The organism is Actinomadura sp. GTD37 (genome assembly GCF_041951365.1).
Taxonomy (GTDB): Bacteria; Actinomycetota; Actinomycetes; order Streptosporangiales; family Streptosporangiaceae; genus Spirillospora.
Genome location: NZ_JBGNUS010000006.1, coordinates 111,101 through 564,071 on the forward strand (window position 1 = coordinate 111,101; position 452,971 = coordinate 564,071).

General features: G+C 74.5%; 428 protein-coding genes, 2 tRNA genes, 5 pseudogenes and 1 riboswitch (1 of these 436 only partly in view). Of the genes and pseudogenes, 208 read left to right on the forward strand and 227 right to left on the reverse strand.

What is annotated here, in order from left to right; genetic code table 11:
• From ACA511_RS27980 to ACA511_RS28000, 5 genes are all read right to left on the reverse strand, one after another.
• Positions 1-4, reverse strand: the beginning of a protein-coding gene (locus ACA511_RS27980; protein WP_375027609.1) for an MMPL family transporter. Its footprint begins 2,084 nt before the window's first position; 4 of the gene's 2,088 nt are visible here — the first part of the coding sequence; its start codon is at positions 2-4; its stop codon lies off the left edge, out of view.
• A gap of 1 nt (position 5) precedes the next feature.
• A complete protein-coding gene (locus ACA511_RS27985; RefSeq protein ID WP_375027610.1) occupies positions 6-218 on the reverse strand; it encodes a hypothetical protein in 213 nt (70 codons plus the stop codon).
• A 90-nt stretch (positions 219-308) separates the two neighbouring features.
• Positions 309-983 (reverse strand): response regulator, encoded by a 675-nt coding sequence (locus tag ACA511_RS27990; protein ID WP_375027611.1) that lies wholly within the window; start codon positions 981-983, stop codon positions 309-311.
• The gene (locus ACA511_RS27995) at positions 980-2,125 is read right to left on the reverse strand and encodes a sensor histidine kinase (RefSeq protein WP_375027612.1); all 1,146 of its coding nucleotides are present in this window, start codon (positions 2,123-2,125) and stop codon (positions 980-982) included. Before ACA511_RS27995 ends, ACA511_RS27990 begins: the two co-directional genes overlap by 4 nt.
• 158 nt (positions 2,126-2,283) lie before the next feature.
• Positions 2,284-2,739, reverse strand: a complete 456-nt coding sequence (locus tag ACA511_RS28000) for a MarR family winged helix-turn-helix transcriptional regulator (RefSeq protein WP_375027613.1) — start codon at positions 2,737-2,739, stop codon at positions 2,284-2,286.
• Positions 2,740-2,822: 83 nt separating this feature from the next.
• Here ACA511_RS28000 and ACA511_RS28005 point away from each other — a divergent pair, with 83 nt between their 5' ends.
• Positions 2,823-4,328, forward strand: a complete 1,506-nt coding sequence (locus ACA511_RS28005) for an MDR family MFS transporter (RefSeq protein WP_375027614.1) — start codon at positions 2,823-2,825, stop codon at positions 4,326-4,328.
• Here ACA511_RS28005 and ACA511_RS28010 read toward each other — a convergent pair.
• From ACA511_RS28010 to ACA511_RS28025, 4 genes are all read right to left on the reverse strand, one after another.
• A complete protein-coding gene (locus ACA511_RS28010) occupies positions 4,325-4,990 on the reverse strand; it encodes a response regulator (protein ID WP_375027615.1) in 666 nt (221 codons plus the stop codon). The two genes, ACA511_RS28005 and ACA511_RS28010, sit on opposite strands and share 4 nt — an antisense overlap.
• Before the next feature lie 4 nt (positions 4,991-4,994).
• The gene (locus tag ACA511_RS28015) at positions 4,995-5,438 is read right to left on the reverse strand and encodes a pyridoxamine 5'-phosphate oxidase family protein (protein WP_375027616.1); all 444 of its coding nucleotides are present in this window, start codon (positions 5,436-5,438) and stop codon (positions 4,995-4,997) included.
• Entirely contained in the window at positions 5,419-6,621 is a 1,203-nt protein-coding gene (locus ACA511_RS28020) for a sensor histidine kinase (RefSeq protein ID WP_375027617.1), read from the reverse strand. Before ACA511_RS28020 ends, ACA511_RS28015 begins: the two co-directional genes overlap by 20 nt.
• 102 nt (positions 6,622-6,723) lie before the next feature.
• The gene (locus ACA511_RS28025; protein ID WP_375027618.1) at positions 6,724-7,401 is read right to left on the reverse strand and encodes a DUF2249 domain-containing protein; all 678 of its coding nucleotides are present in this window, start codon (positions 7,399-7,401) and stop codon (positions 6,724-6,726) included.
• A gap of 120 nt (positions 7,402-7,521) precedes the next feature.
• On the opposite strand from ACA511_RS28025, the gene ACA511_RS28030 reads away from it, so the two are divergent.
• On the forward strand, positions 7,522-8,154 hold the full coding sequence (locus ACA511_RS28030) for a helix-turn-helix transcriptional regulator (RefSeq protein WP_375027619.1): 633 nt from the start codon (positions 7,522-7,524) through the stop codon (positions 8,152-8,154).
• Between the two features lie 19 nt (positions 8,155-8,173).
• On the opposite strand, the gene ACA511_RS28035 is transcribed toward ACA511_RS28030, so the two are convergent.
• The 10 genes from ACA511_RS28035 to tkt form a co-directional block, all read right to left on the reverse strand.
• Positions 8,174-8,506: a cupin domain-containing protein gene (locus tag ACA511_RS28035; RefSeq protein ID WP_375027620.1), complete on the reverse strand. Its 333-nt coding sequence runs from the start codon at positions 8,504-8,506 to the stop codon at positions 8,174-8,176.
• 55 nt (positions 8,507-8,561) lie between these two features.
• Complete coding sequence (locus tag ACA511_RS28040) at positions 8,562-9,764, reverse strand: Ig-like domain-containing protein (protein ID WP_375027621.1); 1,203 nt, start codon at positions 9,762-9,764, stop codon at positions 8,562-8,564.
• 140 nt (positions 9,765-9,904) lie between these two features.
• The gene (pgl, locus tag ACA511_RS28045) at positions 9,905-10,660 is read right to left on the reverse strand and encodes a 6-phosphogluconolactonase (protein WP_375027622.1); all 756 of its coding nucleotides are present in this window, start codon (positions 10,658-10,660) and stop codon (positions 9,905-9,907) included.
• A complete protein-coding gene (opcA, locus tag ACA511_RS28050; protein ID WP_375027623.1) occupies positions 10,657-11,694 on the reverse strand; it encodes a glucose-6-phosphate dehydrogenase assembly protein OpcA in 1,038 nt (345 codons plus the stop codon). The genes pgl and opcA overlap by 4 nt, the downstream gene beginning before the upstream one ends.
• A complete protein-coding gene (gene zwf, locus ACA511_RS28055) occupies positions 11,695-13,221 on the reverse strand; it encodes a glucose-6-phosphate dehydrogenase (RefSeq protein WP_375027624.1) in 1,527 nt (508 codons plus the stop codon).
• Between the two features lie 66 nt (positions 13,222-13,287).
• Complete coding sequence (locus ACA511_RS28060; RefSeq protein ID WP_375027625.1) at positions 13,288-14,907, reverse strand: glucose-6-phosphate isomerase; 1,620 nt, start codon at positions 14,905-14,907, stop codon at positions 13,288-13,290.
• Positions 14,904-16,604, reverse strand: coding sequence for a phosphoheptose isomerase (locus ACA511_RS28065; RefSeq protein ID WP_375027626.1), 1,701 nt, complete (start codon positions 16,602-16,604; stop codon positions 14,904-14,906). The genes ACA511_RS28060 and ACA511_RS28065 overlap by 4 nt, the downstream gene beginning before the upstream one ends.
• Positions 16,605-16,719: 115 nt before the next feature.
• Positions 16,720-18,375: a glucose-6-phosphate isomerase gene (locus ACA511_RS28070; protein WP_375027627.1), complete on the reverse strand. Its 1,656-nt coding sequence runs from the start codon at positions 18,373-18,375 to the stop codon at positions 16,720-16,722.
• Positions 18,372-19,487 carry a transaldolase gene (gene tal / locus ACA511_RS28075; RefSeq protein ID WP_375027628.1) on the reverse strand — a complete coding sequence of 372 codons (1,116 nt, stop codon included), beginning with the start codon at positions 19,485-19,487 and terminating at the stop codon, positions 18,372-18,374. The genes ACA511_RS28070 and tal overlap by 4 nt, the downstream gene beginning before the upstream one ends.
• Before the next feature lie 95 nt (positions 19,488-19,582).
• Positions 19,583-21,709 (reverse strand): transketolase, encoded by a 2,127-nt coding sequence (gene tkt / locus ACA511_RS28080; protein ID WP_375027629.1) that lies wholly within the window; start codon positions 21,707-21,709, stop codon positions 19,583-19,585.
• Positions 21,710-22,209: 500 nt separating this feature from the next.
• Between tkt and ACA511_RS28085 the strand changes: the two genes are divergently transcribed.
• From ACA511_RS28085 to ACA511_RS28095, 3 genes are all read left to right on the forward strand, one after another.
• Positions 22,210-23,190 carry a heme o synthase gene (locus ACA511_RS28085; protein WP_375027630.1) on the forward strand — a complete coding sequence of 327 codons (981 nt, stop codon included), beginning with the start codon at positions 22,210-22,212 and terminating at the stop codon, positions 23,188-23,190.
• A 71-nt stretch (positions 23,191-23,261) separates the two neighbouring features.
• Positions 23,262-24,488 carry a PrsW family intramembrane metalloprotease gene (locus ACA511_RS28090; protein ID WP_375027631.1) on the forward strand — a complete coding sequence of 409 codons (1,227 nt, stop codon included), beginning with the start codon at positions 23,262-23,264 and terminating at the stop codon, positions 24,486-24,488.
• 48 nt (positions 24,489-24,536) lie between these two features.
• Positions 24,537-25,547 (forward strand): heme A synthase, encoded by a 1,011-nt coding sequence (locus tag ACA511_RS28095; RefSeq protein WP_375027632.1) that lies wholly within the window; start codon positions 24,537-24,539, stop codon positions 25,545-25,547.
• A gap of 4 nt (positions 25,548-25,551) precedes the next feature.
• On the opposite strand, the gene polX is transcribed toward ACA511_RS28095, so the two are convergent.
• The 5 genes from polX to ACA511_RS28120 form a co-directional block, all read right to left on the reverse strand.
• On the reverse strand, positions 25,552-27,270 hold the full coding sequence (polX, locus tag ACA511_RS28100; protein WP_375027633.1) for a DNA polymerase/3'-5' exonuclease PolX: 1,719 nt from the start codon (positions 27,268-27,270) through the stop codon (positions 25,552-25,554).
• Between the two features lie 39 nt (positions 27,271-27,309).
• Complete coding sequence (gene prcB / locus ACA511_RS28105) at positions 27,310-28,119, reverse strand: proteasome subunit beta (RefSeq protein ID WP_375028073.1); 810 nt, start codon at positions 28,117-28,119, stop codon at positions 27,310-27,312.
• A gap of 155 nt (positions 28,120-28,274) precedes the next feature.
• Positions 28,275-29,219, reverse strand: a complete 945-nt coding sequence (locus tag ACA511_RS28110) for a DMT family transporter (RefSeq protein WP_375027634.1) — start codon at positions 29,217-29,219, stop codon at positions 28,275-28,277.
• A 3-nt stretch (positions 29,220-29,222) separates the two neighbouring features.
• Positions 29,223-29,939, reverse strand: a complete 717-nt coding sequence (locus tag ACA511_RS28115; protein WP_375028074.1) for an ABC transporter permease — start codon at positions 29,937-29,939, stop codon at positions 29,223-29,225.
• Positions 29,940-29,989: 50 nt separating this feature from the next.
• The gene (locus ACA511_RS28120) at positions 29,990-30,928 is read right to left on the reverse strand and encodes an ABC transporter ATP-binding protein (RefSeq protein ID WP_375027635.1); all 939 of its coding nucleotides are present in this window, start codon (positions 30,926-30,928) and stop codon (positions 29,990-29,992) included.
• Between the two features lie 199 nt (positions 30,929-31,127).
• Here ACA511_RS28120 and ACA511_RS28125 point away from each other — a divergent pair, with 199 nt between their 5' ends.
• The 13 genes and pseudogenes from ACA511_RS28125 to ACA511_RS28185 all read left to right on the forward strand — a co-directional run bounded on the left by ACA511_RS28125 (position 31,128) and on the right by ACA511_RS28185 (position 43,460).
• A complete protein-coding gene (locus tag ACA511_RS28125) occupies positions 31,128-32,369 on the forward strand; it encodes an arginine deiminase (RefSeq protein WP_375027636.1) in 1,242 nt (413 codons plus the stop codon).
• 64 nt (positions 32,370-32,433) lie between these two features.
• Positions 32,434-33,432 (forward strand): annotated as a pseudogene (argF, locus tag ACA511_RS28130) (ornithine carbamoyltransferase); the annotation flags it as partial.
• A gap of 25 nt (positions 33,433-33,457) precedes the next feature.
• Positions 33,458-34,393, forward strand: a complete 936-nt coding sequence (gene arcC, locus ACA511_RS28135; RefSeq protein WP_375027637.1) for a carbamate kinase — start codon at positions 33,458-33,460, stop codon at positions 34,391-34,393.
• A complete protein-coding gene (locus tag ACA511_RS28140) occupies positions 34,390-35,844 on the forward strand; it encodes an amino acid permease (protein ID WP_375027638.1) in 1,455 nt (484 codons plus the stop codon). The genes arcC and ACA511_RS28140 overlap by 4 nt, the downstream gene beginning before the upstream one ends.
• Entirely contained in the window at positions 35,841-36,776 is a 936-nt protein-coding gene (locus ACA511_RS28145) for a universal stress protein (protein WP_375027639.1), read from the forward strand. The genes ACA511_RS28140 and ACA511_RS28145 overlap by 4 nt, the downstream gene beginning before the upstream one ends.
• 80 nt (positions 36,777-36,856) lie before the next feature.
• Positions 36,857-37,696: a helix-turn-helix transcriptional regulator gene (locus ACA511_RS28150; protein WP_375027640.1), complete on the forward strand. Its 840-nt coding sequence runs from the start codon at positions 36,857-36,859 to the stop codon at positions 37,694-37,696.
• A complete protein-coding gene (sufB, locus tag ACA511_RS28155) occupies positions 37,693-39,105 on the forward strand; it encodes a Fe-S cluster assembly protein SufB (protein ID WP_375027641.1) in 1,413 nt (470 codons plus the stop codon). Before ACA511_RS28150 ends, sufB begins: the two co-directional genes overlap by 4 nt.
• On the forward strand, positions 39,105-40,253 hold the full coding sequence (gene sufD, locus ACA511_RS28160) for a Fe-S cluster assembly protein SufD (protein ID WP_375027642.1): 1,149 nt from the start codon (positions 39,105-39,107) through the stop codon (positions 40,251-40,253). The genes sufB and sufD overlap by 1 nt, the downstream gene beginning before the upstream one ends.
• Positions 40,250-40,564, forward strand: coding sequence for a Rieske (2Fe-2S) protein (locus ACA511_RS28165; RefSeq protein ID WP_375027643.1), 315 nt, complete (start codon positions 40,250-40,252; stop codon positions 40,562-40,564). Before sufD ends, ACA511_RS28165 begins: the two co-directional genes overlap by 4 nt.
• 26 nt (positions 40,565-40,590) lie before the next feature.
• A complete protein-coding gene (gene sufC / locus ACA511_RS28170; RefSeq protein WP_375027644.1) occupies positions 40,591-41,355 on the forward strand; it encodes a Fe-S cluster assembly ATPase SufC in 765 nt (254 codons plus the stop codon).
• Positions 41,352-42,614, forward strand: a complete 1,263-nt coding sequence (locus ACA511_RS28175; RefSeq protein WP_375027645.1) for a cysteine desulfurase — start codon at positions 41,352-41,354, stop codon at positions 42,612-42,614. Before sufC ends, ACA511_RS28175 begins: the two co-directional genes overlap by 4 nt.
• A 43-nt stretch (positions 42,615-42,657) precedes the next feature.
• Complete coding sequence (gene sufU / locus ACA511_RS28180) at positions 42,658-43,116, forward strand: Fe-S cluster assembly sulfur transfer protein SufU (protein WP_375027646.1); 459 nt, start codon at positions 42,658-42,660, stop codon at positions 43,114-43,116.
• Entirely contained in the window at positions 43,113-43,460 is a 348-nt protein-coding gene (locus ACA511_RS28185; RefSeq protein WP_375027647.1) for a metal-sulfur cluster assembly factor, read from the forward strand. The genes sufU and ACA511_RS28185 overlap by 4 nt, the downstream gene beginning before the upstream one ends.
• Before the next feature lie 149 nt (positions 43,461-43,609).
• Here ACA511_RS28185 and ACA511_RS28190 read toward each other — a convergent pair whose 3' ends face one another.
• Complete coding sequence (locus ACA511_RS28190) at positions 43,610-44,170, reverse strand: hypothetical protein (RefSeq protein ID WP_375027648.1); 561 nt, start codon at positions 44,168-44,170, stop codon at positions 43,610-43,612.
• Between the two features lie 131 nt (positions 44,171-44,301).
• Here ACA511_RS28190 and ACA511_RS28195 point away from each other — a divergent pair, with 131 nt between their 5' ends.
• Complete coding sequence (locus tag ACA511_RS28195; protein ID WP_375027649.1) at positions 44,302-45,555, forward strand: sensor histidine kinase; 1,254 nt, start codon at positions 44,302-44,304, stop codon at positions 45,553-45,555.
• The gene (locus ACA511_RS28200; protein ID WP_375027650.1) at positions 45,552-46,229 is read left to right on the forward strand and encodes a response regulator; all 678 of its coding nucleotides are present in this window, start codon (positions 45,552-45,554) and stop codon (positions 46,227-46,229) included. The genes ACA511_RS28195 and ACA511_RS28200 overlap by 4 nt, the downstream gene beginning before the upstream one ends.
• Before the next feature lie 63 nt (positions 46,230-46,292).
• Here the strand turns inward: ACA511_RS28200 and ACA511_RS28205 are convergent, their stop codons facing one another.
• A complete protein-coding gene (locus tag ACA511_RS28205) occupies positions 46,293-46,688 on the reverse strand; it encodes an ABC transporter permease (protein ID WP_375027651.1) in 396 nt (131 codons plus the stop codon).
• A 68-nt stretch (positions 46,689-46,756) separates the two neighbouring features.
• Here ACA511_RS28205 and ACA511_RS28210 point away from each other — a divergent pair, with 68 nt between their 5' ends.
• Genes ACA511_RS28210 through ACA511_RS28220 form a run of 3 tightly spaced genes read left to right on the forward strand, consistent with a single transcriptional unit; the run spans position 46,757 to position 48,813 of the window.
• Positions 46,757-47,395, forward strand: coding sequence for an AIM24 family protein (locus ACA511_RS28210; RefSeq protein ID WP_375027652.1), 639 nt, complete (start codon positions 46,757-46,759; stop codon positions 47,393-47,395).
• A complete protein-coding gene (locus tag ACA511_RS28215) occupies positions 47,395-48,048 on the forward strand; it encodes an AIM24 family protein (RefSeq protein WP_375027653.1) in 654 nt (217 codons plus the stop codon). The genes ACA511_RS28210 and ACA511_RS28215 overlap by 1 nt, the downstream gene beginning before the upstream one ends.
• A 3-nt stretch (positions 48,049-48,051) precedes the next feature.
• Positions 48,052-48,813, forward strand: a complete 762-nt coding sequence (locus ACA511_RS28220) for an AIM24 family protein (protein ID WP_375027654.1) — start codon at positions 48,052-48,054, stop codon at positions 48,811-48,813.
• A gap of 68 nt (positions 48,814-48,881) precedes the next feature.
• Here ACA511_RS28220 and ACA511_RS28225 read toward each other — a convergent pair whose 3' ends face one another.
• Positions 48,882-49,679: a VOC family protein gene (locus ACA511_RS28225; RefSeq protein ID WP_375027655.1), complete on the reverse strand. Its 798-nt coding sequence runs from the start codon at positions 49,677-49,679 to the stop codon at positions 48,882-48,884.
• 312 nt (positions 49,680-49,991) lie between these two features.
• On the opposite strand from ACA511_RS28225, the gene ACA511_RS28230 reads away from it, so the two are divergent.
• The 4 genes from ACA511_RS28230 (at position 49,992) to ACA511_RS28245 (ending at position 55,237) form a co-directional block, all read left to right on the forward strand.
• Positions 49,992-51,590, forward strand: a complete 1,599-nt coding sequence (locus ACA511_RS28230) for an ABC-F family ATP-binding cassette domain-containing protein (RefSeq protein WP_375027656.1) — start codon at positions 49,992-49,994, stop codon at positions 51,588-51,590.
• A gap of 116 nt (positions 51,591-51,706) precedes the next feature.
• The gene (locus ACA511_RS28235; protein ID WP_021596738.1) at positions 51,707-51,919 is read left to right on the forward strand and encodes a helix-turn-helix domain-containing protein; all 213 of its coding nucleotides are present in this window, start codon (positions 51,707-51,709) and stop codon (positions 51,917-51,919) included.
• A gap of 213 nt (positions 51,920-52,132) precedes the next feature.
• Complete coding sequence (locus tag ACA511_RS28240; protein ID WP_375028075.1) at positions 52,133-52,894, forward strand: enoyl-CoA hydratase/isomerase family protein; 762 nt, start codon at positions 52,133-52,135, stop codon at positions 52,892-52,894.
• Between the two features lie 396 nt (positions 52,895-53,290).
• The gene (locus ACA511_RS28245) at positions 53,291-55,237 is read left to right on the forward strand and encodes an ABC transporter ATP-binding protein (protein ID WP_375028076.1); all 1,947 of its coding nucleotides are present in this window, start codon (positions 53,291-53,293) and stop codon (positions 55,235-55,237) included.
• A gap of 16 nt (positions 55,238-55,253) precedes the next feature.
• Here ACA511_RS28245 and ACA511_RS28250 read toward each other — a convergent pair whose 3' ends face one another.
• A complete protein-coding gene (locus tag ACA511_RS28250) occupies positions 55,254-56,216 on the reverse strand; it encodes a sulfotransferase (RefSeq protein ID WP_375027657.1) in 963 nt (320 codons plus the stop codon).
• A gap of 135 nt (positions 56,217-56,351) precedes the next feature.
• On the opposite strand from ACA511_RS28250, the gene ACA511_RS28255 reads away from it, so the two are divergent.
• The 4 genes from ACA511_RS28255 (at position 56,352) to ACA511_RS28270 (ending at position 60,400) form a co-directional block, all read left to right on the forward strand.
• The gene (locus tag ACA511_RS28255) at positions 56,352-57,119 is read left to right on the forward strand and encodes an NAD-dependent deacetylase (protein WP_375027658.1); all 768 of its coding nucleotides are present in this window, start codon (positions 56,352-56,354) and stop codon (positions 57,117-57,119) included.
• Positions 57,120-57,207: 88 nt separating this feature from the next.
• Entirely contained in the window at positions 57,208-58,296 is a 1,089-nt protein-coding gene (locus ACA511_RS28260) for an LD-carboxypeptidase (protein ID WP_375027659.1), read from the forward strand.
• A complete protein-coding gene (locus tag ACA511_RS28265; RefSeq protein WP_375027660.1) occupies positions 58,293-59,183 on the forward strand; it encodes a hypothetical protein in 891 nt (296 codons plus the stop codon). Before ACA511_RS28260 ends, ACA511_RS28265 begins: the two co-directional genes overlap by 4 nt.
• An 89-nt stretch (positions 59,184-59,272) precedes the next feature.
• The gene (locus tag ACA511_RS28270) at positions 59,273-60,400 is read left to right on the forward strand and encodes a glycerate kinase (RefSeq protein ID WP_375027661.1); all 1,128 of its coding nucleotides are present in this window, start codon (positions 59,273-59,275) and stop codon (positions 60,398-60,400) included.
• Here the strand turns inward: ACA511_RS28270 and ACA511_RS28275 are convergent.
• Entirely contained in the window at positions 60,397-61,026 is a 630-nt protein-coding gene (locus ACA511_RS28275; protein WP_375027662.1) for a YitT family protein, read from the reverse strand. The genes ACA511_RS28270 and ACA511_RS28275 overlap by 4 nt on opposite strands.
• A 95-nt stretch (positions 61,027-61,121) precedes the next feature.
• Here ACA511_RS28275 and ACA511_RS28280 point away from each other — a divergent pair, with 95 nt between their 5' ends.
• Positions 61,122-62,588, forward strand: a complete 1,467-nt coding sequence (locus ACA511_RS28280) for a PLP-dependent aminotransferase family protein (RefSeq protein WP_375027663.1) — start codon at positions 61,122-61,124, stop codon at positions 62,586-62,588.
• A 50-nt stretch (positions 62,589-62,638) separates the two neighbouring features.
• On the opposite strand, the gene ACA511_RS28285 is transcribed toward ACA511_RS28280, so the two are convergent.
• From ACA511_RS28285 to fdhD, 5 genes are all read right to left on the reverse strand, one after another.
• On the reverse strand, positions 62,639-63,073 hold the full coding sequence (locus ACA511_RS28285; RefSeq protein ID WP_375027664.1) for a CBS domain-containing protein: 435 nt from the start codon (positions 63,071-63,073) through the stop codon (positions 62,639-62,641).
• Positions 63,074-63,176: 103 nt separating this feature from the next.
• Positions 63,177-64,790, reverse strand: a complete 1,614-nt coding sequence (locus tag ACA511_RS28290) for a phytoene desaturase family protein (RefSeq protein WP_375027665.1) — start codon at positions 64,788-64,790, stop codon at positions 63,177-63,179.
• An 87-nt stretch (positions 64,791-64,877) separates the two neighbouring features.
• The gene (locus ACA511_RS28295; RefSeq protein ID WP_375027666.1) at positions 64,878-66,656 is read right to left on the reverse strand and encodes an SDR family oxidoreductase; all 1,779 of its coding nucleotides are present in this window, start codon (positions 66,654-66,656) and stop codon (positions 64,878-64,880) included.
• 137 nt (positions 66,657-66,793) lie between these two features.
• Positions 66,794-67,729, reverse strand: coding sequence for a metal-dependent hydrolase (locus tag ACA511_RS28300; RefSeq protein ID WP_375027667.1), 936 nt, complete (start codon positions 67,727-67,729; stop codon positions 66,794-66,796).
• Between the two features lie 129 nt (positions 67,730-67,858).
• Positions 67,859-68,671 carry a formate dehydrogenase accessory sulfurtransferase FdhD gene (fdhD, locus tag ACA511_RS28305; RefSeq protein WP_375027668.1) on the reverse strand — a complete coding sequence of 271 codons (813 nt, stop codon included), beginning with the start codon at positions 68,669-68,671 and terminating at the stop codon, positions 67,859-67,861.
• Positions 68,672-68,878: 207 nt separating this feature from the next.
• Between fdhD and ACA511_RS28310 the strand changes: the two genes are divergently transcribed.
• Entirely contained in the window at positions 68,879-69,205 is a 327-nt protein-coding gene (locus tag ACA511_RS28310; protein ID WP_375027669.1) for a DUF4333 domain-containing protein, read from the forward strand.
• Positions 69,206-69,209: 4 nt separating this feature from the next.
• Here ACA511_RS28310 and ACA511_RS28315 read toward each other — a convergent pair whose 3' ends face one another.
• The 3 genes from ACA511_RS28315 to ACA511_RS28325 all read right to left on the reverse strand — a co-directional run bounded on the left by ACA511_RS28315 (position 69,210) and on the right by ACA511_RS28325 (position 71,376).
• The gene (locus ACA511_RS28315) at positions 69,210-69,416 is read right to left on the reverse strand and encodes a DUF3099 domain-containing protein (protein ID WP_375028077.1); all 207 of its coding nucleotides are present in this window, start codon (positions 69,414-69,416) and stop codon (positions 69,210-69,212) included.
• Positions 69,416-69,511: transfer RNA gene (locus ACA511_RS28320), tRNA-Sec, on the reverse strand. The genes ACA511_RS28315 and ACA511_RS28320 overlap by 1 nt, the downstream gene beginning before the upstream one ends.
• 23 nt (positions 69,512-69,534) lie before the next feature.
• A complete protein-coding gene (locus ACA511_RS28325; protein WP_375027670.1) occupies positions 69,535-71,376 on the reverse strand; it encodes an AMP-dependent synthetase/ligase in 1,842 nt (613 codons plus the stop codon).
• A 178-nt stretch (positions 71,377-71,554) separates the two neighbouring features.
• Between ACA511_RS28325 and selD the strand changes: the two genes are divergently transcribed.
• Together selD and ACA511_RS28335 are read left to right on the forward strand one after the other, a co-directional pair.
• Positions 71,555-72,547, forward strand: coding sequence for a selenide, water dikinase SelD (gene selD / locus ACA511_RS28330; protein ID WP_375027671.1), 993 nt, complete (start codon positions 71,555-71,557; stop codon positions 72,545-72,547).
• 113 nt (positions 72,548-72,660) lie between these two features.
• Complete coding sequence (locus ACA511_RS28335; RefSeq protein ID WP_375027672.1) at positions 72,661-72,936, forward strand: GlsB/YeaQ/YmgE family stress response membrane protein; 276 nt, start codon at positions 72,661-72,663, stop codon at positions 72,934-72,936.
• A gap of 21 nt (positions 72,937-72,957) precedes the next feature.
• Here the strand turns inward: ACA511_RS28335 and ACA511_RS28340 are convergent.
• Together ACA511_RS28340 and ACA511_RS28345 are read right to left on the reverse strand one after the other, a co-directional pair.
• A pseudogene (locus ACA511_RS28340) lies at positions 72,958-75,042 on the reverse strand (propionyl-CoA synthetase); the annotation flags it as partial.
• On the reverse strand, positions 75,020-76,450 hold the full coding sequence (locus tag ACA511_RS28345) for an MFS transporter (protein WP_375027673.1): 1,431 nt from the start codon (positions 76,448-76,450) through the stop codon (positions 75,020-75,022). The gene ACA511_RS28345 and the pseudogene ACA511_RS28340, both read right to left, overlap by 23 nt.
• A gap of 129 nt (positions 76,451-76,579) precedes the next feature.
• On the opposite strand from ACA511_RS28345, the gene ACA511_RS28350 reads away from it, so the two are divergent.
• From ACA511_RS28350 to ACA511_RS28360, 3 genes are all read left to right on the forward strand, one after another.
• Positions 76,580-77,137 carry a MarR family winged helix-turn-helix transcriptional regulator gene (locus tag ACA511_RS28350; protein WP_375027674.1) on the forward strand — a complete coding sequence of 186 codons (558 nt, stop codon included), beginning with the start codon at positions 76,580-76,582 and terminating at the stop codon, positions 77,135-77,137.
• A 193-nt stretch (positions 77,138-77,330) separates the two neighbouring features.
• Positions 77,331-79,139, forward strand: a complete 1,809-nt coding sequence (locus tag ACA511_RS28355; RefSeq protein WP_375027675.1) for a SelB C-terminal domain-containing protein — start codon at positions 77,331-77,333, stop codon at positions 79,137-79,139.
• Between the two features lie 48 nt (positions 79,140-79,187).
• Entirely contained in the window at positions 79,188-80,381 is a 1,194-nt protein-coding gene (locus ACA511_RS28360) for an RtcB family protein (protein WP_375027676.1), read from the forward strand.
• 54 nt (positions 80,382-80,435) lie between these two features.
• Here ACA511_RS28360 and ACA511_RS28365 read toward each other — a convergent pair whose 3' ends face one another.
• Positions 80,436-81,257 carry an alpha/beta hydrolase gene (locus ACA511_RS28365; protein WP_375027677.1) on the reverse strand — a complete coding sequence of 274 codons (822 nt, stop codon included), beginning with the start codon at positions 81,255-81,257 and terminating at the stop codon, positions 80,436-80,438.
• Positions 81,258-81,400: 143 nt separating this feature from the next.
• Here ACA511_RS28365 and moaA point away from each other — a divergent pair, with 143 nt between their 5' ends.
• Genes moaA through ACA511_RS28380 form a run of 3 tightly spaced genes read left to right on the forward strand, consistent with a single transcriptional unit; the run spans position 81,401 to position 83,284 of the window.
• Positions 81,401-82,390 (forward strand): GTP 3',8-cyclase MoaA, encoded by a 990-nt coding sequence (gene moaA, locus ACA511_RS28370; RefSeq protein WP_375027678.1) that lies wholly within the window; start codon positions 81,401-81,403, stop codon positions 82,388-82,390.
• Positions 82,391-82,402: 12 nt separating this feature from the next.
• Positions 82,403-82,957, forward strand: coding sequence for a molybdenum cofactor guanylyltransferase (locus ACA511_RS28375; RefSeq protein WP_375027679.1), 555 nt, complete (start codon positions 82,403-82,405; stop codon positions 82,955-82,957).
• Positions 82,958-83,005: 48 nt separating this feature from the next.
• Positions 83,006-83,284 (forward strand): DUF6457 domain-containing protein, encoded by a 279-nt coding sequence (locus tag ACA511_RS28380; RefSeq protein WP_375027680.1) that lies wholly within the window; start codon positions 83,006-83,008, stop codon positions 83,282-83,284.
• A 72-nt stretch (positions 83,285-83,356) separates the two neighbouring features.
• Here the strand turns inward: ACA511_RS28380 and ACA511_RS28385 are convergent, their stop codons facing one another.
• Positions 83,357-83,596: a hypothetical protein gene (locus tag ACA511_RS28385; RefSeq protein ID WP_375027681.1), complete on the reverse strand. Its 240-nt coding sequence runs from the start codon at positions 83,594-83,596 to the stop codon at positions 83,357-83,359.
• 80 nt (positions 83,597-83,676) lie between these two features.
• On the opposite strand from ACA511_RS28385, the gene ACA511_RS28390 reads away from it, so the two are divergent.
• Positions 83,677-85,104: an MFS transporter gene (locus tag ACA511_RS28390; RefSeq protein WP_375027683.1), complete on the forward strand. Its 1,428-nt coding sequence runs from the start codon at positions 83,677-83,679 to the stop codon at positions 85,102-85,104.
• On the opposite strand, the gene ACA511_RS28395 is transcribed toward ACA511_RS28390, so the two are convergent.
• Both ACA511_RS28395 and ACA511_RS28400 read right to left on the reverse strand, forming a co-directional pair.
• A complete protein-coding gene (locus tag ACA511_RS28395) occupies positions 85,101-86,423 on the reverse strand; it encodes an FAD-dependent oxidoreductase (protein ID WP_375027684.1) in 1,323 nt (440 codons plus the stop codon). The genes ACA511_RS28390 and ACA511_RS28395 overlap by 4 nt on opposite strands.
• Positions 86,413-87,213 carry a tryptophan 2,3-dioxygenase gene (locus ACA511_RS28400; RefSeq protein WP_375027685.1) on the reverse strand — a complete coding sequence of 267 codons (801 nt, stop codon included), beginning with the start codon at positions 87,211-87,213 and terminating at the stop codon, positions 86,413-86,415. The genes ACA511_RS28395 and ACA511_RS28400 overlap by 11 nt, the downstream gene beginning before the upstream one ends.
• A 47-nt stretch (positions 87,214-87,260) precedes the next feature.
• Between ACA511_RS28400 and ACA511_RS28405 the strand changes: the two genes are divergently transcribed.
• Complete coding sequence (locus ACA511_RS28405; RefSeq protein ID WP_375027686.1) at positions 87,261-88,358, forward strand: alpha/beta hydrolase; 1,098 nt, start codon at positions 87,261-87,263, stop codon at positions 88,356-88,358.
• Between the two features lie 78 nt (positions 88,359-88,436).
• Here ACA511_RS28405 and ACA511_RS28410 read toward each other — a convergent pair whose 3' ends face one another.
• Positions 88,437-88,967, reverse strand: coding sequence for a MarR family transcriptional regulator (locus tag ACA511_RS28410; protein ID WP_375027687.1), 531 nt, complete (start codon positions 88,965-88,967; stop codon positions 88,437-88,439).
• 44 nt (positions 88,968-89,011) lie between these two features.
• On the opposite strand from ACA511_RS28410, the gene icmF reads away from it, so the two are divergent.
• Together icmF and ACA511_RS28420 are read left to right on the forward strand one after the other, a co-directional pair.
• Positions 89,012-92,239, forward strand: coding sequence for a fused isobutyryl-CoA mutase/GTPase IcmF (icmF, locus tag ACA511_RS28415; RefSeq protein ID WP_375027688.1), 3,228 nt, complete (start codon positions 89,012-89,014; stop codon positions 92,237-92,239).
• A gap of 49 nt (positions 92,240-92,288) precedes the next feature.
• Positions 92,289-93,059 (forward strand): helical backbone metal receptor, encoded by a 771-nt coding sequence (locus tag ACA511_RS28420; RefSeq protein ID WP_375027689.1) that lies wholly within the window; start codon positions 92,289-92,291, stop codon positions 93,057-93,059.
• Here the strand turns inward: ACA511_RS28420 and ACA511_RS28425 are convergent.
• The 6 genes from ACA511_RS28425 to ACA511_RS28450 form a co-directional block, all read right to left on the reverse strand.
• Complete coding sequence (locus ACA511_RS28425; protein WP_375027690.1) at positions 93,056-93,676, reverse strand: TetR/AcrR family transcriptional regulator; 621 nt, start codon at positions 93,674-93,676, stop codon at positions 93,056-93,058. The two genes, ACA511_RS28420 and ACA511_RS28425, sit on opposite strands and share 4 nt — an antisense overlap.
• Positions 93,660-94,415, reverse strand: a complete 756-nt coding sequence (gene fabG, locus ACA511_RS28430; protein ID WP_375027691.1) for a 3-oxoacyl-ACP reductase FabG — start codon at positions 94,413-94,415, stop codon at positions 93,660-93,662. The genes ACA511_RS28425 and fabG (ACA511_RS28430) overlap by 17 nt, the downstream gene beginning before the upstream one ends.
• Before the next feature lie 16 nt (positions 94,416-94,431).
• Positions 94,432-95,583 carry an acyl-CoA dehydrogenase family protein gene (locus tag ACA511_RS28435; protein WP_375027692.1) on the reverse strand — a complete coding sequence of 384 codons (1,152 nt, stop codon included), beginning with the start codon at positions 95,581-95,583 and terminating at the stop codon, positions 94,432-94,434.
• Positions 95,584-95,686: 103 nt separating this feature from the next.
• Complete coding sequence (locus tag ACA511_RS28440; RefSeq protein WP_375027693.1) at positions 95,687-97,669, reverse strand: substrate-binding domain-containing protein; 1,983 nt, start codon at positions 97,667-97,669, stop codon at positions 95,687-95,689.
• A 147-nt stretch (positions 97,670-97,816) separates the two neighbouring features.
• Complete coding sequence (locus tag ACA511_RS28445) at positions 97,817-98,110, reverse strand: hypothetical protein (RefSeq protein WP_375027694.1); 294 nt, start codon at positions 98,108-98,110, stop codon at positions 97,817-97,819.
• Positions 98,111-98,568: 458 nt separating this feature from the next.
• A complete protein-coding gene (locus tag ACA511_RS28450; RefSeq protein ID WP_375027695.1) occupies positions 98,569-98,931 on the reverse strand; it encodes a DUF3099 domain-containing protein in 363 nt (120 codons plus the stop codon).
• A 68-nt stretch (positions 98,932-98,999) separates the two neighbouring features.
• Here ACA511_RS28450 and ACA511_RS28455 point away from each other — a divergent pair, with 68 nt between their 5' ends.
• A complete protein-coding gene (locus tag ACA511_RS28455) occupies positions 99,000-99,212 on the forward strand; it encodes a dodecin (RefSeq protein WP_375027696.1) in 213 nt (70 codons plus the stop codon).
• A gap of 48 nt (positions 99,213-99,260) precedes the next feature.
• Here ACA511_RS28455 and ACA511_RS28460 read toward each other — a convergent pair whose 3' ends face one another.
• Complete coding sequence (locus ACA511_RS28460; protein WP_375027697.1) at positions 99,261-100,667, reverse strand: metallopeptidase TldD-related protein; 1,407 nt, start codon at positions 100,665-100,667, stop codon at positions 99,261-99,263.
• Positions 100,664-102,163, reverse strand: coding sequence for a TldD/PmbA family protein (locus ACA511_RS28465; RefSeq protein ID WP_375027698.1), 1,500 nt, complete (start codon positions 102,161-102,163; stop codon positions 100,664-100,666). The genes ACA511_RS28460 and ACA511_RS28465 overlap by 4 nt, the downstream gene beginning before the upstream one ends.
• A 151-nt stretch (positions 102,164-102,314) precedes the next feature.
• Between ACA511_RS28465 and ACA511_RS28470 the strand changes: the two genes are divergently transcribed.
• Together ACA511_RS28470 and fabI are read left to right on the forward strand one after the other, a co-directional pair.
• Entirely contained in the window at positions 102,315-103,019 is a 705-nt protein-coding gene (locus ACA511_RS28470) for a beta-ketoacyl-ACP reductase (RefSeq protein WP_375027699.1), read from the forward strand.
• A 5-nt stretch (positions 103,020-103,024) separates the two neighbouring features.
• On the forward strand, positions 103,025-103,810 hold the full coding sequence (gene fabI / locus ACA511_RS28475) for an enoyl-ACP reductase FabI (protein ID WP_375027700.1): 786 nt from the start codon (positions 103,025-103,027) through the stop codon (positions 103,808-103,810).
• A gap of 75 nt (positions 103,811-103,885) precedes the next feature.
• Here fabI and ACA511_RS28480 read toward each other — a convergent pair whose 3' ends face one another.
• The 3 genes from ACA511_RS28480 to ACA511_RS28490 all read right to left on the reverse strand — a co-directional run bounded on the left by ACA511_RS28480 (position 103,886) and on the right by ACA511_RS28490 (position 107,461).
• On the reverse strand, positions 103,886-104,518 hold the full coding sequence (locus tag ACA511_RS28480; protein ID WP_375027701.1) for a hypothetical protein: 633 nt from the start codon (positions 104,516-104,518) through the stop codon (positions 103,886-103,888).
• A 103-nt stretch (positions 104,519-104,621) separates the two neighbouring features.
• A complete protein-coding gene (locus ACA511_RS28485) occupies positions 104,622-106,511 on the reverse strand; it encodes a helix-hairpin-helix domain-containing protein (RefSeq protein ID WP_375027702.1) in 1,890 nt (629 codons plus the stop codon).
• Complete coding sequence (locus ACA511_RS28490; protein ID WP_375027703.1) at positions 106,508-107,461, reverse strand: aldo/keto reductase; 954 nt, start codon at positions 107,459-107,461, stop codon at positions 106,508-106,510. Before ACA511_RS28490 ends, ACA511_RS28485 begins: the two co-directional genes overlap by 4 nt.
• 132 nt (positions 107,462-107,593) lie before the next feature.
• On the opposite strand from ACA511_RS28490, the gene ACA511_RS28495 reads away from it, so the two are divergent.
• Complete coding sequence (locus ACA511_RS28495; protein WP_375027704.1) at positions 107,594-108,223, forward strand: hypothetical protein; 630 nt, start codon at positions 107,594-107,596, stop codon at positions 108,221-108,223.
• Between the two features lie 270 nt (positions 108,224-108,493).
• Here ACA511_RS28495 and ACA511_RS28500 read toward each other — a convergent pair whose 3' ends face one another.
• The 3 genes from ACA511_RS28500 to corA all read right to left on the reverse strand — a co-directional run bounded on the left by ACA511_RS28500 (position 108,494) and on the right by corA (position 111,742).
• Complete coding sequence (locus ACA511_RS28500; RefSeq protein WP_375027705.1) at positions 108,494-110,125, reverse strand: TROVE domain-containing protein; 1,632 nt, start codon at positions 110,123-110,125, stop codon at positions 108,494-108,496.
• Positions 110,126-110,399: 274 nt separating this feature from the next.
• Positions 110,400-110,542: transfer RNA gene (locus tag ACA511_RS28505), tRNA-OTHER, on the reverse strand.
• Between the two features lie 228 nt (positions 110,543-110,770).
• Positions 110,771-111,742 carry a magnesium/cobalt transporter CorA gene (corA, locus tag ACA511_RS28510; RefSeq protein ID WP_375027706.1) on the reverse strand — a complete coding sequence of 324 codons (972 nt, stop codon included), beginning with the start codon at positions 111,740-111,742 and terminating at the stop codon, positions 110,771-110,773.
• A 67-nt stretch (positions 111,743-111,809) separates the two neighbouring features.
• On the opposite strand from corA, the gene ACA511_RS28515 reads away from it, so the two are divergent.
• From ACA511_RS28515 to mshC, 7 genes are all read left to right on the forward strand, one after another.
• Positions 111,810-112,523: an MSMEG_4193 family putative phosphomutase gene (locus ACA511_RS28515; RefSeq protein ID WP_375027707.1), complete on the forward strand. Its 714-nt coding sequence runs from the start codon at positions 111,810-111,812 to the stop codon at positions 112,521-112,523.
• A gap of 10 nt (positions 112,524-112,533) precedes the next feature.
• Complete coding sequence (locus ACA511_RS28520; RefSeq protein WP_375027708.1) at positions 112,534-113,082, forward strand: DUF3090 domain-containing protein; 549 nt, start codon at positions 112,534-112,536, stop codon at positions 113,080-113,082.
• A 53-nt stretch (positions 113,083-113,135) separates the two neighbouring features.
• On the forward strand, positions 113,136-113,924 hold the full coding sequence (locus ACA511_RS28525) for an SCO1664 family protein (RefSeq protein WP_375027709.1): 789 nt from the start codon (positions 113,136-113,138) through the stop codon (positions 113,922-113,924).
• A 52-nt stretch (positions 113,925-113,976) separates the two neighbouring features.
• Positions 113,977-114,738 (forward strand): NRDE family protein, encoded by a 762-nt coding sequence (locus tag ACA511_RS28530; RefSeq protein WP_375027710.1) that lies wholly within the window; start codon positions 113,977-113,979, stop codon positions 114,736-114,738.
• Between the two features lie 67 nt (positions 114,739-114,805).
• Positions 114,806-115,783, forward strand: coding sequence for an ABC transporter permease (locus ACA511_RS28535; protein WP_375027711.1), 978 nt, complete (start codon positions 114,806-114,808; stop codon positions 115,781-115,783).
• Positions 115,784-115,790: 7 nt separating this feature from the next.
• The gene (locus ACA511_RS28540) at positions 115,791-116,735 is read left to right on the forward strand and encodes an ABC transporter permease (protein ID WP_375027712.1); all 945 of its coding nucleotides are present in this window, start codon (positions 115,791-115,793) and stop codon (positions 116,733-116,735) included.
• A 69-nt stretch (positions 116,736-116,804) separates the two neighbouring features.
• On the forward strand, positions 116,805-118,034 hold the full coding sequence (mshC, locus tag ACA511_RS28545; protein WP_375027713.1) for a cysteine--1-D-myo-inosityl 2-amino-2-deoxy-alpha-D-glucopyranoside ligase: 1,230 nt from the start codon (positions 116,805-116,807) through the stop codon (positions 118,032-118,034).
• A 10-nt stretch (positions 118,035-118,044) separates the two neighbouring features.
• On the opposite strand, the gene ACA511_RS28550 is transcribed toward mshC, so the two are convergent.
• From ACA511_RS28550 to ACA511_RS28565, 4 genes are all read right to left on the reverse strand, one after another.
• A complete protein-coding gene (locus ACA511_RS28550; protein ID WP_375027714.1) occupies positions 118,045-119,589 on the reverse strand; it encodes a serine/threonine-protein kinase in 1,545 nt (514 codons plus the stop codon).
• A gap of 39 nt (positions 119,590-119,628) precedes the next feature.
• Positions 119,629-120,162, reverse strand: a complete 534-nt coding sequence (locus ACA511_RS28555) for a TrmH family RNA methyltransferase (protein ID WP_375027715.1) — start codon at positions 120,160-120,162, stop codon at positions 119,629-119,631.
• 105 nt (positions 120,163-120,267) lie between these two features.
• Positions 120,268-121,122, reverse strand: a complete 855-nt coding sequence (locus ACA511_RS28560) for a PAC2 family protein (RefSeq protein WP_375027716.1) — start codon at positions 121,120-121,122, stop codon at positions 120,268-120,270.
• A gap of 230 nt (positions 121,123-121,352) precedes the next feature.
• On the reverse strand, positions 121,353-121,814 hold the full coding sequence (locus tag ACA511_RS28565) for a universal stress protein (RefSeq protein WP_375027717.1): 462 nt from the start codon (positions 121,812-121,814) through the stop codon (positions 121,353-121,355).
• Between the two features lie 233 nt (positions 121,815-122,047).
• On the opposite strand from ACA511_RS28565, the gene ACA511_RS28570 reads away from it, so the two are divergent.
• From ACA511_RS28570 to ACA511_RS28600, 7 genes are all read left to right on the forward strand, one after another.
• A complete protein-coding gene (locus ACA511_RS28570; RefSeq protein ID WP_375027718.1) occupies positions 122,048-122,752 on the forward strand; it encodes an HAD family hydrolase in 705 nt (234 codons plus the stop codon).
• Between the two features lie 144 nt (positions 122,753-122,896).
• Positions 122,897-123,322 carry a hypothetical protein gene (locus tag ACA511_RS28575; protein ID WP_375027719.1) on the forward strand — a complete coding sequence of 142 codons (426 nt, stop codon included), beginning with the start codon at positions 122,897-122,899 and terminating at the stop codon, positions 123,320-123,322.
• Between the two features lie 449 nt (positions 123,323-123,771).
• The gene (locus ACA511_RS28580) at positions 123,772-124,764 is read left to right on the forward strand and encodes an ABC transporter permease (RefSeq protein ID WP_375027720.1); all 993 of its coding nucleotides are present in this window, start codon (positions 123,772-123,774) and stop codon (positions 124,762-124,764) included.
• Between the two features lie 53 nt (positions 124,765-124,817).
• Positions 124,818-126,575, forward strand: a complete 1,758-nt coding sequence (locus ACA511_RS28585; RefSeq protein ID WP_375027721.1) for an ABC transporter substrate-binding protein — start codon at positions 124,818-124,820, stop codon at positions 126,573-126,575.
• 102 nt (positions 126,576-126,677) lie between these two features.
• On the forward strand, positions 126,678-127,691 hold the full coding sequence (locus ACA511_RS28590) for an ABC transporter permease (RefSeq protein ID WP_375027722.1): 1,014 nt from the start codon (positions 126,678-126,680) through the stop codon (positions 127,689-127,691).
• A complete protein-coding gene (locus ACA511_RS28595; protein WP_375027723.1) occupies positions 127,691-128,758 on the forward strand; it encodes an ABC transporter ATP-binding protein in 1,068 nt (355 codons plus the stop codon). The genes ACA511_RS28590 and ACA511_RS28595 overlap by 1 nt, the downstream gene beginning before the upstream one ends.
• A gap of 119 nt (positions 128,759-128,877) precedes the next feature.
• A complete protein-coding gene (locus ACA511_RS28600) occupies positions 128,878-129,945 on the forward strand; it encodes an ABC transporter ATP-binding protein (protein ID WP_375028078.1) in 1,068 nt (355 codons plus the stop codon).
• Positions 129,946-130,109: 164 nt separating this feature from the next.
• Here the strand turns inward: ACA511_RS28600 and ACA511_RS28605 are convergent, their stop codons facing one another.
• The 5 genes from ACA511_RS28605 to ACA511_RS28625 form a co-directional block, all read right to left on the reverse strand.
• On the reverse strand, positions 130,110-132,611 hold the full coding sequence (locus tag ACA511_RS28605) for an ABC transporter permease (protein WP_375027724.1): 2,502 nt from the start codon (positions 132,609-132,611) through the stop codon (positions 130,110-130,112).
• Complete coding sequence (locus ACA511_RS28610; protein ID WP_375027725.1) at positions 132,608-133,438, reverse strand: ABC transporter ATP-binding protein; 831 nt, start codon at positions 133,436-133,438, stop codon at positions 132,608-132,610. Before ACA511_RS28610 ends, ACA511_RS28605 begins: the two co-directional genes overlap by 4 nt.
• Before the next feature lie 297 nt (positions 133,439-133,735).
• Positions 133,736-134,416 (reverse strand): response regulator, encoded by a 681-nt coding sequence (locus tag ACA511_RS28615; protein WP_375027726.1) that lies wholly within the window; start codon positions 134,414-134,416, stop codon positions 133,736-133,738.
• A 129-nt stretch (positions 134,417-134,545) separates the two neighbouring features.
• Entirely contained in the window at positions 134,546-135,769 is a 1,224-nt protein-coding gene (locus tag ACA511_RS28620) for a sensor histidine kinase (RefSeq protein ID WP_375027727.1), read from the reverse strand.
• 143 nt (positions 135,770-135,912) lie between these two features.
• Positions 135,913-136,848 (reverse strand): RecB family exonuclease, encoded by a 936-nt coding sequence (locus ACA511_RS28625; protein ID WP_375027728.1) that lies wholly within the window; start codon positions 136,846-136,848, stop codon positions 135,913-135,915.
• Positions 136,849-136,967: 119 nt separating this feature from the next.
• Between ACA511_RS28625 and ACA511_RS28630 the strand changes: the two genes are divergently transcribed.
• From ACA511_RS28630 to ACA511_RS28685, 12 genes are all read left to right on the forward strand, one after another.
• Positions 136,968-138,146: a M50 family metallopeptidase gene (locus ACA511_RS28630; protein ID WP_375027729.1), complete on the forward strand. Its 1,179-nt coding sequence runs from the start codon at positions 136,968-136,970 to the stop codon at positions 138,144-138,146.
• Positions 138,147-138,219: 73 nt separating this feature from the next.
• The gene (locus tag ACA511_RS28635; protein WP_375027730.1) at positions 138,220-139,140 is read left to right on the forward strand and encodes a tRNA (adenine-N1)-methyltransferase; all 921 of its coding nucleotides are present in this window, start codon (positions 138,220-138,222) and stop codon (positions 139,138-139,140) included.
• A 340-nt stretch (positions 139,141-139,480) separates the two neighbouring features.
• The gene (gene arc, locus ACA511_RS28640; protein WP_375027731.1) at positions 139,481-141,244 is read left to right on the forward strand and encodes a proteasome ATPase; all 1,764 of its coding nucleotides are present in this window, start codon (positions 139,481-139,483) and stop codon (positions 141,242-141,244) included.
• Between the two features lie 147 nt (positions 141,245-141,391).
• Positions 141,392-142,909, forward strand: a complete 1,518-nt coding sequence (dop, locus tag ACA511_RS28645; protein WP_375027732.1) for a depupylase/deamidase Dop — start codon at positions 141,392-141,394, stop codon at positions 142,907-142,909.
• A gap of 283 nt (positions 142,910-143,192) precedes the next feature.
• Entirely contained in the window at positions 143,193-143,402 is a 210-nt protein-coding gene (locus tag ACA511_RS28650) for a ubiquitin-like protein Pup (protein ID WP_375027733.1), read from the forward strand.
• Positions 143,403-143,510: 108 nt separating this feature from the next.
• Positions 143,511-144,656, forward strand: coding sequence for an endonuclease VII domain-containing protein (locus tag ACA511_RS28655; RefSeq protein ID WP_375027734.1), 1,146 nt, complete (start codon positions 143,511-143,513; stop codon positions 144,654-144,656).
• A gap of 217 nt (positions 144,657-144,873) precedes the next feature.
• Positions 144,874-145,719 carry a proteasome subunit beta gene (prcB, locus tag ACA511_RS28660; RefSeq protein WP_375027735.1) on the forward strand — a complete coding sequence of 282 codons (846 nt, stop codon included), beginning with the start codon at positions 144,874-144,876 and terminating at the stop codon, positions 145,717-145,719.
• A gap of 21 nt (positions 145,720-145,740) precedes the next feature.
• Positions 145,741-146,508, forward strand: coding sequence for a proteasome subunit alpha (gene prcA, locus ACA511_RS28665; RefSeq protein WP_375028079.1), 768 nt, complete (start codon positions 145,741-145,743; stop codon positions 146,506-146,508).
• A 230-nt stretch (positions 146,509-146,738) separates the two neighbouring features.
• On the forward strand, positions 146,739-148,097 hold the full coding sequence (gene pafA, locus ACA511_RS28670) for a Pup--protein ligase (protein ID WP_375027736.1): 1,359 nt from the start codon (positions 146,739-146,741) through the stop codon (positions 148,095-148,097).
• Positions 148,098-148,234: 137 nt separating this feature from the next.
• Entirely contained in the window at positions 148,235-149,143 is a 909-nt protein-coding gene (locus ACA511_RS28675; RefSeq protein WP_375027737.1) for an FKBP-type peptidyl-prolyl cis-trans isomerase, read from the forward strand.
• A gap of 101 nt (positions 149,144-149,244) precedes the next feature.
• The gene (locus ACA511_RS28680; RefSeq protein ID WP_375027738.1) at positions 149,245-149,901 is read left to right on the forward strand and encodes a helix-turn-helix transcriptional regulator; all 657 of its coding nucleotides are present in this window, start codon (positions 149,245-149,247) and stop codon (positions 149,899-149,901) included.
• 33 nt (positions 149,902-149,934) lie between these two features.
• On the forward strand, positions 149,935-150,456 hold the full coding sequence (locus ACA511_RS28685; protein WP_375027739.1) for a DUF3291 domain-containing protein: 522 nt from the start codon (positions 149,935-149,937) through the stop codon (positions 150,454-150,456).
• Positions 150,457-150,459: 3 nt separating this feature from the next.
• Here ACA511_RS28685 and ACA511_RS28690 read toward each other — a convergent pair whose 3' ends face one another.
• Positions 150,460-151,542: a DUF3866 family protein gene (locus tag ACA511_RS28690; RefSeq protein WP_375027740.1), complete on the reverse strand. Its 1,083-nt coding sequence runs from the start codon at positions 151,540-151,542 to the stop codon at positions 150,460-150,462.
• 105 nt (positions 151,543-151,647) lie between these two features.
• On the opposite strand from ACA511_RS28690, the gene ACA511_RS28695 reads away from it, so the two are divergent.
• From ACA511_RS28695 to ACA511_RS28720, 6 genes are all read left to right on the forward strand, one after another.
• Complete coding sequence (locus ACA511_RS28695; RefSeq protein WP_375027741.1) at positions 151,648-152,670, forward strand: helix-turn-helix transcriptional regulator; 1,023 nt, start codon at positions 151,648-151,650, stop codon at positions 152,668-152,670.
• Positions 152,667-153,707 (forward strand): helix-turn-helix transcriptional regulator, encoded by a 1,041-nt coding sequence (locus ACA511_RS28700; protein WP_375027742.1) that lies wholly within the window; start codon positions 152,667-152,669, stop codon positions 153,705-153,707. The genes ACA511_RS28695 and ACA511_RS28700 overlap by 4 nt, the downstream gene beginning before the upstream one ends.
• A gap of 59 nt (positions 153,708-153,766) precedes the next feature.
• On the forward strand, positions 153,767-153,988 hold the full coding sequence (locus ACA511_RS28705; RefSeq protein WP_375027743.1) for a hypothetical protein: 222 nt from the start codon (positions 153,767-153,769) through the stop codon (positions 153,986-153,988).
• A gap of 25 nt (positions 153,989-154,013) precedes the next feature.
• Entirely contained in the window at positions 154,014-154,388 is a 375-nt protein-coding gene (gene tatA, locus ACA511_RS28710; RefSeq protein WP_375027744.1) for a Sec-independent protein translocase subunit TatA, read from the forward strand.
• 103 nt (positions 154,389-154,491) lie between these two features.
• A complete protein-coding gene (gene tatC, locus ACA511_RS28715; protein ID WP_375027745.1) occupies positions 154,492-155,307 on the forward strand; it encodes a twin-arginine translocase subunit TatC in 816 nt (271 codons plus the stop codon).
• Positions 155,308-155,345: 38 nt separating this feature from the next.
• Positions 155,346-158,114, forward strand: coding sequence for a DEAD/DEAH box helicase (locus ACA511_RS28720; protein ID WP_375027746.1), 2,769 nt, complete (start codon positions 155,346-155,348; stop codon positions 158,112-158,114).
• Here the strand turns inward: ACA511_RS28720 and ACA511_RS28725 are convergent.
• Both ACA511_RS28725 and ACA511_RS28730 read right to left on the reverse strand, forming a co-directional pair.
• Positions 158,111-158,977, reverse strand: coding sequence for an oxygenase MpaB family protein (locus ACA511_RS28725; protein ID WP_375027747.1), 867 nt, complete (start codon positions 158,975-158,977; stop codon positions 158,111-158,113). The two genes, ACA511_RS28720 and ACA511_RS28725, sit on opposite strands and share 4 nt — an antisense overlap.
• Positions 158,978-159,092: 115 nt before the next feature.
• Positions 159,093-159,962 (reverse strand): aldo/keto reductase, encoded by an 870-nt coding sequence (locus ACA511_RS28730; RefSeq protein ID WP_375027748.1) that lies wholly within the window; start codon positions 159,960-159,962, stop codon positions 159,093-159,095.
• Positions 159,963-160,098: 136 nt separating this feature from the next.
• Between ACA511_RS28730 and ACA511_RS28735 the strand changes: the two genes are divergently transcribed.
• From ACA511_RS28735 to ACA511_RS28755, 5 genes are all read left to right on the forward strand, one after another.
• On the forward strand, positions 160,099-161,097 hold the full coding sequence (locus ACA511_RS28735; RefSeq protein ID WP_375027749.1) for an ABC transporter ATP-binding protein: 999 nt from the start codon (positions 160,099-160,101) through the stop codon (positions 161,095-161,097).
• Positions 161,094-161,930 (forward strand): ABC transporter permease, encoded by an 837-nt coding sequence (locus ACA511_RS28740; protein WP_375027750.1) that lies wholly within the window; start codon positions 161,094-161,096, stop codon positions 161,928-161,930. The genes ACA511_RS28735 and ACA511_RS28740 overlap by 4 nt, the downstream gene beginning before the upstream one ends.
• Before the next feature lie 418 nt (positions 161,931-162,348).
• Positions 162,349-162,978 (forward strand): TetR/AcrR family transcriptional regulator, encoded by a 630-nt coding sequence (locus ACA511_RS28745; protein ID WP_375027751.1) that lies wholly within the window; start codon positions 162,349-162,351, stop codon positions 162,976-162,978.
• Positions 162,959-163,762: an ABC transporter ATP-binding protein gene (locus tag ACA511_RS28750; RefSeq protein ID WP_375027752.1), complete on the forward strand. Its 804-nt coding sequence runs from the start codon at positions 162,959-162,961 to the stop codon at positions 163,760-163,762. The genes ACA511_RS28745 and ACA511_RS28750 overlap by 20 nt, the downstream gene beginning before the upstream one ends.
• Positions 163,759-166,128, forward strand: a complete 2,370-nt coding sequence (locus ACA511_RS28755) for an FtsX-like permease family protein (protein ID WP_375027753.1) — start codon at positions 163,759-163,761, stop codon at positions 166,126-166,128. Before ACA511_RS28750 ends, ACA511_RS28755 begins: the two co-directional genes overlap by 4 nt.
• A gap of 67 nt (positions 166,129-166,195) precedes the next feature.
• On the opposite strand, the gene ACA511_RS28760 is transcribed toward ACA511_RS28755, so the two are convergent.
• Together ACA511_RS28760 and ACA511_RS28765 are read right to left on the reverse strand one after the other, a co-directional pair.
• Complete coding sequence (locus ACA511_RS28760) at positions 166,196-166,933, reverse strand: SRPBCC domain-containing protein (protein WP_375027754.1); 738 nt, start codon at positions 166,931-166,933, stop codon at positions 166,196-166,198.
• Positions 166,934-166,962: 29 nt separating this feature from the next.
• Positions 166,963-167,592: an ArsR/SmtB family transcription factor gene (locus ACA511_RS28765; protein ID WP_375027755.1), complete on the reverse strand. Its 630-nt coding sequence runs from the start codon at positions 167,590-167,592 to the stop codon at positions 166,963-166,965.
• A gap of 170 nt (positions 167,593-167,762) precedes the next feature.
• On the opposite strand from ACA511_RS28765, the gene ACA511_RS28770 reads away from it, so the two are divergent.
• The 3 genes from ACA511_RS28770 (at position 167,763) to ACA511_RS28780 (ending at position 172,162) form a co-directional block, all read left to right on the forward strand.
• The gene (locus tag ACA511_RS28770) at positions 167,763-170,816 is read left to right on the forward strand and encodes an FAD-binding and (Fe-S)-binding domain-containing protein (protein WP_375027756.1); all 3,054 of its coding nucleotides are present in this window, start codon (positions 167,763-167,765) and stop codon (positions 170,814-170,816) included.
• Positions 170,817-170,880: 64 nt separating this feature from the next.
• A complete protein-coding gene (locus ACA511_RS28775) occupies positions 170,881-171,360 on the forward strand; it encodes a MarR family winged helix-turn-helix transcriptional regulator (protein WP_375027757.1) in 480 nt (159 codons plus the stop codon).
• 88 nt (positions 171,361-171,448) lie between these two features.
• Complete coding sequence (locus tag ACA511_RS28780; protein WP_375027758.1) at positions 171,449-172,162, forward strand: DUF4142 domain-containing protein; 714 nt, start codon at positions 171,449-171,451, stop codon at positions 172,160-172,162.
• A gap of 5 nt (positions 172,163-172,167) precedes the next feature.
• Here the strand turns inward: ACA511_RS28780 and ACA511_RS28785 are convergent, their stop codons facing one another.
• Positions 172,168-173,037, reverse strand: a complete 870-nt coding sequence (locus ACA511_RS28785) for an NAD-dependent protein deacetylase (protein WP_375027759.1) — start codon at positions 173,035-173,037, stop codon at positions 172,168-172,170.
• A 184-nt stretch (positions 173,038-173,221) separates the two neighbouring features.
• Between ACA511_RS28785 and ACA511_RS28790 the strand changes: the two genes are divergently transcribed.
• Positions 173,222-174,499, forward strand: coding sequence for a beta-ketoacyl-[acyl-carrier-protein] synthase family protein (locus tag ACA511_RS28790; RefSeq protein ID WP_375027760.1), 1,278 nt, complete (start codon positions 173,222-173,224; stop codon positions 174,497-174,499).
• Here the strand turns inward: ACA511_RS28790 and ACA511_RS28795 are convergent.
• Complete coding sequence (locus ACA511_RS28795) at positions 174,486-175,457, reverse strand: DUF3068 domain-containing protein (protein ID WP_375027761.1); 972 nt, start codon at positions 175,455-175,457, stop codon at positions 174,486-174,488. The genes ACA511_RS28790 and ACA511_RS28795 overlap by 14 nt on opposite strands.
• Before the next feature lie 240 nt (positions 175,458-175,697).
• Between ACA511_RS28795 and nirB the strand changes: the two genes are divergently transcribed.
• The 6 genes from nirB (at position 175,698) to ACA511_RS28825 (ending at position 181,986) form a co-directional block, all read left to right on the forward strand.
• Positions 175,698-178,211: a nitrite reductase large subunit NirB gene (gene nirB / locus ACA511_RS28800; RefSeq protein ID WP_375027762.1), complete on the forward strand. Its 2,514-nt coding sequence runs from the start codon at positions 175,698-175,700 to the stop codon at positions 178,209-178,211.
• On the forward strand, positions 178,208-179,758 hold the full coding sequence (locus ACA511_RS28805) for an FAD-dependent oxidoreductase (protein WP_375027763.1): 1,551 nt from the start codon (positions 178,208-178,210) through the stop codon (positions 179,756-179,758). The genes nirB and ACA511_RS28805 overlap by 4 nt, the downstream gene beginning before the upstream one ends.
• 24 nt (positions 179,759-179,782) lie before the next feature.
• Positions 179,783-180,664, forward strand: coding sequence for an amidohydrolase family protein (locus tag ACA511_RS28810; RefSeq protein WP_375027765.1), 882 nt, complete (start codon positions 179,783-179,785; stop codon positions 180,662-180,664).
• Between the two features lie 3 nt (positions 180,665-180,667).
• On the forward strand, positions 180,668-180,961 hold the full coding sequence (locus ACA511_RS28815) for a DUF2470 domain-containing protein (RefSeq protein WP_375027766.1): 294 nt from the start codon (positions 180,668-180,670) through the stop codon (positions 180,959-180,961).
• 48 nt (positions 180,962-181,009) lie between these two features.
• Positions 181,010-181,666 carry a heme oxygenase (biliverdin-producing) gene (locus tag ACA511_RS28820; protein ID WP_375027767.1) on the forward strand — a complete coding sequence of 219 codons (657 nt, stop codon included), beginning with the start codon at positions 181,010-181,012 and terminating at the stop codon, positions 181,664-181,666.
• Positions 181,667-181,800: 134 nt separating this feature from the next.
• Positions 181,801-181,986 carry a hypothetical protein gene (locus ACA511_RS28825; protein WP_375027768.1) on the forward strand — a complete coding sequence of 62 codons (186 nt, stop codon included), beginning with the start codon at positions 181,801-181,803 and terminating at the stop codon, positions 181,984-181,986.
• A gap of 4 nt (positions 181,987-181,990) precedes the next feature.
• On the opposite strand, the gene ACA511_RS28830 is transcribed toward ACA511_RS28825, so the two are convergent.
• From ACA511_RS28830 to ACA511_RS28840, 3 genes are all read right to left on the reverse strand, one after another.
• Entirely contained in the window at positions 181,991-183,424 is a 1,434-nt protein-coding gene (locus tag ACA511_RS28830; RefSeq protein WP_375027769.1) for an RNB domain-containing ribonuclease, read from the reverse strand.
• Between the two features lie 170 nt (positions 183,425-183,594).
• Positions 183,595-184,320, reverse strand: coding sequence for a Crp/Fnr family transcriptional regulator (locus tag ACA511_RS28835; RefSeq protein ID WP_375027770.1), 726 nt, complete (start codon positions 184,318-184,320; stop codon positions 183,595-183,597).
• Between the two features lie 237 nt (positions 184,321-184,557).
• Positions 184,558-185,478, reverse strand: coding sequence for a 5'-3' exonuclease H3TH domain-containing protein (locus ACA511_RS28840; RefSeq protein WP_375027771.1), 921 nt, complete (start codon positions 185,476-185,478; stop codon positions 184,558-184,560).
• A 98-nt stretch (positions 185,479-185,576) separates the two neighbouring features.
• Here ACA511_RS28840 and ACA511_RS28845 point away from each other — a divergent pair, with 98 nt between their 5' ends.
• From ACA511_RS28845 to ACA511_RS28865, 5 genes are all read left to right on the forward strand, one after another.
• A complete protein-coding gene (locus tag ACA511_RS28845; protein WP_375027772.1) occupies positions 185,577-186,686 on the forward strand; it encodes a M24 family metallopeptidase in 1,110 nt (369 codons plus the stop codon).
• Between the two features lie 284 nt (positions 186,687-186,970).
• A complete protein-coding gene (locus ACA511_RS28850) occupies positions 186,971-188,200 on the forward strand; it encodes an ABC transporter ATP-binding protein (protein WP_375027773.1) in 1,230 nt (409 codons plus the stop codon).
• A 74-nt stretch (positions 188,201-188,274) separates the two neighbouring features.
• The gene (locus ACA511_RS28855) at positions 188,275-189,576 is read left to right on the forward strand and encodes an ABC transporter substrate-binding protein (protein ID WP_375027774.1); all 1,302 of its coding nucleotides are present in this window, start codon (positions 188,275-188,277) and stop codon (positions 189,574-189,576) included.
• Between the two features lie 22 nt (positions 189,577-189,598).
• On the forward strand, positions 189,599-190,984 hold the full coding sequence (locus ACA511_RS28860; RefSeq protein WP_375027775.1) for an ABC transporter permease subunit: 1,386 nt from the start codon (positions 189,599-189,601) through the stop codon (positions 190,982-190,984).
• On the forward strand, positions 190,981-191,919 hold the full coding sequence (locus tag ACA511_RS28865) for a carbohydrate ABC transporter permease (protein WP_375027776.1): 939 nt from the start codon (positions 190,981-190,983) through the stop codon (positions 191,917-191,919). Before ACA511_RS28860 ends, ACA511_RS28865 begins: the two co-directional genes overlap by 4 nt.
• Positions 191,920-191,961: 42 nt before the next feature.
• On the opposite strand, the gene ACA511_RS28870 is transcribed toward ACA511_RS28865, so the two are convergent.
• Positions 191,962-193,200 (reverse strand): ABC transporter ATP-binding protein, encoded by a 1,239-nt coding sequence (locus tag ACA511_RS28870; RefSeq protein ID WP_375027777.1) that lies wholly within the window; start codon positions 193,198-193,200, stop codon positions 191,962-191,964.
• Positions 193,201-193,325: 125 nt separating this feature from the next.
• Between ACA511_RS28870 and ACA511_RS28875 the strand changes: the two genes are divergently transcribed.
• Together ACA511_RS28875 and ACA511_RS28880 are read left to right on the forward strand one after the other, a co-directional pair.
• Positions 193,326-194,369, forward strand: a complete 1,044-nt coding sequence (locus ACA511_RS28875) for a LacI family DNA-binding transcriptional regulator (RefSeq protein ID WP_375027778.1) — start codon at positions 193,326-193,328, stop codon at positions 194,367-194,369.
• An 85-nt stretch (positions 194,370-194,454) separates the two neighbouring features.
• Positions 194,455-194,895: an Lrp/AsnC family transcriptional regulator gene (locus tag ACA511_RS28880; RefSeq protein WP_375027779.1), complete on the forward strand. Its 441-nt coding sequence runs from the start codon at positions 194,455-194,457 to the stop codon at positions 194,893-194,895.
• Here ACA511_RS28880 and ACA511_RS28885 read toward each other — a convergent pair.
• The 6 genes from ACA511_RS28885 to ACA511_RS28910 form a co-directional block, all read right to left on the reverse strand.
• On the reverse strand, positions 194,892-195,794 hold the full coding sequence (locus ACA511_RS28885; RefSeq protein WP_375027780.1) for a TIGR03619 family F420-dependent LLM class oxidoreductase: 903 nt from the start codon (positions 195,792-195,794) through the stop codon (positions 194,892-194,894). The two genes, ACA511_RS28880 and ACA511_RS28885, sit on opposite strands and share 4 nt — an antisense overlap.
• Before the next feature lie 239 nt (positions 195,795-196,033).
• Positions 196,034-196,573, reverse strand: coding sequence for an FHA domain-containing protein (locus ACA511_RS28890; protein ID WP_375027781.1), 540 nt, complete (start codon positions 196,571-196,573; stop codon positions 196,034-196,036).
• Positions 196,574-196,729: 156 nt separating this feature from the next.
• Entirely contained in the window at positions 196,730-197,932 is a 1,203-nt protein-coding gene (locus ACA511_RS28895; RefSeq protein ID WP_375027783.1) for an acyl-CoA dehydrogenase family protein, read from the reverse strand.
• A gap of 82 nt (positions 197,933-198,014) precedes the next feature.
• Positions 198,015-199,082, reverse strand: a complete 1,068-nt coding sequence (locus ACA511_RS28900) for a DUF3616 domain-containing protein (RefSeq protein ID WP_375027784.1) — start codon at positions 199,080-199,082, stop codon at positions 198,015-198,017.
• A 61-nt stretch (positions 199,083-199,143) separates the two neighbouring features.
• Positions 199,144-200,313, reverse strand: a complete 1,170-nt coding sequence (locus tag ACA511_RS28905; protein ID WP_375027785.1) for a cytochrome P450 — start codon at positions 200,311-200,313, stop codon at positions 199,144-199,146.
• A gap of 62 nt (positions 200,314-200,375) precedes the next feature.
• Positions 200,376-201,767 (reverse strand): KamA family radical SAM protein, encoded by a 1,392-nt coding sequence (locus ACA511_RS28910; RefSeq protein ID WP_375027787.1) that lies wholly within the window; start codon positions 201,765-201,767, stop codon positions 200,376-200,378.
• A 142-nt stretch (positions 201,768-201,909) separates the two neighbouring features.
• Here ACA511_RS28910 and ACA511_RS28915 point away from each other — a divergent pair, with 142 nt between their 5' ends.
• Together ACA511_RS28915 and ACA511_RS28920 are read left to right on the forward strand one after the other, a co-directional pair.
• Positions 201,910-202,995 (forward strand): L-erythro-3,5-diaminohexanoate dehydrogenase, encoded by a 1,086-nt coding sequence (locus ACA511_RS28915; protein WP_375027788.1) that lies wholly within the window; start codon positions 201,910-201,912, stop codon positions 202,993-202,995.
• A 52-nt stretch (positions 202,996-203,047) separates the two neighbouring features.
• Complete coding sequence (locus ACA511_RS28920; protein ID WP_375027789.1) at positions 203,048-204,379, forward strand: DUF2252 domain-containing protein; 1,332 nt, start codon at positions 203,048-203,050, stop codon at positions 204,377-204,379.
• Positions 204,380-204,386: 7 nt separating this feature from the next.
• Here ACA511_RS28920 and ACA511_RS28925 read toward each other — a convergent pair whose 3' ends face one another.
• Positions 204,387-205,979 (reverse strand): PP2C family protein-serine/threonine phosphatase, encoded by a 1,593-nt coding sequence (locus ACA511_RS28925; protein ID WP_375027790.1) that lies wholly within the window; start codon positions 205,977-205,979, stop codon positions 204,387-204,389.
• A gap of 100 nt (positions 205,980-206,079) precedes the next feature.
• Between ACA511_RS28925 and ACA511_RS28930 the strand changes: the two genes are divergently transcribed.
• A complete protein-coding gene (locus ACA511_RS28930; RefSeq protein ID WP_375027791.1) occupies positions 206,080-206,880 on the forward strand; it encodes an SAM-dependent methyltransferase in 801 nt (266 codons plus the stop codon).
• A gap of 131 nt (positions 206,881-207,011) precedes the next feature.
• Here ACA511_RS28930 and ACA511_RS28935 read toward each other — a convergent pair whose 3' ends face one another.
• A complete protein-coding gene (locus ACA511_RS28935) occupies positions 207,012-207,578 on the reverse strand; it encodes a hypothetical protein (protein ID WP_375027792.1) in 567 nt (188 codons plus the stop codon).
• Positions 207,579-207,580: 2 nt separating this feature from the next.
• Positions 207,581-208,345 carry a hypothetical protein gene (locus ACA511_RS28940; protein ID WP_375027793.1) on the reverse strand — a complete coding sequence of 255 codons (765 nt, stop codon included), beginning with the start codon at positions 208,343-208,345 and terminating at the stop codon, positions 207,581-207,583.
• A 269-nt stretch (positions 208,346-208,614) separates the two neighbouring features.
• Here ACA511_RS28940 and ACA511_RS28945 point away from each other — a divergent pair, with 269 nt between their 5' ends.
• From ACA511_RS28945 to ACA511_RS28970, 6 genes are all read left to right on the forward strand, one after another.
• Entirely contained in the window at positions 208,615-210,234 is a 1,620-nt protein-coding gene (locus ACA511_RS28945; protein WP_375027794.1) for a lysine 5,6-aminomutase subunit alpha TIM-barrel domain-containing protein, read from the forward strand.
• A complete protein-coding gene (locus tag ACA511_RS28950) occupies positions 210,231-211,085 on the forward strand; it encodes an OAM dimerization domain-containing protein (protein WP_375027795.1) in 855 nt (284 codons plus the stop codon). The genes ACA511_RS28945 and ACA511_RS28950 overlap by 4 nt, the downstream gene beginning before the upstream one ends.
• Positions 211,078-211,473: a hotdog fold domain-containing protein gene (locus ACA511_RS28955; protein ID WP_375027796.1), complete on the forward strand. Its 396-nt coding sequence runs from the start codon at positions 211,078-211,080 to the stop codon at positions 211,471-211,473. Before ACA511_RS28950 ends, ACA511_RS28955 begins: the two co-directional genes overlap by 8 nt.
• Before the next feature lie 552 nt (positions 211,474-212,025).
• Complete coding sequence (lnt, locus tag ACA511_RS28960) at positions 212,026-213,696, forward strand: apolipoprotein N-acyltransferase (protein ID WP_375027797.1); 1,671 nt, start codon at positions 212,026-212,028, stop codon at positions 213,694-213,696.
• 5 nt (positions 213,697-213,701) lie between these two features.
• Positions 213,702-214,448 carry a polyprenol monophosphomannose synthase gene (locus ACA511_RS28965; RefSeq protein ID WP_375027798.1) on the forward strand — a complete coding sequence of 249 codons (747 nt, stop codon included), beginning with the start codon at positions 213,702-213,704 and terminating at the stop codon, positions 214,446-214,448.
• A gap of 123 nt (positions 214,449-214,571) precedes the next feature.
• Complete coding sequence (locus ACA511_RS28970) at positions 214,572-215,105, forward strand: FxsA family protein (RefSeq protein WP_375027799.1); 534 nt, start codon at positions 214,572-214,574, stop codon at positions 215,103-215,105.
• 28 nt (positions 215,106-215,133) lie between these two features.
• Here the strand turns inward: ACA511_RS28970 and ACA511_RS28975 are convergent, their stop codons facing one another.
• The 3 genes from ACA511_RS28975 to ACA511_RS28985 are packed head-to-tail and all read right to left on the reverse strand — an operon-like array spanning position 215,134 to position 218,308.
• On the reverse strand, positions 215,134-215,919 hold the full coding sequence (locus ACA511_RS28975; RefSeq protein ID WP_375027800.1) for an ABC transporter permease: 786 nt from the start codon (positions 215,917-215,919) through the stop codon (positions 215,134-215,136).
• A complete protein-coding gene (locus tag ACA511_RS28980; protein WP_375027801.1) occupies positions 215,916-217,382 on the reverse strand; it encodes a hypothetical protein in 1,467 nt (488 codons plus the stop codon). Before ACA511_RS28980 ends, ACA511_RS28975 begins: the two co-directional genes overlap by 4 nt.
• Positions 217,379-218,308, reverse strand: coding sequence for an ABC transporter ATP-binding protein (locus ACA511_RS28985; RefSeq protein ID WP_375027802.1), 930 nt, complete (start codon positions 218,306-218,308; stop codon positions 217,379-217,381). Before ACA511_RS28985 ends, ACA511_RS28980 begins: the two co-directional genes overlap by 4 nt.
• Before the next feature lie 136 nt (positions 218,309-218,444).
• Between ACA511_RS28985 and ACA511_RS28990 the strand changes: the two genes are divergently transcribed.
• Positions 218,445-219,434: a sensor histidine kinase gene (locus ACA511_RS28990; protein ID WP_375027803.1), complete on the forward strand. Its 990-nt coding sequence runs from the start codon at positions 218,445-218,447 to the stop codon at positions 219,432-219,434.
• Positions 219,431-220,093: a response regulator gene (locus ACA511_RS28995; RefSeq protein WP_375027804.1), complete on the forward strand. Its 663-nt coding sequence runs from the start codon at positions 219,431-219,433 to the stop codon at positions 220,091-220,093. Before ACA511_RS28990 ends, ACA511_RS28995 begins: the two co-directional genes overlap by 4 nt.
• A 36-nt stretch (positions 220,094-220,129) precedes the next feature.
• Here ACA511_RS28995 and ACA511_RS29000 read toward each other — a convergent pair whose 3' ends face one another.
• From ACA511_RS29000 to ACA511_RS29010, 3 genes are all read right to left on the reverse strand, one after another.
• Complete coding sequence (locus ACA511_RS29000; RefSeq protein ID WP_375028080.1) at positions 220,130-220,474, reverse strand: RNA polymerase-binding protein RbpA; 345 nt, start codon at positions 220,472-220,474, stop codon at positions 220,130-220,132.
• A gap of 141 nt (positions 220,475-220,615) precedes the next feature.
• Positions 220,616-221,221: an ATP-dependent Clp protease proteolytic subunit gene (locus ACA511_RS29005; RefSeq protein WP_375027805.1), complete on the reverse strand. Its 606-nt coding sequence runs from the start codon at positions 221,219-221,221 to the stop codon at positions 220,616-220,618.
• Positions 221,218-221,847: a ClpP family protease gene (locus ACA511_RS29010; RefSeq protein ID WP_375028081.1), complete on the reverse strand. Its 630-nt coding sequence runs from the start codon at positions 221,845-221,847 to the stop codon at positions 221,218-221,220. The genes ACA511_RS29005 and ACA511_RS29010 overlap by 4 nt, the downstream gene beginning before the upstream one ends.
• A 140-nt stretch (positions 221,848-221,987) precedes the next feature.
• Here ACA511_RS29010 and ACA511_RS29015 point away from each other — a divergent pair, with 140 nt between their 5' ends.
• Complete coding sequence (locus tag ACA511_RS29015) at positions 221,988-222,275, forward strand: type II toxin-antitoxin system Phd/YefM family antitoxin (RefSeq protein WP_375027806.1); 288 nt, start codon at positions 221,988-221,990, stop codon at positions 222,273-222,275.
• Between the two features lie 24 nt (positions 222,276-222,299).
• Here the strand turns inward: ACA511_RS29015 and ACA511_RS29020 are convergent, their stop codons facing one another.
• Positions 222,300-223,112, reverse strand: coding sequence for a glycerophosphodiester phosphodiesterase (locus ACA511_RS29020; protein WP_375027807.1), 813 nt, complete (start codon positions 223,110-223,112; stop codon positions 222,300-222,302).
• A 116-nt stretch (positions 223,113-223,228) separates the two neighbouring features.
• Here ACA511_RS29020 and ACA511_RS29025 point away from each other — a divergent pair, with 116 nt between their 5' ends.
• Positions 223,229-223,450, forward strand: a complete 222-nt coding sequence (locus ACA511_RS29025; protein WP_375027808.1) for an EF-hand domain-containing protein — start codon at positions 223,229-223,231, stop codon at positions 223,448-223,450.
• Between the two features lie 4 nt (positions 223,451-223,454).
• On the opposite strand, the gene ACA511_RS29030 is transcribed toward ACA511_RS29025, so the two are convergent.
• The 8 genes from ACA511_RS29030 to ACA511_RS29065 all read right to left on the reverse strand — a co-directional run bounded on the left by ACA511_RS29030 (position 223,455) and on the right by ACA511_RS29065 (position 230,947).
• Complete coding sequence (locus ACA511_RS29030) at positions 223,455-225,293, reverse strand: MFS transporter (RefSeq protein WP_375027809.1); 1,839 nt, start codon at positions 225,291-225,293, stop codon at positions 223,455-223,457.
• Between the two features lie 132 nt (positions 225,294-225,425).
• Positions 225,426-226,262 (reverse strand): rod shape-determining protein, encoded by an 837-nt coding sequence (locus ACA511_RS29035; RefSeq protein WP_375027810.1) that lies wholly within the window; start codon positions 226,260-226,262, stop codon positions 225,426-225,428.
• A complete protein-coding gene (locus ACA511_RS29040; RefSeq protein ID WP_375027811.1) occupies positions 226,241-226,585 on the reverse strand; it encodes a TraR/DksA family transcriptional regulator in 345 nt (114 codons plus the stop codon). Before ACA511_RS29040 ends, ACA511_RS29035 begins: the two co-directional genes overlap by 22 nt.
• A 157-nt stretch (positions 226,586-226,742) precedes the next feature.
• On the reverse strand, positions 226,743-227,294 hold the full coding sequence (locus tag ACA511_RS29045; RefSeq protein ID WP_375027812.1) for a TrmH family RNA methyltransferase: 552 nt from the start codon (positions 227,292-227,294) through the stop codon (positions 226,743-226,745).
• Positions 227,291-227,905, reverse strand: coding sequence for a class I SAM-dependent methyltransferase (locus ACA511_RS29050; protein ID WP_375027813.1), 615 nt, complete (start codon positions 227,903-227,905; stop codon positions 227,291-227,293). Before ACA511_RS29050 ends, ACA511_RS29045 begins: the two co-directional genes overlap by 4 nt.
• Before the next feature lie 53 nt (positions 227,906-227,958).
• A complete protein-coding gene (locus ACA511_RS29055; protein ID WP_375027814.1) occupies positions 227,959-228,906 on the reverse strand; it encodes a VWA domain-containing protein in 948 nt (315 codons plus the stop codon).
• Positions 228,903-229,934, reverse strand: coding sequence for a DUF58 domain-containing protein (locus ACA511_RS29060; RefSeq protein ID WP_375027815.1), 1,032 nt, complete (start codon positions 229,932-229,934; stop codon positions 228,903-228,905). The genes ACA511_RS29055 and ACA511_RS29060 overlap by 4 nt, the downstream gene beginning before the upstream one ends.
• Entirely contained in the window at positions 229,931-230,947 is a 1,017-nt protein-coding gene (locus ACA511_RS29065) for an AAA family ATPase (protein ID WP_375027816.1), read from the reverse strand. Before ACA511_RS29065 ends, ACA511_RS29060 begins: the two co-directional genes overlap by 4 nt.
• A gap of 199 nt (positions 230,948-231,146) precedes the next feature.
• Between ACA511_RS29065 and ACA511_RS29070 the strand changes: the two genes are divergently transcribed.
• Together ACA511_RS29070 and ACA511_RS29075 are read left to right on the forward strand one after the other, a co-directional pair.
• Entirely contained in the window at positions 231,147-231,941 is a 795-nt protein-coding gene (locus ACA511_RS29070) for a hypothetical protein (RefSeq protein WP_375027817.1), read from the forward strand.
• Positions 231,942-232,069: 128 nt separating this feature from the next.
• Positions 232,070-233,716, forward strand: a complete 1,647-nt coding sequence (locus tag ACA511_RS29075; RefSeq protein WP_375027818.1) for a DUF885 domain-containing protein — start codon at positions 232,070-232,072, stop codon at positions 233,714-233,716.
• A gap of 30 nt (positions 233,717-233,746) precedes the next feature.
• Here ACA511_RS29075 and ACA511_RS29080 read toward each other — a convergent pair whose 3' ends face one another.
• From ACA511_RS29080 to ACA511_RS29105, 6 genes are all read right to left on the reverse strand, one after another.
• Positions 233,747-234,058, reverse strand: coding sequence for a hypothetical protein (locus ACA511_RS29080; protein WP_375027819.1), 312 nt, complete (start codon positions 234,056-234,058; stop codon positions 233,747-233,749).
• A 97-nt stretch (positions 234,059-234,155) separates the two neighbouring features.
• On the reverse strand, positions 234,156-235,109 hold the full coding sequence (locus ACA511_RS29085) for an alpha/beta hydrolase (protein ID WP_375027820.1): 954 nt from the start codon (positions 235,107-235,109) through the stop codon (positions 234,156-234,158).
• A gap of 100 nt (positions 235,110-235,209) precedes the next feature.
• Entirely contained in the window at positions 235,210-236,667 is a 1,458-nt protein-coding gene (locus tag ACA511_RS29090) for a benzaldehyde dehydrogenase (RefSeq protein ID WP_375027821.1), read from the reverse strand.
• 159 nt (positions 236,668-236,826) lie between these two features.
• Positions 236,827-237,195, reverse strand: coding sequence for a DUF4180 domain-containing protein (locus ACA511_RS29095; RefSeq protein WP_375027822.1), 369 nt, complete (start codon positions 237,193-237,195; stop codon positions 236,827-236,829).
• Positions 237,188-237,646 carry a helix-turn-helix domain-containing protein gene (locus ACA511_RS29100; protein ID WP_375027823.1) on the reverse strand — a complete coding sequence of 153 codons (459 nt, stop codon included), beginning with the start codon at positions 237,644-237,646 and terminating at the stop codon, positions 237,188-237,190. The genes ACA511_RS29095 and ACA511_RS29100 overlap by 8 nt, the downstream gene beginning before the upstream one ends.
• 60 nt (positions 237,647-237,706) lie before the next feature.
• The gene (locus tag ACA511_RS29105; protein ID WP_375027824.1) at positions 237,707-238,429 is read right to left on the reverse strand and encodes a TetR/AcrR family transcriptional regulator; all 723 of its coding nucleotides are present in this window, start codon (positions 238,427-238,429) and stop codon (positions 237,707-237,709) included.
• 98 nt (positions 238,430-238,527) lie between these two features.
• On the opposite strand from ACA511_RS29105, the gene ACA511_RS29110 reads away from it, so the two are divergent.
• The 9 genes from ACA511_RS29110 (at position 238,528) to ACA511_RS29150 (ending at position 249,940) form a co-directional block, all read left to right on the forward strand.
• Entirely contained in the window at positions 238,528-239,514 is a 987-nt protein-coding gene (locus tag ACA511_RS29110; RefSeq protein WP_375027825.1) for an ATP-binding cassette domain-containing protein, read from the forward strand.
• Positions 239,511-240,356: an ABC transporter permease gene (locus ACA511_RS29115; protein ID WP_375027826.1), complete on the forward strand. Its 846-nt coding sequence runs from the start codon at positions 239,511-239,513 to the stop codon at positions 240,354-240,356. The genes ACA511_RS29110 and ACA511_RS29115 overlap by 4 nt, the downstream gene beginning before the upstream one ends.
• A 109-nt stretch (positions 240,357-240,465) precedes the next feature.
• Positions 240,466-241,671, forward strand: a complete 1,206-nt coding sequence (locus tag ACA511_RS29120; RefSeq protein WP_375027827.1) for a hypothetical protein — start codon at positions 240,466-240,468, stop codon at positions 241,669-241,671.
• An 85-nt stretch (positions 241,672-241,756) separates the two neighbouring features.
• Positions 241,757-242,506, forward strand: a complete 750-nt coding sequence (locus ACA511_RS29125; RefSeq protein WP_375027828.1) for a response regulator transcription factor — start codon at positions 241,757-241,759, stop codon at positions 242,504-242,506.
• Positions 242,503-244,008: a sensor histidine kinase gene (locus tag ACA511_RS29130; RefSeq protein WP_375027829.1), complete on the forward strand. Its 1,506-nt coding sequence runs from the start codon at positions 242,503-242,505 to the stop codon at positions 244,006-244,008. Before ACA511_RS29125 ends, ACA511_RS29130 begins: the two co-directional genes overlap by 4 nt.
• A gap of 100 nt (positions 244,009-244,108) precedes the next feature.
• Positions 244,109-245,416 (forward strand): glycosyltransferase, encoded by a 1,308-nt coding sequence (locus tag ACA511_RS29135; RefSeq protein WP_375027830.1) that lies wholly within the window; start codon positions 244,109-244,111, stop codon positions 245,414-245,416.
• On the forward strand, positions 245,413-247,491 hold the full coding sequence (locus ACA511_RS29140) for a glycosyltransferase family 39 protein (protein ID WP_375027831.1): 2,079 nt from the start codon (positions 245,413-245,415) through the stop codon (positions 247,489-247,491). Before ACA511_RS29135 ends, ACA511_RS29140 begins: the two co-directional genes overlap by 4 nt.
• 18 nt (positions 247,492-247,509) lie before the next feature.
• On the forward strand, positions 247,510-249,561 hold the full coding sequence (locus ACA511_RS29145; protein WP_375027832.1) for an ArnT family glycosyltransferase: 2,052 nt from the start codon (positions 247,510-247,512) through the stop codon (positions 249,559-249,561).
• A gap of 79 nt (positions 249,562-249,640) precedes the next feature.
• A complete protein-coding gene (locus ACA511_RS29150; protein WP_375027833.1) occupies positions 249,641-249,940 on the forward strand; it encodes a 4a-hydroxytetrahydrobiopterin dehydratase in 300 nt (99 codons plus the stop codon).
• A gap of 177 nt (positions 249,941-250,117) precedes the next feature.
• On the opposite strand, the gene ACA511_RS29155 is transcribed toward ACA511_RS29150, so the two are convergent.
• Genes ACA511_RS29155 through ACA511_RS29165 form a run of 3 tightly spaced genes read right to left on the reverse strand, consistent with a single transcriptional unit; the run spans position 250,118 to position 252,992 of the window.
• Entirely contained in the window at positions 250,118-250,909 is a 792-nt protein-coding gene (locus ACA511_RS29155; protein WP_375027834.1) for an SDR family NAD(P)-dependent oxidoreductase, read from the reverse strand.
• A gap of 11 nt (positions 250,910-250,920) precedes the next feature.
• Positions 250,921-251,136, reverse strand: coding sequence for a hypothetical protein (locus ACA511_RS29160; RefSeq protein WP_375027835.1), 216 nt, complete (start codon positions 251,134-251,136; stop codon positions 250,921-250,923).
• On the reverse strand, positions 251,133-252,992 hold the full coding sequence (locus ACA511_RS29165) for a hypothetical protein (RefSeq protein ID WP_375027836.1): 1,860 nt from the start codon (positions 252,990-252,992) through the stop codon (positions 251,133-251,135). Before ACA511_RS29165 ends, ACA511_RS29160 begins: the two co-directional genes overlap by 4 nt.
• A 131-nt stretch (positions 252,993-253,123) precedes the next feature.
• On the opposite strand from ACA511_RS29165, the gene ACA511_RS29170 reads away from it, so the two are divergent.
• Entirely contained in the window at positions 253,124-253,510 is a 387-nt protein-coding gene (locus tag ACA511_RS29170; RefSeq protein ID WP_375027837.1) for a hypothetical protein, read from the forward strand.
• Between the two features lie 2 nt (positions 253,511-253,512).
• Complete coding sequence (locus ACA511_RS29175; protein ID WP_375027838.1) at positions 253,513-254,859, forward strand: hypothetical protein; 1,347 nt, start codon at positions 253,513-253,515, stop codon at positions 254,857-254,859.
• 179 nt (positions 254,860-255,038) lie between these two features.
• On the opposite strand, the gene ACA511_RS29180 is transcribed toward ACA511_RS29175, so the two are convergent.
• Positions 255,039-255,563 carry a pyridoxamine 5'-phosphate oxidase family protein gene (locus tag ACA511_RS29180; RefSeq protein ID WP_375027839.1) on the reverse strand — a complete coding sequence of 175 codons (525 nt, stop codon included), beginning with the start codon at positions 255,561-255,563 and terminating at the stop codon, positions 255,039-255,041.
• Positions 255,564-255,649: 86 nt separating this feature from the next.
• Here ACA511_RS29180 and ACA511_RS29185 point away from each other — a divergent pair, with 86 nt between their 5' ends.
• Entirely contained in the window at positions 255,650-256,120 is a 471-nt protein-coding gene (locus ACA511_RS29185) for a PPOX class F420-dependent oxidoreductase (RefSeq protein ID WP_375027840.1), read from the forward strand.
• Positions 256,121-256,261: 141 nt separating this feature from the next.
• On the opposite strand, the gene ACA511_RS29190 is transcribed toward ACA511_RS29185, so the two are convergent.
• Positions 256,262-258,760 carry an excinuclease ABC subunit UvrA gene (locus tag ACA511_RS29190; RefSeq protein ID WP_375028082.1) on the reverse strand — a complete coding sequence of 833 codons (2,499 nt, stop codon included), beginning with the start codon at positions 258,758-258,760 and terminating at the stop codon, positions 256,262-256,264.
• A gap of 14 nt (positions 258,761-258,774) precedes the next feature.
• Positions 258,775-259,305, reverse strand: a complete 531-nt coding sequence (locus ACA511_RS29195; protein ID WP_375027841.1) for a pyridoxamine 5'-phosphate oxidase family protein — start codon at positions 259,303-259,305, stop codon at positions 258,775-258,777.
• Between the two features lie 184 nt (positions 259,306-259,489).
• Between ACA511_RS29195 and ACA511_RS29200 the strand changes: the two genes are divergently transcribed.
• Positions 259,490-259,858, forward strand: a complete 369-nt coding sequence (locus ACA511_RS29200; protein ID WP_375027842.1) for a VOC family protein — start codon at positions 259,490-259,492, stop codon at positions 259,856-259,858.
• On the opposite strand, the gene ACA511_RS29205 is transcribed toward ACA511_RS29200, so the two are convergent.
• On the reverse strand, positions 259,855-261,216 hold the full coding sequence (locus ACA511_RS29205) for a cytochrome P450 (RefSeq protein WP_375027844.1): 1,362 nt from the start codon (positions 261,214-261,216) through the stop codon (positions 259,855-259,857). The two genes, ACA511_RS29200 and ACA511_RS29205, sit on opposite strands and share 4 nt — an antisense overlap.
• A gap of 42 nt (positions 261,217-261,258) precedes the next feature.
• Here ACA511_RS29205 and ACA511_RS29210 point away from each other — a divergent pair, with 42 nt between their 5' ends.
• A complete protein-coding gene (locus ACA511_RS29210) occupies positions 261,259-262,029 on the forward strand; it encodes an IclR family transcriptional regulator (protein WP_375027845.1) in 771 nt (256 codons plus the stop codon).
• A 63-nt stretch (positions 262,030-262,092) separates the two neighbouring features.
• Here the strand turns inward: ACA511_RS29210 and ACA511_RS29215 are convergent, their stop codons facing one another.
• The gene (locus ACA511_RS29215; protein ID WP_375027846.1) at positions 262,093-262,980 is read right to left on the reverse strand and encodes a LysR substrate-binding domain-containing protein; all 888 of its coding nucleotides are present in this window, start codon (positions 262,978-262,980) and stop codon (positions 262,093-262,095) included.
• Positions 262,981-263,064: 84 nt separating this feature from the next.
• Between ACA511_RS29215 and ACA511_RS29220 the strand changes: the two genes are divergently transcribed.
• From ACA511_RS29220 to ACA511_RS29255, 8 genes are all read left to right on the forward strand, one after another.
• Positions 263,065-264,129: an aminotransferase class V-fold PLP-dependent enzyme gene (locus ACA511_RS29220; protein ID WP_375027847.1), complete on the forward strand. Its 1,065-nt coding sequence runs from the start codon at positions 263,065-263,067 to the stop codon at positions 264,127-264,129.
• Between the two features lie 83 nt (positions 264,130-264,212).
• Complete coding sequence (locus tag ACA511_RS29225; protein WP_375027848.1) at positions 264,213-265,238, forward strand: NAD-dependent epimerase/dehydratase family protein; 1,026 nt, start codon at positions 264,213-264,215, stop codon at positions 265,236-265,238.
• Positions 265,239-265,274: 36 nt separating this feature from the next.
• Positions 265,275-265,943, forward strand: a complete 669-nt coding sequence (locus ACA511_RS29230) for a glycosyltransferase family 2 protein (RefSeq protein WP_375027849.1) — start codon at positions 265,275-265,277, stop codon at positions 265,941-265,943.
• Positions 265,940-266,578: a TIGR04282 family arsenosugar biosynthesis glycosyltransferase gene (locus ACA511_RS29235; protein ID WP_375027850.1), complete on the forward strand. Its 639-nt coding sequence runs from the start codon at positions 265,940-265,942 to the stop codon at positions 266,576-266,578. Before ACA511_RS29230 ends, ACA511_RS29235 begins: the two co-directional genes overlap by 4 nt.
• Positions 266,575-267,192: a methyltransferase domain-containing protein gene (locus ACA511_RS29240; RefSeq protein WP_375027851.1), complete on the forward strand. Its 618-nt coding sequence runs from the start codon at positions 266,575-266,577 to the stop codon at positions 267,190-267,192. Before ACA511_RS29235 ends, ACA511_RS29240 begins: the two co-directional genes overlap by 4 nt.
• The gene (locus ACA511_RS29245) at positions 267,168-268,343 is read left to right on the forward strand and encodes a molybdopterin-dependent oxidoreductase (protein WP_375027852.1); all 1,176 of its coding nucleotides are present in this window, start codon (positions 267,168-267,170) and stop codon (positions 268,341-268,343) included. The genes ACA511_RS29240 and ACA511_RS29245 overlap by 25 nt, the downstream gene beginning before the upstream one ends.
• Positions 268,340-268,759 (forward strand): hypothetical protein, encoded by a 420-nt coding sequence (locus ACA511_RS29250; RefSeq protein WP_375027853.1) that lies wholly within the window; start codon positions 268,340-268,342, stop codon positions 268,757-268,759. The genes ACA511_RS29245 and ACA511_RS29250 overlap by 4 nt, the downstream gene beginning before the upstream one ends.
• Positions 268,756-270,108 carry a hypothetical protein gene (locus tag ACA511_RS29255; protein ID WP_375027854.1) on the forward strand — a complete coding sequence of 451 codons (1,353 nt, stop codon included), beginning with the start codon at positions 268,756-268,758 and terminating at the stop codon, positions 270,106-270,108. The genes ACA511_RS29250 and ACA511_RS29255 overlap by 4 nt, the downstream gene beginning before the upstream one ends.
• A gap of 32 nt (positions 270,109-270,140) precedes the next feature.
• On the opposite strand, the gene ACA511_RS29260 is transcribed toward ACA511_RS29255, so the two are convergent.
• Positions 270,141-270,890, reverse strand: a complete 750-nt coding sequence (locus tag ACA511_RS29260; protein WP_375027855.1) for an SDR family oxidoreductase — start codon at positions 270,888-270,890, stop codon at positions 270,141-270,143.
• Positions 270,891-270,960: 70 nt separating this feature from the next.
• On the opposite strand from ACA511_RS29260, the gene ACA511_RS29265 reads away from it, so the two are divergent.
• The gene (locus ACA511_RS29265) at positions 270,961-271,866 is read left to right on the forward strand and encodes a LysR family transcriptional regulator (protein WP_375027856.1); all 906 of its coding nucleotides are present in this window, start codon (positions 270,961-270,963) and stop codon (positions 271,864-271,866) included.
• A 15-nt stretch (positions 271,867-271,881) separates the two neighbouring features.
• Here the strand turns inward: ACA511_RS29265 and ACA511_RS29270 are convergent, their stop codons facing one another.
• Positions 271,882-272,892, reverse strand: coding sequence for a 3-oxoacyl-ACP synthase III family protein (locus tag ACA511_RS29270; protein ID WP_375027857.1), 1,011 nt, complete (start codon positions 272,890-272,892; stop codon positions 271,882-271,884).
• A gap of 147 nt (positions 272,893-273,039) precedes the next feature.
• Here ACA511_RS29270 and ACA511_RS29275 point away from each other — a divergent pair, with 147 nt between their 5' ends.
• From ACA511_RS29275 to ACA511_RS29285, 3 genes are all read left to right on the forward strand, one after another.
• Complete coding sequence (locus ACA511_RS29275) at positions 273,040-274,062, forward strand: ACP S-malonyltransferase (RefSeq protein ID WP_375027858.1); 1,023 nt, start codon at positions 273,040-273,042, stop codon at positions 274,060-274,062.
• The gene (locus ACA511_RS29280; RefSeq protein ID WP_375027859.1) at positions 274,062-275,816 is read left to right on the forward strand and encodes a hypothetical protein; all 1,755 of its coding nucleotides are present in this window, start codon (positions 274,062-274,064) and stop codon (positions 275,814-275,816) included. The genes ACA511_RS29275 and ACA511_RS29280 overlap by 1 nt, the downstream gene beginning before the upstream one ends.
• 155 nt (positions 275,817-275,971) lie before the next feature.
• Positions 275,972-276,547, forward strand: a complete 576-nt coding sequence (locus ACA511_RS29285; RefSeq protein ID WP_375027860.1) for a TerD family protein — start codon at positions 275,972-275,974, stop codon at positions 276,545-276,547.
• A gap of 60 nt (positions 276,548-276,607) precedes the next feature.
• Here the strand turns inward: ACA511_RS29285 and ACA511_RS29290 are convergent, their stop codons facing one another.
• Positions 276,608-277,027, reverse strand: coding sequence for a RidA family protein (locus tag ACA511_RS29290; RefSeq protein WP_375027861.1), 420 nt, complete (start codon positions 277,025-277,027; stop codon positions 276,608-276,610).
• 25 nt (positions 277,028-277,052) lie between these two features.
• Positions 277,053-278,816: an AMP-binding protein gene (locus ACA511_RS29295; RefSeq protein ID WP_375027862.1), complete on the reverse strand. Its 1,764-nt coding sequence runs from the start codon at positions 278,814-278,816 to the stop codon at positions 277,053-277,055.
• 174 nt (positions 278,817-278,990) lie between these two features.
• Between ACA511_RS29295 and ACA511_RS29300 the strand changes: the two genes are divergently transcribed.
• Entirely contained in the window at positions 278,991-279,770 is a 780-nt protein-coding gene (locus ACA511_RS29300) for an HAD-IIA family hydrolase (protein WP_375027863.1), read from the forward strand.
• Between the two features lie 20 nt (positions 279,771-279,790).
• On the opposite strand, the gene ACA511_RS29305 is transcribed toward ACA511_RS29300, so the two are convergent.
• Positions 279,791-280,219: an ester cyclase gene (locus ACA511_RS29305; RefSeq protein WP_375027864.1), complete on the reverse strand. Its 429-nt coding sequence runs from the start codon at positions 280,217-280,219 to the stop codon at positions 279,791-279,793.
• 53 nt (positions 280,220-280,272) lie between these two features.
• Between ACA511_RS29305 and ACA511_RS29310 the strand changes: the two genes are divergently transcribed.
• Positions 280,273-280,896 carry an IMPACT family protein gene (locus ACA511_RS29310; RefSeq protein WP_375027865.1) on the forward strand — a complete coding sequence of 208 codons (624 nt, stop codon included), beginning with the start codon at positions 280,273-280,275 and terminating at the stop codon, positions 280,894-280,896.
• A 9-nt stretch (positions 280,897-280,905) separates the two neighbouring features.
• On the opposite strand, the gene ACA511_RS29315 is transcribed toward ACA511_RS29310, so the two are convergent.
• The gene (locus ACA511_RS29315) at positions 280,906-281,691 is read right to left on the reverse strand and encodes an alpha/beta fold hydrolase (protein WP_375027866.1); all 786 of its coding nucleotides are present in this window, start codon (positions 281,689-281,691) and stop codon (positions 280,906-280,908) included.
• Positions 281,692-281,775: 84 nt separating this feature from the next.
• Here ACA511_RS29315 and ACA511_RS29320 point away from each other — a divergent pair, with 84 nt between their 5' ends.
• Together ACA511_RS29320 and ACA511_RS29325 are read left to right on the forward strand one after the other, a co-directional pair.
• Positions 281,776-282,348, forward strand: coding sequence for a TetR/AcrR family transcriptional regulator (locus tag ACA511_RS29320; protein ID WP_375027867.1), 573 nt, complete (start codon positions 281,776-281,778; stop codon positions 282,346-282,348).
• A gap of 105 nt (positions 282,349-282,453) precedes the next feature.
• Positions 282,454-283,233: a sulfite exporter TauE/SafE family protein gene (locus ACA511_RS29325; RefSeq protein ID WP_375027868.1), complete on the forward strand. Its 780-nt coding sequence runs from the start codon at positions 282,454-282,456 to the stop codon at positions 283,231-283,233.
• A gap of 13 nt (positions 283,234-283,246) precedes the next feature.
• On the opposite strand, the gene ACA511_RS29330 is transcribed toward ACA511_RS29325, so the two are convergent.
• Both ACA511_RS29330 and ACA511_RS29335 read right to left on the reverse strand, forming a co-directional pair.
• On the reverse strand, positions 283,247-284,185 hold the full coding sequence (locus tag ACA511_RS29330) for a GlxA family transcriptional regulator (protein WP_375027870.1): 939 nt from the start codon (positions 284,183-284,185) through the stop codon (positions 283,247-283,249).
• A 7-nt stretch (positions 284,186-284,192) separates the two neighbouring features.
• Positions 284,193-284,786: a cysteine hydrolase family protein gene (locus ACA511_RS29335; RefSeq protein WP_375027871.1), complete on the reverse strand. Its 594-nt coding sequence runs from the start codon at positions 284,784-284,786 to the stop codon at positions 284,193-284,195.
• Between the two features lie 179 nt (positions 284,787-284,965).
• Here ACA511_RS29335 and ACA511_RS29340 point away from each other — a divergent pair, with 179 nt between their 5' ends.
• The 4 genes from ACA511_RS29340 to ACA511_RS29355 are packed head-to-tail and all read left to right on the forward strand — an operon-like array spanning position 284,966 to position 288,387.
• Positions 284,966-286,243, forward strand: a complete 1,278-nt coding sequence (locus ACA511_RS29340; RefSeq protein WP_375027872.1) for a glutamate--cysteine ligase — start codon at positions 284,966-284,968, stop codon at positions 286,241-286,243.
• On the forward strand, positions 286,240-287,355 hold the full coding sequence (locus ACA511_RS29345; RefSeq protein WP_375027873.1) for an iron-containing redox enzyme family protein: 1,116 nt from the start codon (positions 286,240-286,242) through the stop codon (positions 287,353-287,355). The genes ACA511_RS29340 and ACA511_RS29345 overlap by 4 nt, the downstream gene beginning before the upstream one ends.
• Positions 287,352-288,083, forward strand: coding sequence for a HemK2/MTQ2 family protein methyltransferase (locus ACA511_RS29350; RefSeq protein ID WP_375027874.1), 732 nt, complete (start codon positions 287,352-287,354; stop codon positions 288,081-288,083). The genes ACA511_RS29345 and ACA511_RS29350 overlap by 4 nt, the downstream gene beginning before the upstream one ends.
• Entirely contained in the window at positions 288,058-288,387 is a 330-nt protein-coding gene (locus tag ACA511_RS29355; RefSeq protein WP_375027875.1) for a CDGSH iron-sulfur domain-containing protein, read from the forward strand. The genes ACA511_RS29350 and ACA511_RS29355 overlap by 26 nt, the downstream gene beginning before the upstream one ends.
• Before the next feature lie 73 nt (positions 288,388-288,460).
• On the opposite strand, the gene ACA511_RS29360 is transcribed toward ACA511_RS29355, so the two are convergent.
• The 5 genes from ACA511_RS29360 to ACA511_RS29380 form a co-directional block, all read right to left on the reverse strand.
• Positions 288,461-288,712 carry a hypothetical protein gene (locus ACA511_RS29360; protein WP_375027876.1) on the reverse strand — a complete coding sequence of 84 codons (252 nt, stop codon included), beginning with the start codon at positions 288,710-288,712 and terminating at the stop codon, positions 288,461-288,463.
• A 58-nt stretch (positions 288,713-288,770) separates the two neighbouring features.
• A complete protein-coding gene (locus ACA511_RS29365; RefSeq protein ID WP_375027877.1) occupies positions 288,771-289,847 on the reverse strand; it encodes an NAD-dependent epimerase/dehydratase family protein in 1,077 nt (358 codons plus the stop codon).
• A gap of 116 nt (positions 289,848-289,963) precedes the next feature.
• Positions 289,964-290,743 carry a methylated-DNA--[protein]-cysteine S-methyltransferase gene (locus ACA511_RS29370; protein ID WP_375027878.1) on the reverse strand — a complete coding sequence of 260 codons (780 nt, stop codon included), beginning with the start codon at positions 290,741-290,743 and terminating at the stop codon, positions 289,964-289,966.
• Positions 290,740-291,366, reverse strand: coding sequence for an RNA polymerase sigma factor (locus tag ACA511_RS29375; RefSeq protein WP_375027879.1), 627 nt, complete (start codon positions 291,364-291,366; stop codon positions 290,740-290,742). The genes ACA511_RS29370 and ACA511_RS29375 overlap by 4 nt, the downstream gene beginning before the upstream one ends.
• An 88-nt stretch (positions 291,367-291,454) precedes the next feature.
• The gene (locus ACA511_RS29380) at positions 291,455-292,120 is read right to left on the reverse strand and encodes a response regulator (protein WP_375027880.1); all 666 of its coding nucleotides are present in this window, start codon (positions 292,118-292,120) and stop codon (positions 291,455-291,457) included.
• 132 nt (positions 292,121-292,252) lie between these two features.
• Here ACA511_RS29380 and ACA511_RS29385 point away from each other — a divergent pair, with 132 nt between their 5' ends.
• Both ACA511_RS29385 and ACA511_RS29390 read left to right on the forward strand, forming a co-directional pair.
• Positions 292,253-294,034 (forward strand): sensor histidine kinase, encoded by a 1,782-nt coding sequence (locus ACA511_RS29385; protein ID WP_375027881.1) that lies wholly within the window; start codon positions 292,253-292,255, stop codon positions 294,032-294,034.
• Positions 294,031-294,693, forward strand: a complete 663-nt coding sequence (locus tag ACA511_RS29390; protein ID WP_375027882.1) for a response regulator — start codon at positions 294,031-294,033, stop codon at positions 294,691-294,693. The genes ACA511_RS29385 and ACA511_RS29390 overlap by 4 nt, the downstream gene beginning before the upstream one ends.
• A 91-nt stretch (positions 294,694-294,784) precedes the next feature.
• On the opposite strand, the gene ACA511_RS29395 is transcribed toward ACA511_RS29390, so the two are convergent.
• Together ACA511_RS29395 and ACA511_RS29400 are read right to left on the reverse strand one after the other, a co-directional pair.
• The gene (locus ACA511_RS29395) at positions 294,785-295,558 is read right to left on the reverse strand and encodes a phosphatase PAP2 family protein (protein ID WP_375027883.1); all 774 of its coding nucleotides are present in this window, start codon (positions 295,556-295,558) and stop codon (positions 294,785-294,787) included.
• A 110-nt stretch (positions 295,559-295,668) separates the two neighbouring features.
• Positions 295,669-296,340 (reverse strand): DedA family protein, encoded by a 672-nt coding sequence (locus tag ACA511_RS29400; RefSeq protein WP_375027884.1) that lies wholly within the window; start codon positions 296,338-296,340, stop codon positions 295,669-295,671.
• A 287-nt stretch (positions 296,341-296,627) separates the two neighbouring features.
• Between ACA511_RS29400 and ACA511_RS29405 the strand changes: the two genes are divergently transcribed.
• Complete coding sequence (locus ACA511_RS29405; protein ID WP_375027885.1) at positions 296,628-297,242, forward strand: HAD family hydrolase; 615 nt, start codon at positions 296,628-296,630, stop codon at positions 297,240-297,242.
• Between the two features lie 76 nt (positions 297,243-297,318).
• Here ACA511_RS29405 and ACA511_RS29410 read toward each other — a convergent pair whose 3' ends face one another.
• Positions 297,319-298,341 (reverse strand): tyrosine-type recombinase/integrase, encoded by a 1,023-nt coding sequence (locus ACA511_RS29410; RefSeq protein WP_375027886.1) that lies wholly within the window; start codon positions 298,339-298,341, stop codon positions 297,319-297,321.
• 79 nt (positions 298,342-298,420) lie between these two features.
• Between ACA511_RS29410 and ACA511_RS29415 the strand changes: the two genes are divergently transcribed.
• Complete coding sequence (locus ACA511_RS29415) at positions 298,421-298,879, forward strand: hypothetical protein (protein ID WP_375027887.1); 459 nt, start codon at positions 298,421-298,423, stop codon at positions 298,877-298,879.
• 53 nt (positions 298,880-298,932) lie between these two features.
• Entirely contained in the window at positions 298,933-299,676 is a 744-nt protein-coding gene (locus tag ACA511_RS29420; RefSeq protein ID WP_375027888.1) for a DUF72 domain-containing protein, read from the forward strand.
• A gap of 202 nt (positions 299,677-299,878) precedes the next feature.
• Here ACA511_RS29420 and ACA511_RS29425 read toward each other — a convergent pair whose 3' ends face one another.
• The gene (locus ACA511_RS29425; RefSeq protein ID WP_375027889.1) at positions 299,879-300,133 is read right to left on the reverse strand and encodes a hypothetical protein; all 255 of its coding nucleotides are present in this window, start codon (positions 300,131-300,133) and stop codon (positions 299,879-299,881) included.
• A 312-nt stretch (positions 300,134-300,445) separates the two neighbouring features.
• Here ACA511_RS29425 and ACA511_RS29430 point away from each other — a divergent pair, with 312 nt between their 5' ends.
• From ACA511_RS29430 to cydC, 6 genes are all read left to right on the forward strand, one after another.
• Entirely contained in the window at positions 300,446-301,021 is a 576-nt protein-coding gene (locus ACA511_RS29430) for a TIGR03086 family metal-binding protein (RefSeq protein ID WP_375027890.1), read from the forward strand.
• 131 nt (positions 301,022-301,152) lie between these two features.
• A complete protein-coding gene (locus ACA511_RS29435) occupies positions 301,153-302,289 on the forward strand; it encodes an MFS transporter (RefSeq protein WP_375027891.1) in 1,137 nt (378 codons plus the stop codon).
• A gap of 68 nt (positions 302,290-302,357) precedes the next feature.
• Positions 302,358-303,659, forward strand: a complete 1,302-nt coding sequence (locus ACA511_RS29440) for a cytochrome ubiquinol oxidase subunit I (RefSeq protein ID WP_375027892.1) — start codon at positions 302,358-302,360, stop codon at positions 303,657-303,659.
• 70 nt (positions 303,660-303,729) lie between these two features.
• Positions 303,730-304,473, forward strand: a complete 744-nt coding sequence (locus tag ACA511_RS29445; protein WP_375027893.1) for a cytochrome d ubiquinol oxidase subunit II — start codon at positions 303,730-303,732, stop codon at positions 304,471-304,473.
• 9 nt (positions 304,474-304,482) lie between these two features.
• Positions 304,483-306,093 (forward strand): thiol reductant ABC exporter subunit CydD, encoded by a 1,611-nt coding sequence (gene cydD, locus ACA511_RS29450; RefSeq protein WP_375027894.1) that lies wholly within the window; start codon positions 304,483-304,485, stop codon positions 306,091-306,093.
• Positions 306,090-307,790: a thiol reductant ABC exporter subunit CydC gene (gene cydC / locus ACA511_RS29455; protein WP_375027895.1), complete on the forward strand. Its 1,701-nt coding sequence runs from the start codon at positions 306,090-306,092 to the stop codon at positions 307,788-307,790. The genes cydD and cydC overlap by 4 nt, the downstream gene beginning before the upstream one ends.
• A 39-nt stretch (positions 307,791-307,829) precedes the next feature.
• Here cydC and ACA511_RS29460 read toward each other — a convergent pair whose 3' ends face one another.
• The 9 genes from ACA511_RS29460 to ACA511_RS29500 form a co-directional block, all read right to left on the reverse strand.
• The gene (locus ACA511_RS29460) at positions 307,830-308,318 is read right to left on the reverse strand and encodes a gas vesicle protein K (RefSeq protein ID WP_375027896.1); all 489 of its coding nucleotides are present in this window, start codon (positions 308,316-308,318) and stop codon (positions 307,830-307,832) included.
• Entirely contained in the window at positions 308,315-308,521 is a 207-nt protein-coding gene (locus ACA511_RS29465; protein WP_375027897.1) for a gas vesicle protein, read from the reverse strand. Before ACA511_RS29465 ends, ACA511_RS29460 begins: the two co-directional genes overlap by 4 nt.
• Positions 308,518-309,420: a GvpL/GvpF family gas vesicle protein gene (locus tag ACA511_RS29470; protein ID WP_375027898.1), complete on the reverse strand. Its 903-nt coding sequence runs from the start codon at positions 309,418-309,420 to the stop codon at positions 308,518-308,520. Before ACA511_RS29470 ends, ACA511_RS29465 begins: the two co-directional genes overlap by 4 nt.
• Entirely contained in the window at positions 309,417-309,881 is a 465-nt protein-coding gene (locus ACA511_RS29475) for a gas vesicle protein (protein WP_375027900.1), read from the reverse strand. Before ACA511_RS29475 ends, ACA511_RS29470 begins: the two co-directional genes overlap by 4 nt.
• Positions 309,882-309,887: 6 nt before the next feature.
• Positions 309,888-310,151 carry a gas vesicle protein GvpO gene (gene gvpO, locus ACA511_RS29480; protein WP_375027901.1) on the reverse strand — a complete coding sequence of 88 codons (264 nt, stop codon included), beginning with the start codon at positions 310,149-310,151 and terminating at the stop codon, positions 309,888-309,890.
• A gap of 16 nt (positions 310,152-310,167) precedes the next feature.
• Positions 310,168-310,419 carry a gas vesicle protein GvpG gene (locus tag ACA511_RS29485; RefSeq protein WP_375027902.1) on the reverse strand — a complete coding sequence of 84 codons (252 nt, stop codon included), beginning with the start codon at positions 310,417-310,419 and terminating at the stop codon, positions 310,168-310,170.
• 5 nt (positions 310,420-310,424) lie between these two features.
• Entirely contained in the window at positions 310,425-311,213 is a 789-nt protein-coding gene (locus ACA511_RS29490; protein ID WP_375027903.1) for a GvpL/GvpF family gas vesicle protein, read from the reverse strand.
• Positions 311,210-311,650 carry a gas vesicle protein GvpJ gene (gvpJ, locus tag ACA511_RS29495; RefSeq protein WP_375027904.1) on the reverse strand — a complete coding sequence of 147 codons (441 nt, stop codon included), beginning with the start codon at positions 311,648-311,650 and terminating at the stop codon, positions 311,210-311,212. The genes ACA511_RS29490 and gvpJ overlap by 4 nt, the downstream gene beginning before the upstream one ends.
• 218 nt (positions 311,651-311,868) lie before the next feature.
• Entirely contained in the window at positions 311,869-312,240 is a 372-nt protein-coding gene (locus ACA511_RS29500) for a hypothetical protein (RefSeq protein ID WP_375027905.1), read from the reverse strand.
• A 287-nt stretch (positions 312,241-312,527) separates the two neighbouring features.
• Between ACA511_RS29500 and ACA511_RS29505 the strand changes: the two genes are divergently transcribed.
• Complete coding sequence (locus ACA511_RS29505) at positions 312,528-313,706, forward strand: hypothetical protein (protein WP_375027906.1); 1,179 nt, start codon at positions 312,528-312,530, stop codon at positions 313,704-313,706.
• Positions 313,707-313,728: 22 nt separating this feature from the next.
• Here ACA511_RS29505 and ACA511_RS29510 read toward each other — a convergent pair whose 3' ends face one another.
• Together ACA511_RS29510 and ACA511_RS29515 are read right to left on the reverse strand one after the other, a co-directional pair.
• Positions 313,729-314,370 carry a hemerythrin domain-containing protein gene (locus tag ACA511_RS29510; protein WP_375027907.1) on the reverse strand — a complete coding sequence of 214 codons (642 nt, stop codon included), beginning with the start codon at positions 314,368-314,370 and terminating at the stop codon, positions 313,729-313,731.
• Between the two features lie 98 nt (positions 314,371-314,468).
• The gene (locus ACA511_RS29515; protein ID WP_375027908.1) at positions 314,469-314,897 is read right to left on the reverse strand and encodes a VOC family protein; all 429 of its coding nucleotides are present in this window, start codon (positions 314,895-314,897) and stop codon (positions 314,469-314,471) included.
• Between the two features lie 103 nt (positions 314,898-315,000).
• On the opposite strand from ACA511_RS29515, the gene ACA511_RS29520 reads away from it, so the two are divergent.
• A complete protein-coding gene (locus tag ACA511_RS29520; RefSeq protein WP_375027909.1) occupies positions 315,001-315,978 on the forward strand; it encodes a helix-turn-helix transcriptional regulator in 978 nt (325 codons plus the stop codon).
• Positions 315,979-315,994: 16 nt separating this feature from the next.
• On the opposite strand, the gene ACA511_RS29525 is transcribed toward ACA511_RS29520, so the two are convergent.
• Positions 315,995-316,495, reverse strand: a complete 501-nt coding sequence (locus tag ACA511_RS29525; RefSeq protein ID WP_375027911.1) for a MarR family winged helix-turn-helix transcriptional regulator — start codon at positions 316,493-316,495, stop codon at positions 315,995-315,997.
• A gap of 405 nt (positions 316,496-316,900) precedes the next feature.
• Between ACA511_RS29525 and rox the strand changes: the two genes are divergently transcribed.
• Positions 316,901-318,325: a rifampin monooxygenase gene (gene rox, locus ACA511_RS29530; protein ID WP_375028083.1), complete on the forward strand. Its 1,425-nt coding sequence runs from the start codon at positions 316,901-316,903 to the stop codon at positions 318,323-318,325.
• Between the two features lie 164 nt (positions 318,326-318,489).
• On the opposite strand, the gene ACA511_RS29535 is transcribed toward rox, so the two are convergent.
• Entirely contained in the window at positions 318,490-319,491 is a 1,002-nt protein-coding gene (locus tag ACA511_RS29535; protein ID WP_375027912.1) for a LysR family transcriptional regulator, read from the reverse strand.
• Between the two features lie 37 nt (positions 319,492-319,528).
• Between ACA511_RS29535 and dnaE the strand changes: the two genes are divergently transcribed.
• Positions 319,529-323,098, forward strand: a complete 3,570-nt coding sequence (gene dnaE, locus ACA511_RS29540) for a DNA polymerase III subunit alpha (RefSeq protein WP_375027913.1) — start codon at positions 319,529-319,531, stop codon at positions 323,096-323,098.
• Positions 323,099-323,180: 82 nt separating this feature from the next.
• Here the strand turns inward: dnaE and ACA511_RS29545 are convergent, their stop codons facing one another.
• The gene (locus tag ACA511_RS29545; RefSeq protein WP_375027914.1) at positions 323,181-323,624 is read right to left on the reverse strand and encodes a hypothetical protein; all 444 of its coding nucleotides are present in this window, start codon (positions 323,622-323,624) and stop codon (positions 323,181-323,183) included.
• A 74-nt stretch (positions 323,625-323,698) separates the two neighbouring features.
• Between ACA511_RS29545 and ACA511_RS29550 the strand changes: the two genes are divergently transcribed.
• A complete protein-coding gene (locus tag ACA511_RS29550; protein ID WP_375027915.1) occupies positions 323,699-324,073 on the forward strand; it encodes a recombinase family protein in 375 nt (124 codons plus the stop codon).
• A gap of 185 nt (positions 324,074-324,258) precedes the next feature.
• Here ACA511_RS29550 and ACA511_RS29555 read toward each other — a convergent pair whose 3' ends face one another.
• The gene (locus ACA511_RS29555) at positions 324,259-324,900 is read right to left on the reverse strand and encodes a TetR/AcrR family transcriptional regulator (RefSeq protein WP_375027916.1); all 642 of its coding nucleotides are present in this window, start codon (positions 324,898-324,900) and stop codon (positions 324,259-324,261) included.
• A gap of 87 nt (positions 324,901-324,987) precedes the next feature.
• Between ACA511_RS29555 and ACA511_RS29560 the strand changes: the two genes are divergently transcribed.
• Genes ACA511_RS29560 through ACA511_RS29570 form a run of 3 tightly spaced genes read left to right on the forward strand, consistent with a single transcriptional unit; the run spans position 324,988 to position 327,035 of the window.
• A complete protein-coding gene (locus ACA511_RS29560) occupies positions 324,988-325,353 on the forward strand; it encodes an SgcJ/EcaC family oxidoreductase (protein ID WP_375027917.1) in 366 nt (121 codons plus the stop codon).
• Entirely contained in the window at positions 325,350-326,159 is an 810-nt protein-coding gene (locus ACA511_RS29565) for an NmrA/HSCARG family protein (protein ID WP_375027918.1), read from the forward strand. The genes ACA511_RS29560 and ACA511_RS29565 overlap by 4 nt, the downstream gene beginning before the upstream one ends.
• 39 nt (positions 326,160-326,198) lie before the next feature.
• Entirely contained in the window at positions 326,199-327,035 is an 837-nt protein-coding gene (locus ACA511_RS29570) for an SDR family NAD(P)-dependent oxidoreductase (RefSeq protein WP_375027919.1), read from the forward strand.
• Positions 327,036-327,433: 398 nt separating this feature from the next.
• Here ACA511_RS29570 and ACA511_RS29575 read toward each other — a convergent pair whose 3' ends face one another.
• The 3 genes and pseudogenes from ACA511_RS29575 to ACA511_RS29585 form a co-directional block, all read right to left on the reverse strand.
• Complete coding sequence (locus ACA511_RS29575) at positions 327,434-328,084, reverse strand: helix-turn-helix domain-containing protein (protein ID WP_375027920.1); 651 nt, start codon at positions 328,082-328,084, stop codon at positions 327,434-327,436.
• 19 nt (positions 328,085-328,103) lie between these two features.
• Positions 328,104-328,436: pseudogene (locus tag ACA511_RS29580) on the reverse strand (recombinase family protein); the annotation flags it as partial.
• Positions 328,437-328,937: 501 nt separating this feature from the next.
• Positions 328,938-330,119 carry a serine hydrolase domain-containing protein gene (locus ACA511_RS29585; protein ID WP_375027921.1) on the reverse strand — a complete coding sequence of 394 codons (1,182 nt, stop codon included), beginning with the start codon at positions 330,117-330,119 and terminating at the stop codon, positions 328,938-328,940.
• Between the two features lie 908 nt (positions 330,120-331,027).
• On the opposite strand from ACA511_RS29585, the gene ACA511_RS29590 reads away from it, so the two are divergent.
• Both ACA511_RS29590 and ACA511_RS29595 read left to right on the forward strand, forming a co-directional pair.
• The gene (locus ACA511_RS29590; protein WP_375027922.1) at positions 331,028-331,681 is read left to right on the forward strand and encodes a response regulator transcription factor; all 654 of its coding nucleotides are present in this window, start codon (positions 331,028-331,030) and stop codon (positions 331,679-331,681) included.
• A complete protein-coding gene (locus tag ACA511_RS29595; RefSeq protein WP_375027923.1) occupies positions 331,681-332,934 on the forward strand; it encodes a sensor histidine kinase in 1,254 nt (417 codons plus the stop codon). Before ACA511_RS29590 ends, ACA511_RS29595 begins: the two co-directional genes overlap by 1 nt.
• A 508-nt stretch (positions 332,935-333,442) precedes the next feature.
• On the opposite strand, the gene ACA511_RS29600 is transcribed toward ACA511_RS29595, so the two are convergent.
• The 3 genes and pseudogenes from ACA511_RS29600 to ACA511_RS29610 all read right to left on the reverse strand — a co-directional run bounded on the left by ACA511_RS29600 (position 333,443) and on the right by ACA511_RS29610 (position 338,060).
• Positions 333,443-334,444 (reverse strand): Tn3 family transposase, encoded by a 1,002-nt coding sequence (locus tag ACA511_RS29600; protein WP_375028084.1) that lies wholly within the window; start codon positions 334,442-334,444, stop codon positions 333,443-333,445.
• A 74-nt stretch (positions 334,445-334,518) separates the two neighbouring features.
• Positions 334,519-336,468: pseudogene (locus ACA511_RS29605) on the reverse strand (DUF4158 domain-containing protein); the annotation flags it as partial.
• Between the two features lie 383 nt (positions 336,469-336,851).
• Complete coding sequence (locus ACA511_RS29610) at positions 336,852-338,060, reverse strand: hypothetical protein (RefSeq protein ID WP_375027924.1); 1,209 nt, start codon at positions 338,058-338,060, stop codon at positions 336,852-336,854.
• 312 nt (positions 338,061-338,372) lie between these two features.
• Here ACA511_RS29610 and ACA511_RS29615 point away from each other — a divergent pair, with 312 nt between their 5' ends.
• Complete coding sequence (locus ACA511_RS29615; RefSeq protein WP_375027925.1) at positions 338,373-339,482, forward strand: tyrosine-type recombinase/integrase; 1,110 nt, start codon at positions 338,373-338,375, stop codon at positions 339,480-339,482.
• 548 nt (positions 339,483-340,030) lie between these two features.
• On the opposite strand, the gene ACA511_RS29620 is transcribed toward ACA511_RS29615, so the two are convergent.
• The 3 genes from ACA511_RS29620 to rsgA all read right to left on the reverse strand — a co-directional run bounded on the left by ACA511_RS29620 (position 340,031) and on the right by rsgA (position 342,422).
• Positions 340,031-340,543 (reverse strand): GNAT family N-acetyltransferase, encoded by a 513-nt coding sequence (locus tag ACA511_RS29620; protein WP_375027926.1) that lies wholly within the window; start codon positions 340,541-340,543, stop codon positions 340,031-340,033.
• Positions 340,540-341,277, reverse strand: a complete 738-nt coding sequence (locus ACA511_RS29625) for a class I SAM-dependent methyltransferase (RefSeq protein WP_375027927.1) — start codon at positions 341,275-341,277, stop codon at positions 340,540-340,542. The genes ACA511_RS29620 and ACA511_RS29625 overlap by 4 nt, the downstream gene beginning before the upstream one ends.
• A 68-nt stretch (positions 341,278-341,345) precedes the next feature.
• On the reverse strand, positions 341,346-342,422 hold the full coding sequence (rsgA, locus tag ACA511_RS29630) for a ribosome small subunit-dependent GTPase A (RefSeq protein WP_375027928.1): 1,077 nt from the start codon (positions 342,420-342,422) through the stop codon (positions 341,346-341,348).
• A 335-nt stretch (positions 342,423-342,757) separates the two neighbouring features.
• Between rsgA and ACA511_RS29635 the strand changes: the two genes are divergently transcribed.
• Complete coding sequence (locus ACA511_RS29635; RefSeq protein ID WP_375028085.1) at positions 342,758-343,870, forward strand: winged helix DNA-binding domain-containing protein; 1,113 nt, start codon at positions 342,758-342,760, stop codon at positions 343,868-343,870.
• A 609-nt stretch (positions 343,871-344,479) separates the two neighbouring features.
• Positions 344,480-346,045, forward strand: a complete 1,566-nt coding sequence (locus ACA511_RS29640) for a BTAD domain-containing putative transcriptional regulator (protein WP_375027929.1) — start codon at positions 344,480-344,482, stop codon at positions 346,043-346,045.
• Here ACA511_RS29640 and ACA511_RS29645 read toward each other — a convergent pair.
• From ACA511_RS29645 to ACA511_RS29770, 26 genes and pseudogenes are all read right to left on the reverse strand, one after another.
• Positions 346,042-346,620: an NADPH-dependent FMN reductase gene (locus ACA511_RS29645; protein ID WP_375027930.1), complete on the reverse strand. Its 579-nt coding sequence runs from the start codon at positions 346,618-346,620 to the stop codon at positions 346,042-346,044. The genes ACA511_RS29640 and ACA511_RS29645 overlap by 4 nt on opposite strands.
• Positions 346,607-348,016, reverse strand: a complete 1,410-nt coding sequence (locus tag ACA511_RS29650) for an MFS transporter (RefSeq protein ID WP_375027931.1) — start codon at positions 348,014-348,016, stop codon at positions 346,607-346,609. Before ACA511_RS29650 ends, ACA511_RS29645 begins: the two co-directional genes overlap by 14 nt.
• A gap of 30 nt (positions 348,017-348,046) precedes the next feature.
• Positions 348,047-348,811: an SDR family oxidoreductase gene (locus ACA511_RS29655; RefSeq protein ID WP_375027932.1), complete on the reverse strand. Its 765-nt coding sequence runs from the start codon at positions 348,809-348,811 to the stop codon at positions 348,047-348,049.
• Between the two features lies 1 nt (position 348,812).
• The gene (locus ACA511_RS29660) at positions 348,813-349,373 is read right to left on the reverse strand and encodes a nuclear transport factor 2 family protein (protein ID WP_375027933.1); all 561 of its coding nucleotides are present in this window, start codon (positions 349,371-349,373) and stop codon (positions 348,813-348,815) included.
• Between the two features lie 26 nt (positions 349,374-349,399).
• A complete protein-coding gene (locus ACA511_RS29665) occupies positions 349,400-350,878 on the reverse strand; it encodes an FAD-dependent monooxygenase (RefSeq protein ID WP_375027934.1) in 1,479 nt (492 codons plus the stop codon).
• A 30-nt stretch (positions 350,879-350,908) separates the two neighbouring features.
• On the reverse strand, positions 350,909-352,060 hold the full coding sequence (locus ACA511_RS29670) for a cytochrome P450 (RefSeq protein WP_375027935.1): 1,152 nt from the start codon (positions 352,058-352,060) through the stop codon (positions 350,909-350,911).
• On the reverse strand, positions 352,057-353,493 hold the full coding sequence (locus tag ACA511_RS29675) for an ABC1 kinase family protein (RefSeq protein WP_375027936.1): 1,437 nt from the start codon (positions 353,491-353,493) through the stop codon (positions 352,057-352,059). The genes ACA511_RS29670 and ACA511_RS29675 overlap by 4 nt, the downstream gene beginning before the upstream one ends.
• An 11-nt stretch (positions 353,494-353,504) precedes the next feature.
• The gene (locus ACA511_RS29680; protein ID WP_375027937.1) at positions 353,505-354,818 is read right to left on the reverse strand and encodes a polyprenyl synthetase family protein; all 1,314 of its coding nucleotides are present in this window, start codon (positions 354,816-354,818) and stop codon (positions 353,505-353,507) included.
• Positions 354,815-356,344: an FAD-dependent monooxygenase gene (locus tag ACA511_RS29685; RefSeq protein ID WP_375027938.1), complete on the reverse strand. Its 1,530-nt coding sequence runs from the start codon at positions 356,342-356,344 to the stop codon at positions 354,815-354,817. Before ACA511_RS29685 ends, ACA511_RS29680 begins: the two co-directional genes overlap by 4 nt.
• 23 nt (positions 356,345-356,367) lie before the next feature.
• Positions 356,368-357,318 carry an aromatase/cyclase gene (locus ACA511_RS29690; RefSeq protein ID WP_375027939.1) on the reverse strand — a complete coding sequence of 317 codons (951 nt, stop codon included), beginning with the start codon at positions 357,316-357,318 and terminating at the stop codon, positions 356,368-356,370.
• 16 nt (positions 357,319-357,334) lie between these two features.
• Complete coding sequence (gene fabG / locus ACA511_RS29695; protein WP_375027940.1) at positions 357,335-358,153, reverse strand: 3-oxoacyl-ACP reductase FabG; 819 nt, start codon at positions 358,151-358,153, stop codon at positions 357,335-357,337.
• Positions 358,154-358,158: 5 nt separating this feature from the next.
• Positions 358,159-358,401: an acyl carrier protein gene (locus ACA511_RS29700; protein ID WP_375027941.1), complete on the reverse strand. Its 243-nt coding sequence runs from the start codon at positions 358,399-358,401 to the stop codon at positions 358,159-358,161.
• 8 nt (positions 358,402-358,409) lie between these two features.
• Positions 358,410-359,657, reverse strand: a complete 1,248-nt coding sequence (locus ACA511_RS29705; RefSeq protein ID WP_375027942.1) for a ketosynthase chain-length factor — start codon at positions 359,655-359,657, stop codon at positions 358,410-358,412.
• Positions 359,650-360,918 (reverse strand): beta-ketoacyl-[acyl-carrier-protein] synthase family protein, encoded by a 1,269-nt coding sequence (locus tag ACA511_RS29710; protein ID WP_375027943.1) that lies wholly within the window; start codon positions 360,916-360,918, stop codon positions 359,650-359,652. The genes ACA511_RS29705 and ACA511_RS29710 overlap by 8 nt, the downstream gene beginning before the upstream one ends.
• The gene (locus ACA511_RS29715) at positions 360,908-361,258 is read right to left on the reverse strand and encodes a TcmI family type II polyketide cyclase (protein WP_375027944.1); all 351 of its coding nucleotides are present in this window, start codon (positions 361,256-361,258) and stop codon (positions 360,908-360,910) included. The genes ACA511_RS29710 and ACA511_RS29715 overlap by 11 nt, the downstream gene beginning before the upstream one ends.
• Before the next feature lie 8 nt (positions 361,259-361,266).
• A complete protein-coding gene (locus ACA511_RS29720) occupies positions 361,267-362,268 on the reverse strand; it encodes a phytoene/squalene synthase family protein (protein ID WP_375027945.1) in 1,002 nt (333 codons plus the stop codon).
• Entirely contained in the window at positions 362,255-363,412 is a 1,158-nt protein-coding gene (locus ACA511_RS29725) for a hypothetical protein (RefSeq protein ID WP_375027946.1), read from the reverse strand. The genes ACA511_RS29720 and ACA511_RS29725 overlap by 14 nt, the downstream gene beginning before the upstream one ends.
• Positions 363,399-364,202, reverse strand: a complete 804-nt coding sequence (locus ACA511_RS29730) for an SDR family NAD(P)-dependent oxidoreductase (RefSeq protein WP_375027947.1) — start codon at positions 364,200-364,202, stop codon at positions 363,399-363,401. The genes ACA511_RS29725 and ACA511_RS29730 overlap by 14 nt, the downstream gene beginning before the upstream one ends.
• 6 nt (positions 364,203-364,208) lie before the next feature.
• Positions 364,209-364,589 (reverse strand): antibiotic biosynthesis monooxygenase family protein, encoded by a 381-nt coding sequence (locus ACA511_RS29735; protein WP_375027949.1) that lies wholly within the window; start codon positions 364,587-364,589, stop codon positions 364,209-364,211.
• 31 nt (positions 364,590-364,620) lie between these two features.
• A complete protein-coding gene (locus ACA511_RS29740; protein WP_375027950.1) occupies positions 364,621-365,439 on the reverse strand; it encodes an SDR family oxidoreductase in 819 nt (272 codons plus the stop codon).
• A 243-nt stretch (positions 365,440-365,682) separates the two neighbouring features.
• The gene (locus ACA511_RS29745; protein ID WP_375027951.1) at positions 365,683-366,222 is read right to left on the reverse strand and encodes a DUF1062 domain-containing protein; all 540 of its coding nucleotides are present in this window, start codon (positions 366,220-366,222) and stop codon (positions 365,683-365,685) included.
• Between the two features lie 266 nt (positions 366,223-366,488).
• Positions 366,489-367,226: a VOC family protein gene (locus tag ACA511_RS29750; protein WP_375027952.1), complete on the reverse strand. Its 738-nt coding sequence runs from the start codon at positions 367,224-367,226 to the stop codon at positions 366,489-366,491.
• A 171-nt stretch (positions 367,227-367,397) separates the two neighbouring features.
• Positions 367,398-368,627 (reverse strand): erythromycin esterase family protein, encoded by a 1,230-nt coding sequence (locus tag ACA511_RS29755; protein ID WP_375027953.1) that lies wholly within the window; start codon positions 368,625-368,627, stop codon positions 367,398-367,400.
• Positions 368,628-368,970: 343 nt separating this feature from the next.
• Positions 368,971-369,402 (reverse strand): annotated as a pseudogene (locus ACA511_RS29760) (helix-turn-helix transcriptional regulator); the annotation flags it as partial.
• 81 nt (positions 369,403-369,483) lie between these two features.
• Complete coding sequence (locus ACA511_RS29765) at positions 369,484-371,874, reverse strand: ATP-binding cassette domain-containing protein (RefSeq protein ID WP_375027954.1); 2,391 nt, start codon at positions 371,872-371,874, stop codon at positions 369,484-369,486.
• Between the two features lie 204 nt (positions 371,875-372,078).
• The gene (locus ACA511_RS29770) at positions 372,079-372,513 is read right to left on the reverse strand and encodes a DUF6069 family protein (RefSeq protein WP_375027955.1); all 435 of its coding nucleotides are present in this window, start codon (positions 372,511-372,513) and stop codon (positions 372,079-372,081) included.
• A 156-nt stretch (positions 372,514-372,669) separates the two neighbouring features.
• On the opposite strand from ACA511_RS29770, the gene ACA511_RS29775 reads away from it, so the two are divergent.
• The 10 genes from ACA511_RS29775 to ACA511_RS29820 all read left to right on the forward strand — a co-directional run bounded on the left by ACA511_RS29775 (position 372,670) and on the right by ACA511_RS29820 (position 381,360).
• Positions 372,670-373,827 (forward strand): sensor histidine kinase, encoded by a 1,158-nt coding sequence (locus ACA511_RS29775; RefSeq protein WP_375027956.1) that lies wholly within the window; start codon positions 372,670-372,672, stop codon positions 373,825-373,827.
• Positions 373,815-374,477 (forward strand): response regulator, encoded by a 663-nt coding sequence (locus ACA511_RS29780; RefSeq protein ID WP_375027957.1) that lies wholly within the window; start codon positions 373,815-373,817, stop codon positions 374,475-374,477. Before ACA511_RS29775 ends, ACA511_RS29780 begins: the two co-directional genes overlap by 13 nt.
• Positions 374,478-374,547: 70 nt before the next feature.
• Complete coding sequence (locus ACA511_RS29785; protein ID WP_375027958.1) at positions 374,548-375,438, forward strand: virginiamycin B lyase; 891 nt, start codon at positions 374,548-374,550, stop codon at positions 375,436-375,438.
• A 79-nt stretch (positions 375,439-375,517) separates the two neighbouring features.
• Positions 375,518-376,306, forward strand: coding sequence for an RNA ligase family protein (locus ACA511_RS29790; RefSeq protein WP_375027959.1), 789 nt, complete (start codon positions 375,518-375,520; stop codon positions 376,304-376,306).
• On the forward strand, positions 376,290-377,414 hold the full coding sequence (locus tag ACA511_RS29795) for an AAA family ATPase (protein WP_375027960.1): 1,125 nt from the start codon (positions 376,290-376,292) through the stop codon (positions 377,412-377,414). The genes ACA511_RS29790 and ACA511_RS29795 overlap by 17 nt, the downstream gene beginning before the upstream one ends.
• Positions 377,415-377,583: 169 nt before the next feature.
• A complete protein-coding gene (locus ACA511_RS29800; RefSeq protein ID WP_375027961.1) occupies positions 377,584-378,075 on the forward strand; it encodes a phage holin family protein in 492 nt (163 codons plus the stop codon).
• Positions 378,072-378,476, forward strand: coding sequence for a DUF3618 domain-containing protein (locus ACA511_RS29805; protein ID WP_375027962.1), 405 nt, complete (start codon positions 378,072-378,074; stop codon positions 378,474-378,476). The genes ACA511_RS29800 and ACA511_RS29805 overlap by 4 nt, the downstream gene beginning before the upstream one ends.
• A 9-nt stretch (positions 378,477-378,485) precedes the next feature.
• Entirely contained in the window at positions 378,486-379,556 is a 1,071-nt protein-coding gene (locus ACA511_RS29810; RefSeq protein ID WP_375027963.1) for a YihY/virulence factor BrkB family protein, read from the forward strand.
• 55 nt (positions 379,557-379,611) lie between these two features.
• On the forward strand, positions 379,612-380,178 hold the full coding sequence (locus ACA511_RS29815; RefSeq protein ID WP_375027964.1) for a GNAT family N-acetyltransferase: 567 nt from the start codon (positions 379,612-379,614) through the stop codon (positions 380,176-380,178).
• A 147-nt stretch (positions 380,179-380,325) separates the two neighbouring features.
• Positions 380,326-381,360, forward strand: coding sequence for an alpha/beta hydrolase (locus ACA511_RS29820; protein WP_375027965.1), 1,035 nt, complete (start codon positions 380,326-380,328; stop codon positions 381,358-381,360).
• Positions 381,361-381,467: 107 nt separating this feature from the next.
• On the opposite strand, the gene ACA511_RS29825 is transcribed toward ACA511_RS29820, so the two are convergent.
• The 3 genes from ACA511_RS29825 to ACA511_RS29835 all read right to left on the reverse strand — a co-directional run bounded on the left by ACA511_RS29825 (position 381,468) and on the right by ACA511_RS29835 (position 385,179).
• Positions 381,468-383,300 carry a glycoside hydrolase family 3 protein gene (locus ACA511_RS29825; protein WP_375027966.1) on the reverse strand — a complete coding sequence of 611 codons (1,833 nt, stop codon included), beginning with the start codon at positions 383,298-383,300 and terminating at the stop codon, positions 381,468-381,470.
• A 125-nt stretch (positions 383,301-383,425) separates the two neighbouring features.
• Positions 383,426-384,625: an AI-2E family transporter gene (locus tag ACA511_RS29830; RefSeq protein WP_375027967.1), complete on the reverse strand. Its 1,200-nt coding sequence runs from the start codon at positions 384,623-384,625 to the stop codon at positions 383,426-383,428.
• Positions 384,626-384,807: 182 nt separating this feature from the next.
• Positions 384,808-385,179 (reverse strand): YybH family protein, encoded by a 372-nt coding sequence (locus ACA511_RS29835; protein WP_375027968.1) that lies wholly within the window; start codon positions 385,177-385,179, stop codon positions 384,808-384,810.
• A gap of 163 nt (positions 385,180-385,342) precedes the next feature.
• On the opposite strand from ACA511_RS29835, the gene ACA511_RS29840 reads away from it, so the two are divergent.
• Positions 385,343-385,783, forward strand: a complete 441-nt coding sequence (locus ACA511_RS29840) for an acyl-CoA thioesterase (protein ID WP_375027969.1) — start codon at positions 385,343-385,345, stop codon at positions 385,781-385,783.
• Here the strand turns inward: ACA511_RS29840 and ACA511_RS29845 are convergent.
• Positions 385,738-386,736, reverse strand: a complete 999-nt coding sequence (locus tag ACA511_RS29845; RefSeq protein ID WP_375027970.1) for a DMT family transporter — start codon at positions 386,734-386,736, stop codon at positions 385,738-385,740. The genes ACA511_RS29840 and ACA511_RS29845 overlap by 46 nt on opposite strands.
• Before the next feature lie 199 nt (positions 386,737-386,935).
• Here ACA511_RS29845 and ACA511_RS29850 point away from each other — a divergent pair, with 199 nt between their 5' ends.
• Positions 386,936-389,785: a hypothetical protein gene (locus ACA511_RS29850; RefSeq protein WP_375027971.1), complete on the forward strand. Its 2,850-nt coding sequence runs from the start codon at positions 386,936-386,938 to the stop codon at positions 389,783-389,785.
• A 95-nt stretch (positions 389,786-389,880) separates the two neighbouring features.
• Complete coding sequence (locus ACA511_RS29855; protein ID WP_375027972.1) at positions 389,881-391,014, forward strand: helix-turn-helix transcriptional regulator; 1,134 nt, start codon at positions 389,881-389,883, stop codon at positions 391,012-391,014.
• Positions 391,015-391,036: 22 nt separating this feature from the next.
• Here ACA511_RS29855 and ACA511_RS29860 read toward each other — a convergent pair whose 3' ends face one another.
• The 3 genes from ACA511_RS29860 to ACA511_RS29870 all read right to left on the reverse strand — a co-directional run bounded on the left by ACA511_RS29860 (position 391,037) and on the right by ACA511_RS29870 (position 393,808).
• Complete coding sequence (locus tag ACA511_RS29860; protein WP_375027973.1) at positions 391,037-391,546, reverse strand: ATP-binding protein; 510 nt, start codon at positions 391,544-391,546, stop codon at positions 391,037-391,039.
• A gap of 426 nt (positions 391,547-391,972) precedes the next feature.
• On the reverse strand, positions 391,973-392,170 hold the full coding sequence (locus ACA511_RS29865; protein WP_375027974.1) for a DUF3040 domain-containing protein: 198 nt from the start codon (positions 392,168-392,170) through the stop codon (positions 391,973-391,975).
• 57 nt (positions 392,171-392,227) lie between these two features.
• Positions 392,228-393,808 (reverse strand): glycoside hydrolase family 10 protein, encoded by a 1,581-nt coding sequence (locus ACA511_RS29870; protein WP_375027975.1) that lies wholly within the window; start codon positions 393,806-393,808, stop codon positions 392,228-392,230.
• A gap of 212 nt (positions 393,809-394,020) precedes the next feature.
• Between ACA511_RS29870 and ACA511_RS29875 the strand changes: the two genes are divergently transcribed.
• Positions 394,021-395,043, forward strand: a complete 1,023-nt coding sequence (locus ACA511_RS29875) for an Rv2578c family radical SAM protein (RefSeq protein ID WP_375027976.1) — start codon at positions 394,021-394,023, stop codon at positions 395,041-395,043.
• Between the two features lie 107 nt (positions 395,044-395,150).
• Here ACA511_RS29875 and ACA511_RS29880 read toward each other — a convergent pair whose 3' ends face one another.
• Complete coding sequence (locus ACA511_RS29880; RefSeq protein ID WP_375027977.1) at positions 395,151-395,951, reverse strand: SDR family NAD(P)-dependent oxidoreductase; 801 nt, start codon at positions 395,949-395,951, stop codon at positions 395,151-395,153.
• 84 nt (positions 395,952-396,035) lie between these two features.
• On the opposite strand from ACA511_RS29880, the gene ACA511_RS29885 reads away from it, so the two are divergent.
• The 6 genes from ACA511_RS29885 to ACA511_RS29910 all read left to right on the forward strand — a co-directional run bounded on the left by ACA511_RS29885 (position 396,036) and on the right by ACA511_RS29910 (position 401,770).
• Complete coding sequence (locus ACA511_RS29885; protein WP_375027978.1) at positions 396,036-396,713, forward strand: spermidine synthase; 678 nt, start codon at positions 396,036-396,038, stop codon at positions 396,711-396,713.
• Between the two features lie 123 nt (positions 396,714-396,836).
• A complete protein-coding gene (locus ACA511_RS29890) occupies positions 396,837-397,424 on the forward strand; it encodes a biotin transporter BioY (RefSeq protein WP_375027979.1) in 588 nt (195 codons plus the stop codon).
• 221 nt (positions 397,425-397,645) lie between these two features.
• Positions 397,646-398,881, forward strand: a complete 1,236-nt coding sequence (locus ACA511_RS29895; RefSeq protein WP_375027980.1) for an isochorismate synthase MenF — start codon at positions 397,646-397,648, stop codon at positions 398,879-398,881.
• Between the two features lie 44 nt (positions 398,882-398,925).
• Positions 398,926-399,945 (forward strand): helix-turn-helix transcriptional regulator, encoded by a 1,020-nt coding sequence (locus tag ACA511_RS29900; RefSeq protein WP_375027981.1) that lies wholly within the window; start codon positions 398,926-398,928, stop codon positions 399,943-399,945.
• A gap of 85 nt (positions 399,946-400,030) precedes the next feature.
• Entirely contained in the window at positions 400,031-400,513 is a 483-nt protein-coding gene (locus tag ACA511_RS29905; protein WP_375027982.1) for a cation:proton antiporter regulatory subunit, read from the forward strand.
• A gap of 6 nt (positions 400,514-400,519) precedes the next feature.
• Positions 400,520-401,770, forward strand: a complete 1,251-nt coding sequence (locus tag ACA511_RS29910; RefSeq protein ID WP_375027983.1) for a cation:proton antiporter — start codon at positions 400,520-400,522, stop codon at positions 401,768-401,770.
• A 30-nt stretch (positions 401,771-401,800) separates the two neighbouring features.
• Here the strand turns inward: ACA511_RS29910 and ACA511_RS29915 are convergent, their stop codons facing one another.
• Both ACA511_RS29915 and ACA511_RS29920 read right to left on the reverse strand, forming a co-directional pair.
• On the reverse strand, positions 401,801-402,616 hold the full coding sequence (locus ACA511_RS29915) for an Fpg/Nei family DNA glycosylase (RefSeq protein WP_375027984.1): 816 nt from the start codon (positions 402,614-402,616) through the stop codon (positions 401,801-401,803).
• 22 nt (positions 402,617-402,638) lie between these two features.
• Positions 402,639-403,679 (reverse strand): fatty acid desaturase family protein, encoded by a 1,041-nt coding sequence (locus tag ACA511_RS29920; RefSeq protein WP_375027985.1) that lies wholly within the window; start codon positions 403,677-403,679, stop codon positions 402,639-402,641.
• A 201-nt stretch (positions 403,680-403,880) separates the two neighbouring features.
• On the opposite strand from ACA511_RS29920, the gene ACA511_RS29925 reads away from it, so the two are divergent.
• On the forward strand, positions 403,881-404,645 hold the full coding sequence (locus tag ACA511_RS29925) for a tyrosine-protein phosphatase (protein WP_375027986.1): 765 nt from the start codon (positions 403,881-403,883) through the stop codon (positions 404,643-404,645).
• Positions 404,646-404,784: 139 nt separating this feature from the next.
• Here ACA511_RS29925 and menD read toward each other — a convergent pair whose 3' ends face one another.
• The 3 genes from menD to ACA511_RS29940 form a co-directional block, all read right to left on the reverse strand.
• Positions 404,785-406,452, reverse strand: a complete 1,668-nt coding sequence (gene menD / locus ACA511_RS29930) for a 2-succinyl-5-enolpyruvyl-6-hydroxy-3-cyclohexene-1-carboxylic-acid synthase (protein WP_375027987.1) — start codon at positions 406,450-406,452, stop codon at positions 404,785-404,787.
• Positions 406,449-407,402, reverse strand: a complete 954-nt coding sequence (locus tag ACA511_RS29935) for an o-succinylbenzoate synthase (protein ID WP_375027988.1) — start codon at positions 407,400-407,402, stop codon at positions 406,449-406,451. The genes menD and ACA511_RS29935 overlap by 4 nt, the downstream gene beginning before the upstream one ends.
• A 64-nt stretch (positions 407,403-407,466) precedes the next feature.
• Positions 407,467-408,366, reverse strand: coding sequence for a 1,4-dihydroxy-2-naphthoyl-CoA synthase (locus ACA511_RS29940; protein ID WP_375027989.1), 900 nt, complete (start codon positions 408,364-408,366; stop codon positions 407,467-407,469).
• Positions 408,367-408,477: 111 nt separating this feature from the next.
• Here ACA511_RS29940 and ACA511_RS29945 point away from each other — a divergent pair, with 111 nt between their 5' ends.
• The gene (locus ACA511_RS29945; protein WP_375027990.1) at positions 408,478-409,656 is read left to right on the forward strand and encodes an AMP-binding protein; all 1,179 of its coding nucleotides are present in this window, start codon (positions 408,478-408,480) and stop codon (positions 409,654-409,656) included.
• Between the two features lie 272 nt (positions 409,657-409,928).
• A complete protein-coding gene (locus ACA511_RS29950) occupies positions 409,929-411,293 on the forward strand; it encodes an RNA polymerase sigma factor (RefSeq protein WP_375027991.1) in 1,365 nt (454 codons plus the stop codon).
• Positions 411,294-411,370: 77 nt separating this feature from the next.
• Here the strand turns inward: ACA511_RS29950 and ACA511_RS29955 are convergent, their stop codons facing one another.
• The 3 genes from ACA511_RS29955 to ACA511_RS29965 form a co-directional block, all read right to left on the reverse strand.
• Positions 411,371-412,570: an esterase-like activity of phytase family protein gene (locus ACA511_RS29955; protein WP_375027992.1), complete on the reverse strand. Its 1,200-nt coding sequence runs from the start codon at positions 412,568-412,570 to the stop codon at positions 411,371-411,373.
• A 90-nt stretch (positions 412,571-412,660) separates the two neighbouring features.
• Positions 412,661-413,548: an ABC transporter permease gene (locus ACA511_RS29960; protein WP_375027993.1), complete on the reverse strand. Its 888-nt coding sequence runs from the start codon at positions 413,546-413,548 to the stop codon at positions 412,661-412,663.
• Positions 413,549-413,550: 2 nt separating this feature from the next.
• Positions 413,551-414,534 carry an ATP-binding cassette domain-containing protein gene (locus tag ACA511_RS29965; RefSeq protein WP_375027994.1) on the reverse strand — a complete coding sequence of 328 codons (984 nt, stop codon included), beginning with the start codon at positions 414,532-414,534 and terminating at the stop codon, positions 413,551-413,553.
• Between the two features lie 117 nt (positions 414,535-414,651).
• Here ACA511_RS29965 and ACA511_RS29970 point away from each other — a divergent pair, with 117 nt between their 5' ends.
• On the forward strand, positions 414,652-415,203 hold the full coding sequence (locus ACA511_RS29970) for a MarR family winged helix-turn-helix transcriptional regulator (protein WP_375027995.1): 552 nt from the start codon (positions 414,652-414,654) through the stop codon (positions 415,201-415,203).
• Here the strand turns inward: ACA511_RS29970 and ACA511_RS29975 are convergent.
• The 4 genes from ACA511_RS29975 to ACA511_RS29990 are packed head-to-tail and all read right to left on the reverse strand — an operon-like array spanning position 415,137 to position 419,592.
• The gene (locus tag ACA511_RS29975) at positions 415,137-415,886 is read right to left on the reverse strand and encodes a sirohydrochlorin chelatase (RefSeq protein ID WP_375027996.1); all 750 of its coding nucleotides are present in this window, start codon (positions 415,884-415,886) and stop codon (positions 415,137-415,139) included. The genes ACA511_RS29970 and ACA511_RS29975 overlap by 67 nt on opposite strands.
• Positions 415,879-417,069: a uroporphyrinogen-III synthase gene (locus tag ACA511_RS29980; protein WP_375027997.1), complete on the reverse strand. Its 1,191-nt coding sequence runs from the start codon at positions 417,067-417,069 to the stop codon at positions 415,879-415,881. Before ACA511_RS29980 ends, ACA511_RS29975 begins: the two co-directional genes overlap by 8 nt.
• Positions 417,053-417,445: a nitrite reductase small subunit NirD gene (nirD, locus tag ACA511_RS29985; protein ID WP_375027998.1), complete on the reverse strand. Its 393-nt coding sequence runs from the start codon at positions 417,443-417,445 to the stop codon at positions 417,053-417,055. The genes ACA511_RS29980 and nirD overlap by 17 nt, the downstream gene beginning before the upstream one ends.
• 56 nt (positions 417,446-417,501) lie before the next feature.
• On the reverse strand, positions 417,502-419,592 hold the full coding sequence (locus ACA511_RS29990) for a molybdopterin oxidoreductase family protein (RefSeq protein ID WP_375027999.1): 2,091 nt from the start codon (positions 419,590-419,592) through the stop codon (positions 417,502-417,504).
• A 291-nt stretch (positions 419,593-419,883) separates the two neighbouring features.
• Here ACA511_RS29990 and ACA511_RS29995 point away from each other — a divergent pair, with 291 nt between their 5' ends.
• Positions 419,884-420,378, forward strand: coding sequence for an NUDIX domain-containing protein (locus ACA511_RS29995; protein ID WP_375028000.1), 495 nt, complete (start codon positions 419,884-419,886; stop codon positions 420,376-420,378).
• A 158-nt stretch (positions 420,379-420,536) separates the two neighbouring features.
• Here ACA511_RS29995 and ACA511_RS30000 read toward each other — a convergent pair whose 3' ends face one another.
• A complete protein-coding gene (locus tag ACA511_RS30000) occupies positions 420,537-420,785 on the reverse strand; it encodes a hypothetical protein (protein ID WP_375028001.1) in 249 nt (82 codons plus the stop codon).
• Between the two features lie 193 nt (positions 420,786-420,978).
• Between ACA511_RS30000 and ACA511_RS30005 the strand changes: the two genes are divergently transcribed.
• The gene (locus tag ACA511_RS30005; protein WP_375028002.1) at positions 420,979-422,316 is read left to right on the forward strand and encodes a nitrate/nitrite transporter; all 1,338 of its coding nucleotides are present in this window, start codon (positions 420,979-420,981) and stop codon (positions 422,314-422,316) included.
• On the opposite strand, the gene ACA511_RS30010 is transcribed toward ACA511_RS30005, so the two are convergent.
• Both ACA511_RS30010 and ACA511_RS30015 read right to left on the reverse strand, forming a co-directional pair.
• Complete coding sequence (locus ACA511_RS30010; protein WP_375028003.1) at positions 422,277-422,987, reverse strand: maleylpyruvate isomerase N-terminal domain-containing protein; 711 nt, start codon at positions 422,985-422,987, stop codon at positions 422,277-422,279. The genes ACA511_RS30005 and ACA511_RS30010 overlap by 40 nt on opposite strands.
• 169 nt (positions 422,988-423,156) lie before the next feature.
• Positions 423,157-423,573: a plectin gene (locus tag ACA511_RS30015; RefSeq protein ID WP_375028004.1), complete on the reverse strand. Its 417-nt coding sequence runs from the start codon at positions 423,571-423,573 to the stop codon at positions 423,157-423,159.
• A 116-nt stretch (positions 423,574-423,689) separates the two neighbouring features.
• On the opposite strand from ACA511_RS30015, the gene ACA511_RS30020 reads away from it, so the two are divergent.
• The gene (locus ACA511_RS30020) at positions 423,690-424,256 is read left to right on the forward strand and encodes a TetR family transcriptional regulator (protein WP_375028005.1); all 567 of its coding nucleotides are present in this window, start codon (positions 423,690-423,692) and stop codon (positions 424,254-424,256) included.
• Between the two features lie 20 nt (positions 424,257-424,276).
• Here ACA511_RS30020 and ACA511_RS30025 read toward each other — a convergent pair whose 3' ends face one another.
• From ACA511_RS30025 to ACA511_RS30035, 3 genes are read right to left on the reverse strand one after another with little or no spacing between them, the layout of a single operon-like run.
• Positions 424,277-424,918: a lactate utilization protein C gene (locus ACA511_RS30025; protein WP_375028006.1), complete on the reverse strand. Its 642-nt coding sequence runs from the start codon at positions 424,916-424,918 to the stop codon at positions 424,277-424,279.
• Positions 424,915-426,324: a lactate utilization protein B gene (locus ACA511_RS30030; RefSeq protein WP_375028086.1), complete on the reverse strand. Its 1,410-nt coding sequence runs from the start codon at positions 426,322-426,324 to the stop codon at positions 424,915-424,917. Before ACA511_RS30030 ends, ACA511_RS30025 begins: the two co-directional genes overlap by 4 nt.
• A 35-nt stretch (positions 426,325-426,359) precedes the next feature.
• On the reverse strand, positions 426,360-427,088 hold the full coding sequence (locus ACA511_RS30035; RefSeq protein WP_375028007.1) for a (Fe-S)-binding protein: 729 nt from the start codon (positions 427,086-427,088) through the stop codon (positions 426,360-426,362).
• Between the two features lie 274 nt (positions 427,089-427,362).
• On the opposite strand from ACA511_RS30035, the gene ACA511_RS30040 reads away from it, so the two are divergent.
• Positions 427,363-427,566: a DUF5999 family protein gene (locus tag ACA511_RS30040; protein WP_375028008.1), complete on the forward strand. Its 204-nt coding sequence runs from the start codon at positions 427,363-427,365 to the stop codon at positions 427,564-427,566.
• Positions 427,567-427,601: 35 nt separating this feature from the next.
• Here ACA511_RS30040 and ACA511_RS30045 read toward each other — a convergent pair whose 3' ends face one another.
• The 3 genes from ACA511_RS30045 to gcvP form a co-directional block, all read right to left on the reverse strand.
• Positions 427,602-428,285: an alpha/beta family hydrolase gene (locus ACA511_RS30045; protein ID WP_375028009.1), complete on the reverse strand. Its 684-nt coding sequence runs from the start codon at positions 428,283-428,285 to the stop codon at positions 427,602-427,604.
• Positions 428,286-428,337: 52 nt separating this feature from the next.
• Positions 428,338-429,444, reverse strand: a complete 1,107-nt coding sequence (locus tag ACA511_RS30050; RefSeq protein WP_375028010.1) for a tetratricopeptide repeat protein — start codon at positions 429,442-429,444, stop codon at positions 428,338-428,340.
• 117 nt (positions 429,445-429,561) lie between these two features.
• Complete coding sequence (gene gcvP / locus ACA511_RS30055; RefSeq protein WP_375028011.1) at positions 429,562-432,435, reverse strand: aminomethyl-transferring glycine dehydrogenase; 2,874 nt, start codon at positions 432,433-432,435, stop codon at positions 429,562-429,564.
• A 177-nt stretch (positions 432,436-432,612) separates the two neighbouring features.
• Positions 432,613-432,707: riboswitch (glycine riboswitch) on the reverse strand.
• Between the two features lie 297 nt (positions 432,708-433,004).
• Here gcvP and ACA511_RS30060 point away from each other — a divergent pair.
• Positions 433,005-435,476, forward strand: a complete 2,472-nt coding sequence (locus ACA511_RS30060) for a lysylphosphatidylglycerol synthase domain-containing protein (RefSeq protein WP_375028012.1) — start codon at positions 433,005-433,007, stop codon at positions 435,474-435,476.
• A 3-nt stretch (positions 435,477-435,479) separates the two neighbouring features.
• On the opposite strand, the gene ACA511_RS30065 is transcribed toward ACA511_RS30060, so the two are convergent.
• The 8 genes from ACA511_RS30065 to ACA511_RS30100 form a co-directional block, all read right to left on the reverse strand.
• Positions 435,480-436,076 carry a MerR family transcriptional regulator gene (locus tag ACA511_RS30065; protein ID WP_375028013.1) on the reverse strand — a complete coding sequence of 199 codons (597 nt, stop codon included), beginning with the start codon at positions 436,074-436,076 and terminating at the stop codon, positions 435,480-435,482.
• Between the two features lie 458 nt (positions 436,077-436,534).
• Positions 436,535-437,005, reverse strand: a complete 471-nt coding sequence (locus ACA511_RS30070) for a bifunctional nuclease family protein (RefSeq protein WP_375028014.1) — start codon at positions 437,003-437,005, stop codon at positions 436,535-436,537.
• 142 nt (positions 437,006-437,147) lie between these two features.
• Complete coding sequence (locus ACA511_RS30075; protein ID WP_375028015.1) at positions 437,148-437,864, reverse strand: MerR family transcriptional regulator; 717 nt, start codon at positions 437,862-437,864, stop codon at positions 437,148-437,150.
• Between the two features lie 15 nt (positions 437,865-437,879).
• Entirely contained in the window at positions 437,880-438,416 is a 537-nt protein-coding gene (locus tag ACA511_RS30080) for an FHA domain-containing protein (RefSeq protein WP_375028016.1), read from the reverse strand.
• Between the two features lie 310 nt (positions 438,417-438,726).
• Positions 438,727-439,449, reverse strand: coding sequence for a DUF881 domain-containing protein (locus tag ACA511_RS30085; RefSeq protein ID WP_375028017.1), 723 nt, complete (start codon positions 439,447-439,449; stop codon positions 438,727-438,729).
• A complete protein-coding gene (locus tag ACA511_RS30090) occupies positions 439,446-439,778 on the reverse strand; it encodes a small basic family protein (RefSeq protein ID WP_375028018.1) in 333 nt (110 codons plus the stop codon). Before ACA511_RS30090 ends, ACA511_RS30085 begins: the two co-directional genes overlap by 4 nt.
• Positions 439,779-439,818: 40 nt before the next feature.
• Positions 439,819-440,718 (reverse strand): DUF881 domain-containing protein, encoded by a 900-nt coding sequence (locus ACA511_RS30095; RefSeq protein ID WP_375028019.1) that lies wholly within the window; start codon positions 440,716-440,718, stop codon positions 439,819-439,821.
• A 52-nt stretch (positions 440,719-440,770) separates the two neighbouring features.
• A complete protein-coding gene (locus ACA511_RS30100) occupies positions 440,771-441,409 on the reverse strand; it encodes a LysE family translocator (RefSeq protein ID WP_375028020.1) in 639 nt (212 codons plus the stop codon).
• A 93-nt stretch (positions 441,410-441,502) separates the two neighbouring features.
• On the opposite strand from ACA511_RS30100, the gene ACA511_RS30105 reads away from it, so the two are divergent.
• Positions 441,503-442,843: a PLP-dependent aminotransferase family protein gene (locus ACA511_RS30105; RefSeq protein WP_375028021.1), complete on the forward strand. Its 1,341-nt coding sequence runs from the start codon at positions 441,503-441,505 to the stop codon at positions 442,841-442,843.
• 44 nt (positions 442,844-442,887) lie between these two features.
• Here ACA511_RS30105 and ACA511_RS30110 read toward each other — a convergent pair whose 3' ends face one another.
• The 3 genes from ACA511_RS30110 to ACA511_RS30120 form a co-directional block, all read right to left on the reverse strand.
• Complete coding sequence (locus ACA511_RS30110) at positions 442,888-445,386, reverse strand: sugar phosphate nucleotidyltransferase (RefSeq protein WP_375028022.1); 2,499 nt, start codon at positions 445,384-445,386, stop codon at positions 442,888-442,890.
• A complete protein-coding gene (locus ACA511_RS30115) occupies positions 445,383-446,078 on the reverse strand; it encodes a CDP-alcohol phosphatidyltransferase family protein (protein ID WP_375028023.1) in 696 nt (231 codons plus the stop codon). Before ACA511_RS30115 ends, ACA511_RS30110 begins: the two co-directional genes overlap by 4 nt.
• A gap of 354 nt (positions 446,079-446,432) precedes the next feature.
• Positions 446,433-447,602: a sensor histidine kinase gene (locus ACA511_RS30120; RefSeq protein WP_375028024.1), complete on the reverse strand. Its 1,170-nt coding sequence runs from the start codon at positions 447,600-447,602 to the stop codon at positions 446,433-446,435.
• A 317-nt stretch (positions 447,603-447,919) separates the two neighbouring features.
• Here ACA511_RS30120 and ACA511_RS30125 point away from each other — a divergent pair, with 317 nt between their 5' ends.
• A complete protein-coding gene (locus ACA511_RS30125) occupies positions 447,920-448,504 on the forward strand; it encodes a TetR/AcrR family transcriptional regulator (protein WP_375028025.1) in 585 nt (194 codons plus the stop codon).
• A 28-nt stretch (positions 448,505-448,532) separates the two neighbouring features.
• Here the strand turns inward: ACA511_RS30125 and ACA511_RS30130 are convergent, their stop codons facing one another.
• Entirely contained in the window at positions 448,533-449,369 is an 837-nt protein-coding gene (locus tag ACA511_RS30130; RefSeq protein ID WP_375028026.1) for a metallophosphoesterase family protein, read from the reverse strand.
• A gap of 26 nt (positions 449,370-449,395) precedes the next feature.
• Positions 449,396-449,974 (reverse strand): helix-turn-helix domain-containing protein, encoded by a 579-nt coding sequence (locus ACA511_RS30135; protein WP_375028027.1) that lies wholly within the window; start codon positions 449,972-449,974, stop codon positions 449,396-449,398.
• An 80-nt stretch (positions 449,975-450,054) separates the two neighbouring features.
• Between ACA511_RS30135 and ACA511_RS30140 the strand changes: the two genes are divergently transcribed.
• Entirely contained in the window at positions 450,055-451,479 is a 1,425-nt protein-coding gene (locus ACA511_RS30140) for an alpha/beta hydrolase family protein (protein ID WP_375028029.1), read from the forward strand.
• Between the two features lie 126 nt (positions 451,480-451,605).
• Here the strand turns inward: ACA511_RS30140 and ACA511_RS30145 are convergent, their stop codons facing one another.
• Positions 451,606-452,109, reverse strand: coding sequence for a DUF1772 domain-containing protein (locus ACA511_RS30145; RefSeq protein ID WP_375028030.1), 504 nt, complete (start codon positions 452,107-452,109; stop codon positions 451,606-451,608).
• A 2-nt stretch (positions 452,110-452,111) separates the two neighbouring features.
• Positions 452,112-452,957 (reverse strand): NAD(P)H-binding protein, encoded by an 846-nt coding sequence (locus ACA511_RS30150; protein WP_375028031.1) that lies wholly within the window; start codon positions 452,955-452,957, stop codon positions 452,112-452,114.
• Positions 452,958-452,971 lie beyond the last annotated feature (14 nt).

Consider the following 452,971-nt stretch of genomic DNA (forward strand, 5'->3'; position numbering starts at 1 on the left):
ACACGTCAACCTCGGCTCTCGAAGCGGGCGCCGGCGGCGGCGCCGAGCACGGCGGTCAGGATCGGCACGGCGATGAAGGCGGCGAGCAGCACGGGGGTGCCGTCCACGTCGAGCGTCCGGTCGATCACGAAGGTGAAGAACGCGCCCACCGTCTCGGTCAGCAGGAAGCCCGCGGCTCCGCCGACCAGGAACCCGATGAAGGCGCCGGGAATGTTCATGCCTCCAGGGTCGGGACGCGGCATGCCGTCCGGCATCGGCCCGTGGTCCGCACCTGGGGCACCCCGCAGGTTGCGGGGCGGCCGGGCCGGCTACCTCCCGGGTCGCATCCAGCCGGGGCTGACCATGCCCGACTCGTAGGCGAGGACGACCAGCCGGGCGCGGTCCCGCGCGCCCGCCTTCGCCATGATGCGGCTGACGTGCGACTTGACGGTGGCGGGGCTCAGCACCAGCCGGGCGGCGATCTCGTCGTTGCTCTGCCCGGCGGCGACGAGCAGCATGACCTCGCGCTCCCGCTCGGTGAGGGCCCTCAGCCGGGGGCCGGGGACGGGGACCTCGACGCGTCCGGCGAACTCGCCGATGAGGCGCCGGGTGACGGACGGCGTGATCAGCGCGTCGCCGCGCGCCGCGACCCGGACGGCGTGGATCAGCTCGGCCGGCTCGGTGTCCTTCAGCAGGAACCCGGTGGCGCCGGCGCGCAGCGCGCCGTACACGTACTCGTCCAGGTCGAACGTCGTCAGGATGACCACCCGGACGCCGTCGAGGCGCGGGTCGGCGGTGATGCGGCGGGCGGCCTCCAGGCCGTCCGTCCGGGGCATCCGCACGTCCAGCAGCGCCACGTCGGGACGCAGCTCGCGGCAGGCGGCGACGGCCTGCTCGCCGTCGGCGGCCTCGCCGGTCACCGTGATGTCGTCCTCGTCGTCGAGGATGGAGCGGAACCCGGCCCGGACGAGCCCCTGGTCGTCGGCCAGCAGCACCTCGATCATCGCGTGGACGCTCCGTTCCCGTAGGGCAGCCGGGCCCTGACCACGAACCCGCCGTCCGGGCCGGGACCGGCGGTCAGCTCGCCGCCGAGCGCGCGGGCCCGCTCCCGCATGCCGTCCACTCCGCTGCTCCCGCGCTGTCCGGCGGACTGCGCGCCGGGGCCCTGCCCGGGCCCGTCGTCGGCGACCTCGACGAGCAGCTCGCCCGGCCCGTGCGCGACGCTGACGGTGACCTCCGCCGCGGCGGCGTGCCGCGACACGTTCGTAAGGGACTCCTGGACGATCCGGTAGGCGGCGAGGCCCACCTCGGTGGGGGCGTCCGCCGCCTCCGCGACGCGGCCGCGCACGGTGAGCCCCGCCGACCGCGCCGATCCGATCAGCTCGCCGATCCCGTCCAGGCCGGGCGGGGGCGCGGTCGGCGCCTCCTCGTCGGCCCGCCGCAGGATCCCGAGCGTCGCGCGGAGGTCGCGCAGCGCCGTCCTGCTCGACTCCTTGACGGCGGCGAGCGCGGCCTCGCCCTGCGCCGGGTCCCGGTGGAAGCGGTGCAGCGCCGTCCCCGCCTGGACGTTGATGAGCGAGAGGTGGTGCCCGACGACGTCGTGCAGCTCGCGGGCGATGCGGAGCCGCTCCTCGCCGGCGGCGCGGCGCTCGGCCTCCTCCAGGAAGGCCAGGCGGCTGTGCCGGACCCAGCCCAGCGCGACCACGGCGACCACCCAGCCGGTCAGCATGAACAGGGCGATCGCGTTGACGTCGTCGTTGCCGAGCAGCGTCCCGGCGCCGGTGCCGATCACGGTGAGCGAGCCCAGGACGACGGCCGCCCGGAGACCGCCCTCCGCCGCGACCAGGTAGAGCGCCACGATGAGCGCGATCATCAGGGCGCCGTCGTTGACGCTGACGACGTAGTACGCGCCGGTCGCCGCGAGCGTGAGGGCGGCGGCGGCCACCGGCCGCACGCGGGAGAAGTTCAGCGCCCCGCAGGCGAGGACGATCAGCGCCCAGCCCGCCGCCTTCCGCGCCGGCGGCTCCTCGGCGGCGCCGATGAACGAGTTCAGGCTGCCCGCGGCCACGACCAGCAGCACACCGCAGGCCAGGGCCGCGTCCCGGACCCGGCCCGGCCGTACCCAGAGATCGCGGCTGCCACCCATGCGGCCAGCCTAGGCGGACGCCGCGTCCCGCGGAGTCCGCCGCACGGCCCAACGCGCCGCGCCGGACCCGCGACCAGGGGTGTAAGCGGGCCGCCCCCGCGTGCGACCCGAGGATGACCCGCCGGCCGGCGCCGGCCGGACGGGAGCGGCCGGGCGGGTCAGCCGTCGTAGGAGTGGACGAACCGGGCGAGGAGGCGGGCGAACTCGGCGCGCTCCTCGTCCGTCCAGTCGTCCATGGCCTGGGCGAAGTGCTCCTGGCGGGTGCGGCGGGTGGCCTCGACGACGGACCGGCCGGCGCCGGTCAGCTCCAGATGTATGCGGCGGCCGTCCTCCTGGGACGCGACGCGCCGCACGTAGCCGGCCTTGACCGCCTCGGCGACGATGCGGCTGCCGCGCGAGGCGTCCACGCCGAGGCGGGCGGCGACCAGGCCGACGCTCATCTCCTCGCCGGGCCGGCCGGGGCCCTCGTCGACGACGTCCACGACATGCAGGACCTGCACGTCGACGGGGAGGTTGTGGTCCCGGATCGCCGCCTTGCCGAGCCGCTGCCGCGACATGCCCCGGCGCAGCCGGACCATGCTCCGCTCGACCGAGTCCAGTGCCTCCTCGCCCATGGCGGCAGTCTAGTCGGCTTGCGCAGCTCATCTATATGCGCTTAGCATCTAGTTGCTTAACGCATATATATATGGAGGTGCGCATGGCTGTGGCGACCGTTCCGATGAGCCGCCGCGAGCGGCTCTGGGTGTTCGGCGGGCTCCTGCTCGCCGGCCTCATGTCCTCGCTGGACGCGACGGTGCTCGGCACCGCGCTGCCCACGATCGTCGGGGACCTCGGCGGGCTCGACCGGCTCGCCTGGGTGTCGACGGCGTACGTGCTGGCCACCAGCGTCACCGTCCCGCTGTCGGGGCGCCTCGGCGACCTGTTCGGGCGCCGCACGATCCTGCTCATCGGCCTGCTCGGCTTCCTCGCCGGGTCGGCGGCCTGCGGGGCGGCGCCCACGATGAACTGGCTGATCGCCTTCCGGGCCGCGCAGGGCGCCGCCGCCGGCTGCCTGATGAGCTCGATGTTCGCGCTCACCGGCGACCTGTTCGAACCGCGGGAGCGCGCGAAGTACCAGGGGTACTCGGCGGCGGTCTTCGCGGTGTCCAGCATCGCCGGGCCGCTGGTCGGCGGGTTCCTCACCGACCACGCCTCATGGCGGTGGGTCTTCTACGCCAACCTGCCGCTCGGCGTCGCGGCCGCGGCCACCACCGTGCTGTTCCTGCGCCTGCCCAGGCCGGAGCGCAGGCCGGACGTCGACTACCCGGGCATCGTCCTGCTCGGCGCGGCGGTCACCTGCTTCACGCTGTTCACCAGCTGGGCCGGGACGCGGTACGCGTGGGACTCGCCGGCCGTCCTCGCGCTGGGCGCCGGCGCGGCGGTCCTGTTCACGGTGTGGATCCTCGCCGAGCGGACGGCCGCCGAGCCCGTCATCCCGCCGCGCCTGTTCCGCGACCGGTCGTTCAGCGTGGCCTGCGCCGTCGCGGCCGTCGGCGGCGCCACCGGCTTCGGACTCGCCACCTACCTGCCGATGTTCTTCCAGGTCGTCGGGGGAGTGGACGCCACCAGGTCGGGCCTGCTGCTCCTACCGATGATGATCGCGCTCCTCGCCGCCTCCGCGGGCGCCGGCCGGTACATCCACCGGACCGGCCGCTACCACCGCCTCCCGGCGGCGAGCATGGCGATCAGCGCGGCCGGCGTCGCGCTGCTGGCGACCATGGACACCGGTACCGGCCTGTTCGCCGCCGGCTGCTACATGGCCGTCCTCGGGTTCGGCGCCGGCCTCTCCCAGCAGGTCGTCATGCTGATCGCGCAGAACGCCGCGCCGCGGCGGGACCTGGGCGCCGCCAGCTCCGGGGTGTTCGCGACCCGGATGCTCGGCACCGCCGCGGGGATGGCCGTCTTCGGCGCGATCGTGACGAACCGGTTCGCCGAGGAGATCGTCCGGCGCGTCCCGGAGGGGCGGGTCCCCGCGTTCGCCGACGCCGTCCGACCGGAGGTCCTCGCGGCGATGCCCGAGCCCGTCCGGGAAGGCGTCGAGGCCGCCTTCGCGGACGCGTTCGCCGGGCTGTTCCTCGCCGCGCTGCCCGTCCTCGCCGCGGGGCTCGCCGCCGCGCTGCTCCTGCGGCACGTCCCGCTGGCCCCGCGCGGGCCGGAAGGCTAGTCGCCGAGGGCGGCGTCGTGGACGAGGAGCGCGATCTGCACCCGGTTGTTGAGGTCGAGCTTCGTGAGCAGCCGCGACACGTACGCCTTCACCGTGGCGACGCTCAGCGACAGCTCCTTGCCGATCTCGCTGTTGGTCCGGCCGCGCCCGACGAGCGCGGCCACGGCCCGCTCGCCGTCGCTGAGCCGGGCCAGCAGCTCGCGGGCGCGGTCCCGGCGGGGGTCGCCGCCGCTCTCGGCCAGGTAGGACATCATCTTGCGCAGCACGGCCGGCGACATCATCGGCTCGCCCGCCGCGACCTGCCGGATCGCGCGGATGATCTCCGGCGGCGGGGTGTGCTTCAGCAGGAAGCCGCTCGCGCCCGCCCGCATCGCCCGCAGGATGTGGTCGTCGCCGTCGAACGTCGTCAGGATGATGATCTCGGGCGGCTCGCGGCGGCCGCGCAGCAGCTCGGTCGCCGCCAGGCCGTCCAGCCGCGGCATCCGGATGTCCATCAGGACGACGTCCGGCCGGTGCTGGTTGACGGCGGAGACCACCTCGGCGCCGTCGGCGACGTCCGCGACCACCTCCAGGTCGCCGGCGTTCGCCAGCATCATCGACAGCCCGGCGCGGACGAGCGCGTCGTCGTCCACGATCAGCACGCGGACGGGAGGGGAGTCCATCCGGTCAGCCTACGGCCCGTGAGGCCCGGGAGAGGCGGCGGCCGCTGACCTCCCGCGCCGCCAGCCGGAACCACTCGCCGCGGTCGCCGCCCGGCCACGGCCGGACCGGTGCGACCCTGCCCCGCTCCTCCTCCGACAGGTGGTGGGCCCCGCCGCGCAGCAGCACGCTCCAGCCGACGTGGTCGGTCTCGTCGATCCGGTCGACCTGGAACGCCGCCCGGACCTCCCCGCCCACCACCGAGGTCAGCAGGCTGCGGTTCATCCGCCCGGACGTCGACGTCCGAAAGATGACGGCGTCGCCGTCGACGGCGTAGTTCACCGGGATGACCGTGGGCCCCTCGCCGTCGTCGAACGCGACGCGGCCGATGACGCCGCCGGTGATGAGGCGCAGGCATTCGGCGCGGTCGAGTTCTTCCAGGACGGGCCGGTCAGAGGAGTTCGCTGCCATGCACCTCACCTTCCCCGCCCGTTTCGCCGGCATGCGCGGTCCCCAGCGGCAGCCGGGCGCGCAGCCGGAACCGGCCGTCGCCGGTGCGGCCGTGCTCCAGCGTCCCGCCGAGCAGCCCCACCCGCTCGGCGAGCCCGACGAGACCCGCGCCGGCGCCCGGCAGCGGCGCCGCGGGCGGGCCGGGCGGCAGCCTGTTGACGATCTCGATGTCCAGGTCGGCCCCGGCGTCCAGCGTCACCGTGACCTGGGTGCCCGGGGCGTGCTTGCGGGCGTTGGTCAGCCCCTCCTGGACGATCCGGTACGCGTGCCGCCCCACGCGGGCCGGGACGCGGCCGGGGTCGGGGACGTTCTCCTCCAGCGTGATCTCCCCGCCGGCCCGCCGCGACTCCGCCACGAGCGCGGACACGTCCGCGAGCGTCGGCTGCGGGCGCTCCGGATCGCCGCCCGGCGCGTCGTCGCGCAGCACGCCGATCACCTCGCGCAGGTCCTCCATCGCCTCGTAGGCGCTCTGCCGGATGATCCCCGCGGCCTCGCGCTGGTCGGCGGGGGCGTCCGGGCGGAACTCCAGCGCCCCCGCGTGCACCGCCAGCAGCGAGATGCGGTGCGCGAGGACGTCGTGCATCTCCCGGGCGATCCGCTCGCGCTCCAGCAGCCGCGCCTCCTCGACCCGCAGCCGCTGCTCGGTCTCGGCGGCCCGCGCCCGCGCGTCCATCGACGCGATGAGCTGCCGCCGGGACCTGACCAGCATGCCCGCCGTGATCAGCACCGCGTACATCAGCACGAACACGACGGTGCCCTGGCGGAACTGGTGCCAGGTGGAGGTGATCCAGAACAGCGTGACGATGAGCGCCATGTTCGCGCCCGCGATCGGCAGGACCGCCCGCCAGGAGCGCAGCATCGCCAGCGAGTACACGGCGATCGCGGCCGCGCCGAGCGCCGACGTCGCCGTCCACTGGGCGAACATCATCGTGACCGCGACCGCCACGGGGTGCCGGCGCCGGAACAGCAGGAGGAACAGCAGGGAGACCGAGCCGATCGCGAGGTCCCGCGGGACCACGATGGCGACGTCGGGGGGAGGGTCCTCCTTCGTTCCCGACAGCAGCAGCACACCGAGCGCGGCCGCCGCGGCGGTCAGGCCCGCGTCGCCCAGCCAGTCGCGCCACGATCGTCGGAAGAGGTCCACGCGCCCAACGGTAGCGATGCCGTTCGCGCCGGCCAGTGGCCGCAGGTAGCCGGGGCCATCGACTTTGGTCGGCGCACCTCTGGCGGGCGCGGGCCGGGGGGATCAGGCGGGGCGGCCGATGCGGATCCGCCAGCGCTCCGGGCCGGTCTCCTCGTGGTCCCAGGTGAACGCGTCCGGGTGGGCGGCCTCGAACTCGCGCCGCAGGTGCTTCGGGTCGTGGTCGTTGACCAGTGCGAACGACTCGCCGGGCGCCAGCCGGGAGAAGCGTGCGAAGATGCGCGGATGCTTCTGCCCGCGCGGGACCTCGCGGACGTCGACGACGTCGGGCCGTTCGAGGCGCCCGCCGTCCAGGAGCGTCTGCAGGTCGGCGACCAGGAGCCCGAGGTCGGCGCCGGGCGGCCCGGCGAGGGCCGGGAGCAGGACGGTCTCCTCCACGGTGAGGTGGACGGCGAGGACCGACCCGATGTTGCGGGCGAACGCGGCCGGGTCGCCGGAGGCGTCCAGCGCGCCGATGCGCCGCTCGATCTCGGCCGCGGTGGTGCGCATCGCCCGGATCAGCAGCCGGGTCTCCGGCGCGCCCGCCGCCGGGGCGTAGAGTGCCTCGTCGGCGGCGGCGAGATGGCGGCGCAGCTCGCCCGAGCAGAACCCGGCGACGATGCCGGGCTCGTGGTCGGCCAGCGAGGCCAGCCGGTTGCGCAGCCGGTCGTGGATGTGCCGGACGACGGCCGCCGCGCGCACGGCGGGGTCGGTCTCGGTCGCCTGGATGAAAACGTCGGGCATGGTCACCCCTTCCTCTCCGCGTTCTATTATTATTACATGTAGCCTTGTGAGAAATGTGCGCCGGCCGCCGGGCGCCGCCGCGAGGGCGGCTCCCGCCGGCGGCGGAGAGGAGTGAGCGGCATGACCACCGAACGTTCGCGCCGCGCCGAGGTCCTCGACATCCTGCGCGACGCCGGCGTCCCGCTCGGCGTCACCGAGGTCGCCGAGCGGCTCGGCGTCCACGCCAACACGGCGCGCTTCCACCTGGACGCGCTGACCGCCGAGGGCGCCGTCGAGCGGACCGCCGAGCAGCCCTCCGGGCCCGGCCGCCCCCGCACCGTCTACACGGCGCGCGCCGGCATGGACCGCGGCGGCGCCCGCGGCTACCGGCTGCTCGCCCAGATCCTGCTCAGCCGGCTGGCGTCGGAGGGGCCGGGCGCCCGCGAGAACGCCGCGCAGGCGGGCCGCGAATGGGGCCGCTACCTGGTCGACCGGCCGCCGCCGTTCCAGCGGCTGACCGGCGCTGAGGCGGCCGACCGGCTCACCGCACTGCTGGACGACCTGGACTTCGCCCCCCGGCCCGACGGCGACATCATCCGGCTGCGGCACTGCCCGTTCCTGGAGCTCGCCGAGGAGTACGGGCCGCTGGTCTGCGACGTCCACCTCGGCCTCATGCAGGGGGCGCTGAAGGAGCTCGACGCGCCGGTCGAGGCCGACCGGCTGGAGCCCTTCGCCGAGCCGGGGGCCTGCCTCGCGCACCTGCGCCGCGACTGACCCCGGCCCGGCACGCGGCTCAGCCGGTCTTGGCGACGGTGAGCAGGACCGCCGCGTCCTCCACGGCCTCCAGGCTGTGCCGCGCCTCCGGGACGATCAGCAGGTCGCCGGTCATCCCGTCCCAGTGGTTCTCCCCGGCGTGCAGCCGGACGCGCCCGTGCAGGACGTAGATCGTGGCCTCGCCGGGGCTCTCGTGCTCCGCCAGCGACGTGCCCGCCGTCAGCGCCACCAGCGTCTGGCGCAGGACGCGCTCGTGCCCGCCGTAGACGGTGTCGGCGCTGCGCCCGGTCGAGCCGGCCGCGGCGCGCTTCAGATGGTCACGTACCTGTGCGTCCAACGAGAGCTTCTGCATGGATCAAGTGTGCCCTTGATCGCGTGGCGCACGCGAGCGGGGCCCCCGGAACGGCTCAGGTCAGGGGGAGCCCGGTGACCGGCTCGCCGATCGCGCTCCCCGCCAGCCAGCCGTCCCAGGACTTCGCCCACGGGGTCGGGCCGTTGCCGAACCGGAGCTGCCGCGTCGTCCCGGTCACCTTGACGACGTCGCCGCGGTTGGTGAAGTCGTAGAACCACTTGGCGTCCGACGGCGAGGCGTTCACGCACCCGTGGCTGACGTTGTCGTTGCCCTGCGAGTCGGTCGACCACGGCGCCGAGTGGACGAACGTCCCGCTGTAGGTGAGGCGGACGTTCCACTTCGTCGGGATGCGGTACTCGCCGGGGTCGCCGGTGGTCGCCGAGTCCATGACGATGTTCGCCGCCTTCTCCTGCGCGATCATCGTCCCGCTGTAGCTGTCGTGGCCCGGCTTGCCGAGGCTGACCTTCATCGTCCGCACGGTCCGGCCGCCGTCGGTGACCGTCGCGCGGTGCTTCTTCGCGTCGATGGTGGTGACGTGCCGCGGGCCGACGGTGAAGCTCGCGCTCCGGTCCTTCATCCCGTACAGGCCCTCGCCGGCCTTCAGCCCGGCCAGGTGCGCGACGACCTTCACCTTCTGCCCGGACGGCCAGTAGTCGCGGGGCCGGAAGTCGACCTCCTTGTCGCCGATCCAGTACCAGGCGCCCTCGACCGGCTTGGACATCCGGACCTCGAGGGCCTTCTCCACCGCGATCTTCCCGGCCTTGGTGCCCACCGGCCGGGACAGCAGCAGCTGCACCGGCATGCCGACGCCGACGGTCTCGCCGTCCAGCGGCGACATGCCGGACGTCAGCTTCTTCGCGGGCGTCAGCGTCGTGAACGTGGAGGTCGCGGTGACCGCCTTGCCGCCGTCTCCGGCGGCCTTCGCGGTCACCGTGTACGTCGTGGACGGACGCAGCGTCCACGCCGACTTCCACGACCTGCCGTCCGCCGCGAGCCTGCCCTCCGCCTTGGCGTTCTTCTTGCCGTAGGTGAGGGTGACGCTGGTCAGCCTGCCCTTGTCCGCGGTGACGGTGACGGGCTGGTCGGGCGCCGCCTGCTTCGTGCCCGTCGCGGGCGCGATGGCCAGCTCGACCGCGTCCTCGGCCTTGCCGCCGCCGCCCTTGCCGCCGCCGTCGCCGCCCGACGAGCAGCCCGCGACGGCGACGAGCACCGCCCCGGCGATCGCCGCGCCCGCCGTCCCGGTCCGACTCCTGAGCACCTGGGAACTCCTCACGCTCGCCTGCTCGGCCCGGGGTGCGGGCCGTCCTCGGTCAAGGCATGCACAAGGTATGCACGTGCTCAGGTTATGCACGGTTCAGCGCGAGGCATGCGGAACCGCGCACACTCTTCGGCCTTCTCTCAGCCGTGCAGCTCCGACGCGGCGGCCCGGTCCAGCAGGAACAGGGTCCGGTCCCGGCCGCGCGCCCCGGCCGCGGGGGCGCGGGAGACGTCGGCGCCGTCCGCCAGCCCCAGCCGGACGGCCTCCGCCTTCGACTCGCCGGCCGCGAGCAGCCACACCTCCCGCGCCGCGCGCAGCGACGGGAACGTCAGCGAGATCCGCGTCGGCGGCGGCTTCGGGGAGTCGCGCACCGCCACCACCGGGCGCTCGTCGTGCAGCGCCGGCCGGCCCGGGAACAGCGACGCGACGTGCGCGTCCGGCCCCACGCCGAGCATCAGCACGTCGAACACCGGGACCGGGCCGCCCCCCGGGGAGGCGGCGGCGCGCAGCGCGGCGGCGTACCGCTCGGCGGCCGCCTCCGGGTCGTCGCCGTCCGGGCCGTCCGACGCGGGCATCGCGCGCACCCGCGCCGGGTCGACCGGGACGTGGTCGAGCAGCGCCGCCCGCGCCCCGGTCTCGTTGCGCTCGGCGTCCCCGGCGGGGCGGAACCGCTCGTCACCCCACCACACGTCCAGGCGGCCCCAGCCGATCGCGCCGCGCGCGGGGGCGGCGGCGAGCGCGGCCAGCACCGCCGTGCCGGCGCCGCCGCCGGTCAGCACGACCGACGCCGCGCCGCGCGCCGCCTGGGCGTCGGCGATCCGGGTCACCAGCCGCGCGGCGGCGGCCTCGGCGAGCAGGTCCAGGTCGCGGTGGACCAGGACGGACGGGGCGGTCACGCCTCCCCGTCCCCGGCCGCGTCCTGCCGCCGCTCCTCGGCGTGCTGCCTGGCGGGCCCGGTCGTGGCCGCCTCCGCGGTCGCCGACAGGGGCTCGCTCGCGACGCCGGGCTTCGCCGTGCCGTGCGCGAGGTCCTTGGCGAACCGGGCGGCGGCGTCGCGGTAGACCTCGTCGGGGTCGAGGCGCCGCAGCTCCTCGGCCAGCAGCTCGGCCATCGGGCGCCGCAGCAGCGACACCTGCCGGTCGGGCTGCCCCGGGCGGCACAGCGTCGCGACCCGCCCGTCCGGCCGGTGGATCACGATGTCGCCGGACGTCGTCGTCAGCCGGACCCCGGTGATCCCCGGCCCCTCGGAGACGGTCCGCCCCATCGGCACGCCCAGCCGGGTGGACAGCCACGCGGCCAGCAGCTCCGCGCTCGGGCTGTCCGGCTCGGCCGTCACCTCGCCGGACACGATCTCGTCGTGGTGCTGGTCGAGCGCCGCCGCGAGCAGCGACCGCCACGAGGTCAGCCGCGTCCAGGTGAAGTCGGTGTCGCCCGGCCGGTAGCCCTGCGCGAGCTGGGCGAGGGTGCCGAGCCGGTCGCGGGCCGCGTAGGAGTCGGTCACCCGGCGCTGCGCGAGCGCGCCCAGCGGGTCCGCGGCGGGGGCCTTCGGCACCTTGCCGCCCGGCCACCACGTCACCACCGGCGTGTCCGGCATGAGCAGCGGGACGACGACCGAGTCGGCGTGCTCGGCGAGCGGCCCGTACATGCGCAGCAGCACCGTTTCGCCCGGGCCGGTCTCGCCCATCCGGATCTCGGCGTCCAGCCGCGACGAGTTGCCGCGCGGGTCGCGGGAGATCACGGTCAGCACCCGGCAGGGGTGCTCGCGCGCCGCCTCGGTCGCGGCGCGGACCGCGTCGTACTGCGCCGACTCGTCGGTCACGATGATCAGCGTGAGCACCATGCCGACGGCCGGGCCGCCCATCAGATGCCGGGACTGCGTCAGCGCGTCCTGGATCTTGCGGGTGGTGGTTCCGGTGAGATCGATGTTCATCTAGAGCCGCCTCCAAGAACGCCCGTCCCGCGCCATCAGCTCGTCGGCGCTGCCGGGTCCGTAACCGCCGGACTTGTACTGGTCGAGACCGCCGCGGGTCGCCCAGTACTCGGTGATCGGGTCGAGGATCTGCCAGGACAGCTCGACCTCCTCCTGCCGGGGGAACAGCGGCGGGTCGCCGATCAGCACGTCCAGCAGCAGCCGCTCGTAGGCCTCGGGGGAGGTCTCGGTGAACGACTCGCCGTAGGCGAAGTCCATGTTGACGTCGCGGATCTCCATCGAGGTGCCGGGCACCTTGGAGCCGAACCGGACCGTGATGCCCTCGTCCGGCTGCACCCGCATCACCAGCGCGTTCTGCCCGAGCTCCTCGGTGTCGGTCTGCGAGAACGGCAGGTGCGGCGCCTTCTGGAACACCATCGCGACCTCGGTCACCCGGCGGCTGAGGCGCTTGCCCGTGCGCAGGTAGAACGGGACGCCCGCCCAGCGACGGTTCTCGATCTCCAGCCTGATCGCGGCGTAGGTCTCGGTGCGGGAGTCGGCCGGGATGCCGTCCTCGTCGAGGTATCCCTTGACGTCCACGCCGCCCTGCCAGCCGGACGCGTACTGCCCGCGCGCGGTCGCCCGGGCGAGGTCGCCCGGCACCCGCACCGAGGACAGGATCTTGGCCTTCTCGGCGCGGACGGCCTCGGCGCGGAACGACGTCGGCTCCTCCATCGCCGTCAGCGCCAGCAGCTGGAGCAGGTGGTTCTGGATGACGTCGCGGGCGGCGCCTATGCCGTCGTAGTAGCCGGCCCGGCCGCCGATCCCGATGTCCTCCGCCATCGTGATCTGCACGTGGTCGACGAACGAGCGGTTCCAGATCGGCTCGAACATCGTGTTGGCGAACCGCAGCGCCAGGATGTTCTGCACCGTCTCCTTGCCGAGGTAGTGGTCGATCCGGAAGATCGACTCCTCGGGGAAGACGCGGTGCACGGTGTCGTTCAGCTCCACCGCGGTCTTCAGGTCGCGGCCGAACGGCTTCTCGATGACGACCCGGCGCCAGGCGCCCTCCTTGCGCTCGGCCAGCCCGCTGCGCTGCAGCTGCTCGACGACCTGCGGGAAGAACTTCGGCGGGATCGACAGGTAGAAGGCGTAGTTGCCGCCGGTGCCGCGGCTCTCGTCGAGCTCCTTGACCGCCATCGACAGCGCGTCGAACGCGCCCGGGTCGGAGAACTCGCCGGGGACGAAGTGCATGCCGGCCGACAGGTGCGTCCACACGTCCTCGCGGAACGGGGTCCGCGCGTGCGCCTTGACCGACTCGTAGGCGATCTGCCGGAAGTCCTCGTTCTCCCAGTCGCGGCGCGCGAAGCCGACCAGCGAGAAGCCCGGCGGCAGCAGCCCCCGGTTCGCCAGGTCGTAGATCGCCGGAAGCAGCTTCTTGCGGGACAGGTCCCCGGTGACCCCGAACAGTACGAGCACGCACGGCCCGGCCACCCGCGGCAGGCGCTTGTCCCGCGGGTCGCGGAGCGGATTGGCTGGGTTGGTCACGTGGCCCCCTCTTGTCGCACTGCGCCTTCTTCGTCTACTGCTGCAAGCATCCTGCCCCAACTCGTCTCACGGGACCCAACTCTCGGGCGGGCGCTCGTCGGCCCCCCGGGCGGCGTCCAGCAGCCGGGCGAGTCCCGCCCAGCGGTGCTGCAGGTGCAGCCGGACCACCGGGCGGCCCGCCGCGCGCGCGTCGCGGGCGTCGCCGAGCGCCCGCGCGAGCTGCAGCATGCCGAGCCGGTGGTGCCGGCCGGGGACCGGCACGTCGCGGACGACGTTCCCGGTGACCAGCAGGTACACGCCCCCGCCGGGCCGGTCGCCGCCCGCCGGGCGGGGCCGCGCGCCCCAGCCCGCCCGCACCGGCCGGCCGGACCGGGCGGCGAGCAGCGCGGCCAGCCGGCGCACCTGCGCCCCCTGCCCGCGGGTCTCGTCGGGGTCCAGGTAGGCGACCAGGTCCAGGTGCTCGCCCGGGCCGATCGCGGCGGCCAGCGCGTCCAGCAGCGCGGTGAGGCCGGACGCGCCGAGCAGCGCCGGCACGGTCGTGTGCGCCTCGACGGCGCGGCCGTGGTCGCCGTCGGCGAACAGCGGCTCTCCGGTCCCGTCGTCGAGGGTCATCGGGGCGGACGGGCCGGCCGGCGCGAGCGGGTCGGCCTCCAGCAGGTAGGCCGCCACGGCGGCGGCGTACTCCCACACCACGAGCTGGGCGGCGAGCGGGCCGGTGACGGTGGCGTCGTCCTGGTGGGGGCGGCCGCCGAACGTGACCAGGAACAGGTCGTCGGCGGGCGCCAGCGGCAGGCCGCCGTCCTGGACGACCGGGACCAGCCCGCCGCCGGCCGTCTCCTCCAGCAGCGCCGCCGCCCAGCGGGCGATGCCGGGCAGCTCCGCCGGGTAGCCGCCGAGCACCGCCGTGCGGCGGCCGGCGCGGGCGGCCCCGCCGAGGAGGGCGCCGAGGACGAGGCCCGGGTTGTTCTCCGGCCGCGTCAGCGCGGGCAGCACGGCGGCGGCCTCGCTCAGCAGCGTCCGGACGTCGGCGCCGGCGAGCGCGGCGGGCACCAGCGCGTAGGGGGACAGGGCGCCGAACGCGGTGGCGGCCGGGGCCTCCACCAGCGCGTGCCCCGCCTCGGCCGCGTGCTTGGCCGCCGCCGCGCGCGGCTCGGCGACCGCGACGAACCGCCGGGCGGCCTCGGCGGGGGAGAGGCCGGCGTCGGCGAGCATCTCGGTGAGCACGAGGCGCAGCGTCTCGGCGGCCGGGTCGCCGCCGGTCACCACGATCACGGTGCGGGCGAGCCGCTCCCCGTCGTCGCGCAGGCGCAGCAGCGGGCCCGGCTCCAGGCCGTCCAGGACGGTGAGGGGCGTGCCGCCCGCGGCGGCGATCAGCTCGGCGGCGCGGGCCGGGGCGCCGCCGCCGAGGAGCACGACCTCCGTCAGCCCGTCGCCGCGGGCCTGCGCGCGCAGCTCCTCGGCACGGTCCAGGACGGCCCGGCCGGGACCCGGCTGGCCGGGCCAGCACAGTGGGCGGCCCTCCACCCCGGCGGTGGCGGCGGACGGCCACAGCGACGGGTCCTCCGACGCCAGCCGGACCGGCACCTGGTCGATCCACAGCCTGCCGAGGACCCGCTCCGCGGCCTCCTTGAGCGGCCCGCGCGCGGTGATGGCCGTCTCCCCCGAGACGACGGCGGTGAAGCTCACGGCCTGCGCGCCCCCGCGACCGCCCGGACCGCCTCGGTGAGCCTGCCCGCGCCCTCGACCGGGTCGCGCAGGTGCAGCCGGATCACCGGCAGCCGCCGTTCGCGCAGCGCCCGCAGCTCGCCGAGCGCGCGCGCCAGCCGCAGCTGCGCCAGGCTGTAGGGGCGGCCCGGGACGGGGTGGGCGGCGAGCGCGTCGCCCGGCGCCGGGTCGCCGGTGATGATGAGGAACGCGCCGTTGCCGGGGCCGTCCTTGTGCACCGGGCCGGTCGCGTGCGGGTAGCCGGGGCCCGGCCCGTAGGCGACGGGGCGCCCGGACGCGCGCGCCAGCGACGGGGCCAGGTACCGCCCGGAGAAGTCTCCCGACAAATACGTCATTACCGACAGATACCCATCGGACGGCACCGAGGCGACCAGCCCCCCGAGAACCGTCTGCAACTCGGCGCCGGCCGGCCACGGGAAGTCGGCGTGCACCTCGATGCCGTCCTCCACGTACACCGGCCGCTCCTCCGTCAGCGAGCCCGCGGACGCGGTGCGCAGCAGCGTCGCCGCGTCGTCCTCCGCCTCCTGGACGACCGAGCTGCCCGCCTCGAACGGGTTCACGCCGAGCAGCCACCCGGCGACCGCCGTCGCGTACTCCCACAGCAGGAACTGCGCGCCGAGCGGCGCCCACACCGCGGTGTCGGAGTCGTCCTGCGCCGCCGACCGCGGATTCACCGACACGCCGTGCACGTCGGGGAAGTCGCCGCGCCCGCCGGACGGCTCGAACGCCAGCACGCCGCGGCCCCGCTTGCCCGTGCCGACCGCGAGGAGCTGGGAGATCCACGCGCTCAGCGCGCCCGGCCCGCCCGGCTCGCGCAGCAGCACCTTGTCGCGGGCGAGGCCGCCCGGCTCCTGCTGCGCGCAGCCGCCGATGACCGCGCCGAGCAGCAGCCCCGGGTTGTCCTCGTCCTTGGACAGCGACGGCACCAGCGACGCCGCCTCGTCCAGCAGCCGCTCGGCGTCCGCGCCCGCCAGCACCGCCGGGACGAGCCCGTACGCCGACAGCGCCCCGTAGTGCCCCGGCAGGTAGGGGTCGGTCAGCCCGATCCGGTAGCCGCACTGCCGGGCGAAGTCGTGCAGCGGGCTCCCGTGGTCGGTGATGACCAGGAACCGGCCCGCGATCTCCCGCTCGGACAGGCCCCGCTCACGGAACGCCTCCGCGAAGATCCGCCGGTAGGCGTCGCCCTCCAGCGACACGCCCGCCTTGCTCGCCAGCACGACGAGCGTCCGGTCGAGCCGCTCCATCGCGAACGCCAGCGCGGCCGTGTCGCCGCCGTCCAGGACCGTCAGCTCGCCGGTCGTCCGCGCGCCCGGCCCGGTCCCGCCGGCCGGGCCGCCCGCTGCGGCGAGCGCCGGGGCGTGCGCCTCCATCACCGCCTGCGCGGCGAGGCTCTCCGCCCCGACGCCGATCAGCACGATGTGGTCGAGCCCCGAGTAGCGCGCCTCCGACACCAGGCCGTTCACCTGGCTCAGCAGCCCGCGGGAGGCGAACGGCAGGTCGAGCCAGCCCAGCCGGCTGTGGTCCACCGCGCGCCGCCCCCACAGCCGCGGGTCCTTGGCGGCCAGCGCGCCGGGGACGCCGCAGCTCACGAGGTAGTCCCTCGCCCGCAGCGCCGAGTCCAGCACGTCGCCGCGGGTCAATACGTCGAATCCGGACACCGTTCCCTCCCGGCCCCCATCGTTTCAGGAGAGAACGGGCATTCGCGACCATCTCTGATGATCTCTTTTGCGGCATCCCGGATCCGGCCGGTCGCGCAGCGTCCGGACGGGCCGGTCAGGCCAGCGCCGCGGCGAGCTGCGCGAGGCCCTCGGCGCGGTCGCGCAGGTGCAGCCGGACCGCCGGGCGGCCGAGCGACCGCAGCACCCGCAGGTCGCCGAACGCCTGCGCGAGCTGCAGCTCGCCCAGGCTGTACGGCCTGCCCGGCACCGCGACGTCGCCGGTGACCGCGCCGGTGATCTGGAGGAACGCCCCGTTCGGCGGCCCGCCCTTGTGGTACTGGCCCGCGGTGTGCAGGTAGCGCGGGCCCCAGCCGAACGTGACCGGCGCCGGACGCCTGCGGACCTTGCCGCCCCGCGCGGCCAGCAGCGGCCGCAGCCCGGCCGCCGCCGCGTCCCCGGCACGGTCCAGGTAGGCGAGCACCGCCAGGTAGCCGCCGTCCGGGACGTCCGCGAGGAGCGTCTCCAGCGCCTCGGCCAGCGTCCGCGCGCCCCGCAGCGCGTCCTCGGGGGCGTGCAGCTCGACCGCGCCCTCCACCAGCTCCGGCGGCCGCCGCACGACGGTCGGCGCCGCGCCCTCCTCCGACCGCAGCAGCGCGGCGGTGCTCTCCCGCGACTCGCCGGCGTCCGGGTCGCCGAACGGGTCCACGCCGATCACCCGGGCCGCCACCGCGACCGCGAACCCCCACAGCAGGAACTGCGCGCCGAGCGGCCCGGCGACGCTCACCCCCGCCTCGCGCCCGGCGCCCGGCTCGTCCGGCCGGCGGCCGAGGACGACCCGCCGCAGGTCGTCGGCCAGTTCGAAGCCCGGCGCGTCCGCGCTCTCCACCACGACCGGGAGCAGGCCCTTGCCGTCCTTGCCCAGCGCCCCGGCGACCAGTTGCTCCGCCCATCCGGCGAGCCCGTCCAGACCCGAGCCGTGGTCGGCGATCACCAGCTTGTCGCGGGCGCCGAGCGCCGACGAGCCGAGCGCCGCGCCCAGCGCCAGCGCCGGGTTGTCGTAGGGCTGCCGCAGCGTCGCCGCGAGCCCGGACGCCTCGTCGAGCAGGGCGTCCACGTCCACGCCGGCGAGCGCCGCCGGCACCAGCGAGCGGGCGCCGAGCGCGCCGAACCGGTCGTCGGCGCCGGGCTCGGCGAGGACGCGGGGGTGGCCCGCCTCCTCGGCGTCGCGGGCGAGGTCCGAGCCCTCCTCCGCCACGACGACGAACCGGCGCGCCAGGTCGGCGCCGCCCAGCCCGGCGGCGGAGAACGCGCGCCCGAACACGCGGCGCAGCGCGTCCGCCTCGACGCCCTCGCCCGCCACGACCACGAGCGTCCGGTCCAGGTCGCCGGCCAGGACGCGCGACACCTCGTGCGGGTCGGTGGTGTCGAGGACGGTCAGCTCGGCGCCCGCCGTCCGGCACATCGCCTCCGCGGCCGCCGCCGCGCCCCCCGCGGCGGCCAGCACGACCCGGTCGAGCCCGGCGGCGCGGGCCTCGCCGGCCGGGCCGGCCAGCCGGTCCCGCAGCGACCGCGAGGTCGCCGGCGGGTCCAGCCAGCCGAGCCGGCGGGCGGCGAGCGGGGCCGCGTCCGGCCCCCACAGCTTGGCGCTCCGGGACGCGAGCGAACCCGGCACGCCGTCGGAGACGAGCCGGTCCAGGACCGTCTCGCCCTCGTCGACGACGGCGCCGCGGATGGTGACCGAGATCCCCCCGGCGGTCACCACCGAGGTCACGCGCCGGCCCTCTTGGACTCCAGCTCGCCGGTGATGGAGTCGAGCATGCCCTTCCACGAGTCGGCGAACTTCGCCACGCCCTCGTCCTCCAGGACGCGCACCACGTCGTCGTAGTCGACCCCGGCGTCCTTGAGCGCCGCCATGTGCGCGCGGGCGTCGTCGTAGGCGCCGCGGACGGTGTCGCCGCGCACCTGGCCGTGGTCGGCCTCGGCCACCAGCGTCGCCTCCGGCATCGTGTTGACGGTGCCGGGCGCGACCAGCTCGTCCACGTACAGCGTGTCGTTGAGGTCGGGGTCCTTCACCCCGGTCGAGGCCCACAGCGGCCGCTGCGGACGGGCCCCGGCGTCCTTGAGGGCCTTCCACCGGCCGGTGCCGAACCTCTCCTCGTACAGCGCGTACGCGAGCCGGGCGTTGGCGAGGCCCGCCTTGGACCGCAGCCCCTTCGCCCCGTCCGAGCCGAGCTTGTCGAGCCGCTTGTCGATCTCGGTGTCGACCCGGCTGACGAAGAACGACGCCACCGACGCGATCTTCGACAGGTCGTGGCCGTTCTCCCGCGCCCGCTCCAGGCCGGCGAAGAACGCGTCGATCACCGCGCCGTAGCGCTCCAGCGAGAAGATCAGCGTCACGTTCACGCTGATGCCCTGCGCCAGCGTCTCGGTGATCGCGGGCAGGCACTCCTCCGTCGCCGGGATCTTGATGAACAGGTTGGGCCGGTCGACCAGCCACCACAGCATCCGCGCCTCGGCGACCGTCTTGGCCGTCTCCTTGGCCAGCCGCGGGTCGACCTCGATCGACACGCGGCCGTCGACGCCGTCCGTGCGGTCGTACACCGGGCGCAGCACGTCGCAGCCCCAGCGGATGTCGAAGGTGGTGATCGCGCGGGACGCCTCCTCGACGTCCACGCCGAGCAGCGCCAGGTCGCGGACCTGGTCGTCGTAGGCGTTCCCCTTGCTCAGCGCCTTCGCGAAGATCGTCGGGTTGGACGTGACGCCCACGACGTGGCTGTCCTTGACCAGCTCCGCCAGGTCGCCCGTGCGCAGCCGCTCCCGGCTGATGTCGTCCAGCCAGATCGACACGCCCTCGTCCGAGAGCCGCTTCAAGATGTCGCTCATCGCTCTTCTCCTCGTCATCGAGTTGGCCGGGGGGCCGGGGACGGGCGGCGGGGCCCGCGCCACCGCCGGCGACCGGGCCCCGCCTCCTCGCGGCCCTAGTTGCCGGTGGTCTCGCCGCGCCCGGCGCCGTGCACGCCGGCCTTGATCAGGCTGGCCTTCGCCGCCGCGACGACCCGCTCGGAGGTGATGCCGAACTGCAGGAACAGCGTCTTGTAGTCGGCCGAGGCGCCGAAGTGCTCCAGGCTCACCGACTCGCCGTCGTCGCCGACATACCCGCGCCAGCCGAGCGCGACGCCCGCCTCGACGGACACGCGGGCGCGGACGCCGGGCGGCAGCACCTCCTGCCGGTAGGCGTCGGTCTGCTCCTCGAACCACTCCACGCACGGCATCGACACGACCCGGGTCGGGGTGCCCTCGGCCTGCAGCGCCGTGCGCGCCTCCAGCGCGAGCTCGACCTCGCTGCCGGTCGCGATGATGATCACCTCGGGTCGCCCGCCGTCGGCGTCGGCCAGCACGTAGCCGCCCCGGGCGGCGCCCTCGGCGGACGCGATCTCGCCGCCGCGCTCGAGCGTCGGCAGCTTCTGCCGGGTCAGCGCGAGGCCCGCGGGCCGGTCGGTGTGCCGCAGGACGGTCCGCCACGCGACCGCCGTCTCGTTCGCGTCCGCCGGCCGGACGACGTCCAGGCCGGGGATGGCCCGCAGCGCCCACAGGTGCTCCACGGGCTGGTGCGTCGGGCCGTCCTCGCCGAGGCCGATCGAGTCGTGCGTCCACACGTAGGTGACCGGCAGCTTCATCAGCGCCGCCAGCCGCACGGCCGGGCGCATGTAGTCGCTGAAGATCAGGAACGTGCCGCCGTACGGGCGGGTGCCGCCGTGCAGCGCGATCCCGTTGCAGATCGCGCCCATCGCGTGCTCGCGGACGCCGAAGTGCAGCGTGCGGCCGTAGCGGTGGCCGGGGAACTCCTTGGTCTGGAACTCCTCGGGGATGAAGGACGGCTCGCCCTTCATCGTCGTGTTGTTGCTCTCGGCCAGGTCGGCCGACCCGCCCCACAGCTCCGGCAGCACCGGCGCCAGCGCCGCCAGGACCTCCCCGGACGCGGCGCGGGTCGCGAGGGACCTGCCGGCCTCGAACACCGGGAGCGCCTCGTCCCAGCCGGGCGGCGGCGTCCGGGACGAGATCCGGTCGTACTCGGCCGCCCGCTCCGGCTCGGCCGCCCGCCACGCGTCGAACCGCTCGCTCCAGCCGGCGTGGTCGGCGCGGCCCCGTGCGGACACCTCGCGTGCGTGGGCGAGGACGTCCTCGGGGACGTGGAAGGTCTCGGCCGGGTCCATGCCGAGGACCCGCTTGGTCGCGGCGACCTCGTCGGCGCCGAGCGCCGAACCGTGGATCTTGCCGGTGTTCTTCTTGTTCGGCGCGGGCCAGCCGATGATCGTCCGCAGCGCGATGAACGACGGGCGGGACGTCTCCGCCTTCGCCGCCGCGAACGCCGCCGCGAGCGCGGCGACGTTCTCGTCGTAGTCGCCGTTCTCGGTCCAGTCGACGCGGTGGACGTCCCAGCCGTACGCCGCGTACCGGGCCCGCACGTCCTCCGACAGCGCGATCGCGGTGTCGTCCTCGATCGAGATGTGGTTGTCGTCGTAGAGCAGCACCAGGTTGCCGAGCCGCTGGTGGGCCGCCAGCGCGCTCGCCTCGTGGCTGATGCCCTCCTCGATGTCGCCGTCCGACGCGAACGCCCAGATCATGTGGTCGAAGGGGGATTCGCCCTGCGGCGCGTCCGGGTCGAACAGGCCGCGCTCGCGGCGGGCCGCCATCGCCATCCCGACCGCGTTCGCGATGCCCTGCCCGAGCGGCCCGGTGGTCGTCTCGACGCCCGCCGTGTGCCCGTGCTCGGGGTGGCCGGGGGTGAGGCTGCCCCACTTGCGCAGCGACTTCAGGTCGTGCAGCGTCAGCGGGTAGCCCGAAAGGTACAGCTGGATGTAAAGGGTCAGGCTGGAGTGGCCGCAGGAGAGCACGAACCTGTCCCGGCCGGCCCAGTTCGGGTCCGTCGGGTCGTGCCGGAGGAAGCGCTGGAACAGAAGGTAGGCGGCGGGCGCGAGGCTCATCGCCGTGCCGGGGTGACCGGAGCCGGCCTCCTCGACCGCGTCCATGGCGAGGGCGCGGATCGCGTCGACCGCGCGCCGGTCCTGATCGGACCACTCAAACGTGCTGTTGTCCCTGCTCACGGAACGCCAGGCTCCTCTCGAACCGGTGTATGGATCAATCGGTGATGTCGTGCGCCACAGCTTCCCCCTGCCCCGTGCCGCCGCCCGGTCCGCGGCGGGCGAAGATCATGCCGCGCCCCGGGCGAGCCTACCGCGCGGGAGGGTCGCCGCAGGCTGCGGTGAGAGCGCGCCGCGCGACGCCGCGCTCCGGGGGCCGGGCCGCTCCTGGCGCCTTCGAACACCCTTGCCCGGACGCCTCGCGCGCTAACCCCCCGCACGGGTGATCCGGCGGGTGATCCGGGACGCGCCCGGCGCCGCCCGGACGGCGGCCGCGCGGCGCGTCCGGCGACCCGGTGCGCGCCCCCCGGAGGGGGCGGACTACAGTGATGGCGCGGCTGACGGCCAGCGGCCGCGGCAACCAGACCAAGCCGAAGTCGCACCGACCCGAGGCCGGCCCGGATACGCGGGGGCACCGCCGAGGTGGACCGATTTCTCATCCCTAGTTGGACGTGGACCCGATTGTGACGGTGCTCAGTAACAAGCGCGGGGTCGAGCTCGACGAGCGGGCGCTCGTGCCGGCGCTCGTGCCGGAACCCGCCGAAGGCGCCGCCCGCCGGACGGTGGGCGCGAGTCTGCGCGCCTATGTGGCGCTGACGAAGCCGCGCGTCATCGAACTGCTGTTGATCACCACCATCCCGGTGATGTTCCTCGCGGCCGGCGGCCTCCCGCCGCTGTCCACCGTGCTGCTGACGCTGGCGTTCGGGACGATGTCCGCCGGGGCCGCCAACGCGATCAACTGCTACATCGACCGCGACATCGACGCCAAGATGCGCCGCACCCGGCGCCGTCCGCTGGCCCGGCACCAGGTCACCCCCGCCCGCGCTCTGATCTTCGGGGTGACGCTCGCCGTGCTGTCCACGGCCGGGTTCCTGCTGACGGTCAACGCGGTCGCCGCGGCCGGGTCGCTGTTCGCGATCCTGTTCTACGTCTTCGTGTACTCGCTGCTGCTCAAGCGGCGCACCTCGCAGAACGTCGTGTGGGGCGGCATCGCCGGCTGCATGCCCGTCCTCATCGGCTGGGCCGCGATCACCGGGTCCGTCGCCTGGACGCCGCTGGTGCTGTTCATGGTGGTGTTCCTGTGGACGCCGCCGCACACGTGGACGCTCGCGATGCGCTACCGCGAGGACTACGCCATCGCCAAGGTCCCGATGCTGCCGGTCGTGGCGTCGGAGCGGCGCGTCGTCACCGAGAGCCTCGTCTACACCTACGCGACCGTCGCGGCCTCGCTGGCGCTGTGGCCGGTCGCCGCCATGAGCCCGGTGTACGGGGCCGTCGCGGTCGTGCTCGGCCTCGTCTTCCTCGCCGAGGGGCACCGGCTGCTGAAGGCGGTGCGCGCCGGGGTCACCGGTGTCCACCTGCGGCCGATGCGCTTCTTCCACCTCTCCAACACCTACCTGGCGCTGCTGTTCACCGCCGTGGCGCTCGACCCGCTGCTGCACTGACGTCGCCGCCCGGTCACCTACCGTGGCGGCCCGGCTTAGCGCTTCGCCCGACCTGCCGTTACGCTCACGTCATGGCGACCATGGACCCGAAGGCGGTGCTGGAGGGCCGGGTCCCCGGCAGGCCCCCGGTCGGCCTCATCGTCGGCATGACCGTGTCCGGGCTCTGCATCCTGGTCGCGTTCGGCGCCGACGCCGCGCTCGGCGGGGCGGCCTTCTGGGTCGGCGTGCTCCTCGCCATCCTCCCGATCCCGGTGCTGGTCGCCCTCGCCCTCACCCTCGACCGGCTGGAGCCCGAGCCGCCGCGCGCCCTCGCCTTCTCGTTCATGTGGGGCGCGGGCATCGCCGTGCTCGGCGCGCTCGTCCTCAACACCGCCGGGCTGCTGTACGTGACCGTGCCCATCTTCGGCGAGACCGAGGGCCACTTCGTCAGCGCCACCTTCGGCGCGCCGGTCATCGAGGAGACGCTGAAGGGCGCCGTCCTGTTCGGCCTGCTGTGGTTCCGCCGCAACGAGATCGACGGCTTCGCCGACGGCATCATCTACGCCGCGATGGTCGGCCTCGGCTTCGCCATGATGGAGAACATCACCTACTACATGCGGGCGTTCGAGGACGGCGGCGCCCAGCAGCTCCAGGCGGTCTTCATCCTGCGCGGCCTCATCGCGCCGCTCAGCCACCCGCTGTTCACCTCCATGACCGGCCTCGGCGTCGCCTACGCCGCCACGCACCGGCGCGGCCAGATCGCCGCGCCGCTCGCCGGGCTGCTCGGCGCGATGATCCTGCACGGGCTGTGGAACGGGGCCGCCGGCGCGTTCGGCCTCGCCGGCCTCGGCATCGTCTACCTGCTGGACTTCTGCGTCCTGGTGACGCTGATCGTCATCGTCTTCGTCGAGCGGCGCGGCACCGTCCGGCGCATCGAGGCGTACCTGCCGATGTACGCCGGGACGGGCCTGGTCACGCCGCAGGACGTGCGGATGCTGCGGTCCATCCCGTCCCGCCGGGCCGCCCGCCGCTGGGCCCGGTCCGTCGGCGGCCCGCCCGCCGGCCGCGCCATGACCGACTACCAGCTCGCCGCGACCGAGCTGGCGCTGCTGCACAAGCGGGCCGACCGGGGAGTGGCCGACCAGCGCTGGTTCGTCGCCCGCCGCGACTCGCTGCTGGAGCTGATGTCGCTCGCCAGGCAGGCGTTCCTGCGCACGCCGCCGCGCCCGGGGGCGGGCCGGCCGGGCGGCCCGCCGTGGGCGGCGCAGGGCCCCTCGGGATTCCTGCCGCCGCGGGCGCCCGGACCGTACGGGACGTAACCGGGGGGCGGGTCGGCGGCACGGCGACCCGGCCATACGATTGGTGCCGTGGCAGAGCGACCCTCCTCCAACCTCCTGACCCGGTCCTGGAACGCCGTGTGGCGTCCGACCCCCGGGTCGCTGCGGCTGCTCGCGCTGCTCGGCGTCGTCGGCAACGTGCTGATCGTCGTCAGCGGCGGCGCCGTCCGCGTCACCAAGTCCGGGCTCGGCTGCCCCGACTGGCCGCGCTGCAGCGGCGACAGCCTCGTCCCCACCCACGACCCCGAGCACCACGTGCTGAACATGTCGATCGAGTTCGGCAACCGGCTGATCACCTTCGTGGTGCTGGGCGTCGGGATCCTGGTGTTCGTCGCGGCGCTGCGGCTGCGCCCGCGCCGCAGGTCGCTGGTGTGGTGGGCGCTGGCGCAGCCGATGAGCGTGGTCGCGCAGGCCGTCATCGGCGGCATCGTCGTCCTCACCGAGCTGCACCCGGCCGCCGTGTCGCTGCACTTCCTCGTCTCCCCGGCGCTGCTGGTGTTCTGCGTGGCGCTCTGGGTCCGCGCGGGGGAGGGCGACGCGGTGCCGCGCCCGCTCGCCGGGCCGCGGACGCGGGGGCTCGCCGCCGTGCTGCTGGGCGCCTGCGCCGCCGTCCTCGTCGCGGGCACCGTCGTCACCGGAACCGGCCCGCACGCGGGGGACGCCGAGTCGCGCCGCTACGGGTTCGACATCACCGAGGTCGCCCGCATCCACGGCGAGCTGGCCTGGCTCACCATGGCCCTCACCGCGGCCGTCGTCGTGGCCGTCTACCGGGCGGGCACGCCCGGTCTGCGGGACGCGCGCCGCCGCGGGCTGGAACTGGCCGGGCTGATCGTCGCGCAGGGCGCGATCGGCTACACCCAGTACTTTCTCGGCGTCCCCGCCGGGCTGGTGCTCCTGCACATGCTCGGCGCGGTGCTGATGTGGATCGCCGCGTTCCGCCTCTTCTTCGCGCTCCGCGACCGCGGGCCCGTCCCCGCCGCGGCGCCGGCCGCCCCGGCCGCCGCGCAGGCGTCCGAGGCCGGGGCCCCGCAGCCCGCCTGACGGGTCACCGCTTCCGCAGGAAGTCGCGGAGGCGGTCGAGGGGCCAGGTGTTGATGACGTCGCCGGGGGTCAGCCAGCCGCGCTGGGCGGTGCCGACGCCGTAGCGGATGTTGCGGTGGTGGCCGAGGGAGTGCGCGTCGGTGTCGACGGAGAACCGCACGCCGAACCGCTTCGCCCGGCGGACCAGGTCGGCCGGCAGGTCGAGGCGGTCGGGGAACGAGTCGATCTCCATGGCGGTCCCGGTGCGGGCGGCGGCGCGGAAGACCTCGTCCCAGTCGGCGTCCACCGGCGCGCGGCGGCCGATGCTGCGGGCGGTGGGGTGGCCGATGACGTGGACGTGCGGGTTCTCGCAGGCCCGGACGAGGCGGCGGGTCATGGCGTCCCGGTCCTGGGTGAAGTGGGAGTGGACCGAGGCGACGCAGACGTCGAACGCGGACAGGAAGCCGGCGTCCCAGTCGACGCCGCCGTCCGGGTCGATGTTGAGCTCGGTGCCGTGGAGCAGGACCATGTCGGGGTAGCTCTTCTGGAGTTCGGCGATCTCGGCGCGCTGGGCGAGCATCTTCTCGTCCGTCATGCGCTGCATCACCAGGTCGGGCGCGTGGTCGGTGATCGCGTAGTACTCCAGGCCGCGGGCGTGCGCGGCGGCGGCCATGTCCGCCAGGGAGGCGACGCCGTCGGTCAGGTCGGTGTGGCTGTGCAGGTCGCCGCGCAGGTCGTCGACGGTGACGAGGCGGGGCAGCTCGTCCTTGAGGGCCGCCTCGATCTCGCCGGTGTCCTCCCGGAGGGACGGGTGGACCCAGGGCAGGCCGAGGCGCTCGTAGACCTCCTCCTCGGTCTCGGACACGATCAGCTCGTCGGACTCGGCGTCGAACAGGCCGTACTCCGACAGCTTGAGGCCCGCCTTGACGGCGATCTCGCGGGTGCGGATGTTGTGGGCCTGCGACCCGGTGAAGTACTGCAGCGCGGCGCCCCACGCCTCCGGCGGGACGACGCGCAGGTCGACCTGGAGGCCCTTGGCCGTGCGGATCGAGGTCTTCTTGTCGCCGCCCGCGACGACCTCCGCGACGAACGGCAGCGCGGTGAACGCCTCCATGATCGGACGCGGGTCGCGGGAGGCGGCGAGGACGTCGACGTCGCCGATCGTCTCGCGCATCCGGCGCAGCGAGCCGGCGTGGGCGCAGCGCTCCACCTGGGGGAGCTCCGACAGCGCCGCGACGACCTCGTCGGCGACGCCCGCGGCGGCGTCGACCAGGACGCGCTCACCGGAGGTCCGCATCACCTCGATGCCGCGGAGGATGTTCTCCTCGGTCTTGGCGCCGAAGCCCTTGAGACCGCGCAGGCGGCCCTCCCCGATGGCGGCGGCCAGCTCGTCCACCGAGGAGATGCCGAGCTCCTCGTAGACGGCGAGGGCCTTCTTCGGGCCGAGCGTGGGGATGGCCGTGAGGGCGCGGACCCCGGCCGGGATCTGGGCGCGCAGCTCCTCCACCTGGCGGATCGTGCCGGTGGCGTTGTAGTCGAGGACCTTCTTCGCGATGGCCTCGCCCACGGCCGGGATCCTGCGGAGCCCGGCCAGGTCGAGGTCGGCGATGTCGTCGGGATGGCCGGCGATCGCCCGCGCGGCCTTCTCGTACGCTCTGATCTTGAAGGCGTCGCCGCCGGTGATGGACAGCAGGTCGGCCAGTTCCTGGACGAGGGCCGCGGCCTCGTCGTTCGCGCGTGCCATACGGCCGATTCTAGGAGCCGGGTACGACGTTTCCGATGATCAGCGCAGCGGCGCGACCGGCCCGCCGGGGTTGTCCATCCGGCCGCGGACGACCTCGTCGGCGATCGCGGACACCTCGTCCCCGGGCAGGCGGCGGTAGCCGTCGCCGGTGACGACCGCGATGGTCGGGTAGATGCGCCGCGCCGGGTCGGGCCCGCCGGTGGCCGTGTCGTCGTCGGCCGCGTCGTAGAGGGCGTGGACGCAGACGGTGGCGGCGTCCTCCAGGGACAGGTCGCGCCGGTAGAGCTTCTTCAGCGCGCCCAGCGCGTAGGGGGAGCCGGAGCCGTCGGCGTGGAAGTCGCGGGCCTCCTGCGGCGCGCCGGTGATGTCGTAGGTGAAGATGCGCCCCTCGTCCGCGCCCGGCTCGTAGCCGGTGAACAGCGGGACGACCGCGAGGCCCTGCAGCGCCTGGGCGAGGTTGGCCTGGATGACCGCGCCCAGCCTGCGGGCCTTGCCCGGCAGGGACAGCGGGACGGTCTCCATCTTCTCGTAGTGCTCCAGCTCCACCTGGAACAGCCGGACCATCTCCAGCGCGAGCCCGACCGTCCCGGCGAACGCGACCGCCGAGTACTCGTCGGCGCGCTGCACCTTGTCCAGCTCCCGGTAGGCGATGCGGTTGCCCTGGGTGGCGCGCCGGTCGCCGGCCATCATCACGCCGCCCGGGAACGTCAGCGCCAGGACGGTCGTGCCGTGCGGCAGCTCCGGGGCGTCGCCCTCCGGCACCCGGTTGACCGGCAGCAGCTCGGGGGAGTGGAGGCGCAGGAGGTCGACGAACGACGCCGAGCCCGCCTCGAAGAACTCGGGCGGCATCCCCTGGTCCTCGGTCCGGCCGATCACGGCGGCTCCTCTCCGCATGCTGGGCGATCCGTACATCCCGATCCTTCCACGCTGCCACATGGGCCCGCCACATCCCGGGCGGTTCACGGCGAGGCGGCGGCCTCCCCGTGCCGTCGGGCCCGCTCCGCTCAGGCCGCGGGCGCCGCCGGCGGTTCCTTCTGCCCCCGTGTCGCGCCCGCGCAGGCGACGATGACGCAGCCGATCGCGGCCCATTGGCGCCCGGTGAGGATCTCGCCGAGGACGACCAGGCCGACGAGGGCGGCGACGGCGGGCTCCAGGCTCATCAGGATGCCGAAGACGCGGGCGGGCACCCGCCGCAGCGCCTCCAGCTCCAGCGAGTACGGGATCACCGACGACAGCAGGCCGACGCCGAGCCCGATCAGCAGCAGCGTCGGGTCGAGCAGGGCGCCGCCCGCGGCGACGCCGGTCGCGATGCCGCCCGGCAGCATCACCAGCGTCCCGATGATGCTGGCCAGGGCCAGCCCGGTGGTGCCGGGGAACCGCTGCCCGGTGGCGGCGGTGAGCAGGATGTAGGACGCCCAGCCGACCGCGGCGAGCAGCGCGAACGCGATGCCGGCGAGGTCGGCGTCGCCGCCGCCCCGGGCGAGCATGAGCACGCCCGCGCCCGCGAGCAGGACCCACAGGGCGTCGCGCGGGCGGCGCGAGCCGGCGATGGCCACCGACAGCGGGCCGAGGAACTCGATCGTCACCGCCACGCCCAGCGGGATCCGGGCCAGCGACTGGTAGAACGCGAAGTTCATCCCGGCGAGGGAGAGCCCGTAGCCGGCGACGACGGCGAGGCTCGTCCAGGAATGGTCGCGCAGCACCGTCCGCAGCGCCCTGCGGGCCACGAAGCCCAGCACGAGCGCCGAGGCCAGCAGCCGGATCGACACGACCGCCGTCGGCGGCAGCCGCTCGAACAGGTGCTTGGCGAGCCCCGCGCCGACCTGCACGGACACGATGCCGAGCAGGATCAGGGCGGGCGGCGGGACCGAGCCCAGCGAGAGCGTGCGGACGCGTCCGGGGACGCGGCTCGCGCCGCCGAGCGACCCGGGCGCCTCAGCGAGAGCCAAGGGTCACTCCCATCTGAAGAACCGGGCGGCGAGGGCGAGGCCGGCGACGGCCCACACCGCGAGGACGAGCAGCGGCTGCGCCGGGAGCGCCGCGCCGTCCTGGAGGACGTCGCGCAGCCCGCCGGCGAGGGCCGAGATCGGCAGCAGCTCCAGGGCGTCCCGCACCGGGCCGGGGAACTTGTCGAGGGGGAAGACGACGCCGCCCACGGCGAGCAGCAGGATGTAGACGAGGTTCGCCGCGGCGAGGGTGGCCTCGGCGCGCAGCGTCCCGGCCATGAGGAGCCCGAGCCCGGAGAACGCGGCGGTGCCGAGCAGCAGCAGGACGAGCACCGAGCCGGGGTCGCCGTCCGGGCGCCAGCCGAGCGCGAGCGCCACCGCGCAGATCACCGCGGCCTGCACGAGCTCGACCGCGAGGACGCTGGCGGTCTTGGCGGCGATGAGGCCGCCGCGCGGCAGCGGGGTGGCGCCGAGCCGCTTGAGGACGCCGTAGCGCCGCTCGAAGCCGGTCCCGATGGCCTGCCCGGTGAACGCCGTCGACATCACCGCGAGCGCGAGGATGCCCGGCGTGAGGAAGTCGACCCGGCGGCCGGAGCCGAGGTCGAGCAGGGACGTGGCGCCGAACAGCACGAGCAGCACCACCGGGATGATCAGCGTCAGCAGCAGCTGCTCGCCGTTGCGCAGCACGGTGCGGAACTCGTAGCCCGCCTGCGACATGATCATCCGCGGCAGCGGCACGGCCCCCGGGGCGGGGGACAGGTCCAGGGGGGCGGTCACGGGCGCAGCTCCCGTCCGGTGAGTTCGAGGAAGACGTCCTCCAGGGTGCGGCGCTCGATCCGCAGGTCCTCGGTCATGACGCCGTGCGAGGCGCACCACGCGGTGACGGTGGCGAGCAGCTCGGGCCGGACGTCCGCCTCGATCAGGTAGTGCCCGGCGGGCGACTCCTTCGCGGCGCTCCCGGCGGGCAGCGCCGACAGCAGCTCCTCCAGGCCGAGGCCGGGCCGGGCGCGGAACCGCAGCTGCCGCTCGGCGCCGGTCAGCTCCTCGGGCGCGCCGCCGGCCACGACCGCGCCGTGGTCGACGATGACGACGCGGTCGGAGAGGCGCTCGGCCTCCTCCATGTTGTGGGTGGTGAGGACGACCGACGCCCCGGCGGAGCGCAGCTCCTCGATCAGCTCCCAGGTGGCGTGCCTGGCCTGCGGGTCGAGCCCGGTGGTGGGCTCGTCGAGGAAGACGAGTTCGGGCCGCCCGACCACGGCGACGGCGAGGGAGAGCCGCTGCTGCTGCCCGCCCGACATCCGGCGGAAGGGGGTGCGGGCGTGCTCGGTGAGGCCGAGCCGCTCCAGCAGGGCGGACGTGTCGAGCGGCGCGGCGTGGAACGAGGCGACGAGGTCCAGGAACTCGCCGGCGCGGGCGGTGCCCGGCACCCCGCCGGACTGCGGCATCACGCCCACCCGCGGCTTCAGCGCCCGGCCGTCGGCGGCCGGGTCGAGGCCGAGGACGCGGACGGTGCCGGAATCGGCCCGCCGGAACCCCTCGCAGATCTCGACCGTGGTCGTCTTGCCGGCGCCGTTCGGGCCGAGCAGCGCCGTCACGGCGCCCCGGGCGGCGGTGAAGGACAGGCCGTCCACGGCCGTGGCGGAGCCGTAGCGCTTGACGAGCGAGCGCAGCTCGACCGCGCTGTCCGGGCCGCCGCCTCCGGGGGGTGTCATGCCGACGAGTTTAGGTCCGGGGCGCGACAGCTCCGCGCCGGGTCCCGCCGGTGCGCCGGGTGAAGGTCCGGTAAAGCCTCCGGGTGGAGGTCGATCCCGTTTTACCCGCCCGGCCTCGGGGAATTGACGGCCTGTCGCCGGGCCGTCCCCGGCGGTCTGGGGCCGTGCGGCGCGGGGGCCGGGGCCGGAGGGGGTGGGGATGACGTTCCACGTCGATTCGGAGGCCGGCCGGCTCCGGGAGGTCCTGCTGCACCGGCCCGAGCTGTCGCTGAAGCGGCTCACCCCGTCCAACGCGGAGGGGCTGCTGTTCGACGACGTGCTGTGGGTGCGGCGCGCGGTGGAGGAGCACGAGGAGTTCGAGGACGTGCTGCGCGCGGAGGGCGTCCGCACGCACCTGCTGATCGACCTGCTGCGCGAGACGATCGGGATCCCGGAGGCGCGCAAGCACATCCTGGACGCCGTCGTCGACCCGCACTGGTTCGGGCCGCTCGCCACCGACGCGATCCGCAACTGCTTCGACGCCATGGACGTCCAGGAGCTGGGCTCGTTCCTGGTCGGCGGCATCACCAAGCGGGAGATGCTGGAGCGGATGCAGGAGCCGGCGTCGATCGCGTTCCACTCCATCGGCATGGACGGGTTCATCCTGCCGCCGCTGCCGAACCACCTGTTCACCCGCGACACGTCCTGCTGGGTCTACGACGGCGTCTCGATCAACACCATGCGCAAGAAGGCGCGGATGCGCGAGACGGTGAACATGGAGGCGGTCTACCGCTGGCATCCGCTGTTCGCCGCCGGCTACGACCGGCCGGACGAGGGCGGCTTCCACGTGTGGAACAGCGGGACGTCGATGGCCCCGGCGACGCTGGAGGGCGGCGACGTCCTGGTCATCGGGAACGGCGCCGTGCTGGTCGGGATGAGCGAGCGGACGCAGCCGCAGGCCGTCGAGATGCTCGCGCAGTCGCTGTTCGCCGCCGGGTCGTGCACCCGGATCGTCGCGCTGCGGATGCCGCGGAAGCGGGCGTTCATGCACCTGGACACGGTCATGACGATGGTCGACCACGGGGTGTTCACCGCCTACGCGGGGATGGGCATGCTGCCGTCCCACACCGTCGAGCCCGGCGACACCGAGAAGGAGCTGAAGATCACCGATCACGCTCCGGAGGACATGCACCGGGCGATCGCCGCCGCGCTCGGGCTGGACGGCGTCAAGGTCGTCACCCCGACGCAGGACGTGTTCTCCGCCGAGCGCGAGCAGTGGGACGACGGCGCGAACGTCCTCGCCGTCTCGCCCGGCGTCGTCGTCGCCTACGAGCGCAACGCGACGAGCAACAACGAGCTGAGCCGGAACGGGATCCAGGTCATCACCGTCCGCGGCAGCGAGCTCGGCCGGGGGCGCGGCGGCCCCCGGTGCATGACCTGCCCGCTCGTCCGGGACGCCTGACGACCACCTCGACCAGCCTCGACCAGCCTCGACCAGCCTCGGCACGACCCTCGGGAGACCGGAAATGGCGCTCGACCTGCGCGGCCGCAGCCTCGTCAGGGAACTCGACCTCACGCCGGAGGAGTTCGGGTCCCTGCTCGACCTCGCCGCCGAACTGAAGGCCGCGAAGTACGGCGGCACCGAGTCGCCCGTCCTGACCGGCATGAACATCGCGCTGATCTTCGAGAAGACGTCCACCCGGACGCGCTGCGCGTTCGAGGTCGCCGCGCACGACCAGGGCGCCCACGTGACCTACCTCGACACGAGCGGGACGCAGATCGGCCACAAGGAGTCGATGAAGGACACGGCGCGCGTGCTGGGGCGCATGTACGACGGCATCGAGTACCGGGGCTCCAGCCAGCGGCTCGTCGAGGAACTGGCCGAGTACGCGGGCGTCCCGGTGTGGAACGGCCTGACCGACGAGTGGCACCCCACGCAGATGCTCGCCGACATGCTCACCATGCGCGAGCACGGCGGCAAGCCTCTGCGGGAGGTCGCCTACGCCTACCTGGGCGACGCCCGGAACAACATGGGCCACTCCTATGTGGCGGCCGGTGCGCTCCTCGGCATGGACGTGCGCATCGTCGCGCCCCGGGCGCTCTGGCCGGACGAGAAGACGGTCCTGGAGCCGTCCAGGGCGGTGGCGGCCGAGACCGGAGCGCGGATCGCGCTCACCGAGGACGTCGCCGAAGGCGTGCGGGGCGCCGACTTCGTCATCACCGACGTATGGGTGTCGATGGGCGAGCCCGAGGAGGCCTGGGACGAGCGCATCGCGCTGCTCGCGCCGTACCAGGTCGACTCCGGGGTCATGCGGGCCACCGGCAACCCGGACGCCAAGTTCATGCACTGCCTCCCCGCCTTCCACAACCGGGAGACCGCGGTGGGGGAGGAGATCTACCGGAAGACCGGCCTGGACGCGCTCGAAGTCACCGAGGAGGTGTTCGAGTCGGACGCCTCCATCGTCTTCGACGAGGCCGAGAACCGGATGCACACCATCAAGGCGGTCATGGTCGCGACGCTCGGTCGGCCGGGCGGGGGAGGGGGAGCGAATGCGGGTGGTCGTCGCACTCGGGGGGAACGCGCTGGTCAGGCGGGGTGAGACGCCCGACGCCCGGCCGCAGCGGCGCAACGTGGACCGGGCCGTCCGGTCGCTGGCGCCGCTCGCCGAGAGGCACGAGCTGATCATCACGCACGGGAACGGGCCGCAGATCGGGGTGCTGTCGCTGGAGAGCGTCAACGACCCGAACCTGACCCGGCCGTACCCGCTGGACACGATCGGCGCCGAGACCCAGGGGATGATCGGCTACTGGATGCTGCAGGCGCTGCAGAACGCGCTGCCCGGCCGCCAGGTGATGGCGATGATCAACCAGACGCTGGTGTCGGCGGTGGACCCGGCGTTCGAGAACCCGACCAAGTTCGTCGGCCAGGTGTACGACCGGGACGAGGCCGAGAAGCTCGCCGCCGAGTACGGCTGGACGGTCCGCCCGGACGGGGACGCGTGGCGCCGCGTGGTGCCGTCCCCGCGCCCGCAGCGGGTGATCGAGACGCGGCTGATCAGGGAGCTGGTCCGGCTCGGCACGGTCGTGGTCTGCGCGGGCGGCGGCGGCGTCCCGGTCTTCCGCAACGACGTCGGCCGGCTGGAGGGCGTCGAGGCGGTGATCGACAAGGACCTCACCGCGGCCGTCCTCGCCGAGAGCATGGACGCGGACGCGCTGCTCATCCTCACCGACGTGCCCCGGGTGATGCGCGGCTTCGGCACGCCCGCGCAGGAGGAGATCGCCCACACGACGCCGCACGGGCTGCGGTCCGAGGACTTCCCCGCCGGGTCGATGGGCCCCAAGGCCGAGGCGGCGGCGAGCTTCGTCGAGCGGACCGGCGACATGGCCGCGATCGGGCGGCTCGACCAGTGCGTGGAGATCCTGGCGGGCACCGCCGGCACCATCGTCACCCCCAACGCCACCTGGCCGCTGGAGAGCACCCTGTGACCGCCGGGACGGCGGGCGCCTCGTTCGCGCGCAGCCTGCTGCGGACCAAGCCCGTCGACCGGATCGTCGCCGAGGGCGGGCAGGGCGAGGGCGGCGAGCTGAAACGCTCGATGGGCCTGCTGCAGCTCACCTTCTTCAGCGTCGGCGCGACCCTCGGCACCGGCATCTTCGTCGTGCTCGGCGAGGCGGTGCCGCTGGCCGGCCCGGCCGTCGTGCTGTCGTTCGTGCTGGCCGCCGTCACCGCGCTGTTCTCCGCCCTGTCGTACGCGGAGCTGGCCGGGACGATCCCGGTCTCCGGCTCGTCCTACTCCTACGCCTACGCCACGCTCGGCGAGCTGGTCGCGTGGGTCTGCGGATGGTGCCTGCTGCTGGAGTACGCGGTCTCGGTGTCGGCCGTCGCGGTCGGCTGGGGCTCCTACCTGAACGCGTTCTTCGACTCGGCGCTCGGCTTCACGATCCCGGAGGCGATCAGCAACCCGCCCGGCGAGGGCGGCCTGGTCAACGTCCCCGCGGTCGTCGTGGTGCTGTTCGCCACGCTGCTGCTGCTGCGCGGCACGTCCGAGAGCGCCACCGCCAACACGATCATGGTGTTCCTCAAGATCGGCGTGCTGCTGTTCTTCTGCGCGATCGCCTTCACCGCGGTCCGGTCCCGGAACCTCACCCCGTTCGCGCCGATGGGCTGGGCGGGCATCAGCGCCGCCGGCGGCAAGGTCTTCTTCTCCTACATCGGCTTCGACGCCGCCTCCACCGCGGGCGAGGAGGCCAAGAACCCGCGCCGCGACCTGCCGCTCGCGATCGTCCTGTCGCTGGCCATCGTGACGGTCCTCTACGTGCTCGTCGGGCTCGCCGCCGTCGCCGCGATGCACTGGGAGCGGTTCGAGCTGAGCGGCGCGGAGGCGTCCCTCGCCCAGGTGCTGGACGTGGCGACCGGGCGGTCCTGGCCGTCGACGATCCTCGCCCTCGGCGCCGTGATCGCCATCGCCAGCGTCGTGCTGACCGTCATGTACGGGCAGACCCGCATCCTGTTCGCGATGTCGCGGGACGGGCTGGTCCCGGACGTGTTCCAGAGGGTCAGCCCCGGCCGCCGCGTGCCCGTCGCCAACACGGTGATCGTGGCGGTGTTCATCGCGATCCTCGCCGCGGCGATCCCGCTCGGCCGGCTCGTGGACGCCACCAGCATCGGGACCCTGTTCGCGTTCGCGCTGGTCAGCGTCGGCGTCATCATCCTCCGCCGGACCCGGCCGGAGCTGCCGCGCAGCTTCCGCACCCCGTTTTTCCCGGTGACGCCGCTGCTCGGCGTCGGGTTCTGCGTGTACCTGATGGTCGGGCTCGGCGGCGTCACCTGGGCGGTGTTCGGGCTGTGGTGCCTCATCGGGCTGGCCGCCTACTTCCTGTACGGCCGCCGCCATTCGCGCCTGGCGGCGGGATCCGCGGGAAGGGGTACGCCATGAGCGACACGAACGGAACGCGGGTGCTGGTCGGCTACGTCCCCGACGAGCGCGGCGACGACGCGCTCGCGCTGGCGGCCCTCCTCGCCCGGACGCTGAGCGCGCCGCTGACGGCCGTGCACGTCCACCCGCCGCCGTGGCCCACGCCCGGCCCCGGGTCCGTGGACGCCGAGTGGGTCGCCTACCTCAAGGGCCAGGCGGACGAGGCGCTCACGGCGGCCGCGGGGCGGCTGGCGGAGCTGGGCGTCCCGGAGCGGGACGTCGAGCTGCGCGTCCACTCCCACCGGGGCAGCGGGCGCGGGCTCATCCAGGTCGCGAGGGACGCGGGCGCCGACCTGATCGTGGCCGGCTCGGCGCCGCGCGGGCGGCGCGGCCGCGTCGCCATCGGCAGCACCGCCGACCAGCTGCTGCACGGCTCGCCCGTCCCGGTCGTGCTGGCCCCGCGCGGCTACGCGGCGCACCCGCCGCGGCGGTTCGCGCGGATGACGCTCGCGTACTGGCGGCGCCGCGACGCCGACGGGCCGCTGTCGGCCGCCGCCGCGCTGGCCGAGCGGCTGGACGTGGAGCTGCGGCTGCTCACGCTCGTGCTGAGGCCGCCCGGCCTCGCGGCGCGGTTCCACGTGCCGGGCGGCGTCCTGGACCGCCAGGTCGCCCAGGCCGAGGAGGACCTCCGCTACGCCGCCGGGCTGTTCGGCGGCGGGCCGCCGGTGGAGCGGCTCACGGCCGTCGGGCCCGACATCGCCAAAACCCTCGGCACGGTCGATATGCTGCACGGCGAGGTGCTCGCCTGCCTGTCCAGCCACGACGGGCCGCTGCGCAAGGTCTTCCTCGGGGAGACCTCCGGCAAGATCGTCCGCGCCGCGGCGTGCCCGGTGCTGCTGCTGCCCCGCGGGGCGGCCGCGCCGACCGTGGGCGAGAAAGCCCAGGTTAGGTAAGGCTTACCTGCGTGAGCTACGACATCGGCGTTCCGGTGTTTCGGGGGAAGTAATTACGGCACACTGATGTTGTGAAATACGTGAGCGAGGATCAGACGACCACCGGGGCCGCCGCCGCGCGGCCTTCCGGCGCGCCGTCCGGTCACACCGAGCGCGACACCCGCGCGCGGGTGGCCCGGTTGATCCTCGAGCACGGCCCGGTCACGGCGTCCACGCTGGGGGAGCGCGTCGGCCTCACGCCGGCCGCGATCCGCCGGCACCTGGACGCGCTGCTGGCCGAGGGCATGATCGAGGTCCGCAAGGCGCGGGTGCCGCAGACCCGGCGCGGCCGGGGGCGTCCCGCCAAGTGGTTCGCCATCACCGACGCCGGCCGCAGCGCCTTCGTGCACGCCTACGACGACCTGGCGACCAGCGCGCTGCGCTTCCTCGCCGAGACGGCGGGCGAGCACGCGGTCGCCGAGTTCGCCCGGCGGCAGATCGCCGACCTGGAGCGCCGCTACCGGCCCGTCGTGCAGGACGCCTCGCCCCAGGCGCGGGTCCGCACGCTCGCCGAGGCCCTGTCGGGCGACGGCTACGCGGCCGCCGCGGCCAAGGCGCCCCAGCCGGGCGGCGGCGAGCAGCTCTGCCAGCACCACTGCCCGGTCGCGCACGTCGCCGCGGAGTTCCCGCAGCTGTGCGAGGCCGAGACCGAGGCGTTCAGCCGCCTGCTGGGCACCCCCGTCCAGCGGCTCGCCACGATCGCCCACGGCGACGGGATCTGCACCACCCACGTCAGCGCGCGCTCCCTGCGCGGGACGGACGGGTCCGGCGGTCCCGCCGCGAGCGTCGCCCCCGGCGGGGACGCGGGGGACGAGGACGCGGGGGCGTCCCCCGAGCACACACAGATCAGTAACGAGGAGTCCGGAGGGACGTCCCTATGACTACGGCAGCCCACCCTGAGCTAGAGGGGCTCGACAGGTACAAGTTCGGCTGGGCCGACTCGGACGAGGCCGGAGCCTCGGCCCGGCGAGGCCTGAACGAGGACGTCGTCCGCGGCATCTCGGGCAAGAAGAGCGAGCCCGAGTGGATGCTCGACCTGCGCCTGAAGGGGCTGCGGCTGTTCGGCAAGAAGCCGATGCCGACCTGGGGCTCCGACCTGTCGGACATCGACTTCGAGAACATCAAGTACTTCGTCCGCTCCACCGAGCAGCAGGCGACGTCCTGGGAGGAGCTCCCCGAGGACATCAAGAACACCTACGACAAGCTCGGCATCCCCGAGGCGGAGAAGCAGCGCCTCATCGCCGGCGTCGCCGCGCAGTACGAGTCGGAGGTCGTCTACCACAAGATCCGCGAGGACCTTGAGGAGAAGGGCGTCATCTTCGTCGACACCGACAGCGGCCTGCGCGAGCACCAGGAGATCTTCCAGGAGTACTTCGGCTCGGTGATCCCCGTCGGCGACAACAAGTTCGCCGCGCTCAACACCGCCGTGTGGTCGGGCGGCTCGTTCATCTACGTCCCGCCGGGCGTGCACGTCGAGATCCCGCTCCAGGCCTACTTCCGGATCAACACCGAGAACATGGGCCAGTTCGAGCGGACGCTGATCATCGCCGACGAGGGCTCCTACGTCCACTACGTCGAGGGCTGCACCGCGCCGATCTACAAGTCGGACTCGCTGCACTCCGCCGTCGTGGAGATCATCGTCAAGAAGGACGCCCGCGTCCGCTACACGACCATCCAGAACTGGTCGAACAACGTCTACAACCTGGTGACCAAGCGCGCCGTCGCCTACGAGGGCGCCACCATGGAGTGGGTCGACGGCAACATCGGCTCCAAGGTCACCATGAAGTACCCGGCCGTCTACCTGCTCGGCGAGCACGCCAAGGGCGAGACCCTGTCGATCGCGTTCGCCGGCGAGGACCAGCACCAGGACGCCGGCGCCAAGATGGTGCACGCCGCGCCCAACACCTCCTCCAGCATCATCTCCAAGTCGGTGGCGCGCGGCGGAGGCCGCACGTCCTACCGCGGGCTGGTGCAGATCCAGGAGGGCGCCTCGCACAGCAAGTCCACCGTCAAGTGCGACGCGCTGCTGGTCGACCAGATCAGCCGGTCCGACACCTACCCCTACGTCGACGTCCGCGAGGACGACGTCGAGATGGGCCACGAGGCGACCGTCTCCAAGGTGTCGGAGCAGCAGCTGTTCTACCTGATGAGCCGCGGCCTCACCGAGGACGAGGCGATGGCGATGATCGTGCGCGGGTTCGTCGAGCCCATCGCGCGGGAGCTGCCCATGGAGTACGCCCTCGAGCTGAACCGGCTGATCGAACTGCAGATGGAAGGAGCCGTCGGCTGATGGGGCTCGACACCGCATCGGACAAGCGGCCTCTCTCGACGCTGCACGAGAAGGCGTCCTTCGACGTCGCCGACTTCGAGGTGCCCACGGGCCGCGAGGAGGAGTGGCGGTTCACCCCGCTGCGCCGCCTCCGCGGCCTGCACAAGGGCACCGCCGAGGACGGCGGCAAGGTCCTGCTGGAGGTGGAGCCGGCCCCCGAGGTCACCGTCGAGACGGTGGGGCGCGACGACCCGCGCCTCGGCACGGCCTACGTGCCCGCCGACCGGGTCAGCGCCCAGGCGTGGAACTCCTTCACCGACGCCACCGTCGTGACCGTCCCGAAGGAGGCCGTCGCCACGGCGCCGACCGTCCTGCGGCTGCGCGGCGAGGACTCCTCGGCCGCCGCCTACGGCCACACCACCGTCCTGGTGGAGCCGTACGCCGAGGCCACCGTCGTGCTGGCGCACCGCGGCTCGGCGACCTACGCCGACAACGTCGAGTTCATCGTCGGCGACGGCGCCCGCCTGTCGGTGATCAGCCTCCAGGACTGGGCGGACGACGCCGTCCACGTGTCGCACCAGCACGCCCGCCTCGGCCGCGACGCCCGCTTCGTCTCGCACAACATCTCGCTCGGCGGCGACGTCGTGCGGATCTCGCCGTCCATCTCCTACGCCGAGCCCGGCGGCGACGCCGAGCTGTACGGGGTGTACTTCGTCGACGGCGGCCAGCACCTGGAGCACCGCCTCCTCGTCGACCACACCGTCCCGCACTGCCGCAGCCGCGTCGACTACCGCGGCGCCCTGCAGGACCGGGACGCGCACGCCGTCTGGATCGGCGACGTGATCATCCGCGCGGAGGCGGAGGGCACCGACACCTACGAGCTGAACCGCAACCTCGTCCTCACCGACGGGACGCGGGTCGACTCCGTGCCGAACCTGGAGATCCTCACCGGCGAGGTCGCCGGCGCCGGGCACGCCTCGGCGTCCGGGCGGCTGGACGACGAGCACCTGTTCTACCTGCAGGCGCGCGGCATCACCTTCGACGAGGCGCGCCGCATGGTCGTCCGCGGCTTCCTCGGCCAGCTGGTCGAGCGGATCGAGGTCGCCGAGGTCCGCGAGAAGGTCCGCGAGGCCATCGAGGAGGAGCTGGAGCAGGGGGCGGCTCGATGACGTTCACCAAGGTGTGCGCGCTGGAGGAGATCCCCGCCGACGGGGCGCTCGGCGTCGAGATCGACGACACGCCCGTCGCGGTCGTGCGCAGCGGCGACGACGTCTTCGCGCTGAGCGACATCTGCTCGCACGCCGAGGTCTCGCTCTCCGAGGGCGAGATCTACAACGGCACCATCGAGTGCTGGCTGCACGGGTCCTGCTTCGACCTGCGCAGCGGCAAGCCCACCAATCCGCCGGCCACGCAGCCGGTCGCCACCTACAAGGTCAAGGTCGAGGGCGGGGACGTCTACGTCTCGCTCGGCGACGACTGACCCCACGACGAAGGACAACACGCACTATGGCCACGCTAGAGATCCGCGACCTCCACGTCTCCGTCGGCGACGGCTCCGACGGAGCGAAGGAGATCCTGCGCGGGGTCGACCTGACCGTCCAGGCCGGCGAGACCCACGCCCTCATGGGGCCGAACGGCTCCGGCAAGTCGACCCTGGCCTACGCCGTCGCGGGCCACCCCAAGTACGCGGTGACCGCCGGCACCGTCACGCTGGACGGCGAGGACGTCCTCGCCATGTCCGTCGACGAGCGCGCCCGCGCCGGGCTGTTCCTCGCGATGCAGTACCCGGTCGAGGTGCCCGGCGTCTCGGTCTCCAACTTCCTGCGCTCGGCCGTGACCGCCGTCCGCGGCGAGGCCCCGAAGCTCCGCGAGTTCTCCAAGGAGATGAAGCAGGCGATGGACGACCTGTCCATCGACCCGGCGTTCGCGCAGCGCAGCCTGAACGAGGGCTTCTCCGGCGGTGAGAAGAAGCGGCACGAGATCCTCCAGCTGGAGATGCTCAAGCCGAAGGTCGCGATCCTGGACGAGACCGACTCCGGCCTCGACGTCGACGCCCTCAAGGTCGTCTCCGAGGGCGTGAACCGGTTCGCGGCCGGCGACACCGGCGTGCTGCTCATCACGCACTACACCCGCATCCTGCGGTACGTGAAGCCCGACTTCGTGCACGTGTTCGCCGCCGGGCGCGTCGTCGCCGAGGGCGGGCCCGAGCTGGCCGACGAGCTGGAGAACGAGGGCTACGAGAAGTACGCGAAGGCGGGCGCGACCCTATGACCATGCTGCCGGGGGAGCTGAAGAAGGACTTCCCGCTGCTGCGCCGCACGGTCCGCGGCGGGCGGCCGCTGGTGTACCTCGACTCGGGGGCGACCTCGCAGAAGCCCGTGCGCGTGCTGGACGCCGAGCGCGAGTTCTACGAGCGGCACAACGCGGCGCCGCACCGCGGGGCGCACCTGCTCGCCGAGGAGGCGACGGAGGCCTACGAGAACGCCCGCGCCTCGATCGCCCGGTTCATCGGCGCGGCGCCCGACGAGATCGTGTTCACCAAGAACGCCACCGAGGGCATCAACCTCGTCGCGTACGCGATGAGCAACGCCGCGACCGCCGGCCCGGAGGCCGCGCGGTTCGCGGTCGGCCCCGGCGACGAGGTCGTGGTGTCGGAGATGGAGCACCACGCGAACCTCGTCCCGTGGCAGCAGCTGTGCCGCCGCACCGGGGCGACGCTGCGCTGGTTCGGCATCACCGACGAGGGCCGGCTGGACCTTGAGCACCTCGACGACCTGGTCAACGAGCGCACCAGGATCGTGGCGCTGACGCACCAGTCGAACGTGCTCGGGACCGTTCCGCCGGTCGGGCGGATCGTCGAGCGGGCCCACGCGGTCGGCGCGCTCGTCCTGCTGGACGCCGCGCAGTCGGTGCCGCACCAGCCGGTCGACGTCACCGGGCTCGGCGCCGACTTCCTCGCGTTCTCCGGGCACAAGATGCTCGGCCCGACCGGCATCGGCGTCCTGTGGGGCCGGAGCGAGCTGCTGGCGGCGATGCCGCCGTTCATCACCGGCGGCTCCATGATCGAGGTCGTCCGCATGGAGGAGTCCACCTTCCTGCCGCCGCCGCAGCGGTTCGAGGCCGGCGTCCCGATGACCGCGCAGGCGGTCGGGCTCGGCGTCGCGTGCGACTACCTCGCCGAGATCGGCATGGACCGCGTCCACGCGCACGAGGAGGCCCTCGTCGGCTACTCCCTGGAGCGGCTCGGCGAGATCCCCGGCGTCCGGATCATCGGCCCCGGCACCACCGAGGCGCGCGGCGGCGCGGTCTCGTTCACCGTCGAGGACATCCACCCGCACGACGTCGGGCAGGTCCTCGACGACCTGGGCGTCGAGGTCCGGGTGGGCCACCACTGCGCGTGGCCGATCTGCCGGCGCTTCGGCATCCCGGCGACCACCCGCGCGACGTTCTACCTCTACAACACCCTCGCCGACGTGGACGCGCTCGCCGACGGGGTCAGGCACGCCCAGAAGTTCTTCGGAACACACTGACCCGCGGCCAGGTTGTAGCGGAAAAAGGCTTGGAAGGGGCCACATGCAGCTGGAGGCGATGTACCAGGAGGTCATCCTGGACCACTACCGCAACCCCCACCACAAGGGGTTGCGGGAGCCGTTCGAGGGTGAGGCGCACCACGTCAACCCGACCTGCGGTGACGAGGTGACGCTGCGCGTCCACCTGGACGGCGCCGGCCAGGACGCCACGGTCGCCGACGTCTCCTACGACGCCATGGGCTGCTCGATCAGCCAGGCCAGCGCCTCGGTGATGTCCGACCTCGTCATCGGCAAGCCGGTGAAGGAGGCGATGGCCGTCGGCGAGGAGTTCCTGGCGCTGATGCAGTCCCGCGGCCGGGAGATCGAGCTCGACGAGGACGTCCTGGAGGACGCCATCGCCTTCGCCGGGGTCTCGAAGTACCCCGCCAGGATCAAATGCGCCCTGCTCGCCTGGATGGCGTGGAAGGACGCGACCGCACGCGCACTCGGAGAGGCACCATGACCGACACTCCCGCGACCGACACGCCCGCGACCGGCTCGACCGTCCAGGAGGAAGAGATCCTGGAGGCCCTGAAGGACGTCGTCGACCCCGAACTCGGCATCAACGTCGTCGACCTCGGCCTGATCTACGGCGTCAACCTCGACGCCGAGGTCGCCACCCTCGACATGACGCTCACCAGCGCCGCCTGCCCGCTCACCGACGTGATCGAGGACCAGGCCCACAGCGCCCTGGAGGGCCTCGTCAAGGACGTCAAGATCAACTGGGTCTGGCTGCCGCCGTGGGGGCCCGACAAGATCACCGACGACGGCCGGGACCAGCTCCGCGCCCTCGGCTTCAACGTCTGACGTGTCCGGCGTGTGACGCACGGCCCCGCACGCACGGCCCCGCATGAGGGCCCCGCACGAGGGCCCCGCACGAGGCCGCGCCCCGGCCGGGGCCGCGGCCTCACGTGTGCCGGAGGGCCTGCGAGCGGTCCGGCCCCGTCCGGCGGCCGTCACTCCGGGCGCGCGTCGTCCGCGGCGCCCTTGGGCTTGGAGGGCCAGATGGTGTGGGTGATCGGCCAGAGGGACCAGATCGCCAGGACCACGCCCAGGCGCCCCAGCCAGCCGTGGAGGGCCTCGGTGCGGCCGGCGTCGCCGACGAGGCCGATCATCGCCAGCAGGAGGGCGCAGGCGACGGCCGTCGCGACGGCGGCCTTGCCGAACTCGCGCCACTCGTAGCGGGTGCGCGCCCAGCCGTGCTCCGGCCTGCCGCGCGGCGGCGGGCCTCCGGCGAAGCGGTGCGCGAAGCGCTCGTCGGCCCACCGGACCATGCTGTGGCCGAACGCGACCGAGTAGCCGAGGTAGGCGGCGGCCAGGCCGTGCCCGACGCCGGCGGTCGCCCCGTTCCGCAGGTCGGCCGCCGTGGCGGCGAGCAGCACCAGGTCGAGCAGCGGGACGCAGAGCAGGAGCACGGCCCCGGTGCGGCGCATGCGCAGCGGGTAGCGGGCGGCGAGGCCCGCGGCGAGGACGACCCAGAAGCCGATCTCGCAGCCGGCGATGACGGTGATGAGCACGCTTCCAGCGTGCTGGGCGCGGAACGGGGGATCGTCGTCCGCCGTGAGGTTTCCCGGGTCGTCCGAAGGATGTACGCGGGCTCCTCACCCGGGCGGACGAGGCATGCCGCGCGGGATGCTGAGATGGACCCGTGCACCTGATCCGGCGGGCGACCACGCGCCAGGACGCGCTGATCGTCGTGGCGGCGCTGGCCGGCGGGCTGCTGATGCTCGCGGCGCACGGCTACTCGACCTGGTCGGACGACTGGGACCCCGCGTTCTGGCTGCGGCTCGTCCCGCTGCTCGGGCTGTGCTCGGCGATGCTGCTGCGGCGGACGGCGCCGCTCACCGGGCTGGCGCTGGCGACCCCGTTCAACTTCGCCGACGTGGCGTTCGGGCCGAGCATCGCGACCGCGATGATCTACGGGGACGCGCTGTACGCGGCGAGCCTGTACGGGCGGCGGCGGACGGCGGAGTGGCTGCTCGGGGCGACCGCGCTCGCGTCGCTGGCGGTGGCGGCGGGCGCCGGGATCGGGCTGCGGGGCGTCGGGGTGGGCGTGGTGGCGGGCGCGGTCGCGGGGCTGGTCTGGGTGGCGCCGGTGCTGACCGCGATGGCCGTCCGCGAGCACCGGTTCCGGGCCGAGGCCGAGCGGCGGCGGGCGGAGGCCGAGTGGCGGCGGGCCGAGGCGGAGCGCGAGCGCGCCGAGCAGGTGGCGCGGCTGGCGGAGCTGGACCGGCGCGCCGCGGTGAACGCCGAGCGGGCCCGGATGGCCCGCGAGCTGCACGACGTGATCGCCAACCATCTGAGCGCGGTGGCGCTGCACTCCTCGGCGGTGCTGCGGGTGCACGACCTCGACCGGGACGAGGTCGAGCGCGCCATGGAGGTCATCCGGGAGAACAGCGTGCTGGGCCTCGCCGAGATGCGCCGGATGATCGGGCTGCTGCGCGAGGGCGCCGCCGACGACCCGGCGACCCGGCCGCGGCTCGCCGAGCTGGACCGGCTCGTCCGGCACACCGGCAGGTCCGACCTGTCGGCGTCCCTGGAGGTCGCGGGGGAGCCGCCGGACCTGCCCGCGGCGGTCGAGCTGGCCGCGTACCGGATCGTCCAGGAGTCGCTGACCAACGCGCTCAAGCACGCCGGGCCCGGCCGCGCCGAGGTCCGCGTCCGCTACGCCCGGCGGCGGGTCGTGATCGACGTGCTGAGCCCGCTCGGCCGGGACGGGTCCCGGCTGCCCGGCAGCGGCAGCGGCCTGGTCGGCATGCGCGAGCGCGCGGCGATGCTCGCCGGGGAGTTCGACGCGGGGCCCGACGGCGGCCGCTGGCGGGTGCACGCCGAACTGCCCGTCGACCACACCGACGCCGGAGACCCGGGGGCCGGCGACGGCGACGGGGAGGGGGAGCCGTGATCGAGGTGCTGGTCGCCGACGACCAGGCGGCGGTGCGCGCGGGCCTCGTGCTGATCCTGCGCGGCGCGCCGGACGTCCGGGTCGTCGGCGAGGCCGCCGACGGGGCGCGGGCGGTCGAGCTGGCCCGCGAGCTGCGCCCGGACGTGGTGCTCATGGACGTCCGCATGCCCCGCCTGGACGGCATCAGCGCGACCCGCGAGATCGCGGGGTTCACCGACGTCCTGGTCCTGACCACGTTCGACATGGACGAGTACGTGTTCGGCGCGCTGCGCGCCGGCGCCGCCGGCTTCCTGCTCAAGGACGTGGACGCCGACCGGCTCATCGAGGCCGTCCGGACGGTCGCGGCGGGCGACGGCATCATCGCCCCGCGGGTCACCCGGCGGCTGATCGGCGCGTTCGCGTCCCGTCCGGCGGTCCCGGCGGAGGCCCCCGGCCTGGACGAGCTGACGCCGCGCGAGCGCGAGGTGTTCGCCTGCCTGGGCGAGGGCCTGTCGAACGCGCAGATCGCGGCCCGCCTCGACATGGCGGAGACGACCACCAAGACGCACGTCAGCCGCATCCTCGGCAAGCTCGGGCTGGCCGGCCGGGTCCAGGCGGCCATCCTCGCGCAGGAAACGGTCGCCACCGGGCTTTCCGGGCATGATCCGCAGGGGAAGCGGCCGGACGCGCCCTGACGCCGCAGGGGCGTTCTCAGCGCGGCGCCGCCCCGGCCGCCCGCACATTGCCGGGCGGCGCGTTCAGAGGCTGCGGGTGCCGGCCAGGGCGGACAGCAGGTACGTCACGCCGGCGACGGCCGCGAGCCACGCGTAGGCGGTGACGTCGGAGCCGCGCAGCGCCTGGACGACGAGCGCGCCGACCACCGCGACGGTCAGCACGTCCCCGGTCATCGCGGCGGCGCGCAGGTGCGCGCGGGCGCGGGTGCCGGAGCCGAACCCGTCGCTGACCGGCAGCGCCGGCTCGTTGCGGCGGTAGGCGAGGCAGCCCGCGTATCCGGCGAGCGCGGCCAGCGCGACGAGGGCCGTCCCGGACCGCCCTTCGGCGGCCAGCACGGCCCCGACCACCACACCGGCGCCCAGGACGAGCCCTGGCACGGCCCACCGGCTGAGACTGCGGCGTTCGGGAGCGATCCACATGGTGCTCATCCTTCCCGATGTGCGCGCGAGCGGGACCGGCAACGCGCCGGGCTGTATCTTCTCGCTTCGTGGCGCAATTTCGATTGAACGGCTCGAAGATGCTCGCCGTCGACCTCGGCGGCGAGACCGTCCGGGCGCTGAACGGGTCCATGGTCGCCTACGAGGGCCAGATGGCGTTCAAGCGCCAGGGCATGACGGGCGGCGAGGGGCTGCGGGGCGCCCTCAAGCGGCGGATCGCGGGCGAGGGCATGACCCTCATGGAGATCACCGGGCAGGGGACGGTCTACCTGGCGAGCGAGGCGACGGAGGTCACGCTCGTCCAGCTCGCCGGCGACGCCCTGTTCGTGGAGTCGGAGAGCCTGCTGGCCCTCGACGGGAACCTGCAGACCGGCGTCCAGTTCGTCGGCCTGCGGGGCATGGGGACCGGCCAGGGCCTCGCCACCACGAAGGTGGAGGGGCACGGCACGGTCGCGATCCTGTCCGAGGGGCCGGCCATCGCGCTGGAGGTGACGCCGCAGACACCGCTGTGCGTCGACCCCCACGCCTACGTCTGCCACCACGGGCGGCTCCAGCAGGACGTGGTCACCGACGTCAACTGGCGGACGGTGATCGGCCAGGGATCGGGGGAGAGCGTGCAGTTCCGGTATCAGGGCCATGGGCTGGTCTACGTCCAGCCGGCCGAGCGCGGCGGAATTCTGGAGATCTGATGCCCGGGTACCAGTCGATCAACTCCAAGATGCTCCAGGTGCCGATCGGGCCGGGGCAGGAGGTCTACAGCAAGCGCGGCGCGATGCTCGGCTACACCGGGCCCGTGTCGTTCGCCCCGTCCGCCACGGCCGGGCAGGGCATCGGCGGCACCATCGGACGCGCCGTCGCCGGCGAGCGCAGCGCGATGATGCACGTGACCGGCCAGGGCAGCGTCCTGTTCGGGCACCGCGGGCTGGAGGTGACCGTCATCGAGCTGAACGGCGCCGACACCCTCTACGCCGAGGCCGACCGGCTGCTCGTGCACGACGCGGCCCTCCAGGTCGGGACGATGTTCATGGGCGAGCAGGGCGGCGTGCGCGGCATCGTGCGCGGCGCGGTCACCGGGCAGGGCCTGTTCACCACGACGCTGACCGGGCACGGCGCGTGCGCGCTGCTGTCGCACGGCGGCGTGATGGAGCTGCCGATCACCCCGCAGCGCGCCGTCCACGTCGACCCGCAGGCGTACGTGGCCCACCGCGGCCAGGTGCAGAACAAGCTGACCACCGCGGTCGGGGTGCGCGACCTGATCGGGCGCGGCTCCGGCGAGGGCTTCCAGCTGGAGCTGAGCGGCTCCGGCGTCGTCTACGTCCAGGCCAGCGAGAGGAAGATCTGACCCGTGAGCACGTTCGGCACGCAGACCTGGAACCCGCACACGCTCCCGTCCGACGACAACGTCAACCCGTACGCCTTCAGCGTCGACCTCAACGGGCAGTGGTTCGCGCAGAAGGGCAAGATGATCGCCTACTACGGGCAGATCAGGTTCGAGGCCCTGTCGGCGGGGCCGCTGGACTCCCTCGTCGCGCACACGTTCAACTCCCCGCTCTACGCGCAGGACTGGATCGTCGCGCAGGGGCAGGGCAAGCTCGTCCTCGCCGACCGCGGCTTCGACGTGAACTCCTTCGACCTGGAGAACGGGAACCTGACCGTCCGGGCCGGGAACCTGCTCGCGTTCGAGCCGGGCCTGGAGCTGAAGCAGTCGATCATCCCGGGGTTCCTGACGCTGATCGGCACCGGGCGGTTCGTGGCGGCCTCCAACGGGCCCGTCCACTTCGTCGAGCCGCCGATCAGGATCGACCCGCAGGCGCTGCTCGGCTGGGCCGACTGCCCGTCCCCCTGCCACCACTACGACCACTCCTACATGCGCGGGGCGTTCGGCGCCGCCCGGATGGCGTTCGGGATCGGCGGCCAGTCCGGCGAGGAGCACCAGTTCGACTTCACCGGCCAGGGCACCGTGCTGATGCAGTCGTCGGAGGCCGTGATGAACGAGGACGTCCTGCTGCGCGACCTCGAAGGCCAGATCGGGCTGGTCGGCACGTCCGGGCTCCAGCGGCTCCACCAGACGATCGGCCAGCGGATCGCGGCCGAGCGCCAGGGCTGATCTCCGGGGCCGGTCTCCGGGTTGGTCTCCCGGGGGCCCGGCGGCGGGCCGGCGCCCCCGGAGACCGGTCACGACCCGGGTTCGGGCGCCGGCTTCATCACGTGGAACGGCACCCCGAACGGGTCGCGGACGGACGCCGACCGCCCGTACGGGCTGTCGGCCGGCTCCGCGTCGACCGTGCCGCCGCCGGCGCGGACCCTGCGGACCGCCTCGTCGGCGTCGTCGACGGCGAAGTACGTCGCCCACGACGGGACGGGGTCGCCGCCCCCGCCGAGGACGAGGCCGGGGCCGCCGAGGATGCCGCCGATGTAGCGGCCGTCGCCCGCCCGCCGCAGGACGAGGTAGTCCATGTCGCCCGGCATCGGCTCCACCTCGTAGCCGAACACCGCCCGGTAGAACTCGCCGGCGGCCGCGGTGTCGGGCGTGACCAGCTCGTTCCAGACGAACGAGCCGGGCTCGTTGACGATCCGCGAACCCGGGTGGGAGCGGCCCCGCCAGAGGCCGAACTGCCCCCCCTGCGGGTCCTTCAGAACGGCCATGCGGCCCTGGTCCATGACGTCCATGGCCGGGACGACGACCTCCCCGCCGGCGTCGGCGGCGCGCTCGACGAGCCCGTCGCAGTCGTCGGCGGCGAAGTAGACGTTCCACCAGTACACGTCGGGCTGGTCCGCCGGGTTGGCCATCAGCCCGGCGACGGGCTCGCCGCGCAGCGTGCAGAGGTTGTAGTCGCCCCCCTCGGGGCCCGTGTCCTGGAACTGCCAGCCCAGGAGCGTCCCGTAGAACGTCTTGGCCCGGTCGAGGCCGGGGACGCCGATGTCGAGCCAGTTGGGCGTCCCGTCCGGTGGGTTGCTCGTGACTTGGGTCATCCGACTCACACTCCTTCGTGCCGGGACCGCGGTCCCGCCATCGTCCGCCGCACGCCCGCCACCACCCATCCTGGCCCCGGGACGGCCTTTCACACATCGCGTCCGCACCGGACCGGCATGGCCGGGAGCGGCCCCGCCGCCCTCCGGCCCCGCCGATCGGGCGGCGTGGACCGCTCGGCCGTCACGTACACTGGACGGATGGTTCCGCTCCCGAACTGACAGTGCGCCCGGCGCGCCCACGGTCGAAGGACCGCGCGGCGCGCCGTTTCGCGTGCCTGTCCACCGAGCCGTCCGTCAGGGGAGCCCTGTCAAGTGATCATTGCGAAAGACATCGAGCTGCGCGCCGGGCCCCGGCTGCTGATCGAGGCCGCCACGTTCCGGGTCAACCCCGGCGACCGGGTCGGCTTCGTGGGGCGCAACGGCGCCGGCAAGACCACCCTCACCAAGGTGCTGGCCGGGGAGGCGCAGCCCGCGCAGGGCGCCGTGACGTCCTCCGGCACGATCGGCTACCTCCCGCAGGACCCGCGCGACGTCGACCTGGACGAGCTGGCCCGCGACCGGATCCTGTCGGCCCGCGGGCTGGACGAGGTGATCCGCGAGCTGCGCGCCGCCGAGGACGCCATGGCCGCGACGACGGGCGCCGAGCGCGACCGGGCCGTCCGCCGCTACGGGCGCCTCGAAGAGCGCCTGCACGTGCTGGGCGGCTACAGCGCGGAGGCGGAGGCCGCCTCGATCGCCTCCAGCCTGGGCCTGCCGGACCGGGTGATGACCCAGCCGCTCGGGACGCTGTCGGGCGGCCAGCGGCGCCGCGTGGAGCTGGCGCGCATCCTGTTCTCCGGCGCCGACAGCCTGCTGCTGGACGAGCCGACCAACCACCTCGACGCCGACTCGATCGTCTGGCTGCGCGACTACCTGAAGGGCCACCAGGGCGGCCTCGTGGTGATCAGCCACGACGTCGAGCTGCTGGAGGCGGTCGTCAACCGGGTGTTCCACCTGGACGCCAACCGCAGCGCGATCGACATCTACAACGTCGGCTGGAAGAAGTACCTCGACCAGCGGGAGACCGACGAGCGGCGCCGCAAGCGCGAGTCGGCCAACGCGCACCGGCAGGCGTCCGCGCTGCTGTCGCAGGCCGACAAGATGCGCGCCAAGGCGACGAAGGCGAAGGCGGCCCAGCAGATGGACCGCCGCGCCCGGCAGCTCCTCGCGGGCGCCGAGGGCGAGCGGCAGGCCGACAAGGTGGCCAAAATCCGCTTCCCGGACCCGGCTCCGTGCGGCAAGACGCCCCTCACCGCGGAGGGTTTGTCGAAATCGTACGGATCTTTGGAGATTTTCACCGACGTGGACCTGGCCGTCGACCGGGGCAGCCGCGTCGTCATCCTGGGCCTGAACGGCGCGGGCAAGACGACGCTGCTGCGCCTGCTGGGCGGGGTCGACAAGCCCGACACGGGCGCGGTGGTGGCCGGCCACGGCCTGCGGATCGGCTACTACGCGCAGGAGCACGAGACCCTGGACGTCGAGCGGTCCGTCCTGGAGAACATGCAGTCGGCGGCGCCCGGCATGGCGCCGGTCGAGGTGCGCAAGATCCTCGGGTCGTTCCTGTTCTCCGGCGACGACGTCGACAAGCCCGCGGGCGTGCTGTCCGGCGGCGAGAAGACCCGGCTGGCACTGGCGATGCTCGTGGTGTCGAGCGCGAACGTCCTGCTGCTGGACGAGCCCACGAACAACCTCGACCCGGCCAGCCGCGAGGAGATCCTCGGCGCCCTGCGGACGTTCGCCGGGGCCATCGTCCTGGTGACCCACGACGAGGGCGCGGTGGAGGCGCTCTCACCGGAAAGAGTGATTTTGCTGCCGGATGGTGTGGAAGACATCTGGAGTGACGAGTTTGCCGATCTGGTGGCGCTCGCGTGACCTGCGAGGTGACTTCCGCAGATCTTTTCTGGCCGAGTGGGTAGCCGAACAGCCGGGAATGACTGATCATGGCGGGGGATAACGCAGCGGTCACCACATCACTACGGGAGGTACTCGTGGCCGAGACCCTTAAGAAGGGCACCCGCGTGACCGGTGCCGAGCGCGACAAGCTGGCGGCGGACCTGAAGAAGAGGTACGACTCCGGCGAGAGCATCCGCGCCCTGGCAGCCGCCACCGGCCGCTCGTACGGTTTCATCCACCGGATTCTGACCGAGTCCGGCGTCAACCTGCGCGGTCGCGGTGGTGCGACCCGGGGCAAGAAGTCCTGACCGGACCCCTGCCCCCGGGATGAGCGCACTGCCCGGTCCGGCGCCGCGAACGGCCGAGTAAGGTTCGGTCGCGGCGGCGGACCGGGCGAGCGGGTCCCGCCCCGTGGACGGCGGGGCGGGCCCGCCATGCTCGCGCCCGACCGGCGCGGGCACGCTCATCGAGAGGAAAGACCAGTGGGGGACGCGACAACGGCCGGGCGGCCGGAAACGGTCATGGCGGACGCCGACCTGGCGAAGGCCGGGCTGCGGCTGGAGGTGGACGGCGCCGTCGCGACCGTCACCCTGAACCGGCCCGAGCGGCGCAACGCCATGACGTTCGACACATGGCGGGGCCTGGCCGCCATCGGGCGCTCCCTGCCCGCGGACGTGCGCGTCGTCGTCCTGCGGGGCGAGGGCCCGTGCTTCTCGGCGGGCATCGACCTCGGCATGTTCTCCGGCGGGGGCGAGGGGTTCGCCGACGGCTCGGACGCCGCGGCCACCGACCGCTTCATCGCCGAGCTGCAGGAGGGCTACACCTGGCTGCGGCGCCCCGGCATCGTGACGGTCGCGGCCGTGCACGGGCACGCCATCGGCGGCGGTTTCCAGCTCGCGCTCGCGTGCGACATCCGCGTGGCCGCCGACGACGCCAGGTTCTGCATGAAGGAGCCCGCGCTCGGGCTCGTGCCGGACCTGACCGGCACCAAGCCGCTGGTGGAGATCGTCGGCATCGGGCGCGCGCTGGAGCTGTGCCTCACCGCGCGGACCGTGCTCGCCGACGAGGCGGCGCGGCTCGGGCTCGCCGAGATCGTCGTCCCGCGCGACGGCCTGGACGGCGCCGTCCGCGACCTGGTGGCCTCGCTGCTGGCGGTGAACCCCGGCGCGGCCGTGGCGACCAAGCGGCTGCTGTGGGAGGCCGCCGAGAACACCCTCGAGCAGCAGTGCGCCGCCGAGCGGCGCGAGCAGATCGGCCGCCTGCGGGAGATGTTCGGCAAGTGACCGCCGGAGGCGGGCCGGCCGGCCCGCCCTCCGCAGCACCCGCCTCGGCGGCTCGCGGCCGCCGCGCGCCGGTGGCGGCAGCACCCGGCCGCACCGCGACCCCGGTCCCGGCCGGGCGGCGCAGCGTGAATCCGTAGTCGGTCGGCGGCCGGATCACGCCGAGCCGGTGGCCGGTCTTCACGGTGCAGCCGGCGGGTTCGAGGTCCCACCGGAACGTGTACGCCTTCCCTGCCCCCTGGGGATGCCGATCACGGTCGCGCCGGCGGTTGTCCGGGGGCGGTTACGCCGTGAGCGGAGCCGGGAAGCCCGGCGGACGGGACGGCGTTGTGCCTCCGGATACTGAGATGCTTACTTGATTACGTCGATGACGTTGACGCGACGGAGGCAGATGTGGGAATGCCGGGAATGCCGGGCAGCGGCTGGCAGGTGATGGCCTCGTTCCGCAAGGACAGCTCGGTCACCCAGCAGAAGCTCAAGCCCGGCACCGTCGGCCGGATCGCCGGGTACGCCCGTCCCTACGTCCGCGAGCTGGTGGTCTTCCTCGCGCTGAACTCGCTGGCCGCGGTGATCGTCGTCGCGAACCCGCTGCTGCTGAAGTCGATCATCGACAGCGGCATCGTGCCCGGCCGGCAGGACGTCGTGATCTGGCTCGCCGTCGCGGTCGCGGGGCTCGCGCTGGTCGAGGCGGTGCTCGGCCTCGCGCAGCGCTGGTACTCGGCGCGGATCGGCGAGGGGCTCATCTACGACCTGCGCAGCCAGGTCTTCGCGCACGTCCAGCGGCAGCCGGTCGCGTTCTTCATGCGGGCGCAGACGGGTTCGCTCGTCAGCCGCCTCAACAACGACGTCATCGGCGCGCAGCGGGCCCTCACCACCACGCTGTCGTCGGTGGTGTCCAACGTGATCAGCCTGATCCTGGTGCTGGTCACCATGCTGATCCTGTCGTGGCAGGTGACGCTGATCGCGCTGCTGCTGCTCCCGATCTTCGTCCTGCCGGCCAAGTGGGTCGGCAAGCGACTGCAGCGCATCAGCCGCGAGCAGATGGTGCTCGACGCCGAGATGGGCTCGCTGATGACCGAGCGGTTCAACGTCGCCGGGGCGATGCTCGCCAAGCTGTACGGGCGGCCCGCCGAGGAGGAGGAGAACTTCTCCCGGCGCGCCGCGCGCGTCCGCGACATCGGGATCGTCGCCGCCATGTACGGGCGGGTGTTCTTCACCGCGCTCACGCTGGTCGCGGCGCTCGCCACCGCCATGGTCTACGGGGTGGGCGGCTTCCTGGTCGTCGGCGACACCCTCCAGCTCGGCACGCTCGTCGCCCTCGCCACCCTGATGACCCGGATGTACGGGCCGCTGACCGCGCTGTCCAACGTCCACGTCGACGTGATGACCGCCCTCGTCAGCTTCGACCGGGTGTTCGAGGTGCTCGACCTCAAGCCGCTGATCCGCGACCGCGAGGACGCTCGCGCGCTGGGCGCGACGCGCGCGCCGGCGGGGAACGGCGGCAAGCCGTCCCTGACGAAGGCGCCGTCGATCCAGTTCGACCACGTCCGGTTCGCCTACCCGGCGGCGGACGAGGTGTCGCTGGCCTCGCTGGAGTCGATCGCCCGCACCGACACCTCGCCCAGCCGCGAGGTCCTGCACGACGTCGACTTCCGCGCCGAGCCCGGGCAGCTCGTCGCGCTCGTCGGGCCGTCCGGCGCGGGCAAGTCGACGGTCACGCACCTGGTGTCGCGGCTGTACGACGTGTCGGCCGGCGCCGTCCGCGTCGGCGGCGCGGACGTCCGCGACGTGACCCTCGACTCGCTGCGCGCCGAGATCGGCGTGGTCAGCCAGGACGCCCACCTGTTCCACGACTCGATCCGGGAGAACATGCGCTACGCCCGCCCGGACGCCACCGACGAGGACATCTTCGCCGCCGTGGAGGCCGCGCACATCGGCGATCTCGTCGCCGACATGCCCGACGGGCTGGACACCGTCGTCGGCGACCGCGGCTACCGGCTGTCGGGCGGGGAGAAGCAGCGCCTCGCGATCGCCCGGCTGCTGCTCAAGGCGCCGTCCGTCGTCGTGCTGGACGAGGCCACCGCGCACCTGGACTCCGAGTCCGAGGCGGCGGTCCAGCGGGCGCTGCGCACCGCGCTCGCCGGCCGGACGTCGCTGGTGATCGCGCACCGGCTGTCCACGATCCGGGAGGCCGACCAGATCCTGGTCATCGAGAGCGGCCGGGTCGCCGAGCGCGGCCGGCACGAGGAGCTGCTGCTGGCGGGCGGCCTGTACGCCGAGCTGTACCGCACCCAGTTCTCCCACCAGCGGGACGAGCGGCAGACCGAGCCGCTGGGCGCCGAGTAGCCGCCCGGCCGGCGGCTCAGCCGTCCGGGCCGGTCCGGTAGCCGAGCCGCCGCAGCTCGGTGGCGGCCACCTTCGCGACCTGGGCGGCCTGCCGCGGGGTGAGCCGCTCGCGCCACGACCCCACCCCGCCGTCGTCGGCGTCGCCGGCCCTGACCAGGCCCGACAGCGACGACCGCGGGATCTGCGCGTCGAGGTGCCGGGCCAGGCGGGCGGCGACGTCGCGCGGCCGCGCCACCAGCTCCTCGTAGCGGACGGTGAGCAGCTGCTCCTCGGGGACCTGCTGGCGGAGCCGCGCGCTGAGCCGCACCGAGCCGCGCCAGCGCAGCGCGCACTTCACCGCGGTGGCCGCGCGCGGCCACCGGTTCCGGTCGGTGTGGTCCTCCACGCCGAGGAACGGGTTCGGGAACACCGTGTCGAGGTTGGCGAGGCCCGGCTTGAACCAGGCGAGGCAGCGCTCGTCGTCCAGCATGTCGGCGACGACGTCCCGGCCGTCCCGGATCACCTGGACGAGCTGGGCGTCGGGGAAGGCGTCGAGCAGCACGTCGGCGCTGTAGATCAGGTCGGGGGAGGCGTCGGCGAACCGGGCGAGGCCCTGCGCGTCCACGCAGGGCTCCGGCAGGTCGCCGTCGGGGACTGGGCGGCCGGGCGCGCCGGGCGGCCGGGGCGGCAGGCCGGCCATCCGGCGGCACTCGTCCGGGCACTGCGCGCAGGCCCGGGCCGAGACCTGCCACGCCTCGGCGTAGGCGTCCCGCAGCACCCGGGCGGCGCCCTTCCCGCGCTCGGTCGCGATCGAGGGCTGCCGCGCGAACGCGTAGGTGACGCGCAGGACGCCGGGACGGCCGGTGGTCAGGTGGAAGCCGGGGGACCGCTTGACCGCGCGCGCCAGCAGCTCCGCACCCGAGTGCGGAGCGCCCAGGATGAACACCGGGCGGCGGACCTTGGTACCGTTGATCACCAAGATGTGCGGCGTCGACCTCATACGAGGCACAGTTTGTCACCTTTTGGAGGCCGGTCGGTCCGTGACCCTGGGTAAGGGGCGGCCCGATACCCATCCGTTAACCGGGACCGGCGCGCGTCGCCTGGCCCACCGGGCGGCGCCGCCTACCATGTGAGGGTGGACGCTCCCCCGACGCTCGCCGAGCTTTTGCCCAAGGTCGAGTCGATCACCGTGCTGACCGGCGCCGGGATCTCCACCGACAGCGGGATCCCCGACTTCCGCGGCCCGCAGGGCGTCTGGACGAAGGACCCGGCGGCGGAGGCGACGGCCACGATCGGCGCCTACCTCGCCGACCCCGAGGTCCGGCGGCGCGCCTGGCGGTCCCGCCGCGACGACCCCGTCTGGGACGCCGAGCCCAACGCCGCGCACGGCGCCCTCGTCGAGCTGGAGCGGGCCGGCCGGCTGCGCGCGCTGATCACCCAGAACATCGACGGCCTGCACCAGCGCGCCGGATCGTCCGAGGCCGCGGTCATCGAGATCCACGGCACGGTGCGCGACGCCGTCTGCCTGTCCTGCGGCCTGCGCACCCCCATGCCCGAGGTCCTCGCCCGCCTCGGCGCCGGCGAGGACGACCCGCCCTGCGCCGAGTGCGGCGGCGTCCAGAAGTCCGCGACGATCTCCTTCGGCCAGGCCCTGGACGCCGACGTCCTGGACGCGGCGATCACCGCCGCCCGCTCCTGCGACCTGTTCCTCGCCGTCGGCACCTCGCTCACCGTGCAGCCCGCCGCCGGGCTGTGCCTGGAGGCGGTCGACGCCGGCGCCCGGCTGGTGATCATCAACGCCCAGGAGACGCCCTACGATGGGCTCGCCGACGCGGTCCTGCGGCGGCCGATCGGCGAGACGCTCCCGCGCCTCGCCGGCCTCGCGCTCGGCACGGCGCGATGATCTGTTGGCGGGTCGTGACCGGTCGCCCCTTCCACTGGCGTCCGGATCCTGACAAGCTCTACCCGTCGCGGTGCGAGGAGGGATCGGGTTGAAAAGCGGGGGCGCCCGCGCGGAGACGGCAGACGGGCCGCCTGCCGCGCCCGCCGTCGGCATGCCCGGCGGCCGCCGCCGGACCCGGAACACCCGCAGGTACCGCCGGTTGCGGCCGGGCGACCGGGTCGCGGTGATCGCGCCCAGCGGCCCCGCCGAGCCCGCCCGGCTGGCGGCCGGCCGCGCCGCCCTGCGCGGCCTCGGCCTTGACGCCGTGGTCGGAGAGCACGCCCTCGACCGTGTCAACCTCGGCGCTCCCGGGCCCGTCCGAGACGACTGGCACCGGCTGGCCGGAAGCGACGCCGACCGGGCCGCCGACCTGCAGGCCGCCTGGTGCGACCCGCGCGTCCGCGCCGTGGTCTGCGCGCGGGGCGGCTACGGCGCCACCCGCGTCCTGGACCACCTCGACTGGGACGCCCTCGGCGCCGCCGCGGACGCGTCCGCCGGCCCGAAGATCCTGCACGGCTCCAGCGACATCACCGCACTGCACACCGCCTTTGGAACGCGCCTAGGAGTCACCACGTCCTTCGGCCCCATGCCCGCCGGACTCCTCGCCGAGGACGAACCTGACGGCGCCACCCTCGCCTGCCTGCGCGCCGCCCTGTTCGGCGGCCCGGTGACCCTGCCCGGCACGCACGTCCTGCGGCCGGGGCGCGCGGAGGGGCCGCTCACCGGCGGCACCCTCTCGCTCCTCACGGCCCTGCTCGGCACCCCCTACGCCCCGCCGCCCGCCGCCGGCCGCATCGTCTTCCTGGAGGACGTCGCCGAGGCCCCCTACCGGATCGACCGGATGCTCGTCCAGCTCCTCCAGGCGGGCTGGTTCGACGGCGCGGCCGGCGTGGCGCTCGGCTCCTGGCGGGACTGCGGCGACCCCGCCGAGCTCGACGCGGTGTTCGCCGCCCGGCTCGGCCCGCTCGGCGTCCCGGTGCTGGCGGGCGTCCCCGCCGGGCACGGCCCGCGCCAGCTGACCCTCGAACTCGGCGCCCCCGCGGTGCTGACCGCCCCACCCGACCCCGCAGATCCGCACCCCGCCGTGCCGGAACCCGGCGCGCTCACCCTCGAAGCGCCCTCGGGAGGTGCGCGATGAGCGGCCGCCATGCCCGTCCCGAACCCTGGGACGACGGGACCCTCGATTCGCTGCTCGTACTGGTCGCCGAGAGCCTCGGCTACCGCTGCACCCACGCGCCCGGCGAGGTGATGCTGCTGGAGGGCGCGAACCGGCTGCACGTCAGCCTGCGCGACCTGCGGCAGCTCGCCCGGCTGGTGCCGCGCGACGACTGGCCCGCCCTGGTCTCCGACCACGTCACCACGATCGTCACCGCGATCGAGGAGCCGCTGGACCTCAGCGACTTCGACCTCGCCCAGCACCTGCTGCGCACCCGCATCTACCCGGCGGAGGCCGACAACGGCGTCCTCGCCGCCCGGCCGTTCGCGCCCGGCCTGATCGAGGCCGTGGTCGTCGACACGCCCACCACCGTGCGGACCGTCACCACCGAGGAGATGGACGGCTGGCCGGTCTCCGGCGACGCGCTGTTCATGCTCGGCCGCGCCAACGTCCGCGCCGACGGGCCCCTGCAGCTGGACGAGCAGGATCTCGGCGGCGTCCGCGTCTCCGTCCTGCACGGCTGGACGTTCTACGCCGTCACCCACCTGGCGTGGCTGGAGGAGTACCTGCCGATCGGCCCGTACGGGGCGCTGGTCATCGCGCCCAACCGCAGCCTCATCGTCGCCCACCCGCTCCGCATCTCCGAGGGGCACCCCAGGGCGCGCTACCGCGCGGCCGTGGCCGCGGCGACCGAGCTCCAGGCGCAGGCCCACCGCGCCTACGAGGAGGGGCCGGGCTCGCTCAGCCCGCACCTGTACTGGTGGCGCGCCGGTGAGCTGACCTACCTGGAGACCCGCTACGAGGGCGAGACGATGGTGCTGCCGGAGGAGTTCGCCTCCGTCCTCGCCACGCTGGCCGCCGAGCACTGAGCGATGACCGCAGCGGAGCGCCGGCGCGGCGCTGCCCACCGACCGGCGCCGCGCGGAGGTCCGGGGGACGTCCACCGGAGGCGGTGCTGATGCGGGTCGTCGTCGCGCCCGACTCGTTCAAGGGCAGCCTGTCCGCCGCCGAGGTGTGCGCCGCCGTCGGGGCGGGCGTGCGCCGGGCCGCGCCGCGCGCCGAGGTGGTCGCGGTGCCGATGGCGGACGGCGGCGAGGGCACCCTCGACTGCTTCCTGCGCGCCCGCGCCGGGGACGCGGTGGAGGTCGCCGCCACCGACCCGCTGGGGCGCCCGGTCAAGGCCCGCTACGCCCTGTCCGGCGACGGGCGGTCCGCGGTGGTGGAGCTGGCGGCCGCGTCCGGGCTGCCGCTGGTCGAGGACGTCCCGCCCGACCCGCTGAACGCCGCCACGACCGGCACCGGCGAGCTGATCGCGGACGCGGTCCGGCGCGGCGCCCGCGACGTGCTCGTGTGCATCGGCGGCAGCGCCAGCACCGACGGCGGCGCCGGGCTGCTGCGCGCCCTCGGCGTCCGCTTCCTCGACGCCGCCGGCGGCGAGCTGCCGCAGGGCGGCGCGGCCCTCGCCCGGCTCGCCTCGATCGACGACTCGGGGGTGCCGGACGCGGTCCGCGCGACCCGGTTCCGCGTCGCCTGCGACGTCACCAACCCGCTCGTCGGGCCGGACGGCGCCGCCGCCGTGTTCGGCCCGCAGAAGGGCGCGTCGCCCGGCCAGGTCGCCGAGCTGGACGCCGCCCTCACCGTCTTCGCGGACGTGCTGGCCGCCGCCGGCGGGCCCCGCGTCCACGACCTGCCCGGCGCGGGCGCGGCGGGCGGCACCTGCGGCGGGCTCGTGGGGGCGCTCGGCGCCGAGCCGTCCGGCGGGGCCCTCCTCGTCGCCGAGGCGGTCGGGCTCCCGTCCGCGCTAGACGGCGCGGACCTCGTCATCACCGGCGAGGGCCGCGTGGACGGGCAGAGCGCGGCCGGGAAGGTCGTCTCCGCCGTCGCCGCCCTCGCGCGCGGCCGCGGCGTTCCGTGCATCGCGCTGGCCGGCGGCGTGGCGGGGCCGCTGGACGAGCTGCACGCGCTCGGCCTCACCGCCGCGTTCAGCCTCGCCGACGGCCCCCGCACGCTGGCGGAGCTGAAGGCGGACGCCGCTCCGCTCCTGGCCGCCGTCGCCGAGCAGGCCGTCCGCCTCCGCGCGGGTTAGGCGGGGGCGGGCTCCGGCTCCGGTTCGGGGGCGGGCTCCGGGGCCGGCGCCTTGATCGTCAGCATCGGCAGGAAGACGTGCGTCAGCGGGCCGATCGCGACCGCGTAGAGGAGCGTCCCGATGCCGACGGTGCCGCCGAGCAGCCAGCCCGCGGCGAGCACGGTCAGCTCGATCGCGGTCCGGACCACGCGGAGCGAGCGGCCCCGGGCGGCGATCCCGGTCATCAGCCCGTCGCGCGGGCCCGGACCGAGGCCCGCGCCGATGTAGCAGCCGGTGGCGACGCCGCCGGCGAGCACCCCGGCGAGGAGGCAGGCCCAGCGGGCCGCCAGCGCGTCGGGTGCGGGCAGCAGCCACAGGAAAAGGTCGGCGAACACGCCGACGAGGACGACGTTGCTGACCGTCCCGATCCCGGGCCGCTGCCGCAGCGGGATCCACGCGAGCATCACCACCGCGCCCGCGATGATGATCCACATGCCGATGGAGAGGCCGAAGCGGCGGGAGAGGCCCTGGTGGAAGACGTCCCACGGGTCGTTGCCGAGACCGGACGACACCTGGAGGGCGATGCCCAGCCCGTACAAGGCCAATCCGACGTAGAGTTGCACGAGCCGCCGTGCCATCAAGGCCATTATCCGCTCCTAGAACCGTGAGTGGCCGCTTTCGAATCCACTTTGGCGGCAACTGGACTGGTCTTGGTAGGGCCAATTATGCGAAAGTGGCTTGTATGAGCACCCGTTATGTGAGCGGCCCGAACCTGGCCCGGCTGCTGGGGGACGTGCCGCGCGAGCGCCCCGTCTACGCCTCGCTGGCCCGGTCCGTGCGCGGCCTCGTCCTGGACGGGCGGCTCGCGCTGCGGACCCGGCTGCCCGCCGAACGGGACCTCGCCGCCGCCCTCGGCGTCAGCCGCACCACCGTGACGGCCGCCTACGACCGGCTCCGCGACGAGGGCTACGTCGAGAGCAGGCAGGGCGCGGGGAGCTGGACGGCGCTGCCCCCGGTGCGGATGTCGGCGGAGCACCGCCGCACGCCCCCGCCCGGCGGGCGGTTCGGCAAGGCCCACCCCGCCCCGGACGACGGGTCCTTCATCGACCTCGGCTGCGCCACCCCCGGCGCTCCGGCGATCTTCGACGAGGCCGTCGCCGCCGCCGTCGAGGAACTGCCCCGCTACAGCTCGGGACCCGGCTACGAGCCCGCCGGGCTGGCGTGCCTGCGGCAGGTCGTCGCCGACGGGTACGCGGCGCGCGGCGTGCCGACCCGCGCCGACCAGATCGTCGTCACCACCGGCGCGCAGCAGGCGTTCACGCTCCTGACGCATCTGCTCGTGGAGGCGGGCGACGCCGTCATGGTGGAGCGCCCCACCTACCCGCACGCGCTGAGCGCGCTGCGCCGCCGCGGCGCCCGGCTCGTCCCGGTCGGCGTCAACGAGGGCTGGGACGTCGAGCTCGCCGCCGGCGCGATGCGGCAGGCCGCCGTCCGGATGGCGTACACGATCCCCGACTTCCACAACCCGACGGGCCTCCTCATGGGGGCCGAGGACCGGGCCGCGCTCGTCGACGCCGGCCGCCGCGCCGACGCGTTCCTCGTCGCCGACGAGACGTTCGCCGACCTCGCCCACGACCTCGCCGCGCCGCGCGAGGCGCCGCTCGCGGGGTACGACGCGGGCGGTCGGGTCATCACGATCGGGTCGGCGTCCAAGCTGCTGTGGGGCGGGCTGCGCATCGGCTGGATCCGCACGACGGCGCCGCTCGCCCGCCGCCTCGTGCTGGCGCGCGAGCCGTTCGACATGGCCAGCCCGGTGCTCGACCAGCTGATCGTCCGGGAGCTGCTGCTGCGGGTGGAGGAGGTCCGCGCCGAGCGCGCGGAGACCCTGCTGCGCGGCCGGGACGCGCTCGCCGGGGCGCTGCGCGAGCTGCTGCCCGGCTGGGAGTTCCGGCTGCCCGCCGGGGGCATGTCGCTGTGGGCGCGGATCGGCGCGCCCGTGGCGACGGCGCTGGCCGAGGCGGCCGAGCGGCTCGGCGTCCGGGTCGTCGCCGGGCCGGTGTTCGGCGCGGACGGCGTGCTGGAGGACTACGTCCGGCTGCCGTACGTGCTGCCGCCCGGCGCGCTGCGCTCGGCCGTCGAACGGCTCGCCCTGGCCCACCGGGAGGTCCAGGCGGCCCCGGCCGCCCGTCCCCTCCCGGCCTACGTCTGACCGGCCCGTCTCCGACCCGGCCCTTCTCTACCTCGGGCGGGGCCGGCGCGTCAGGGCGCGCCCTGGATGTATCCGACGAGGTGCTCGCGCTCGCTCTCCAGCTCGTCGATGGCGCTCTTGACGACGTCGCCGATGCTGACGATCCCGGCGAGCCGGCCGTCCTCGACGACGGGCGCGTGCCGGAACCGGTGCTCGGTCATGGTGCGGCGCAGGTCCTCCACCTTGTCGCCGGGGCCGCAGCTGCGGACGTCCGCGGTCATGATGTCGGAGACGGGACGGTCGAGCAGCGCGGCGCCGCGGTCGTGCAGCCGCCGCACCACGTCGCGCTCGGACACGATCCCGGCGATCGACGTGCCGTCGGGCGAGACCACCACCGCCCCGATGTTGTGCTCCGCCAGGACGGCGAGCAGTTGCCGCACGGTGGCCTCGGGCAGGACCGTGGCCACCGTGTCTCCCTTCCGCCGAAGGATGTCGCGAATCCGCATGCCTCACACTCCGGTGCCGGTCGCCGGGTCGTCGCCGCCCGGTCGTTCCTGTCAAGGTCGCATGTTCCGGCCCGGAGGAAAACCCCGTGGCGGCCAAAACCGGCTACGGGGCCAGCAGCCGGCCGAGCGCGTTGAGGGCGGGGGTGAGGACGCGGCCCCCGGGGCCCGCGTGGGCGAGCGCGGCGCGGGCGGCGTTCGCCCCGCAGGCGCCGTGGACGCCGCCGCCGGGATGCGCGGACGCGGACGCCAGGTAGAGGCCCGCGATCGGCGTCTCGGCCCGCCCCAGGCCGGGGACGGGGCGGAACACGAGCTGCTGGTGGATCAGCGCCGTCCCGCCGTTGAGGGCCCCGTTCACCAGGTTGGCGTCGTGGTCCTGGAACGCGGGCGGCGCGGTGACGCGGCGGCCGGTGATCCGGGCGCGGAAGCCGGGCGCGAGGCGCTCCACGACGTTCTCCAGCCGTTCGGCCATGGCGGTCCGCTCCCGCTCGTCCCAGCCGCCGGTGATGCCGTCGGGGCCCGCGTCGGCCCTCACCCGGTGGGGGACGTGGGTGTAGGCCCAGACCGACTCCGTCCCGGCGGGGGAGCGGGCGGGGTCGGCGGTCGTCATCTGGCCGAGCAGCGCGAACGGCTCGGACGGGACGCGGCCCGTCGCGAGGTGCGCGCTGTAGTCGGTCAGCGCCGCCATGCCGGGGGAGAGGTGGACGGTCCCGGCCCGCGCGGCGTCGGGGGACGACCAGGGGACGGGGCCCGACAGCGCCCAGTCGACCTTGAAGGTGGCGTGGTCCCAGTCGAAGCGCCGCATGTCCGCGCGCAGCGCGCCGGGCAGGTCGGCCCAGCCGACCAGGCCGCCGTAGAGCGCCGGCGCGGACACGTCCGCGAGGACGGCCTTCACGGCGCGCACCGGCTCCCCGGACGCGGTCCGCACGCCGAGCGCCCGCCCGTCCCGGACGACGACCGACGCGACCGGGGTGTCGCAGCGGACCCGCCCGCCCCGCGACTCCAGCCGCCGCACGAGCGCCGCCGTCAGCTCGCCCGCGCCGCCCTCGGGGACCGGCCAGCCGTGCCGCTGGCCGATCATGGCGAGCAGCCAGGCGAACACCGACCCGGCCGTCGACTCGGGGAACATGTCGGTGTGCAGCGCCGACCCGGCGAGCAGCAGCCGCCCGCCCGGCCCGGTGAACTCCTGCTCGCCCAGCGTGCGGACGGGCGTGAGCAGCGACCGCACGGCGCGGAGCCCGCCCGCGCGGCGCGCCGACACCGCCAGCGGCAGCGCCGCCCGGATCGGGGGGAACGGGGTGAACAGGGCGCGCAGGACGTCCTCTCCCATCTCGTCCCACAGCGCGCAGAGCCGCAGCCATGCCGCGCCGTCGCCGGAGCCGAGCGCTTCGAGGTTCGCCGCCGTCGCGTCGCGGTCGCGTTCGAGGACGGCGCAGCGCCCGTCCGGCAGCGGATGGGCCAGGACGGCCGGCGCGTGCCGCCAGCGCAGCCCGTGCCGTTCGAGGTCCAGCGCGCGCATCGCCGGGGACGCCACGCCGAGCGGGTAGAACGCGCTGCACAGGTCGCTGACGTAGTCGGGGTGCACGCCCCGGTCGCTGCGGACCGCGCCGCCCGGCTCGGGCTGCGCCTCCAGGACCTCCACGTCCCAGCCCGCGTCGGCCAGCATGTTGGCCGCGACGAGCCCGTTGTGCCCCGCGCCGACGACCACGGCGTCCGCCATGCGGCCTCCCCTCCCCGTCCGCCCGGATGATCACCCTACGGGTACCCGGGCGGCCGGTGTTCAGTGCGGAGCGGCCGGTACCGGGGGTCAGCGGGGGTTGAGGCGCGCCAGCAGCCGCAGCGCGCCCGGCGCGGCGCGGGACGCCAGGAGGCTCAGCCGCGCCTCCGGCGTGACGGGGACGACGGCGCGGTCGTTCCGGACGGCGGCGACGATCCGCTCCGCGACGCGCTCGGGCCCGTAGCCGCGCCGGGCGTAGGCCCGTGCCGCGCGCTCCCGGCTGCGCGCCTCCCCGTCCGTGTCCTGGCCGACGAAACGCGACGCCCGGGTGATGCCCGTGTCGACGATCCCGGGGCAGATGGCGCTGACGCCGATGCCCTTGCCCTTCAGTTCGGCGCGCAGGCATTCCGACAGCATCAGCACGGCCGCCTTGCTGGTGGAGTAGGCGGGCAGCACGCGGGACGGAGTGAACGCGGCGGCCGACGAGGTGTTGACGATGTGGCCGCCCTGCCCGCGCTCCACCATCTGCCTGGCGAAGAGCCGTGAACCGTGGACGACGCCCCACAGGTTGACGTCCAGGACCTTGCGCCAGTCGTCGGCGGAGTGGTCGAAGAAGGATCCGGCCATGCCGATGCCCGCGTTGTTGACGACGACGTCCGGCACCCCGTGCTCGTGCAGGACGGCCTTGGCGAAGCCCTCCATCGCGGCGGGGTCGGACACGTCCACCTGGAAGGCGTGTCCGGCCGGGCCGGTCAGGCCCGCGAGGCCGGCGGTCCGCTGGGCGGTCTCCAGGTCGAGGTCCGCGGCGACGATCTCGGCGCCGCGTCCGGCGAAGGCGAGGGCCGTGGCGCGGCCGATGCCGCTGCCCGCGCCGGTGACGACGACGAGCGAGCCGTCGAACGGCCGCCGCTCCGGCCGCACCCGCGCCCGGTCCAGGGCGCGGGCCTCGGCGGCGGTGAGCGGGCCGCCCCGGACGCCCGCGATGTGCTCGGTGACCCAGCGCGCGACCACGCCGGGGTGGCTGCGCGGCACCCAGTGCCCGGCGGGGACGGGACGCAGCGACAGGTGGGGGACGCGCCCGCCGAGGCCGCCCACGAGGTGCGGCGAGACGAACAGGTCCTTCGTGGGGACGATGACCTGCGTCGGCACGTCCGTGCGCCGGTCGGCGGGCCGGCGCAGCCGCCGCACCATGTTCGCCCGGTACAGCCCGACGCCGGCGGCGGCGTCGCGCGCCATCGTGCGCGCCGGGTGGCCGGGGCGCGGCGCGACGCCCTCGCCCACGGCCAGGGCGCGGGTGAACAGCTTGGTCAGCCCGCCCAGCCACAGCAGCTCCGGCAGGAGCGGCGTCTGGAAGAAGTAGATGTAGGTCGACCGCGCGGCCTGCCCCGCGGCCCGCCTCAGGTTGGCCGGCGTGGGGCGGGCGAGGTTGCGCCGCATCCAGTGGCCGACGTGGTCCAGGCACGGCCCGGAGATGGAGGTGAAGGACGCGAAGCGGTCCGGCATCGTGCAGGCCGCCTCCCAGCCCTGGATCGATCCCCAGTCGTGCCCGACCAGGTGGACCTTCCGCTCGGGCGCGGTCGCGTCCAGCACGGCCTTCATGTCGGACATCAGGTAGTCGAACGCGTAGCGCCGCCGTCCGAACGGCCGGGACGACGCGCCCGCGCCGCGCACGTCGTACCGGACGACGTGGAACCGCTCGGCGAGCAGCGCGGCCACCTCGTCCCACACCGCGTGGGTGTCGGGGTAGCCGTGGACGAGCAGCACCGTCGGCCGCGACCGGTCGCCCTGCTCGTAGACGGCGAGGTCGACGCCGTCCCCGCGGACCCGGCGCCCGCCGACCAGAGGAACCAGGGCCGCTTTATTAGACATCTTGGTAATAAATCGCCGAATCGTCCCGGGGTCAAGGGGACGCGGCGTGAGCCCCGCCACGGAGACGCCCGAGGGCCCGTGCGAAGCGGCGGTACGGGCCCTCGGGCGGGGTCTCGCGGGACGGGCCCCGCAGGCGGCTAGTACGGGTCGTAGCCGGCCGCCTTCGCGGCGGGCGACCGCATCAGGTAGTCCAGCGCGGCGGGGGTCGAGCACACCTTCGAGGGATGGTGGTTCGGCCTCAGGTAGACGGGCGCCTCGCCGAGCAGCAGCTTGAAGATCCCGGGCACGTGCCCCAGCCGGACCGACCGCCGGTACGACCGGTACACGCGCAGCGGCGTCACCCGCTTCGTGATGGTCGGGTCCTGCTTGAGCAGGTACAGCGACCCGCCGATCAGCGCCCAGTACAGGAAGAACAGCGAGACCACCCAGGCCGCGACGCGCGTCGGGTAGCGGCCGCCCATGGCCTTGTACACGTCGAACACCACCGACCGGTGCTCGACCTCCTCGGCGCCGTGCCAGCGCAGCAGGTCCAGCATGGTCGGGTCCACCCCGGCCTTCTCGAACCGCTCGTTGTCCATGATCCACTGGCCGAGCACGGCGGTGTAGTGCTCGATCGAGGCGACCGCGGCCAGCTCGAAGCGCAGCCGCCGCCGCCACGCGCGCGGGTTCCGCTCCTTCAGCGCCGCCATCTGCGCGGGGCGCTCGGCGTTGCCCTTCGCCGCCGCGTCCGTGATCTTGGAGACGTCGATCCCGTTGGTCTCCAGGATCTGGTCGAGCACCCCCTGGTGCGACCGGGCGTGCACCATCTCCTGGCCGATGAACCCCTTGATCTCGTCCAGGAGGCGCGCGTCCCGGATGTGGGGGCGGGCGTCCTTGACGCACTGGACGAACCACTTCTCGCCCTCGGGCAGGACGATGTGGAACGAGTTGATGATGTGGGTGGCGACGGGGTCGCCCGGCACCCAGTGCAGCGGGGTTCCCGACCAGTCGAAGGCCACCCGCCGCGGCTTGATCGGCGGGTGGCGCTCGTCGATGCCGGACACCGGTGCGCCGCCAGTCAGGGGCCTCGTCATGCCGTCCTCATTTCCGCGCGCGCGTATGCCATCGGGGGAGCAGTCAACTCCTGCGGGGCCCGCGGTTTCTTGCGGGCGATCCAACAAGTTACCGCTTGGTTTTCAGTCTGTGATGACAAGTACGGCCCGTCACAGGGCGATACGCTCCGCTCCCGCGTAAACGTTCATGGTCTCACCGCGCAGGAAGCCGACCAGCGTCATCCCGGCGTCCTCGGCGAGTTCGACCGCCAGCGAGGACGGCGCCGACACGGCCGCGAGCACCGGGACGCCCGCCGCCATCGCCTTCTGCGTCAGTTCGAACGACGCGCGCCCGCTCACCATCAGGACCGTCCCGGTGAGGGGCAGCCGCCCCTGCCGCAAGGCCCACCCGACCACCTTGTCGACCGCGTTGTGCCGCCCGACGTCCTCCCGCACGGCGAGCAGCCCGCCCCCGGCGCCGAACAGCCCGGCCGCGTGCAGCCCGCCCGTCCGGGCGAAGACCCGCTGCGCCTCCCGCAGCCGCTCCGGCAGCACCGCGAGCACGTCCGGCGCGATGCGCACCGCATCGGCGGCCACCTCGTAGGGCCGGTCGGCGCGCAGCGCCTCGATGCTCGACTTCCCGCACACGCCGCACGCGCTCGTCGTGGTGAACGCCCTGGTCATCGAGTCGTCCGGCGGCGGGACCCCGGGCGCCAGCGTCACGTCCAGCGTGTTCTGCTCGACCGTGTCGGCGCAGTACCGCATCGCCGACAGGTCGCCGGCGCCCGCGATGACGCCCTCGGCCGCCAGGAAGCCGGCGACCAGGTCGAAGTCGTGCCCCGGCGTGCGCATCGTGATCGTGAGCGGCTTCCCGGCGACGCGGATCTCCAGCGGCTCCTCCACCGCGAGCGTGTCGGGCCTGCGGCCCCGCGCCCCGGTCGTGCTCAGCCGCAGCACGGGCCTGCGCACGGTGATCCGCCCCATAGCCGTGACGGTACCCCGGATACCCGTGAGTAACGAAAAGTTCGGACCGTTCTGTCCCTTTCCTGGTCCTTTTTCGTGCGGGACGGGGCGCCCTGGTGCCCGGGTCGTCCGGGTCGCGAGCATCGGAACGTGCCGGACGCGCCCCACGGGGACCGGGCCGCGGCACCGTACGAACGCACACCGAACAGACGGGGAGCAACGACACCGATGCGCAAGTTCCTGGCCGTACCCGCCCTTCTCGGCGCCCTGGCGCTGACCACCGCCGCCTGCGAGGTGACCAAGACGGTCTCCGCCGCAGACGTGGAGGAGCAGATCGTCGCCAAGTTCAGCGGGCCCTTCGACGACGGCGGCATCGGGCCGGCCACCGCCGAGTGCCCGGAGGACCTGAAGGGCAAGATCGGCACCGTGATCGAGTGCACCGTGCGGGACGCCAAGGGCGGCACCTACCCGCTGATCGTCACGGTCACCTCCGTGGAGGGCGACCAGGTCCGCTTCAACATGAAGGAGCCCCCGCAGCCCAAGGGCGGCGAGTAGCGGCTCAGTCGCGGCGGTCGATGTTCCAGTTCGCCACGATCGCCGCGAACGGCGGGATGACGAGCGCCACCGCCGACATCACGAGCGCGGCGGTGTGCGACCAGTCCCGCACGACGGCCCACGCCAGCACGAACAGCGTGAGGCACGTCCCCATCATGACGCCGTAGGCGATCTTCCGCCGCCGCGCCGGACGATCACCTGGCGGGCGGATGGCGGAGGCGTACGGGAATCGAACCCGCCGTCCCGAGATCCTCGGGACCGTCGGCTTTGAAGGCCGGGGAGGCCACCAGGCGCTCACACGCCTCCACCGGTGATCTTAGTCTCCGTACTCAGGACTCGTAGAGGGAGTCGATGTCGGGCGAGTACTTGGAGTGGACGACGCGGCGCTTCAGCTTGAGGGTCGGGGTCAGCTCCTCGCTCTCGGCGGTCCACTCGGCGGGCAGCAGGCGCCACTTCTTGACCTGCTGGACGCGGGCGAGGCGGGTGTTGGCGTCCTCGACGGCGCGGGCGACCTCCTCCAGGACGAGGGGGTGGTCGGCGAGGGCGGCGAGGTCGGTGGTGTCGATGCCGTGGGCGGCGGCCCAGACGGGGGCGACCTCGCCGTCGAGGGTGATGAGGGCGACCACGTAGGGGCGGCGGTCGCCGAAGGCGAGGGCCTGGCCGACGAGCGGGTGCTCCTTGAGGTGGTTCTCGATGAGGGACGGGGCGATGTTCTCGCCGCCCGCGGTGATGATGAGCTCCTTCTTGCGGTCGACGACGGTGAGGAAGCCGTCGGCGTCCAGGCGGCCGACGTCGCCGGTGTGCACCCAGCGGTCGGCGTCGATGAGCTCGGCGGTGGCGTCCGGGCGGTTCAGGTAGCCGGGGGTGCAGGTGGCGCCGCGGACGAGGATCTCGCCGTCGTCGGCGAGCTTCAGCTCGACGCCGGCGAACGGGCGGCCGACGGTGCCGAGCTTGAAGGAGTCGGCGAGATTGGCGGTGATGGCGCCGGTGGTCTCCGTCATGCCGTAGGCGTCGAAGATCTTCAGGCCGAGGCCGGCGAAGAAGCGGGCGACCTCGACGGGGAGGGGCGCGGCGGCGCTGGAGGCCTGGCGGACGCGGTCCAGGCCGAGGAGGGCGCGCATCGGGGTGAGCACGGCCTTGTCCGCCGTCTCGAACGCGGCGGTGATCTCGGGGGTGAGGGTGTTGCCGTGCTCCTGGGCCGTCACGTAGGCGCGCCCGGCGCCGAGGGCGGCCTGGACGGCCCGCTTCCTGGTCTCGTCCTGCTCGGCGGACAGGACGGCCTGGATGCCCGCCATGATCTTCTCCCAGACGCGGGGCACGCCGAAGAAGGAGTGCGGCCGCACCTCGGCCAGGACCGTGGTGAGCTGGGACGGGTCGGGGCAGAAGTGGATGTGGGAGGCGAGCCGGACGGGCAGGTAGTAGCTGAGGACGCGGTCGGCGATGTGCGCGAACGGGAGGTAGGAGACGCCGGCCGGGTGCTCGGGCAGCACGGAGCTGCGCTCGACCATCTCCGCCTCGTGCAGCACCATCGAGTGGGTGATCAGGACGCCCTTGGGGTCGCCGGTGGTGCCGGAGGTGTAGAGCAGGGTGACGGTGTCCTCGGGCTTGACGGCCCGCCAGCGGCGGTCGATCTCGGCCGGGTCGGCGGCGAGCCGCTCGCGGCCGAGCGCGGTGAAGGCGTCCCAGCTCAGGTACCGGTCGCCGGACGGGCAGGCGGCGGCGTCCACGACGATGATCGTGCGGAGCTCGGGGAGCCGGTCGAGGACGGGCCGCCAGCGGTCGAGCTGGTCCTTGCCGTCCAGGACGGCGTACTTGGCGGAGCAGTGCCCGGCCACGAACGCGACCTGGTCGGGCGCGAGCGTCGCGTACACCGTGGTCGGGACGCCGCCCGCGTGCACGGCGCCGAGGTCGGCCAGCACGTGCTCGGACCGGTTCGGCATCATCAGCGCCACGACGTCCCCGGCCGCCAGGCCGAGGGCGGCGAACCCGGCGGCCGTCTCCAGCGCGCGGGTCCGGGTGTCGGCCCAGGTCAGGGTCTTCCATTCGCCGTCGACGCGGTCCGCGTAGGCGGGCCGGCCGCCGTGCTCCGCCGCGGTCGCGGCCAGGCTGGTGCAGATCGTCCGGCCCTCGACGGCCCGGTCGAGTTCGGCCTGCTCTTCCCGAATCCCCATGTCGCCCCTTGAAGTAAGTGATGACTTGCAGAAGGGGAATCGCATCATGCCGAACGAGGTTCGGGCAAGCGTTTCGCGGACTTCCGCGCTGGTCGGGCGGGATGTTCGCCCCTCGGTGACCGCATCCGTACTGTCCGTTTCTTGATCATTTGTGTTCGTTGTGCGTTAAATCTTGCAGGTGACCCGCCTCGCCCCCGTGGCCCGCCTGACGCAGTACGCGCACGGCGGCGGCGACGCGTGCAAGATCCCGCCCGGGATGCTGGAGCGGGTCGTGACCGGCCTCACCGGCGGCGGCGACGCGCTGCTCGTCGGCGGGCCGGACGGCGACGACGCGGCCGTGCTGCGGATCGACGGCGGCCGGGCCGTGGTGTCCACCGCCGACTTCTTCACCCCCGTCGTCGACGACGCCTACGACTGGGGGCGCATCGCCGCCGCGAACGCGCTCTCCGACGTCTACGCCGTCGGCGGCGAGCCGCTCATGGCCGTGAACCTGCTCGGCTGGCCGGTCGACACGCTGCCCGCCGAATTGGCCCGCGAGGTGCTGCGCGGCGGACGGGACGTCGCGGCCCTCGCCGGCTGCGCGATCGCGGGCGGGCACAGCATCGACGATCCCGAGCCCAAGTACGGGCTGGCCGTCACCGGCCTCGCCGACCCGGACCGGCTGCTGCGGCTGAACGCCGGCCGCCCCGGCCTCCCGCTGTCGCTGACGAAGCCGCTCGGCCTCGGCGTCCTCAACGCCCGGCACAAGGCCACCGGCGAGGTGTTCCCGCACGCCGTGGAGACGATGACGCGCCTCAACGCGGACGCGGGGGTCGCCGCCCTGGAGCGCGGCGCCGCGTGCGCCACCGACGTCACCGGCTTCGGCCTGCTCGGCCACCTGTACAAGGTGGCGCGGGCGAGCGGCGTCACGGCCGTCGTCGACGCCGCCGCCGTCCCCTACCTGGACGGGGCGCGGGCCGCCGTCCGGGACGGCTTCGTGCCCGGCGGGACGCGGCGCAACCTGTCGTGGGTGTCCCCGCACACCGAGTTCCGCCGGATCACCGAGGAGGAGCGGCTGCTGCTGGCCGACGCGCAGACCTCCGGCGGGCTGCTCGTCGCCGGGGAGATCCCGGGCGCGCCCGTCGTCGGCGAACTCGTCCCGCGGGGGCGGCACACGCTCGTCGTCCGCTGACGCCCCCGGCCGTGCGAGGCCGCGCCGTGCCCGGCGGCGCCGTGTCGCCGTCCGGGAGGCGGGTAGGGCCCGGGGGACCCGGTCCCGCCGGGGCGGGGAGTTGAGGAGCGCACATGACCATCACGGGGCTCGCGGCCGCCGTCGTCCTGGGCGCGGTGATCGGGGTCCTCGGGCGGCTGCTCGTGCCCGGCCGCCCGGACATGCCGGTCTGGCTCCTGATGGCGGCCGGCGTCGTCGCGGCGTTCGCCGGGACGGGCCTGGCCCAGGTGTTCGGCGTCGGCGACGGCGGCTGGAGCCCCTGGGAGACGGTCCTGCAGATCGTCCTCGCGGCGATCGGCGTCTGCCTGGTGGCGGCGCTGTGGCCGAAGCGCACCGGCCACCGCCCCTAGCGCGGCCTCCAGGAGCCGCGTCTAGGAGCCGCGCAGGACGGGACGCAGGTCGTCCAGCACGTCCGGGTCCTCGATCGTGGACGGGACGGTCACCTCGCGGCCGTCGGCGATGCCCCGCATCACGCCCCGCAGGATCTTGCCCGAGCGGGTCTTCGGCAGCGCCGGGACGATCGTGACCTGCTTCAGCGCCGCGACGGGCCCGACCTGCTCGCGGACCATCCCGACGAGTTCGGCGGCCAGTTCGCCCGGCTCGGCGAGGACCCCGCTCTTGAGGACGACGAGCCCGCGCGGCACCTGCCCCTTCAGCGCGTCGCCGACGCCGATGACCGCGCACTCCGCGACGGCCGGGTGGGAGGAGATGACCTCCTCCATCGTCCCGGTGGACAGCCGGTGCCCCGCCACGTTGATGACGTCGTCGGTGCGGCCCATCACCCACACGTAGCCGTCCTCGTCGATGTGCCCGCCGTCGCCCGTCAGGTAGTGCCCGGGGAACTTCGTCAGGTACGACTCGACGAACCGCTCGTCGTCCTGCCACAGGGTGGGCAGCGTGCCGGGCGGCAGCGGCAGCCGGATCGCGATGTCGCCGTCGTCGCCGGGCCGGACGGGCCCGCCGTCCGGGCCGAGGACCCGCACGTCGTAGCCGGGCACCGGGACCGAAGGGGAGCCCGCCTTCACCGGCATCGGCTCCAGCCCGCGCAGGTTCGCCACGATCGGCCAGCCGGTCTCGGTCTGCCACCAGTGGTCGACGACCGGCCGGTCCAGGATGCGCGACGCCCACCGGTAGGTGTCGGGGTCGAGGCGCTCCCCGGCGAGGAACAGCGTGTCCAGCGCGGACAGGTCGTGCCCGGCGAGCAGCGCGCCCTCCGGGTCCTCCTTCTTGATCGCCCGGATCGCGGTCGGCGCGGCGAACAGCGCCTTCACCCGGTGCTGCGCGGCGACGCGCCAGAACGCGCCCGGGTCGGGCGTCCCGACCGGCTTGCCCTCGTACAGGACGGTCGTGCAGCCGGTGAGCAGCGGCGCGTACACGATGTAGGAGTGCCCGACGACCCAGCCGACGTCGGACGCGGCCCAGAACACGTCGCCCGGCCCGACGCCGAACACGTTCTCCATGGACCAGCGCAGCGCCACCGCGTGCCCGCCGTTGTCGCGGACGACGCCCTTGGGCCGCCCCGTCGTCCCCGACGTGTACAGGATGTAGAGCGGGTCGGTGGCGGCCACGGGCACGCACTCGGCGGGATCGGCGGCGGCGACCGCCTCGTCCCACTCCACGTCCCGCGGCCGGACGAGGTCGGCGTGCAGCTGCTCGCGCTGCCGGATCACGCAGCGTTCGACCTTGTGCCGGGCCAGGTCCAGCGCCTGGTCGAGCAGCGGCTTGTAGGGGACGATCCGGCCCGCCTCGATCCCGCAGGACGCCGACACGACCGCCTTGGGTCGCGCGTCGTCGATGCGGACGGCCAGCTCCCGGGCCGCGAACCCGCCGAAGACGACCGAGTGGACCGCGCCGAGCCGGGCGCAGGCCAGCATCGCGATGACCGCCTCGGGCACCATCGGCAGGTAGATGACGACGCGGTCGCCGCGGTCGACGCCCTGCGCGCGCAGCGCCCCCGCGAACCGGGCGACGAGGCGGGTCAGCTCGCGGTAGGTGTAGCTGCGCACGGTCCCGGTGACGGGGCTGTCGTAGATCAGCGCGGCCTGGTCGCCGCGGCCCTCCTCGACGTGCCGGTCGAGCGCGTTGTCGCACGTGTTCAGCTCGCCGCCGGTGAACCACCGGTAGAACGGCGGCGCCCCGTCGTCCAGCACCCGGTCCGGCGGGACGAGCCAGCGGACGTCGCGGGCCGCCAGCCCCCAGAAGCGGGTCGGGTCGGCGATGCTGCGTTCGTACGCGGCCGCGTAGGCGCCCATGTCGTCCTCCCGGTGGCGGGCCCCCGGCTGTCGCTCCGCGGCCCTGTGCGATCCGTGGCACTGGTCTGCGCTGAGGCCCGGTTCGCGATTCGGGCCGCACCCCCTATAGGGCATGGCGAGGGGCCCGTTCGTCAAGGGCCCGCGCCGCCCGGCCCGCGCGCCGGCGCCTCCGGCGGGCCCGTCAGTCGGGGTGCCGGAGGCCGTGCGCGACGGCGATGAGCGCGGCCACGGCCGCGCCGGCCGCGACGATCCAGAAGCACAGCTCGTACGCGGCGAGCGTGGGGACGTCCGTCCCGCCGACGACCTGCCCGGCCAGGATCGTGGCGGTGACCGCGCCCGCCACGCTGCCGCCGGTGGTGCGGACGAGCGAGTTGATCCCGCTGGCGATGCCGCTCTGGTCCATCGGGACGTGCTGGACGGCGAGCGTGCCGAGCGCCGCGTAGGCGATCCCGAACCCGATGCCCTGGATGGCGCTGAACGCGAGCATGTCGTACACGTGCGAGTTCGACACCGCCAGCCACGCGTAGCACAGCCCGGCGAACGCCGACCCGGCGGCGAGGGTGTAGGCGGGCCCGAGCCGCGCCGCGATCCGCCCGGCCAGCGCCGAGAACACCAGCATCGTGACGGTGCTCGGCAGCATGTAGAGGCCGACGTCCAGCACCGACCCGTCCAGCCCGTACCCGACCTCCGCGGACGGCGCCTGCACGAACCCGGCGATCAGCGTGAAGGCGGCGAACATCGAGAAGCCGAGGAGCGCCGACACGATGTTGGCCGAGAGGGACCGCGCGCCGACCAGCAGGTTCAGCCGCACCAGCGGCTCGCGGACCCGCATCTCGACGGCCACCCATGCGGCGCAGAGCGCCGCGGCGGCGCCGAACAGGCCGAGGACGCCGCCGGACGTCCAGCCCCACGCGTTGCCCTCGCTGATGCCGAGCAGCAGGCAGACGAGCCAGGCGGCGAGCAGCGCGGCGCCGGCGAGGTCGGGCCTGCCGCCGGCCCGGGCGCCGGTGTCGCGGGCGCAGACCGCGACGAGCGCCAGCGCGGCCGCGCCCAGCGCGGCGGTGATCCAGAACACCGGGTGGTGGCTGTCGGTGCGGGCGGCGATCAGCCCGGTCACGATCATGCCGGCGCTGCCGCCGACGCCCATGGTGGCGCTGACGATGCCGATCGCCGTGATGATCCGCTCGCGCGGGAAGACGTCCCGGATCATGCCGATCGCGAGGGGGATCATCGAGGACGACACGCCCTGCATCGCGCGCCCGGCGATGAGGACCGGGAGCGAGCCCGACACCGCGCAGACCACCGACCCGGCCACCAGCAGCACCAGCGCGAGGACGATCATCCGCTTCTTGCCGTACATGTCGCCGAACCGCGTCAGCACCGGGGTGGCGACCGCGCCGGCCAGCAGCGACGCCGTGAAAACCCAGGTCACGTCGGTGATCGAGGCGTCGAAGCGGTCCATGAACTGGGGCAGCAGCGGCAGCACGAGGGTCTGCTGCACCGAGACGACCATCCCGGCCGCGGCGAGCGCGAGCAGGGTGCGGCCGGTGCGCGCGGCACCCGCGGGCGGCCGCCCGGCCGCCGTGCGCGCCGTGGCCTGGGCGCCGGTCATGCGAACCTCCCCGATGCGGGCGATCGCGCCCGCCGGGGGGTTCCGGCCGCGCGGCGCCGTCCGCTGTCCTGCACGTTTCCGTACTTACTTACTTAAGTTAAGTAAGTGTAGAGGGGTAGGGTTCTCGCCATGTCGCCAGCGGTGCCGCACGGCCCGGCCGAGGCCGGGACCGCCGAGATCGAGCGGGCGCTCAGCCGGGTCGCGCACATGCTGACCCGCGCCCGCCAGCACGACCGGACGGTCGCCGCCGCCGGCGTCCCGGTGGAGCGCGCGGCCGTCCCCGTCCTGCGCGCCCTGGCCGACGGCGGCGGGCCCATGCGGCCGGGGGAGCTGGCCGCCCGGCTGGCGGTGGAGGCGCCGCACGTCACCCGGCAGGTGCAGCGGCTGGAGCGGGCCGGCTACGTCGAGCGGGTGCCCGACCCCGCGGACGGGCGGTGCCGGCGGATCGGGCTGAGCGAGTCCGGGCGGGCCGCGGTCGAGAGCATCCGCGCGGCCGGGCGGAACTGGATCGCCGACGCGCTCGCCGGGTGGACGCCCGCCGACCGCGAGCGGCTGGCCGGGCTCGTCCACCGGATGGTCGACGACTTCGCGGCGCACTCCGACGGCTTCGCGGCGCGCACGGGCCCGGCGGGCGCGGGCGGCGCGGGGGCGGCGGAACCGGGCGACGCCCGTTCCGGACGCGACTGAACCGGTGATGATTTCTGGTCGTTTGTGGTTTACATGAGGTCAGTGCGACGTTCCGCGCCGGGACGCGGGCCGACCGGGTTTTGCGCGGGGCCCCGGCGTCCCTAGGGTTGCCTTCCGTGGACCTTCGTCTGCACAACCCCCGCGAAGCATTCCCCCGCACGGCCCTCCGCGCTCCGGCCCGGAAAGGCCGCTGATGCAGGTCGTCACCACCGCCGGACACGGTGGGCACGGCAAGTCGGCGCTCGTGCGCGCGCTCACCGGCAAGGAGCCGGGCGAGGCGGGCGCGTGGACGGCGCTGCCCTCGGGGCGGCGCGTGGCGTTCGTCGACGTCCCCGGCGGCGAGCGCTCCGTCCCGGCCATGCTCGCGGGCGCCGCGTCCGCGCCCGCCGCCCTGCTCGCCGTCGCCGCCGACGAGGGGTGGATGCCGCAGACCGGCGAGCACCTGGACGCCCTCGGCGCGCTCGGGGTCCGGTTCGGCGTCCTCGCGGTCACCAAGGCCGACGCCGCCGACTCCCGGCTCGCGCTGCGCCAGGTCCGCGAGCGGCTCGCCGGCACCGCGCTGCGCGGTGTGGAGGCCGTCGCCGTCAGCACCGCCACCGGCGCCGGCGTGGACGAGCTGGCCGCCGCCCTCGACCGGCTCGCCGGCCGCCTGCCCGTGCCCGACCCGGCCGCCCCGGTGCGGCTGTGGGTCGACCACGCCTTCACGGCCGGGCGGCAGACCGTCGTCACCGGCACCCTCGCCGCCGGGACGGTCGCGGTGGGCGGCGAGCTGCTCCTGATGCCCGCCGGGGACCGCGTCCGCGTCCGGACGATCGGCTGCGCCGGCGAGCCGTGCGACACGGTCGGCGGCGTCTCCCGGGTCGTGCTGACGCTCCGCGACGCGGGCCGCGTGGACGCCGGCATGGCCCTGGTCACGCCCGGCGCCTGGACCCACACCACCTCCGTCGACGTCCGCACCCGGTTCGGCGAGGCGTCCGGGCGGCTGGCGCGGCAGCTGACGCTGCACCTCGGCAGCGCCGCCGTCCCGGTCCGGCTGCGGCCGCTCGGCCCCGACACCGCCCGGCTGACGCTGAACACCCGGCTCGCCCTGCACCTCGGCGACACCGGCGTCCTGCGCGACCCGGCGCGCCGCTCGATCGCCGGGGTGAGCGTCCTGGACGTGCGGCCGCCGACCCTCGTGCGCCGCGGCGCGGGCGCGGCCCGCGCGCGGGAGCTGGCGTCCTGGCCCGACCGGCCGGACGGCACGATCGTGCTGAAGCGGCACGGCGTGCTGCGGCGCTCGGAGCTGTCGCTGATGGGCTGCGCCCCGCCGCCGGACGCCGTCGCGCTGAACGGCGAGTGGGTCGCCGACCCGGCGCACTGGTCGTCGCTGTTCGAGCGCCTCGCCGCGGAGACGTCCCGGCACGCGGCGGGGAGCCCGCACGCGCCGGGCATCCCGCTGGAGACCGTCCGGCTGCGGCTCGGCCTCCCGGCCCGGCAGCTCGTCACCGCGCTCGTCCGGCCGCCGCTGCGGGTGGACGCCGGACGCGTCTACGGGCCCGGTCCCGCGCCCGGCCCCGAGCCGCGTCCGGCGGCGCCCGCCGCGATCGCCGCGGCGCCGCCGCCGCCCTGGACGCGGGCCGTCGAGCTGCTCCGCGCCGACCTCGCGGACGCGCCGTTCGCGCCGCCGTCCGCCGAGCGCCTCGGCGAGCTGGGGCTCACCGGCGAGCTGCTCGCCGCCGCCGAGCGCGCCGGCGCCGTCCTGCGCATCCCCGGCGACGAGGAGGGCGGCGAGGCGGACATCGTCCTGGCGCCGGGCGCCGACCGGGAGGCGCTGCGCGTCCTGGACGGCCTGCCGCAGCCGTTCACGCCCGCCCAGGCCGCCGACGCCCTGGGCACCGGCCGCCGCGTCGCCGTCGCCCTGCTGCGCCACCTGGACCGGCTGGGCCTCACCGAGCGTCGCCGGACGAACGGTGATGAACCCCGCCAGGACGGGGAAAACCAGTTGAACGACGACCGGTGACTCTGGCCTCATAGACCGCGGTCCGGTTCCGTCGATCAAGGAGAAGGCATGCCGTACCAGACGCTCAAGGGCGGCCGCGTTCCCATCCGGATGTGGACCGACCCCGACACCGTCGAGGACATCGCCCTCGACCAGCTCCGCAACGTCTCCGCCCTGCCGTGGGTGGAGGGCCTCGCGGTGATGCCCGACGTCCACTACGGCAAGGGCGCCACCGTGGGCTCGGTCATCGCGATGAAGAACGCGGTGTCCCCGGCGGCCGTCGGCGTCGACATCGGCTGCGGGATGACCGCGGTCAAGTCGTCGCTCACCGTCGACGACATGCCGGACGACCTGTCCGGCATCAGGCACCGGCTGGAGCAGGCGATCCCCGTCGGGCGCGGCTCGCACCGGACCGCCGTCGACCCGTCCGCGCTCCCGAACCTGAAGGAGCGCGGCTGGTACGAGTTCTGGAGGCAGCTCGACGACCTGCACCCGGCGGTCCGGGCCCGGCACGGCCGCGCCCGCCAGCAGATGGGCACGCTCGGCGGCGGCAACCACTTCCTGGAGCTGTGCGCGGACGGCGAGGGCGCGATCTGGCTCGTCCTGCACTCGGGGTCGCGCAACATCGGCAACGAGCTGGCCGAGCACCACATCGAGGCCGCCCGCAAGCTGCCCCACAACCAGGACCTCCCCGACAACGACCTCGCCGTGTTCATCACCGGCACCGCCAAGATGGACGCCTACCGCCACGACCTGTTCTGGGCGCAGGAGTACGCGCGCCGCAACCGCGCCGTCATGATGGCGCTCGCGCAGAACGTCGTGACCAGGCGGTTCGGCGAGAGGCTCTGCCGGTGGGGCGAGGTGATCTCCTGCCACCACAACTACGTGGCGGAGGAGGTGTACGGCGGCGAGGAGCTGCTCGTCACCCGCAAGGGCGCGATCCGGGCGGGCCGCGGCGACCTCGGGATCATCCCGGGCTCGATGGCGACCGGCACCTACATCGTGCGCGGCCTCGGCAACGAGACCGCGTACAACTCCGCCTCGCACGGCGCGGGCCGCAGGATGAGCCGCAACAAGGCCCGCAAGAGCTTCACCGTGGACGACCTGATCGAGCAGACGAAGGGCGTCGAGTGCCGCAAGGACGGCGGCGTCGTCGACGAGATCCCGGGCGCCTACAAGGACCTGGAGACGGTGATCGCCGCCCAGTCCGACCTGGTCGAGGTCGTCGCCCGCCTGCGCCAGCTCGTCTGCGTCAAGGGCTGAGCGCCCGCCGCCTCGTCCCCGTCGCCTCCTCCGCTGACCGGCGCCGCCCGCCGGTCAGCGGAGGCGGTCGATGAACGCGGTGACGTCGGCGAGGACCTCGTCGCGGTTGGTCTCGTTGAAGACCTCGTGGCGGGCGCCGGGGTAGAGCCGCTCGGTGAGGTCCTCGCCGCGGATCGCCTCGATGCCGGCGCGTGTGTCGGCGGGCCGGACGAGTTCGTCGGCGGCGCCGTGCACGTACAGCGTGGGCAGCGCCCCGACGGAGCCGTGCTCGCCGACGCGGCGGAGCGCGGTGTCGAGGGCCTCGATCGTGGGCTTCCTGAACGGGCCGTGCCAGATGAGCGGGTCCTCGCTGTACGCCTTGCCGACGGCCGGGTCGCGGGACAGCGTGGACGTGTCGATCGGCGCGTCCGGCATCTCGTCCAGGGGGAGCAGCTCCGCGACGACGTGCCAGCGGCCGAGCACCGGCCCGGACAGCACGAGGGCGGCGAGGCCGCCGCCGTGCAGCTGCGCGTACCGGGCGGCGATCAGCCCGCCCATCGAGTGGCCGATCATGACGACGGGCAGGCCGGGGTGGTCGCCGCGCGCCGACTCCACGACCGTGTGCAGGTCGGCGACGACGTCCTCGAAGTCCTCGATCAGCACGCGGTCGCCGGCGGAGCGGCCGTGGCCCATGTGGTCGGGCCCGCAGACGACGGCGCCGTGCCGGACGAGGACGTCCGCGACGTGGTCGTAGCGGCCGAGGTGCTCGCCGTAGCCGTGCGCGAGCACCGCGACGTAGCGCGGCTCCCCGGACCGCGGAGAGCCCCCGTCCGTCCAGATCCGGGCGGTGACGGCGCCCCGCGTCCCGGCGAACTCCCACTCGCGTACCGTCGTCACTCCGGCCTCCCTCTCTCCCGGCAGAACGTAACGGTCCACCGTGATGCGACGAATCGTCAACCACCGCAATAGGCTGGTGTGACCGACCGCAACCTCCGGCGGGCCACAAGCCCGGTGCCGCCGGCCGGCAGGAAGGGGCGCCAGTGCTGGTCGACACATTCGGCCGTACCGCGACGGACCTGCGGGTCTCGCTCACCGACCGCTGCAATCTGCGGTGCTCGTACTGCATGCCCCCCGAGGGGCTGGAGTGGCTGCCCAAACCGGAGCTGCTCACCGACGACGAGGTGGTGCGGCTCGTCGGCATCGCCGTCCGCGACCTCGGGGTCACCGAGGTCCGCTACACCGGCGGCGAGCCGCTGCTGCGGCGCGGACTGCCCGGCATCGTGGCGCGGACGGCCGCGCTGTCCCCGCGCCCCCAGATCTCGCTGACCACCAACGGCATCGGGCTCGCCCGGCTGGCCGCGCCGCTCGCCGAGGCCGGGCTCGACCGGGTGAACGTGTCCCTCGACACCCTCGACCGCGGCACGTTCAAGCGGCTCGCGAACCGCGACCGGCTCGGCGACGTCCTCACCGGCCTCACCGCCGCGCGGGCGGCCGGGCTCGAACCCGTCAAGATCAACGCGGTGCTGATGCGCGGGATCAACGACCACGAGGCGGTGCCGCTGCTGCGGTTCTGCCTGGAGCACGGCTACCGGCTGCGGTTCATCGAGCAGATGCCGCTGGACGCCCAGCACGGCTGGACCCGCGAGAACATGATCACCGCGGACGAGATCCTGGACCGGCTGTCCGCCGCGTTCGACCTGGCCCCCGACGGCGAGCACGACCGGGGCAGCGCCCCCGCCGAGTCGTTCGCGATCGGCGGCGGCCCGGAGACGGTCGGCGTGATCGGCTCGGTCACCCGTCCGTTCTGCGGCGCCTGCGACCGGGTGCGGCTGACCGCCGACGGGCAGATCCGCAACTGCCTGTTCGCCACCGAGGAGTCCAACCTCCGCGACGCCCTGCGCGGCGGCGCCGACGACGCCGAGCTGGCCGACCGCTGGCGGCTGGCGGTGCGGGCCAAGCGCGCCGGGCACGGCATCGACGACCCGTCGTTCCTGCAGCCCGGCCGGCCCATGTCGGCGATCGGCGGCTGACGGGCCGGGCCGATGGGATACGACGCCGTCCTGCTCGCGGGCGGGCGCGCCCGCAGGTTCGGCGCCGACAAGCCGGCGGCGCCGGTCGGCGGGCGCGCGCTGATCGAGTGGACGGCCGCCGCCGTGCCGGACGCGTCCCGGCTGATCGTGGTGGGGCCGCGGCGGGACGTCCTGCCGGGCGCCGTCGTCGTCCGCGAGGACCCGCCCGGCGCCGGGCCGGTGCCCGCGCTGCGCGCCGGGCTCGCCGAGGTCCGCGCGCCGCGGCTGGCGCTGCTGGCCGCCGACATGCCGTTCCTGCGCCCCGCCCACGTCGCCCGGCTGCTGGAGGCCGCGGGGGACGGGCCCGGCGCCGTGCTGCTGGACGAGGCGGGCCGCGCGCAGTGGCTCGCCGGCTGCTGGCGGTCCGACGCGCTGCGGGCGGCGCTGGACGGCCACCGGGGCGCGTCCCTGCGCGGCCTGCTCGGCCCGCTGGAGCCCGTCCCGGTCGCGGTGCCGGCGGGCACGCGTCCCCCCTGGTTCGACTGCGACACCCCCGAGGAGCTGGCCGCCGCCGAGCGCCTGCTCTGAGCGTGGGAGAGTGGGCGGGGAAGTCGGCACACGCGCGAAGGGGGACCCATGTCGGTGCTGGAGGAGTGGATCGACGCGACCTGCCGCGAGCTCGGCCTGGAACGCGGCGACATCGACCAGAGCCTGATCCTCGACCTCGCCCGCGACGTCGCGCACGGGGTCGCGCGGCCGGGCGCGCCGCTGACGGCGTACCTGCTCGGCCTCGCGGTCGGCCGCGGCGCGCCCGCGCGGGACGCCGCCGCCCGGCTGACCGAGATGGCCGAGGGCTGGAAGCCGGAGCCCGAGGTGCCCGGACCGGCCGGCGAGCCCGTCCTCGACGACGCCTAGCCAGGACGCGGGCCAGGGCGCGGGCCAGGGCGCGGGCCAGGGCGCGGGCCAGGGCGCGGGCCAGGGCGCGGGCTAGGACGCGGGCGGGGCGTCGCGGTCGGCGACCGGGACGACGTCCTTCAGGAAGTCGCGGCGGGACAGGAACGCCGACAGGCTCTCGCGGTGCTCGTCGCAGGCCAGCCAGATCTTCCGCCGGTCCGGGGTGTGGATCTTCGGGTTGTTCCACCGCAGCGCCCACACGGCGTCGGCCCGGCAGCCCCTGGCCGAGCACAGCAGTTCGTCGGGTCCGGTCGCCGGTGCGGAGTCGGTCATCGGGCAACTGTGGCACAGCCGCCCGCCGGGAACGCTCCCGGGCCGCGTTTCGCCGGGTGATCCCCGGATAGGACCCCGCCGTGCACAAGGCCGCGGACGCACCGGACCCGGGCTGGGACCGGCGGCGCCGATGGCGGGCGCTCTCGGTCTGCCTGGTCTCGGCGTTCATGACGCTGCTGGACGTCAGCATCGTCAACGTGGCGCTGCCCTCGATCCGGGAGGGGCTGCACGCGTCCGAGGCGCAGCTGCAGTGGATCCTGTCGGGGTACGCGCTGACGTTCGGCCTCGTCCTCGTCCCGGCGGGGCGGCTCGGCGACGCCCGCAGCCGCCGCGCGGTGTTCATGTCGGGGCTCGCGCTGTTCACGGTGGCGAGCGCCGGGGCCGGGATCGCGCCGACGATCCTGCTGCTCGTCCTCGCCCGGCTCGTGCAGGGCGTCGCGGGCGGCATCCTCAACCCGCAGGTCGCGGGCCTCATCCAGCAGCTGTTCCAGGGCGCCGAGCGGGGCCGGGCGTTCGGCGCGCTCGGCGCCGTCATCGGGATCGCGACCGCGGTGGGCCCGCTGCTCGGCGGCGGGCTGATCGCCGCGGGCGGCGCGGCGGAGGGCTGGCGGTGGGTGTTCTACGTCAACGTCCCGGTCGGGGTCGTCGCGCTGTTCCTGGCGTGGCGGCTGCTGCCCGCGCCCGTCTACGGGGAGCGGCAGGGCCTGGACCCGCTCGGCCTGCTGCTGCTCGGCGGGGGCGTCGTGTGCGTGCTGCTGCCGTTCGTCCAGGAGCAGCAGTGGCACGGGGGCCGCAAGTGGCTGCTGCTCCTCGCGGGCGCCGCGCTGCTCGGCGTGTTCGTCGCGTGGGAGCGCCGCGCCCGGTCCCCGATGATCGACCTGGCGCTGTTCCGGCTCCGCTCCTACACGCTGGGCACGGCGATCGCCCTGCTGTACTTCGCCGGGTTCACCGCGATCTTCTTCATCTTCACCCTCTACCTGCAGAACGGCCTCGGCTACAGCGCGCTCGGCGCCGGCGTCGCGATCACGCCGTTCGCGGTCGGGTCGGGGCTCGCCTCGGCGGTCGGCGGGCGGATCGTGACGCGGTACGGGCGGCCCCTCGTCGCCGCCGGGCTCGTCCTGGTGCTGATCGGGCTCGGCGCGACGCTGGTCGCCGTGGAGCTGAGGCCCGGCGGCGGCGTCGCGTGGGCGACGGCGGGGCCGCTGCTGGCCGCGGGGCTCGGCAGCGGCCTGGTCATCGCGCCCAACCAGACGCTGACGCTGTCTGAGGTCCGCTACACCGAGGGCGGCAGCGCGGCGGGCGTCCTGCAGACCGGCCAGCGGGTCGGCACCGCGATGGGCATCGCCGCCGTCGGGGCGGTGTTCTTCGCCACCTTGGCGGGCACGCACGGCGACTGGGCGGCGGCGTTCCGGCACGGGCTGGTCGTCGTCCTCGGATTCGTGCTGGCGGCGCTGGCGGCGGCCGCCGCCGACCTGGCCGCGGGCCGCCGCGAGCGCCGCCGGGGCTAGCGCCGGCGCGCGGCGCGGACGGCCAGGCCGAGGAGGGCGGCGCCGCCCCCGGCGGCCACCGCGCCGAGGACCAGGTTCTGCCGCCTGATCCGGGCCGGGATCTCCGCGTACGGCAGCGTCGAGAACGACACCAGCTCGTAGCGGGAGACGTACCGCCCGGCGAGGCGCCGCTCCAGGACGTGCGTCGCGGCCTGCCTCGCCCGGTACACCGGGGACGACACCCGGTCGCGCATCTCGACGAAGTTGTCGAGGGACAGCTCGGCGATCGCGTCCGTGTTGGCCTTGCGCCGCTCCTGGTACAGCGACAGCGCGCGGCGCCAGTCGCCGCCCGTCTCGGTCAGGCACCGGTCGATCTCGATGCAGTCCTCGAAGGCGCAGTTGGCGCCCTGCCCGAAGAACGGGACGATCGCGTGGGCGGCGTCGCCGAGCAGCGCCACGATCGCGCCGTCGCCGTACCGCGTCCACGGCCAGGCCCGGACGGTCACCAGCGACCCGGTCGGGTTGCGGGCGTAGTCGTCGGCCAGGCCGGGCATCAGGCCCGCCACGTCCGGGTAGTGCTCCGCGAAGTGGGCGGCGACCCTCGCGGGCGTGTCGAGCGCCTCGAAGTCGCCCTTCGGCCAGAACAGCGTGCAGGTGAACGACCGGTCGAGGTTCGGCAGCGCGATCATCATCGAGGTGCCGCGCGGCCAGATGTGCAGCGCGTCCGGGTCGAGCGCGAACTCGCCGTCCCGGGGCGGGACGGTCAGCTCCTTGTACCCGTGCTCCAGGAAGTCGGCGTCGTGGTCGAACCCGAGCGACCGGCGGACCGCGCTGTAGGCGCCGTCCCCGGCCAGGACGACGTCGGCGGGCTCGGCGGCGGCGCCCTCCAGCAGGACCGCGCCGGCCTCGGTGTCGACGCCGGCGACGCGCTGCGAGAACCGGAGCGTCACTCCGGGCGTGGCCTCGGCGGCGTCCAGCAGCGACCGGTTCAGCTCGGCGCGGCCGATCGAGTTGATGGCGCGCCCGCCGTCCGCGCTGTACGGCTGGAAGTTCCGCGCGCCCGGCAGCGGGTGCACCATCCGGCCGTGCATGGGCAGCGCGTGCCCGAGCGCCCGCTCGCGCAGCCCGACCCGCTCCAGCGCGGCGAGGCCGCGGGCGGAGACCGCCAGGTTGATCGAGCGGCCGCGCTCGGCGCCCGCGGCGCGCGGGTCCGGGCGCCGCTCGTACACCGTGACCGGGACGCCGCGGCGGCCCAGCAGCACGGCGAGCAGGCAGCCCGCGAGGCCCGCGCCGACGATCGCGACCCGCTCGCCGCCCGCCGGGCCGCCCTCACCCGTCATGGGCGCTTCCCGGCTCGGTCTGCGAGCGGACCTCCCACAGGTCGGGGAAGGCGGGGGCGAACAGCGTCCGGCGCAGGTAGTCGGCGCCCGCCGACCCGCCGGTGCCGATCTTCGCGCCGATCGTCCGCTCGACCATCTTCAGGTGCCGGTAGCGCCATTCCTGGACGCCCTCGTCCACGTCGACGAGGGCCTCGCACACCTCGGCGGCCGGGCCGGACTCGTCCGCGTAGACGGCGAGGAGGGCCTTCTGGACGCCGGCGTCCGGCTCCCACGGCGCGGACGGGTCGCGGTCGAGCGCCTCCGCCGGGACGTCGAACCCGTGGTCCGCCAGGTAGCGGAGCAGGGAGTCGAAGACCGACGGGCGGGACACCGCGGCGCGGAGCCGCTCGTCGTCGCGCAGCACGGACGCGGGGAACGCGCGCCGCCCGAGGGCGGCCTCGATCTCGCGGAACTGCTCGCTCTGGAACCCGCTGGAACTGCCGAGGACGTCGCGGAACGCGGCGAACTGCCGGGGCGTCATCGTCTCCAGCACGTCCAGCTGCCCGACCACGGTCTTGAGGATCTTGGCGATCCGGCGGGCGGTGTGCAGGGACCCGGCGCTGTTGCCGTCCTCCAGCCGGCGCTGCAGCAGCGCGGCCTCGTGCAGGATCTGCTTGAACCAGAGCTCGTAGACCTGGTGGATGATCACGAAGAGCAGCTCGTCGTGCGCCCGGGTCTTCGGCTCCTGGCAGGAGAGAAGATCGTCGAGCCGCAGATAGCCGCCGTACGTCATTGTCGGCGAATCCGCCATCATGCCTCCTTGCGACATAACGGGTGTGAGCCGCAGCATAGGTGATCGTGATTACCAGGGAGTTCGTAGGGCTGCCGTCCCCCCTCGCGGGCCGGGCGGGCGCGGGCGGCCACCCGTGCCAGGGCGTCTACCACCGACCCGCCGGGAACCCGCCCCGGACGGCGTTCATCGCGACCCACTACAACGTGGACTTCTCCGAGCACTACCTCGCCGAGCACCTCGCCGAGCGCGGCTACGGCTTCCTCGGGTGGAATACCCGCTTTCGCGGCAACGAGGCGTACTTCCTGCTCGACCACGCGCTCGCCGAGATCGGCGCCGGGGTCCGCTGGCTCCGCGAGCGGGCCGGCGTGGAGCGGATCGTGCTGCTCGGCAACTCCGGCGGCGGCTCGCTGATGGCCGCCTACCAGTCGCAGGCCGTGGAGCCGAACGTCACGCCGGTCGCCGGGATGCGCCCGGTCCCCGCCGTCGAGGACCTCCCCGCCGGTGATCTGTTCATCGCGCTCGCCGCGCACTCCGGCCGTCCCGAGGTCCTCACCGCCTGGATGGACCCGTCGGTCACCGACGAGACCGACGCGCTGTCCGCCGACCCCGCCCTCGACCCGTTCGACCCGGAGAACGGCCCGCCCTACAGCCCGGAGTTCCAGGCCCGCTACCGCGCCGCCCAGCGCGCCCGCAACGAGCGCATCACCGACCGGGTCCTCGCCCGGCTGGACGCCCTGAAGGGCACCCGCGCCCGCGACGCCCTGTTCAACGTGCACCGCACCTGGGCCGACCTCCGGATGATCGACCCGTCCATCGAGCCGTCCGACCGCGCGCCCAACCGCTGCTACCTCGGCGAGCCCGTCAAGGCCAACTACGGCGTGTTCGGCATCGGGTCGGTGTGCACGCTCCGCACCTGGCTGTCGATGTGGAGCCTGCGGACCTCGCAGTGCGCCGCCGCGCCGCACCTCGCGCGCATCACCGTCCCGTCCCTGGTGGTCCACGCCACGGCGGACGAGTGCGTCTACGACAGCGACGCCCGCGCGGTGTACGGCGCCCTCGCCGCGTCCGACAAGACCCTCGAATTCGTCAAGGACACCCACTACCTGCCGAACTCGCGCCCGCTGGCCGCCGACCTCGTCGACGCCTGGGTCCGGGGCCGCTGAACCTCGCCACAGCGTCAACACGGCCTCGGCGACCGCCGGCACGCGCCGCGTGGGCGGGGGCGCGGGCGCCCCGCCGGGTCAGGGGAGGTCGCCTGCGGAGACGCGGACGGAGCGGAGGGCCGCGGTGATCTCGGCGGCCTGCGCGGCGGGGAGGCCGGCGATGCCGAAGCCGGACTCGTTGAGGGCCACGGTCGCCTGCTCGGCGAGGTCGCGGCCGGCGGGGGTGACGGTGGCGAGGACGACGCGGCGGTCGTCGGGGGAGGGGCCGCGCCCGACGAGCCCGCGCCGCTCCAGCCGTCCGATCACGTTGGTGACCGACGCGGGGTGCACCATGAGGCGTGTGCCCATCTTGCCCATGGGAAGGGTCCCGGTGCGGGTGAAGGCGAGCAGGCGCAGGGCCTCGTAGGCGGCGAACGTCAGCCCGTACGGCTTGAGGACGGCCTCGATCCGGCTGAGGAGGAGCTGCTGGGCGCGCATCACCGAGGTGACGGCCGCCATGTGGTCGGCGTGCTCGGGCCAGCGGCTGCTCCACTGCCGGTGGGCCTCGGCGATGGGGTCGGGGGTGTCGGACACCCGGTCACCGTATGCCGTCTTGACTCGTTCGCGCACGGAAACTATTTTAACTTCCAAATATTGGATGTCCAAGGTTTGGGGTGGAGACGGTGACGGGGGAGCTGCACGCGCCGGTTCATCCGGTGCGGTTCGTGACGGCGGCCGCGCTGTTCGACGGCCACGACGCGGCCATCAACATCATGCGGCGGATCCTGCAGTCCCAGGGCGCCGAGGTGGTGCACCTCGGCCACGACCGGTCGGTCCGCGAGGTCGTCGACGCCGTCCTGGAGGAGGACGCGCAGGGCGTGGCGATCAGCTCCTACCAGGGCGGCCACGTCGAGTACTTCGAGTACCTGTCGCGCGGCCTCAAGGAGGCCGGCGCCGAGCACGTGAAGGTGTTCGGCGGGGGCGGCGGCGTGATCGTCCACGAGGAGATCGCGCGGCTGTCGGACGCGGGCGTGCGGATCTTCTCGCCGGAGGACGGCCAGCGGCTCGGCCTGCCCGGGATGATCAACGAGCTGGTGCGCGACTGCGACGCCGACCTCGCCGCCGAGCCCGTCCCGGCGGAGCAGGTGCTCGCGGGGGACCGGCGCGCCCTCGCGAGGACGATCACGTGCCTGCAGGCCGGGAGGCTGCCGGACGGCGACCGCGCGCGGCTCGCGGAGGCGGCCGCGCGGCGGAGCGTCCCCGTGCTGGGCATCACCGGGACGGGCGGGTCCGGGAAGTCGTCCCTCACCGACGAGCTGGTCCGGCGGTTCCGCGTCGACCAGGGCGACCGGCTGCGCGTCGCGGTGCTCGCCGTGGACCCGACGCGGCGGCGCGGCGGCGGCGCGCTGCTCGGCGACCGGATCAGGATGAACTCCCTGGACGGCGACCGCGTGTACTTCCGCTCGCTGGCGACGCGGGGCGCGCGCGAGCTGCCGGACGGCATCGAGGACGTCGTCGCCGCCTGCAAGGCCGCCGGGTACGACCTGGTCGTCCTGGAGACGCCCGGCATCGGGCAGGGCGACGCGGCGATCGTCCCGCTGGTGGACGTGTCGCTGTACGTGATGACGCCGGAGTTCGGCGCCGCGTCCCAGCTGGAGAAGATCGACATGCTCGACTTCGCCGACGTGGTCGCGATCAACAAGTTCGAGCGGCGCGGCGCGGCCGACGCGCTGCGGGACGTCTCGCGGCAGCTCGTCCGCAACCGGGAGGCGTTCGGGCAGCGGCCCGAGGACATGCCCGTGTTCGGCACCAGCGCCGCCACCTTCGACGACGACGGCGTCACGGCCCTCTACCGGCACCTCGGCGGCCTGCTGGGCGAGCGCGGCCTGGAGCTGCGCGACGGCGTCCTGCCGGCGCCCGCGACGAAGACCTCCACGGGCGCCGCGACCGTGATCCCGCCCGGCCGGGTGCGGTACCTGTCCGACATCGCCGAGGCCGTGCGCGGCTACCACGCCGGCACGGTGGAGCAGATGGCGGCCGTGCGGCGCGTCCAGCGGCTGGACGAGGTCCGCGCCGAGCTGACCGACGCGTCCGAGGTCGAGGGCCTGCTGGCGGAGGCGCGCCGCGCCGTCGCCCCGAACAGCGCCGAACTGATCGGGAACTGGCCGGCCGTCGCCGAGTCCTACTCCGGCGACGAGCAGGTCGTGAAGGTCCGCGACAGGGAGCTGCGCACCCGGCTCGCGCGCGAGTCGCTGTCGGGCAGCCGCATCCCGCGCGTCGCGCTGCCGCGCTACACCGACCACGGGGAGCTGCTGCGGTTCCTGCGCAGCGAGAACCTGCCCGGCAGGTTCCCGTTCACCGGCGGGGTGTTCCCGTTCAAGCGCGACAACGAGGACCCGGCCCGCATGTTCGCGGGGGAGGGCGACCCGTTCCGCACCAACCGCCGCTTCAAGCTGCTGTCGGAGGGCCAGCCCGCGACCCGGCTGTCCACCGCGTTCGACTCGGTCACCCTCTACGGGCGGGACCCGGACGAGCGCCCCGACGTGTACGGCAAGGTCGGCACGTCCGGCGTGTCGATCGCGACGCTGGACGACATGAAGGCGCTCTACGACGGGTTCGACCTGTCGTCGCCCACCACGTCGGTGTCGATGACCATCAACGGGCCCGCGCCCACGATCCTGGCGTTCTTCCTCAACACCGCCATCGACCAGGGGCTCGACGCCTTCTACGAGGAGCACGGGCGCGACCCGTCCGGGGACGAGGCCGCGGCGATCCGCGCGCGCGTCCTGTCGACCGTGCGCGGCACCGTGCAGGCCGACATCCTCAAGGAGGACCAGGGGCAGAACACCTGCATCTTCTCCACGGAGTTCTCGCTGCGGATGATGGGCGACATCCAGGAGTGGTTCATCGCCAACGCCGTCCGCAACTTCTACTCGGTGTCGATCTCCGGCTACCACATCGCCGAGGCCGGCGCGAACCCCATCAGCCAGCTCGCGTTCACCCTCGCCAACGGGTTCACCTACGTCGAGTCGTACCTGGCGCGCGGCATGGACATCGACGACTTCGCGCCCAACCTGTCGTTCTTCTTCTCCAACGGCATGGACCCCGAGTACAACGTCCTCGGACGCGTGGCCCGCCGCATCTGGGCCGTGGCCATGCGCGACCGGTACGGCGCCAACGAGCGCAGCCAGAAGCTCAAGTACCACGTGCAGACGTCCGGGCGCTCCCTGCACGCGCAGGAGATGCACTTCAACGACATCCGCACGACCCTGCAAGCGCTCATCGCCATCTACGACAACTGCAACAGCCTGCACACCAACGCCTACGACGAGGCCGTGACGACGCCGACGGCCGAGTCGGTGCGGCGGGCGCTGGCGATCCAGCTCGTCATCAACCGGGAGTGGGGCCTCGCGATGAACGAGAACCCGCTGCAGGGCTCGTTCGTCATCGACGAGCTGACCGACCTGGTCGAGGAGGCGGTGCTCACGGAGTTCGACCGCATCAGCGAGCGCGGCGGCGTCCTCGGCGCGATGGAGACCGGCTACCAGCGCGGCCGCATCCAGGACGAGTCGATGCTGTACGAGCGGCGCAAGCACGACGGGTCCCTGCCGATCATCGGGGTCAACACGTTCCGCCCGGCGGAGGGCGGGGACGGGACGCCGAAGACGATCGAGCTGGCCCGCGCCACCGAGGACGAGAAGCGCTCCCAGCTCGACCGCGTCCGCCGCTACCAGGACGCGCACCGTGACCGGGCCGGCGCCGCCCTCGCCGCGCTGAAGGAGGCGGCGCGGTCCGGCGAGAACGTGTTCGCCGTCCTGATGGACGCGGCGCGCGTGTGCAGCCTCCAGCAGATCACCGACGCGTTCTTCGAGGTCGGCGGCCAGTACCGGCGCAACATATGAGCGGGGCGGCCCAGGGGGCGCGGGGGGCCGCCCGCCGCGGGGCGCGCGCATGACGCCCGCCGACGACACCGGCCGCCCGGTCCCGGTCCCGGACCGGGTGCGCCGCGTCGTGTCGATCGTCCCGTCCCTGACGGAGACGGTCGCGGTGACCGCGCCGGGCCTGCTCGCGGGGGCCACCGACTGGTGCACGCATCCGGAGGGCCTGGACGTGCCGCGCGTGGGGGGCACGAAGAACCCCGACGTGGAGCGGATCGCGGAGCTGCGGCCCGACGTCGTCCTGGGGAACACCGAGGAGAACCGCCCCGCCGACGTCGAGGCGATGCGCGCGGCCGGCATCCCCGTCTGGATGACCGAGATCCGCACGGTCGACGAGGCCCTCGCCTCGCTGCGCCGCATGCTCGCGGAGGCGTGCCGCGTCGCGGCGCCGGGCTGGCTGGACGAGGCGGCGCGCGTCTGGGCGGACGTCGTCCCGGAGCGGCGGCGGGCCGCGGTCGTCCCGGTCTGGCGGCGGCCGTGGATGGTCGTCGGCCGCGACACGTTCACCGGCGACGTCCTGTCCCGCCTGGGCGTGTCCAACGTCTACGCCGGCCACCCCGACCGCTACCCCAAGATCCCCCTGGACGAGCTGAACGCCGCCGGCGCCGACCTCGTCGTCCTGCCGGACGAGCCGTACCGCTTCACCGAGGACGACGGCCCCGAGTCGTTCCCCGGCCTCGACGTCGCGCTCGTGGACGGGCGCCATCTCACCTGGTACGGACCGTCGCTCGCCGGCGCCCCGGCGGCCCTGTCGCGGCGGCTCGCCGGGGCGCGCGCGTACTAGCCGGCCTCGCGCGCGGACGGCTCGCGGGCGGACGGCTCGCGGGCGAACATGGCCTCCACGCACTCCGCCATGCGCTTGTCGAGGTCGTCGGCCGGGAGGCCGATCTCGCGCGCGAGATGCTCGCGCAGCAGCGTGTACCCGTAGATCGTGGACGCGATCGCCGCCTGCACCGCCGCCACGTCCTCGACCGGCAGCTCGCCCCGCGCGGCCTCGGCGGCGAGGTCGGCGCGGCCCGCGCCCCGGTTCAGCAGGACGCGGGGCCGGTCGTCGCCGTCCAGCACCAGCAGCGTCGCCAGCCGGACGGGCTCGGGGTCCTGCAGGCTCGTCCAGAACAGCCGGGACAGCCGCCGGCGCAGCGGCAGCCCGGCGGCGTCGACCGCGTCCTCGGCGTTCGGCCGCGACCGGTGGAACAGGGCCGAGCGCAGCAGCGACCGCCGCGACCCGAAGTACTGGTAGACGAGCCCGCGGTTGACGCGCGCCTCGTCGGCGACCTGCCGCAGGTTCAGCCCGGCGAGGACGCCGCCGCGGCGCAGCAGCGCGACCGCGGCCGCCCGCAGCGACTCCTCCGTCGCGTCCCGGTCCCGTGCGCGGGGCGCCCCCTCACGCGCGGGGACCACCCGCCACATAGATCACCTGGCCGGACACGAACGACGCGTCCTCGCCGACGAGGAACGCGACCGTCCCGGCGATGTCCTCGGGGACGCCGACGCGCCGCACCGGGATCTCCTTGGCGGCGGCGGCCTTGAAGTCCTCGAAGTCGACGCCGACGCGGGCGGCGGTCGCGGCGGTCATCTCGGTCGCGATGAACCCGGGCGCGATCGCGTTGGCGGTGACGCCGAACCTGCCGAGCTCGATGGCGAGGGTCTTGGTGAAGCCCTGCAGGCCCGCCTTGGCGGCCGAGTAGTTGACCTGGCCGCGGTTGCCGAGGGCCGACACCGACGACAGGTTCACGATCCGGCCCCAGCCGGCCTTCGTCATGTGCTCCTGCGCGGCGCGGCTCATCAGGAACGAGCCGCGCAGGTGCACCGACATGACGGAGTCCCAGTCGTCGTCGGACATCTTGAACAGCAGGTTGTCGCGGGTGATGCCGGCGTTGTTCACCAGCACCACCGGCGGGCCCAGCTCGGCGGCGACGCGCGCGACGGCCGCGGCCGCCGCCGCGGAGTCGGCGACGTCCACGCCGACGGCGAGCGCCGTCCCGCCGTCCTCCGCGATCGCGTCGACGGTGCCGGCGCAGGCGGCCTCGTCGAGGTCGCAGACCGCGACGGCGAATCCCTCCCGCGCGAGCCGGACGGCGACGGCGGCGCCGATGCCGCGCGCGGCCCCGGTGACCAGGGCGACCCGGTTGTCGGTCATCTCCGCTTCCCTTCCGTCAGACCTGGATGTCCTTGGCGATGATGGTCTTGAGGACCTCGCTGGTGCCGCCGTAGATCCGGGTGACGCGGGCGTCGGCGTACAGGCGCGCGATCGGGTACTCCAGGATGTATCCGTAGCCGCCGTGCAGCTGGAGGCACTTGTCGACGACGCGGGCCTGCACCTCGGTGCAGAACAGCTTGCAGACGGCGGCGTCGGCGGGGGTGAGCTCGCCGGCGTCCAGCGCCTCGATGCAGCGGTCGACGAGGGAGCGGGCCGCCTCGACCTCGGTGGCGCACTCGGCGAGGACGAACTTGGTGTTCTGGAACGACGACACGGTCTTGCCGAAGACCGTGCGCTCCTTGACGTACCTGCGCGCGAACTCGACCGCGGCGGCGGCGGACGCGTAGGAGCTGGTCGCGATGCCGAGGCGCTCCTCGGCCAGGTTGTGGGTGAGGTAGTCGAAGCCGCGGCCCTCCTCGCCGAGGAGGTCCTCGACGGGCACCCGGACGTCGGTGAACGACAGCTCGGCGGTGTCGGAGCTGCGCAGCCCGATCTTCTCCAGCTTGCGGCCGACCGCGTAGCCCTCGCTCTTCGTGTCGACGGCGAGGATCGACAGCCCGGCGCGGCGGTTCTCCGGCGTGGCGGGGGACGTGCGGGCCACCACCAGCACCCGGTCGGCGAGGACGCCGCCGGTGATGAAGGTCTTGGCGCCGTTCAGGACGTAGTGGTCGCCGTCGCGCTTCGCGGTGGTCTGCATGCCGGCGAGGTCGGAGCCGGTGCCGGGCTCGGTCATGGCGATGGCCGTCATCATCTCGCCGGACACGAACGCCGGCAGCCAGCGCTTCTTCTGCTCCTCGCTGCCGTACTTGAGCAGGTAGGGCAGGACGAGGTTGACGTGCACCCCGTAGCCGCCGAAGCCGACGCCCGCGCGGGCGCACTCCTCGGAGACCACCGCCTGGTACTTGAAGCTGGTCTCGCCGGCGCCGCCGTACTCCTCGGGCACCTGGATGCCGAACACGCCGAGCTCGCCGAGCTTGGCGTAGAACTCGCGCGGCGGGTGGCCCGCGTTCTCCCAGTCCTCGTAGACCGGGGCGACCTCGGCCTCGATGAACGCCCGGATCGTGTCCCGGAACGCCTCGTGGTCCTCGTTGAAAACGGTGCGGCGCACGCCGTCCCCTCTCGCTGCGTTACTAACGGAACGCTAACTTAGCTCGAATCTGGTTCTAGAACCAAGTACGAGTGCGATCGGATCGGGGCCGGGGCGCGCCGGGTCAGGGGGTGACCCGCTGGGACAGCGCCTTGAGGAAGAGGGCCTGCACCTGCTCGGGGGTGTCGGCCACGTAGGCGTCGCCGCGGGTGAGCCGCGCGATCCGCCGCAGCTCGCCGACGTCCACGCCGTCGCCGTTGCCGAACATGTTGATCAGCACCGGGCGCTCCGGGTCGTACTCGCGGCGGATGTGCTCCAGCGTCTCGGCGAGCGACGGGCCGCCCGGGTCCTCGTTCCTGCCGTCCGTCCACAGCAGGATCGAGTTCACGTACTCCGGCTTGTAGGTCCGCTTCATGTAGTCGAACGCCGCCATGACCGTGTCGTACAGGCCCGTGTCGCCGTGCTCCTTCACCCGGATCTGCGCGAACGCGCTCAGCATCCGCTGGCGGCGGGTGGCCGAGCCGAGCCGCTCGCCGAGCGGCCCCACGCTCACCAGCTCCCGCCAGTCCTGCCCGCCCACCAGCCCGGTGGAGAAGACCCACTGGCCGAGCTCGCTGTCGTCGGGCAGCAGCGACAGCCCGTCCTGCGCCGTGCGCACCGTCGCCTGGAGCCGGGACACGCCCGGCGCGACGTCCTCCTCCATCGACCCGGAGACGTCGATGATGCTCAGCATCCGGATGCTCAGCGACAGCTGGGCCCACTGCTGCACGGTCCCGCGCACCTGCGCGGCGGGCACCGGGGGCAGCGCCCCGGGCGCGCGCGGGTTCAACCCGGCCTTCTCGGTGAACGCCGCCGGCGCGGTGCCGTCGGGAGCGCGGAAGCCGAGCCCGCGCACGTCGTCGCGCGTGGCCTTGGACGCGAGCTCCGCGCGCAGCAGCCTGGCCGCGCTCACCTCGGCGGGGTCCCCGGACAGGACGGTCACGGGGTGGTCGAGGTAGACGGTGCCCTCGGCCGGGTACACCGCCACGGCGGGCTCCGCCGGCCGGCGCGCGTTGTAGGCGAACACGGCCTGCTCGGGCGCCAGCGCGACGGGATACCGGTCGCCCTTCTCCACGCGGAACGCCGTGAACTCCGCGTCGACCGACGCCGCCACGCCCTCCCGGAACGTGCGGACCACGCCGGCGAACCCCGCCCGCCCCTCGGGGCCGCCCGACAGCAGCGCCCCGGCCAGCAGCAGGGTGCCCATCCCCGTGGCGCTGCGGACGGGGTCGGGGACCTGCAGCCGGAACAGCCGCGGGGGGATCACGCCGTCCCCGCCCCCGGGGTCGTCGCCGGAGTCCTCCGCCGTCCCGGCCGCCGCCAGCAGCTCCCGCCAGGACGGCCGCGCGGGGGCCCCGAGGTCGCGCAGCTGCGCCGCGAGGCCGCGCGGCATCGCGAGGACGATGGGGCTCGACGCCATCCCGCCGAGCCCGGTTCCCGCCGGGCCGGACCCTTCGACGAGGTCGGTCCACAGGGACGAGTCCGGGATCCAGACGTCGGGCTTCTCCGCCACCCCGGCCACGCCCCTTCCGGACAGCAGCGTCGCGACGGCGGCCGGGTCGGTCGTGCGCACGCGCGCGCGGGCGCAGCGCCCGTCCACCTCGTGCCCGGCGTCGTTGAACCGGCCCGCCGCCCGGATCGCCGCGGGTGCGACGTCCGGGGCCGCCGCCACGGCGATCGTCAGCGCGTCGCCGCCGGAGCAGCCGCCGCCCGCCGTGCCGAACGCGTACGCGGCGGCGCCGGTGATCAGCACCAGGCCGATCGCGCCCGCCAGCGGGCCGAGCAGGATGCCGCCGAGGCGGCGCGGCGGCCGGCGCGCCCCGCCCGCCCGGCGTCCGGCGCGGGCCGGCTTCGCGGCGGCGTGCGCCGGGCCGGGCGGGCGGGGCGTGCTCCGGGGGCGGCGGAAGGCGTCGAAGGGCTCGCCGGCCTCCGTCCGGGGCGGCGCCCGGTGCGCGCCGGGGACGCCGCCCGGATCGGAGGCGCCGAGGAAGACATGGGGTGCGTCGAATCCGCCCGTCTCCGTGGCGTTCCGGGGCGCCCACTCCGGTACGTCGTCGTGTCCGCTCATCACCGATCTCCGTTTCCCGCACCGGCGTGCGGGGCCGCGTCGCGTCGTGTCCTGGCGGGCCGCTCATGAGACACATCATCGATCTGTCTCAGAAAGGTCAGGTGTGATGTTCGTCTCATCGGAGCCGTCCGTCAAGGGGTTCGCGGTTCAGGGGCCGCCGGGATCTCGGCGAGCAGCACGGCCGGCCCGGCTGCGCGTCCGGGCCGCCGGCGCCCGCGCGTCCGCCGCCGGGACCACGGGCCGGGACGGCGCGGGCGGCACGCCCCGGTCGCCCGCCGGCACGGACCGGTGCGGCGGCGCGGGCGGCAGGGCGCCGCCGGGGGAGTCCGCGACGCGGCGGGCGAGCAGTTCGTCGTGCGCGCGCCGCACCTGGGCCGGGCCGCGCCGTCCGACGCGTCGTTCCATGCGGTAGCGGCCGTCCAGCCGGAATCCTGGGTCCACGGGGCCTCCCCTCGGGCGCGGGGCGGTGTTGTCGCCGCTCAGCAGTACGCAGCGGGGGCCCGGAACGGATCGGTCCGGGGCGGGCAAGCCGGAGGGCGCGGGCCGGGAACCTCTTGCCCGCGCACGGATCAGCGGGCGAAAAGTTCGGATCGACCGGGTTTCGGCTCGTGGCCGGATTAGGCCAGCGCCTGAACTTGCCGTGGCTCCGGCGGTGTGCTTCCGGCCGGACGGACCGTCAAGGGCGGGTCAGCGAAGCACCGGCCGCGGGCCGGTGACGTCCCAGGAGAGTCCCCGGACATTGAAAAGCGGCGCCGGGTGGATACGGGGGCAATCCACCCGGCGCCGCATCATCGGTGTTCCGACGGGGGCCCGGAACACCGGCACGGGCGCTCCGACGGGGGACCAGAGCGCCGGTACAAATCGTACACCGAAACCCCCCGCGGTTAGTCAAGAGAATGTCACGACCCGATTTCTGGTCGCTGTCCGGAATCGGGCTTCTGTCCGGACTCTAGGCCGGACCTGTCGTGTTGCGCCCCGGCGCGGTCCCCGAAGGATGCCGAGGCCGTCGGCTCGCGCCCCCCGTTGGCGAAGATCACCGCGACGTAGGGCAGCAGGAGGGCCCCGACCACCAGGAGCACCGCCAGCCACCACGGCGCGCCCGCGACCGCGGCGACGACCGCGCCGACGAAGCAGAGGGTGCGGACCCCCATGGAGATCAGGTACCGGCGCTGCCGGTAGCCGATGTCCTCTGACATGGGCCGGGGGGCGTCGGTGACCGTGTAGATCTCCGGCTCCCGGTGGTGGCGGGGATTGACCTTCACATTTCCACGGTAAGCCCATGAGGTCCGACCTGCGACGGCAGTACGGGTCAAATCACGGGAGGAACGAGATGACCGATCGCACGTACCGGGTGACGGAGATCGTGGGGACCTCCCCGGAGTCCGTCGAGACCGCGATCCGCAACGGAGTCAGGCGCGCCACCCAGACCCTCCGCCACCTCGACTGGTTCGAGGTGACGGAGGTCCGCGGCCAGATCGAGGACGGCGAGGTGGCCCACTTCCAGGTCACGATGAAGGTCGGCTTCCGCCTAGAGGACACCTGACCCCCCACCCGCCCGCATCCGGGGGCGTGGGGGGCCGGTCCCCCACGCTCAGGACGCCTGCGACACCGTCGACATGTTGAAGTCGGCGATCCTGATGGGCGGCATGGCGGCGCGGGTGAAGTAGTCCGACCATTCGCGCGGCAGGGTCGGCGCGGTCTCGCCGACCTCGGCGAGCCGGGTGAGCAGGTCGACGGGGCTCTCGTTGAACCGGAAGTTGTTCACGGCGCCGACGACTTCGCCGTTCTCGACGAGGTAGACGCCGTCGCGGGTGAGGCCGGTCAGCAGGAGGCTCTGCGGGTCGACCTCGCGGATGTACCAGAGGCAGGTGAGCAGCAGGCCGCGTTCGGTGCGGGCGACCATCTCGTCCAGGGACGCGCCGCCGTCCGGCCCGACCAGGGCGAGGTTGTCGATGGACGGGGTGGCCGGCAGCCCGGTCCGGTCCGCCGAGTGCCGGGTCTGGGTGAGGGAGTGCAGCGTCCCGTCCCGGATCCAGTCGGTGGCGCCGAGCGGGAGGCCGTTGTCGAACACGGACGCTTCGCGGCCTGAGGCGTGCGCGATGACGAACGGGGCGCATTCCAGCCCGGTGGCGGACGGGTCGCTGGACAGGGTCACGGGCAGGCTCGCGAGGCGCTCTCCGACGCGGGTGCCGCCGCCGGGGGCGCTGAACACCGTCCGGCCGTCCGCGGCGTCCTGGGCGCCCGCCGACCAGTACAGGTAGATCATCAGGTCGGCGACGGCGGACGGCGGCAGGATCGTCTCGTACCGCCCGGCGGGGAGGTCGATCCGCCGTTCGCCCCATTCCAGCCGGCGGGCGAGGTCGCCGGCGAGGGCGCCGACGTCGACGCCCGCGAAGTCGCGGGTGCCGGTGCCGGCCCACGCCGAGCCGCCGGCGCTCTTGGCGTTCAGCTCCAGCAGCCCGGTGGGCTGGTCGTGGCGCAGCCGCAGCCCGGCGGAGTTCCCGACGAACGTCGAGGTCAGGACGTGGTTGGCGAATCCGTAGAGGCGCCGGTCGGCGGCCTGCGCGGCGGCGAACGCCTCGCCGAGTGCGGGCGCGACTCCTTCGAACACGCCGATGCCGGTCTCGGCGGGCTCGTCGTCCCAGCCGGCCGCGGAGCCTCCGCCGACCAGCGGCTGGGCGTCCTCGGCGGGCTCGTTGCCGGCGGCGTCGGCCTCGGCGGCGCGGACGAGGTCCTCGATGCCGTCGGCGCCGGCGGCCGACCGGGACACCACGCCCGCGGCGACGCCGTCGGCGGTGCGGCGCAGCGCGATGACGGTGAGGCGGCTGGAGCGCGTCACGCCGTTGGTGGTGAGGGTGTTGCCCGCCCAGCGCAGGTTCGCGGTGCTCGCCTCGTCGGCGATCACGATGCAGTCGTCGGCGCGGGACAGCGCCAGGGCCCGCTCGACGGCCTCCTGCGGCCCGATCCCGCGCGCCGCCGGCCGGTTCGCCTCGCTCACGCGCCCGCCTCCTTCAGGGTGTTGAGGATGTTGACGCCGCGGAACAGCGCGGAGGGGCAGCCGTGGCTGACCGGCGCGACCTGTCCCGGCTGGCCCTTGCCGCAGTTGAACGCGCCGCCGAGCACGTAGGTGCCCGGGCCGCCGACGGCCTCCATGGAGTTCCAGAAGTCGGTGGTGGTGGCCTGGTAGGCGACGTCGCGGAGCTGCCCGGCGAGCCGCCCGTTCTCGATCCGGTAGAACCGCTGGCCGGTGAACTGGAAGTTGTACCGCTGCATGTCGATGGACCAGCTCTTGTCGCCGGCGATGTAGATGCCGCGCTCCACGCCGGAGATCAGCTCGTCGGTGGACGGGCCGTCGTCGGCGGGCTTGAGGGAGACGTTCGCCATCCGCTGGATCGGCATGCTGGACGCCGCGTCCGCGAACGCGCAGCCGTTGGAGCGGTCGGCGCCGGTGAGGCGCGCGATGCGCCGGTCGGTCTGGTATCCGGTGAACAGCCCCTCGGACACGATGTCGAACGACCGGGTCCGCACGCCCTCGTCGTCGTAGCCGATGGTGGCGAGGCCGTGCTCGGTGGTGCGGTCCCCGGTGATGTTCATGGCCTTGGAGCCGTACCGCATGGTGCCGAGCTTGTCGGGCGTGGCGAAGGAGGTGCCGGCGTAGGCGGCCTCGTAGCCGAGGGCCCGGTCCAGTTCGGTGGCGTGCCCGATCGACTCGTGGATCGTCAGCCACAGGTTGGACGGGTCGACGACGAGGTCGTACACGCCGGGGTCGACGGTCGGCGCGGCGAGCTTCTCGGCGAGCAGCTCGGGGATGCGGGCCAGTTCGCCGTCCCAGTCCCAGTGCGCGCCGGACAGCCATTCCCATCCGTATCCGGCGGGCGGCGCTAGCGTCCGCATCGTGTCGAACACGCCGTCGCCGATGCCGACGGCGTTCACGACGGGGTGCAGGCGGACGCGCTGCTGGGTGGTGACGGTCCCGGCGAGGTCGGCGAAGAACTTGTTCTCCTTGACCTGGAGGAGCGTCGCGTCCACGTGGTCGACGCGGTCGTCGCCGAGCAGGCGGCGGCTCCACCCGGCCAGCAGGGCGGCCTTGTCGGCGGTCGGCACCTCGAACGGGTCGGTCTCGTACGCCGAGACCCAGGTGCGCTCCCCGTGGACGGGTTCGGGGGCCAGTTCGATGGGTTCGCGGTTGACGGGCTTGGCGACGGCCGCGACCTCGACGGCCTGCGCGGCGACCCGCGCGGCCCCGTCGGGGGTGAGGTCGATGCCGGCGGCGAAGCCCCAGGTGCCGTCCTTGACGACCCGGACGGACAGGCCGACGTCGTCGGCGTCGAGGGCGGTCTCCAGGGCGGCGTCGTGCAGCCGGAGCGTCTGGCTGCGGATGCGCTCGAGGCGGAAGTCGGCGTGCTCGGCGCCCAGCTCCCGGGCCCGGGTCAGAGCCGCGTCGGCCAGCGCGCGGAGCGGCAGCGCGGTGAAGGCGGGATCGATGTCATGCACCCTCAGCAACCTACCCGCCGGGCGCGCGGCGGGCCCGCGAACAAACCGGGGTGAGCGGATCTTGTCGGTTCGGCACATCCGCAGGGCGCCGCGGGGGCCGCTAGGGTCGAGCCGCAGTCATCTGAGCACGAAAGTCGATGAGAGGGTCGTGATGAGTCGCTCTGTCCTCGTGACCGGCGGTAACCGGGGCATCGGCCTGGCGATCGCCCGCGAGCTGTCCGCGGCGGGCGACGCGGTCGCCGTCACCTACCGGTCGGGAGAGCCCCCCGAGGGGCTGTTCGGCGTCCGCTGCGACGTGACCGACGCCGAGGACGTGGACGCCGCGTTCAGCAAGGTCGAGGCCGAGCAGGGGCCGGTGCAGGTGGTGGTCGCGAACGCGGGCATCACCAAGGACACGCTGCTCGCGATCATGAGCGAGGAGTCGTTCACGTCCGTGCTCGACACGAACCTGACCGGCGCGTTCCGGGTCGCGAAGCGGGCCGTGAAGGGCATGATGCGCAAGCGCACCGGGCGGATCGTGCTGGTGTCGTCGGTCGTGGGGCTGATGGGCTCGCCGGGGCAGTCCAACTACGCCGCGTCCAAGGCGGGCATGGTCGGGTTCGCGCGCTCCCTCGCCCGCGAGCTGGGCTCCCGCAACATCACGGTCAACGTGGTGTCGCCGGGGTTCGTCGACACCGACATGACGGCGGTCCTCACCGAGGACCAGCAGAAGGCCATCACGGCGGCGGTCCCGCTCGGGCGGATCGCGCGGCCGGAGGAGATCGCGAAGGCGGTGCGGTTCGTGGCGAGCGAGGACGCCGCCTACATCACCGGGGCCGTGATCCCGGTGGACGGCGGACTGGGAATGGGGCACTGACGATCATGGGAATCCTCGAAGGCAAGCGCATCCTGGTGACCGGCGTCCTCACCGACGCCTCCATCGGGTTCCACGTCGCGCGGGTCGCGCAGGAGCAGGGCGCCGAGGTCGTCCTGACGGCCTACCCGCGCCCGACGCTGACGCAGCGGACCGCGAAGCGGCTGCCGTCCGGCCCGGACGCTCCGCCGCCGGTCATCGAGCTGGACGTGATGAACACCGAGCAGCTGGACGCCCTCGCGGGGAACCTGCGCGCCAACGGCTTCGACCACCTCGACGGCGTCGTCCACGCCATCGGCTTCGCGCCGCAGTCGGCGCTCGGCGGCAACTTCCTGGAGACGCCGTGGGAGGACGTCGCGACCGCCGTGCACGCCTCCACGTACTCGCTGAAGTCGCTGACGATGGCGTGCCTGCCGCTCATGAAGGACGGCGGCTCGGTCGTCGGCCTGGACTTCGACGCCACCAAGGCGTGGCCGGTGTACGACTGGATGGGCGTGGCGAAGGCCGGCCTGGAGTCGTGCTCCCGCTACCTGGCCAAGTACCTGGGCCCGCAGGGCATCCGCGTCAACCTCGTCGCGGCGGGGCCGCTGGCGACGATGGCGGCCAAGAGCATCCCCGGCTTCGAGGGCATGACCGACATGTGGCCGAAGGCGGCGCCGCTCGGCTGGGACGTCAAGGACAGCGAGCCGACCGCCCGCGCGTGCGCGGCGCTCCTGTCGGACTGGTTCCCCGCCACCACCGGCGAGATCGTCCACGTCGACGGCGGCATCCACGCCATCGGCGCCGCGTACTAGCCCGCCCCGCGCATCGGCCCGGCCCGCGCACCGGTCCGCCGCGCCCGCGGCGGACCGCCTGGGGGCGCCGGCCGGCTAGCGCGCCCTGCGGCGGCGGAGGGCGCGTCCGGCGACGCTGAGGTTGAGGGCGCCGACCGCTCCGGCGGCGCCCGCGGCGGCCGCGACGAGGAGCAGTTGGTGGTCGTCGGTCCCGGACGCGGCGACCGGGGAGATCAGCCGCGTCTGCGGCATGGCCGCGGTGCCGGAGGCGTTCCGGTAGGCGTTCGGGTCGGCGGCGATCTCCGGTGTCGGCAGCACGCCGGGCAGCCCGCTCGCGGTCGTCGGCGCCCCGCCGGCGTACGGCTTGAGGCCCTCGCCGCCGGTCATCGGGGCCGGCCCCGACGCCGCCCCGGCTCCGCCGCCCGTGGACGCGGCCGGGTCGCGCGGGGCCTTCGCCGGCGCCTTGACCGGGGTCTTCCGGGTCTTCTTCGTGGTGTTCTCGGTGGTCTTCTTCGGGGCGGGCGTCGGCGTGGGGCTCTTCGGGGTGAGGGCCTCGCGCAGGTTGCCGAGGTTGCACTTCCAGTTCTCGACCGTGCTCTCGGGGTCGACGCCCTTCTTGCACGTGTCCGCCGCCGCGGCGTCGGCCGCCGGGGCGGCGAGCACGAGGACGAGCGCTCCCGCCGAGACCGCCGCCGAAGCCGAACCTAGCCGCCTGAGCCGCTGGGGCATGTCGTTCCTCCACCCGATGCCGTGCCTGACCCTGTTGACATCGTGTCCCATACAGGGCCGTCCGTAAACCGCGACACGGGGGTTTCTTTACCGTGTCTCGGCCTCACTGGACCAGCAGTGTCGCGAGCCGGGTGCGCCGGGGCGGCGCTCCGTCCTCGCGGACGGCCCTGGCCAGTGCCGGCCCCGCCGCCTGGACGACCGACAGGTGCCGGCGGGCCAGCCCGAACGCGGTGGCCACCAGCGGCCTCGACAGCCCCTCGGCGGGCATGACCGCGACCACGGCGGGGCGGCGCGTCCCGCGCGCCTGCGCGACCGGGACGGCCCAGCCGTGCCGCAGCCGTGCCGCGTCGGCCGGGGCGACCACGGCCGGGCCGGCGGGGAACGCGACGTCGAGCCCGTGCGGGCCGCCGCCGGTCACCACCCCCGTCTCGCCGACCGCGGCCTGGGGGAGCGGCGCGGCGACGACCACCCGGTCGCCGGGGTCCATCCCGCCGAACGCGCCGGGGCCGGGGTTGAGCCGGGCCTTGAGCGCCGCGTTGAGCGCTCCCGCGCCCGCCGGACCCCCGGCGGCCGGCGCGACGACCTGGACGTCCTCGACCGGGATGCCCAGCGCGCGGGGGATCGAGTCGGCGGCGAGCTGCACCGCCCGGTGCACCGCCTCGCCGGGGTCGGCGGCGGGCACGACGACGACCTCCCGGCCGGGCGCGTCCACGGCGGGCAGGTCGCCGCCGCGCACCGCCTCCGCCAGCGTCCCGAGCGGATCGGACGGCGGCTCGGCGTCCAGCGTGACGGCGGGGACGGTCTCCGACGCCTCCAGGTCGTCCAGCGGGCGGCCGGGCCCGGCGGGCGGCGCGGCGCCCGGCTCCGCGCACAGCACCAGGTGGGCGCCGTCGGGGCACGCCTCGGCCAGGACCGCGCACAGCTCGACGTCGAGCGCCGAGGCGTCGGTCACGACGATCAGGTCGAGGTCGAGCGGCGACTGCTCGCCGCGCCCGTAGACGACGGCGCCGGGCGCGGCCGGCGGGCCGTCCTCCCGGGGTTCGAGGAGCCGGTGCAGGCTGGTGACCGCGACTCCCGCGGGGGCGGCCAGGTCCGCGGCGGCGCGGTCGGTGGGCGCGGCGACGGCGGCCCGCAGGCCCGCGCCCGCGGCGGCACCGGCGATGTCCAGGGCGGCCGCGGCGACGCCGTCCGGCGCGCCGCGCAGGATGCTCACCCCGGTGCGCAGCGCGGCGGTGAGCGCGAGCGACCGGTCCTCGGGCAGGCCGTCGCGCAGGCCCTTGAGGGCCGCGTCGTCCAGCAGCGGCGCCGCGGTGAGCGTGAGCCGCTGGAACCCCTCGGCGGCGGCCTCCTCCGCGAGCGCCCACCGCGCCGCGCCGAGCCGCTCCTCGGGCTCCTCCGGCCCGGCGTCATCGGAGTCCTCGTCGAAGTCGCCGAAGCCGGGCTCCTCGGTGAGGGACAGGACCTCGGCCTCGTCGAGCGCGGCCTCCACGGCGCCCCGCGGGTCGGGGACCCGGGCGCGTTCCAGCGCGGACACCACCTCCGCGGCGGGCGTGACCGTGTGGCCCGCGCGCGCCGCCTCCGTCAGCAGGTGCAGGACGAGCGCCCGCCCGCGCCGGACGTCGCCGGGCGCGGCCTCCGCGCCGAGCACGGCGCGCGCGAAGTGGTCGGCCTGGGCGGGCAGGACGCCGGGCACCCGGAGCAGCCGCCACGGGTCGGCGCGCAGCAGGTCCGCGGCGTCGGGGCCGAGCCGGGCCGCGGCGCGGGCCGCGAGCGGCGCGGGCGCCCCGGCCGCGGCGAACAGCTCGCCGAGGGCGCGCCGGCCGTCCGCCGCGTCGCGGGCCGGCGGTGTCGGCGGGGGCGGGGCGGGCTCTTCGGCTCCGCGTTCGCCGAGCGCTCCGGCGGCGGCCTCGGCGGCGCGCATCGCCGCCGCGGCGCGCGCGGCCCGCTCGGCGGGGGAGGGCTGGTCGGGCGTGTGGTCGGGGATGTCGGTCACGGGCTTCCCGTAGCGGTGTCGGAGACGTCGTCGAGCGCGTTGCGGATCTCGGTCGGGAGCGTCACGTCCTCGCTCTCCAGGATCGCGCCGAGCTGCGCGGCGGTGCGGGCGCCGACGATCGGGGCGGCGACGCCCTCCCGGTCGCGGACCCACGCAAGCGCCACCGCCAGCGGCGAGCGGCCGAGGCCCTCGGCGGCGGTCACCACCGACTCCACGATCCTGGCGCACTCCTCGTCCAGGTACGGCTGGACGAAGTCGGCGAAGTGCGGGGCCGCGGCGCGCGACCCGGCGGGGATGCCGGTGCGGTACTTGCCGGTGAGCACGCCCCGGCCGAGCGGCGACCACGGCAGCAGCCCCGCCCCGGCGTCGAGCGCGGCGGGCACGACCTCCCGCTCGATGTCGCGGCGCAGCAGCGAGTACTCCAGCTGCGCGGACACCACCGGGGCGCGGCCCGGCCAGGCGCGCTGCCACGCGGCGGCCTTGGCGACCTGCCAGCCCGCGTAGTTCGACACGCCGACGTAGCGGGCGCGGCCGGACGCGACCGCCTCGTCCAGCGCCGACAGCGTCTCCTCCAGCGGCGTCGACGGGTCGTAGACGTGCAGCTGCCACAGGTCGACGTGGTCGAGGTCCATCCGGTCCAGGGAGGCGTCCAGGGCGCGCAGCAGGTGCCGTCGGGAGCCGTCGTAGCGGCCGTTCGGCCTGATCGCGGCCTTCGTCGCGATCACCAGGCCGTCGCGGTCGACCGTCTCGCGCAGCAGGTGGCCGAGGATCCGCTCGCTGATGCCGCCGGTGTAGACGTCGGCGGTGTCGACCAGCGTGCCCCCGGCGTCCACGAACGCGACGAGCTGCGCCGCGGCCTCGTCCGGGTCGGTGTCCTGCCCCCAGGTCATGGTGCCGAGGCCCAGCCGGGACACCAGCAGCCCGCTCCGCCCGAGGTGACGCTCCTTCATAGGCGGCCAATCTAGCGGTCCGCGCCGGGCCCGCGGAAAGCGAGCGGCCGGCCGCACGCGATCACCGGACGGCGCGGAGATCCCTGGTGGGATCTATTGCCGGGGCCCGCCGCCGGGCTAAAGTTCGCAGCCATGGCGCCACCCCCGTTCTCCATGTACTCGCCGAAGTCGCCGGACGGCGACGGCGGCCCGGACGTGGCGCCGGTGTTCGGCGCGGGACCGGGCGACGACCCCGGCTACCTCGCCTCGCTCGGCTCCGGCACCGAGCTCGGCCGGCTGCGCGCGATGATGCTGGTGCTGCTGGCCGCGCCGCTGCTCATCTTCGCGATCATGCCGCTGATCGTGCAGGACGGCGGCGGGGACGCGCCCCTGTGGAGCTACGCGCCGCTCGCCGCCGCCGCGCTCGTCGCGCTGCTGGCCGGCCCCCGCGCGCCGCGCCCCATGCCGCCGGGCGCCGGGCGGACCGCGCCCGGCGCGGCGGCCCAGTCGGCGCTGCTGATGTTCCGGCAGGCGGTGCTGCTGCGGTTCGCGCTGGCCGAGGGCGTCATCCTGCTCGGCCTGCCGCTGGCGATGGTCGGGCACAGCGAGCTGGTGTTCGTCGCCGGGTTCGCGGTCGGCTACCCGCTGCTGGTCCGGCTGGCGCTGCCCACGCGCGGCGGCGTGGAGCGGATGCGGCGGCGCCTGGAGTCCCAGGGCGCCGAGTCGCACCTGTGGGCCGTCCTGCTGGCCGCCCCGCCGTCCCCGCCCGCCGACGCGCCGTAGCCGCCCCCGGCGATCGCGGTCGGCACCGCGATGATCGCCGCCCCGCCGAGAGGCCCGGTCCGCCTTGGGCGGCAGGATCGCCGGCGGCCGGTTCTCGTACAGGCCGCGCACGAGTTGCTCCCCGCGGATCCACAGGCTCAGATCCGCGTCACGTGAGGCCCGCGGCGTGCCGCGCGGTGACTCACCAGTCGCGGGCCATGCGCGGCCGCCTCGGTGGGCATGGCCGCCAGGCCCGTCATGTCGCTCGTCATGACGGACCTGGCGGGCGCTCTACAGCCACGGCCAGGCAGCGTCGCGCCCGGCCTCGAGCAGCGGGATGAGCCGGAAGGTCGCATCCGTCATGCCGCCCAGTTCGTGGCGGTTGCCCGAGCCGCTCGGCATGGCGCCGTGCTTGTACCCGGCCAGGTTGAACCCGTACATCGGGACGCCCCTCGGGGCGGCGTCGGTGACGTCGCCTCCCCAGCCGCCCCCGAACGTCTGCATGTCCGACAGGATGATCACCCGGTCGTGCCCGGCATACGTCGCCCGCACCGACTCGGCGATCTGCGTGCCGTGACCGACCTCGCCGATCCGGTTGACGAACCGCTCGACCTCGCGCAGGACGGACGCGCCCCGCCGCGCCTCGTGGCGGAAGGTGCCGCTGGCGAAGCCGTGCAGGTCGACCTGGTCGCCGCGCGACGCCAGAGTGACGCCGAACAGGGCGGCCATCTGGGCGTACGTCATCTTCGACCGCTCCGAGACGCCCACGCCGTTCATGGACCCCGAGGTGTCCACCAGCACCAGCGTGCGGCCCGGGAACGCCGGGACGTTCGCCGTGGCCGCCGCGAGCGCCTTGTCCAGGGCGTGACCCCAGCGCAGCGACGGCGCCGCCAGGTGAGCCGAGAAGAACCGGAACGGGAACTGCCTCGACCGCGCCACCTGCTCGGGGTCGGCGAGCTTCGCGGCGACCTGCTCGGCGACGGCGTCGCGCACGCCCGCCTCGTCGAAGTTGCGCAGGTTGCGCAGCAGGGCCATGTAGCCCATCGTCGGGATCACCGCCTCCCACGCCTTGGCGCCCATCGGGCCCTGCAGCCACCCTGCCAGCGCCTCCCACGTCATACCGGCCGCCGCCAGCCGCTCGGGGCCGTCCGCGGCGAAGACCGCCTGCCGGTCGGCCACGGGGACGGCCATCAGTTCGGCGCGGGCCCGGACCATCGCCAGCCGCTCGGGGACGTCCTCGCCCCGGCCGTGGCGCCGGTCGAGGGCGTGCTTGAACAGGTCCCCCTGCCAGGGCTTGCCGGGGTCCGGGGACGGGTGGACGAGATCGACGACGTCACCGAAGCGGAAGCCGCGGGAGCCTGCGTCGTACTTGAGCAGGCCGCGCTCGTTGTAGAGGCGCCGGACCGCGTCGGCGACACCGCGCTTGACCGGCTTGGGGATCGCGCGGCCGTACGCCGAGGTCCAGTACGCCAGCAGCTCGCCGGGCTCGTCGGCGCGCTGCAGGACGCTCGCCACGACCTTCCGGGGAAGGCCGGCGTGGGTGTAGCCCGCAGCCGTGCCGTCGCGCTGGAGCACCTCGTCGAGGTGGCCGAGGCGGGCCCGGACGAACTCGGCCGCGCCGACCACCGACGCCGAGCGCATGTTGCCCTCGCCGCGCAGCCACGGCAGGAACCCCGCCGCCCACTCAGGGTCCTCGACCGCGACCTGGTGGACGAGGTCGCGGAAGCGGGCGTCGCGGTCGCCGGCGGACTCGTAGAAGGAGTCCTCGCCGACCATGTTCGCAACGGCGAGCAGGAACAGCTCGGACTCGGCGTCGCGGGCGTAGCCGGGCGCGCCCTCGTGGGTGCGGCCGGACGGAGCCGCCTCGGTGCGGACCGGGCCGGAGGCGGCCGGACGGACCGCCGGGCGGTTGAACTTCGCCATGGGTCAGGGCTCCCTTCCATCGAGTGGAGGGAGCCCCAGGGTTCGCGGAAGTGCCCGAGATCAGAGTCGGCCACGGCCATCGCGCCATTGCTCTGCCGTCTGAGCTACGCCACCCCGAGGGCGGCGGTGGGACTCGAACCCACGACCCATGGATTAACAAGGAAGTATCCGTTGCCTGCGCACCGGGCACCCGCGAAGTATGTGCTCCCTCCCGAGATCAAGTCGGCGTACGGGGGTGCCCCCAAAATGGGCGTCGCGAGCGGAAGCCTGACGGCGGCCCGCGACAGGAATCGAACCTGTGAAGTACCCGTTCACCTGCGCACCGGGAGGTGCGTATTCAGTTATGGCCAGAGTTCGTGCCCGAGATCAGGACGGCGAGAGGCACGTAGTCGCTCTACCTGTCGAGCTACACGAGTCGAGGCTCGTGGCGGGGACTCGAACCCGCGACCACTCGATCCACGGTCGAAGTAACTCTCACCTGCTCACCGGGCACGCTCTGGAGTTGTCGAGCCCCTCCGAGTTCGAAGACGGCCTCGGGATGGGTTCTTTACCAGAGAAGTAACCCGTGGCCTGCGCACCGGAAGGGCGATGACCTCATCAGACCATTTCCGCGTGCCCATTCTCAACCGAATATCGCCCATCCGCTCAGAGCCAGCCGCTCCTGCGGAGCCGCCGGAACAGCAGCACGCACGCGACGGCCATCACCGCGATGACCAGCGGGTACCCGAAGGTCCAGTGCAGCTCGGGCATGTGGTCGAAGTTCATCCCGTAGATCCCGGCGATCGCGGTCGGCACCGCGATGATCGCCGCCCACGCCGAGATCTTGCGCATGTCCTCGTTCTGCTGCTTGCCGAGCAGCGCCAGATGCGCGGTCAGCACGCTGTTGAGCAGCTCGTTGTGCGCGTCGACCTGCTCGTCCACGCGCAGCAGGTGGTCCAGGACGTCGCGGAAGTACTCGCGGGTGGTGCCGCACTCGGCGACCCGGCCCTTGACGATCTCCTGCAGCACCGGGACGAGCGGGTCCTCGGCGCCGCGGAACTCCAGCACCTCCCGCTTCAGGGAGTAGATGTCGGCGGTGACGTCCCGCGCGCCCGGGTCGAACACGGCCCGCTCCAGCCCGATGATGTCGACCTCCACCTCGTGCGCGACGAGCCCGTACCGGTCGACGACCTCGTCGCACACCGCGTACAGGACGGCGGTCGCGCCGTGCCCGAGCAGCTCCGGGCTCTCCTCCAGCCGCGTGCGGACCGGCCCGAGCGGGTTGCCGGCCCCGTGCCGGACGGTGACGACGAAGTCCCGGCCGAGGAACACCATGATCTCGCCGACCTCGATGTCGGACGTCTCGTCGATGTAGGACAGCGTCTTCAGCACCACGAACAGCGTGTCGTCGTAGCGCTCCAGCTTGGGCCGCTGGTGCGCGGACACGGCGTCCTCGGCGGCCAGGGGATGCAGGTTCAGCTCGTCCCTGACCAGGTCGAACTCCGCCTCGTCGGGTTCGAACAGGCCGATCCAGAGGAAGCACTCGCCGTCCTCGCGGGCGAGGTCGAACGCGTCGCTGATGTCCCCGTCGATGTCGCGGCGCACCGCGCCCGCGTAGATGGCCTTGTCCACGATCACGGCAGGCATTGTCGCGCATCCGCGCCCCGTCCCGCCCGAATGCCGGAGATCTCCTAGAGTGGCCGCTGTGACGACCCTTCTCCTGGTGAGGCATGGCCTGACCGCGATGACCGGCCCGGTGCTCGCCGGCTGGACGCCCGGCGTGCACCTCGACGACCGCGGCCGCGCGCAGGTCGCCGCGCTCGCCGCCCGGCTCGCCCCCCTACCGCTCGCCGCCGTCGTGTCCAGCCCCCTCGACCGCTGCGCCGAGACCGCCCGGACGATCGCCGCCGGGCACGCCCCGCCCGTCGAGAAGGTCGAGACCGACGAGCGGTTCGGCGAGGTCCGCTACGGCGACTGGACCGGCCGCCCCCTCAAGGAACTCGCGGAGGAGCCGCTCTGGCGGGTCGTGCAGGCCCACCCGAGCGCAGCGCGGTTCCCCGGCGAGGACGGCGAGTCCCTCGCCGCCGCGCAGCACCGCGCCGTCACCGCCGTCCGCGACTGGAACGCCCGCGTCGCCGCCGAGCACGGACCGGACGCCCTGTACGCCGTGTGCAGCCACGGCGACATCATCAAGTCGATCGTCGCCGACGCCCTCGGCCTCCACCTGGACCAGTTCCAGCGCATCCAGGCCGACCCCGCGTCGCTCACCGTGATCCGCTACACCGAAACGCGCCCGTTCGTCGTCCGGGTCAACGACATCGGCGGCGACGTCGCCGCCCTGGCGCCCGAACCGGCCGCGGAACGTTCCGGGAAAGACGGACTCGGGTCGAGTGACGCGCCCGTCGGCGGCGGCGCGTAGGGTCGGTGTCATGCCCGTCATCTCCTACGACCCGCCGGAGCGCTTCGTCGCCGGCGCCGTCGGGCGGCCCGGCGACCGCGCCTTCTACCTGCAGGCCCGCTCCGGGCGCCGCGTCACCAGCGTCGGGCTGGAGAAGTTCCAGGTGACCCTCCTGGCGGAGCGCCTGGAGGAGCTGCTCGACGAGGTGCTGCGGCGCACCGGCGGCGACGCCGCCGTGCCCGCCGCGACCCCGTCCGAGCTCCAGGACGACGGCCCCCTCGACCAGCCGGTGGAGGAGGAGTTCAAGGTCGGCACGATGGCGCTCGCCTGGGACCCCGAGGACGAGCGGGTCGTCATCGAGGCGCAGGAGGTCACCGAGACCGACGAGGAGCCCGAGGTCGGCGAGGACGACCCCGCCATCGCGGTGCTGCGGGTCCGGATCAGCGCGGCGCAGGCCCGCGCGTTCGCCGAGCGCGCCCTGAAGGTCGTCGCCGCGGGCCGCCCGCCGTGCCCGCTGTGCGGCCTGCCGCTCGACAGCGACGGGCACGTCTGCCCGCGCCAGAACGGCTACCTGGGCTGAGATGGCCCCCATCGTGGTGGATCATGGACGACGCGGCCGGGGAGAATGAACGCATGACGCAGTCCTCCCGCGACCGGGCGCCCGCCGGCGGCACCGGTCCCGACGCGGCCGGCCGGCCGGTGTCCCCCCGCGACGCCGCGGCCGCCGAGCGGCTGCTGTCCGCCGGGCGCCTCGGCGTGGAGGGCCGCCTCGTCCAGGCATCCAACGCCACCCTGTACTGCACCATCGAGCACGACGGGGCGGCCGCGAACTGCGTCTACAAGCCCGTCGCCGGCGAACGCCCCCTGTGGGACTTCCCCGACGGCACCCTCGCCGAGCGCGAGGTCGCCGCCTACGAGGTATCCAAGGCCATGGGCTGGGGCACCGTCCCGCCCACCGTCCACCGCGACGGCCCCTACGGGCCCGGCATGGTGCAGCTCTGGGTGGAGCCCGACCCCGACATCGACCTCGTCACCCTGTCCCGCTCCGACGACGAGGCCGTCCGCCGCATGTCGGTCTTCGACGCCGTCGTCAACAACGCCGACCGCAAGATCGGCCACCTGCTGCCCCCCGGCGACGGCCGCGTCTACGGCTGCGACCACGGCGTCTGCTTCTCCACCGAGTACAAGCTCCGCACCGTCCTGTGGCAGTGGCGCGGCAAGCCCCTCACCCCCGAGGCCCTCGAAGCCCTCGGCCGGGTCGACGCCGCCCTGCGCGGCGGCGCCCTCGGCGCCCGGCTCGCCGAACTCCTCACCCCCGAAGAAGTCGACGCCACCCGCCGCCGCGTGGAACTGATGCTCAAGCACCGCATCCACCCCTACCCCCCGGAGGACTGGCCGGCGATCCCCTGGCCGCCCCTGTAGCCCAGGGGGGTCCGGCGCTTGGGCGAAATGGGCGGGGTGCTGGAATTGGGGGATGTGTACCGCGATCATCAGTGTGGATCCCCCGTCTCCGGTGCCGGTGCTCGTGGTGGGGGTGCGGGACGAGTTCGTCGCGCGCGAGTGGGAGGGGCCGGGGCGGCATTGGCCGGAGCGGCCCGGCGTGGTCGGGGGGCGCGACCTGCGGGCCGGCGGGACGTGGCTGGCGGTGGAGCCGGACGCGCCGCGGGTGGCGGTCGTGCTGAACGGGCGCGGGCGGATGGCGCCGGAGGCGGCGCGGTCCTCGCGCGGGGAGCTGCCGCTGCGGGTGGCGGCCGAGGGCGGCCTCGGCGAGCTGGACCTAGCGGCGTTCGACCCGTTCCACCTCGCCGCCGCGGAACCGGACCGGGTCCGGCTGTGGAGCTGGGACGGGGAGGCGCTCACCGAGCGGGACCTCGGCCCCGGCCTGCACATGATCGTCAACAGCGGGCTGGAGGGCGAGGGGCAGCTGGAGGGGGAGACCGAGGACGCCTACATGGCGGCGCGGCTGGCGCACTTCCGGCCGCGGCTGGCCGCCGCGCCGCGTCCCGAGCCCGCGGCGGGCGAGCCGGTGGAGCGGGCGTGGGGCGCCTGGTTCCCGCTGGTGAACGGGGACGGGCTGCCCCGCGCCGACCACCGGGCGCTGCTCCCGCTGCTGGACCTCGGCGACGGGCGGGTGTGGGGCACGACCTCGGTCAGCCTGGTCGCGCTCGGTCCGGGCGTCCGGTACGACTTCTCCGCCGCCCCGGGCGAGGGCGGCGCCTGGTCCCGGGTCATGTAGGCGATTCCGGCTGCGGCGGCGTCACGGTGGGTGCTAAGTTGCCTACTTAATGCGATCTTCGTCCGGGGTGGCCAGCGAGGGCGCGCGGGTCGCGGCCCGGCCGGTCGCGCGGGCGCCGGCCGGCGCGGCGGCGGAGCCGGTGGAGAGCCGCAGCCCGTCCCGGCTCGCCTGGGCCAGGTTCCGCCGCGACCGGCCCGCCGTCGCGTCCCTCGGCGTCCTGCTGGCGATCATGGCGTTCGCGGCGCTGGCGCCGCTGTGGGCGCACCTGACCGGGCACCCCTACGACGCGACGTTCCCCGCGACGGGCCTGGACGCGGGCGGGCAGCCGCGCGGCCCCGGCGCGGCGTTCCCGCTGGGCGCCGACCAGCTCGGCCGCGACGTCCTGGTCCGCGCCGCCTACGGGGCGCGGATCTCGCTGACCGCCGGGATCGGCGCGGCGGTGCTCGCCTCGGCCGCCGGCACCCTCGCCGGGACGCTCGCCGGGTTCGCCGGCGGCGCGCTGGACACCCTGCTGGCCCGGCTGATGGACATGGTCCTCGCGCTGCCCTACCTGCTCGTCGCGATCCTGCTGGCGACCACGTTCCGGGTCTCCTCGGCCGGCGCGAGCCTCGCCATGACGATCCTGGTCATCGCGTTCTTCTCGTTCGCCGCCTACGGCCGCACCATCCGCGGGCAGGTGCTGTCGCTGAAGGAGAGCCAGTTCATCGAGGCGGCCCGCGCCCTCGGCGCGTCCAACGCCCGGATCATGGCCGGCGAGGTCCTGCCGAACCTCACCGCGCAGATCACCGTGCTGACCTCGCTGCTCGTCCCGTCCTCGATCGTGTCGGAGGCGACGCTGTCGTTCCTCGGCGTCGGGGTGCGGCCGCCGATGCCGAGCTGGGGGTCGATGCTCGGCGAGGGCGGCGACGTGTTCCGCACCGCCTGGTGGCTGCTCGCCGTCCCCGGCGTCCTGCTGCTGGCGACCACGCTGGCGTTCAACCTGCTCGGCGACGGCGTCCGCGACGCCCTCGACCCGCGCGGCGAACGCGCCGCCGCCGGGAGGTGACCCGCCCGTGCCGCGCCTCGTCGTCCGCCGCCTGCTGTACGCGGCCGTCGTGCTGTGGCTGGTGTCCACGCTGACGTTCGTGATCCTGCACGTCTCGCCCGTCCCGGTGGAGCGCGTCATCGGCGGGCCCCGCGCCACCGCCGAGACGCTCGCGCAGATCCGCCGCAACCTCGGCCTCGACCGGCCGCTCCTCGTCCAGTACTGGCGGTTCCTCGCGCGGCTGCCGCGCGGCGACCTCGGCGACTCCTACGTCAACGGGACGCCCGTCACCGCGCTGATCGGCGCCCGGCTCCCCACGACGCTGTGCCTGGTCTCCGGCGCGGCGGTGCTGTGGTTCGCGGGCGGCCTCGCCGCCGGCGTCGCGGGCGCGGCCCGGGCGCGCGGCCTGCGGGACCGGGCCGTCACGGTGTTCGTGCTCGCCGGCCTGTCCACGCCGCCGTTCGTGATGGCGCTGGCCCTGCTGTACCTGTGCACGGCCGGGCTCGGCGCGGGCGGCGTCCACGTCTTCGAGGCCGGGCCGCCGCTGCAGGAGCACTTCCTGCGCCGGATGGTCCTGCCGTGGTTCGCGCTGGCGTTCCTGATGACGGCCGCCTACTCGCGCCTCACCCGCGCGGCGATGCTGGACGTCCTGGGCGAGGACTACGTCCGCACGGCCCGCGCCAAGGGCCTGCCGGAGCGCCGCGTCGTCGGCGGGCACGCGCTGCGGGCGGCGCTGACCCCGGTCGTCACCCAGCTCGGCATCGACCTCGGCGCCCTGATCGGCTCCACGATCGTCACCGAGAAGGTGTTCGGGCTGCAGGGCGTGGGGCAGCTCGTCTACCAGTCCATCGCGGCCGGCGACACCCCGGTGATCATCGGGGTGACGCTGCTGGCGACCCTCTCGGTGACCGTCGCGAACCTGCTGGTCGACATCGGCTACGCGATCCTGGATCCGCGGCTCCGCCCCGCCTGACCGCGCGCGGGGGACACTTGCCGCGATCTCGGAGTAATGCCGCGAGCTGCGCATGGATAAGCTTTCGGTATGCGATCGTGGCCCGCCTCCGAAGTCCCCAGCCTGCCCGACGCGGGCCTCCCCGCCGCCGACCGTCCGCTGGCCCTCCATGACACCGGGACGGGCACGGCGCGTCCGACCGCCCCCGGCGACACCGCCCGCATGTACGTGTGCGGCATCACCCCCTACGACGCCACCCACATCGGCCACGCCAACACCTACCTGGCGTTCGACCTCGTCAACCGCGTCTGGCGCGACCTCGGCCACCGGGTCCGCTACGTGCAGAACGCCACCGACGTCGACGACCCGCTCCTGGAACGTGCCCGGCAGACCGGCGAGGACTGGCGCGCCCTCGCCGACCGGGAGATCCAGCTCTTCCGCGAGGACATGACCGCGCTGCGGGTCCTGCCGCCCGACCGCTACATCGGCGCGGTCGAGGCCATCCCGCTCGTCGTCGAGATGATCGAGAAGCTGCGCGGCCGCGACGCCGCCTACCACGTCGACGGCGACGTCTACTTCCCGGTCGCGGCCGACCCGTCCTTCGGGCGGGTCAGCCGGCTCGCCCGCGCGGACATGGCGCCGCTGTTCGCCGAGCGCGGCGGCGACCCCGACCGCCCGGGCAAGCGCGACCCGCTCGACCCGCTGCTGTGGATGGCGCGCCGCCCCGGCGAGCCCGGCTGGCCCTCCCCGTTCGGCGAGGGCCGCCCCGGCTGGCACGTGGAGTGCTCGGCGATCTCCGCCGAGTACCTCGGCATGGCGTTCGACGTCGAGGGCGGCGGCTCCGACCTCGCCTTCCCGCACCACGAGATGAGCGCCGCGCACGCCCAGGTCGCCACCGGGGAGCGCCCGCACGCCCGTGCCTACGTCCACGCCGGCATGGTCGGCCTGGACGGCGAGAAGATGTCGAAGTCGCGCGGCAACCTGGTGTTCGTGTCGAAGCTGCGGGACTCCGGCACCGACCCGATGGCGATCCGCCTGGCGCTGCTCGCCCACCACTACCGCGCCGACTGGGAGTGGACGCAGGGCGAGCTGGACGAGGCCGCCGCGCGTCTCGGCCGCTGGCGCGCCGCGGCCGCCCGGCCGTCCGGCCCGCCCGCCGCGCCGCTGGCCGCCGCGGTCCGCGACCACCTGGCCGGCGACCTCGACGCCCCGGCCGCCCTCGCCGCCGTCGACGCCTGGGCCGCCCGCGACGGCGCCGACGAGCGGGCCCCGGCCCAGGCCGCGGCCATCGCCGACGCCCTCCTCGGCGTCGCCCTGTGAGCCGGGCGGCTCACCGCAGGACGTAGCAGTCCCAGTCGGCCGGAGTGCCCGCGTCGCCGCGGAGCCGCGCCTCGGCGTCCGGCCGGTACTGCGACGAGCACACCAGCGTCATCGAGATCTTGGTGTCGACGCCGATGTCGCCGCCGCGCGGGACGCAGTACCAGTCGCCGGCGCGGAACTCGGCGTCGCGGCCGCGGGCGCCGCAGTACCGGGCGGGGGAGGGCGCGCCGAGCACGACGGGCGCGGGCGGCGGGTCGCCGGACGGCGGCGGGCCGTCGCCGCCGCCCGGCCGCGTCCCCTGCCCGGGCCCCGGACGGCTCGGAGTCGGCGCGGTGGCGGTCGCCGATCCGCCCGGCCGCGACCGGGTGGGCCTCGCCGACGACGGCGCCCGGCTCCCCGCCGTCCCGGGCGCGGTCACCCGCCCGCCGCCGGGCGGGCCCGCGCCGGCCGGGCCGTCCGGCCGGTCAAGCAGCGCGTACCCGCCGGCGCCGGCGGCCGCGGCGACGGCGGCGGCCGCCGCACCCGCGGCGACCCCGCGCCCGAGGCGGCGCCTCCCGCCGCGCGGACGGCCGGAGCCGCCCCCGGCCGCGCCCGGGTCGGTGGACGCCGGCGGCAGTGTGCCCTGCCCTCCCGAGCCGTCCGCCGCCGGGACGGCGGGCGCGGGGGAGACCCCGGCGCCCTCCCCGGCGTCGACGGCGGTTCCGGTGGCGGCGGTGGCGGCGCCGGGGTCGAAGGCGTCCTCGTGGCCGACGAGCCGCAGCAGCAGCTGCGCCGCCGTGGGCCGCCGCGCGGGGTCCTTCGCCAGCGCCGCCGCGACCAGCGCGCGCAGCTCGCCGTCCAGGCCGCCGAGGTCGGGCTCCAGGTGCAGGACGCGGTACATGACCGCGGTCACGGAGTCGGACCCGAACGGGGGCCGCCCGGTCGCGGCGAACGTCATCGTCGCGCCCCAGCCGAACACGTCCGCGGCGGCGCCGACGTCCTCCCCGGTCACCTGCTCGGGCGCCATGTAGGCGGGGGTGCCGACGGCGCGGCTGCTGACGGCGCTGGCCGCGTCCAGGACGCGCGACAGCCCGAAGTCGATCACGCGGGGGCCGTCCGGGCCGAGCATGACGTTGTGCGGCTTGAGGTCGCGGTGCACGACCCCGGCGCGGTGGATGGCCGTCAGCGCACTGGCGGTGCTGACGGCGAGCCGGTCCAGCGCCCCGCCGCCGAGCGGCCCGTCCCGCGCCACGGCCCGGTTCAGCGCCTCGCCGGGCACGTACTCGCTGACCAGGTACGGGGCGTCCCCGGCGACCTCGGCGTCGAGGAACTGGGCGGTGCAGAACCGGGCGACCTGCTTGGCGACCTCCGCCTCGCGGACGAACCGGGCCCGCGCGGCGCCGTCGTCCTCGAACTGGACCCGCAGGAGCTTGACCGCGACGCGCTCCCCGTCCGCGCCCTCCCCGAGGTACACGGTGCCCTGCGCGCCCGAACCGAGCCGCCCGAGCAGCCGGTAGCGCCCGAGCCGCGCCGGATCCTGCGCGCGCAGCGGCTGCGCGTCCGGCGAGTCCGGCAAACCCTCGCTCCCTCCGTCCGGGTCGGCGGCGGCCGCCCGTCACAGCAGGCCCGCCAGCTTGTACAGCACCAGCGAGCCGGCGACGGCCACGTTCAAGCTGCTGCCATGTCCCACCATAGGGATCTCCACGGCGAGGTCGAGCAGGTCGAGCGCATCCGCCGGGATCCCGGTCCGCTCGTGCCCCAGCACGGCGACCGTCCGGACGCGGGCGGCGGGCAGGTCGGCGAGGCGCACCGCCTCGTCGGCGAGCTCCACGCCGACGACCCGCGCCCCGGCCTCCCGCCGCCGCTCCAGCCAGCCGAGCGGCTCGTTCACCCAGTGCACGCAGGCCGGGCGCCGCAGCGTGTTGCCGCGTTCCAGGGCGTCCGGCACCCACGAGAACCGCGGGACGGCCATGCAGGCGCCGACCGCGTCGCAGGTGCGCAGCAGCGTCCCGAGGTTGGCGCCGTGCATCGGCCACAGGGGCGCGACGACGAGATGGTCCCAGCAGGGGTGCGCGCGACGGCGGCGCTGCCCGCGCAGCTCGCGCGGGGGCCGGACCCGGATCGCCGGGCCGCCGGGCCGGCGGCTCACCGGCGCGGGGCGCCGCCGCCCTTCGGGAGGGAGAAGATCATGATCGGCGCACTTCGCGGCGTGCGCGGGCCATCGCCGGGGGACGAACGCGACCGAGTGTAGCCGCTACGCGGGGCCGCGCCCCGGGTCGCGGCGGCGCAGATAGCGCTCGAACTCGCGGGCGATGGCGTCGCCGCTGGCCTCCGGCAGCTCGGTGGCGTCCTTCTGCTCCTCCAGCGTCCGGACGTACTCGGCGACCTCGGAGTCCTCCTCGGCGAGCTCGTTGACGCCGTGCTCCCAGGCGCGCGCCTCCTCCGGCAGCTCCCCGAGCGGGACGGTGACGTCCAGCAGGTCCTCGACGCGGCGCAGCAGCGCCAGCGTGGCCTTCGGCGACGGCGGCTGCGCGACGTAGTGGGGCACCGCCGCCCACAGCGACACCGTGTCGAGGTCGGCCTTCGCGCACGCGTCCTGCAGCACGCCGAGGATGCCCGTCGGGCCCTCGTAGCGGGCCGGCTCGAGGTGCAGCGTGCTGACCAGCCCGGCCTCCGACGCTGCGCCGGTGACGGGCACCGGCCGGGTGTGCGGGGCGTCGGCCAGCAGCGCGCCCAGCAGGACGACGTTGCGGATCTCCAGTTCGAGCATCAGCCCGACGAGCTCCCGGCAGAACGACCGCCACCGCATGTTCGGCTCGATCCCGTGCAGCAGGACGACGTCCTTGCCGCTCGGCAGCCGCGCCCACGACACCCGGGTCGTCGGCCACGTGATGCCGCGGGTCTCCCCGTCGGTCATCTCCACGATCGGCCGGGTGACCTGGAAGTCGTAGTAGTCGTCGGGATCGAGTTCGGCGATCGGCACCGCCTCCCAGGCCGACTCCAGATGCGCGATCACCCCGCTGGCGGCCTCCCCGGCGTCGTTCCACCCCTCAAAGGCGGCCACGAGCACCGGATCGACGAGTTCCGGGACGCTTTCGAGCTCGATCACGCGCTGCCTCCTTCCGACGCCCAGGTACAGCGTCACCGACGGGGGCGTCATTCCCGGGGTCGGGGGCCCCGCTCATGATCGGTGGTTGTCAGCCTACGTCCTGACAGTGACCTACCCCACCCCCCACGAGCCAGACCCCCGCCCCGGTACGCCCGCAGCGGAAAGCCGGGCCTCGTCCGGACGAGGCCCGTCCTTCGAGCGGCGGCGCGGCGCGCGGAGGCGGGGGCCGGTCACTTCCCGCGGGGGGTGGTGTGCACGATCAGCACGTCGCACGGCGACCGGTGCGACAGGTTCGCCGGGACGGACCCGAGGATGCGCCCGGCCAGGCTGTTCAGCCCCCGGTTGCCGATCACCACGAGCTCCGCGCCGCGCTCCTTGGCCAGCTTGGAGATCACGTCGACGGCGTCGCCCTCCACCGCGAGCTGCTCGATGTCGCCGGCGCCCGCCGCGACCGCCCGCTCCCGCGCCGCACGCAGGGCGTCGTCGGCGGGCGTGGAGCCCTGCACCTTGTAGGCGAGGTCGCCGAGCCGGTCGGCGGCGCTCGCGCGCTCCCGCTCGGGCATGGGGCTGTAGGCGGAGGCCAGCAGGAGGGTGGCGCCGGTGGCGGCGGCCAGCTGCGCGGCGCGGTCCACCGCGCGGAACGAGGAGTCGGAGCCGTCGGTGCCGACGAGAATGGTGCGGTACGCGCTCATGCCGTTCCTTACCCGTTAGTAGTCACTGCTGGCACGGTATCGGTCCGTCGACCCATCCGTCACCGTCTCTTTGCACACACCGTCCAAGAGGAGCGGGGCGCCGGAGCCCCGCCCAGGGCGGCGTCCGGGCGCGCGGGCGCCCGTGAGCCGTCCGCGATCCCGCGGTTATGGTGGGGTTACATGAGCACCCCCACACCGCACCCCCCGCATCGGCCGCGACCCGAACGCCGCGCATGAGCGCCGGGACCCGCGGCGGCCTGCAGGCCGTGCTGTTCGACATGGACGGCCTCCTCATCGACTCCGAGCGCGTCTGGCTGGAGGTCGAGAGCGAGGTCATGGCGTGGCTGGGCGGTGAGTGGAGCCCCGCCCACCAGGAGCGCCTCGTCGGCGGCTCCCTGTCCATCGCCGTCGACTACATGCTGGAGCTCACCGGCAGCTCCGCCGACCCGGCGGAGGTCGGCCGGCGGATGCTGGACGGCATGGCCGAGCGGCTCACCGCCTGCGTGCCGATGATGCCCGGCGCGAAGGAGCTGCTGGCCGGGGTCCGCGCCGCCGGCGTCCCGGCCGCGCTGGTGTCCTCCAGCCACCGGCGGCTGATCGAGCCGGTGCTCGACGCCGTCGGCCGCGAGCACTTCGCGCTCAGCGTCGCCGGCGACGAGGTCGCCCGCACCAAGCCCGACCCCGAGCCGTACCTGACCGCCGCCGCGCGGCTGGGCGCGGACCCGGCCCGCTGCGTCGTCCTGGAGGACTCCCCGAACGGCGTCGCGGCGGCGGAGGCGGCGGGCTGCGTGACGGTGGCCGTCCCCGGCGTCCTGCCGGTCCCGGCCGCTCCGGGGCGCACCGTTGTCGCCTCGCTGCGCGAGGTGGACGTGGCGGGGCTGCGCTCCCTCGCCGCCGGGGAGGCGGCCTGGCCTCCGCCGGCGGTACCCCCGGCCTGATACCCGCGGGGTGGTTCCCGGGGGAGGGGTCACGCCCGAGGAGGAGATCCGCCGGGCCGTAAAACCGTCCGCCGGGAGGAGCAGGTTCGCCCTCCGGCGTGTGAGCATGGAGGGAAGCGCCACCGTACGGAGTGAGGGGCCGGCATGAGCGACGCAGTCATATTCGCGATCAGTCTCGGGGTGACCCTGGCCGGGCTGGTGATCAGCTGGGGAGCCTACCGCCGCCGGGGCGCCGGCACCGGCATGCGCGGCGCCGCCCTGTCGCTGGTGCCGCTGGCGGCGGCGATGACCGGGGTGACCGAGTTCTTCGTCGACCTGGCGTTCAGCCCGGTGAAGTGGGCGGGCGTCGGAGTGGCGGGCCTCGCGGTGCTGCTCTACCTGACGTCGGGGGCGATGCTGAGCCGCCGCGCGGACGCGGCTCCGGGCGGCGGGAAGGCCGCCGGCGAGGGCGGCCGGAAGTCCGCGGGCCGCGGCGCCGCGCCGAAGGGCGCCGTGCGGGGGCCCGCGCAGGGCGCCGACCCCGAGCTGGCGGAGATCGAGAAGATCCTTCGCGACCGCGGCATCTCCTGACCCGACCTGACTCGACCTGACCGGTCCCGCGCACGCGCCACGGCGGGCCGGGACGTCCCCCGTGACCGGGGACGTCCCGGCCCGTCGTATTCTGTGCTGGGAGGGGCTGACCTGCGGAGAATCGGTCTCAGAACGGACTCAGTACGGTAAAGCTTGCCGGTCTAGACCGCCTTTGGGTTGCCTGTCCATGTAGTAGCGAACGTACTATTCGGGCGATTTGTCCGAAGCGGTGTGCGGGTGCGTGTGCCCCAGATGACGACGAGATCACAAGTCAGATACGGGTACTGGCGAAGCCCGCTCCACGGATGGACAGTCGTGGCCGAAGGACTACGTTTCCCTTCAGCAAACGCGGCGTAACGGGCACGGGGGCAGCGGATGATCTCCGCGGCCGCCGGCCGGACGCCGGCGGCATGGCCGAACCAGTGGCCGGACGGTAGGAGGTATGGAGCGTGGCCGCACCCATTGAGGTGACCGGGTCCGACACCGAGGCACAGCCCGAATCGGTGCTCGCCGGCATGGGCGGGAAGAAGATCCAGGGACGCTCCCTCGGTCAGATCGCCTGGATGAGGCTGAAGCGGGACAAGGTCGCGCTCACCGGCGCCGTAGTGGTGATCCTGCTCATCCTCGTCGCCGTCTTCGGCCCGTACTTCGTGCAGGACCCGCTCGCCTACCACCAGAACCTGATCGACCCGACCTACAACCGTCCGAAGACGGGGTTCTGGCACTCGGGCATCAGCGGCGACCACTGGCTCGGCGTCGAGCCGGGCAGCGGACGCGACATGCTGGCCCGCATCGTGCACGGCGCCCGGATCTCGCTGCTGGTGTCGTTCCTGGCGACGCTGCTGTCGGTGTTCATCGGGACCGTGCTGGGCATCACCGCCGGCTACTTCGGCGGCTGGGTCGACTACGTCATCAGCCGCGCGATGGACGCCTTCCTGGCGTTCCCGCTTCTGCTGTTCGCGATCGCGCTGGTCGGCGTCATGTCCGACGGCGCGTTCGGGCTGTCGGGCAACGGCCTGCGCGTCTCGGTGCTGATCGTGGTCATCGGGTTCTTCAACTGGCCCTACATCGGCCGCATCATCCGCGGCCAGACCCTGTCGCTGCGCGAGCGCGAGTTCGTCGACGCCGCGCGCAGCATGGGGGCCCGCAACTCCTACGTGCTCTTCAAGGAAGTCCTGCCGAACCTGGTCGCGCCGATCCTGGTCTACTCGACCCTGCTGATCCCGACCAACATCCTGTTCGAGGCGGCGCTGTCGTTCCTCGGCGTCGGCGTGATCCCGCCGGCCCCCTCGTGGGGCGGCATGCTCACGCTCGCCGTGCCGATCTACTCCTCGGACCCGATGTACATGATCATCCCCGGTATGGCGATCTTCATCACCGTCCTCGCCTTCAACCTGTTCGGTGACGGGCTGCGGGACGCTCTCGACCCTCGGGCCAAGTGACTCGGGTTCATTCGACCCGTCTATTTGAAGGGGTGCGCCTGCACATGAACAAAATGAGACCAATCGCGGTCCTCGCGGCCGGGGTGGTCGCGGCCGCGGGACTCGCCGCCTGCGGCGGCGGCGAGTCGGGAAGCTCGGGAAGCGGACCCGGCTACAACGCCGGCGTCAACGAGGTCGTCAACAAGTCGGACAAGAAGGGCGGCACGCTCAAGCTCGCCGACTCCGACGACTTCGACTCGCCGGACCCGGGCAACACGTACTACGCGTTCTCGCAGAACTTCGCGCGACTGTACGGCCGGGGGCTCACCACCTTCAAGCCGGGCGCCGGCCAGGAGAGCCTGGAGGTCGTCCCGGACCTCGCCACCGACCTGGGCACGCCCAGCGACGGCGGCAAGACCTGGACGTACAAGCTGCGCACCGGCGTCAAGTACGACGACGGCAGCACCGTCACGTCCAAGGACGTCAAGTACGCGGTCGAGCGCAGCAACTACTCCAAGGAACTGCAGCTCGGGCCGAAGTACTTCAAGCAGTACCTCGTCGACAACAAGCCCGCGTACAAGGGCCCCTACGACGACAAGAGCGACGAGGGCCTGAAGTCGATCGAGACCCCCGACGACCAGACGATCGTGTTCCACCTGAACACGCCGTTCTCGGAGTTCGACTACCTGGTCGCGATGTCGCAGACGATGCCGGTGCCGAAGGCCAAGGACACCGGCACCAAGTACGAGACCGCGATCATCTCCAGCGGTCCGTACAAGATCGACGACTACACGCGCGGCAAGTCCATGGCGCTGTCGCGGAACCCGAACTGGAACCAGAGCACGGACCCGATCCGCAAGGCCCTGCCTGACAAGATCGAGCTCCAGCTCAAGCAGAACGCCGACGACATCGACCAGCGCCTGCTCGCGGGCACGGTCGACATGGACATCACCGGCGTCGGCGTCCAGTCGGGCACGCAGCCCAAGGTGCTGACCGACACGCAGAAGCCGTACGTGGACAACCCCGTCCAGGGCTTCCTGCGCTTCATGTCGCTGAACGTGCACGTCAAGCCGCTGGACAACGTCCACTGCCGCATCGCCGTGCAGTACGCGACCGACAAGGTCGCCGCGCAGACCGCCTACGGAGGCCCGCTGGCCGGCGGTGACGTCGCCACCACGGTGCTGCCCCCGTCGGTGGACGGCTACGCCAAGTTCGACCTGTACCCGCAGAAGCAGGCCGCGGGCGGCAACGGGCTCGACGAGGCCACGATCGCCAAGGCCAAGGAGGAGCTGAAGGCCTGCGGCCAGCCCAACGGCTTCAGCACCAAGATCACGGCCCGTTCCGACCGGCCGAAGGAAGTCGCGATGGCGCAGGCCATCCAGCAGAGCCTGGCCAAGGTCGGCATCAAGGTCAACATCGTGCAGTTCCCGGCCGGCGACTACTTCAACAAGTACGTCGGCGTGCCGAAGTACGTCCACGACCACGGCATCGGCATGATGATCATGGCGTGGGCGGCGGACTGGCCGACCGGCTACGGCTTCCTCGCCCAGATCATCCACGGTGACGCCATCAAGCCGTCCGGCGGCAACAACCTGGCCGAGCTGGACGACCCGGCGATCAACAAGGCGCTCGACGACGCCATCGCGAACACCGACAAGGCGGCGCGCACGAAGGCGTACGGCGAGATCGACAAGCTGGTCATGGGGACCGCCGCGGAGGTGCCCCTGGTGTACGCCAAGGCCCTGATGTACCGGCCGAAGCGCGTCACCAACGCCGGGATCACCTACGCCTACGGCGGTATGTACGACTACCTGAACATGGGCGTGGAGTAACCATCCGTTCGTCCGTGCGTTCATCAGAAGGCAGGTGAAGGCGACGCCCGCCGGCCGGGACGGCCTACAGGTCGTCCCGGCCGGCGGGTGGGGCCGAGGAATGTGTTCGCATACATCATTCGGCGCCTCATCGGTGCCGTCCTCATGATGCTGCTGGTCAGCCTGGTGACCTTCGGCATCTTCTTCGGACTGCCGAAGCTGGCGGGACAGACCACCGACCAGATCGCGGCCGGCTACGTCGGCAAGGCTCCGACGGCCGACGCCATCCAGGACACCAAGGAGCGGCTCGGCCTCGACAAGCCGATCGTGGTGCAGTACGGGAACTACGTGAAGGCCATCGTGGTCGGCAAGGACTACAAGGCCGGCCCCGTGACCGACCACTGCCCGGCGCCCTGCCTCGGCTACTCCTACCGCAGCAGCCAGCCGGTGCTGGAGACGCTGCTCGACCGGGCTCCGGCGACCGCGTCGCTCGCCCTGGGCGCCGCCGTCATCTGGCTCGTCGGCGGCATCGCCACCGGCGTGGTCTCGGCGCTGCGCAGGGGCTCGCTCTGGGACCGCACCGCGATGATCATCGCGTTGAGCGGGGTGTCGCTGCCCATCTACTTCACCGGCCTGGTCTCCCTCGCGCTGTTCTCCTACACGCTGAAGATCTTCCCGGGCGGCGGCAGCTACCTGGGCATCACCGAGAACCCGGTCACCTGGTTCCAGTCGCTGGTCCTGCCGTGGGTCACGCTCGCCTTCCTTTACGCGGCGATGTACGCGCGGCTCACGAGAGCGGGCATGCTGGAGACGATGAACGAGGACTACATCCGCACCGCCCGCGCCAAGGGGCTCCCGGAGAGGACCGTCGTCACCAAGCACGCGCTGCGCGCGTCGCTGACGCCGATCCTCACCATCTTCGGCCTCGACCTCGGCCTGCTGCTCGGCGGAGCGGTGCTGACCGAGAACACCTTCGGCATCCCCGGTCTGGGCCAGCTCGCGATCAGCTCGATCAACGGCGGCGACCTGCCCATGGTGCTCGGCATCACGCTGATCACGGCGGGTTCGATCGTCGTGATCAACCTGATCGTCGACCTGCTGTACGCCGTCGTCGACCCGAGAGTGAGGCTGAGCTGATGACCGGCACCGCGCCCGCCGCGGACACCGCGGGCACCGGCGAGGCCCCCACCGCGTTCCTCGACGTCCGCGACCTGAAGATCCACTTCCCGACCGACGACGGCCTGGTGAAGTCGGTGGACGGCCTGTCGTTCCAGCTGGAGCGCGGCCGCACGCTCGGCATCGTCGGCGAGTCCGGCTCGGGCAAGAGCGTGACCAGCCTCGGCGTCCTCGGCCTGCACAACAAGCGCAATGCCAGGGTGTCCGGCGAGATCTGGCTGAACGGCAAGGAGCTGGTGAACGCCTCGCAGACCGAGGTGCGCCGGCTCCGCGGCCGCGACATGGCGATGATCTTCCAGGACCCGCTGTCGGCGATGCACCCGTTCTACACGGTCGGCAAGCAGATCATCGAGGCGTACCGCGTCCACAACGACGTGTCCAAGCAGGTGGCGCGCAAGCACGCCATCGACATGCTCGGCCGGGTCGGCATCCCCAAGCCGGACAAGCGGGTCGACGACTACCCGCACCAGTTCTCCGGCGGCATGCGGCAGCGCGCCATGATCGCGATGGCGCTGTCCTGCGACCCCGAACTGCTGATCGCCGACGAGCCGACGACGGCGCTGGACGTGACCGTCCAGGCGCAGATCCTGGACCTGATCCGCGACCTGCAGGAGGAGTTCAACTCCGCCGTCATCATGATCACCCACGATCTCGGGGTGGTCGCGGAGCTGTCGGACGACATCCTGGTCATGTACGCGGGCCGCGCCGTGGAGTACGCCTCCGTCGACGACGCCTTCCACCGGCCGCTGCACCCCTACACGTGGGGGCTGCTCGGGTCGATGCCGCGGCTGGACCGGGAGCGCACCGAGCGGCTGCTGCCGATCAAGGGATCGCCGCCGAGCCTGATCAACGTCCCGTCCGGGTGCGCGTTCCATCCGCGCTGCCCCTACAAGGACCTCAACGGCGACAAGAGCACGACCGTCCGGCCGGAGCTGGTCGAGGTCGAGCCGGGCCACAAGGCGGCGTGCCACCTCCCGCTCGCCAAGAAGCGGGAGATCTGGAACGACGAGATCCGGCCGAAGCTGTGACGAGCACGGGTGGGAACGAGACTGTGAGCACATCGAAGACCCCGGCCGGCCAGGCCCCGGCCGAGAACCCGGCCGCGGAGACCGGCCCCGCGCCGAAGCGCCCCGCGGACGGCGAGCCGCTGCTGGAGGTGGAGAACCTCGGCAAGCACTTCCCCATCACCGCCGGGCTGCTGCGCCGGCAGGTCGCGGCGGTGAAGGCCGTCGACGGCGTGTCCTTCTCCGTCCGCAAGGGCGAGACGCTCGGGCTGGTGGGGGAGTCCGGCTGCGGCAAGTCCACCACCGGCCGCATGATCATGCGGCTGCTGGACCCCAGCTTCGGGAAGATCACCTTCGAGGGGCACGACATCACCACGATGTCGCAGGGCCGGCTCCGGCCGCTCCGCCGCGACCTCCAGATGATCTTCCAGGACCCGTACTCGTCGCTGAACCCGCGCAAGACCGTCGGCGCGATCGTCGGGGCCCCGTTCCGGCTGCAGAACATCGAGGCCAAGCAGGGCGTCAAGAAGGCCGTCCAGGAGATCCTGGAACTCGTCGGCCTCAACCCCGAGCACTACAACCGCTACCCGCACGAGTTCTCCGGCGGGCAGCGGCAGCGCATCGGGATCGCCCGCACCCTCGCCCTCAAGCCGAAGCTGATCATCGCGGACGAGCCGGTGTCGGCGCTGGACGTGTCGGTGCAGGCGCAGGTCGTCAACCTGCTGGAGGACCTGCAGGACGAGCTCGACCTCACCTACGTGGTCATCGCGCACGACCTGTCGGTCGTCCGGCACATCTCCGACCGCGTCGCCGTCATGTACCTCGGCAAGATCGTCGAGATCGCCGACCGCGCGGACCTGTACCAGCGGCCCATGCACCCCTACACCAACGCGCTGCTGTCGGCGGTGCCCATCCCGGACCCGAGCGAGCGCGACCAGCGCACGCGGATCCGGCTGCAGGGCGACGTGCCGAGCCCGATCGACCCGCCGCCCGCCTGCCGGTTCCACACCCGCTGCTGGAAGGCGCAGGACATCTGCAAGCAGGTCGAGCCGCCGCTGATCGAGCTCAGCCCCGGCCACCAGGCCGCCTGCCACTTCCCGGAGAACACCACGGTCAGCGCCACCGACGCGGTCGCCAAGGCCGCGGTGGCGCCCGGCACGACCGCGGCCGAGGCCGCCCCCGCCGGCGACCCCGGGCCCGCGGCGGACTGACCCCGTCCCGCGGCGCGGGCCGGCCCGCCCCGCGGACGAGCGGAACGCGCCGCCGCCGGCCTTCCCCCCGGCGCGGCCTCCCGCACGAGAGAAGGACCCGGCCCCCTCCACGCGGAGGGGGCCGGGTCCTTCTTCTCTGGCCCCGCACCGGGGGCCCGTGGCCGCTACTCGGTCGAGATGGCCTTCAGGACGTCCATGCGCCCCGCCCGCCACGCCGGCCACAGCGCCGCCAGCACACCGATCACCCCGGCCACCACCAGGTACACCGCCAGCGTCCCGTACGGGACGGCGAGGACGCCGAGGCCCTGGTCGGCCAGCGCGTTCTGCAGCGCCGCGCCGAACGCCACCCCGATGCCCATGCCCAGCAGCGCACCGAACACCGCGATCATGATCGACTCCAGCCGGATCATGCGGCGCAGCTGCCGCCGGGAGATCCCGATCGCGCGCAGCAGCCCGATCTCCCGGGTCCGCTCGATCACCGACAGCGCCAGCGTGTTCACCACCCCGACCGCCGCGATGATCACCGACATGATCAGCAGGATGGTCAGGAACGTCACGAACCCGTCGACCTGCTTGCGGGCGTCGTCCTTCAGCGTCGCCTGGTCGGCGACCTCCAGGTTCGGGTACGCCTTCACCGCCGACTCCAGCGCCGACTTCGTCGCGGGGTCCGCCGCCGCCGTGTCCACCACCATGACCCCGACCGTCGGCCGCACCGTGTGCCGCAGGTGCGCCTGCTGGGAGACCAGCCGCGGCCCGATCAGGTCGCTCTTGGTGTACACGCCGCTCAGCGTCAGCTGCTCGGCCCGGCCGTCGGCGAACGTGACGGGCACCGGCGTCCCGACCTTCCAGCCCTGGTCCTTCGCGGTGTCCTCGTCGACCATGATCGAGGACGGGCCGCCGGCCGCGGAGCCCGACACCATCTTCAGCCGGGCCGCCTTCGCCAGCGTCGGCAGGTCGCCCGCCGTGTAGTGGACGTCCTCGCCCTTGATCTCGGCCTTCGCGTCGTAGGTGGGCGACGCCGCCACCACCCCCGGCGCGGCCTTGATCCGCTGCTGCGCCTCGGCGTTCACGCCCCCGGCGCCCTGCGACTGCACCAGGTAGTCCGCGCCGAACTGCGCGTCCACCTGCTCGTCGAGCGACGCCCGCATCGTCGCGCCCAGCACGTTCACCGTGGTGATCAGCGCCAGGCCGATCATCAGCGCCGCGGCCGTCGCCGCGGTGCGGCGCGGGTTGCGCAGCGCGTTCTGCCGCGCCAGCCGGCCGGGGGAGCCCATCAGCCGCGCGAACGGCGCGCCGAGCACCTTCATCACCGGGACGCTGATCACCGGGGCGAGCATCGCGACGCCCACGAACACCGCGAACGCGCCCGCGCCGACCGGGACCGCCGGATTGTCGCCGCCGCCCGCCAGCCCGACGCCGATCAGGCCCGCGCCGGCGAGCGTGAGCAGCGACCCGAGCGCGATCCGGATCCGCAGCGACCGCTGCGGCAGCGCCACGTCGTCGCGCATCGCCGCCACCGGCGGGATCTTCGCGGCGCGCCGCGCCGGGAAGTACGCCGACACGACCGTCACCACGATCCCGACCACGTACGACCAGATCACCGGCGTCGCGGTGAACGTCAGGCCGCCCTGCCCCGCGTCGCCCATCTGCGACTGCAGCAGCGACGCCAGCCCCGCACCCGCCGCGAGGCCCAGCGTGGACCCGACCGCGCCGACCGCGACGGCCTCGCCGATCACCGCCCGCGTGACCTGCCCGCGGCCCGCGCCGATCGCGCGCAGCAGCGCCAGCTCACGCGTCCGCTGCGCCACCAGCATCGAGAACGTGTTGAAGATGATGAACGCCCCGACGAAGATCGAGATCAGCGCGAACACCAGCAGGAACGTCCGGAAGAAGCTCATCATCTGCGCGATGTCGCTCTTGGACTCCTCGCGCAGCTTCTCCCCGGTGACGGCCTCGACGCCCTGCGGGAGCACCTTCGCGACCCGGTCGCGCAGCTCCTGCTCGGACGGCCCCGCGGAGCCCATCTCGATGTCGCTGAAGTAGCCCGGCTTCAGCATCAGCTTCTGCGCCGTCGGCGTGTCGAACGCGGTGAGCGTCGCGCCCATCAGGTTCCCCGTGTCGACCAGGCCCACGACCGTCATGCGGGCGGGCGCCCCCGCGGTGAGGACCTGCGTGGCGTCCCCGACGGCGAGCCCGCCCTTCTCCGCGGTCTTCGCGTCGATGACGACCTCGCCCGGCCCCTGCGGCGCGCGGCCGGACGCCAGGTCGTACGACCCGCCCGCCGTCCAGTTCGCCCCGATCTGCGGCGGCCCGTTCTGCGCGGTCCCCACGACCTTGCCGTCCTTGCCGACGACCGCCGCGTACCCGTTGACGTTGCCCTTCGGGTCCCGCACGCCCTCGACGCCCCGCAGCGCCTTCAGGACGGTCTCGGGCACCGGCTGCGCCGCCGTGCCGTCGTCGCCGCCGCCCACCACCTGCTTGGCCCGCACGTCCACGGCCACGTTCGAGCCGATCCGGCTGAACAGCGAGTCGAACTGCTTGTTCATGCTGTCGGTGAAGATCAGCGTGCCGGCCACGAACGCCACGCCGAGGATCACCGCGACGGCCGTCAGCACCAGCCTGATCTTGTGCGCCGCGAGATTGCGGAGCGTGACCTTGCCCATCATCGCGCCGACACCCCGGATTCCGGCGCGCCCGCGGGACGCGTGTTGTGGCCGCCGGAGTCGAAGCCCTTCATCCGCTCCAGCACCCGCTCGGCGGTCGGCTCCGTCATCGTGTCGACGATCTGCCCGTCGGACAGGAACAGCACCTGGTCGGCGTACGCCGCCGCGGACGGGTCATGGGTGACCATCACGATCGTCTGGCCCATCCGCCGCACCGAGTCCCGCAGGAACCCCAGCACCTCGGCGCCGGACCGCGAGTCCAGGTTCCCCGTCGGCTCGTCCGCGAAGATGATCTCCGGCCGGGACGCCAGCGCCCGCGCGCACGCCACCCGCTGCTGCTGCCCGCCCGACAGCTCGGACGGGCGGTGCTTCAGCCGCGGCCGCAGCCCCACCGTGTCGATCACCTCGTCCAGCCACGCCCTGTCGGCCCTGCGGCCCGCGATGTCCATCGGCAGCGTGATGTTCTCCAGCGCCGTCAGCGTCGGCACCAGGTTGAACGCCTGGAAGATGAACCCGATCTTGTCGCGCCGCAGCCGCGTCAGCTGCTTGTCCTTCAGCGCCGTCAACTCGGTGCCGCCGACGAACACCTGCCCGGAGTCCACCGAGTCCAGGCCCGCCATGCAGTGCATCAGGGTCGACTTCCCCGACCCCGACGGGCCCATGATCGCGGTGAACCGGCCGCGGGGAATGCCGACCGTGACCCCGTCGAGCGCGACGACCTGGGCGTCGCCGCGCCCGTACACCTTCGCGATCTGCTGGGTCCGTGCGGCGAAGTCGCCCGCCCCGGGCGCGGACTGCGCGCCGGCGGTCGAAGGGGCGGTGTTCGTCACTGGAGACTCCCGTGTGTGAGTGGTGAAAGGGCGCCGGACCGCGCCGAGCCCCCGGCGATCCGACACCCAGAACACTAGAAGCCCGGCGAACCCGATGGATGCACCCCAGGAACGGACTTGCCGGTCCACCCGTGGCAGGAGACGCCCGCCCCCCGTCGTCCTACGGGAGTAGACCCCGCCCGCCGAACACCGGGGGCGACTCAGGGACCGACCCTGAAACCGGCCGGGGCCCGGCCCGCCACACCGCCTCCGACACGGGACCGCGCCGGGGGACGCCCGGTCGCCGCGCCGGAGGCGTCAGCTCTGCCCCGGCCTGCTCAGACCCGTCTCGTACGCGTACACGACCGCCTGCACGCGGTCCCGCAGGCCCAGCTTCGCCAGCACGTTCCCCACATGCGTCTTCACGGTCGTCTCGCTCACCACCAGCTCCGCCGCGATCTCCGCGTTCGACTGCCCGCGCGCCACATGCGCCAGCACCTCGCGCTCCCGCGCGGTCAGCGTGTCCAGCCCCGGCGGCGGCGTCTGGTCGCGCACCGCCGGCAGCCGCGTCGCGAACTTGTCCAGCAGCCGCCGCGTCACCGACGGCGCGACGATCGCGTCGCCCTCCGCCACGATCCGGATCGCCTGCACCAGGTCCTCCGGCGGCGAGTCCTTCAGCAGGAACCCGCTCGCCCCCGCCCGCACCGCCTCGATCACGTACTCGTCCAGGTCGAACGTCGTCAGGATCAGCACCTTCGGATCATGGGACGCCGCACCCTCCCGGATGATCCGCCGGGTCGCCTCGATGCCGTCCACCCCCGGCATCCGGATGTCCATCAGCACCACGTCCGGCAGCAGCGACCGCGTCATCTCCACCGCCGCCGCGCCGTCCCCGGCCTCGCCGACCACCGCGATCTCGGCCTCCGCCTCCAGGATCAGCCGGAACCCCGTCCGCAGCAGCGGCTGATCGTCGACGAGCAGCACCCGCACCGTCGTCATCGCGTCACCCCTGCGCAGTGCCGCCCAGACCGCTCCATCGTCCCCGCTCCTCGCCTCACGACACTCCTGACCTGCCGCCGCACGCCGCCCGTCCGGCCCGCGGCCGGACCTCGTCCGGCCCCCGGCGGCTCACGCCTCCAGCGGGAAACGGGCCCGCACACCGAACCCGCCGCCGACCCGCGGCCCGATCCTCAACTCGCCACCGTACAGCGCCACACGCTCGTACATGCCGACCAGCCCATGACCCGGATTGTCCCCGTTGTCGGCCATGAACGTCGCCGTCCCGCGCCCGTCGTCCTCGATCTCCACCGTCAGATCGTCGTCGCCGTAGTACAGCCGCACCCACGCCCGCGCCTGCGGGCCCGCGTGCTTCAGCGTGTTCGTCAGCGCCTCCTGGATCAGCCGGAACGCCGCCACGTCCACCCCCGGCGACGGCGACCGCGCCTCGCCCTCGATCCATAGCTGCACCGACAGCCCCGTCTCCCGCACATGGTCGAGCAGCTCCCCGAGATCGCCCAGACCCGGCTGCGGCGCCAGCTCCCGGCCCGCCTGCTCGGCGTCCCGGTCCGTCCGCAGCACCCCCACGATCCGCCGCATCTCGCTCAGCGCCGTCCGCCCGACCTCCTCGATCGTCGACATCGCCTCCCGCGCGCTCCCCGGATCCCGGTCGATGATCCGCCGCGCCGCCCCCGCCTGCACCGTCATCACGCTCACATGGTGCGCCACCACGTCGTGCAGCTCCCGCGCGATCCGCGACCGCTCCTCGATCCGCGCCGCCCGCGCGTCCGTGCCCCGCGCCCGCTCCAGCCGCGCCGCCCGGTCCTCCAGCTCCGCGAAGTACGCCCGCCGCAGCCGCAGGTTCCGGCCCAGCATCCACACGCCGATCACCAGCGCGCAATCGGTGACGATCACCAGCGGCTCCGACGACACCGGCAGCACCAGCAGGTACGCCAGGAAGTACACGAACCCGACCAGCCCGCCGAGCGCGCTCTGCGCCAGCCCCCGATGCGCCGCCACGCTGTAGACCGCGATCAGGAACGCCACCACGTCCGGCACCGCCGGCGGATAGTGCAGCACCGCCATCACCAGCTCACCGCCGATGATGTACAGCAGCACCGGCAGCGGATGGCCGCGCCGCCACGCCAGCGCCATCGTCACCGCGACGACCAGCAGCCCGTTCCAGGCGTCCGGCGTCCGGAACTCCTCGTAGCCCCCGCCCTCCGGAAGCTCCTGCAGGAACAGCTGCGGCAGCCCCACCAGCAGCAGCCCGACCGCGAGCAGCGCGTCGGCCGCCTGCGGGCGTGCCTGCAGCCAGGCACGGGCGGCGTGAAGACCACGGATGCGGGGTGACACGACACTCACCCTAGGAGGTCGTGGCAGGCCCTGAGCCCTCCTGAACGCGGATCCGCCGTCATCCCCAAGGATGAGCCCGCGACACCCCCGCGAGCGGCGCAGCAGGGGCTTCGCGAACCTCCAGGACCCCCGCGCTCCCGCGCCTACAGGTCCCCGTGCTCCCGCGCCCGGCCCTCCAGGTCCGCCGGCGACGGGCGGCGCACCGGCGCAGCCGGCAGCGGCGGGGGAGTGCCCCCGAACTCCGGGCACCGCTCCTTGTGGTCACACCAGTCGCACAGCCGGCCCGGCCGCGGCCGCCACTCGCCCGAGTCCATCGCCCGCCGGATCGCCTCCCACAGCGCCTCCACCTTCCGCTGCACGGCCCGCAGGTCGGCCTCGTCCGGCTCGTACCGCAGGACCTCGCCATTGCCCAGGTACATCAGCTGCAGAAGGCGCGGCACCCGGCCCCGCAACCGCCACACCACCAGCGCGTAGAACTTCATCTGGAACAGCGCGCGCGCCTCGAAGTCCGCCCGCGGCGCCGTCCCCGTCTTGTAGTCCACGATCCGGACGTCGCCGCTCGGCGCCACGTCCACCCGGTCGATGTAGCCGCGCAGCTTCAGCCCCGAGTCGAGCACCGTCTCCACGAACAGCTCCCGCTCCGCCGGCTCCAGCCGCCGCGGGTCCTCCAGCGTGAAGTACCGCTCCACCATCCGCCGCGCCTGCGCCAGCCACTCCGCCCGCTCTGCCTCCCCGGCCTCCCCAGCCGCGAACAGCTCCGCCAGCTCCGGCTCCGCCGCCAGCAGCCGCTCCCACTCCGGCCCCAGCATCTCCAGCGCCGCCGCCGGGGTCCGCGTCCCCGTCGGCAGGTCGAACAGCCGCTCCAGCACCGCGTGCACCAGCGTCCCCCGCGCCGCCGTCGCACTCGGACGCTCCGGAATCCGATCGATCACTCGAAACCGGTACAACAGCGGACACGTCATGAAATCGCCCGCGCGGGACGGCGACAACGACCCCACCACCGCGACATCCCCCACGCCCCCGCCGCCACCGCCCGCAGACGGAACGGACGCCTCACTACCCGCCTCGGTCGTCGTCATGGCACAGCACACTAGGCGACACCACCGACGAAAATCCCGCACCCGCCCCCGCCCGGCCCGCCCCCTCCCCGCGCCCACCGGCGACGCAACCCGCCCGCCGGGGCCGTAGCATCGAAGACGTGACACACAGCGCGCCCCCGACCCAGGGCAAGACACCGGCCGGAGGCCCCGGACCCGACGACGGCCCCACCCAGAGGCCCGGCCTCCACATGGGCCGCGTCCTCGGCGTCCCCGTCTACGTCTCACCCAGCTGGTTCCTGGTCGCCATCCTCGTCACCGTCATGTTCGAAGGCCAAGTCCACGACGTCGTCGACCGCCCCCTCAGCTACCTCGTCGCCTTCACCTACGCCGTCCTCCTCTACGGCTCCGTCTTCGTCCACGAACTCAGCCACGCCGTCACCGCGCGCATCTTCGGACTCCCCGTCCGCTCCGTCACCCTCCACGTCCTCGGCGGCGAAACCGCCATCGAACGCGAAGCCCCCAACCCCGGCCGCGAATTCCTCATCGCCTTCGCCGGCCCCCTCACCAACCTCGTCCTCGCCGGACTCGGCCTCCTCGCCCACGCCACCCTCGCCCTCCCCGACGTCGCCCTACTCCTCCTCGAAGCCCTCACCTTCGCCAACCTCCTCGTCGGCCTCTTCAACCTCCTGCCCGGCCTCCCCCTCGACGGCGGACGCCTCGTCCGCGCCGCCGTCTGGAAGGCCACCGGACGCAGCCGCAGCGGCGCCATCTTCGCCGGCTGGGTCGGCCGCGCCGTCGCCATCGGCTGCCTCGTCGCCGGCGCCTTCCTCGCCACCTACACCACCGCCGACGGCGGCATCGGCTGGCTCGCCCTCCTCTGGTCCGCCCTCATCGCCTCCTTCATCTGGGTCGGCGCCACCCAGGCCATCCGCGCCGAACGCGTCCGCGACCGCATCCCCCTCCTGTCGGCCCGCAGCCTCGCCCGCCGCGCCACCCTCGTCACCGCCAGCACCCCCCTCGCCGAAGCCATCCGCCGCGCCCACGACGACCACGCCGGCGCCATCGTCATCGCCGACCACGACGGCCGCCCCCTCGGCCTCGTCAACGAGAAGGCCGTCACCGCCACCCCCGAGCACCGCCGCCCCTGGATCACCGCCGGCGAACTCTCCCGCGGCATCCACGACGACCTCACCCTCCCCGCCGACATCACCGGCGACGACCTCCTCGACGCACTCCGCCGCGCCCCCGCCTCCGAATACCTCCTCATCGAACCCGACGGCAGCGTCTACGGCGTCCTCGCCGTCACCGACGTCGACCGCACCTTCACCGGAATCTGACCCGCCCCGGCCCACCGCCCCCGGCCCCCGCGAGGGCCTGACCTGCCCGCGCCCGCCGCTAGCCTTGACCCCCATGAGCGAACCCCAGCCGAACGAACCCACCTCACCCGGCCGCATCCCCCACGGCCCCCTCCGCCCCGGCGACCAGGTTCAGCTCACCGACCCCAAGGGCCGCATCAACACCATCACCCTCCAACCGGGCAAGCTCTACCACTCCCACAAAGGCTCCATCCCCCACGACGACATCATCGGCAGCCCCGAAGGCACCGTCTTCCGCTCCACCGGCGGCATCGAATACCTCGCCTTCCGCCCCCTCCTCGCCGACTACACCCTCCGCATGCCCCGCGGCGCCGCCGTCGTCTACCCCAAGGACGCCGCCCAGATCATCGCCATGGCCGACATCTTCCCCGGCGCCCGCGTCATCGAGGCCGGCGCCGGATCCGGCGCCCTCACCTGCTCCCTCCTGCGCGCCGTCGGCGAACACGGCCTCGTCTCCTCCTACGAACGCCGCCCCGACTTCGCCGACATCGCCCGCGCGAACGTCGAGAAGTTCTTCGCCGGCCCCCACCCCGCCTGGCGCCTCACCGTCGGCTCCCTCGAACACGCCCTCACCGAAAACGACGCCGACCGCGTCGTCCTCGACATGCTCGCCCCCTGGGAGACCCTCGACGCCGTCGCCAAGGCCCTCATCCCCGGCGGCATGGTCTGCGCCTACATCGCCACCACCACCCAGATGTCCCGCGTCGTCGAAGACCTCCGCGCCCAAGGAGGCTTCGCCGAGCCCTACGCCTTCGAGACCATGCTCCGCTCCTGGCACGTCGACGGCCTCGCAGTCCGCCCCGACCACCGCATGGTCGGCCACACCGGCTTCCTCGTCACCGCCCGCCGCCTCGCCGACGGCGTCACCCCGCCCGCCCGCCGCCGCCGCCCCGCCAAAGGCGCCCACCCCGCACCCGCCGACGACGCCACGCCCGGACGCACCACCGAGTCCTAGATCACACCCCGCCGCCCCCGGGCCGTCGCACACCGTCACCGCCCCTGCGCCCACCCCGCCGCGACGCGCCACGACGCGCCGCACCGGCACATCCGCGCCCCGAGACGCGCCGCACACTCACCGAACTCGGCAAACCCCCCGTCACGACACGCCCGAACCCGCGAACCCCCAGGTCCACGCCCCGTAACCCCCCGCCCCACACCACCCCCGCAGCACCCCTCCCAACCCCCCGGGAACACCCCCGCACGACACGAACACCGAATGGGCAGGTTACGGAAGCCCTCCAGATAGGTAGGGTCTCAGTAGGTCGTCGGCTCTCTTCGTGAGGAGGTGACGGGGCGTGGCCGCTCGTGACGATGCTGGGGCGCGCAGGGCGCAGCACGAAAAGGAGGTCAGAGACCTCCAAACGCAGATCTCCTTCCTGGAGGAGGAGATCTCCGTGCTGCGCCGCAAGCTCGCAGAATCCCCGCGCCAAGTACGTGTGCTGGAAGAACGCCTCCATGAGGCACAAGCGAACCTGGCCGCCGTAACCGGCCAGAACGAGCGACTCGTAGCGACCCTCAAAGAGGCTCGCGAACAGATCGTGGCGCTCAAGGAGGAGGTCGACAGGCTCGCACAACCACCGTCCGGATTCGGTGTCTTCCTCGAAACACGCGACGACGGAACGGTCGACATCTTCACCGGAGGACGCAAACTCCGCGTGAACGTCAGCCCCGCCGTCGACACCGACGAGCTCCAACGGGGCCAAGAGGTCATGCTCAACGAGGCCCTCAACGTCGTCGAAGCACTCCAATTCGAAGAGCAGGGCGAAGTCGTCATGCTCAAGGAACTCTTCGACGACGGGGAACGCGCCCTCGTCATCGCGCACGCCGACGAGGAACGCGTCGTCAAACTCGCCGAACCGCTCCGCGGAGTCCCGCTGCGCGCCGGCGACTCCCTCATGCTCGAACCCAGGTCCGGCTACGCCTACGAGAAGATCCACAAAGCCGAGGTCGAAGAACTCGTCCTCGAAGAGGTCCCCGACATCTCCTACAACGAGATCGGCGGACTCGGCTCCCAGATCGAAATGATCCGCGACGCCGTGGAACTTCCCTACCTGCACGCCGACCTCTTCCGCGAACACCAGCTCAGGCCGCCCAAGGGCGTCCTCCTCTACGGGCCCCCGGGATGCGGCAAGACCCTCATCGCCAAGGCCGTCGCCAACTCGCTGGCCAAGAAGGTCGCCGAGCAGACCGGCGCCGAAGGCAAGAGCTTCTTCCTCAACATCAAGGGCCCCGAACTTCTCAACAAGTACGTCGGCGAGACGGAGCGGCACATCCGCCTCGTCTTCCAGCGCGCCCGCGAGAAGGCGTCCGCCGGAACCCCCGTCATCGTCTTCTTCGACGAGATGGACTCCATCTTCCGCACCCGAGGCTCCGGAGTCTCCTCCGACGTCGAGAACACCATCGTCCCGCAGCTCCTCAGCGAGATCGACGGCGTCGAAGGCCTGGAGAACGTCATCGTCATCGGCGCGTCCAACCGCGAGGACATGATCGACCCCGCGATCCTGCGCCCCGGCCGCCTCGACGTCAAAATCAAGATCGAACGACCCGACGCCGAAGCCGCCAAGGACATCTTCTCCAAGTACATCCTCGGCGGACTCCCGCTCCACCCCGACGACCTCAAGGAGCACGGCGGCTCCGAAGAGGCCACCGTCGAGGCCATGATCCAGCGGACCGTCGAACGCATGTACACCGAAAGCGAGGAGAACCGCTTCCTGGAGGTCACCTACGCCAACGGCGACAAGGAAGTCCTCTTCTTCAAGGACTTCAACTCCGGCGCGATGATCCAGAACATCGTCGACCGCGCCAAGAAGATGGCCATCAAGCAGTTCCTCGACACCGGCCAGAAGGGCCTCCGCGTCGCCCACCTCCTCGCCGCCTGCGTCGACGAGTTCAGCGAGAACGAGGACCTGCCCAACACCACCAACCCCGACGACTGGGCCCGCATCTCCGGAAAGAAGGGCGAACGGATCGTCTACATCCGCACCCTCGTCTCCGGAACCAAGGGCGCCGAGGCCGGACGGTCCATCGACACCGTCGCCAACACCGGCCAGTACCTGTAACGCCCCGCACCATGACGGAAACCGCGCGGCGGCCCCCCGGAAGGGAGGCCGCCGCGCCCGCGTCCGCCCCCGGCCCGGCCGCGCCACACCCCCCGCGACACCCCGGTCCCGTGGCTCCACCCCCGCCGCCCCGATAGGCTCGACGATATGAGTGTTCGGCGGGTGATGGGCATCGAGACCGAGTACGGCATCTCCGTACCCGGCCAGCCAGGGGCCAACGCGATGGTGACCTCCTCCCAGGTCGTCAACGCCTACCTCGCGGCATCGGCGGCACGGGCGCGCAGAGCCCGCTGGGACTTCGAGGAGGAGAACCCCCTCCGGGACGCACGCGGCTTCGACCTGGCCCGCGAGGTCGCCGACCCCACCCAGCTCACCGACGAGGACCTCGGCCTCGCCAACGTCATCCTCACCAACGGCGCCCGCCTCTACGTCGACCACGCCCACCCCGAGTACTCCGCGCCCGAATGCACCAACCCCCGCGACGCCGTCATGTGGGACAAGGCCGGCGAACGCGTCATGGCCGACGCCGCCCAGCGCGCCGCCCTCGTCCCCGGCACCCACCCCATCCAGCTCTACAAGAACAACACCGACAACAAGGGCGCCTCCTACGGCTGCCATGAGAACTACCTCATGCGCCGCGAGACCCCCTTCGCCGACATCGTCCGGCACCTCACCCCCTTCTTCGTCTCCCGCCAGGTCGTCTGCGGCGCCGGCCGCGTCGGCATCGGCGTCGACGGCCGCGGCGACGGCTTCCAGATCAGCCAGCGCGCCGACTTCTTCGAGGTCGAGGTCGGCCTGGAGACCACCCTCAAGCGGCCCATCATCAACACCCGCGACGAACCCCACGCCGACCCCGAGAAGTACCGGCGGCTCCACGTCATCATCGGCGACGCCAACATGGCCGAGCTGTCCACCTACCTCAAGCTCGGCACCACCTCCCTCGTCCTCGCCATGATCGAGGACGGCTTCCTCACCGTCGACCTCTCCGTCGACATGCCCGTCGCCGCCCTCCGCGCCGTCTCCCACGACCCGTCCTGCAAGCACCTGCTCACCCTCCGCGACGGCCGCAAGATGACCGCCGTCCAGCTCCAGATGGAGTACCTCGAGCAGTCCCGCAAGTACGTCGAGGACCGCTTCGGCGCCGACGTCGACGAGATGACCACGGACGTCCTCGACCGCTGGGAGTCCGTCCTGCACCGCCTCGGCGACGACCCCATGCAGCTCTCCCGCGAACTCGACTGGGTCGCCAAGCTGGCCCTCCTGGAGGGCTACCGCAGCCGCGACGGCCTCGACTGGTCCCACCCGCGACTGCAACTCGTCGACCTGCAGTACACCGACATCCGGCCCGACAAGGGGCTCTACAACCGCCTCGTGGACCGCGGCCGCATCGACCGCCTCGTCACCGAGGCCGACGTCGAGGCCGCCGTGGAGGACCCGCCGGAGGACACCAGGGCCTACTTCCGCGGCCGCTGCCTGCGCCAGTACGCCGAGTCCGTCGCCGCCGCCTCCTGGGACTCGGTCATCTTCGACGTCCCCGGCCGGGAGTCGCTCCAGCGCGTCCCGACCCTGGAGCCCCTCCGCGGCACCAAGCAGCACGTGGGCGCCCTCCTGGACCGCTGCCGCACCGCGGCCGACCTGGTGGCCACGCTGACCGGCCAGGGCTGACTCACGGCCTTCCGGGGCCGGGCGGCGCGCGAGCGCCTCCCGGCCCTTTCGCGCGCCATTGGATAGTGTGACTATCGAGCCCCATCGCCCCGCTGACCTGCACCGACGGGTGAGGTGTCGGTTTCGTGACCGCTATGCCCGTTTCACTGGCCGGCGGACCGGCGATAACCCGAGCATGCCCCCGGACCTCGGGGACGGAGACGGCGAAACGGACGTTTCAAGATCCGCTAGTCGTCGAAGATCCCGGCTAGGGTCGGAGGCACCGGCAGAGCGGAGGTACGGAATGGCCACGAAGGACACCGGCGGGCAGAAGCAGACCACCCGGCGCACGGAAGAGGTCGAGGAGACCGAGGCCACGACCACCGAGGACGTGCAAGAGCGCCAGGAGAAGCTCACCGACGACGTGGACTCAATTCTGGACGAAATAGACGAAGTATTGGAAGAGAACGCAGAAGACTTCGTCCGCGCGTACGTCCAAAAAGGCGGACAATAACACCCAAAACGGACATCGTGCGAATCGGAGGAAAGTGAGCCTTTCTGGCGCTCTCTGACAACTTAAAAATGGATGCAAGGCATGGGCGGGACGAGTAAAGTCCCGCCCATGTCGTTCAAGAAATGCCCCGACTGCGGTGAGGCCAAGCCGGTTTCGGAGTTCTGGAAGCTGAAGGCGTCCAAGGATGGGCTGGCCTACTACTGCAAGGTGTGCTTCAGCTTGCGGAACAGCCGCTCTTATCGGAAGAAGCAAGCCGAGGCCGGTCAGAAGACGCGAGCATATCGAAAGCGCCCCGAAGTCCCGGAAGGGATGAAGCACTGCGCACGGTGCGATGAGACGAAACCGGTCGGCGCATTCGGAAAGAACCGCGCCACCCGTTCGGGGCTGACCGACTACTGCCGCCCCTGTCACAATGAGGCCATCGCGGAGATCAAGAAGCGCAACCACGGGAGCACCCGCAACTATCTGCTGAAGCTTCGGTACGGCGTCACCGAGGAGCGGGTGGAGCAGATGATCGCCGAGCAGGGCGGTGTCTGCGCGATCTGCCTGCGGGCTGAGCCGAAGCACGTCGACCACGACCACCTGACGGGCCTCGTCCGCCGCATGCTCTGCTTCAAGTGCAACGGAGGGCTCGGGCAGTTCAGCGACGACCCGGCCCTCATGCGCCTTGCCGCGGACCACCTCGAACTGCGGGGGGCCCACGCCAGGCGGATGCGGATAGAGATCGGCGCACCGGTCTTCGGAGGGCCCGACCGCGTCCGATGGGACCCGTTCTGGCGCACGAGGGGGGACGCGCTGCGGTCGGCGCGGCACTACCACCTGCGTCAGAAGTACGGGATCAACGATGAGGACACGAAGTGGCTCCTCGGGATCCAGGTCGGCTACTGCGCCGTGTGCTGCGACCTTCCGGCTGAGCACGTCGACCACGATCACAGGACGGGAGCCGTGCGCGGCTTGGCGTGTTCGAGATGCAACGCGGGCATGGGGCAGCTGAGGGACGACCCGATCGCCTTGCGGCGCGCGGCGGACTATGTGACGGGTCGCCTGGTGAAGACGGTGACCGGTGAGGACGGCGGCACGCGTTTGTCGCTGACCGTTCCGGACGTCGACCCGGCGACGGTTCCGAAAGGCGGTTGGAAGGAGTTCTGGGAAGAGGACGGCCGGTACCGCAGGGAGTCCCTGCCGTTCGACGAGGAACTCGACATGCCGACGTGGGACGACTTGGACCAGGACGGCGCACCGATGCTCGGCTGAGCGCCGAGCCGCGCAATTGGGTGAGCGCCCGCGATGAGGGGTGCGGGCTCTCATGCCATCGTGTCCGGTCGCGGTGGTGCCGGGGCGGGGTTCGCCGTGGGCTTACGCGGGCGGGGATCGCGTGGCATGCGCTCGGGCGACCTTGAACAGTAGGGTCGTAGACGTCCGTGCCGGTGGGGTTGTCCAGCCGGCGCCATGGTGGAGGGAAGGGAGTCGCGTGGCGTCCCACGATTCGCACATCGGGCGTCTGCCCGGGTTGTTCGCGAGCCCGGATACGTCGTCGTTCACCGAGTTCCTGGGGGCGTACTCCCCGCAGTCGCTGCCCGGCGGGCGGACGCCGCCGTCGTCACGGGCGGGGGACGACATCCCGCACGGGACGACGATCGTCGCGGTGGGCTTTCCCGGCGGGGTGGTGATGGCGGGGGACCGGCGGGCCACGGCGGGCAACGTCATCGCGCAGCGCGACATCGAGAAGGTGTTCCGGGCGGACGAGTTCTCCGCGATCGCGATCGCGGGTACGGCCGGCATCGGGATCGAGATGGTGCGGCTGTTCCAGGTGGAGCTCGAGCACTACGAGAAGCGCGAGGGCCGGACGCTGTCGGTGGAGGGCAAGGCGAACCGGCTGGCGACGATGGTGCGGCAGAACCTGGGGATGGCGATGCAGGGCCTGGCGGTGGTGCCGCTGTTCGCGGGCTATGACGAGGAGCGCGACGGGGGGCGGATCTTCTCCTACGACCCGGCGGGGGGCCGGTACGAGGAGCGGGACTTCCACTCGATCGGCTCGGGGTCGGTGTTCGCGCGGGGCGCGCTGAAGAAGCTGTACCGGGCGGACCTGTCGGCGGAGGACGCGGCGCTGGTGTGCGTGCAGTCGCTGTACGACGCGGCGGACGACGACTCGGCGACGGGCGGGCCCGACCTGGCGCGCCGCATCTTCCCGGTGGTGGCGTCGGTGACGTCGGACGGGTATCGCCGCCTGGGCGAGGACGAGGTGGGCGCGCTGGCGCAGGCCGTCGTCGACGGACGTTACGACTCGCCGGGCGGTCCGACCGCCCCGCTGCGATAGAAGGGATCCTGACCGGTGTCCATGCCGTTCTATGTGTCGCCCGAACAGCAGATGAAGGACAAGGCGGATTACGCGCGGAAAGGGATCGCGCGGGGCCGCAGTGTCGTGGTTCTGCAGTACGACGACGGCATCCTGTTCGTGGCGGACAATCCGTCGCGGGCGCTGCACAAGATCAGTGAGATCTACGACCGGATCGCGTTCGCGGCGGTGGGGAAGTACAACGAGTTCGAGAATCTGCGGTTGGGCGGGGTGCGGTACGCCGACATCAACGGGTACCAGTACGACCGCCGGGACGTGACGGCGCGGGGGCTGGCGAACGTGTACGCGCAGTCGCTGGGGACGATCTTCACGGAGACGAACAAGCCGTACGAGGTGGAGCTGGTCGTCGCGGAGGTGGGGGAGGACTCGGACACCGACCAGATCTACCGGCTGACGTTCGACGGTTCGGTGGCGGACGAGCACGGTTATGTGGCGATGGGCGGGCAGGCCGATGCGGTGGCGCAGTCGTTGAAGGACGGCTATCGCGAGGGTTCGTCGCTGGTGGAGGCCTTGCGGACGGCGGTGCGGGCGCTGGAGGCGCAGGACGCGGACCGGCATCTGGAGGCGACGTCGCTGGAGGTCGCGGTGCTGGATCGCAATCGTGAGCACCGGCTGTTCAAGCGGCTGGCGGCGGCGCGGATCGCGGATCTGCTGTCGGCGGCGGAGGGGGCCGGCGGGCAGGGGAGCGCGGCGGAGGGCGCGGAGTCCGGTGGGTCCGCCGGGTCGGCGCCGGGGGAGGACGAGGACTGAGGCGCGGGCCGGTGCGCCGCCGGGTGGCGGGGCGCCGGCCGGGCCGGGGACGGGCCCGTCGTGGCGGGGTGGCGGTGGCCGCCTTCGCCGCGGCGGGTCCGTCGTGCCTCGGGTGTGCGGGCGGTGCGGGTGTGCGGGCGGTGCGGGTGTGCGGGCGGTGCGGGTGTTCGCGGGAAACGGTGGGGTCGAGAGACTGCCAAGTGGGGGCCGGGCCGCATAGGGTCTTGGTTGTGGACAGGCGCATCTTCGGGCTTGAGAACGAGTACGGCGTCACCTGTACGTTCCGCGGGCAGCGGCGGCTGTCACCGGACGAGGTGGCGCGCTATCTGTTCCGGAGGGTGGTGTCGTGGGGTCGTAGCAGCAATGTGTTCCTTCGCAATGGGGCGCGGCTGTACCTGGACGTGGGGAGTCATCCGGAGTACGCGACGCCGGAGTGCGACAGCGTCGTCGATCTGGTGACGCATGACAAGGCGGGCGAGCGGATTCTCGAGGGTCTGCTGGTGGACGCCGAGCGGCGGCTCCGTGAGGAGGGGATCGCCGGTGACATCTATCTGTTCAAGAACAACACGGATTCGGCGGGGAACTCGTACGGCTGCCATGAGAATTACCTGGTGGGGCGGCATGGGGAGTTCGGCAGGCTCGCCGACGTCCTGATCCCGTACCTGGTGACGCGGCAGATCATCTGCGGGGCGGGGAAGGTGTTGCAGACGCCGCGGGGTGCGGTGTACTGCGTGTCGCAGCGGGCGGAGCACATCTGGGAGGGTGTGTCGTCGGCGACGACGCGGTCGCGTCCGATCATCAATACGCGGGACGAGCCGCACGCGGACGCGGAGCGGTTCCGGCGGCTGCATGTGATCGTCGGTGACTCGAACATGAGTGAGACGACGATGCTGCTGAAGGTCGGGGCGACCGATCTGGTGCTGCGGATGATCGAGGCCGGGGTGGTGATGCGCGATCTGACGCTGGAGAACCCGATCCGGGCGATCCGCGAGGTGAGCCATGACATGACGGGCCGGCGGAAGGTGCGGCTGGCGAACGGCCGGGAGGCGAGTTCGCTGGAGATCCAGAAGGAGTACTTCGGCAAGGCGAAGGACTTCGTGGACGCGCGCGGCGGGGACGCGACGGCGAAGCGGGTGCTGGAGCTGTGGGAGCGGACGCTGCGGGCGGTGGAGACCGGGGATCTGGACCTGGTGTCGCGGGAGATCGACTGGGTGACGAAGTACAAGCTGATCGAGCGGTACCGCCGCAAGTACGATCTGCCGCTGTCGTCGCCGCGGGTGGCGCAGCTGGATCTGACGTACCACGACGTGCATCGTGACCGGGGGCTGTACTACCTGCTGGAGAAGCGGGGGTCGGTGGACCGGGTGACGCGTGATCTGGACATCTTCGAGGCGAAGTCGGTTCCGCCGCAGACGACGCGGGCGCGGCTGCGGGGGGAGTTCATCCGGAAGGCGCAGGAGAAGCGGCGTGATTTCACGGTGGACTGGGTGCATTTGAAGTTGAACGATCAGGCGCAGCGGACGGTGCTGTGCAAGGATCCGTTCCGGTCGGTCGACGAGCGGGTCGACAAGCTGATCGCGGGGATGTAGCCGGTGCGGGCGGCTCCGGCGCGACACGCGCGCCGGAGCCTACTGGCATGTCACGCGGGCGGTAGGGTGAGCGCGCAGTAGCGGTCGTCACCCCTCGGAGGACCCCCCGTATGCGCCGTCGTTTCCGGTTGTTGTCCGTGGTCGTCGTGCTCGCCGCGCCGTTGGCGCTGTCGGCGGGCTGCTGGGGCGGCGGTGGGGTGGATGTCACGGTGCGGGGTGATTTCGGGAAGCTGCCGGAGGTGAAGTTCCCGAAGGGTGCGCCGGGCGGCTCTCTGGCGGTGGAGACGCTGCAGGAGGGGAAGGGCGCGTCGGCCCGCAAGGGTGATCTGGTGGTGGCCGACTATGTGGGTTACCGGTGGAGCAAGGACGGGCGGAAGCTGCTGGCGAGCAGTTACGCGAAGGGGCAGCCGGGGGCGTTCCCGACGGGTCAGCTGGTGCCGGGGCTGGTGAAGGCGTTCGAGGGGTCGCGGGCGGGGTCGCGGGTGGTGGCGCGGATTCCGCCGGAGGACGGTTTCGGCGACAAGGGGGATCCGAAGCATCAGGTGGGGTCGGACGACACGCTGGTGTACGTCCTGGACGTGCGGGCGGTGTATCCGAGGACGGCGGGCCCGCGGGGGAAGGCGGAGGCGCCGGTGGGCGGGCCGGGGCTGCCGGAGGTGGCGGAGGCGCCGGCGGGGCAGGCGCCGGTGGTGTCGGTGCCGCGTTCGGCGGCGCCGGGGAAGCTGCAGGTGCGGACGCTGGTGCGGGGGGACGGTCCGGCGGTGCGCGAGGGGCAGCTGCTGGTGCTGCAGTACGGGGGGTATTTCTGGCGGGACGGGAAGGTGTTCGATTCGTCGTGGTCGGCGGGTCATCCGGCGGCGGCGGTGATCGGGACCGGTCAGGTGATGAAGGGCTGGGATCAGGGCCTGGTGGGGCAGCGGGTGGGGAGCCGGGTGCTGCTGGTGGTGCCGCCGGCGCTGGGGTACGGGCCGAAGGGCCTGGCGCAGTTCGGGATCAAGGGGAGCGACACGCTGGTGTTCGTGGTTGATCTGCTGGGCGCGCACTGACCCGCCCGCACTGACCCGTCCGCACCTGGCCCGCCCGCTCTGATCTTTTGTGGCGCGTCGTTCGTTCTAAGCCGCATCCTCGTTGTTCTTAGAATGGCGGGGTGGAGGACATCGACGCGATCGCGCTGCTGCAGGATCCGGTTCGGCGGCGGCTGTACGAGTTCGTGGCCGCGCAGGGGCGCGAGGTGGGGCGGAACGAGGCGGCGGAGGCGGCCGGCGTGGCGCGGACGCTGGCGGCGTTCCATCTGGACAAGCTGGTGGACGCCGGGCTGCTGGAGGCGGGGAGCCGGCGTCTGTCGGGCCGTTCGGGGCCGGGGGCGGGGCGTCCGGCGAAGGTGTACCGGCGGTCGGCGGTGGAGCGGGGCGTGTCGGTGCCGGCGCGGGACTACCGGACGGCGGCGGGGCTGCTGGCGGAGGCGGCCGAGGTAGCGGGCCTCGACATGGAGTTGCAGGACGCGGCGCGGCGGACGGGCCGGGCGCTGCGCGGGCCGGCGGGCACGGTGGGCGCGCTGGACGGTCTGGCGGGGGTGCTGGCGGAGCGGGGCTATGAGCCCGTCCCGGATGAGGGCGGTGGTGTGCTGCGGATGCGCAACTGCCCGTTCCATGCGGTGGCGGAGCAGTTTCCGCCGCTCGTGTGCGGGATGAATCTGGCGCTGCTGGAGGGGCTGACGGAGGGGTCGGGGGTGCGGGTGCGGATGGATCCGCGTCCGGGCTGGTGCTGTGTGGCGGCCGAACCTTCTAAAAACAATCAGGATTGACATAGAAGCGGGCGCCGTGCTGAAGTGGGGATCATGACCGATGACGCCCGGTACCATCTCGCCCAGTTCAACGTCGCCACGCTCCACCACCCGCTCGACGACCCGCGCACGGCGGACTTCGTGGCGCTGCTGGAGCCCGTCAACGCGCTCGCCGACCGGACGCCCGGGTTCGTGTGGCGGCTGGTCGAGGAGGGCATGCCGGACGCCACCGGCATGCGCCCCGCCGGCGACGGCGTGATCGTCAACTTCTCGGTGTGGGAGTCGGCGGAGGCGCTGTGGGACTTCGTCTACCGCAGCGCGCACCTGGAGACGATGCGGCGGCGCCGGGAGTGGTTCCGCCGGCACGCGGAGGCGCATCTGGTCATGTGGTGGATCCCGGCGGGCCACGTCCCGACCGTCGGGGAGGCGCTGGAGCGCCTCGCCCTGCTGCGCGAGGGCGGCCCGTCGCCGCGGGCGTTCACGTTCAACGCGTCCTACACGGCGGCGGAGGCCGCGGACGCCGGCGGGGCGGAGGCCGCGGACCTCCGCCGCGCAGATCTCGGTACCTCGGCCTGAGGATCAGCCGAGGAGGGCGGCGGTGTGGCGGCCCGCGGCGGCGGCGGCGAGGAAGTAGGGGAGGTCCTCGTCCAGGCGGCGGCCCATGGTGGACAGCCGGACGCCCCAGTCCTTCTCGGCGGCCCTGAGGGTGTCGTGGAGGCCGTCGACGGGGACGGGCACGAGCCGGTGCCGGTCGCCGAGCGGGGCGGCCTCGGCGGCGACGCGGGCGCCGAAGGGCCCGCCGAGTTCGGGGACGGGGACGTCGGCGGCGGCGAGGGCGACGCGTCCGTAGGCGGTGAGGGAGTGGTGGGAGACGCCGATGTGGCGTTCGCGCCCGTCGCCCTGGCTGACGCGCAGCGAGGCGACGGGCCGGCCGCCGAGGACGGACGCGGCGTTGACGGCCTCGCCCGCCGAGACGCCGGAGAAGCCCCAGGTCGTCCCGGTTCCGAGGTTCCCCGGGCCCTGGGCGAGGACGACGACCTCGGCGTCGAGGACGAGCCGTGCGGCGAGGAGCCCGGTGTGGACGGTGACGGCTTCGAGGTCGCCGCCGAACGCCTGCCCGACGGTGACGGTGGCGGCGAGGGCCCCGGCGTCCTTCAGGCGGGCGATGGACATGGAGAACCAGGACGGGAGCGCCGCGCCGTCCAGCATGACGTAGACGGCGCGGGTGGCGGGGCGGGCGGCGAGGAGCGCGGCGAGGACGGGCGGCAGCGCGGAGTGCAGGTCGGCGACGATGACGGGCATGCCGTCCAGGGAGTCGGCGTCGCGGAGCAGCGCGTGGTGGGGGGAGTCCTGCTCGTCGGCGCCGAGGACGGTGGCCTGGAGGGGCGTGTAGCGGGCCTTGACGAGGTGGCCGGGGCCGGTGGGGTCGGGGGGCAGCCGGTCGGGGACCGCGACGACCATCGCGTAGCCGCCGGTGCCGAGGCCCATCGCCAAGGCCGTAGTGTTGAGCAGGACGGTATCGCCCGGTTCGGGCCGTCCCACCAGGGCGGGGTAGGCCAGGGCGCGGTGCGTGCCGTCGCCCCCGATCGAGACGTTCAGCTCGACCGCCCCCGGCCATTCGCGGCGGATGTCCTCAACTGTGCCTTTGCGCCATCGGATCACACCGGGAAACGGTAGCGTCCTGCACGACGGCTCGTGGGGACGATCGGCCCACCGGCGGGGGCGGGGCCCACGCGGGGGACACGGAGGGAACGGGGTGGTGGCGAAGTGTCGCGGCGCAAGACCGAGCGCCTGCTGAATCTGGTGGTCTGCCTGCTCGCGACCCGGCGCTATCTGACGGCCGAGCAGATCCGCCGGGCGGTGCCCGGCTATCCGGACTCCGACGAGGCGTTCAAGCGGATGTTCGAGCGGGACAAGGAGGAGCTGCGCGAGCTCGGCGTCCCGCTGGAGGTCGGCAGCGATCTGCAGGGCGGCGGCGGCGAGGAGATCGGGTACCGGATCCCGCCGCAGGCCTACGAGCTGCCCGACATCCACCTGACCCCGGACGAGGCGGCGGTGCTGGGCCTCGCGGCGCGGGTGTGGCAGCGGGCGAGCATGGCGGAGGCGGCGTCGGGGGCGCTGCTGAAGCTGCGCGCCGCCGGGGTGGAGACCGACGCGGCCCCCGCGGTGGGGATCGAGCCGCGGGTGAACACCCACGAGCCGTCGTTCGCGGCGCTGTGGGAGGCGGTGCGCGACGGCCGCCCGGTCGCGTTCGACTACCAGGGCATCGGGCGGACGTCGGTGGCGCGGCGGCACCTGGAGCCGTGGGGCGTGGTGAGCCGCCGGGGCCGCTGGTACGTGGTGGGCTTCGACCGCGACCGCGAGGAGCAGCGGGTGTTCCGGCTGAGCCGCGTCGTGGGCGAGGTCGCGGCGGACGGGCCGGCGGGGTCGGTGACGGTCCCGGACGGGGTGGACGTGCGGCGCATCGCGTTCGACTGGGGCGACCCGGTGACCGAGCCGCGCCCGGCGGCGGTGCTGCTGCGGCGGGGCGCGGCGCAGGGGCCGCGGCGGTGGGCCCGCGACGTGCGCCCGGCCGCGGACGCGGCGTGGGACGGGGAGTGGGACGGGGAGTGGGACGAGGCGGTCCTGACGTTCCGCGACGTGGACCGGTTCGCGCCGTACCTGGCGCGGTTCGCCGACGACGTGGTGGTGCTCGACCCGCCGGATCTGCGGGAGGCGGTGATCCAGCACCTGAAGTCGGTGCTGGCGGGCGCCGGCGGGCATCCGGCGGAGGAGGGGGAGGTCCGATGACCGGCAGGACGGCGGCGAAGGCCGCGGCGAAGGCGGGTGCGAAGCCGGGGGCGAAGGCGGGCGCGACGACGTCCACCGACCGGCTGGGGCGGCTGCTGGCGCTCGTCCCGTACGTGGTGAACCGCGACTCGGTGGCGCTCGGCGAGGCGGCGGCCGCGTTCGGGGTGACCGAGAAGCAGCTGATCGACGACCTGAACCTGCTGTGGTGCGTGGAGCTGCGCGCGCCCGATCCGTACTGCCCGATCGACCTGTCCTACGAGGGCGGGGAGATCACGGTGGCGGAGGCGGAGTCGATCGCGCGGCCGCTGCGGCTGAAGGTGGACGAGGCGTCCGCGCTGCTGGTGGCGCTGCGGATGCTGGCCGGGATCCCCGATCTGAACGACCGGGACGCGCTCAGCCGGGTGATCGCGAAGCTGGAGAGCGCGGCGGGTGAGGCGGCGGCGGCGTCCAGCCAGGTCGCGGTGGAGGTCGACGCCTACGGCGGGACGGCGGACCCGGCCCGCACGGCCGTCGGGGTGCTGCGGGACGCGATCTCCGCGGGCCGCCGCGTGAACCTCACCTACTACGTGCCGGCGCGGGACGAGAACACCGAGCGGGACGTCGACCCGATGCGGCTGCTGGTGGTGGAGGGCAACACCTACCTGGAGGGGTGGTGCCGGCGGGCGGAGGCGGTGCGGCTGTTCAAGCTGGACCGGATCGCCGACCTGTCGGTGCTGGACGTGCCCGCGCAGGTGCCGGACGAGGCGGAGCCGATCGACGTGGACGCGGGCCTGTTCCGGCCGTCGCCGCAGGACGAGGCGGTGACGCTGGAGCTGACGCCGCGCGGCCGGTGGGTGGCGGACTACTACCCGTGCGAGAGCGTGCAGGAACTGGGGGAGGGGCGGCTGCGGGTCGTCCTGCGGACCCCGGACGCGCGGTGGGTGCGGGGGCTGGCGCTGCGGCTCGGCGACCAGGGCCGCGTGGTGGCGCCCGGCGGCGTCGCGGCCGGGGTGCGGGAGGACGCCGCCCGTGCGCTGTCCCGGTACGGGGTGCTGTGACCGCTGCGGGGCCGCGCCGGGACGGGCGCGGGGCGGAGCGGATCGGGTAGCGTGGCCGCGTGATCTGGGTCGCGGTACCGGTGGCGCTGGGCTTCGCCGGCCTGGCCGTGCTCGCCTGGTGCGCTTTCAAGGTGTGGCTGGGCGTGCGGCGTTTCGGCCGTGAACTGGAACGCACGAGGCGGCGGCTGGAACCGAAACAGTCGGCGCTGCGCGATGAACTGTCCCGTCTCGACGACGCCCGATCGCCACAACCGCCCGGCGAGGGCGTACGATCGCCGTGAGTGCCGTCTGCTGAAGAGGATTGCCATGCCGAACATCGGGACTCCCGAACTGCTCATCATCCTGCTGGTGGTCGTGCTGATCTTCGGGTCGGCGAAGCTGCCGCAGCTCGCCCGGTCGCTCGGCAAGTCGGCGCGGATCCTGAAGGCGGAGACCAAGGGCCTGCGCGAGGACGACGACGCGCCCGCGGACCGGCCCGCGCAGGCCGCACAGGCCGCGCAGCCGGCGCAGAGTGAGCCGGACGCGCGGGAGAAGGCGGCGCGGCTGCGCGAGGAGGCGGCGCGGCTGGAGCGCGAGGCGGCGGCCGGCGAGGCCGGGCAGCGTCCGCGCGGGGCGCTCGGTTCCGGTGAGCCGATCCAGGGCGTGCCGGTGTCGGACCCCGACCGGCTCCGCCAGGGCTGACGGCCCCGGCCCGCCCCGACGATTCCCCGCCCGCCCCCGAGCCTGAATGCCGACGATGAAGCTGAGCAGGCGCGACACCGCCCCCGACGGTCGCATGCCCCTCATGGACCACCTCCGTGAGCTGCGCAACAGGTTGATCAAGGCGATCCTGGCCTTCGTGCTCGGCGCGATCCTCGGCTGGCTGCTCTTCGACCCCGTGTGGGACTTCCTCAAGCAGCCGTACTGCTCGCTGCCGCAGTCCCACGTCGTGGACAAGGACGAGTGCTCCCTGTTCGTGAACGGGATCTTCTCCTCGTTCTTCCTGAAGCTGAAGATCTCCTGCATCATCGGGGCGGTCATCTCCGCGCCGGTCTGGCTGTACCAGCTGTGGGCGTTCATCGCGCCGGGCCTGTACGGGCGCGAGCGGCGCTGGACGTACGTGTTCCTGGGCGCGGCCGTCCCGCTGTTCTTCGTCGGCACGGCGCTGGCGTACGTGACCGTCGACAAGGGCCTGGCGATCTTCCTGGGGTTCGTCGCCGACGACGTCAAGCCGCTGATCACCGTCGACAGCTACCTCGGCTACGTACTGACGATGCTGCTGGTGTTCGGGCTGACGTTCGAGCTCCCGCTGTTCGTGGTCGTCCTGAACCTGGCCGGGGTGCTGAGCTCGGCGCGGATCCGGCGCAGCCAGCGGATGATCCTGTTCGGCATCTTCGTGTTCGCGGCGGTCGCGACGCCGAGCGCCGACCCGTTCACGATGCTCGCGCTGGCGCTGCCGACCGTGCTGCTGTTCGAGATCGCGGCGCTGCTGGCGTTCCTCAACGACCGCCGCCGGGCCCGGCGGCCCGACCCGTACGCGGAACTGCCCGACGACGAGGCGTCCCCGCTGGACCTCGACGCGATCGACGCCGAGCTGGAGAAGGGCGACGCCGCCCGCTGATTGGGTATCGGGCCGGTCGAAACCGTAGGCTCGAAGGTATGACCACCCCCGACACGACGTCGGCCGGACAGACCCCGGCTCAGCGGTACGCCGCCTACCGCACGCGCACCGCGGGGCACGGCCCGGCCCTGCTGGACTTCCGCACCCTGTACGACTTCGAGCTGGACCCGTTCCAGCTGGAGGCGTGCCAGGCGCTGGAGGGCGGCAGCGGCGTCCTGGTCGCCGCGCCCACCGGATCCGGGAAGACGGTGGTGGGGGAGTTCGCCGTCCACCTCGCGCTGGCCGGCGGCACCAAGTGCTTCTACACCACGCCGATCAAGGCGCTGTCGAACCAGAAGTACGCCGACCTCGTCCGCCGGTACGGGGCCGAGAAGGTGGGGCTGCTCACCGGCGACAACAGCGTGAACGGCGAGGCGCCGATCGTCGTGATGACGACCGAGGTGCTGCGCAACATGCTGTACGCGGGGTCGCGGACCCTCGCGGGGCTGGCGTTCGTCGTGATGGACGAGGTGCACTACCTCGCCGACCGGTTCCGCGGCGCCGTGTGGGAAGAGGTGATCATCCACGTTCCGGACTCGGTGCGGATCGTGGCGCTGTCGGCGACGGTGTCCAACGCCGAGGAGTTCGGCGAGTGGCTGCACGAGGTGCGCGGCGACACGGCGGTGATCGTGGACGAGCACCGTCCCGTCCCGCTGTTCCAGCACATGCTCGTCGGAACCCGGCTGTACGACCTGTTCGCCGACACCGGCAAGGGTGGGGACCGGCGGGTCCACCTGAACCCGCAGCTGACCCGGATGGCGGTGGAGGAGGTCCGCCGCGCCAAGGTCAACCAGGGGCGGCGCACCGGGCGGCGGCGGGCGCCGCGCCCGCAGCGGTTCCGGCCGCCGGCCCGGCCCGACGTGATCGAGCGGCTGGAGCGCGCCGGGCTGCTCCCGGCGATCACGTTCATCTTCTCCCGCGCCGGGTGCGACGCGGCCGTGCTGCAGTGCCTGCACGCGGGGATCCGGCTGACGTCCAAGGAGGAGGCCGAGGAGATCCGCGCGCACGCCGAGCTGCGCACCGCCGACATCGCGCAGGAGGACCTGCGGATCCTCGGCTACGGCGACTTCCTCGACGGGCTGGCGCGGGGCGTCGCCGCCCACCACGCGGGGATGCTGCCGAAGTTCAAGGAGATCGTCGAGGAGCTGTTCACCCGCGGGCTGATCAAGGCGGTGTTCGCGACGGAGACGCTCGCGCTCGGCATCAACATGCCGGCCCGCACCGTGGTGATCGAGAAGCTCGACAAGTGGAACGGGGAGGCGCACGTCGACCTGACCCCCGGCGAGTACACGCAGCTGACGGGGCGGGCCGGGCGGCGCGGCATCGACGTGGAGGGCCACGCCGTCGTGGTGTGGGGGCCGAACGTGGAGCCGGCGTCGGTCGCCGGGCTCGCCGGCACCCGCACCTACCCGCTGAACTCCAGTTTCCGGCCGTCGTACAACATGGCGGTGAACCTCGTCGGCGCCGTCGGGAACGAGCGGGCCCGGACGCTGCTGGAGGAGTCGTTCGCGCAGTTCCAGGCCGATCGCGCCGTCGTCGGCCTGGCCCGGCAGGTCCACAAGAACGAGGAGGCCCTGGACGGGTACGCGGAGGCCGCGCAGTGCCATCTGGGCGACTTCATGGAGTACGCGGCGATGCGTCGGCGGCTGTCGGACCGGGAGGCGGAGCTGTCGCGGGAGCGGACGTCGGCGCGGCGCGCCGAGGCCGCGCGGTCGCTGGAGCACCTGCGTCCCGGCGACGTGATCATGGTGCCGACGGGGCGGCGGTCGGGCCTCGCCGTCGTCCTCGACCCGGGGGTGGGGCGCCGCTCGGACGGGCCCGCGCCGCTGGTGCTGACGGTCAACCGGTCGGTGCAGCGGCTGTCGGTCCAGGACTTCCCGCGCGCCGTCGAGCCCGTCGACCGGATCCGGATCCCGAAGTCGTTCAGCCCCCGCAACCCGCAGGACCGCCGCGACCTGGCGTCGACGCTGCGCAACCGGGTGCCCGACGACGTCCGCGACCGCAAGCGGGCCCGCGGCGACTCCGCCGCCGCCGAGGACGCCGAGATCGCCCGGCTGCGCGGCGCCCTGCGCGCGCACGCCGTGCACGGCTGCGACAAGCGCGAGGACCACGCCCGGTGGGCCGAGCGGTACCACCGGCTGGAGCGGGAGACCGAGCAGCTGCGCCGCCGCGTGGAGGGCCGCTCGCAGGTGATCGCCCGGACGTTCGACCGGGTGTGCGGCGTCCTGCAGCAGCTGGGGTACCTCGACGGCGACTCCGTCACCGAGGAGGGCCGCCGCCTCGGCCGCATCTACAACGAGCTGGACCTGCTCACCGCGGAGAGCCTCCGCGAGGGCCTGTGGGAGAGGCTCGACCACGCCGAGCTGGCCGCGTGCGTGTCGGCGCTGGTGTACGAGTCGCGGCAGCCCGACGACGCGACGCCGCCGCGCACCCCGGCGGGCGCCGCGCAGGACGCCCTGGCCGCGATGGTGCGGCTGTGGGGGGAGCTGGACGCCGTCGAGCGCGACAACCGGGTGTCGTTCCTGCGCGAGCCCGACCTGGGGTTCGCGTGGACGGCGTACCGGTGGGCGAAGGGCGACGACCTCGACGAGGTCCTGCTGGAGAGCGACCTGACCGCCGGGGACTTCGTCCGCGCGGTCAAGCAGCTCCTGGACCTGCTCGGCCAGGTCGCCGACGCGGCCCCGGCGAACAGCCACATCCGCAAGACGGCGCGCCGCGCGATGGACGCGATGCGCCGCGGCGTCGTCGCCTACTCGTCGGTGGCCTAGCCGGCCGGGGCGCGGTCGCCGCGGCGGCGGTCGCGGCGGGCGGACAGGGTGCGGTCGACGCGGTGGGTCGCCAGCCGGACGAGGAGCGGCTGCGGCGGCCGCCGCAGCGGGCCCGGCGTCACCCGGTGGACGGCCGAGGCGGCGCCGAGCAGCAGCCCGGCGGCGCGGCGGCGGGCGGGCGTCCACGGCAGCCCGTACTGGGCGCGCAGCGGCTCGGGCAGCAGCGCGGCGGTGACCAGCCGGAACACGGCCAGGGCGGGGAACAGGACGCGGAGCCTGCGCGGCCACAGCACGGCGCCGGCGACCTCGCGGGCGGTGTCGGTGACCTCCAGCGCGGCGAGCGTTTCGGCCATGTAGGCGCGGAACGCGGCCAGGTCGGCCGGCTGGGACTCCAGCGGGCAGCCGAGGACCTCGGCGACGACGCGGGCCTGCCGGTAGTAGGCCTCGGGCAGTTCGCCGCCGCGGGGCCGCATGAGGGTCTCGTGGACGTGCAGGGCCGAGTCGATCAGTGTCGCGTTGACCCACATCTGCAGGTCCGGGTCGTTGCCGGAGTAGCCCTCGCCGCGGACCGTCCCGTGGATGCCGCGGACCTTCGCGGCGATCCGGGCGACCTGGTCGGGCGTCCCGAAGGTGACGATGAGCAGGAAGTCGAGGGTGCCGAAGAGGCGGGCGAGGGGGCGGTCGGCGAAGTCGCTGTGCTCGGCGACGCCCCGGGCGACGTCCGGGTGAGCGAGCTGCATGAGCAGGGCCCGCCCGGCGGCGAGGCCGACGAGGGGCTCGGCGGCCAGCGTCCGCAGGACGTCGCGGTCGGCGAGGCGCTCGTCCAGGACCTCGGGGGTGGGGATCGGGGGTGTGGCGGGCAAGCGGGCCTCCCGGCGGTCGGGTCCTCGCCGCCATCCTCGCCCAATTATTGACGAATGGTCAATAAGAGCGCCCCGGTGCGCGCCTGCGGGCCGGCGCCCTCCCGCCCCGGGCGCGTCAGGAGCCGAGCGCGGTGAGCGCGGCGACCTGCTCGGCGCCGAGCGCCACTCCGGCCGCCGCGACGTTCTCCTCCAGGTGCGCCACCGTGGACGTCCCCGGGATCGGCAGCACCACCGGCGACCGCGCCAGCAGCCACGCCAGGCTCACCTGGGCGGGCGTCGCGCCGGTCGCCGCGGCGATCTCGCCGACCGGGCCGCCCGGCCGCGCCAGCCGCCCCGCCTTGATCGGGAACCACGGGACGAACCCGATGCCCTCCGCCGCGCAGTGCTCCAGGACGTCCTCGGAGCCGCGGTCGGTGAGGTTGTAGCGGTTCTGCACGGTGGCGATCGCGGTGACCCGGCGGGCCTCCTCGATCTCCTTCACCCCGACCTCCGACAGGCCGATCGAGGCGATCTTGCCCTCGTCGCGCAGCTTCGCCAGCTCCCCGACCTGGTCGGCGAGCGGCACCTGCGGGTCGACCCGGTGCAGCTGGAACAGCCCGATCCGCTCCACGCCGAGGCGCCGCAGGCTCATCTCGACCTGCTGGCGCAGGTAGGCGGGCCGGCCCAGCATGTGCCACTCGTCCGGGCCCGTCCGCACGAAGCCCGCCTTCGTCGCGACCAGCAGGCCCTCCGGGTAGGGGTGCAGCGCCTCCCGGATGATCTCCTCGCTGACGAAGGGGCCGTAGGAGTCGGCGGTGTCGATGAAGTCGACGCCCAGCTCGACGGCGCGGCGCAGCACCCGGACCGCCTCCGCCCGGTCGCGCGGCGGGCCCCACGTGCCCGGGCCGGTCAGCCGCATCGCGCCGTAGCCCAGGCGGTGGACGGTGTGCTCGCCGATGGTGAACGAGCCGGAGGAATGCGCCGGCGACGCGGAAGAGTCTGACATGCCGTGATCTTACCGAGACCGCGGACCCTCCTCGGGGCGGAGGCGGTTCCGCACAGCGGAGGAGACGGCCGCGGCGCGCGGCGCGCTAGTGTGATCGTGATCACCGGATGACCGCCGACCAGCCCGGGAAGTGCGAATGATCGAGGCGGAGAACCTCACCAAACGCTACGGCGACAAGACCGCCGTGGACGACCTGTCGTTCACGGTCGTCCCCGGCCGGGTGACCGGATTCCTCGGCCCGAACGGGGCGGGGAAGTCCACCACCATGCGGCTGCTGCTCGGCCTGGACCGGCCCGACCGCGGCGACGCGCGCATCCACGGCCGCCACTACCGCGACCTGAACGCGCCGCTGCGCGTCGTCGGCGCGCTGCTGGAGGCGCGGGCCGTGCACACCGGCCGCAGCGCCTACAACCACCTGCTGTGCCTGGCGCAGACGCAGGGCATCGGCAAGAGGCGCGTCGACGAGGTCATCGACCTGGTCGGCCTCGCCGGCCCGGCCCGCAAGCGCGCCGGCGGGTTCTCCCTCGGCATGGGGCAGCGGCTCGGCATCGCCGCCGCGCTGCTCGGCGACCCGTCCGTGCTCATCCTGGACGAGCCCGTCAACGGCCTCGACCCCGAGGGCATCGTGTGGATCCGCACCCTCATGCAGCGGCTCGCCGCCGAGGGGCGGACGGTGTTCGTCTCCAGCCACCTGATGAACGAGATGGCCGTCACCGCCGAGCACCTCATCGTCATCGGCCGGGGCCGGCTGATCGCCGACTGCTCCACCGAGGAGTTCATCGAGCGCAGCACCGAGAAGATGGTGACGGTCCGCAGCCCGGAGGCCGCGCGGCTCGCCGCCGCCGTCGCCGCCGAGGGCGGCAAGGCCGCCCCGGCCGGCGACGGCGGCGACCTGATCACCGTCACCCACATGGAGGCGCCCCGCGTCGGGGAGCTGGCAGCCGCCGAGGGGATCGTCCTGCACGAGCTGACCCCGAGCCGCGGCTCCCTGGAGTCGGCGTTCATGGAACTGACCCGCGACAGCGTCGAGTACGGCGCCGCCGGCGGACCCGTGCCCGTCCCCGGCGCCGCGCCGGACGCGGCGCACGGCGCCCTGCCGGGGGCCGCCGCCGGCCAGGAAGGGGAGCCCCGATGACCACGGCCACCGCCCAGCCCGCCGCCGACCCGGCCGCCGCCCACCCGCGGCCCGGCTTCGGGCGGCTGCTGCTCGCCGAATGGACGAAGATCCGCACGGTCCGGTCCACCGCGTGGTCGCTGATCCTGCTGGTCCTCCTCGACCTCGGGTTCACCGCGCTGCTCGTCGGCCTCACCATGGCCCAGTGGGACGACACGAGCGCCGCCGACCGCGCGCAGATCGCCGCCGACCCGGTCAGCTTCATCCTCGGCAGCGGGTTCTTCCTCAGCCAGCTCGCCGTCTGCGTCCTCGGCGTGCTGGTGATCGGCTCCGAGTACTCCACCGGCATGATCCGCGCCAGCCTGCTCGCGGTGCCGCGGCGGCTCCCGATGCTGTGGGCCAAGGCCACCGTGTTCGCGCTGGTCGTCCTCGTCCTCGGCGTCGCGGTGTCGTTCGCGTCGTTCTTCATCGGCGCGGCGATGAGCAGCGGCAAGATCGAGGTCTCCCTCGGCGACGAGGGCGTGCTGCGCGCCGTGATCGGCGGCGGCCTGTACCTGGCGATGCTCGGCCTGTTCGCGCTCGCCATCGGCGCGATCGTGCGGCACACCGCCGGCGGCATCACCGGCGTCATCGCGTTCGTGCTGGTCCTGGCGCCGCTGACGATGCTGCTTCCGGGCAGCGTCGGCGACCACATCCACGCCTACCTGCCGTCGGAGGCGGGCACCCTGATCGCCAAGGCCCACCAGGGCCCCGACGACATCCTCACGCCCTGGCAGGGCTACGGCGTGTTCGCCCTCTGGACGGCGGCGCTCCTCGCCGTCGCCGCGTGGCTGCTCAAACGCCGCGACGCCTGACCTGCCGCGCCCGTCCGGCGTCCCCGCCGCCGTGACCCGGCGGGGACGCTCCGGCGCGAGCCGTCCCGCCGCCGCGCCCGCGCGGCGTCCCGGACACCGCGCCGCCGCACGCCATCGCCCTCACGGCGACCGGCCCGCGCGCCCACTGGGCCACCGCCCCCCTTGAGCCATCGCGCCCCCGGGCCTTGGCGCGCCGCCCGCGCGGCCACTGTGCGCCTGCGCTTCCCGCACTGCGGCGTGCCCCTCGTGGGCCCTTCCGCGTGGCTGCCCCGTCCGCGCCGCCCATGCGCGCCCCCACGGGGCCCGCTTCCGTGCGCCCGGCGGACGCTGCCGCTCTGGACTCTTGCATGGGGCAAAGGTTCGGGGCTACCGTATTGGGCAGTTGCTTAAAGCGAATGACCAAGAGGCAGGGGAGTGCATGGCGGACGGCGAGGCGCCCACCCGGATCCGGCTGCTGGAGGCGGCCGTGGCGGTGATGGCCGAGAGCGGCTGGGCCGCGGTGACGTCGCGGGTCGTGGCCGACCGGGCGCGGGCCAACAACGCGCTCGTGCACTACTACTTCGGGTCGGTGGACGCCCTGCGGCGGGCCGCGGTCATGCACGCGGTCGAGAAGGAGCTGGAAGGGCCCGTCGAGGCGATCCTGCGGGCCGAGGACGCCCTCGCCGGCGTCGCCGACGCCGTCCGCGAGCTCGTGGACCGCGGGCCCGGCACCGCCGGCCAGCGCGTCATGGTCGAGGCGATGCTGCACGGCCTCCGCGACGACGAGCTGCGCGCCGAGACCGAGCGGCAGATACGGATGTTCCGGGACCTGCTGGAGGCCGGGCTCGCCGCGAACCAGGAGGCCGGGCTGCTGCGCCCCGACGCCGACCCCCGCGGCCTCGCGGTGGTCCTCGCGGCCCTCATGGACGGGCTGCTCATGCACGTGCTGATCGACCCGGAGACCGGCGCCGGCGACGCCACGGCGGGGCTGCTGGCCCTGCTGCGCCCGTCCGGCCCCCCGCCCGGGCAGGCGGACGAAGGAGACGGCGATGAATCATCACGGCCGTGACCGCGCCACCGCGCGCGCCGACGCCCCGGCGCGGGACGGGGTAAGGCCAGGGGACGGGGCCAGGACGGCGGGCGGGGCCCCGCCCGCGGTGCTGCTGCGCGGGGCCGGCAAGACCTACGGCACGGGCCGCGCCCGGGTCGAGGCGCTGCGCGAGGTGGACCTGGAGGTGCGGCAGGGCGAGTTCGCCGTCCTCCTCGGCCCCTCCGGGTCGGGCAAGACGACCCTGCTCAACCTGATCGGCGGGATCGAGCCCGCCACCGAGGGCGAGGTGGTCGCCGGCGGCCGCGACCTGTCCGGGCTGGGCGAGGACGGCCGCACCGCCTACCGCCGCGACACCGTCGGGTTCGTGTTCCAGTTCTTCAACCTCGTCCCGTCGCTGACCGCGCTGGAGAACGTCCGGCTGGTCGCGGAGCTGACCGGCCGCGGCGACCGGGAGCGGTCGGCGGCGGCGCTGGCGGCCGTCGGGCTCGCCGAGCACGGCGGCCGCTTCCCGGCGCAGCTGTCGGGCGGCGAGCAGCAGCGCGTCGCGATCGCCCGCGCCATCGCCAAGGACCCGGCGCTCCTGCTGTGCGACGAGCCGACCGGCGCCCTCGACCTGGAGACCGGGCGCGGCGTCCTGCGCGTCCTCCAGGACCTCAACCGGGAGGGGCGGACCGTCCTGGTCGTCACCCACAACGCCGCGATCGCGTCCATCGCGCACCGCGTGGTGCGGATGCGGTCGGGCCGCGTCGCCGAGGTCACCGCCAACGCCGGACCCGCCGCCGCCGGCGAGGTGGCGTGGTGAGCGTCCTCAACGTCAAGCTCCGCCGCGACCTGCGGCGCCGCCCCGCGCAGCTCGTGTCGGTGGTGGTGCTGGTGATGCTCGGCGTCGCGCTGTTCGGCGCGTCCTACGACGCCTACCGGAACCTCGACGCCGGGTACCGGGCGGCGTTCGGGAAGTACCGGTTCGCCGACCTGACCCTGACGGGCGGCGACGCCGCCGCGGTAGCGCGGGAGGCCGCGGCGCGGCCCGGGGTGGCGGCGGCCGCGGCCCGCACGGTCGCGGACGTCCCGCTCCGCATGCCGGACGGCGGCACCCTCGTCGGCCGCGTCGTCGGGCTCCCCGCCGGATCGCAGCCCGCGGTGAACCGGGTGAAGGTCCTCAGCGGCGCCTACCTCGACCCCGCCGCCCCGGACGGCGTCCTCGCCGAGAAGCACATCGCCGACCACGCGGGCCTGGAACCCGGCGACGGCGTCGCGGTGTGGGACGGCCGCGCGTGGCGGACCCTGTCCGTGCGCGGCGCCGCGTCCTCGCCCGAGTACCTGTGGCCCGCCGCCAGCCGCCAGGACGTGCTCCCCGCGCCCGGCTCGTTCGGCGTCCTGTTCGTCCCCGAGCCGCTCGCCCGGCAGATCGCCGGGACGTCCGCGCCGAACCAGGCGACCGTCTACTACACCGCCGCGGGCCGCGACCGCGCCGCCGGACTGGACGCGGCCCTCGCCGCCGCCGCCCGCGCGCACGGCGCGGGCGCGGCGGTCACCCGCGCCGAGCAGCCCTCCAACGCCGCCCTCGCCGAGGACATCAAGGGGTTCTCCGGGCTGGCCGTCATGTTCCCGCTGCTGTTCCTCGCCGCCGCGGGCGTCGCCGTCTACGTCGTGCTGACCCGCCGCGTCGCCCGCGACCGCGTCGTCATCGGCACGCTGCGCGCCTCCGGGTTCCGCCGCCGCACCCTCGTGAACCACTACCTGGCGACCGGGGCCGCGGCCGGGCTCACCGGGTCCGTGCTCGGCGTCGCCGCCGGGCTCCCGCTGGCCGGGACCGTGACCCGGCTGTACGGGGAGGCGATCGGGCTGCCGGAGACGCCGGTGTCGGTGCGCGCGTCCACCGTGCTCGCCGGACTGGCGTTCGGCGTCGCCGCCGGCGCGCTCGCCGCCCTCGGGCCCGCCGTGTCGGCCGCCCGCGTCCCGCCCGCCGAGGCGATGCGCGGCACCGTCCCGGCGGCCGGCGGGGGAGGGCTCATCGCCCGGCTGGGGCGGTCGGCGCCCGCCGCCGGACGGCTGCCCCCCGGCGCGTGGCTGGTGCTGCGCGGCCCGGCCCGCCAGTTCCGCCGCACCCTCTACACCATGGCCGGCGTCGTCCTCGCCCTCACGCTCATCCTCGTCTCGTGGGGGATGCTCGACTCCTCGCGGGCGACCGTCTCCCGGCAGTTCGACCAGATTCAGCGGCAGGACGCCGAGCTCACCCTCGGGCGGCCCCTCGACTCCGCCGCGCTCGCGGCGCTGTCCCGGACGGACGGGGTCCGCGCGGCCGAGCCGTCCGCGCACCTGCCCGTCACGATCACCGCCGGGGGCGGGGACTACTCCACCACCGTCGTCGGCCTCCCCGCCGCGACCCGCATGCACCGGTTCCTCACCCCCGGCGGCGGTGAGCGGCCCCTCCCCGAGCACGGCGCGCTGCTCGGCGCCGCCCTGCGCGGGAGGCTCGGCGTGGACGCCGGCGACCGCGTCGGGCTGCGCCTCGCCGACGGCCGCACCGTCACCACCACCGTCGCCGGGTTCGTGGACGAGCCGCTCGGCACCTACGCCTACGCGTCGCTCGGCCAGATCGCCGCGTGGGCGCCGGACGCGAGACCCGACACCGTGCTCGTGCGGTTCGACCCCGGCGCCGACCGCGCCGCCGTCGGGCGCTCCCTCGCCGCGCACCCCGGCGTCGTCGCCCGCACGGACGCGCGGGCGCTGGAGAAGACCATGGACGAGTACATGAACCTGTTCTCCGTGTTCGTCGCGGTCATGCTCGCGTTCGGCGGGCTGCTGGCGTTCACCGTGCTGTTCGCCACCCTGTCGGTCAACCTCGCCGAACGCGGCCCCGAACTGGCGACCCTGCGCGCCGCCGGCGTCGGCCGGCGCCGCCTCGCCCGGCTCGTCACCGCCGAGAACCTCCTCGTCGTGACCGCCGGCGCGATCCCCGGCCTGGTCCTCGGGCGGCTCGCCGCCGGCGCGTTCCTCGGCGCGTTCGACAGCGACCTGATGGCCTTCCACACCGAGATCCGGCCCGCCACGTTCGCCTGGTCGGCGCTCACCGTGCTCGCCGTCGCCTGGCTGGCGCAGCGCCCCGGCCTGCGCGGCCTCGCCCGCATGGACCTCGGCGCGCTCGTCCGGGAACGGGCGGGCTGACCCGCCCGCCGGCCGGCCCGGCGGGGCGGCCGCGCTCGACCGCGTGCGGGCGCTCTCGCGCGTTCGCTCAGGCGTAGACGCCGTCCAGCCAGGACTGCCACGCCTCCCGCGCCCGCTCCCGCGACGCGGCGGCGTCCGGCCCGAAGCGGTGCAGGGCGATCCCCACCGGCCCGCCCCACGCGTCGCGCCCGAAGACCCGGTACATCGCGTCGCCGGTGCGGAGCCCGGCGAAGTGCTCGTCGCGGTAGTCCAGCACCGCGTCGACCGGGCCGGCGTCCGGCAGGTCGACCCGCACCGTGTCGCCCGCGGCGGCGCCGTCCAGCCCGAGCGCCCGCACGGCCGCCGCGAACGACCCCGGCTTCATGGACGCCTCCGGCCCCTGCACGTCGGAGTGCACCGCCGCCAGCCCCGTGAAGTGCGCCAGGTACTGGCGCAGCGTGTGCAGGTAGAAGTCGGTGTGCCGGCTCGCGCCGTCGTACTGGTCGTCCCACGCGCCGGTGAAGATGCCGCTGTGCACGTAGCGGACCCAGGCGCCGCCGCCCTCGCGCGGCTCGATCAGGTGGTCGAGGACGTTCAGGGTCTGCGGCATGCCGCCGAGGCCGTCCGGGTCCTCCGCGCGGCTGGTCAGCCGGTGCGGCGGGTCCCACACGGTGATGACGCCCTCGCCGGCGGCGCTGCCGCCCTCGCGCGGCTCGAACTCCATCGGCCACAGCCACGCGGCCGTGCCCGCCGTGACGGCGTCCCAGACCTGCTCGGGCGACGCCTCGGTCTCGTACTCGCGGACGATCTCGAATTCCCTGCCCATGGTGCTCTCCTCGCGTCTCCGGCTTCGGTTCAGGCTTCGATCTCTCCGGCGGCGTCCGGCCGCTCCGGCGCCCCCGGCTCGCTCTTCAGCGCCGGGTGGACGGCGATCACGATGCGGTGGGCGCGGCCGCCCGCCGCCGAGTCGTCGTGGTACCGGCGGACCAGGGCGCCGACCCCGGCGGTCAGCTCCTCGATGAACGCGGCCCGGTCCGCGGCCGAGGCGAACACGACCTGCCCGTCCAGCGCGTAGGTCGCCAGCCGCTTGTCCGCCCGCGCCGCCCCGGTGATCAGCGCGCCCACGTCGCGGACCAGCCGCCCCGCGACGGCCAGCAGCCAGCGCGCCGACAGCGCGTCGCGGTGCCGGTCCGGATCGGGCTGCAGCGTCGCGAGCGCCAGCGGGGAGATGACGTAGGACGCCGCGGTCGCCCGCAGCAGCCGCTCGGTCATGTTGCCCTTGCGGCGCTCGCCGACCAGCTCGACGAGGCCGTGCCGCTCCAGCGTCCGCAGGTGGTAGTTGACCTTCTGCCGGGGCAGCCCCACCCGCGCAGCCAGCGCCGCCGCCGACATGGGTTCGCCCAGCTCGGCGAGCAGCCGCGCCCGCATGGGGTCCAGGGAGGCCGCCGCGGCCTCCGCGTCCTCGATCACCGTCACGTCCAGCATGTCCCCATCATGGTCACCGACAAATAGATTTGTCAAGACAGGAACCTTGGTCGGGGCAATGGCGCCCGGTTCCGCGGGCGGTCGTGCACGCCCTCCTGCTGGAGACCGCCGGCCGCCCCGCCCGCTGACGCGCCGCGATTGAAAACCCCGCTCCGGGTATGCGTCCGGTCATGGCGATCTCGGCTGACGGCACCAGGCAGGACGAGAGGCGGACATCGAAGGCGGCCGACGCGGTGGACGCGGTGGACGCGCTCCGGCACGCGCTCGCCGAGCGCGTCGACGGCGAGATCCGGTTCGATCCCGGCTCCCGCGCCGCGTACGCGCACGACGCGTCCAACTACCAGCAGCCGCCCATCGGGGTGGTGGTGCCGAAGAGCGTCGAGGCCGGCGCGGAGGCCGTCCGGGTCTGCGCCGAGCACGACGTGCCGGTCCTGTCGCGCGGCGGCGGGACGAGCCTCGCCGGGCAGTGCGTCAACACCGCCGTCGTGATCGACTGGTCGAAGTACTGCCGGAGGCTGGTCTCGGTCGACCCGGACGCCCGCCGCGCCGTCGTCGAGCCCGGCGCGTGCCTGGACGACCTGAACGAGGAGCTGTCCGGGCACGGGCTGATGGTCGGGCCCAAGCCGTCCACGCACGACACCTGCACGATCGGCGGGATGATCGGCAACAACTCCTGCGGCGCGTCCGCGCAGGCGTACGGGAAGACGGTCGACTCCGTCGTCCGGCTGGAGGTCCTCACCTACGACGGGCTGCGGATGTGGGCGGGGGAGACCACCGACGAGGAGTACGCGGCCGTCCAGGCGGCGGGCGGGCGGCGCGCCGAGATCTACCGGGCGCTGCGCGACCTGCGCGACGACGGCATGGAGCTGATCCGCACCCGCTACCCCGACATCCCGCGCCGCGTGTCCGGCTACAACCTCGACTCGCTGCTGCCGGAGAAGAACTTCGACGTCGGCCGGGCGCTCGTCGGGTCGGAGTCGACGCTCGTCACCGTCCTGCGCGCCGAGATCGGCCTCGTGCCCGTCCCGGCGCACCAGTCGCTGGTCGTCCTCGGCTACGACGACATCGCCGCCGCCGGCGACGCCGTGCAGCGCATCCTGCCGTTCGGGCCGCTCGCGCTGGAGGGCATGGACGAACGTCTCCTCGACCTCGCCGAGCAGCACCACCTGGCCGGGCCCCGCGTCGTCGAGGACATGCCGGACGGAGCCGGCTGGCTGATGGTCCGGTTCGGCGGCGACAGCGAGGACGCGACCGACGAGCGGGCCCGCGAGCTCATCGAGCACATGGAGAACGGGCCGGACCCGCCCCGGCACACCTTCGTCCGCGACCCCGCCGAGGAGGAGCTGCTCTGGAAGGTCCGCGAGGCCGGGCTCGGCGCCACCGCCTACCCGCCCGGACGGCCCGACACCCACGAGGGCTGGGAGGACTCCGCCGTCCCGGTCGAGCGGCTCGGCGACTACCTGCGCGACTTCCGCGACCTCATCCGCGAGTTCGGCTACGGGCCCGTCTCCCTCTACGGGCACTTCGGGCAGGGCTGCGTGCACACCCGCATCCCGTTCGACCTCGAGGACGAGCGGGGCGCCGGGAACTACCGCCGCTTCATCGAGCGCGCCGCCCGCCTCGTCGCCGGCTACGGCGGGTCGCTGTCGGGCGAGCACGGCGACGGCCAGGCCCGCGCCGAACTGCTGCCCCTCATGTTCGGCGACGAGGTGATCCGGCTGTTCGAGCGGTTCAAGGCGGTCTTCGACCCGGGGAACCGGATGAACCCCGGCAAGATCGTCCACCCGCACCGGCTGGACGACGACCTCGACCACCTCGCCTACGGCCCCGACGAGCCGAAGACCCACTTCGCCTTCCCCGACGACCACCACCGGTTCACCCACGCCGCCGCCCGCTGCGTCGGCATCGGCAAGTGCCGCGCCTCCTCCGGCGGCGTCATGTGCCCGAGCTACCGGGCGACGGGGGAGGAGGAGCACTCCACCCGCGGCCGGGCCCGCATCCTCATGGAGATGATGCGCGGCATGCCGGGGGCGGGGGAGCCCGACCCGGCGGTGCCCGGGCCGGGCGGCGCGGCCGTCATCACCGGCGGATGGCGCTCCGCGGACGTCCGCGACGCCCTCGACCTGTGCCTGGCGTGCAAGGGCTGCCGCAGCGAGTGCCCCGTCAACGTGGACATGGCCACCTACAAGGCCGAGTTCCTCGCCCACCACTACGAGGGCCGCGTCCGGCCCGCCTCGCACTACACGATGGGGTGGCTGCCGCTGTGGGCGCGGCTCGCCGCGTTCGCGCCCGGCGCCGCCGACACCGTCCTGCACGCGCCCGGCCTGAGCGCCGCCGCCAAGCGGATCGGCGGCATCGACCCGCGCCGCGACATGCCGAGGTTCGCCCCCGAGCGGTTCACCGGCTGGTTCAAGCGCCGCCCGGCGCCGGACGGCCGCGGCGGGAAGCGGATCGTGCTGTGGCCCGACACGTTCACCGACAACTTCCACCCGCACATCGGCAGGGCCGCCGTCCGCGTCCTGGAGGCCTCCGGGTACCGGGTCGAGGTCCCGCCCGCCGCGCTGTGCTGCGGCCTGACCTGGATCTCCACCGGGCAGCTCGGCACCGCCGCCCGCGTGCTGCGCCGCACCGTCCGGGCACTGGCGCCCCGGCTGCGCGCCGGCGTCCCGGTCATCGGGCTGGAGCCGTCCTGCACCGCCGTGTTCCGCGCCGACGCGGCCGAGCTGCTGGAGGGCGGCGAGGACTGGGACGAGCGGTTCCGGGACGACGTCGAGCGGCTCCGCGACCAGACCCTGACCCTCGCCGAGCTGCTCGACGAGCACCAGGAGGAGACCGCCGGCGCGGCCCGCGACGTCGTCGCCGGGCTGGACGGCCCGAAGGTGCGGGCGATCGCGCAGCCGCACTGCCACCAGCACGCCATCATGGGGTTCGGCGCCGACCAGCGCGTCCTGGCGCGCGCCGGCGTGGACGTGGAGACCCTCGACGTCGGCTGCTGCGGCCTCGCCGGGAACTTCGGCTTCGAACGCGGCCACCACGAGGTGTCCACCAAGATCGCCGAACAGGGCGTGTGGCCCGCCGTCGCGGACGCCGGGCCGGGCACGGCGGTGCTCGCCGACGGGTTCTCCTGCCGGACGCAGATCGCGGCCGGCACCGCCGCGCGGCCCCGCCACCTCGCCGAACTCCTCGCCGACCTGCTGCCCGGCGGGGCGGGCGCGGACCGGTGACCGCCGGCCGGGACGCCCCCGGGCGCGTTGGCGCGCGCCGGGCCCGGCCCTGTAGAAATTCGTCATGAGCGAGGACGAGGCCCCCGGCGTCGACGAGGTCACCTCGGCGCTGCTGACCGCGTCCCGGCTGCTGGTGGCGATCTCCGTGCGCTCCCTGGCCGCGGTCGAGGGCGCCGTCACGCTGCCGCAGTTCCGGCTGCTCGTCGTGCTGTCCTCGCAGGGGCCGTCCAAGCTCGTCACGCTCGCCGGGCTGCTGGAGGTCAACCCCTCCACCGCGATGCGCATGGTGGACCGGCTCGCCGCCGCCGGGCTCGTGCGCCGCGAGGCCAGCCCGGAGAGCGGCCGCGAGATCCGCATCCAGGTGACCGCCGCCGGGCGCGGCATCGTCGACGACGTCACCGCCCGGCGCCGCGCCGACATCGCCCAGGTCGTCTCCCGGATGCCGGCCGGGCAGCGGCACGCGCTCGTCGCCGCCCTGCGCGCCTTCACCGACGCCGGCGGCGAACCGCCGGTCACCAGCGTCGCCCGGCTCGGCTGGACCTGAAGCAGACCGGCCGCCCGCCGAACCCCGCCGCCGCGACGCGCGTACAGCAGCCGTGACGCCCCTATCCCCGACCGAGAGGCGGTGCCGGATGCCCCGGCCCCGACCGGCCGCCGCGGCCGCCGCGCCGGCCCTGGCCGCCGCGCTGCTGCTCGGCGCCTGCCAGCCCGCCGGCCGGCAGGCCGCCGACGGCGCCGCGGTCGCGCCGAAGGCCAACGACGCCGCCGCGGCCCAGTCCACCGTCACGACCGACTGGGGGCCGCTGGGCCCCGCCGACCGCGACGTCATCGTCCGGGTCCGGCAGGCCGCGCTGTGGGAGATCCCCGTCGCGCGCCAGGCGCAGCGCCGCGCCGCCCGGCCCGCGACCCGCCGGAGCCTCGCCGAGGTCGCCCGCGCGCACGCCCGGCTGGACGAGCTGGACCGCGCGGCCGCCGCCCGGCTGAACGTCCCGCTGCCGGACGGGCCCACGCCCGACCAGCAGAGCTGGATGTCGGAGATCACCGGCAAGTCCGGCAACGACTACGACCGGACGGCCGTCGCGCGGATGCGGATGGCGCAGGGCCTGCTCTACGCCGACCTCGGCGCCGTCCGGGCCGGCACCCGGAACACGCTCGTCCGCCGGTTCGCCCAGGAGGCCCAGCCGCTCCTCGACCGGCAGATGAGGCAGCTGGAGACCACCGGCTTCGTGACCGGCGACGTGCTGCCCGACCCGCCCGAGGTCGCCGAGCCGCCCCCGCCCGCGGCGCCGGGCCGACGGGGGACCCCGGCGCCCGCCGCGACGAAGGTGCTGTCCGGCGGGGGATGACGCCCCTACCGGCCCAGCTCGTCGAGCAGGGCGGTCAGCGCCGCCCCGAGGGGCGCGTCCAGCGTCACCAGGGCGTGCTCGTCGCCGCGCGTCGCGCCCCGGTTGACGATCCCCACCGGGACGCCGTGCCGGGCCGCGTGCCGCACGAACCGGTACCCCGACAGCACCGTCAGCGACGACCCGAGCACCAGCAGCGCGCCCGCGTCCTCGGTCAGCGCGTAGCAGTCCCGGACCCGGGCGGGCGGCACGTTCTCCCCGAAGAAGATCACGTCGGGCTTGAGCGGGCCGCCGCACCGCGCGCAGCCCACGAGCCGGAACGTCTCGGCCACCGCGTCGGGGAGCACGGCGTCGCCGTCCGGGTTGATCGCGTCCGCCCGCGCGTCGAAGCCGGGATTCGCGGCGCGCAGCCGCGCGTCCAGCCGCTCGCGCGGCGTCCGCTGCCCGCAGGACAGGCACACGACCCGGTCCAGCGCCCCGTGCAGCTCGATCACCCCGGTCGCGCCCGCCGCCTGCTGCAGCCCGTCGACGTTCTGGGTGATGATCCCCGAGAGCAGCCCGCGCCGCTGCAGCTCCGCCACCGCCCGGTGCCCGGCGTTCGGGCGCGCCCGCGCGACGTGCCGCCAGCCGAGGTGGGCGCGCGCCCAGTACCGGCGCCTGGCCGCCTCGCTTCCGGTGAACACCTGGTAGGTCATCGGCTCCGCGCGCCGCCGCCGTCCCGTCTCGCCCCGGTAGTCCGGTATGCCGGACTCGGTGGACAGGCCCGCGCCGCTCAGCACCACCACGTCGCCGTCCGCCACGAGCCCGGCCAGCCGCGCCGGCTCCGCGCTCCCGCCCGTGATCCCCGCTCCCGCCGCGTCATCCACAACCTGCGTCACCCCTCCATGGTGCACGATCGGGACGAGTGGGGAACGAAACGCCTGATACCACCGGGTGCGTGTCATCGGCGTGACAAAAACCGCCAAGAGAATGTGCACGGGGTGGCAAGTTCCCACGAGCGCCGCCGCGCTAGCTTCCGAACCCCGCCCCTCCCCGCGGGATCCCCAGACCGCGAGGTGACGGATGACCGCTGACCGCCGCACCGATCAGCACCGGGCCGACGGGACGCCCCGGGTGGTGGTGACGGGGTTCGGCGTGAAGAGCCCCGCGGGCGGTACGCCCGCCGAGGTGTTCGCGACCGTCCTCGCGGGCAAGTCCCAGGCCGTCCACGTCCCCGAGCTGCTGGAGGCCGGGACCGCGGTGTCGTTCGGCTGCCCCGCACAGCCGCTGGACGAGGACCGCTACTTCACCAAGCCCGAGCGCCGCCGCCTCGACCGGATGACCAAGCTCGGCGTCGCCGCCGCCGACGACGCCGTCGCCGACGCCGCGGCCGCCGCCGGGCCCGGCGGCGACCCCGCCCGGCGCGGCGTCTACGTGGGCACCGCCGCCGCCGGGCTCGCCTCCGCGGTCGCGCTCGGCGGCCACGAGCACGCCGGGACGCTGGACCGCGTCCCGGTCCCCGCCGTCCCGAAGATCATGCCGAACGCGACCGCCGCGAACGTCTCCATCCGGCACGGCTGCGAGGGCCCCTGCCTCACCTTCTCCACCGGCTGCGCCAGCGGCGCCACCGCGATCGGCGAGGCCGTCCTCGCCATCCGCGCCGGCCGGATCGACGCCGCCGTCGCCGGCGGCGTCGACGCGATCCTCACCCCGTTCGTCATGGCCGCGTTCGCCCGCATCGGCACGCTCGCCCGCCGCGACCCCGCTCCGCACACGGCAGGCCGCCCCCTCGACGCCGACCGCGACGGGTTCGTCCTCGGGGAGGCCGCCGCGTTCCTCGTCCTGGAGCGCGCCGACCACGCCGCCGCGCGCGGCGCCCGCGTGTACGGGGAGGTCGCCGGGTACGCCTGCGCCTCCGACGCCGCCCACCTCGTCCAGCCCCGCCCGGACGGCGCGGTCGCCGCGCGCTGCATGAGCGCCGCGCTGGCCGACGCCGGGCTCGGCCCGTCCCGCATCGGGCACATCAGCGCGCACGCCACCGGCACCCGCGGCAACGACGGCGCCGAGGCCCGCGCGATCGACCGCTGCTTCGGCGGCCGCACCCCGCCCGTCACCGCCACCAAGGGCGTCACCGGGCACATCCTCGGCGCGGGCGGCGCGCTGCAGGCGATGGTCGCGCTGCTCGGCGCGGCGGACGGCCTCGTCCCGCCCACCGCCAACTTCGCCGCCCCCGACGCCGACACCGCGCTCCTCGACGTCGTGCACGGCGAGGCCCGCTCGATCGAGCCCGCCGCGCCCGCGCTGTCGAACTCGTTCGGGTTCGGCGGGCACGACGCGGTGCTCGTCCTCACCCCCTCCTGAGCGCGGGCGCCGGAGCGGCCCCGTCCGGCCGCGCGGGCCGCGCGCGGCGCGCGGCGAGCAGCAGCCCGGCCGCGGCGAGCAGCAGCCCCGCGCCGCCGAACGCCAGCGGGGCGCCGGTCTCCAGCATCCGGATCTTGGCGGCGCCGTCGGCGGAGACGGCCTGCAGGTCGCGCTGCGACTCGGGGGTCATCCGCAGGGTCAGGTCCGCGACGACGAGGCGCCCCGGCCCCTGCCGGGGACGCAGCGTCGACAGCACCCGCTGCCGCTGGTCGATCGGCGCGCCCGTCCGCGGGTCCACCCAGAAGGTGCCCTCGGCCTGGTAGTAGCGGTCCACCGGCACGGCCGGGCCGCCCTCGGCGCGGCCGAGCAGCCCGCCCGGCACCGCCGGCACCTCGCCCGCGACCTTCGTCTCCGGGATGCGCTCGACGAACCGGTAGGCCAGGACGCCGCCGACGCGCTCCTCGCCGTCGAACGCGACCGGCCAGGCGCGCAGGGTCGCCGGATCGAACAGCTCCAGGCCCTTCTTGCGGACCTCCATCGGCCAGAACAGCCCGACCCCCGACTGGCGGACGCCCGTGTCGCCGCCGATCGCCGCGCCGCAGCAGTCGCGCAGCTCGCCGGTCCGGCGGTCGAACGCGAACCGCTGCTTCTGGATCTCGATCGTGGTGCCGCGCGCCACGTCCTGGATGACCGTCGTGGTGTCCCACACGGCGACGCCGTCATGGGCGGAGTCGGGATCGCCGCGGACGGTGTTGGTCGCCACGAGCGTCGCGCCAGTGCGCGGCGCCGCCGCGGCCGCGTCGAAGTAGGTGGCGTTCTCCGCCTTCAGCCGCGTCACCTTGTACACGTCCGCCGGCGCGCCGATCAGCGCGGGCGCCACGTAGAACCGCGTGAGGAGGCCGGCCGCCAGCAGGAACGCGCCGAGCCCGATGAGGGACGCACCGATGATCCGTCGCACTGCCGCCTCCCGGCCCGCGGTCGCAACCGCGATCATGCATGATCTTTCATCTCCGGAGTGTCCCGCATCACAGTGACAAAGGAAACGGATCCGCTTGCGAACGTGCGAGGAGTGTGCTGCCGCCCAACCCGGACCGGTCCACGGCCTGCCGCGGCGACGGCGCCGCGGTGAGGCCCAGTTAACGCGCGGGTGACAACCGTGATCCATCCGGGAAATACGGGCCGCCCAGCATCGTGGTTCATGGGAGCCGACAGCAGACCGGACAAGCGGCTGGTCGTGGCCGGGCACGGACCGGCCGCGCACCGCCTCGTGGAGGCCCTGCGCGCGCGAGACGCCGCCGGGGCCTGGACCGTCACCGTCATCGGGGAGGAGCCCCGCGCCGCCTACGACCGGGTGGCGCTCACGACGCACCTGGAGGGCGCCGACCTCGCCTACCCGGCGCACGGCGGCGAGGTCGCCGTCCGCCTCGGCGAGCGCGTCACCGGCGTCGACCGCGGCGCCCGGACGGTCACCACCTCCGCGGGGCGCGCCGTCCGCTACGACGCGCTCGTCCTCGCCACCGGGTCGGCGCCGTTCGTCCCGCCGGTCGAGGGCGTGGACCTGCCCGGCGTGTTCGTCTACCGAACCATCGACGACCTGGACGCGATCCGCGAGTACGCGCGGGGCAGGGCGACCGGCGCCGTCGTCGGCGGCGGGCTGCTCGGCCTGGAGGCCGCCCGCGCCCTCCAGGGCCTCGGGCTGCGCAGCGGCGTCGTCGAGGTCGCGCCGTGGCTCATGCCGCGCCAGCTCGACGAGGGCGGCGGCGCGATGCTGCGCCGCCACATCGAGGCCCTCGGCATGGCCGTCCACGCGGGCGCCCCCATGCGCGCCCTGGAGGCGGGGGAGGACGGGGCCGTCCGCCGCGTCGTCCTCGGCGACGGCACGGTGGTCGACGCCGAGATCGTGGTGTTCTCCGCCGGCATCCGCCCCCGCGACGAGCTGGCCCGCGGCTGCGGCCTGCCGGTGGGGGAGCGCGGCGGCATCGCGGTGGACGAGACGTGCCGCACCGAGGACCCCGCCATCTGGGCCATCGGCGAGTGCGCCCTGGTCGGCGGCCCGGCCGGCGGCGCGGTCTACGGGCTGGTCGGGCCGTGCTTCTCCATGGCCGAGGTCGTCGCCGACCGGCTCCTGTCCGACGCCAGCACCGCCGTGTTCGAGGGCGCCGACCTGTCGACGAAGCTCAAGCTGATGGGCGTCGACGTCGCGAGCTTCGGCGACCCGTTCGCCGGCCCCGGCGAGGACGCCCTCGGCGTCACCTACACCGACCCCGTCGCCGGCGTCTACAAGAAGCTCGTCGTCAGCGACGACGCGCAGACCCTCCTCGGCGGCGTCCTCGTCGGCGACGCCGAGTCCTACGGGACGCTCCGCGCCTACGTCGGCGGCAGCCTCCCGGCCGCGCCCGAGCAGATGCTGTTCGGCGGCACCGAGGCCGCCGGCGGCGACCTGCCCGGCGCGACCGTCATCTGCTCCTGCAACAACGTCACCGCCGAGGGCATCCGCTGCGCCATCTCCGAGCACTCCCTCACCGACGTCCCCGGCGTGAAGGACTGCACCAGGGCCGGGACGAGCTGCGGCAGCTGCGTCCCGCTGGTCAAGCGGATCCTGGACGCCGAGCTGACCGCCGCCGGGATCGAGGTCAGCGGAGCCATCTGCGAGCACTTCGACTACAGCCGCGCCGAGCTGTTCGACATCGTCCGAGCCGGGCGGGTCGCCAGCTTCACCCAGCTCGTCCAGGAGCACGGGACGGGCCGGGGCTGCGACATCTGCAAGCCCGCCGTCGCGTCCATCCTGGCCAGCCTCGGCAACGGCCACATCCTGGAGGGCGAGCAGGCCGCGCTGCAGGACACCAACGACCACTTCCTCGCCAACCTGCAGAAGAACGGCACCTACTCGGTCGTGCCGCGCGTCCCCGGCGGCGAGATCACCCCCGAGAAGCTGATCGTGATCGGCGAGGTCGCCCGCGACTTCGGCCTCTACACGAAGATCACCGGCGGGCAGCGGATCGACCTGTTCGGCGCCCGCGTCGAGCAGCTGCCCGACATCTGGCGGCGGCTCGTCGACGCCGGGTTCGAGTCCGGCCACGCCTACGGCAAGGCGCTGCGCACGGTGAAGTCGTGCGTCGGCTCCACCTGGTGCCGCTACGGCGTCCAGGACTCGGCCGCCATGGCGATCCGGCTGGAGCTGCGGTACCGGGGGCTGCGCGCCCCGCACAAGCTGAAGTCGGCCGTGTCCGGGTGCGCCCGCGAGTGCGCCGAGGCGCAGAGCAAGGACTTCGGGGTCATCGCCACCGAGAACGGCTGGAACCTCTACCTCGCCGGGAACGGCGGCATGCGCCCCAGGCACGCCGACCTGTTCGCCACCGACCTCACCGACGACGAGCTGATCCGCTGCATCGACCGGTTCCTGATGTTCTACATCCGCACCGCCGACCGGCTGCAGCGCACCGCGAGCTGGCTGGAGTCCCTGGACGGCGGCCTCGGCTACCTCCGCGAGGTCATCGTGGACGACCGCCTCGGCATCTGCGCCGACCTCGACGCCGCCATGGAGCGCCACGTCGCCGCCTACTCCGACGAATGGCGCGACACCCTCGACGACCCCGAGCGGCTCCGCCGGTTCGTGTCCTTCGTCAACGCCCCGCGCACCCCCGACCCGAGCATCGCGTTCGCGGTCGAGCGCGACCAGATCAAGCCCCTCCCGCTGGAGGTGAAGCGATGACCCCCGCACGCCCGATGACCCCCGCGGGCCGGGCCGGTCGCGCCGGCCGCGCCGGCATCGTCGTCGTCGGGAACGGCATGGCCGGCTCGCGGTTCGTCGGCGAGCTGCGCGACCGCGACACCGCGACCCCCGTCACGGTGTTCGGCGCCGAGACGCAGCGGCCCTACAACCGGGTGCTGCTGTCCAACGTCCTCGCCGGGGTGACGCGACCCGACCACATCAGCCTCGTCGACGCGGCCTGGTACGCCTCCCACGGCGTGGACGCCCGCCTCGGCGTCGAGGTCACCCGCGTCGACCGGGCCGCGAAGACCGTGCACGCCTCCGACGGGACCGCCACCCCGTACGAGACGCTCGTCCTCGCGACGGGCAGCACCGCGTTCATCCCGCCGATGCCGGGCCTGCGCGACGGCCTGCCCAAGGGCGCGCTGGTGTTCCGCACCCTGGACGACTGCCGCCGCATCACCGAGCTGGCCGCGTCGGCGCGCCGCGCGGTCGTCGTCGGCGGCGGCCTCCTCGGCATCGAGGCCGCCCGCGGGCTGATGGGCCGCGGCCTGGACGTGACCGTCCTGCACCTCGCCGGGCACCTCATGGAACGCCAGCTCGACCCCGCCGCCGGGAAGGTCCTGGCCCGCACCCTCGCCGCGCTCGGCATCGGGACGCGGCTGCAGGCCAACGTCGCCGGGCTGCGCACCGCGGGCGGCGCCGTCACCGGCGTCGAGCTGGCCCTGCCGGACGGCGGGACGGAGACCATCGACACCGACCTCGTGATCCTGTCCTGCGGCGTGCGGCCCGAGGTGGCGCTGGCCCGCGACGCGGGCCTGGCGATCGGCCGCGCCGTGATCGTCGACGACGAGCTGCGCTCGGTCACCGACCCGTCCGTCCGCGCCATCGGCGAGTGCTCCGAGCACCGCGACGAGGTGTACGGGCTGGTCGCGCCCGCCTGGGAGCAGGCCGGCGTGCTCGCCGGGCTGCTCGCCGGCACCGACCCCGCCGCCCGCTTCACCGGCGCCCGGCAGATCACCCGGCTCAAGGCCGCCGGGATCGAGCTGGCGTCGATGGGCGAGACGCACTTCGGCGACGACGACGATGACGTGGAGGTCGTCCGGTTCTCCGACGCCTCGCGCGGCACCTACAAGAAGGCGGTGATCCGGGACGGCCGGCTGATCGGCGCGATCCTGCTCGGCGAGACCTCCGCCGCCGGGACGCTGACCCAGCTCTACGACCGCGCCGCCCCGGTGCCCGCCGAGCGCCTCGGCCTGCTGTTCCCCGGCGCCGCGGGAACGTCGGCGCAGCAGGCGGAGTCGCCGCTGCGGATGCCGGACGCCGCCACCGTCTGCCAGTGCAACAACGTCAGCAAGGGGGAGATCCGCGCCTGCTGGCAGGCCGGCGCCCGCACCGCCGGCGCCGTCGCCCGCGCCACCCGCGCCGGCACCGGCTGCGGCGGCTGCCGCGCCGCCGTCGAGGGCATCCTCGCCTGGCTGGACGACCAGGACGCGGTGGACGTGCGGGACGCGGTGGACTTGCGGGACGCGGTGGACGTCGCCTGATTCGGCGCGGGTAGGCTCCGCCGCATGTTCGACGGACGTCCGCTGATCGACGCGCACGTGCACGCCGCCCGGCTGCCGACCCTGCGCCCGGCGTGGCGGCGCTGGGCGGAGGAGTTCGGCTCGTCCCACCCCTGGCAGGACCTCTACGACGACGGCGGCGCCCTCGTCCCCGAGCGGGTCGACGCCTACTTCGACGGCGAGGGCGTCGACATCGCCCTGCTGCTGTGCGAGTACAGCCCGCGGACGACCGGCACGCAGCCCATCGAGGACCTCCGGCCGCTCATCGAGCACAACCCGCGCCGCTTCCGGCCGATCGCCAACGTCAACCCGCACCTGCACTACCCGATCGACGCGGAGGTCGCGCGGCAGCTGGAGTTCGGCGCCGCCGCGCTGAAGCTGCACCCCGTGCACGGCGGGTTCAGCGTCGCCGACCCCGAGCTGTACCCCGCCTACCAGGTGTGCCGGGACGCGGGCGTGCCCGTCGTCGTGCACTGCGGGACCAGCTCGTTCCCGGGCTCGGCCAACCGGTACGCCGACCCGGCGCCCATCGACGACGTCCTGCGGGTCTTCCCCGGCCTGACGTTCGTCCTCGCGCACGGCGGGCGCGGCTGGTGGTACGACGCGGCCGCGTTCCTCGCGCTGTCCCGCGAGGAGGTGTGGATCGAGCTGTCCGGGCTGCCGCCGCGCCGCCTCCCCGAGTACTACGCGCGGCACGACCTGCGGCGCCTGGCCCGCAAGTTCGTCTTCGGCACCGACTGGCCCGGCGTCCCGGGCGTCGCCCGCAACGCCCGCGCCGTCGCCGCCCTCGGCCTGGACGAGGAGACCCTCTCCCTCGTCCTCGGCGGCAACGCCCTCCAGGTCTACAAGGGCCTGTCCGTCCAGTCGTCACCCGCGGGAAAGGACTGATCCATGAGCGACACCGGACCGTTCACCGAGGACGTCGTGCGGCAGATCACGCGGCACATGAACGACGACCACGCCGCCGACTGCCTCGCGATCTGCCGGGCGCTGGGCGGCCGGCCGGGCGCGACGGCGGCCCGGATGACCGGCCTGGACGCCGAGGGGATCGAGTTCGCCGTCACCGACGGAGGCGCCGACCACCCCGTCCGCGTCCCGTTCGGGGAGCGGCTCACCGAGCGCCCCCAGGTCCGCCGCGAGGTCGTCCGGATGACCGGGGAGGCGCGGGCCGCGCTCGGCGGCTGAAATCGGGCCACTGGACGTTTCCGACGCCATGTCGGTAAAGTAGCCGACATGGCGTCGGAAAACGAGCTGTTCTCGGCGCGGCTGCGCGCCGCGACCTGGGACGACCACGGCGGCAACGAGACCTCCGCCTACATGAGCGCGCTGGTCGGGGGCCGTCTCGCCCGCGACGAGTACGCCGCGCTGGTCGCGCAGCTCCACCCGGTCTACGACCTGCTGGAAGAGGCCGCCGACCGGATGGCGTCCGACCCCGTCGCGGGCCGGTTCGACCTCGCCGGGCTGCGCCGCCGCGACGCGCTCGAGGCCGATCTCGGCTACTTCTACGGGCCCCGCTGGCGGGCCCGGATCGAGCCGGGCGCCGCCACCGAGCGGTACTGCGACCGGCTCCGCGAGGTCTGCTTCGACCGGCCGGGCGGTTTCGTGGCGCACCACTACACCCGCTACATGGGCGACCTGTCCGGCGGCCAGTACATCGGCCGCCAGGTGCGGCTGGCCCTCGGCCTGTCCGCGGGCGACGACGGCGTCCGCTTCTACCGCTTCGCGGGCAAGCCCGCGGCGTTCAAGGACCGCTACCGCGAGCTGCTCGACTCCGCGCCGTGGGACGCCGCCGAGCAGGCCCGCGTCATCGGCGAGGTCAAGACCGCCTACCGGCTGAACGCCGCCGTCGCCGCCGAACTCGGCGAGCACCTCCGTCCCAGCGCCGCCTGACAGGGCGGCCCCGCCGCCCGGCCGGGTTACGGTCGGGCCGGAAAGGGGTGTGCGGTTTGCCCGGCGGGCCTGCGGACATCCGGTGGGCAGCCGAGGGGCCCGCGACGGGCCCCCGACCCCCACCGGAGGCCGACATGCTCGCGATCGTCGCCGCGATCGTCTTCGCCCTAGCCCTGCTCTTCGACCTGGCCGACGTCTCCTCGGACGCCATCGACAACGGGACGCTGACCGTCCTCGGCCTGCTGCTCGTCGCGCTGCACCTCGCCGGAGTCGGGACGAGCACGAATTGGCGGCCCCGCCGCTCCGGGCGCCGCCGCTGAGACGTCACGCCGTACGGGAGAAGCGGACCCGGCGGCGCGCCGGGTCCGCCTCCTCCAGCCGCACCCTGACCTGCTCGCCCAGCGGGAGCGCCGCGCCCTCGCAGCGGCCGAACACCGGCGGCGCCACCAGCTGGACGCGCCCGCCGGTGCGGTCGCCGTTGACGTCCACGACCACCGCGTCGAAGACGTCCCCGACGTGGTCGCGCAGCAGCAGCGCCTCGACGAGGTCGACGCACGCGTGGTCGACGCCGGCGGCCCGCCGCAGCGCCCGCTGCATCGCCTCCGGCAGCTCCGGCAGCGCCTCGCGCACCCAGCCCGGCACGGCGCGCCCCGCCGCCAGGGCCAGGCACACCTCCGCGGCGTACCGGTCCGCCAGCCGCCGGATCGGCGCGGTGACGTGCGCGTACGGGGCGGCGACGGCGGCGTGCGCGGCCTGCCCCGGCGGCGCGCCGTCGAACGCGGTGTAGCCGGCGCCGCGCATCAGCCCCGCCGCGTCGTGCAGGAACGCGGCGTGCCGGGGCAGCGCCGGGTCGAGGGCACGGACGATGTCGCCGTAGGACTCGTCCGCCGGCCAGGCGACGCCGAGCGCGCGGGCCGCGAGCCGCAGCCGCGCCTCCGCCTCGGCGGGCGCGGGCGGCATCGTGCGCAGCAGCCCGACCCCGCCGTCCAGCATCAGCCGGGCCGCCGCCCGCCCGGTCAGCAGCGAGATCTGCGCGTTCCACGCCTCGGTCGCGAGGTCGCCGCGCAGCTCCAGCGCCCAGCCGCCGTCCGCGTGCACGACCTCCTGCTCGGGCAGCGGCAGGCTGACCCCGCCGCGAGCCGCCTCCGCCGCGATGAGCCGCTCGCCGATCTCGCCGAGCAGCGCGATCCGGGGGTCGCGGCCGCGGCGCCCGGCGCCGTCGTGCCGCGCGGTCGCGTAGTCGAGCCGGTCGTGGCTGCGGACTAGGGCGCGCCGCACGTCCACGCCGGTGATCCGCCCGGCGTCGTCGATGTCGATGGTCCACGCGACGGCGGGGCGGTCCCGGCCCGGCAGCAGGCTCGCGGCGCCCTCGGACAGCACGCGCGGATGCAGCGGCGCGTTGGCGTCCGGCAGGTAGAGGGTGACGCCGCGGGCACGGGCCTCGGCGTCGAGCGCGCCGCCGGGCCGGACGAACCCGGCCATGTCGGCGATCGCGTACCGCACCCGGTGCCCGGACCCGCGCCGCTCCAGGTGCATCGCCTGGTCCAGGTCCATCGAGCCGGGCGGGTCGAGGGTGAAGAACGGGACGCCGCGCAGGTCCGCGCGGGCGCCGGCGGGCGGCGCGGGCCGCGCGGCCTCCGCGAGGACGGCGGGCGGGAACGGGCCGGGCACCGAGTACTCGGCGCGGATCCGGTCCAGCCCCGCGCGGACCTCGGCGTCGGCCTCGGCGGTACGCAGTCGCAGCGGTCGGCGCGGCACAGCACCGAGCGTACGGGACGGACCCGCCGTACCGATCGGAATCCACCCCGAACGGAATCTACAATGTAAAGGCCCCGGCCGGCCCGCGCGAGCGGCGCCCGCACCCGCACCGGCGCCTCCGTCGTCGCCGTCGTCCGCGACGGCCAAGGGGCCTGCCTGCGGGGGCCGGCTCAGCCGTCCGGGGCCTCCGCGAACGCCCGCAGGCCCGGCGGGTCCACCACGGTGATCCTGCGCCGGCCGGTGTCGACCAGGCCAGCGTCCCGCAGCACCGCCAGGGCCCGCGCGACCGTCTCCCGGGAGGCGTCCATCCAGCTGCCGAGCTCCTCCTGCGACAGCGGCGGCCCGAGCGGGATCTCGCCGCCCGGACCCGCCGGCGCGTGCCGGGCCGACCGGTCGGCGAGGCCCGCCAGCAGGATCGCCAGCCGCCGCGCGCCCTGCGCCGACACGTGCGCCCGCAGCCGCCGGCCCGCGTCGTCCAGCCGCCGCACGAACGTGCCGCTGACCAGCATCCACACGCGAGGGTGCGCGTCCAGGAAGCCGGTGAACCGCGCCGCCGGGACGAGCAGCGCACGGACCTCGTCGAGGGCCTGCACGGTCGCCGACCGCTCCCGCCGGCCGAGCACCGCGCTCTCGCACACCAGGTCGCCGGGGCCGCGCACGGCCAGCACCACCGTGTGCCCGGCCGCGCTGGACGAGACGACCTTGGCCCAGCCCGCCTCGATGACGATGATGTGGTCGGAGTCGTCGCCCTGGTAGCACAGGGGCGCCCGCGGCCGGTAGGTCCGCGGCCGCCCGGCGTCCCGGAGCGCCGCGCGCTCCCGGCCGTCCAGCGCGTCCCAGAACCCGCCGCCCGGGTCCGCGGCGAGGCCGCCGCGGGTGGTGGTCCGCTCGCTCACGCCATGTCCGTTCCGGTCCTGGACGGGGTGAACCGGCACCCGCGGCAAATGGGGGGAGTGGGGCGGTGAGGCCCAGTGCCGCGGGTACCGGTCGTCTGCACGCATCCAGGACAACCCTTCTCCGCCTCGGATACTGCACGCCGGAGAACGCGCCGTCTGCGTCCTATGACACTTTTGGCGAAAATTGCAGTGAAATTGCGGCCGCGCGTCATTGCGGGAAGGCGTTCCCGCCCCGCGTCAGCGCGAAATCGCGTTCAGCAGCCGGTTGACGGGGCTGCTCAGATTCCACCGGTCGGCCAGCTCGACGAGCGCCGCGGCGTCGCGCGGCTCGGCCGGCAGCCGGTCGTCCAGCTTCGCCAGCTCCGGGGCGTCGATGCCGGTGACGACCCGCACCACCGTCTCGGCGGCGGCCAGGTACTCGCGCGCGGCCTCCATCCGGCGCCGCGCGCCCGCCGGGAAGCCCGTGTCGTCGCCCGCGTCCAGCGCCGCGAGGATGCCCTCGACCGACCCGAACCGGGTGACGAGCGCGGCGGCCGTCTTGTCCCCGACGCCGGGCACGCCGGGCAGGCCGTCGCTCGGGTCGCCGCGCAGCGTCGCGTAGTCGCCGTAGCCGCGGCCCGGGATGCCGTACTTGGCCGCGACCTCCCGCTCGCCCATGATCTCCAGGTTCCGGATGCCGCGCGCCGTGTAGAGGACGGCGACGGGCCCGCGGTCGTCGACGAGCTGGAACAGGTCGCGGTCGCCGGTCACGATGTCGACCGGCCCCTCGGCCGCGCCGCGCACCGCGAGCGTCCCGATCACGTCGTCGGCCTCGTAGCCGGGGACGCCGGCGCGCGCCAGCCCGACCGCGTCCAGCACCGCGTCGATCACCGGGAGCTGCGCCTCCAGCGCGTCCGGGGTCTGGTCGCCGCCGTCCTCGGCCACCCGGTGCGCCTTGTACGACGGCAGCGCGGCGACGCGGAACGCGGGCCGCCAGTCGGCGTCCATGCAGCAGACCAGGCGGTCGGGCGACCGGTCCGCGACGAGCCGCGCGATCATGTCGATGAGCCCGCGCACCGCGTTCACCGGCGTCCCGTCGGGCGCCGTCACCGATTCGGGCACCCCGTAGAAGGCGCGGAAGTACAGCGACGGCGTGTCCAGCAGCATCAGCCCGCTCATGGGGGACATGCTCCCACGCGGGTCCGACGCCGCGCCGCTCCGCCGCTCCTGCGATCCTGGTACCGGCCATCGGACAGGACCGACGAATGGAGACGGGTGTGACAACGGAGTTGTATCCGCGCGAGCGCCTCGGGCGGGTGCGGGAGGCCACCGCGAAGGCGGGCCTCGGGGCGGTGCTGCTGACGCCCGGCCCGGACCTGCGCTACGTCACCGGCTACGACGCGAAGGAGCTGGAGCGCCTCACCTGCCTGGCGGTGCCCGCGGACGGGGAGCCGTTCCTGGTCGTCCCGCGGCTCGAGCTGCCCGCCGCGCGGGAGTCGCCGGCCGGCGCGCTCGGCGTCGAGCTGGTGCCGTGGGACGAGACCGCCGACCCGTACGCGCTGACCGCCGCCCGGCTCCCCGCCGGGACGGCGCGGGTCGGCGTCGCCGACCGCATGTGGGCGGTCATGGCGCTGCGGTTCCGCGCCGCGCTGCCGGGCGCCGAGCAGGTCGCCGCCGGGCCGGTGCTGCGCGAGCTGCGGATGCGCAAGTCCGCCGCGGAGGTCGCGGCGCTGCGCGAGGCCGGCGCGGCGATCGACCGCGTGCACCGCCGCGTCCCGGGGTTCCTGCGGGCCGGGCGCACCGAGCGGGAGATCGCCCGCGACATCGCCGACGCGATCGTCGACGAGGGGCACGCCCGGGTCGACTTCGTCATCGTCGGCTCCGGCCCGAACGGCGCGAACCCGCACGCCGAGCCGTCGGACCGCGTCGTCCGCCCCGGCGAGCCGGTCGTGGTCGACATCGGCGGGACGATGCCGAGCGGCTACTGCTCGGACTCCACCCGCAACTACTGCGTGGGCGAGCCGCCCGCCGAGTACCGCGCCTACTACGCGGTGCTGGAGGAGGCGCAGCGCGCGTCCTGCGCGGCCGTCCGGCCGGGCGCGGCGCCCGAGGCGGTGGACGCGGCCGGACGCGGCGTCATCGCCGCCGCCGGCTACGGCGAGCACTTCTTCCACCGCACCGGCCACGGCATCGGCCTGGAGTCCCACGAGGACCCCTACATCGTCGAGGGCAACCGCGAGCCGCTGGAGCCGGGGATGGCGTTCTCCATCGAGCCGGGCATCTACCCCGGCCCGCACGGCGCCCGCATCGAGGACATCGTCGTGTGCACCGAGGACGGCTACGAGCCGATGAACGTCACCGACCGCGGCCTGGTGGTCGTGGACTGACCCCGGGGGGCGCGAAAAGCGACGTGAGGGTGCGGGCGGATTTCCGTCCGCACCCTCACGTCATTCCGGACGGCACAAATTAGGGCGGAAACGGCTCGGTAACGATCTCTGCACCAAATGTGTCAGCGGGCACTGTGCGTGTTGCGGTCGAGGTGGTCCGCCATGTACCACCTAGATGCATTGTTACGCGGGGGTAAGTCGAGTTTCTTCCGCCGGGCGGACGCCCGCCGAGCGGAACGAGCCCGTGCCCTGTCCGAGCCGTGCCGTGAAGAAGAGGAGACGCCGTGGCAGAGGTCGACCTGACCAGCGTCGGGAAGGTCTATCCCGACGGCACGCGGGCCGTGACCGACCTGAGCCTCCACATCGAGGACGGGGAGTTCCTCGTCCTCGTCGGCCCGTCGGGCTGCGGCAAGACGACCGCGCTGCGGATGGTCGCCGGGCTGGAGGACATCTCCGAGGGCGAGGTCGTCATCGGCGGCCGCGTCGTCAACCGGGTCCCGGCCCGCGACCGCGACGTCGCGATGGTGTTCCAGAGCTACGCCCTCTACCCGCACCTGTCGGTGCGCGACAACATCGGCTTCGGGCTGTCGCTGCGCAAGCTGCCGAAGGCCGAGATCCGGGAGAAGGTGGACCGCGCCGCGGAGATCCTCGGCCTCACCGACCACCTGTCCCGCAAGCCGCGCAACCTGTCCGGCGGGCAGCGCCAGCGGGTCGCGATGGGCCGCGCGATCGTCCGGGAGCCGCAGGCGTTCCTGATGGACGAGCCGCTGTCCAACCTCGACGCCAAGCTCCGCGTCCAGATGCGCGCCGAGATCGCCCGCATCCAGCGCGACCTCGGCGTCACCACGATCTACGTCACCCACGACCAGACCGAGGCGATGACGCTCGGCGACCGGGTCGCGGTGATGAAGAAGGGCGAGCTGCAGCAGGTCGCGCCGCCGCAGGAGCTCTACGACCGGCCGGTCAACCTGTTCGTCGCCGGATTCATCGGCTCACCCGCCATGAACCTCATCCAGGGCACGCTGTCCGGGAACGCGGAGAACCCGCGCCTGGAGATCGGCGGCCAGACCCTGGCGCTGCCGGCCGGGGTGCTCACCGAGCGCCCGGCCCTGGCGTCCCGCCTCGGGAGCGACGTCGTCGTCGGCATCCGCCCCGAGGACATGGAGGACTCCGAGCTCGTGGAGGCGCCCGAGGGGTCCGGGCTCGCCTCCACCGCCGACCTCGTGGAGGCGATGGGCTCGGACGTGCTGGTCCACTTCGCGATCGAGGCGTCCCAGGTCGTCACAGAGGACACCAGGGAACTCGCCCGCGACGCGGGGACCGACGTGCTGGGGCATCTGGACCGCCCCCGCACGGACCTGGTCGCGCGGTTCAGCCCGCGCACCCGCGTGAAGGTGGGCGACCCGGTGGCGATTCGCGTCGACACCGGCCGCCTGCACTTCTTCGATATCGAGTCCGGCGCGGCGATCTGGGGATCGGACGCCGCCGGTTCGTCCAGGGAGGATGAAGAATGAGGGTCAGCTTTGCTCGTGATGGGGCGACCCCCCACACCCCCAGGCCCGGCTCGGCCGGGTTCGGCAGGCGTGTGATGGGAGCCGCCGTGGCGGCGGGACTGCTCCTGTCGGCCGCCGCCGCGTGCGGCGGCGACGACGGCGGCGACGACGGGTCGACGCCCGCCGCCGGGGGAGAGCTGAAGGGCACCACGGTCGAGGTGGCGGCCAAGTGGACGGGTCAGGAGGAGACCAACTTCCGCAAGGTGCTGCAGGCGTTCGAGAAGAAGACCGGGGCGAAGGTCAACTACGCCTCCACCGGTGAGAACACCGACGCCTACCTCGGCCCGCGCATCGAGGCCGGCAACCCGCCGGACGTGGCGATCCTGCCGCAGCCCGGCCTGATGCAGCAGTACGCCAAGAAGGGCGCGCTGAAGCCGCTCGCCGCCGACGTGGTCACGCAGGTCGGCCAGAACTTCTCGCCGTACTGGAAGGAGCTCGGCTCCTCCGACGGCAAGGCCTACGGCGTCATCGCCAAGGCCGCCTACAAGTCGATCCTGTGGTACCGGCCGCAGGCGTTCGACGAGGCCGGCGTGCAGCCGCCCGCGGCCTGGGCCGACCTGGTCAAGACCTCGGGCACGCTGCAGGACGCGGGCACCACCCCGTTCACCCTCGCCGCCGGCCCGCAGGACTCCTGGACGCTCACCGACTGGTTCGAGAACGTCTACCTCTCGCAGGCGGGCCCGGACAACTACGACAAGCTCGCCAAGCACGAGATCAAGTGGACCGACCCGACCGTGGGCAAGGCGCTGGAGACCCTCGCCCAGGTCTGGGGCAAGGGCGACTTCCTGAACGGCGGCGTCGCCACCGCGACCAAGACCAAGTTCGACGAGTCGGTCACCCAGGTCTTCGGCCAGCAGAAGGCCGCCATGGTCTACGGCGGCGACTTCGCCGCCGCGAACATCGGCACCACCAAGTCCAAGGTCGGCACGGACGCCAAGGTGTTCGCGTTCCCGAAGGCCGGCGACACCGCCCCGGCGATCCTCGGCGGCGACGTCGCGGTCGCGATGAAGGACGGCAAGGGCGCGCAGGAGCTGATGAAGTTCCTCGCCTCCCCGGAGGCCGGCAAGGTCTGGGCCGGGCTCGGCGGCTACCTGACGCCGAACAAGAACGTCCCGCCGGACGCCTACTCCGACCCGATCGCCAAGCAGCTGATCACCCAGCTGCAGCAGTCGGGCGACGCGGCGCGCTACGACATGTCCGACCTGGCGCCGGCCGCGTTCGGCGCGACGCCCGGCAAGGGCGAGTGGGAGGCGCTGCGCCAGTTCGTCCAGAACCCGACCGACGTCAAGGGCACGCAGGCCAAGCTGGAGGCCGAGGCCGCCAAGGCGTACAAGTAGGGCACGAGTAGGGGATCCCTGAATGAAGGCTCCGAAAGAGGAGGCGCCGCCGGCCGTCACGGCCGGCGGCGCCGCCGCCCCCGCCGCGCCGGCCGCGCGCTCCGGCGGCCGCCGGGGGCGCGAGAGACTGACCCCGCCGTCGTGGCTGTCCATGACGTTCCTGCTGCCGGCGCTGGTGCTGCTCGGGTTCCTGGTGGTCTACCCGATCGTCTACTCGGTGATCCGCAGTTTCTTCGACGCCTCGGGCGACGCGTTCGTCGGCGTCGACAACTACACCGGGGTCTTCAAGGGGCACGACAACCTCGTCGCGGTGCGCAACACCGCCATCTGGATCGTGGTGGCCCCGACGGTGGTCACCATCGTCGGCCTGCTGTTCGCCGTCCTCACCGAGCGGATCCGGTGGGCGACGGTGTTCAAGCTCGTGGTGTTCATGCCGATGGCGATCTCGTTCCTCGCCTCCGGCGTGATCTTCCGGCTGGTGTACCAGATGGACCCCGACAAGGGCGTCGCGAACGCGGCGATGGTCGCCATCCACGACACCTTCGACAAGGGGACGACGTACCCGGGCGCGGGCCCCCGCGGCGGCGGTGACGCGCCCGTCCGCGCGGACGGCGGCGCGATCGTCACCGTGAACGCCGTGCGGCCCGGGCAGAGCGCGCTCGTCCCGCTGCTGAAGGTCAAGCCGGAGTACCTGCCGAAGGACGCCGAGCCCGCCGCGCAGGCGCCGCCCGCCAAGCCGGGGCAGCTGACCGGCACGGTGTGGTTCGACTTCACCCGGGGCGGCGGCGGGCAGCAGAACGCGCCGAACGCGGGCGAGTCGGGGCTGCCCGGCGTCAAGGTCGAGGCGGTGAGCGGCGGCAAGGTGGTCGCCGAGGCCACCACCGGGGCCGACGGCACCTTCACGATGAAGAAGGTGCCGGACGGGACGTACACGATCCGCCTGCCGAAGGACAACTTCACCGCCGCCTACCGCGGCGCGGAGTGGCTCGGCGGCACGCTGATCACGCCCGCCATCATCGGGGCGTACCTGTGGGTGTGGTCCGGGTTCGCGATGGTGCTGATCGCGGCGGGGCTCGCCGCCATCCCGCGCGACGCGCTGGAGGCGGCCCGCGTGGACGGCGCCACCGAGTGGCAGGTGTTCCGGCGGGTGACGATCCCGCTGCTCATGCCCGTCCTCACGGTGGTGCTGGTGACGCTGGTCATCAACGTCATGAAGGTCTTCGACCTCGTCTTCATCATCGGCGGCGGCGATCCGAACGCCAACGTGCTGGCGCTGCAGATGTGGACGGAGGCGTTCGGCGGCGGCAACGACCAGGGCGCCGGCAGCGCCATCGCCGTGCTGCTGTTCGTCCTCGTGCTGCCCGCCATGCTGTTCAACATCCGGCGAATTCGGCAGGAGCGGAAATGAGCACCGCGGAGAAGGCCGCCGAGGCACCGGCTCCGGAGGACGGCGGCAAGGGCGCCGCGGGGGCCCCGCGCCGCGGCTTCGCGGCCCGGATCGTCGGGCGGGTCGGCGGCGGCGCCGCGCAGGCGCTGCTGGTGCTGATCGCGCTGTTCTGGCTCGTCCCGACGCTCGGGCTGCTGGTGGCGTCGCTGCGCTCCAACGAGGACAACAACGCCGACGGCTGGTGGAACGTGTTCACCAAGCCGGCGCAGCTGACCATGGGGTCCTACAGCTCCCTGCTGGGCAAGGGCGACTTCGTCGACTCGTTCTGGAACACCGTGCTGATCACCGTTCCGGCCACCGTGCTGGTCGTGGTGATCGCCTCGATGGCCGCCTACGCGTTCGCGTGGATGGAGTTCCCCGGCCGGGACTGGCTGTTCCTGCTCGTCGTGGCGCTGCTGGTGGTGCCCGTCCAGGTCGCGCTGGTCCCGGTCGCCAAGCTCTACGGCAAGATCGAGTTCGGCGGGTTCCAGATGTTCGGGTCGGTCACCGGCGTGGTGCTGTTCCACGTCGCGTTCGGCCTGCCGTTCGCCATCTTCCTGCTCCGCAACTTCTTCGCGGCGATCCCCCGGGACCTCCTCGAAGCGGCGCGGATGGACGGCGGCTCGGAGTGGACGATCTTCCGGCGGGTGATCTTCCCGCTGGGCGGCCCGGCGATCGCCTCGCTCGGCATCTTCCAGTTCCTGTGGGTGTGGAACGACCTGCTGGTCTCGCTGGTGTTCGCCGACACCGAGTCGCAGCCGATGACCAAGTGGCTGCAGTCCCAGATGCGGCAGTTCACCGGCAACATCGACATCCTCGCGCCCGGCGCGTTCCTGTCGCTGATCGTCCCGCTGGCGGTGTTCTTCGCCTTCCAGCGCTACTTCGTCCAGGGCGTCCTCGCCGGCTCGGTGAAGTAGCCGCCGTTGTTCCGGGCGCTGCCGCCGGTCGGGCGCCGGGTGCTACTTGCGCAGGTCCGCGCCTCCGGGCCGGGCCGCGGCGTCGGAGTGGCCGATGGCCAGGCCGCTGGACGGGTCGAAGAAGTGCAGGCGGCGGGTGTCGACGGCGAGCCGCACGTCCTGGTTCGGGCGGACGTGCGAGCGGGAGTTGACGCGGGCCGTCCACAGCGCCTTGTTGTCGACGAGCGGGATCGCCATGTCGCCGTCGCCCTCGTCGTCCGCGGCGAGGTCGGCGGTGTCCTTGTGCTCGACCGGCGGCGCGTCGATCGTGAAGATCACGTTGATCTCGCTGCCCAGCTCCTCGGTGACGGTGCTGCGCGCCGCCATCGGCGCCCACTCGGGCTTGGCGTGCGCGGCGTCCTCGAAGTCCGACGGGCGGATGCCGAGGATGACCTTGCGGCCGAGGTAGTCCTGCAGGCCGGGCTTCTCGCCGAGCGTCGCGGCCGGCACCGGCAGCGTGTACCCGGCGAAGGAGACCTGCGCGCCGCCGTCGCCGGCGGTGAGGTCGGCGAGCACGAAGTTCATCGCGGGCGACCCGATGAACCCGGCGACGAACAGGTTGACCGGGTTGTCGAACAGCCGCTGCGGGGTGTCGACCTGCTGCAGCACGCCCTCGCGCAGCACGCACACCCGCGACCCGAGCGTCATGGCCTCGACCTGGTCGTGGGTGACGTACACGGTGGTGACGCCGAGCCGCTCGTGCAGCTGGCTGAGCGAGGCGCGCATGGACACGCGGAGCTTGGCGTCCAGGTTCGACAGCGGCTCGTCCATCAGGAACGCCTGCGGCTCCCGGACGATCGCGCGGCCCATCGCGACCCGCTGCCGCTGGCCGCCCGACAGCGCGGCGGGCTTGCGGGACAGGAACTGGTCCAGGCCGAGCATCTTGGCCGCGTCGCGGACCTTCTGCTTGATCTCCGCCTTCGGCGTGCCGCGCAGCTTGAGGCCGAACGCGAGGTTCTGCTCGACCGTCATGTGCGGGTAGAGGGCGTAGTTCTGGAAGACCATCGCGATGTCGCGGTCCTTGGGCGCGAGGTCGTTGACGACCCGGTCGCCGATGGAGATCTTCCCGCCGCTGATCTCCTCCAGCCCGGCGATCATCCGCAGCGCGGTCGACTTGCCGCAGCCGGACGGGCCGACCAGCACCATGAACTCGCCGTCGCGGATCTCCAGGTCGAGCCCGTCGACGGCCTTGACGCCGCCGCTGTACACCTTGTCGACCCGGTCCAGCACGATCTTGGCCATCGGAACCCCTTCATGGAAACGTTTCCATTACCCCCTGCCGAACAGGGGTTTTGTGCCATTGATGGGAGTAAACATCATGGAATCGTTTCCATGGGAGCGATAAGCCGGATAAGATCATCGAAAACGTGCGGAACGGGAGGGCGCGGATGGCGCAGCGGCGGACGGCGACGATCAAGGACGTGGCCGCGGCGGCGGGCGTCGGCATCGCCACCGTGTCCCGGGTGTTCTCCGGCACCGGCTCGGTGAGCGCGGCCACCCGCGAGCGCGTGCGGGCCGCCGCCCGCGAGCTGGACTACCGCCCGAGCGCCCTCGGCCGCGGCCTCAAGCTGCGCCGCAGCGGCGGCATCGGGCTGATCGTCCCGGACGTCACCGACCCGTTCCGCGCCGAGCTCGTCGCGGGCGTGCTCGCCTGCGCCCGCAGCCTCGGCGAGCACGTCATCGTCGACGCCGCGCACGGCGACCCGGCCCGCGAGGCCGAGATCGTGGAGCGGCTCGTCGGGCAGCGGGTGGACGGCGTCATCGCGGTGCCCGCCGGCGCCGAGGCCGACTGGCGCGCCGCCGCCCGGGTCTGCTCCAGCGTCGTGTTCGCCGACCGCGTCCTGCCGGAGTTCCCGGAGATCCCGGCCGTGCTCGCCGACGACGCGGGGGGCGTCCGGTCCCTCACCGAGTACCTGGCCGGGCTCGGGCACCGGCGCATCGGCTTCCTCGGCGGCGCCCCCGGCGCCCCCGCGGGGGTGCGCGAGCGCGCGTTCCGCGACACCCTCGCCCAGCTCGGCGTCCCCGTCGAGGAGGACCTCGTCGTCGCCGCCCGCCCGGCCCGCGACGCCGCCTACGCCGCCGCCGCCGGGCTGCTGCAGCGCCGGACCGACGTCACCGCGATCCTCGCCGCCGGGCACCTGCTCGGGGAGGCGGCCGTGCTGGTCGCCCGCGAGCTGGACCTGCGGGTCCCCGCCGACGTGTCGATCGCGATGGTGGACGACGTGGCGTGGGCGGAGCTGTGCGACCCGCCGCTGACCGCCGTCGCGCGGTCCGGGCACGACATCGGGTACCGCGCCTGCGAGCTGCTGCTGCGCGAGCCCGCCCGGCGGGGGAGGGGCGAGCCGGTGCTGCTGCCGACCGAGCTGGTCGTGCGGGGCAGCTGCGGCCCGCTGCGGGCCGCGCGGCGCTGAGCCCGCCGGCCGAAACCCGCCGATGGCGTCCGATCCGTGATCTATGGGGACGCGCGTACCGCCCCCGGCACGCTAGATTTCCCGCGTGGAGGAGATCGATCGTCAGATCATGGCGCTGCTCGCCGACGACGGGCGGATGAGTTTCACCGACCTGGCCAAGGAGACGGGGCTGTCGGTGTCGGCCGTGCACCAGCGGGTCCGGCGGCTCCAGAAGCGCGGCGTGATCCAGGGGTTCGCCGCCCAGCTGGACAGCCGGCAGATCGGCCTGCCGCTGACCGCGTTCGTGTCGATCAAGCCGATCGATCCCGCCGCGCCGGACGACGCCCCCGACCGGCTGGCCCACCTCCAGGCGATCGAGGCGTGCCATTCGGTCGCCGGGGACGAGAGCTACATCCTCAAGGTGCGGGTCGCGTCCCCGAACGAGCTGGAGGACCTGCTCCAGAAGATCCGCGCGGCGGCGAACGTCGCGACGCGGACCACGGTCGTCCTCAGCACCCCCTGGGAGTCGCGCCGCCCGCCGCTCTAACGCGGGGCGAAGGACTCCAGCGCCTCCAGCGCGCGGTCGAGCGAGGCGCCCGGGTCGGCGTCCGGCCCGGTGATCCGGGGGTCGAAGTTGAGGTCGACGAACGCCTCGGTGACGCCCTGCCGGGCGAGCGCCTCCAGGTCGCCGCGGATCTCGTCGGGGGACCCGGTGAGCGGACGCCGGCCGTCCCGCCCTCCGGGCCGGACCCGGACCGCGCCCCGGCACACGAACCGCAGCGCGGACGGGTCCCGCCCGGCCCGCTCGGCCGCGTCCCGGACGACGCCGATCGAGCGGCCGATCACGGCGGGGTCGGCGCGGCTGGAGCTGACCCAGCCGTCCGCGAGCCGCCCGGCGCGGCGCAGCGCCGGCTCGGCCGCGCCGCCCAGCAGGACCGGCAGGGGGGACTGCACCGGCGGCGGCTCCATCACGACCGGCGGGAAGTCGAAGAACTCCCCGTGGAACTCGGTCGGGCCGCCGCTCCACAGGCCGCGCAGGACGGCGAGGTACTCCTCCGCGCGGGCGCCGCGCCGGGCCATGGGCGCCCCGGCGGCGGCGAACTCCGCCGGCATCCAGCCGAGCCCGAGCCCGAGGTCGAGCCGCCCGCCGCTGACCCGGTCGAGGGTGGCGGCCTGCTTGGCGAGGATGGCGGGCGCGACGAACGGCAGGTTGACGATCGCGACGCCGAGCCGGACGCGGGCGGTCAGCCCGGCGAGGTAGGCGAGGGTGACGAGCGGGTCGGGGACGCCGCGGTAGGTCCCGTCGCCTGAGCCGGCGGGGTTCAGCACGCGCTGCAGCGTCCAGAGCGACCGGTACCCGAGCTCTTCGGCGCGCCGCGCGACCGCGGCCTGGTTGCCCGGGGTCGCCCACGCGCCCGATCCCGGAACCGCGAATCCGATCTCCACGGAGGCCCTCCCCTGCCCGGCCGAACCTTACAACGTCAAGGGCCGCGGCGGTCCGGCCGGACCTGCGTCCGCCGGAGCCGTCCCCCCCGCCGCCATCGTAAGCGGCGGAGTACCAGGCGGGCATTCCGGCCTGGGCGTGGGACGTGCGATGGGGGCAGGGGACGGTGGGGGAGAAGACCTCGTCGCGGACCTCCCCGAGCGGCTGGAGCGCCCGGCCAGGACGGCTCAGGGCGGGCGGGTCAGGACGCGGCGGCGATGAAGCAGGAGTTGCCGAAGCCGACCTCGTCCCCGGGCCGCAGCCGGATCGGGCCGGTCAGCCGCCACCCGTTCACCCGGGTGCCGTTCATCGACCCGAGGTCGGAGATCGTCCAGCCCTCGTCGGTCCGGCAGATCTCGGCGTGGAAGCGCGAGACGGTGAGGTCGGTGAGGATGAACTGGCAGGCCGGGGCGCGGCCGACCACGATCCGCCGCAGCTCGGCCGGCGGCAGCATGAACCGGGGCAGCCGGGGCGCCCGCCAGGCCGCCTCGATCCGCGCCGTCACCTGCGACACCGAGGCGACGATCCCGGTCAGCCTGTCGACGACGCGGCTGGGCGGCGGCAGGTCGTGCACGATGCCGGCCAGCTCGGCCTGGTTGCGCGCCCGGAGCACCTGGTCGACCCGGCGCTCGAACGTGTCGTTCGACATCCGGCCCTCGGCCACGCGGTCGCTGAGGACGCGCAGGGCCCGGTCCCGCTGCGTGTCGGACGCTCTCACCGGGAACGAGGGCTGACCGTCCATGTCTGTGAGTATCCAGTCCCCGTCGTCGGCTGTCCAGAAAGGGCCGTCGGGCCCGGGAGGCGGGTGATCGCCCTCACCCGCCCCCCACCTTTTCGACGGCCCTCCCCGCGCGAAAGTTCGCGGCCGGCGGCGCCCTCTCCGCGAGCCGCGCCGGGGTCAGCGGGACAGCAGGTCGCGGGCGATGTGCGTCACCTGGATCTCGTCGGTGCCCGCGTAGATCTGGAACGACTTGGCGTCGCGGGCGAGCTGCTCGACGCGGTACTCGCTCATGTAGCCGTTGCCGCCGAACAGCTGCACGGCCTCCTGCGCGACCTCGCTGGCGGCCTGCGCCGCGTACAGCTTCATCGCCGACGCCTCGGCGAGCGTCGGGGCGCGCCCGGCGCGCTGCATCTCGACGTGCCGGAACACCAGGTTCTGGACGTTGAGCCGCGCGACCTCCATCTTGGCCAGCTTCAGCTGGATGAGCTGGAAGTCGCCGATGCGCTGCCCCCACAGCTCGCGGGTCTTGGCGTACTCGACCGACAGCTTCAGGCACTCCTCGATCACGCCGAGCGCCATCGCGGCGACGCCGGCGCGCTCGGTGACGAAGTTCTGCTTCGCCGACTCCCGGCCGCCCTGCGAGCCGGACGTGAGCAGCCGGTCGGCGCCGGCGCGGACGTCGTCGAGGAACAGCTCGCCGGTGGGGGAGGAGTGCAGCCCCATCTTGCGCAGCGGCCTGCTCTGCTCCAGTCCGGCCATGCCCCGGTCGAGGACGAACGTGAGGATCTCCCGGTCGCGGGGGTCCTCGCCCTGGTCGAGCTTGCAGTAGAAGACGATCGTGTCGGCGTAGGGGCCGTTGGTGATGAACGTCTTGCTGCCGTTGATGACGTACTCGTCGCCGACCTTCTTCGCGGTCGCCTGCATGCCGCCGAACGCGTCCGAACCGGAGTTCGGCTCGGTGATGGCCCAGGCGCCGACCTTCTCCATGGTGAGCAGGGGGAGCGCCCAGCGCTCCTTCTGCTCGGGCGTCCCGCGCTTCATGATCGTCCCGGCGGCGAGGCCGAGGCCGACGCCCATCGCCGACACCAGGCCGGGCGCGACCTTGCACAGCTCGATGACCGGGATCATGGTCATCGCCGCGCCGCCGCCGCCGGACCGCTCCTCGTCGCCGGACCCGCCCTCGCGCTCCTTCGCGATCCGGGACTGGAAGGACGAGCGGGCCATCTCGTCCATCCCGAACGTCTTGTACAGACCGCGGAGCAGGTCGTACGGCGGGAGGTCGCCCGACTCCAGGGCGTCCAGGTTGGGCCGGACCTCGGCGTCGATCCAGCCGCGCACCGCGTCCCGGATCATCAGGTCTTCCTCGGACCATTCGATCATGCTCTGTCCTGCCCCTTCGCGTCTGCCGGTTGCCGGGACCCATCCAAGCAGAGCGTGAAAGCGAGCGCTTATTAGGGTTCCGTCAGCCGAGACCGACCACGTCCGCGAGGACGCCGCCCGCCGCGGTGAGCCGGTCCGGGGACGGGCTGTCGTAGACGACCAGGAGCCGGGTGCCCGGCTCGTCCAGCACGGCGATGCCCTCGGCGTGGTCGTCGCCGGCGCCGTAGGGCAGGTCGCCGAGCGTCTCCAGCTCCTCGGACGTGACGATCTCCGCGGCGTCCGACCGGGCCGCGCCCCGCCAGCGGACGACCCGCACCGGGCCGTCCAGGTCCATGCTCGGGCCGGTGAGGACGAGCAGGTCGTCGCCGTGCGGGCACAGGTCCCGGATGCCGAGGCCGCCGAGGTCGAGGAAGTGGGTGCGGTAGCGGTCGCCGCCGTCGCCGACGGGCAGCAGCCGCAGCCGCCGGGGGTCCTCCGGGTCGGTCGCGGGGCGGATCTCCACCAGGACCGCCCAGCCGCGCAGCACCGGCCCGCGCAGCCCGATGTAGAGGCGGTCGCCGTGCGCGGCGATGCCCTCGATGTCGATGCCGTTGTCCTTGCTCGGGATGGACAGGAACGGCGCGAGGTGCGGGTCGTCCTCCAGCAGGTCGGTGATGGAGTCCTTGTCCAGGCCGAGGACGGCGGCGGTGCGGCCCCCGTCCTCGCGGACGACGGCGGGCAGGCCGTCCGCGCCGGTGACGAGGGGGAGCCGGGCGAGGATGAAGCGGTTGTCCTCGCGGACGACGGTGGCCAGCCGCTTGCGCGCCTTCGCCTCGCTCTGCCCCTGCTTGATCTTCTTGCGCTTGAGGCTGTGCGAGCCGATCGCCCACAGCCAGCCGTTGGCGCGCGCGAGGCCCTCGATGTCGGCCTCCTCGTCGGGCCCGGCCGGCAGCGGCACGAGGTCGGCCAACGCGACCGTGGTCTGCCCCTCGTAGCCGGTCACCCGGCCGTCCCCGTCCAGGACGGCGGTCAGCCGCTCGATGGTGGCCGTCTCGTCGCCCGCGACCCACAGGCAGCGGCCGTCCTGGCGCACGGCGGACAGATTGGTGTGCGTCTCGGCTTCCCGGCTTTCCGCCTCGAAGCGCAGCTCGACCCGGCGTTCCACGATCATGGCGACATATTCCCATATCCGGAGTGCCCGTATGCCCGAGGTACGGGGCCTGAACTGGCCTTCAGCGGCCCCAGCGGACGTCCAGGCGCGGCGGCTTGCGGAACACCAGGCCGCGCGGGCGCGCCGGGCGGTCCGGGTCGAGCTCCAGCCCGGGGAGGCGGTCGAGCAGCGCGGCGAGCGCCGTCCGGGTCTCCAGCCGGGCCAGGTGGGCGCCGAAGCAGAAGTGGGGGCCGTGCGCGAACGCCAGGTGCTCGGCGGCGTTCTCCCGCCGCACGTCGAAGCGGTCGGGATCGGGGAAGGCCGCCGGGTCGCGGTTCGCGCCCGCGAGCGACACCCGCACGAGGTCGCCCGCGCGGATCCGCGCCCCGCCGAGCGCGATGTCGCGGGTGGAGTACCGGTCGACGACGGACGCCGAGGGCTCCAGCCGCAGCGACTCCTCGATCGCCGCCGGGAGCAGGCCCCGGTCGGCCAGGACGAGCCGGAGCTGGTCGGGGTTCCCGAGCAGGTGCAGCGCGGCGTTGGCGATCATGCCCTCGGTGGTGTCGATGCCGCCGAACATCAGGATCGCGGAGTTCGCGACGACCTCGGCGGTGGTCAGCCCGGCCTCGTCTCGCGCGGCCTCGGCCACCAGCGTCCCGGGGCGGGACGCGGTGATCGCCTCCTCGACGGCGGCGGTGAGCAGCCGGTACGCCTCGGCCGCGGTCAGCGGGGCGTCGCCGCCCGCGGTGATCGCGGACACCGCGTCGACGAAGGCCCCGTACCAGGACCGGACCGTCGCCGCGTCCACTCCCGCGAGGCCGAGCGCCTCGGTGACGACCGCGACGGCGAGCGGGCCGGCCAGTTCGCCGCGCAGCTCGGCCCGGCCGGCCGGCGCGACCCCGGCCACGAGCCGGTCGACCTCCGCCCCGACGAACGCGGTGAACCGCTCGCGGGTCCGCGCGGGACGGAACGGGCGCGCGAACGGGTCGCGGTGCCGGGTGTGGGCGGGGCCGTCCAGCGACAGCATGCTCGGCCCGACGACCCGGGCGGTGGAGAAGCGCGGGTCGTCCACGGTGAACGCGCCCGCGTCGCGCATCACGCGCAGCGCGAGGTCGCGGGAGGTCACCAGCCAGCCGCCCAGCGCGGGGACGCGGGCGGCCGGCTCGCGCTCCCGCAGCCGCGCGAGGTGCGGATGCGGGTCGTCCTCCAGGTCGGCGGCGGTCAGCTCGGCCGCGGTCAGCTCGGATGCCATCCGGCCGAGCATAGGTGGCACATACCTGATCTACAATGTAAAGGGCCCAGGCGGGGCGCATGTCACACCGCCTCGGAACGTTCCCTCCACCACCGCCGGCCCGCCTCCGGCAGCGTGTAGATCGGGTCGTGGTACTCGTACCGCCGGGTCAGCGCGTCCGGGTCGGACAGCTCCAGGCCGGTGCGGTAGTTCTTCGTCCAGTAGGAGACGCCGCGCTCGCGGTCGTAGTCGGCGAGCTGGTGCACCCACCGCTTGCCGACGTAGGGGACGTCGCAGACGATCCGCGGGGTCGCGAAGCCGGGCAGGTAGCCCATGATCGCGTGCTGCAGCTCCTGGGCCTCCCAGACCGCGAGCCGCCAGTGCTCGCTGTTCGGGATCATGTCGCACATGTACAGGTAGTACGGCATGATCCCGGCCTCGTCGAGCAGCGCGAACGACAGGTCGAGCAGCGCGTCCGGGGTGTCGTTGACGCCGCGCAGCAGGACGCCCTGGTTGCGGACGTCGCGGATGCCGGTGTCGAGCATCGCGCGCGCGGCCTTCGCGACCAGCGGCGTCACCGACTGGGCCGCGTTGACGTGGGTGTGGATCGCGATCTGCGCGCCGCGCTCGTGCGCCTTCGCGGCGAGTCGCTCCATGCCGGCGCGGACGTCGTCCTGCAGCCAGTGCTGCGGCAGGCCCATGAGCGCCTTGCTGGCGAGGCGGATGTCGCGGATGTTGTCGATGTCCAGCAGTGAGTCGACGAACGACTCCAGCCGCGCCCACGGCATGTTTGCCACGTCGCCGCCGGAGACGACCACGTCCCGGACGCCGGGCGTGCGGCGCAGGTAGTCGAGCATGGCGCCGAGCCGGTCCGGCGGCTTGATGGTGAACTTGTGCTTGTCGACGTTCGGCGTGGAGTTGCCGACCAGGTCCATGCGGGTGCAGTGCCCGCAGTACTGCGGGCAGGTCGGCAGGAGCTCGGCCAGCACCTTGGTGGGGTAGCGGTGGGTCAGCCCCTCCACGGCCCACATCTCGGCCTCGTGCAGCGAGTCGCGCGAGGCGTGCGGGTGGGACGGCCAGTCGGTGCGCCGGTCGCCGAGCACCGGGAGCATGTAGCGCCGCACGGGGTCGGCGTAGAAGGCCCCGGTGGACGAGGAGTCCATCGTGTTGAGCATCTGCGGCGGCAGCAGCATCGACATCGTGGCCCGCTCGGCCTGGTCGCGCTCCAGGTCGGCGTAGAACGACTCGTCCAGCCGGTCGCCCATGACCTGGCGGAGCTGCCGCAGGTTCTTCACGCAGTGGGCGCGCTGCCACTGCGCGGACTCCCATTCGTCCCGCGTGACGTCCCGCCATCCGGGCAGGCGCCGCCAGTCGGGCTCCTCCAGGGGCCGGCGCCGGTAGGCGTACGGCTGGCGTGCGGTCCGGTCGGACGCGTCACCGGATACGGCCGCGTCCGGGTGCAGGGCAGTGGTCATCGTCGACCGCCTCCTAGCCTCACATTGATCACGCAAAACTCTTGTGTGAGCCCGACGTTACGGGAAGACTTTCGATGAAACCAGTGGTGCCCTGCACATCTTGCGCTACACCAGCGAATTTCGGGAGAAAGGCGGGACGGCGATGACCGACGGCGGGACGGCTCCGGGCACGGCGGTGGGCACGGCGGTGGACAGCGCGGTGGGCACTGCGGTGGGGCTGCACCGGGTGCTGGAGCCCGCGGGCGTGCTGCCGCAGGCCGCGCACCGGCTGGACACCGACCCGGAGATCGGCCCCGGCGAGGTCCGCATCGCGGTCGAGCGCCTCAACCTGGACGCCGCGTCGTTCCGGCAGCTGCACACCGCGCACGGCGGCGACCCGGACGCGATCCGCGCCGAGGTGCTGCGGATCATCGGGGAGCGCGGCAAGATGCACAACCCCGTCACCGGGTCCGGCGGCATGCTCGTCGGCGTCGTCGAGGAGGCCGGCCCCGAGTCGCCCCTCGGCCTGGAGCCGGGCGACCGCGTGGCCACGCTCGTCTCCCTCACCCTCACCCCGCTCGCGGTCACCGACGGCCTCGCCGGGTGGGACGGGCGGTCGGAGCAGGTGCCGGCGCGCGGCCACGCGATCCTGTTCGCCCGCTCGATCGCCGCCGTCCTGCCCGCCGACCTGCCGGTGCCGCTGGCGCTCGCCGTCATGGACGTGTGCGGCGCGCCCGCCCTGACCGCGCGGGTGGTCGCGGGCCGGGACGCGCCCTCGGTCGCGGTGCTGGGCGCCGCCGGCAAGTCCGGCTCCCTGGCGCTGGCCGCCGCCCGCCGCGCCGGCGCGTCCCGCCTGGTCGGGCTCGTCCCCACCGCCGAGGAGGAGGACCGCCTCACCGCGTCCGGGCTCGCCGACGCCGTCGTCCGCGCCGACGCCCGCGACCCCGTGGCCGTCGCCGCGGCGATCGGGGAGCCGGTCGACGTCACCGTCGTGTGCGTCGACGTCCCCGGCTGCGAGCACGGCGCGATCCTCGCCACCGCGCCCGGCGGAACCGTGGTGTTCTTCTCGATGGCGACCTCGTTCCCGGCCGCCGCGCTCGGCGCCGAGGGCCTCGCCGCCGACGTGACGATGCTCGTCGGCAACGGCTACGTCCCCGGGCACGCCGAGACCGCGCTCGACCTGGTGCGGTCGGAACCGGCCGTGCGCGCGCTGTTCACCTCCCGGACGGGTCCGGATTCGGCACAATGACCGGGAACGCCCCGGCAGCGGCGGGGCTCACCCGATCATCGAGGGAGAGAGAATGGCGAGCATCACCGAGAAGCTGCGCGGGCGGGACCCGAAGGAGCGCCAGGCGCAGATCGTCGACGTCCTGGTCGACGCGTTCTCGGACCTGATGGAGCGCAGCCCCGCCGAGTTCCGCCGCCGCTTCCGCAAGATGGCCTCCGACCCGTTCGCGTTCTACCGGGGCAGCGCCTGCCTGTTCTACGCCGACATCGCCGACGACGACGACCCGTGGGCCGACGACCGGACGTCCCGCGTGTGGATCCAGGGCGACCTGCACGCGCAGAACTTCGGCACCTACATGAACGACGACGGCGTGTTCGTCTTCGACGTCAACGACTACGACGAGGCCTACGTCGGCCACTTCACCTGGGACGTCAAGCGGCTCGTCGCGAGCCTGGCGCTGCTGGCCTGGCAGAAGGCGATCTCCGACGCCGACATCCGCCGGCTGATCGAGTCCTACGTGCGCGCCTACGTCGACCAGGTCCGGCGGTTCGCCGCGCACGAGGGCGACGAGAAGTTCGCGCTGACCCTCGACACCACCGACGGCTACGTCCGCGACGTGCTCGTCGCCGCGATGGGCGGCACCCGCATCGGGCTGCTCGCGGAGATGACCGTCGTGGACGGCCCCGACCGCCGGTTCCGCGACCGGCCCGGCGTCCGCCGCCTGGACGACGCCGAACGCGCCGAGGTCGAGGCCGCCTACCAGGAGTACCTGGCGACCATCCCGAGCGAGAAGCGGTTCGGCAGCCTCACCTACGAGGTCAAGGACATCGTGGGCGCGTCCGGGTTCGGCATCGGCTCGGCCGGGCTGTCGGCCTACAACATCCTGGTGGAGGGCAACACCCAGGCGCTGGAGAACGACGTCGTCCTGTCGATGAAGCAGGGCAACGTCGCCGCGCCCAGCCGCGTCGTCGACGACCCGCGCATCCGCGAGTACTTCCTGCACCACGGGCACCGGACCGCGGTGTCCCGCCGGGCGCTGCAGGCCAACAGCGACCCGTGGCTCGGGTACACCCAGATCGGCGACGTCGGCTACGTCGTCCAGGAACTGTCCCCCTACGAGGAGGACCTGGACTGGGGCGGCCTCACCGAGCCGGAGGACATGCTGTCCGTCCTGGACGACCTCGGCCGCGCCACCGCCAAGGTGCACTGCGTGTCCGACACCGACTCCGACCACACCCTCGTCGGGTTCCAGGTCGAGGACGCCATCCACGCCGCGATCGGCGCGGACGAGTCGGCGTTCGTCGAGGCGATGGTCGCGTTCGGCACCCGGTACGCCGAGATCGTCCGCGACGACCACGCCTACTTCGTGGACGCCTTCCGCAACCACGAGATCCCCGGCCTGTAGCGCCGGGTCAGGGCGCGGGGCGGAGCAGGAGGAGCGCGATGTCGTCGTGGCCCTGCTGGTCGGACAGCAGGGCCAGGACGCCGTCGGCGGTCTCCTCCAGCGTGCCGGCCTGCGAGGCGACCAGGGCGGACGCCAGCCGGGAGATGCCCTCGTCCACGTTGCGCATCCGGCTCTCCACGAGCCCGTCGGTGTAGAACGCGAGGGTGGCGCCCGCCGGGATCTCCGCCGGCGCCTGCTCGTACGCGGCCGGGTGCGCCGGGTCGGACACCCCGAGCGGCAGCCCGTGCGGGAACGCGAAGCGCCGCGCGGTGCCGTCGGGGAGGGCCAGCAGCGGCGGCGGATGCCCGGCGCACGCCAGCTCGCAGCGCAGCGTCGCCGGGTCGCAGACCATGCACAGGCAGGTCGCGAACTGGGCGGCGTCCAGGTCCTGGGCGATCGAGTCGAGCCGCTCCAGCACCTCGGCGGGCGGGAACTCGCAGCTGGCCAGGGTGTGCGCGGCGACCCGCAGCTGCCCCATCGCCGCGGCGGCGGTGACGCCGTGCCCGACCGAGTCGCCGATCACCACCGCGACCCTGTCGCCGGGCAGCGGCACCACGTCGTACCAGTCGCCGCCGACGCCGCTGGCCGCCGGGAGGTAGCGGTGCGCGATCTCCAGGCCGGGCGGGGCGGCGACCCCGGTGGGCACCAGCCCGGCCTTCAGCGTGGTCGCGGTGCGGTGCTCGCGGCGGTACAGGCAGGCGTTGTCGACGCACGTCGCGGCGCGCCCGGCGAGCTCGGCGGCGAGCGCCGTGTCGGCGGCGGCGAACGGCAGCCGGCCGCGCTTGCGGCTGAACACCGCGAACCCGAGCGACCGGCCCCGCGCCACCAGCGGCACCGCCAGCAGCGACACGTGGTCGAGGAGCCCGTCGATGACGCGGCCGGTCTGCCGCGCCATCGCGTCCTGGACGGCGTCGCCGCCGAACTCGATCATGCCGCCGGCGGTGAGGCAGCGGGCGTACGGGGTGGACGGCGGGTAGACGATGACCTCGTTGACGGGGAACTCGCGGGACCACTCGCGCGGGTCGTCCTCGGCGAACGCCACCGCGAGCCGCCGCACGACCGCCGAGCCGTCGGCCTCCGCGGCGGGCTGGTCGTCGTCGGCGAGGAGTCGCTCCAGGACGTAGATGGCGCCCGCGTCGGCGAACCGCGGGACGGTGACGGCGACGATCTCGCGGGCCGTGCGGTGCAGGTCGAGGGTGGAGCCGATGCGGCGGCCGGCCTCGTTCAGCAGTTCCAGGCCGCCGGCCCAGGGCGGCGACACGGTCAGCGTGACGGCGGTGACGCCGTCCGCGCAGGCGATCGGGGCGCACGTGACGGACACGCCGTCACCCGACAGCGGCAGCACGCCGGACCACGAACGGCCGGACCCGGCCATCTTCAGCGCGGCCGCCAGGGGCTCGGCGGCGGCGGGGCGGCCGAGCAGGGCGGGCAGCGCCGCACCGACCGCGTCGCGGGCGTCGTGGCCGAACAGGCGTGCGGCATCGTCGCTCCACCCGGTGATCCTGCCGTCCTGGGCGAGCAGGACGGTCGCCGGTTCCGGCCCCGCGGGCTGTTCGGACATCGGTCCTCGCTGTCGCCGTTCGCGGGGGACGCCCCGGGCGACTCGCGTTACGCTGAGCCCGCCCCGCGGACGGCACCCCCTCGGTCAAGGGAGACGATGCATGGACTCCGAGTGGATCCCACCCGAGGTCGACAGTCGAAGGCCAAGCGTCGCACGGGTGTACGACTTCCTGCTCGGCGGAGACCACAATTACGCGTCCGATCGTGACCTTGCGACCGGGCTGCTGCGGGTCGAGCCGCAGGCCCGGGAACTGGCGCGGGCGAACCGGGCGTTCCTGCGCCGCGCGGTCCGCGCGGTCGCCGGGGCCGGCGTCGCGCAGTTCGTCGACATCGGGTCGGGCATCCCGACGCAGGGCAACGTGCACGAGGTCGCGCAGAGCGTCGCCCCGGACGCGCGGGTCGTGTACGTCGACAACGACGACGTCGCCGTGGCGCACAGCCGCAGCATCCTCGCGGACGACGACGGGACGGCGATCCTCCAGGCCGACATGCGGCGCCCGGCCGACATCCTCGCCGACCCGGAGTTCAAGCGCCTGATCGACCTGTCAGAACCGGTGGCGTTCCTGCTGGTGGCGGCGCTGCACCTGGTCACGCCCGACGAGGACCCGGCCGGCATCGTGGCGCGACTGCGCGACGTCGCCGCCCCCGGCAGCCACCTGGTGATCTCCCACCTGACCCACGAGGCGCAGCCGGGCAAGACCGCCGCGATCGGCAAGCTCTACGACCGGGCGACGTCCCCGGCGGTCTCCCGGTCGTACGCGGAGATCCTGCGGTTCTTCGACGGCTGGGAGCTGCTCGACCCCGGCCTGGTGTACGTGCCCCTGTGGCGCCCCGACGAGGGCGACGCGGTCGACGACCCCGAGCGCTACCTCGTCTTCGGCGGCGTGGCCCGCCTGCCCTGATCGCTAACCGCCCCGATCGCCCGGCGCCCTGGACGCTTACCGCGCTGATCGCTTACCGCCCCGGGCGCTCACCATCCTGGATGCCCACTGCCTGGGGCGGCTGGCCTGGACGGGCCTGCGGGCCGCACCGGCTAGTGCGCGAAGGCGATGGCGGTTCCGGCGCTGACGACGACCGCGATGACGACCAGGACGAGCGAGGTGCTCAGCGGGTTGCGGCGCCGCTGCGGCGTGTGCACCGCGCGCGGCGCCGTGTGCGCCGGGGCGGGGGACGTCTCCTCGGGCGGCGTCGGCCGCGTGGGTTCGGGCACCGGGCGGGTCCGCGGCGGCGGTGGCGGCGCGGGCCGGGCCGCGACCGGGCGGGGACGCGGCGGCGCCGGCTTCGGGTTGTGCGGCGCGGGCGGGACGGGCGGGGCGGGCTCGGCCGGGGGCGGTTCCGGGGGCTGGGCCGGGGGCGGCTCCTCCGCGGGCGGGGGCGGTTCCGGCGGGGGCGGCTCGGGGGTGTCGGGCGGCGGGGGCTCGGCGCAGCCGTCGGCCGGCCCCGCGCCGGGGCCGATCTCGATGTCGACGCATATCCCGATCCCGACTCCGATTCCGGGCGGGGGCGGCGGCGGGATCGGGGCCGCGAGCGCGCAGGCGGGGAGGGCGAGGGCGCCCGCGACCGCGGCGGGCAGGACGGGCGCGGCGAGCCTGGCGCGCACGCTCACCCACCTCCCGCGATGCGCTGCAACTCGGCCTGCAGCCCGGTGAACGCGTCGGGGCGGACGGCCAGGGCGCCGCTGAACACGTGCGAGATGTCCACGGTCAGGTACGTCCCGGCCGCGAGCAGCGCGGCCATCAGCGACAGCGGCACCAGGGACGCGCCGCGCGGCCGGGCCCCGGACAGGAACGGCAGCAGTACCACCGCGAGGCCGGTGAGGACGGTGACGGCGAGCAGCCCCTGGGGCGGGGTGGTGCGGGCGTCCATGGCGCGCTGGGCGCGGGCGGCGGATATCGCGGTGAAGTGGTCGAGCACGGCGGCGCGGGCGTCCTTCAGCTCGTCCGTGTCGGCCTTGACGGCGATGACGTCGCGGCGCAGGCCGTCCAGCTGCTCCTGGCCGCGGGGGCTGAGCCGGCCCCGCTCCATGAGCCTCCACTCGGGGCCGCGGACGAGCGCGACGTAGCTGCCGAGCCCGGCCTGGACGTGCCGGGCGTCGGGCGGCGGCAGCCGGCCCGCGGCCCAGTACGCCTCGGAGATCGCCTGGCTCTCGGCGTAGGTGTTGGACCGGGCGGCGTCGGCCGTCGTCCACGGCACGACGACGGCGATGGCGAAGGCCAGCAGGAACAGCGCCGACAGCATCGCCCCGGTGTGCGCCGTGGTGGGCCCGTCGGGGTCGGGGTCGTCCACGCCCTTCCAGCGCCGGACGAGCCGGCTCGCCACGAGCACCACGCCGATGGCGCAGGCGGCGGCCGCACAATAAACGATCATGCCCCTCCCGGGTCGTCGTCATCACTCGGGGTGAGTGTAATTTCACGGATCGTTGCTACCGGTGGGTTTCGCGCTGACCGTCACCTGGAGGTGACGTGACCGCCCGGCCAGGGAAGGTGACCGATGCGGGGAAGGGAGGTGGGGGAGTTCTGCCGCCAGTTCTTGTGAAATACCGTGTTCATGCCGGAAGATCTCCCGTAGAGAACCCGGCATGACGGATGATTGCTCGGACCGGCCCGAGAGGGGCGGCTGCGTGAGGGGAGACGGCAATGGCGCCGCAGGGAAAGCTGGACCTCGACCCGGAGGCGGTGCGCACCGCCCGGCGGCTCGCCGCCCGGGCCGCGGAACCGATCATCCGCATGGCCCGGTCCCACACGACCGTCTCGGTGGAGCGGGCGCTGCTGCGCCTGGCCGGCCTCACCGGCGCCGACGACGGGGGGCGCCCCTGGGCCAACCACCTCGCCGACGCCGTGCGCGACCAGGTCGGCCTTGAGCACGGCCTGGCCCTGCCGGTCTGGGACGCGCTGCTGACCGGCGGGCACGCGTCCCTCGGCGACCTCGCCCGGGACGCCGCCCGCGGCCGGGTGTCGTTCCGGCTGCCGTCCGGGACCGGCGCTGCCCGCGCCCGCGAGGCCGCCGGCGAGGCGGCGCGCGCCGGGATGGCCCGCATCGACCGGCGCCGCGCCGAGCGCGACCGGCTGCTCGCCGAGCTGCCCCCGCCCGACGCGGCCGACCCGCCCCGCCCGCTCGTCTACCTGATCGTGGCGACCGGCGACATCTACGAGGACATCCCGCAGGCGCAGGCCGCCGCGCGCGAGGGCGCCGACGTCGTCGCGGTGATCCGCTCCACCGGCCAGTCGCTGCTCGACTTCGTCCCCGAGGGTGCCACCCGGGAGGGCTACGCCGGCACCTACGCCACCCGCGAGAACTTCCGGCTGATGCGCGCCGCCCTGGACGAGGTGTCCCGCGAACTGGGCCGGTACGTGCGGCTGACGAACTACGCGTCCGGGCTGTGCATGCCGGAGATCGCGGCGCTCGCCGGGCTGGAGCGCCTGGACATGATGCTCAACGACTGCATGTACGGGATCATCTTCCGCGACATCAACCCGCGCCGGACGTTCATCGACCAGCGCTTCTCCCGGCAGATCCACGCCCGCGCCGGCATCGTCATCAACACCGGCGAGGACAACTACCTCACCACCGCCGACGCGGTCGACGCCGCGCACACCGTGGTCGTCAGCCAGCTGCTGAACGAGCGGTTCGGGCACGAGGCGGGCCTCACCGACGCCCAGCTCGGCCTCGGCCACGCCTTCGAGATCAACCCGGCGATCCCCGAGTCGTTCCGGCTGGAGCTGGCGCACGCCCAGCTCGTCCGGGAGCTGTTCCCCGGCGCGCCGCTGAAGTACATGCCGCCGACCAAGCACATGACCGGCAACATCTTCGCCGGCTACCTGCTGGACGCCTTCTTCAACCTCGCCGGGGTGATGACCGGGCAGTCGATCATCCTGATCGGGATGATGACCGAGGGCATCCACACCCCCTGGCTGTCGGACCGCGACCTGGCGCTGGAGAACGTCCGCTACGTCCGCGACGCCTGCGGGAACCTCGCCGAGGACTTCATGCCCCGCCCGGACGGCATGCTCGTCCAGCGCGCCAAGCAGGTCCTGTCGGAGTCGGTCGACCTGCTCGGCCGCATCGCCGACGACGGGCTGCTGGACGCGATCGCCGAGGGCACCTTCGGCGTCACCCGCCGCCCGCCGGACGGCGGCAAGGGCCTGGACGGCGTCGTCCCCCGCGCCGACGGCTACTTCAACCCCGCCATCGACATCCTCGACACCGAGGACCCGCACGCCGCCCGTACCGCCGCCGAGCAGGAGGTGCCCGCATGACGGTCGAGAGCCCCGGGACCGGGACCCGGGCCCCCGCGGAGCCCGCCGACACCCGGCAGGTCGTCCGACCCTACGGCGACACCACCGGCGACGGCATGGTGCAGATGTCGTTCACCCTGCCCGTCCCCGCCGGAAAGCGCGCCGAGGCCGCCGCGCTCCAGCTGGCCGGGAAGATGGGCCTGGACCCCGCCAGCGTCGTGCACGCCAAGCCGATGGGGCCCGACTTCACGTTCTTCATCGTGTACGGGAAGGTGCGGCACCTGATCGACTACGCGTCCATCCCCGTCCCGGAGGAGCGCGCCTACCCGCTGCTGACCTCGCAGGAGGTGAACCTGGCGATCCGCGGCGCGCTGAACCGGCGCCTGGTGGTCGTCGGCGCCTGCATCGGCACCGACGCCCACACGGTCGGCATCGACGCGATCCTGAACGTCAAGGGGTTCGCGGGGGAGAAGGGCCTGGAGTACTACCGGGAGATCGAGGTCGTCAACATGGGCGCGCAGGTCACGGTGGAGGAGCTGGTGGAGCGCGCGAAGGCCGAGGACGCCGACGCCGTCCTGGTCTCCCAGGTCGTCACCCAGCGCAACGCCCACCTGCACAACACCAAGCAGATGGCCGCCGCGTTCCACGCCGAGTACCCGACCGCCGTGGCCGGGGGCATGGGACGGCCGCTGCTGGTGGTGGGCGGCCCCCGGTTCGACACCGTCACCGAGGCCGACCTCGGCGTCGACCGGATCTTCGGCAAGGGCACCACGCCCGCCGAGGTCGCCGCCTACCTCGTCCACGCCCTGCTGCCCGCCCGGACCGACCGGGATGCCGACGGAGAGACCGACGGAGTGACCGACGATGAGTGATCCGCGCGAGGGGACGACCGTCACCCACCGCCGCTACATCCCCTACTCCCACGCCCACTACGCGGGCGACCTGGTGGACGGCGCCTACGTCCTCGGCCTGTTCGGGGACGCGGCCACGGAGCTGTGCGTCCGCACCGACGGCGACGAGGGCCTGTTCGCCTCCTACACCGACGTCCAGTTCCGCGCGCCCGTCAAGGCGGGCGACGTCCTGGAGACCACCGCGGTGCTGACCCGCGCGGGCGCCCGCAGCCGCGCGATGGAGTTCGAGGCCCGCGTGGTGTGCCGGGGCCGCCCGGACAAGGGGGAGTCGGCCGCCGAGGTGCTGCCCGAGCCGATCGTCGCGGTCACCGCGACCGGCACGGTCGTCGTGGCCGCGCCCGGCGGCTGACACCCGTGCCGCCGCGCCGTGCCGACCGATCTTCACGGTGGATTTCGCGGACGGCTGATCAAGTCGCTGACCTGCGACGACGGGGAGTCGCCGCAGGGCATGCGGCGGTTGACATGAGGCCGGAAGCCGGTAGTTTTGCTCCAGTCCAGCACGGGACTCACCGATCGGCCGCCCGAGGCGCCGCCGGGCACCGCACCACGACGGGGACGGGGATCACGCGAGTGGTCGGCATCGTGCCCGCCTCAGCCAGTGCGGGGTCCGGAAGCGGGCCCGGGTGGAGCCGCCCGATCGCGCGGGGGGTTGGACCCGGGAAGGGCCCGGACATCCAGTAGAAAACGGAGCCTCGTTCTCACCGCCTGTGGGACGACTCCGGCCCGATGGATGTCGCGGGCCCTCTTCCGTGTCCGGGCTCCGATCCCTCCAGCACCCCTCCTGCGCCCCTCCGACGCCCGCCGCGGCCCTCCTGCGCGCCGTCCGGCGCGGCCGCGGTCGCCGTGGACGCCCGCGCCCGGTAGCGTTCCGGGGAGGGAACGAGCGAACGAGGTGGGGGACGTGGCCCAGGAGACCCTCCCGGACCGGTCGCCGGCCACGGGACCCGGCGAGGGCCCGGGCGGCGCGGCCGGCGGCGGGGAGCCGCGGGGACGGCTGAGCCGTCTGCGCCGCGGCGGCCGCGCGGGCTGGCCCCGCACCCTGCTGGCCGTGGCCGCAGGGCTGGCCATGTGGCCGGCGTTCCCGCCGATCGACCTCACCCCGCTCGCGCCCGTCGGCGTCGCGCTGCTCACCCTCGTGCTGCGCGGCCGGACGGCCCGCACCGGCGCCTGGCTGGCCTTCCTCGCCGGCGCCGCGTTCTTCCTGCCCGTGCTGGAGGGCATCGCCCAGATCGGCCCGGACGCCTGGATCGTCCTCAGCCTCGTCCAGGCCGCCTACTTCCTGCCGCTCGGCGCCGGCATCGCGGTCGTCACCCGGCTGCCCGGCTGGCCGGTCTGGACGGCCGCGCTGTGGATCGTCGAGGAGCTGGTCCGCGGCCGCGCCCCCTTCGGCGGGTTCCCGTGGGCGCGGCTGGCCTTCAGCCAGACCGCGACGCCGCTCACCCCGTACGCGTCCTACGGCGGGGCGCCCCTGGTGACGTTCCTGACCGCCCTGATCGGCGGGCTCCTCGCCTACGCCGCCGTGGCCGCCCACCGGCTCCGCCGCGCCCGCCGCGCCGGCTCGTCCCCGGCCGGGGACGACGCCGCGCCGCGCCCGGCGCGGGGCGGCCCGGCGCCGCTCGCGGCCTGCCTCGCGGTGATCGCCGCCGTCGTGGGCGGCGGCATGCTGATCCCCACGCCGGCGTCCGGCCGCCCGGTCACCGTCGCGGTGGTCCAGGGCAACGTGCCGCGCCTCGGCCTGGACTTCCTCGGCCAGCGCAAGGCCGTCCTGAACAACCACGTCAAGGCCACGCACGAACTGGCGGCCAAGGTCCGCGCGGGCCAGGTGCCACGGCCCGAGCTGGTCGTGTGGCCGGAGAACGCCAGCGACCTCGACCCCTACTCCGAGCCCGACGCCTACACCGCGATCGACGGCGCGGTGAAGGACGTCGGCGTCCCCGTCCTCGTGGGCGCCCTCACCGACACCCCGGACGGCGAGAAGGTCGAGAACCGCGGGATCGTCTGGGACCCGCGGAGCGGCCCCGGCGACTACTACGTCAAGCGCCACCCCGTGCCGTTCGGGGAGTACCTGCCGTTCCGCGACGTCCTCACCAAGCTGATCACCCGGTTCGAGCGGATCCCGCGCGACTTCGCCAAGGGCGCCCGCTCCGGCGTGATGCGGCTCGGCCCGGCGACCGTCGGCGACGTGATCTGCTTCGAGGTCGCCTACGACAAGGAGGTCCGCGACGTGGCGCGCGGCGACCTGCTGGTCGTGCAGACCAACAACGCCACCTACGGCCGCACCAGCCTGCCGCCGCAGCAGATCGCGATGTCGCGGCTGCGCGCGGTCGAACATGGCCGTACGATCTTGGTGGCCGCCACCAGCGGGATCAGCGCGATCGTCGCCCCGGACGGCCGGATGCTCGACGAGTCACGCGAGTTCGTCCCCGACATCCAGGTCCGGACCGTCCCGGCGCGCACGCAGCGGACCCTGTCGGACCGGCTCGGCGCGGCGCCGGAGTGGGCGCTCGCGGCGCTGGGGCTCGGCGCCGTCCTCGCGGCGGCATGGACAGCCAGGAAGAACGAGGGGAATTGACACCGATGGAGATCCCAGCCGACCTCGGCCGGGTGCTCGTGATCATCCCGACCTACAACGAGCGGGACAACATCGAGCGCATAGCCGGCCGGGTGCGCGAGGCCGTCCCGTCGGTGGACGTGCTGGTGGTCGACGACGCCAGCCCCGACGGCACCGGCAAGGTGGCCGACGCGATGGCGGACCGGGACGATCAGATCCAGGTCCTGCACCGGGAGGGCAAGGACGGGCTCGGCCCGGCCTACATCGCCGGGTTCCGGTGGGCCGCCGAGCACGGCTACGACGTCATGGTCGAGATGGACGCCGACGGCTCCCACCAGCCCGAGGAGCTGCCGCGGCTGCTCGCCGCGCTGGAGGACGCCGACCTCGTCATCGGCGCCCGCTGGGTGCCCGGCGGCAAGGTGCGGAACTGGCCGAAGCGGCGCGAGGCGCTGTCGCGCGGCGCCAACACCTACGCCCGGCTGATGCTGGGCATCCCGCTGCACGACGCCACCGCCGGCTACCGCGCGTTCCGCGCCGCGACGCTGGCGAAGATCGGGCTGGAGGAGGTCGACTCGCGCGGCTACTGCTTCCAGATCGACCTGGCGCTGCGGGCGCTGCGGCAGGGGCTGCGCGTGGTGGAGGTGCCGATCACGTTCGTCGAGCGCGAGCACGGCACCAGCAAGATGAGCCGGGACGTGATGGCCGAGGCGGCGCTGCGCATCACCCAGTGGGGCGTGTCCGACCGCGTCGGCAAGCTCCGCCCGCCCCGCTGACCCGGCCCGCCCCGCTGCGTCCGGACCCCGCCCCGCCGGCCCGGCCGGGCCGGCGGGGAAACGATCGGGCCCGTCCCGGCGTTGTACAGGGGAGAGGCTTTCGACGAACCCGAAGATGAGGCCATGCTGCCGCTGCTGATCCTCCTGGGAATCCTGCTGGTCCCCGCGCTGGAGATCTTCGTGATCATCCAGGTCGGCGGGGCGATCGGCGCCTGGCCCACGGCCGGGCTGCTGGTCGCCGAGACCGTGCTCGGCGCCTGGCTGATCCGGCGGGAGGGCCGCCGCGCCTACGGCGCGCTCCACGACACCGTCCGCACCGGCGTCCTGCGGGACCGCGAACTCGGCGACGCCGCGCTGGTCATGGCCGGCGGGATACTGCTGCTGTTCCCCGGCTTCGTCACCGACGTGCTCGGGCTGCTGCTGGTGCTCCCGTTCACCCGCCCCTTCGTCCGGCGGGGCCTGTCCTCGTTCGCGGTGCGGCGGATGCGGGCGGCCGAGGAGCGGGCCGCGACCGTGTTCCCGCCGCCGGGCGCGGGCGGCGCCGGGTTCGACCCGTTCGGCCGCGGCCGCGGCCCCGAGCGGGTCGAGACCCCGCCGGGACCGGTGGTCCGCGGCGAGGTCGTGCACGAGGACGACGACACGGCGTCGCGCGCCTGACCCGGCGCCGGTCCCGGCGCGGGCCGCGTCAGGCGTCCCGCACGGCGAACACGACGCCGCCCGCCACCAGCGCCGCCGCCGCCCACGCGGCGAGCACGCCGAGGCCCTCCCAGGGCCCCACAGGTAGCCGGTCCAGTCCCCGCGTCGCCTGCACGGCGAGGCCGGCGGGCATCGGCGACACCTTCTCCAGCCGCTCCTGCCAGGTCGCGTCCCCGGCCAGCCGGGTGACGACCGGGACGATCCACAGCAGCGCCAGCACCGCGGTGATCGCCGCCGCCGGCTCCCGCAGCGCCGTCCCCGCGCCGAGGGACAGCAGCGCGACCAGCACCAGGTACAGGACCGTCCCGGCGGCGGCGCGCGCCGTGGGGCCGTCCAGCGGGGACAGCGGCGGGTAGCCGTTCGCGGCCGTGAACCCGTTGCCGGGCAGCAGGGCCCGCCCGGCCGCCAGCGACGCCGCCACCCCGAGCGCCGCGGCGGCGGCCGCCGCGCCCGCGACGACGGCGGCCTTGGCGGCCAGGACGGCCGCGCGGCGCGGGACGGCCGCCAGCGTCGCCGTGATCGTCCCGGTGGCGTACTCCCCGCCGACCGCGAGGACGCCGAGCACCACCGCGGCGACCTGCCCGATCTGGACGCCCGACAGCGCCAGCTTGGGCGTGTCCTCCATGCAGCCGGCGGGGCTCGTGCAGTGCGAGGTGTCGACGGACCCGGTCACGGCGGCGCCCACCGCGGCGGTGAGCGCCGCCAGGGCCAGCAGGATCCACCAGGTGCTCGGCAGCGTCCGCAGCTTCGTCCACTCGGCGTGCAGCGCGTTCACGCGTCCCTCCTCCGCAGCAGCCACGCGGCCAGGGCGAGCGCCGCCGCCGTGTAGGCGCACAGCACCCCGAACCCGGCCCACGGCCCGATCGCCTCGTCGAACCGCGCGACGGTCCGCTGGATCGCGAACCCGGCGGCCGGGGTGAGGCGCTCCAGCCAGCGCGCCGCCGACAGCGGCAGTCCCGTCGCGGCGATCTGCGGGACCAGCAGGAGCAGCAGCACGATCGTGATCGCGGGGGCGCTGCGCCGCACGATCACCGCGACGGCCACCGAGAACACGGCGACGACGCCGAGCAGCGCCGCGGTGCCGAGGACGGCCCGCAGTACCGCGCCGTCCGACACCGGCGGCGGCGAGAGGCCGTGCGAGCGCAGGACGGGCCCGGCCAGCAGCACCGCGCCGAACGCCGCCGCCAGCCCGGCCACCAGCGACGCCAGGCCCGCCACGACCGCCTTGGCCGCCAGCACCCGGCCCCTGCGCGGGCTCGCGGCGAACGTGGTGCGCAGCATCCCGCGCCGGTACTCGGCCGTCACGAACAGCACCGCGAGCGCCACGACCGCCGCCTGCCCGATCAGAGCGCCGGTGAGCGTCGTCCTGGTGACGTCGTCGGCGAACCGGTCGGGGCCGATGTCGCCCGTGCCCTTGATCGTGAACGTCCCGCCGGCCTGCGTGCGGCCGTCCAGGGACGGGTCGGCCGCGGGCCCGCCCGGCGCCCCCCGGTCCCGCCAGGACGCGCCGGGGGGCGCGGGCGACACCGAGACGTGGTCGAACGTCGCGCGGGTGCCGCCCGGCTGCCCGGAGACGCTCTCGCCGCCGAACTGCCGCTGCACCTCGACCTCGTCGGGGACGGCCACGACCATCCCGGCCAGCGCGGTCCGCGGCAGGCCCTCCAGCCGGACCGACCCGACGCGGTGCCAGGCCCGCCCGTCCGCCGAGTCGTAGCCCGTCACGGTCGTGCCGGAACGGGTCAGCTTCAGCCAGCGCGGCAGGGCGGCCGCCCCGCCCCCCTGCCCGCCGGCCTTGTAGCCGGTCTGGAGCCGGACGCCGTGGCCCGGCGTCGCCACCAGCGCCGCGTACGGCGTGCCCGCCCGCGCGCTTCCCCGGAGCATGAGCCCGGCCTTCGCCCACGCGCCTCCGCCGTCCTGGGACGTGACGCGGGCGACGGCCGCGCCGTCCCCGGTGAGCGGCCGGTAGGTGAAGTGGCCGAGGTCGAACGCCGCGGTGAGCGGCGGGGGCCCGGCCCCTCCGCCCGAGCCGGTGGACTGCGACCCGGCCCCCGACAGCAGCGCCACCAGCACCGTCAGCAGGACCGACGCCAGCAGCGTCAGCATCCACCGGGGGACGGTGCGCAGCTTGGTCCACTCGGCCAGCACCAGCCGCCCGAACCCGTCGCGCGCCTCCGCTTCGACGGCGCTGCGGTACTCCGTCCGCGCGGCGGGAGGCGGGGCGGGCGCCGGGGCGGTCACCGGGCCTCCCGCCCGGTCGCGGCCTGGAACTCCACCGCGTCCCTGGTCAGTTCCATGTACGCCTCCTCCAGCGACGCCCGGTGCTCGGAGATCCCGGTGAACGCGACCCCGGCGCCGGTGAGCAGTTCGATGATCCGCTCGGACGGCAGGCCCGCGACCGTCACCGCGTCCGGTCCCCCCGCCGCGACGGTGGCGCCCGCGCGGGCCAGCACCGTCATGGCCTCCTGCCGCCGCGCGGTGCGCAGCTCGACCCGCCCGCCCGACGCGGCGTCGAGGAGGTCCCCGACGCTGGTGTCGGCGATCAGCCGGCCCCGGCCGATCACCACCAGGTGGTCGGCGCCGCCCTCCAGCTCGCTCATCAGGTGGCTGGACACCAGCACCGCGCGGCCCTCGGCGGCCAGCGACCGCAGCAGCCCGCGGATCCAGGTGATGCCCTCGGGGTCGAGGCCGTTGACCGGCTCGTCGAACATCAGCGCCGGCGGGTCGCCGAGCAGCGCGGCGGCGATCCCGAGCCGCTGGCGCATGCCGAGCGAGAACCCGCCCGCCCGCCGTCCGGCCGCTCCCGCCAGGCCGGTCAGCTCGATGACCTCGTCCACCCGGCGGGCCGGCAGGCCGTTGGCGTGGGCGAGCCAGCGCAGATGGTCGCGGGCCCGCCGCGCCGGATGCACCGCCGCCGCGTCCAGCATCGCGCCGAGGCGGCACAGCGGCGTCCGCAGCGACCGGTAGGGCCGCCCGCCGACCAGCGCCGCCCCGGCGTCGGGCCGGTCCAGGCCCATGATCATCCGCATGGTGGTGGACTTGCCGGCGCCGTTCGGGCCGACGAACCCGGTGACCTGCCCGGGCCCGGCCGTGAACGACAGGTCGTCCACGGCGAGGGCCGCCCCGTACCGCTTGCGCAGGCCGCGCACTTCGATGGTTGCCTCCATGCCCAGGGAGGCTACGGACCGCGGCGGGCCCCCGTCGTCACGCCGGGGTGGCGTCTTCGCGGGCGGGGGACGGGGGACGGGGGGTCCCTCTCGGGAGGGACGCCGCCGGGGCGCCGTCCACGCCACAATGGCCTCCGTGGGGGAGAGCGAGGGGCGGTCGCGGTGGCCGGTGGCGGGCGTCTGCCTGGCCGCGGCGGGCGCGGCCGAGGCCGTCCACCGCGCGCACGGCTCGGGCGCGGCCCTGTCGCTGGCCATCGTGGTGGACGTGTGCGCGACGCTGCCGCTCGTCCTGGCCCGCGACCGGATCACCGCCGCCGCCGTGACGATCACGGTCGCGGCCGCGGCTGCGTGCGCCCTGCACCGGGGCGCGGCCATCGCCGCCCTCGCCGCGCTGGCGACCGTCTGGACGGCCCTGGTGCGGCGGCGGATCCTGCGGCGGCGCGCGGAGGCCGCCGCGCTCGACGCCTCCCGCCGCGCGTTCGAGAGCACCCTGCTGGAGCACACCGCGCGCGGCGAGCGGGCCCGCATCGCCCGCGAGCTCCACGACGTCGTCGCCCACCACATCTCGATGATCTCGGTGCAGGCGGAGACGGCGCGGCTGGCGGTCCCGGGGATGCCGGACGAGGGCGCCGCGCGGCTGCTGGCCATCGGCGACACCGCCCGCACCGCGCTCACCGAGATGCGGCGGCTGCTCGGCGTGCTGCGCGAGGACGCCGGAGCCGAACCGACCCGCAGCCCGCAGCCGGGCCTGCGGGAGCTCCTCGGCCTGGTCGACGAGGCCCGCGAGTCCGGGGTCGCCGGGGCCCGCCTGATCGTCCGCGGGGACGTCGCCGTCCTCGATCCCGGCCTGGAGCTGGCCGCCTACCGGATCGCCCAGGAGGCCCTGACCAACGCCCGCAGGCACGCGGCGGGCGCCGCCGTCGACGTGGAGGTCGACTACGCGGCGGACGCGCTGCGGGTGACCGTCCGCGACAACGGCCCCGGCCCGGGGGCCGGCCCGGCGGACGGGCACGGGCTGCTCGGCATGCGCGAGCGCGCCGCCGCCGTCGGCGGCGGCCTGCGCGCCGGGCCCGGCCCGCTCGGCGGGTTCGTGGTCGAGGCGACGCTCCCGCTGGAGGCGCCGTGACCGTCCGCGTGGTGGTCGCCGACGACCAGGAGGTCGTCCGCGCCGGGTTCGGGGCGCTGCTCGGCACCCAGCCCGACCTGGCCGTCGTGGCGACCGCGTGCGACGGCGCGGAGACGGTCGGGGTGTGCCGCGAGCACCGGCCCGACGTCGTGCTGATGGACGTGCGCATGCCCGTCATGGACGGCATCGAGGCCACCCGCCGCGTCACCGCCGAACCGGACCCGCCGCGGGTCCTCATGCTGACCACGTTCGACCTGGACGAGCACGTCTACGCCGCCCTGGTCGCGGGGGCCAGCGGGTTCCTGCTCAAGGACGTCACGGCCGAGCGGCTGTTCGACGCCGTCCGGGTCGTCGCGGCCGGGGAGGCGCTGCTCGCCCCGGCCGTCACCCGCCGCCTCATCGGCGAGTTCGCCAGGCTGCGCCCCCGGCCGCCCGAGCCGGACGTCCTGGACGTCCTCACCCCGCGCGAGACCGACGTGCTCCGGCTGATCGCGGCGGGCCTGTCCAATGTCGAGATCGCCGCCCGCCTCGTGGTGGGGGAGCAGACGGTGAAGACCCACGTCAGCCGGATCCTGCGCAAGCTCGGGCTGCGCGACCGCGTGCAGGCCGTCGTCACCGCCTACGAGAGCGGCCTCGTCCGGCCGCGCTCGGACGGCTGACGGTATCCCGCGTCGTCCCGCGGAAAACTCAGTCGCTCATGCGGACTTCCTGCGGCCCGCCCGCAGGATCTCCAGACGCTCGGCGAGGACCTCCTCCAGATCCTCGACGGTCCTGCGTTCCATGAGCATGTCCCAGTGGGTGCGCGGTGCCTTCCCCTTCTTGGTTTGGGGCAGCTCCCCGTCGACCCGCAGGGCCGTGGCGCCGCAGCTGCGGCATTCCCAGGTCATCGGCACCTCGGCCTCGGCTGCGAGCGTCACGGTGAACCGGTGGCCCTTCGTACAGGTGTAGTCCACCTCTTGCCGAGGGGCCAGATCGGTGTTGCGATCGTTCTCGTAGCTCGTCGCTCCGAGTCGGGTGCCGCGAAGTGCGCGCTCGGCCATCGTCACGTGCCTCCCAGACGGCTTGCGGTCTTGCCCTGACCAACGCTGAACACCGTGACAAGATTCCCGCGCCCGGGGTGATCCAACCCTGCTGTTTCCGGCCGCACCGGGCCGCCGGCGCGGAACCTCCGGCGCCCGCCCCTAGCCGCGGGACGTGAGCACCTCGTCGATCAGCCCGTAGTCCTTGGCCTCGGCGGCGGTGAAGTACCGCTCGCGGTCCAGGTCGCGCCGCACCGTCTCGGCGTCCCGCCCGGTCGCCTCCGCCAGGATCGCCTCGGTCTGGGCCCGCAGGCGCAGCACCTCCCGCGCCTGGATGTCCAGGTCGGTGGCGTAGCCGCGGCTGACCTCGATCTCCGGCTCGTGGAGCAGGATCCGCGCGTTGCGCAGCGCCTGCCGCCGGCCGGGCGAGCCCGCCGCCAGCAGGACCGCCGCCGCCGACCCGGCCTGCCCGACGCACGTCGTCTCGATCTCGGGCCGGACGTAGCGCATCGTGTCGCAGATCGCGAGCATCGCCGTCAGCGCCCCGCCCGGCGAGTTGATGTAGAGCGCGATGGGCCGGTCGGGGTCCATCCCCTCCAGCGCCAGCATCTGCGCCGTGACGTCGTTGGCGCTGATGTCGTCCACCGGCGCCCCGAGGAAGACGATCCGGTCCTCGAACAGCTTGTTGTAGGGGTTGGTGTCCTTGCGGCCGTAACTCGTCTGCTCCTCGTACTCGGGGACGAGGTACCGCCGTTCCGCACGTGTCATGTGCCCACCCGGTCGGTGCTGTCGATGACGTGGTCGACGAAACCATAGTCGCGGGCCTGCTCGGCGGTGAACCACGCGTCGCGGTCGCCGTCGGCCTCGATCTGCTCGAGCGGCCGGCCGGTGTGGAACGCCGTCCGCTCGGCGAGGGTCCGCTTGAGGTAGAGCGACTGCTCCGCCTGGATCTTGATGTCGGACGCGGTGCCGCCGATCCCGCCGTGCGGCTGGTGCATCATGACCCGCGCGTGCCGCAGCGCGTACCGCTTGCCCCGCGTTCCCGCGCACAGCAGCGTCTGCCCCATGGACGCCGCCATGCCCATCGCGACGGTGGATATGTCGTTCGGGACGAACTGCATCATGTCGTAGATCGCCATCCCCGCGTCCACGACCCCGCCGGGGGAGTTGATGTAGATCGTGATGTCGCGCCGGGCGTCCTGCGCCGCGAGCAGCAGCAGCTGCGCGTTGACCCGGTTGGCGAGGCCGTCGTCGATCTCGCTGCCGAGGAACACGATCCGCTGCGCGAGGAGCCGCTCGAACAGCTGCAGGTCCGCCGGGCGCGGCAGCTCCGCCACCGTGGCCCGTGATCTACCCACGTATGTCTCCGCCGGTCGTCCGCCGTCCTGCCGCATGCCCTGACCGCCCACGTGGTCCTCCTCGATCATCTGTACAGAGCGTACGCTACGTACGTATGGACACTAATGCGGGGCGCGACGGGTGGCCAGGAGAAGACGGCGTGTTTCGCTATACGATGAATCACGTGGATGTTCCGGTGACCGAAGCACGCGCCGAGTTCGCGGATCTGGTGAACCGGGTCGCCTACACCGGCGAGCCCGTCAAGCTCACGCGGCGCGGCAAGGTGATGGCCGCCCTGGTATCCCCGGAGGATCTGGAACTCCTGGAGGCGATCCGCGCCCAGCGGCCCGACCTCCAGGTGGGCGGGACGGTCCCGCCGGGGCAGCCGTCCCGGCCCGCCGAGCGCCCGTCCCGCGGCCCGGCGGCGCCCTCGCCGCCGATGCGCATCGCCGCCGAGTACCGTCCGCCCGGCTTCAGCCGCTGAGCCGTCGGCGCGGGCGGCGGGGCGTCAGCGGGCGGTGGCGGGGCGGGGTGAGCGCCAGAGGCCGCGGGCGGTCATGATGCGGCGGAGCGTCTGGAGCTCGTCGGTCATGATGCCGTCGACGCCGAGGTCGAGCAGGCGCTCCATGGCGGCGGGGTCGTTGACCGTCCAGGCGTGGACCTGCAGGCCGAGGCGGTGGGCGTGCTCGACGAACGCCTCGGTGACGAAGGGCACGGGGCCCAGGCCGTAGGGGACCTGGGCGCAGGCGACGCCGGTGGCGGCGAGGCGGACGAGCTTGGCGGCCGGGCCGCCGTAGGACCTGGCGCGCAGCGCCATCAGCCCCCGCGGGCCGAGGGCGGTGCACACGTCGCGGTCGGTGAACAGGGGGAGGCGGGCGCGCATCTGGGCCAGGCGGCGGGTGGAGAACGAGGTGATGCACACCCGGTTCCACGCGTTGGTGCGGTGCAGCGTCATGGCGAGCGGGCCGATGACGTGGGCGTCCTTCAGGTCGATGTTGACGCGCGCGTCCGGGAACGAGCCGAGGAGGTCCTCCAGGCGGGGGATGGGCTCGGCGCCGGCGATGCGGGCCTTGGCGACCTCGGCGTAGGGGAGCCGGGAGACGGCGCCGGTGCTGTCGGTGACGCGGTCGAGGGTGCGGTCGTGGAAGGCGACCACGACGCCGTCGGCGGTGGCGTGGGCGTCGGTCTCCAGGTAGCGGTAGCCGAGGTCGGCGGCGCGCTGGAACGCGGCCATCGAGTTCTCGGGCCGGCCGGCCGCGCCGCCGCGGTGGGCGAAGGGGATCGGCCCGGGATGGTCGAGGAACTCGTACGAGCGGCGCACCCGTCCGATTATGTCGGACGGCGCGGCCGAGCTCGACCTTACTGCGTAAAGGGCAGGGGTGGGTAGCGTGCTGCTGCTACGGTCGCCCCGCAATCCATCGGCGAAGGAGTATCCGCATGGCGGACGTGAACGACTACAAGGCGACGTTCGAGCTCGTGGACGTCGACGGCGACGGCTACATCTCGACCGCGGAGCTGAAGAACCTGATGACCAAGCTCGGCCAGGACGTCAGCGAGACCCGCGCGGTGGAGGTGGTCGTGGCCGCCGACGCCAACAAGGACGGCAAGATCTCCCTGGCGGAGTTCACCGCGCTGATGGAGCGGACGGCGCGCCCCTGACCGGTCAGGACGGCAGGCGCCGCACCTTGAGGGCGTTGTCGGTGCGGGTCATGGTCCGTCCGTCCGGCGCGGTCTGGACGCGTTCGTTCTCGCTGCTGAGCAGGACCTCCCAGCCGCCTTCCGGAAGGGCGAGGGACTCCAGGACCTCGTCCGCGCCGGGCAGGTGGACGCCGGGGTGGGCGCCCGGGTCCCAGGGCGGCGGGCCCGCGTGCCCGGCGATGAACAGGGTGCCGCCGGGCGCGACGGCCGCGGCGGCGGAGCGCAGGATGGCCTCGCGCGGCATGCCCTCGGCTGGGGAGTGCAGGAACAGCGCGGTGACCAGGTCGTAGGCCCCTTCGGGGAAGGACGCGGCGAGATCGTGCCGCTGCCAGTCGACGCGGTCGGCGACGCCGGCGTCCGCGGCGTGCCGCGCGGCGCGGTCGAGGGCGGTGCGGGAGATGTCGGTGGCGGTGACGCGCCATCCCCGGCGCGCGAGCCAGATGGCGTCGCCGCCCTCGCCGCAGCCGAGGTCCAGGGCGGTGCCCGGTTCCAGGCCGCTGATCTCCTGGACGAGGATCGCGTTGGGGTCGCCGCTCCAGACGTGGTCGTGCTCGGCGTAGCGGGCTTCCCAGAACTCTGCGTTGCTCATGGTTTCGTCCATGCCCCGATGATGGGGCGAGGCGCCGCGAATCGGCGAATCGCTTTGCCGTTCCGGCAAGGCGAGCAGCAGTGCCGCCACCGCGGCCGCGGGCGCGGCGGCGAGGGCGTAGCAGAGCGGCAGGGGCAGCGCGTCCAGGAGGACGCCGGTCGCCGCCGTCCCGCCGGCCGCGCCGAGGTTCAGCGCCGTGTTGACCCAGGCCGCCGCGCGGGTGCGGGCCGCGGGCGGCGCGGTCGCGTCGGCGATCAGATAGGCGCTGGTCAGGGTGGGGGCGATGAAGAGCCCGGCGGCGCACGCCGTCGCGGTCAGCACGAGGACGGACGGCGCGAGCCCGGCGGCGGCCAGCGCGGCGCCCAGCGGACAGAGCAGGGCGGCGAGCCGCCGGCGGCCGGGCCGGGAGCGGCTCAGCGCGCCGTAGGCGAGGCCGCCGAGGGCGCTGCCGACCGCGAGGGCGGCCTCCACCCAGGCGACCGCGGCGGGCTGGCCGTGGCGCTGGGTGAACGCGACGGCCAGCAGGCCGGTCGAGCCCAGCACGACTCCGGTGGCGGCCGCCGCGGCGGACGGCGCGATCGGGATCACCGGCACGCGCGGCCCCCGGCGGCGCGTGGACGGCCGCGGCCGCGCCGCGGGCGAGGTGACGAGCCCGAGGGTGCCGGCGCCGACGAGGACGGCGCTGAGCGCGATCCCGAGGGACGGCGCGGCGACCGCGGCCAGCAGCCCGGCCAGCAGCGGCCCGGCGACGAAGACGAGCTCCTCGCAGACGGTGTCGAGGCTGTAGGCGCGCCGCAGCAGCGGCCCGTCGGGCAGGAGGACGTTCCACAGCGTCCGCATGACCACGCCCAGCGGCGGCATGGTGGCGCCGGCGAGGGCCGTGAGGGCCACCAGCGGCGGGAGCGGCGCGCCGGGGCGCCAGGTGAGGACGGCCAGGGCGGCGAGGGTGAGGGAGTAGGCGGCGGCCATCGGCGGCAGCGCGCGGCGCGGGCCGTGCCGGTCGATGAGCCCGGCGCGCAGCGGCGACAGGACCGAGACGGTGAGGCCGAGCAGCGCCAGGAGCGCGCCCGCGCGGGTGTAGGAGCCGGTGGCGGCGGTGAACGCGAGCATGAGGGACAGGAAGACCGTCCCGTAGGACAGGCGTCCCAGCAGTGCGAGGGAGAAGGTGCGGAAGGCGGAGGGGGCGCGCAGGACGGCCGCGTACGACGGTGTCACGAGAGTTCCTCGGGGAGGCCCGCGAGGGGCGGTTTACGGGGACGCCGAAGGCCGCCGCCGCGAGTGCGGCGGCGGCCGGGGTGTCCTACGCAAAGATGAGGAACTGCACGGAGTGGATCTTAGCGCGTCCGGTCAGGCGCGGGTGAGGGCCCAGGCGCCGGGGGACCGGCAGGCGTGGCCGAGGCCGCGGATGGTGGCGCGGGCGGGGTCCGGCGCGATCGTGATGGTGAGGCTCATCTCGGCGGTGAGGCGGCCGGGCAGGGACGGCAGCCGGGCGCCGCCGCCGGTGAGCAGGACTCCGCCGTCGCGGGCGGGGCGGCGCAGCGGTGCGGGCAGTCCGGCCAGCAGGTGGTGGACGTCGGCGGCGAGCCGCTCCCGGACGTGCGCGGGCAGCCGGGGCGCGCCGCGGCCGACCTGCCGCTCGGGAACGTACTGGACGGACCGCGCGGAGTGCACGCGGCCCCGCATGACGACGGCCGCCTCGACGATGCCGGCGCCGATGTCGAGGATCAGCCGGGGCCGCGGGTCGGCGATGTCGATTCCGGCGCCGATGGCGGCGGCGAGCGGCGCCTCCATGGTGCGTACGGGGCGTCCGGCGGCGGCGCGGACGGCGTCCGCCGCGCGGCGGAGCTGGGGGCCGCTGGCGGCGGCGGGCACGGCGAGCAGCACCTGCCGGAGCCGGAGGCCGGGGTCGGCCTCCAGCAGCGTCAGGCGGGCGAGCCGGGCGCAGGCCGCGGCGTCGGTCACGATGCCGTGCTCGATGGGGCGGGCCGGGGCGGGGCGGCCCCGGCGCCGTCCGGCGGGCGGCTCGCCGGGGATCCGGAGGGGACCGCCGACCGCGGACGGGCGGTCGACGATCACGTCCAGGGCGGGCACGCTCGCGCGGATGCGGCTGCTGCCGAGGTCGAGCGCGGCGCGCGGGCCGTCCGGGGCCGCCGCGGCGGCCGTCACCGCCGCCGTTGCTGGCATCCCACGCAGCGGCGTGCGTACGGGATGATCTCCAGGCGGCCTTCGGGGACGGGCTTGCGGCAGTCCTCGCAGAGGCCGTAGACGCCGTCGGCGAGGCGGGCGAGGGCGGCGTCGATCTCCTCCAGGTTGGTCTGGAGGGCGCCGCGGCGGGCCATGACGGCCTCGTCGGGGGCGCTGTCCTCTTCGAGGAGCCCGATTTCCGCGATGTGCGTCCGGCGTTCCCGGGCCAGCAGCTCGTGGGCTTGCCGGGCCGCCGCGCTGCCCGGCGGGTGGCCGCCGAGGGCATCGCCGGCGGTGCTGTTGACCGTGCTGTCGACCGTCATCGCAATGGACTCCCTTCGGGTCGCCGGGGAAATGCGTGGCGAACCTCCACCATGCGCCGAGACGGCGCGGCGCGCCATGGGCCCTGGCACCCATTTGCGGGGGGCGGAGGGGTGCAGGGGTCGGCGGGCGCGGCGGCGGCGGCGAGGAGGGCGGGGGTCAGTCGCTCCATTCGCGGCGGCGGGCCTCGGCGAGGGCGATGGCGGTGGCGACGGCGACGTTGAGGGAGCCGACGCGTCCGATCTGCGGGATGTAGGCGACGGCGTCGGCGGCGGCGAGGAGGGCGGGGGAGCAGCCGTGGTCCTCGCCGCCGACGGCGAGGCAGACGTCGCCGTCGAGGGGCGCGTCGTGCAGGGGGACGGCGTCGGCGGTGAGTTCGACGGCGATGAGGCGCAGCCCCTGCTCGCGGATCGCGGCGGCGGCGTCGGCGGGGGTTCCGGCGTGCTCCCAGGGGACGAGCCGGTCGGTGCCGAGGGCGGTCTTGGCGACGCCCCGGTGGGTGGGGGGCGTGGCGTTGCCGGCGAGCCAGAGGTGCTCGACGCCGAACACGGCGGCGCTGCGGATGATCGAGCCCATGTTGAACGGCTGGGTGACGGATTCGACGAGCAGCCCGAGGCGGGCGCCGGTGCGGCGGCGCCAGTCGCGGTTGAGGCGCTTGACGTCGGTGGCGCGCAGCTGCCGGCGGGCGGTCGCGGGGTCGGGCGTGCTCATCGGGTGGGGCCTTCCGTACGGGACGTGACGCGCAGGACGCGGTAGGCGGACCGGGAGGCGATCCGCTCGGTGGGGAAGCCCTGGCCGGTCAGCCACCGCTGGAGGGAGTCGGAGCCGAGGTGCTTCTGGACGACGAGGTGGGCGAGGCCGCCGGGGGCGAGGCGGGGGAGCCAGGCGAGGAGGAGGTCGTGCAGGGCGGCCTTGCCGATGCGGATCGGCGGGTTGGACCAGATCGCGGTGAACCGCAGCGCGGGGTCGATCTCGTCCGCCAACCTGAACCTTACATTGTCAAGGCCCGCGGCTTTGGCATTGCCCTCCGCCATTTCCAGCGCACGCCGATTGACGTCCACTCCCCAAACCATCCCCGAAGGGGACCGCTTGGCCAGGGTGAGGGCGATGGGGCCGTACCCGCAGCCGAGGTCGAGGAGGTCGCCGTCCTGCGGGGGCGGCGGGACCGTCTCCAGCAGGACGCGGGTGCCGGGGTCGACGCGGTCGGGGGAGAACACGCCGCTGTCGGTGTCGAGCCGCAGGTGCAGGTCGGGCAGGACGAGGTCGACGGTGCGCCGCCGGCTGGCGGCTCCGGGCCGCTCGGCGAAGTAGTGATCCCCCACGTCGGCCGACGGTATCAGTGCGGGAGCGGCGCCCGGACGCGGTCGGGGCGCCGTCAGGGCAGGCGGGAGAACCAGGCGAGGGACACGCCGCCGGCGGCGAACGCGAACATCAGCGCGATGCCGGTGTAGCGGGCGGCGACGTCGCGGTGCTCGGTCTTGAAGCCGAGGGAGCTGCCGATGTTGCCGTAGACGTCGTCCAGCTGCCCGGCGTCGGCGGCCTCGTAGGCCTTGCCCTCGGTGCTGTCGGCGAGGGTCTTCAGCGTCTCCTTGTTGACCGAGACGCTGGTGGTCTCGCCCTCGATGTCCACGGTGCCGTAGGGGGTGCCGAACGCGATGGTGGAGACGGGGATGTGCGAGACGCGGCTGGCGTCGACGGCCTCCTGGACGGAGCGCCCGGTGGTGTTGTCCCCGTCGGACAGCAGGACGATGTGGGCGGGCGGCGGGTCCTGGCGGGCTTCGGCGTCGAAGGACCGGACGGCCTGCAGGGAGGTGAAGACGGCTTCGCCGATCGCGGTGCGCTTGGCCAGGACGAGCTGGTCGAGGGAGGCGATGGCGGCCTGCCGGTCGGCGGAGGGCGCGGCGACGAGGTTGGCGTTGCCGGCGAACGCGACGACGCCGACGTTGAAGCGTGAGGGCAGGTCGCCGATGAACTTCTTGGCGGCGGCCTTGGCGGCGTCGAAGCGGCTGGGCGTGACGTCCCTGGCCATCATGGACAGCGACACGTCCACGGCGACCATGATGGTGGCGCGGTCGCGGGGGACCTTCACCGACGTCGCGGGCCGCGCGAACCCGACCATCATCAGCAGGATCATGCCGAGGAACAGGACGGCGGCGACGTGCCGGCGCCAGCCGGGGCGCCGCGGGGCGATCTGGGACAGCAGGGCGAGGTTGGTGAAGCGGACGGCGTACCGCTGCCGGCGCAGCTGCATCAGCAGGTAGGCGGCGGCCAGCAGCGGCAGGAGGCCGAGCAGCCAGAGTCGTTCGGGTGACAGGAAGGTCATGGGCGCACTCCCGCGGTGCTGACGGGCCGGCCTGCGGCGCGGCGCTGGCGGAGGGCGAAGCGTGCGACGTCGGCGATCCAGTCGCGGTCGGTGCGCAGGACGAGGTGGTGGGCGCCGCTGCGGCGCAGGGCGGCGCGGGTGCGCTCGCGCTGGGCGGCTGCCGCGGCGGCGTACCGTTCGCGGACGCGGCGGCTGAGCACGATCTCGTGGACGGCGCCGGTCTCGGGGTCGGCCATCTCGACGAGTCCGACGTCGGGGAGGTCGAGTTCGCGGGGGTCGATGATCTCGATGGCGAGGACCTGGTGGCGGGCGGCGAGGCGGCGCAGCGGGCGTTCCCAGCCGGGCCGGCCGTGCGGTCCGTCGGCGGGGTCGTCGCCGTCGGGGGTGAGGAAGTCGGAGATGATCACGCGGAGGCCGCGGCGGGTCTGGCCGCGGTCCAGGGAGGTGATGGCGGCGGCGAGGTCGCGGGGGGCGGCGGCGCGGCGGCCGGTGGCGGCGCGCGGGGCTCCGTCGTCGGCGGATTGGGCGTCCAGGACGGTTTGGAGCAGGGCGTACATGGCGGCCTTGCCGGTGCGGGCGGGCCAGCGGCGCATGCCGTCGCGGTGCAGGAGGTAGGCGCCGGCGCGGTCGCCGAGGCGGACGGTGAGGAAGCCGACGGCGGCGAGGGCGGCGACCGCGAGGTCGCGTTTGATCATGGTTTGGGTGCCGAAGTCCATGCTGGGGGTGAGGTCGACGAGGGCCCAGGCTTCGAGTTCGTGGTCGGCGATGAGGTCGCGGACGTGGGGGGTGGTGGTGCGGGCGGTGACGGCCCAGTCCATGTGGCGGACGTCGTCCTCGCCGGGCTGGTAGAGGCGGGCTTCGGCGAGTTCGGTGCCGGGGCCGGGGATGAGGCCGAGGTGTTCGCCGTTGAGGAGGCCGTCGAGGCGGCGGGTGACCTGGAGTTCGAGGCGGCGCAGGGTGCGTTCGGGGGCGAGGTGGGCGAGTTTGCCGCTGCGCCGGTGCCGTCCGGTGGTGCGCCGGGTGGTCATGCGGTGGTCACCGCCGCGGCTCCGTGGTTCCAGACGACGCGCGGTGGGGGGACGGCGGCGAGGATCTGGGAGACGACGTCGCCGGGGTCGACGCCGTCGGCGAGGGAGTCGAAGGTGAGGACGAGGCGGTGGGACATGACGTCGCGGGCGACGGCGCGGACGTCGTCGGGGAGGACGTAGTCGCGTCCGGACAGCAGGGCGAGTGCGCGGGCGGCGGAGGCGAGGCCGAGGGTGGCGCGGGGGCTGGCGCCGATGTCGATGACGCCGCGCAGGTCGGCGAGGCGGTACTGGTCGGGTTCGCGGGTGGCCATGACGAGGCGGACGATGTAGTCGGCGATGAGTTCGTGGACGGAGACCTCTTCGGCGGCGCGCTGGAGTCCGGCGAGGTGGTCGGTGTCGAGGATCTGGGCGGCTTCGGGCGGGTCGACGCTCATCCGCTGGAGGATCTGGAGTTCCTCGTGGGCGGCGGGGTGGTGGACGTCGATCTTCATGAGGAAGCGGTCGCGCTGGGCTTCGGGGAGGGGGTAGACGCCTTCGGATTCGATGGGGTTCTGGGTGGCGAGGACGATGAAGGGGCGGGGGAGCGGGTAGGTGTTGCCGCCGAGGGAGACCTGGCGTTCGGCCATGACCTCCAGGAGGGCGGATTGGACTTTGGCGGGGGCGCGGTTGATCTCGTCGGCGAGGACGAAGTTGACGAAGACGGGGCCGAGTTCGACGTCGAACTGCTCGGTGGAGGGGTGGTAGATGCGGGTGCCGACGATGTCGGAGGGGACGAGGTCGGGGGTGAACTGGAGGCGGGCGAAGGTGCCGCCGACGACGCGGGCGAGGGTGCCGACGGCGAGGGTCTTGGCGACGCCGGGGACGCCTTCGATGAGGCAGTGGCCGCGGGCGAGGAGTGCGACGATCATGCGTTCGACCATGTGGTCCTGGCCGACGATGACTTTTTTGACCTCGGTGAGGGTGTTCTGCAGGAGGGCCGCGGCCTCGTCGGTGTCGGTGGCGGCGATGGTCATGGTGGGAGTCCCCTCGCTGTCCCTGGTGGGCCCGTCCGTCGTGTGACGGGTGGGCGCGTTACGACCCTACGCGATCACTTGTACCCGTTCGTTCGGGATACGTGCGCGCGGTCGTTGATCGGTTCGGTGGTTGATCGGGTTCGGGCGGGGGCGCCGGTGCTGGGCCCGGTCGTGGGGTGTGGTTGTTAGTGTGGCGGCCATGTCGAGGCCGTTGCCGCCGGGTGATCCTGCTCAGTTGGGGCCGTTCCGTTTGTCGGCGCGTTTGTCGGAGTCCGCCGCCGGGATCGTGTTCCTGGGGGTGGACGGTGCGGGGCGGCGGGCGAGTGTGGCGGTGCTGAATCGCGGTGCGGCGGGGGATGCGGCGGCGCGGGGCCGGTTCCGTGCGGCGATCAATGCGGCGGTGCCGGCGGCGGGGGGTGTGCCGGGGCGGGTGCCAGCCGGGGGGCCGGGCGGTGGTTCGGGTGGGGCGGCGCCGGTGGTGGCGGCGCAGCCGGATGGTCCGGCGCCGTGGGTGGCGACGTTGTACGAGGCTGATCGGGTGGGGGCGGAGCGGTTTCTGGAGCCGGTGCTGTTCGAGGGGGCGGGGCGTGCGTGGTGGGGTGGGCGGCGGCGTGGTCCGCAGTTCCAGCCGTATTGGCTGGGGTCGGAGGGGCCGGCGTTGGAGGAGCCGCCGCGTCCGGTGGTGGCGCCGGGCGGGGTTTCGGTGGGGGAGCGTCCGCCGGAGCGGAATCTGGTGGCGGCGGTGATCGGGTTGGCTGCGGCGCTGGTGGTGCTGGCGTTGCTGATGGGGGTGCTGTTCGCGTGTCAGCCGGTGGTGAAGGAGCCGCCGCCTCCGCCGCCTGAGCCGACGCCGTCGTTTCCGCGGCCGTCGCAGTCGCCGGTGCCGACGACGCCGTCTCCGTCTCCGTCTCCGTCGCGGGTGCCGACGGCGCCGCCGAGTCCGGCTCCGTCGCAGTCGCCGTCGGGTGGTGGGGGCGGCGGGGCGCCGCTGTAGCGTGCGGCGGCTCGATCCGGTGTTGGTGGGGCTGGGGGTGCGGTCGGCGGTGGAGGTGCGGTGTTCCGGGCGGGGTTTTGGCACTTTTTCATGATCGCTTTTTGGGGTGCGGGTCGTAGCCTGGGGCGATGACCGCACTGGATGACCTTGCCGGCCGGTACGCGGACGAGTTCGCGGCGCTGGATCCGTGCCTGGCGGCGTTGATGGGGATCGCGGGGCAGGACGCGCGGCTGACCGATTACGGCCCGGAGGGTGTGGCGGCGCGGGCGGAGTTGGCGCGGCGGACGCTGGGTGAGTTGGGCCGGGTGGCGGTGGAGGGTGATGCGGGGCGGGTCGCGGCGGCGGTGTTGCGGGAGCGGCTGGAGGTGGAGGTGGCGCTGGAGGAGGCGGGGGTGCGGGAGGGGTTCCTGGACACCACCGATGGGCCGGTGCAGCGGCTGCGGATGGCGGTGGAGCTGCTGGATCAGGGTGCGGCGACGGATTGGGCGGCGGTGTGCGGGCGGTTGCGGGCGCTGCCGGGTGCGCTGGCGGGGCTGCGGGTGTCGTTGGAGCGGGCGTGCGGGCGCGGGCGGGTGTCGGCGCGGCGGCAGGTGGTGCGGAACGCGCGGGAGTGCGCGGAGTTCCCGGCGTATCTGGCGGGGTTGGCGGCGCGGCATGGTGACGGGCCGTTGCGGGAGGGGTTGGGGGAGGCGGTGCGGGCGGCGTCGGCGGCGCTGGCGGAGTTCGCGTCGTTCTTGACGGGGACGCTGGCGGGGCGGGCGCCGGAGCGGGACGCGCTGGGCGCGGACCGGTACCGGCTGGGGGTGCGTGACTTCCTGGGGACGGAGCTGGATCTGGCGGAGACGTACGCGTGGGGGTGGGAGGAGCTGGCGCGGATCGAGTCGGAGATGGCGGTCGCGGCGGGGGAGGTGCTGCCGGGGGAGCCGCTGCCGGCGGTGATGGCGGCGCTGGACGCCGATCCGGCGTACCGGATCGCGGGTGCGGAGGCGTTCCGGGGGTGGATCCAGGAGTTGGCGGATCGGGCGATCGCGGATCTGGACGGGTCGCATTTCGATATTCCGGCGCCGTTGCGGCGGATCGAGTGCCGGATTCCGCCGGTGGAGTCGGGGATCTACTATCTGGCTCCGGCGGAGGATCTGTCGCGTCCGGGGACGGTGTGGTGGACGGTGGAGGATCCGTCGGCGGAGGTGGTCACGTGGACGGTGCCGACGACGATGTTCCATGAGGGGGTGCCGGGTCATCATCTGCAGTTGGGGGTGACGACGCTGAATCCGCGGTTGAACCGGTTCCAGCGGTTGTCGAGTGAGTTGCATCCGGGGCATTGCGAGGGGTGGGGGCTGTACGCGGAGCGGTTGATGGACGAGCTGGGTCATTTCGGGGATCCGGCGTACCGGCTGGGGATGCTGGCGGGGGGTCAGCGGTTCCGGGCGGCGCGGGTGATCTTGGATATCGGGTTGCATCTGGAGTTGCCGATTCCGGCGGGGGCGGGGTTCCACGAGGGGGAGCGGTGGACGCCGGAGCTGGGGTTGGAGTTCCTGCGGTCGCGTAAGGGTCCGGATTCCGATTCGGCGGTGGCGTTCGAGATCGACCGGTATCTGGGTCGTCCGGGGCAGGCGATCGCCTACAAGCTGGGTGAGCGGGTGTGGCTGGAGGCGCGGGAGGCGGCGCGGCGGCGGGCGGGTGCGGCGTTCGATTTGAAGGAGTTTCATCGGCGGGCGCTGGATCTGGGGCCGATGGGCCTGGATCTGCTGCGTGCTGAGTTGGCCCGTGTGTGACGAGGGGTGCCGGGCGGGGGCTTGCAGGGTTCAGACGGGTTCGGAGGGGTTGAGGTGGGCCGGGGCGGGTGTGGGGAGGGCGTGGACGCCGGTTTCGCGGAGGCGGCGGTTCTCGCCGGCGGTGGTGTCGGGGGCGTCGGAGGGTGCGTCGGTGGGGGCGGGGGGCGTGTCGTCGGCGGTGCGGGCGATGTGGCAGGCCTCTTCGTCGCCGGCGTCGAGGACGTGCTTGGTGTAGTGGGGCGGCCAGCGCAGCAGTATGCGGCGGCCGCAGGTGGGGCAGGCCCATTCCTCCAGCCCGGATTGCGCGTTCCGGGTCATCCGCATCTCGTGCGTCCTGTGCAAGGCGGTGGCCTCCTCGACCGTCGGCGGGTTCCGGCGTCCGGGTCGTGCCTGTGTGATTTCCCGCGTCAAGCTGGTTAAACGGTCGGGGCAAGCGTCTTTAAGGTCGCTGGTCGAACGGTTGTGGGCCGTCCGGAATGCGGGTGAGGGCGCGGTGGACGGCGGCGCCGATCTCGGCGACGGCCTCGGCGGGGCGGCGCGCGAAGGCGCTCCAGCCGAGGAAGCCGTGGTCGAGTCCGGCGCCGGTGAGGTGGGTGACGGGGACGCCGGCGGCCGCGAGCCGGGCGGCGTGGTGTTCGGCCTGGGGGCGCAGCCGGTCGTGCTCGGCGGTCGCGATGATCGCCGGGGGGAGCGTGGCCGGGTCGGGGTCCAGGAGGGGCGACACGTCGGGGCGGGTGGGGTCGGTTCCGCGCAGGTAGGCGCGCAGGGCGCGGTCCATGCCGGAGCCGGGGAGCCGCAGGCCGTCGGGGTCGGGCGGTGCGGGCGGGACGTCGCGCAGGTCGAGTGCGGGGTACAGCAGGACCTGGAGGACGGGTCTGGCGGGGTCGGGGGCGCGCAGGAGTCCGGCGGCCGCGGCGGCGAGCTGCCCGCCGGCGCTGTCGCCGGCGACGCCGATCCGGGCGGCGTCGAGCCCGAGGGCGTGGGCGTTGCGGACGGTCCAGCGGACGGCGGCGACCGCGTCGTCCAGTGCGGCGGGGAAGGGGTCCTCGGGCGGGCGCCGGTAGCCGGCCGACAGCCATGCGACGCCGCTGGCGGCGGCGAGGGCGCGCACGACCGGGTCGTAGGAGTCGACGTCGCCGAGGACCCATCCGCCGCCGTGGAGGTACACCAGTGCCGGGGCGGGGCCGTGCCATGCGGGCCGGTAGAGCCGGGCGGGCAGCGGCCCGGCGGGGCCGTCGACGGTGAGGTCCCGGACGGTGGCGACGGGCGGGCGGGGTGAGCGGGCGAGGTCGGCGGCGTGGGCGCGGCGCGCGTCCTCGACCGTCTCGCCCGCGCCGGCGGGTTCGGCGAGGCGGCGGCGCAGGAACGCCAGGTATTCCGGATCGCGGCCCACAGGGTGGAGCCTACGGGCTGCGGGGGACGTCCGGGGCGGGCCGTGGTCGCGGGGTGCCCGGCCGGTGTCCCGCGCGTGGGCGGGGCACCGGCCGGCCGCTTCAGAACGGGTAGGTGGCGATCTCGCCGCGGACGGTGACCCACTGGGTCTCGGTGAACGCCTCGATGTTGGCGTCGGGGCCGCCGAAGCGGGATCCGTTCCCGGACGCGCCGACGCCGCCGAACGGGACGACGGGCTCGTCGTTGACGGTCTGGTCGTTGATGTGGACGAGGCCGGTCGGGATCGCGTCGGCGATCTTCATGGCCTGGCCGACGTCGCCGAGGACGCCGAGCGAGAGGCCGTACTCGGTGGCCGACGCGAGTTCGATGGCCTCTTCGGGGGTGGAGAACGGCACGACCGGCGCGACGGGCCCGAACACCTCCTGCGCGTAGGCGGGCATGTCGGGCGTCACCTCGTCCAGGACGGTGGGCCGGTAGAACAGGCCGTCGTGGGTGCCGCCGGCGGCGAGGCGCGCGCCGGCGGCGACGGTGCTCTTGACGAGGTCGTCGACGTGGGCGAGCTGGGCCTGGTCGATGATGGGGCCGAGCGCGACCTGTCCGGCGGCGGGGTCGCCGACGGGGAGTTTGTCGGCCTTGTCGGCCAGTGCCGCGACGTATTCGGCGTGCAGGCTCTCGTGGACGAGGTGGCGGCCGGCGGTCATGCAGATCTGGCCCTGGTGCAGGAACGCGCCCCAGGCGCCGGCGGACACGGCGGCGGGCACGTCCGCGCCGGGCAGGACGATCAGCGCGTTGTTGCCGCCGAGTTCGAGGTGGGCGCGTTTGAGGAGCCGTCCGCACACTTCGCCGATCTTGCGTCCGGCGGCGGTGGAGCCGGTGAAGGACACCACGCGGACCTCGGGGGCGGCGACGACGGCCTCGCCGGCCTCGCGGCCGCCGGGCAGCAGTTGCAGCACTCCCTCGGGCAGGCCCGCCTCCTGGAAGATCCGGGCGATGGACACGCCCGCGCACACGGCGGTGCGCGGGTCGGGCTTGAGCAGCACCGCGTTGCCGAGCGCCAGGGCGGGTGCGACCGACCGCATGGCGAGGATGAGCGGGAAGTTGAACGGCGCGATCACCGTGACGACGCCGGCGGGGCGGCGCCGCGCCAGGCTCCACCGGGGCTGCGCGGACGGGAGCACCAGGCCCTGCGGGTGCGAGGCCAGCGCGGCGGCCTCGTAGCACAGGCTTTCGGCGAAGTGGGTCTCCAGTTGCGCTTTGGGGGGGATGGATCCGGACTCGCGGACGATCCAGTCGCCGATCTCGGCGGCGTGCTCGGCGAACAGCCGTCCCGCGGCGCGCAGGACCGCGGCGCGCTCCTCGTAGGTGCGGGCCGCCCAGTCGCGCTGCGCCGCCGCGGCGGCGCGGGCGGCCCGTGCGACGTCCTCGGCGGCGGCCTGCCCGAGGGTGCCGAGCGTGCCGCCGGTCGCGGGCTCGGTGACGTCGTAGACGCCGCCGTCCGCGGTCCGCCAGCCGCCGTCGAAGATCTTCCCGGCCCAGACGCCGGCGTCGAGCAACGCCATCGTTCCTCCTTGTTTCGGTGCGCGCGGTTTCATTGCACACGGTTTCGGTGCGCACGCTGCGGGTCCGCGCACGGGACGCGGATCCCCGTGTCCACCCTCACCATGCCGGACGCCCGCGGGTAGGTCATCGTTCCGTCCAGCGGAAACCTCTGTTCGCGGTCAGGCGGCGTCGCGGAGGCGGGCGTCGAGGGCGTCCAGGTCGGGGACGAACCACACGTGGGCGGCCGCGTTGGACTCCCGGACCAGGGCGGCCAGCGCGGGGCTGGCGGCCGTCAGCGCGGAGACGTCGCCGACGACGGCGAGCCGGACCCGGTAGTTGACGAACTTCTGCATGATGTCCCCGGCGAACCGGGTGCCCAGGGAGAAGAACCGCTCGTCGAGCCGGGTCACCGGCACGGCGACCGTCTCGGCGCCGGCGTAGGTCGCGCCGATCAGGTCGAGGGCGTCCTGCTCGGTCGCGATGGCGGGGCCGTCGGGGTCGCAGACCAGTACCGCCGTGCCCGCCCGCTGCTGGATCGCGTCAGCCATCGCCGGCCTCACCGGCCTCGCCGTCCAGGAGCCCGTTGCCGCCGCCGATCACGGCGTCCAGCATGCGCAGGACGTCGGCGGTCTCGGCCGCCCCGCCCAGAATGACGATCTTCAACCTGTTCCTCTCGTCGTCGTGGACGACCTGGAGCCGCAGCGTCCGGGCCGGGTCCCCGGCGCCGACGCCCGCCTGCACCAGGGTGGCCAGCCGGGCGGCGGCGTCCCGTCCGACCCCGTCGACCTGCACGATGCTGGACACCTCGACCGCCGCGGGGGCGGCGGGGCGGGGTTCGGGCCGCCCGGTCAGCGCCTCCAGGTCGGCGGGCGCGATGCGGTACTGCTTGCCGATCCGCACCGCGTTCAGGCGCCCGTCGCGGATGTAGCCGCGCACGGTCCGCACGTGCAGGCCGAGGAGCCCGGCCACTTCGTCCACGGAGTACATTTTCTTCTCCATCAGTCCCTAACGGTAGCTCATATGGGGAGTGATAGGGACTTTCAGGGAAGGATTTGCGGGTCAAGGGGTGGGGAGGAAGGCGGCGATGCAGTCCAGGACGCGGTCCAGGCCGTAGCGGAACTGCTCCTCGGCGCTCATGTGGGGGAGCCGCGCGTCCACCACGATCCGCTTGAACATCGGGTACCTGCCGGTGTCGAGCAGCCCGCCGACGTAGGCGCTGTTCTCGAGCATCCAGCGCTCGGGCGTCATCCCGCTCTGGCGCATCTCCCGCGCCCACTCGATCTCGCCGCGCACGACGCGCTCGACGTAGCCGTTCAGCATGTCGAGCAGGATGAAGACCTCGTCGATGGGGATCCCGACGTCCAGGGCGCCGAACGCGAACTCCAGCAGCCGCAGCCGGTTGGGGCCGAAGGTGGCGCGGGGCCGGTACGAGCCCGTGAGCCACGGGTGGCGCAGCCACATCCGCCGGGTGTTGTCGGCGATCAGCGTCAGATCGGCGCGCCAGTCCCCGGTGGGGCGCTCGGGGAGCTCCTCCTCCAGCAGGACGTGGTCGACCATCAGGTCGATCAGGTCGTCGCGGGAGGGGACGTAGCGGTACAGCGACATGGCGCCGGTGCCGAGGTCGGCGGCGATGCGGCGCATCGAGGCGGCGTCCAGGCCGTCGGCGTCGGCGATGCGGACCGCCGCCTCGGTGATCTGCGCGCGGCTGTAGGCGGGGCGCGGGCCGCGCCCCTGCCGCTCGGGGATCGACCAGATGCTGCCGTGCCGCTCGCCGCCTGCCACCCGGACCTCCTGTTCGACGCCTGTCCGGGCATCCTAGTTGCGTACGTCGTACCCAGTTGTTTATCGTAGCCGCGTACACCGTACCCAGAGGAGGCAGTGTGACGAACGAACCGATCGTGGTGGCCGAGGCGCTGCGCAAGCGCTACGGCGCCGCCCAGGCCCTCGACGGCCTGGACCTGGCCGTCCCCGCCGGGACGGTCTGCGGGGTCCTCGGCCCCAACGGCGCCGGCAAGACCACCGCCGTGCGGATCCTGGCGACGCTGGCCGACGCCGACTCCGGCCGCGCCCGCATCGCCGGGTACGACGTCGCCCGCAGCCCCGACCAGGTCCGCGCCCGCATCGGGCTCGCCGGCCAGCACGCCGCCGTCGACGAGAAGCTCACCGGACGCGGCAACCTGCGCATGTTCGGCCGCCTCTACCACCTGCCCCGCCGCGAGGCCGCCCGCCGCGCCGACGAGCTGCTGGAGCGGTTCGGCCTCGCCGACGCCGCCGGCCGGCAGGTCGCCGGCTACTCCGGCGGGATGCGCCGCCGCCTCGACCTGATCACCAGCCTGATCCTGCGGCCGCAGGTGCTGTTCCTGGACGAGCCCACCACCGGCCTGGACCCCCGCAGCCGCGGCGAGATCTGGGACGCCGTCCGCGGCCTGGTCGCCGAGGGCACCACCGTCCTGCTCACCACCCAGTACCTGGACGAGGCCGACCGCCTCGCCGACGACATCGCCGTCATCGACCACGGCCGCGTCATCGCCACCGGCACCCCCGACGAGCTCAAGGCATCCATCGGCGACCGCCTCGACGTCGTCCTGGACGACCCCGCCATGGCCGGCGCCGCCGCCGGCGTCCTGCACGCCCTCGCCGGCGCCCACCCCGCCCTGGACGGCGCCCGGCTCTCGGTCCCGCTCACCGCCGGATCCGTCCGGCTCGCCGACGTCGTCCGCGAACTCGACCGCGCCGGCGTCACCGCCGCCGACGCCGGGCTCCGCCGCCCCACCCTCGACGAGGTGTTCCTGCGCCTCACCGGCGGCCCCGCCACGACCCCCGCCACCACGCCCGCCCGCGCGCGCCAGAAGGAGACCGCCCGATGACCGCCCCCGCCCTCGCCGCCACCGCCGGCCTCCCGCCCACCCGCGCCGCGCGCCTGCGCTGGACCCTCGCCGACGGCCTCACCCTCATCGGCCGCGAACTGTCGCGCATCCGCCAGGAACCCGGCGAGCTCATCGCCGCGCTGGTCTTCCCCGCCGTCATGGTCGTCCTGTTCGGGTACGTGTTCGGCAGCGCCATCTCCGTCCCCGGCGGCGGCAACTACCGCGAGTACCTGATGCCCGGCCTGTTCGCCATGGTCACCTTCACCGGCACCATGGCCGTCACCATGCGGGTCGCCGCCGACGCCTCCCGCGGCGTCATGGACCGGTTCCGCTCCATGCCGACGGCCCGCTCGGCCGTCCCGTTCGGGCACACCGGCGCCGAGGTCCTCAACGGCCTCCTCGGCATGGTCATCATGGCCGCCGCCGGGCTGATCGTCGGATGGCGCGCCCACAACGGCGTCTGGCCCACCGTCGAGGCGTTCGCCCTGCTCGCCCTCATGCGGTACGCGCTGAGCTGGGCCGGGTGCTACCTCGGCCTCCTCGTCAAGAACGAGCAGACCGCCGACCAGCTCGTCCCGCTGGTGTTCCCGGTGACGATGCTGTCCAACTCCTTCGTCCCGACCGGCGGCATGCCCCGGGCGCTGCAGGCCGTCGCCGACTGGAACCCCGTCAGCGCCCTCACCGCCGCCTGCCGCGACCTGTTCGGCAACCCCGGCGCGCCCACCGGGGACGCCGCCTGGCCCCTCGCCCACCCCGTCGCCGCCACCACCGGCTGGGCCGTCCTGCTCCTGGCCGTCTTCGTGCCGCTGTCGGTCCGGACCTACCGGCGCCGCGGCCGCTGACACCCGCGGCCGCCCCCGGTTTCCCGGCCGGCCGGGAAACCGGGGGGAGTGGCATCGGCCGGCGCCGGTTATGGTGATTTCGGGGCGGATCGCGATGAGGGGCATGGTCGTGGACGACAAGGACCAGCAGGACACCGGGCTCGCCGAGCGGGCCCGGCGGGCCGACCAGGCCGCCGCACGGCGCCTGGAGGAGATCTTCGACGCGCTCGCGCCCGCCGCCGAGTCCGCCGCGCGGCTGGCCGCGCAGGCCGGGGAACCGGTCCGCGCCGCGGCCCGCGACGCCGCCGCGCTCGCCGCCGCCCGCATCCTGGAGCAGGCGTCCGGCACGCCCGCCATGCGCGCGATCGAGGCCGCCGCCCGGGACGCCGCCGCCCGCGCCGCGCGCGGCGCCGCCGAGCGCGCCGTCACCGAGGCCCGCGCCGCCGCGGCCGCCAACCCCGCGACCGCGGGCGCGTTCGAGGCCGCCGCCGCCGCGATGACCCTCGCCGAGCAGGCCGTCCGGCACCCCGCCGCGGCCGCCGCGCGCCGGTTCGCCGTCCGCAGCCCGCTGGCCCGCGACCTCGCCGGCGCCGCCCGCGACCTCGCCGGGCGCACCGCGTCCGCGCCCGTCGTCCAGGCCGCCACCAGGGCCGTCGTGGACGCCGCGATCGACACGGCCGCCGACGCCGCCGCCGACGCCGCCATGACCGCCGGCCGCGACATCGTCGCCCGCGTCGTGCGCGACACAGCCGAGCAGGCCGCTCGCGACCTCGCCGCCGCCCTGCGCGACACCGCCCGCGGCGCCGGCGCGGCCGCCGAACTCGGCCCGCTCGCCGACGCGGCCGGCGACCTGGCCGCACGCGCCGCCGGGTCCCCGACCGCCCGCGCCGCCGGAGACCTGCTCACCGCCGCGGCCGGCAGCGCGCTCGCCCGCACCGCCCGCGACCTCGCCGCCCGCGCGGCGACCCGCGCCGCCACCGCCGCCATGGAGGCCGCCCTCCGCGAACTGCTGCGCGACGCCCTCAGACTCGCCCTCCAGGAGCGGCTGCGCGGCATGATCCTGGAGATCTCCCGCGACATCGTCGTCGACGTCGCCAAGACCACCTGGACCACCGCCACCCGCCCCGCCGTCCCCGGCGCCGTCCCCGGTGAGACGACCGTCGTCACCGCGACCGTGGTCGTCGAGACCACCGCGCCCGCAGACGCCCCCCGCACCGGCGAGGAGCAGACCGGCGAGGAGCAGACCGGTGAGGCGGGGGGCGGGAACGCGCCGGCGGGCGACGTGTGGGCCGAGGCCACCGCGGACGCGCGGGGCGAAACCCCGGCCGGGGGCTGAACCGCCGCTCAGAAGATCCTGAGAGAACCATGAGAAACGCCCGCCCGCGGACGGGCCGCCCACCGGCGCTGCCTACGGTGAGTACATGGAGCCCGACACCCGCGGCGGCGAACCCGCGCGGATACTGGTCGTGGACGACGAACCCGCCGTCCGCGAGTCGCTGTCCAGCAGCCTGGAGTTCGAGGGGTACCGGGTCGCCGCAGCCGCCGACGGCGCCATGGCCCTGCAGCGGCTCGAACGCGAAAGCCCCGACCTGGTCGTCCTGGACGTCCTCATGCCGCGCATGGACGGGCTGACCACCTGCAGGCGGCTGCGCGCCCTCGGCGCCACCATGCCGGTGCTCATGCTCACCGCCCGCGACATGGTCGGCGACCGCGTCACCGGCCTGGACGCCGGCGCCGACGACTACCTCGCCAAACCGTTCGAACTGGACGAACTGCTCGCCCGCGTCCGCGCCCTGCTGCGCCGCACCTCGATGAACGCCGCGCTGAACGCCGGCCTCGACGCCGCCGCCGGGGCCCGGGAGGACGTCCTGGCCTTCGACGACCTGCGCATGAACACCCTCACCCGCGAGGTCACCCGCGCCGGCCGGCCCGTCGAGCTGACCCGCACCGAGTACATGCTGCTGGAGATGTTCCTGTCCCACCCCCGGCAGGTCCTCACCCGCGAGCAGATCCTGGAGACCGTCTGGGGCTTCGACTTCGAACCCGCCTCCAACTCCCTGGACGTGTACGTCATGTACCTGCGGCGCAAGACCGAGGCCGGCGGGCTGCCGCGGCTCGTGCACACCGTCCGCGGCGTCGGGTACGTCCTGCGGACGGCGGCGTCCCCATGAACGGACGGGCGACGGCGCCCCCGCCCGGCCCGCCCGGAGCGGCGCGCGCGGCGCGCCCGCCCATCGCGCGGCGGCTCACCCTGCGCGCCCGCATGGCGCTGCTCACCGCGGCCGCCGTCGCGCTCGCCGTCGCCGCGTGCGCCACCGCCGGATGGCTCCTCACCCGCAACCAGCTGTACCAGGAACTCGACCGGCGGCTGGCCGCCACCTCCGGCGGCCCGCCCGGCCCCGGCCACGACCGGCCGTTCCGGGGGCCGGGGATCGCCCGGCAGATCGAGGACGCCCTCGCCGCCTGCGCCCAGGCCCCCGCCCCGAGCGCGAACCCCCCGCCCGGCCCCTACGAGATGACGCAGGCGGTCGGCGCGGACGGCCGCCGCTGCACCCTCCCCGGCGCCGGCGCCCTGGAGGTCACCGCCGAGGACGCCGAGGTCGCCCGCGGCGAACGCGGCCACGCCTACCACGACGGGACCGGCGTCACCGCGGCCGGCGCCACCCGCCACGTCCGGATCCTCACCCGCCCCTTCCGCGCCGTGGACGGCACCACCGCCGCGGTGTCCTACGCCATCCCCCTCGACGAGGTCGAAGGCCCGCTGGACAACCTCGCGCTGCTGCTCACCGCCGTCACCGCCCTCGGCGTCCTGGTGTCGGCCGCCGCCGGCCTCATGATCGCCCGCGCGGCGCTGCGGCCGGTGGACGAGCTGACCGGCGCCGTCGAGCACATCGCCCGCACCGAGGACCTCGGCACCCGCATCCCCGAGGAGGGCACCGACGAGATCGCCCGGCTCAGCCGCTCCTTCAACAGCATGACCACCGCGCTGGCCGCCTCCCGCGAGCACCAGCGGCAGCTCATCGCCGACGCCGGGCACGAGCTGCGCACCCCCCTCACCAGCCTGCGCACCAACATCGACCTGCTGCTGCGCGCCGAGGCCACCGGCCGCGACCTGCCCCCCGCCGCCCGCCACAACCTCATGGTCAGCGTCAAGGCGCAGATGCTGGAGCTGTCCAGCCTCGTCGGCGACCTCCTGGAACTCGCCCGCCCCGCCGAGGCGCAGCCCGTCCGCGAGACCGTCCCGCTGCACGACGTCGTCGCCCGCGCCGTGGACCGCGCCCGGCTGCGCGGCCCCGGCCTCACCGTCGAGGCCGCCGCCGAACCCTGGTACGTCCTCGGCGACCCCGCCTCGCTGGAACGCGCCGTCGTCAACCTCCTCGACAACGCCGTCAAGTTCAGCCCGCCCGGCGCCACCGTCGCCGTCCGGCTCGCCGGCGCGGAGCTGACCGTCCGCGACCGCGGCCCCGGCATCCCCGCCGCCGACCTCCCGCACGTGTTCGAGCGGTTCTGGCGGTCCCCGTCCGCGCGGAGCCTGCCCGGCTCCGGCCTCGGACTGTCCATCGTCGCCCGCGTCGTCGCCGAGTCCGGCGGCCGCGTCGGCCTCGAACCGGCGCCCGGCGGCGGCACCCTCGCCCGCGTCCGCCTCCCCGGCACCCCCGCGCCCCCCGACTGACCCCCTCGCGCCCCCGCCGGGACGAGGACCGCGGCGATTCTCATGCCGCGTTAATCGGCGGCTCACCGGCCTCCCACGACCGCCGCCGAACCTCGGTCCCATGAGTCACCTCATCACCGAACGGGGCACGCCCGCCGCGCCGCCGCCGGCCCCGCACCAGCACGGGGGCCGGGGACGGCTGGTCGAGGTGGTCGTCCCCGTCCACAACGAGGAACGCGTCCTGGCCGCGAGCGTGGAACGCCTGCACGCCTACCTGGCCGGCACCTTCCCCTACCCGTTCCGCGTCACCGTCGCCGACAACGCCAGCACCGACGCCACCTGGCCGATCGCCGAGGACCTGGCCGCCCGGCTCCCGCACGTGCGGGCCGTCCGGCTGGAGCAGAAGGGACGCGGCCGCGCCCTGCGGCACGTGTGGAGCGGCAGCGACGCCGACGTCGTCGCCTACATGGACGCCGACCTGTCCACCGACCTGGACGCGTTCCTGCCGCTGGTCGCCCCGCTCATCTCCGGGCACAGCGACCTCGCCATCGGCTCCCGCCTCACCCGCGGCTCCGCCGTCGTCCGCGGCCCCCGCCGCGAGGTCGTCTCCCGCTGCTACAACCTGCTGCTGCGCACCACCCTCGCCGCCCGCTTCAGCGACGCCCAGTGCGGCTTCAAGGCCGCCCGCACCGAGATCGTCCAGGCGCTGCTGCCCGAGGTCGAGGACGAGGCGTGGTTCTTCGACACCGAGCTGCTGCTGCTCGCCGAACGCGGCGGCCTGCGCATCCACGAGGTCCCCGTCGACTGGGTCGACGACCCCGACAGCCGCGTCGACGTGCTGCGCACCGCCCGCGACGACCTGCGCGGCATGGCCCGCGTCGCCCGCCGCATCCGCACCGGCGCGTTCGGCGCCCCCGTCGGGCGGCGCGGACCCGCCGGGGCGCTGCCCGCCGGGATGGGCCGGCAGCTGCCCGTCTTCGCGGCCGTCGGGGCGGTCAGCACCCTCGCGCAGCTCGCCCTGTTCGTCCTGCTGCGCCTGGTCATGGGGCCGCTGTGGGCGAACGCGCTGTCCCTGGCCGTCACCGCGGTCGGGAACACCGCCGCCAACCGCCGCTTCACCTTCGGCGTCACCGGCGCCCGCCGCGCGGTCCGCCACCAGCTCGAAGGCGGCGCCGCGTTCCTGCTCGGCCTGGCCCTGTCCACCGGCGGCCTCGCGCTGCTGCACGCCGCCGCGCCCGGCGCCTCCCGGGCCGTGGAGGTCGCCGCGCTCATCGCCGCCAACGCCGCCGCCACCCTGGCCCGGTTCCTGCTGATGCGCGCCTGGATCTTCCACCCGCGCCGCCTCCGCCGCGGCGCCGGGCACACCGCGGCGGCCGGGGAGACCGCCGGAGAGAGCATCGGAGAGAGCACCGGAGGGACGCCGTCATGACCGCCGCCGCCACCGCACCCGCCGCCGACCCGGCCCCCGCCCCCCGCGGGCTCCTCCCGCGGATCCTGCTCGGCGGCCGGGACGACCCCCGCTGGGCCCGGCCCGCGCTCTGGGCCGTCCTCGCCGCCGCCGCGCTGCTGTACGGGTGGGGGCTGTCGGACGGCGGAACCGCCAACTCCTACTACTCCGCCGCCGTCAAGAGCGGCACCCAGAGCTGGAAGGCGTTCTTCTACGGCGCCCTGGACGCCGGCTCCTACATCACCGTCGACAAGCCGCCCATGGCGCTGTGGGTCATGGGGCTGTCGGCCCGCGTCCTCGGATTCGGGACGTGGAGCCTGCTGCTCCCGCAGGTCGTCGAGGGCGTCGCCGCCGTCGCCGTCCTGTACGCCGCGGTGCGGCCCGCGTTCGGGCACGCCGCCGCGGTCACCGCCGCCGCCGTCCTCGCGCTCACCCCGATCACCGTCGCCATCAACCGCGACAACAACCCCGACACCCTGCTCGTCCTGCTCATGGCCACCGCCGCGTGGGCGTGCCAGCGCGCCATCGCCACCGGGCGCGCGCGGCCGCTGCTGCTCGCGGCGTTCCTGGTCGGCTGCGGCTTCAACACCAAGATGCTGCAGGCGTTCCTCGTCGTCCCCGCGTTCGGCCTGGCCTACCTGATCGCGGCCCGCCCCGGGCCCGTCAAGCGCGTCCTGCACCTGCTGGCCGCCGGCGCGGTCCTCGCCGCGTCGTCGCTGTGGTGGGTGCTGCTGGTCGACCTCGTCCCCGCCCGCTCCCGCCCCTACATCGGCGGCAGCACCGACGGCACCGCCCGGGACCTGGTCATCGGCTACAACGGCCTCGGCCGCGTCCTCGGCGGCCCCGGCGGCCCCGGCGGGCGCGGCGGCCCAGGAGGCGGCGGCGGATTCGGCGGCCCGGCCGGCGCCGGACGGCTGTTCAACGACATCCTCGGCGGCCAGATCTCCTGGCTGATCCCGTTCGCCGTCCTCGCCCTGGCCGCCGGGCTCGTCCTGCTGCGGCGCCGCCCCCGCACCGACACCGCCCGCGCCGCGCTGATCCTGTGGGGCGGATGGCTCGCCGTCCACTACGCCGTCTTCAGCTTCGCCCAGGGCACCTTCCACCCCTACTACTCCACCGCCATGGCCCCCGCCGTCGCCGCCCTCACCGGCGCCGGAATCGTCCTGCTGCTCCGTGCGCACCGGCGGTCGGCGGCGTGGGCGTGGGCGCTGCCCGCCGGGACCGCCGCCACCGGGGCCTGGGCGTTCGTCCTGCTGGCCCGCACCCCGGACTGGCACCCGTGGCTGCGGTGGCTCGTCGCCGCCGCCACCGCCCTCGCCGCCGCCGCGCTCCTCGCCGACCGGTTCACCGGGCGGTTCGCCGGGCGGGCGGGGACGCGCGCCGCCGGCCTCGTGCTCGCCGCGATCGCCGGGCTGGCCGGGCCCGGCGCCTACGCCGCCTCGGCCGCGTCCACCCCCGCCAACGGCACCAACCCGCTCGCCGGGCCCTCCACCGGCAACGGCTTCGGCGCGCCCGGCGGGCAGGGCGGGCAGGGTGGCCCGCCCGGTATGCCGTCCGGACGCCCCGGCGCAATGCCCGGCGGCCCCGGCGGCCAGGACGGGCAGACCGGGCGGGACGGGCAGGGGCCGCCGGGCGGCGACCAGGCCGGGCGCGGGCAGCGGCCCGGCCGCACCGGAGGCGGCGGCCCCGGCGGCCGCGCCGACTCCCGGATGATCGCCTACCTGGAGCAGAACCAGGGCGGCGCCACCTGGCTCGTCGCCGTCTCCAGCGCGCAGGAGGCGTCCTCGATCATCCTGGAGACCGGGCGGCCCGCCATCGCCATGGGCGGGTTCACCGGCGCCGACCCCGCCATGACCGCCGGCAAGCTCCAGCGGTACGTGCGGGAGGGCAGGCTGCGCTACATCATGCTCGGCGGCCGCATGGGACCGGGCGGCGGCGCGGCCTCCGACGTCACCGCCTGGGTCCAGCAGAACGGGACCCCCGTCGGCGCGAGCGAGTACGGCTCGTCCACCGACACCACCGACACCTCCGGCGCCCGGCTGTACCGGCTCGGCTGAACCCCAGGGAAAGAGCACATGACCTCCGCGATCCAGGCCGCCCCGCCCGCGCCCCGCACCCCGCGCGGGCGGGGCGGCCTCCCCGGGCGGGTCCTGCGCGGCCCCGCCGCCGACCCCGCCTGGGCCCGCCCCGCGCTGCTGGCCCTGCTCGCCGCGACCGCCGTCCTGTACCTGTGGGGGCTGGGCGCGTCCGGATGGGCCAACGCGTTCTACTCCGCCGCCGTCCAGGCCGGCGCCACCAGCTGGAAGGCGTTCTTCTTCGGCTCCTCCGACGCCGCCGGCGCCATCACCGTCGACAAGACCCCGGCCGCGCTGTGGCCGATGGCGCTCACCGCCCGCGTGTTCGGCGTCAACACCTGGAGCATCCTCGTCCCGCAGGCGCTGATGGGCGTCGCGACCGTCGGCGTCGTGCACGCCGCCGTCCGGCGGCGGTGCCCCGCCTGGGCGGCGCTGCTGGCCGGGGCCGCGCTCGCGGCGACGCCCGTCGCCGCGCTGATGTTCCGGTTCAACAACCCCGACGCGCTGCTGGTCCTGCTGCTGACCCTCGGCGCCTACGCCGCGCTCCGTGCGCAGGAGGACGCCGGGACCCGCTGGCTGCTGCTCGCCGCCGCCTGCGTCGGCACCGGCTTCCTCGCCAAGATGCTGCAGGCGTTCCTGGTCGTCCCGGTGTTCGCGCTGGTCTACCTGGCCACCGCGCCCACCCCCGTGCGGCGGCGGCTGTGGCAGCTCGCCGCGGCCGGGGGAGTGCTGCTGGCGTCGGCCGGGTGGTGGGTCGCCGCGGTCGCGCTGGTCCCCGCCTCGTCCCGCCCCTACATCGGCGGGTCGCAGCACGACTCGGTCCTGGAGCTCGCGCTCGGCTACAACGGGCTCGGCCGCCTCAACGGCGAGGAGACCGGCGGCCTGGGCAACCTCGACCAGGACGCCGGATGGGGCCGCATGTTCGGGCCCGTCATCGGCGGCCAGATCTCCTGGCTGCTGCCCGCCGCCCTCATCCTGCTCGCCGCAGGGCTGTGGGGCACCCGCCGCGCGCCCCGCACCGACCCCGCCCGCGCCGCCCTGGCGGTCTGGGGCGGATGGCTGCTGCTCACCGCCGCGATCTTCAGCTTCATGCGGGGGATCTTCCACGAGTACTACACCGTGGCGCTGGCCCCCGCGATCGCCGCGCTCACCGGCATGGGCGCCGCGATCCTGTGGGAGCGCCGCCGCACCGCCGCGGGCGCCGCGGCCCTGGCGGTGACCGCCGCGGCCACCGCGATGTGGGCGTACGTGCTGCTCGGCCGGTCCCCGGACTGGCATCCGCTGCTCGCGCCCGCCGTCGCCGCCGCCGGCCTCGCCGCGGCGGCCGGCCTCGCGGCCGCCCGGGTGCTGCGCGGGCGCGTCCTCGGCGCGGCCGCCGCGCTGGCCGTCGTGTCCGGTCTCGCGGGGCCCACCGCCTACGCCGCCGAGACCGCCCGGACCCCGCACACCGGCGCCATCGTGACCGCCGGGCCCGCCGTGTCCACCGGGTCCGGCCCGGGACGCGGCGGGCCCGGCGGGTGGAACCGCGGCCCCGGCGCCGCCCCGCCGCCCCAGGGCCTCGGGCAGGGGCAGGGCGGCAGACGCGGCAGACGCGGGAACGGCCCAGGCGGCATGGCCCCGGGCGGTTCTTCGCGCGGTTCACGGGGCGGGGGACCGGGGCGCGGCGGGCCTGGCGGGCTGCTGGACGCCGCCGCCCCGAGCGCCGCCGCCACGGCCGCGCTCAAGTCCGGCGCCGCGTCCTACACCTGGGCGGCCGCGGCCGTCGGGTCCAACACCGCCGCCGGCCACCAGCTCGCCTCCGGCGAACCGGTCATGGCCGTCGGCGGGTTCAACGGCACCGACCCCGCACCGACCCTCGCCGGGTTCCAGTCCCTCGTCCGCCAGGGCAGGATCCACTACTTCATCGGCGCGGGGAACGGCGGCGGCATGACCACGCGCGCCCGGAGCGGCAGCGACGCCGCCCAGAAGATCAGCGCGTGGGTCGCCGCGAACTACACCGCCGCCACCGTGGGCGGCACCGTCCTGTACGACCTCGCCCCCGGCGCCGAGTGACACGGCGCCCCGCAGCGGGAAGGAGGGAGGCAGGAGAGGGAAGATGAGGCGTCCAGCGCCGACGACCGGGGAGTGACCGATGGCCGAAACGCTCGACGACACCGCCGTCGCGGAACGCCTGCGCGGCCTGCCCGCCTGGGACAGGGACGGCGACGCGATCCGCAGGCGGGTGAAAGCCCCCTCGTTCATGGCCGGGATCGACGTGGTCGCCGAAGTCGCCCGCGCCGCCGAGGACGCCGACCACCACCCCGACATCGACATCCGCTGGCGCACCCTGACGTTCACGCTGACCACCCACAGCGCCGGCGGCCTCACCGGCAAGGACTTCGATCTCGCCGCGCGGATCGACGAGATCGCGGCCCGGCACGGAGCGCAGTAGCGCCCGCGTGGCCGTCCAGGGCCCGGTGTGCGGGCGCACCGAACGCGTGCGGGGCCTGGCCTACCGGACCCGGGCGGCTCCTGGGCGGGCGCGGCGCCGCCGTGGTCTGCGGCGGGCGCGGCGCCATGGCCGCCGCCGCGGCGACCGGCTTGCGGCCCGGCCGCCCGGCCCGGGAGGCTAGTGGGCGGAGAAGCCGCCGTCCACGAAGACCGACTGGCCGGTGACGTAGCCGGACGACGCCGACGCCAGGAACACCGCCGCGCCCGCGAAGTCGTCCGCGAGGCCGTTGCGGCCGACCATGGTGCGCTCGGCGAGCGCCCGCACGTTCGCCGGGTCCGACGACAGGCGGGCGTTCAGCGGCGTCATCACGAACCCCGGCACGAGCGTGTTGGCGGTGACGCCGCGGCCCGACCACGCCTCGGCCTGCGACCGGGCCAGCGCCACCAGGCCCGCCTTGGACACCCCGTAGGCGCCGCTGGTCACCGACGCGCGGAACGCCTGCTGCGAGGCGATGTGGATCAGCCGGCCGAAGCCGCGCGCGGCCATGCCCGGCCCGAACCGCTGGCCGAGCAGGAACGGCGCGTCCAGATTCACCGCCATCGTGGTGTCCCACACGTCCGCGCCCAGGTCGTCCATCGGCGGGCGCAGGTTCACCGCCGCCGCGCTGACCAGGATGTCGGGCTCCCCGAACGCCGCCGCGGCCTCGTCGGCGGCCCGCGCGACCGCGTCCCGCGACCCCAGGTCGGCGCTGACCGACGCCGCGCGGCACCCGTGCCCGGCCAGTTCGGCGACGGTCGCGGCCAGTTCCGCCTCCCGCCGCGCGACCACCACGACGGACGCGCCGGACCGGGCCAGCGCCACCGCGATCGCCCGGCCGATGCCCGAGCTGCCGCCCGTCACGACCGCGACCCGCCCCTCCAGCGAGAACAGCTCCGACAGGTACGGGACGGGGGACGTGCGGTCGCTCATGACAGCGGAGTCTACGGTCCCGGCGGCGAGTCCCCGCGCACGTCCCCGGGCACGTCTCCGCGCACGTCCTCGCGCGGGTCGTCCGGCTGGGGCTCGTCGTCCGCGTCGCCGCGGCGGCGGTCCCGCCAGATCACCACCGCGATCACCGCGACCACGATGAACGTCGGCACGAAGAACGGCACCGCCGTGATGACCGGATGGGTCGCCAGCACCCCGCCGGCGGTCATGGGCCGGCCTTCGCGCGCGGCCCCGGCGCGGCGGGCGCGGGCGCGGGCTCGGGCAGCCGGCGGGCGATCCGCGCGACGCCCCAGCCGAGCGACAGCACCAGCGCCAGCGTGCACGCCAGCACCACCGCCGAGCACGCCGCCCACAGCCAGCCCGGCACGCCGGTCTTCAGCTCCCGCTGCAGGATCGACCGCTCGCTCTGCACCGGCCGGGTGAACCGTGCCGGGGCGGGCAGCTCCTTCGCGCCGATGGCCGGGTCGGCGGGCAGGTAGACCGGGACGCCGGCGAGGGTCCGCCCGTCGTGGATCCGGATCAGCGTCTTCCAGTCGCCGTGCAGCGGCATCGGCTCCCGCGTCCGGTAGACGCCCTCGCGTTCCCTCACCAGGTGGTCGACGTGCAGGCCCCGCCCCTGCCAGCCGGTAACCGTCACCCACGCCGGGCCGTCGACCGCGCCGGCGGGGGAGAACACGATCCGGGCGCCGGCGGTGCGGTGCGCGGCGTCGCCGCGGACGCCGGTGAGCGTCACCGTCGCCGCCGGTCCCTCCGGCACGTCGATGACCAGGCCGTTCGCGACCGCCGCCGACACCGCCAGGATCGCCCCCGCGAAGATCCCGCGCGCCGCCGCCCGGCGCGGCACCCGGCCGGCCAGGCCCTCGGCCAGCAGCGCCCCGCACAGCCCGCCCGCGACGCCGCCGGTCACCGCCATCGCCATGCCCTCGGCGAGGATGTCGGGCGTCCACGGCAGCCGGAACGCCGCCTGCCCGTAGGCGTACTCGGCGCCGAACCCGGCCGTCCCGATCAGCACCCCCGACACCGCGCCCAGCGCCAGCGGCCGCCGCGCCAGCGCCAGCGCCGCGACCTCCACGCACAGCGCCTCGGCGAAGTACAGCGGGACCGCCGCCCACAGCTCGCCGATCACGCCGGCGACCAGGACCGACACCCCGCCCCGCACCAGCATGTAGAACGCGGCGGCCAGGACCGCGGCGCCGCGTCCGGCCCACAGCCGCACCGCGACCAGCGCGCAGCCCGCCGCGAGCGCGATCAGCAGCGGCTGGTGGACGAGCCGGAACTGCGGCACCCCGAAGTCGTACTCGGCCTGGAACACCGACAGGCCGATCAGCAGCCCGCCGCCGATCATGCAGCGCCGGGCGTAGCGGACCCAGCCGGGCGGCTGCACGGCCGCGGGCCGGGCGCTGCGGCCCTCCCGCTCCAGGATCGCCATCGCCACCAGCGACAGCCCGGCCCCGCCGATCAGCATCAGGTGCGTCGGGCCCCACAGCGTCACGTCCTGCCCGAAGATGCGGTGCCACACGTCGTCGAGGGGGAAGCCGAGCAGCGCGTAGAACCCGGCGCCGGCCAGCAGGACGCCGCCGGCGGGCGCGTGCCAGTCCCGGGTGATCCGCACCGACGCCGCGCCGGGACGCTCGCCCTTGGGCAGCACCACGGCCAGGACGCCGGCGGTGAAGATGCCGAACAGGCCGATCAGGATCGGGTAGTGGGCGATGTTGGCCAGCGGCCCCTCGTCGCGGCCGTGCGAGATGTGCAGGGAGATGTCCCAGTACATGCCGAGGAGCGCGATCAGCAGCGACGCCATCGCGACGGGGAGGGGCAGCGCGACCCAGCCGGGCGTGCCGCGGCCGGGGCCCCGCTCGGCCAGGCGCGCCAGCCGGGTCAGCGCGGTGACGCGTCCGGTGCGGTGGCCCCAGCCGAACACCAGCAGCACCGCCGTGAGGGCGGCGGCGCCGGTGGAGGCGATGAGGATCTGGTCGAGCGCCGCGCCGCCCGCCGGTCTGGCCGGCGTCTCGGCGGCCAGCCGCAGCGCGGCGCCCGCTCCCGTGCCCGTCAGGTGGTCCAACACCGGTGCTCCCTCGCCGCAGGAACCAGAACAGAAGGGGGCGAACGCCCCGGACGTGGAGTATGCCATCTTTGAATGTGTCATTGTCTAGTGTCACACTTTGTGGTGTGGGACACCGGGACGAGAGGAACGCCATGACGCTGCGGACCATCGCGGCGGCGGTCACCGCCGCCATGGCGCTCGCGGCGGCCGGATGCGGGGAGCCCGCGCCCGGCCCGCCGCCCGCCGGCCCTTCGGCGGCCGCCGCGTCCGGGCCGCCGGCCGTGCGGGTCGCGGTGACCGTGACCGGCGGCGAGCCCCGCACCGCGCAGCGGCGCGTCAAGGTCGAGCGCGGCGCCGTCGTCGAGATCACCGTCACCGGCGACACCGCCGACGAGCTCCACCTGCACGGCTACGACCGCGAACTCGCGATCACCCCCGGGCGCCCCGCCACCCTCCGGTTCACCGCCGGCACGCCCGGCGTGTTCGAGGCCGAGCTGCACCACTCCGGCGCCCGCGTGCTCGAACTGCAGGTCGGCTGACCGTGACCGGCGGCATCACCGCGGCCGCGGCCGAGGGCATCGCCGGCGGGGCGCGCGTCCTCGCCCACGGGCTCGGCGGCCGCACCGACCTGCCCCTGGACGCCGTCGCCGCCATCGCCGGCGGCGGGATCGCGGTGGCCGCCTCGTCCGCCGCGCTCACCGCCGCCTGGAAACGCCCCCGCCTCCACCCCGAGGCCGGGCGCCCGCTCCCGGCGGCGCTCGCCCGCGTCCTGGACGCGCCCGCCCTCACCCTGGCCGGACGCGCCCTGGCCCTCGCCGCGGCCGCCCTCGTCGTCGCCGCCGCGTTCGCCGGGCCGCCCGACGCCGCCGCGAACCTGGCGCCGTGGGCGCTGTTCGTGACGTTCTGGGTCGGGCTCGTGCCCGCGAGCGTCCTGCTCGGGCCCGTATGGCGGCGCGTCAACCCGCTCCGGACCCTGCACGCCGCCCTCTGCCGCGCCACCCGCACACCGCCCGCCGGCCGCCGCCCCCTGCCCGCCCGGCTCGGATACTGGCCCGCGGCCGCGTGGCTCACCGCGTTCGTGTGGCTGGAACTGGTCGCGCCGAACCGGTCCGACCCCCGCGCCGCCGGGACGCTCATCCTCGCCTACGCCGCCGCCAACCTCGCCCTGGCCTGGTGGTTCGGCCGCGACTGGTTCACCCGCGGGGACGGCTTCGAGGCCTACTCCAGCCTCCTGGCCCGGCTCTGCCCCGTCGGGCGGCGCGGCGACGGGACGCTCGTGCTGCGCACCCCGCTCACCGGCCTCATGACCGGCGCCGCCGAACCCGGCCTCACCGCGACCGCGTGCGTGCTCATCGGCTCCACCGGATTCGACGGCGTCACCCGCACCACCTACTGGCGCGACAACGTCGACCCCTCCAGCGTCCCCGCCGGAACCCTGGGCCTCGCCGCCGCCGTCGCCGCCGTCACCGCCCTGTACGTCGCGGCGCTGCGGCTCAGCGCGCGGCTGACCGGCCAGGACCCGGCCGCGCTGCCCGGCCGGTTCGCCGCGACCCTGCTGCCGATCGCGCTCGGCTACACCCTCGCCCACTACTTCTCGTTCTTCGTCCTGGAGGGCCAGACCACGTTCATCCTCGCCGGCGACCCGTTCGGGACGGGCGCGGACCTGTTCGGCGCCACCGGCAACCGCATCGACTACGACCTCGCCGGGCCCACGCTCACCGCGCAGGTCCAGGTCAACGCCATCGTCCTCGGCCACGTCGCCGGGACCGCCGCCGCGCACGACCTCGCCCTGCGCACCCCCGCGCGGTCCCCGCGCGGGCAGCTCCCCGTCGCGGCCGCCATGGTCGCGCTCACCTGCGCCGGCCTGTTCGCCCTGCTCAGCGGCTGACTCCCCGCGGCGCCGCACCTCACCGGCCGCGGGCGGACGCAGCTCGCAGCGGGCGGCCCGCCCGTGGGCCAGGCGGGCGGGCCGAACGCGACCGCCACGGTCGGCTCCCCGGTCGGCTCCCCGCACGGCGCCCAGGGCGGCGGTCAGGGCGGCGGTCAGGGCGGCGGTCAGGGCGGCGGTCAGCGGGCGAAGGACCACCGCATCGCGCCGTACGGCTCCACCGTCGCCACCGCGAACACCGTGTGGAAGACGATCCGGTACAGGTACCAGGGCGGCGGGCCCGCGCTCTGCGCGCTGTAGGGCGCGGTGAACGCCTCACCCTCCACCCGCGCCGGCCAGCCGCCCTCCCGGTACCCCGCCGCGACCGCCTCCAGGACGGCCGGGTCGGTGACGCGCTCGGCGTCGCCCTCCAGCACCACGTCCCCGACCGGTGTCCGCACCGAGACCGTGCACGCCGGGTTCGCCGCCAGGTTCCTCGACTTGCGCGTGCCGGGCCCGCTCACGACGAACAGGTCGCCCTCGTGCCACAGCGCGCCCACGCCCGCCGAGTGCGGACGGCCGTCCGGCCGGACCGTGCCGAGGTACACCGGCGTCTCCGCCTTCGGAAGCGCCGCCGTCAGCGCGTCCCGGACGGCGCCCCAGGCCAGCTCGCCGCTGCCGTAGATGTCGAGGTTGCGCGCCCGGACGGGTTCACGGTCGCTCATCGTCTTCTCCCTTGCGATCGGCTTCCATGGATGGACGGCCGGCCGCGCGGGAACTCATCGCCCTCCCGGTTCCCTAGGGTGGCGGCATGGCTCCTTCGATCGCCTCGGCGAACCGCGTCGACCGTCCCGCACTGCTCGATTTCCTCCGTCCCCGCCATCATGCGCTGCTGTCCACCGCCCGGGCCGACGGGCGGCCCCAGATGTCGCCGGTGACCTGCGGCGTCGACGGCGAGGGCCGCATCGTGATCTCCACCTACCCCGAGCGCGCCAAGGCCCGCAACGCCCGCCGCGACCCCCGCGTCTCGGTGTGCGTGCTGTCGGACGACTTCAACGGCCCCTACGTCCAGGTCGACGGGACCGCCGAGGTCGTCGACATGCCCGACGCCGCCGACGCCCTCGTCGACTACTACCGGTGCATCGCCGGGGAGCACCCCGACTGGGACGAGTACCGGGCCGCGATGCGCGGCCAGGACAAGTCCCTGATCCGCGTCACCGTCGACCGCTGGGGCCCCATCGCCACCGGCGGGTTCCCCGCCCGCCTCGCCCCCGGCGGCTAGGAGGACCCCGGCCCGGCACCGGCGGCCGCCGCACGAGGGGACCGCGCTGCGCATCGCCTGCCTCGACATCGAGTCCGAGGCCCGCGAACCCGCCGGACTCCGCGTCGACCGCCTGGCCGCCGGGGACGTGCTCCGCCCCCTTCAGCGGCGCGCGTTCCCCCGCGCCCCCGGCTCCCGCGCCTCCAGGAGCGGCAGGCCCGCCGCGTACCGGCGGAGGAAGCCGGCGGTCGGGGTGTCCGCCGCCGCGACGGTGTCGGGGGCGCCCTCGGCGACCACCGCGCCGCCGTCCGGGCCGGCTCCCGGGCCCAGGTCGATCACCCAGTCCGCGGACGCGGCGACGCCGATGTCGTGCTCGGCCACGACGACGGTGTTGCCCGAGTCGAGCAGGACGTCGAGCGCGTCCACCACCCGCTGGACGTCGGACGGGTGCAGGCCCGAGACGGGCTCGTCGAGGACGACCAGCCCCGCCCCGCGGCTCGCGGCGCCGCGCCGGATCGCCGACGCCAGCTTCAGCCGCTGCGCCTCGCCGCCGGACAGCTCCGTGGCGCTCTGGCCGAGGGGGAGGTAGCCGAGCCCGACCCGGTTCAGGGCCCCCACGGCCTCCGCGAGCCGCCGGGGCTCGCGGAACCGCTCCGCGGCCTCGGCGACGGTCAGCTCCAGCACCTGGTCGATGGCCAGCCCCCGGTACGTGATCTCCAACGCCTCCGGCCTGTAGCGCCGGCCCTCGCACGCGTCGCAGACCACCCACACGTCCGGCAGGAAGTGCATGTCGACCAGCTTGCGGCCGTAACCGGTGCAGGTCTCGCAGCGGCCGCCGCCCGCGGTGTTGAAGCTGAACCAGGAGGCGTCGACGCCGCGCTCGCGCGCCGTGCCGGTCCCGGCGAACAGCTCGCGGACGCTGTCGAACGCCTTGCTGTAGGTGGCCGGGTTGGACCGCGGCGTCCGCCCGAGCGGTTCCTGGTCGACGACGGCGACCCAGCCGAACCCCTCGATGCCGGTCACCTCCCGCACCGCGCCCGCCGCGGCCCCGCTCAGGGCCGCCTCCACGCCCGCCGCGAGCGCGCCGAGCAGGCTGCTCTTGCCGCTGCCGCTCACCCCGGTCAGGCAGGTGAGCCGGCCGGCGGGCAAGCGCACCAGGTCCGCGGTCACGTTGTGGGCGCGCAGGCCGTGCAGCTCCACCCAGCCGGCGGCGCCCCCGGCCGGGCGGCGGGTCCGGCGCAGCCGCGGCCCCGCACCGGCCAGATACCGCCCGGTCAGCGACTCCGGGTGGGCGGCCGCGGCGGCGGGAGGCCCCGACACCATGACCGCACCGCCGAGGCGGCCCGCGCCGGGCCCCAGGTCGACCACCCAGTCGGCTCGGGCGATCAGCTCGGGGTCGTGCTCCACCAGGAGCACCGTGTTGCCCGCCTCGCGCAGCTCCAGGGCGATGTCGAGCAGGTGCGCCTTGTCCGCCGGATGCAGCCCGTTCCCGGGCTCGTCCAGGACGAAGACGATGCCGCTCAGCTCGGTGCCGAGCTGAGCGGCGAGCCGGGTCCGCTGCGCCTCGCCCCCCGACAGCGTCGCCGCGCTCCGGGACAGCTGGAGATGGGCCAGGCCGAGCCGGTCGAGGATCCCGAGCCTGCGGTCCAGGTCCCGCAGCAGCGGCCCGCCCACCTCGCGCCGCCGGGCGTCCAGGCCGTCCGCGACCCGGCCCGCCCAGTCGCGCACCTCCCGCACCTGCGCCGCGAGCAGGCCCGGGTAGGTCAGCCCGCCGAGCCGCACGGACCGGGCCGCCCGGCCGTACCCGCCGCCCCCGCAGGCGCCGCAGGGCCGCTTGCGCATGTACGGCAGGTAGCGCTGCTTGGCGCCGGCGGTCCCGGCGTTCACGAACACCCGCTCCACCTCGGCGAGCGCGCCCCGCAGCGGCCGGTTCGAGGTGTAGGTCATCACGGCCGTCTCGTTCCTGTTCGGCATGTCGACGACCGCCTCGATCGTCTCCTCGCCCGTGCCGTACAGCACGCAGTGGCGGAACTCCTCGGGCAGCGACAGCCATGGCCGGCCGAGGTCCACGCCCCGCTTTCCGGCGAGCGCCGGCACGAACGCGTGCTCCCCCGACCGCCACTTCGCGAACCACGGCGACGCGCCCTCGAACAGCGGAAGCTCCGGACGGGTGATGATCAGGTCCTCGTGCGCCCGCCAGCGCCCGCCCGCCCCGTGGCAGTCTCCGCAGCCCCCCTCCGGGGTGTCGCGGTCGAAGTGGGCGGTCGTCAGGGGCCCGTCCCCGCCCCCCGCCGCCGCGCCGAGCGCCGGAAGGCGCGAGTACAGCAGCCCCAGGTGCCCGTCGATGCCGGTGATCGTCGCGACCGTGGAGCGGGGGTTGCGGTTCAGGCGGCGCTGGTCGACCGCGAGGGTCGCGCCGAGCCCCCGGATGCGGTCGACCTTCGGCCGGTTGCGCTGGGTGATGTACTGCCGCACGAACGGCGAGAGCCCTTCCAGGTACCGCAGCTGGGCCTCGCTGTGCAGGGTGTCGATGGCCAGCGAGGTCTTGCCGCTGCCGCTCACCCCGGTGAAGGCGACGAGCCGCCCCTTGGGGATGCTCACCGACACGTCCCGCAGGTTGTTGGTGCGGGCCCCCACCACGTCGATGGTCCCGCGCCCCATGTCGCTCACGCCGCTCAGGACCGGGACGCCGAAGCGGGCCCGGCGGGATCGGACGCGTAGACGCTCATCCAGTGCGGACGCAGCCGGTAGTACACCACGTCGGCGTCCCAGTCGAAGGCGCCGGCGCCGTAGAAGTCCTTGAAGTAGGCGAGCAGGTCCGGCCAGTCCGCGGCCGGCCCGCCGTCTTCGGGGTTGAGGACCTCCACCGTGCCGTGCGTGAACACCCCCAGGTCCTCGCCGCGCATGTGCGCCGCGCTGACGGCCGGGCGGGCCGCCAGGTGGCGGGCCTTGACGGCGCCGCGCGCCGTGCCGAAATGCCACCTGCCGTGCAGGAAGTGCCCGTCCACGCCGCTGATCCGCGGCTCGCCCTTCGCCGTCACGGTCGACAGCGCCAGGGTGCACATGCCGGTGAGGACGCCGACGAGCCGCTCCGCCGTCAGTGTCCTCTCGGCGCCGATGATCGAGCGGAGGTGCGAGGAGGAGCGGGCCAGGGAGGCGTCCAGCAGGGACTGCAGCTCATCGAGTTCTTCTGGAGTTTCGCGCATGGAGTTCCTTGTCCGGCCGTGGGTGGGGCCGGTCCGCGCCCACCATCGGCGCCGACCGGTGAACCCATGGTCGCTCCCAAACCTGACATCCCGCGTCATGTTTCATTCCGGGTCCGGTACCTGACAGGAGATGTCAGCCTCTCCTGGAACGCTGGGCGCATTCCAACGACAGAGGAGTCGCCCCATGTCCGGTATCGCGGAGTTCGCCGCCGTCACCATCGACTGCCCGGAGCCGCCCGCCCTCGCGGCGTTCTACGCGGCGCTCACCGGCGGTGAGATCACCTACGACACGCCCGAGGCCGCCGCCGTGAAGCTGCCCAGCGGCCTGGACGTCTACTTCCAGGGCGCCCCCGGCCACCGGGCCCCGACCTGGCCCGAAGGGGACCGGCCCCAGCAGTTCCACCTCGACCTCTACGTCGACGACCTGGACAAGGCCGAGGCCGGCGTCGCCGAACTGGGCGGGAGCAGGCTGGAGTTCCAGCCCGGCGGGGACCGGTGGCGGGTCCTGGCCGACCCGGCCGGGCACCCCTTCTGCGTCTGCCTGCGGAGCTAGCGGACGCGGACGGGCAGGCCGCCGCGGGGCCGCATCGCGGTCACGCTCGTCGGGACGGCGCGGGAGGACACCAGGCGCAGCCGGGTGCGGCGCAGCAGGCACGCCAGCATCGTCTTGATCTCCGCGGTCGCCAGCGCCGAGCCGATGCAGCGGTGCGGCCCCCCGCCGAACGGCAGGTACGTCGACGGCGCGGCGGGACGGTGCAGCTCCGACGCCGGGTCCCAGCGCTCGGGCCGGAACCGTCCCGCCTGCGGCCACACCTCCGGCATCCGGTGGGTGACGAACGGCGAGTACAGCACCATCGCGCCCGCCGGGACCCGGTGGCCGGCGTAGGCGAAGTCCTCCACCGGGACGCGGGCGCTGAGCACGGCGGGCGGGAACAGCCGCAGCGTCTCGTTCACCACCCCGTCCAGGTAGGTCAGCGCGGGCAGGTCGGCGGCCCGCACGGGCCGGTCGCCGACCACCTCGGCGACCTCGCGGCGCGCCCGCTCCTCGGCGTCCGGGTGCGACAGCAGCGCGTACACCGCCCACGCCATCGCCGCGCTGGTGGTGTCGTACCCGGCGGAGATGAGGCTGATCACCTGGTCCTGCAGCTCCCGGCGGGTCAGGCCCGTGCCGTCCTCGTCGCGCGCGGTCATCAGCATGCCGAGCACGTCGTCGTGCCCGCCGCCCTCGGCCGACCGCCGGTCGATCTCCCCGTCGACGCGGCGGGCGACCTGGGCGCGGGCCGCGGCGACGCGCCGCATGTACGGGTTGGGCAGCGACCGCAGCGCCATCTGCAGGACGAAGTTCCGGTCGATCGCGGCGAGCGCGACCTGCAGCCGCCGCCCGATCACCTCGGCGTCGGCGGCGAGCCGGTCCCCGAACAGCACCTCCACGGTGCTGCGGCGGATCACCGACCGCAGCTCGGCGTAGGCGTCCAGCGTCCGGCCCGGCCGCCACCACTCCAGCGCCGCGTCGGTGTTGGCGGCGATCCGCGCCACGTACCCGCCGACGCGGCGGTGGTGGAACGCCGGCTGGACGAGGCGGCGCCGCCGCCGGTGGTCGGCTCCGTCGCTGACGATCAGCGCGGTCTCCCCGTTCACCGGCACCAGCAGGTCGAACGCCTCCCGCCACCGGAACAGCCCCGAGTTGGCGAACACGAACGCGTTGGCGTCCGGGCCGAACAGGTGCACGAACGGGCGGCGGCGCGTCCCGACGGCCGCGACCGGCCCGGCCTCGGCGTACAGGCGCAGCAGGCTCGCGCACGGGTTCCGCGCGAACGCGGCCCCGTGCCGGGCCGTCAGCGACGCCGACGGGCCCTCGGCCCCGCGGTTCCTGGACGGACGGGACCTGCGTACCGGGGTCTGGGGGGCCACCCGCCCACTATGGCACGCCCCCGCGGTGGGAGGATGGGACCCGTGACCACCGAGCGCGGCACGCAGCCTCCCAAGCCGGGGACGCAGACCGTGGACCGGTCGGTGGCGGTGCTCCGCTCCTTCGAGGACGCCGCCCGCCAGACCCCCACCGAGATCGCGTACCGGCTCGGGCTGTCGGTCAGCACCGCGCACCGCATCGTGCACGCCCTGCACGCCACCGGCATGCTCGCGCAGGACCCGGCGACCGAGCGGTACTTCCTCGGCCCCACCACCGCGATCCTCGGGCGGCTCGCGCTGGAGCGGATGGGCGCCACGCTGCTGCAGCCGGAGCTGACCGCGCTGCGCGACGGCACGGGCGAGTCCGTCAGCCTCGGCGTGCGGGCCGGCGACGAGGTCGCGGTCCTGCTGCACCTGCCGTCGGCGCATCCGCTGCGCTACGACCAGCCGCCCGGCGACCGCAACCCCATCCACACGTGCGCGATGGGCAAGGCGCTGCTGGCCTACGGCGGCGACCCGGTCGCGATGGACGAGCCGTTCCACCGCTACACCCCCGCCACCCTCACCACCCGCGGCGCGCTGGACGCCGACCTGCGGCGCGTCCGCGAGCGCGGCTACTCGGTGAGCGACGAGGAGCGCCTGGCGGGGGTCCGCGCGGTGGCCGCGCCGGTCCGCGACGGCGGCGGGCGCGTGTTCGCGGCGGTCGCGCTGCAGGGCCCGGCGGTGCGGTTCGGCGACGACCGGCTGCCCGGCCTGGCCGAGGCCGTCCTCGCCGCCGCGGGCCGCCTCACCGACCTGCACCGGCACCTGTCCTGACCCGAGCCCGCCCTGACCCGCGCTTGCCTCGACCCGAGCCAGCCCTGGCCCGGCGGCCGTCCCTCAGCGGGTGGGGGCGGAGAGCTCGTCCAGCAGCGCCGCCGCCGCGGGCGGCCGCGGCCCGGCCGGGACCAGCGCGCTGATGCGGCGGCTCCCCACGGCGGGCACGTCCGCGACGGCGACGCCCGGTTCGGTGTGCAGGCCGAGCGCCAGCTCCGGCAGCGTCGTGACGGCCAGGCCCCGCGCGACGAGCCGCTGGACCGCGACGTGGTCCTCGGTGGCGAACGCGATGTCGGGGGCGAACCCGGCCTTCGCGCACGCCCACCGCAGATGGTCGCGGCAGCGGGCGCAGCCCGACGCCCACGTCTCGGCGGCCAGGTCCGCCAGCCGGGGCCGGTCCGCCGCCGCGAGGGGATGCCCGGCCGGGACCAGGAGCCGCAGCGGGTCCTCGGCCAGCACCACCTCGCGGAACCTCGCGTCGGTGTCGGGCGGCGTGTGCGCGTACCGGAACACGACCGCGATGTCGGTCTCCCCGGCGCGCAGCATCGCCAGCGCCTCCGGCGGCTCGGCGTCCACCAGCGTGACCGACACGCCCGGCGCCCGCTCCCGCAGCCGGGCCAGCGCGTCCGGCAGCAGCCCCCCGGCCGCCGTCGGGAACACCGCGACCCGCACCCGCCCGGCCCGCAGCCCCGCGATCGCCGCGATGCGCTCCTGCGCGTCGTCCATGCGCGCCAGGACGTCCTCGACGTGCTCGACCAGGACCCGGCCCGCCTCGGTCAGCCGCACGCCGCGGCCGTGCCGCACCACCAGCGGCGTGCCGACCTCGGCCTCCAGCCGCGCGATGTGGTGCGACACGGCCGGCTGGGTGTAGGCGAGGGACCGCGCGGCGGCGGTCATCGAGCCGAGCCGCGCCACCTCCCGCAGGATCCGGCCCCGGTGCAGGTCGAGCATCTCCGCAAGGTATCAACCACATTGATGGGACGCCCAGAAAACCTAACTTTGCGCTATGGGACGCGGGTGCACGACGATCGTCGCATGACCCTCACCGTCACCGAGGCGCAGCGCGAGTTCGGCGCCGCCGTCGCCTACCTCGACACCGCCACCTACGGGCTCCCGCCGCGCGCCGCGCACGAGGCGATGCTCGCCGCCGAGCGCGACCGGGCCGCCGGGCTGATGGCCCCCGCCGCGCTGGACGAGGCGGTCACCCGGTCGCGGGAGTCGTTCGCGCGGCTGCTCGGCGTCCCCGCCGACCGGGTCGCGTGCGGCCCCCAGGTGTCCTACTTCGTCGGCCTTGTCGCGGCGTCGCTGCCCGCCGGCGCGCGGATCCTGGTCGCCGACGGCGACTTCACCTCGCTGCTGTTCCCGTTCGCGGCCCGCCCCGGCCTCCGCGTCCGCTCCGTGCCGCTGGAGCGGATCGCCGACGAGGTCGGCGGCGGAACCGACGTCGTCGCGGTGTCGGCGGTGCAGTCCTCCGACGGCCGCGTCGCGCCCATGGACGACCTGATCGGCGCGGCCCGCGCGCACGGCGCCCGGATCCTGCTGGACGCCACCCAGGCCGCCGGCTGGCTGCCGCTGCCCGCCGCGGACGTCGACTGGCTCGTCGCCGGCGGCTACAAGTGGCTGCTCGGCCCGCGCGGCACCTGCTTCCTCACCGGCGCCCCCGAGGCTCTGGACGCCCTGCCCGCGGCCGGCGCCGGCTGGTACGCGGGCGCCGACATCTGGGACTCGGTCTACGGGCTGCCGCTGCGCCTGGCCGCCGGCGCGCGCCGCCTGGACCTGTCCCCGGCGTGGCAGTGCTGGGCCGGGCACGCCCCCGCCCTGGAACTCCTCGAACGGGTCGGGACCGCGGCCGTCCACGACCACGACGTCGCGCTGGCCCGCCGGTTCCGCGCCGGGCTCGGCCTGCCCCCCGGCGACTCGGCGATCGTCTCGGTCGCCGTCCCCGGCGGCACCGCCGAGCGGCTGCGCCGCGACGGGGTGGTCGCCACCGTCCGCGCGGGACGGCTGCGGTGCGCGTTCCACCTCACCACCACCGAGGACGACGTCGACAAGGCCGTCGAACTGCTCGCCCCGCTCACCGGCGCGCGACCGGCCGGGTGAAATTCTTACAAGGTTCGAACAAGGTGCCTTGACCGGGCCCTGCGCGCCGCCCCGGCCGCGCCGCGCGGCCTACGTTCGTCGCCATGAACGTACTGCTCACCGGGTCGGCCGGCTTCATCGGCTCGCACATCGCCGCCGCGCTGACCGCCGCCGGGCACCGCGTCCGCGGCCTGGACCTGCGGCCCGACGGGCTCGGCGGCGCGCCCGCCGACGCCCGCGACGCCGCCGAGGTCGCGCGGCGGCTGGCCGGCGTGGACGCCGTCTGCCACCAGGCCGCCAAGGTCGGCCTCGGCACCGGCGTGTCCGACCTGCCCGCCTACACCTCGGCGAACGTGCAGGGCACCGCCGTGCTGCTGGCCGAGATGGCCCGCGCCGGCGTCACCACCCTCGTGCTGGCGTCCTCGATGGTGGTGTACGGGGAGGGCGCCTACACCTGCGCGAGCCACGGGCCCGTCCGGCCCCGGCCCCGCCCGCGGGAGGCGCTGGACGCCGGACGGTTCGAACCCGGCTGCCCCCGCTGCGGACGGCCCCTCGCGCCCGGCGCCGTCGGGGAGGAGACCCCGGCCGACCCCCGCAACGCCTACGCCGACACCAAACTCGCCCAGGAGCACCTGACGGCGTCCTGGGCGCGCGCGACCGGCGGGTCGGCCGCCGCGCTGCGCTACCACAACGTGTACGGGCCGCGGATGCCGCGCGACACCCCCTACGCGGGCGTCGCCGCGGTCTTCCGGTCGCGGCTGCTGAACGGCGAGGCGCCGCTGGTGTTCGAGGACGGCGGGCAGCGCCGCGACTTCGTCCACGTCCGCGACGTCGCCCGCGCCAACGTGCTCGCGCTGGAGCGGGTCGCGGCCGGGCCGCCCGAGCCCGGCGGGCTGCGCGCCTACAACATCGCCAGCGGCGAGCCCCGCACGATCGGCGCGATGGCCGGCGCGCTCGCCGCGGCGTCCGGCGGGCCGGCGCCGCGCGTCACCGGCGGCTACCGGCTCGGGGACGTCCGCCACATCGTCGCCCGGCCCGACCGGGCCCGCCGCGAGCTGGGCTTCTCCCCGTCGGTCGCGTTCGCCGACGGCATGGCCGAGTTCGCCCGGACGCCCGTCACCAGTTCGTAAGGGTCGCAGGACCGTCACCGAAAGTAGCGTCGGATCGTGATCGATGTCATTCTCCCGTGCCTCAACGAGGCCGAGGCGCTGCCCTGGGTGCTGACCCGGATGCCGTCCGGGTTCCGGCCCCTGGTGGTCGACAACGCCTCCACCGACGGCTCCGCGCGCGTGGCCGCCGGCCACGGCGCCCGCGTCGTGCCCGCCGCCGAACGCGGCTTCGGCGCCGCCTGCCACGCCGGGCTGCTGGCCGCCGAGACCGAGGTGGTGTGCGTGATGGACGCCGACGCCTCCCTCGACCCGGCCGAGCTGCCCCGGCTGGCCGCCGCGCTCGCCGCGCTCCGGCCGCCGGACGGGACGGGCCTGGTGCTGGGCCGGCGGCGGCCGACCGGGCGCGGCGCGTGGCCGCCGCACGCCCGCCTCGGCAACGCCGTCCTGGCCCGCTCCCTGAACCGGCGCGCCGGCACCCGCCTGCGCGACCTCGGCCCGATGCGCGCCGCCCGCCGCGACGCCCTGCTGGCCCTCGGCCTGCGCGACCGCCGGTTCGGCTACCCGCTGGAGATGGTGCTGCGCGCCGCCCGCGCCGGATGGCCGATCGGCGAGATCGACGTGCCCTACCGCCCCCGCACCGGAGCCTCCAAGGTCACCGGCACCCTCGGCGGGACGGTCCGCGCCGTCCGCGACATGCGCCGCGTCCTGGCCGAGGCCGCCCCGTGACCGCCGACCTCATCGTGATCGCCAAGGAGCCCGTGCCCGGCCGGGTCAAGACCCGCCTGACGCCGCACTACACACCGGCCGAGGCCGCCGCGCTCGCCGAGGCGTCGCTGCGCGACACCCTCGCCGCGGCCGCCGCCGCCCCCGCCGGGCGGCGCACCCTCGCGCTCGCCGGCACGCCCGGCCCGTGGCTGCCGGACGGGTTCGCCGTCGTCGCCCAGCGCGGCGGCGGCCTGGACGAGCGCCTGGCCGCCGCGTTCGCCGACGCGTGGGCGGGCCGCCCCCTCGTCCTCATCGGGATGGACACCCCGCAGGTCACGCCCGCGCTCCTCGGCCGCGCCGCCCGGGAGCTGCGGCGCCGCGACGCGGTGCTCGGGCCCGCCGCCGACGGCGGGTTCTGGCTCCTCGGGCTGCGCCGCCCCGACGCGCGGCTGCTGCGCGGTGTCCCGATGTCGCGGCCCGACACCGGCGCCGCCCAGCTCGCGCGGCTACGCGGCGCCGGGCTCGACACCGGGCTGCTGCCCGAGCTGACCGACGTCGACACCCCCGCCGACGCGCTCGCCGTCGCCGCGCTCGCCTCCGGCGGCCGGTTCGCCGCAGCCCTGCGCGGCCTGGGCGGCAGGACCGTCCCGGCATGATCGGCGAACTGTACGAGGAGGCGCTGCGGGGCCGCGCCCCCGTCGAGATCGAGCACGCCGACGGCCGCCGCCGCCCGCTGCCCCTCCAGGACTGGCTGGCGGCCCGGCCCGGCGACGCCGGGCTGCTGGACCGCTGCGCCGGCGCCACCCTGGACGTCGGCTCGGGGCCGGGCCGCCTCACCGTGGCGCTCGCCCGGCGCGGCGTCCCCGTCCTCGGCATCGACGTGGCCCCCGCCGCGGTCGCGCTGACCGTCGCGGCGGGCGGCCCGGCCCTGTGCCGGGACGTGTTCGGCCGCGTCCCCGGCGCCGGGCGCTGGCGCACCGCGCTGCTCGCCGACGGCAACATCGGCATCGGCGGCGACCCCGCCGCGCTGCTGCGCCGCGTCCTGGCGCTGCTCGCGCCCGGCGGCCGCGTCCTCGTGGAGGTCGACCCGCCCGGCGCCGCGTCCCGCGTCGAGCCGCTGCGGCTGCGGTCCGGCCGCGCGGTCGGCGAATGGTTCGCCTGGGCGCACGTGTCCGCCGACGCCGCGGCCGCGCTCGCCGCCGGGTGCGCCGCGACCGTGACCGAACTGTGGGAGGAGGCCGGACGGTGGTTCGTCGCCCTGCACTCCTGAAACCGGCGGTCCTGAGACGGGCGCTCCGGAGACCGCCGGCGCTGCTGGCGGGCCTGCCGGGCCGGTTCGGCAGCCGGCTCCACGACGAGCGGGTCGCGTCCTGGCTCGGCATCGCGCTGGGCGTCAGCGTCCTGGTCTCGTTCGGGACGGGCCTGGTCAGCCACTTCATGCAGCAGCCGGCCGGCTGGACGCGCTGGCCGTCGCGCCCGGTGAGCCTGTACCGGGTCACCCAGGGCGTCCACGTCATCGGCGGCCTGGCGGCGGTGCCGCTGCTGCTGGCCAAGCTGTGGACGGTCTACCCGAAGCTGTGGCAGTGGCCGCCCGTCCGCTCGGCCGGCCACGCCGTGCAGCGGCTGCTGGTGTTCGTCCTGGTCGGCGCGGCGCTGTTCCAGTCCGTCACCGGCGTGCTGAACATCGCCTACTGGTACCCGTTCGGGTTCTTCTTCACCACCGCGCACTACTGGACGGCCTACATCCTCGCCGGGGCGCTGCTGGTCCACGTCGCGAACGAGGGGGCCAAGGCGCGCCGGACCGTGATGACCCGGCCGCGGGACGCGGTGGGCCGCCGCGGGTTCCTGCTCACCGTCGCCGCCGCGAGCGGGGCCGTCGCCCTGACCACGGTGGGGGAGGCGGTCACCCCGCTCGCGCGGCTCGCGGTGCTGGCGCCCCGCCGCCCCGGCACGGGCCCGCAGGACGTCCCGGTCAACAAGTCGGCCGCCGCGACCGGCGTCACCGCGGCGGCCAGCGACCCCGGCTGGCGGCTCACCGTGACCGGCCGCGTCGCCCGCGAGGTCACCCTGACGCTCGCCGACCTGCGCGCCCTGCCGCAGCACACCGCGCGGCTGCCCATCGCGTGCGTGGAGGGCTGGAGCGTGGAGGCGGCCTGGCACGGCGTCCGGCTGCGCGACGTCCTGCGCCTGGCCGGAGCCGACGGAGACGCGCGGGTCCGCGTCGAGTCGCTGGAACGCGGCGGCCGCTACCGCGCCTCGCGGGTCGACCCGCCGCACTGGCACGACCCGCTGACCCTGCTGGCCCTCGGCATGAACGGCGAACCCCTGGCCCTCGACCACGGCCACCCCTGCCGCCTCATCGCACCGAACCGGCCCGGGGTCATGCAGACCAAATGGGTGCACCGGCTGGTGGTCTCGTGAAGGCCCGCATCGCCGTGTGCGCGGCGTACGCGGCGGGCCTGGCGCTCATCGGCCTCGGACTGCGCGGCATCGCCGCGGACGTCCCGGTCGGCCGGTGGGCGGCATGGTTCGCGGGGGCGGCGGTCCTGCACGACGGCGTCCTGGTCCCGGCGGTCCTGGCCGTGGGCCTGGCCACCGTGCGGATACCGGGCCCCTACCGGCGCATCGCGCGGGCCGCGCTCGTCACCGGCGGGTCCGTCGCCCTGATCGCGATCCCGGTCGTCCTCGGCTACGGCCGCCGCGCCGACGAGCCGTCCCGCCTCCCGCTGCCCTACGGCCGCAACCTCGCCGCCGTCCTGGCCGCGATCGCGGTGATCGCGGCGGTCGCGGCCGCGGCGCGGGCGGCCGCCGGCCGCCGGAAGGGGCGGGCGCGGTGACCCTCACCGGTACGCGCGAGCGCGCCGGGTCCGGGCGGCGGGCGCGGCGCGGGCGCGCCGGACGGGTCGCGGTCGCGGTGTGGGCGGCCGGGATCGCGGCCGCGTTCGCCGCCGGCTGGTACCTGCGGCGCGCCGGGCTGGCGACCGAGGACCCGCTGCCCCCGCTGTACGCGCGGGCCCGGGAGCGGCCGCTGACGTGGGAGCTGCTGCCCGCCGCGGCGTTCGCGGCGGCGGCCGTGGCGGCGCTGCCGGCGCTCGCGGCGCGGCTGCCGTGGCGGGCGCTGCCGGCCGCCGCGTGGGCGGGCGCCGCCGCGTGGGCGGTGGCGCTGGCGGTGAGCGACGGCTGGGACGCGCTCGCCGCGCCGCTGGACGCGCCGACCGAGTACCCGGCGGGCCTGGCCCAGGTGCGCCCCGGCCCCCTGGAGTGGGTGCGGACGTTCACCGAGCGGCTCGGCGGCTACACCACGCACGTGCGGGGGCATCCGCCGCTGCCGGTGCTGGTGCTGTGGGCGCTGGAGCGGGCCGGGCTCGGCGGCACCGGCCCGGCGGCGGCGCTGGTGATCGCGGCGGGCGCGTCGGCGGCGGCGGCCGTCGCGGTCACGGTGCGGTGCGTGGCGGGCGAGCGCGCGGCGCGCGCGGCCGTGCCGTTCCTCGTGCTGGCGCCGGCGGCGGTGTGGATCGCGACCGCCATGGACGCGTTCTTCCTGGCCGTGGCCGCGTGGGGGACGGCGCTGCTCGCCCTGGCCGCCCGCGCCGCCGGCGTCCGGGCCGCCGCCGCGGCGGCGGCGGGCGGGCTGCTGCTGGGCTGCGTCCCCTACCTCAGCTACGGGCTGCTGCCGCTGCTGGCCGTGCCGCTGGCGGTGCTGCTGCTGGCCCGGCCCGGGGCCGCGGTGCTCGCGGCCCTGGGCGCGGGCCTGCTGGTGGTCCCGGCCGCGTTCACCGCGCTGGGGTTCTGGTGGCCCGACGGCGTCCGCGCCACCCTCGACACCTACCTGGTCAGCCGCGGTTCGGCGCAGCGCTCCTACGCCTACTTCCTGTTCGCGAACCTGGCGGTGCTGGGGCTGCTGACCGGCCCGGCGACCGCCCGCGCGCTGCCCGCCGCGCTGGGCCGCGCGGTGCGGGACCGGGCCGCGTCGCCGGTGGCGGTGCTGGCGTGCGCGGCGCTCCTCGGGGTGCTCGTCCTGGACGTGTCCGGGGTGACGCGCGGCGAGGTCGAGCGGATCTGGGTGCCGTTCGCCGGGTGGGCGCTGGTCGCGGCGTCGCTGCACCGGCCCGCGCCGAGGGCCTGGCTGGCCGCGCAGGCGGCGACCGCGCTCGCCGTCCAGGCCCTCGTCCTGTCCCCCTGGTGACCCCGAGCCGGCGGCCCCGGGCAGAGGTTCCCCTACCAGGGGACGGGGCCGGCGTCGTCGAAGAACCCGCCGGTCGGGCCGCCGTCGTCCAGGGTGGCGAGGCGGATCGCGATGGCGGCGCCCTGCTCGGCGGTCCGGTCGGTCGTCCGGCCGGTGGCGCGGGTGAACTCCGCCGTGAAGTCGGTGGCGCAGGCGCCCGGCGCGGCGGCGTTGACCAGGATGCCGGTGCCGCGCAGCCGCTTGGCGTACTGGATCGTCAGCATGTTCAGCGCCGCCTTGGACGCCGGGTAGGCGGCGGAGGCGGCGGTGTTCCAGAAGTAGTGGTCCGGGTCGGTCATCGCGGTCATCGACGCGGTGCCGCTGGAGACGTTGACGATCCGTCCCGCCGGCGCCGCGCGCAGCAGCGGCAGCACCGCGTTGGTCACCCTGATCACGCCGAACAGGTTGGTGTCGAACACCCGCCGGACGACGCCGAGGTCGGCCTCGTCCGGCGGGTGGACGGGGTCGCCGGAGATGCCGGCGTTGTTGACCAGCACGTCCAGGCGCCCGGTCGCCGCGGCGACGAGCCCGGCCGCGGCGGCCACCGACGCCGGGTCGGTGACGTCGAGGGGCAGCGCGCGGGCGTCGTGGCCGGCGTCCCGCAGCCGCGCCGCGGCCCGCTCGCCCAGACCGGGGTCGCGGGCGCCGAGCAGGACGGTCATGCCGCGTCCGGCGAGCCCCCGCGCGATGGCGTGCCCGATGCCCTTGTTCGCCCCGGTCACCAGGGCCGTCTTCGTCGTCATGCCCCCACTCCACCACCGGGGGCGCCGCCGGCTCCAACACCGATCGCGCCGCGATCAATACCCTGGAGGCATGGATGCGGCGGACCCGGCGAGCCCGGCGGACCCGGTGAGCACGGTGGAGACGCGTGAGCTCGCCTACTTCCTGGCGGTGGCGCGGGAGCTGCACTTCGGCCGCGCCGCCGAGCGCCTCGGCATCGCGCAGCCGCCGCTGTCGCGGGCGATCGGGCGGCTGGAGCGGCGCCTCGGGGTGACGCTGCTGGAGCGCACCAGCCGCCGGGTCGTCCTGACCCCGGCGGGGGAGACGCTGGCGGCCGAGGGCGCCGCCGCGCTGGACGCCGTCGCGGCGGCGGTCCGCCGCACCCGCCGGGCCGGCGGCGCCGGGCCCCGGCTGGTCCTGGCGATGAAGCCCGGCGGGGACGGCGGCGGCCTGCTCCCGGGGATCCTGGCCGCCTACGAGCGCGAGCCGGACGCGGTTCCGGTGGAGATGCTGCTCGGGTACGGGGCCGACCGCGCGCTGCGGGACGGCCGCGCCGACGCCGCCCTGCTGTACACGCCGCGGCAGGACGCCGCCGGCCTGGCCACCGAGCCGCTGCTGGAGGAGCGGCAGGTCGCCGTCCTGCCGAGGAACCACCGGCTGGCGGGCCGCGCCGAGGTGTCGATGGCCGACCTGGACGGCGAGGTCCGGCCGCGCGCCGCTCAGGGGCCGGGCCCGGCCTCTGAGGGGCAGCCGGTCGGCGACGGCGGACAGCTGATGCAGCTGATCGCGCTCGGCCGGGCGGTGGCGGTGCTGCCGGAGTCGATGCGGGGCCTGCTGCGCGCGGACCTGGCGGCGGTGCCGGTGCGGGACGCGGCCCCGACCACGCTGGTGCTTGCGTGGCCGGAGGCGTCCCGGTCGCGGTCGCTGGCGGCGTTCGTGCGCTGCGCGGTCGCCGTCGCGGCCGAGAACCGCCGCGCGCCGCGCTCACGCACGCGCTGAACCCCGCGCGCGGGGTCAGGCGGGCGGCCAGGTGAGGAGGGCGTGGCCCCAGGTCACGCCCGCGCCGAACCCGGCGAGCAGCACCAGGTCGCCGGGCGCGAGCCGTCCGGTGCGCACCGACCGGTCCAGGGCGTAGGGGATGCTGGCGGCGCCGATGTTGCCGACGTCCTGCCCGACGATCGCCAGCTGGTCCGGGCCGAGCCCGGCGCCGGGGGCGAGCGAGGCGACCAGCCGCGGGTTGGGCTGGTGGGGGACGACCAGGGACAGGTCGGCGGGCTTGATCCCGGCCGCCTCGGTGGCCTCGGCGACCACGCGGGGGAAGATCCGGGTGATGAAGCCGCGGACGGCGCGGCCGTCCATGCGGATGGTGTGGCCGAGCCCGGCGAGGGTGTCGGCGCTGGCGGGCAGGCGGCTGCCGCCCGCGGGGATGAGGACGTCGTCGGCGCCCGAGCCGTCGGACCCGAGCGTGACCGGGCCGATCCCGTAGGGCGCGGGGACGGGCCCGAGCACCGTGGCGCCGGCGCCGTCGCCGAACACCGCGATGGTGCCGCGGTCGGCGGGGTCGAGGAACCGCGAGTACACCTCGACGCCGACGACCAGCGCGTACGGGGCCGAGCCGCGCTGGGTCGCCAGCCAGCCGAGCGCGGCCTGCAGCCCGAACACGTACCCGGTGCAGGCGGCGGCGACGTCGAACGCGGCGGCGCGGCGCGCGCCGAGCAGGGCCTGCACGCGGCAGGCGGTGGACGGGGCGACCAGGTCGGGCGTGGAGGTGCCGAGGACGATCAGGCCGAGGTCGCCGGCGTCCAGCCCGGCCGCGTCCAGGGCCCTCGCGGCGGCGGCCGCGGCGAGGTCGGAGGCGGCCTGCCCGGGTGCGGCCAGGTGCCGGCGGACGATCCCGGTGCGGTCCTCGATCCAGGACGGCTCCAGGCCCAGCGAGCGGGACAGGTCCTCGCTGCGGACGCAGCGGTCGGGCAGGTAGGCGCCGGTCCCTCGAATCGCCCATCCCGCGTCATGCCTCACGGCCATGCTCTTCCCCCTTGCACCACTGCCGGTTGCCAGAGCGACTCCACGAGTGAATAATCCCATTTCAGGGTTTATGTTCCATAACTGAGCGATAAGCGGCCTTTATCCGAATGGCAAAGTGAGCCTTCCTTCCAGGTAAGGAGACCCCGCGTGCCGTCCACCGCGTTCCGCCCCGCCGAGGAGCTCAAGCCCGACGACGTCTGCGCCTTCCTCTTCCCCGGCACCGGCTCGACCGGAGTCCCCGACCTGCCCGCCCTCGCCCGCACCGGGCCCGGCGCCGCCCGCGCCGTCGCCGACGTCCTCGACGCCGCCCAGGAGGGCCTGCCCGCCACCGGATGGCCGTCCCTGCGGACGATCCTGCTCGACGACCCCGCCGCCTACCGCGACGCCTCCCGCACCCCCGGCGTCGCCCAGCTGTGCGCCTACGCCGCCTCCGTCGCCGTCGACCGCGCCCTGCGCGCCGCCGGCGTCCACCCCGGATACGCCGTCGGGCAGAGCTTCGGCGAGATCGCCGCCCTCGTCAGCGCGGGCGCGTTCACCATCGCCGACGGCGCCCGCATGGCCGCCTCCGCCGTCGGCGTCCTGGCCCGCCGCGGCCGCGGCGGCGGCATGGCGCTGCTGGAGGCCGGCGAGGACGGCGCCCGCGCCTGCATCCAGGCCGCCGGCGCGCCCGACGTCGTCGTCGCCTGCCTGAACGCGCCGACCGTGACGATCGTGTCCGGGCCCGACGCGCCCCTGGAGGCCGTCGTGGCCGCCGCCCGCGCCGCCGGGACGCGCGCCGCGCGCCTCGCCGTCCCCTACCTGTCGCACCATCCCGCGATGGCCGGCGCCGACGACGAGTGGTACGCGATGATCCGCCGGCTTCCCCAGCGGCCCCTGGAGGTGCCCGTGCACTCACCCGTCCGCGGCCGCGCCTACCACGACGGCGACGACCTGCACCGCGCCCTCGCCGACTGCATCGTCGGACCCGTCCGGCTCCCCGACGCGCTGCGCGCCGTCCACGCCGCCGGCGCCACCGTGTTCACCGAGGCCGGCCCCGGCGACGCGCTGTGCCAGTGCGCGCGCCTCACCGTCCCCGGCGCGCGGACCCTGGCGCCCCTGCGCGACCGCCCCCGGCACGGCCGCGCGGGCAAGGCCGCGCCCGGCGTCGCCCCCCGCGAAGAGGAGCGCTGATGGACGCCGAGACCCGCGCCCGCCTGGACAAGGCCGTCCCCGAGGAGTTCTTCGCCTACCCCGACGGGCTCACCGCCCGCGAACGCCAGGCCCTCACCTACGACCGGCTGCGCCGCGCCGGCCTCGCCGCGCCGCCCGCCGCCGAACTGCTGGCCGACCCGCCGGCGCTGTGCGCGCTGCTGGACCGCGCCGCGATCGCCGACCCGGCCCTGTTCCACGTCATGCTGCTGCACTACACCCTCGCCCTCGGCCCCATCCTGCGGTTCGGCGACGGCCGCGACGGCGCCCGGGACGCGCTGGAGTCGATGGACGCGGCCGGGACGCTGCTGATGACCGAGGTGGGCCGCAGCAACAGCCACCTGTCGCCCCGCACCATCGCCCGCCACGACCCCGCCACCGGCGGGTTCGTGCTGACCACCCCGGACGCGCGGGCCGCCAAGTTCCCCACCAACACCGCCCACCCGGACGTCGCCAAGACCGCCGCCGTCTACGCCACCCTCGTCCACGGCGGCGAGGAGCGCGGCGTGTTCGTGTTCGCGGTGCCGCTGCGGGGACCCGGCGGCGCCGTCCCGCCCGGCGTCCGCATCGTCCCCGCGCCCGAGACGACCGGACTGCAGATCGACTACGCCGCCGTCCTCCTGGACGGCGTCCGCGTCCCCTACGAGGCGTGGCTGCGCGACGGCGCCGCCATCGGCGCGGACGGCGCCTTCCACGACCCCGCCGGGGACCCCGCGGCGCGGCTGACCCGCTCGATGGGCATCGCCCCGCAGGTGTGGCGCGCGGTCGTCTCCGCCTCCGCCGCGATCACCCGGGCGTCCGCCGCGATGCTGCTGGCGCACTCGGCCGGCCGCACCACCCTCGGCCGGCTCGCGCCCCGCCGCCCGCTGACCGACTACCGCAACCAGCAGGAGGCGGTGCTGGGCGCGCTGGCGTCGGCGTACGCGCTCACCGCCGTCGCCGCGCACGCCACCGCCCCCCGCCCCGGCGGCCCGCCCGCGTCCGGGCGGGGCGGGGCGGACGCGGGCGGGCGGGGCGGGCCGGTCACGGCGTGGGCGCCGTGGTCGGCGGTCGACCGCGACCTGGCGCTGCTGAAGGCCGCCGCGACCGCCCAGGCGCAGGAGACGGTGTCGGTGTGCCGCGTGCACAGCGGCGCGCCCGGCTTCGCCGCCGTCGAGCGCCTCAACGCCTACCGGGGCCTGACGCACGCCTACCAGAACGCCGGCGGCGACAACGAGCTGATCCTCTACGACACCGCCCGCGCCATGGCCGACCGGGACCGCTACGTCCCGCCCGAACCCGAGGCCGGCCCGCCCGACGGCGGCGACCTGGACTCCCCGGCCGTGTGGCTGTTCCTGGCCCGCGACACCGAACGCCGGATGGGCGACCGGCTCGCCGCCCGGGTCCAGGCCGCGCTCGGCGGCGGCGCCGACGCCTTCGCCGCCTGGAACGGCAACCTGGCGCTGGCCGCGCGGACCGCCACGGCCTGCGCCGACCGCGTCGTCCTGGAGATCCTCGCCGCCGCGTCCGGCGCCGGGCAGGGGACCGTGCTGCGGCTGCACGCGCTGAACCTCCTGGAACGCCGCGCCGCCGACCTGCTCAACGAGGGCGTCGCCCCGCCCGGCATGCTGGACGAGCTGTGGGCGGCGCGCCGCCGCGCCTGCGACGAGCTGGCGCCCCGGGCCGGGGAACTGGCCGCCGCGTTCGGGCTGCCCGCCGCCGTCACCGCCCCCACGGCCTTCCTCACCGGCCCCTGACCGCGTCCCCTACGCTCGGGATCGGACGAAACGGCACGCCACGCCGCGAATTCGCCAAGGAGCCGGGGGAACCGGCGCGGGATGGCTACCGTTCTCGTAAGACAGGCCGATCGCGGGTGACCGCACCCGCAGTCCCGATACGGAGGTAGACAACAGTGGGAGTCAGTCTGAGCAAGGGCGGCAACGTCTCGCTGACCAAGGAGGCTCCCGGACTGACCGCCGTCGTGGTCGGTCTGGGCTGGGACGTGCGGACCACCACCGGGACCGACTTCGACCTCGACGCCAGCGCCCTGCTGGTCTCGGCGGAGAACAAGGTGCTGTCGGACCAGCATTTCGTCTTCTTCAACAACCTCAAGAGCCCCGACGGCTCGGTCGAGCACACCGGCGACAACCTCACCGGCGAGGGCGAGGGCGACGACGAGCAGGTCAAGGTCAGTCTCAACACGGTCCCGGCCGAGGTCTCCAAGATCGTGTTCCCGGTGTCGATCTACGACGCCGACAGCCGCCAGCAGAACTTCGGGCAGGTCCGCAACGCCTTCATCCGCGTGGTGAACCAGGCCGACAACAGCGAGCTCGCGCGCTACGACCTGTCGGAGGACGCCTCGACCGAGACCGCCATGGTGTTCGGCGAGCTGTACCGCAACGGCGCCGAGTGGAAGTTCCGCGCGGTGGGCCAGGGCTACGCCTCCGGCCTGTCGGGCATCGCCTCCGACTTCGGCGTGAACGTCTGACCGCGGCCCCGTGCCCGCGGGGCGCCCCGGTCCGCCGGGGCGCCCCGCCCGGCGTCCGGGTCAGCCCGCGGGGACGACGGCGAGCGCCTCGACCTCGATGAGCAGGTCGTCGCGGACGAGCCGGGACACCTCGATCAGCGACGCCGCCGGCGACACGCCCGCGGGGACGAACTCGGCGCGCACGGCGCGGACGACGCCGACGCCGGAGGCGTCCCGCAGGAAGTACCCGAGCCGCACGACGTGCTCCCAGCCGGCCCCTGCGGCGGTGAGCGCGGCCTCCAGGTTGCCGAACACCTGCCGGGTCTGGGCCTCGAGGTCGCCGGGGCCGACGAGGTTCCCGGCGCCGTCCAGGGCGATCTGGCCGCTGACCACCACCAGGCGGCCCGGGACGTCGACGGAGATCACATGGCTGTAGCCGGGGCCGGGCGCCAGGCCGGGCGCGTCGATCCGCCGGATGCCGGGGTGCGGTTCACTGCTCATCACAAGATCACTTTACTCGCCCCGGTCAGCTGAGCAGTTCCTCGCGCAGCCGGGTCTTGAGGATCTTCCCGCCGGGGTTGCGGGGGAGCGGCTCGTCGCGGAACCACAGGTGGGCGGGCACCTTGAACGCCGCGATCCGCCCGCGCAGGAACGCCGCTATCTCCTCCCCGGTCACCGCCGTCCCGGGGCGCGGCACCACGACCGCGCCGACCTCCTCGCCCAGGACCTGGTGGGGGACGCCGATGACGGCGCAGTCGGCGACCGCCGGATGCTCGTACAGCGCGGCCTCGACCTCGGCGCAGTAGACGTTCTCGCCGCCGCGGATCAGCATGTCCTTGGCCCGGTCGACGATGTACACGAACCCGTCGGCGTCCAGGCGGGCCAGGTCGCCGCTGTGGAACCAGCCGTCCACGAACGCGGCGGCGGTCGCGTCGGGCTTGTTCCAGTAGCCCTTGATGACGTTCGGTCCCTTGATCAGCAGTTCGCCGACCTCGCCGGCCGGCAGCTCGTCCCCGGCCGGGCCGACGACCTTGACGTCGCAGACCGCGACGGGCGGGCCGACGCTCTCGGGCCGCTCCAGGTAGTTCACCCCGCCGTTGTAGGTGGTGACCGACGAGGTCTCGGTCAGGCCGTAGCCGTTGCCGGGCACCCGCTCGGGCAGCCGCTCCCTGATCTTGTCGACCAGGGCGGGCGCGGCCGGGGCGCCGCCGTAGCTGACGCCGGTGAGGCTGGAGGTGTCGTACCGCCCGAAGTCGGGGGACGTCAGCACCTGCCACGCCATGGTGGGCACGCCCCCGAACCCGGTGACCCGCTCCCGCTCGATCAGCTCCAGCGCCCGCCGGACGTCCCACTTGTACATCAGCACGACCGTGCCGCCCTGCAGCGCGCTGGTCACCAGCACCGAATGGCAGCCGGTGGCGTGGAAGAACGGGACGCTCAGCAGCGTCACCCGCGGCTGCGGCGCGGTCAGCTCCTCGATCGTCCGGCCCGCGCGGAACCCGGCCGACATGATCCCGTAGGCGAGGCTGACGGGGTTGGTGGTGATGTTGCGGTGCGTGCCCAGGGCGCCCTTGGGGCGTCCGGTGGTGCCGGAGGTGTAGAAGATGGTGGCCTCGTCGTCGGGGTCGACGGCCACCTCGGGCAGCGACGCCGCGGCCGGGTCGCCGGGATCGCCTGCGGCGTCGGCGAACGCTTCGGCGCCCTCGGGCAGGGGGCCGTCGGCGCGGGCGACCAGGCAGGCGACGCCCAGGCCGGGCAGCGCCCCGGCGAGCCTCTCGGCCCGCTCGGCGTCGGCGACCAGGACCTTCGCGCCGCTGTCGGCCAGCCCGTACTCCAGCTCGGCGGCGCTCCACCAGGCGTTCAGCGGCACCACGACCGCGCCGGCGACGGCGGCGCCGAAGAACGCCACCGACCACTCGGGGTAGTTGCGCATCGCGATCGCGACCCGGTCGCCCTTGGCCACCCCGTACCGGTCGACGAGCCGCCGCGCGAACGCGGCGGCGCGGGCGTAGTGCTCGGCGAAGGTGACGCGGTCGCCGTCGTAGACCAGGAAGGCGGCGTCGCCGTGGGCGCGGGAGATCTCCAGGACGTCGCGGAGGGTGGTCGGGGCGTTCTTCCAGACCCGGGTCCGGACGCCGCGGATGTCGGCCTCGTCCATCTCGAACAGCCGTCCGGGCGCGGTCATCGCCGCCCTGACCTCGGCGATGCGCGGCAGCCCGCCGTCCAGCACGCCCCCGTCCCGCATGCCGGGGTTCCGCACGTCATTCGCCTGCACTTCACGGTCCTGCACGTCGCGCCTCCCGCGGGTGACGGCGCGCCGCCGCGCGGCCCGATCGCCGAACACGATTCGGTGCGCCGTGCCGAGAATCTATGATCCACATCACGTGCAGGTCAACGCCCCGGGCCGGGCCGGCCGCGCGGGCGGACGGCCCGAGCGAAGATCCCCACCTGCGACAATGGGGGCATGACCGAACGCGGGCCGATCGAGTACTGGCTGTCGGACATGGACGGGGTCCTGGTCCACGAGGGGCGCCCCGTGCCCGGCGCCGAGGAGTTCATCGGGCGGCTGTCGGCGTCCGGCACGCCGTTCCTCGTCCTGACCAACAACTCGATCTACACCCGGCGGGACCTGTCGGCCCGGCTCGCGGCGGCCGGCCTCCAGGTCCCCGCCGAGTCGATCTGGACGTCCGCGCTGGCCACCGCCCGGTTCCTGGCCGACCAGCGGCCCGAGGGGTCGGCGTACGTGATCGGGGAGGCGGGGCTGACCACGGCGCTGCACGAGTCCGACTTCGTCCTCACCGACATCGACCCCGACTACGTGGTGCTGGGGGAGACCCGCACCTACAGCTTCTCCCAGATCACCCGCGCGATCCGGCTGATCGAGGGCGGCGCCCGGTTCGTGGCGACCAACCCCGACCCGGTCGGCCCGTCCCCGGAGGGGTCGCTGCCCGCCTGCGGCGCGGTCGCCGCGATGATCACCCGGGCGACGGGCGTGGAGCCCTACTTCGTCGGCAAGCCGAACCCGCTGATGATGCGGACGGCGCTGAACGTCGTCGGCGGGCACAGCGAGTCCACGGCCATGATCGGCGACCGGATGGACACCGACGTCGTCGCCGGCATCGAGGCCGGGCTGGAGACGATCCTGGTGCTGACCGGCGTGACCCGCAAGGAGGAGATCGCCCGGTTCCCGTTCCGCCCGAACCGGGTCGTCCCCTCCATCGCCGACCTCATCGACCTGGTCTGACCCGCCGGGGCGGGGGCCCGTCAGCCGAGGGCGCCGAGCGCGGTCATCATGCCGAGCACGTCCGAGACGACCCAGTACTCGGCGAACCGGCCGTCCTCGGCGCGGAAGATGTCCTGCCCCCGGAACGACACGGGCGTGCCGGGGGCGGCGGTCGCGCCGGGGATGCCGCCCCGGTAGGAGCCGTGGAAGCTCCACGCGGCGGCGACCATGCCCCCCTCGCCCCCGCCGGGGACCGTGCCGACGACCGGCCCGGCGTCCAGGGTGGTGCGGACGCCGGTGAAGTACTCGTGGGAGCGCCGGACCTGCTCGGCCGCCTCGTCCGGGCCGTGCACCTCCAGGTTCGGCCAGTGCCCGGTGAAACCCGGCGTGAGGATCTGCGCGGCCACGGCGAGGTCGCCGCCCCACACCTCGAACAGCCAGCGCCGGTACAGCGCGTCCAGAGGATCCATGCCCACAACGCTGACCCGCGGCGCGCCCGGTCAAACATAGACTCGGAGACCTCATGCGCATGATCAGGCAGGGCGGCACGCGCGAGCTGGAGATCCGCAGGTCCCGGTTCGTGTGCACGCTCGCCCGCGCCGCCGGGGAGGCCGAGGCGGTGGCGTTCATCGCCGCGCACCGGCGCGCCCACCGCGACGCCACCCACAACTGCACCGCCTACGTGGTCGGCGAGCACGGCGAGATCGCCAAGAGCAGCGACGACGGCGAACCGGCCGGGACGGCGGGCGTCCCGATGCTGGAGGTGCTGGTGCGCCGCGGCCTGACCGGCACCGCCGCGGTCGTCACCCGCCACTTCGGCGGGGTGAAGCTCGGCGCGGGCGGCCTGGCCCGCGCCTACGCCCAGGCGGTCGCCGGCGCCGTCGACGCCGTCGGGGTCGTGGAGCTGCGCCCGGTGGTGACGGTCACCGCCCGCCTGGACCACGCGCTGGCGGGACGGTTCCTCGGCGACCTGCACGCCGCCGGCCGCCGGCCGGGCGACGTCCGCTACGGGGCGGCCGTGGAGGCGGACGTCACCGTGCCCGCCGCGGACCTGGAGGCGTTCGAGGCGTGGGCCGCCGAGGTCACCGCCGGGCGCGCGTCGCTGCGGCGCGGCGCGGCCGGCCACGTCGAGGTCCCGGTCGCCTGACCGGCAGGGTCAGCCGAGGAACCCGGCCAGGACGGGCGCGAGCGCGCCGGGCGCGACGTCGTGGGTCTGGCCGTCCAGGGTGCGGTGCGTCCCGGCGGGCAGCAGCGCCGCGACGCGGTGGGCGGTGTCGCGCATCCACGCGGGGCTGTCGCCGCCGTCCATGACCAGCGCGGGGGCGGTGACCCGCTCGATGAGCGCGGTGGGGATCGCGCCGCCGCCGGCGTCGTCCATGACGGCCGAGTCGTAGGCGAGGGTGGGCGCGAGGGCCTCCAGCGCGGGCCACACCGGCGCGTTCCGCGCCTGCGCGATCATCTCGGCGGGCATCCCGACGCCGCCCATGAACAGCGCGAGCGCGTCGCCGCGGCGGCCGTCGGCCAGCAGCCCGGTCAGCTCGGTGTTGTAGGCGCGGGACCGGGTGAGCCGGTCGTCGTGCCCGGTGTGGAACGGCGGCTCGAACAGCGCGAGCCGGGTGACGGGCAGCCCGCGGGCGGCGGCGCGCAGCGCCAGCACCGCGCCCGACGACATCCCGTACACCGCGGCGGACCCGCCCGCCGCGCCGAGCACGGCGGCCAGGTCCTCGATCTCGCGGTCGACGGAGTAGGGCGGGGTGTCGCCGCTGTCGCCGCGGCCGCGCCGGTCGTAGGCGAGGACGGTGTGCCGGCCGGCCAGCAGGGCGGCGAGCGCGGCGCCGGAGCCGCGGTCGTTGAGCGCCCCGCCGACCAGGACCAGGGCGGGCCCGGCGCCGGTCCGGTCGAAGGCGATGCGGGTGCCGTCCTTGGAGTACACGGTTTCCATGAGGGTGTCCTTCCCCGTTCGGCGGCCCAGGACGGCGCCGTTCCCACCCCACCACTGATCGGGCGGCGGTGTACCCTTCCCGCGATGAGCAGGGGGACGATCGACGGCGACCAGGTGAGGGCGGGGATCCTGGACGCCGCCGCCGCGGTCCTGGCCGAGCGCGGCGAGGCGGCGGGCATGGCCGACATCGCCGAGGCCGCCGGGGTGGCGCCCGCGGCGCTCGGCCGCTACTTCCCCGGCCGCGACGCCCTGCTGGACGCGCTGTACGAGGCCGCGCTGGCCGACCTGGCGGCGCGGCTGGAGGACGCCCGCCTGGACTCGGCGCCGATCGAGGAGGCCGTCGCCGCGATGACGCGCGCGACGATAGCCGCGACCAGCCGGTACCGGGCGCTCGGCCTGCTGGAGAGGACGCCGCGGGAGGCCCGCCGCGTCGAGCGGCAGCTGGCGGGGCCGCTGCGCGCGGTGTTCGAGCGCGGCGCCGCCGGGGGCCGATTCCGCGGCGACCTGCCCGTCCACACGCTCGCCGAGCTGTACTTCAGCCTGCTGGAGGGCGTGGTGTCCCGCGTCGTCCGGCAGCGGCTGGGCGTGGAGGAGGCCAGCGCCGCCGTCACGACCCTGTTCCTGTCCGGCGCGCTGGCCCCGCCGCCGCGCCCCTGACGGGCCCGTCCCCGCCCGTCTCGGGGCGGGCGGCTGTTCTACGCTGGGCGGCGCGCTGCCGCCGGTGCCGGCGGGCGCGGGCATGCGGAGGCGAGGTGGCGGCCGGTGGCGGGGCTGGAGCCGGTGGTGATCGCGGGCCTGGTGCTGCTGGGGCTGGCGGCCGGGGTCGGGATCACCGCGGTGGGGCCGGGCGGGGTGCTGATCACGGTGGGGCTGTTCGCGTTCACCGGGCTGTCGCCGGCGGAGGTGGCGGGGACGGCGATCGTCACCAACGTCGCGACGGGGCTGCTGGGCACGGCCGTCTACACGCGGTCGGGGCAGCTGCGGGAGCCGGCGACGCGGCGGACGGCGGCGCTGCTGGCGGGCGGCGCGGTCGTGGGGACGCCGCTGGGCGTGCTGGCGAACGGGCTGGTGACGGGCCGGGTGTTCGGCGTGCTGCTGGGGGTGTTCGTCGCGCTGACCGCGGCGCTGGTGCTGTGGCGGCGGCCGGGCGGCGCGGACGGGCCGGGCGGGCCGGACGGGCCGGGCGGTCCGGGGTGGCCGGCGGCGGTCGCGGTGGGGGCGGGGGTGGCGGTGGTGGGCGCGATGTTCGGTGTCGGGGGGCCGCTGCTGAGCGTCCCGCTGCTGCTGGCGCTGGGGATGCCGGTGCTGCCGGCGCTGGCGGCGGCGCAGGCGCAGTCGGTGGTGATCGCCGGGATCGGGACGGCCGGGTACGTCGCGGCGGGCGCGGTCGACTGGCCGCTGGCGGCGCTGATGGGCGTCCCGGAGCTGGCGGGGGTGCTGGCGGGGTGGGTGATCGCGCGGGCGGTTCCGGCGGCGGCGCTGAAGGCCGCGCTGGTGGTGAGCCTGCTGGTGCTGGCGCCCTACGTGGCCCTGCACGGCTGAGCCGCGGCCCGGTCTAGGCGCGGGCGCGCAGGCGGCGGAGCATGCGGGCGTCGGTGAACCCGGCGGCGCGGGCGGCGGCGTCGGCGGTGGCGCCCTGCCCGATGAGGTGCTCGGCGTGCTCCAGCCGCAGTTCCTGCTGGTAGCGCAGGGGCGTGCGGCCGGTCGCGGCGGCGAAGCGGCGGGTCAGGGTGCGTTCGCTGACGCCCGCGGCGGCGGCGAGGCGGTGCAGCGGGAGGGGGCGGGTGTAGCAGGAGTCGATGAGGTCCTGCGCGCGGTGGACGGCGTCGGACAGGTGGGCGCGGTGGCGGAGCATGGCGCCGGCCTGCGGCTGGTCGCCGTTGCGGCGCGCGTACACGACCATGGCGCGGGCGACGCGGGCGGCGGCGCCGGGGCCGTGCCGGGCGGCGACCAGGTGCAGGGCGAGGTCGATGCCGCTGGCGATGCCGGCGGAGGTGATGACGCGGCCGTCGGTGACGTACAGGACGTCGCGGACGACGGTGGCGCGGGGGTGGCGGCGGGCGAGGGCGTCCTGCAGTTCGTGGTGGGTGGTGCAGCGGCGGCCGTCCAGCAGGCCGGCGTGGGCGAGGGCGAACGCGCCGGCGCAGACGCTGGCGACGGCGCCGCCGGCGGCGTGGTGGGCGGCCAGCCGGCGGGCGGCGTCCGCGGAGACCGGCGGGGCGTGGGGCGCGCCGTCGGCCCACCGCCATCCGGGGACCACGACGAGGTCGGCGGGGGTGAGGTCGGGCCAGGCCGCGGGCGCCCGCAGCGGCAGGCCCTGCGCGGTGGGGACGTCCTCCCGCCCGTCCGCCGCCGCGCCGCCGCCGGGGCGGTCGGCGGTGTAGGCGAGCCGGTAGGGCAGGCCGGTGTCGGCGGCGGTGGAGAACACCTGGGCGGGGCCGGCGAGGTCGAGCAGGTGCAGTCCGGGGACGAGCAGGAAGACGACGCGGTTCACGATCCGGTCACACTAGCGCGGCGGGTGCGAGGTCGTCGAGGGAGGCGATGGCGGCGAAGCGTCCGGCCAGCGCGTACTCGGTGCGGGCGATGATCTGGCCGGTGGGCAGGGTGGCGGGGTCGGCGAGGATCTCGGCGAGGTCCCGGCCGGGCGGGGCGTCGCGGTGCTCGATCGGGAAGGTGGCGGTGGCGTCGGTGACGAAGGTGACGCGGTAGCCGAGGTCGGCGGCCAGCCGGGCGGTGGTCTCGCAGCACTGCTCGGTCTGGATGCCGCAGACGGCGACCTCGCCGACGCCGCGGGCGGTGAGCAGCTGCTGCAGCCCGGTGGTGGTGAAGGCGTTGCGGGAGGTCTTGGTCAGGACGGGCTCGCCGGGGCCGGGGGCCAGGCCGTCCATGAGGCGGACGTGGCCGAGGCCGGGGTCGAAGGGGCCGCCGGTCGCGGGCTCGGCGTGCAGGATCCACACGACCAGGTCGCCCGCGGCGCGGGCCGCGGCGGCCAGCCGGGCGGCGCGCGCGGCGATGTCGGGCGCCGACACCGCCGCCCAGTTCGGGCGGCGGCGGAAGGACTCCTGGACGTCGATGACGAGTAGCGCTCGGTTCATACGGTCGATCCTGGCTCCTGCGGGCGCGCCGCGGCAGGCGTCATCGCGGCGCGATGCGGAACGATCCGGTCAGCCTCCCGGGCGGGGGCGGCGGAAAGATCTCGGCCGGTGGCGGGAGGGGGCGTCCTGGACGGGCATCCCTCGGGGTGACGGGCGCGCACGATCGAGGGGGGCACCGCATGGGCGGGGACGGCACGGGCGGACACCGCGCGGAAGAGACCCGGGCGCCGGGCCCGAGCATCGGGGTGGAGGAGGAGTTCCTGCTGGTCGACGCGGTGTCGGGGGAGTGCGTCCCGGACGCCGAACGGGTCCTGGCGGCGGCGGGCCCGCACCGGTGGGCCGCCACCGGCGGCTCGTTCCAGCCCGAGCTGCTGACCTCGCAGGTGGAGGCGGCGACGGGCGTGTGCCACGACATGGCGGACCTGGGCGCGCAGCTGCGGTTCGGGCGGGCGCGGCTGGCCGCGGCCGCGCGGGAGGGCGGCGCGCTGCTGGTGGCGGCGGGCACGCCGGTGCTGGACGGCCGCCCGCCGCCGCCCGCGCGCGGCGACCGGTTCGCCGCGATCATGGCCGCCTACGGGGACGTGGTGGAGGACTACCAGGCGTGCGGCTGCCACGTCCACGTCGGCGTCCCCGACCGCGACACCGCGGTGGCGGTGGTGAACCATCTGCGGCCGTGGCTGCCGGTGCTGGTGGCCCTGTCGGCGAACTCGCCGTTCGACCACGGCCGCGACACCGGGTTCGCGTGCCGCCGGGCCGTGGCGATGGCGCGGTTCCCCGGGGCCGGGGTGCCGCCGTGGTCGGCGTCGGCGGCCGAGTGGGACGCGCGGGTCGCGGCGCTGGTGGACGCGGGCGCGCTGGTGGACGCGGCGATGACGTTCTGGCTGGCGCGGCCGTCGCCGCGGTGGCCGACGGTGGAGGTCCGCGCGGCGGACGCGGCGGCCACCGCCGACGAGGCGGTGCTGCAGGCCGCGCTGGTGCGGGGCCTGGTCGGCGCCGCGCTGGCCGATCTGGCGGCGGGCCGGGAGGCGCCGCGGGCGGACGCGCAGCTGTGCGCGGCGGCGCTGTGGAACGCCGCCCGCCACGGCATGGGCGCCGCCCTGGCCGACCCGGTCGCGCGGCGGCCCGTCCCGGCGTGGCGGCTGGCCGGCGACCTGGTCGCGCGGGCCGCCCCCGCGCTGGAGGCCGCGGGCGACCTGGACACCGTCCGCACGCTGCTGGAGGCGGTCCGCAGCGCGGGGACGGGCGCGGACCGGCAGCGCCGCGCGGCCGCCCGGGGCGGGCCGCTCGCGGCGGTGCGGATGCTGGCGCGCCAGACCGGGCCCGCACGGCCCGCCGGAGGGCCCGGCGACCCGCCCGACCTGGCCACCACCGTGACCATTGGGGAAAAACCGGGCGTATGGGACGCGTGTGAGCGGGTACCGGAGCCGGACGCCACGCTCACGACGGAGGACACATGACCCTTCCCCAGGCCCCGGCCCGGGACGAACCACACGGCGCCGCACCCGACGCGGCACCGGCACGCGACGCTGCGCCGGCACCGCCGCCGCCGCGCGGACCGCTGTCCCGCGCCGTGACCGCCGCCCTGAACGGCGGCCCGCCCCCCGCCGACCCCGCCCGGCTCCCCGACCCGGCCGCGGCCGCGGCCGCCGACCCCTACGGAGACGACCTCCAGCTGGCCCTGCACACCTGCTACGAACTGCACTACCGGGGCTTCGCCGGCGTCGACCCCGACTGGGAGTGGGACCCCGCGCTGCTGCGGCTGCGCGGCGCCCTGGAGACGGCGTTCCTGACCGCGCTGCGCCGCGACGCACCCGGCGGCGCCGACGTCGACGCCGCCCTCCAGGACCTGCTGGTCGAACCGGTGGACGCGCACGGCGTCTCCCACCACCTGCGCGACCACGCCGAACCGTGGCAGCTGCGCGAGCACGCCGCGCTGCGCTCGGTGTACCACCTCAAGGAGGCCGACCCCCACGCGTGGGTGATCCCGCGGCTGCACGGCCGCGCCAAGACCGCGCTCGCCGCGGTCGAGAACGACGAGTTCGGCGGCGGCCGCCCCGACATGATCCACCAGGGCCTGTACGCCGGGCTCCTGGACGACCTGGGCCTGGACTCCTCCTACGGCGCCCACGTCGACGCCGCCCCGGCGCAGATGCTCGCGACCGTGAACATGATGTCGCTGTTCGGGCTCCGGCGGTCGCTGCGCGGCGCCCTGGTCGGCCACTTCGCCGCGGCCGAGATCACCACCGCCCCGTCCGCCGGGCGCATGGCCGGGGCCCTGCGGCGCCTCGGCGCGGGCCCCCGGGCCCTGCTGTTCTACACCGAGCACATCGAGGCCGACGCCGTCCACGAGCAGGTCCTGCGCCACGACGTGATCGGCGCGCTGCTGGCCGCCGAACCGGAGCTGGCCGCCGACGTGGCGCTCGGCGTGCGCGCCACCGGGCTGCTGGAGGACCGCCTGGGCGGCCTCCTGCTGGACCGCTGGCACGCCGGCCGGTCCGCGCTGCGCCGCCCGCTCCCCGACGCGCCGCCCGTCCCGCCCCCCGGCGGGGGACGGGAGGGCGGGCGATGATGCTGAGACCGCCGGGCGTGTACCGGCCGCAGTCCGACACCTCCCTGCTCACCCACGCCCTCGGCGGCGCCCTGGCCCGCGCGGGCCGCCCGCCGGGCGCCCGGGTCCTGGAACTCGGCACCGGCACGGGCGCGGTCGCGCTCGCCGCGGCCCGCGCCGGCTGCGAGGTCGTCGCCGTCGACGTGTCCGCGCCCGCCGTCCTGACCGCGCGGATGAACGCCCTGGTGCGGGGCCTGCCGGTGCGCGTGCTGCGCGGCGACCTGTTCGCGCCGGTCGCCGGCGAGACGTTCGACGTGATCGTCGCCAACCCCCCGTACGTGGCGGGCGACGCCGACCCGGCCGCGGTCCGAGGACGCGCCCGCGCCTGGGAGGGCGGCCGGGACGGCCGCACCCTGCTGGACCGCATCTGCGCCTACGCCCCCGCGCACCTGACGCCCTCCGGGACGCTGCTGCTGGTGCACTCGGCGCTGAACGGGGTCGCGGCCACGCTGGTGTCGCTGCGCGCCGCCGGAATGCGGGCGTCCGTGGTGGCCCGGCACCGCGAGCCGTTCGGGCCGGTCATGCGGCGCCGCGCGACCCGGCTGGCGGCGCGGGGACTGCTGCGGCCGGGGCAGCGGCACGAGGACCTCGTCGTGGTGCGCGCCGACCGGATCGGCACGCCCGCCGGGCCCATCGCCCACCGGGACGGGGACGGAGACGGGCATGCCCGCCGACACCAGCCCGCCTGAACCCGCCCCCTCCGACCGGCCCGCAGCCGACCGGCCCGCGGGGGACCGGCGGCGGGTGCGGATGGTGCCCGGCGGCCCGGTACTGGTGGAGGGCCCGGTCGAGATCGTCCTGGAGGACGGCTCGACGGCGGTGTCGGACCGGTGGCTGGTCGCGCTGTGCGCGTGCCGGCGCAGCCGCTCCTACCCGTTCTGCGACACCAGCCACCGCCGCCGCGTCCGCACCTCCCAGAACACGCCCGCCCAGAACACGCCCGGCCGCGACGCCGCGCGGAACGACGGCCCGGTGAACGACACGGCCCCGTGAACGACGGCGCGCCGTCACCCGGCGCGGACGACGACCGCGCCGGGTGACACCGCGCCGGGACGGCGCCCGCGGGTCAGCCGCCGAGGCTGTCCAGGGCGACGTCCAGGCGCTGCGCCAGCGCCTCGATCTTCTCCTGGTTGGCGCCGGTGTCGAGCTCGGCGATGACGGCGTCCCGCGTCGTGATCACCATGGCGTCCTCGGGGCCGCCGCCGCGGCCCGGATCGGACGGGACGACGGCGGCCCGCCCCCCGACGACGACGAGCGCCGCGTCGCGGTCGGTGGAGGCCAGCAGGGTGTGCAGATGGTCGGGAGTGATCGTGGGCATCGGATGACCTCCGTACGGTCGCGGACGTTGGAGACGGACGTTGCCGGGGACACCGGGTTCAGGGCCTGCGGCCGATGCCGGTGGCGAACTCGCGGGCGCGGGCCGGCCCGCCGGTGCCGGGCGCCAGCGGCGGCGTGGCGCGCCCCGCGCCGGTGCGCAGCCCCTCCAGGAACTCGCTGAAGGCCTCGCGCGCGGTGTGCCGGGGCGTCCAGCCCAGCTCGGACCGGGCCCGCGCGGTGTCCATGATCGGTATCTCCATGGCCAGGTCGAACAGGCCGGGGGAGGCCGGCACCAGATGCAGCCCCCACGCGGCGGCCAGCGCCGCCCGCACCCCGCGCTGCGGCACCCGGACCGTCCGCGCCCCCAGCACGTCGGCGAGCTCGGCCGCGTCCATCACCGGATCGGCCGCGATGTTGAACGCGCCCCGCGCCCCGCCCGTCACGGCGAGCCGGAACGCCTGCCCCGCGTCCGCCGAATGCAGGAACTGCATCCGCAGACCCGGCATGTCCGGCACGACCGGGATACCGCCCGGGCGGACCAACCGGCCCGGCAGCAGCGGCCCCGCGAACAGCCGCCGCTGCTCGCTCGCGGACTGCCGCTCGAAAATGAACCCCGGCCGGATCCGCACCACGCGGCACTCCGGATTCCCCGCCTCGAAGGCGTCCAGCAGCCGCTCGACATACGCCTTCTCCCGGGAGTAGGCGGCACCCGCCCAGCCGTGCGTCGGCCACGACTCGTCGACCGCGCGGTCCTTCGGGCCGGGGGAGTAGGCGCCCACAGAAGAGGAGTACACCAGCGCCCCCACACCCGCCTCGGCCGCGGCGTCGAACACCCGGCTGCTGCCGACGACATTGGCGTCCCACGTCACCGCGGGCCGGTGGGTCGGCTGGAACAGCCACGCCAGATGGACGACCACGTCGGCGCCGCGCAGCAGCGGGACCAGATCGCTGTCGGTGACGTCGGCCTCCGCCCACTCGATCTTGCCGGTCCCGCCCGGATCGGTCTCCTGGTCCGCGCCCGGCCCCGGCCGCCGGCGCGCCAGCCCCGTGATGGCGGTGACGGCCGGATCACCGGCGAGCTCACGCAGCGTGCTGGTCCCGATGTTGCCCGTGGCGCCGGTGACGACGACGCGCATGGCGATCTCCCCCTCGTCGGCGGTCCTCGTGCGGAGTCGTCCCCGCAGGTGGACCGCCCATTCCCGGCCAGCGCCGAACTATGCCCCGCCCCCCGCCGCGCCCCGCGCCGACGCGCTCACGCCGGCCGGCAGCGCGGGCACGGCCGGTACCCGGCCGCCCGCGCCGCCGCCAGACCACCGAACCCCCGCCGGTGCCCGGGCGCGATCCGCCGCGCGTCCCCGCACGTCGGATAGCACACGACCCCCGTCGTGTCCGACCCCAGCAGCCGCACCCCCCGCCGCGCCAGCTCCGCCGCCTCCACCACGTCCACGTCCTCGGCGCGCAGCAGCCGCTCCTTGGCGTCCGCGCCGAACACGTAGTCGCCCAGCGAACCGTCCGACCGGGTCACCCGATGGCACGGGATCAGCAGCGGCACCGGGTTGCGGCCCAGCGCCGAACCCACCGCCCGCACCGCCTTCGGCCGCCCCGCCTGCCGCGCCACCCACGCGTACGGACGGGTCTGCCCGCGCGGGATCCGCGCGGCCGCGCCCAGCACCGCCGCCTCGAACTCGCTGAGCCCGCGCAGATCCAGCGCCAGCCCCCCCGGCCGCCCCGCCCGCAGCGCCGGCAGCAGCCCCGCCGGAGGACGCGCCGCGGGCAGCAGCGGCCGCGCGAACCGGGCCCGGAACGCCTCGGCGAACTCCCGCTCGCCCATCCCGGCGCGCAGGAACGCCACCCCCCGGTCGGTGAAGGCGACCTGCAGCCCCTCCAGCGGCCCGTCCTCCAGCGGCCCCGGCACGCGCACCCGGCGCGCGGCGATCCGGTCCAGCAGGCCGGGCGGCGCGGCGGCGGCCAGCCCCGCCAGTTCCTCGGCCAGCGGATCCGGCGTCGCGCCGGACGGATCGGTGCGGTTCATCGTCCGCCCCCTCTCTCCTCGGGGTCATGCGCGGCGCGAAGCGCGCGCAGCCGGGCCAGGCCGCGCGAGACGTGCGACTTGACCGTCCCCTCCGGCAGGCCCAGGACGGCCGCGACCTCCGCGACCGGCAGATCCGTGACATGCCGCAGCACGACCGCGGCACGCTGCGTCTCGGGCAGCTCGGCCAGCAGCGCGGCCAGCTCCCGGCCGGTCTCCCGGCGCGCCGCGGCGTCCTCGACGCCCTCACCCGGATCGGGCGGATCGGGGGCGTCCTCGATCGGGCCCGCGGCCGGCCGCCGCGCCGCCGACCGCAGGCTGTTGCGCCACACGTTCGTCAGGATCGCCAGCAGCCACGCCCGCGGCCGCAGCTCCGCGATCCGCCCCGCCCCGTACCCGCCCAGCGCACGGTAGGCGCGCAGGAACGCCTCCGCCGACAGGTCCTCGGCCTCCGCCCACCGCCCGCACAGCCGCAGCGCCGTCGAGAACACCGCCCCCCGGTACGCCTCGTACAGGACGGCGAACCCGCCGTCCAGGTCGTCCGCCAGCGCCGCGACGACCTCCGCGGCCGCCCGGTCCAGGGCGGCCGGCCGGGCGCGGGCGCAGACTTCGTCCGTAACCGTCACATCCGTTCAACACCGCCGCGCCCCGGCCCGTTGCAGCGCGGCCGTTCGCGGCGCGCCCGTCGCGGCGCGGCCGTCGCGGCGCGGCCGGTCAGCCGAGCCAGCCCGGACGGATCACGCCCGTCTCATAGGCCAGCACCACCAGCTGCGCCCGGTCCCGCGCCCCCAGCTTGGCCAGGATACGGCTGACATGCGTCTTCGCCGTCGCCGGCGACAGCACCAACCGCCCCGCGATCTCCTCGTTCGACAGCCCCGCCGCGACCAGCTCCAGCACCTCCCGCTCCCGGTCGGTCAGCGCGTTCAACTCCACCGCGGGCGGCGGCGCGGTGATCCGCGACGCGAACTCGGAGATCAGCCGCCGCGTCACCGTCGGCGCCAGCAGCGCGTCCCCCCGCGCCACCACCCGCACCCCGTGGATCAGCTCCGGCGGCTCGGTGTCCTTCACCAGGAACCCGCTCGCACCCGCCTTGATCGCCCCGTACACGTAGTCGTCCAGGTCGAACGTCGTCAAGATCACCACCCGGACGGACCCCAGCCGCGGATCCGCGATGATCCGCCGGGTCGCCTCCAGCCCGTCCAGCACCGGCATCCGGATGTCCATCAGCACCACGTCGGGACGCAACTCCGCCGCCCGCGCCACCGCCTGCTCCCCGTTCCCGGCCTCGGCGACGATCTCGATGTCGTCCTCACCCTCCAGGATCGACCGGAACCCCGCCCGCACCAGCGTCTGGTCGTCGGCCAGCATCACCCGGATCACGCCATCTCCTCCATGCTCTGCCGCCACGCGCCAACCGTAGTTCAGCCCCGCCCGGCCCGCGATCTTCACGCCCGGCCCGCACCCTGACTTTCGTCGGTAACCCCCATTTCACCCGGCCAGTAGCGTAGAGCCGTGAACGACTCCGCGGCCCCCGACCCCCGCCCGCGCGCCCCCGCCGCGGCCGCAGCCGCCGCATCCGCCTGGGCACACCGCACCGCACGCACCGCCGCCCGCACCGCCCGCACCGCCCGGCCCGCGGCACTGCGCGCCGCGATCCGCCGCCCCACCCGCGCCGCACTCGTCAAGGACGCCCTGCTCTACGCCGTCCTCGCGTTCCCCGTCGCCGCCGACATGATCTCCCCGCTCCAGCCCCGCCACGCGTTCTGGTGGCTGGAAGGAGCCGGGCTCACCGTCCTCGCCGCCGCCGTCGCCGCCTCCCGCACCTGGCCCACCGCCGCGCTCCTCACCGCCATCACCCTCAACCTCATCCACGGCAACTTCCTGTTCGCCATGCCCGTCCTGGCCTACCTGACGGGCCTGCGCACCGTCCGCGCACAACCCCTCCTATGGGGCTTCACCGCCGTGTTCATCGGCGGCACACTCCTGTCGGTCGTCCGCGGCCTGGACGTCGCCACCTGGTTCCCCTCCACCGTCTGGCTCGTCCTCCTCGGCGTCCTGCCCTGGCTCATCGGCCGCTACTGGCGCCAGCACCAGGAACTCCTGCGCGCCGGCTGGGAACGCGCCGAACGCCTCGAACACCAGCAGCGCATCATCGCCGAACGCGAACGCCTCCGCGAACGCTCCCGCATCGCCCAGGACATGCACGACTCCCTCGGCCACGAACTCGCCCTCATCGCCGTCCGCGCCGGCGCCCTCCAAGTCGCCCCCGACCTGTCCGACCGGCACCGCGACGCCGCCGCCGAACTCCGCACCGGCGCCGCCGACGCCACCGACCGCCTCCGCGAGATCATCGGCGTCCTCCGCGAGGACACCGACACCCCCACCGGCCCCGGCCCGGGGGAGGAGCACCCCGCCGCACCCGTGCGACCCGCCCGCGAGAGCATCCCCGACCTCGTCGACCGCGCCCGCGCCTCCGGCGTCCCCGTCCACCTCACCGGCGCCGACACCCTGCCCGCCCTCGCCCCCATGACCGCCCTCACCGCCCACCGCATCGTCCAGGAAGCCATCACCAACGCCGCCAAACACGCCCCCGGCGCCGCCACCACCGTCACCCTCGCCCACGACGACGGCACCCTCACCGTCACCGTCGCCAACGAACCGCCCCCCGGCCACCCGCCCCTCCTGCCCGCCGGCGGACGCGGCCTCACCGGCCTCACCGAACGCGTCCGCCTCCTCGGCGGCACCCTCCACGCCGCGCCCACCCCCGACGGCGGCTTCCACGTCACCGCCACCCTCCACCCCGCACCCGCGAACCCGCCCACCCCCCACACCGCCCCCGGCCCCCCGACCAACCCGCCGGGGGAGTGGCCCTCCGAATCCGCCCGCCACCTCGCCCGCGAACGACTCCAGGTCCGCCGCGGCCTCATCACCGCCATCGCCGTCCCCGCCGCACTCATGGCCGCCCTCGGCACCGTCATGGCCGGCTACTACATCTACGCCACCCTCAACTCCGTCCTCCCACCCGCCGACTACGCCGCCCTCCGCGTCGGCACCCCCCAGCACCACGTCGAACAGACCCTGCCGCCCATGCAGACCATGGACACCGGCGCCGTCCGCGCCACCGTCCCCGAACCCCCCGGCGCCGACTGCCGCTACTACCGCCCCGACGCCAACGTGCTCGGCTTCAGCCGCATCTACCGCCTCTGCTTCACCGGCGGCGTCCTCACCGCCAAGAACAGCTACGACACCCGCCAGCTCAGCACCCAGCACCGAAACGACCAGGAGAACGAGTGATCCGGGCACTGCTCGCCGACGACGAGACGATGATCCGCGCGGGCGTCCGCGCCATCCTCACCGCCGACCCCGGCATCGCCGTCGTCGCCGAGGCCGCCGACGGGCACGAGGCCGTCGACCTCACCCACCGCCACCGCCCCGACGTCGCCCTCCTTGACATCCGCATGCCCCGCCTCGACGGCCTCGCCGCCGCCGCCGAACTGCGCCGCACCGCCCCCGACACCGCGATCATCATGCTCACCACCTTCGGCGAGGACGACTACATCGCCCGCGCCCTGTCCAGCGGCGCCGCAGGCTTCCTCCTCAAATCCGGCGACCCCCGCGAACTCATCGCCGGCGTCCACGCCGTCGCCGGCGGCGCCGCCTACCTGTCCCCGAAGGTCACCCACCGCGTCATCACCGAGATCGGCGGCGGACGCCTCGCCGGCGGCGCCCGCGCCCGCCGCCGCACCGCCGCCCTCACCCCCCGCGAACGCGACGTCCTCGCCCTCGTCGGCGCCGGCCTGTCCAACGCCGAGATCGCCGCCCGCCTCCACCTCGTCGAAGGCACCATCAAGGCCTACGTCAGCGCCATCCTCACCCGCCTGGACGTCCGCAACCGCGTGCAGGCCGCCGTCATCGCCCACGAAGCCGGCCTCGTCGACGACGACACCGCCTGACCCGCACACCACCTGACCCCGTCACACAGACGGGCCGCCCCCGGCGGCGCCTCAGCACCACCGGAAACGGCCAGACAGGGCCTTTGCCCGGCTAGCGGAGCGGCCCCTGACGACGCGTCACGCCGCCCATCACGTCCGGCATCGTCACCGACGCCTCGTCCACCGGAGCACCCCCCACCGGCTGCACGCCGGCCCGCGGCACCGCCACACCAGGCCCGCCGACCGGCCCGCCCACACCCGGCGACCCCGCACCGGCCACCGCCACCGGACGCGCACCCAGCAGCACCGCGCCCACCGCCACGCCCCGCAAACCCTCCACCAACGGAACCAGCACCCGCACCAGCACCAACGCCACCAGCGGAGCCACCACCACCCCCACCAGGAACCCCACCGCCACGTCATGCGGATAATGCACGCCCACGAACACCCGCGAGAACGCCATCAGCGCCGCCAGCGGCAGCACCAGCGGCGCCATCGCCCGCCACGCCACCACGATCGCCGCCGCCGACGCCGCCGCGATCGTCGCGTGATTACTCGGGAACGACCAGTCGCCCTCCGGCGGACACGCCGCGATGTGCACCGCCCCCGCCACCGCCCGGCACGGCCGCTCCTCCTCGATGAAGGTCTTCGACACCTCGCTCACCAGATACGCCGCCACCACCGCGAACGGCGCCAGCAGCGCCAGCCCCATCGCCCGCGCGTCCAGCCCGCGGGCCCGCCACCAGCCCGCCACGAACAACACGGCGAACAGCAGCAGCCCCGCATCGGTCCCCACGTCCGCCACCTCATGCACCCAGGACGGCGTGCCCTGCGCGAACTCGGTGATGTCCCGGTACAGATCGGCGCTGAAATCCGGCGCTCCCATGCTCTCCCTCACGCTCACGGCGACCCCTGCCCGACACCCTTGAGACACCGGACGGACCGCCCAAGTTCACCCTACGGCCCCCACCGCACGAACCCCGGCACTTTCCCCGATCACCCGCCCGGCGACGACCCCACCCGCCCCGCCGGATCCGCGTCCCGCCGCGCCACCACCGCCTCACCGCCCACCCGACGACGCCGCCGCCGCGCGAAACGCACACCCTCCACCACAGCCGTCACCGACAACGCCAACCCCAGCCCCACCGCCACCCCCATCAACGGATCGTCCTCGAACGCCACCCCGCCCACATAACCCAGCAACGCCCCGTACAACCCCCACGACACCGCCGCCACCGCCGCGAACACCGAGAACCACCGCAGCCGGTAACCCACCGCCCCCATCGTCACCGTCACCGCCGTACGCCCACCCGGCACATACCGCGCCACCACCAGGATCAGCCCGCCCCGATCGGCCATCGTCCGCCGCGCCCACCCGAACGCCGCGTGACGCCGCGTCCCCGGCCGCAACCCCCGCACCAGCCGCCCACCCGCCCGCCGCCCCAGCAGATACGACACATGATCACCGGTGAACGCGCCCAGCGCCGCCAGCACCACCACCGCCACCAGCTCCGGCCGCCCCGACGCGGCGTACACCCCCGCCGTGATCACCAGGCTCTCGCTCGGCACCACCGGGAAGAACCCGTCGATCGCCGCGACCGCGAACAACACCAGGTAGAACCACGGCGACGTCACCGCCGTGTCCACCACACCCAAGATCCCGTCCATGCACACGACGCTAGAAAACGATCACCCCCCGGCGGATCCCGCGAACGACCACCACCACCCCCGACTTTCGACAGGGGCACCCCGCACACCGAAGGACGCCGCCGCCGGCCTCGGCGCCAAGCTCGGCCCCGTCCTGCTCCAGCTCCCGCCGACCCTCCGGGCCGAACCCGGCCGCCCACACCCCGCCCGCGCCCACCGGCCCCCACCGCACGACCGAAAACCGTTCGCGAGCCGCCCCACCCGTCCGGCACACTCCACACCCTGTGGGACACCTGCACATATTCGACATGGACGGCACACTCCTCGCCGGCACCACCGCCAACCTCGAAATCGCCCGCCACCTCGGCACACTCCCCGAACTCCACGAACTCGAGGCGCGCTTCACCGCCGGCACCCTCGACACACGCGGCTTCTCCACCGAGATCCACCGGCTCTGGCACGACCTCACACCCGACATCGTCGCCGCCGCCTACACCGCCGCCACCTGGCTCACCGGCATCGCCGACGTCTGCGCCGACATCCGCGCCCGCGGCGAACACTCCGCCGTCATCACCATGTCGCCCGACTTCTTCGCCCACCACCTCCTCGACCTCGGCTTCGACGACGTCATCGCCTCACGCTTCCCCCCGATGCCCTTCACCGGCGCCCTCGACCCCGCCGGCATCCTCACCCCCGCCGACAAGGTCCGCATCGCCGAGGAACTCCGCACCCGCCACCGGCTCACCCCCGACCAATGCACCGCCTACGGCGACTCCATGTCCGACGCGCCGCTGTTCCGGCACCTCGCCAACACCGTCGCCGTCAACGCCGACCACCACCTCGCCGACATCGCCGCCCTCGACTACCGCGGCACCGACCTCACCGAGGCCTACGCCCTCGCCCGCACCCTCCCCGCCGCCTGACCGCCCCGCCCCGGGGGAGCCCCGCGGCAGGCGGGCAGGCCCGGCGCCGGGGGAGCGACGCCGGGGGACCGGCGCCTCAGCCGCCCCGCCGGCCCTCCACCGGACCCAGCAGCGGATGCACCCGCATCGCCGCCTCCAGCTCACCCGGCAACTCGTCCCGGTACCGGCCCAGCGTCGACAGATCCGCATGCCCCAGCACCCGCCGCACCGCGTCCATGTCCGTCGCCGCCGCCAGCAGATGCGTCGCCGTCGTATGCCGCAGCCCATGCGGCGTCACACTCCGCCGCCGCACCGGCTCCACCCGCTCCAGCACCCGGTCGATCACCCCCTGCACATCACCGCGCGCCAGCCGCCGCCCCCGCCACGACAGCAGCAGCGCCTTCGGCTCCCGCCCCCGGTCCAGCCGCGCCCGCCCCTCCGCCAGATACGCGTCCAGCACCTCCACCACCGGCCGGGGGAGCGGCACGTCCCGCGTCCGCCCGCCCTTGCCGAAGATCCGCCAGTACCGCGTCCCCCCGTTGACGAAGAAGTCCTCCGCGTTCGCCGCCGTCAGCTCCGACACCCGCGGCCCCACCGCCGCCAGCAGCAGCACGATCAGCCCGTCCCGCAACTCCGTCCGCTGGTCCCGCCGCCGCGGCGCCGCGGCCGGCTCCCCGGCCAGCTCACGCGCCGCCCCCAGCAGCCCCTCCGCCTGCTCCACCGTCAGCGCACGACGCTCCGCCCGCAGCCCGCCCCGATGCTTGGGACGCACCGTCACCGCCTCCATCGGATTCAGCTGCACCCACCCCGCCACCACCGCATACCGGAAGAACGCCGACACCGAACGCCGGAACCGCGCCTGCGACGCCGCACTCTGCAACGGCGCGCCCCCCGACTCCGCCGCCCGCACCCGCCGCCGCTCATCCGGCTTCCGCGCGAACCGAAGCAGCACCTCATCGACGTCCTCACCGGTCAGATCGTCCAGCACCCGCTCCGCGCCCGCCAGCGCCGCGAACGTCACCACGTCCCGCGCGTACACCTCCGCCGACGCCGGCGCCAGCGCACCCGTCGACATCTTCGCCCGCACCATCTCCCCGTAACGATCCACGGACTCGGCCACCGTCACACGCTGAACATCGGAAGGACGCACCCGCCGGACGCTACCGCCCGCCACCGACAACCTCCGTAAGATCGGGACGGTGACGGCCCGCGCACTGTTCGACCAGGTCGGCGAGATCATCCGAGGATCGACGCCCGCCGCCCTCGGACACCCCCACGTCCAGGTACGCCACAACGGCGTCAAAGCCTGGTTCGGCGACCCCGCCCCCCAGCACGAGCACTACGAGGCCCAGATCATCCCCGCCGACCTCGCCCCCGGCGCCCGCGCCCACGCCGTCGAGATCGGCTTCCACGCCGAGCACCGCGACGAGCCCGCCAACGACGCCGCCCTCACCCGCCTGCTCGCGTCCGAACCCGGCTGGCGCGCCGAACTGGGCGACGACCCCGTCACCGGCCCCTTCCTCGGCCGCGGCACCTGGCGCCGCATCTCCGAGACCTGGCCCGACCTCGCCCTCGACGACACCGACGCCCCCTTCGAGATCGGCGTCCGCCTCGTCGACTACATCCGCGCCCTCGAACCCCGCCGCCGCGGGGTATGACACGGGGCGGGGGATGACCACGGCACGCGCCGCCGGACGAGGGGGAGTGGCCGATGCTGATCGGCACGTCAGGATGGCAGTACGCCGACTGGCGCGGCGTACTGTACCCGCCCGGCCTCCCGCAGCGGCGCTGGCTGCGGCACTACGCCGGCGTCTTCGCCACGGTGGAGAACAACAACGCCTTCTACCGCCTGCCCGGCCGTGAGACGTTCGGGACGTGGCGCGACGGAACCCCGCCCGGCTTCGTCATGGCGGTCAAGGCCAGCCGCTACCTGACGCACATGAAACGCCTCAACGACCCGGCGGAACCCGTCGCGCGCCTGATGGACGCCGCCGCCGGCCTCGGCGCCAAGCTCGGCCCCGTCCTGCTCCAGCTCCCGCCGACCCTGCGGGCCGAACCCGGCCGCCTCACCGCCTGCCTGCGGCGGTTCCCCCGGGGCGTCCGCGTCGCCGTCGAGCCCCGCCACCCCTCATGGTGGACGGACGAGACCCGCCGCGTCCTGGAGCACCACGGCGCCGCCCTGTGCTGGACCGACCGCCTGGGTCGTCCCCAGACGCCCCTCTGGCGGACCACCGGCTGGCTCTACCTGCGGTTCCACGAAGGCCCCGCCGAACCGTGGCCGCACTACGACGACGAAACCCTCCGCGGGTGGGCGGACGAGCTCGCCGGCGCGGACGACGCCTACGTCTACTTCAACAACGACCCAGGCGGCGCCGCCGTCCGCGACGCCCTCCGCTTCGGCGAGATCACCGCCGCCCGCGACGAGCGACGGAAACCGCACCGCCAAACGGACTAATCGCCATAAAGTACGCAAACCAGACAGAAGCCGAATTCTGTCTGGTTTGCCGTAGAGAGCGGCGGCGGGCTCCTGCGGAGGAGGGGGCCGAGCGGCACTGCCGGCAGGGGAGCCGCACCGCCACGCCCGTTGTCACTTCTTGTACGGGGCCGCCTTCTCGCGCAGCTCCTGCATCGTGCCCTGGAGGAGCTGCCGCAGCCGCTCACGGTCGGCGCCGTCGGCGTAGTCGTCGACGTCGATCAGCTGCCCGCAGGTAGTGGTGGTCGCCGTCGGAGTTCAGGTCGATGAGCGCGTTGCCCTGCGCGACCGCCGCCGTGATGACGGCGCCGACGAGGAGATCGTCGATCTCGCGGGTGTGGAGCTGTTCGGAGAACCGCTGCCAGCTGCGGTTGACGAGCCGGCCGAAGACCTGGTCGAGCTGCTCGCTCACGATCACCTTCCAGTCGTTGTGGATCAAGGGACAGGAGGTGAGGCTCGCGGGCCGTCGCCCCGGTTTCATCCGATCCCGACGATCCCGACGGACTGCGCGGCGCACGCGCGGAAGACGCGCGTTGCGCGCCCGGTTCACCCTGCTTCCAGCAGGTCTGATCAATGGTCGATAATGTACATTATGTTAAGTAAAGGCCAGAAGGGGGTTGGGGCGCGACGCCTCGCGCTCCCGGCGTGCCCCCGCGCGCGTTGCCGTCGGCCGGAGGACGCGAGTGCGCCTGCTCGCTACATTGGCGGGGTCCGCTTGACGGCGATCCGAGCTCCGGATGGTGGTGCCGGCGTGGTTACCGAACGTGTTCCCGAGGGTTTCGTCCGGGCGTTGGACGGGTTCGAGGCGGTGCTCGCCGCGGTGTCGGCGGACCGGTGGCTTTCGCCGTCGCCGTGCGAGGGCTGGGCGGCGGTCGACGTGGCGGGGCATGTGACCGCCGGGCTGCTGGTGATCGAGATGCGGGCGGCGGGGCGGCCGCTCCCCCAGGACGACCCCGACTGGCGGGAGGTCGCCGGCGGGGATCCCCTGGCGAGCTGGCGGGCCGTGCGGGCCCGGATGACGGCCGAGCTGGTCCGTCCGGGGGCGCTGGACCGGCGGGTGGCGCTGGCGTTCGGCGAGGCGACGGTGCGCGAGTGGGTGGAGGAGTATCCGCTGGAGTTGCTCGTGCACACGTGGGATCTGGCGCGGGCGTCCGGGCAGGCGGTCGTGCTGGACGCGGACCTGGTGCGTTCGGCGCTGGAGACGGCGGGCCGGATGGCGCCGCGGGGTCGTGAGGCCGGGATGGTCGGGCCGGAGTCGGCGATCGCGGAGGGCGCCGGCGACCAGGCGCGTCTGCTGGCGCTGTTCGGGCGGGACCCCTCCGCCTGAGCCGCTCCCCTCCCCCGCCGGTACGGGGGTGCGTGCGCCGGTATGGGGGTGCGTGCGGAGGGGCGGGCGGTTATGGTGCGGGTATGCGCCGACGACATTGATCTTCACCTGAGGCGGGGCTCGCGCGGAGGGTGTACTCCTACGCGTTCCTCGAGGATTTCGTTCTTCTGTACCCGGTCTATGCGGTGCTGTTCGCCGATACCGGGTTGTCCCCTGCTGCGATCTCGTCGCTGTTCGTGATCTGGTCGGTCACGGCGTTCGCGCTGGAGTTGCCGTCCGGTGTGTGGGCGGACGTCTTCTCGCGCCGCCTGCTGCTCGTGGCCTCTCCCCTGCTGGCGGGGTCGGGTTTCGGCCTGTGGGCGTTCTTTCCCTCGTATCCGGCGTTCGCCGCGGGTTTCGTGCTGTGGGGCGCGGGGTCGGCGCTGCGGTCGGGGACGATGCAGGCGCTGGTGTACGAGGAGTTGGAGCGTGCGGGGGCGGCGGGTGCGTACGCGCGGCTGATCGGGCGGTCGGAGGCGGTGTCGCTGCTGGCCGTGGTGGCGGCGTCGGCGGTGGCGTCGCCGGTGCTGGCGGCCGGGGGTTACCGGGCGCTGGGGGCGGCGAGCGTGGCGGTGTGCGCGGCGTGCGCGGTGGCGGGGTGGTTCCTGCCGGAGTCGCGGGGTGCGGTGGCGGCGGAGGGCGGGCCGTCGTTGCGGTCGGTGGTGCGCGATGGGTGGGCGCAGGTGCGGGGTGAGCCGGCGGTGCGGTGGGCGCTGGTCCTGGTGATGGTGCTGGAGGGTGTGACGTCGCTGGACGAGTACGTGCCGCTGCTGGTGCGGTCGACGGGGGAGGCGGAGGCGTCGGTGCCGCTGTTGGTCCTGGTGGTGACGGTGGGCGATGCGGTGGGCGGGTGGCTGGCGGGGCGGCGCGCCGGGTGGCTGCCGCCGGTGCTGGTGGTGGGTGCGGTGTGCCTGGCCGCGGGGTCGTGGGGTGGGCGGCCCGGCGGGCTGGTGCTGGTGGCGGTGGCGTTCGGGGCGTTCCGGTGGGCGATGGCGGCGGCGGACGCGCGGTTGCAGGACCGGATCGGCGCCGGGGCGCGGGCGACGGTGACGTCGGTGGCGGGGTTCGGTTCGGAGACGGTGTCGGTGCTGGTGTTCGCGGGGTGGGCGCTGGGGTCGAGGTGGGCGGACGCGGGGGTGCTGATGGCTTTGGCGTCGGCGCCGTATGCGGTGGTGGCGGTCGTGCTCGGGGTGGGGGTGCGGCGGGGCCGTGTACATCGGGAGATGTAGGCGGGTGGCGGTGGCTGCGCGAAAGGCGCAGGGCGTTTGCACGCTCGGGCCTGATTCGCCGGTGGTGGGTGCGCGCCGAGGATCGTGGGGCGTTAGGACCCGATTTCTTGGAATGTGTGGTGATGGATGTGGACCCGCTGATGCTGGCGCGGGTGCAGTTCGCGTTGACGGCCGGGACGCATTTCCTGTTCGTGGCGCTGACTCTGGGCTTGGCGACGCTGGTGGCGTTGACGCAGACGCGGGCGGCGGTGTCGGGCAGTGCGGTGCATGCGCGGATGGTGCGGTTCTGGGGGCAGTTGTACGTCGTCAACTATGCGGTGGGGATCGTCACGGGGTTGGTGATGGAGTTCCAGTTCGGGTTGAACTGGTCGGGGCTGTCGCGGGTGTCGGGGAGTGTGTTCGGGGCGCCGCTGGCGCTGGAGACGATCATCGCGTTCTTCGTGGAGTCGACGTTCCTGGGGTTGTGGATCTTCGGGTGGGATCGGTTGAACCGGTGGGTGCATCTGGCGCTGATCTGGGTGGTGACGCTGACGGCGTACCTGTCGGCGTATTTCGTGCTGGTGGCGAACGGGTGGCTGCAGCGTCCGGTGGGGTTCGAGATGGTGGACGGGACGGCGCGGCTGACCGATGCCGGGGCGCTGCTGACGAATCCGACGGCGTTGCTGGCGTTCTTCCATGTGCTGTTCGGGGGGTTGCTGACGGCGGGTTTCTTCATGGCGGGGGTGAGCGGTTTCCATCTGCTGCGGCGGACGGCGGAGGTGGAGTTCTTCCGGCGGTCGATGCGGATCGGGTTGCTGACGGTGATCGTGACGGTGATGCCGGTGGTGATGTTCGGGGGGATGCAGTTCCGGTACGTCCAGCCGACGAAGGGCGGTGGGGGCGACGCGGCGGCGGCGGTGGCGGACTTCACGGCGCGGTTCGGGCCGGACGACTACACGGCGCCGTCGGCGGCGGCGGTCGGTGAGGGCTTGATGGTGTCGATGTGGGGGTTGATGGTGCTGGTCGCGGGGGTCGCGCTGGTGAAGTTTCCGTTCGGGCGGTGGCTGGTGCGGGGCCGGGTGTTCCATGTGCTGATGATCGCGGCGGTGCCGCTGCCGTATGTGGCGATGGTGTCGGGCTGGGTGTTCCGTGAGGTGGGGCGGCAGCCGTGGATGGTGTACGGGGTGCTGAAGACGCGGGACGCGTTGTCGCCGGGTGTGGGGGCGGGGACGGTGGCGGTGTCGTTCGTGGCGTTCTCGGTGCTGTTCGCGGTGCTGTTCGGGGTGAACGCGTGGTTGCTGGCGCGGTTCGCGCGGCGGGGGCCGGAGGGTGCGGGGCTGGGCGCCGCTCCCCCGGCGGAGCGGGCGCCGATGCTGAGCCCGACGTTCTGACGGTCCGCGTCGGTGCCGTTCTCCGGCCCGCGACTCTCTGACATGCGACGTTTCTGACAGGAGCCTGGTGATGGACTCTCTCGCGGTGGTGTTGCTGGCGGTGTTCGCCGGCGGGTATCTGGTGCTGGCCGGTGCGGACGTCGGGGTGGGGATGCTGCTGCCCTGGCTGGGCCGGGACCAGCGGGAGCGGCGGCTGGTGATCGCGTCGTTCGCGCCGTTCTTCCTGGGCAACGAGGTGTGGCTGGTGGCGGCGGTGGGGCTGGTCGCGGGGGCGTTCCCGGGGTTGGAGCACCGGCTGCTGGAGGAGCTGTATCCGCTGGTGGTGGTGCTGCTGATCGGGTGGGTCGTGCGGGACATGGGGTTGTGGCTGCGGGGGCGGGTGGACGCGGCGGCGTGGCGGTCGGTGTGGGACGGGGCGATCGTGGCGGGCAGTTGGGCGCTGGCGCTGGCGTGGGGTTCGGTGCTGGGGTCGGTGGTGGCCGGTGGTGGGCTGAACGCCGGGAGTGTGCTCGGGCTGCCGCTGGCGGTGCTGTTCGCGTGGCATGGGGCGGGGTTCGCGCGGTGGCGGTTGCCGGCGGGGCTGGCGGCGCGGGCGGGGCGGGTTCCGTCGCGCTACGGGTTGTCCGCGCTGGTGATGGCGGGTGCGCCGGTGGTCGTGGGTGTGGAGGTGCCGTGGTCGGAGGTGGTGGCCGGGGGCGGGGGGCTGACGTTGACGGTGGTGGGGACGGTGGTGGTGCTGCCGTTCCTGGTGGGGTCGCAGGCGTTGGTGTGGTGGACGTTCCGGGGGCGGGTCGAGGCCCCCTCGTACTTGTAGGGGGTGGCGGTGAAGGCGGTCGAGCGGCGTCTGCTGCGGCTTCTGCCCCGGTGGGTGGTGGTGCTGCTGGGTGTGCTGGCGGTGGGGCAGGGTGTTCTGCTGGTGGTGCAGGCGGAGTTGCTGGTGCGGGCGGTGGCGGGGTTGGACGCGGGTCCGCTGCCGTGGCTGGTGGGTGCGGTGGCGGGGCGGGCGGTGCTGGCGTGGACGGTGGCGCTGGTGGCGGGTGGTGCGGCGGCGCGGGTGAAGCGTGGGTTGCGGGGTGCGCTGCTGGGCGGCCCGGCAGATGGTGCGGGGGCGCGGGTGACGTTGCTGACGCGGGGTTTGGACGCGGTCGATCCGTTCTTCACCGGTTATGTGCCGCAGTTGCTGGCGGCGTGCGTCGTGCCGCCGCTGGTGCTGGGCCGGCTGGTGGCGGTGGATTGGGCGTCGGCGGTGGTGGTGGCGGTGACGTTGCCGCTGGTTCCGGTGTTCGGGGCGCTGGTGGGGATGCGGACGGCGGCGCTGACGGGCCGGCAGTGGGGGCTGCTGCATCGGCTGGGCGGGCATTTCCGGGACGTCCTGGCGGGGCTCGGGACGTTGCGGGCGTTCGGCCGGACGGGGCATCAGTCGGTGGTGGTGCGGGAGCTCGCGGGTGAGCATCGGCGGGCGACGGTGCGGGCGTTGCGGGTGGCGTTCCTGTCGTCGCTGGTGCTGGAGCTGGTGTGCGCGTTGTCGGTGGCGCTGGTGGCGGTTCCGGTGGGTCTGCGTTTGCTGGACGGCCGGATGGCGCTGGGGGCGGGGCTGCTGGTGCTGGTGCTGACGCCGGAGGTGTATCTGCCGCTGCGGGCGCTGGGGCAGCGTTTCCATGCGAGTGCGGAGGGGGTGGCGGCCGCGGAGGAGGCGTTCGCGGTGCTGGACGCGCCCGCTCCCCCGCCGCGCGGGGGGTTGGCGCCGGGCGGGCGGGCGCCGGAGATCGTGCTGGAGGGGGTGACGGTCCGGTATCCGGGTTCGGTGGAGGCGGCGTTGGAGGGGGTGTCGTTGCGTGTCGGTCCGGGTGAGCGGGTGGCGGTGACGGGTCCGTCGGGTGCGGGGAAGTCGACGCTGCTGCTGGTGGTGGCGGGGCTGGTGGTTCCGGATTCGGGGCGGGTGCTGGTGGACGGGGTGGATCTGGCGGAGCTGGACGTGGCGGCGTGGCGGGCGCGGTTGGGGTGGGTGCCGCAGCGTCCGCATCTGTTCGCGGCGTCGGTGGCCGACAACATCCGTTTGGGTGTGCCGGACGCCGGTGAGGCGCGGGTGGTGGAGGCGGCGCGGGCGGCGGCCGCGGATTTCGTCGAGGATCTGCCGCGCGGGTATGCGACGGTGCTGGGTGAGGGCGGGGCGGGGGTGTCGGCGGGGCAGCGGCAGCGGCTGGCGGTCGCGCGGGCGTTTCTGGCGGGTGGTCCGGTGATGCTGCTGGACGAGCCGACGGCGCGGCTGGATCTGCACAGTGAGCGGGTGCTGGTGGACGCGGCGGCGCGGTTGCTGGCGGGGCGGACGGCGGTGCTGGTGGCGCATCGTCCGGCGTTGCTGGGGGTTGCGGATCGGGTGGTGCGGCTGGAGGGCGGCCGGGTGGTCGAGCCGGCCGGGACGGAGGCGGCGTGAGGGGCGTGTGGGGTGCGGTGCGGCCGCATGCGGTGCGGCTGGTGGGGGCGGGGCTGGCGGGTGCGGCGGCGGAGCTGTGCGGGCTGGGGTTGGTCGCGGCGGCGGCGTGGCTGATCGCGCGGGCGTCGCAGCGGCCGGAGCTGGCGGCGTTGTCGCTGGCGATCGTGGCGGTGCGGGGGTTCGCGGTGGCGAAGGGGTCGTTGCGGTATGTGGAGCGGCTGGCGGGGCACGATGCGGCGTTGCGGGCGCTGGCGGAGTTGCGGGGGCGGGTGTTCGACGCGCTGGCGGCGGCGCGTCCGTCGGTCCGGGGGCGGGTGCGTGATGGTGACGCGCTGACGCGGATGGTGTCGGATGTGGACGCGGTGCAGGATCTGCTGCTGCGGTGTGTTCTGCCGTCGGTGGCGGCGGTGGTGTGCGGGGCGGCGGGTGTGGTGGTGTGCGCGGGCGTGCATGTGCCGGCGGGGTTGGTGCTGGCCGGGGGGTTGCTGGTGGCGGGGGTGGTGCTGCCGTTGGTGGCGGCGGGTGCGGGCGGCCGGGCGGCGGCGCGGGTCGCGGCGGGGCGTGAGGCGCTGGCGGTGCGGTCGCTGGACGTGCTGGAGGGGTCGGCGGATCTGGTGATGTTCGGTGCGTCGGCGCGGTTCGCGGCGCGGGCCGGGGAGGCTGCGGGGCGGCTGGAGCGTGCGGAGCGGTCGGGGGCGCTGGTGGCGGCGCTGGTGGCGGCGGCGGGTTTCGCGGTGCAGGGCGGGACGGTCGCGGCGGTGACGTGCGCGGGGTTGCGTGCGGGGGTGGGCGAGGTGGGTGCGGCGGTGCTGGCGTTGACGGCGCTGGTGGCGGTGGAGTCGGTGCTGCCGCTGGCGGTGGCGGCGCAGCGGTTGCGGGAGGTGCTGCCGTCGGTGCGGCGGGTGGGGGCGGTGCTGGCGGCTCCGGCGGAGGTGGTGGTGGCGCGTCCCGCCGTGCTGCCGCGGGGGCCGCTGGAGGTGGAGTTGCTGGGGCTGCGCGTCGCCTACGGGGAGGGGGTGGCGCTGGACGGGGTGGATCTGCGGGTGGAGCGGGGCCGGCGGGTGGCGGTGGTGGGGGCGAGCGGGGCGGGGAAGAGCACGCTGCTGGCGGCGGTGTCCGGGGAGGTGCCGGCGGTGGCGGGTGCGGTGGTGCTGGGCGGGCGGGTGCTGGCCCGGTACGCGCCGGGGGACGTGCGGGCGGCGGTGCGGGGGCTGGCGCAGGATGCGCACGTGTTCGCGGGGACGGTCCGGGCGAATCTGCTGCTGGCCCGTCCGGACGCGAGCGGGGAGCAGGTGCGGGCGGCGGCGGTTCGGGCGCGGTTCGCCGAGGTGGTGGAGGGGCTGCCGGACGGGTGGGACACGGTGGTGGGCGCGGGCGGGCGGGGTCTGTCGGGCGGGCAGCGGCAGCGGCTGCTGCTGGCGCGGGCGTTGCTGGCCGATCCGCCGGTGCTGGTGCTGGACGAGCCCGCCGAGGCGCTGGATCCGGTGGCGGCGGACGCGTTGACGCGGGATCTGCTGGAGGCGCCGGGCGGCGGGACGCTGCTGCTGGTGACGCACCGTCTGGCGGCGCTGGGGTCGGCCGATGAGGTGGTCGTGCTGGACCGGGGGCGGATCGTGCAGCGGGGCCGGCACGCGGAGTTGCTGGCGGTACCGGGTGCTTACCGGGACTTGTGGGATGCCGAGGTGCTGGCCGCCTGACCGGTCGGGGTGGTCGCGGTGGTCCGGGTGGTCGGGGTGTCAGGCGTCGGGGAGGAGGGGGCCGAGGGGGCCGAGGTCGAGGTTGAGGTCGTGGTCGTCGAGGTCGAAGTGGTCCTTGAGCCGGGTCATGGCCTCCTCCAGGCGCATCAGTGCGAGGCCGAGGTCCTCGATCTGGCGGTCGGTGAGGTCGCCGCCCTCGGCGCGGCGGAGCGCCTGGCGTTCCATCAGCTGCCGGATCAGCTCGACCAGGGTGAGGACGAGCTTCACCAGGTCGCGTTCGACGGTCTCGGGGTCCGAGCGCAGCCGCTGCATGGTCTTGGACGAGCGTTCCCGCAGGTCGTGTTCGCGGGCGGGCGCGGCGCGGACGGGGGCGCGGTCCTCGCGGCCGCCGGTGCGGCCGGTGGGGGCGTCGCCGGTGAACGGGTCGCCCGCCGCGGGGTCGCGGACCGTCACCTCTCCCGTCACCGGCTCCCGGGGCCGCGGGTGTTCGCGGGGGCGGTCGCGGGGGGCGGGGTCGTGCCGGTTCATGGGTGCTCCTGTTCGGGCAGCAGCTCGTCGCGGACGGTGGTGATGAGCGTTCGCAGCGACACCTGCACCAGGTCGACGCCGGCGATCGAGATCACCAGGTCGCCGGTGATGACGACGCCGCCGGCCAGGAGGCGGTCGAGCAGGTCGACGAGCGCGATGCGCTCCATGGGGGCGTCGCCGCCGTGGTCGAGGACGGCCGTCACGCGTCCCCCGGGGCGGGGGTGGCGGTGTCGATGAAGGAGTACGGCGGCCACGGCCCCGTGACCTCCACCTCGATGCCCTGCAGCCGCTCCCCCGCCGCGCGCGTCACCGCCAGGAACCCTTCGACCTGCTCTTCGTCCAGCAGGTAGGCGACGTTGAGGATCTGGGCGCCGGCCCGGCCGGACAGGCGGGGGTCCTGGGGCGGGTGGTGGCGGGACGCCACGGCGTGGTCGGCGAGTTCGGCGTGGACGGCGTCGGCCTGTTCGGCCACGCGGCGTCCCGCGTCGGCGCGGCGGCGGCGTTCCTCCTGTCGGCGCCGCAGGTACGCGGTGCCCACGCCGCCGCCGGCGGCGGGCTGGGGGCCGGTGAGGGGCTCGGCTCCGCGCACGAGCCCCCCACCGGGGTCTGTGCCGCCGCCGGACGGTTCGCCCGTGGCGGGTGCGTCGGCGGTGGGTGCGTCGCCGCGCATGGTCTCGGCGTCGGCGTAGGCCTTCACGCCCCATTCCGAGCGGCCGGAGATGAGGTCGAGGATCTCGGTGAACCGGTCGCCCTGGGCCGCCAGGACCTCGGCGACGCGGGCGTCGTCGCGGTAGATCGTCGCGATCCGCACCGGGGCGGTGGGTGCGGCGTGCGCGGCGCGGTCGACGACGTCGTGGTGGGCGCGGGCGGTGGCCTCCAGCCAGGCGAGGTCCTCCAGGTTGGCGCGCAGCGCGGCCTCGCCGTAGTCGGCGAGCGCGACGGTGCTGACCAGTGCGGTCAGCCCGCCGGCGGCCACGCCGCGCACGGGTGAGCCCGCGACGCCGGGCGCGTCGCCGAGCGCGGCCGGGTCCAGGCCGCGGGCCACGCCGTACAGGTAGACGGCGGTGCCGGCCGGGTCGCCGGGCGGCCGGGCAGCGGTCATGATCTGTTCTCCTTCCCCCGTCGTGCCGGGCGGGCCGCGTCGGCGGCGGCGTCCGCCCGGTCGGCGCCGGGCGCGCCGGTGCCGTCGTCGTTGCCGTCGTCGTTGCCGGGCGGGCCGGCCTCCAGGGCGGCGAGGCGTTCGCGCAGCCGCCGGTTCTCCTCCAGCAGCTCCCGGTCGGCGTCCCGCTCGCCCGCCTCGTCCCGCCGGGCCCTGGACGACAGCGACGGGTCGTGCTCCCACCAGTCGATGCCCATCTCCTTGGCCCGGTCCACCGATGCCACGAGCAGCCGCAGCTTGATGGTCAGCAGTTCGATGTCGAGCAGGTTCACCCGGATGTCCCCGACGATCACGATCCCCTTGTCGAGGATGCGTTCCAGCAGGTCCGCCAGGTTGGCCGAGGTCCGTTCCCCGGCCATCGACCGTGCCGGGGACGGCTGCCCGGTCCAGGAGATCTCGCTCACTGCGTCTCAGTCCCTCTCCACTCGTCCGCGGGGGTAGCGGCGGGCGCGGCGGTAGCCGACCAGCTCGCCGTCCGCGTCCACCTCGGTGTCGTAGGCCGCGAGGATGTCGGCGGAGTCGGGGATGCGGCGGGTCTCCACCACCTCCACCGTGACGCGCCAGCCGTCCTCGCCGGCGCGCTCGATCCCCACGATGCTCTCGGCGCTGCGGCCGGTCATCGCGGTGACGTGCTCGACCGCCCGCTGGGCGGCCTCGGACGCGGACATCATCACTGGCCTCCTCCCCCGGCTACCCGCGGGGCCGGTAGCCGCGGTCGCGGCCCTCGTTCAGCCGCCGGATGAGGTCCTCCTCGCGGGCGGCGGCCTCCTCCTCGGTGATCTCCCCGTCGGCGACCTCGTCGGCGATCTGCTGCATCTCCGCGGCGATCCGCCCCGGGTCGTACAGCTGCGCCTCGGCCTGCTCGGTGAGGGTCTCGGCGAGCCGGACCACGCCCTTGACGGGCGCGAGCGGCAGGGTGACCAGCCCGGTGAACAGTCCCATCCTCCTCACGCCTCCGGGACGAAGTCGTAGGGCGGCAGGGGCCCGATGAGGCGGATCCGGATCCGGTCGCCGTGCGCCTGGCCGAGCTTCTCCACGGCCTGCTCGAACCGGTCGCGGCGGTCGGCGGCGACGAGGAACGAGGCGTCCAGGACGTCCTCCTCCCGGGCGGGCGTCTTGCGGGTGAACGCCTCGGCGGCCGGGGCGGCGCCGTCCAGCAGGACCTGCCCGTCGTGCTCGCGGCGCCGCTCCATCGCCCGCGCGATCAGCTCGCCGAGCCGGATGCGGTCGTAGTAGACGGCGTCGGCGGCGTCGGGGGGGACCTCGCGCAGCCGCCGGGACAGCTCGGCGATCTCCGGTTCGGCGGACATGATCTCGCCGAGGACCTCGTTCTGGACGTAGGTGGCCTTCAGGCGCAGCTCGACGCGGCCGTCCAGCCGGTCCAGCACCTGCCCGAGGCGTTCGGAGTTGCCGGCGAGCAGTTCCTTGGCCACGGCGTCGCGGTCGGCCAGCGCCGCGCCGAACCGGAACGGCAGCACCACGGTGCCGGCGTCCACCAGGGCGTTCAGGACCCGCTGGTGCGCCACCAGGTCCGCGCGTTCGCCGAGTGCGCGGTCGGCGGGCAGGTCGCTGACGATCGCGGCGCACACGCCGCCGTCCTGCACCAGCGACACCGGCTCGTCGTCGAGGCCGGTGACGTCATCGGGAAGTTCGGCGTCCGTGCGGGTGACCCCGTACACGTACTGCGGGACCCGGTCGCCGGGCCCGGAGCCGCCGGGGGTTCGCGGCGTGCTCATTCTTCCTCGTCCTCCTTCTTGCGGGACGAGCGGCGCCGCGCGGGCTGCTTCTCCTCGCCGGAATCGTCGGAGTCGCCGCCGCCGAAGGTCTCCTTCAGCCGCTCGCCGGCGCCCTCCAGCGCGCCGCGGGTCTTCTTCTTGGCGCCCGACTCCTGCATGCCCTCCACGAACTGCGGGAGGCCCTGCGAGGTGCCGTCGTGGGCGATGTCGAGCCGGTTCACGGCCTCGGCGAACCGCAGGTAGGTGTCGACGCTGGCGACGACGATCCGCACGTCCACCGTGAGGATCTCGATCCCGACCAGCGACACCCGCGCGTACAGGTCGATGACCAGGCCCTTTTCCAGGATCAGGTCGACGACGTCGGCGAGGCTGCTGCCGGTTCCGCCGCGCTGGACGTAGTTGCTGCCCGAAGTCTGCTGGGCGATCGGCCCAGTCATGTCATCTCCTCGGTAGGGGGTGTTCTGGGGTTTGCACGACCCCGGTGTACCCACGCTGATCTCTCTAAACGGGCGACCTGGATTCGGTCACGCGATGGTCGGTGGCCGGTCGGCGGACGGCCGTGCGCAGGTCAAGGCCCTCGGGCCGGGGTGGTGGGAGAGCGGAACGCCCCCGCGCGGGGCGGGGGCGTTCCGGGTGGTCCGGGTTGGTCGGGGGGTCAGCGTTTCTTGGCGGTGAGACGTCCGACGACGACGCCGGCGACGGCGGCCGCCGCGACCGGCGCGGCCCGCAGGAAGCGCCGCAGCGTCACGAGCTTGGCCAGGGCCGTGGCCCGGCCGGGCAGCGCGGCGACCTGCCCGCCGACCTGCCCTGCGGCCCGTCCGGCGGACTGCGCGGTCGCGCCGGCGGCTCCGGCGCCCTCCCGCGCTGCGCCCGCCGCGCCGCCTGCGGTCTTGCCCGCCGTGGTTCCGGCGGCCTTCCCCGCCGTCCCACCGGCCGACTTGCCGGCGGATCCGGCGGAGCGGCCCGCCTTGGCGGCGTTCTTGCCGAGCTGTCCGGGCCCGTCGCCGGGCACCGAGGGGGTGTTCATCATCCGTCCTTCCATCGAGCTTCGTCGGCCCGGTCGGCGGCCCGCCGCGGCGGGCATCGCGGCCGCGGACCCCCGCTGCCCGGCGGTCCGCGCCCGCCGGAGGAGCTCCGCCGGCCGTACCGCGCCCTACCCGCGCGGCTCCCGCCAAACATGCCCCGCCCTCCGCGGGAGCCGCGGAGGGCGGGGCCGGGGCGGGGCGAACCGCTCCGGCCGGGGGGCCGGGAGTTGATCGCGGGCGGGCGGCGGGCCAGGCTGTGGTGTTCCACCGCCCCCGGGAGGAGGTTCCGGTGCCCCGCCGTGTCCCCCGTGCCGGCGCCGCCTTCGCCGCGGCGGCCGTGCTCGCCGGCGTGTTCGCGGGCGCGGGCGGCGGCGCGCCGGTCCCGCGGCCGGGGGCGGCGTCCGGGGCGGCGCCGCCCGCCCGCGTCCTGTCCCGCTACGAGACCGCCGCGCCCGGCAACAGCATCGACCGCGATTGCGGCTACAGCGTCGCGCTGCCCGGACGGCCCGGACGCAGCCTGTGGCTGTTCTGCGACTCGGTGTGGAAGGGCGCCCGGCCCGGGATGTGGTTCGGCGCGACCGCCGCGGCCGGGGCCGCCGTCCCCGGCCGCGTCCCCACCGCCCTCACCGAACTGCCCTCCCCCGCCGCGGCGCCCGACCCGGACGGCCGGGCGTTGGGCGGGGCGGCGCGGCCGCCGCAGGGGCTGCTCGGCGCGCCGCCCGGACTCGTCCTGCCCGGCGGGCGGCCCTGCCACGACCCCGGCACCGCCTACAGCGCCTCCTGGGTGTCGGGCGCCGCCCGCCGGCCCGGCACCGGCACGCTCCTGATCACCTACACCGACGTGTGCGTGACCGCCGCGTCCATCAGCACCCAGGGCTTCGGCATGGTCGAGTACCGGCCCGGCCGCGGCGTCCTCACCGGCCGCGCGACGCCGTTCACCGCGCCCGGCGGGCTGCCGTTCCAGCAGAACCTCGGCTCCCCCGTCTTCGCGGGCGGGTACCTGTACCTGTTCGCCGCCGTCTGCGACGTCCACGGGTTCGGCGCCTGCGCCGGCGGCCGCGTCACCCTCGCCCGCGTCCGCGCCGACCCCGCCGCGTGGCGCGACGCCGCCGCCTACGAGTACCGGACGGCCGGCGGGTGGACCCGCGACGCGTTCCAGGCGGCGAGCATCGTCCCCGGCGCCGCCCCCTACGCCGTCCACGCCGCCGGTTACGCGCGCGCGGGCAAGGGCCTGGTCATGATCGAGCAGCGCGGTCTGGACGGCCGGTACCGGCTCTGGCGCGCCCCGGCGCCCGAGGGCCCCTGGCGCCCGGCCGGGGACGGCACCGTCGGCTGCTCGGGCGGGACCGGGCTCGACCAGTGCCGCGCCCTCATCGGCCATCCCGCCATCAGCACCCCCGCCGAGTTGCTGATGTCGTACTACGACCCGGCCGACGACCACGTCCGCGTCCGCGCCGTCCCGTGGTGACCGCGGCCCGCAGCGGGGCGGGTCAGGCGCTCCACAGGCGGCGCTTGCGGTAGCGGGGCTCCCACAGCACCCGGTTGCGGTCGCGGACCGGGCCGGGCAGCGCCGTCAGGAACCTGCTGCGGTCCACGGGCGCGATCCCGTCCACGACCCACGGGACGAACAGCGGCGCGCCCGCCGCGCAGCGGCCCGCGGCGTCGGCGGCCAGCGCCCGCCACTCCCCCGCCTCCAGCGCCGCCTCCGCGAGCGGCAGCGCGGCGGCCTCCTCGTGCCGCAGGTGCGCCTCCAGCGCCTCCCGCAGGTCCCGCACCGCCGCGACCGCGGCGCCGTCCTGCGGCGGGCCGCCCGCGAGCGCGGCGTCGACGCGGGCGGCCAACGGCGCGATGCGGGCGTGCTCGGCGCGCATCTCCGCCAGCACGGCCCGCTCCGCCGGGCGCCCGGCGACCGCGCGCTCGACGCGCGGCCACAGCAGCCGGTCCTCCAGGTCGTGGTGCATGCGGAGCTGGTCGGTGAGGTTGTCCCACCCGGCGCGGACGTGCGCGGCCCCGCCCTTGCCCGCCGCGACCGCCGCCGCGAGCCGGTCCAGGTCCCGGCGGAACGCGTCGTGCGCGGCGTACAGGAGGGTGTGGCACGTGGTGTCGCGCTGCCGGACCACGAAAGTTCCCATGCCCATACGAACCACCCGCGCGCCGCGGTTGTGACATTCCCGCGCCCCTGAGAGACGCACCTCACACGGCGCGGCGGCGGGCGCGGTGGCGGGTGCGGTCAGCGCGGTGCCGCCTCGGCCAGGACCTCCAGGTAGTGCGGGTTGGACATCACGCCCAGGACGTTGCCGAACGGGTCGACCACCGACGCGGTCACGAATCCCGTCCCCTCGCCCCGCTCGGTGATCTTCTCGTGCTCGCGGGCGCCCATCGCCAGCAGCCGCTCCACCGCGGCGTCCAGGTCGTCCACGTGCCAGTACATGATCGCCCCGGCCGGGCCGCCGCCGTCCGGTCCGCCGGGGCGGAACCGGGCGTCGATCAGGCCCAGCTCGTGCTCGTAGTCCCCGGCCCGGAACTCGTAGTAGCCCGCGCGGCCGTCCGGGCCCGGGACGCTGAAGTACGGGCGGACGCCCAGCAGTTCGGCGTACCAGTCCTTGGCGGCCTCCAGGTCGTCGGCCCACAGGCTGATGGTGGCGAATCCGCGCAGCATGGCGTCCCTCCGTTCGCGAGACCCGGAACCTCCGGCCCTCGTCGTCGACGCTAGACCGCCATTAGGTCACTCAACGTCCTCAAGGGACGGCAGGATGGGGGCCATGCGCGACCCGTCCGGACGGCTGCTTCGGCTGCTGTCCCTGCTGCAGACCTCCCGCGAATGGCCCGGCCCGCAACTCGCCGAGCGGCTCGGCGTCACCGCCCGCACCGTCCGCCGCGACATCGACCGGCTCCGCGAGCTCGGCTACCCCGTGCACGCCGCCCGCGGCGGTACCGGCGGCTACCGGCTCACCGCCGGCACCGCGATGCCGCCGCTCCTGTTGGACGACGACGAGGCCACCGCCATCGCCATCGGCCTGCGCACCGCCGCCGCCGGCGCCGTCACCGGCGTCGAGGACGCCTCGCTGCGCGCCCTCGCCAAACTCGAGCAGGTCCTCCCCCACCGGCTGCGGCACCGCGTCGCCGCGCTCACCGAGGCCGCCGTGTCGCTCCCGCCGCAGGACGGCGCCCCGCCCCCCGCCGACCCCGCCGTCCTGGCCCTGCTCGCCGCCGCCTGCGTCACCCGCGAGCACGTCCGCTTCACCTACACCGCCGCCGGCGGCCGGCGGGACCGGCGGCTGGCGCAGCCGCACCGGCTCGTCGCCGCCGGACGCCGCTGGTACCTGGTCGCCCACGACGAGGACCGCGCCGCCTGGCGCACCTTCCGCGCCGACCGGATCACCGGCCCGCACCGCACCGGCGTGCGCGGCCCCGAACGCGAACTGCCCGGCGGCGCCGACGCCGTCTCCTGGACGATGGACGCCCTCGCCGGCGGGTCCGGGACGATCCGGGCGCGGCTGCTGCTGCACGTCCCCGCCGCCGAGGCCGCCGAGCACGTCACCGCCTGGCAGGGCGTCCTGGAGCCGGCCGGCGACCGCGCCTGCCTGCTGCACACCCGCTCGGACTCGCTGCGGTTCCTGGCCCACCGCGTCGCCCTGCTGCCCGTCGACTACACGCTGCTCGACCCGCCCGCACTCGCCCCGCACCTGGCCGCCATCGCCGGGCGCGCCGCCCGCGCCGTCCGCGGCTTCCCGCCCTAGGAGAGGGCTGGAGGCTCTAGGAGAGGGAGGTGTCGCCGAGCGACTCCAGCAGCGTGCGCAGCGCCTCCGCCAGCCGCTCCCGCCCGGCCGGGTCCAGCGCGGCCAGCAGCCGGTCCTCGTTGGCGGCGTGCAGGCCGAGCAGGTCGTCCACGGTCCGCAGGCCGGCGGGCGTGAGCCGGATCCGCACCGACCGGCGGTCGCCGGCGTCCCGGACCCGCTCGACGAGGCCCTTGGCCTCCATCCGGTCGATCCGGTTGGTGATCGCCCCCGACGTCACCATCGCCGCCCGCAGCAGCTCCCCCGCCGTCAGCTCGTAGGGGGCGCCGTGCCGGCGCAGCGTCGCCAGGACGTCGAACTCCCAGCTCTCCAGACCCCGCTCGGCGAAGAAGCCCTTCAGCTCCCGGCCCAGCAGCAGCTGCGCCCGGGAGATCCGCCCGACGACGCCCATCGCGGACACGTCCACGTCGGGCCGCTCCCGCCCCCACTGCGCCAGGATCGCGTCCACCGCGTCGGCCATTCGCCCCTCCCGACAATCTCAACATTGAGATTATCAACCGGGAAGCAGGACGCCCCCGCGGCGCGGCGCGCCCGGCCCGTTCAGAGCCGCGGTCACGCGGCCGGAAAAGGAGTGGACGGGGTGATGCGCGGGCTTGTAGCTTGCGGTCGGCCGCGACACAGTCCGAGGAGGTGAGACCCATGAACGCAGTATCGACGTGGGTGCTCCCCCTTTCCGTCACGGCCGGCGATTGACGTAGGTGTCGCCGGGAGCGCCGCCGCAGGGCACTCCCGAAAGGCAACACCAATGGACTCATCCCAGTTCACCGCCGAGCCGTCGTCGGACGGCACGGTCGAGCGCGACTTCACCGTGAGCGACGCCCCCGGACTCCGGCCGCAGACCTCCGGCGCCGATCACCCGCCCCTCATGTTCGACGTCATCATCGCCGGGTGCGGGCCGACCGGCGCGACGCTGGCCGCCGAACTGCGGCTGCACGGGGTGCGGGTACTCGTCGTGGAGAAGGAGACCGAGCCCGTGTCGTTCGTCCGCATCGTCGGTCTGCACATCCGCAGTCTGGAGCTGATGGCGATGCGCGGACTGCTGGACCGCGTCCGCGAACACGGAAGACGGCGCCCGGCCGGCGGATTCTTCGCCGCCATCGACAAGCCCGCGCCCCCGGACCTGGACTCCGCGCACGCCTATCTGCTGGGCATCCCGCAGCCGGTCATCGAGCGCCTGCTCGAAGAGCACGCGACCCGGCTGGGTGCGCACATCCGGCGCGGTTGCGCGGTGACCGGTCTCGAGCAGGACGACGAGGGGGTGACCGTCGAACTGGCCGGCGGAGAAAAGCTGCGTTCCCGCTATCTCGTCGGCTGCGACGGCGCTCGCAGCACGGTGCGCAAACTGCTCGGCGTCGGCTTCCCCGGCGAGCCCTCGCGGAACGAGACGCTGATGGGCGAGATGGAAGTGGGCGTGCCGCAGGAGGAGATCGCCGCCAAGGTCGCCGAGATCAGCGAGACCACCAAGCGGTTCTGGCTCAGGCCCTTCGGCGAAAGGGCCTACAGCGTCGTCGTCCCCGCCGCCGGAGTCGGCGATCGCGCGGAACCGCCCACCCTCGACGACTTCAGACAGCAGTTGCGCGCCAGCGCCGGGACCGATTTCGGCGTGCACTCCCCGCGCTGGCTTTCCCGCTTCGGCGATGCCACCCGGCTGGCCGAGCGCTACCGGGTCGGGCGGGTGCTGCTGGCCGGCGACTCGGCGCACATCCACCCGCCCATCGGCGGGCAGGGCCTCAACCTCGGCGTCCAGGACGCGTTCAACCTCGGCTGGAAACTGGCCGCGCAGATCCGCGGCTGGGCGCCGGGAACACTGCTGGACACCTACCAGGCCGAACGCCGTCCGGTCGCCGAGGACGTGCTGGACAACACCCGCGCCCAGACGGAACTGTCGTCCGCCGAACCCGGCCCGCAGGCCGTGCGCAGGCTGCTCACCGAACTGATGGACATCGACGAGGTGAACCGCCACCTGATCGAGAAGATCACCGCGATCGGCGTCCGCTACGACTTCGGCGAAGGCCCCGACCTGCTCGGCCGCCGCCTGCGCGACCTCGACGTGGGCCAGGGACGCCTCTACGACCTGCTGCGTCACGGCCGCGGCCTGCTGCTGGACCGCACCGAACGGCTGACCGCCGGCGGCTGGTCGGACCGGGTCGATCACGTCGCGGACCCCGCCGCGGCAGTGGACGCCCCGTGCGTCCTGCTGCGCCCCGACGGCCACATCGCCTGGATCGGCGACGACCAGCGGGACCTGGACGTCCACCTCTCCCGCTGGTTCGGCGAGCCCGCCGACTGATCCCGCCCGAGCGACCGGCGACGAATGCGAACACGCCCGTCCCGGATCGGGAACACGGCAGGGCAGTTTCCTGGGGCCGTCCCGCATATATATATGCGGCGAGATGGCAGGCGCGCTCAGGGGCTGTCCCCAATTCCTGCGCGGTCGCCGGAGGGGCTTGAGCCTCAGGAGTTCTCGGGGTTTGTGAAGAGGTGACGGTCGGCGGCGGGAAGCCACTGGCGGTCCGGGTCGAAGGGCCGATAACTGGCCTGGACGTGGCGGACGAGAAGGTCCAACGCCGGATGCCGGCCGGCGCGAGGGTAGAGCAGGGACCACGGGTAGACCGGGGTCGGGTCGACCAGGGGGATCCGGACGGTATCCGGGTGCCACGGGATCCGCGACCCCTCGCCGATGATGCTCGCCCGCGCGCCGCCGCCGACCTCCCTCACGAAATGCTCGTAGCCGAAGTCGGGCCCGGCGGTGTCGATCCGGATGCCGAACGCGCCGCCGAGGAAACGGTGGTATTCGGCCCATTCGCTTCCCTCGGCGTTGCCGGGCATCCAGACAGTGGCTCCGGAGAGCTGCGCCATTCCCACTTGCCGCAGGCCGGCCAGCGGGTGGTCGCGGCCGACCAGAAGATGCGCCGGTTCCAAATACGCCGACAGGCGCACCAGTCCGTCTTCCGGGGCTCCGGTGACCCGGCAGAAGGCCGCGTCCACGGATCCGCGGGTGAGCGCGCCGCGCGCGGACCGGAGCCCGTTGGAGGTGATGATCTCGATGTCCACGTCCGCGCGGGTGTCGTAGAACGAGCGGACCTGGTCGATGGCGGCCGTGCGGGTGTCCAGCACATCGATCCGGAGCGCGCGGCGCCGGCCGCGCAGCGTCGCCAGCGCCTGGTCGGCGGTGCCGACCAGCGCGCGCGCATGTGACAGGAAGATCCGGCCGTCCTCGGTGAGCTCGGCGCCGGTGCGCGCGCGGTCGAACAGTCTCACACCGGTCGCGGCTTCGAGGCTGGCGATGCGTTTGGAGATGGCCTGCTGGCTGATGCCCAGCCTGGCCGCGGCCTCACTGAAATAGCGGTCCTCGGTGATGGCGACGAAGGCCCGCACCGCGCCCAGGTCCAGATCCGCCGCACCTGCATGCACAACCGACGATTGTGACGATGCGGCGTGTTGGTTGTTGGACACCGCCGCTCTCCCTCCAGTCGAATGCTCGGGTTCGCGAATGAACCTACAACCGGAGGGCGTGGTCGTCGTGCGGTCGTTCGTGCACCTCCATGTGCACACCGAGTACAGCATGCTGGACGGCGCGGCCAAGATCGCCCCGTTGATGGACGAGGCCGCCCGGCAGCGGATGCCCGCGGTGGCGATGAGCGACCACGGCAACGTGCACGGGGCCTACGAGTTCTTCCACGCGGCGGCCCAGGCCGGCGTGAAACCGATCATCGGCACCGAGGCCTACGTCGCGCCGGCGTCGCGGTTCCACAGGCAGGCGGTGTACTGGAGCGAGGACCGCGCGCTGCGCCGGTCCGACGACGAGACCGGGGAGGGCGGCGACGTGTCGGGCCGCGGCCTGTACACGCACATGACGATGTGGGCGGCCGACGCCGGCGGGCTGCGGAACCTGTTCCGGCTCCAGTCGCGGGCGTGGCTGGAAGGCCACGTCCAGAAGTACCCGCGGATGGACGACGAGCTGCTCGCCGAGCACGGTGCGGGCATCATCGCCACGACCGGCTGCCCGTCCGGCGCGGTGCAGACCCGGCTCCGCCTGGGCCAGTACGAGCAGGCCGTCGAGGCCGCCGCGCGCTACCAGGACATCTTCGGCAAGGACGACTACTTCCTGGAGCTGATGGACCACGGCCTGGCTATCGAGCGGCGCGTCCGCGACGACCTGCTGAGGCTCGGCCGGCGACTCGGCCTGCCGCCCCTGGCCACCAACGACTCGCACTACGTGACCGAGGACCAGGCCGCGGCGCACGACGCGCTGCTGTGCATCGGCACTGGCAAGCAGCTCGCCGACCAGAACCGGTTCCGGTTCTCCGGGTCGGGCTACTTCCTCAAGCGCGCCGCGGACATGCGGGCGCAGTGGGACGGCGAGGTCCCCGGGGCGTGCGACAACACGCTGCTGATCGCCGAACGCGTCGGCGACTACGCGGAAGTCTTCGCCCACCGCGACCTCATGCCCGAGTTCCCCGTCCCCGGCGGGGAGAGCGAATCGTCCTGGCTGCGCAAGGAGACCCTGGCCGGAGCCCGGCGCCGCTACGGCGGCGACCCGCCGCGGGACGTCCTGGACCGCATCGACTACGAGCTGTCGGTGATCGACGGGATGGGGTTCCCCGGGTACTTCCTGGTCGTCGCCGACATCTGCCGGCACGCCCGCGCCAGCGGGATCGGCCTCGGACCGGGCCGCGGGTCGGCGACCGGGTCGATGGTGGCGTACTGCACGGGGATCACCGAGCTGGACCCGATCGAGCACGGGCTGATCTTCGAGCGGTTCCTCAACCCCGAACGCGTCACGATGCCCGACGTCGACCTCGACCTGGACGACCGCCGCCGCGACGAGATGATCGATTACGTCACCGCGAAGTACGGCGGCGACCGGGTGTGCCAGATCGTCACGTTCGGCACGATCAAGGCCAAGGCCGCGGTGAAGGACGCCTGCCGGGTACTGGGCTACCCCTACGCGCTCGGCGACCGCGTCACCAAGGCGTTCCCGGCCGCCGCCGGCGGCAGGGAGATCCCCCTGGCCGCCGTCCACGACCCCGCCCACCCCCGCCACGGTGAGGCCACCGAACTGCGGAAGATGTACACCGGGGAACCCGACGTCAAACGGGTCATCGACACCGCCATGGGCGTCGAGGGCCTGACCCGCGGAACCGGCGTCCACGCCGCCGGGGTGATCCTGTCGTCCGAGCCGCTGATCGACGTGCTGCCCCTGGTCAAACCCAAGCAGGACGGTCCGGTCCTCTCCGGGTTCCCCTTCACCCAGGCCGAGGAGATGGGCCTGCTGAAGATGGACTTCCTCGGATTGCGCAATCTCACCGTCATCAACGACGCGATCGCCGGCGTCAAAGCCAACAAGGGCGTCGACATCGACATCCTCAAAGTGCCGCTCGACGACACCCGAACCTACGAGCTGCTCGCCCGCGGCGACACGCTCGGGGTCTTCCAGCTCGACGGCGGCGGAATGCGGACCCTGCTGCGGCTGATGCGCCCCACCGAGTTCACCGACATCGCCGCGGTCTCCGCCCTGTACCGGCCCGGCCCGATGGAGATGAACGCCCACACCAACTACGCCCTGCGCAAGACCGGCAGGCAGAAGGTCGAACCGATCCACCCCGAACTCGAGGACGCGCTCGAACCCATCCTGGGCGACACCTACCACCTGGTGGTCTTCCAGGAACAGGTCATGGCGATCGCCCAGCGACTGGCCGGGTACTCCCTCGGCGGCGCCGACATGCTGCGCCGCGCGATGGGCAAGAAGAAGAAGGACGTCCTGGACGCCGAGTGGGGCAAGTTCTCCGCCGGAATGCGGGAACGCGGCTTCTCCGACGAGGCGGTCAAAGCCGTCTGGGACGTGCTGGTCCCCTTCTCCGGATACGGCTTCAACAAATCCCACACCGCCGGATACGGCGTCGTCTCGTACTGGACGGCCTACCTCAAGGCCAACCACCCCGCCGAGTACCTCGCCGCCCTCCTCACCTCGGTCGGCGACGACAAGGACAAGATGGCGGTGTACCTGGCCGACTGCCGCCGCCTGGGCATCAAGGTGCTGCCGCCCGACGTCAACCAGAGCGAACTGGACTTCACCGCCGTCGGGCACGACATCCGCTTCGGCCTGGGCGCGATCCGCAACGTCGGCGCGGGCGTCGTCGACGCCATCGTCGGCACCCGCCGGAACGACGGTCACTACACCGGCTTCAACGACTTCCTGGCCAAGGTCCCGCAGAGCGTCTGCAACAAACGCGTCATCGAGTCGCTGGCCAAGGCCGGCGCCTTCGACGGCCTCGGCCAGCGCCGCAAGGGTCTGGTCATGGTCCACGAGCAGGCCGTCGACGCGGTCATCGACCTCAAGCGCAACGCCGCCCGCGGCCAGGACTCCCTCTTCGGCGCGTCCTCCGAAGCCGCCGAGCCCCTGACGGTCGAGGTCCCCGAGCAGGAATGGGACACCGGCACCCTGCTGGCCTTCGAACGCGAGATGCTCGGCCTGTACGTCTCGTCCCATCCCCTTGACGGCGCCGAACCGGTCCTGGAGGCCAACCGCGACACCACGATCGCCGACCTGCTGGCCTCCTCTCGCGCCGACGCGCCGGTCCGGGTCGCCGGGATCATCTCCGGCCTGCAACGCAAGGTCACCAAGCAGGGCAGCCCGTGGGCGGTCGTCACCCTCGAAGACCACGACGCCGCCGTGGAATGCCTCGTCTTCCCCAAGACCTACACCCTCTACGGCCAGACCCTGACCGAAGACCGCGTGATCTCCGTGCGCGGCCGGACCAACGTCCGCGACGAGACGCTCAGCGTCTACGCCGAGGACATCACCACCCTCGACCTCTCCCAGGCGGAGAACGGGCCGCCCGTCGTCATCCACGTCCACGAGGACCGGCTGAACCTCCAACTCGTCCGAGAACTCAAGCAGACCCTCGCCACCCACCCCGGGCGCACACCCGTCCACCTGCTCCTGCACCGCCACGGGCCCAAGAGCGTCCTGTTCGATCTGCGTCCCTTCCAGGTCACTCCGGGCCCGGCCTTCTTCGGCGAGATCAAGGCTCTGCTCGGCCCCGCGTCCCACTCGTAGGCGGCCTCGAACCGCGGCGCCGCGGACCCGGTTCGGCGGAGGCGACGTCGGTATCTGATCCGCCGAGTCCGGGCACGGCGGATCACGCGGCGATGTATCGATCCCGTGCCGCGCCGTGTGGGAGCTTGCGGCCGTAGGCGACCAGCAGGAGGTCCTGGGCGCTGCCGGTCAGGGGTGCGCCGGCGCCGAGAGACCAGTCGAGGTCGTCGGCGCGCAGTTCGACGCCGTCGACATCGGCTCCGAAGAATCTGAGGGTCCGTGGAGTCACGTGCTCCAGGAGGAGGCGCACGCGGTCTTCCGGGCCGCGGCGGTCGACGCCGAGAGCGACGGTGATGTCCAGGCCGTGGACCACATCGTGGCCCAGGGCGGCCGTGATGCCGCCGACCGGTGGTTTCCAGGGATGGTCCGCGTTGTCACCGATCGCGCTGACCAACTCGGCCGTCGACAGGGCGGCCGCGTCCTGGCGGGCCCGCCGATCCGCCATCCGGTTGATGCCGCCCCGCGCCTTGACGAGTTCGAGGACCATCCGGCCCGCGAGGAGGATCGGACCGGATTTTGGCGGTAACCCCGGCGGGGTTGACGACGGTTCGGTGACGGCAGGTGGTCACCCTCGGGGCGGACCTGCGCGAACGCGGGGTGGGCCTGCACGTGATCGAGCAGGGCATCGACACCGGCACGATGGAGGGCCGCGCGATGTTTGGCATGCTGTCGGTCCTGGCCGAGCTGCAGCGCGAGTTGATCGTGGCCAACACGATGGACGGCCTGGCCTCCGCCCGTGCCCGCGGCCGGGTCGGCGGACGCCGGCCCAAGCTCACGGCCGACCAGGCCGCCCTCGCCCAGCAGCTGTACGACACGCGGGACAAGACCGTCCAGCAGATCGCGGACTTGTTCGGAGTGCCACGCTCGACGGTGTACGGGCACCTGAAGGGCGACACCGTGCCCCGCCAGCCGAAGAAGACTTCAGACAGGGCGTGATCGGGGCGCGGGGACAGGGTTTTGGTTATCCGGGTGGCTCCGTAGGCGGAAGATGGGACCGGATGTCGGTCAGCGAAGGCGCCACCATCCGGGCCGGGCCACCGAGCTCGGGGCGCGGTGGACGCCTCGTAGACCTTGGCTACTCAGGGGCCAGGCGGAGGTGCCAGGCCGGGTATCGGGTTCATCTACTCGCTCGACCAGCGGCCGGTGAAGAGCTCCTCGCCCGGCGGGGAACCGGGCAACGGGCCATGTCCCGGCCGCAACCCGTCGAGCGCTATCGCGATCAGCCGTCGGCGCGCCTCGGCGGCGGCGGGCAGCAGATCGCCCCTGCCCTGCTTGCGAAGCTGATCGATCACCGGGGAACGGCCGAACTGCTCGATGAGCAGCGAGATGTCGACCGCGGCCACGTCCCTGCGGAGTACGTCGGCCTGGTGCGCTCGCCGTACCAGCTCGTCGAGCAGTTCGTCGCCGCGGCGGGCTTTGGCTCTCATCTCCTGGGTCACCTCAATGGTGCCGGCGACGGGCGCCAGCGAGCCCTGCCCGAACGCGACACAGCCGTAGATGAACGCCGCCAGTCCTGCCCACGGGTCGGGATCGGCCAAGCCCTGCTCGGCCGCCTCGTTCCAGTGGTCGAGGGAGAGCAGGCTGAGCCGCTGGAACAGCTCTTCCTTGGTCTTGTAGCGCCGGTAGAGGCTGCCGATGCCGACCCCAGCCCGGGCCGCGATGGCGGCGACGGAGGCGTGGGCGCCGTCTTCGGCGAGAACGTCGCGGGCGGCCTGGAGCAACGTGCGGTCGTTGCGTTCTGCGATGTCTTTGCGTGTGGTCATCGCCACACATCCTACCAGTTGCGGAGCGATTCGCTCCGGCATAGTCTCAATGCGGAGCGAATCACTCCGCGAACTGGAGAATGCGACATGAATCCCGATATCGAGGCGATCGAGCAGGTCGTCCGCGACGCCGAAGAGCTGCAGAGCGACGTGGCCGGTTTCACCGGGCTGCTGACCGAGGAGGTGTCCCTGGTCAATTTCACCGGGATCCGGCTGCGCGGCCGCGGCCAGGTCAGGCAGGTCATGGCCAAGGCGCTGCGCACCCCGCTCAAGGACGTGCTGACCAAGAACGAGCTGCTCGACGTCACGTTCCTGCGACCGGACGTGGCGCTGGCCAACCTGATCAAGCACGTCAACGACGGCCGCACAGGAGCGCTGACATTCGTGCTGGTCAAAGACGACGGCACCTGGCGGATCGCGCTGGCCCAGACCACCCCGGTGGTGACGTCATGAGCGTGGCCCTGGTCATCGGCGCCACCGGCCGGCAGGGCGGCGCCACCGCGCGTCACCTGTTGAGCCGCGGCTGGCGCGTCCGTGCCCTGGCCCGCGATCCGAAGAGCCCGGCCGCCGGCCGGCTGACCGGTGCCGAGCTCGTGGCCGGCGACCTGGAGGATCCCGCATCCCTGGAGCGGGCCATGCGAGGCGTGGACGCCGTGTTCAGCATGCAGGCACTGGCGTACGAGCCGGAAACCCTCAAGGCCGAGGTACGGCAGGGCATGCGCGTCGCCGACGTCGCACTGGACGTCGAGGTCGGGCACCTGGTCTACAGCTCAGTCGGCGGAGCCGAGCGGCACACCGGGATCGAGCACTTCGAGAGCAAGGCGGCGATCGAGGCGTACATCCGCGCTCTGGGGTTGCCCGCGACGATCCTGCGGCCGGTGTTCTTCATGGACAACCTGCTGCACTACGCCGGTGTCGAAGGGGAACGGCTGATGGAGCTCCCGGTGCTCCCCGACCGGCCGATGCAGCTGATCGCCACCGACGACATCGGCCGAATCGCCGCGCACGTCATCGACCACCGGGACGACTACCTGGGCGTGGAACTCGAGATCGCCGGCGACGAGCTGACCTTCGCCGAGGTGGCCGGAATCTACGAGAAGGTCACCGCAGTGCCAACGCGCCTCGTCCCCCTGCCGATCGAGGAAAGGCTGTTCGAATGGTTTGCCGAGAGCGGCTACCAGGCCGACCTCGCCCAGCTGCGCAAGGACTTTCCTGGCTTGCTCACCTTCCAGGACTGGCTCGGCGGGCAGGTCCGCTAGACGTCACTGACATTCACCACCGAAAGAACGGAAGACAACATGAGCAAGGTTTGGTTCATCACCGGTTCGTCCCGCGGCCTGGGCCGCAGTTTCGTCGAGGCCGCCCTATCTCGCGGCGACAAGGTCGCCGCTACCGCCCGCAACACCGCGCGCCTCGATGACTTGGCCGCCGCGTACGGCCATGCGGTGCTTCCGCTTGAGCTGGACGTGACCAGAAGGGCCGCGGTCTTCGACAGCGTGAAGCGCGCCAGGGAGCACTTCGGCCGCCTGGACGTCATCGTGAACAACGCCGGCTACGGACTGTCCGGCGCGGTGGAGGAACTGACCGAGCAGCAGTTGCGCGACCAGCTCGAGACCAACCTCTTCGGCCCGCTGTGGGTCGTTCAGGCCGCGCTGCCCTACCTGCGGGACCAGGGCAGCGGGCACATCATCCAGATCTCGTCGGTCGGCGGCCTCACCGTGTTCCCACTCGGCGGCGGCTATGTCGCCTCCAAGTGGGCGCTGGAAGGCCTGAGTGAAACCCTCGCTCAGGAGGTCGCCGACTTCGGCATCAAGGTGACCTTGGTCGAGCCCGGCTCCTACGCGACCGAAGGGGCCGCCGGCGGCGTCCACGCCGACGCCAACCCGCTGTATGACGGTCTGCGCGAGAGTTTCGCCGACTTCGCCAAGACGCTAGATGTCGGTGACCCGGCCGCGGCAGGCCGGGCGCTGCTCAAGGTGGCCGACTCCGGCAACCCGCCACTGCGGGTGTTCTTCGGCGCCCAGGGCAACCAGATCGTTCCGCAGGTGTACGCCGACCGGCTCAACACCTGGGCCGACTGGCACGACCTCGCCGAGGAGGCACACGGACACACCCGGATGGCACCGGCTGTCTGACCCGCCGACCGATCTGCGGTAGGGGGCGCAGACCTCACCACGGGAATTTTCCAGCAAGACGACGGCTCTCCAAGCATGACCGCGGTCGGAGGTCTCCACGCCGAGGCGGAAGTAGGGGCCGACGCCGGCCGGGTGCCGGCGCCGACTCTTGGCTTGGGGCTCCGGCGCAGGCCGGCCCGGCTTGGGCCAGATGCTGCAGCACCGAATGACCGAGCCGGCGCAGCGTCTGCCCCCTGCCTGTACGGGTCGAGCTGGGCCGCACTACCCGCTGAGCGTGAACTCCAACCGGCCGCCGCCGGTCACCCGGCGCTCGGCCCCGGCCCGAGGTCGAGCTGTTTGCTCATGTCCAGCTCGAACCTGCCGTACAGGTTCAGATGGGGGCGCCGGTAAGAACCGTGTCATGAGCCCCAAACGAGCCTGCGGTAGCGGATCAGTACGGCCAAGGGCTGGTGAGCCCGGCGGGGCGGCGTGGTTAGTTGCCGGGCGTCCTCTGCTGTTGAGCAGCTGTGATGCGGGTGGCGTACACCCGGTAGGCCTTGCGTTCGGCCGGCCCGGCGCCCTCGGCGGCGAGGGCTGCGCTCTGTTGCAGCGCGGCGTGGTGGAGTTCGAGCGGCATGGTGAGACGGATGGAGTAGCCCTTGCCCGCGGCGGATGATCCGCCCCCAGATGAGCGCCTGGCGGATGGTGTCGTCGCCGACGGCCCGCAGGTGGTCGGCGAGCAGGCCGGGCAGGTCGAGCGTCACGGGCGTGTCCGCGGCAGGGCCGGACGGCCCCTCGGGAACGGGGAGCGCGTCGAGCTGGTCGGGGAGTTGGCGGGCGTGGGCGGCGTCCAGGACGCGGCGGATGGTCTTGGGCGCGACGTGATGCTCGCGGGCCAGGGCCTTGACGGTGGCGCCTTGAGAGTAGGCGGTGACGATCTCGGCGGCCTTGTCCGGGGCAAGCGCGGTTGGGCGGCCGAGGGTCTTGCCGGAGGCCTCGGCGGCGGCGACGCCCTGGCGGGTGTTCTCGCTGATCATGTCGCGCTGGAACTCCAGCACCGAGGCCAGCACGTTTGACCATCATCTTGGTGCCGGGATCGTCAGCGGCCAGGTCGATCCCCGACAGCAGCCCCGACTCCACCCGCAGGTGCAGGCCGCGGCGGATCAGCACGGGGCGCAGGGCGAGGATGTCGGCGACCGAGCGGAACAGGCGGGCGGCGTCGGCGATGCGGATGGTGTCGCCGACTGCGGCCTCGTGCAGCAGCTTGGTGAACCCCGTCCGGTCCAGGGAGAGCTGGCGGCTGGAGGTGGCGGGGTCGTCGTAGACGGGGGCGCCGGAGGCGATCAGCGCGGCCAGGGCGTGCCGCTGGCGGGCGTCGGTCTGCTTGTCGGTGGAGTGTCGCAGGTAGACGCGGTCGGCCATGCCCGATCAGGTCCTCCCCCGCAGGTGGCCCGGGAGGTGTGCAGCGGGCTCTGGTGGCCACTTTAGGGGGCGAAAAGGAGGGGCGGAAGTGGGGATCGGATCTGATTGGATCGGCGCCCAGTTCCGGCAGGTCGGGCGCTGGGTTCTGATTGGATCGAGCGAGGGGGCGTAGTCGTCCGATTCCGCCCCCACGGTTGATTGGCTGTCGGCGCGCCCGCACCGCCGCGGACGACCGGCTCAGCTCCTGCGCGGACGTCCGCGGTGGCGGCGGCTGTGGAGCGCGGCGACGAGCGCCCGTCCTTCCTCAACGTCGTGGGCGTGGTCGGCGGTCGGCTCATCGATGGGAAGGCCTTGCGGTCGCGCCCATTTGGCCCTCTGCTCGGGTCCGTGCGACCAGATGAAGAGTAGCTCTGCGTAGTTCTGGTGACTGGTGGTGACGGACGGTGCTGTCGATCGGCATCGGCTGCGACGAAAGAGGTCCTCGTCCTTCACGGGCCGGCTTCACCTGGCGCACAGGGCGTGGTCGACCAGCGTGCCCAGCGCGCGTCCGGTGCGCTGTTCAGCCTTCAGATCGCCGGGCGACCGGGAGGTCACCGAGACCACCACGCTGCGGCGGCTGTCGGCGGTGACGCCCAGCCGTGTCCGGTAGCCGTTGTCGTCGCCGCCGTGGCTCCAGTAACCGCCGCCGCAGGAGAGCGGCTGGTACACCAGGCCCAGGCCGTACCGGGCTCCAGGGCTGCCCATCATCCGCAGTTCCTCGGCCGGGACGGTCTTTTGCATCTCGGCCAGTTGGGCCGGGGCGAGCAACCGGCCGCTCACGAGCGCGCGGAAGAAGCGACCTAGGTCATCCGTTGTGCTGATCATGGCACCGGCGGCGTCGCCCAGCGTTTGGTTCTGAATGGTCACGTCCGTGAGCGGACCCCCCGGCGCGAACCTCTGGTACGCCTCGGCGTGCGGCTCGGGCACGTACGGCTCGGTGCCCGGCGTGCTGGTCTGGGTGAGGCGCAGGGGAGCGAGGATGCGCCGCCGGACCTCTTCCTGCCAGGTGCGGCCGGTGACCCGATGGATGATCATTCCAGCGAGGACGTAGTTCGTGTTCGAGTAGCTCCAGCCCTTCCCAGCCGCGAAGAGGGGCCGGTGACGCATGGCCAGTGCGACGAGCTGGTCCGGCCGCCAGGTCCGCAGGCGCCCCTTCTCCCATTCCCGCGGGGTCGTGGCCGGCTTGGTCAGGTAGTTGTACAGGCCGCTGGTGTGCTGGAGAAGCTGTCTGATGGTGACCTTGCGGCCGTCGTTGCCGTGGCCGTGGACGACGCCCGGCAGCCACTTGTCCACGGTGTCGTCGAGCGACAATCTTCCCTCGCCGGCCAGTCGCAGTACCACAGTGGCGGTGAACGTCTTCGTGGCGCTGCCGATTCGGAAATGGGCATCCGACGGCACGGGCGTACGCGTCGTCAGGTCGGCGACCCCGCTGCGGGCGAGCAGGCGATCCGGTGAACGTGCCTCGGCGAGCACCCCCACCACGCCGGTCGCGCGTACGGCGTCCACGTCACGCTGCAACTGCGCCTGGCCGTACCCATGTCCGGTTCGTTCGTGGCGCGCTCCGAGCGGTCTCGAAGTGTCGACGGCCAAGACCGTGGCGGTGATGGCCCCGGCGATCAGCACTGCAGCCGACGCGGCGGCCACGGGCGTAACGCGCCTGCTCCTGAGACGTGGCCTTTCGCCCCGTTCGGGGGTATGCGGTCGGTCGGCCTCCGGCCGGTCTGGGCTTCCGGGGTTGGGTGTCACAGATCCTCCTTGGTCATCCAGTGGTGTCGCGATGTGCGGTGTCGTGCCGGCCCGGATCGGCGCCTCGTGGGATCTCCGTGAGGCGCCGATCGTCGGGGCTCGGTTCAGCTCAGGGGTCGGGGATCGTCGGCGAGGTCGGGCCGGCGGGAGTTGCCGGGGTACCCGGGCCGCCGGTCACCGGCGGCTCAAGCCGCGGCGGGTGGACGCCGTGGCGGGGCACGGACGGCGGTTGTGGAGGCGTCGGCAGCACGCTGCCCTTCGGAAGGAGGGCGGCGCAGGCCCGTACTGCCGACTTGTATCGGGCGGAAAGGAGATTCACGCCGCTGCCGGTGAGATTCACCCGCCCGCCGGCCGTGATGGTGATGCTGGGAAAGCCGGGTTGTCCGTGCGTACGCATGCAGGTGCTGAAAGACCGGACCACGTCCGCCCTGCCCGTGCCGGCGGCGCCGATCTTCGTCGGTGACTCTCCGGGCTTCTCGGCGGTAGTGGCCGCTCCTGTGCGGATGGCCGCTGTGTCTGCTTCCGTGCGGACAGTCGCCGCGGTGCCGCGAGTGGTCGCCACGGCTGTCACCGGCACCGCGGCGGCGCTGGCCGCCGCGATCAGCGCGAACGCCGCGCGCCGCCGCCCGGATCCCCGATGTGGTCGTGGTCGAATCAACATGGGTGTTCCTCCTCGATAGGTCGAGATCGCTGTCGGGAGGTAGTCGACCGCAATGCCGGTTACCGGGCGGGAACGGCCGCTGTTACCACGCTGTAACCGCTTCCTGCGCGATGCTGGAGCCGATTCGGCGGCAAGGAGATGGACGATGCGTGTGCTGGTAGTCGAGGATCACCGTGGGCTCGCCGAGACACTGGCGGCCGGGCTCCGCCGCGAGGGTATGGCGGTCGATGTCGCATGGAACGGCGCGGCGGCGCTGGAGCGCACGTCGGTCAACCGCTACGAGGTCGTCGTGCTCGATCGTGACCTTCCCGTCCTGCACGGTGACGAGGTCTGCCGATCCCTGGTTGCCGGGGGCTATCCAGCGCGGGTACTCATGCTGACCGCCGCCACCACGATCGAGGATCGGGTGGACGGCCTGAGCTTCGGAGCCGATGATTACCTGCCCAAACCGTTCGCCTTCGCCGAACTGGTCGCTCGGATCCGGGCGCTGGCCCGGCGATCGCAGCCGGCGCTCCCTCCGGTGCTGGTCCACGGCGACCTCAGGCTCGACCCCGGGCGCCGGGGGGCGACGCGGGCCGGCCGACGGCTCGAGCTGAGCCCGAAGGAGTTCACCTTGCTTGAGTTGCTGCTGGCTGCCCAGGGCAGGGTCGTCTCCGCCGAAGAACTCCTGGAGCGGGCGTGGGATGAGGCCGCCGATCCGTTCACCGGCACGGTGAAGGTGACGATCAGCCGGCTTCGCCGCAGGCTCGGCGATCCGCCGATCATCGAGACCGTGCCCCAGGCCGGCTACCGAATCTGATGGGCACCGAAGACCTGGCACCGGCCGATCCGGAGCGCGCGAACTCGATACGCGGCCGTCGGCGATGGACCATCCGGCTGCGGCTGACCCTGCTGTACGGAGCACTGTTCCTGGGGACCGGCGTGCTGCTGCTGACCGTCACCTACGTGCTGACGGCTCACTCGTTGCCGTTCACGCCCGTCCGCCCTCCGTCACCGCCCCGGCCGGCCGGTCCGGTCGACGGACCGCCGGTTCCCGGCGTCTCCGTTCCAGACCTCGATCTGAACGGCCGGTTAGGCCGCCAGCGGGCTGAGGACCTGCGGCAGCTCCTGGCGGCGTCAGGTCTGGCGTTGATGATGATGACGTTCGTCTCCGTCTGGCTCGGCTGGCTGATGGCCGGGCGCGTCCTTCGCCCGCTGCGCACGATGACGGCGACGGCGCGGGAGATCTCGGCGCGCAATCTGCACCAGCGCCTCGACGTAGGTGGACCGGATGACGAGATCAAGAACCTGGCCGACACCTTCGACGGTCTCCTCGGCCGGCTGGAGGCCGCGTTCGAGGCCCAGCGCGCTTTCGTGGCCAACGCCTCTCACGAGCTTCGGACACCGTTGACGTTCGAACGGAGCCTGCTCGAGGTCGCCCTCGCCGATCCGGACGCGGCGGCCGCGGACCTGCGAGCCACATGCCGACAGGTACTGACCGGCAACCAACAGCAGGAACGGCTGATCGAAGCGCTTCTCACTCTGGCCCGCAGCCAGCGAGGTCTCGACCGCCCGCAGGACACGGATCTGGCGGCGATCGCCGCCGACGTCGTCGAGCCCGCACACACCGACGCAGGCGCTCACGGGATACGAATCGAGCCGGACCTGAACCATGCCGTGACATCGGGCGATCCGCATCTGGTGGAGCGGCTCTTGACCAACCTCGTGGACAACGCCGTGCGCCATAACGTGCCCGGTGGCCGGGTGAGCGTCTGGACCGGCGGGCACGCCGGGCGACCGGCGCTACGCGTGACCAACACCGGGCCGGCCGTTCCGCCGGAGCAGGTCGACGACATCTTCCAGCCCTTCCGGCGGCTGGACAGTACCCGGACCGGCGACGGCGAAAGCGAAGGTCTGGGGCTGGGGCTGTCCATCGTCGCGGCGATCGCCACGGCACACGAGGCGGACCTCGGCGTGCAGCCCCTGCCCGAGGGCGGGCTCGACATCAGCGTCGTCTTCCGGCCGGACACACTCACAGGCGAGGACTTCGGCGACTGCCTCAAGCCGCGATGAGCTCGGTCCGCAGCTTGTGGGCGCCGTCCGGACGCGTCGCCTCGTAGCACAGCCGCCATGCCCGGTCCGGAAGCTGAACCCGACGAGGTAGCGCAGCCCGCCGCCGGCGTACGGCGAGGCCGCGACCGGGAACGGTGTCCTGCTGTTCGAACACGCCGAACCCGCGTGGCGACGCCGGTGCACTCCTCGTGGTTCTCGGCTGCGCCAGCCCGCCCATCGCAGTAGGCGACGGTCTCGCCAATCCGCCACCGCACGCCCCGGGAGCCCCAGCGGCCGCGGCGTCCGTTCGGCACCGTCCCGTGCCAGGTCCACTCCACGCCGTCCGCGCTGGTGGCGTAGTCGGTCACCATCTGGTCGGCCTCGTCGGGGTCGGCGAGCGGGAGGCAGGAGGCCCAAGGAGTCGGGCATCGCAAAGCGCCTGCACACAGGAGCCGGGCCTGCGTTTCGTCGCAGGTAATGCCGACCGACAGCACCGTCCGTTACCACCAGTCACCAGAACTATGCAGAGCTACTCTTCATCTGGTCGCACGGACCCGTGGCCGCCGAGCGGCAGGCGCTTGGCCACGTCCAGGCGTACCTCGCCGTAGGGCTGGACGTGCTGCCAGAACAGGGGCGTCAGGCCGCGCTGGTCGGCGGGTTTGAGGAGCTTGGCCCACTGCGGGTCGGCGAGGACGTCTTGCAGCATCAGGGTGTTGATGTAGACGAGCGCGGCCTGCAGGATGCGCAGGCACAACACGGTCATCTCCAGTTCCTCGCGCCGGTTGGTGGCGATGTCGCCGCCCTTGCCGTTGAGGATGACCGAGTTGGCGCCGTTGGAGGCCTCCACCACGTTCAGGCCTTCCTGGATCTCCCGCTGGAGTTCGCGCAGGCGCAGGTAGCGGGCGACGAAGCAGGTCTTCTGCGCGCGGCCGACCTCCAGCATGGCCTGGTAGACCGGGTGGGAGGCGGACTCGGTGAACCGGCGCAAGATCGCCTCGGTGGAGGCGGTGCCCTGCTTGATCGCGGTCGCGTACTTGATCATCTGATCGTAGTTCTGCTCGATGAGCTCCCACCGGATCGGCCGGGTCATCGCCGTCGCCAGCCGCGGGTACCGGTCGCTTTCGCCGCTCTCCACCCGGTAGAGCCTCACCTTGTTGATCTGCTTGATGCGCGGCAGCAGGTCGAAGCCCAGCAGTCGGGTGACACCGAACCCGATCTCGGTCTGGCCGTGCGAGTCGACGTAGTTGCCCTCGACCTTCATGGTGGTGCCGTGCCGGACCGCGCCCTCGATCATCGCGGGGACCTCCGAGGCCGAGGCGCGCAAAGTCTGGGAGTGCACAACCATCGACCCGCGCTCGATGTGCCAGTAGATGAGGATGCCGCGGCCCCCGTACCGCGAGTGCCACTCGGTGAAGATGTTCTGGTCGTAGGCGCGCACGTGCGTGGAGTCGGAGGCGACGGTGGTGGTCCCTTGGCCCCACAGGGCGGTGTCGCGGGCGGCGAAGGTCGCGTTCGCGATGGCGATCGCGATGTCGGCGGCGACCTGGGGGTCAGGTAGCGGCGCCGGACGTAGCGGATGTCGTCCTCGCTGTGGGCGTGGCCGCCGGCGGCGACCGCCCGGATCCCGGTGTTGGTGCCGTACCCGAAGATCGCCAGCATCAGGCGCTCGGCCAACACCTCGGGCGCCAGGCTGGAGCTGCCGGCCACCGAGGTGACCGCGTCCAGGCAGCCGGTCCGCAGCACCGCCTCCTTCAGCATGTCGATCAGCGGGACCGCGCCCCAGCGGTGCCCCACCTCCTTCTTGATCTTGCGGAGGTTCCGTGGCTCCTCGGCTGCCTCGATCTTCGTCAGCTTGATCGCGCCGGACTTGCGCTCCTTGATCTCCACCCAGTCCAGTGTGGGCAGCGCGGTGTCCAGCGCCTCCAACTCCGCGCGCATCTCCGCCTTCAACTCGGCGATGAACTGCTTGGGGTCCAACGGCTTGCGCAGTTCGGCGTAGTTCTCCACGCGGCGCGCGGCGAAATCGGCCGGCAGGTCCTGCTCGGGGTCGCGGAAGGAGTCCGCGCCGACCACCCAGACCTCCTTGCAGCGCAGCGCCTCGCGCAACGCCTGGAAGGTGACGATCTCGTACACCATCCGCACCACCCGCCGACGCCCGCGCTTGTCGCGCTTGAACACCAGGTCCTCCCACTGGCCGGCGGTGCCGCGATGCTCGGGCACTCGCTCGGCGCGCGGGTAGTAGGTGGTGTTGCCCGCCTTGGCATACCGGCGGACCAGCTCCAGCGCCTCGATCACCGGCTGGTAGGCGGTGTTGTTGCTCTTGAACTCCAAGGTGTCCAGCAACGCGATCAACCCGCGCCGGTAGTGGTTGGTGTAGGAGGCGCGCAGCGTGGTCTGCACCGTGGTGCGGTAGGCCGGGCCCTTGGTCTTAAACTCGTGCACCAGGTCCTTCAGCGTCTGCTCCCCGCCGCTCACGGCCGGGAAGATGACCGCCCGGACCGGATCGTCGGGATGCCCCAACGCGGCGTTGGCGACCCGGAACAGGATGTTCTCCTTCCCAGTCACCCGCTTAAACGCGTTGATCAGCTCCTTGGTCACCTTGCTGTCGGCCCGCGCCTTGATCCGATGCACCGTCGCGATCAGCAACTCCACCAGCGTGTCGGTGATCTCCCGCTCACGCTCCACCAGCAACGCCGCCAACAGCAGCACCGCCAACTCGCGCGGATGCGTGCGCAGGTGAGAGGGAGCCTCCACCGCCGCCCGCGTCCGCCAGGCCGCCAGCACCTTGGGCGCCACATCGGCGAATACCCCCTCCGGCACGCCGATCGACCGCACCGCCTCCAGCTTGCGGATCTCGGTCATCATCGACTCCAGGCTCACGTTCCCCGGAGCCGACTTGATCAGCGCCAGCACACTGGAGCCGTCGTCGTCCTCGGCCGCCTGCATCACCTCGGTTTCAGCGCCGTCACCATCGTCGGTGTCCTGTTCGGTGTCATCGTCGATGCCGACCAGGGCGCAGATTCGCTGCGTGGCCGCCGGACCCAGCCGCGAGGCAATCCGCGCCGACCAAGTGACCTCCGCGTTGTGCAGGGCCGAGGCCTCGATCCGCGAAACCCGGCCCGGAGTCGGCGGTTCGATCCGCTCCTGACGCAGATGCTTCAGCAACTCCTCCCGCACCCGTTCTGGCCGATGCTCGGCATGGGCGACGTTCTCCGCCAGCCACACCGTGACCTTGTCCGCATCCGCAGTCGTACAGACCCGAAACCCCAGATGCGTACGGATCTGACTGCGGTGGTACTCGATCGTGGAACCAGACCACTCGTAAAGCCCCAGCTCCGAGGCGGGCACCTGGACCTGCTTGGCCACATGCCCCACGACCTCGTCGGCCAGCTCCGAGCGTCCCCGCGGGAACCGCCCGTGCCGGGTATAGAACTTCAGCAAGATCGCGAAACCGAGGCGCGTCGCGCCACGCTTCCCAGCGATCAGCTCCCGCTCCTCGTCCAGGACCGTCCAGTGCTCGACCAGCTCGTCGATGTGCATCGGGGGGTGCGTCATAGCCGCCCAGCATCAACCAGCCAAATCACAACAAGATCAAACCCCGTTTGGGGCTCATGACACGGTTCTTACCGGCACCCCGCTACCGCTAATTTCTGTACTCAGCCTCCTCGCGGGCCCCCTCACCCCGGGCTACCGCCAAAATCCGGTCCGATCCTCCTCACGGGCCAGTTGGCATGCCGCACTGAGCGGGGCCGCCTCCGCAGCCTTGCCGCAGCGCGCGGAACAGAGCAGGGGGCGCGCTCATCGACCAGGTCGATCGCACAACGAACCTGGTGCGCAGGGCCGCCTCGCCCACGGGCTCTCAGGCGGCCGCGGGTCCAGGTCCGACTCCCATGCCCGGTTGGTGGCGGGTGGTCCCGGGCCCAAGATGCCCCGCCTGGTCATTCTCCCTGTGCGCCAACCGTGCCAGAAGGTTCGACATCCGTTGCCGCGCCTTCGGCTCCGGGCGGCGAGACGAGGTTCGCCTGGACCGCCTGCTCGGCGCGCACGGCCCGCTCGCGCTGCTCGCCTTCGGCGGATCGGGCGGCGTCCCGTTCGCGTTCCAACACCTGCCGTTCGGCGTGATGCGCGGCCTTGCCGGCGATCAGGTCGGTGCGGGCCTGGTCGCGTTCGCCGCGCATCCGTTCGGCGGCGCCGAGGGCGCTCTGCCGCTGCTCGTCGGCGTGGCGTACCTGGTCCGCGGCGGTGTCACGGACGGCGGCGGTCTCTTGCTCGGCGCGTTCCAGCCGCCCGGTGAGGTCACCGATCGTCGTGTCCTTCCCGGTGAGCAGCTGGCGGGCGGCGGCCAGGTCGGCCGTGGCGGTCTCCAGCCGGGCGGCCCGGTCCTCGCGTTCGGCCCGGACGCGTTCGACCTCGACCCGGAGGCGTTCGAGGTCGGCCTGGACCTGGCCGAGCCGTTCCTCGGCCTCGGTGAGACGCCGCTGGGCCTCGGCCAGGGCCGCGCGGGCCTGGTTCCCGCTGGCGACGGCATCCTCGGTCTCCTTCTCCGCCTTGCTCCTGGCGGCCTGCTCGGCGGTGGCGACGCGTTCGGCCAGCCGGGCGCGCTCGTCGGCGCCGTCGGCGCGCTCGCCGGCACGCCGGGCGTCCCCGCGGGCGTCGGCGGCCTCGGTCTGGGCGGTCCGCTCGCGGCGCTCGGCGGCGTCACGTGCGGTTTCGGCCTCGGTCGCCTGGGCGGCGGCCTGGACGATGGCGGCTTCCAGTTCGGTGTTGCGGGTCAGCAGGGTCTCGCGGAGGTCGGTGAGGTCGCCGGTGAACCGCCGGTCGCGTTCGGCGGCCGCGGCCAGCAGTTCGGCGTGCCTGCGACGCTCGGCCTCCTCCCGTTCGGCCCAGGCGATGAGGGCCTGCAGCGGCTGTTCGACGATGGCGCCGACGGCCGACTCGCGTGCCCGCCGGGCGGCCTCCTTGCAGTCCTGCCCGCCCGGCCCCTCGCCGCCGCGGTGGTACTCGCGGCGCCGACCGGTGGCGGCCGGCGCCGGCAGCGGCCCTCGACAGTGCCTGCACCGGCCGTGCGGGGCCTCGGGGGGCGCCGTGACGGTGCGGGCGGCGCCATCGGCGGTCGGTGTGGGCGTCTGCTCGGGCTGATCAGTCACTTCTCCATCATGACCTGTTTCGGGGGCTGATGCTTGTGAAACCACGATTCCCTTTCGTGGTTTACGAAACGCGGAAGCTGCGAGGCGGCTAGATAGGGTTAATAAAACGTTAACCCGTACCAGCTCGAAGATCATCCGGCTATGCTTCGGCCCATGACACCCGCGATCGATGACTCCGGTCCGAACGAGGGCTGGAGGCGATCACCAGATCGAACGCACTCCGGCCCGCGCTGACACCGGCTCGATGACACGACCAGCGCTAGTGGCACACCCACTCCCCCGGCCAGACCAGCGATCCCTGAGGAGCACCCGGTGACCGAACACGACAGCGGCGGCCACGTCCCGCCGCCCCACCGCTCCGCCGCGGTCACCGCGATCTCGCCGACGCCGCCGCCCTCGGACCGGACGCTCTCACCGCAGGCCGCCGCCCGCATCGCAGCCGGGCTGGCCGACAACACCACCCGCGCCTACACCCGGCACTGGGCCACCTACATCCGCTGGTGCGAGCTGACCGGACGGACCCCGCTGCCGGCCGCCCGGGAAACCCTCGCCGAGTACGTGCACCACCTCACCGGCACCACCACCCAGTACGGAAAGCCGCCGGCGCCGTCGACCATCGACACGATGCTCAGCTGCGTCCAGTCCGCGCACAAGATCGCCGGGGCGGACTGCGACGCCCGGCTGGCCCGGATGGCGCTGCGGGCCTACCGCCAGGAGCGCGCCCGGCACCCCGACCCTCAACTGCGCTACAAGCGGCGGAAGGCCCCGGAGATCGACGTCGCGGCGCTGCGCGCCATGATCGAGGCGATCGCCGCGGCGGTGGCCGCGGGCACCCTGCATCCGCTACGCGCCGAACGCGACCAATTGATCCTGGTGCTCGGCTTCGCGATGATGGGCCGCCGTTCAGAGGTCGCCGCCCTCGACATCGAAGACCTGGACTTCAGCGACCGCGGCCTGACCATCACCGTCCGATTCTCCAAGACCGACCAGGACGCCGCCGGAACCGAGGTGTTCCTCAAACGCGGCCGCCATACCCGGACCTGCCCGGTAGAGCTCGCCCGCGGCTGGCTGACCACCCTCGCCGACCGCGGCGTCACCCGTGGACCCTTGCTGCGCGGCATCGACCGTCACGGCAACCTCGCCGGCGCCGGCCGGTTCGCCGGACGCGGCTCCGGGCGCATCGACGACGAGACGCTGAACACCATCGTGCGCGACGCCGCTCTGCGCGCCGAACTCGACAACGCCGCAGCCCACACCTTCCACGGGCTCCGCGCCGGAAGCGCCACCAGCGCCGCCGAAGCAGGCGCCGCCCCCTCGACCATCCAAGAACACGGCCGCTGGAGCAGCCTGTCGATGGTGTTCATCTACTGGCGCCGCGGCACCGCCTGGACCAACAACGCCCTGGACAACGTCGGCCTGTAGAAGGCCAGGCAGGACAACCAGGAACGCGCGCGGCCGTCCCCTTATAGGGCCCGATCAGGCCCGTGGAGCGGGCTTGATCGGCGCTGCAGCGCCCACACCTGGCGAGGCGCCCGCCAGGACGGACAGTAGCCAGGCCCGCCTCCGACGGGAGGGCGGCTCAGCCAGCAGCTCTGTTGGCTGCACCGAGTACAGCCTTACGACGTGATGCGTTCTATGGAGTTCCTGGCTCAGGACTTTGGGTTCGGGTCGGCATGACGTGCCGATGTCGTCTCCTGGAGCGGCATCGGGTGGGCATGCGGGACCAGATGCACCCGTCAGTGCTCATCGTGGGTGGCGAGCCTTTCGATCATTTTCAACTCTTGGTCGATTTCGTAAGGACGGCGCGGGGCGGCGCGCTTGAGTCGATCCGGTCCGCGTCCCGCGGAGACCTGGACGGCTGTCGCTCAGGGGCGTCACCGAGGGTTTCGGCGACGCCCCTGACGGGTCGATCGGCGGTGCGGCGGCCCGAGCGCGCTCCGGGCCGCCGCACCGCGTACAAGAGCGGGCGATCAGACGCCGAACGACGCCGCATAGCGGATGACGCCGCTCGGGACCGGCCGCTCGGGGTCGAGGGCGAGCGCCATCATGTACTTGTCCTCGACGTCGAAGGGCGGGCGGATGCCGAACCCGGAGGCCGGGGTGAAGCCGAAACGCGGGTAGTACTCGGCGTGGCCGAGCACGACCACCAGGTTCTCGCCCTGCTCGCGGGCGGCGCGCAGGCCGGCGCGGATGGCGGCGGAACCCGCGCCTCCCCGCTGCTGCTCGGGCTTGACCGCGCACGGGCCCAAGGCGAGGGCGGGCGCGTCGCCGACGTGGCAGCGGGTGAACAGCGCGTAACCCGTGAGATCGCCGCCGGGGGCCTCGGCCAGCCAGGACAGGCCGGGCAGCCACGCCTGCGGGTCGGCCCGCAGCGCTTCGATGAGGTCGGCCTCGTGCGGGCTCGGGAAGGCGGCCAGGTTGATGTCGCGGATGGCGGCGACGTCGTCGGAACTCTCGGGACGGGTCGTCCAGGAAGTGCTCATGGTCGGGTTCGTCTCCTCGTCATTCTGCGGGTGCAGGACGTAGCCGGTGTACTGCGCGTGGTGTTTTCCCGCAGGGTGGCCGCGACCGCCTCGCGCATCCCGGGGGCGGCCAGGTCGGCTGCTCGGGCGCGCTGTGACAGCGGCGTGTAGTACTCCTCGAACCAGTCGCCGTCGGGGAGCGGATGCTGCGCGGCGACGGCGTACCCTGCGGCGTGCGCCGCGGCGATGTTGCGCTCTCGTGTGCGCAGCGGATACGGCTGCTCCCAGAACGCGCGGGCTTGGGGTGATGGGGAGTCGGTACTCCATTCGCATTCGGTGACGACCAGTCGGCCGCCCGGGGCGAGCAGCCGCCGCCAGGAGCGCAGCGCGGCGTCGAAGCCGATGAAGTACGCGGAACCTTCGGCCCAGATCAGGTCGAAGCCTCCGTCGGGGAAGGGCAGGTCCGCCATCGACGCCCGTACGGTGTGGACGGCGAGGCCGCGATCGGCGGCGGTTCGTGCCAGTGCGTCGAGGTACGGCTGGTGCAGGTCGACCGCGGTGACCTCGGCGCCGGCCTGGGCCAGCACCAGCGGGGAGCGGCCCGGCCCGCAGCCGATGTCCAGCACGCGCGGGCGGGGCGGCAGTTGCCCGGCCAGGGACAGCAGGTGGCGGGTGGTCGCGTCGGAGCCGGGGCCCTGACGTGCCAGGTCGTCGTGCAGGGCGACCAACGCCGCCACTGTCGGGTCGTGCGCCATTTCGGGCATGGTGGCGCGGGCTCCTGGTGAAGGATGAGCGGCCGGCGAGAACGGTGGGACGCGGCCGGTCACGGCTGCTGGTCCCGGAACCGGTAGGTGGCGCGCAGGTGACTGGTGATGGCCTTCTGCCGGTTGGCGCGCTCGTCGCGCAGCCGGGCATCGGTACGCGAGGCCGCCCAGGCGTTCTCCCGTTGCAGCTTCCGATAGCTGCGCAGGCGACGTTCGGGCAGTTCACCCGCCTCGATGGCGGCCTGGACCGCACATCCCGGCTCGGTGTCGTGGGCGCAGTCGCCGAAGCGGCAATCCGCGGCGAGGTCTTCGATCTCGGCGAAGACCTGCTCCAGGCCGTCGGCGGCGTCGTGCAGGCTGATCCCGCGCAGGCCGGGCGTGTCGATGAGGACCCCGCCGCCGGGCAGGGGGACCAGCTCGCGGCGGACGGTGGTGTGGCGGCCCTTGCCGTCCTGTGCCCGTACCGTGCCGGTGGCCAGCAGTTCCTCGCCGAGCAGTGCGTTGGCGATGGTGGACTTGCCCGCCCCCGAGGGGCCGAGCAGCACGGTGGTGCCGTGCAGCAGCGCGGCCAGCGCGTCGATGTTGTGGCCTGTGGCGACGCTGGTGACCAGGATGTCCACGCCGGGGGCCAGCGCGGCGGCCTCGGTGTGGACGGACTCGGGATCGGTGGCCAGGTCCGCCTTGGTCAAGACGATCACTGGTCGCGCCCCGCTCTCCCAGGCCAGGGCGAGCAGCCGCTCCAGTTTGGCCGCGTCCAGCGGCGCGGCCAGGGACAGCGCGATGACGACCGTGTCGACGTTGGCGGCGAGCACCTGCCCGTGGGAGGACTTGGAGGCCGACGAGCGCACGATCGCGCTGTGCCGCGGCAGGAGTGCCGCCAGGTGCGGCTCGGCGCCCGGACGCAGTGCGGCCCAGTCGCCGGTGCAGGGCGTCAGGAGCGGGTCGGGCGGGTGCGGCGCGGTGAACGTGGCCCGCACCGGACCCGACGAGGTGATCGCCGTGCACCTGCCGCGGTCGACGCGGGAGATCCGGGCCGGTACGAGGCCCGCTTCGTGATGTTCGATGAAGGCTTGGTCGAGAGCGCCGGTCCATCCGTACCGGGACAGGCCGGATGGATCGGTGTAGGCGTGTGGCAACGTGAGACCCTTGCGATGAAGGGGCCCCGACGAGACGCGGAATCACCCCGCCCGAGCAAGCTGGCGGCTCAAGGCTGGGGGAAGAAGTAGGTCAGACCGGGGCCCGGGACGTGAGGTTGATCCGGGCGTTGCACGTGGCAACGGTCTTCACCGCGGTCATGCAAACCTCACCTCCCTCCCACGTAGATCCAATACCGGGGAGGAGCCTAGCACCCCGAGCAGGGTCGGTCATATCGCTGCCGTCTCCGATGAGGTGACGTACACCGCTGCCCGGCCTGGTCGCGTCCGTGACGGGGGGAATTCTTCCGCCCCCTACGCTGACCCATGTGACACCGATGCTCACTCGCCGCGCGCTCAACCGCGCCACGCTGGACCGGCAGCTGCTGCTGGCCCGTTCGACACTGCCCGTGGTGGAGGCGGTGGAGCATCTGGCGGGTCTGCAGGCGCAGACGCCGCACTCGTGGTACGTGGGCCTGGGCGTACGACTGGAGGACGTGCGCCCGGAGCAGATCGCGCAGCTGCTCCTCGACCGGCAACTGGTGCGCATCGCGTTGATGCGTTCGACGATCCACCTGGTGAGCGCGCGCGACTGCCTGTGGCTGCGCCCGCTGGCCCAGCCCGTCCTGGACCGCGACCTGTTCTCCAACCACACCCACGGCGAACCTGTCCAGGGCTTGGACATGGACGAGTTGGTCGCCGCCGCCCGGCCGTTGCTGAAGGAGAAGCCGCGTACGAGCAAGGAGCTCGGCGCGCTGCTCGCCGAACACGGCCGGACGGCGGGAGGATGGGGCGACCGGCCCCCGGCGTCGCTCGCGTACGCGGCCCGCAACAGGATGGCGTTGGTGCAGGTGCCGCCCCGGGGTGTGTGGGGGCGAAGCGGGCCCATCGCGCACACGACCGCCGAGGAGTGGCTGGGCCGGCCTTTGGCGGCCGACTCCTCCCTTGAGGAGATGGTTCTGCGTTACCTGGCGGCCTTCGGCCCCGCGTCCGTGAAGGACGTGCAGAAATGGTCAGGGTTGACGCGGTTGCGGGAGGTGGTGAACCGGCTGCGTCCCCGCCTGGCCGTCTTCACCGACGGCGACGGGCGTGAACTGTTCGACGTGCCCGACGCTCCCAGGCCCGACCCCGATATCCCTGCGCCGCCGCGTTTCCTGTACGACTTCGACAATCTGCTGCTGTCGCACGCCGACCGCAGCCGCGTCATCACCGACGCCTTCCGCGCGCAGAACTACGCCACACGCCGTCCGCTGCCCGGCATCGTGCTCCTGGACGGGTTCACCGCCGGTGACTGGCAGCTGGAACGTGAACGGGACACCGCGACGCTGCTCGTCCGGCCCTATGAGCAGCTCGCGTCGCGGGACAAGGATGCGCTGGCCGAGGAGGGCGAACGGCTCTTGGACTTCGCCGCCGCCGACGCCGCCACTCGCGACATACGCTTCGAATCCTGATGGGCCGCCGTTTCCGCCGCCCCTCACGGGCTCGACGCAGACATTCGCGGTTGGCCGGCACAAAGTCGCCGCCCAGGACGGCGACCGGCGCACCAGCCGGAGCTGCCTTCTCCTGGGGAGTGTGGGCGGCAGGGCGGTGAAGGTCTCGGGGAGCACGGCGACCGTGTCGGCGACCTGTTCGCCGTCGCACATCCGCAGCAGTGCGGTGCACTGCCACCAGCGGATCTTGTCGCCTCGACCGTCTTGGGCGCCGGGCAGGTAGTAGTCCGCCGGATCCGGCACCAGGTAGTGGACGCCCTCGGGCTCCAGGTGCGCTTGGAGCCATGGTCCGCCGCCGAGGCCGAGCCGGAGCCGTCCGGCCTCCTCGTGCAGGGCGCAGACCGCGTCGGTGCCGAGGGCCTTGAGAACGCGTGCTTCGGCGGGCGGCGGTCGGCGAGGTGCGGAGGGCGGCGTTCCCGGCCGTCCGATGTCGTTCGACTTCGTCCGAGAGGTTGTCGCGACGGCCGGGACGCCCGTTCGATGGGCCTGGGGATCCGCGGCGTCGCGGGGCGGGGGAAGACGCCGCCCGGCCGGGACGGGCGCGGGGACACGACTTTCAAGGGGGCCTGGATGGACACCGATGTCGTCCGGAGATTTTCAGTCCTGGGATCGCTGAAATTGTCGGTGGAGGGCCGGACGCCCGTCATCACCGCGGGAAAGGAGCGGGTGATAGCCGCCGCTCTGCTCCTCAACGCGAACGAGACCGTCTCGACGGACCGGCTCATCGAATACGTATGGGAGAAACCTCCGCGGGCCGCGCGCGCCTCGCTGTACTCGATGGTGAACCGCCTCCGTTTGTCCTTGGGCGACGCCGACGTCATCCGCACGGTGGGGTCGGGGTACGTGATCGACACGGCGCCCGACGAGCTGGACGTCCACCTGTTCCACACGCTCAGAGAGGACGCCCGCCGTGCGCGCGGGCGCGGTGACGCGCCCGGGGAGCGGGCCCGGCTCGACGAGGCGCTGGGGCTGTGGCGCGGCCCGGCCCTCGCCGATGTGCCCTCCCCCGGGCTGCGCGACGCGGAGGTCCCGCGCCTGGAGGAGCTGCGCCTGGAGGCGATCAGCCGGAAGATCGATCTCGACCTGGCCGCCGGGGACCATCTGCGGCTCGTGGGCCAGCTCCGGAAGCTGACCCGGGAGCATCCCCTGCGGGAGAGCCTCTGGAGCCGGCTGATGCTGACGCTGTACCGGTGCAACCGGCAGGCGGAGGCCCTCGCCGCCTACCACGAGGTCCGCCGCCTGCTGGACGAGGAGCTGGGCATCGAACCCGGCACCGAGCTGCGCGACCTGCACGCGGACATCCTGCGCGCCACCCCCGCTCTCGATTCCGCGGCCGACCCGGAGACCGCCTCGCCGCTGCGGGCGTGGGCCGGCGGCCGGGACTGGACGGAGATGTGCCATCTTCCGCCCACGGCCGCCGACTTCGTCGCCCGCGGCCGCGATCGCGCGCTGCTGGTCCGCCAGCTGACCGGCCGGGCGGGCGGCGCGGGCCGGCAGCGGGTGCTGGTGCTGTGGGGGCCCGAGGGCGTGGGGAAGTCGGAGCTGGCCGTCCGCGTCGCCCACGATCTGCGGAGGCGCTTCCCCGACGGGCAGTGGTACGTCGCGCTGGACGACGGCGGCGGGGCGCCCAGGTCCGTCGGCGAGGTGCTGGGCGACCTGCTGGTCGCCGTCGGGCTTGCGCCGGCCGCGCTCCCCCGGTCGGCCGAGGCGCGGGCCGCGGTGCTGCGTGCCCGGATCTCCGACCGGCGCGTCCTGCTGGTGCTGGACGGCGCCCGGGACGTCCCGCAGATCCGGGACCTGCTCCCGGGGACGCCGAGCGCCGCCGTCCTGATCACCAGCCGGTCGGCGCTGGGGGAACTCCCGGGGGCGCGCAGGCACCGTCTCGCCCCGCTCTCCCCCGACGAGTCCGTCACCATGCTCCGGGCCTTCGTCGGAGAGGAGCGCGTCTCCCGGGAGATCTCCGCCGCCCGGGAGCTGGCGGACGCGTGCGCGGGGCTTCCCCTGGCGTTGCGGATCGCGAGCGCGCGGCTGCACGCCCACCCCGGGCTCGCCCTGCGCGACCCGTCCGTGGTTCCGCGCCTCCGGGGCCTCGCGCCGGTACCGTCCGGGCCGGTCCCGGGGCGCGTGCGGGCCTAGACGTACTGGCGGCGGGCCTTGGCCTCCCGGAGGCTCAGGGCCCACCAGGCCAGCTGGTCGAGCATCGCCTTCGCGGCGAGGGCGGCGCCCGCCTCGTCGCGGGGGAAGCCGCCGTCGTCGTCGAAATGGTCGAGGACGCCGGGGAAGCAGACCGAGTCGCGCACGCCGACCGCGTGCAGCTCGGCCATCACCTGGCGCAGGTGCTCCACCGCCCGCAACCCGCCCGCCCGGCTCAGCCCGTAGGAGACGAACCCGACCGGTTTGGCCTGCCACTCGACGGTGCAGCAGTCGATCGCCGTCTTGAGCACGCCGGGGAAGCTGCGGTTGTACTCGGGCACCACCAGGACGTAGGCGTCGGCCGCGCCGATCCGCCGCCGGTACGCGGCGACCTCGGGCGCGTCCCCGTCCAGCGACCCGGGCAGCGGGGTGTCCAGCAGGTCCACGACGTCGGCGGCCATGTCGTCGCGCTGCGCCAGCCGGCCGGTGAACCACGACACGACATGCGGCGCCAGGCGCTCCCGCCTGACGCTCCCCACGATCACCGCGAGCCGGATCGGACGGTCAGAGGCGCCCATGCTCTTCCTTCCTTCGGTTTCCCGTCGCCGCGATCACCGGGCCGGCCGCGGACAGGACGGTGAGGAATACCAGCGCGGGCCTGACGGCGTCCGCGTCGCCCGGATCGGGGGCCGCCGGGAGCAGCGCGGCCATGAGCGTCAGGACGGCGGCTCCGCCCAGTTGGACGGCGGTCTGGTAGACGGCGCCGGTCATCGGCCGGTCGTCCCCGCCGACGCCCGCCAGCGCCTGCGTGTGCAGGGCCGTGAACTGGAGGACGAACCCCGCGCCGACCAGCAGGAGCGTCGGCAGAACACCCCGGGTGTAGGACGGCTCCGACCCGTTCGCCAGGTAGAGCGCGTACCCGGCGGGCGGCGCGAGCGCGCCCGCCAGGATCAGGCGCCGCGCCCCGAACCGGCTCACGAGCCGTCCCGAGCGGGGCGCCGCGAGCGCGAGCGGCAGGGCCGCGGGCGCGAGCGCCGCGGCCGTCAGGAGCGGCGACCAGCCCGGCTGCGCCTGCAACCGGAACGTCAGCAGGAACAGCAGCCCCCAGTACGGGCCGTTCAGGGCCGCCGCGCCCAGCGCGGAGCGGAGGAGGCCCCGGTTCGCCAGGACGCGCCGCCGGACGGCCGGGCCGGTGGTGGAGCGTTCGAGGCCCGTGAACACCGCCGTCAGCAGGACGCCGAACGTGAGGGCCGCCGCCGCGGACGTCCAGTCGCCCCGTCCGGCCCGCGCGATCCCGAGGAGCGTCAGGCCCGCCCCGCCGGCGAGGGCGCCGGCGCTCGCGAGGGCGGCGCGTCCCCCGCCGACCGTGCGGGGCCCGCCGGGCGGGATCAGGAGGGCCCCGAGGACCAGCAGGCCCGCCGCCACCGGGGCGGGGAACAGGAACGTCCACCGCCAGCTCGCCTCGGTGAGCAGGCCGGACAGCGGCAGCCCCGCGCAGAAGCCGCCGGCGCCGACCAGCGAGTAGACCGACAGCGCGCGGTCACGCGCGGGCCCTTCGGGGAACTCCGCACCGATCACGGCCAGGCCGGTGGGGGCCGTCAGCGCGACGCACAGCCCCTTGGCGATCCGTCCGGCGATGAGCGGCCCCGCGTGCGGGGAGAGCCCGCACAGCAGCGAGGCGGCGGCGAACCCGGCGAGGGCGCCGAGGTAGACCCGGCGCCGCCCGAGCAGGTCGACCAGGCGGCCGCCGGACAGCAGCAGCCCGCCGAACCCGAGCGCGAAACCGCTCATCAGCCACTGCCCGGCCGCCGGGGACAGCCCGAGGCCGGCGCAGGCCGCCGGGAGCGCGACGACCGTCGTGGACACTTCGAGCGCGTCGATGAGCATCGTGCCGGACAGGACGAGCAGCAGCCCCCGCAGGCGCCGGTCCGTTCTCCGCCGGGACGGCGGGGCGTGGGTCGTCGGTCGTGTCATGGCGGAACTCCCGGGTCGGGCCGTCTCGGGTCAGCCGGCCAGGGTCCCGCCCGTGGCGTCGAGGAAGGCGCCGGTGATCCAGCGCGCCTCGTCGGAGGCGAGGAACCCGACGACGTCGGCGATGTCGGCGGGTTCCCCGACCCGGTTGAACGCCGACAGCGCGGCCATCTGCGCCACGGCCTCGGGGACGCCGAACGCCGGGTCGCCGTTGCGGGTGATGCCCGGCGCGACGCTGTTGACCGTGATGCCGCGCGGTCCGAGGTACTTGGCGTAGTGCAGCGCGAGCATCTCGACGGCGGCCTTGGTCATGGCGTAGGCGATCTCCTGGGGGTTGGCGACGCGGGTGAGGCCGGAGGAGATGTTGATGACGCGTCCGCCGTCCGGCATGATCGGCAGCACCCGCTGGATGAGGAAGAACGGGGCCTTGGCGTTCACCGCGACCAGCTCGTCGAACTGCTCGGGACCGGTGTGCTCGGGCGCGGCGCCCCCCATGATCCCGGCGTTGTTCACCAGGATGTCGAGTTTCACCTCGCCGTCCCCGTGCTTGTCGAGGCCGGCCGAGACGCCGTCGAACAGGGTGTCGACGTCGCCGGGGACGCCCAGCCGGGCCCCGACGGCGAACGCCCGCCCGCCGGCCTCCTCGATCCCCGCCACGACCTGTGCGGCCGCGGCGGCGTCGGCGCCGTAGTGGACGGCCACCAGGGCGCCGTCCCCGGCCAGCCGTTCGGCCGTGGCCCGGCCGATTCCGCGGCTGGCGCCCGTGACCAGGGCGGTCTTTCCCGCGAGGTCGCTCATGTCAGTCCTCCTGTGGTTGAGAGTCGGTCGTCGTGTCGGTTGGGGACGCGGGGACGCCCTGGGCGGGCCGGCCGCTCGTCCAGACCACGCGCAGCGCCAGCCGCTCGAAACGCCAGCCGCCGGGGGCCCGGACGGCCGTCCCGTCGAGGACCGCGCCGAGCTGGAAGAGGTCGGGGCCCGCCGCGCCCGCCTCCCCCCTCGCCGCCCTGGGCGGGTGCACGTGGGTGGCGAGCATGTTCCACCCGACGGCGGCGCGGTCGCCGTCGAGCCTGACGAGGTGATCGGTGGCGTGGTGGTGCGTCCGCTCCCAGCGCCCCATGAACCGGGCGGTGAAGTCGGCCAGGCCCGGCAGGCCGGCGTGCCCGCCGACGGGGAAGGCGACCACGGCGTCCTCGGCGAAGACGGAGCGGGCCCAGGCGTCGTCGAACCGCCGCTCGTCGAGCGAGCGGTTGTAGTGCGCGATCAGGTCGATGATCTCGGCGCGGTCGGTGAGGCGGGCGATCCCGCCGTTCAGGCCACCGGTGCCGGTGTCTGTGCCGGTGTTTGTGCCGGTTCGCGGCATTGGATGTCCTCGTTCGGGTCGGCGGTTCAAGGGCGGCGCGGCGACCCGAACCAGCGGCGGAGCACCGTGGGCAGGTCCTGCCGCGCGGGGTCCGGCGACGCCCAGGCGACGTGGCCGTCGGGACGGACCAGGACCGCGTCGGCGCCCGCGAGCGGGCCGTCCGGGTCGGGCGCGTGCGGCTCGGCGGTCACGACGCCGATCCGGTCGGCCCACGGCTCGGCGGCGTCGCGGAGCGCGGCGTCGCCGGTCAGGTCCAGCAGGACGCCGCGGCCTCGGTGCAGGAGTTCGGCGGTGGTCGTCTTGCCGGGTTCGGCGACCAGTTCCTGGTTCGGCATCCGCAGGCCGAGCAGCGGGTGGCGGCCCGGCCCCATGTCGTAGCGGATCTCCAGGCCGCTCACCATGCCGACCAGGTGGCGGGCGACGTCGTCGTAGGCCATCAGCTCGCCCATCACCTCGCGCATGGGCGCCATCTCCTCGCCGGTGAGGAAGAGCAGCCCCTGGGCCCGGGTGTTGGTCAGCAGCCGCCGGCCGACGGGGTGGCGCTCGGTGTGGTAGCTGTCGAGCAGACCGGGCGGGGCCCATCCCGCGGCCTCGGCGGCGAGTTTCCATCCGAGGTTCACCGAGTCCTGGACGCTGGTGTTCATCCCCTGCCCCCCGGCGGGCAGGTGGATGTGCGCGGAGTCGCCCGCGAGCAGCACCCGGCCCCGGCGGTAGGCGTCGGCCTGGCGGGTCGCGTCGCCGAACGCGCTGACCCACTCGGGGGTGCCGTGGTGGATGCTCTCGCCGGTCAGCCGCTGCCACGCGTCGGCCACCTCCCGCCAGGGGGGCGGCTCGGCGCGGCGCCGCGGGGGTGTGCCGCGCTCGCAGACGATGATGCGGTCGACGTCCTCGGCGATGGCGACGGCCATCACCATGCCGCCGGGCACGGTCTCGCCGATGAGGCGCGGCCGGATGCCGCAGCCGCGCACGTCGGCGAGGAACATCTCGGTGGTGGCGTCGGCGCCGGGGAACCCGAACCCCGCGGCCCCGCGGACGCCGCTGCGCCCGCCGTCGCAGCCGACCAGGTAGGACGCCCGCAGCCGGTAGCCGCCGTCCGGGCCGCGCACCTCCGCCTCGACGGCGTCGCCGAGGTCGGTCAGGCCGGTGAGCTCGTGGCCCCGGCGGATGCCGGCGCCGGTCTCGGCGGCCCACTCCTCCAGCACGGCCTCGGTGCGGGCCTGGGAGATGTTCTTCGCCCCGTAGTGGGCGCCGCGCACGACCGAGAAGTCCAGGGGGAGCCCCCCGAAGTGGCCCCGGTCGCTCGTCTCGACGCGGCCGAAGCGCGGGAGCAGGCCGCGCTGGTCGAACACCTCCATCGTCCGGGCGGTGAAGCCGAGCCCGCGCGACTGGCCGGTCGGTTCCGGCAGGCGCTCGAGGACGATCACCTCCGCGCCGCCGGTGCGCAGCTCGCCGGCGAGCATCAGCCCCGCGGGGCCCGCCCCCACGACGATCACCTGGGTGTCCATGCCGTTCTCCTCTCGAGGTGCTCTCATGGGTCACGCCCGCCTGACCGGGAGCCGGTCGAGGGCGTGGAACGCGGCGGACGGGCGCGTGGTGAGGTCCTCCCCGGCGAGGACCAGATCGGGGAAGCGGACGAACAGCCGCCGCAGCGTCTCCTCCGCCTCGGCGCGGCCGAGGGCCCTGCCGATGCAGTAGTGGGCCCCGCCGCCGAAGGAGAGGTGGCCGGGGTCGGGGCGCAGGACGTCGAACCGGTCGGGGGCGTCGTAGCGGGCCGGGTCGCGGTTGGCCGCCGCCAGGTCCAGGACGAGCTGGGCCCCTTTCGGGATGGGGTTCCCGGCGAGGACGGCGTCCTCGGTGGCGGTCCGGCTGAGGTAGCCGATCGGCGAGTCGAGCCGGAGGATCTCCTCGACGGCCGAGGCGGCCAGCCGGGGGTCGTCGCGGACGCGGCGGGCCTGCGCGGGGTGGCGGAGCAGTTCGAGGGCGCCGTTGGCGATCAGGTGGGCGGGCGGCTCGTGCCCGGCGATGAGGATCTGGACGATGATCGTGAGCGTCTCCTCGATGGGCAGCGGCGCGCCGTCGAGCTCCAGCGTCACCAGGGAGCTGATGAGGTCCCTGCCGGGGTTCGCGCTCCGTTCGGGCAGCAGCGGGAGCAGGAACGTCGCGCAGTCGCGCACCGCCTCGCCGGCGTCCAGCAGTTGCTGCTCGTCCGGCCTGAGCTCCAGGACGGCGAAGATCCGCGAGGCGAATCCGAGGAGGGCCCGGGCGCCCTCGACGCCGATGTCGAGGAGCTCGGCGATCACCCCGGCGGTGACCGGGTAGGCGAGGTCGGCGACGATGTCGAAGGCGGGCCTGTCCCGCAGCCCGTCGAGGGCGGCCTCGGCGATCGCGCCGATCCGGGGGCGCATCTCCTCGATGCGCTTGGGCGCCAGGTCGCGCGTGACCGTGAGGCGGAACCGGTCGTGCGCCGGGCCGTCCATGAAGAGCCGGAGCATCGCGTTCAGCAGGCTCGGCAGCTCGTCGAAACCGCCCAGTCTGGGGAGCAGCCGGTCGAGCCGGTCGGTGACGAAGGCCGGGTCTGCCAGGACCGTCTTGGCCGCCTCGTGGGAGGAGATGACGTAGACGTCCATCTCCCGGTCGTGGTGCACGGGCCCGCCGCCGTCGGCGAAGGCGCGGAGGCGGGCGTTCACGGGGCGCCCTCCCCCGCCGGCGCGGCGTTCCAGAACCCGGCGTCCTGCAGGCCGAGCGGAGTCGACGGCTGGCGTTCGCCGTCCAGCTCCGCCATGACGTCGGCCCAGTGGCCGGTGGAGCCGAGCGCGCCGAGAATGGCGGTGACCCCGGCGTCCATGCGGACGAAGAACAGGACGTCCGGCGGCATGTTCATGCGCTTGACGACCCGGCCGTGCTCCCCGAACGGGGAGAACAGCCGGCGGGCGACCGCCGCGGCGTGCTCGGGGGTGTAGGTGAAGGGCTGCTCGGCGGTCATCGGACGCCACTGCTCGGACATCCATTGGAGCAGCGCGTCGGGGTCCGGCGCCCGGTCGCGGCGGATCGAGCCCAGGGCGGCCGACGCCCGCCAGGTGCGCCCGGCGTCCCCGGCCACGCCCGCCTGGACCATGTCGACCAGGTGCGCGAGCTGCTCCGGCGGGTAGCGCTTGACGCAGCCGAAGTCGAGGAAGGTGACCGAGCCGTCGGCGTTGAAGAGGTAGTTGCCGGGGTGCGGGTCGGCGTAGGCCATGCCGAACCTGCGCAGGCCGCCCCAGACGAAGCGGAAGACGGCCTCGCCCCAGGCGTCCCGCAGCCGCTTGTCCTGCCCGGCCGCCTCCGCCCAGGTCATGCCCTCGGCGAACTCCATGGTCAGGACGCGGCCGGTGGACAGCTCGTCGATCACGGCCGGCACGCGGATGAAGGGGTGGCCCCGGTAGGCGTCGGCGAAGTCCCGCTGGTTGGCGGCCTCGGCGCGGTAGTCGAGCTCCTCGCCGATGCGCTGGGCGATCTCGCCCACCAGCGCCTTGGTGTCCACCTTCGGCATGCCCGGCGACACCACGCCGGCCACCCGCAGGAACGCCGCGAGCATGTCCAGGTTGGCCAGGTCGGCGCGGATGGCGTCGCCGACACCCGGATACTGCACTTTCACGGCGACGGCGCGCCCGTCGTGCAGCCTCGCCCGGTGGACCTGGCCGATGGACGCGGCGGCGAACGGCAGCGCGTCGAACTCGGCGTAGACCTCCCCGGGCGGGGCGCCGAGCTCGGCCTCCACGACCGTCGCGGCCTCGCGCGGGTCCATGGGCGGCGCGTCCGCCTGGAGCGTCCCCAGCGCGTCGCGGTAGGGGGTCGGGTCGCCGGGATCGGCCGGGGTGCCGAGCGACATGAAGGAGATGATCTGGCCGGCCTTCATGAGAACGCCGCGCGATCGGCCCAGCAGGTCCGCGTACCGCTGCGCGGCCCGCCGCCGGGCCGCGCCGGCCGGGCCGTCCGGCCCGTGGGGGCCGCCGCCCCGCTGCTGCAGGGCGGCGACCATGCTCTCGCCCGCGGTGCGGCCGGCGAGCATCGCCAGGGGCAGCGCTCTGCGCACCCGCCCGGCCGGCGCCGGGCCGGTGGGCCTGCGAGGTTCTCCTGCCATCGTGGTTCCTCTCACTGGGGAAGGGCCGGGATGTGCGCCACGTCGGCGACGAGGAAGGCGAACTGCCTGAGGTTGTCCCTGACGCGCGGGTCGAGGCCGGCCTCCTCGATCGCGTCGGCGGCCTCCTGCGCCAGCCCCGAGCACACGCGCCGGACGTGCTCGGGGACGCCGAGGTCCAGGAGCAGCCGCTGGGCGGCGGGGACCTCGTCCTCGCGCAGCCGGCCGTCGCCGATCCTGTCCAGCAGTCCGCGGCGGGACGCGTCGCCGGCGGCCAGGCGCTCCCGCGCGTACGCGAGCAGCATCGTGCGCTTGCCCTGCCGCAGGTCGTCGCCCACGGGCTTGCCCGTGGCGGCGGGGTCGCCGAGGTCCAGGAGCAGCCGCTGGGCGGCGGGGACCTCGTCCTCGCGCAGCCGGCCGTCGCCGATCCTGTCCAGCAGTCCGCGGCGGGACGCGTCGCCGGCGGCCAGGCGCTCCCGCGCGTACGCGAGCAGCATCGTGCGCTTGCCCTGCCGCAGGTCGTCGCCCACGGGCTTGCCCGTGGCGGCGGGGTCGCCGAGGGCGCCGATCAGGTCGTCCCTGAACTGGAAGGCGAGGCCGGCGGAGCGGCCGTAGGCGCCGAGAGCGCCGCCGAACTCCTCGATCCGCCCGGCCAGGGCCGCCCCCAGCCGCAGCGGCCCCTCCACCGTGTAGCGCGCCGTCTTGCACCTGGCGATGTCCGCGGGATCGGGGCCGTCGTCCACGGGGCGCGCGGCCGCGACGAGGTCGAGGTACTGGCCGACGCAGACGTCCTTGGCCATCGCGTGGAACTCGCGCCGGGCGTCCGCTCCGGCGTCCGCGAGAAGGCCCGCCGCGCAGAAGAACGCGTAGTCGCCGGCCGTGACGGCGGCGCCCTCGGCGAAACGGCGCCGCTCCCCCGAATACCCCGACAGCCGGTGCGCGTCGGCGAACCGGGCGTGGGCGGCCGGACCGCCGCGGCGGGTCGGCGAGTCGTCCATGACGTCGTCGTGGACCAGGAAGGCGGTGTGCAGCAGTTCCAGCGCGGCGCCGAGGTCGACGACGCGGGGATCGGCGGCCGGACCGCCCGCGCCGGCGAACCCGAGGAGCACCAGGGCCGGGCGGAGCCGCTTGCCGCCGCCGGACGCGGCGGTCCGGACCGCGTCGGCGACGTCCGGCGCGAACGGCCCGAGCGACGCGTCGCGGTCGCGGTCGTCGAGCAGCACCGCGTCGACGCGCGCCCCGACGCGGTCGCCGAAGCGGCGCACCGTCTCCCGGACGTCGGCGGCCACCGCGGCCGGCCGGACGCCTTCCACTGGACGGATCGTCATGCGGACCACTCCCTCTGCGGTCGGTGGGCGCGGCGGCGGGACGGCGCGCCGAACCAGTGGTGGAGCGCGCCGGCCAGGTCGCTCTCCTCGCCGTCCGCCCAGGCCACATGGCCGTCCGGGCGCAGGAGCAGCGAGTGCGCGTCCTGGAGCGCGGCGGCCTCCGGCGCGGGTTCCGCGTCGACGACCGACACGCGGCCCGCCCAGCCCGAGACGAGTTCGCCGATCTCGGCGCGGGTCCGCGGGGATCCCGGCAGGCGGAGCAGGACGCCCCGGCCCCTCCCCCACAGATCGGCCGTGGAGGAGGCCGCGCCCGGCCCGGCGGCCCGCAGCGCGACGTGGGGCACGCGGCGCCCGATCAGCGGATGGCGGCCCGTCCCGTAGCGGACGTCCAGGCCGCTGACCAGGCCCGCCAGGTGATCGTTCGCGCCCTTGCGGGTGAGGAGCTCGGCCAGCACGGTGCGCAGCGCGGCCACCTCGGGCCCGCCGAGGAGCAGGGTCTCCTGCGCCCGGACGGCCCGCAGCACCCGGGCGGCGACGGGGTGCCGTTCGGCGTGGTAGCCGTCCAGGAGGCCGTCGCCCGCCCAGCCGTGCACGCGGGCGGCGAGCCGCCAGCCGAGGTTCACCGCGTCCTGGAGGCCGACGTTGACCGACTGGCCGCCGATCGGCATGTGGCGGTGCGCGGCGTCGCCCGCCAGCAGGACCCGTCCCCGCCGGTAGCGGGTGACCTGGCCGTGGGCGTCGCCGAAGGCGTCCACCCAGATCGGGGTCCCGTGCGAGATGTCCTCTCCGGTCACCCGCTCCCAGAGGTCCGCGACCTCGGCGAACGCGGGCGGGCCCTGGCGGGCGGCCGGGGCCCGCCCGAAGGCGTGCACCATCACGCGGGTCACCCCCTGGCGCGTCATGGCGACGGCCATCCCGCGCTCCAGCCGCTCGAAGCGGCGGTCGGGGACGTCGATGCCGGTCACGTCGGCGCGCAGCAGTTCCCTGGTCTCGGCCGCCCCGGGGAACGCGAAGCCGGCCAGCTCCCGGACGGCGCTGCCCTCGCCGTCGCAGCCCGCGACGAACCGCGCCCGCAGCAGCACCGGCCCGTCCGGGCCCTCCGCCCGGCAGAGGACGTGCCGCCGGTGGACGGTGAGCCCGCGCAGCTCGCACGGGCGCAGGATCGCGGCGCCGAGGTCCCGCGCCCGCCGCGCCAGCGCGGCCTCGGTCCGGTACTGCGGCACCTTCCAGTTGCCCGCGTACGGGCTGTCCAGCCGGGACAGGTCGAGACCCAGCCCGCCGAAATGCGCCCTCGGCTCCGGCTGCGCCTCGTCCAGCAGGCCCTTCAGCCCGCGGGCGTGCAGGATCTCGGCGGTGCGCGTGTTGAGCTGGGACGCCCGGGACTCCTGCATCGGTGCGGGCAGCCGGTCGATGACGGCCACCGAGACGCCGGCCGACCTCAGCTCGCCCGCCAGCATCAGGCCGACCGGGCCCGCGCCCACGACGACCACCTGCGCGTCGAGCGGCTCGCCGGTCCGGGTGCTCACGGGTGTCCTCGCCATGGCGATCGTCAGGCCCGCGCTTCGGCGTACGCCTTGGCGTGCCCCAGCGTCGCCCGGCTGTTCGCGCCCAGGGCCTCGCGGACGAAGGCGCGCGCTCCGGCGAGATCCGCGCCGTCGCCGAGCACCGGGGCGATGGCGTCCTCGTCGATCCGGACGGTGTGTCGCGAGACGACCGAGACCCCGCCGCCCGGCCGCGCGCCGATCAGCCACGCACCGGTGTGCAGCGTCATCAGGGCCGGTACCTGGATCTGCTTGTAGACGATGCTCGCGTGCGGCCGGCACACCCGCACCGATCTCGTGGTGTGCCGCGCGCCGTCCTTGGTGCTCGTGTCCATCTCGAGGACCTGGAGGCCGGGGGTGGGCTCGTCCACGACGACCCGGGCGACGTGGGGCAGCCGCTCCCGCCACGATCCGGCCTCGTTCAGGAAGTCGTAGACGTCCTCCGCCCGGCCGTCGACGCCGAGCGCGTCCTCGAACGTCAGCAGCGGCCCGCCGCCGCCCCGGCGCGCCTCGTCCGCGCGCGCCGCGAGCGCGGCCAGTTCCTGGACGCTGTTGCGGTCGACGGCCCTGTCGATCCATGCGAGGTCGGCCGGGTCGTCCGTCGCGGCGCGGTAGGCGTGGAGCAGCCTGACACGGCATCCGCCGCCGGGCAGCGGCTCGATCACCCACTCGCCGCTCATCGCGCCGACGGGCGGCTGGGACCTCTCCTGCCGGAACCCGATGCGCAGCGCCGCCGCGTCCAGCTCGCGCCGGGACGTCCAGGTCTTCGCCGCCCCGTTCGCCGTCGCCCAGATCCGGATGCGCTCCCAGCCGTCCCCGCCGCCGACGCGCTCGGCGTGCACGGTCGGCCCGAAGATCTGCGGCCAGTCCTCGACGTCGGCGACGATCCGGTAGACCGCCTCGGGCGGGGCGGCGACGGTGATGTCGTGCTCGACCTCACGGTGTGGGCCCGTGGGCATGGTTCCTCCAGAACGGTCAGAAGTTGCCGAGGCCGCCGCAGACGTTGACGGCCTGGGCGGCGATGGACGCGGCGGCGTCGGAGGCGAGGTAGCCGACCAGCGCGGCGACCTCCTCCGGGGTCGTGTACCGCCCCAGCGGGATCTTCGCGGTGAACCTGTTCAGCACCTCGTCCTCGGTGACGCCCCAGAAGTCGGCGTAGCGCCGCCGGACGCCCTGCGCCATCGGCGTCTCGACGTAGCCGGGGCACACGGCGTTGACGGTGATGCCCGTGCTGGCGAGCTCGTTGCCGAGCGCCTTGGTGAACCCGACGACGCCGTGCTTGGACGCGGAGTACGGGGCGCCCAGCACGACGCCCTGCTTCCCGGCGGTGGAGGCGATGTTGATGATCCGCCCCCAGCCCGCGTCGCGCATTCCGCCGGTGGTCAGCACGCTCCGGGTCATCAGGAACACGCTGTTCAGGTTGGTGTCGATGACGTCGAACCAGAGGTCGTCGGTGAGGTCGGCGGTGGCGCCGCCCCCGCCGCGGCCGGCGTTGTTCACCAGGATGTCGACGGGGCCGTACCGCTGGACGGCCGCCTCGACGAACGCCGCGATCTGCTCGGGTGACCGCACATCGCAGACCGCGCCGTCGACGTCGCGGCCCCCGTCGCGCAACCGCTTGACGGTCAGGGCGATCTCGTCGGCGCCGCGCGCGCAGAGGTAGACGCGGTGCCCCGCCCCCGCGAGCAGCTCGGCGGTCGCCAGGCCGATCCCGCTGGTCGCGCCGGTGACGATGGCGGTCCGCGCGGCCGTCGTGGCGGTCTCGGCCGCCGTGGTGTCGGTCGTCTCGGTCATCGCGATCAGCCCGCGTTCACCAGCGCGAGCAGCTCGCGCGGCGTCCTGGTCTCGAGCGCGGCGTCGACCTCGACCCGGTACTCCCGGCTGAGGCGCGAGGCCGTCTCCAGCAGGGCGATGGAGTCGTAGCCGAGGTCGCCGAAGTCGCTGTCGAGGATGTCGCCGTCGAGGCGGACCCCCTCGATCTCGCCCGCGCCCTCGCGCAGGATCCTTCTGAGGTCGTCCAGGGTGATGGAGCTCTGTGGCATGGCTTCTCCTACCTCTCCTTGTCGTCGGCCGCCCCGGCGCGCAGCACGAGCGCGGAGTTGAACCCGCCCGCCCCGCGCGCCAGGACCAGCACCGTGCGCACCACCATCGGGCGGGCCCGGCCGGTCACCAGATCGAGCCGGTGGTGCGGCGCGGGCCGCACCTTGGTCGTCGGCGGGACGACGCCGTCCCGCATGCACAGGAGCGCGGCGGCCGCGTCGAGCGCGCCCGCGCCCGCCATCAGCCGTCCGGTCGCGGTCTTCGGCGCGGTCACCGGCACGGCGCCGGGCCCGAAGACGTCGTTGATCGCGGCGGCCTCGGACCGGTCCAGGTCGGGCACGGCGGCCGCGTCGGCGAAGACCACGTCCACCTCGGCCGGTTCGGTCCGCGCGTCGCGCAGGGCCGCCTCGATCGCCCGCCTCAGGGCGGGTTCGCGGCCGGAACCGGGCGCGGGATCGAAGGTCGCGGCGTATCCGGCGACCTCGCCGTAGACGCGCCGGGCGCCGCGTTCCCGCGCGGCCTCCCGGTCCTCGAGGACCAGGATCGCCCCGCCCTCGCCGGGCACGTGCCCGGCGGCGCGCGGGTCGAAGGGCAGGTAGGCGGTCGCCGGGTCGTCGCGGGCGCTGATCCGTCCTCCGGCCAGCTGCGCGACCCAGCCCCACGGGCAGATCGAGCCGTCCACCGCGCCGGAGAGCATGAGCCCGGCCCTCTCCCGGAGCCGGCGCCGGGCCTGGCCTATCGCGTCGAGGCCGCCCGCCTGCTCGGTGACCACGACGCCGCTCGGCCCCTTCATCCCGTTGCGGATGGAGATCTGGCCGGTGTTCACCGCGTAGAACCAGGCGAACGACTGGTACGCGCTGACGTGGTCGGGCCCCTTGCTCCACAGGTTCCGCAGCTGCCGCTGGCCGAAGTCGAAGCCACCGGCGGAACTCGCCGTGACCACCCCCGCCTCGAACGGCGCCGGGCCGCCGGGGCGCACCCCGGCGTCGGCCAGCGCCCAGTCCGCCGCCACCAGCGCCAACCGGGTCGTCCGGTCGGTCTGCGGGAGCAGCCGGCCGGGCAGGTGCTCGGCCGCGTCGAACCCGGGCACCTCTCCGGCGAGCCGCGCCGGGTATCCCGACGCGTCGAACAGGCTGACCTCCGCGATCCCGTCGCGGCCCTCGCGGGTCGCCGTCCAGTACTCCTCGGTGCCGAGGCCCGTCGGGGCGACCACGCCGATCCCGGTCACCACCACCGGGCCTCCGCCGCGCTCAGCCACGGCGCCTCCCCGGGCCGGCCAGCACCATGGCGCTCTGGAAGCCCCCGAAGCCGCTGCCCACGGTCAGCACCGTGCGGGTCCGCCACGCGCGCGCCTCGCGGGGCACGTAGTCGAGATCGCACTCCGGGTCGGGGGTCTCGAGGTTGGCGGTCGGCGGGACGACGCCGTCGCGGATGGCCAGGACCGACGCGGCGATCTCCAGGGCGCCGATCGCGCCCAGCGAGTGCCCGATCATCGACTTGATCGAGCTGACCGGGACCCGGTGGGCGTGGCCGCCCAGGCTCCGCTTGAACGCCGCCGTCTCGTGCCGGTCGTTCTGCCTGGTCCCGGACCCGTGCGCGTTGACGTAGTCGACGGCGGCGGGGGCGGTCCGGGCCTGGTCCAGCGCCGCGGTGATCGCCGCGGCCATCTCCGCCCCGTCCGGCCGCAGCCCCGTCATGTGGAAGGCGTTGGAGCGGGAGGCGAACCCGGTGATGGACGCGTAGACGTCCGCGCGGCGCCTGCGCGCGTGCTCGCCCTCCTCGAGGACGAACATCGCGGCGCCCTCGGCCAGGACGAACCCGTCGCGGGTCGCGTCGAACGGCCGGGACGCGCGGGACGGGTCGTCGTTGCGGGACGTCGTCGCCCGGATGGCGTCGAAGCACGCGAAGGTGATCGGGGACAGGGGCGCCTCCGTCGCGCCGGCGATCACGACGTCGGCCGAGCCCTCCCGGATGAGGTCGCGGGCGTGGGCGACGGCGTCGAGCCCCGACGTGCACCCGGTGGAGATCACCGCCACCGGCCCCTCGGCCCGGCAGTCGCGCGCCACCTCGACGGCGAACGAGCTCGGCACGAAGTGGCCGTACAGGTGCGGCACCGCGTACCGGTGGTCGACGAGATGGGTCCGGCCGTCGTCGCTGACGACGCGGTACTCGTCCTCCAGGCCCATGGTGGCGCCGACCGCGGTGCCCACGGTCACGCCGCGGCGGCACGGGTCGAGGTCGTCGAGCTCGATGCCGCTGTCCGCGACGGCCTCCCGGGCCGCGACGACGGCCAGCTGCGCCGCGCGGTCCATGCGCCGGATCTCCCGGAACGTCAGCCCGCTCGCCGCGGCGTCGAAGTCGATCTCCCCGGCGACCCGGGAGCGGAAGGGGGCCGGGTCGAAGGAGGTGACCCCGCGGGTGGCGGTGCGGCCCTCGGTGAGGAGGCGCCAGAACTCCTTGGCGCCGGCGCCGCCCGGCGCGAGCGCCCCGATGCCGCTGATCACCACGTCACGCGCCATGACGGCCCCCCGGATCGCGGGCGTCCCAGTGGTAGAAGCGGGTGGCCATGGCGTCCTTCGGGGACCGCCACGTCTCCGGGTCGTACGGCGTGACGAAGGGCTTGAGGTCCTCGCTGATGCGGACGAACCTCGGGTCGGTCCGCGCCGCCTCGACCGCCCGGTCGCCGTCGTCCCCGTCGAAGTCCTGGAGGTGGAAGTACAGGCCGCGGTAATGGAACAGTTCGCGCCGCCGGGTCCCCATCAGGGACGGCATCTCGCTCCCGTCGAACTCGGTGAAGAGTTCCGCGACGGAACCGGCCCGAGCCGGGTCGAGCCGCGCCACGATCAGTGTGCTGTGCATGGTGTCGTTCACTCCTGCCCGGGTGGAGGGCCGGCCGGACGGGGCCGGCGGTGCGCGGCGGCGGCCAGCCCGATGCCCGCGAGCGTCCGCGCGGCGGCCGCGGCCCTGAACGCCGTGCTCGGGACGCCGCGCCTGATCAGGTCGTCGAGGGCGCCCTTGCGGAGTTCGGCGAGCTTCAGCCGGTTGATCGCGATGTCCCACTCGACGAAGGGGCGCACCGACGGGGCGACGGTCCTCGGCCAGCGGAGCGCCGACTCCAGCAGGCGGCCCGCGCGGTCCGCCTCGGCGGCGATCACGTCGCACAGGGCCGGCGACAGGGGGCCGCGCTCCAGCTGCCGCTCGACGCCCTCCCGGTCCAGTCCGCAGGAGGCCAGCCGGTCCAGGGGGAGCATCAGCTGGCCGAGCGCGAGGTCCTCGCGGAGGTCCCAGAGGATGTCGATCAGCTGGAACGACACCGTGGCGTCGCGGCACAGCCGGTCCGACTCCGCGCCCCGCCTCTCGAAGAAGGTGTTCGCCCAGATCGCCGGGGGCGCCATCGGGTCGAGGTACTCCTTCTCGAAGACCTCGTAGGTCGCGTACTCCCGCCGGTGGAGGCCGCCGCGCTGGAAGCGGAGGTAGTCCCGCGCCTCCTCGATCGGCAGGTCCCAGGTCCTCATGAAGTGGACGAGGGCGGTCATCAGCGCGCCGTTCAGCCGGTCCTCGGCGGCCGTGCCCGCGCCCGCGGGCGGCGGTTCCCCCTCGACCGCCGCGCCGAAGGCCGCGTCCAGCCGGTCGAGACGCCGGTCGCGGGCGGCGGCGCCGCGGGTCCGGTCGTCGACGATGTCGTCGAGGTAGGTGATGAAGGCGAAGAGCAGTTCCAGGTAGGGGCGCTTGTGCGGCGCCACCAGGCGGCCGATCGGGAACGGCGCGCCCCGTTCCCGGGCCTTGGTCCGGAGCAGATCGCTCGCGATCAGGTAGCCGGCGCGGGCCGGCCCCGTGATCCCGGCGGAATCGAGCTCACGAGAAGTCACTGCGCCCTCCTTGCGCGGTCGAGACGCCGATGGCGGCCGAGGCGAACAGCGTGGACATCACCGGGGAGCCGAAGAACACCGGGAGACGCCCGAGCTTGAAGTAGGGGTGCGCGGGCCAGGAGCCGTCCGGCGCCTGCAGCGCCAGCAGCGCCCGCAACCGGCTCTCCCGGCCGTCCCGCCACCCGATGTTGTGGGCCGCGAGCCCCCGGAGCGCGATGTTCAGGGCGTCCGTGGTGAGTGCGTCCGTGGTGAGTGCGTCCGTGGTGAGTGCGTCCGTGGTGAGTGCGTCGATGTTGAGTGCGTCGATGTTGAGTGCGTCGGCGTTCAGGGCGTCGGCGGCGTCGCGTTCCGTGATCGCCCGGGCCAGGGGGGCGGCGAGTTCGGGGAAGCCCGCCGCGAGCCGGGACGCCGCGTAGAGGAACGCCTCCGGAGCGGGGTAGTAGCGGGTTCCGCCCCGGTAGGCGCCCGAGGCCAGATGGTCCAGGACGTACCGGCGGGTGGCGCCGATGACGGCGCCGGCGCCGTGCAGGCCCAGGCGCCGGGCCTCTTCGAGGACGACGAGCACGTTGGCGCAGACGACCGGGTCCCGGGTCCGGCTGCGGGGCAGCGCGTGGGGCTCGGCGCCGTCGGCCCAGTAGACGGTCGGCACGCCCTGGGGCGCGGCCTCTCCCCCGTCCGGTGCGGCGGCGCGCAGCAGTTCCTCCGCGATCGCCGTCAGCTCGCCGGGCGGGATCAGGCCGCGCTCGTACAGCGCGTGGCCGGCCACGGCCGTGCAGTCCGTGTCGGCCGGGAAGCCGTTGCGGCCCGCGAAGAACCGGAACCGCCGTCCCACCCGGCCCCGCTCGATCAGGCGCGCGAAGTGGCCGGCCAGCCGGTCCCGCCCGGGCGGCAGCAGCGGCAGGCCGCAGATCGCGGCCCACAGGTCGCCGCCCAGGTCGTAGCCGATGTCGACCCCCAGGCGCCGCTGGATGTGCGCGCGGGCGCCGGCGGCCTCGCGCGGCGAGGAGAAGGAGGGGTCGAACGCGACGAGGCTCGACGTGGCGCCCGTCTCGGCGGCCTCGTCCAGGAAGGCGAGGGCGTCGTGCACGGCCCGCTTCGCCTGCGCCGTGGCGTCGGACGCCTCGACGCCGTCACGCGGGTTCACGGTCGCCCCCCTCGGGGGTCAGTCCGGAGAGCGTCTGCGCGAGGAGGTCCATGCCTCCGTCGACCGTGACGAGCTGCCCGGTCGCGGCCGTGAAGCGCCGGTCCGCCACCTGGGCGATCACCCGGCCGACGTCCTCGGGCTCCAGCAGCCTGCCGAGCAGGGAGCGCTCCTCCAGGTACTCCCTCAGCCCGGGGACCATCGCCGCGGCGCTCGCCTCGGTGAGCACGAAACCCGGCGCGACGGTGGTGACGGCCACCCCGGACCGGGCCGCGTCGCCCGCCACGTGCCGGCTGAAGGCGTTGAGCGCCGCCTTGGCCGCGGAGTGCGGGATGCTGCCCGCCCCGGCGTCGGCGGCGGTGCTCGACACGAACACGATCCGGCCCGCGCGCCGCTCCCGCATGACCGCGAGCACCTGCCTGGTCAGGAAGAAGGCCCCCGACAGCTCCCTGACGAGCTTGCTCTCGAAGCCGCTCCACGGCAGCGCCGGCAGCGGCTCGAACGTGGGCGGCGCGGTGTTGGCGTTGCAGACCAGGACGTCGATCCGGCCGTGCTCGCCGACCACCCGGTCGACCATCGCGGCCACCTGGTCCTCGTCGCAGACGTCCGCCCGGACCGCCTGGGCGGCGCCGCCCTCGGACTCGATCGCCTTCACCACCCCGGCCGCCGCCTCGGCGTCGCGGAGGTAGTTGACCACCACCCTGTATCCGCGGCGGCCCAGGACCTTCGCGGTCCCGGCGCCGATCCCCCGGCCCGCCCCGCTGATCAGGGCGACCTCGCGCGCCTCGCTCATCGGCGCTCAGACCTCGTCGCCCGGACGGACGTCGAGCTCCACCCGGAAGTCGACGGGCCGCGCGACGATGTGCAGTTCCGGGTCGTCGAGGATCCGGTGGACCGAGGCCCTCCATTCGGGGTCCTCGCGGGCCGCGTCCAGGGCCTTGCCGCTCTCCCAGTCCGCGATGTTGACGAAACGCGTCTCAACGGTGTCGTCGAGCGCGCGGTACATCACCGCCCGGACGAATCCCGGCTGCCGCGACATCGCCCGGACATTGTCCCGCCACCGCATCATGAAACGCTCCGACTCCTCCACCGGAACCGTGAACGCGTTGATCAACGTCACCGGGGAATCGAGACCCGACTGGTTGAGCCTGATGCCCTCGAAACTGATGTCCCTGCTCATTTTCGGTCTCCCTTTCGCCCGCGAGGCGGAATCATTTGAAGGATCCGGCGTGGTCGGACGCCCATTCCTCGAAAGTGCGCGCGGGGCGTCCCGTGACGTCCTGGACGGCGGTTCGCACGCCGGGGCTCTGCATGAAGCACACGCCGAAGTCCTCGGCGACCTCTTCGGGGGAGGTCCTGATCCGCTCCATCAGCTCCGGGTCCGCGGTCTCCTGGAACGCCAGCCGGCGCCCGAGTGCCTCCCCTATGGCGCGGACCTTGTCCGCGGCCGTCAGTTCCGCCGGCCCGGTCAGCGCGTAGGTCCGCCCGTCGTGCGCGTCGTCGGCCAGGACCCGCGCCGCGACCTCGGCGACGTCCGCGGGGTCGATCACCGGGGAGGGCACGCCCGCGCTGGGTTTGCGGACGGCGTCGCCGCGCCTGATCTCCTCGGCCCAGGCCAGCGTGTTGGAGGCGAACTCCCAGGGCCGCAGGACCGTCCCGGCGAACCCGCCCTCGCGCATCGCCCGCTCGGCGCCGAGCGAGAGGCGTCCGACGAACGACGCCGGACGCGTCTCGGCCAGCAGCGAGGACACGAGCACGACGCGGCGCACGCCGGCCCGCCCGGCCGCCTCGAGAACACGGACCGGATCGCCCGCCTCGAGAAACAGGAACAGGCCGTCGACGCCGCGCAGAGCGCGTTCGAGGAACTCCTGCTCGGTGAGGTCGCCTTCGGCGATCTCGACGCCGTCCGGGAGGATTCCCTGGGCGCGTCGCGCATTCCGCGTCGTCACCCGCGGCACGATCCCCGTTTCGCGCAGCCGCCGAACCAGTGGAACTCCCATGTTCCCGGTCGCCCCGGTCACCAGAATCATCGCCAGAACCCCTCGGAAGGCCGTCGCCAGAACGCGCAGAATTCCCTCATCGGAATCACGAGAAGAACGCTAACGAGCGCTGTTGGCGCATTCCTTGCGCAGCCCTTGCGCGGATGTTTCAGGACGCGCGGCCCCGGTCATCAGGCACCGCCTTGCCGTGCTCGCGATCGGTCGCCGGACCTCGGCGGGTTCCGGGCGGATGCCGCGGCGGCCGGGGCGGCCCGCCCGCCGCGGCATCCCCGGCTAGTCGCCGGGCATCACGGTGAAGGCGAATCCGGCGCTCGTCCGGCGGCGCGGCGGCACGTCGCACTTGATGCGGCGGCGGACCTCGTTCCTGCTGAGGCCGAGCCCCTGCGCGATGAGCCGTTCCGGGCGCACCGGCACCGGGTCCGCGAAGACGACCTCCACCCGGACCGGCCACCGCTCGTCGAGCGGCACCGGCGGGGCGTCCAGCCGCCAGGCCCCCGTCCAGTCCAGGGTGAAGCGGTCGCGCCGGGCGAGCAGCGGGTCCAGCAGCGTGGACGCCACCAGTTCCGGGTCGTTGGCGCGGTAGCCGTTGAGGTCGGCCGGATCGAGGGACGCGACCGGCGCCCGCTCGTGCACGGTGAGCTTGGCCGTCCGGTCGCAGGACGTGCAGCGGACCAGCAGCCACACGTCCAGCCGCTTGCCGTTGGCGTTGACGCGGAACCTGCCCGCGCCGGCGGCGGCCGACTCCGACCGGCAGTCCGCGCACCGAAGCGACAGCAGGGGCAACCCGGTCCGGCGGACGACCCAGGGCAGCACGGTATGAGGTTGTGAAGACATGATCTCTCTTGACCTGACACGAGGCCGATTGCGCGCGGCCTCGGACGCTGTATGACCGGGCGCGCCAGGGCAGCCCGGCGGAACCGACGGCGAGCGTCGGCTACAGGTGAGCGGAAGAAGGTGTCAGGTCTGAAGAACAGGCGGGGTCACGCGGTTCGTCCTCTGTCCTCGCTGCGACGGGGCCGCAGGCAACCTACGGCAGCGCGGAAGGGGCGCTCAAACCGTTTTCCGGCCGGGACCCTGCGTCAGCCCCGGCCGAGGACGCAGAACTCGTTGCCCTCCGGGTCGGCGAGGACCGTCCACGGGACGTCGCCCTGGCCGAGGTCGATGTCGGCGGCGCCGAGGGCCCGCAGGCGGGACACCTCCGCCTCCTTGTCCTCGACGGGGTCGGGCAGCAGGTCGAGATGCACGCGGTTCCACCATGTCCGCGCGTCGGGCGCGCGCAGGAACTCCAGGTAGGGCCCGACGCCCTCGGCCGAGCGCAGCACCGCGTGGCCGTCGGTCACCTCGTGCAGGGTCCAGTCGATCGCCTCGTCCCAGAACCGGGCCATGGCGCGCGGGTCGGCGCAGTCGACCACCACCACGGCGATCGGCCCGGTGTCCCGGTAGACCTCCCGGGGCTCCAGCACGCAGAACACGTTGCCCTCCGGGTCGGCCAGGACCGTCCACGGGACGTCGCCCTGGCCCACGTCCGCGGGCGTCGCGCCGAGATCCTTCAGGCGCGCGACCAGCTCCGCCTGATGGGCCGCGGAGGTGGTCGCGAGGTCGAGGTGCACGCGGTACTCCACCGTCTCGGGGTCCGGGACGGCGACGACGTCGACGCAGACGGCGGAGGGGTCCGGCCAGGTGAAGCCCACGGGTTCGACGTTGGTCACGCCGGGGCCCTCGCTGGAGACGCCCCAGCCGAGGGCGTCCGCCCAGAACCGGCCCAGGGCCGAGTCGTCCCCGGCCTTGAAGTTCACCTGAACGAGTCGCAGCGCCATGCCTCCCGACCCTATGCCCAGGTGGACGAGTGCCATGAACCGGCCGTTCCTCCGGCGCCGGCGGCCGGTGAGGCGGAACTGCGCATCGACCGCCTCACCGCGCTCCCGGCCGCCTCTCCCGCTCGGACGCGTGACCGGGCGGCACGAACCTCGGCGGCCGCCGGCCCGCGGTCATGATTCCGCCGGTGGCCACCATGTCCGTCCTGCGGGGGCGTCCTTGACGAACACGATGGCGTCGGTGGCCGCCAGGTGGGCGGGGTCGAGCGGGGCGTAGCCGAACCACGGGGACACCCGGGGGGCGGGCGCCGCGCCGCCGAGGGCGGCGGCCAGCCGGCGGGCGTCGAGGAGGCGCCGGTCCTCCGGGAGCGCGTACAGGAGTCCTTCGAGGGTGTCCGGGGGCGGTGCCTGGACGCCGCGGTGGCGGATCGTGCCGAGGGCCGTGGCCAGGAACGCGTACTCCTCGCCCATCTGCGCGCTGACGATCGCCCCGGCGTTCCACCACTGCACCGGCCGCCCGGCCATGTGCGCGCGGTTCACGTCCCGTTGGAGATGCCCGTTGTGGGCGTACACCAGCGCGGGGCCGCGCTCGGCGACGGCGAGCAGGTTGGCGGCCATCATCGAGGCGCGCTGGCCCAGCAGGCGCGCTATGCGGCCCGGCGAGGTGTCGGCCGTCCAGTGGTGGTAGCGCAGCAGCCCGACGGCGGTGCGGCCGTACAGGCGGGCCCGGTCCCACTCGTCGCCGGACGAGGCCGCGGTCAGGTGCGGGGTCTGCGCGTCGAGCAGGGCCGTCAGGTCGTCGGCGAGGAGCCGCAGCCGGTCGGCCTCGGGGGTCCGGCCCACCGACCGGGACGGGTCCGTCATCGCGGCGGGGTCGGTCCAGCGGTCGTCGGCTCCGAGCAGGCGGTCGAGCGTTTCGGCGGTGCAGGGGAGGAGTGCGGCGTCGACCCGCGCGGCGAGGTAGGCGTGGAGTGCGGTGAGGGCCTGCCGGGGACTGGCGGCGCCGGTGATCTCCAGCGGGCCGTCCGCACCGGCGAAGTGCACCTGTTCGGACGGGGGCCGCCCGTCGTTGTACGCGCGCATCCAGGCCACCAGTTCGCGGTTGGCCGGGGACGCGCCGAACCCGTGGCTGAAGCCGCGCTCCACGGCCTCGTCGAGCGAGCCGGCGCCGGAGGTGACGTAGTCGTCCACGGCCAGGCCCATGAGGCAGTCGCTCTCGATCGCGATCGTGCGGTGGCCGTGCCGTTCGACGAGTTGCCGGAAGAGGTCGTTCCGCAGGTGGAGGAGGACGTCCTCGCCGTGGGCGGGTTCGCCGAGGGCGAGCAGTCGCGGCCGTGCGGGGAGCAGTTCCATGACGCGGGACGCGTCGACGGCTTGTGCGGCGTCTTCGATACCGAGGGTCATACCCCTCAAGCGTATCGTTGAAGAAACGGTAGAAGGTTGGCCGCGATATCAGCGGCTCAATGAGGCGAAACCTTCAAAACACGGAGCAACGCGTCTGCGCGCGGGGCGTGGTTGGACGGCTCCGCCGCGCCGGGCGCGGCCACCGCCCGGCCGCGCCGATCACGCAACGGCGCGCGGGACGGCGACGCGGCCGCGGAGGTGTCGGGTCAGCGCGCTTCCTGGATGCGGATCAGGTCGCCCGCCGGGTCGCGGACGCCGCGGTCCCGGACGGCGTAGTCGCGGACGGCGTAGTCGCGGACGGCGTAGTCGCGGACGCCGTGGGGCTGCCCGGCCGGTTCCCGGGCGGTCCCGGCGCTTCCCGATTCCTGATCGGGCGGGTCACCTGCTTGGCCACGCACGACGGCATGCCCGCGGTCGCGTCCGCCGCCCGGCGCCGGTAGACGCTGGGCGGCACGCCGACCAGTTCGGTGAAGCGGGTGCTGAAGGTGCCCAGGGACGAGCAGCCGACCGCGAAGCACACCTCGGTGACGGTGAGGCCGCCGCGGCGCAGCAGCGCCATCGCGCGCTCGATGCGCCGCGTCATCAGGTAGCCGTAGGGCGATTCGCCGTAGGCGAGGCGGAACTGGCGGCTGAGGTGCCCGGCGGACATGTGGGCGCCGCGGGCCAGGGTCTCGACGTCCAGCGGCTGCGCGTACTCCCGGTCGATCCGGTCGCGGACGCGGCGCAGCCGCGCGAGGTCGCGCAGGCGCTGCGTCGCGTCCGGTGTGCTGCCCACCTTCGTGATCCTGCCATAGGGATCCGCCGGGCGGCCCGCCGCCGGCCGCCGGGGCCGGGCCGGGGGCGAGCCTCCCCGGGTTCAGGCGCCGATGTAGGACGCCAGGTGCTCGCCGGTGAGGGTGGAGCGGGCGGCGGTCAGCTCCGCGGGCGTGCCCTGGAAGACGATCCGGCCGCCGTCGTGGCCGGCGCCGGGGCCGAGGTCGATGATCCAGTCGGCGTGCGCCATGACCGCCTGGTGGTGCTCGATGACGATGACGGACTTGCCGGAGTCGACGAGCCGGTCCAGGAGGCCGAGCAGCTGCTCGACGTCGGCGAGGTGCAGGCCGGTGGTCGGCTCGTCGAGGACGTAGACGCCGCCCTTGTCCCCCATGTGGGTGGCCAGCTTGAGCCGCTGCCGCTCGCCGCCGGACAGGGTGGTGAGCGGCTGCCCGAGGGTGAGGTAGCCGAGGCCGACGTCGGCCATCCGCCCGAGGATCTTGTGGGCGGCGGGGATCCGCGCCTCGCCCGCGCCGAAGAACTCCTCGGCCTCGGTGACGGGCATCGCGAGGACCTCGCTGATGTCGCGGCCGCCGAAGCGGAGTTCCAGGACCGCCGCCTGGAACCGCTTGCCCTCGCACTCCTCGCAGGTGGTGGCGACGCCGGCCATCATCGCCAGGTCGGTGTAGATGACGCCGGCGCCCTTGCAGACGGGGCAGGCGCCCTCGGAGTTGGCGCTGAACAGCGCCGGCTTCACGCCGTTGGCCTTGGCGAACGCCTTGCGGATCGGGTCGAGCAGCCCGGTGTAGGTGGCGGGGTTGCTGCGGCGGGAGCCCCGGATGGGGGTCTGGTCGACCGCGACGACGCCGTCGCGTCCCGAGACCGAGCCGTGGATCAGCGAGCTCTTGCCCGAGCCCGCCACGCCGGTGACGACGGCGAGCACGCCGAGCGGGATGTCGACGTCGACGTCCTGGAGGTTGTGGGTCCCGGCGCCGCGGACCTCCAGTTTCCCGGACGGCCGGCGCACCGACGGCTTCAGGGCGGCGCGGTCGTCGAGGTGCTGCCCGGTGAGCGTGCCGCAGGACCGCAGCCCTTCGACGGTGCCCTCGAACACGACCTCGCCGCCGGCGGTGCCGGCGCGGGGGCCGAGGTCGACGACGTGGTCGGCGATCGCGATCGCCTCCGGCTTGTGCTCGACGACCAGCACGGTGTTGCCCTTGTCGCGCAGTTGCAGCAGCAGGGCGTTCATCCGCTGGATGTCGTGGGGGTGCAGCCCGATGGTCGGCTCGTCGAAGACGTAGGTGACGTCGGTGAGCGAGGACCCGAGGTGGCGGATCATCTTGGTGCGCTGCGCCTCGCCGCCCGACAGCGTCCCGGACGGGCGGTCGAGGCTGAGGTAGCCGAGCCCGATCCCGGTGAACGAGTCGAGGGTGTGGCGGAGCTTGCCCAGCAGCGGCGCGACGGACGGCTCGTCCAGCTTCCGCACCCATTCGGCGAGGTCGCTGATCTGCATCGCGCAGGCGTCGGCGATGCTCATCCCGTCGATCTTGGAGGACCGGGCGGCCTCGCTGAGCCGGGTGCCGCCGCAGTCGGGGCAGGTGGTGAAGGTGATCGCCCGGTCGACGAACGCGCGGATGTGCGGCTGCATCGCCGCCCGGTCCTTGGCCAGGAACGACTTCTGGATCTTGGGGATCAGGCCCTCGTAGGTCAGGTTGACGCCGTCGACCTTGATCTTGGTGGGTTCCTTGTGGAGGAGGTCGTGCAGCTCGGCGCCGGTGAACGCGCGGATCGGCTTGTCGGGGTCGAAGAAGCCGCAGCCGCGGAAGATGCGGCCGTACCAGCCGTCGGTGCTGTAGCCGGGGACGGTGAGCGCGCCCTCGTTGAGCGACAGGCCGTCGTCGTACAGCGCGGTCAGGTCGAAGTCGGTGACCGAGCCCGTGCCCTCGCAGCGCGGGCACATGCCGCCGGTGATGTTGAAGGTGCGCCGCTCCTTCACGGTCTTGCCGGCGCGCTCGAAGGAGACCGCGCCGCCGCCGCTGATCGAGGCGACGTTGAAGGAGAACGCCTGCGCGGAGCCGATGTGGGGCCGCCCGAGGCGGCTGAACAGGATGCGCAGCATCGCGTTGGCGTCGGTGGCGGTGCCGACCGTGGAGCGGGGGTCGGCGCCCATCCGCTGCTGGTCGACGATGATCGCGGTCGTCAGCCCCTCCAGGACGTCGACCTCGGGCCGCGCCAGCGTCGGCATGAAGCCCTGCACGAACGTGCTGTACGTCTCGTTGATCATCCGCTGCGACTCGGCGGCGATCGTGTTGAACACCAGCGAGCTCTTGCCGGAGCCGGAGACGCCCGTGAAGACCGTCAGCCGCCGTTTGGGGATCTCGACGCTGACGTCCTTGAGGTTGTTCTCGCGCGCGCCGTGCACGCGGATCAGGTCGTGGCTGTCGGCGGCGTGCCGCGCGGTCGGCGGCGCGTCCGTCTTCGTGGCCTTGCTCATCGTTCTCCTTCACCCCGGCGCGGTCACGGCAGGGGTCACTGTCTACCTGATCGGCGATGCCGGGCGAACCTGCGCGGCGCCCGGCGGAGGCGGCGTCCCCCGGCCGGCGGCGCGGAGTCCCCCGTGGTGGTCACGCTAGCCGCACCGCGCCGGCCCGCGCTTCTCGATTCCTGATCGGCGCGGGCCGGCGCCGCCGGGGCCGGGTCAGCGGGTGCGCGCCGACCGGCCGAGGCCGGCGATCAGCACGGCGCCGACCAGCACGTGCATCGCCGCCAGGACGGCCCTGGAGGCGGTGTCGCCGGCGCTGCCGAGCGGCCCGGTCAGCGACAGGGCGAGGACGGCGAGCGCGGTGATCGTCCAGGTCCGCCGGGGGCGGCGGGCGGCGCGTTCCAGCAGCGCGAGCAGCGCCCACGCCGCCAGTCCCGCCAGGACGGCCGCGGCCGCGACCGCGCCCGCCCCGACCGGCCGGGTCTCGCCGCCGGTCTCGGCGGCGAGGTCGAGCCCCGCGACGGGGCCGGTCAGCGCCCACAGCGCCAGGGCCGCGAGGGCGGCGGCGGCGACGGCCGCCGCCCGCCGGGGCCGCGTCCCCCGGGGGGTGTTCCGCGTGGCTGCCTGCCGGGTCGTTGCGTCGCCGGACATGTGCGTCTCCTTAGCTCGGTTCACGTCCGGTCAGCGTCGCGCCGGGGCCGGGCCGGCCGCATCGGGCGGGCGTCGGCGGCGGGTCCGCCGCGGGGAGGGGCGGGCACCGACTTTGGTCGGTGTCGGCCCCCGGGGGGCGCGGCTAGCCTTTGGCCGATGGACGAGGTGGTGTTCGGGCAGGTGGCGGCCGGTCCGCGGCGCATCCGGTCGGGCGCGGCGATCATGCTCGCCGTGTCGGGGGCGCTGGTCGCGCTGACGGTCTGGGGCCGGTCCGGCTCGGGCGGCTCACTGGCGCCGGACATCGCGGTGGGGGCGGCGGGCTGGCTGCTGTCGCCGCTGCTGCTGCTGCGGCGCCCGGTCCCGGTGGCGCTGGCGCTGAGCGTGCTGGCGGCGCTGTCCCCGGCGGCGACGCCGGTGGCGAGCATGGGCGCGCTGCACGTCGCGCAGCGGCGCCCGTTCCCGGTCGCGGCGGGCGTCGGCGCGGCGGGGATCGCCGCGCACGTCGCGCAGGGGCTGCGGCAGCCGAGCGGCGGGATCTCGTTCGGCTGGTGGCTGCTGCTGGTCGCGCTCGGGTACGGGGCGCTGGTCGGCTGGGGCGCGCTCGCCCGGGCGCGCCGCGCGCTGCTGGTGTCGCTGCGCGAGCGCGCCCGCCGCGCCGAGGCCGAGCAGGGCCGCCGGGTCGCCGAGGCGCGGATGGCGGAGCGGACCCGGATCGCGCGGGAGATGCACGACGTGCTGGCGCACCGGCTGTCGCTGCTGGCCACCTACGCGGGCGCGCTGGAGTACCGTCCCGACGCCCCGCCGGAGAAGCTGTCGCAGGCCGCGGGGGTGGTCCGCGCGGGGGTGCACCAGGCCCTCGACGAGCTCCGCGAGGTGATCCTGCTGCTGCGCGCCGACGACGACGGCGACGGGGACCGGCCGCAGCCCGTCCTGGCCGACGTCCCCCGGCTGGTGGCCGAGTCGCGCGGCGCGGGCGGGCGGGTCGACCTGCGGGACGGGGTGGCCGACCCGGAGGCGTTCCCCCCGGCCGCGGGGCGGGCCGCGTACCGGGTGGTGCAGGAGGCGCTGACCAACGCCCGCAAGCACGCCGCGGGCCGTCCCGTCCGGGTGGCGCTGGAGGGGCGTCCCGGCGCGGGCCTGGTGATCGACGTCCGCAACGCGCTGGCGGCGGAGGGCGGGCAGGCTCCGCCGCCGGGCAGCGGGACGGGCCTGGTCGGGCTGACCGAGCGGGTCCGGCTGGCCGGGGGGCGGCTGGACCACGAGGTCGCCGGGGGGGAGTTCCGGCTGCGGGCCTGGCTACCATGGCCGGCGTGACCCGCCCCCTGCGCGTGCTGATCGTGGACGACGACGCGCTCGTCCGTGCCGGGCTGTCGATGATGCTGGACGGGACGGGCGGCATCGCGGTGGCCGGCGAGGCCGCCGACGGCGACGAGGTGCCCGCGGCCGCCGACGCGCACGCGCCCGACGTCGTGCTGATGGACCTGCGGATGCCGCGCGTGGACGGCGTCACCGCGACCCGCAGGCTGCGGGCCAGGGCGAACCCGCCCGAGGTCATCATGCTGACGACGTTCGACTCCGACGAGAACATCCTGCACGCGCTGCGCGCGGGCGCCAGCGGGTTCCTGCTGAAGGACACCCCGCCGGACCGGATCGTCCACGCCGTCCGGCGGGTCGCCGCCGGGGAGCCGATCCTGTCGCCGCGCATCACCCGCCGGCTCATGGACCGCGCGGCGGTCGAGGCCGGCGCCCACCAGCGGGCCCGCGCGGCGCTGGACCGGCTCAGCCCGCGCGAGAACGAGGTGGTCCTGGCGATCGCCCGGGGGCGGTCCAACGCCGACATCGCGGCGGAGCTGTTCATGAGCGTGGCGACGGTGAAGGCGCACGTGTCGAGCGTCCTGACCAAGCTCGATCTGGACAACCGCACCCAGATCGCCCTGCTTGCCCACGACGCCGGCCGGGCGTGACGCGGCGCCGGGTTGCGTTAACCTCGCCGTCCGGCGGATACAGCACCAGTGGGACGAGGGGGGACGATCCATGCCGCAGGGTTCGCACGCCACGATCAGGGAGTACGCGGTCTCCGGCCCGGACGCGGGCCCGTACGGCATCACCGCCGGGCCGGACGGCGCGCTGTGGTTCACCCTCGTCCACGACGGCCGGATCGGCCGCATGGCGCCGGACGGGGACCTCGCCGTGCACGGCCCCGCCCCCGCCGGCCCGATGGTCATCACGGCGGGCCCGGACGGCGCGCTGTGGTTCACCGCGTTCGCCGACCACGCGATCGGCCGGATCACCACCGCCGGGCAGGTCACCCGGTTCCCGGCGCCCGAGGGCTGCGGGCCGTGCGGGATCGCCGCCGGCCCCGACGGCGCCCTGTGGTTCACCCAGATGCACACCGGCCGCATCGGCCGCATCACCACCGCCGGGCAGGTCACCGACTTCCCGGTGCCCGGCGAGGGCGCCATGCCGTCGATGATCGCGGCGGGGCCGGACGAGGCGCTGTGGTTCACCCTCAACCAGGGCAACGCCGTCGGCAGGATCTCCCCGGACGGCGACGTCGCCGTCCACCCGCTGCCCACCGAGGGCACGGCGCCGGTCGGCATCGCCGCCGGGGCCGACGGCGCGCTGTGGTTCACCGGGATCGGCGCGGGCCTCATCGGGCAGATCACCACCGACGGGAAGGTCACCGAGTTCCCGCTGCCCGACCCCGCCGCGCGGCCGCACGCCATCGCCGCGGGCCCCGGCGAGGACCTGTGGTTCACCGAGTGGGGCACCGCGCACATCGGCCGGATCACCCTGGACGGCCGCGTCCACGAGCATCCGCTGCCGACGCCCGGCTGCGAGCCGCACGGCCTCGCGCTCGGCCCCGACGGCGCGCTGTGGGCCGCGCTGGAGTCGGGCGCGCTCGCCCGCATCACCGTCGGCTGACCGCCCTGGCCTTCGCCGTCCCCTGCCGGGGCGGGAAAACCCGTTGGCATGACCGGCGCGGCTCCCCTACAACGGTCGGATGCTCCGCAAATACCCCCGGACCCGGCACATCGAGGGGTCCCGGCTCCAGCCGGGCGACCACGACCTCGCCGCGGTGCCGTTCGCGTCGATCGCGGGGCGGTACCTGGTGGTGGAGGAGAAGCTCGACGGCGCCAACGCCGGCATCAGCTTCGCCCCCGGCGGCGGGCTGCGGCTGCAGAGCCGCGGGCACTACCTGGCCGGCGGGCCGCGCGAGCGGCAGTTCGCGCCGCTCAAGGCGTGGGCGGCGTCGGTCCAGCACGTCCTGCGCGAACGGCTGCGCGACCGGTACGTCCTGTACGGGGAGTGGCTGTACGCCAAGCACACCGTCTTCTACGACGCGCTCCCCCACTACTTCTGCGCGTTCGACGTCCTCGACCGGTCCGACGGGACGTTCCTGTCCACGGCGCGGCGCCGGGAGCTGCTGGACGGCACGCCGGTGGTGCCGGTGCCCGTCCTGCACGAGGGGCCGCTGCCGGACGCGGCGGCGCTGACGGCGCTCGCGGGCCCGTCCACCTGCCGCACGCCCCGGTGGCGGGACGCGCTGCGCGCCGCGGCGGAGGCGGGCGGCGCCGACCCCGAGCGCGTCGCCGCCGAGACCGACGGCGGCGAGGACATGGAGGGCCTCTACGTCAAGGTGGAGGAGGACGGGCGGACCGTGGGCCGCTGCAAGTGGGTCCGGCCGAGTTTCCTGACCGCGATCCTGGACGCGGGAGGCCACTGGCTGGATCGGCCGATCGTCGCCAACGGCCTCGCCGACCCGGAGGTGCTGTATGCGGGTGTTCGATGAGCTGTGCCCGGCGCCGCCGCGCTGGGACGTCCCGTGGCGCGAGATCCGGGAGGCGTTCGGCTGGGTCCGCGATCTGGCCGGAGTCCCGCAGGACCCCGTCTTCCACGGCGAGGGCGACGTGGAGGTCCACACCCGGATGGCGTGCGAGGCGCTGGCGTCGCTGCCGGGGTGGCGGGCCCGGCCGGCGGCCGAGCGGGTGCGGCTGTTCGCGGCCGTGCTGATGCACGACGTCGCCAAGCCGCACTGCACCGCCTCCGGCGACGGCGGCCGCGTCACCGCGCGCGGCCATTCGCGGCGCGGCGACCTGATGGCGCGGCGCATCCTGTGGGGGCTGGGCGCGCCCGTGGCGTGGCGCGAGCACGTGGCGGCGCTGATCCGCCACCACCAGGTGCCGTTCTGGGCGCTGGAGCGCCCCGACCTGCAGCAGATCGCGTTCCGGGCCAGCCTGCTGGCCCGCAACGACGACCTGGTGCTGCTGGCGTCGGCCGACGTCCTCGGCCGGATCTGCCCCGACACCGCCGAACTGCTCGACAACGTCGCCCTGTACGGGGAGTACTGCGCCGAGCAGGACTGCCTGGACGCGCCGCGCGCGTTCCCGTCCGACCACGCCCGGTTCTGGTACTTCCGCACGCCGGGCCGCGACCCCGGCTACGCCGCCTACGACGACACCCGCTGCACCGTGACCGTCCTGTCGGGCCTGCCGGGCGCGGGCAAGGACCACTGGGCCGCCGCGAACCGCCCGGACCTGCCGGTCGTCAGCCTCGACCGGATCCGCGCCGAGACGGGCGCGTCCCCCGCCGGCGACCAGCGCGCGGTGGCCGCCGCGGCGCACGAGCAGGCCCGCGGGCATCTGCGCGCCGGCCGGTCGTTCGTGTGGAACGCCACCAACGTGTCCCGGCGGCAGCGCGAGGTCTGCACCGGCCTGGCCGCCCGCTACCGGGCGCGGGTCGAGATCGTCGCGCTGGAGGCGCCGCCGCACGTCGTCCGCGACCGCAACCGGGCCCGGCCGGCGCCCGTCCCGGACGCGGTCGTCGACCGGCTGGTGCGCCGCTGGGAGACCCCCGACCCGACCGAGGCGCACCGCGTCGACTGGCTCAGCACCGCCTAGCCGCCCCGCGGACCGCACGTCCCGGCACGCCGCCGCAGGTCCCGGCACGTCGGCCCGCGGTCCCGCGCGGCTGTCCGCGCGTTGCCGCGGCCGGACACGTTTAGCCCCTGACAAGGGGGAACGCCTCCTCCAGGCTTCGAAACGAGAACGCGGAGGGGGCCTGAGGGCTATGAGCATCGTGCGGCCGACGCATGACGGCGAGACCACGGCCGAGAGCATGGGCGCGCACAGGCAGGACCAGGCCCGCGCCCCGGAGTTCACCCGCCACGGGCACGACGGCGCGGGGACCGGCGAGCTGGTGCGGCAGGCCGCGCAGCAGGTGTCGGAGCTGATGCGCGCCGAGCTGCGGCTGGCGGTCGCCGAGCTGAAGGACAAGGGCCGGCACGCCGGCACGGGCGCCGGGATGTTCGGCGGCGCCGCGCTGGTGGCGCTGTACGGGGTGGCGGTGCTGCTGGCCGCCGCCGTCGCCGGGATCGCGGTGGCGCTCCCGGTGTGGGCGGCCGCGCTGATCATCGGCGGGTTCCTGGTGCTGGTCGCGGGGGTGCTGGCGCTGATGGGCCGGTCGCAGACCAGGCGCGCGACGCCCGCCAAGCCGGAGATGGCGATGGACGAGGCCCGGCAGACCGTGGCCGAGCTCAAGGAGAGGGCTGCGCACCGATGACCACGCAGAGCAGGCACGGCGCCGAGGCCGGCACCGACGAACTGCGCGAGGAGGTCGACCGGGCGCGCCACGAGCTCGGCGACACCTTCGAGCAGCTGGCCGCCAAGGCCGACGTGAAGGCGATGGCCAGGGAGCGCGCCGAGTACGCCAAGAGCCGGGCGCGGGACGCGGCGGCGTCGGCGTGGGAGGCCGCGGGCTCGGAGCGGACCAGGGCCTGGGCGCTGCGGGGCGGCGCGGTCGTGGTGTCGGCGGGCGCGGTCGCGGCGGCGGCGGTGTGGATGCGCCGGCGCCGGGCGTCCACGACGCGGATCGGGCCCGTGCGGGTCCGCGTCCGCGCGGGGCAGCGGCGCGCCGTGAAGGTGCGGCGCGGCAGGGGCCGCTGGCCCGCACCGATCCGCTGAGAGGACGTCATGCCCACCCCTAGCGTCATCGCCGACCCCCCGCCCGCCTCCTGGATGGCGGCGCTGAAGCGCACGGCCGGGGAGGTCAAGGACGACAACCTCACCGCGTGGGCGGCCGCGCTCACCTACTACTCGGTCCTGTCGATCTTCCCGGCGATGCTGGTGGTGGTGTCGCTGGTCGGGCTGGCGGGCCGGTCGACCACCGACGACCTGATCTCCAACATCGGCGGCCTGGCGCCGGGCGCCGTCCGCGACCTGCTGGTCGGCTCGGTGCGGCAGCTGCAGGGCGGCGCCGGGGGCGCGGGCGCGATCGCCGTGGTCGGCCTGCTGGGCGCGGTGTGGTCGGCGTCGGGGTACGTCGGGGCGTTCATGACGGCCTCCAACGTCGTCTACGACGTCCCCGAGGGCCGTCCGATCTGGAAGACCGTCCCGCTGCGGATCGGCGTCACGCTGGTCACGCTGGTGCTGCTGTCGGCGTCGGTGATCGCGGTGGTGGTGACGGGGCCGCTGGCCCGCAGGGTCGGCGACGTGATCGGGGCGGGTTCGCAGGCGGTGGCGGTGTGGAACATCGCCAAGTGGCCGGTGCTGCTGGTCGTGGTGGCGTTCCTGTTCATGCTGCTGTACTGGGCGTCGCCCAACGCCAAGCGCGGTCTCCGGGGGCTGGTGCCGGGCGGCGTCCTGGCGCTCGCGGTGTGGCTGGGGGCGTCGGCGCTGTTCGCCGTGTACGTGGCGAACTTCTCGTCCTACAACAAGACCTACGGCAGCCTCGCGGCGGTCATCATCTTCCTGGTCTGGGTGTGGATCACGAACCTGGCGATCCTGCTGGGGGCCGAGCTGAACGCCGAGCTGGAGCGCGGCCGCGCCATCGCGGCCGGGACGCCGCCGGAGGAGGAGCCGTACGTGCGGTTCCGCGACACCCGCGCCTTCGACGAGGAGGACCGCCGCGAGACGGGCCTGGCCGGCCGGGACGACGCCGGGGACGCCGGGGACGCCGGCGGCCGGGACGCCGAAGGCCGCGGCGGCGGGGACGGCGCGTCCGTGCAGGGCGCGGGCCGCGGGCGGCGGCCGGGCCGGCCGTAGTGCTCCCGGGGAATCACGGGTCGCACACGGCGGGCACGGTGAATAGGATCACCGCATGCTCCGTCCCGCGTACCCGATCGAGACCGAGCGGCTCGACCTGCGTCCGTTCCACGAGGGCGACCTCGAGGGCCTGTACGCCTACCAGTCCCTGCCGGAGGTGGCGCGCTTCCTGTACTGGGAGCCGCGGTCGCTGGACGAGTCCCGGTCGTTCCTGAAGCAGAAGATGAACGCCTCCACCGTCGAGAAGGAGGGCGACTGGCTCGTCCTGGCGGTGGTGTGGCGCGAGACCGGCGACCTGATCGGCGAGGTGAACCTGCAGTACCGCAGCCGGGAGCACCGGCAGGGCGAGATCGGCTACATCTTCAACCCGGCCTTCCACGGCCGGGGGTTCGCCACCGAGGCCGCCGAGGTCGTGCTGCGGCTGGGGTTCGAGGGCCTGGACCTGCACCGCGTGTGCGGGCGGCTGGACGGCCGCAACGCCGCGTCCGCGCGGGTCCTGGAGCGGCTCGGGATGCGCCGCGAGGCGCACCTGGTGCAGAACGAGATCGTCAAGGGCGAGTGGAGCGACGAGGTCGTCTACGCGATGCTGCGCCGCGAGTGGGACGCCCGTCCCGCCTCCTGAACCGGTCCCGCGCCCGAATGACTCACTTCTCCACAACGCCGCGCGCGTTTCTTGTTACCGTCCCATGTAGATCGTTTTCGCCGAGGCGAGGACACTCTCCCGGAGTCGCGCGGCCACGGGGGTCGGGCCTGACCGCGAGGTGAGCAGATGACACCCTCCGTCCGCCGTCGTTCACGCAGGATCAACGGGCGGCGGTCGCTGGCGTCCGGCGCGATCGGCGTCGTCCTGGTCGCCGGGCTCGGCGGGCTGGGCGCGGGGCCGGCGCAGGCGAAGGCGGGGCCGGTCAAGGCCGACGACGGCGCGCGCGTCACGGCGGAGAAGAAGGTCGGCGCCCGCGAGGTCGACATCACCATCGCCTCGCCCGCGCTCGGCAAGTCGGTGAAGACGCGCATCCTGCTGCCGGCGAACTGGACGCGGGACTCCACGGCGACGTGGCCGGTCCTGTACGCCTTCCACGGCGGCCAGGACGACTACACCTCGTGGACGAAGAACTCCGACATCGAGGCGTGGGCCGCCAAGTACAACGTCATCGTCGTCATGCCCGAGGGCGAGAACGGCTCCTACACCGACTGGTACAACTACGGCAAGGGCGGGTCGCCCAAGTGGGAGACCTTCCACACCGCCGAGGTGCGCCAGCTGATGGAGCGCAACTACCACGCGGGGGCGCTGCGCGCGGCGATCGGGAACTCCTCGGGCGGGGCGGGCGCGATGGCGTACGCGGCGCGGCATCCGGGGCTGTTCAAGTACGCGGCGTCGCTGAGCGGGATCCTGTCGATGCGGTCGATCGGGATGCCGGCGATGCTGATGTTCACCAACGCGGGCAACGGGCAGGACCCGTTCGCGATCTGGGGCATCCCGTGGGCCGACGACGCGAACTGGCAGGCGCACGACCCGTACACGCTGGCGCCCAAGCTGCGCGGCACGGGGCTGTTCTTCTCCGCCGGGACGACGGGCCGTCCGGGGGCGGGCGACCCGAACGTGGCGCCGTGGGACATCGGCCTGCTGAGCGAGATCGCGGTCGGCGCGAACAACAAGGACTTCCAGAAGCGGCTGGACGAGCTGAAGATCCCCTACACGGCGCACATCTACGGCGACGGCCGCCACAACTGGCCGGCGTGGGTGCGCGAGACGCGGTTCGTCTGGCCGGCGCTGATGAAGTCGATCGGCGCCCGGCAGGCGTGACGCGCGGCTGACCGGGTGGGAGCGGACCCGGCCCGGTCCGGGGGCGGCCGCGGCTGCCGTTCCCGGACCGGGCCGCCGGCTCCGGCGTCCCGCCCGCCGGCGGCGGTTCAATAGCTCAGGCCGTGCCCGAACGGGTAGAGGACGGCGCCGGGGTCGTCGCGGACGGGGATGGCGACGGGCAGCCGCCCGCGCGGGTCCAGCTCTCCGAACAGGACGGCGGCCGCCGACCGCAGTGCCTCGGCGGTGTAGGAGTAGGTGGCGAGGTAGGTGGTCGCCCCGGGGAACCAGGCGATGTCGTAGGGGTCGCGGACGGCGATGACGACGACGGGTGTCCCGGTGGCGACGAGGGCGTTGACGAGGTTCATCTGGCCGGGCCCGTTGTGGCCGGGTTCGTCCTTGACGTCCCAGGCGCGGTTGGTGACGGCGATGACGAGGTCCCGGCCGCGTGCGGCGGCGGCGGCCTCGTCGATCTGCGCCGGGCCGGGGTCGATGCCGGTCTCCCGGACGGTGGCGGTGGCGCCGCGCCGGGCCGTCTCGGCGCCGATCGTCGCGGTGGCGGCGGCGCCCCAGCCGGTGACGAGGACGTCGCGGGGGCCGGGCCGCAGCGGCAGCACTCCGGCGTCGTCGCGGACCAGGGTGGTGGTGCGGTCGGCGGCGCGCTGCGCGGCGGCCAGGTGCGCGGGGGTCCCGACGGTCTCGCCGACGCGGGACTCGTCGGCGTAGGGGTCGCGGAACAGGCCGCGCCTGCGCTTGAGGTCCAGGATCCGGTACACCGAGGCGTCGATGCGCCGCTCGGTGAGCTCCCCGGTCCGGACGGCGTCGACGACGGCGGCGAGCTGGCGGGGGAACACGCCGGCTCCGTTGGCGTCCGCGGGCGGTTTGAGCAGGACGTCCGCGCCGGCCTTGAGGGCGAGGACGGGGATGTTCTCGTCGCCGTACTTGTCGCGGACGCCCTGCATGTCGAGCGCGTCGGTGACGACGACGCCGCGGTAGTGCAGCCGGTCGCGCAGGATGCCGGTGAGGATGGGCCGCGACAGGGTGGCGGGGTCGCCGGAGGGGTCCAGCGACGGGACGACGATGTGCGCGGTCATGATCGCCTCGGCGCCGTGGGCGATCGCGGCGCGGAACGGCGGCAGGTCGAGGCGTTCCCATTCGGCGCGGGTGTGGTCGATGCGGGGGACGCCGGTGTGGCTGTCGGCGGCGGTGTCGCCGTGGCCGGGGAAGTGCTTGACGGTGGCGGTCACTCCCCCGGCCCGGTATCCGCCGATCTGCGCGGTGACCATGGACGACACCAGGGCGGGGTCGGAGCCGAAGGACCGGACGCCGATGACGGGGTTGGCGGGGTCGACGTTGACGTCGGCGTCGGGGGCGTAGTCCTGGTCGACGCCGACGGCGCGCAGTTCCCGCCCGGTGATGCGGGCCAGGGCGCGGGCGTCTCCGGTGCGGCGCCCGGCGGCCAGCGCCATCGCGCCGGGCGATTGGGTGGCGGGCGGCTGCACGCGGGCGACGATGCCGCCCTCCTGGTCGGTGGCGATCGTGGCGGGGACGCGGTGCGGCTGGGCTGCGGCGGCGCGCTGGATGCCGTTGGAGAACGCGGCGAGCTGCCGCGGGTCCCGGACGTTGTCGCCGTAGTAGATGAATCCGCCGGGGCGGTAGCGGGCGACGACCTGCGCGGCGTTGTCGACCCCGTACAGCCTCCGGTTGGCGGCGACGGCGGCGGGCTCGGCGGTGTCGGCGGAGGTGCCGTGGATCTGCAGGACGAACAGCTGGGCGGCCTTCTCCTCCAGCGTCATGGAGTCCAGGATCCGCAGCAGTGCGGGGTCGTTCCCGGGCGTGTCGCCGGCGGCGTGCGCGGCGGGGGCGCCGGCGCCGGTGCCGGCGAGCGCCGCGGCGGTGAGGCCGGCGAGCCACCGGCGGCGGCGCGTGCGGGGACGGTTCATGTCGGCTCCCTCCGCCTCCCCCGACCATCTGATGATCATGCTTTCTGCACGGTAGCGCCGGGCGGCGCCGCCGTCCACGGCAATGCTCGACGACACCCCGGGCGCCGCCGCCGGGGCAGCGTCGGTCAGTTGCGGCGCAGCCAGCGCCACCAGCGGGCGCCGGGCGGGTCCGGCACGGTCAGCGGATGCTCCTGGACGTCGTAGCGGCGGATGTAGGCGCCGGCGAACGCCTGGAGGCTGGCGCCGAGCGGGACGCCGAGCAGGATCCCGACGGGCCCGGCGACGGCGGCGCCGGCCAGGACGAGCCCGAACGCGACCGCGGGGTGCATGTCCAGGGTGCGGGCGGTGATGCGCGGTTGCAGCAGGTAGTTCTCCAGCTGCTGGTAGGCGAGGATGAACAGGAACATCCACAGCGCCGTCGCCGGGGACACCGTCAGCGCGATCAGGACGGGGACGGCGCCCGCCAGGTAGGTGCCGATGGCGGGGATGAACTGCGACACCACGCCCACCCACACCGCCAGGATCGCCGCGTACGGGACGCCGAGCCAGGCCATGGCGGCGTAGTGGGCGATGCCGGAGATGAGGGCGAGCAGCCCCCGCGAGTAGATGTAGCCGCCGGTCTTGTCGACGGCGATCTCCCAGGCGCGCAGGACGGCGCGCTGGCGGCCTGGGGGCAGCAGGGAGCAGACCGTCCGGCGGAACCGGGGTCCCTCGGCCGACAGGTAGAAGGTGAACAGCAGGACGCCGAGGCCCTTGAAGACGACGCCGAACGCGGTGGCGCCGATCCCCCACACGTTCTGCGCGAGCGACGACAGGTGCCGCGACAGGGCGCCGGTGACGGTGGGCAGCCGCTGGAACACGGTGTCCTGGGACAGGTTGGTCCCGAACGTGGCGTTGACCCAGGCGATGACCTGCCGCACGTGCCCGGGGAATCCCTCGATGAGGTGGGAGGCCTGGGCGGCCAGCAGCGACCCGATGCCGCCGAGGAACCCGGCGGCCAGCGCGCCGACGACCACGAACATCAGCGCGGTCGCGGCGCCGCGCCGCCACCCGTGCCGGGCCAGCCGGTTCACGGCCGGCTCGATCGCGAACGCCAGGAACAGCGAGATGAGCAGGAGCAGCAGCAGTTCCCGCAGCCGTTCCAGCAGCCACAGCCCGGCCATGAACGCCAGGACGACCACGCCCGCCAGGACGAACGCCTTCGGCAGCCACGGCGGCATCCGGCCGGGCGCGGCGGCGTGCGCGGCGGGGTGCGGTGCGTCGGGGGCGTCGGGCGGGACGTCGGCGGGCGCGTAGGCGGAGGTGTCGCCGGGCGTCTGCGGCATGCCCGCACGCTAACGGCCGCGCGGCCGCGGGCCGGGCGCCCCGCCCGGCGGCGGGGGCAACTTTTGCCGACCCTTCAGCCCGCGGCGGGATCTCCGGGGAGGAGGCCGGGCGGGGCCGGCTTCACCGGGACGATCGGGACCGCGGCCGCTGCCGGTGGCGCGTGGTCTAGGCGGTGCGTGGTCTAGGCGGTGCGGCCGGGCGGGAGGAACTCGGGCTGGTCCAGGACGCGCAGCCAGCCGCCGTCGGGCTGGCGGCGGACGACCTGGGCGCGGGCCCCCGCGCCGTCCCGGGGCGGGGTGGCGGTGAGCGCGAGGTCGCCGCTGATCAGGGTCGGCAGCGGCTCCTCGGGTTCGAAGCGGGGCCGGGCGGCCAGGACCTTCTCCCACAGGGCGCGGATCGCGTCCCGTCCGACGGTCTGGGAGCCGGGCGGGTAGGCCAGGACCGCGTCCTCTTCGTAGAGGGCGGCGACGCCGGCCGCGTCGCCGGCGTTGGAGCGCTCGACGAACAGGCGGGTGATGTCCTCGGGCCGCATGGCCTTCTCGTATCGCGTCATGGCCTTCTCCTTGTTCGGACGCCGTCGTGGGGCCGGGGTGCCCCGCGTCCCATCGTGGCCGCCGCACCCTCAGAAGTCCAAGAGATGGATGTTCTCGCTACCAGAAGCAACGCTTATGGACAGGTGGGGAGGCGCGTGCGCGGGATGCGGCAGTATGCCGGGCATGGGTGATGTTTTCGCGCATCGGCTGCGGGTGCGGTACAGCGAGTGCGACCAGCAGGGCGTGGTGTTCAACGGCCACTACCTGTTCTTCTACGACGTGGCGCTGACGGAGATGTGGCGGGCGCTGTTCGGCGAGTACGCCGACATGGTGGAGCAGGGGTACGACCTGGTGGTGGCGGAGGCGCGGATCCGCTTCCGGGAGGGCGCGCGGTTCGACGACCTGCTGGACGTGTCGATGCCGGTGGCGCACCTGGGGACGACGAGCATGGTCGTGCGCCCGGTGTTCCGGGTGGGCGGGCGCCTCATCGCCGACGGGGAGGTGCGGCACGTGTTCATCGACCCGGCGTCCAAGGCCAAGAAGGAGATGCCGCCCCGGGTGCGGTCGGTTCTGGAGCCCTACCTGGACGCCGCGGGGCAGGCCGCCGGATCCGCGCCCGCCTGACCGCCGGGCGGGGGCGGGCGGCCGCCGGGGGCGGGGCGCGCGGGGGTGGCGCGCTGGGCGATGTAGGCGCCGGTCAGCACGATCGCGCCGCCGGTCATCTGCACCGGGGTGAGGCGCTCGCCGAGCACCGCCCAGGCGATGAGCGCGGCGGCGACGGCCTCGGTGTAGCAGATCGCGGCGCCGACCTGCGCCGTCAGCCGCTGCAGGCCCGCGACGCCCGCGAGGTAGGCGAGGACGGTGCTGACGATCCCGATCCAGGCGACGAGGGCCCAGCCGGGCGCGGTGAGCCCGGCGACGGGGACCCGCGCGGGCAGCACGTCCCACGGCAGCGCCCACGGGGCGGCGGGCGCGGTGAGCGCGAGCGCGGCGACGACGCTGCCGGCGGAGGTGATGGCGAGGGGGTCGACCCGCCCGGCGAGCCGGTCGACGATGAGGAAGTACCCGGCCTGGCACGCCGCGGCGCCCAGGCCGGCGGCCAGCCCGACCGGGTCCAGCGACAGGCCCGTCCACACCCGCACGACCAGCGCCAGCCCGGCCATGGCGATCGCGACGCCCGCGGCGGCGGTGCGGTGCACGGGGACGCGGCGCACCAGCCGCAGCCATCCGAGCACGATGACGGGCCCGCTGAACTCCAGCAGGATCGCCACGCCCACCGGCAGCCGGGACGCGGCGACGAAGTAGAACGCCTGGCAGCCGGCGACGGCGGTCAGCCCGTACACGACCAGGGCGCGGGCGTGGCGGCGCAGTCCGCGCAGCGCCGCGCGGCCCCGCAGGACCGCGGCGAGCGGGACCAGGACCAGCGCGGCGACGGTGATCCGCAGCCACACCGCCTGCAGCGGGCCGAGCCCGGCCTCGATGAGCGCCTTGCCGAACGGCCCGGACGCGCCGAAGCACACCGAGGAGAACACCGCGAGGCCGAGGCCCGTCCCGCGGGCGCGCGCCGCGCCGTCCATCGCCACTCCCGCCGCACGGTCCGCCCGCCCCCGCGGCGAGCTAATGAGCATCCTTCCATAACAGTCCTTACATGCCGAGGGGTGGAGACCGGCCCGCGACCGCCCCGCCGATCCCGCCGAACGAATCGGCCGGATGATTTCGGAAGAGCGGTCTCGCGCGATGCCGGACGGGACGCGCCGGGCGACTACTATTCGCCGGATGAGCTGGCAGGCGGCCGGGGCGGGGCCCGGCGGAACCGGAGGCGGCCCGAGCGGCGACCTGTTCGCCGCGGTCGAGGGCAACATGCGCGAGCTGGTGGCCTCCCCGTGGTGGCAGACCGCCCAGCCCGCCGACCGCGCGGCGCAGGTCGCCGCGCGGATGCTGTGGGGCGCCGGCGAATGGTGGCTCTACGGCGCGTGGGGCCGCTGGTACCGGTGCGGCCTGGACGGCGCCTGGCACCCCTGCCCGCCCCCGGCCGAGCCCGCCGACCGCCGCGCCGCCGTCCCCGCGCCGCGCGGCGCGGGCACCCCGCCCGTCCCGCCGCAGCTGTTCCCCACCGGCCCCGACCTGGCGGCCGGGCGCGTGGCGCCGCTGGGGTTCCTCGGGCCGGTCCCCGACACCGCCGTCGTGGCGCGCATCTCCCAGGCCCTCACCACCGCGCTGGCGGTCGACCCGCAGCAGTTCGCCCAGCGCGACCCCATGTTCCAGCCCGGCACGCCCAGCACCGTCGCCGCCGCGTGGGGCGCGCTGCTGTGGTGCGCCGGGTCCCCGGTGGCGCTGACCGAGCATCCGCTGATCGAGTCGTTCATCCCGTTCCTGACCACCTCCGCCGACCGGCTGCACTGGATGATGCCGCCCGACTTCGCCACCCTGGCCGGCTACTACGTGCACCGCCTGGGCGCCGGCGACGGCGGCGGCGCCGCCCACGTCGCCCGCGTCATGTACGAGGTCGCCGCCGGGCTCCAGGCCGATCCCCGGTTCCGGCCCGGCGCCGACGCCCTCGCCGCCGTGACGGCCGCGTCGCTGCGGATGGTCAACCAGGACATGGCCACCGTCCGGTACGGGCCCGACGCCGTCCTGCAGGAGTGGCGGCGCCGCTGCCCCGCCGAGTACGCCACCCCGATGCTCCGCGACACCGCGCCCGGCGAGTACCTGCGCCTCGCCCTGTACGACCTGCAGCAGATCGTCGCGGGGCTCACCGGGCCCCGCCCGGCCGCGCCCGGCCGCGGCCACGACGAGGTCCGCCGCGCCGGCATCGCGGTGCTGGCCGCCGACCTGCAGGCCGCGCCGGGCGCGCTGCCGGCGCTGCAGCGCTGGCTGGACCCCGACGGCGCCCGCACCCTGCAGTCGGTCCTGGGCGACCCGGCCAGCCCGCTGCGGTCGCTGTGGCCGCGCGACGGCCGGCTCCCCGACGCGCTGCGCGGCGACGACGCCGATGCCCTCGCCGCGCTGCTGTCCACCACCTACACCCTGGGGCTGACGTGGTGCCGGCTGGCGCAGGTCCCGCCGCCGGCGAGCGGGTTCGCGGTGCCGCAGGCCGTCGCCGCGGAGCTGACGTCCCCGGCGATGCACAGCCCGCCGTCCACCGACGAGCTGTCGGCGTGGGACATCATCAAGGCCGCCCGCGCCCACATGGCCGCCGAGCGCGCCGCGTCCGGCGCCGACCGGCCGGTCGCGCCGGTGCCCGAGCCGCCGCAGGACGCGCCGGGCCCGCCGCCCGCCGTGGCGCCCGCCCCGCCGCCGGCGGCGCCCGAACCCCCGCTCGAGCCCCCGCCCGCCGCGCCGGAGCCGCCCCGCCGCGCGCAGCCCGCGCCTCCCCCGGCGCCTTCCCCGGTTCCCGCGCCGGCGCCGCCGGCCGACCCGTTCGCCGCCGACGCCCCGCCGCCGCGGATCGCGCCCCCGCCCCCGCCCGGGTCTCCCCCGCCGGCCGCCCCGGAGCCGGCGCCGCGCCCGGACGCGACGACCACCGACGCGGCCGCCGCCGGGCGGCCGCCCGCCCCGGCGCACTACCCGCCCCCGGCCCCCGACCCGGTGTGGCCGGTGGAGCCGCAGCGCACGCAGCTGGACACCGACGCGTTCAAGACCCAGCTCGACCCCGGCCCGGCGTGGCCCGGCGCCGCCGCCCCCGCGCCGCCCGTCCCGCCGCCCGCGAGGGAACCGGGCCCGGCGCCGGGCGCGCCGCCCGCGCCGGCCCCGCACGCGGACCTGCCGCCCCCGCCGGCGCCGGTGCCCGAGCCGACGCCCCCGCCGCCGCCCGCCGCCGGTCCCGACCCGGACCCGCGGGTCGCCGAGGCGTACGGGATCCGGTTCCTGTGCGGCGCCGACGACATCGAGCGCGTGGTCACCGAGGTGCGGCGGCGCGGCAAGTGGGCGCGGCGGCTGCGCGGGCAGGAGGTGTCGAGCGCGTCGGCGCCCGCGCTGCTGCTGATCGGCGCGCCCTCCAGCGGGCAGCGGCGGCTGGCCCGGATGGTCGCCCGCGCGCTGGCGGAGGTGGAGGCCTCCAGCGGCGAGGTCCACTCCGTCCACGCCGAGGACCTTCGCGAGCACGGCCCCGACGGGCTGCGCGCCGCGCTGGGGGACCACGCGGGCCACGTGCTGCTCCTGGACGGCCTCGACGGCCTGATCCTGGACGAGGCCGACGGCGCCGCGTACGCGTCCGTCCTGTACCGGACGCGGCTGGAGGGCGTCAACGACACCGCGCTGCTCGGCACGTGCGAGCCGGACCGCGTCGGGGAGCTGTCGGCGGCGTCGCCGGAGCTGACCGCCGACCTGCGCGCGGTGCGGCTGCCGGACCTGTCCGGCGCGGACGCGCGCGCCGCGCTGCTGCGGCTGCTGGCCGAGGAGCGCGGCCTGCGGCTCGGCCCGGACGCGCGGGCGGTGGCGGCCCGCGAGGCGGGGGCGCTGCGCCCGCGCGGGCGGCTGGCCGGCGCCCGGCTCGTGGAGGCCTACCTGGACCGGGCCGCGACGCGGCATCTGGGGAGCGCGGACGCGACGCAGGCGATCGGGGGCACGCTGTCGCTGACGGCGGGCGACTTCGAGGGCCTGGCGGCGGAGCTGTCCGGCCGCTGACCGCGGCCCCCGCGCGGGCCCGGTTCCCTTGCGGGTAAGGGTTTTGGGTCCCCGCGGCGCGGTGCGATGGCGGCGCCGCGGGTCACGATGGGGGCGTGGATCGCGTAGACCGGCTGCTGGCGGTGGTCGCCGAGCTGCGGGCGGCCGCCCCCGAGCCGCTGGACGCGGCGGCCCTCGCGGCGCGCCTGGGCGTCAGCGGGCGGACCGTGCGCCGCGACCTGGAGCTGCTCGCGCACGGCGGGCTGCCGGTGCGGGCCGAGCAGGGCCGCGGCTACGTCCTGCCCGAGCCGCCGGAGCCGGCGCCGCTGGGCGAGGCGGGGTCGCTGGTGGGCCCGGTGCGGGGCACCCTCGCCGAGGCGGTCCGCACCCGCCGCGTCGTGCGGCTGGCCTACACCGGCCGGGCGGGGGCGCGGACCTTCCGGGACGTGGAGGCGCACGGCCTGGTCGTCGCGCCCTACGGGGAGTACCTGGTGGGGTGGTGCCGGATGCGGGACGGGCCGCGGATGTTCCGGGTGGACCGGATCGGCGCGGCGTTCCTGTCGGGGCGGGGCGCGGAGGTCCGGGACCTGGACGGGCTGCTGGCGGCGCTGCGGGTGCCGGTGCCGCGCCCGCCGGCGGAGCCGGGCCGGCGGGGTCCGGCGGATCCGGAGCGGGCCCGCGCGTGGACGCTGGACCGGCTGGAGTCCGTGCGGTCGCGGCTGCGCGACGCGGCCGCCGAGGCGCGCCGCCCGGCGCGGCCGGGCGGGGGCGCGGGCGCGGCGGCGCTGCGCGCGGTGCTGGGGCATCTGGCGGAGTGGACGCGCTGGCAGGCGGCGGCGATCCGGTCGGCGGCGACGGGCGAGGAGCCGGCGCCGGCGGGGCGGCGTCCGGCGTTCCCGCCGGTGTTCGACCGGGAGTCGCCGTTCGACGCGCGGGAGCGGATGATCCAGGACGCGATGGCGCCGCGGTCGCTGGGCGAGGTGGCGCGCGACCTGCAGGAGGTGCTGGAGTCGGTGGGGCACTGGGCGGCGGGCTGCGACGACGCGCTGTGGTCGGCGGAGCTGCCCGATCCGCGTCCCGGCGGCCCGCCGGGTCCGCCGCGTCCGCTGGCGGACCTGCTGGCGGGCTGGCGCGGCCCGCTCGCCCATGTCGAGTGGCATCTGGACCGCCTCACCGACGAGCCGCCGCCCCCGCCGGGCGGCGACGAGGAGGAGGCGTGGGTCGTCGACCGCTGCCCTCTGCAGGCGTGACCCCGCCCGGGGGTCCGCCGGGTCAGGGCGCGGGCGGGCCGTCCGGTTCGGGCCGCCGGGGCGCGGGCACCGCGCCGTCGCCGGGCGCCGCGGTGTCCCCTGTGGTGTCCGCGGGCGCGGTGGTGACGCGGCGGGTGAACCAGACGGTCTTGCCGGGGGGCCGCGGGCGGGCGCCGAAGGCGGTGGCGAGGGCGGCGACCAGGAGCAGGCCGCGGCCGGCCTCGGACCAGTCCAGGACGCGGGGCGGCCCGCCGGGGACGGCGGGCGCCGCGGGGTGGGCGTCGCTCACCTCGGCGGTGAGCAGTGCCCCGTCCAGGCGCAGGGCGAGGCGGACGGGGCCGGTGCCGTGCACGACGGCGTTGGTGACGAGTTCGTCGACCATGAGGACGATGTCGGCGGGGTCCGTGACGTGCCAGTCGCGCAGGGTCCTGGCGGTGAGGTCGCGGGCGCGGGACGCGGCGTGGGCCTGGGCGGGCAGGTCCCACGCCGCGTCCGGGCCGCCGCCGTCCGCTCCGTCCGCGGCGTTTCCCATGCGGTGGTGCGTCGCGGTCCGTGCGGGGCGTGCGGTTCCGGTCCCCGTGGTCGGCATGGCTTGGTCCCCCGGTTTCGTGCGGTTCGAGCGCGCGGTCATAGTCAGGGACGCGTGCGGCGCCGGGGCGGTGCACGGGTGCAGGGAAGCCTCACCGGGGGGTGAGGTGAACGCCACTCGCGGGGTGGCGGTGGAGGAGGCACCCGCCGGGAGCCGTTACAGTGGACGGGTCGGTGTGGCATGTGTCCCCCGGGCTCTACCTGATGCCTTCGGGGAATACCGCCGGTCCCATGCGGTCCGGGCTGGAGCTTCGTTGTGCCTTTCGCCGTGAGGCGACCACCACACCGGCATGAACGCCGAGGCCCCGGCGAGATCGTTTTCTCGCCGGGGCCTCGGCGTTCGCGTGTCGGTGGCGGGGACGGACGGGCGTTACAGGACGGCGGCCGCGATGCCGGCTGCTACCGCGGCCAGGACGATGATGACGGCGGCGGTGAGGACGACGATGCGGGCGCGGCGCCCGCGGGGGGTGCCGAGGCGGGCGAGGCGCTGGGCCAGCCGCGGGTCGTCCTCGCTCAGGCGGACCTCGATCTGCGTGAGGATCCGCTGCTCCTCCATCGACAGCGCCATGCTTCAAACCTCCGGGGGGTGGTCAGGTGACTGATTCCTCCCCCCAGTTCATGATCATTATCCCTTCGGCGCGTTGACCGTTGCGCCGCGTCCGGGGGCGCTCTCGTGGTGGAGGCGGTCCAGGGCGGTGACGTAGTAGGTGTAGGCGCGGCCGGGTTTCGCGGACGGGTCGATGATGCCGCCGCCGCGGACGTCGGCGATGAGGCTGTCGGGGTCGGCGGGGGCGCAGCCGGGGCCGGCGCCGTCGACGCGGTAGACGGCGTAGGACGCGGCGCCCGTGGAGGGCCGCCAGGTGACGCGGACGCCCTTGCCGTCGGGGGCGGCGGTGGTGCCGTGGACGGGCGGGGGCGCGGCGCCGTCCTCGCCGGGGCCGGCGGCGACGGGCCGGATCGCGGGGCGGGCGTAGTGGTCGTCGCGCAGGCGGGCGGCGAAGCCGCGGCGGTTGGCGGCGATGTCGGAGGCGCTGAAGAACACGTCGCCGCGGACCTGCGGGTACTTGGCGTTGAGGGTGAGGTGCCGCGACAGTTCGGCGGGGTTCTTCCAGGCGGTGTCGGAGCCGACGCGGTAGGCGGCCTGCCCGATGGTCAGCTGGACGCCGGTGCCCTCGACCTGGGCGGCCCACCAGGCGACGAGCTCGGCGTAGTCGGCGCGGGGGTCGCCGATGGGCCAGTACAGCTGGGGGGTGATGTAGTCGACCCACCCCTTCTTGATCCATTTGCGGGTGTCGGCGTAGATGTCGTCGTAGCTCTGCAGGGCGCGGGTGGGCGATCCGGCGGGGTCGTTGCTCTTGTTGCGCCAGACGCCGAAGGGGCTGATGCCGAACCGCACCCACGGCTTGGCGCCGTGGATCTTCTGCGACAGCGACTCGACGAGGGTGTCGACGTTCTTGCGGCGCCAGTCGCCGCGGTCCATCCCGGCGCCGTGGGCCTTGTAGGCGGCGTCGTCGGGGAAGTCGCCGTCCTCGGGGTAGGGGTAGAAGTAGTCGTCGAAGTGGACGGCGTCGACGTCGTACTTCTGGACGACGTCCATGACGGCCTTGGTGGCGAGGTCGCGGACCTGCGGCAGGCCCGGGTCGTACCACAGGCCCGCCCCGTACTTGCGGACCCAGTCGGGGTGCCGGCGGGCGGGGCTCTTGGGCGACAGCTTCTTCACGTCGTCCTGGCGGGACACGCGGTAGGGGTTGAACCAGGCGTGGAACTCCAGGTTGCGGGCGTGGGCCTCCTTGAGCATGAACGCCAGGACGTCGTAGCCGGGGTCCTTGCCCTGCGTGCCGGTGATCCACTGGGACCACGGCTCGTACGGGGAGTCGTAGAACGCGTCGGAGTTCGGGCGGATCTGGACGAACACGGCGTTCATGTTCATCGCGGCGGCGGTGTCGAGGAGCTCGACGTACCGCTTCTTCTGGCCGGCTGCGGAGCCGCCGCCGTCCCCGGGCCAGTCGATGCCGCCGACGGTGGCGATCCACATGCCGCGCAGCTGCCGGTGCCGCGAGTCTCCGGGTGCGGCGATCTGGGCGCACTCGGCCTTGGCGCCGGGCGGCACGGGCCCGCGGCCGCCGTCGCTCCGCTCCCCGAACGCGGGGATCCCGCACGCGGCGAGCGCGCCCGCCGACACCCCCGCCGTCAACGCCGCCGCCACTGCCCGGATCCTGGATCGCGATGCCATAGCGGCCCATTGTTACGCACCCGTTGCGATGCTCGCGCCAGAACACCGACGCCCGTGTACTCCCTCTCCGTCCTGTTTGCCCTGATCCCTGCCTTGCGATCTTCGAACACACGTTCCATACTGGCGCGACGGCGAATCGTTCACACGTTCGAAATCGGCTCGGAGAAGACCTCGGAGGGGACAGGGTGCGCTGGGACCACCTGCGGCTGGACGCCGAGAGCGGCCCCGAGCCCGGCGCGGCGCAGCCGCTGATCGAGCGGGGCGCCGTCACGCGGACGATCGACACCCCCGAGTTCCGCGGCATGACCTTCTTCGAGATCCGCGCCAGGACCGTCGTCAACAAGGTCCCGGCGGCCTCCCGCGTCCCGTTCCGCTGGACGATCAACCCCTACCGGGGCTGCTCCCACGCCTGCGTCTACTGCTTCGCCCGGAAGACCCACGAATATCTGGACATGGACGCGGGCGCCGATTTCGACTCGCGGATCGTGGTGAAGGTGAACGCCGCCGAGCGCGTCCGGGCGGAGCTGGCGGCGCCGCGGTGGCGCGGCGAGCACATCGCGATGGGCACCAACGTCGACTGCTACCAGCGCGCCGAGGGCCGCTACCGGCTGATGCCGGGCGTCCTCGCGGCGCTGCGGGACGCGGCCAACCCGTTCTCGATCCTCACCAAGGGATCACTGATCCTCCGCGACCTGCCCCTCCTTCAGGAGGCCGCCGCCCGCACCGAGGTGGGCGCCGCGGTGTCGGTCGGGTCGGTCGACACCGACCTGTGGAAGCAGGTCGAACCGGGCACCCCGCCGCCCCGCCGCCGGCTGGAGGTCTGCGCCGCGCTGAACGACGCCGGCGTCGGCTGCGGCGTCCTGATGGGCCCGGTCATGCCCTACCTGTCGGACTCCCCCGCCCAACTGGAGGCCGCGGTCCGGCAGATCGCCGACGCGGGCGCCACGTCGGTGTCGGCGATCACGCTGCACCTGCGCCCCGGCGCCCGCGAGTGGTTCCTCGCCTGGCTGCGCGAGCACCGCCCGGACCTGGTCGTCCCCTACGCGCGCCTGTACCGCGGCGGCGCCTACGCCCCCCGCGACTACCAGGAGGCGATCTCCCGCCGGGTCCGCGACCTGGCCGCCGCGTACGGGATCGGCGGACGCGCGCGGCACCGCCCCGCCCCCGCGCCGCCGCCCGCGCGCCCCCACCAGCTGTCCCTCCTGTGACGGCCCGCACGCGGCCCGCCGCACCCGCCCGCGGAGTCGCCGGGAGGCTGCGGGTGCGGGGTCGGGTTCGGCCGACTCGGCGATGACGCCATCCCGGGCCCACGGTCTCAGCGCAGCGTCGACAGCCCGCCGTCGACGTGCACGACCTGCCCGGTCACATAGGACGCCCGGTCCGACAGCAGGAACACCGCCACGTCGGCGACCTCCCACGCCGTCCCCTGCCGGTGCATCGGGATCAGCCGCGCGACCTGGTCGCGGTTCTGGTTCCCCGCGGAGGCGTCCCGCCCCATCACCGTGTCGATCAGCCCCGGCGCCACCACGTTCGCGCGGACCCCGCGCGGCGCGCCCTCCGCGGCGACGTGCCGCACCAGCCCCTCGAGGCCCGCCTTGGACGCGTCATAGGACGGGGACCGCGACCCCGGCTTCGTCCCCGCCAGCGACCCGACGAACACCAGCGACCCGCCCGCCTCCAGCGCGGGCATCGCCGCCTTGCCGACCAGGAACGGCGCCCGCAGGTTCACGTGCAGGACCCGGTCCCAGTCGGCCAGCGCCGTGCCCGCCAGCCCGTAGCCGATCCCGATCCCGGCGTTGAACACCACCCCGTCCAGCCCGCCCAGGCCCTCCGCCGCCTGCGTCACCACGCGGTCGCACGACGCCGGGTCGGTGACGTCCGCCACCACCGTGCACGCCCGCCCGCCCTCCGCCCCGATCATCGCGGCGGTCTCCCCGGCGGCGCCCTCGTCCACGTCCGCGCACGCCACCGCCGCGCCCTCGCGCGCCGCCGACACCGCGATCGCGCGGCCGTTGCCGACCGGCGCGCCGGGATCGGCGCTGGGCCGCGTCCCCGCGCCGACGACCAGGATCCGGCGTCCGGCCAGCAGCCCGCCGGAGGGGCGAAGATCGGGCATGACCGGCACCGTAGCCGACCGCGCCGCTCCCGCCCAGACCCAAGATCGCCACGGCGGCGGGCGGGCGGCGGCTAAGGTGCGGGCATGGGAACCGCCGCACCCGAACCGGTCGTGATCCAGCGCGCCGCCGGCGCCGGCGGCGAGCTCGTGCTGCGCCGCGCCGGCGCCCACTACGAGATCATCAGCAACGGCGTGTTCCTCATGGACACCCGCAACGGCGAGTCCGAGCGGCTCCTCGTCCGCACCGCCGTCCAGGGACTGGACGGGCCGGTCCGGCTGCTCATCGGCGGCCTCGGCGTCGGGTTCTCCCTCGCCGAGGCCCTCACCCTCCCCGCCGTGACCCGCGTCACCGTCGTCGAACGCGAACCCGCCGTCATCGCCTGGCACGCCGCGCCGCTGCGGCCCTGGTCGCGGGGCGCGCTCGACGACCCTCGCGTCACCGTCCGCCGCGCCGACCTCCTCGACGTCCTCGCCGACCCCGGCACGGGCCGCTTCGACGCCCTCTGCCTGGACATCGACAACGGCCCCGACTGGACCGTCACCCCCGGCAACGCACGCCTCTACGCCCCCTCCGGCCTGGACCTGCTCACCCGCCGGCTCACCGGACGCGGCGTCCTCGCGGTGTGGAGCGCCAACGCCGCACCGGCCTTCGAGGCGCTGCTGCGCGAACGGTTCGCCCAGGTCGGCGTCCACCCCGTGCCGGTGCCGCGCGGCGAACCCGACGTCGTCTACCGCGCCGCGCGGCCGCGCCCCGCCGGATGACCGCCCCGCCCCCGCGCGGCGGCCCGTACAAAGCGGGCCGGGCCGTTTCTGTAGCCCACGTGAACCTCACCGGAACACCAGTTCGCTAAGTTTCGGCCTGACAAAACCATTTTGGGAGGATCTGTGGCTACTGCCCACGCAACCCAGCGGCGCCCCGCCGTCCTGGGCGACCTGCTGCCCGGTTCCCTGGCCCGCGACGCCGCCCTCGTCGCCGGCGCCGCCGCCCTCGTCGGCGTCGCCGCGCAGATCGCCGTCCCGCTGCCCGGCACCCCCGTCCCCGTCACCGGGCAGACCTTCGCCGTCCTGCTCGCCGGCGCCGCCCTCGGCCCCGGCCGCGCCGCCCTCGGCATGCTCGTCTACCTGCTCGCCGGGATCGCGGGCGTCCCCTGGTTCACCGACGGCGCCTCCGGCGCCGGCTTCCCCACCCTCGGCTACGTCATCGGATTCGTGGCAGCAGCAGCAGCCGTCGGACGCCTCGCGCAACTCGGCGGCGACCGCACCCCGCTGCGCACCGTCGGCACCATGCTCGTCGGAACCGTCATCATGTACGCCGCCGGCGTCCCCTACCTGATGGCCTCCCTCGACGTCGACCTCGCCAAGGCGGTCGACCTCGGCATGACGCCGTTCCTCGCCGGCGACGCCCTGAAGGTCCTGCTGGCGGCCGGGCTGCTGCCCGCCGCCTGGAAGCTCACCGGCGCCGCCCGCCGCTGACCCGCACCGCCCACCGCCGTCCCGTCCCCCGTCCCCCGGCCCCCGCGCATGGGGACGGGACGGACGGGCATGCACCAGGCACACCGGCGAACCGCCCACCGCGACACCCGCCGCCAGACCCGCCGGAACGCCCCACCGGACCCGCGGCTGTGGCGCACACCTCACCCCGCACCCCCGCCCCCACCGTTTGAACAGGTTCAAATCTGTCGTACAGTGGCCCTGTGAAGCTCGCCGTGACAGCACCGGACCGACTCACCGTTCGCACCGTCCCGATCCCCGACCCGGGCGACCTCCTCGCGCGGCTTCCGCACCCCTCCGCACTCGCCTGGACCCGCCACGGCCAGGGCATCGTCGGCTGGGGCGAGGCCGCCCGCCTCACCCTCCCCGGCGGCGGCGACCGCTTCACCGACGCCGCCCGCATGCTCACCGACCTCTTCGGCGCCGCCGCCGTCGACGACCCCGTCGCCGTCCCCGGCACCGGCCCCGTCGCCTTCGGCTCCTTCGGCTTCGACCCCAAATCCGGCGACTCCACCCTCATCGTCCCCCGCCGCATCCTCGGCCGCCGCGACGGCCGCGCCTGGCTCACCACCATCGGCGACGACACCGACCCCCTCACCCTCGCCAACCCGCCCCAACCCCCCACCGGCCTGCACTGGAGCGACGGCGCACTCCCCGAACACGACTGGGCCGACGCCGTCGCCACCGCCGTCGACCGCATCCGCGCCGGCCACCTCGGCAAAGTCGTCCTCGCCCGCGACCTCACCGCCCGCGCCACCGCGCCCATCGACGCCCGCGTCCTCCTGCAGCGCCTCGCCGCACGCTTCCCCGCCTGCTACACCTTCTCCTGCGCCGGCCTCGTCGGAGCCACCCCCGAACTCCTCATCCGCCGCACCGGCGACGACATCGAATCCCTCGTCCTCGCCGGCACCACCGCCCGCGGCGCCACCCCCGCCGACGACCACGCCCGCGCCGGCCACCTCTTCGGCTCCGCCAAAGACCGCGAAGAACACCGCTACGCCGCCGAAATGGTCCGCGACGCCCTCACCCCCCTCTGCTCCCACCTCACCGTCCCCGCACAGCCCGAACTCCTCACCCTCCCCAACGTCCTCCACCTCGCCTCCCCCATCCACGGCCGCCTCACCGCCGACCGCTCCGTCCTCGACGTCGTCGCCGCCCTGCACCCCACCCCCGCCGTCTGCGGCACCCCCACCGACACCGCCCTCGACCTCATCCGCGAACTCGAAGGCATGGACCGCGGCCGCTACGCCGGCCCCGTCGGCTGGGTCGACGCACGCGGCGACGGCGAATGGGGCATCGCCCTGCGCTGCGCCGAGATCGACGGCACCCGCGCCCGCCTCTTCGCCGGCTGCGGCATCGTCGCCGACTCCGACCCCGACGCCGAACTCGCCGAAGCCCGCGCCAAATTCCGCCCCATGCAGTACGCCCTCCACGGCTGACCGCCCCCACACCGGCACCGGCGAGACACGGGCACACTGGGACGATGCGCGCGAGCCGGCTGCTGTCCCTCCTGCTCCTCCTGCAGACCCGCGAACGCATGACCGCCCGGGAACTCGCCGCCGAACTCGAAGTCTCCGTCCGCACCGTCTACCGCGACGTCGAATCCCTCAGCACCGCCGGCGTCCCCGTCTACGCCGACCGCGGACCCGCCGGCGGCTACCGCCTCCTCGGCGGATACCGCACCCGCCTCACCGGCCTCACCGAAGCCGAAGCCGCCTCCCTCCCCCTGTCCGGCATCCCCGGCCCCGCCACCCAACTCGGCCTCGGCGACGTCCTCGCCGCCGAACTCAAACTCCTCGCCGCACTCCCACCCGCCCTCCGCGGCCGCGCCACCAGCATCCGCGAACGCTTCCACCTCGACGCACCCGGCTGGTTCCGCACCCCCGACGACGTCCCCCACCTCCACGCCATCGCCGACGCCGTCTGGAACCAGCACCGCATCGACGTCCGCTACCGCCGCTGGCGCCACCCCCAGCACGTCACCCGCACCCTCGACCCCCTCGGCGTCGTCCTCAAAGCCGGCTCCTGGTACCTCATCGCCCGCACCCCCCACCAACCCGGCGAACCCCGACCCGAACCCCGCACCTACCGCGTCTCCCGCGTCCTCACCGTCCACACCCGCACCGAGCACTTCGAACGCCCCGCCGGATTCGACCTCGCCGCCCACTGGACCGCCTACACCCAGCGCTTCGAAGCCGACTCCTACCCCGAGCACGCCACCGTCAGGCTCTCCCCCGACGGCCTCGCCCGCGCCCCCGTCCTCCTCCCGCCCGCCATGGCCCGCGCCGCCCTCGACGGCGCCACCGCCACCACCCCCGGCCCCGACGGATGGACCCAGGTCACCCTCCCCATCGAATCCGTCCGCCACGCCCACGTCGAATTCCTCAAACTCGGCGCCGACGCCGAAGTCCTCGACCCGCCCGAACTCCGCCACATGATCACCGCCACCGTCCGCGCGCTCGCCACCCGCTACGCCCCCGACGCCCCCCATCTGCGAGGATGACCCGCCGTACCCCTCACCCCGCACCCCCGCGGCCCCGGTACGGTCAACAACGACCCCAGCCCACTGAGACGGAGGACGAAGCACCGTGGACGTCGAACGGACCGCTTTGCCCGGAATCGGCCTGCAGCACGTCATGACCACCGGCCGCGGCCGCCAACTCGGCGTCATCTCCCACCGCACCGGCCGCCGCGACCTGGTCATCTACGACAAAGAAGACCCCGACAGCTGCATCGCCACCGTCGCCCTCACCGCCGAAGAGGCCAACGCCATCGCCGAACTCCTCGGCACCGGCCGCATCATCGAACACCTCGCCGAACTCCACGCCCAAGTCGAGGGCCTCGTCACCGAGCAATACCCCATCGCCCCGGACTCCCCCTACGACGGACGCTCCCTCGGCGACACCCGCGCCCGCACCCGCACCGGCGCCTCCATCGTCGCCGTCGTCCGCGACGGCCAAGTCCTCGCCAGCCCCCGCCCCGACTTCACCTTCACCGCCGGCGACGTCATCGTCGTCGTCGGCACCGGAGAAGGCACCGCGGCCGTCGCCCAGATCCTCGCCACCGGCTGACCGCGCATGCACTCAGCCGTCCAACTCATCGAACTCGGCGCCATCATCCTCGGCCTCGGACTCCTCGGCGCCGTCTCCGTCCGCTTCTCCATCTCCCCCATCCCCCTCTACCTCATCGCCGGCCTCGCCTTCGGCTCCGGCGGCATCCTCCCCCTCACCACCAGCGAAGAATTCGTCTCCATCGGCGCCGAAGTCGGCGTCATCCTCCTGCTGTTCACCCTCGGCCTCGAATACACCGCCGGCGAACTCGTCGGCACCCTGCGCACCTCCGCACCCACCGGACTCGCCGACCTCGCCCTCAACGCCGCCCCCGGCGTCGCCGCCGCACTCCTCCTCGGCTGGGGACCCGTCGCCGCCGTCGCCATGGGCGGCATCACCTACGTCACCTCCTCCGGCATCACCGCCAAAGTCATCGGCGACCTCGGCTGGATCGGCAACCGCGAAACACCCGCCCTGCTGTCGGTCCTCGTCTTCGAAGACCTCACCATGGCCGCCTACCTGCCCATCCTCACCGCACTGCTCGCCGGCGCCGGACTCATCGGCGGAGCCGCCGCCCTCGGCATCTCCGCCGCCACCATCACCGTCATCCTCTACGTCGCCCTCCGCCACGGAAAACTCGTCGAACGCTTCGTCGCCAGCCCCAGCGAAGAAGTCCTCCTCCTCAAAGTCCTCGGCCTCACCCTCCTCGTCGCCGGCATCGCCCAGCAACTCCAGGTCTCCGCCGCCGTCGGCGCCTTCCTCGTCGGCATCGCCCTGTCCGGCACCCTCGCCCACACCGCCCAGAAACTCCTCGCACCCCTCCGCGACCTCTTCGCCGCCGTCTTCTTCGTCTTCTTCGGCCTCCACACCGACCCCGGCGACCTGCCCCCCGTCCTCGGCATCGCCGCACTCCTCGCCGCCGCCGGCATCCTCACCAAAATGGGCACCGGCTGGATCGCCGCCCGCCGCGCCGGCGTCGCCACCACCGGACGCCTCCGCGCCGGCGCCGCCCTCGTCCCCCGCGGCGAATTCAACATCGTCATCGCCGGCCTCGCCGTCAGCGCAGGCACCAACCCCCGCCTCGGCCCCCTCGCCGCCGCCTACGTCCTCATCCTCGCCGTCGCCGGCCCCGTCCTCGCCCGCGGCACCGAACCCCTCGCCGCCCGCCTCCGCTCCCGCCGCGCACAGCGCCGCGCCCCGCAGACCGACGACGACGTACCGGTGATCTCCAGAACCGTCCACAGCGGCGACACCGGCCCCACACCCACCATCCCCTGACCGCCCGCGTTCCGCGTCACGGCGGACCCGTCACACCGCGGACGGCTGGCACCCCGGACACCAGAACAGGTTCCTGGACGCCACCTCCGCCACCGCCACCGGCGTCCCGCACACCAGGCACGGCAACCCCGCACGCCGGTACACGTACACCTCACCACCATGATCGTCCACCCGCGGCGGACGCCCCATCGCCTCCGGCATATGCTCCGGACGAACCGTGTCGATCCGCCCCGAACGCACCCCGTCCGCCATCAGCAGCACCAGATCGTCCCAGATCGCCGACCACTGCCCCGCCGCCAGCCGCCGCCCCGGCAACCGCGGATCGATCCCCTGCCGGAACAGCACCTCCGCCCGGTAGATGTTCCCCGGCCCCGCCACCACCGACTGATCCATCAGTAGCACCGCGACCGGCGTCCGCGACCGGCCGATACGCCGCCACGCCGCCTCCGGATCCGCGTCCGCCCGCAGCGGATCGGACCCCAGCCGGTCGCGCAGCAGCTTCACCCCGCCCGGCTCCAGCACCTCGCACGCATTCGGGCCCCGCAGATCCGCGAAACGCCCCCCGCCCGACAACCGCAGCCGCACCAGCCCCACCGGATCCGGCGCCGGCAACTCCCCGAACCCGAACCTGCCGTAGATCCCCAGATGCACATGCAGCACCGACTCGTCGTCGAACCCGAGCAGCAGATGCTTGCCGTGTGCGTCCGCCTCCACCAGCACCCGCCCGTCCAGCCGCAGCGCCCCCTCCGCGAAACGCCCCTGCGGGCTCACCGCGGAAACGGCGAGGCCGCCGAACATCATCCGATGCTCGGCGGCCAGGCGATGAATCGTGTGTCCCTCGGGCATGGCCCGGAGCATAGCCCCGCGGCTACCGCAACGGCTCCCCGATCTCCCGCATGTGACCGAGAACCTGCCGGTACGAATCCACCAGCCCCGTCTCCGTGTACGGGACGCCCACCGCCGCGCAGTGCTCCATCACCAGCGGCCGCACCCGCCGCAGGCTGCACCGCGGAATCCCCGGGAACAGGTGGTGCTCGATCTGGTAGTTCAGCCCGCCCATCAGCCAGTCGGTGAACACCCCGCCCCGCACGTTCCGCGACGTCAGCACCTGCCGCCGCAGATGACCCCACCGCTCACCCGGCTCCGGCATCGCCATCCCCTTGTGGTTCGGCGCGAACACCGCACCCAGATGCACACCGAACAGCGCGTGCTGCACCGCGATCAACGCCACCGCCTGCGCCGGCGGCAGCAGCGTGAACGCCAGCGCCAGGTACCCGACCGCGTTCAGCAGCAGCAGACCGCCCTCCACCAGCTGGTCGCGCCGGGAACGGCCGCGCAGGAACAGCAGGCTCCCCACCTTGAGATTGACGCCCTCCAGCGTCAGCAGCGGGAAGAACAGCGCCGCCTGATGCCGCGCCACCCACCGCAGCACGCCACGCTTACTCCCGGCCTGCTCCTGCGTCCACGCCAGCACGCCCTCCCCCACGTCCGGGTCCTTGCCCACATGGTTCGGATTCGCGTGATGCCGGTTGTGCTTGTCGTTCCACCACCCGTGCCCCATCCCCAGCAGCAGGTTCCCCAGCACCAATCCCAGCCACCGGTTCCCCCGCGCGGACCGCGCGATCTGCCGGTGCCCCGCGTCATGCCCGAGGAACCCCAGCCGCGCCGCCAGAACGGCGAGCGGCACACCGAGCAGGACCGTCCACCAGCCGGCCCCCGCCCACGCGACCGCGGCCCACACGGCGGCGGTCGCGGCCAGGTTCAGCCCGATCGCCCGCGTGTAGTAGCCGCGGCGGCGCTCCAGCAGCCCGCTCTCGCGGACCCGCCGCGCCAGCGGGGCGAAATCACTCCCGGAAGACCTTCCGGGAGCCGCCGGCGGAGCGGACGGAGCGTGCAGGGTCGCGGGCATGGAACCTCCATGACGAGCAGGGAAGACGACTCCTTGAAGCTACGGAGGGTGAGGCACGCCCGTCGCCACGCTGCGGAGCCAACCCCGTTCTAGCTCGCAGGTCCCGGTCCGGGCCCCTATGTCTCGTTCCCTCCGGCGACGCACAACATCCGGGACCCTGCGTAAAAGAGCGGGATCCTCCGCCCTATAGGGTCATAAGTCATGGACGATGGCACGCGGTGGATCGAACTGGACGGTGCGGTCAACGCCCGGGACCTCGGCGGGCTCCCCACGACCGACGGCCGGTCCACCCGGCGGGGACGCGTGCTCCGCTCCGACAACCTTCAGGACCTCTCGGTCGCCGACGTCCGCCTCCTCCTCGACGACTACGCACTGAAGAACGTCATCGACCTGCGCAGCGACGCCGAGGTGCGGCTCGAAGGCCCCGGCCCCCTCACCCGGATACCGACCGTCACCGTCCACCAGCTGTCGCTGTTCTCCGAGGGCGGCCGCCACACCGACGTCGCCGCGGACGTCGACAAGGCGCTCCCCTGGCAGGACCGCACCACCGGCCACTACCTCGGCTACCTCGCCGACCGCGGCGACTCGATCGTCGCCGCCCTGCGCGTCATGACCCGCACCGACGGCTCGTCACTGGTGCACTGCGCCGCCGGCAAGGACCGCACCGGGGTCGTCTGCGCCCTCGCCCTGGACGTCACCGGCGTCACCCGCGAGGCGATCGTCGCCGACTACGCCCAGACCGGCGAGCGCCTGGAGGCGGTCCTGAACCGGCTGCGCGGCAGCGACACCTACGCCGCCGACCTCGACTCCCGCCCCGCCGACACGCACCGCCCCCACGCCGCGCTCATGGAGAAACTCTTCACCCGCGTCGACGAGGAGTTCGGCGGGACGCTCGGCTGGCTGTCCGGCCACGGCTGGACGCCCGAGGACACCGACGCCCTCCGCGAACGCCTCCTCTCCACCTGACCCCACCCCCCGACAGCGCTTCGGCGTGGCTGAGGGGTTTTGTTTTCAAGTCGATGGGGCATTGCCACGGCCCGGGGCCTTTACATTGTAAGTTAAAGGGTGAACCATCCGCCGCCTGGTCACGGCGTGTGCGGGGTGATCAGCCCAGGGTCGTGCGGACGGCCGCCTGGGCGGCCTTGCGGATGTCGGCGTGCAGCGCCGCGTTCGCCTCCCTGCCGGTGCGGGCCTCGATGATCCGCAGCCCCTCCCCCGCCATCGCCTTCGGCAGGTCGGCCGCGGCCTCCAGCCGCCGGTACGGGACGCCGTGCGCGGCCGCGACCGTCTCCACGTCCACCTGGTGCGGGGTCCCGAAGACCCGCTCGAACGGACCCCGCAGCGCCGCCTGCGGAAGCAGCGAGAAGATCCCGCCGCCCTGGTTGTTCACCACGACGACCGCCAGATCCGGGCGCCGGTCGTACGGGCCGATGATCAGCCCGTTCTGGTCGTGCAGGAACGCCAGATCGCCCAGCAGGGCGTAGGAGCGCCCGCTGTGCGCCAGCGCCGCGCCGATCGCCGTCGAGATCAGGCCGTCGATGCCGCTCGCGCCCCGGTTCGCCATGATCCGGATGCCGCGCCGCGGCCGCATCACCTGGTCCAGGTCCCGGATCGGCATGCTCGCCGCGGTGAACAGCAGCGACCCGCCCGGCAGCCCCGCCGCCAGGTCGCGGGCCAGCCGCGGCTCGGTCACCTCCGGCACCGCGTCCAGCACCGCGTCGACCGCCGCCGCGGCGGCCAGGTCCGCGGTCCGCCACGACTTCAGCCACGCGTCGTCGCCCGACACCATCGGGATCTCCACCTCGGGGGCCACCTGCGTCGCCGACCGGACGGGATCGGGCCAGTGCGCCAGATCCGGCGCCAGCACGATGTGCTCCTCGGCGCGGCGCAGCAGCGACAGCAGCGGGCGCGACAGGCCCGGCTTGCCCAGCGTCACCACCACCTCGGGACGGTGCCGCTCCACGAACTCGGGGACGCCCAGCAGGAAATGGTGCGACGACAGGGCGTGGTCGCCGTACCGGGCGTTGCCGTTCGGCTCCGACAGGACGGGCCAGCCGGCCATCGACGCCGCCGCCACGTACCGCTTCACGTTCACGGCGCCGTCCCCCACCACGAGGACGCCGCGGCGGGTCGGCGGCACGTGCAGCACCGACCCCGGCGTCGCCGGGCGCACCTTCGTCCACGCGCCCGTCGCGTCCCCGTCCAGGGGCTCGCACCACGACTCGTCACCGTCCGGGATCAGCGGCTCGCGGAACGCCGCGTTCACGTGCACCGGCCCCGGCGAGGGCGCCTGCGCCGCCCCCCACGCACGGCTGACGAGCGACCGCCAGTACGCCACCATGCCGGGACGGTTCTCCGGCACGCCCACCTCGGTGCTCCACCGCACCGCCGTCCCGTACAGCTTCACCTGGTCGATCGTCTGGTTCGCGCCGGTGCCGCGCAGCTCCGGCGGACGGTCCGCGGTGACCACGATCAGCGGGACGCCCGACTCGTGCGCCTCGATCACCGCCGGATGGAAGTTCGCCGCCGCCGTCCCCGACGTGCACACCAGCGCCACCGGACGGCCCGACCGCTTCGCCAGGCCGAGCCCGAGGAACGACGCCGACCGCTCGTCGATCCGCACGTGCAGCCGGACCCGCCCCGCCTCCTCCGCGGCGTGCAGCGCCAGCGCCAGCGGCGCCGACCGGGACCCCGGCGCCAGCACCGCGTCGGTCATCCCGCACCGCAGCAGCTCGTCGACGAGCACCGTCGCCAACGCGGTCGCCGGGTTCACCGCGCCGCCCCGAGCACCGCCGGGCCGGCCATATGCTCCTGCGCGGCGAGGGCGCGATCCCGCCAGCCCGCCGCGTCGGGCGCCGCCCAGCGGCGCAGCGCCTCCTCGTCCACCGCGGGCCGCCGCACCTCCAGCTCGCCCGCCACCGGCCGCAGCGGGTCACCGGCGACGTCGCCCTCCAGCAGCGACAGCGTCCCCAGCCCGCACGCGTAGGGCAGCTCCGGCAGCGCGGCGGCCAGCGCCACCCCCGCCGCCAGCCCCACCGACGTCTCCACCGCGCTCGACACCACGACCGGCAGCCCGCACGCCTCCGCGACCCGCAGCGACGCCGCCACCCCGCCGAGCGGCTGCACCTTCAGCACCGCGACGTCGGCGGCGCCGGCCGCCCGCACCTTCAGCGGGTCCTCGGCGCGGCGGATCGACTCGTCCGCCGCGACCGGCACGTCCACGCGCCGCCGCACGAGCGCGAGCTCCTCCAGCGTCGCGCAGGGCTGCTCGGCGTACTCCAGCCCCCAGCGGTCCAGCGCCCGGATCATCCGGGCCGCGTGGTCGACGTCCCAGCCGCCGTTCACGTCGATGCGCACGCGGCCGTCCGGCCCGATCGCGTCGCGGACGGCCTCGACCCGCGCCATGTCGTCGGCGTCGCCCTGGCCGCGCTCGGCGACCTTGACCTTCGCGGTCCGGCAGCCGGACTCCTTGGTCATCGCGTACGCCCGCTCAGGCGCGACCGCCGGGATCGTCACGTTCACCGGGATCCGGTCGCGGACGGGCGCGGGCCAGCCGTCGCAGGCGGCCTCGCGCGCCGCGGCCAGCCAGCGCGCGCACTCGGCCGGGCCGTACTCGGCGAACGGCGAGAACTCCCCCCAGCCGGCGGGGCCCTGGATCAGGACGCCCTCCCGGCGCGTCACACCGCGGAACCGCGTCCGCATCGGGATGGAGTAGACCCGCACCCGCCGACCCCCTGACCTGCCCGTCTAATCACGGTATTCCGGACCACACCGTGCCTTGGGTCCATTAGTAGTACCACGGGAAAGGCGACCAATCGGGGTCGCGCTTCTCCAGGAACGAGTCCCGCCCCTCGGCGGCCTCGCCGGTGCCGTAGGCCAGGCGCGTCGCCTCGCCGGCGAACACCTGCTGCCCCACGAGCCCGTCGTCCACCAGGTTGAACGCGTACTTCAGCATCCGCTGCGCCGTCGGGCTCTTGCCGTTGACCTTCCGCGCCCACTCCAGCGCCGTGGCCTCCAGCTCGGCGTGCGGGACGACGGCGTTGACCATGCCCATCCGGTGCGCGGCCTCGGCGTCGTAGGCGTCGCCCAGGAAGAAGATCTCCCGGGCGAACTTCTGCCCGACCTGCCGCGCCAGGTACGCCGACCCGAAGCCGCCGTCGAAGCTCGCCACGTCCGCGTCGGTCTGCTTGAACCTGCCGTGCTCCCGGCTGGCGATCGTCAGGTCGCACACCACGTGCAGGCTGTGCCCGCCGCCCGCCGCCCAGCCCGGCACGACGCAGATGACGACCTTGCCCATCATCCGGATCAGCCGCTGCACCTCCAGGATGTGCAGCCGCCCCGCCCGCGCCGGGTCGATCGTCTCCGACGTCTCGCCGTCGGCGTACCTGTACCCGTCCTTGCCGCGGATGCGCTGGTCGCCGCCGGAGCAGAACGCCCAGCCGCCGTCCCTCGGCGACGGCCCGTTGCCCGTCAGCAGCACGCACCCGATGTCGCTGGACATCCGCGCGTGGTCCAGCGCCCGGTACAGCTCGTCCACCGTGTGGGGGCGGAACGCGTTGCGCACCTCCGGGCGGTCGAACGCGACCCGCACCGTGCCGTGCCCGACGGCGCGGTGGTAGGTGATGTCGGTGAAGCCGAATCCCTCGACCTCTTTCCACGCGTCCGCGTCGAAAAGCTCCGAGACCATGTCTTCCTCTCCATGAAGCGGCCGCGCCGGCGGGGTCGCGGTCGGTCGTGACCCATTCAACCGCTCCCGTGTTTGAACGCGTTCAGCGGGGTCGTCTAGGCTGATGAGATCATGGACCGCCCACTGCACGCCGTCGTCCTGCCGCCCGGCCCCCGCCTGCTGCGGGCCCTGGCGGACGCGCTCGGCGGCGGCCCCGCGATCTGCCCGCTCCCCCCCGGCCTGCCCGCGCCCGCCCTCCGCGACCTGCTGGACGCGCTGGCCCCCGACGCCATCGAGACGCCGGACGGGCTCGTCCCGCACCGCTCCGGCGGCGGCCACCCGCCCGCCGACGCCGGCACGGCGGTGCTGATCGCCACGTCCGGCTCCACCGGGGCCCCCAAGTTCGTCGAGCTGTCCGCGGCCGCGCTGCGGCACTCCGCCGCCGGCACACTGGCCCGCATCGAGGCCGCGCCCGGCGACCGGTGGCTGTGCTGCCTGCCCACCAGCCACATCTCCGGCGTCCAGGTCCTCGTCCGCTCCCTGGTCGCCGGCACCGCCCCGGTCATCGCCCCGCGCTTCGACGCCGCCGCCGTCGCGGCGGCGGACGGCCTCCACGTCTCGCTCGTCCCCACCCAGCTGCGCCGCCTGCTGGACGCGGGCGCCGACCTCTCGCGGCTCGGGGCCGTCGTCCTCGGCGGGGCCGCCGCCGCGCCCGGCCTGCTCGCCGAGGCCCGCGACCGCGGCGCCCGCGTGTTCACCACCTACGGCATGAGCGAGACGTGCGGCGGCTGCGTCTACGACGGCACGCCGCTGGACGGCATGCGCGTCGCGCTCGGCGACGGCGGCCGCATCCGGCTCGCGGGCCCGTCCCTGTTCACCGGCTACCGGCTGCGGCCCGACCGGACCGCCGAGGTCAGGGACGGCGCCTGGTTCGTCACCCAGGACCTCGGCGCCGTCGAGGACGGCCGGCTCCGGGTCCGCGGCCGCCTCGACGACGTGATCAACACCGGCGGGGAGAAGGTCGTCGCCGGGGAGGTCGCCGCCGCGCTGTCGCGGCACCCGGCCGTCCGCGACGTCGTCGTGGTCGGACGGCCCGACCCCGAATGGGGCGAGCGCGTCACCGCGGTCGTCGTCCCCGCCCGCCCGGCCGTGCCCGAGCTCCCGGACCTGCGCGCCTTCGTCCGCGAGACGATGCCCGTGTACGCGGCCCCCCGGGAACTGGAGCTGGTGGAGGCCATCCCGCTGCTGGCGTCCGGGAAGCCCGACCGCGCCCGCCTGCGCTCCCCCGGGGCCGGCACTGCCGCACGCTGAGGTCGCGCCCGCTTCCGTCCGGATGGTCACGCCGCTCCGGCCCGATGCCTTTACGCAGTAAGGTCAGATCTGTTCAGGTCAGACGGTATGAATCGGCCCATTCCGGGCACCAGGTGCTTCTGGATCGTTCCTCCGCGATCCGCCGGCGGGCCGCCCGTCCCGCGGCGCCGGGAACAATGACCCGGCCGTGCGACGTTCCGTTAAGTGCGTGCGCTACCAGCGAACTCACAATCCGCGCCGCACTCACACACCGAAGGGAGGGGGGTGTCCTCATGCCGCGAAGCGCCGTCGAGACCCCGCTCACGGAGACGGCGGGCCCCGCGCTCAACGAGCTCCTGAAGCGTGGTCGCGCCCAAGGGCGCCTCTCGCTCGACGAGGTGCGGGGCGCCTTCGAGAGCGCCGGGATCAGCCCGGCCCAGGGCCGTTCCATCCTGCGCGAGCTCTCCGAGGCCGGCATCAGCCTGGCGGGCGAGCCCGACTCCGTCCGCAAGCTGGCCGCGGCCGCCGACCACGACGGCGGGGAGACCGCCCAGGCGGCGCCCGACCCCGTCCCGGCCCGCGCCGCGAAGAAGCGCACCTCCCGCAAGGCCGCGGGCGGGACGCCCGCCAAGACCGCCGGCAAGACCGCCAAGGCCGCCGGAGGCGCCACGGGCGCGTCCGCGGACGAGGAGTTCGACGTCACCGAGGTCGAGGCCGCCGACGCCCCCGCGGACCTGGACGACCAGTCGACCACCATGGGCGACTCCGTCCACACCTACCTCAAGGCCATCGGACGCCGCCAGCTGCTCACCGCCGAGCAGGAGGTCGACCTCGCCAAGCGCATCGAGGCCGGGCTGTACGCCGAGCACAAGCTGGAGTCCGGGGACCTGTCCCGCGGCCAGCGCGCCGACCTGGAATGGGTCGCCGCCGATGGCCGCCGCGCCAAGGCCCACATGCTGGAGGCCAACCTCCGGCTCGTGGTGTCGGTCGCCAAGAAGTACTCCGACCGCGGCCTGTCGCTGCTGGACGTCGTCCAGGAGGGCAACCTCGGCCTGATCCGCGCCGTGGAGAAGTTCGACTACTCCAAGGGCTACAAGTTCTCCACCTACGCCATGTGGTGGATCCGGCAGGCCATACAGCGCGGCTTCGCCGACTCGGCCCGCACGATCCGGCTCCCCGTGCACGTGCTGGAGATGCTCAGCAAGCTGAGCCGCGTCGAGCGCGACATGCACCAGCGCCTCGGCCGCGAGCCCACCCCGGAGGAACTGGCCGTCGAGCTGGACAAGAGCCCCGAGCAGGTCCGCGAGCTGCTGCGCACCAGCCGCCAGCCGATCAGCCTGGACTCCACCATCGGCGAGGACGGCGAGACCCGCATCGGCGACCTCATCGAGGACACCGACAGCCCCGAGGCGTCCGAGCTGGTCGACCGGCAGCTGATGGCCGACCAGCTGCGCCGCACCCTCGACATCCTGTCCCCGCGCGAGGCCAAGATCATGGCGATGCGGTTCGGGCTGTACGACGGGACGCCGCGCACCCTGGACGAGATCGGCAAGGCCCTCGGGCTGACCCGCGAGCGGATCCGCCAGCTGGAGAAGGAGTCGCTGTCCAAGCTGCGGCACCCCAGCAACGCCCGCCCGCTGCTCGATTTCGCCGTCTGACCTCCTCCCCCGCACGCGCAGGGGCCCGCCCGGACCGTGCCGGTCCGGGCGGGCCCCTGTCGCGGTCCGGCCGCCGGTCAGCAGCCCCGGACGGCGAAGGCCAGGAACTCGGTGGCCTCGCGGGCGTCGAAGTTGTCGTCGGACCCGGTCACCAGCGTGCACTCCCCCGTCCTCAGCCGCGGCCCCCACGCCAGCGACTCCAGGTTCTGCGGCGGGTCGGCGTACCGGCCGAGGTCGGCGACGAGCCGCTTGCGCGCCGGACGGAACCCGCCGCCCTCGGCGAGGCCGTCGCGCTGCAGCACGTCCGTGGCGCCCCTGATGTCGAACTCGTACAGCTTGGCCTTGTAGCCGACGCCCTCCAGCCAGGACCGCTCCAGCGCCAGGAACCGGTGGCCGTCCACGGCGAGGATCTCCGAGACGCCGCTGTCGGCGATGCCGGACGGCGGCTCCGGCGCCTCCGGGAGCCGGTCGACGGGATAGGCGTACTGGGCGCGGACCCGCCCGCCGCGGCTCCACAGCGTGAGCCGGGTGAGGGCGCCGTGCTCCACCGTCGGCGGGTCGCCGTCCTCGTAGCGGGGGCCCTCGACCATGGCGGCGATGCCGTCCGGGGTGAACGTCAGCGCCTCGAAACCGAAGTTGCGGCGCGGCCCCCGGTGCTCCTCGGTGAGCCGGAGCCCGGCCGGGACGGGCAGCCGCCCGGCGTACCCGCCGTCCCGCCGCGCCCAGCCCAGCGACATCGGCGCGAGCGGGATGCCGGGATGGGTCTCGTCCGGGCGGTCGCCCTCGCTGCCCCACAGCACCCGCCCCGAGCGCGCGTCGAACCGGATCGTCTCCGGGTCGGCCGACTCCGGCTTGCCGAACCCGGGGTAGGGGCTGCCGTCCGGCCGCTTCAGCGTGGTCACCCCGGTGATCTCGACGGTCTCGAACGCGCCGGTGGCCCGGTCGAAGCCGAACCGTCCGGTGTAGAAGCGCGCCGGGTCGTAGCGCCACCGGTCGTCGGACACGAGGTACCAGGTGCCGGTGCGGGGATCGCGGTCGATGCCCGACAGCCCGCCGACCGTGGTGCCCTCGAACTTCATCATGTGCGGGAGGCGCTGCTCCCCGAGGAACCGCGTGATCCGCACCCCCTCGCCGGGCGCCGCCGTCGCCGCCCCGCCTGCCGCCACGGCCGTCCCGCCTGCCGTGGCGGCGGTGCCGACCGCCTGCGCCGCCGTCACCGCCGCGAGGGCGGCGGCCGTCGCCGCCGCCGCGCGCCACATCGTCCTGTTCCCGTTCACGTGCGTGCCGTCACCCTTCGCATCCGACCGAGTGCGCGGAGTCGCGCAGGGTCAGTATCGTTCATCGCGGAGCGTGACGGCAGTGTCCTCTCAGTCGGCGCGGCGGAACTCCAGGATGGCGACGCCCATCAGGCCGAGGCCCATCCCCAGCACGATGACGATCTCCAGCCAGATCGGCACCGTCCAGCCGCCCCAGGTCACGCCCGGGTCGAACGTGCGCAGCAGGCCCGGCGAGACGTCCAGGTGCGCGAACACGACGTGCCGCATCGGGTCGACCGCGTAGGTGAGCGGGTTGAACCGGGTCAGGACGCTCAGCCACGTCGGCAGGCCGTTCAGCGGGTACAGCGCGCCCGACAGGAACATCATCGGCATCATCGCCATCTGCATGAGGCCGAAGAACGCCTGCATCTGGGTGATCCGCGCCGCCATCATCACCCCGAACCCGGTCAGCGCGAGCGCCCCGATGAACATCAGGCCGATCAGCTGCAGCATCAGCGCCGGGTCGTAGGGGACGCCGGCGAGGGGCGCGAGCAGCACGATCACCACGCCCTGGAGGGTCGCCACGACCGCGCCGCCGATGCACTTGCCGATCACGATGGCGGCGCGGCTGACGGGCGCCACGAGCATCTCGCGCAGGAACCCGAACTCCCGGTCCCAGACGATCGACCCGGCGGAGAACATCGCGGTGAACATCACCGACATCGCGCACACGCCGGGATAGATGAACGTCTTCAGGTCGACGTCCCCGGCCGGGCCGCCGCCGCTGGCCACCAGGTTGGACAGGCCGGTGCCCATGACCAGCAGCCACAGCACCGGCTGGACGAGGCCCGACACCATCCGCAGCTTGTCCCGCCAGAACCGGATCAGCTCCCGGTGCAGGACGATCTTCACGGCGCGCAGGTCCTGCCGCAGGCCGCGCTCGGGCACCCGGACCCGGACGACCCCGGTGGCCGCCGCCTTCTCCGCCGTCCTCGCCATCGTCACCTCCTCATCGCGCGCATCGCGACGCGCATCCGGTCGTTCCCCGACGCCTCGGCGTCCCGGATCGTGGAACCGGTGAAGGACATGAACACGTCGTCCAGGGACGGCCGCGCCACGTTCACCGACCGGATCGGGACGCCCAGCTCGGCGAACAGCCGCGGTACGAACGCCTCCCCGGAGGCCACCGAGAACGTGACCGCGCCCTCCGACACGACCGCCTCCAGGCCGAACCGCTCCCCGATCGCGGCGATCGCCGCGAGGTCGTCGGCGGTCTGGATGCGGATCCGGTCCTTGCCGACGCCCGCCTTGAGTGCCTCCGGGGTGTCGAGCGCTACGATCCGCCCCGAGTCCATGATCGCGATGCGCTCGCAGAACTCGGCCTCGTCCATGTAGTGCGTGGTCATGAAGATCGTGATCTCCTCGGCCGCCTGCAGCTGCCGGATGTACTCCCAGATCGACGCCCGGGTCTGCGGGTCCAGCCCGACGGTCGGCTCGTCCAGGAACAGCACCCGCGGCGAGTGCAGCAGGCCGCGCGCGATCTCCAGGCGGCGCTTCATGCCGCCGGAGTAGGTCTGCACCAGGTCGCCGCGCCGGTCCCACAGGTTGACCATCTCCAGCACCTGCCGGATGCGGCCGCCCGTCACCGAGCGCGGCACCCCGTACAGCTCGGCGTGGAAGCGCAGGTTCTGCTCACCCGACAGGTAGCCGTCGAGCGTCGGGTCCTGGAAGACCAGGCCGATGTTGCGGCGCACGCTGTCGCGCTCGGCGGCGACGTCGTGCCCCGCCACCCGCGCGCGGCCCGCGGTGGGGCGCAGCAGGGTGCAGAGCATGTTGATGGTCGTGGACTTGCCCGCGCCGTTCGGGCCGAGGAAACCGAAGATCTCCCCCGGCCGCACGGCGAAGTCGATCCCCCGCACGGCCTCCACATCGCCGAACCTCTTGATCAGGCCGTCGACCTCGACGGCGGGTCCCCCGTCCGGCATGGGGCCTCCCTCCGCATGGAGCGCACGCCCATATCTTGGGCGTTCCAACGGTAGGAGTATCCTTTCTCTCACGTCAAGAGAGATAGGAAGCCCCAAGCGATCGCGAGGAGCCGTGCCGTGACGGACCAGCCCGACCCGATGCTCGACTCGCCCACGTACCTGATGTTCGAGACGGTGCGGCTCGTCCGGCGGACCGCGGCGCGGATGCTCCCCGGCCAGCCGCGGCTGCCCCACCTGCTCGTCCTGTGGTGCGTGGCGCGGTCCGGGCCGCTCTCGCAGCGCGAGGTCGCCGAGCGGCTCAGCATGGACCCCGGCGACCTGGTCTCCATCGTCGACGCGCTGGAGGAGGCCGGCCACGTCGAGCGCCGCCGCGACCCCGAGGACCGGCGCCGCTACGCGCTGGACGCCACCGAGGACGGCCGGCTGTTCCTCGGCGAGAGCCTCGACGCCCGCGTCCGCCTCAACGAGATCCTGTTCGAGCCGCTGTCACCGCACGAGCGGCGGCTCTTCAGGGAGATGCTGCTGCGCGTCCTCGCCCACCACGACGACCGGTTCGCCGGGACGCTCCAGCACACGGAGGAGCGCCGGCGCACGCAGGAGCGTCAGCGCGCCGAGGAGCGCCGGCGCACGGAGACGGGCCCGCTCACCAGCGACCGCGCCTCGTCGTAGCGCCGCAGGACGAGCCGCGCCACCGCGTCGTCCGCCCCGACCGGCGCGGTCACCGCGTCGGCGCCGCACGACCGCGCCCGGTCCAGGAACCGGCCGGGCGCCAGCAGGTACGACGCCACGACCACCCGCCGGGCGCCCCGCCGCCGCCGCTCCGCGACGACCTCGTCCAGCGCGGGGCCGCCCGCGGCGACGAAACCGTGCGTGACGGGCCGCCGCAGCCGCCGCGCCAGCAGCCGGGCGGCGGCCCGCACGTCTTCGGACCCCGCGGGGTCGGCGGACCCCGCCGCGCCGAGGACGACGGCGTCCGTCCGGCGCGGCGGGATCCGGGTCTGCGCGCACTCGCCCAGGCGGCGGGCGAGCGCCTCGGCCAGCAGCGGGTCGGGGCCGAGCGGCCGGGCCGCGACCGAGCCGGGCAGCAGCCGGGCGGCGCGGTCAGGGATGTCGATGAGCGCGTGGTAGCCGCGCGCCAGCATCAGCGGCACGACGACCACCGGCCCGCCGGCCGCCCCGGACGCGGCCTCCTCCAGCGACGGCTCCGACAGCTCGCCGTACGCCTCCGCGACCCGCAGCCCCGGCCGCATCGCCCGCACCCGGTCCAGGAGGTCCCGGACGGCGGCGGGCCCGGCCGGATCCCGCGTCCCGTGCGCGACGGCCAGCAGCGCCGGGCGCCGCGGGTCAGCCACCCGCGCCCGCCGCGAGCCGGTCGGCGAGCCGCGGGTCGCACGCGAGCCGGTAGCCGCGCTTGACGACCGTCTCGACGATTCCGGGCCGGCCGAGGCCGCGCCGCAGCCGCGCCACCGCCATCTCGACCGCGTGCTCGTCGGCGTGCGGCCGCGCCTCCCGGCTCCGCAGCAGGCCCATCCCCGCCGGGCGGCTCGGCAGCGCACCGCACAGCTCCGCCCGCGACACCACGTGCCCGGGGCGCCGCGCGAGCGCCCGCAGGATCGCCATCGGCGCGGGCGCGATCGGCCGCAGCTGCCCGTCCAGCACGACGGCGTGCCCGCGCAGCTCCAGCGACGCCCCGCGCACCGACAGCCGCCGCGACCGGCGCCGCGGCAGGTCCGTGACCAGGGCGCGGACGAGCGCGCCGAGCCGGGCCCGCTCCGGCTGGACGGTCGGCACGCCGTGCTCGGTGAGCGCCCGCGCGGTGACCGGCCCGACGCACGCCGCCACGACGTGGGTGCGCATGGCCTCCAGCAGGGCCTCCTCCAGCCCGTCCTCGGCGGCGACGGCCAGCGTCGCGGCGACCGCGGGCGCGCTGGTGAACGTGATCGCGTCGACCGTGCCCGCCACCGCCTGGCCGGCGAGCCGGCGCAGCGGCGAGGGGTCCTCGGTGCGCGACCACCGGTACACCGGGATCTCGATCACCTCGGCGCCCGCGGCGCGCAGCGCCCCGGTCAGCTCCGGCTGCCGCTCCCCGTACAGCTGCACGGCGACCCGCGCGCCGGCCAGGTCCTTGGCCAGCAGGTGCCGGGTCACCTCGGCGCAGCCCTCCGACTCCGGCGACCACGCCTCCCGCAGCCCGGCGGACCGGATCGCGCCGCGCGCCTTCGGCCCGCGCGCCACGATCTCGGCCCCGGCGAGCCGGTCGACGAGGGCGTCCCGCAGCCCGTGCCCGTCCGCCGCCTCCAGCCACGCCCGGAACCCGATCCCCGTCGTCGCGACGACGTGGTCCAGCGGCCCCGCGGCGCACGCCCGGGTGGCCTCCAGCAGTTCGGCGTCGTCGGCGAGCGGGACGAGCCGGATCGCGGGCGCGAGCACGACCCGGGCGCCGCGCCGCTCCAGCAGCGTCGCGAGCTCCTCGTGCCGGCGGGCCGCGGTCACGCCGACGGCGAACCCGGCCAGTGGCTCACTGCCGGTGCTCATCGGTGAGCGCCACCTCCACCCGGTCCCCGGAGCGGCGGACCGGGAAGGCCGGCACCGCCACCCGCGGGTCGTCCAGGCACGCCCCGGTGCGCAGGTCGAACACCTGCTTGTACATGGGGGACGCCACCGTCGGCGTCCCGTCCCGGGTGCCGAGGATCCCGCGCGACAGGACGCAGGCGCCGCTGAACGGGTCGAGGTTCGACAGCGCGTACAGGGCGCCGTCGAAGTCGCGGAAGACCGCCACCTGTGTTCCGTCCACCATCGCGCAGACACCGCGCTCGGGGATCAGTCCGGCGTAGGAGCAGATGTCGAACCAGCGGGCCGCCGCCCGGACCGCCCGGTCCCTGGTGATCGTCGCTTCGGGTGTCGTGGTCATGCCCTGATCCTCCGTAAAGGCGGTTTCGCCGCTGGGTCTCCTTTGTCACCGCCGTGTTAAAACGGGCTCACTCCCACCCGGACGGCGCACACCTTGAACTCCGGCATCCGCGACACGGGGTCCAGGGCCGGGTTCGTGAGCAGGTTCGCCCGCCCGTCCCCCGCCCAGTGGAACGGCATGAAGACGGTGTCGCCGCGGATCGCGTCGGTCAGCCGCGCCCGCACGGTCACCGAGCCCCGCCGGCTCTCCACCCGCACGTCGGCGCCGTCCTCGATGCCGAGGCGCTCGGCCAGGTCGGGATGCAGTTCCACGAACGGCCCCGGCGCGGCCTCGGCCAGCGCCGGGACGCGCCTGGTCTGCGCGCCCGACTGGTACTGCGCCAGGACCCGCCCGGTCGTCAGGTACACCGGATGGTCCTCGTCCACGTCCTCCGCCGGGCCGTGGTGCTCGGCCGGGACGAACCGGGCCCGCCCGTCCGGCGTGGGGAAGCGGTCCAGGTAGGGGCGCGGCGTGCCCGGGTGGTCCGGGGACGGGCAGGGCCAGAACACCCCGCCCTCCGCCTCGATCCGCGCGTAGCCGATGCCTGAGTAGTCGGCGGCGCCGCCCGCGCTGGCGCGGCGCAGCTCCCCGAACACCGTCTCCGGGTCGGCGCTCCACTCCCCCGGCGCCTTCAGCCGCTCCGCGAGCGCCCCGATGATCTCCAGGTCGGTGCGGACCCCGGCCGGCGGGCGGACGGCCCGGCGCCGCCGCAGCACGCGGCCCTCCAGGTTCGTCATCGTCCCCGACTCCTCGGCCCACTGCGCGGCGGGCAGCACGACGTCGGCGCGCAGCGCCGTCTCCGACGGGACGAAGTCGGCCACCACCAGCAGGTCCAGGGCGGCGAGCCGCTCCTCGACCCGCGCGGCGTCCGGCGCCGACACGACCGGGTTGGACCCGAACACCAGCAGCGCCCTCGGCCCGCCGGGAGCGCCGAGCGCCGACAGCAGCTCGTACGCGGACCGCCCGGGGCCGGGCAGGTCCGCGGGGTCGACGCCCCACACGGCCGCGACGTGCGCGCGGGCCGCCGGGTCGTCGATCCTGCGGTAGCCGGGCAGCTGGTCGGCCTTCTGGCCGTGCTCGCGTCCGCCCTGCCCGTTGCCCTGCCCGGTCAGGCACCCGTACCCGGAGCCCTCGCGGCCGGGCAGCCCGAGCGCGAGCGCCAGGTTGATGAACGCGGTGACCGTGTCGGTGCCGCGGGCGTGCTGCTCGGCGCCCCGCCCGGTCAGCACGTGGGCGCGGCGGGCGCGGGCCAGCAGCCGGACCGCCTCCCGCATCGCCGGGACGGGCACGCCGGTGATGCGCTCGGCGCGGTCCGGCCAGTACGCGTTGACGACCGTCCGGACGGCGTCGAACCCGGCGGTCCGGGCGGCGATGTAGTCGTCGTCGGCCAGCCCCTCGGCGAGCGCCAGGTGCAGCAGCCCGTTCGCGAGGGCGATGTCGGTGCCGGGCGCCGGCTGCAGGTGCAGGTCGGCCTGGCGGGCGGTGGCGGTGCGGCGCGGGTCCACCACGATGAGGGCGCCGCCGCCGTCGCGCATCTCCGCCAGGTGCCGCATGAACGGCGGCATCGTCTCGGCGGGGTTCCCGCCCGCGACCAGGACCGCGCCGGACGCCGCCAGGTCGGTGACCGGGCCGGGCAGCCCGCGGTCCATCCCGAACGCCCGGCCGGACGCCGCCGCGGCCGACGACATGCAGAACCGGCCGTTGTAGTCGATCTGGGACGTGCCGAGCGCGACGCGGGCGAACTTGCCGAGCTGGTAGGCCTTCTCGTTGGTCAGCCCGCCGCCGCCGAAGACCGCGACCGAGTCCGGGCCGTGCAGCGCCCGCAGCCCGGCGGCCTCGGCGGCGACGCGGTCGAGCGCCTCGTCCCAGGTGCACGGCTCCAGCGGCGCGCCCCGGTCGCGCCGCATCATCGGCGCGGTCAGCCGGTCGGGGACGGTCAGCAGCTCCGCGGCCGTCCAGCCCTTCTGGCACAGCCCGCCGCGGTTGGCGGGCACGTCGTCGCGCGGCACGACCCGCAACGGGTCCGCACCGGCTCCGGCGCCGGGCGCGTGCAGGGTCATGCCGCACTGGAGGGCGCAGTACGGGCAGTGCGTGGGAGTCCCGGTCATGCGTCCGAGACTCGGCGGGCGCCGTTTCGCCGGCGATTCCCCGGTGTGACCCCGGCGTTAAAAGACCTTCACGCGGCGCGTCCGCCGAGGTCAGGCCGGTGCGCCGGACGCCGCCCACGGGACCTTGACGCAAGCGTGTCAAGCGTTGTCGATCCTTGTCATGGCCTATTCGTCATTTTTTGCCCCGTTACCGAACGGATTCGCGGTGGCCCGGCGATCTCGCGGACGGATGCGGCCGCCGCCGCCCCGGCCCCCCGATCACCCCCCGGTGATCACGCCTAACCTCGGTACATGCCCGACCTTGCTTACTACGCCTCCCTGCCGCGCGCCCGCGGCGCCGCGGCGGCCCTGCTCCTGGACGACCTCGGGCGGGTCCTGCTGGTCAAGCCCACCTACAGCGAGGGCTGGTACCTGCCCGGCGGGGTCATCGAGGCCGACGAGTCCCCCCTGTCGGCGTGCCTGCGCGAATGCGAGGAGGAACTCGGCCTCGTCCCCCGCCTCGACGGCCTCGCCTGCGTCGACTGGGGCTCGCCGCGCGACGACGGCGTCGACGCCGTCAACGTGTTCGTCTTCGGCGGCACGATCACCGGCGCGGAGATCGCCGCGATCCGGCTGCCGCCCGAGGAACTGTCCGACCACGTCCTCGTGGCGCCGGAGAAGATCCCCGAACTCGCGCCGCCGCATGTCTCCCGCCGGATGGGCCCCAGCCTCCGCGCCATGGCCGAGAGCCGCGCCGTCTACCTGGAGGACGGCCGCGAGCAGCAATTCGGCACGCCCGGCGGCTGAAACCGCCCGGCGGCCGAACGCGCACCGCGAATGGACCGGTCCCGCCTCCCGGCCGGGACGCGTCCTGGACCGGGACCGCGCCCTAGCTAGACCCGGACCGTGCTCTAGACCGGGACCGTGCTCTAGACCGGGACCGTGCTCTAGACCGGGACCGCGTCTTAGACCGGGACCGCGTCCTGGATCTGGCGCGCGCCCTCCGGGTCGACGGCGCGGGCGCAGTGCGCGCAGCAGTAGAAGTGCCCGCTCACCTCCACGCCGTGCCCCATGATCCGGCACTGGCAGTGCTCGCAGATCGGGGCCATCCTGGTGACCGCGCACTCGAACGAGTCGAACGTGTGCACCTGGCCCTGCGCGTGCACCTCGAAGGCCATCGCGTAGTCGTTGCCGCAGACCTCACAGGTCGCCATCGGTCTCGTCTCCGTTTCCCCCGCCGCTCGCGATCCCCTGCCTACCCGTCCGGGCCCGGATCTACCCCGCGCCTCACAGCCGGCGGGGACGCGCTGTGCGGCGGAGTTATCACCGGCGTATGACCGGTCACACGCGGGCGAAACCCCGGCTTCCTACGGTCGGCCCGTCCGAACCGACCAGGGAGAGCGCCTCATGACCGTCACCACCGAGACCGCGCGCGGGGACCGCGCCCGGCCGCCGAAGGGCCGCTGGATCGACGACTGGCGGCCCGAGGACCCCGCCTTCTGGACCGCCGGCGGCGCGCGCGTCGCCCGCCGCAACCTGATCTACTCGATCCTCTCCGAGCACATCGGGTTCTCGGTGTGGACGCTGTGGTCGGTCCTCGTGCTGTTCCTCGGCCCCGCCTACGGCGTCGACCCGGCCGGGAAGTTCACCCTCACCGCAGTCCCCGCCCTCGCCGGCGCTGCGCTGCGCATCCCCTACACGTTCGCCGTCGCCCGGTTCGGCGGCCGCAACTGGACGGTCTTCAGCGCGGCGCTGCTGCTCGTCCCGGCGGTGCTCGCCGCGTTCCTGGTCGAGCCCGGCGTCTCGTTCACCACCCTGGTGCTCCTCGCCGCCGTCGCGGGCGTCGGCGGCGGCAACTTCGCGTCCTCGATGGCCAACATCAACGCCTTCTACCCGCAGCGGCTCAAGGGCTGGGCGCTCGGGATCAACGCCGGCGGCGGCAACCTCGGCGTCGCCGTCGTCCAGCTCGTCGGGCTGCTCGTCCTCGCCACCGCCGGCAAGGACCACCCCGGGCTCGTCGCCGGGATCTACATCCCGCTGATCGTCCTCGCCGCCCTCGGCGCCTGGTTCCGCATGGACAACCTGGCGCACGCGCGCAACGACCGCCGGGCGATGCGGGACGTCTGCGGGGACGCCCACACCTGGATCATGTCGGTGCTCTACATCGGCACGTTCGGGTCGTTCATCGGGTTCGGCTTCGCGTTCGGGCAGGTCCTCCAGGTGCAGTTCGCCGACGACTTCGACACCCCCGTCAAGGCCGCGTACCTGACGTTCCTCGGCCCCGCCCTCGGCTCGCTGCTGCGCCCCGCCGGCGGGCGCCTCGCCGACCGGCTCGGCGGCGCCGCCGTCACCTTCTGGACCTTCGTCGCGATGGCCGCGTCCGCCGGCCTGGTGCTGGCCGCGTCCGTGCGCGGGTCCCTGCCGCTGTTCCTCACCGGGTTCGTCCTGCTGTTCGCGTTCAGCGGCGTCGGCAACGGCTCCACCTACAAGATGATCCCCGCGATCTTCCGCGCCAAGGCCCCCGAGGCCGAGGCCCGCCGCCTGTCCGGGGCGCTGATCGGCATCGCCGGCGCCGTCGGCGCGCTCGGCGGCGTCCTGGTCAACATCGCCTTCCGGCAGTCGTTCCTCGCCACCGGCACCGGCGACGGCGCCTACCTCGCGTTCATCGCCTTCTACGCCGTGTGCTGCGCGCTCACCTGGCTGGTCTACCTGCGGGACCGCCCCGGCAGGCCCGAGGGCGTCTGACGGCCGGACCGGCGCCGCGACCGGCCGGACCGGTCGCCCGGCCGGTCGTCGGGCTCGGGCCAGCGCGGCGACCGGCCGGACGAGCGCAGCACCGCCTCCCAGGCGTCCCCCGCCGCGAGCGGCAGGTGGGGGACGCCCCAGTGCCACGCCGACACCAGCAGGTCGGGGTCGCGCGGCCGGTAGTCGGCGCCGCACGCGCGGGCCATGTCCCAGGCGTGCAGATGCCACTCCACGCACGCCGCGCCCGCGTGGTCGCCGACGGTGTACTTGGTGCCCCGGTAGATCAGATGGGTGCGGTCCCACATGTCCGGCAGCAGGTCGGCGTACGCCCCCGCCGACACCCCGAACGCCATGATCCGCTCGGGGCCGGGCTCGGGCGGCAGCACCGCGAGCTCGGTCGCGTTCTGCCGCGCCTGCTGCCGGATCAGCACCGCCGTCGCCGCCTCCTGCGCGAACAGCGTCGCCAGCCGGCTGTCGGGCGCGTCCTGGAGGTACTCCAGGAAGTTCTCCGCGACGCAGCGCAGATGGCCGGCGAGGTCGATCAGCCGCCAGTCGGCGCAGGGCGTCGGCGCGTCCCAGTCGCGGGCGTCCGCCGACAGCGCGCGGATCGCCTTCACCCCGTCCTGGTAGGACTCGAGTACGCGGCACCGGTCCGGCGGCGTGCGCTCCACGTGACATCCCCCAACGTCCAGAGCACCGTGTGCCCTCTCCGCCGGGACGCGTCCGCGCGCACGTGATGGCGGCGGGGGGCGCCCCCGGCGTTCCCCGAGAGGGCAGACTGTCAAAGTTCGGTGGCCGGTGCCACCCGGTGACGCTGTGTCGTCACACGTGCGGGACGGCTCAGCCGAGCGCGGACGGCACCGTCCTGAAGCTCAGCCGGTGCGCCTCGCGGGCCGTGCGCAGCCGGTCGACCTCGTCCGTCCACGGGCGGACCGCCGGGCGCGCCTTCGCCTTGCGGTAGGCGATCTCGGCGGCGCGGCGCGTCTTGGCGTCCTGCGTGCCGGCCGTGTACACCTTCGGGCCCATCGTGGCCCGCTCGGACGCCTCGGCGGCGGCGAGCACCGCCGTCATCGCCTTGTCGAACGCCACCGTCAGCGCGCGCAGCTCCGGGCCGGCGACGTGCGCGGCCTGCGCCTCGCGCAGCGCCCGCTCCGCGTCGCCGGCCGCCGCGAGCCGGTCCTCGTACTCGGCGGCCAGCCGCTGGTCGGCCTCGTACGGCTCCGCGACGTCCTTGCTCACCCGGCGGCCCAGCGGCATGGTGGTACTCCCTCGACGGTCTTCAATGCCTGGTCCAGGTAAGCGTACGCGGGGTTCCGGCGTGTCGTGGCGGCGGACACCCGGCTTCGGCCCTTTACGCAGTAAGGTGACGTCCCATGGTCCGGCAGCCCAGCATCAACGCCCAGCACCGCGCACCGCTGTCCATCGAGCGGATCATCGAGGCGGCCCTGCAGATCGTGGACGGCCAGGGACTCGGCCGCCTCACGATGCGCCGCCTCGGGGACTCCCTCGAGGTCGAGGCGATGGCGATCTACCACCACCTCCCCCGCGGCAAGGAGCAGCTCCTCGACGGCCTCGTCGCGCACGTCGCCTCCGCCCCCGCCGAGGACTCGCCGGCCCGGCGCTGGCAGGACGTCCTGCGGGACTGGGCCACCGCCTACCGGGGACGGCTGATGGCGCACGCCGGGGTGCTGCCCCTCGTCGTCACCCGCCGCAACCCCGTCGCGCTCACCGCCACGGTCGCGTCCCTGCGCGAGGTCATGCGGCGCGGCGGCGTCGCCGAGGACGCCGCGGGCGTCGCCGCGCACACCCTGCTCGGCTACGTGATCGGCCACACCGCCCTGGAGGTGCGCGGCACCGGCGAGGACGGCGCCGACCGCGTGGTGGACTGGAACGCCCGGTTCACCGCCGGCCTCGACCTCGTCGTCGGCGGCGTCCGCTAGCCGCCGGCCGGGTCGTCCGCTCAGTCCTCCACGAGGATGATCTCCAGGTGGAGGGGGCCGTGCACGCCCACCACCCTGGTCGCCTCGATGCCGTGGGTGGCGGACGGGCCGCTGATCCAGGTGAGCGGCCGCGCCGGGTCCAGGCGCGTGACCGCCTCCGGGACCGTCCCCACGATCTGGTCGGCGTGGACCACGCACAGGTGGAACCCGGGCACGAGGGTGAGCGCCCGCCGCCCCTGCGCCCGGCCGCCGTCCAGGACGACCGTGCCCGTCTGCGCCACCGCCGCCGCGCAGCCCGTCACCACGCCGTCCGCGGCGGCGAGGGCGTCGAGGTCGAGCGCCGGGGCGTCGGCGAGCGCCCGGACGCCGTCCAGCTCGGCGAGCCAGCCGAACGGCACGTCCGCGGGGACGACGATCTCCTTGGCCTCCCGCCCCCACAGCGCGGCGGCCACCGCGGTGCCCACCTCGTCCGCTCCGGCGTGCCGCACGGCCGCCCGGTTGTCGGCGACCCGCTCGGTGAACAGGGCGAGGACGTCCGCGCGCGTCGCGGCCTCCGCGGCCGGCAGCCGGCGCGCGTAGCCGCGCGGCACCGGCGGACCCGGGCCGCGCGACCCGCCGAGCGCCTCCCGCACCCGGCGCAGCATCTCCTCGCGCGCGGTCACGTCCGGGTCCCGTTCCACCAGGCGCGGAAGCTCTCCGCCGGCGGCGCCGGCAGGTCGCGGGCCTCGGTCCACTTGCCGAGCAGCCCGGGCAGCCGGCGGATCCGCCCGCCGCGCGACAGCAGCCGCGCCCACCGGGTGCCGCGGCGCAGCGCCGCCTCGTGCCGGCGCGGATCCCCCATCGTCCACGCCAGGCCGCGCATCAGCACCATCTCGGGCGTCGGCACGGGACGCCGCCGGCGCGACTCGACCACCGCGCCGCGCAGGTGGACCAGCACGTCCGGGATGTCGATCTTCACCGGGCAGACGTCGGCGCAGGCGCCGCAGAGCGTGGACGCGTACGGCAGCGACGCCGCCGCCGCGCTCTCCACGCCGCGCAGCTGCGGGGTGAGGATCGCGCCGATCGGCCCCGGGTAGACGGGCCCGTAGGGCCGCCCGCCCGTGCGCTCGTAGACCGGGCAGACGTTCAGGCAGGCCGAGCAGCGGATGCACCGCAGCGCGGCGCGCCCGACCTCGTCGGCGAGGGCCCTGGTGCGGCCGTTGTCGAGCAGGACGAGGTGGAACGCGCGCGGCCCGTCGCCCGGCGTCACCCCCGTCCAGGACGAGACGTACGGGGTCATCCGGTCGCCGGTCGACGAACGCGGAAGGAGCTGAAGGAACACCTCCATGTCATCCCACGTGGGGACGACCTTGTCGATGCCCGCGACGCAGATCAGCGTCTCCGGCAGCGTGAGGCACATCCGCGCGTTGCCCTCGGACTCGACCACCACGACCGTGCCGGTCTCGGCCACCAGGAAGTTCGCGCCGGTGATCGCGACGCGGGCGCGCAGGAACCGCTCCCGCAGATGGGCGCGGGCCGCGGCGGCGAGGGCCGCCGGATCCTCGCCCGGGCCGGGCCCCCCGGCGGGCATCGCCCGCCGGAACACCTCCGCGATCTGCGCGCGGTCGCGGTGCGCGGCCGGCGCCAGCAGGTGCGACGGCTCGTCCTCGCCGAGCTGGACGACCAGATCGGCGAGCGCGGTCTCGTGCGCGGTCACGCCCATGCGGGCCAGCGCGCCGGCCAGGCCGATCTCCCGGACCGCCAGCGAGGCCGACTTCACGACCTCCGTCACGCCGGCGGCCCGCACGAGGCCCGTGACGACGCGGCGCGCCTCGGCCGCGTCCGCCGCCCAGTGCACGGTGCCGCCCGCCTCGGTGACGGACCGTTCCAGCTCCTCCAGGTGGACGTCGAGGCCGCGGAGCGCGTCGTCCCCGATCGCGCGGCCGGCCTCGCGCAGGTCCGCCCAGTCGGCGGGCTCCCCGGACGCGGCGGCCGCCCGCTCGCGGAGGGCCGCGGTCGCGCCGCGCAGGTTGCGGCGCAGGCCGGTGTCGGCCAGCGCGGACCTTGCGGCGGCGGCGAACTTCGGCATCGGCAGCGGGACGGGCCCGCCCGGCTGCGCGCCGGTCACGACGGCCCCGTCGCGGCGAGGATCTCGGCCAGGTGCATGGTCCGGACGCCGGCGCGGAGCCGCGACAGCGCCCCGCCGATGTGGGCGAGGCAGGAGTCGTCCACCGCGCACACCACGTCCGCGCCCGTGCCGCGGATGTGCCTGACCTTGTCGGCGACCATCGCGACGGACACGTCCGCGTTCTTCATCGCGAACGCGCCGCCGAACCCGCAGCACTCCTCCGCCGCGGGTAAGTCGACCAGGTCGAGGCCCTGCACCGCGCGCAGCAGCCGCAGCGGCCGGTCGCCGATCCCGAGCGTCCGCATCGACTGGCAGGACGGGTGGTAGGCGACCCGGTGCGGGAAGCGGGCGCCGACGTCGGTGACGCCCAGGACGTCCACCAGGAACTCGGTCAGCTCGTAGACGGCGAGGCCCTCGGCGGCGCGGGCCAGCCCGGGGTCGCGGGCCGCCCGCGCGATCCTCGGGTAGGCGGCCCGGACGGCGGCGGCGCAGGACGCGGACGGCGCGACCACGACGTCCCCGCCCTCGAACGCCCGGGTGTAGCCGCGGGCGAGGTCGGCCGCCTCGCGGTGGTAGCCGGACGTCCAGTGGATCTGCCCGCAGCACGTCTGACCGGGCGGGAATACCACTTCGTGGCCAAGACGTTCCAATAGGACGGTCACGGCCCTCCCCGTCTCGGGGAAGAGCGCGTCATCGAAGCACGCGACGGACAACGCGACCCGCATCGGCCTCACTCCCCCTACGCCGCGACGGCGTTCCCCGCCCGACATCGTAGGGGTTCCGCGCCCCCCGGCGTGTCGTTCACCGTCCGTCATCGCGCGGGAGGGAGCCTGTGCGTGGCGCCTCGGAGTGAGAGTGATCACACCGTCCCGGTACTCCGGTACCAGCGGACAACCGTCCCAACGGGCTATAGCCGGTCGGGGCGAACCACTCCACACTGGGGTGCGTCAATTAAGGAAAGCACCACGACCTACCAGTAGTTGAGACCGGAGGCACACGATGTGCCCGCACCAGCCGCTCTGTCCCTCGTCCGACGCACCCGACCGCGACGCCGCGCGGACGCTGGCCGCCCACCCCGAGCAGGGGTGGAGCCTGCTGTGCAACGGCGTCGTGCTCTTCGAGGACACCGGTGAGCTGCTGCCCGACGGGGAAGTCATCGCGCCGCACCGGCCGACGGACCTGCAGGCGCCGTCCGCCGCTTGAGCGGTCTCCACGGGGGGACTAGTTCAAACGGGTGATCATCCTCGGGGGCAACGCCCGCCGCTGTCCTGAGACCTCTGGGCCCGACCGGGCCCAGAGGGAACCTGTCCAAGGCCCGTCCGCACCGGACGGGCCGTCCATTTCTCCAGCCACGGCCCCGCCGCGCGACCGACCGCGGCGGGATCCCTGCTCAGATCGTGCCGCTCCCCCGGCAGCACCGCCACGTGCGCCGCGTCCGCCGCGTCCGGCACGCCGAACGGGTCGCGGTCGCCGTTGACGACGAGGACCTCGACCCCCGCCGAGCGCAGCTCGTCCACCCGCGTCTTCCGCGGATCGCGGGGCGGGTGGAGCGGGAACGCCAGCGCCACCACGCCCACCGCCCCAGCCGCCCGCGCCGTCCGGCACGCCACCCGGGCGCCGTTGCTCCGGCCGCCCTGGACGAGCGGGACGCCCGCGAACCCGTCCCGCAGCCGCGCGATGACCTCCAGCCACGCCTCGTCCTGCTTGACGGGCGAGCCGGGCGCCCGGCGGCCCGCGAACCGGAACGGCTGCGTGACCCGCGCGACGGCGCCGCCGAGCCCGAGCGCGGCCTCCCGGACGGCGAGCAGGTCGGGCGCGTCCACGCTCCCGTTCGACCCGTGCGTCAGGACCAGCAGGAACGCCGGGTCGCCGACCTCGTCGAGGACCACCTCGGCGGGCCCGTGCGCCGTCACGACCTCCATGCGCCCACCGTATCCGCAGGCCCCGGACCCCGCTGTCCCCGGCCGTCGGGGACTAGCCCTCCGGCCAGTTCGCGACGGTCGTGCCCATGGCCAGGCGGAGCCGCTCGGCGAAGCTCTCGTGCAGGAGCGGCCCCCACGGGTAGCCGCTCGGGACCCGCACCGCGCCGCCGAGCACCTCGTGCGCCTCGTCCTCCCGGCGCTCGGCGTACCGGACGGCGAGCAGCGCGTACATGTGGTCGAGGGCGCCGAACGCCTCGCCGGCGAGCGCCGGGAGCGTCCCCTCCGACACGGCCTGCTCGACGACCGGCTCCCACCACAGGCCGGCGTCGGCGTCCTCCTCGCCGAAGTCGCGGCGCAGCCTCGCCCGCACCTGCGGCGCGACGCCCGGGTCGGCCAGCCCGCGCCGCCACACCTCGGCCGCCTCGCCGCCGCGTCCCCGCAGCGGCAGCGTCCGCGCCAGCAGCTCGGTGGCCAGCGGCCCGGCCTCCGGATCGGACGGCTCCGCCGCCAGCGCCGCGCCGAACGCGCCGATCGCCTGGTCGAGGTAGGAGATGCCGAGCGCGACGGCGAGCCGCGCGTACGCGTAGGGGGCGGCGTCGCGGTCGATCAGCCGGAGTCCGGCGGTCAGGACCCGCTGCGCCCGCGCCGGGTCGCCGCGCTCCAGCAGCCGCTGCGCCAGATCGTGCGCGGCGAGCGGGCCGTACTCGGCGTCCCCCGTCCCGACCGCGGCCTCCCAGTGGTCGCGCGCCGCGTCGAAGTCGCCGGCGTCGTCGGCGATCCGGGCGAGGGCCAGGTGGGCGGGCGGCAGGTACGCGGGGTTGCCGAAGTCGACCACCGCGCCCCAGGCGGGCGCGGCCAGGCCGGGCTCTCCGGCGCGCTCGTGCGTGAGCGCCAGGTGGTAGGCGGCGCGCGGCCCGTACTCGGGGTCGGCGGTGGCGATCGCCACCTGGTCGGCCTCCCTGGCCCGCTCCACCTCCCCGGCGTCGTCGAGGACGACGGCGAGCCCGAGCGCCGCCTGCGCCCGGCAGGGCGTCTCGCCCAGGGCGAGCACCTTCTCGAACAGCGCGGCCGCCCGCCCCGCCTCACCGCTCTCGGCGAGGTTCCGGGCCTCCTCGCACATCTGCGCGGGGCCCGGCGCCCCGTCCGCCAACTCGCTCATCGGCCTCTGCCCTCTGGGGGTTTCTGGAGTCCGCACAGAGACTAGCGACCCGTCCGCGCCGCGTCCCGCGACGACACCCCGAAACCCCCACCAAGATCACATATCCATCCCGCGTCCTCAGTCCTCGAACGCCTCGGGGGGCGGGCAGGAGCAGACCAGGTTGCGGTCGCCGTAGGCCTGGTCGATGCGGCGGACGGGCGGCCAGTACTTGTTCTCGCGCAGGGACGGGACGGGGTAGGCGGCCTCGTCGCGGGTGTAGGCGTGCTTCCAGTCGTCGGAGATCAGGCAGGCGGCGGTGTGCGGGGCGTTCCGGAGCGGGTTGTCCTCGCGGTCGTAGCCGCCGTCCGCGACCCGCCGGATCTCCCGGCGGATCTCGATCATGGCGTCGCAGAAGCGGTCCAGCTCGGCGAGGTCCTCGGACTCGGTGGGCTCGATCATCAGGGTGCCGGCCACCGGGAAGGACAGCGTCGGGGCGTGGAAGCCGTAGTCGATGAGGCGCTTGGCGACGTCCTCGGCGGTGATCCCCGTCTCCTTGGTGATCTTGCGGAGGTCGGCGATGCACTCGTGCGCGACGAGGCCGCTGCGGCCGGTGTAGAGGATCGGGTAGTGCGGGGCGAGCCGCGCGGCGAGGTAGTTGGCGGCGATGATGGCGCCCTCGGTGGCGGCGCGCAGGCCGTCCGGGCCCATCATCGCGATGTAGGCCCAGGAGATCGGCAGGATGCCGGCCGAGCCCCACGGGGCCGCGGAGATCGGGCCGACGCCGGTGCCCGGGCCGGCCTCGGCGCGCAGCGGGTGGTTCGGCAGGAACGGCGCGAGGTGCTCGCGGACCCCGATCGGGCCCACGCCGGGGCCGCCGCCGCCGTGCGGGATGCAGAACGTCTTGTGCAGGTTGAGGTGCGAGACGTCGGAGCCGAACTCGCCGGGGCGGGCCAGGCCGACGAGCGCGTTGAGGTTGGCGCCGTCCACGTAGACCTGGCCGCCCGCCTCGTGCACGGCGGCGCACACGTCGGTGATGGACTCCTCGAACACGCCGTGCGTGGACGGGTACGTCACCATGATCGCGGCGAGCCGGCCGCCGTGCTCGCCGATCTTGGCGTGCAGGTCGTCCAGCGCGACGTTGCCGCCCTCGTCGCACTGCACGACGACGACGCGCATCCCCGCCATGACGGCGCTGGCGGCGTTGGTGCCGTGCGCGGACGACGGGATCAGGCAGACGTCGCGGTGCTCCTCGCCCCGGGACGCGTGGTAGCCGCGGATGGCGAGCAGCCCGGCCAGTTCGCCCTGCGAGCCGGCGTTCGGCTGGACGGAGACCTTCGCGTACCCGGTGATCTCGGCGAGGGCGTCCTCCAGCTCGCCGATCAGCTCGACGTAGCCGGCGGCCTGGTCGACCGGTGCGAACGGGTGGACGTCCGCGAACTCCGGCCAGGTGACCGGCTCCATCTCGGCGGTGGCGTTCAGCTTCATCGTGCAGGAGCCGAGCGGGATCATGGAGCGGTCGAGCGCGACGTCCTTGTCCTGGAGGCGGCGCAGGTAGCGCAGCATCGCGGTCTCGGAGCGGTGCGCGTGGAAGACCGGGTGGGTCAGGTAGGGGCTCTCGCGGCGCAGCGCGTCCGGGATCGCCTCCGCGGCGTCGCGGGCCGCGCCGGCGGCGCCGAACGCCTCCAGGACGGCGGTGACGTGCTCGGGCAGCGTCGTCTCGTCGCAGGCGATCCCGACGTGGTCGGGGCCGTCCGGGCGCAGGTTGACGCCGCGTTCGCGGGCCGCGGCGACGACCTCGGCGGCCCGGCCCGGCACCCGGGCGAGGACGGTGTCGAAGAAGGAGCCGTGCACCACCTCCACGCCGCCGCCGCGCAGCCCCGCGGCGATCTCGGCGGCGCGGCGGTGCGCGCGCTGCGCGATCGCCGCCAGCCCCTCGGGGCCGTGGTAGACCGCGTACATGCCCGCCATCACGGCGAGGAGCACCTGGGCGGTGCAGATGTTGCTGGTGGCCTTCTCGCGGCGGATGTGCTGCTCGCGGGTCTGCAGCGCCAGCCGGTAGGCGGTGGCGCCGTCCGCGTCGACCGACACGCCGACGAGCCGCCCGGGAAGCTGCCGCTGGATGCCCTCGCCGACCGCCATGTAGCCGGCGTGCGGCCCGCCGAAGCCGTAGGGGACGCCGAACCGCTGCGCGGACCCGACGGCGATGTCGGCGCCCGACTCCCCCGGCGGGCGCAGCAGCGTCAGCGCGAGCAGGTCGGCCGCCACGACCGCCTTGGCGCCCCGCTCGTGCGCCTGCGCGATGACGGGCTCCAGGTCGCGGACGGCCCCGGACGCGCCCGGGTACTGCAGCAGCACGCCGAAGAAGTCGCCGTCCGGGAGCCCGCCGGACAGGTCGGCGGCGACCACCTCGATGCCGAGCGGGATCGCGCGGGTCCGGACGACCTCGATCGTCTGCGGGAGCGCGTCGGCGTCGACGAGGAACGTCCCCGGCTCCTTGCGCTTGGACAGGCGGTGCGCGAGGGCCATGGCCTCGGCCGCGGCGGTGCCCTCGTCCAGCATGGAGGCGTTCGCGACGGGCAGCCCGGTCAGGTCGCCGACGACGGTCTGGAAGTTCAGCAGCGCCTCGAGCCGCCCCTGCGAGATCTCCGGCTGGTAGGGCGTGTAGGCGGTGTACCAGCCGGGGTTCTCCAGGACGTTCCGCCGGATCACGCCCGGCGTGGTCGTCCCGTGGTAGCCGAGCCCGATCATGGACGTCAGCACGGTGTTGCGGGACGCGAGCTCGCGGAGCCGGTCGAGCGCGGCGGTCTCGCTCAGCGCGGGCGGCAGGTCCAGTGGGCGGGCCGTGCGGATCGCGGCGGGGACCGCTGCGTCGACCAGCGCCTCCGCGCCGGAGTAGCCGATGGCGGCCAGCATCCGGGCCTGGTCGTCCGGCGCGGGGCCGATGTGCCGGTCGGCGAACGCGGCGCGCGGATGCTGCGGAGAGGCCACGGGGGCGAAGAACTGGGCGGTCATGGAGAGAGCCTCCTGGGCTGCTGCGGTCGCTCAGGTCCACCGCCGGCACGCGTGCCGGCGGCCGGTCTCCCCCTCTGTCATCGGCACCTGAGAGCTTCACCCGCGCGCGGCGGGGTTTCCCCTTCGGTGAGCCGCCGCCCCCGCGTGCGGGGACCGGCGGCTGCTTTCCAGAGGTGCCTCGCCCGAGCGGTCCTTTTGCCTGAGAGGTTCCGGGGATGTTGCCCCTTCGGCGCCCCACGCTGGCGGCGTGGGGTCTCTCCCGCCCAGGGTCGACGGCATGTCCTGGGACGAACCCTACCCAAAGACGGCTCCGGACGATCGTTCCGGCCCCGGGCGGCCGGGGCGGGATCCCGCCCGGACGCGGGGGCCGGGCCCACCGCGTCCGGGCGGTACCGGCCGGTACGATGTGCTCACTCACCTGGGACAAGACGAGACCCCGGGCCATGGGGGCGGAGATGGGGCTGCGGGGTGCGCGCGCGTCCGGGCGGATGCCGGGACGGCGCTCGACGGCGCGCGGCCGGTTCTGGGACGCTGACCATGATGACGGACGGCCTGGGCGGCGGAACGGCGTGACACAGACCCGCGACGGCACGGCGCGCCCGCGGCACGGCGCGTCCGCGGGCGTGCCCGTGGACGAGCCCGCCCAGCCGGACCGGATCCGCCGGCCGTCCGACGCGATCAGGTTCGCGGCGTCGGTGGTGGGGCTGGCGGCGGTGATGCTGCTGGTGTCGATCGCGCAGCAGACCACGCACGGGCTGCAGACCGACATCGCGGAGGGCACCGCGCACGCGCCCCGGCCGCTGCTGACGCTCGCGACGCTGGTGTCCAGCTTCGGGGTGCTGACGGTGCCGATCGCGTTCGCGATCGAGCGGCTGTTCCGCAAGGACGGGACGCGGGTCGCGATAGCGCTGCTGGCCGCCGTGATCGCGTTCGGGGTCACGGTCGGCCTCGACGACCTCGTGGTGCGGGCCGCGCCCGGCGGCGTGCTGGACTCGCTGATCTGGGGCGGCACCGAGACCGCGCCCGTGCACACCGACATCGCCCCCGTGATCGCGTTCGTCAGCGCGGTCGGGATGGCGGGACGCGCCCGCTGGCAGGCCGCGACCTGGACGATGATCGTGCTGGCGGCGCTGACCGGGCTCACCGCGTCCTACGCGTCCGTCGCGGCGCTCGCGGCGACCTACTTCCTCGGCCGCGCCATCGGCCACGGCACCCTGTACGCCGTCGGGACGCCGAACCCGCGGCCGACTGGCGCGACGGTCGTCACGTCGCTGGAGCGGCTCGGGCTGCGGCCGGCGCGGGGCGCGCGGCTGGACGAGCCCTCCGACGACACCGAGGACGGCCGCCGCTACGGCGTCGTCCTCGCCGAGGGCGGGCCGCCGGACGGGGACGGCCTCCGGTTCCACGGGCGGCACGGCGACTGGGACCTGGAGGTCCGCGTCCTGGACCGCGACCAGCAGACCGCCGGGCTGGTCTACCGGATCTGGCGGCTGCTGCGGCTGCGCGCCGCCACGACCGGGCGGACGCTGCGGTCGCTGCGCCGGTCCCTGGAGCTGGAGTCGCTGATGGCGTACGCGGTGGCCGCGGCGGGCGTGCGGACCCCGCGGCTGGCCGGCGCCTGCGAGGTCGGCACGGAGGCGGCGCTGCTGGCCTACGAGCACGTGCCCGGCCGGCGGCTCGGCGACCTGCCCGGCGAGGAGGTCACCGACGAGCTGCTGACCGACGTCTGGCGGCAGTTCCGGTCGCTGCAGGGCGGCCGGCTCGCGCACCGGCGGCTGCAGGACGACGCGCTGCTGATCGGCGAGGACGGCCTCGCCTACGTCACCGACCTGCGGGCCGGGGAGACGGCGGCGGGCGATCTGGCGCTGCGGCTGGACCTCGCGCAGCTGCTCACCACGCTGGCGCTGCGGAGCGGGCCCGAGCGGGCGGTGCGGACCGCCGCGGCCGTGCTGGGCGAGGAGGCCCTGGGCGGCGCGGTGCCGCTGCTGCAGCGGGTGGCGCTGTCGCGGGCGACGCGGCAGGCGCTGCGCCGCGACCGGGACCTGCTGACCCGCATCCGGGAGCAGATCGTCCGGCTGAAGCCGGAGGTCGAGGCGGCGCCGGCCAGGCTGGAGCGGTTCCGGCCCCGGACGATCTTCAGCATCGTGGCGCTGTCGATCGCCGCGTACATCGTGATCCCGCAGGTGACCAGCCTGGACGTCGGCTACCTGGCGGCCACGGCGAGCTGGCACTGGGTCGTCGCGGCCCTCGGCGCGGCGGCCCTCACCTATGTCGCCGCGGCGCTCATGCTGATGGGGTTCGTCCCGGAGCGGCTGCCGCTCCGGCGGACGGTCCTGGTGCAGGTCGCCGCGTCGTTCGTGAAACTGGTGGCGCCCGCGGCGGTCGGCGGCGTCGCCGTCAACACCCGCTACCTGCAGCGCTCGGGGGTGCGCCCCACGCTGGCGGTGGCGAGCGTCGGCGCGTCCCAGCTCGTCGGGATGGTCACGCACATCCTGCTGCTGGTCCTGTTCGGGTTCCTCACCGGCTCCACGGCGAAGGCGACGCAGGACCTGGCGCCGTCCCGCACGATCGTGATCGCCGTGCTGGTGCTGGGGCTGGTGGCGGGCCTGGCGCTGACGGTCCCCCGCGTCCGCCGCGTCGTCACCGCGCGGCTGAAGAGCATGTTCTCGGGCGTGGTGCCCCGCCTGGTGGACGTCCTGCAGTCGCCGAAGAAGCTGTCCACCGGCATGGGCGGCACGCTCCTGCTGACGCTGGCGTTCGTCCTGTGCCTGGACGCGTCGATCCGCGCGTTCGGCGGCTCGCTGCCGTGGACGACGGTGGTGCTGGTGTTCCTCACCGCGAACGCGGTGGGGTCGGCGGCCCCGACGCCGGGCGGTCTCGGCGCCGTCGAGGGCGCCCTGACGCTGGCGTTGACGATCTCGGGGCTGTCCGCGGAGACGGCGACGTCGGCGGTGCTGCTCTACCGGCTCTTCACGCTGTGGCTGCCGGTGCTGCCGGGCTGGGGGGCGTTCGCCTTCCTGCAGCGCAAGGAGGCGCTCTGAGCGTCAGCCGCTGCGGCGCACGCGCCGCCGGTAGGCGAGCTCATCCTGGGGGTGGTCGGGAGGGTCCGTGGCGGCCCGCTCACCGGGCAGCTCCGCGAGACTGCCCTCCACCTCCTGCCACACCCGCCCGAGCGCTATGCCGAACACGCCCTGCCCGCCCTGCAGCAGATCGACGACCTCGTCGGCCGACGTGCACTCGTACACGCTGACGCCGTCGCTCATCAGCGTGATCTGCGCGAGGTCCTGGACCCCGCGGTCGCGCAGATGCGTCACGGCCGTCCGGATCTGCTGCAGCGACACGCCCGTGTCCAGCAGCCGCTTCACGACCTTCAGCACGAGGATGTCGCGGAAGCTGTACAGCCGCTGGCTGCCCGACCCGTGCGCCGCGCGCACGCCCGGCTCGACCAGCTTCGTCCGGGCCCAGTAGTCGAGCTGCCGGTAGGTGATTCCCGCCGCGGCGCACGCCGTCGGGCCGCGGTAGCCGACATCCTCCGGCGGCGCGGACACCTGCGTGTCGAAGAGCAGGCCCTGCTCTCCGGCACGGCGGGACGCCACGTGCCTGTCGGGGGTCGCCTTGCCCTCGCCGCTGCTCACCGCCACGCGGACCTCCGGCTTCTATCACCCCGTGGCGCTTCGTCAAGGGGGTTTGACGAATTACACCACGGGTGTTCCACCAGCACGGTAGGTGCCGGTCAGGGTGTGGTCAACGTTCATCGTCGGCGCGTCGCATGCCCGGATGAACCGGCTTCACATGGGCAAACTGCACACCTCCGCCACCCACCCTCTCCTACCCCAAAGCGGGACCCCCAAAAGCGGCACTTATCGCGCCCCCTCGGAGCCGCCCCCGAGACCGCCGTCCGGCACGGGCCGGAGGGCTGATCACCGCGGTCGCTCCGACCCGCTGAGCGGGCCGCCATGCCATCAGGGGACGCGGCGGCCCGAACCGGGGGTCGCGTGGCGGCGGAGCCTCACACCAGGGCCACAGGGCCGGGATGACGGCGAGGATCAAGGCGGATGCACGCCACTGCCCGCGACCGGGCATCTCCCGCGCCTAGCCGTCACCCGGCGCGGCCGAAGTCCTCCGGGGTGATCGTGTCGAGGAATTCGCGGAACTTCTCGACCTCGTCCTCCTGCTCGTCGGGGATGGCCACGCCGGCCTCCTCGAGGACGTCCTCGCTGGCGAAGATCGTGGCGCCGGTGCGCAGGGCCAGGGCGATGGAGTCGGACGGGCGGGCGCTGACCTCGACGCCGTTGGAGAAGATCAGGTCGGCGTAGAAGATGCCCTCGCGCAGGGCCGTGATGTTCACCGTGCGTAGCTGGACGCTGAGGGCGTCCAGGACGTCGCGGAACAGGTCGTGGGTGAGCGGCCGCGCGGGCAGCACCCCCTGTTGCGCGAAGGCGATCGCGGTCGCCTCGACCGCCCCGATCCAGATGGGCAGGTAGCGATCGCCCTCCGTCTCCTTCAACAGGACGATCGGCTGATTGGAGGGCATCTCGACCCGGACGCCGACGACCTCCATCTGCTTCACAGCGGCTCCCTGCTGGTTCTCGCTGTCTCGATCACCACGTGCAGCGGATCGATTCCTGACCGAACCATGTAGCCAACGTACACCCAGGCTCGGACAGCTCGTCGCGCCGCCGGTGCGGGAAAATCCTCCGCGGCGCCCATGATCAGTGGTCGAGGCTTTCCCGCAACCCCGCGCTGACCAGGGCGGAGTGGAGTCTCACGGACAGCGCGGCGATCTCCCGGGCCGTTTCGGCGGCCTCCTCGTGGGCACCCTGGTCGCGGCGCCGCAGCTGCGGCGCGACCACCTGCTCGATCAGCGAGACCTGCCGGTCGGCGGCGGCCTTCACGGCGCGCAGGTGCCGGACCTCGAAGCCGAACTCGCCGAGCGCGGCGGCGATCCGGCAGATGCCGAGCGACTCCCCCGCGTAGTGCGGGCCGCTGCGGTGGACGAGGCCGTACTCCTCCAGGCGGGCGAGGAGGGCCTCGTCGATCCCCGCGCCGTCGAGGAGCTGGCGGCGGGTGAGCCGGACGGCGGGGTCCGGCGCGGTGGTGTCGGCCGCCACCAGCGTGCGGGGGCGGCGCCGCGCCGGTTCGCGGCCGCCGAGCGGCGGGACGCTCTCGCCCCGGTCCCGGGCCTCCAGGTGCTGCCTGATCACGCGCAGCGGCAGGTAGTGGTCGCGCTGCGCGGTGAGCACGAGCCGGAGCCGCTGCACGTCGGCGTCGCCGAACTTGCGGTACCCCGAGGGGCTGCGCTGCGGCTCGACCAGGCCCTCCGACTCCAGGAACCTGATCTTGGAGATGGTGATGTCGGGGAACTCGGGCCGCAGCAGCCCGAGCACGTCCCCGATCGTCATCAGGGCCCGGGCCGGCTCCGCGTTCAACGCCCCTCCGTTCCGTCAGCCGTGCGCCGGATTGGTCAGGAACACCAGCCGGAACTTGCCGATCTGCACCTCGTCGCCGCCGGACAGGCCGGCCTGGTCGATCCGCTGCCGGTTGACGTAGGTGCCGTTGAGGCTGCCGACGTCGCGGACGGAGAAGGTGCCGCCCTGGCGGGCGAACTCGGCGTGCCGGCGGGACACGGTGACGTCGTCCAGGAAGATGTCGCTCTCGGGGTGCCGTCCGGCGGACGTGCGGTCCTTGTCGAGGAGGAAGCGGCTGCCCGCGTTCGGCCCGCGCTTGACGACGAGGAGCGCGGTGCCCGGGGGCAGCGCCTCCATCGCCATCTGGTCGGGACCGGCCTGCTCCTCGGCGCCCGTGTCGGTGTCCAGCGCCTCGAACCCGCCGATGGAGATCGTGGACGTGGACTCGCCGGGCGACTCGCGGTACGGCGGCGGCGCGGACGGACTCCGGGTCAGCGGAGTGCCGCAGTTCGAGCAGAAGCGGGCATCATCCGGGTTGGCGTGACCGCACTGCGTGCAGTAGACGCTCGGCATCGATCGGCTCGGCCTCCTACCATCGGCGTGCCGCACGCGGACGCCCCGCCGCAGCGGGAGCCGCCTGCGCAACGCGCATCCTTCACCCAACCCATGCCGGGGACCCGCCCCCGACCACGGTCCAACTCACCGCCCGCTCACGCGACGGTCGCCGCAACTTACGCGGGTATTGCCCGAGGGGTCAACTGGAGCGGTGAGCCGACCGGACCAAACTACATTCGCCGCAGATCGCAGGTCTACGCCGCCGCGCGGACCACCGCGATCGCGGCGCGCGAGCCGGTCGCCCGGTTCACCGCTCCCCCCGTTCCCTCTAGGGAGACCGTACCGCGCCGACGGTCACTTTCGCGCGCGGGGTGATCAGGACCGCGGCGCCCGCGCCGCGCAGCGTCCGGACGAGGCCGCCCGGGATGTTGAGCGCGGTGGTCATCGTGTGCGCGTCGCCGATGGCCAGGAACCGGTACGGGGCGGCCAGGAGCCGCCCGTCGGCCCGGACGCCGTCCCGGCCGTCCAGGAAATAGGTGTCGACGCCGACGCGGACGTCGTCGACCTGGACGACCTCGGCGCCCGCGTCGCGGAGTTCCTGCAGGGCGTCCAGCAGGTTGATCGCCTTGACGCGGCCGCCGGGGTCGCCGATCAGCATCTCGATGCCGGGCCCCTCGGCCGGGAGCGTCCCGGCGAGGATGCCGTAGGTGGCCGTCCGCTCGCGCGCGTCCTCCAGGGCGGTGCCGCCCTCGGCGTCCCGTTCGAGCCGGGCCCTGGTGGCCTCCAGGTCGCGCAGGTCGGTCCTCAGCCGCTCGGAACGCTGCCCCAGGTCGGCCAGGATCCCGGCGAGCTCGTCCTGCCGCGCGGTGGCGAAGGTCGTGTCCCGCTTCGTCGACTGGACCTGCACGGCGATCGCGAAGCCGAGCAGCAGGCACAGCAGGCCGCCGGCGATCTGGCCGGCGCCGGCCCGCGGGCGCAGCAGGCCGATGAGCCCGCTCAGCCCGGCCGGCCGGGCCCGCCCGCCCCGCTCCTCGCGGTCGCCGCCGGTCATGCGCCGAACAGCTTCCGCCGGATGGCGGCCACGTTGGAGAAGATCCGGATGCCGAGCACCACCACGACGCCGGTGGACAGCTGCGACCCGACGCCGAGCTGGTCGCCGAGGAGGACGATCAGCGCGGCGATGACGGTGTTGCCGACGAAGGAGACCACGAAGACCTTCTCGACGAAGACCCCCTCCAGCCGGGCCCGGACGCCGCCGAACATGGCGTCGAGCGCGGCCACGATCGCGATCGGCAGGTAGGGCTGGAGCCAGAGGGGCACGTCCGGCTGCAGCATGAGCCCCAGCGCCACGCCGATGACGAGGCCGATCAGCGCGATCACTCCCGGCCCCCTCCTCTCCCGCTCATCGGCCTCATCGGCCTCATTGGCCGGCCTCCGGGCCCGGGGCCGCGTAGCGCAGCCGGTCCGTGCCCGCCGCGGGGAGCCGTGCCGCGGACGAGCCGCGCACGTCGTAGCGGATCCCGAACCGGTCGTGCAGCGCGGTGAGGCGCCGGTCGGCGGCCGAGCCCGCGAAGGCGTCCCGCAGGCGGTCCGGGTCGCCGAGCGCGGTGACCTCGTAGGGGCCGCTCAGCGGCCGGTAGTCGACCATGATCGCCTCGCCCGCCGTGCGGATCGCGGTGGTCGGCGCGAGCCGCTGCCCGTTGACCCCGATGGCCCCGGCGCCCGCCGCCCAGAGCCCGTTCACCAGGACCTGGAGGTCCTGATCATAGACCCGGCCGCCGTCGGCGGCGCGGCGCGGCGCGGCGGGTCCGCCGGGGCGCGCGGCGTCGGCGAGCGTGACCACGATCCCGGCGCCGGCGGCGGGCAGGGCGGCCGCGGCGGCGCCGGCCCGGGCCAGCCGCCGCCGGACGCGCCGCCCCTCGTCGCTGCGGGCGAGCGCGCCCGCCCGGCGGCGCTCGGTGTCGGCCCGCAGCCCGTCGAGGCGGCGCTGGAGGCCGTCCGTCTCGGCGGTGCGGGCGTGGATCTGGTCGATCAGCCGCGTCCGCTGCGCGGCCGCCACGGGCTCGCCGCGGCGGGCCTGCTCCCCGGCGACGGCGATCAGCGTCCCGGCGAGGACGAGGACGAGCAGGACGCCGCCGCCCCGCAGCCGTCCGCGGCGGGGCGCGGCGCCGCCGTCCGCCGCGCGGCGCGCCGCCGCCTCCGCGTAGCCGGGGTCGAGGAGCCTCCCGGCGAGCAGGTCGGCGAGCAGCGACACCGCCGCGCCGGGCGGCCGCCCGGGCGTAGGCCGGCGGCCGCCGGGGTCGTCCCGTCGTGCGATCACCGCCCCATCATGGCAAGCCCCGGCCGCCGCGGCGCGGGCGGCGGGGCCCGCGTCAGGCGGCGGCGGGCCGGTAGAGGCCGGTCTGGACGGCGAGCGCGGCGAGGACGGAGCCCATCGCGTACCGCTGGGCGCGCTGCCAGCCGGGGCGGCGCGCCAGGAAGGCGGCGATGCCGCCGGCGGCGAGCACGATGAGGCAGTTGACGGTGAGCGCGATCGTGATCTGGACCAGGCCGAGCAGCATGATCTGGACGGCCATGGACCCGCGCCCGGGGTCGGCGAACTGCGGCAGCAGCGACACGTACAGGATCGCGATCTTCGGGTTGAGCAGGTTGGTGACCAGGCCCATCGTGAAGAGCCGGCGCGGCGGGTCGGCGGGCAGGCCGCGCACCTCGAACGCGGTGCCGCCGCCCGGCCGCAGCGCCTGCCACGCCAGCCAGAGCAGGTAGCCCGCGCCGGCCAGCTTGACCGCCGTGTACAGGGCCGGGACGAGCGTGAAGACGGCGGTGAGCCCGGCGGTGGCGGCGGCGACGTAGACCAGGAACCCGGCGGCGACCCCGCCGAGCGAGACCAGCCCGGCGCGGCGGCCCTGCGTCGCCGTCCGCGACACCAGGTAGATCATGTTGGGGCCCGGGGTCAGCACGAGCCCGAGGGCGAATGCGGCGACCGCCGCGGCGGCGGTGGGCGAGATCATTGCACTCCCGGGGTCCGAGGGATTTCGATGCTAGATCTCCGAGATATCTCGGTGCAATAATATGGATTGCACTCGGTGCAATGTGGAGGGCGCATGGAGGACTTCCGCCGGATCGCGGACGAGGTGGCCGCCGCCATCGCGGCGGGTCGGCTGCGGCCGGGCGACCGCCTCCCGCCGCAGCGCGCCTTCGCCCGGCGGCGCCGCATCGCCGGTTCGACGGCGAGCCGCGTGTACCGGGAGCTGGGCAGGCGCGGTCTCGTGGTCGGCGAGGTCGGCCGCGGCACGTTCGTCCGCGCCGCCGAGCGGGCGCCCGCCCCGGCGCTGGCGGAGCCGGCCGGGGCGCGCGTCGACCTGGAGCTGAGCCAGCCCGCGGTCCCGGAGCAGAACGCGCTGCTGGCCGCCGGGATGGAGCGGCTGCTGCGGCCGGACGTCCTGAACGCGGCGCTCGGCCCCGTGGGCGTCGCGGGGACCGCGGCCGCCCGAGAGGCCGCGGCGGCGCTGCTGACCGCGCCGGGGCTGCGCCCCGACCCGTCGCGGGTGCTGTTCGCCGGGAACGGCCGGCAGGCGATCGCGGGCGCCGTGGCGGCGCTCGTCCCGCCGGGCGGGCGGCTCGCCGTCGAGGCGCTGACCTACCCCGTCGTCAAGGGCGTCGCGGCCCGGCTCGGCGTCACGCTCGTCCCGGTCGCGGCCGACGAGCACGGGCTGCGCCCCGACGCCCTCGCCGACGCGCACCGCGCCGCCCCGCTCGGCGCGCTCTACGTCCAGCCGACGCTCCACAACCCGTGCGGGACGACGATGCCGTGGCGCCGCCGCGTCGAGATCGCGGGCGCCCTGGAGCGGCTCGGGCTCAACGCGATCGAGGACCGGGTCTGGGCGTTCCTCCCCGCGGACGCGCCGCCGCCGCTCGCGAGCGCGGCGGCGGGGCGCACCGTGCTCGTCGACAGCCTGTCCAAGCGCCTCGCCCCGGGCCTGACCCTCGGGTTCGCCGTCCCGCCCGCCGGGCTCGCCGGACGGGTCGCGGCCGCGCTGCGCTCGGGCGGCTGGGGCCCGGCGCGCTTCGCGCTGGACGCGGCGACCGGCTGGATCTCCGACGGGACCGTCGACGCGGTCGTCCGCGCCAAGCGCGCGGACGCCGCGGCCCGGCGGCGGATCGTCGCCGAACGCCTCGCGGGCGCCGCCGTCCGCTCCGCCCCGTGCTCGTACTTCTGCTGGTGGGACCTGCCTCCGCGGTGGCGCGCGGAGACGTTCGTGGCGGCGGCCGCGCGGCGCGGTATCGCCGTCACCCCCGCCGCCGCCTTCGTCGCGGGGGCGGGCGCCGCGCCCCGCGCGGTCCGCCTCGGCCTGGCCTCACCGCCCCTGGACGCCCTGGCGCGCGCTCTGGACGTGCTCGCCGAGATCGCCGCCGGCGCACCCGACGACGTGCCCGTCGACTGACCGGGCGGCCGGTCGGAAGCGCGGTGCGGCGGGGCCGGGCGGGGTCAGGAGCCGGCGCGTTCGACGACGGCGGCCCATTCCTCCAGGAGCGCCTGGGCGGCGTCCGCGTCCGGGCCCTCGGCCCACAGGTGGGTGACCGCCTCCGCCGGGTCGGGCAGGACGAGGACCCAGCGGCCGTCGCCCTGCACCACGCGGACGCCGTCGGTGGTGTCGATCGTGCGGTCCCCGGCGGCCTCCACGACGTGCCGCATCACACTGCCCTTCGCCGCCCACGGGGTCGGGGCGGAGCGGCGCAGGAGGTGCGCGTCGGGGATGCGGCGGTCGATCTGCGACAGCGTCAGCCGCGTCCGCGCGACGAGCCCGACGAGGCGGACGAACGCCGCGATCCCGTCGACCGTCCCGCTGAACTCGGGCATGAGGAAGCCGCCGCGGCCGTCCCCCGCGAAGATCACGCTGGGCTGCGCGGCGGCCTTGGTGAGGACGTCCTGCGAGGTCGACGTCCACTCCACCTGGACGCCGTGGAACCGGCACACCTGCTCGGCGACGCGCGTCGTCGTGACCGGCAGCGCCACCTTGCCGCCGCGCCGCTCGGCCGCGACCAGGTCGAGCATCACCAGCAGGGCGCGGTCGTCGCCGACCAGCTCGCCGTTCTCGTCCACCAGGGAGATCCGCTCGCCCACCGGGTCGAACCGGACGCCGAACGCGGCCCGCGACGACGAGACCAGCTCGCCGAGCCGCTCCAGGTCGCGCATCCGCTCGGCGAGCGTCTCGGTCGGGTTGGCCTCGTCCAGCCCGGCGTTGCGGGTGAGGACCTCCACGCCGACCTTGCCGAGCAGGTTCGGCAGGACGAGCGAGGCGACGCCGCCCGCGCAGTCCAGGACGATCTTCAGCCCGGCCTCGCGGACGCCGCGGATGTCGACGCGGCGCAGCAGGTCGCGGGTGTAGGTCTCCACGACGCGCGGCGGGTAGGTGAGCTCGGCGATCTCGCCGGGGAACGCGCGGCGGTACTCCTGGCGGCCGAAGACGCGCTCCAGCTTGCGCTGCGCGGCCTGGGACAGGTCGGCGCCGCCCGCGTCCAGGAACAGGATGTCGACGCCCTGCGGGTCGCCGAGCGTGGTGCGGATGTAGATGCCGCCGACGGCGTCCTCGCGGCCGGTCTCGAACCGGGCGACGGTCAGCGGGGTCGCCTCAAGGTCGTGGACGTTGATGGCGCTGGCGGTCAGCGCGCTGTTCACGGCGCGCTTGAGGGTGCGGGCGGCGCGGGAGACGTCGCGGCCGGTGACGACCGTCGTCCCCTTCTTCAGGGTCGTCGCGTAGGCGCTCGCGAGCCGTACCGCCAGCTCGGGCGTGATCTCCACGTTGACGAGCCCGGACACGCCGCGCGGCCCGAAGAGGTTGCGCTGCCCGCGCGACTCCCAGATCACGCTGGTGTTCACGACCGCGCCGGCCTCGATGGTCTTGAACGGGTAGACCTTCACGCCGCTGGAGACGTACGCCTCGGCCTCGATGACGCACTCGTCCCCGATGACCGCGCCCTCCTCGACGCGGGCGCCGGCCATGATGTCGGTGTTCTTGCCGATGACGCAGCCGCGCAGGTTCGTCGACGGCGCGACGAACACGTTGTCGTGGACGATGGCCCGGTGCAGGAACGCGCCCTCCTTCACGACGACGTTGCTGCCGAGGACGGTGTACTCGCGCAGTTCGACGCCCGCCTCGACCTTCGCGTAGTCGCCGATGTAGAGCGGGCCCTTGAGGACGGCCTCGGCGTCCACTTCGGCGCCCTCGGCGACCCATACGCCCGGCGACATCTCGAAGCCGTCCAGTTCGATGCCGACCTGCCCGGACAGCATGTCGGCCTGGGCCTTGAGGTAGCTCTCGTGGGTGCCGACGTCCTCCCAGTAGCAGTCGGCCACGTACCCGAACAGGCGCGCGCCCTCGGCGAGGAGCTTCGGGAAGACGTCCCCGGACCAGTCGACGGACTCGCCCTCGGCGACGTGTTCGAGGACCTCGGGCTCCATCACGTAGATGCCGGTGTTGACGGTGTCGGAGAACACCTGCCCCCAGGTGGGCTTCTCCAGGAACCGCTGCACGCGGCCCTCGTCGTCCACGATGATGATGCCGAATTCGAGCGGGTTCGGGACCCGCTTCAGCCCGATCGTGACGAGCGCGTCGTTCTCCTTGTGGAACCGCACCATGTCGGTGAGGTCGATGTCGGTGAGCGCGTCGCCGGAGATGACGAGGAAGCGGTCGTCGCGCAGCGCCTCCTCGGCGTTCTTGACGCTGCCGGCGGTGCCGAGCGGGATCTCCTCGGTCGCGTAGCTCAGCGACATGCCGAGCTCCTCGCCGTCGCCGAAGTAGTTGCGGATCAGCGCGGCCAGGAACTGGACGGTGACGACGGTCTCGGAGAACCCGTGCCGCTTCAGCAGCCGGAGCACGTGCTCCATGATCGGCCTGTTGACGAGCGGCAGCAGCGGCTTGGGCTGGTTGGCGGTCATCGGACGCAGCCGCGTCCCCTCGCCTCCCGCCATCACGACGGCCTTCATCGGGGGGTCTCAGCTCCCTTCTGGTCGCCGGCCGCCGGTTCCGCCCCCGGACCGGCCCCGTCCGGTGCGGGGCCGCCCGGCCCCGGTTCCGCCCCGGGGGCCGGGGGCGCGGCGCGGCCGGCCAGCACCAGTTGCCGCGTCTGCGCCCAGTACAGGACGGCCGCCCACCAGTACAGGCCCGTCCCCCAGATGGCGAAGGACCATCCGGCGACCTTCGCCGCCGTCCCCGCGCCGCCGTCGTGGTCGCCCAGCAGCAGCAGCGGGAAGGCGTACAGCAGGCACATGGTGCCCGCCTTGCCGATGAAGTGGACGGGCAGCGTCCCGCCGTACCCCAGCCGCCGGACGATCGGCGCGATCGGCAGGATCGCGAACTCCCGGGCGACCAGCAGGACCACCAGCCACAGCGGGATGATGTCGCGGATGGTGAGCCCGATGAGCGTGGCGAGGATGTAGAGCCTGTCGGCGGCCGGGTCGAGCACCGTCCCGAGCCTGCTGGTCTGGTTCAGCGCGCGCGCCAGCTTGCCGTCCAGCCAGTCGGACAGGCCGGCGAACACGAGCACGCCGAGCGCCCACCAGTCGGCCTCGGCGAGGACGAGCCACAGGAACAGCGGGACGCCGACCAGCCGCGCCAGGCTCAGGATGTTCGGCACCGTGAGGATCCGGTCCTGCGGGGCCTCCTGCAGTGTGCTCACTGACGCGTTCGCCTCCCCTGGTCCCCTTGATCCTGACCCTACCGGTAAGGGTTTGAAAGCCCCCGGGAGCGTCCGCCCCGGCGAGCGCGAACGCCGGGCGGAGCCTCGGCGGGCGAGGACGGGCAGGGCGCCGCCCGCCGCCGGCCGGCGGCGTTGGGAGATTCCCGTCGGACGGGTCGAGCCGGGCGGAATCCCCGCCGGGGCGGCCGTGCGGGAGCCAGGCCGGGGGTGCGGGGCACCGCGCGGAGGCCGTGCGGCGCCCGCGCGGAGTCCGGCCCGGCCCGTGGCCCGGGATGGCGTTCATCACATTTCACCGGGGAGATCGGCGCCGCGCCGCCGCCGCCGGGTCCCGCCCTATTTCGCCGCCGAGCGGCCGACGGCGTCCGCGAGCGGGAGGACGGCGGTGACGACGAACCCGCCGCGCTCCCCCGGGCCCGCGTCCAGCGTGCCGCCGACGCTGCGCGCGCGCTCGATCATCCCGAGGATCCCGAAGCCCTCGGGGGCGCCGCCGGACGGCCCCCTCCCGTCGTCGGCGACCCGCACGACGAGCCCGCCGCCGGCCCGCGCGAGGCTCACCGCGGCGCGCTCCGCGGCGGCGTGCTTGACAACGTTGGTCAGGGCCTCCTGGACGATCCGGTACGCGGCGACGCCGATCTCCGGCGGCAGCGTCCCGACGCCGTCCTCCGACAGGTCAACGTCGATCCCGCCGCCGCGCGCGGCGCGGACGAGGTCGCCGACGCCCTGCGGGCCGGGCGGCGTCCCGGCCGGCTGCACGTCGGTGCCGCGCAGGACCTGGAGGGTGCCGCGCAGCTCCGTCCGGGCGTCCCGGCAGGTGCCGGCGATCGCGGCGAGCGCGTCGGCCAGCTCGGCGCGGTCCAGCGGCCGGTCGCCGCGCAGCAGGTGGGCCGCGGCGCCGGCCCGCACGCCGATCAGCGTGATGCTGTGCGCGAGCAGGTCGTGCAGGTCGCGGGCGATCCGCAGGCGCTCCTCGGCGACCCGCCGCCGGGCCTCCTCCTCGCGCGTGCGCTCGGCGCGCTCGGCCCGCTCGGTGATCGTCGCGAGCCGCGCCCGGTGCACCCGCCACACCTGGACGGCGATGACCACGGCCACCACGGCCTCGATGACGGCGATCTGCTCGCGGACGGAGCCGCCCCCGGCCCGCATCGCCATGCCGAGCACGCAGACGGCCAGCAGGAACGCGGCGACGGTGAGGACGATCCGCACCCGCCGTCCGAGGACGGCGTAGGCGAACAGCGCGACGACCTCGGCGGGCACCAGCGCGTGGTGCTGGTACTGCGCCAGGTGGTAGGGCAGCACGAGGATCACCAGGGCGACCAGGCCGGGCGCCGGCCACCGCCTGATCACCGCGAGCGGCGCGTGCGCCGCGACGAGCAGCAGCGCCCCGGCGGCGTCGAGCTCCCGGACGCCGGGCCACACCACGGCCACCAGCGCCGCGATCCCCGCCAGCAGCGCCGCGGGCAGGGCGTCCTTCGCCGTCACACCGATCCGGGGCACCGTCACCACCCGTCCATCTTGCCCGACCCCCGCGGCCGCCGCGCACCACCCCCGCACCGCGACGCGGAAAGGGCCGCCTGGATGAAGGAGAAAGCGGCCGAGTCCCGGGCGGCCGGCGGGCGGGCCCACCCGCCGCTCCGGGCCCGTCCTGACCGGGATTCCGCAGGTCACCGCAGGCCCGCCGGGGCGCCGTCCGCGGCGGGCCGACGCATCCCGGGGCGGGTCCGGCCACCCGGCGCGGCTACTATCGAGGGACCGTTCCAAAGCCGCGGATCCCCCCGAATCGCCGCAGGCCCGTACCCGCCGGGAAAGGACCGACGACCCACGTGACCAGCGACGACACGCCGACGGCTCCCGCCCGGGCGGTGCGCGCCGACGTGCGCCGCAACCGGGCGCGACTGCTCGCCGCGGCCCGCGAGACGTTCGAGCGCGGCGGGGCGGACGCGTCCCTGGAGGGCGTCGCCCGGCTCGCCGGCGTCGGCATCGGGACGCTGTACCGCCACTTCCCGACCCGCCGGCACCTGCTGGAGGCGATCCTCGCCGACGCCTACGAGGAGCTGGCCGGAGCGGCCCGCGACCTGCTGGTCTCGCCCGCGCCCGGCGAGGCGCTGATGACGTGGCTGCGGGCGTTCGTGTCGCGGGTCACGGTGTTCCGCGGACTCGCGGCCTCGGCGGTGGTGTCGCTGCGGGACGAGCCGCCGGAGCCGGCCCGCTCGCGCCGGGCGATGTGCGAGGCGGGCGAGGCGCTGTTCGCCCGCGCGCAGCGGGCCGGGGACGCGCCCGCGGGCGCCGCGTTCGCCGACGTGCTGTGGCTCACCGGCGCGATCGCGGCGGCCACCGAGCGGGAGCCGGAGGCCGCCGGGCGGCTGCTGTCGCTCGCCGCCGCGGGCATGGTGCCGGGCAAGCGGTGACCCGGGGGCCCGCGGGCCCTCCGGCCCGTCAGTCCGTCTCCGGGACGGGCAGGACGCGGCGCGGGCCGCGCGGCGCCTCGCCCCGTTTCCGCCACTCGCGCGGGTAGCCGACCGACACCTCGATGTGCGGGACGCCGCCGGTCCAGATCGTCCGGGGGATGTGCAGGTGCCCGTACACGACCGACACCGCGCCGAACCTGCCGTGCCAGTCGGCGGTGCGCTCGGTGCCGCACCACTGCGCGAACTCCGGGTACCACAGGACGCGCGTGGGCTCGCGGACGAGCGGCCAGTGGTTGACGAGCACGGTCCGCGTCCCCGGCGCGAGGGAGGCCAGGCGCTCCTCGGTGTAGGCGACGCGGGCGCCGCACCACGCGTCCCGCGTCGGGTGCGGGTCGGGATGGAGGTAGACCTCGTCGGTGCACACGACGCCCGCCTCGTGCGCGACCTCCAGGGCCTCCTCCTTGGTGGACGTCCCGTCCGGGCGGAACGTGTAGTCGTAGAGGATGAACAGCGGCGCGATCGTCACGGGGCCGCCCTCGCCGTCCCAGACGGGGTACGGGTCCTCCGGGGTGAGCACGCCCAGGCCGCGGCACATGTCGACGAGCCGCCGGTAGCGGGCCTCCCCGCGCAGCCGCACGGGATCGTCCTTGACCGTCCACAGCTCGTGGTTGCCGGGGACCCAGATCACGGTGGCGTAGCGGTCGCGGAGCGTGCGCAGCGTCCACTCGACGTCGGCGAACCGCTCGGCGACGTCGCCCGCGACGATCAGCCAGTCGTCCGCGGACGCGGGCCGCAGCCCCTCGGCGAACGCGCGGTTCTCGGGAAAGCCCACATGCAGGTCGCTGATCGCGAAGACACCGGCCATCCAGTGATCGTAAGCCCGGGGCGGGCTCAGTCGCCGTCGGCGGGCAGGGTGAAGAGCCGGATGTGGACGGGACGCGCGCCGGGCGGCGCGTCCTCCCGCCGGTGGGCGTGCTGGTGCAGGAGCCGGATGTAGTCCTCGAAGAACTCGGCGAGGCCCGCCTCGGTCATGTGGGCGAAGCCGCGCGACAGCAGCGCCCACGTCCGCTCCCGCTCGTAGGCCGCCGGCAGCCCGGCGAGCAGCTCCATGTCCTCGGCGTGGCCGATCCGGAGCAGTTCGGCGAGGACGGGCCGGTCCTCGGGCGGCAGGGACTCCGGGGCGGGCGTGCGGAGGTCGCGCGGCCCCGCGGCGGGGCGCCACCACCGCTCCCGGCCGGCGGACCGCTCCGCGATCTCCTCGATGAACCCGTACTTCTCCAGCTGCCGCAGGTGGTAGCTGGTCGTGCCGGTGTTGGCGCCGAGCGCCTCCCCGATCGTCGTGGACGTCGCGGGCCCGTGCACCCGGAGCCGGTGCAGGATCCGGCGGCGCAGCGGATGGCTCAGCGCCTTGATCCGGCCCGGGTCGTCCAGGATCACGGGTTCGGTCACGCGCCCGGCGTCGTCCTCCATGGGGAGCAGCCTAGTACTCCAGAGCCATCTTTGCAGAGAACTCTTTGCAGACCTTTCTCTGTAGTCCTACGGTCGTCGCCATGAGAACAGTGATGACCGTCGCGCTGGCGCTGCTGGCGCTGTGCGCGCTGGGCCCGGCGCCCGCATGGGCGACCGCCGCCCGGTCCGGGCCGGTGCCCGCCCCGTCCGGGCTGACCTCCGCCGAAGTGAGCTTCCAGGGGGCCGGCGGGCTCACCCTGCGCGGCACCGTCCTGGCCCCGGCGAAGCAGGGCCCGCCCCGGCCCGGCGTCGTCCTCGTCACCGGGTCGGGAGCCGGCGTGCCGCGCGAGCACCTGCGCACCGAGGCCGTCGAGTTCGCCCGCCGGGGCCTCGCCGTGCTGATCTACGACAAGCGGTCGGAGGGCTACACCGACTTCCACCGCGACTACTCCGTCCTCGCCGACGACGCGCTCGCGGGCGCGGCGGCCCTGCGGGCGCGGCCCGGCGTCGACCCCGCGAAGGTCGGGCTGTACGGGCTCAGCGAGGGCGGCTGGGTGGCGCCGCTGGCCGCGTCCCGCTCCGCGGACGTCGCGTTCGTCATCGTGGTGGGCGGCAACGCCATGACCCCGCTCCGGCAGCAGAACTGGAACGAGGTCTCCGCGCTGCGCCGGGCGGGCGTGTCCGGCTCGCTGCTCGACCGCGGCAAGCCCGCGCTCGCCCGGCTGGCGGCCGACGCCGGGCTGTTCGCCGAGGCCCACTTCGACGCCCAGGGCGTCCTGCAACGGGTCCGGCAGCCGCTGCTCGGCGTGTGGGGCGGCCACGACCTGCAGACCCCGCCCGAGGAGAACCCGCCGCTGTTCGCGCGGGCCCTCCGGCGGGGCGGCAACACCCACTACACCTTCCGCTTCTTCCCCGACGCCGACCACGCGGCGCACCGGACGCCGGACGGCGGGCTCACCCGCGGAGAGGCGCTGGCCCCCGGCTACGCCGACCTCGTCGGCCGGTGGGTCGGCGACGTGACCGGCGGGAAGCTGCCGGACGCCGACACCGCGCCCCCGCCCCGGCAGGAGTACGCCAGCACTCCCCTGCGCCCCCTCGCCTGGTGGGAGTCGGGCTGGGTGCAGCTCGCGGCCGCCGCGCTGTTCGCCGCGGCGTTCACCGCGTACCCGCTGACGGCCCTCGTGCGGAGGCTGCGGGGACGGCGGGCCGCCCCCGTCAGCCGCTGGGCGCCGCTCCTCGCCGGCGCGGGTCTCGTCGCCGCCTTCGCGCCCGTCGTGTACCTCCTCTACCTGGCCGCCGGACGCGCCCCGGACCCGGGACCGCTCGTGGCCGGGCGGCCCCTGCCCTGGCTGGCGCTCCAGGCGCTCGCGGTGGCCGCGGTCGCCGCCGGGATCGCCACCGCGGCGGCGTGGCGGCGCGCGGGGCGCACCGTCCCGGCGGGCGAGCGCGTCCGCCTCGGGCTGCTGCTCGCCGCCGGCGCCGCGTTCGTCCCCTGGGCGCTCCACTGGGGCCTGCTCCTGCCGTGAGCATGGCGCGGGTGTGCGGCGAGCGGCTTGAGAGCGGCGCCCCGCCGTGTGCCGGTTGGTAGGACGGCCGGCAGGAACGACGAGGCGGCCCGCGCCCCGGAACGGGACGCGGGCCGCCTCCCGACGTCAGCCGTCCTTCCCCCAGAGGTAGACGCCGAGGGCCATCGCGAGGAGGCTCGCCCAGCTGAACACCGCCCTGACGTTGTTCCAGGCGGTCCAGCGGCCGGAGTAGTCCGACCAGATCCTCGCCGCCTCGCCCGCGTCCCCCGGGACCGTCACGCCGTCCAGGTCGTTGTTCAGCGGGATGTTCACCGCGAAGCTCGGGACGAGCGCCCCGGCGAGGTACACGGCCGCCGCCGCGAAGAACAGGATGGCCGCGGGCTTGCGGTCCAGGGTCAGCAGCAACACCCCCGCCGCGGCCGCCAGCACCGGGACCAGCATGAACATCGCGATGAACAGCGGATTCCGGATCCTCTGGTTGATGCCCTGCATGGCATCGATCGCCGCCCCCGGCCTGGCCGCGTTCAGGCCCGGCATCACGCCGGTCGAGAAGCCGAAGAACGTCCCGGCCATGCCGGCCGCCATGATCAGGGAGAGGGTCGCCGAGATCCCCGCGAGAGAGGCCCGCATCGTCACTCCGATCCGTTCCAAACGCCGCTGGCCGCGGTCTCCCGCGCGTACTCGGCGAAGTCGCGGGGCGCGCGGCCCAGCGCCCGCCGGACGCCGTCGGCGGGCAGCGCGTTGCGCCCGTCCAGCACGGTCGTGAACAGGTGCGTCAGGAACTCGATGAGCTCGCCGGGCACACCGTGCCGCCCGAGGACCGCCGCGTAGTCGGCCGCGGCGACCGGGACGAAGGCGATCTCGCGGCCGGCCGCGCGGCCGATCTCGGCGACCGCCTCGGCGAAGGTGAGCGCGCGGGGGCCGGTCACCTCGTACACCTCGCCCGCGTGGCCGGCGGAGGTGAGCGCCGCGACGGCCACGTCCGCGATGTCGCCGGCGTCCACGAAGGGCTCGGGGACCTCGCCCACCGGCAGGGCGACCTCGCCGGCGCGGACCGGGTCGAGGAGGTAGTCCTCGCTGAAGTTCTGGGCGAACCAGCTCGCCCGCACGACCGTCCACTCCAGGCCCGACGCCCGGACGATCTCCTCGCACTCCCGCGCCTCGGGTTCGCCGCGCCCCGACAGCAGCACCGCGCACCGCACCCCCGCCTCCACCGCCTTCGCCGTGAAGCCGCGGATGGCCTCCCGCGCGCCGGGCGCCGTCAGGTCGGGGTAGTAGGACAGGTACACCTTCTCGACGCCCCGCAGGACGGGCGCCCACGTGGCCTCGTCCTCCCAGTCGAAGGCCGGCGACGCCGACCGCGATCCCATCCGGACCGGGACCTCCAGGGCCTCCAGCCGCTCCACCACCCGGCGGCCGGTCTTGCCGGTCCCGCCGAGGACGAGGGTCAGTCCGTTCTCCAGCTGCGTGTTCGTCATGCCCTTGAGTCAAC

Coding starts and splice junctions, on each gene's coding strand:
- ACA511_RS27985 (WP_375027610.1), bottom strand. CDS start 218: ATGAACATTCCCGGCGCCTTCATCGGGTTCCTGGTCGGCGGAGCCGCG.
- ACA511_RS27990 (WP_375027611.1), bottom strand. CDS start 983: ATGATCGAGGTGCTGCTGGCCGACGACCAGGGGCTCGTCCGGGCCGGG.
- ACA511_RS27995 (WP_375027612.1), bottom strand. CDS start 2,125: ATGGGTGGCAGCCGCGATCTCTGGGTACGGCCGGGCCGGGTCCGGGAC.
- ACA511_RS28000 (WP_375027613.1), bottom strand. CDS start 2,739: ATGGGCGAGGAGGCACTGGACTCGGTCGAGCGGAGCATGGTCCGGCTG.
- ACA511_RS28005 (WP_375027614.1), top strand. CDS start 2,823: ATGGCTGTGGCGACCGTTCCGATGAGCCGCCGCGAGCGGCTCTGGGTG.
- ACA511_RS28010 (WP_375027615.1), bottom strand. CDS start 4,990: ATGGACTCCCCTCCCGTCCGCGTGCTGATCGTGGACGACGACGCGCTC.
- ACA511_RS28015 (WP_375027616.1), bottom strand. CDS start 5,438: ATGGCAGCGAACTCCTCTGACCGGCCCGTCCTGGAAGAACTCGACCGC.
- ACA511_RS28025 (WP_375027618.1), bottom strand. CDS start 7,401: ATGCCCGACGTTTTCATCCAGGCGACCGAGACCGACCCCGCCGTGCGC.
- ACA511_RS28030 (WP_375027619.1), top strand. CDS start 7,522: ATGACCACCGAACGTTCGCGCCGCGCCGAGGTCCTCGACATCCTGCGC.
- ACA511_RS28035 (WP_375027620.1), bottom strand. CDS start 8,506: ATGCAGAAGCTCTCGTTGGACGCACAGGTACGTGACCATCTGAAGCGC.
- opcA (WP_375027623.1), bottom strand. CDS start 11,694: ATGAACATCGATCTCACCGGAACCACCACCCGCAAGATCCAGGACGCG.
- tal (WP_375027628.1), bottom strand. CDS start 19,487: ATGAGCGACATCTTGAAGCGGCTCTCGGACGAGGGCGTGTCGATCTGG.
- ACA511_RS28090 (WP_375027631.1), top strand. CDS start 23,262: ATGGCGACCATGGACCCGAAGGCGGTGCTGGAGGGCCGGGTCCCCGGC.
- polX (WP_375027633.1), bottom strand. CDS start 27,270: ATGGCACGCGCGAACGACGAGGCCGCGGCCCTCGTCCAGGAACTGGCC.
- prcB (WP_375028073.1), bottom strand. CDS start 28,119: ATGCCGCCCGAGTTCTTCGAGGCGGGCTCGGCGTCGTTCGTCGACCTC.
- ACA511_RS28115 (WP_375028074.1), bottom strand. CDS start 29,939: ATGATCATGTCGCAGGCGGGCTACGAGTTCCGCACCGTGCTGCGCAAC.
- ACA511_RS28120 (WP_375027635.1), bottom strand. CDS start 30,928: ATGACACCCCCCGGAGGCGGCGGCCCGGACAGCGCGGTCGAGCTGCGC.
- ACA511_RS28125 (WP_375027636.1), top strand. CDS start 31,128: ATGACGTTCCACGTCGATTCGGAGGCCGGCCGGCTCCGGGAGGTCCTG.
- arcC (WP_375027637.1), top strand. CDS start 33,458: ATGCGGGTGGTCGTCGCACTCGGGGGGAACGCGCTGGTCAGGCGGGGT.
- ACA511_RS28145 (WP_375027639.1), top strand. CDS start 35,841: ATGAGCGACACGAACGGAACGCGGGTGCTGGTCGGCTACGTCCCCGAC.
- sufB (WP_375027641.1), top strand. CDS start 37,693: ATGACTACGGCAGCCCACCCTGAGCTAGAGGGGCTCGACAGGTACAAG.
- sufD (WP_375027642.1), top strand. CDS start 39,105: ATGGGGCTCGACACCGCATCGGACAAGCGGCCTCTCTCGACGCTGCAC.
- ACA511_RS28165 (WP_375027643.1), top strand. CDS start 40,250: ATGACGTTCACCAAGGTGTGCGCGCTGGAGGAGATCCCCGCCGACGGG.
- sufC (WP_375027644.1), top strand. CDS start 40,591: ATGGCCACGCTAGAGATCCGCGACCTCCACGTCTCCGTCGGCGACGGC.
- ACA511_RS28175 (WP_375027645.1), top strand. CDS start 41,352: ATGACCATGCTGCCGGGGGAGCTGAAGAAGGACTTCCCGCTGCTGCGC.
- sufU (WP_375027646.1), top strand. CDS start 42,658: ATGCAGCTGGAGGCGATGTACCAGGAGGTCATCCTGGACCACTACCGC.
- ACA511_RS28185 (WP_375027647.1), top strand. CDS start 43,113: ATGACCGACACTCCCGCGACCGACACGCCCGCGACCGGCTCGACCGTC.
- ACA511_RS28205 (WP_375027651.1), bottom strand. CDS start 46,688: ATGTGGATCGCTCCCGAACGCCGCAGTCTCAGCCGGTGGGCCGTGCCA.
- ACA511_RS28215 (WP_375027653.1), top strand. CDS start 47,395: ATGCCCGGGTACCAGTCGATCAACTCCAAGATGCTCCAGGTGCCGATC.
- ACA511_RS28225 (WP_375027655.1), bottom strand. CDS start 49,679: ATGACCCAAGTCACGAGCAACCCACCGGACGGGACGCCCAACTGGCTC.
- ACA511_RS28240 (WP_375028075.1), top strand. CDS start 52,133: ATGGCGGACGCCGACCTGGCGAAGGCCGGGCTGCGGCTGGAGGTGGAC.
- ACA511_RS28245 (WP_375028076.1), top strand. CDS start 53,291: ATGCCGGGAATGCCGGGCAGCGGCTGGCAGGTGATGGCCTCGTTCCGC.
- ACA511_RS28250 (WP_375027657.1), bottom strand. CDS start 56,216: ATGAGGTCGACGCCGCACATCTTGGTGATCAACGGTACCAAGGTCCGC.
- ACA511_RS28265 (WP_375027660.1), top strand. CDS start 58,293: ATGAGCGGCCGCCATGCCCGTCCCGAACCCTGGGACGACGGGACCCTC.
- ACA511_RS28270 (WP_375027661.1), top strand. CDS start 59,273: ATGCGGGTCGTCGTCGCGCCCGACTCGTTCAAGGGCAGCCTGTCCGCC.
- ACA511_RS28275 (WP_375027662.1), bottom strand. CDS start 61,026: ATGGCCTTGATGGCACGGCGGCTCGTGCAACTCTACGTCGGATTGGCC.
- ACA511_RS28280 (WP_375027663.1), top strand. CDS start 61,122: ATGAGCACCCGTTATGTGAGCGGCCCGAACCTGGCCCGGCTGCTGGGG.
- ACA511_RS28285 (WP_375027664.1), bottom strand. CDS start 63,073: ATGCGGATTCGCGACATCCTTCGGCGGAAGGGAGACACGGTGGCCACG.
- ACA511_RS28290 (WP_375027665.1), bottom strand. CDS start 64,790: ATGGCGGACGCCGTGGTCGTCGGCGCGGGGCACAACGGGCTCGTCGCG.
- ACA511_RS28295 (WP_375027666.1), bottom strand. CDS start 66,656: ATGTCTAATAAAGCGGCCCTGGTTCCTCTGGTCGGCGGGCGCCGGGTC.
- ACA511_RS28300 (WP_375027667.1), bottom strand. CDS start 67,729: ATGACGAGGCCCCTGACTGGCGGCGCACCGGTGTCCGGCATCGACGAG.
- fdhD (WP_375027668.1), bottom strand. CDS start 68,671: ATGGGGCGGATCACCGTGCGCAGGCCCGTGCTGCGGCTGAGCACGACC.
- ACA511_RS28310 (WP_375027669.1), top strand. CDS start 68,879: ATGCGCAAGTTCCTGGCCGTACCCGCCCTTCTCGGCGCCCTGGCGCTG.
- ACA511_RS28325 (WP_375027670.1), bottom strand. CDS start 71,376: ATGGGGATTCGGGAAGAGCAGGCCGAACTCGACCGGGCCGTCGAGGGC.
- ACA511_RS28335 (WP_375027672.1), top strand. CDS start 72,661: ATGACCATCACGGGGCTCGCGGCCGCCGTCGTCCTGGGCGCGGTGATC.
- ACA511_RS28345 (WP_375027673.1), bottom strand. CDS start 76,450: ATGACCGGCGCCCAGGCCACGGCGCGCACGGCGGCCGGGCGGCCGCCC.
- ACA511_RS28350 (WP_375027674.1), top strand. CDS start 76,580: ATGTCGCCAGCGGTGCCGCACGGCCCGGCCGAGGCCGGGACCGCCGAG.
- ACA511_RS28355 (WP_375027675.1), top strand. CDS start 77,331: ATGCAGGTCGTCACCACCGCCGGACACGGTGGGCACGGCAAGTCGGCG.
- ACA511_RS28360 (WP_375027676.1), top strand. CDS start 79,188: ATGCCGTACCAGACGCTCAAGGGCGGCCGCGTTCCCATCCGGATGTGG.
- ACA511_RS28375 (WP_375027679.1), top strand. CDS start 82,403: ATGGGATACGACGCCGTCCTGCTCGCGGGCGGGCGCGCCCGCAGGTTC.
- ACA511_RS28380 (WP_375027680.1), top strand. CDS start 83,006: ATGTCGGTGCTGGAGGAGTGGATCGACGCGACCTGCCGCGAGCTCGGC.
- ACA511_RS28385 (WP_375027681.1), bottom strand. CDS start 83,596: ATGACCGACTCCGCACCGGCGACCGGACCCGACGAACTGCTGTGCTCG.
- ACA511_RS28395 (WP_375027684.1), bottom strand. CDS start 86,423: ATGACGGGTGAGGGCGGCCCGGCGGGCGGCGAGCGGGTCGCGATCGTC.
- ACA511_RS28400 (WP_375027685.1), bottom strand. CDS start 87,213: ATGGCGGATTCGCCGACAATGACGTACGGCGGCTATCTGCGGCTCGAC.
- ACA511_RS28420 (WP_375027689.1), top strand. CDS start 92,289: ATGACGCCCGCCGACGACACCGGCCGCCCGGTCCCGGTCCCGGACCGG.
- fabG (WP_375027691.1), bottom strand. CDS start 94,415: ATGACCGACAACCGGGTCGCCCTGGTCACCGGGGCCGCGCGCGGCATC.
- ACA511_RS28440 (WP_375027693.1), bottom strand. CDS start 97,669: ATGAGCGGACACGACGACGTACCGGAGTGGGCGCCCCGGAACGCCACG.
- ACA511_RS28455 (WP_375027696.1), top strand. CDS start 99,000: ATGACCGATCGCACGTACCGGGTGACGGAGATCGTGGGGACCTCCCCG.
- ACA511_RS28470 (WP_375027699.1), top strand. CDS start 102,315: ATGAGTCGCTCTGTCCTCGTGACCGGCGGTAACCGGGGCATCGGCCTG.
- fabI (WP_375027700.1), top strand. CDS start 103,025: ATGGGAATCCTCGAAGGCAAGCGCATCCTGGTGACCGGCGTCCTCACC.
- ACA511_RS28480 (WP_375027701.1), bottom strand. CDS start 104,518: ATGCCCCAGCGGCTCAGGCGGCTAGGTTCGGCTTCGGCGGCGGTCTCG.
- ACA511_RS28490 (WP_375027703.1), bottom strand. CDS start 107,461: ATGAAGGAGCGTCACCTCGGGCGGAGCGGGCTGCTGGTGTCCCGGCTG.
- ACA511_RS28495 (WP_375027704.1), top strand. CDS start 107,594: ATGGCGCCACCCCCGTTCTCCATGTACTCGCCGAAGTCGCCGGACGGC.
- ACA511_RS28500 (WP_375027705.1), bottom strand. CDS start 110,125: ATGGCGAAGTTCAACCGCCCGGCGGTCCGTCCGGCCGCCTCCGGCCCG.
- ACA511_RS28520 (WP_375027708.1), top strand. CDS start 112,534: ATGCCCGTCATCTCCTACGACCCGCCGGAGCGCTTCGTCGCCGGCGCC.
- ACA511_RS28525 (WP_375027709.1), top strand. CDS start 113,136: ATGACGCAGTCCTCCCGCGACCGGGCGCCCGCCGGCGGCACCGGTCCC.
- ACA511_RS28530 (WP_375027710.1), top strand. CDS start 113,977: ATGTGTACCGCGATCATCAGTGTGGATCCCCCGTCTCCGGTGCCGGTG.
- mshC (WP_375027713.1), top strand. CDS start 116,805: ATGCGATCGTGGCCCGCCTCCGAAGTCCCCAGCCTGCCCGACGCGGGC.
- ACA511_RS28565 (WP_375027717.1), bottom strand. CDS start 121,814: ATGAGCGCGTACCGCACCATTCTCGTCGGCACCGACGGCTCCGACTCC.
- ACA511_RS28570 (WP_375027718.1), top strand. CDS start 122,048: ATGAGCGCCGGGACCCGCGGCGGCCTGCAGGCCGTGCTGTTCGACATG.
- ACA511_RS28575 (WP_375027719.1), top strand. CDS start 122,897: ATGAGCGACGCAGTCATATTCGCGATCAGTCTCGGGGTGACCCTGGCC.
- ACA511_RS28585 (WP_375027721.1), top strand. CDS start 124,818: ATGAGACCAATCGCGGTCCTCGCGGCCGGGGTGGTCGCGGCCGCGGGA.
- ACA511_RS28595 (WP_375027723.1), top strand. CDS start 127,691: ATGACCGGCACCGCGCCCGCCGCGGACACCGCGGGCACCGGCGAGGCC.
- ACA511_RS28605 (WP_375027724.1), bottom strand. CDS start 132,611: ATGATGGGCAAGGTCACGCTCCGCAATCTCGCGGCGCACAAGATCAGG.
- ACA511_RS28615 (WP_375027726.1), bottom strand. CDS start 134,416: ATGACGACGGTGCGGGTGCTGCTCGTCGACGATCAGCCGCTGCTGCGG.
- ACA511_RS28625 (WP_375027728.1), bottom strand. CDS start 136,848: ATGACGACGACCGAGGCGGGTAGTGAGGCGTCCGTTCCGTCTGCGGGC.
- ACA511_RS28635 (WP_375027730.1), top strand. CDS start 138,220: ATGAGCGAACCCCAGCCGAACGAACCCACCTCACCCGGCCGCATCCCC.
- dop (WP_375027732.1), top strand. CDS start 141,392: ATGAGTGTTCGGCGGGTGATGGGCATCGAGACCGAGTACGGCATCTCC.
- ACA511_RS28650 (WP_375027733.1), top strand. CDS start 143,193: ATGGCCACGAAGGACACCGGCGGGCAGAAGCAGACCACCCGGCGCACG.
- ACA511_RS28655 (WP_375027734.1), top strand. CDS start 143,511: ATGTCGTTCAAGAAATGCCCCGACTGCGGTGAGGCCAAGCCGGTTTCG.
- prcA (WP_375028079.1), top strand. CDS start 145,741: ATGCCGTTCTATGTGTCGCCCGAACAGCAGATGAAGGACAAGGCGGAT.
- ACA511_RS28685 (WP_375027739.1), top strand. CDS start 149,935: ATGACCGATGACGCCCGGTACCATCTCGCCCAGTTCAACGTCGCCACG.
- ACA511_RS28700 (WP_375027742.1), top strand. CDS start 152,667: ATGACCGGCAGGACGGCGGCGAAGGCCGCGGCGAAGGCGGGTGCGAAG.
- tatA (WP_375027744.1), top strand. CDS start 154,014: ATGCCGAACATCGGGACTCCCGAACTGCTCATCATCCTGCTGGTGGTC.
- tatC (WP_375027745.1), top strand. CDS start 154,492: ATGGACCACCTCCGTGAGCTGCGCAACAGGTTGATCAAGGCGATCCTG.
- ACA511_RS28720 (WP_375027746.1), top strand. CDS start 155,346: ATGACCACCCCCGACACGACGTCGGCCGGACAGACCCCGGCTCAGCGG.
- ACA511_RS28730 (WP_375027748.1), bottom strand. CDS start 159,962: ATGTCAGACTCTTCCGCGTCGCCGGCGCATTCCTCCGGCTCGTTCACC.
- ACA511_RS28735 (WP_375027749.1), top strand. CDS start 160,099: ATGATCGAGGCGGAGAACCTCACCAAACGCTACGGCGACAAGACCGCC.
- ACA511_RS28740 (WP_375027750.1), top strand. CDS start 161,094: ATGACCACGGCCACCGCCCAGCCCGCCGCCGACCCGGCCGCCGCCCAC.
- ACA511_RS28745 (WP_375027751.1), top strand. CDS start 162,349: ATGGCGGACGGCGAGGCGCCCACCCGGATCCGGCTGCTGGAGGCGGCC.
- ACA511_RS28750 (WP_375027752.1), top strand. CDS start 162,959: ATGAATCATCACGGCCGTGACCGCGCCACCGCGCGCGCCGACGCCCCG.
- ACA511_RS28760 (WP_375027754.1), bottom strand. CDS start 166,933: ATGGGCAGGGAATTCGAGATCGTCCGCGAGTACGAGACCGAGGCGTCG.
- ACA511_RS28765 (WP_375027755.1), bottom strand. CDS start 167,592: ATGCTGGACGTGACGGTGATCGAGGACGCGGAGGCCGCGGCGGCCTCC.
- ACA511_RS28770 (WP_375027756.1), top strand. CDS start 167,763: ATGGCGATCTCGGCTGACGGCACCAGGCAGGACGAGAGGCGGACATCG.
- ACA511_RS28775 (WP_375027757.1), top strand. CDS start 170,881: ATGAGCGAGGACGAGGCCCCCGGCGTCGACGAGGTCACCTCGGCGCTG.
- ACA511_RS28780 (WP_375027758.1), top strand. CDS start 171,449: ATGCCCCGGCCCCGACCGGCCGCCGCGGCCGCCGCGCCGGCCCTGGCC.
- ACA511_RS28790 (WP_375027760.1), top strand. CDS start 173,222: ATGACCGCTGACCGCCGCACCGATCAGCACCGGGCCGACGGGACGCCC.
- nirB (WP_375027762.1), top strand. CDS start 175,698: ATGGGAGCCGACAGCAGACCGGACAAGCGGCTGGTCGTGGCCGGGCAC.
- ACA511_RS28805 (WP_375027763.1), top strand. CDS start 178,208: ATGACCCCCGCACGCCCGATGACCCCCGCGGGCCGGGCCGGTCGCGCC.
- ACA511_RS28810 (WP_375027765.1), top strand. CDS start 179,783: ATGTTCGACGGACGTCCGCTGATCGACGCGCACGTGCACGCCGCCCGG.
- ACA511_RS28815 (WP_375027766.1), top strand. CDS start 180,668: ATGAGCGACACCGGACCGTTCACCGAGGACGTCGTGCGGCAGATCACG.
- ACA511_RS28820 (WP_375027767.1), top strand. CDS start 181,010: ATGGCGTCGGAAAACGAGCTGTTCTCGGCGCGGCTGCGCGCCGCGACC.
- ACA511_RS28825 (WP_375027768.1), top strand. CDS start 181,801: ATGCTCGCGATCGTCGCCGCGATCGTCTTCGCCCTAGCCCTGCTCTTC.
- ACA511_RS28840 (WP_375027771.1), bottom strand. CDS start 185,478: ATGAGCGGGCTGATGCTGCTGGACACGCCGTCGCTGTACTTCCGCGCC.
- ACA511_RS28855 (WP_375027774.1), top strand. CDS start 188,275: ATGGGAGCCGCCGTGGCGGCGGGACTGCTCCTGTCGGCCGCCGCCGCG.
- ACA511_RS28860 (WP_375027775.1), top strand. CDS start 189,599: ATGAAGGCTCCGAAAGAGGAGGCGCCGCCGGCCGTCACGGCCGGCGGC.
- ACA511_RS28865 (WP_375027776.1), top strand. CDS start 190,981: ATGAGCACCGCGGAGAAGGCCGCCGAGGCACCGGCTCCGGAGGACGGC.
- ACA511_RS28870 (WP_375027777.1), bottom strand. CDS start 193,200: ATGGCCAAGATCGTGCTGGACCGGGTCGACAAGGTGTACAGCGGCGGC.
- ACA511_RS28890 (WP_375027781.1), bottom strand. CDS start 196,573: ATGGACGGTCAGCCCTCGTTCCCGGTGAGAGCGTCCGACACGCAGCGG.
- ACA511_RS28895 (WP_375027783.1), bottom strand. CDS start 197,932: ATGATCGAATGGTCCGAGGAAGACCTGATGATCCGGGACGCGGTGCGC.
- ACA511_RS28900 (WP_375027784.1), bottom strand. CDS start 199,082: ATGATCGTGGAACGCCGGGTCGAGCTGCGCTTCGAGGCGGAAAGCCGG.
- ACA511_RS28905 (WP_375027785.1), bottom strand. CDS start 200,313: ATGGCATCCGAGCTGACCGCGGCCGAGCTGACCGCCGCCGACCTGGAG.
- ACA511_RS28910 (WP_375027787.1), bottom strand. CDS start 201,767: ATGACCACTGCCCTGCACCCGGACGCGGCCGTATCCGGTGACGCGTCC.
- ACA511_RS28915 (WP_375027788.1), top strand. CDS start 201,910: ATGACCGACGGCGGGACGGCTCCGGGCACGGCGGTGGGCACGGCGGTG.
- ACA511_RS28920 (WP_375027789.1), top strand. CDS start 203,048: ATGGCGAGCATCACCGAGAAGCTGCGCGGGCGGGACCCGAAGGAGCGC.
- ACA511_RS28925 (WP_375027790.1), bottom strand. CDS start 205,979: ATGTCCGAACAGCCCGCGGGGCCGGAACCGGCGACCGTCCTGCTCGCC.
- ACA511_RS28930 (WP_375027791.1), top strand. CDS start 206,080: ATGGACTCCGAGTGGATCCCACCCGAGGTCGACAGTCGAAGGCCAAGC.
- ACA511_RS28940 (WP_375027793.1), bottom strand. CDS start 208,345: ATGATCGTTTATTGTGCGGCCGCCGCCTGCGCCATCGGCGTGGTGCTC.
- ACA511_RS28945 (WP_375027794.1), top strand. CDS start 208,615: ATGGCGCCGCAGGGAAAGCTGGACCTCGACCCGGAGGCGGTGCGCACC.
- ACA511_RS28950 (WP_375027795.1), top strand. CDS start 210,231: ATGACGGTCGAGAGCCCCGGGACCGGGACCCGGGCCCCCGCGGAGCCC.
- ACA511_RS28955 (WP_375027796.1), top strand. CDS start 211,078: ATGAGTGATCCGCGCGAGGGGACGACCGTCACCCACCGCCGCTACATC.
- ACA511_RS28965 (WP_375027798.1), top strand. CDS start 213,702: ATGGAGATCCCAGCCGACCTCGGCCGGGTGCTCGTGATCATCCCGACC.
- ACA511_RS28970 (WP_375027799.1), top strand. CDS start 214,572: ATGCTGCCGCTGCTGATCCTCCTGGGAATCCTGCTGGTCCCCGCGCTG.
- ACA511_RS28985 (WP_375027802.1), bottom strand. CDS start 218,308: ATGGAGGCAACCATCGAAGTGCGCGGCCTGCGCAAGCGGTACGGGGCG.
- ACA511_RS29000 (WP_375028080.1), bottom strand. CDS start 220,474: ATGGCCGAGCGCGCACTTCGCGGCACCCGACTCGGAGCGACGAGCTAC.
- ACA511_RS29005 (WP_375027805.1), bottom strand. CDS start 221,221: ATGACACGTGCGGAACGGCGGTACCTCGTCCCCGAGTACGAGGAGCAG.
- ACA511_RS29010 (WP_375028081.1), bottom strand. CDS start 221,847: ATGCGGCAGGACGGCGGACGACCGGCGGAGACATACGTGGGTAGATCA.
- ACA511_RS29025 (WP_375027808.1), top strand. CDS start 223,229: ATGGCGGACGTGAACGACTACAAGGCGACGTTCGAGCTCGTGGACGTC.
- ACA511_RS29035 (WP_375027810.1), bottom strand. CDS start 226,262: ATGCCAGCAACGGCGGCGGTGACGGCCGCCGCGGCGGCCCCGGACGGC.
- ACA511_RS29040 (WP_375027811.1), bottom strand. CDS start 226,585: ATGACGGTCGACAGCACGGTCAACAGCACCGCCGGCGATGCCCTCGGC.
- ACA511_RS29045 (WP_375027812.1), bottom strand. CDS start 227,294: ATGAGCACGCCCGACCCCGCGACCGCCCGCCGGCAGCTGCGCGCCACC.
- ACA511_RS29055 (WP_375027814.1), bottom strand. CDS start 228,906: ATGACCTTCCTGTCACCCGAACGACTCTGGCTGCTCGGCCTCCTGCCG.
- ACA511_RS29060 (WP_375027815.1), bottom strand. CDS start 229,934: ATGACCACCCGGCGCACCACCGGACGGCACCGGCGCAGCGGCAAACTC.
- ACA511_RS29065 (WP_375027816.1), bottom strand. CDS start 230,947: ATGACCATCGCCGCCACCGACACCGACGAGGCCGCGGCCCTCCTGCAG.
- ACA511_RS29070 (WP_375027817.1), top strand. CDS start 231,147: ATGTCGAGGCCGTTGCCGCCGGGTGATCCTGCTCAGTTGGGGCCGTTC.
- ACA511_RS29075 (WP_375027818.1), top strand. CDS start 232,070: ATGACCGCACTGGATGACCTTGCCGGCCGGTACGCGGACGAGTTCGCG.
- ACA511_RS29090 (WP_375027821.1), bottom strand. CDS start 236,667: ATGGCGTTGCTCGACGCCGGCGTCTGGGCCGGGAAGATCTTCGACGGC.
- ACA511_RS29095 (WP_375027822.1), bottom strand. CDS start 237,195: ATGGCTGACGCGATCCAGCAGCGGGCGGGCACGGCGGTACTGGTCTGC.
- ACA511_RS29100 (WP_375027823.1), bottom strand. CDS start 237,646: ATGGAGAAGAAAATGTACTCCGTGGACGAAGTGGCCGGGCTCCTCGGC.
- ACA511_RS29115 (WP_375027826.1), top strand. CDS start 239,511: ATGACCGCCCCCGCCCTCGCCGCCACCGCCGGCCTCCCGCCCACCCGC.
- ACA511_RS29125 (WP_375027828.1), top strand. CDS start 241,757: ATGGAGCCCGACACCCGCGGCGGCGAACCCGCGCGGATACTGGTCGTG.
- ACA511_RS29130 (WP_375027829.1), top strand. CDS start 242,503: ATGAACGGACGGGCGACGGCGCCCCCGCCCGGCCCGCCCGGAGCGGCG.
- ACA511_RS29135 (WP_375027830.1), top strand. CDS start 244,109: ATGAGTCACCTCATCACCGAACGGGGCACGCCCGCCGCGCCGCCGCCG.
- ACA511_RS29140 (WP_375027831.1), top strand. CDS start 245,413: ATGACCGCCGCCGCCACCGCACCCGCCGCCGACCCGGCCCCCGCCCCC.
- ACA511_RS29145 (WP_375027832.1), top strand. CDS start 247,510: ATGACCTCCGCGATCCAGGCCGCCCCGCCCGCGCCCCGCACCCCGCGC.
- ACA511_RS29150 (WP_375027833.1), top strand. CDS start 249,641: ATGGCCGAAACGCTCGACGACACCGCCGTCGCGGAACGCCTGCGCGGC.
- ACA511_RS29155 (WP_375027834.1), bottom strand. CDS start 250,909: ATGAGCGACCGCACGTCCCCCGTCCCGTACCTGTCGGAGCTGTTCTCG.
- ACA511_RS29160 (WP_375027835.1), bottom strand. CDS start 251,136: ATGACCGCCGGCGGGGTGCTGGCGACCCATCCGGTCATCACGGCGGTG.
- ACA511_RS29170 (WP_375027837.1), top strand. CDS start 253,124: ATGACGCTGCGGACCATCGCGGCGGCGGTCACCGCCGCCATGGCGCTC.
- ACA511_RS29180 (WP_375027839.1), bottom strand. CDS start 255,563: ATGAGCGACCGTGAACCCGTCCGGGCGCGCAACCTCGACATCTACGGC.
- ACA511_RS29185 (WP_375027840.1), top strand. CDS start 255,650: ATGGCTCCTTCGATCGCCTCGGCGAACCGCGTCGACCGTCCCGCACTG.
- ACA511_RS29190 (WP_375028082.1), bottom strand. CDS start 258,760: ATGGGGCGCGGGACCATCGACGTGGTGGGGGCCCGCACCAACAACCTG.
- ACA511_RS29195 (WP_375027841.1), bottom strand. CDS start 259,305: ATGCGCGAAACTCCAGAAGAACTCGATGAGCTGCAGTCCCTGCTGGAC.
- ACA511_RS29200 (WP_375027842.1), top strand. CDS start 259,490: ATGTCCGGTATCGCGGAGTTCGCCGCCGTCACCATCGACTGCCCGGAG.
- ACA511_RS29215 (WP_375027846.1), bottom strand. CDS start 262,980: ATGCTCGACCTGCACCGGGGCCGGATCCTGCGGGAGGTGGCGCGGCTC.
- ACA511_RS29220 (WP_375027847.1), top strand. CDS start 263,065: ATGACCCTCACCGTCACCGAGGCGCAGCGCGAGTTCGGCGCCGCCGTC.
- ACA511_RS29225 (WP_375027848.1), top strand. CDS start 264,213: ATGAACGTACTGCTCACCGGGTCGGCCGGCTTCATCGGCTCGCACATC.
- ACA511_RS29240 (WP_375027851.1), top strand. CDS start 266,575: ATGATCGGCGAACTGTACGAGGAGGCGCTGCGGGGCCGCGCCCCCGTC.
- ACA511_RS29260 (WP_375027855.1), bottom strand. CDS start 270,890: ATGACGACGAAGACGGCCCTGGTGACCGGGGCGAACAAGGGCATCGGG.
- ACA511_RS29265 (WP_375027856.1), top strand. CDS start 270,961: ATGGATGCGGCGGACCCGGCGAGCCCGGCGGACCCGGTGAGCACGGTG.
- ACA511_RS29270 (WP_375027857.1), bottom strand. CDS start 272,892: ATGGCCGTGAGGCATGACGCGGGATGGGCGATTCGAGGGACCGGCGCC.
- ACA511_RS29280 (WP_375027859.1), top strand. CDS start 274,062: ATGGACGCCGAGACCCGCGCCCGCCTGGACAAGGCCGTCCCCGAGGAG.
- ACA511_RS29290 (WP_375027861.1), bottom strand. CDS start 277,027: ATGAGCAGTGAACCGCACCCCGGCATCCGGCGGATCGACGCGCCCGGC.
- ACA511_RS29300 (WP_375027863.1), top strand. CDS start 278,991: ATGACCGAACGCGGGCCGATCGAGTACTGGCTGTCGGACATGGACGGG.
- ACA511_RS29305 (WP_375027864.1), bottom strand. CDS start 280,219: ATGGATCCTCTGGACGCGCTGTACCGGCGCTGGCTGTTCGAGGTGTGG.
- ACA511_RS29310 (WP_375027865.1), top strand. CDS start 280,273: ATGCGCATGATCAGGCAGGGCGGCACGCGCGAGCTGGAGATCCGCAGG.
- ACA511_RS29315 (WP_375027866.1), bottom strand. CDS start 281,691: ATGGAAACCGTGTACTCCAAGGACGGCACCCGCATCGCCTTCGACCGG.
- ACA511_RS29320 (WP_375027867.1), top strand. CDS start 281,776: ATGAGCAGGGGGACGATCGACGGCGACCAGGTGAGGGCGGGGATCCTG.
- ACA511_RS29335 (WP_375027871.1), bottom strand. CDS start 284,786: ATGAACCGAGCGCTACTCGTCATCGACGTCCAGGAGTCCTTCCGCCGC.
- ACA511_RS29340 (WP_375027872.1), top strand. CDS start 284,966: ATGGGCGGGGACGGCACGGGCGGACACCGCGCGGAAGAGACCCGGGCG.
- ACA511_RS29345 (WP_375027873.1), top strand. CDS start 286,240: ATGACCCTTCCCCAGGCCCCGGCCCGGGACGAACCACACGGCGCCGCA.
- ACA511_RS29350 (WP_375027874.1), top strand. CDS start 287,352: ATGATGCTGAGACCGCCGGGCGTGTACCGGCCGCAGTCCGACACCTCC.
- ACA511_RS29355 (WP_375027875.1), top strand. CDS start 288,058: ATGCCCGCCGACACCAGCCCGCCTGAACCCGCCCCCTCCGACCGGCCC.
- ACA511_RS29360 (WP_375027876.1), bottom strand. CDS start 288,712: ATGCCCACGATCACTCCCGACCATCTGCACACCCTGCTGGCCTCCACC.
- ACA511_RS29365 (WP_375027877.1), bottom strand. CDS start 289,847: ATGCGCGTCGTCGTCACCGGCGCCACGGGCAACATCGGGACCAGCACG.
- ACA511_RS29370 (WP_375027878.1), bottom strand. CDS start 290,743: ATGAACCGCACCGATCCGTCCGGCGCGACGCCGGATCCGCTGGCCGAG.
- ACA511_RS29395 (WP_375027883.1), bottom strand. CDS start 295,558: ATGGGAGCGCCGGATTTCAGCGCCGATCTGTACCGGGACATCACCGAG.
- ACA511_RS29400 (WP_375027884.1), bottom strand. CDS start 296,340: ATGGACGGGATCTTGGGTGTGGTGGACACGGCGGTGACGTCGCCGTGG.
- ACA511_RS29405 (WP_375027885.1), top strand. CDS start 296,628: ATGGACGGCACACTCCTCGCCGGCACCACCGCCAACCTCGAAATCGCC.
- ACA511_RS29420 (WP_375027888.1), top strand. CDS start 298,933: ATGCTGATCGGCACGTCAGGATGGCAGTACGCCGACTGGCGCGGCGTA.
- ACA511_RS29445 (WP_375027893.1), top strand. CDS start 303,730: ATGGACTCTCTCGCGGTGGTGTTGCTGGCGGTGTTCGCCGGCGGGTAT.
- ACA511_RS29460 (WP_375027896.1), bottom strand. CDS start 308,318: ATGAACCGGCACGACCCCGCCCCCCGCGACCGCCCCCGCGAACACCCG.
- ACA511_RS29470 (WP_375027898.1), bottom strand. CDS start 309,420: ATGACCGCTGCCCGGCCGCCCGGCGACCCGGCCGGCACCGCCGTCTAC.
- ACA511_RS29485 (WP_375027902.1), bottom strand. CDS start 310,419: ATGGGACTGTTCACCGGGCTGGTCACCCTGCCGCTCGCGCCCGTCAAG.
- ACA511_RS29490 (WP_375027903.1), bottom strand. CDS start 311,213: ATGAGCACGCCGCGAACCCCCGGCGGCTCCGGGCCCGGCGACCGGGTC.
- gvpJ (WP_375027904.1), bottom strand. CDS start 311,650: ATGACTGGGCCGATCGCCCAGCAGACTTCGGGCAGCAACTACGTCCAG.
- ACA511_RS29500 (WP_375027905.1), bottom strand. CDS start 312,240: ATGAACACCCCCTCGGTGCCCGGCGACGGGCCCGGACAGCTCGGCAAG.
- ACA511_RS29510 (WP_375027907.1), bottom strand. CDS start 314,370: ATGGGAACTTTCGTGGTCCGGCAGCGCGACACCACGTGCCACACCCTC.
- ACA511_RS29515 (WP_375027908.1), bottom strand. CDS start 314,897: ATGCTGCGCGGATTCGCCACCATCAGCCTGTGGGCCGACGACCTGGAG.
- ACA511_RS29520 (WP_375027909.1), top strand. CDS start 315,001: ATGCGCGACCCGTCCGGACGGCTGCTTCGGCTGCTGTCCCTGCTGCAG.
- ACA511_RS29525 (WP_375027911.1), bottom strand. CDS start 316,495: ATGGCCGACGCGGTGGACGCGATCCTGGCGCAGTGGGGGCGGGAGCGG.
- rox (WP_375028083.1), top strand. CDS start 316,901: ATGTTCGACGTCATCATCGCCGGGTGCGGGCCGACCGGCGCGACGCTG.
- dnaE (WP_375027913.1), top strand. CDS start 319,529: ATGAACCTACAACCGGAGGGCGTGGTCGTCGTGCGGTCGTTCGTGCAC.
- ACA511_RS29545 (WP_375027914.1), bottom strand. CDS start 323,624: ATGGTCCTCGAACTCGTCAAGGCGCGGGGCGGCATCAACCGGATGGCG.
- ACA511_RS29555 (WP_375027916.1), bottom strand. CDS start 324,900: ATGACCACACGCAAAGACATCGCAGAACGCAACGACCGCACGTTGCTC.
- ACA511_RS29560 (WP_375027917.1), top strand. CDS start 324,988: ATGAATCCCGATATCGAGGCGATCGAGCAGGTCGTCCGCGACGCCGAA.
- ACA511_RS29565 (WP_375027918.1), top strand. CDS start 325,350: ATGAGCGTGGCCCTGGTCATCGGCGCCACCGGCCGGCAGGGCGGCGCC.
- ACA511_RS29570 (WP_375027919.1), top strand. CDS start 326,199: ATGAGCAAGGTTTGGTTCATCACCGGTTCGTCCCGCGGCCTGGGCCGC.
- ACA511_RS29590 (WP_375027922.1), top strand. CDS start 331,028: ATGCGTGTGCTGGTAGTCGAGGATCACCGTGGGCTCGCCGAGACACTG.
- ACA511_RS29595 (WP_375027923.1), top strand. CDS start 331,681: ATGGGCACCGAAGACCTGGCACCGGCCGATCCGGAGCGCGCGAACTCG.
- ACA511_RS29620 (WP_375027926.1), bottom strand. CDS start 340,543: ATGAGCACTTCCTGGACGACCCGTCCCGAGAGTTCCGACGACGTCGCC.
- ACA511_RS29625 (WP_375027927.1), bottom strand. CDS start 341,277: ATGGCGCACGACCCGACAGTGGCGGCGTTGGTCGCCCTGCACGACGAC.
- ACA511_RS29635 (WP_375028085.1), top strand. CDS start 342,758: ATGCTCACTCGCCGCGCGCTCAACCGCGCCACGCTGGACCGGCAGCTG.
- ACA511_RS29640 (WP_375027929.1), top strand. CDS start 344,480: ATGGACACCGATGTCGTCCGGAGATTTTCAGTCCTGGGATCGCTGAAA.
- ACA511_RS29645 (WP_375027930.1), bottom strand. CDS start 346,620: ATGGGCGCCTCTGACCGTCCGATCCGGCTCGCGGTGATCGTGGGGAGC.
- ACA511_RS29650 (WP_375027931.1), bottom strand. CDS start 348,016: ATGACACGACCGACGACCCACGCCCCGCCGTCCCGGCGGAGAACGGAC.
- ACA511_RS29655 (WP_375027932.1), bottom strand. CDS start 348,811: ATGAGCGACCTCGCGGGAAAGACCGCCCTGGTCACGGGCGCCAGCCGC.
- ACA511_RS29660 (WP_375027933.1), bottom strand. CDS start 349,373: ATGCCGCGAACCGGCACAAACACCGGCACAGACACCGGCACCGGTGGC.
- ACA511_RS29665 (WP_375027934.1), bottom strand. CDS start 350,878: ATGGACACCCAGGTGATCGTCGTGGGGGCGGGCCCCGCGGGGCTGATG.
- ACA511_RS29675 (WP_375027936.1), bottom strand. CDS start 353,493: ATGGCAGGAGAACCTCGCAGGCCCACCGGCCCGGCGCCGGCCGGGCGG.
- ACA511_RS29680 (WP_375027937.1), bottom strand. CDS start 354,818: ATGACGATCCGTCCAGTGGAAGGCGTCCGGCCGGCCGCGGTGGCCGCC.
- ACA511_RS29690 (WP_375027939.1), bottom strand. CDS start 357,318: ATGCCCACGGGCCCACACCGTGAGGTCGAGCACGACATCACCGTCGCC.
- fabG (WP_375027940.1), bottom strand. CDS start 358,153: ATGACCGAGACGACCGACACCACGGCGGCCGAGACCGCCACGACGGCC.
- ACA511_RS29700 (WP_375027941.1), bottom strand. CDS start 358,401: ATGCCACAGAGCTCCATCACCCTGGACGACCTCAGAAGGATCCTGCGC.
- ACA511_RS29710 (WP_375027943.1), bottom strand. CDS start 360,918: ATGGCGCGTGACGTGGTGATCAGCGGCATCGGGGCGCTCGCGCCGGGC.
- ACA511_RS29715 (WP_375027944.1), bottom strand. CDS start 361,258: ATGCACAGCACACTGATCGTGGCGCGGCTCGACCCGGCTCGGGCCGGT.
- ACA511_RS29730 (WP_375027947.1), bottom strand. CDS start 364,202: ATGAGCGAGGCGCGCGAGGTCGCCCTGATCAGCGGGGCGGGCCGGGGG.
- ACA511_RS29735 (WP_375027949.1), bottom strand. CDS start 364,589: ATGAGCAGGGACATCAGTTTCGAGGGCATCAGGCTCAACCAGTCGGGT.
- ACA511_RS29740 (WP_375027950.1), bottom strand. CDS start 365,439: ATGATTCTGGTGACCGGGGCGACCGGGAACATGGGAGTTCCACTGGTT.
- ACA511_RS29750 (WP_375027952.1), bottom strand. CDS start 367,226: ATGGCGCTGCGACTCGTTCAGGTGAACTTCAAGGCCGGGGACGACTCG.
- ACA511_RS29755 (WP_375027953.1), bottom strand. CDS start 368,627: ATGACCCTCGGTATCGAAGACGCCGCACAAGCCGTCGACGCGTCCCGC.
- ACA511_RS29765 (WP_375027954.1), bottom strand. CDS start 371,874: ATGAGCAAGGCCACGAAGACGGACGCGCCGCCGACCGCGCGGCACGCC.
- ACA511_RS29770 (WP_375027955.1), bottom strand. CDS start 372,513: ATGTCCGGCGACGCAACGACCCGGCAGGCAGCCACGCGGAACACCCCC.
- ACA511_RS29775 (WP_375027956.1), top strand. CDS start 372,670: ATGGACGAGGTGGTGTTCGGGCAGGTGGCGGCCGGTCCGCGGCGCATC.
- ACA511_RS29780 (WP_375027957.1), top strand. CDS start 373,815: ATGGCCGGCGTGACCCGCCCCCTGCGCGTGCTGATCGTGGACGACGAC.
- ACA511_RS29785 (WP_375027958.1), top strand. CDS start 374,548: ATGCCGCAGGGTTCGCACGCCACGATCAGGGAGTACGCGGTCTCCGGC.
- ACA511_RS29790 (WP_375027959.1), top strand. CDS start 375,518: ATGCTCCGCAAATACCCCCGGACCCGGCACATCGAGGGGTCCCGGCTC.
- ACA511_RS29795 (WP_375027960.1), top strand. CDS start 376,290: ATGCGGGTGTTCGATGAGCTGTGCCCGGCGCCGCCGCGCTGGGACGTC.
- ACA511_RS29800 (WP_375027961.1), top strand. CDS start 377,584: ATGAGCATCGTGCGGCCGACGCATGACGGCGAGACCACGGCCGAGAGC.
- ACA511_RS29805 (WP_375027962.1), top strand. CDS start 378,072: ATGACCACGCAGAGCAGGCACGGCGCCGAGGCCGGCACCGACGAACTG.
- ACA511_RS29810 (WP_375027963.1), top strand. CDS start 378,486: ATGCCCACCCCTAGCGTCATCGCCGACCCCCCGCCCGCCTCCTGGATG.
- ACA511_RS29815 (WP_375027964.1), top strand. CDS start 379,612: ATGCTCCGTCCCGCGTACCCGATCGAGACCGAGCGGCTCGACCTGCGT.
- ACA511_RS29820 (WP_375027965.1), top strand. CDS start 380,326: ATGACACCCTCCGTCCGCCGTCGTTCACGCAGGATCAACGGGCGGCGG.
- ACA511_RS29825 (WP_375027966.1), bottom strand. CDS start 383,300: ATGAACCGTCCCCGCACGCGCCGCCGCCGGTGGCTCGCCGGCCTCACC.
- ACA511_RS29830 (WP_375027967.1), bottom strand. CDS start 384,625: ATGCCGCAGACGCCCGGCGACACCTCCGCCTACGCGCCCGCCGACGTC.
- ACA511_RS29835 (WP_375027968.1), bottom strand. CDS start 385,179: ATGACGCGATACGAGAAGGCCATGCGGCCCGAGGACATCACCCGCCTG.
- ACA511_RS29840 (WP_375027969.1), top strand. CDS start 385,343: ATGGGTGATGTTTTCGCGCATCGGCTGCGGGTGCGGTACAGCGAGTGC.
- ACA511_RS29845 (WP_375027970.1), bottom strand. CDS start 386,736: ATGGACGGCGCGGCGCGCGCCCGCGGGACGGGCCTCGGCCTCGCGGTG.
- ACA511_RS29850 (WP_375027971.1), top strand. CDS start 386,936: ATGAGCTGGCAGGCGGCCGGGGCGGGGCCCGGCGGAACCGGAGGCGGC.
- ACA511_RS29860 (WP_375027973.1), bottom strand. CDS start 391,546: ATGGGAAACGCCGCGGACGGAGCGGACGGCGGCGGCCCGGACGCGGCG.
- ACA511_RS29865 (WP_375027974.1), bottom strand. CDS start 392,170: ATGGCGCTGTCGATGGAGGAGCAGCGGATCCTCACGCAGATCGAGGTC.
- ACA511_RS29880 (WP_375027977.1), bottom strand. CDS start 395,951: ATGCCCGATCTTCGCCCCTCCGGCGGGCTGCTGGCCGGACGCCGGATC.
- ACA511_RS29885 (WP_375027978.1), top strand. CDS start 396,036: ATGGGAACCGCCGCACCCGAACCGGTCGTGATCCAGCGCGCCGCCGGC.
- ACA511_RS29900 (WP_375027981.1), top strand. CDS start 398,926: ATGCGCGCGAGCCGGCTGCTGTCCCTCCTGCTCCTCCTGCAGACCCGC.
- ACA511_RS29910 (WP_375027983.1), top strand. CDS start 400,520: ATGCACTCAGCCGTCCAACTCATCGAACTCGGCGCCATCATCCTCGGC.
- ACA511_RS29915 (WP_375027984.1), bottom strand. CDS start 402,616: ATGCCCGAGGGACACACGATTCATCGCCTGGCCGCCGAGCATCGGATG.
- ACA511_RS29920 (WP_375027985.1), bottom strand. CDS start 403,679: ATGCCCGCGACCCTGCACGCTCCGTCCGCTCCGCCGGCGGCTCCCGGA.
- ACA511_RS29925 (WP_375027986.1), top strand. CDS start 403,881: ATGGACGATGGCACGCGGTGGATCGAACTGGACGGTGCGGTCAACGCC.
- ACA511_RS29940 (WP_375027989.1), bottom strand. CDS start 408,366: ATGGTCTCGGAGCTTTTCGACGCGGACGCGTGGAAAGAGGTCGAGGGA.
- ACA511_RS29945 (WP_375027990.1), top strand. CDS start 408,478: ATGGACCGCCCACTGCACGCCGTCGTCCTGCCGCCCGGCCCCCGCCTG.
- ACA511_RS29950 (WP_375027991.1), top strand. CDS start 409,929: ATGCCGCGAAGCGCCGTCGAGACCCCGCTCACGGAGACGGCGGGCCCC.
- ACA511_RS29960 (WP_375027993.1), bottom strand. CDS start 413,548: ATGGCGAGGACGGCGGAGAAGGCGGCGGCCACCGGGGTCGTCCGGGTC.
- ACA511_RS29965 (WP_375027994.1), bottom strand. CDS start 414,534: ATGCCGGACGGGGGACCCGCCGTCGAGGTCGACGGCCTGATCAAGAGG.
- ACA511_RS29980 (WP_375027997.1), bottom strand. CDS start 417,069: ATGAGCACCGGCAGTGAGCCACTGGCCGGGTTCGCCGTCGGCGTGACC.
- nirD (WP_375027998.1), bottom strand. CDS start 417,445: ATGACCACGACACCCGAAGCGACGATCACCAGGGACCGGGCGGTCCGG.
- ACA511_RS29990 (WP_375027999.1), bottom strand. CDS start 419,592: ATGACCGGGACTCCCACGCACTGCCCGTACTGCGCCCTCCAGTGCGGC.
- ACA511_RS29995 (WP_375028000.1), top strand. CDS start 419,884: ATGCCCGACCTTGCTTACTACGCCTCCCTGCCGCGCGCCCGCGGCGCC.
- ACA511_RS30000 (WP_375028001.1), bottom strand. CDS start 420,785: ATGGCGACCTGTGAGGTCTGCGGCAACGACTACGCGATGGCCTTCGAG.
- ACA511_RS30005 (WP_375028002.1), top strand. CDS start 420,979: ATGACCGTCACCACCGAGACCGCGCGCGGGGACCGCGCCCGGCCGCCG.
- ACA511_RS30015 (WP_375028004.1), bottom strand. CDS start 423,573: ATGCCGCTGGGCCGCCGGGTGAGCAAGGACGTCGCGGAGCCGTACGAG.
- ACA511_RS30020 (WP_375028005.1), top strand. CDS start 423,690: ATGGTCCGGCAGCCCAGCATCAACGCCCAGCACCGCGCACCGCTGTCC.
- ACA511_RS30030 (WP_375028086.1), bottom strand. CDS start 426,324: ATGCCGAAGTTCGCCGCCGCCGCAAGGTCCGCGCTGGCCGACACCGGC.
- ACA511_RS30035 (WP_375028007.1), bottom strand. CDS start 427,088: ATGCGGGTCGCGTTGTCCGTCGCGTGCTTCGATGACGCGCTCTTCCCC.
- ACA511_RS30040 (WP_375028008.1), top strand. CDS start 427,363: ATGTGCCCGCACCAGCCGCTCTGTCCCTCGTCCGACGCACCCGACCGC.
- ACA511_RS30045 (WP_375028009.1), bottom strand. CDS start 428,285: ATGGAGGTCGTGACGGCGCACGGGCCCGCCGAGGTGGTCCTCGACGAG.
- ACA511_RS30050 (WP_375028010.1), bottom strand. CDS start 429,444: ATGAGCGAGTTGGCGGACGGGGCGCCGGGCCCCGCGCAGATGTGCGAG.
- gcvP (WP_375028011.1), bottom strand. CDS start 432,435: ATGACCGCCCAGTTCTTCGCCCCCGTGGCCTCTCCGCAGCATCCGCGC.
- ACA511_RS30080 (WP_375028016.1), bottom strand. CDS start 438,416: ATGCCGAGCGTCTACTGCACGCAGTGCGGTCACGCCAACCCGGATGAT.
- ACA511_RS30085 (WP_375028017.1), bottom strand. CDS start 439,449: ATGACCGGCGGCGACCGCGAGGAGCGGGGCGGGCGGGCCCGGCCGGCC.
- ACA511_RS30100 (WP_375028020.1), bottom strand. CDS start 441,409: ATGATCTCGCCCACCGCCGCCGCGGCGGTCGCCGCATTCGCCCTCGGG.
- ACA511_RS30105 (WP_375028021.1), top strand. CDS start 441,503: ATGGAGGACTTCCGCCGGATCGCGGACGAGGTGGCCGCCGCCATCGCG.
- ACA511_RS30110 (WP_375028022.1), bottom strand. CDS start 445,386: ATGAAGGCCGTCGTGATGGCGGGAGGCGAGGGGACGCGGCTGCGTCCG.
- ACA511_RS30130 (WP_375028026.1), bottom strand. CDS start 449,369: ATGGCCGGTGTCTTCGCGATCAGCGACCTGCATGTGGGCTTTCCCGAG.
- ACA511_RS30135 (WP_375028027.1), bottom strand. CDS start 449,974: ATGGAGGACGACGCCGGGCGCGTGACCGAACCCGTGATCCTGGACGAC.
- ACA511_RS30140 (WP_375028029.1), top strand. CDS start 450,055: ATGAGAACAGTGATGACCGTCGCGCTGGCGCTGCTGGCGCTGTGCGCG.
- ACA511_RS30145 (WP_375028030.1), bottom strand. CDS start 452,109: ATGCGGGCCTCTCTCGCGGGGATCTCGGCGACCCTCTCCCTGATCATG.
- ACA511_RS30150 (WP_375028031.1), bottom strand. CDS start 452,957: ATGACGAACACGCAGCTGGAGAACGGACTGACCCTCGTCCTCGGCGGG.